Origin of the sequence: Ralstonia sp. 22086 (assembly GCF_052045975.1) — a bacterium.
GTDB lineage: Bacteria > Pseudomonadota > Gammaproteobacteria > Burkholderiales > Burkholderiaceae > Ralstonia > Ralstonia wenshanensis.
In genome coordinates, this window is record NZ_JBQEPZ010000002.1 from 1 (window position 1) to 458,854 (window position 458,854).

Below are 458,854 nucleotides of genomic sequence, written 5' to 3' on the forward strand. Positions count from 1 at the left end.
CGTGAAACGACTCCGCGCCGATGATAGTGCGGATTCCCGTGTGAAAGTAGGTCATCGCCAGGCTCTCCCATCCAACACCCCAGCTCCCTTCAAAGAGCTGGGGTGTTTGTCTTTGCGCGAACGGATCGCACTCGGCTTGCTGCATCGATCTGCCAGCCACTTCCCGGCAACAACCTCCTCCCTCGCACAAAAACAAAAGGCCTGAAGTGGCTCATAGAACGCTTTTTGTCGGGCATCCCCAGCAGTTTGGGCGAAGCCTACTTCAAAGTCCCTCCAAGCGGGTGCTTTGAGGTTTGCTATCGCTGCCTTGCAACGCACAAGCAAAACTAGATCGAGTTGAAGGAAAGTTGTGATACTGTATATTTATACAGTATCCGTTGGTTTGCGTTGGCGTTTCCATGTTTGCGTTGTCCCCGTCTCTTGTCATTGCCACAGATGTGGCGGAATGCTCCGTCCCCGCTGGATGCGCGGGGTCTGGGGAGCGTTCGCTCATGCCGAAAGCCTCGACGGTGCCATTACCGGAGGCGCTACATCCGGCTCTGTGGAGCGCTGGCCGCCTGGCGCGAGGCGATGGGCGCGTCCTGGCCACTGGATATGACTCGCTGAATGCCGAGTTGCCCGGTGGTGGTTGGCCCCTCGGCGGGCTGACCGAACTGCTGTGTCCACAATCCGGTATTGGTGAATGCCGGTTGCTGCGCCCGGCGTTGTCTACGCTGTGCGCGAGCGCGGGGCGCATCGCGTTGATTGCTCCGCCGCATCTGCCGAACGCAGTGAGGCTGGCGGGCTGGGATTTCTCTCCTGAACAAATCGTTTGGGTGCGCGCTGACAAGCCGGCTGATCTTCTGTGGGCAACCGAGCAGGTTCTGCGCAGCAAGGCTTTCGGTGGTGTGCTGATCTGGTTGAACCGGGCACGCTCACGAGAGTTGCGCAGGCTGCAGGTGCTGGCCCAATCGGGAGAGAGCGTCATTTGGGTGTTTAGGCCAGCTCAGGCGCAGCGTGAGTCGTCACCAGCGGTGCTGCGGCTGGGGTTGGAGCCGGCGGGCGCCGATGCGCTGTCCATTCTTTTCCATAAGCGGCGCGGGCCGTTGCGTGAATCACCGTTGCTGCTACCGTTGGCCGACCCGCTTCGGGCCGGTCGCGCTTCCGTGCGTCCGTTGCCTGTACCGCCCGTCGAGCCGTTCATCATGGATCCGGCCACGGCGAATTTGCTGGCCGCGCTTTCATCTCCTTCGTCTTCTGTGACGTTCGACGCTTTGTCGGACGTTTCCGATCCAAACACTCTCGATCATGCCGTTCTGGATCGCGGTGCATCTGCCCCGTCTCCCACTCGACGCGCTTCGACCCCGGTGGTCTGACCCAGCCGCGCTGCCTTTGCCGGTGGTGGTGCTGGAGCAGGAGCGCGTGGTGTCGGTCAACCGTTTGGCGATGCGCGAAGGCGTACACGCAAGCCTGCGCCGGGCAGGTGCGCAGGCGTTGGTACCGCACGCTGTACAGCTTGACCGTGACGTGGCGGCCGAGGCGCGGTTGCTGCAATCGCTGGCGCTGGCGCTGCTGGCATTCACTCCGCATGTCACGTTGGACGTGGTGGATGAGGCGACTGTTTTGCTAGAGGTCGAGGCCAGCTTGCGGCTGTTCGGCGGGCATCGCGCGCTGTGTCGGGCGGTGAGGTATTGCGCGGTTCGGTTGGGCGCCATGCCGCAGCTTGGCACCGGGCCGACGGCACGCGGTGCGGCATGGCTTGCCAGTGCGCAACCGGCGCCGATGCGTGGCCGTCGTCGCACAGCAGCACGTCAAGGGCGCGCGCGGAGGGCAGTGCGGCAGGAGCGGTTGTCGGCGTTGCTTGATCAATTGCCGGTCGACGCGGTGGCGCGACTCACGCGGCCCGATTGGCTTGAAGGCCTCGGCTGCCGAACGCTGGGCGATTTGCGAGAGTTGCCGCGTAGCGGCCTGCGGCGGCGCTGCGGGCCGGTGCTGGTGGATACGCTCGACGCAGCTTATGGCAACGGGCACGAGAGCTTTACGTGGTTTACCGCGCCGTTGCGCTTTGATGTGTCGTTGGAATTGCCAGGACGCATCGATAACGCGGAAGGGGTGCTGGCAGCCTCGGAGCAATTGTTGTTGCAGCTGGTCGGCTGGTTGTCGGCGCTTCAATTGGGCGCCAAAACGTATCGACTCTCGCTGGAGCACGAACGCCGGCGTGGTCGAGGCAGTAATGAGGCGGCCTCATCCACACCGGTGGAGATCGCGCTGGCACAGCCGGTTCGCACGCTGGCGCACTTGTCGCGGGTACTGCATGAACGCGTGCATCGGCTCACGCTGATCGCTCCGGTGGTCGAACTGCGTTTGACGGTGACCGACGCCACGCCGCTCGCGCCGCCTACGGAATCTCTGTTTCCAGAGCCCGGTGGTCGCGCTGAAGATGCCGCACGCCTGATCGACACGCTGATCGCCCGGCTGGGTGCTGAGAACGTGCGTCATCCGCAGCCATGTGCCGACCATCGCCCTGAGCGCGCCAACCACTGGGTCGAGGTAAATGCCGCAACCACCGCGCAGAGCCGTGCGACCGCGCGTCAGGCATTGGCGCAGTGGCATGCGCAGCAGCCGGAGCGCCCGCTGTGGCTGCTGGAGAAGCCGATCCCGCTGCTGACACGTCAGCACTATCCGTATTACCGCGGGCTGTTGCGGCTGGTGTCGATGCCCGAGCGCATTGAATCCGGCTGGTGGGACGACGACCTCATCAAGCGTGATTACTTCATCGCCGCCGGAGAAAAAGGCGAGCGTTACTGGGTGTATCGCGAGCGCGTTTCCGCAAGCAAAACCAATGCGGCAGACGAGGACGTTCGCTGGTATCTGCACGGCTTGTTCGGCTAAGCACGTCATGACTTCGGCCACGCCACTCTCCGTTCTGCCCGACTATGCCGAGCTGCATTGCATCAGCAACTTCACGTTCCTGACCGGCGCGTCGCATCCGCACGAGCTGGTGGAGCGCGCCAAGCTGTATGGTTATCAAGCGCTGGCGCTGACCGACGAATGCTCTGTGGCGGGCACGGCGCGAGCGCTTGTGGCTTCCAAGGAACACGAGTTGAAGCTCATCATCGGCAGCCGCTTTACGGTGCGCAATGCCGATGGCGAACCCTGGCTGCGGCTGGTGCTGCTGGCGCAGAACATCGAGGGGTACGGCAACCTGAGCGAGATCATCACGCACGCGCGGCTGGCAGCGCCCAAGGGCGAATACCGCTTGCTGGCTGACGATTTGGCCGCGCCCCAAGGTGAACTCGCTCACCTGCGCGGCGTGCCCGACTGCCTTGCGATTCTGCTGCCCGATTACGATCCCGACCCGCAGCAATTGCTGGCGCAGGCGTGGTGGTGCCAACGCGTGTTCGCTGATCGGCTATCGATTGCGCTGGAGTTGCCGCTACGGCACGCGGATGACCGCCATCGCGGCACGGTCGCGGCGGTGTCGGAGCAGACCGACGTGCCCATGGTGGCGACCGGCGGCGTGCAGATGCACACGCGCCAACGCAAACCGCTGCACGACGTGCTGACCGCGATCCGCCTGTCCAAACCGCTTTCCGAATGCGGTTTGGAACTTGCGCCCAGCGCTGAACAGGCGATGCGCACGCGCATGCAGCTCGCGTTTCTTTATCCAGACAAGCGTGGCGAGAAGATCCTGCGTCGGACAGTGGAGCTGGCGGCGTTGTGCAATTTTTCTCTCGACGAGATCGAATACGAATATCCGAGCGAAGTCGTACCGGAAGGCATGACGCCGACCGAATACCTGCGCGCCGAAACGCTCGCTGGTGCCGCGCGACGCTATCCGAATGGTGTGTCGGAGAAGGTGCATGCGCAGATTCAGGAGGAACTCGGGCTGATTGCCGAACTGGGTTACGAACCGTTCTTCCTGACCGTCTATGACGTGGTGAAGTTTGCGCGCAGCCAAGGAATTCTCTGCCAGGGACGGGGCTCGGCGGCCAACTCGGCGGTGTGCTATTGCCTGGGGATTACCGAGGTGAACCCGGACAGCGGCAACACGCTGTTCGCACGCTTTCTTTCGCGTGCGCGCAATGAGCCGCCCGACATCGACGTCGATTTCGAACATCAGCGCCGCGAAGAGGTCATCCAGTACATCTACAACAAGTACGGCGTGACCCGTACCGCGCTGGCGGCGGCGCTCATCACCTACCGCACGCGTAGCGCACTGCGCGATGTCGGCCGCGCGCTCGGCATCGATCTGGGGATCATCGAGCAGGTGGCCAAGGGGCAGGCGTGGTGGGACAGCCGTAAGGAATTTGCGCAGCGCGCAGGCCAGCAAGGTCTGGATCCGGAATCACCGTTGGTGCTGCGCTGGGCGCAACTGGTGGATCAGTTGCGTGGTTTTCCGCGCCATCTGTCGCAGCACGTGGGCGGGTTCGTGATTGCGCAGGGCAAGCTTTCGCGCCTGGTGCCGATCGAGAACGCAGCGATGGAAAACCGCCGAGTCATCCAGTGGGATAAAGACGATCTTGAATCGCTGCGCCTGCTGAAGGTCGACGTGCTGGCGTTGGGCATGCTGACTGCCATTCGCCGCACGCTCGATATGGTGGATGCGTTGCCCGGACGGCGCGAGCACTACGGCGCGACGGCCAAGCTCGCCATGCAGAACTTGCGTGATGACGACAAGAAAACCTACGACATGATCTGCCGTGCCGAGACTATCGGCGTGTTCCAGATCGAATCGCGTGCGCAGCAATCGATGCTGCCGCGCCTGCGTCCGCGCGAGTATTACGACCTGGTGATCCAAGTAGCGATTGTGCGGCCTGGGCCGATCCAGGGCGGCATGGTGCATCCGTATCTGCAGCGGCGCGAGGCGAAGCGCAATGGCAACACCGATTGCGTGACCTATCCCGGCCCCGAGGTAAAAGCCGTGCTCGAACGCACGCTGGGTGTGCCGATCTTCCAGGAGCAGGTGATGGAGATCGCCATGAAGGCCGGCGATTTCACTCCGGACGAGGCTGACCGCTTGCGCCGCGACATGGCCGCCTGGAAGCGCAAGGGCAATCTCACGCAGCATCAGGAGCGCCTGGTGCATGCGATGGTCGTCAAGAGGCGCTACGACCCCGCTTTTGTCGAAGCGCTGTGCAAGCAGATGGAAGGTTTTGCCGAATACGGCTTCCCCGAAAGCCACGCGGCAGGTTTTGCCAAACTGGCCTACGTCAGCAGCTTCCTGAAATGCCACGAGCCGGCAGCGTTCTTTGCTGCGTTGCTCAACAGTCAGCCGATGGGGTTCTATTCACCGTCGCAACTGGTGCAGGAGGCGCGGCGCAACCATGTGCGCGTGCTGCCAGCAGACGTGACGGCCAGCGTTTGGGACAGCTCGCTGCATCTCCGCGCCGATGGCGAGGCCGGTGAAGATGGCCTGGTGCAGCCCGATATCCGCCTTGGGTTGAATCGCATTCGAGGCATGCGCAAGCCGGCTGCCGAGCGCATCGAAGCAGCTCGCGCCCAGGCGCCATTCACTAGCGTGGAGGATCTCGCCCATCGCGCCGCGCTCGACCGCCATGACCTGAACGTGCTGGCCGCAGCCAATGCCCTCAAGCCGCTGGCTGGCCACCGTCGTCAGGCGCTATGGCAAACGCTCGCCCTGCAGGAGCCCGGCCACGATCACGCGCTGCTGCGCCAGGCTCGTCCGGTGGAGGCGCCGCTCGAGCTACCCGCGCCTCCCATTGGTGAAGAGGTGATGGCGGATTACGGCAGCCTGGGGTTGTCATTGCAAAGCCATCCGGTAGGGCTGCTGCGCGGGCGGCTCGAACGCATGCGTTTTGCCACCGCCGCCACGCTGGCCGGCTATCGCAACGGGCAACTGGCGCGCGCTTGCGGCATTGTCACGGTGCGGCAGCGGCCGGGCACGGCCAACGGCACCATCTTCGTTTCCATTGAAGACGAGACGGGCGCCATCAACGTCATCCTCTGGCCGCACTTGATCGAGCGTCAGCGACGTGAAGTGCTAAACGCCCAGTTGCTGGGCGTTTACGGCAAATGGCAATGTGAGCGAGAGACCCGACACCTTGTCGCTCAGCATCTGGTGGATTTGACCCCACTTCTGGGGCGCCTCGCCACTTTCAGCCGCGACTTCCATTAATTCCTGTTCGACTGCCAACTGACCGCCGCGTCACCTTCGGCACGGCAATTGCGTGACGAGAGGCACGCGCAGTCGCCCCACCGTGATGCAGAGGGCTCAGGCGGTTCTCTCCCGCCGTGCACCCTCCAATTGGCGGATAGGGCAAGCGCGGATCGACGAAACGTAGTGCGGGTGCAAGGATTTGCGCTTGAGGCATCACAAAAACCGCCTGCCAAGCGAAGAAAACGGCATCTGTAAGGGAACTGACCCTCAAGGCGCCTTGTCACCATAAGCAGGGTTGATGAGATGCGCTTTCATCACGCGTCAATATTGGGTGCAGTCGAAATTACGTCTACTCTGTAGAAAACACATCACGGAGGCCGCCCCAAAAACGTGTGCAACGGCGTGCATAGATGAGAACCGCCACCGTTGCCGTGCTGTGTATGACCGCGGACGAAGGTGCAGCCACCCGACCCGCATATTTTCAGCCCATCGATCGGGTCCAGACCCGGCGGTGTTTCCCATCTCAGGTGCAGGAGCGAACAGATGGAACAGCCTTTCAAGCAGTTACACAGTCTGCGCAAGTCGCGCAAGCTCAAACAGGAAGATGTCGCCAAGATGGCCGGTATCTCTCGCGAAGCGTATTTGCGTGCGGAATCCGGTCGTGCCGATCCCCGCCTGTCGACGCTGATGGCCGTGGCCGGCGCGCTGGGACTGGAGGTCGTTCTGGCGCCGCGAGAAGCCGTTGCCGAGATTGAACGCGTGATTGCCAATCATCCGGCTCAGCCAACGCAATCGGGCGGTGGAGCGGAAGCTGGCCACGAGCGTTCGGAGCATGGCTCGATGGGCGGCACGGGCGGCGGTCATGGCCTGGCAGGCCAGTATCGCGGGCCGGAGCGCCATCCGCAGTCCGCCTATCACCCGGGTGCCTCGCACAGCCAAGCTGGCCAGCAAGGTGCCCCGCATGCTGGCGGCGGCGCCGAGGATCGCTCGCGCATGACGTCTTCGGACAGGCCGGGCGCCGGCGGTTCGTCGAGCGGCTCAGATCGCCCGGGCGGCGGTTCGGGTTCGCGCGAGTCGTAAGCGGATCATTCTGGTATAGGCCGGGCACGTAAGGGCCCGGCTTGCGATTGAGCGCAGGAAGCAGTCGCACTACAATCGGCCGGGCAAACCTCGCCTGGTTGGTTTGTGCGCGTTTGCGCTAACGTTTCCTTCTCCTTTCCTATGCTCGGCGATCCGCCACGCACGCACATGGCGCAAGCCGTACCGCAACATCCGCCGTTCTGGCATCACCTCAAACAAGACGTTTTCTTCTGGTCGCTGTTGGCCATCTGCGGCGCCCTGACGCTTGCGGCGCCCAAGCGCATCGTTGAATATCCGGCGCTGATTGACTGGCACACCATTGCCGCATTGGCCGGTTTGCTCATCCTGACCAAGGCGGTAGAGGTCAGCGGCATGCTGCAGTTGCTCGGCCGGCGCCTGGTCGAAGTCGTCAGCAGCGAGCGTGTACTGGCGCTCAGCCTGGTAGCGGCTTCGGCGGCGCTGTCGACCATATTGACCAACGATGTGGCGTTGTTCGTGATCGTGCCGCTCACCGTCGGTTTGCGGCAGGTCGCCAACCTGCCGGTGGCGCGGCTGGTGATATTCGAGGCGCTGGCGGTCAACGCGGGTTCAGCGCTCACGCCGATCGGCAATCCGCAGAACCTCTTCCTGTGGCATCAATCCGGGCTGTCGTTTGGCGCATTTGTCTGGCAGATGACGCCGATGGTCGTGCTCCTGATGGCTTTGCTTCTGCTGGTGACGTGGCTGGCGTTTGCCTCGCACGAGATCCATCTGCATGCTGAAGCCACCGACGTTGAATTGCACAAGCGCCTGCTGGTGCCGGCGCTTGTCTTGTACGTGCCTTTTCTCGTGCTGACCGATCTGGGCCATCCGCTGGTCGCGGCTGCGGGGTTAATCGGGCTGTACCTGATCGGCGCACGCTATGTGCTGGCCCGGGTGGACTGGGGCCTCCTGCTTGTGTTCATGCTGATGTTCATTGACCTGCGGCTGGTGGCGCAGCTTGGCGTCGTGCGGCAGGCGCTGGACGCGTTGGCGTTGAGCAATCCAATGCATCTGTACTGGGCGGGCATTGGCGTGTCGCAGATCATCAGTAACGTGCCGGGGGCGATCCTGCTGGCCGAGTATTCGCATGACTGGCCGATGATTGCCTTTGCGGTCAGCGTAGGCGGATTTGGCACGCTGATTGGCTCGTTGGCCAACTTGATCGCGTTGCGCATGTTGGGTGACCGGCGCGCTTGGTGGGTGTTTCATGCGTATTCGATGCCGTTTCTACTGGCTGCGGCGGGTATCGTGTACGCGTGGCTGATGTGGCTGCGCTAGGCTTGCATGGCATCCCAATCGGGCGCGAAAGCTAGCCTAATGATGGCGCTCGGTACGGAAGCACCGCTGTGGCGTAGCGGTCAGCTGGCCGACTTGTTTTCCGATTGGCCGGACGAGCGCTTTGCGTTGTACGCGCTGTATCCGTCGCGTCGTTCTCTGCCGGCGAAGGTGCATGCGTTCATCGATTACTGCGTCGAGAACCTGCCTGCGGGCTAGCGTACAAAGCACTGCGGCCGCACTAGGCAGCCGCAGTGGATGACGCAAGAAACGTCAGACCTTCTTGGCCGATATCACCGCTTCGGACACATTGCGCGGGGCTTCGGCGTAGTGCTTGAACTCCATCGTGTACGTCGCACGGCCTTGCGTGGCGGAACGCAGCGCGGTCGAGTACCCGAACATCTCGGCCAACGGCACTTCAGCCTTGACGATCTTGCCCCCGCCGCCCGCAATGTCTTCCGTACCCTGCACCATGCCGCGCCGTGAAGACAGGTCACCCATCACGTTGCCCATGTAATCTTCGGGCGTTTCCACTTCCACGGCCATCATCGGTTCGAGCAGGATGGGGCCGGCCTTGCGCATGGCCTCTTTGAAGGCCATCGAGCCAGCCATGCGGAACGCGTTTTCATTTGAATCCACGTCGTGGTACGAGCCGAAGGTCAGGCGCACCTTGACGTCGACCACCGGGTAGCCCGCCAGCACGCCCGTGTTGAGCGTGTCACGAATGCCCTTGTCCACCGCCGGGATGAACTCGCGCGGAATCACACCGCCCTTGATCTCGTCGACGAACTCGTAGCCCTTGCCGTCGTTCGGCTCCAGCGTGATGACCGCGTGGCCGTATTGGCCCCGTCCGCCCGACTGCTTGACGAACTTGCCTTCGACGTCTTCAGCGGCCTTCTTGATGGTTTCGCGGTAGGCCACCTGCGGCTTGCCGACAGTCGCTTCCACGCCAAACTCGCGCTTCATGCGGTCGACCAGGATTTCGAGGTGCAACTCGCCCATGCCCGAAATGATGGTCTGGCCGGATTCCTCATCCGTCTTCACGCGGAACGACGGGTCTTCCTGTGCCAGGCGGTTCAGGGCGATCCCCATCTTTTCTTGGTCGGCCTTGGTCTTGGGCTCGACAGCCTGGCTGATCACGGGCTCAGGGAACTCCATGCGCTCCAGCACGATGACGTGCTCCGGGTCGCACAGCGTTTCGCCGGTCGTTACATCCTTCAGGCCCACCGCAGCGGCGATGTCGCCGGCCAGCACTTCCTTGATCTCTTCGCGCTGGTTGGCATGCATCTGCAGGATGCGGCCAAGGCGTTCCTTCTTCTGCTTGACCGAGTTGTAAACCGTATCGCCCGAATTGATCTTGCCCGAGTACACGCGAAAGAACGCGAGCTGGCCGACGAACGGATCGGTCATGATCTTGAAGGCGAGGGCGGCGAAGGGCTCGCTGTCGCTGGGATGGCGCTCAAGCGGCTCGTCCTTCTCGCCATGGCCTTCAATAGCGGGAATGTCCACCGGCGAAGGCAGGTAGTCGACCACCGCGTCCAGCATGGCCTGCACGCCCTTGTTCTTGAAAGCGGAGCCGCACAGCATCGGCTGGATTTCGCCGGCAATGGTGCGTTTGCGCAAGGCGCGCTTGATCTCTTCCTCGGTCAGCTCTTCGCCGCCGAGGTACTTGTTGAGCAGTTCTTCATCCGCTTCCGCCGCGGCTTCCACCATCTTTTCGCGCCATTCCTGCGCGATGGGCAGCAGCGCCGGGTCAATGTCGGTGTATTCGAACTTCACGCCCTGCGAGGCATCGTCCCACAAGATCTCTTTCATCTTGACGAGGTCGACCACGCCGCGGAAACCGTCTTCCGCGCCAACGGGAATCTGGATCGGCACCGGGTTGCCCTTCAGGCGTTCACGCATCTGGCGCTCGACACGGAAAAAATCCGCACCGATGCGGTCCATCTTGTTGACGAACGCAATGCGCGGCACCTTGTACTTGTTGGCCTGGCGCCAGACGGTTTCGGACTGCGGCTGCACGCCGCCCACGGAGTCGTAGACCATGCAGGCGCCGTCGAGCACGCGCATGGAGCGTTCCACCTCGATGGTGAAATCGACGTGGCCCGGGGTGTCGATGATGTTGATGCGGTGTTCCGGGTAGTTACCGGCCATGCCGCGCCACATGCAGTGCGTGGCCGCCGACGTGATGGTGATGCCGCGCTCCTGCTCCTGCTCCATCCAGTCCATCGTGGCCGCGCCGTCATGCACCTCGCCTATCTTGTGATTGACCCCTGTATAAAACAGGATGCGCTCGGTCGTGGTGGTTTTGCCGGCGTCGATGTGCGCCGAGATGCCGATGTTGCGATAGCGCTCGATGGGGGTCTGGCGGGGCATGATGTTTCTCTTCCGTTGAAGGACACTCGCATCGCCGACTCCGCACCATGCGAAGGGCGAATGTGCGAGTGGGAACACATTATAGGATCGGTCCTAACCCATCGCATGTAGGGGTATTGGATGAGATTTCACCCCCTTGCTCCCTCATATGCGAGTTGGTGCAGGCGTGCAAAGTCGAGCAGTTCGATTTCTCCGTACGCCAGCCTGAGGATGCCGCGCGCCTGGAAATCCTTCAAAACCTGGTTCACGGTTTGGCGCGACAGTGCCAGCAATTGCGCAAGCTGTTCTTGTGGCACGTGCAGCACACGCCGCGTGCCCAGACGCAGGTCGCCATAGCCGTCGGCCATCAGTAGCAGGCGCCGCGCCACGCGTACGGGGGCCGGCAGCAGGGCAGTCTCTTCGAGCACGATAAAGGTCAGACGCAGCTTGTGGGTCAGGAGCAAGGCAAACGCATGCAGCAGCGCGGGTGAGCTCTCCAGCAGGGCGATGAGCGCCGCTTGCGGCATGTGCAGCAACGTCGTATTGCCGTCGGCGCGGGCATCGTGCGTGCGCGGTTGGCGATCGAACACCCCGATCTCACCAAACCAGTTGACCGGTTCCAGCACGGCCAGCAAGGCTTCGCGGCCATCCGCACTCGTCGCACCGATGCGGATCGTGCCCTCCACCACGCAGTACAGGCCGTCGGGTGCGTCGCCACGCTGGAAGAGGATCTCGCCAGCGCCCAGGCGACGCACCCCCGCAATGTCGATCAATGCGTCCTGCAAGGTCGCGTCCAACGTGCCGAACCAGCTGCTGGCGTGCAGGCGTTCGCGGTACCAGGCGGCGTCCAGCGTGCCGGATGTGGCGACGGGGTGGTCCATGAGGGGCGACTGAGGAGCGCTTCGGAAACGTGGAATTTGTCGGCTACGCGACAGAGCAGGGTGCCATCCACTGACTACGATGAAACGATCATAACGAGCGTGCGGCTGGAGCGTCCATGCTGCAAACGCACAAAAATCCGGAGGCCTTCATGCGGACACTGTCTGACCATCTTTCCAACTACGCCGCCTACCACCTGGACGGCCGCAATATTGCCACGCACTTTGTCGGCATCCCGGCGATTGTGCTGGCGGTCGCGGTGTTGCTGTCGCGGCCCGTGCTGGCAGACCTATCAGGTGTTCCCCTGACGCCCGCGCTGATCGTGCTGGCGCTGACGACACTGTTCTACTTGCGCTTGGATGCGGTGTTCGGCGTGGTGATGTTTGCGCTGATCGGCGTCTGCGTATGGACCGGCAACCATGTGGCCGCGCATTCGACGGCAGCGTGGTTGTCAGTGGGCATTGGCCTGTTCGTGATCGGCTGGATCATCCAGTTTGTCGGTCACTACTACGAAGGACGCAAGCCGGCGTTTGTTGATGACCTGGCGGGCCTGGTGATCGGCCCGCTGTTCCTCGTGGCCGAGACGGCGTTTGCTCTGGGTTTGCGCGCGAAGTTGCACGACGAGGTGGTCAGCCGTTCGCACGCCATGCGCGCCTCGATGGGTGGCAAGCACGCCGCCGCCTGAGCTGCTCGCCCCCGGGCTATTACCCTGCAAGCTTTGCGGCCGGCTGAAAGACCGGTGCGCGATTCTGCATGCCCGCCAGCACCGCCTCACGCTGATTGGCCGCACCGATCAGCCGGTCTTGCTCGATCGACTCCGCCAGCAGAATGGCGGCGGTGTCGCCATCTTCCACAACACGCATCAAGCGCTTGCCGGCGCGGATGGCGTCGGGACTCTTCTGCGCAATGTCGCGCGCTGCCGCCAGCGCTGCAGCGTGCGGGTCGTTCACGACGTGCGTCGCCAGCCCCAGGTCGCAGGCTTCTTCGCCATTGACGACGCGGCCGCTGTAGATCAGCTCGCGCAGCCGATCCGGGCGGACCAGTCCGCGCATCAGCGCCATGCCGCCCATGTCGGGCACCAGGCCCCATTTGATTTCCATGATCGAGACGCGCGTGTCGGCGGTCACGTAGCGCACATCCGCGCCCAGCGCGATCTGCAAGCCGCCGCCGTACGCGACACCATGCACCGCAGCCAGGACAGGCACCGGAAGATCACGCCACACCGTGCAGGCGTACTGCGGCAGATTGGCCACGCCATGCGTACGCTTAGCAAGACGGCCGGGGCTGATGTCGGAACCTGCATCGCTGCTGCCCAGGCTCGCCATGCTGGCCATGTCCAGTCCCGCGCAAAAGGCCCGCCCCTCGCCCGAAAGCACCACGGCTCGTAGATCTGCCTCGTTCATCAGGCGCTCGCCAATGGTGACGAGCGCTTCGAACATGGCAGGGTCGATGGCGTTCATCTTCTCGGGACGGTTGAGCCGGACTTCGGCCACGCCAGCGTCGATGTTGAGGAGGATGCGTTCAGTCATGAAAAAGTGTCCTGTGCGAGGTAGGGGTCGAATCAGTCGGGAGCGATGACCAATACATCGCGCTTGTCCTTCACTTGCGCCCAATGCGCATGATCGGGCAGCGGCGGTTGCACCTTGGTCAGGCGGGGCCAGTCGGCGCGACGAGAGAGTTGTGCGTTCAAGGCGATGAAGTCCTGCTGGTCCGCAGGCACCTCAGCCACCGGATAGATCGCGCCCACCGGGCACTCCGGTACGCAGATCGAGCAATCGATGCATTCATCCGGATCGATCACCAGAAAATTCGGGCCGGCGTGGAAGCAGTCCATCGGGCAGACGGCGACGCAGTCGGTGTATTTGCATTGAATGCAGGACTCGGTAACTACATATGGCATAACTACGCGGGGTGTTCAAAACTTGTTCAAAATTCGCTCAGAATTATGCTGCATCAGGCCTCACCCCGTGAGGGACTCACTGCGTGGGTTTGCATACACGGGAGGGAGCAGGCGCTCGACGGGGCCGGTGTTTGTGTCCAGCCCTGAAGACGCCGTCACACCCTCCGGTTCGCGCCCGCGAGCGGTTAATCCAGTGAGATTAATCGGGCGGAGGCCCGAAGCTCGTGCCCGGGTTTATTGCGCCTGACGTCCTCGTCCGAGCGATAGCTTTTCCAACAACAATTCAACGTTGACCGGCTTGGGCAGGTGGTCGTCGAATCCGGCGGCAATCGCGGCGTCCCGATCCTGCAGGGATGCCAGGCCGGTGAGCGCCAACGCGTAGATACGTCGTCGCCCGCCTTCTTGTTGCCGAATGCTTCGCAGCAGCGCGTGGCCATCCGTTCCTGGCATCGCGAGATCGCTCACAAGAATGTCGAACGAACCAGCCCCGATGTACGTCAGTGCCTCTTTGGCCCCGGAGGCTGTCTGTACCTGGGCACCCAGACTGCGAAGCAGGTAGGTCAGGGCTTCCTGAGACTGCGTGTCGTCGTCGACCAGCAGGACCGACAAACCATCCAGCCGTTCGGCTCCGTTCGCCGCGCGCCCAGCGAACGCATGCTCGTCAACCTGGGCCTGAATGAGCGGTAGGCGAACCGTCAGCCTAGTGCCTCGACCTTCGCCCTCGCTGCTTGCTGTCACGGTGCCCCCGTGCGCAGCAACCAGATGCTTGACGATCGACAGACCCAACCCGAGCCCGCCGTATTCACGTGTTCGACTGGTATCGGACTGCATGAAGCGGTCGAACAGCTGCGGCAGCAGTTCGGGTTTCACGCCGATGCCGTTGTCCGTGACGGAAAGTTCGACCAGCGTTCCGAGGCGCGTTAAGGCGACTTCGACCCGGCCACCCTCCGGCGTGAACTTCAAAGCATTGCCGATCAGATTGGACGCCACCTGTTGCAGACGGCGCGCATCGCCACTGACGACGGCTTTGGTTTGCAAGCCGGAGGTGATCAGCGTGATTTCCTTCTTGGCCGCTGCGGGCCGATGGCCTTCCACCACGGTACGGACGGCGGCTGCAAAGTCGATGGGCTTCACATCGAGCGAGAATCGGCCGGAAGAGATCCGGGACACATCCAGCAGGTCGTCGATCAATTCGGCCTGCAACTGACAATGGCGCAGGATCGTCTTGATGGCATGTTGATCCTTGTTCTCGCTGGTCGCCGGATTGCGCTCGCTGGCAGCCATGAGCACTGCCGCCCAAGTTGAGATTACGTTGAGTGGCGCCCGCAGTTCGTGCGAAACGAGGCCGAGAAAGTTGTCCTTGGCAGTGTTAGCGCGTTCGGCTTCGCACCGAGCGGCTTGCGCCGTGCTGACTGCCCGCTTGAGCTCGTCGATGTCCTGGAAGGCGAGCACTGCGCCGTCGATGCGATCATCGGCGGTACGGTAGGCGCGCACGTTGACCAGCCACCAGCGGCCCTCGCTGTCCTGGTACTCCTGCTCCAAGCCGGCCAGGCCTTGGACGGCGGACTGCACTATGTGCTCGACATCAGCGGCCGAGAAGAGGCGGTTCAACTGTGCCAACGGCCGCCCGACGCTGTCTTCGGGCAAGCCAAACAGCGTCTGGGCCTGCGGCGAGAAATGGCGCAGGCACAATTGCCGATCAAGTAGCAGGACGGGCAGCGGGATGCCTTCGACAAGATTGCTCAAGTCGTCATTCGCCCTGTCGAGTTGATCGTTGCGCGATTTCAGTTCGACATTCAGGGAGCCCAGCTCCTGGTTGGCCGACTCCAGCTCTTGCTTTGCCAGCAATAACTCTTCATTGGCGCTCTGGAGTTCTTCGTTGGTACTGAGCATCTCCTCGTTGGCAGTCCTGAGCTCCTCGTTGGCCGACTCGAATTCCGCAACCACTGTCTTGAGCTGCGCCTGTGCAGCTTCGAGTTCATCTGACAACGTGGTGACGGTACGCTCAAGTTCCTGAACGCGCGTATGGGGTGAGCCTGGGCTGGTGCTCTGTACGGCGAGCGCGTCGTCTGGCAGGCGCTCCAGCGTGACCAAGAAGTGCGGTACCAGGTCTTCGGCAACTAGCGGCAGCACGTCCAGCGCGAAGCGCGTGTCTCCAAGCGCCACGCGCTCTCGCCGGACCGGCTGGCTTGTTCGCTTGGCTTCGATCAGCGCGGTGCGCACCGTCACGTTGAGTTCCGGCTGTAACAGGCGCGGCAGCGCCAGCGACGCTTCGCCGCTCGCGGGCGCGACGAAACCCGACACATCGCCGCAAAAGTGCACTACGTTACCGTTCTCATCGACGATGAAGCCGGGTGGCGCATACCGTTCGAGCGCGACCCGATTGGCGGCCTCAATAACCGGGTCGACGGGTTGCACACGGCGCACCGGAGGTGTGCCGCCTTGGCTCGCCCATGGCCGCAGTGCATCGATCGGGAAGGTCGCCTGCTGCCGCTTTGCTACGGGCACCTTACGGTAGAGGTGCGGTGCGCCGGCATGCTCGAAGCCATCGACTCCCGATGCTGCCTCGGCCCGGCCAAGCAGAACGAAACCGTCTGGCCGGCAGGCGTAGTGCAGCATCTCGAGCACATGCTGCTGTGCTTCTTTGCGCAAGTAGATAAGAAGATTGCGGCAACTGATGAGCCCCATGCCGGAGAAGGGCGCGTGGGTCAGCACGTTGTGCCGTGCGAAGACACACATATCCCGGATCGACTTGCGCACGACGTAGCCTCCGGACGTCGCTGCGAAGGTGCGCTCGCGAAACGCCTCCGGCACGTCGTCCACCGCGGCAATGCCATACCTACCTGCGCGCGCAACCTCGATGGACGCCTCGTTGATGTCGGTGCCGAAAATTTGAACGCGGCGGTGTGGCGCTTCCCGGTCCAGCGCATCTTTCAGCAGCGTGGCGATGGTGTAGACCTCCTCGCCTGTCGAGCAGGCAGGCACCCATACGCGGATCGGATCGTGCTTCAGTTCCAGGAGGGCTGGTATCACCGTTTGCCTGAGCACGTTGACGAACTCGACATCGCGGAAGAACGCGGTTACGCCAATGAGAATGTCATCTCGCAGTGCTTCGGCTTCCCGCGCATCCCCGCGCAGCAACTGCAGGTAGCCGCCTACGTCGCGGTCCTTCTGTAGCAGCACACGGCGCAAGAATCGACGACGCAGGTTGACGTCCTTGACGTAGCTGAGGTTGATGCCGGTCTTTTGCTGCACGACGGCGAGCGCAGTGCCGAGGGCGTCGGCGTCGCCTGCCTGGGCGTTGGCGGTCTCGGGTTGGGGCGCTTCACCAAAGCGCCGGACCAAGCACTGGGCTATGTCTTCCGGTGGCAACACCTCGTCGACCAGACCGGTGTCGATTGCCGCGGCCGGCATGCTTTGTTGGCTGGCCGACTGCGGCTGCTGGGCGATGACGAAGCCGCCGGAGGCTTTAAGGTCGACAAGGCCGCTGGCTCCATCTTGACCAATGCCGGAAAGGATGACCGCTGCGCCGTTGACGTCGGGATCCTGGGCGAGCGACGCCAAGCAGGCATCGATCGGCAGGTGAAGGCCAGCCTGCCGGCGCGTGAGCCGGAAATGACCGTCAAGTGCAATCACACCGGCGTTCTCGGGCAGCACATAGAACCGGTCGTGTTCGATTTTGCGCAGATGAACGAGTCTTTCAACCGGCATGCGCGAATCCGCTTGGAGGATGCCGGCCAGTTGGCTCTCTTGGTTCGGGTCGAGATGCGTAATGACGAGTACCGCGAACCCAGGGTTTTCTGGCAGCGCGGCCGCAATCGTACGCAACGCATCCAGGCTACCTGCCGATCCTCCCAGCACCACCACCCGCAACAGCTCCGAAGGCATCGACGCCACGTCTGCACTCCTACCTTGTTGTAAAACGTCGGCGCAGTCTATCCCGGCGATTTACGCGTATCAACCATACGGGACGCTCCTCACGCCTATGCATGGTGCAGGTATCTCGGCGGTGACGTGGCGAGTGTTCGAGAGTGACGCTGAAGCCGTGTTTGCTTGCCAGATCGCTCCCCATGCCGCGCCGACGCCCGTGCCCGCGCAGTTGAGGATCAGCCACCGCCCGTGCGTGGGCGATGGCGCCGCTGGCCGATGTGAGCCGCCAGGAGAGGATGCGGGGAACGTCCCGATCTCTTCGGCGGGGCGGAGCGGGATACAGAGAAACTGAGGTGGTTGCGGGAGCGGGAACGGGCCCTGTAGGTCACTGGTGCGTGCACCCAGCAGTAACGGTGCTGCCCCGGACTGCCGATCGGCGAAACTACGCGGAAACCATTGACTGGCCCGGGATAAATCCATCAATGATGGCTTCCGCCATCTTCGTTGCCGCCCGTCTGGCGATACCAACGCTCTCCCAATGATCAGCCTGCAGCGCGAAAATACGAGAATGCTCGGTACTGGGAGGCATCCCTTCCTGGCAAATCAACACGGAAGCACTGTAAGACCGATCGGGACGCCGCTCATGCCATTCACGAGGCGGGTCAAAGAGGTAGATCAGGGGGTAAACATCGAACCCCTTATAGCGGCAAGTCGGATAGGCATCCACAGCAATCTCCGTTGAAAAGGGGTGGCCTCACTGTACGCTCTTTCCGCTTGCTCCATTGAACTATCCGCGAACGAGCGAATGCGGATTGCGCGGCCATTCATGCGCCCCGTGATCCGGCTGGTTTGAGGTCTCCTTGCCAAGGCTGCACGTGCATATCGAGGGTATGGTCACCTTGTGCGGTTTTCGCGTGGAGGCTGTCTCGGATAACTTGCGCGATGGCCAGGCGACACAAGCTTTCAATGCCGCCCATGGCTGCCGAGACTAGATCCGGCGCGCTTGCCAACACCCTGAAGGACCGCCTTCCTTCCCCCACGAAACTGGTGAATTGGACGCAGTTCGGCTCTCCATCGCGGACAAAGCCCACAGTGATGGAGTACGCCATGCCTTTTGCCGCCCCGGGGAGTGTGCAGAGAAAGCTGGTCTTGTCGGTCGCATGATTCATCTTGCTTCCTGGTTTGTCATGCGAGCAACGCGCCTCGCCAACGCAATATCAATAAAGCAAGGGCTACAGAAACACGTTGCACCCCTTACAGCGACGCCACCGATTCGCCGGGTACCAGGCCATTGATGACGTCCTCGCCGAACTTCAGCGCCCCCCGCCTCGCGGTGCCGACATTCTCCCAAACGGTGGGTGTCATTCGAAAAACGCGCGAGTGCTCGGCTCCTGGTTGATGACCTGCTAGGCAGATCACCACAGATGCGTTGAATGTACGATCGGCACGCTTGCGCGGCCAAGACTGGGCCATCTCGGTCCTGTAAACCAATGGATACAGGTCGAAACCCTTGTACGTGGCTGACGGGCTTGCATTCATAAATGGCTCCAACCGATGGTGGACGTGATCGATACCCGGCTGGATATCGACATTGACTGGCCACAGCAATCTGCTGATTGGCCGGGGCAGTTAGTTATGAGTCCGCCCCCAAATGATCGACGGTGATCACGAGCATCCGATCTCCACGGTCCGCTTGGGCATGCACGCCCAACTGCGCCCGTAGAAAACGGTCAAGCATGCGCTGCAACTGACCGAGGTCTTGCCGGTCTGCGTGCATCAACTGATTCATGGCATCGTGCGCAAACGCGATCGTCAACGTCCTCACGTGCCAGATACGGCTATCGAACTGAGGCACTTGCCAGTTTGCGCCGAGCACACTCGGTTCGAAGAGCCAGGTCCGCACATCCTGCCCGGTAATTTCATCGAGCACCGGCTTGGTAAACGCGACAAGGTCGAGCATCACGGATCTCCATGACTTACATCGCGAGTCGGAGCATCAACGGGCAAGCGTCCGTGTGCGGAGCATGAGAATGGTGGGGCTCACTGTACTCCCATATATGCACGGCTGCGTGTCGGGGCTAGCGCCAGATGAGTGAGCGACGAAAAAAAACCCCGCGTAGCGAGGTTTTTTTATTGCGCGCGATAGCGATCAGTTCGCCGTAATCTTGGTCGCAACCGGGCCTTTTTGGCCTACGCCCGATACAAAGCTGACTTTCTGCCCCTCTTGAAGCGACTTGAACCCATTGCCCTGAACTTCAGAGAAATGAGCAAACAGATCATTGCCGCCTGCGTCAGGGGTGATGAAGCCGAAGCCCTTGGAGTCGTTGAACCACTTTACGATACCGGTTTCCATGTTGGATTCCTTAAATGTTCTGGTCGAGCCCATGCTCACCAGGCATGACAATCAAGGAAGGAACAATGAGAAAAAGGTGTCGCCTAGCGTGACAACCCAGAACATCGGAGTAACTGCTTGAAAAGCCTGCGACGCAAGGTGTACCGGCATCGCCAGGTTCTGTCAATTGAAAAGGAGGTAAACCCGGAAATAAGTCGTGAATGTGGATGGGGCCGCTCTTTGCAACCATTCCATGTTGTCCATACGCCGCCGCGTTCGGTTGTGAAGGTCGAGCAGTGGCATTCCATTGCTATCCGCAACGCGAGCCATTGAGGGGCCCAGAGAGCAGTGATTGCGAGAAGCTGTTACTATGCGCAACCTTTACCCGTTCTTCGAATCGATCGGGCTGGGTGCCTGGCAAGAAGACTCATCAAACGCTGGCCACCCGTCGGGCGTACACCCGAATCATCTTGGGCCGCACGGCTCATCACCTACCTGACCGGCGGTTTATCCGCTCCGTACCCAGCGCGCATGTACTAGGCGTGCCAGCCTACGCAAGTACGGTCACCTCGTTGCCAATCGCTTGCTCCGTGCATTTGTATGCATGACCCAAAGGCGTTGGCCCTACCCATCGTGGCGTAGCTCATCAGCAGGAACTGGTTTGCTCAGGCGCTTCATGCCTGCATCAGCTCTCGCCCGAAATCTAGCAGTGTATTGAACAAAATCGACTCCCCGTACACGGTGTCCGTGTACCCAATTGAACAAGAACCAGGCGTCTGGTTTGCCACCTACCTCATCAATGAGTACAGGGATGGCACGGAACGCATCCTCGCCAACGTCTCGATGCGTCACAACGTACATGGCACGGAAGCGCTTGCAAGGAATGCTGCACGGCTTGCAGGAAGGGCTGCCATCGCACGCTTGGCGCCCCATCACAAGAACTGAACCGCCAAAGCCGCCCCGCGCGGCTTTTCCGCTTGCGGCAAGAGCAGGCGCAACCGAGCTGTCAACCGGAAGGAAATCACCATGTCTGTTAGCGAAGAGTGGGAAGAGCTGCATCTGACGCCCGAGGGCTGGAAAGATGGCAGCTATCGACACGTACCGGGTGATGCCGTCATCGTCGCGCCACCGGCCAATGATGTACTGACGGTGCGCAGGCATGTTGCTGCCGTCTATGGTGGGCCGTCACGCGTGACAGAAGACAGAACACCGCGCACCGATGATATGAATCAGATCGAGCAATTGCTGTTGAAGTACGGTGCTCCTGTCTTTGGCGTCTAGACGAAAGACGAAGCGTACGAATGCTCTTCGCGCTACATCGCGCCCACGTTATTTAAGAGAGGAATTGGCATGACACTCTGCCGCGCTTGCCTTGCGATTGAAGTCCACCGACTTGGTGCGTCCGGTCATGCCTTCTTACGAATCACCGATACCCAGAGAATCAAGGCGTCCAAGACCGCGGCGGTCACGGTGAGCACGTTCACATGCCGCACGTGCGGGGCGAGCTGGACGTATCGCGAGGGGAAAAGCGTGCCCAACCCGGGTTGGTCGCTCGAGCCGTGAGCGCCTTCATAGGTTCGCTAGCCCCCGGCGTCCTGGCCGAGGCTCTGAGAAATGCCTGGCAGCAAGTCAGCCAAATGACTCCTGGAGTGCAACACCGTGCATCGCCCATCCCAATTCGCTCAGCGCGCGCTACCTGTTCTCTTGAGGCTGTTTTCCTCGCTGCCATTACGCATCATCCACGGCATCGGGCGCGCGGGCGGGCGGCTTATCTATGCCTTACCCGGCGGATATCGCCGTCATGTCCAGCGCAATGCTGCGCAGGCCGGATTCAATGCGCCCCGCTTTGCGCGGCAGGCAGCAGCAGAAACCGGTGCAATGATGAGCGAATTGCCGAGGGTTTGGTTTCGTAGCGATGCGTGCATGGCCCAGGTGATTTGCGAGGATTGGAACGTCATCCAGGAGGCATTGGCCGAGCGCAATGGGCTCATCATGCTCACCCCCCACCTGGGTTGCTTTGAGTTGGCCGCACGCTATGCGGCACAACGCATTCCGCTAACAATCATGTTTCGCCCGCATCGCAAAGCCTTGCTGCGCGGCTTGCTGGATGCCGTGCGCGAGACTTCGAACTTGAAGGCAGTGCCGGCAACATCTGAAGGCGTGCGATCGTTCGTACGCGCATTGCGCCAGGGAGATGCGGTCGGCCTTCTTCCCGATCAAGCCCCAAAGGGCGACGGTGTGTGGGTTCCGTTCTTTGGCCGGCCGGCGTACACCATGACGCTGCCGGGCAAGCTCGCCAAGCAGACGAACGCAGCCCTCATTATTGCCGCCGGCGAGCGCCTGCCCGGCGGGCGCGGCTGGCGGATGCACGTGAAGCGCCTGACTGGCCCGCTTCCCGATGGCGCCGAAGCGCAGGCCGCATGGATCAATGCAGAAATGGAAGAGATGGTCAGGCGTTTTCCTCAGCAATACCTGTGGGGCTACAACCGATACAAGGTGCCTGCCGGTGCGCCATCGGCTCCTACGGCCACTCTATAGGCGCATGTGTCCTCTGCGCGCCCGCTCTCATGAAGCGCTTGACCCTGTGCTTAGTTCCTTTGGATAGTCCAGAAAGTGCCAGCTCTGCCGTATGGCCGTAAAGCACAATCAAAAAGGTTGTGTCGACAACGGCCGGTAGGCCGCTGCCCCCGTCCATCGACTGAGCCCTGAGCAGGAGAAGCACGATGCTGCCCCGTTTTGGTGACCTACGTATCGGTGCCCGTCTGGCCATTGCGTTTCTGATTGCAGCTTTGCTTACCGCGCTGCTCGGCGGCATCGCCTATGCCAGGCTCTCGGCAATCGTTGGCGAGTGGAGGGGATATGAGTCGATCACCGTAGCGAAACTGCGTTTGCTTCAACAGGCGAGAGACACGTTCGGCGATGCTGTTCACAACTACAAGGACTATGTCCTGAGAGGTGGCGATTACCGTGCCAAGTTCTTGGCGAATCTGGACGATATTGATAAGGCTGCGCAGATTTCACTTCGCATGGGGGCATTTGCGTCCACCGAAGAAAGCGCCGTCGAGACGCTTCTGACTGCAACGAAGGGCTACCGGGCTTCTTTGGCCAAGCTGGATGCCCTTGTCGAATCAGGCGCATCCATTGAAACCCGAGACAAAGGCGTTGCAGGTGCCGACAAGCCGATTGGCCAAGCGCTCGACGCGCTCATCAACATTGGTATGGAGCGCACGCGGGCGCAGGGCGAGACAGTCACCCATCTTGCGCAAATCGCAGAGCAAACGATTATCGTGGTGACGATTGTCGCCATCGTAGCCGCAGTCATGCTTGCATTCTTCATCACGCGCAGCATTACTGTGCCGCTCGGCTTTGCCGTCTCGGCAACCGAGGCCGTGGCACGCGGAGATTTGACGCAGCAGATCAATACCCACGGCAAAGATGAAACCGGTCGCCTCTTGCGTGCACTGAGCGAGATGAACGCAAGCCTCTTGCGCGTCGTCGGCCATGTGCGCACGGGGGCTGACACGATGGCGTCTGCAACCAGCCAAATCGCGGCGGGCAATCTCGATCTATCTACGCGCACAGAAGAACAGGCCGGCTCGCTGGAAGAAACAGCCTCCAGCATGGAAGAGCTCACTGCGACTGTCCGGCAGAACGCCGACAACGCCCAGCAGGGAAGCACGCTGGCGAGCAGCGCTGCCAACATCGCTCAGAAGGGCAGTGTCGTGGTTGGGAAGGTCGTGAGCACTATGGCCGAAATCAGTGATGGTTCAAGCAAGATCGCTGACATCACCGGCATCATCGAAGGTATTGCATTCCAGACGAACATTCTTGCGCTCAATGCCGCCGTGGAGGCCGCCCGCGCGGGGGATCAAGGCCGCGGCTTTGCAGTGGTGGCAGGTGAAGTTCGTGCACTTGCGCAACGTTCGGCCACGGCTGCGAAGGAAATCAAAGATTTGATTACTGCCTCTGTCAGCAAGGTTGAAGATGGTGCCCAATTGGCGTCTGAGGCCGGGGCGACAATGTCTGAAGTGACATCGGCTATCGCACGGGTGACAGGCATCATGAGCGAGATCGCCGAAGCTTCAGTTGAACAGAGCAGAGGTATCGAGCAGATCAACCTTGCGATTGCCCAGATGGATGAGATGACGCAGCAGAATGCCGCGCTTGTGGAGCAGGCCGCGTCAGCGTCTGCTTCGTTGGAGGATCATGGGCGCCAGCTTCGCGATGCAGTCGCATTCTTCCGCTTGGACAGCAGTGGGCAGATGATTGCGGCGCCGGTCGGAATGGCCTGAGACTGTGGTTGGCGCGGTGTGAATGGCAAGACCAGGCGCTCAATACCGCGCGTTTCTTAACTTGGCGCGACCGAATACACAGCCGTATCAGCCCTGATGCCGAGGTCACGACGGAACGTTTCTGGATCGAACCCCTGCTGAATCTGCTGCGCCTCGATTGCGGATTTCGCGGCCTCCATCGCTTGGAGGCTGGCCCATTCGACGATGGACACCACGTTGAACTCGGTGGCGCCGGCTGTGTGCGTCAGCACTGAGCTTTTCAGGCAACCTGGTTGGGCCGCGAGCAGGGCCCTCGCTTGCTGGATGCGCTCCATGAAAGCCGGCATCGCGGCGGGAGGCACGGCGAAGCGGCCGATGCGGAAAACCGCCATGTGTGAGTCGTCGGAAGCTTGTGCGGATGTCATGCTGAACCTCGTTATTAGGCGTGGATAAAAGATACCGCCGTACTCTAAAATCTCAAGTAAGGTTGAGGTCAAGAGGTTCGCGCATGAAAAAACTTCCTTTGGAAGAAATGGGTATTCCGCTCACGTTGAGCGTGGGAGAGGTATCCCGCCGCAGTGGCGTACCCGTGTCGACACTGCATTTCTACGAGACCAAAGGACTCATCGAAAGTCACCGCACGACGGGCAACCAGCGCCGATATTCGCGCGACGTCCTGCGCCGCGTAGCGTTTGTGCGTGTAGCACAGCGTGTCGGAATTTCTTTGGGTGAGATAGCGGCTGCGCTGGACAAACTGCCCAAGGGCAGCATTCCGGACCGCGAAGCGTGGTCGCGATTGTCGACGACATGGCGCAGTGATCTTGATGAGCGCATCGCTCAACTCAAGAAGCTGCGCGACACATTGGACGATTGCATTGGCTGTGGCTGCTTGTCGATTGACCGGTGCCGCCTGCGCAATCCGCTGGACAAGCTAGCCCAGGAGGGGGCTGGTCCGCGACGACTGATGGTCAAACTTCCGAAATCGTAATGACGGTAAGTCGCGGCGGTGCTCTGCAGACCTGCGCTCTTGCAGCTATGCAGGCAATCCGGCCAAGTTCAACGCATGGCCCAGTTTCGAGGCGAGCGCGGGCGCGCAGTCGACTCCGCTGAACTGTCGCTCGAAGCGGAAAGTCGGGTGCAATTCAAGCACGCGTGCTGCGGCGGTTCGAGCTTCGTCCAGCCGATTGAGGCCAACCAATGGCCCAATCAGGATGACGTAGTTGATGCTGTGGCCCGGGTTTGATTGCACCGCCAGATAGGCCGCTTTTGCTGCTGCTGGCAACTCGTCCTGAAGAAAGTGCCCTAGTGCCTGCGAACCGAATGCAGCAAATGCCCAAGAGTCGAATGGGCTGAGGCGCAAGGCGCGCTCGCCCCATTCGATTGACCGATCTGCAACGGCTGCCCAGCTGTAGAGGACGCTGCCGAAGATGTGGGCCAGTGCGGTCGAAGGGCTGAGCGATAGCGCAGCCTCCAGCGCCGCAAAAGCCGCAGCGCGATCGTGTGCATCCATGCCGAGCGAGAAGCCGGCGAAAGTCAGCGATAACGCATCGTCGCGGCCGTGCTCCATCGCAAGGCGTGCGTGGTGTATCGATGCGGCGCGGTCCGCTTCCTGCAGGCCAGCTCGAAGAAAGCGGTTGTGATAGCACATTGCTGCAAGCGCGTACGCAAGCGCGTACGTGGGGTCCAGCGCCATTGCGCGGTGCAGCAGCGGCAGGGCGTTTGCCGCGCGGTCGGGCATACCGGAATCAACGTCGGGTTGGGCGCGTAACACGAGCTCGTAGGCATCAAGGCTATCGGGCCGTTTGCGACGGATCCGCTCCACCTCGGCACGACGCAAGCTCGGCTCGATCGCACCGACCACCGCCAACGCGATCTCGTCCTGCAAGGCGAACACATCACCGAGCTTGCGATCGTATCGATCTGCCCAGACATGCACACCGCTTTCCGCATCGACAAGCTGTGCGTGAATCCGCACGTGGTCTTCGCTTCTGCGCACGCTGCCTTCGAGCACGTAACGCACGCCAAGATCGCGGCGAACCTGCTTCACGTCGATGGAGCGATCTCGGTAGATGAAGCTGGAGCTGCGTGCGATCACGAACAGCCACTTGATGCGCGATAGGCCGGTGATGATGTCGTCGACCACCCCATCGGCAAACCATTCGGCATCACCTGTGTTCTCGAATGGCAGTACCGCGATCGATGGCTTTTCCAGCATCTGTCCGGCGGACCACTGCGCCGTATAGCCCGCCCCTTGCTGAGCACGCGTAGCAGGCGGCCCAACATAGCGATAGCCATGGCGGGGCAACGTCTCGATCCAGCCTGCGCCGTTGTCTTGAGCGAGCACGCGGCGCAGCGCTGCGATCTGCACCGTGAGGTTGCTCTCCTCGACCACCAGCTTTGGCCACGCCGCTTCAATCAGCGCATCCTTGCTCACAGGCGCAGGGGCATGCTCAAGCAACAGGTGCAGCAAGGCAACCGCGCGCCGGCCGAGAAGCGTTGGCTCGCCACCGCGAAACAGGATTCCTGCCTCGGCATCGAGCGCGAACTGCTCAAACTTGTAAGTGCCTGACATGGTGACGGTGTCCGTAGCTTCGGCAAAATTTTGCAATAAATTCGGATGAGATTCACGACCTTTCGGCGGCACAGATGCAGAGTCAAGACACTCTTCCATACCCTGAACTCGTGGAGGTTCATCATGACTGCAGAAGCGATTATCCGAATGCCCGGAGAGGGCAGGCAGGTGCGGCTTGCCGGGCAACCCATGGCCTTCCTCGTCACCGCAGAGAGTACCCGCTACACGTCGATGTTCGAATGGACGATCCCGGTCGGCTTTTCCACCGGGATGCACGTGCATCGCGTGCAGGAGGAAACCTACTATGTCTTGGAGGGCGAGTGCGACTGGCAAGTTGGCGACCAGCGAGTGCGCGCGACGCCGGGTGCCTACCTCTTCCTGCCGCCCGGCGTCCCGCACAACATCGGCAATACTTCCGGCAAGCCGGTGCGCGTTCTGCTCACCGTGTCGCCGCCCGGGCACGAGCGCTATTTCGAGGAGATTGCCGACATCGTGGCGGGGGGTAATGGAGCGGACTCTGCAAGGATTGCCGAGCTTCGCGCCCGGTACGACACGGACCAGTTATCGTCGCTCGGTACGTAGATGTCGTCGTGAGTATCGACAGGCGCGGGAACGCCAGGAGGCAGATGCTTACAGCGTCTGTTTGCCCTGGCGTGAGTAGCGCAGCGTACCGCTTATGGCAGTTCCTCCGGCGGGCCGAGGGAGCGTGAAAAGGGCCGGCTCGCGGTCGTCTTTTCCGGCTTGCGGCCTATATTGGGTGTTACGGTCGGCATTGCTCGAGCGGAGGGCCCAATGAAACGCTTGTACACCTTCATCACGGTTTCAACGTTCGTGCTTACGGGACTAGTGCTCCAATCCTGCGTCGCATTGGGTGAAAAGCCGCTTGATGAGCAACTGGCCGGCGCCTGGACGTATGTCTCGGTCGATACTGTTCGCCCAGATGGCAGTCGCGCGCCCATGTATGGGCCGCATCCGCAGGGCCTCGTCATCTTTGACGGCCACGGTCACTACGCGCTGGTGAACTCACGGGCCGACCTGCCAAAGTACGTCGCCAACGACCGCATGAAGGGCAGTGCGGACGAGTATCGCGCGGTAGCGCAAGGTTCGATTGCGCACTTTGGCAGCTACGTCGTAAATCAAGCGGACAGAACCATCACCTTCCGCATTGAGACGAGCACATTTCCGAACTGGAACGGGGTAGAGCAGCGCAGGCCGTTCGTCCTCTCGGGAGATGAATTGCGATGGACCACGCCTGCCGCCTCGGGAGGGGGCTCTGGAGAAATTGTGTTGAAGCGAGCCAGATGACGCTGGCGCGTAGCGCTTGAGTGCTTACCCGGGCTTCAAGGAATGCGCGCGGCGCAAATGGTCTGTTGACTTGCGCAGCTTGATCGCCCAAGCCACAACTGGCTCATTGGCATCGTCGACCTTCAGGACGATGAGCATGCCGGTGTAGCGGGCTTTCCGATTTGGCCCGAACGGACGTCCCCAGCCCCGTCGAGCTCAAGACGGTATGATCGCCAGCAGTCTCGAGAATCGCTCGGGGACGACGCCAATGATGGCAAGGAGAACCGCATGATCAAGGTCACCGTGATGTACCCGTACACCGAAGGCGCGCGCTTCGACCACGCCTATTACCGCGACCGGCACATGCCGATGGTGAAGGCGAGGTTGGGCAGTGCCTGCGCCTACTACACCGTCGAAAAAGGCTTGGCCGGTGGAGCGCCCGGTACACCGCCTGCCTTCGTGGCGATGTGCGCGTTGATCTGCGATTCGGCCGAAGGCTTCCAGGCTGCCATGCAAGAGCACGGCGCCGAGATCATGGGTGACATTGCCAACTACACCGAAATCGCACCGGTGGTTCAGGTCAGCGAGGTCGTGGTCGAGCGGTCGGATCGTTGAGCGCATCCTCTGGCATCGTGCGGCAAGCACGTGGAAAGCCGTTTTCTCCAAAGCAGTCCATCCCAATTACCAGCGGACAGTCCTGCCGCGATAGTCGAGATATTCGAGGCCGGGCCGCCCCAGTTTGTTCAGAATCACGTTCACGACGCCCGGAACGCTTTCCTCGATTGACAATCGGCCCTCGGGGCCGCCGAGGTCGGTGCGTACCCAACCGGGGGCGATCAGCAGCATGGCCAAGGGCGTGTGCGCCTGGCGCGCTGCGAAGCTGCGCATGAACTGGTTCAGCGCCGCCTTGCTGCCGCGATAGAGTTCGCGCTGGCCGGATTCGTTGTCGGCAATACTGCCTTGCCCCGACGACATGATCCCGATCAGGCCGGCCGGCGGAACAAGATCGGCCATGCGTTCGACCACGCGCATCGGGCTGAGCGCATTGGTGATCATCAGCGCCACGAAATCCTCCGTGGAGACCTCGCCGATGGTCTGCGTCGGATCCGGGTTGGTTGTCCCCGCGTTGACGAACAGAACGTCGAACATCCGGCCGGACAGGCGCTCACGCAAGGCCTGGATCTGCTCGGGCCGCGTGATATCCAGCGTTTCGATCGCGACCCGGTCCGGATGCGCAGTGGCGAGATCATGCAAGAGCGTTCGGCTGCTGCCGGCGCGGACCGTGCCCACGACATTCCATCCGTTTTTCAGGAATTCGGCGGCCATGGCGTAGCCAAGACCCCGTGAGGCGCCGATCAGCAAAACGGTAGGCGTGTGGATGGGAGCGTCGGACAAGGCGTTCTCCGTTGTGCGCAGGTGATGCAATGCATTGTCGACAGAACTCGCGTCTTGCACCAGACGCCTGGCTGGCAATCCACGATTGCACCGGACGCCATGGTTCGATGCGTTTTCGATTATTCTGGCCGCATGTCACGCGTTGATCTCAACCTCCTGCCCGCACTGGATGCATTGCTCAGCGAGCGTAGTGTTACCGGTGCGGCCCGGCGTCTGAATCTCAGCGTCTCGGCCATGAGCCGCACGCTTTCGCGCTTGCGCGTCGCGACGGGCGATCCCTTGCTGTTGCAGGCTGGCCGCGCGCTGGTGCTGACACCTTATGCCGAGCAACTGAGCCAGCGTATTCCTGCACTGGCCCGTGAAGCAGAGGCGGCGCTCAGTCGTGCTGAACATCGGTTCGACGTGACCACCCTTGCGCAATGCTTCACGGTGCGCGCGGGTGAGGGCTTCGTCGATCTGCTTGGCGCGGCGTTGATGGATCGCCTCCAACGCGCCGCGCCCGGCGTGCAGGTCCGCTTCACGCCCAAGCCGGACTGGAACGCGCAGCCGTTGCGGGACGGTGCGATTGATCTGGAGATCGGTATTGTCCGGACGGCTGCCCCTGAGGTCCGTACGCGGCCGCTTTTCCGCGATCGCTATGTGGGCGTGTGTCGCGCGGGCCATCCTCAGCTCGGCGCTGCGCCCATCAGCCTGGAACAATGGGCAGCATGTGGCCACGTCATGGTTTCGCGGACAGGCCAAGCGGAAAATGCGATCGACGTGTCATTGGAGCCGCCAAACCTTCGGCGGAAGGTGGCAATCGTGGTGCCGACTTATATGAGCGCGATGCAACTGGTGCGCCATTCGGACTTGTTCGCCGCCGTTCCACGTTCCTGCCTGGGGAATGCCTTTGTAACGGATTTCACGGCGGCCAATGGGTTGCAGTATTTCGAACTGCCGCTGGCCATACCCGCTTTCACCATTTCAGAGATCTGGCATCCGCGCCTTGATCACGATCCGGCGCATCAATGGTTTCGCACTGAAGTTCTAGAGCTGTGCCGTGCGGCATATCCGCAGAATCCGCTCGAGATACGCGCCGAAGGCAGGTAGGCCGTTATCGCTGGACAGAGAGCGTGGGAGCGCTGGGTGGCCGGTACCCAAGATAGGCGGACGTCCCGCCATGCATCGCCCAAACTTCGCGCCACGGCGGGATAGGGGGGGGCAGGGCGCGTCGCTGGCGCTCGAGGTGTATTGCCGCCTTTTCAGGCAGTCGTGGAGAACAGGCTTCCCGAACGCTTGCCTTCCGCTTGCTGGGCCTGTGCAAGTTGGCCGATTGCAGTTTCAAGTGCCGCAGAGACCGAGCTTGCCTCCGTCGACAGCGCCTGAAGCCGCGCAGCCGCTTCCTTATCGACAGTGGCTTGTTTCGATTCGGCTTCCATCTGGCTTTGCAATGCTGAAAGCCGCTGCCGCAGCGCATTGATCTGTGCTTTCAACTGTTTGACCACAGGGCTGTCGCTGGACGTGCCCGCGTCGCTCGATGATGGATTCAAGCCAGTCGATGATTGCGCTTGGTCCGTGTTCGAACGGATGTCGTTGCCTTTCGAGGTGGATGGAGCCGCAGCTTCATTCGCTGCTGAGGCGCTGGATGGGCGGCTCGCCGCAGGCGGCACGGCGTTGGGCGTGAGTGAGGGATCGACTCGCATGGCTGATTCTTCTTGTTTGAATGTCGGCAAGCCGGTGATGTGCTTGCCGCTATACATCGGAATGTTTCTTCGGCATGTCCGCCTGGAACTTGAGGAAGACCGAAGAGGCTTCAGTGCGCGGAAGGCCGCGGATTATTTGCTTGACTCTTATATAAGATATAAGACATTTGACCGGGTGGGGTATTGCGATTAGAATCGCGCCCAAGCGGCGCCCGGACCAGCCTCGGGGTGCCCGAAAAGATTCCCCTGTAACGTCATCTCAGCAGGTCTCCCATGCTTGAAAACTTTCGCGCTCACGTGGCCGCCCGCGCCGCGCTCGGTATTCCTCCCCTGCCGCTGACGGCTCAGCAGACCGCCGAACTGGTCGAGCTGCTGACCAACCCGCCCGCCGGTGAAGAGCAGACGCTGCTCGACCTGATTACCCATCGCGTGCCCGCTGGCGTGGACGAAGCCGCCCGTGTGAAGGCCGGCTTCCTGGCCGCCGTGGCGAAGGGTGAAACCGCTTGCCCGCTGATTTCGCGTGCCCGCGCGACCGAACTGCTCGGCACGATGCTGGGCGGCTACAACATCCAGCCGCTGATCGAGCTGCTGTCCGACGACGCCGTCGCCGCCGTCGCTGCCGACGCACTGAAGAAAACCCTGCTGATGTTCGACCAGTTCCATGACGTGAAGGAACTCGCCGACAAGGGCAACGCGCATGCGAAGGCCGTGCTGCAGAGCTGGGCCGACGCCGAATGGTTCACGAGCCGTCCGGAAGTGCCGGAAAGCCTGACCATCACCGTGTTCAAGGTCACGGGCGAAACCAACACCGACGACCTGTCGCCGGCACCGGACGCCACCACCCGCCCGGACATCCCGATGCACGCGCTGGCGATGCTGAAGAACGCGCGCCCCGGCATCACGCCGGAAGAAGACGGCAAGCGCGGTCCGGTCAAGTTCATCGAATCGCTGAAGGAAAAGGGTCACCTGGTCGCCTACGTCGGCGACGTGGTCGGCACCGGCTCCTCGCGCAAGTCGGCTACCAACTCGGTGCTGTGGTTCACGGGCGAAGACATCCCGTTCGTCCCCAACAAGCGCTTCGGCGGCGTGTGCCTCGGCGGCAAGATCGCCCCGATCTTCTACAACACGATGGAAGATGCCGGCGCGCTGCCGATCGAACTCGACGTGTCGCAAATGAACATGGGCGACGTGGTCGAACTGCGCCCGTACGAAGGCAAGGCGCTGAAGGACGGCAAGGTGATCGCCGAATTCCAGGTCAAGTCGGACGTGCTGTTCGACGAAGTGCGTGCCGGCGGCCGCATTCCGCTGATCATCGGCCGCGGCCTGACCGCCAAGGCGCGTGAAGCGCTGGGCCTCGCACCGTCGACGCTGTTCCGCCTGCCGCATCAGCCGGCCGACAGCGGCAAGGGCTTCTCGCTCGCGCAGAAGATGGTCGGTCGCGCGTGCGGCCTGCCGGAAGGCCAGGGCATCCGTCCGGGCACGTACTGCGAACCGAAGATGACCTCGGTCGGCTCGCAAGACACCACCGGCCCGATGACCCGCGACGAACTGAAGGACCTGGCGTGCCTGGGCTTCTCGGCCGACCTCGTGATGCAGTCGTTCTGCCACACCGCTGCGTATCCGAAGCCGGTGGACGTGAAGACGCATCAGACGCTGCCCAACTTCATCAGCACGCGTGGCGGTATCGCGCTGCGCCCGGGCGATGGCGTGATCCACTCGTGGCTGAACCGCATGCTGCTGCCCGACACCGTCGGCACCGGCGGCGACTCGCACACGCGCTTCCCGATCGGTATCAGCTTCCCGGCAGGCTCGGGCCTGGTCGCCTTCGCGGCTGCCACCGGCACGATGCCGCTGGACATGCCGGAATCGGTGCTGGTCCGCTTCAAGGGCAAGATGCAGCCGGGCGTCACGCTGCGTGACCTCGTCAACGCGATTCCGCTGTACGCGATCAAGCAGGGCATGCTGACGGTCGCCAAGCAAGGCAAGAAGAACATCTTCTCGGGCCGCATCCTCGAAATCGAAGGCCTGCCTGACCTGAAGGTCGAGCAAGCGTTCGAGCTGTCGGACGCCTCTGCTGAGCGTTCGGCCGCCGGTTGCACGGTGCACCTGAACAAGGAACCGATCATCGAATACCTGAACAGCAACATCACGCTGCTCAAGTGGATGATCGCGCAGGGCTATCAAGACCCGCGAAGCCTGCAACGCCGAATCAAGGCAATGGAAGCATGGCTGGCCGATCCGCAACTGCTGCAGCCGGATGCTGACGCCGAGTACGCCGCCGTCATCGAGATCGACCTGGCTGACATCCACGAGCCGATCGTGGCCTGCCCGAACGATCCGGACGACGTGAAGACGCTGTCCGACGTGGCCGGCGCGACGATCGACGAAGTGTTCATCGGCTCGTGCATGACCAACATCGGCCACTTCCGTGCGGCGTCGAAGCTGCTGGAAGGCAAGCGCGACATCCCGGTCAAGCTGTGGGTTGCGCCGCCGACCAAGATGGACCAGAAGCAGCTGACCGAAGAAGGCCACTACGGCGTGTTCGGCACGGCCGGCGCCCGCACCGAAATGCCGGGCTGCTCGCTGTGCATGGGCAACCAGGCACAGGTGCGCGAAGGTGCGACGGTTATGTCGACGTCGACCCGCAACTTCCCGAACCGTCTGGGCAAGAACACGAATGTGTATCTGGGTTCGGCGGAACTGGCGGCAATCTGCTCGCGTCTGGGCAAGATTCCGACCAAGGAAGAGTACATGGCCGACATGGGTGTGCTTAACGCGAACGGCGACAAGATCTACAAGTACATGAACTTCGACCAGATCGAAGACTTCAAGGAAGTGGCCGACACCGTGCAGATGTAATGCGTAGTCGCAGCCGCGTCGGGTCGTTCCTGACGCGGTGACGTAAAAAAGGCGCCGGGGGTTGAATGCCCACGGCGCCATTTTTTTTGACCCTTCACTGGATTGCGCAGCTGGCCGAAACTCAAAGGGAGCAGGCTCCCTCAGCCGCGCGCTGTCAGTGGATGATGATCGACACCGTTGAATACGCCGGCACCGTGATCGTCTCGCTGTACGTGCCAGCCTTTGTGCCGCGCGCGACCGGGAACTGGCCGAAGCCTTGCAGCGTGGCCGGTACGGACGTCGGCATGGTGCGCTGGCTGCTGTAGTTCGGGCCGTTCAGCGCCGGGATCGAAAAGCCGCTGTCCGAGCGAGCCGGATACGCAAAGCCCGACGGGCTGCCCGGCACCGGCAGTAGAGCGACCGCCGTGCCCCAGCGACCCGTTGCATCGCCCAGGCCTGCACCACCACCGGCCTGGATTGCGCTGTTCAGTACCGCAGCCGAATCCGTCGACGAGAAGTTCTGCAGCAGATTCGTGTAGTACGCAATGCCGTACTGGCGCAGCAAGAAGCCGCCCAGGCTGCCCGAAATCGGATACCCCGGGCACGACGAAGACAGCGACGGATCAAACGCCGTCAGCGAGCAGTCGTACGCGCTTTGCAGCCAGGCTGGGAAGCGGCTGTCGCGCACGTTGTTGAAGGTGGGGTCGATCTGGCTGGAGAGCACGTCTTCCATCGTCATCGCCGTCATTTCTTCCAGCCACGTGCCGTACATGTACTGCGAGCCGTGCAGCACGCCGCGCTGATAGAAGTTGGCCATGTGGGTGAACTCATGGCCGAGTGTCGAGATGACGGTGTTCAGCCCGTCTGTGCCGCCCAGGTAGATGGTTTCCGAATCCACATACAGCGACAGCGACTGGTTCGACAGCGGCTGCGAGCTGGTGGTGAAGTTGTTGCGCGCCCAGAAATAGCCGACGCGGCCATAGGCCTGGCCGTCGGGCTGGATGTTCAGCACCACGATATCGAGCGCCTGGTTCGGATCGATCAGGCTGGCGGAGCTGGAATAGCTGCCCCACGGCTGGCCGACCAGCGAAGTGGCCAGCGTGTAGACCGACTGCGTGCCCGAAGCAAACTTGGTGATGAGCGTATTGATGATGCCGTCGCTGATCTTGCTCGTACCGTACTCGGTGTTTTCCACCCACAGGTTGATGACGCGACCATCCGTGGCTGTGGTTTGCTGGCGCAGCGTGGCCGTGCGCACGGTGGCGGTGCCGTCCGGCTGCTGGTGGTTCCACGTACGCTGCGTGCCGACGCTGGCCACCGACTGCGGACGCAGGACCGTATCGTTGGAGGCACCTTGCGTTTTGAGCGGGCCGCCACCGGTGGCGTATCCGTCCAGCGCATGCATGTTGAAATCGGAAAGCTGGCGGTCGAACGCGGCGTTGGCGTCATTGCCCGCCACGTCGGCGGCAGTCTTCGGGACTGGCGTGCCCGTGGCGTTCAGCAGCCCCAGCCCTGTCAGCGAGATGGACGGCATCGGCTGAGCCGCCGCACTCTGGTTGGTGTAGACGAGCGTCACGCTCTGACCGGTGAGCCCCGCGATCGACACTGGCACCGAGCCGGCTGCTCCGCCCGTATTGGTGGCTTGCCACACGCCCACGCCGGAGCCGGCGTAAGTATTGCCCAGTGCGCCGCAGTTCGACCCGCTGCACGCCGCCGCCACGGTGATATTGGCTGACGAGCCTTGTGTGGACGCCGGGGTGGCCCCCGAGCCGCCACCGCCACCGCCGCCACCACAGGCGGCCAGAGTACCTGCCGCGGCCACCATCATCGCGATGGTCCATTGCTTCGTGCCGCGCACGTTGTTGCTGCTGCGTTCCATCCACTTCTCTCCAATTCCGCACATAACAAATGCCTGCACAGGGGCGGCTCGTGACTGCCTCAAGCGCAACATGCGGACGGATTCTCAAGGTGAAGTGGCGGATTCGATCCGTGGAAATGACGCCCTCACAGGCGCCAATTCCCCCCGATGTGGGGGTGCGCAAAGTTTGCGTTGTCGAAAAGGTTGAAAAAGTCGTAGCCGCGGGATGTAGATGCAGAAAACGGAGGAGGGAGCTCGGCGCCACTTTGGCGACGGTGCCGTCCGCTAGAATGGGCCGCCCGCTCATTCACAGCGCCGCAAACGCGCTCAATACGTCACCCGCCGATGCTCGTTGCGCAGCTCAAATCGTTCTTCATGGTCGCCCGCCTGGGCAGCATCACGCTGGCCGCCAAGCAGCTTGGCCTGTCGCAGCCGACCGTGACTTCGCAGATCCGCGCCCTGGAAGAGGCCTACGGCGTCGAGCTGTTCTACCGGGGCGGTCGCCGGCTGAGTCTGTCTGATGCCGGCGTACGGCTGATGCCGCTGGTAGACCAGCTCGTGCGCCAGGAAACCGAGATCGATTTCTTCCTGCGCAACTCCGGCGACATGGGATCGGGCCACCTGCGCATCGGCGCGACGGCGCCGTATTACGTGCTCGACATCGTGGACCGCTTCTGCAAGAGCCACCCTGGCATCGATGTCAGCATCGAAGCCGGCAATTCGGTGCAGATGCTCGAGGCGCTGCAGGAGTACCGGGTGGACGTGGCCTCGTCGTCGCAGCGGGTGGACGACGCGCGCTTTCTGCGCATTGAACTGGCCCGCGATCCGCTCGTGCTGGTGGTGCATCGCAGCCACGCGCTCGCCGACCGGACGAGCGTGCCTGTGAGCGTGCTGTCGCAATGCCGGCTGCTGGTGCGCGAAGTCGGGTCGACCACGCGCGCCATGACCGAAACGATGATGGCCCAGGCAGGTGTGACGCCGGCCTCTACGGTGGAGATCGGCAGCCGGGAATCCATCCGGGAGGCCATCACGCGCAACCTGGGCGTGAGCGTCATCGCCCGCCAGGAAGTACCGAGCCATGCCGATCTGCGCGTGCTGCCGTTCGAAGGCGGGGCGCCGGAACTGAGCGAATACCTGTATTGCCTGCAGGATCGGCGGGATGCGCGATTGATTGCCGCCTTCCTGAGCGAAGTCCGGCCGGTCTCGTCATAGACAAACCAAAATCCGGAAATGCGCGCATTGGCGTTTTTGGGGTAACTGCCACAAGGGGTACATGTCGGCTGGCTACAGTGGCGACCGTTTTTGCCACTGTCTGCGCCCCCGTGCCCCTATCTCAGCCTGTTACCAACCCAACCTCGGGTTCCGCCGCGCCGTTCCTGTCCGTGCGGCAAGTCTCGCGCCGCTTTGGCGCGTTCACGGCGCTCGATGGTGTGTCGCTGGATGTGGCGCAGGGCGAATTTGTCTGCCTGCTGGGCCCGTCGGGCTGCGGCAAGACGACCCTGCTGCGCATCATTGCCGGGCTGGAGGCGCACGACGGCGGCCAGATCGTCGCCGGTGGCCGCGATATTTCCAGCCTGCCCCCGCGCGAGCGTGACTACGGCATCGTCTTCCAGTCGTACGCGCTGTTCCCCAACCTGACGGTTGCGCAGAACGTCGGTTACGGGCTGGACAGCAGCAACGGCAACCGTGCGCGCATGCAGGCGCGTGTCTCGGAGATGCTCGCCCTGGTCGGCCTGGCCGGCAGCGAGGCGAAATACCCGTCGCAGCTGTCGGGCGGCCAGCAGCAGCGTGTGGCACTGGCCCGCGCGCTGGCGCCCGCGCCATCGCTGTTGCTGCTGGATGAGCCGATGTCGGCGTTGGACGCCCAGGTGCGCGAACACCTGCGCATCGAGCTGCGCCGCCTGCAGCGCAAGCTGAACGTCACCACGCTGATGGTTACGCATGACCAGGACGAGGCCATGGCAATGGCCGATCGCATCGCGGTGATGTCCAACGGCCGCATTGAGCAGACGGGCTCGCCGGCGGAGATTTATTCGCGCCCGGCCACCGGCTTTGTCGCCGGGTTTGTCGGCCAGGCCAACTGGCTGCCGCTCGAACGCGCGGAGGACGGCACGCCCACGCTGGCCGGCCAACCGTTGCTACTCGATCCGGCTTTCGCCGATGGCGGATCGATGCAAGGCCGCCTGTTCTGCCGCCCCGAGGCCGTCACGCTGCACCCCGACGACGACGCTCCCAACCGCCATCTCGCCCGCGTGGTCGACCAGATCTACCTGGGCAGCCGCACGCGCGTGACGCTGTCGATCGATGGCCTGGCCGATGCACCGCTGGTGGCCGAAGTGGCATCGAACGCCCTGCAAGCCGGCCGCAATGACCTGGCTGACAGCAAGCTTTGGATCGCGCTGGAGCGCGACGGCCTGCGCGTGTATGCCTGAGGCCGCCATGTCGATGCTGCCCCCCGAGGCCAACGTGGTTGCAGCCACGCAATCCGACCCGGTTCGCTCTGCGAGCCGTCCTTTCTGGCGTACCGATACGCCCGTGCTGACCGGCATGAAGCTTGGCTGGCTGCTGTTGCTCACCATCGGCTTGCTGTTGCCGACAGCGATGATGTTGTTGCAGGCCACGGGGCTGGTCGCCAGTGTGCGCAGCACAGACGAGCACGGCCTGACGCTGGTTGCCCACGTGGTGCGGGCGCCGAATTTTCTCGACATGGTTGGCCGTACGCTGGCCGTGTCCGGCGCCGTGGCCGCCATTGTGGTGCCGCTGGCGTTTGCCCTGGCTTACGCGGTGCAACGCACCCGCATGCCGTTGCGCGGCACGATGCGTACGCTGGCGATGCTGCCGCTGTTTGCACCGTCGCTGCTGCCGGGCATTGCGCTGGTCTACCTGTTCGGCAACCAGGGCCTGTTCAAGGCATGGATGAACGGCAGCAACATCTATGGCTTCTGGGGCATCGTGCTGGGTGAGGTGTTCTACACGTTTCCGTATGCACTGATGCTGCTGCTGGCGACCCTCACACTGGCGGACGGCCGGCTGTATGACGCCGCACGTGCCATGGGCGCAAGCCCGTGGCGCACGTTCCGCACGGTCACGCTGCCCGGCGCGCGCTACGGCTTGTTTGGCGCCTTCGCGCTGGTCTTCACGCTGGTCGCGACCGACTTTGGCGTGCCGACCGTGGTGGGCGGCAGCTACCAGGTGCTGGCCGTGGAGGCCTACAAGGCGGTGGTCGGCCAGCAGCAGTTTGCGCGCGGCGCCGTCATCGGCTTGATGCTGCTACTGCCTGCGCTGCTGACCTTTGCGGTAGAGCGCTTCGTGCAGCGTCGCCAGCACGCCGCGCTGGCCAGCCGTGCACAGCCATATCACCCGCAGCCGGATCGCGTGCGTGACGGGCTCTTCCTGCTGCTGAGCGTGCTGGTGGTCGGCGGGATTCTGCTGATGCTGGCCACCGCCATTGGCGCGTCGCTGGTCAAGCTCTGGCCGTACAACCTCGAGCTGTCGCTGCGCAACTACGACTTCGACAACATGGACGGCGGCGGCTGGCTTGCGTATCGCAACAGCCTGAAGCTGGCCGCGCTCACAACCGTGTTCGGTACCGCACTGATATTCACCGGCGCCTGGCTGGTCGAAAAAACGCGCGCCGCAGGGTGGCTGCAATCGTGGCTGCATTCGGCCATCCGCTTTGCGGTGCTGTTGCCGATGGCGGTGCCCGGCCTCGTGCTGGGTCTAGGCTACGTGTTCTTCTTCAACCATCCGGCCAATCCGCTCAACGGCCTGTATGGCGGCATGGCGCTGATGGTGCTCTGCACGATCATGCATTGCGCCACGGCGGCGCACCTGACATCCGTAGCGTCGCTGGGGCAGCTCGATCCGGTGTTCGAGGCGGTGTCGGCCTCGCTCAAGGTGTCGGCGCTGCGCACGTACTGGCGCGTGACGCTGCCGATGTGTCTGCCTGCCGTCCTGTCGTGCGCGCGCTATCTGTTCGTGTCGGCCATGACCACCGTGTCGGCCGTGATCTTCCTTTACAGCCCGGACACCGTGCTCGCGTCCGTGGCCGTGTTGAACATGGACGACGCCGGCGACATCGGCCCCGCCGCGGCCATGTCCACGCTCATTCTTGTCACGTCGATCGTCGTATCGCTGCTGCTGGAGCTGGCCATGCGCGGCATCGTGCGCCGCACGCAGGCCTGGCGCACGGCGGCGCATTGAATTCGTAGTCCGTCATAGCAGAACCGCAACAAGCAGAAAGGAAGCAAGAACATGGGTGACTCCTCCCCGATCTCGGCGCGCCAGGCGGGCGCAGACCGCCTCAACCCTGGCAACACGCCGTTGCGGCTCGAGGCCGCGGTCCTGGACTGGGCTGGCACCGTGGTCGATTTCGGCTCGTTTGCCCCGACGCAGATCTTCGTCGAAGCGTTTGCCGAGTTTGGCGTGGCCATCACGCTGGACGAAGCACGTGGCCCCATGGGCCTGGGCAAGTGGGACCACATCCGCACGCTGTGCAACGACGGCGCGATTGCCGCGCGCTTCTCGCTCGCACACGGCCGCATGCCCACCGATGACGATGTCACCGCCATCTACAACCGCTTCATGCCGCTGCAGATCGAAAAGGTCGGCGCGCATTCCGCCCTGATTCCGGGCGCGCTGGACACCGTCGCCGCGCTGCGCGAAGCCGGTTTGAAGATCGGCACGTGCTCGGGTTACCCGCGCGTGGTGATGGACCGTGTAGTCGACTTGGCTGCCAGTGCCGGCTACATGCCCGACTGCGTGGTCGCTTGCGATGAAGTGCCCCGCGCCCGCCCGTGGCCTGCGCAGGCCCTGCGTTGCGTGGTCGATCTTGCGATTGGTGACGTAGCCGCCTGCGTGAAGGTCGACGACACCGTGCCCGGCATCGAAGAGGGCCGCCGGGCCGGCATGTGGACCGTTGCGCTGCTGATGTCGGGCAACGCGCTCGGCCTGCCGTACGAACAGTACGCCGCGCTGTCTGCGGACGAGCGTGCGCGCCATCGGGTCGCCATCTCGGCCGGTTTTTCCGCCTGCCGTCCGCATTACGAGATCGACACGATTGCCGATCTGCCTGAAGTCGTGGCCGACATCAACCGCCGCCTCGCGCGCGGTGATCGCCCGCAGTGCATTTGAGTTTGTAGTCCTGTTCGTTGTCTTTTCCGCTGCATCACACCATACCGAGGAAACCATGACCGCACGTCTTTCCCTGCTGGCTGTCGCAATCACGTCGGCAACGATGGCGTTTGCCACGTCGGCATTCGCCAAGACCACGTTGACCGTGTACACGGCACTGGAAGCTGACCAAGTGAAGGCGTACCAGGAGGCTTTCGAGAAGGCCAATCCGGACATCGAGATCAAGTGGGTGCGCGACTCCACTGGCGTTGTCACCGCCAAGCTGCTGGCCGAGAAGAACAACCCGCGCGCTGACGTGGTGTGGGGCCTTGCCGCATCGAGCCTGGCCATCCTGGACAAGGAAGGCATGCTGACGCCGTACGCGCCGGCCGATCTGGCGAAGATCGGTGCGACGTACCGCGACAAGGCGAACCCGCCGGCATGGGTTGGCATGGATGCCTGGGGCGCCGCCATCTGCTTCAACACCGTCGAAGCAGAAAAGCAGCACCTGCCGAAGCCGACTTCCTGGGCAGACCTCACCAAGCCCGTGTACGCCGGCAAGATCGTCATGCCGAACCCGGCCTCGTCCGGCACGGGTTACCTCGACGTCAGCGCATGGCTGCAGATGCTGGGTGAGCAAAAGGGCTGGGCCTACATGGACGCGCTGCATCAGAACATCGGCCAGTACACGCACTCGGGCTCCAAGCCTTGCAAGATGGCGGCCTCGGGTGAATTCCCGATCGGTATCGCGTTTGAATACCGTGCCGTGAAATCGAAGAAGGAAGGTGCACCCATCGACATCGTGCTGCCGTCCGAAGGCCTGGGCTGGGACGTGGAAGCCACCGGCATCATGAAGGGCACCAAGAACCTGGACGCCGCCAAGAAGCTGGCTGACTTTTCGGCAAGCCCGGCTGCAATGGCGCTGTACGAGAAGAACTTTGCCGTGGTCGCCACGCCGGGCTTCTCCAAGCCGGATCCGCTGCTGCCGGCTGACTACGAAAAGCGTCTGATCAAGAACGACTTCACGTGGGCCAGCGCCAACCGCGACCGCATCCTGGCCGAGTGGACGAAGCGCTACGACGGCAAGTCGGAGAAGAAGTAAGCGATGCAAGCTCCCGTGACTCTTGGGGGCCTGGATGCCAGCACCGACGTCGCCATTGTCGGGGCTGGCATTCTGGGCTTGGCGCATGCAGCCGCTGCCGTCAAACGCGGCCTGCGCGTGACGGTGTTCGAGCGCAGTGATATTGCCGTCGGCGCGTCTATTCGCAATTTCGGTCAGATGCTGGTGACTGGCCAGCCGCCCGGCATCATGCTGGACCTCGCGCGTGAAAGCCGCGCGCTGTATCTCGACTGGGCCGACAAGGCAGGCATCTTTGCGCGCGCCAACGGTGCGCTGCTGTTTGCCCGCAATGTCTCAGAAGAGGCCGTGCTGGACGAGTTCATGGCGACGCGCGCAACGGCCTTCGGCTACAACGTCAAGCTGTTGCGCAGCGCAGACCTGGCAAACCTCTACGATGGCCGCTTCATGCGCCACCGCGCAGCGCTTCAGGGCTTCGATGACCTGCAGCTCTATTCGCGCGAAGCCATTCCGGCGCTGGCGTCTTGGCTTGCCACGCAAGGCGTGCGCTTCCATTTCGGTACGCTGGTGCGCCATGTGGAAGGCGGCCGGCTGGAGACCACCGCCGGCGTGTGCAACGCCCAGCGTGTGATTGTCTGCAGCGGCCATGATTACCAGACGTTGTGCGCTGACCACCTTCGCGCGCTGCAACCGCAGGTGTGCCGCTTGCAGATGCTGCGCGTCACGCCCGAAGACGGCTTCCGCCTGGAGCACGCCGTGCTAACCGGGCTGTCATGCACGCACTACGGGGCATTTGCTGATTTGCCAACCGCCCGTGCGCTGGCCATGCAGATTGAACATCAGCGCCCCGAGCTGGCGCGTCACGGCATTCACCTGCTGGTCAGTCCAACGCCCTATGGCGACTGGATCATTGGTGATTCGCACGACTACGGCCAGGACGCCCGCCCGTTCAATGCCGAGTCGGTCGACAACATCATGCTCGACCTCGCGCGTGACACGTTTGGCAGCAAGCTGCGCGTGGTGGAGCGTTGGCAGGGCGTATATGGCGCCAAGTGCCATGTACCCGGCAGCGGCGCGTTCTCCATCACCTGCGTCGACGATCGCACCACCGTCGCGCTGATGCACAGCGGCATCGGCATGAGCGTGGGACCGGCGCTGGCGCATCGGCATATGGATGCACTCGTCGACGGCACCGAATTGCCGCAATGGACGCCACCCGCAGGTTCGCCCGCAGCGCCCGCAACTGTGGCTGCCTGACGGAGCGTCGCTCACCGACAAGACGCCCGCACGGTTCACGCCGCGCGGGCGTTCTTGTTTTCAGGCAGCAAAGAGTTCGACGATCGGCCAGCCGCGCGATTCGGCCACGGCACGCAAGGTGCTGTCGGGGCTCACGGCCACCGGGTGTGAAACCGCTTCGAGCAGCGGCAGGTCGTTGCGTGAATCGCTGTAGAACACGGTGCGCGAGAAGTCCGTCATGCGCTGGCCGCGCTGCGCGAGCCACTCCGTCACGCGGACGATCTTGCCCGCGCCGAACGTGGCCGTGCCGAGCGGATTGCCCGTGAAGGCACCATCGCTGCGGCCGTTGACCGTCTCGCCCTCCACCGCCAGCAGATGCGGCACGTTGAACGCCGCGGCAATCGGCTCGGTCAGGTAGCGGTGCGTGGCGGTCACGATGCAGCAAAGGTCGCCGGCGCGCAGGTGCGAGTCGACCAGTTGCCGCGCACGCGGCAGCATGGCCGGTGTGATGATGTCGCGCAGGAACGTGGCACGCCAAGCGTCGAGCCGCGTGCGCGGGTGCTGGGCCAGCAGGCCGAGCGAGAAGCGCGCGTGTCGCGCAAAGTCGAGCGTGCCGTCACGGTATTCCCGCATCCAGCATTCGTTGGCTTGCTCGAAGACGCTTCGATCCACGGCACCCTGGGCGACCAGGAAGCGGCCCCATTCGTATTCGCTGTCAATGGGCAGCAGGGTGTGGTCCAGGTCGAACAGGGCAAGCGATTGCATACAGCAGGCGGGCGGGGGCGGTTGAAAAACCGCGAGGTTACGGCCCTAGCGCGTCGCGGCTGTGTCCATCGCCATAACTTTGGCGATGAACGCATCGGCCTTTTTATTGGGTGCCTGTGCAAGCCGCGGGTCCACGCAGTCAAGGAACGCGCGCACCAGCCGCGCGTCCTTGCGCTCCTTCAGGAAGTACAGGTATTCGTGGATGACCGGCGCGTTGCCGGCAAACGGCAGCACGCGCACGTCGGGCCGGCGCGGCGCTTCACGCGCGGGCACGATGCTGCAGCCCAGCCTCAGGCTGATCGCCTCGTAAATGGCTTCGCGACTGCCGATGATGCTCGTGTTGGCGGGCTCGATGCCAGCCTTGGCGAACGCGTCTTCGGTGACGCGGCGGGTGACGGAGCCGGGCTCGCGCATCAGCAGTTGGCAGCCGGCAATGTCATCCAACGTAATGTTCGGGCGCCGTGCAAGCGCGTGGTCCAGCGGCACCACCAGCACCATCGTGTCTTCGGCCAGCGTGATGCGATGCAGGCGTTCGTCATCCACCGCGTGAGACGAAACCGCCAGGTCGATACGCACCTCCGACAGCGCTTCGAGCATCTGCTGCGAGTTGCCGAATTCGATGGTGATCTCAATGGTCGGATGCCGCGCGCGAAACGCCGCCACGCTGGGCAGGATGTAGTACGGGCCCGTAGCGCCCACGCGCAGGTTGCCGGTGCGCAGATCGCCGGCATTGCGCAGGAGAAAATCGACGTCACCTTCCTGCTGCGCCAGGCGCTCGACGATGGGCATAAGGCTCACACCAAGGTCGGACAGGTCCAGCCGGCTGCCGCGGCGGTGGAACAACTCCACGCCGTACATCTCTTCCAGCTGGCGGATGCGTCCGGTCACGGTCGGCTGCGACAGGCGCAGGTGCTTGGCAGCGGAGGTAACGCTGCCCTGGCGCGCCACCTCGAAGAACGACATCAGTAGATCGCCCAGCATGGTTGTGTTTCCCTGATATGTCTTTTTGATCGTCAGGTGCACAGTCTAGGCAGCGTTTGTGACGCTACATACCGTGAAACCTTACGGTCAGCCAAGGCCGCAGACGCTGGCGGCCGGCAACTGCCACGCGCGTGTCAACGTGGTATGCGTCGATTTCAAAGTGGCAGGGCATTGCGAAGAGGGCGCCGGGCGCACATCGTGCTACCGTATGAACCTATGCGCGCAACAGAGGAGACACCATGCCGGTGCTGAAGGTCGATGTCGTCACGGCAGAAGAGCGGCTGTACGAAGGCAACGCCAAGTTTGTGGTCATCCCCGGCACCGAGGGTGAACTGGGCATCCTGCCTGGCCATGAACGTCTGCTGACGCGCATGCGCCCGGGCAGTCTCCGCGTCACACAGGAGAACGGTGAAGAGGTGATTCTGTTTGTGGCGGGCGGCTTTGTCGACGTCCAGCCCGAGCAGGTCATTGTGCTGGCAGACACCGCCGTGCGCGCACACGATCTGGATGAGGCAAAGGCGCAGCAGGCCCGCAAGGCGGCTGAGGAGCTGATGCAGAACAGCAAGAGCAAGTTCGACTACGCGCGCGCGCAGGCTGAGTTGGCTGAAGCCGTGGCACAACTGGCCGCCATCGAACGTTTGCGCAAGCGCCGCCGCTGAGCCTCTTCCGTCACAAATGGCCCCCGCTGGCCTCACACCATAACGGCGGTAATGTGTCGCCCCAGCAGGGGAGGGGTAAAGAACCGCGCCGGTTCTCCGTTTTAAAGCAGAACTATCGAATTCCCGCTGAACGTCGCCCCACAGACGTGATCGGTTCTGCCGGTTCTGCTGATGTCGCCCCTTGTTGTAATGGCCCGTGCGTTTGCGCTTGGTTGCCGCAAACACCCGAGTGCTGAGCATTCATTCGCGTTGCCCATGCGCTTGCCGCGCGCGCCCTCCAAGCCGAAGCGGTGTGCGCAAATGTTTGCGGTGGCCGCTGCGCTGCTTTGCCGCACGGCGCAGGCACAAACAGACGTCACCGATCTGACCGCACTGCCCATCGAGCAACTCATGCAGGTGCAAGTCGTCACCGGGGCGTCCAAGTACGCGCAAGCCGCGAATGAGGCACCGGCCAATGTTTCCGTCATCACGGCGGCGGATATCAAAGCCTATGGCTGGCGCACGCTGGCCGACATCCTGGGCAGTCTCCCGGGGCTGTACACCAACTACGACCGCAACTACACCACGCTGGGCGCACGCGGCTTCTTGCGCGCGGGCGACTACGACACGCGCTTCCTGTTGCTCATTGACGGCCATCGCACCAACGATCCCATCTTCGACCAGGCGGCCGTCGGCTCCGAAGCCATTCTCAACGTCGACCTGATCGAGCGGGTGGAGTACGTGCCCGGAGCCGGGTCGGCGGTGTACGGATCGAACGCGCTGTTCGGTGTGATCAACATCATCACCAAGCGAGGCCGTGACATTGACGGCGTGCAGGCCAGCGGATCAACGGGCAGCGCCAATGCGCGGGATGCCCGAGTGACGTGGGGCAGGCGGGCCGAGAACGGCGCCGAATGGCTGCTGTCGGCCAGCGTGAACGATGCCCCGGGGCGCGACCTCTACTTTTCCGAGTTCAACCAGCCGGGCGTGAGCGATGGCGTGGCCCGCGGCATGGATTACGACCGCGCCAAGCGCCTGTTTGCCAAGGGCAGTTTTGGCGAGTTCGGGCTGACCTTCGGCTACGTCGATCGTACGAAGGGCGTGCCGACCGCGCCGTACGACCAAAGCTTCAACGACCCGCGCTCGCGCACCGTCGACACGCGGCAGATGTTCAACGGCACGTGGCAGCACGCGCTGGACGACACGACCGACGTGACGGCGCGGCTGTTCTGGGGCCGCTATGTCTCGCAGGGGGACTACGCGTACAACCCACCACCGGTCGGCATCAACCGCGATCTATTCGACACGGCGTGGTACGGCACGGAACTCAAGTTCGTGACGCGCCGCATCGAGCGCCACACGCTGGTCATCGGCACGGAGCTGCAGCGCGACTACCGTGATGCGATGCGCAATTTCGATACAGCGCCATACGCCAGCTACCTGGACGACCATCGCGACAACAACCGCGTGGGCGTGTATGTGCAGGATCAATTCATGCTCCATCGGGACTGGGTGCTGGACACGGGCCTGCGCTACGACCACACGAGTTTTGCGCCGGGCATCTTCAGCCCGCGCGTGGGCCTGATCTGGCATGCCGCCCCAACGACCACCGTCAAGGCGATCTACGGCATGGCCTATCGCGCGCCGAACGATTACGAGCTGAACTACCAGACCAGTGCGCCCGGCGGCCAACAAGTCACCAATGGGCTGTCGGCCGAACGCATACGCACGTATGAAACGGTAGTCGAGCAACAAGTTGCGGCAGGCGGCAAGGCGACCTTGTCGGTGTTTCAGAACAACGTTTCCAACCTGATCAGCCAAAGCCAAGACCCGAACACCGGGCTGCTCTTTTTCAGCAACGTAGCGCGCGTGCGCACGCGCGGCGCAGAACTCGGCTACGAGCAGAACTGGCCGGGCGGCACGCGCCTGCGCACGAGCTACAGCTTCCAGCGTTCCGAAGATGTCGATACCGGCCAGACGTTGAGCAACTCGCCGCGTCACATGCTCAAGGTCAACGCCACCGCTCCTGTTTGGCGCAGCGACTGGCGTGCCGGTATCGAGGCGCAGTACATCAGCAACCGGCTGACGACAGCCGGCCAGGTGGGCGGTTACTGGATCGCCAACCTGACCTTGCTGGCGGCACGGTTGGCGCCCAATCTGGAGATGTCGACCAGTATCTACAACCTGTTCGATCGGCGCTATGCGGATCCAGCGGGGCCGGAGTTGCCGCAGCCGTCCGTCGAGCAGGATGGCCGTGCCTTTCGCGTGAAATTCACCTACACCTTCCGATGAAAGCCCCGCACGGCATCGTCCGACGCGCCCAATGGCGACGACCGCGCAGGTTATGCGCGGTGCTGGGCGCTGTGCTGGCAGGTGTGGCATGGATGGGTGCCACGCACGCGCAAATGCAGGCCAGCGAGGTGCAGGTCAAGGCGGCGTTCATCTATAACTTTGCGCTGTTCACCAACTGGCCGGCTGATGTCATGCAGGCCGACGCGCCAATGGTGGTGTGCGTGACCGCCCAACATCCGTTGCAGGCGGCCTTGGAAAAACTGACAGGAAAACCCGTGCGCGGACACCGCCTGGAAATCCGAAAGATCAACGATGGCACCGTTGCCGGCTGCCATGTCCTGGTGTTTGACGCGCGCGCCCAGAACGGCGTGCGCCTCGACCCGGGCACGCCGGTGCTGACGGTGTCCGACAGCCCAAAGAGCGAGCGCGTGGCCGGCAACCCCGAACCGATGATCGCGTTGACGCTGCATGACGATCGCGTGGTTTTCGACATCGATGCAGTGGCCGCGCGGCAGGCCCGTCTGCAGCTCAGCTCGCAACTGCTGCGCCTGGCTAGGACCGTGCAATGAGCCTGTCGATTACGACTCCTCGGCCCCGCCTGGGGCACTCCATGGTGCGGGCCAACATGGCCGGTGCCGGCGCGGCGCTGACCATCGCCGGCTTCCTGCTCATCGTGTTCCAGTTCATCGCGCTGCATGCGGCGCTGGTGCGCGACGTGCATGTGCAGGCGCGCATCGTGGGCGCCAACAGCGTGGCCGCGCTGCTCTTCAATGACCGTCGTGCCGCAGAAGAAACCCTGGCCGCGCTGGAGGCCTCGCCGCCGTTGCGTGCGGCAGGTATTTTCAGTGCGCTGCGCAAGCCGTTGGCGCTGTATCAGCACCACGATGCCGCGCCGGTGCGCGCGCCCGATGCCGCCATGCTGCGCGAGTCGGATGTGTCCACGCTCACCACGCTGGAGGTGGTGGAGCCGGTGGAGTCGGAGCGCCGCGTGATCGGCTATGTGGTAGTGCGCTCCAGCCTGACCGAGCTGTACATGCAACTGCTCGGCTATGCCGTGCTGACGGTGTCGGTGGGCATCGGCGCGATGGGTCTGGCGTATCTCGTGATTGCCCGCATGCGCCGTGCGGTGCTGCAGGCAGAGGCGCATCTGGACTACCTCGCCCACATCGATTCCGTCACGGAACTGCCGAACCGGCATGCCTTCAACGAGCGCCTGCAGGTGTCGCTCAAGCGCGCGGGTCAGGCGGGTGCAGTGGGGCTGCTTCTGCTGGATCTGGACAACTTCAAGGTCGTCAACGACACGCTGGGCCACAACAACGGCGACCGCCTGCTGCGCCAGGTTGCGCGGCGGCTGAACGACGTGATCGACCAAGCCAACCTGCGTGCCGTGCTGTGCCGCATCGGCGGGGACGAATTTGCGGTGATCGCCGAGCTGTCTGGCCGTGCGCAGATTGCCGACACGGAAGCGGCAACGCTGGCCGATGGCTTGGCCAAACGCATTCTTGCCGCGTTGGCGGCGCCGTTCGCGCTCGACCTGCATCAGATCTACGTGACGGCGAGCGTGGGCGTGAGCCTGTATCCGCATGACGCACGCGACGTGCAGGTACTCACGCGCAACGCCGACACGGCGATGTACCACGCCAAAAACCACGGCAAGAACGCAGCCGCGAGCTTCACGTCGGAGATGGACCAGCAGGCGCGCCGCCGCCTGCGCGTGGAAGCCGATCTGCGCCGCGCGCTCGATCGCGAGGAACTGCTGCTGGCCTACCAGCCACAGGTGCGCCTGCGGACCGAAGACGCGCACGACGCGGTGCTCTCCAAGGCAAACGTCTATGGCGTGGAAGCACTGGTGCGCTGGCGCCATCCGGAGATCGGCCTGATCGGGCCCGGCGAGTTCATCGCCGTGGCGGAAGAAACCGGCCTGATCGTGCCGCTCGGCCTATGGGTGCTGCGCACCGCGTGCCAGCAGGCTGTGCGCTGGATGCGCGAAGACGGCGTCACGCTGCGGGTGGCCGTCAACCTGTCGGCGCGGCAGACGCGCGACCCGGCCCTCGTGGAAAACGTCATGGACGTGCTGCGCGAAACCGGCATGCCGCCGAATCAGCTCGAACTCGAAATTACGGAGAGCGTGCTGATGGAAGACATCGAGGCCAACATCGCGCTGCTCGAATCCCTGCACGCGGCCGGCATCAGCCTGTCGATTGACGATTTCGGCACCGGGTATTCGTCGCTGGCGTATCTGCAGCGTTTCCCGATCCAGAAGCTCAAGATCGACCGCAGCTTCGTGCAGCGCATGCCCGGCGACGGTGAAGCCATTGCCGGCGCGGTGATCGCCATGGCGCATAGCCTGCGCATGCAAGTGGTGGCCGAAGGCGTGGAAGACCCCGAGCAGCTCGCATTGCTGCGCAACGCCGGATGCGACCTGGGGCAGGGCTATCTGTTCTCGCGCCCGCAGCACGCCGACGCGTTGATGGCGTGGCTCAACCGGCTGGACAACGTTTCGGACAGCGACATCGCTGCCGACGCCGAGGACGATGCAGTGCCGAGCGGGTCGTTGCCGTCGTCGTTGGCGGGGTAACGTTTCCCGCTTCAAGTCGGTTTCTCGGAATTAACCTATTTGGTATACTAACCAAGTAGGTTAAGTTGGCGCGCATGGAAAAACGTACGCCACACGCCAAACTGTCGCTCGTTCGCGAACTGATCCGATCCGGCAGCGTGCGCGCGACACGCAGTGCATACGAGGGAGCGCTCGAGCTAGGTATCACGGATCTGGCGGGCATGTGCGCAGTCGTCATGACGCTGACGCCCCGCTGCTTCTACAAGAGCATGACGACCCATGCCGACCACCGCGTGTGGCAAGACGTCTATCACGCCAAGGCGCGCGGGCAAGACATCTACCTGAAGCTGACCGTTGTTGATGGTGTGCTGATCGTTTCCTTCAAGGAGCTTTGACCATGAAATGCCCGAGCTGTGGTGCCGCCGAGCTGATTCATGACACACGCGATGTGCCATACGTCTACAAGGGCGAGGCCACTGTCATCCCCTCTGTGACGGGGGATTTCTGCCCGGCATGCGATGAAATTGTGCTCGAACGCGGCGAGGGCGACCGATATGGCGAGCTGGTGTCCGCCTTCCAGCGCCAGGTGAATTCGGCCTACATTGACCCCGCCTACATCGCGACTGTGCGTCGCAAACTGAATCTGGACCAGCGCGAGGCCGCCGAGATTTTTGGTGGCGGCGTCAATGCGTTCTCGCGCTATGAAACCGGTAAGACGAAGCCGTCTCTGGCGCTGGTGAAACTCTTGAAGCTTCTCGACCATCACCCCGATCTGCTGGCTGAAATCAAGACGGCTTGATCGCCTCAAAAGAAAAGCCCGCCAATGTGCGGGCTTTTTTTCGAGCACCATCGGGCACGTTCAAGCAGCCGCCCGCCGCGCCGCGCGCGTTGCCCCGGCCGTCAGCACCACCACGGCCGCCAGGATGATGCCCGTGGCGCCCAGCGTTTGCGGCGCGACGACTTCATCTGCAAGCCATGCGCCCATCAGCAGGGCGATGGGCGGGTTCACATACACATAGCTTGTCGCCATGACGGTGGACACGCGCTCCACCAGCGCCATGTAGGCGGTGAATGCGATGGCCGAGCCGAATACCACGAGGTAGCCCCATGCGAGCGCGGCATGCATGCCGATGTGCTTCGGCCACACTTCGCCCGTGATCAGGCTGAGCAGTACGAGCGCCACGCCGCCAAAAGCCATCTCCAATACGAACGCCGTCATGCCCTTGGGCATGTCGATGCGCTTGGAGAGTTGCGAGCCGAACGACCATGACGCAATGGCGGTGGTCAGCGCCAGCACGCCGACTGTGCTGGCCTGGAACTCCGCCCCGCGAAACAACACCGCAATCCCGATGCTGCCCAGCGCAATGGCGCCGATCTCATAGGCACGCAGGCGGCCACCGGCCAGCAGCGTCCACAGCGTGGAGAACAGCGGCATCGACGCGATCATCACCGTGGTCGCACCCGACGAGATGGTCTGCTCGGCCACTGCCGTCATGCCCATGCCGCCCACCAGCATGAAGGCGCCGATCAATGCGCAGTTGCGGACCTGGCGCATGGTCGGCCGATCTTCCGGCTGCTTGCGCTGGCGCAGGATGACCAGCGGAGCGAGCAGCAACGCTGCAGCCAGAAAGCGCGAGCCCATCATCAGGAAGGGCGGCAAATCGGTCAGCGCAAAGCGGATGGCGAGATACGTTGTGCCCCACACCACGTAGGTGATGAGCAGGCACAGGGCGATGAAGGGGGACATGACGGGACCTCTGCGAGGAAGTCCCGATGCTACTCAACGCCGGCTCATGCGCAAAACGAGTTTTGTTATCGCTCGTTGTGAGCGGCGTTAGCAAGCAAGTGAGCTGAGGCGTATGCGAGGTTTGAGACCTCAATCGCCGTGTTCCGAACCTCGCAATCGGGGTTACGAACCCGGCGTGCCGAGTGTTGAACCCCATGCATGGCGTTCAGAACCTCAATGTCGGCGTTCGAACTACGAGATATCGAGGTTCAGAACGCCACCCGTCACGTTCCGAACGCCAACGGTGGAGTTCGGAACCTCAAGCGCGGCGTCTGGAACCTCAAGCGTGGAGTGTTGGAACCCCAAGTGTCGAGTTCAGAACGCCAAGCCTGACGTTCCGAACCTTGGTGGCCCTTCAGATGACCCGGAACCCGTGCGTGCCATCGCGCCGCAACTGCTCCACCAGACCGAACTCCCAGTCGAGGTACCCCTGCATCGCCGTGCGCGGGGCGCTCGTGCCTTCATACGGGCGACGGTACCGGTCGATGCGGTTTGATGCGAGGCGGGTCTCGCCGGTTTCAACGGGCAGGTCGGCGGCCACCCATGCCGTGGTGCCTCCGTCCAGCACCCACACCTCGGCCTGGGTCAGCTTGGCAAGATCGGCGGCGGCAAAACGGGCGAGCTGGCTGCAGCCGCACGTCAGCACGTAGCGGCGTGCCGCCGGGATGCGCGCAAGCGCCGCGGGCAAATCCGAGCGCACGGCAAACCACGCGCCCGGAATATGCCGCGCAACGTAATTGGCGCTGCGTGTGACGTCGATGACGGCGGTGTCGCCCGCTTCCAGCCAGCCGGCCAGGGCGCGGGCGTCGACCGTGCGCGCGGCGGGAGGTTGCGGAGCGGGTGTCTGCCATGTACCGGTGACGCTGCGCTCGCTGGCGCAGACCGGATCTACGACATAGACCTCCCAGCCCATTTGCGCGAGCCACGAGGCGGACATGTCGGCGCGCACGCCGTCGTCATCGGCCAGGACGATGCGCGCGCCGCGCACGGCGGCGGTGTGGTCGGTTTCCTGCACGAGCTGGCCCCCGGGCGCGCTCGCGAAGCCGGGCAGATGGCCGGCGGCGTATTCCTCGGGCGTGCGCACGTCGAGCTTGTAGAGCGTGCGGTCCGGCGCCTCCAATTTGGCAACGTCGGCCAGCGCTATGCGCGGCACGTTGGCGCGCTCAGCCACGGCGCGTGCATCGGCCTGGGCTTGCGCGCGTGTTTCGGCGGACACGTCCAGCGGGTGACGGCGGCTGGCGCCATGGTCCAGCACTTGGTCGGCCAGCAGCCAGCCGATGGTGCCGTTGCGCAGTGCCGCCACCGGGTTGGGAATACCGGCATTCACGAGCGATTGCGTGCCGATGATGCTGCGCGTGCGACCCGCGCAATTGACGATGACCTGCGTGCTCGGGTCGGGCGCCAGCTCGCGGATGCGCAGCACCAGCTCTGCACCCGGCACGCTCGTCGCCGTGGGGATGCTCATGGTCTGAAATTCTTCATAGCGACGCGCATCGACGATGACCACGTCGCGCTTGGCGTCGAGCAGTGCTTTGACCTCCTGCGCGCTGAACGACGGCGTATGGCGGTGCGCCTCGACGTATTCGCCGAAGGCCTTGCTGGGGACATTCACGTCTTGGAACACCTCGCCGCCGGCGGCGCGCCAGCCATCGAGGCCACCTTCGAGCAGGTACACGCGCGTGTAGCCGAGTTCGGCCAACTTGGCCGCCGCTTGCGGGGCGAGGTCCACACCATCGTGCACGCCGTACAGCACGATCAAGGTATCGCGGCGCGGAATGCGCGACCACGCTTCCAGCTCCAGCCGGGAGAGCGGCAAGTTGGCCGCCCACAGCGGATGCGCCTGGGCGTACGGGTCTTCCTCGCGGATGTCGACCAGCGCGATCTCCTTGCGGGCCAGCAGGGCGGCGCGCACGTCGGCATACGCTAGCGTCGGGACATGGGTTTCGGCCAGCGGTGCGGCGACCAGCGATTCGATGGCGTCGATAGGGCTGCTCATGGTGCGGGCGTGTCCTTGGAACGGTCCCAGAGATTGGGCAGGTGGGTATTCGAATAACCGGAGACGAAGGGCTTGCGCTCGCCGTCTTCCGTATAGACGGAGCGGTGGATGCCGCCGATGTTGCCGCCGTACACGTGGATGCTGATCGAGGTGCGATCGTCAAAGGCGTTGTGCACGCGGTGGATGTCGCCAATGCGCGGGGAAACGCGCTCCACAGCGCCGGGCTCCAGGCGGATGGCGGGGCCGTCCGGTTGGGGTTTGCCTTGTGCGTCGAGCTTGAACGGTTGCGAGTATTCAGCGCCGCGCAGCATGCCGATCAGGCCCCACGTGGTGTGGTCGTGAATGGGGGTGCGCTGGCCCGGGCCCCAGACAAAGCTGACGATGGAAAAGCGCTCGCCCGAATCGGCATGCAGCAGGAACTGCTGGAAGTGTTCGGGGTGCGGCTGCGCGTATTCAGCGGGTAGCCAGTCGTCGTGGGCGACAAGCGCGCCGAGCAGGGCACCGGCGCGCGAGAGGATTTCGGCTTCGGTCGGCTGCTGATCCAGCAGGCGCGACAGAGCGGTCACGAAATCACGCAGCGGCACCGTGGACTGGGGTTGTGCGGATGCCGCAGCGGACACGGCAGCGCGGGCAGGCGTGCTCATCGGCAAGTTCCTGATGTGGGGTTCTGCGCATCTTGCTGGACTTGGGCGGAGGCGTCTACTGAAACCCCCAGTGCCGTGCGGCCGACTGGGAGCCGCGCGGAGTTGTCGTGCAGAGCGTGGATTCGGCTGCACAGCACGTCGCGATCGTGTCGATGCTGATCAACGGGGCGATTGATGCATGGTCAAGGGGCAGGCCGTATTGCCACCCGCGGCGGCTTCCACCTTTGACGCGCGGGCTTCCGCTTGGGGCCTAGCGGGCGTTGCCCGAATGGGATTCCGCGCTCGGTCGCGAGCCGCCATGCGGGCCGGCAGTACCCGGCGCTTCCGCGACGTTCTTAGGCAGGTTGGTGGCTGGAGTTGTGGCGCCCGGGGCGTTGTTGCCGCCCTTGCCAAAGCGTGCCGCCAAGCGGTCCTGCACTTCGGTCAACTGGGCTTGCTCTTGCGCTTTTTGTGCGCGTTCCGTCTCGGCCTGCTGGGCTGCGGCGGCTTGTTCGGCCGGCGTAGGCGGCGGAAGTTTGCCGTGGGCGGGGTGCGGTAGCGCCACCACGGTCAAGCTGATGGCCGCTGCGGCGAGCCACAGGGCCGAGTGTGGAATGTTGTGGGGTGTTTGCGGCATGGCGGTCTCCGGGTCGGGATCGCCATGGCTCCAGCAAGTGCGGTGCCGTGTGAGGTCAGGACCTCTCGGCAAGCAAGTTGTGCAACACCGTCTTGAGCAGGTTGAACACGGGGTTGTCGTTGTCTTTCCGATAGGCCATCCAGAGTTCGACCGGCTTGGCCGGCGTGGTGCGCACCGGGCGGTAGACGACGCCCTCGAAGTGCAGCATGGCCGCCGCCGCCGGGATGAGCGCCACGCCAATGCCTGCACGCACCAGCGCCAGCATCGAGTGGATCTGGCTGACGTATTCAACGATGTCGGGCAACACCTCGGCACGCTCGAACAGGCTACTCACCATCTGGTGGAAATAGCGTGCCTCGTATGGCGAATACATGAGCAGCGGTTGGCCCTCGCAATCGCGCAGGCTGGGGCGTTGCGGCCAGCTGTCGGCAACCGCTTCCGGCAGGGCGATCACCAGCGCTTCCTGCGAGCACGGCACGGCAATCAGTTCGCCGTGCTCCACCGGCGGGCGCAGCAGGCCGACGTCGATTTCGCGCGCATCCAGCGCCGAGAGTTGTGCGCCGCTCACCATCTCCTTGAGCGTCAATCGCACGCCCGGTGAAGCCGCCCGCACGGCGCTCACCAGCGAAGGCAACTTCCCGTAGCCGACCGACGCGGTAAAGCCGATCGCCAACTGCCCGGCAGCGCCCGTGGCCACGCGCCGCGCCGTGGCCGCCGCTTCATCGGCCAGCCGCAGGATGCGCGACGCATCGGGCAGAAAACTGCGGCCCGCCGCCGTCAGCTTGACCGAGCGGCTGTTGCGCTCCAGCAGCTCTGTGCCAACCTGGTGTTCGAGCAGGCGCACCTGGCGCGACAGGGGCGGCTGCGTCATGTGCAGGCGTTCGGCCGCCCGCCCGAAATGCAGTTCTTCGGCCACGGCGACAAAGCAGCGGAGTTGGCTGAGTTCAAACATCGATTCAAAACCTGTATGGATTGAGTCAGTGCTTATCTTGGATGGGAAAGATCGCCGGTGCAAGAATCGGCGCGCCCCTTCGGCTTGAAGGGCCAATAACAACCATCAGGAGACAAGCATGTCCATGAAAAGCGCGGAAGTTGGCCGTCGCAGGTTTCTTAAGAACGCGGCAGGCGCAGGCCTTGCAGCGGCCAGCGGCTTGGCCGGCGCGCAGAAGATCGAAGGCTTCAAGCCGAACGCGCGCTACCCCGACGTGGCGGTGGAAGTGCTGGACCCGAGCTTTCTGAAATACCGGCTCTACAGCAGCTCGGTAGAGCAGCTCGCCACCGGCATGCGCTGGGCCGAAGGGCCCGTTTACTTTCCCGCCGGGCGTTACCTGTTGGTGAGCGACATTCCGAACAACCGCATCATGAAATACGACGAGACGAACGGCGCGTTCAGCGTGTTCCGCGAGCCGTCGAACTACGCCAACGGCAATACGCGCGACCGGCAAGGGCGCCTCGTCACGTGCGAGCACTCGGTTACGCGGCGCATCACACGCACCGAATTCAACGGCAGCATCACCGTGCTGGCCGATCAATACCAGGGCAAGCGGCTGAACGCGCCCAACGACATCGTCGTCAAGTCCGACGACAGCATCTGGTTCACGGACCCGACGTTCGGCATCAACGGCAACTGGGAGGGCTTCAAGGCGCAGCCGGAACAGGCCACCACCAACGTCTACCGGATCGATCCGAACGGCAGCATCCGCGCAATCATCACCGACCTCGTCAACCCGAACGGCCTGGCGTTCTCGCCCGACGAGAAGAAGCTCTACGTGGTCGAGTGGAAGGGCACGCCGTCGCGCAGCATCTGGAGCTACGACATTGCGCCCGACGGCACGGCGTCCAACAAGACCAAGCTGATCGACGCTAACGGCGCGGGCGCGCTGGATGGCTTTCGCGTCGACCGCGATGGCAACCTCTGGTGCGGCTGGGGCTCGGACGGGCGCCTGGGCATCAATTCAGCCGACTACGACGGCGTGAAGATTTTCAACGCGCGCGGCAAGCCGATCGGCTTCATCCACCTGCCGGAGCGCTGCCCCAACCTGACCTTCGGCGGGCCGAAGAACAACCGTCTGTACATGGCCAGTTCGCATTCCCTGTACGCCCTTTATGTGGAGGCCGAGGGCGCGGTGTGACGCGCCACTGACCAGACGCGGCCGCGCCGTCACGTGCGGCTGCAGCAAGGGAATTGCTCACCTAGGGAAGACCCTGTATCAATACAAGTTTTGTATTAATCGAGTCAGCAGTTGGCTTGGACTTGAATCGATGCGGGTGCAAAAATTCGCTCATCAACAACACGCATTCATCGCGAGCGAGACATGTCCCGATACAGCCCCAAAGAATTCGCCCAACAGATCGGCTCCGGCCTGCTGTCCTTCCCGGTCACGCACTTCAAGGCGTCGGACCTGTCGTTCGACGAGGCAGCGTATCGCGCCAACCTGAACTGGCTGTTCAGCCACGATGCCGCTGGCCTGTTTGCCGCGGGTGGCACGGGTGAATTCTTCTCGCTCACCGCGGCTGAAACCGACCGCGTGGTGCGCGCTGCCGTGGCGGAAACCGGCGGCAAGATTCCGGTGATCGCCCCGGCGGGCCGCGGCACGGCCGAATCGATCGAATACTGCAAGGCCGCTGAAGCGGCCGGCGCCGACGGCATCCTGCTGCTGCCGCCGTACCTGACCGAAGCCTCTGCCGATGGCGTGGCAGCGCACGTGGAGCAGGTTTGCAACTCGACGAAGCTGGGCGTGATCGTCTACAACCGCGCCAACCAGATCCTGGACGAAAACCACCTCGAACGCCTGGCCGACCGCTGCCCGAACCTGGTTGGTTTCAAGGACGGCGTGGGCGACCTGGAACTGATGACCCGCATCTACGCCCGCCTGGGCGACCGCTTTACCTACGTTGGTGGCCTGCCGACCGCCGAGACCTTTGCTCTGCCGTACCTGACGATGGGTGTGTCGACATATTCGTCGGCCATCTTCAACTTCGTGCCGGAGTTCGCGCTAGAGTTCTACGCCGCCGTGCGAGCGTTCGACAATGCCAAGGTCTACAAGATGCTCAACGAATTCGTGCTGCCGTACATCCAGCTGCGCAATCGCAAGCGCGGCTATGCGGTGTCGATCGTCAAGGCCGGTATGAAGGTCATTGGCCGTGATGCAGGTCCGGTCCGTGCCCCTTTGACCGACCTGACCGATGCCGAGACGGCAGAACTGTCTGCGTTGGTGTCGCGCATTGCCGAAGTGGAAAAGCTGGCGGCCTGAGCGCAACCGAAAACACAAGGAATCGAAATGCAATTGAGCGGCGAACTGTTGTTGGGTGCCACCCGCGTAGCGGGTGGTGCCGGCAAGGTTCGCGCCATGAACCCCGCCACCGGGGAATGGCTCGAACCTGAATTCACCCTGGCCTCCAAGGCCGATGCCGCGCGTGCTGCTGAACTGGCCGCCGCGGCTTTTGACGTTTACCGCGAGACCGCGCCGGAAACCCGCGCCGCCTTCCTGGAAGCCATCGCCAGCCAGATCGAAGCGCTGGGCGATGCGCTGATCGAACGCGCGATGGCCGAATCGGCACTGCCGCGTCCGCGCCTGGAAGGCGAGCGTGGCCGCACGTGCAACCAACTGCGCCTGTTCGCAAGCGTGGTGCGTGCCGGCGATGCGGTGGGCGCGCGCCTTGATTCGGCCCTGCCGGAGCGCAAGCCGCTGCCGCGCTCGGACCTGCGCATGCGCCGCATTGCGCTGGGCCCGGTGGCGGTGTTTGGTGCGAGCAACTTCCCGCTGGCGTTCTCCGTGGCGGGTGGTGATACCGCGTCGGCGCTGGCTGCGGGTTGCCCGGTGGTCGTGAAGGCGCATCCGGCGCACCCGGGTACGTCCGAACTGGTGGGTCGCGCCATTCAGGCTGCGGTTGCCCAGTGCGGGCTGCCGGAGGGCGTGTTCTCGCTCATCCTGGCGGATAACGATGCGGCTGGCGCACTGGTGGCAGATCCGCGTATCCAGGCAGTTGGCTTTACGGGCTCGCGCGCCGGCGGCCAGGCGCTGTTGCGCATTGCGCAGGCCCGTCCGCAGCCGATTCCGGTGTACGGTGAACTGAGCGCCATCAACCCAGTCTTCCTGCTGCCCGATGCTCTGGCCAAGCGCGCCGCTGCGCTGGGCCAGCAATACGTGGCGTCGCTCACGATGGGCGCGGGCCAGTTCTGTACGAACCCGGGCCTGCTGCTCGCCATCGATGGGCCGGAACTCGATGCCTTTGAAGCTGCCGCCGCTGCCGCCATGGGCGACGTGGCTGCGCAGCCGATGCTCACGGCCGGCATCCACACCGCTTACACGCGCGGTGTCGACAAGCTGGCCGCCGAGGCCAACGTGCGGTGCGTCGCACGCGGGCAAGAGAGCGACCAACCCAACCGCGGGCAAGCCGGCTTCTACATCACCGATGCGAAGAGCTTCCAGGCGCAGCCGGCGCTGCACGACGAGATCTTCGGCGCGACCGGCCTGGTCGTGCGTTGCCGCGACGCAGAGGAGCTGCGCACGCTGGCCGAATCGCTCGAAGGCCAGTTGACCGCCACGCTGCATCTGGACGCCGGCGACACAGCTATCGCGCGTTCGCTACTGCCGATTCTGGAACGCAAGGCGGGCCGCATTCTGGCCAACGGCTGGCCGACCGGCGTCGAGGTGTGCCACGCCATGGTGCACGGCGGCCCCTGGCCGGCAACCACGGATGCACGCACGACTTCGGTCGGCACGGCGGCCATCGAGCGCTTCCTGCGCCCGGTGTGCTACCAGGACCTGCCGGCCGAACTGCTGCCCGAGGCCCTGCAGGACGCCAATCCGCTCAAGCTGCGCCGCCTGGTGGATGGAAGCTGGGCCTGAAGCCGTAACAGTCGAATAGCAAAAAACAACACGCCGGGCCGAACAGGACCCGGCAACTTGAACCGACCGGCACGACGGGTGCCGGCTTAAGGAGGAGACGATGGACATCAAAGCCCCTGCAGTGGGAGCACAGGCCGTTCCGCGCGCTGAGCGCATGAGCCGCGTGCGTTTCGTGATCCTCGCGATGCTGTTCATCGTGACGACCATCAACTACGCCGATCGGGCGACCATCTCCATTGCCGGCTCGGCCATGCAGAAGGAACTCGGCATCGATGCCGTGTCGCTTGGCTATATTTTCTCGGCGTTCGGGTGGGCCTACGTGATTGCCCAGATTCCGGGCGGCTGGCTGCTTGACCGCTTCGGTTCCAAGCGCGTGTACACGTTCAGCATTCTGCTGTGGTCGCTGTTCACACTGGCGCAGGGCGCGATCGGCTTCTTTACCGGTGCCACCGCCATCATCATGGTGTTCTGCCTGCGCTTCCTAGTAGGGGCGGCAGAGGCGCCGTCCTTCCCGGCGAATAGCCGTATCGTGGCAGCCTGGTTTCCGGCCAATGAGCGCGGCACCGCAGCGGCCATCTTCAACTCTGCGCAATATGCCGCCACGGTGGTGTTTGCCCCGCTGATGGCCTGGCTGGTGCACGCGTTCGGCTGGCATCACGTGTTTATCGTGATGGGCGTGATCGGCATCGTCATGGCGGTCGTGTGGAAGGCATTCGTGCACGAACCGAAGGACCACCCGGGCGTGAACCGCGCCGAAATCGAGTACATCGAAGCCGGGGGCGGCCTGGTCAACATGGACCGCGCGGGCGTGGCCAAGGCCGAGGGGCCGAAGCTCGGCTACGTGAAGCAACTCCTGCAGAACCGCATGCTGATGGGTGTGTACATCGCGCAGTACTGCATCAATGCGCTCACGTACTTCTTCATCACGTGGTTTCCGGTGTATCTGGTGCAGGCGCGCGGGATGTCGATCCTGAAGGCGGGCATCGTCGCGTCGATTCCCGCGGTGTGCGGTTTCCTGGGCGGCATCCTGGGCGGGATCATTTCTGACGCGCTGCTTCGCCGTGGTGCTTCACTGTCGGTGGCGCGCAAGGTGCCCATCGTGCTGGGCATGCTGCTCTCCATGACCATGGTGATCTGCAACTACGTCGACGCGCAAGCCATCGTGGTGGCGGTGATGGCGCTGTCGTTCTTCGGCAAGGGCCTCGGGGCGCTGGGCTGGGCCGTGAACTCGGATACGGCGCCCAAGCAGATCGCCGGCTTGTCGGGCGCGCTGATGAACACGTTCGGCAACCTGTCGAGCATCACCACGCCCATCGCCATCGGTTACATCGTCAACACCACGGGTTCGTTCAACGGTGCGCTGGTGTACGTCGGTATCCACGCGGCGGTTGCCATCGTCTGCTACCTGTTCATGGTGGGCGAGATCAAGCGTGTGGAACTCAAGCCGCTGTAAGCCAGAGGAGCCTTGCAAGTGACGTTGCAATCGATCGAGTCCAGTGCACGCACGCACACGCCGCGTGTGACGGAGATGCAGGTGATGCCGGTCGCAGGCCGCGACAGCATGCTACTGAACCTGTGCGGTGCGCATGCTCCGTTCTTTACGCGCAATCTCGTCATCCTGAAGGACAACGCCGGGCGCACCGGCGTGGGCGAGGTGCCGGGCGGGGAGGGCATCCGTCGGGCGCTGGAGCGCGTGATTCCGCTGGTGGTTGGTCAATCTATCGGTCGTACAAACGGCGTGCTGAACAGCATTCGCCGGGCGCTGGCCGGTGGCGGCAATGCCGCGCATCAGGCGACGGTGCACCAGGTGACCTCCGCTTCGGAAGCCGCCGTGCTGCGCCAGCCGCACGAGATCAACCTGCGCATGGACAACGTCATCACGGCGGTGGAAGCCGCGCTGCTCGATCTGCTTGGCCAGTTTCTGGAGGTGCCGGTGGCAGAGCTGCTAGGCGCCGGTCAGCAGCGCGATAGCGCGCCGATGCTCGCCTACCTGTTCTACGTGGGCGATCGCCGCAAGACCGATCTGCCGTACCTGGATGGCGCCAGCGGCGCCGACGACTGGCTACGCCTGCGCCACGAAGCCGCCATGTCGCCCGCCGCCATCGCCCGCCTGGCCGAAGCCGCCACCGAGCGCTACGGCTTTGCCGATTTCAAGCTCAAGGGCGGCGTGATGCGCGGCGCTGAAGAGATGGAAGCGATTGCCGCCATCAAGGCGCGCTTTCCGCAAGCCCGTGTCACGCTGGACCCGAATGGCGCATGGTCGCTGAACGAGGCGATTGCCCTGTGCAAGGGCCAAGGGCATCTGCTGGCCTATGCCGAAGATCCGTGCGGCCCCGAAGCCGGCTACTCGGGCCGTGAAGTGATGGCCGAATTCAAGCGCGCCACCGGCATCCCGACGGCCACCAACATGATCGCGACCGATTGGCGCCAGATGGGCCACGCCGTCCAGCTGCACGCGGTCGATATTCCGCTGGCCGATCCGCATTTCTGGACCATGCAAGGCTCCGTGCGCGTTGCGCAGTTGTGCGACGAGTGGGGCCTGACGTGGGGCTCGCACTCCAACAACCATTTCGACGTGTCCCTGGCGATGTTCACGCACGTGGCCGCAGCGGCGCCGGGCAACATCACGGCCATCGACACGCACTGGATCTGGCAGGAGGCCGAGGAGCGCCTGACGCGGGAGCCGCTGCGCATCCAGGGTGGCCATGTGGCCGTGCCGGAGCGCCCGGGCCTCGGTATCGAAATCGACATGGACCGCGTCATGGCGGCCCATGCGCTGTACAAGACTTTGGGCCCCGGCGCGCGTGACGACGCCATGGCCATGCAATACCTCGTGCCGGGCTGGACGTACGATCCGAAACGTCCGAGCCTGGGGCGTTGAAGCAAAACCCGTTTGTATCAATCACGGAGTCTGTGATGTCTGAACCGACGCTGGCCCCCGAGGCCGGCAACGCAACTGAAAAGGCGCTGACGATCCGCGTGCACGACAGCGACAACGTCGCCATCGTCGTCAACGCACGCGGCTTGCCTGCCGGCACCGCACTGGCCGATGGCACTGTGCTCGTGGAAGGCGTTCCACAGGGCCACAAGGTGGCGCTGGTCGACCTGGCCGAAGGCGACGCGATCATCCGCTACAACGAGGTGATCGGCCATGCCGTGAAGCCGCTGCCGCGCGGTAGCTGGGTCAACGAGCACGCTGTGAAGCTGCCGTCCGCTCCCGCGCTGGATGAGCTGCCACTGGCCACGCGCCCCGATCCAAAACTCGCCAAACTCGAGGGCTACACGTTCGAGGGCTATCGCAACGCAGACGGCACGGTCGGCACGAAAAACGTGCTCGGCATCATGACCAGCGTGCAATGCGTGGCCGGTGTGACGGACTACGTCGTTGGCCGCATCAAGCGCGAGCTGCTGCCGCGCTTCCCGAACGTTGACGACGTGGTGGCGCTGAACCATGTGTACGGCTGTGGCGTCGCCATCAACGCGCCGGCCGCCATCGTGCCGATTCGCACGCTGCAGAACCTGGCGCTCAACCCGAACTTTGGCGGCGAGATCATGGTGATCGGCCTGGGCTGCGAAAAGCTCGTGCCCGAACGCCTTGTGCCGGAAAGGCTCGCACCCGGCGGCCGCATTCCCATCGAAGTTGCCGGCACGGCGGATTCGCCCGTGCTGCGCCTGCAGGACGAAGCCTTCGACGGCTTCATCGGCATGACCGACGCCATCATGGAGATGGCCGAGCGCCGCCTGGAACACCTGAACAAGCGCCAGCGCGAAACCTGCCCGGCATCCGACCTCGTGGTCGGGGTGCAGTGCGGGGGCAGCGATGCGTTCTCGGGGGTGACGGCCAACCCCGCTGTGGGCTTTGCGGCCGACCTGATCGTACGTGCAGGCGGCACCGTGATGTTCTCGGAAGTCACCGAAGTGCGTGACGCCATTCACCTGCTCACGCCGCGCGCCATCGATGAAGACGTCGGCCGTGCGCTGCTGCGCGAGATGGCCTGGTACGACAACTACCTGAGCGGCGGTCAGACCGACCGCAGCGCCAACCCGTCGCCGGGCAACAAGAAGGGCGGCCTGTCGAACGTGGTGGAAAAGGCGCTCGGTTCGATCGTCAAGTCGGGCAGCACGCCCATCGTCGACGTGCTTGGCCCCGGCGAGAAGGTGCGTCGCAAGGGCCTGATCTTTGCGGCCACTCCCGCGAGTGACTTCGTGTGCGGCACGTTGCAGCTGGCCTCCGGCATGAACCTCCAGGTGTTCACCACCGGCCGCGGCACGCCGTATGGACTGGCCATGGCGCCGGTCATCAAGGTATCGACGCGCAAGGCGCTGTCCGAGCGCTGGCATGACCTGATCGATCTCGACGCTGGCCGCATCGCCACGGGCGAGGCGACCATTGCCGACATCGGCTGGGAGCTGTTCCACCTGATTCTTGACGTGGCGAGCGGACGCAAGGAAGTTTGCGCCGACAAGCTGGGCCTGCATAATGCGCTGGCTCTGTTCAATCCCGCCCCGGTGACCTGATATGACCACTGAAGTACACGTTCAACCCGACCCGCTCGCGGGGGTGACCACGCGTTGCCACCGCCTGCTGCTCACTGGCGCAGGCGGCAACCTCGGCAAGGTGCTGCGCGAGCGCCTGCCCAAGTACGCCGATTTTTTGCGCTTGTCTGATATATCAAATCTCGGCGAAGCGCGCACCGGCGAGGAGCTCGCACCGTGCGACCTGGCTGATGCAAAGGCCGTCGATGCGCTTGTTGCCGGCACGGATGCGATCGTGCATCTGGGCGGCGTGTCGGTTGAGCGGCCGTTTGAAGAGATTCTGCCGGCCAATATCGCGGGCACTTACAACCTGTACGAAGCCGCACGTCGCCATGGCGTGCGCCGCATCGTGTTCGCCAGCTCGAACCACACCATCGGTTTCTACAAGCAGGGCGAGGTGATCGACAGCACCGCGCCCACCAAGCCCGATGGCTACTACGGGCTGAGCAAGGTCTTTGGCGAGCAGCTGGCCAGCTTCTATTTCGATCGCTACGGCATCGAAACGGTGGCCATCCGCATCGGCTCTTCGTTTGCCGAAGCGAAGGACCGCCGCATGCTCGTCACCTGGCTCGGCTATGACGATCTGGAGCAACTCATCCGCCGCGCGTTGTTCGTGCCGAGCGTGGGCTTTACCGTGGTCTACGGCATGTCGAACAACCGCGACCGCTGGTGGGACAACCGCCACGCCGCGCACCTTGGCTACACACCTACGGAGACGAGCGAGATCTTCCGCGCCCAGGTCGAAGCACAACCGCCGCTGCCCGCCGATGACCCGGCTGCGCAGTACCAGGGCGGAGCGTTTGTCAAAGCCGGCCCGTTCGGAGACTGACGCAATGCACGTGAATGTAGAGCCGACTGTCGAGCGCGTTGGCAGCATGCAATGCGGTGTGGGCGAAAGCCCCATCTGGCACGCCGGCGAGCAGGCGCTGTACTGGACGGATATTCCGGGCCGCAGGCTGTGGCGCTGGAACTTCTTCTCCGGCCAGACCAACAGCTGGGCGCTGCCCGAGATGGCCGGCTGTATTGCCATGACGTCCAACGGTTGGGCGATGGCCATGGAGACGGGCATTTTCCTCGCGCTACAGCCCCGCGCCGACGCCGAGCTTGGCCCGCTGCAGCGTCTCGCCACGGTGGCGCACTCGCGCCCCGACATGCGCTTCAACGACGGCCGCTGCGACCGCCAGGGCCGTCTGTGGGCCGGCACGATGGTGTTCGACACCTCGCTCGGTCTGCCGCTCGGCAAGCTGTATCGCTTTGACGCGGAGGCCGCTCGCGCAGGGCGTGTCGATGCCGTCATTGACGATCTGATCGTGCCGAACGGCCTGGCCTTCAGTCCCGATGGCAAGACGATGTACCTGTCGGATTCGCACGCAAGCCGCCAGACCATCTGGGCCTTCGACTACGACATCGACAGCGGCACGCCGCACAACCGCCGCGTCTTCATCGACATGAATGCGTACCCGGGCCGCCCCGACGGCGCCGCGGTTGACGCCGACGGTTGCTACTGGATCTGCGGCAACGATGCGGGGTTTGTGCATCGTTTCACGCCGGACGGTCGTCTCGATCGCAGCATCGCCATTCCCACGTCCAAACCTGCCATGTGCGCGTTCGGCGGGCCTGGGCTGGATACCCTGTTCGTGACGTCGATCCTGATCGGCGACGACCCGCTCTCGGGCGCCACGTTTGCAGTGCGCCCGGGCGTGACCGGATTGCCCGAACCCGTCTTGCACCTCTGAACCTGCAATACGCCCCGCACATAAGAACAAACCGGGGCTCTTAGGAGACAACACATGAAACCCATCAAAGGCTTGCGCTGGTGGATCATCGTCCTGGTACTCAGCGGACTGATCATGAACTACCTGGCCCGCAATGCGCTGGCCGTGGCGGCGCCCGAAGTGAACAAGGTGCTGAACATCAGCACGCAGCAGTACGGCTATATCGTCGCTGCATTCCAGGCGGCCTACATGGTGATGCAGCCGGTGGCGGGCTACGTGCTTGACGTGCTGGGCACCAAGCTGGGTTTTGCGCTGTTTGCAGCGGCGTGGTCGGTGGTCTGCCTGCTGCACAGTACGGCGGGAAGCTGGCTGTCGCTGGCCGCGTTCCGGGCGATGCTGGGGATGACGGAAGCGGCGGGTTTCCCGTCGGCGCTGCGGGCAACGGCAGAGTGGTTCCCGGCCAAGGAGCGGTCGATTGCAACCGGCTGGTTCAACATCGGCTCGTCCGTGGGCGCGGTTGTGGCGCCTCCGCTGGTGGTCTGGTGCATTTTGCACGGCAACTGGCGTTTTGCCTTTGCCGTGATCGGTGGGATCGGGCTGGTGTGGAGCGTGCTGTGGTTCCTGTTGTATCGCGTGCCGGCCAAGCACCATCGCCTGTCGGAAGAAGAGCGTGACTACATCCGCGCAGGCCAGGAAACGCCGGATGACACCGCCAACGTGCCCAAGCCCTCATGGGGCAAGATCGTCAGCGGGCGACGGTTCTGGGGTATCGCCATTCCGCGCTTTCTGTCGGAGCCGGCGTGGCAGACGTTCAATTATTGGATTCCGCTTTATATGGCCACCGAGCGCCATATGAACCTGAAGGAAATTGCCCTGTTTGCGTGGCTGCCGTTCCTGGCGGCGGACGTGGGCTGCGTGCTGGGCGGCTATCTGGCGCCATGGTTCCAGAAGCGGTTCTCGGTATCGCTTGTGACGTCGCGCAAGCTGGTGATGGTGACGGGCTGTCTGTGCATGATCGGCCCGGCTTGCATTGGTCTGGCGACGAGCCCCTACACGGCGATTGCGCTGTTCTGCGTGGGCGGCTTTGCGCACCAGACGCTCTCTGGCGCGCTCTACACGCTGACGTCCGACATGTTCGGCAAGCATGAAGTCGGCACGGCCGTGGGGCTGACGGGCATGTCGGGCTACATGGGCGGCATGCTCTTCTCGCTGGCGGTCGGCACGCTGGCAACGACCATCGGCTACAACCCGCTGTTCGTGGCGCTGGCCGTGTTCGACATCGTGGCGGCCATCCTCGTGTGGACCATGCTCAACGACAACCAGGCGCGTCCGGTGCCGGTGCAGCCGAGCAGCACGGCAACCAGCGCGGCTGCCTGAACCGCAACTGCAAAGGCCGTCGGTCAGGCGGCCCGCTGAGCAATCGTCGGGTTGAGCTTGGCCGGGCTGAGTGGGTCGAAGTCGACCCATTCGCCGTTGCGCCAGCGGCCCGCGGCTTCTTCTACATCCATCCCGCCGGTGCTCGCCAGAATGCGCGCGGCTTCAGCTTCCCGGTCGGGTGTCACGCGCACTGCCAGCAGCACGCCGGAATGGCGTGTGCGCAAGGTGGCGTCGGGTGGCTGCGCAGGATTGGGCTCGTCGCGGGTTGCGAACATCGCACCCGCCAGCGAGCCGATATAGGCGCCCACCCCGGCCGCCACCACAGAGAAAAGCACGGCCACGTGCAGCGCAAGCAGCACCACCACCCCGGCGACGGCGCCAATGGCGGCGCCAATCGCCATTCCCTTGCCCGCGCCTGCATGGGCACGCGCAGCACCCGGGTCGGCGTTGCGGTCGCCGCCAATGGGAAACGCCGCGTGCTGGCCGGATGGGTTGACGAAGAAGACGTTCACATCGTCCTCGGAAAAGCGCTGGGCGAACAGCGCACGCGCGGCGCCTTCGGCGCGTTCAAACGTGTCGAAACGGGCAGCGACGATGAGCGACATGGGGCCTCCTGAGAAACGCATTTCCCATAGCGCAAGCAAGCGGGGGGCCTGGGCCTAAAGTGGACCTAAAGTTACCTAGATCAGGTAATTGGCCGGGCAATCACTCGTCGCCATACTTGCCCACCAAGGCCCGAATCGAGGCCAATTTCCAGCCACACGATAACGAAAACGTGGCTGCCCAGAAATCGGGGGCAGTCGGCCGATACCGCCCGGCAATCCGGCGGTCTTTTGGTATCCCAACGGGAGGGTGTGTCATGTTCAACGGCTTTTCTGCGGTGCCGGGCGCGGTCGTGCCCTATGCGTACGACTGGCTGCTGGTGGGGCTGTCGTATCTGATCTCAGTGGCGGGGGCGTATGTGGGCTTGCGATGGTCCAGACGCGTGCGCAACAAGAACGGCGCCATCGACATGGACAGGCTCGTGTGCGCCAGCGTAGCCCTCGGCGGCGGTGCCGTCTGGTCGATGCATTTCATCGGCATGGCGGCCTACCGGACACCGGTCCGGATCGAGTTCGATCTCTTCATGACAATGGTGTCGCTGCTGGTGGTGATGGTGTTTGCCGCCGGCGGCCTCGTCATTGCATCGCGCACAAAGGGCAACCGCATGCGAAATGTCGCTGAGGGTGGCGTGCTGACCGGCCTGGGCGTGGCGGTGATGCACTACACCGGCATGGCCGCCGTGCACACCAACAGCAATTTCGACTGGGACATCTCCATCATGGGTGTCTCGGCCTTGATTGCAGTGCTGGTGTCGATGGTCGCGCTGTGGCTGGCAACGACCGTCAAGACACGCGGTCAGCAGTTCGGCGCGGCGCTCGTCATGGGCGTGGCCGTCTGCGGCATGCATTACACCGGCATGACGGCCGGCACGATGATCTGCACGGGGCAGAACTACTCGCCGTCGCTGTTCGCCATTGAAGGCAGCAATATCGGTTATGCGGTGTTCGCGCTGGCCGGCACCATCCTGATGATCATCCTGCTGATCGAAGCCTCGCGCAGCGCAAGCAGCGCACGCGCCACTGCATCGGGCACGCTGCGCTGAAACATGTTGCGAGAACGCCCGGCCCGGTGTTTTTCGGTCGGGCGATTCTCATCGCGGTGGCGCGCACCGCTACAATCGCGGCCTGGCATTTGTAGATGGCGTTTGAAATGGTGCTTGGCTGGTTTGGCATTTCCACCGTGTGGCTGCTGCCCTTGGTTTGGCGGTATGTAACGCGCGCGCTGGCGGGGGAGCGGGATTTTCTGAAAGGCCGGGGCACCGTGCGGCTCTGGCTGGTGACGCTCGTCGCGCTGAGCGCCAGCGCCGCGCTTGAAGCCCTGACGTCTGGCGCCGACCCGCAGGACAAGGCTGGCGGTGCTGCCGGACGCGCGGTGTCGTCGCTCTTCTCGCACATGCTCGGCTGGACAGGTGCGTTCCTGCTGATGCTGGGCGTGCTGATCTGGGTCGCGCCCATGGTGTTCGGCCGATCGTGGGGCCAAGTGTTCAACCGCCGCCGCACGGCTGATGCCGAGACGTCTGCGGAGCCAGACACCCGCCACGACGAACCCGTTGACGATGCCTTGAAACCGACCGCGCTTGGTCTTGGCGGGGCAGGGGAGGCGCGTTGGAGCGGTAACACCGGCGCTGCTCAGCAGGCCGTGCGTCACCGCGGCATCGAAGCCGTTTCTGCGCGGCGCCAGCCCGCGTGGCAGCCACCCCCGCGAACGCGCCCCTCGCCGCCGCAGCCGGGCGAGATCTGGCCACTGATCGATGCAAAGAAGGGCATGTCCGCAGAGGCGCCCGCAAGCGCGAAGGCCGCGCCACCCGTCGCAATACCCACTCCGCCGCAGGCGCCTCCGGCACGCCCCAAACCGCGTGCCACCATCGTCAGCAGCCCGTTCCATCAACCGCAACTGGGTCTGCAGACGCAGACGAGGGTGTCAGCACCAGCATCCGCGGCACCTGTGACGCAGGCCACGCCGCCAAGCGAGCCCGTTGTGGTGGCAGAGCCTGCTGTGCCGGAGTTGGTGGAAGCGCAAGCCGCCGTTGCAGAAACCCACATCGTCGACCTGGACGCCGTGCGTCAGGAGGCGGAAGCGCTCCTGGCCGAACTGCGCGGGCTGATGGCGCCCGCCGTAACGACGACGCCAGATCCGCAGGTTGCCGAACCGCTAGTTGAAGCTGAAGCCGTCCCCATTCTCGAAGCACTGCCCGAGGCGGAAGCGCTGCCCACCACGCCGGCTATCGAGCCGGTCACGCAGCCGGAAGTCGCGCCTGCCTTGCCCACGCCCAAGCCGCGCATCGTCTTGCCTGCGGTGGTGGGGGAGGTGGTGTCACGTGCGCCACCGGCAATCGCCGCAGTACCCGTGGCAGCGCCCGCTTCTGCTCCTGCTCCTGTGCCGGCTCCCGTTGCACCGCGCATCGTCGATTACCGCCTGCCGGGCGCCGCATTGCTGACCGCCGCATCCTCCAGCACTGAAGCGGTCTCCGCTGAACACTTGGAGGAGACCAGCAACCTGATCGCCCAACGTCTGGCGGAGTTCAAGGTGCCGGTGACGGTCGTGGGTGCCTCGGCTGGGCCGGTCATCACGCGTTTCGAGGTCGATCCGGCGATTGGCGTGCGCGGCGCGCAAGTCGTCGCGCTGATGAAGGACCTGGCGCGTGCACTCGGCGTGACGTCCATCCGCGTGGTCGAGACCATTCCCGGCAAGACGTGCATGGGCCTGGAGTTGCCCAACGCCCGCCGCGAAATGATCCGCTTGTCGGAGGTCGTGAACGCGGCGGATTTCCAGTCGCATGCCTCGCACCTCGTGCTGGCCATGGGCAAGGACATCACCGGCAATCCGGTGGTGACAGATCTCGCACGCGCCCCGCACCTGCTCGTGGCCGGCACGACCGGCTCGGGCAAGTCGGTGGCCGTCAACGCGATGATCCTGTCGATGCTGTACAAGGCCACGCCCGACGACGTGCGCATGATCATGATCGACCCGAAGATGCTGGAACTCTCGGTGTACGAGGGCATTCCGCATCTGCTCGCGCCGGTCGTGACCGACATGAAGCAGGCCGCGCACGCGCTCAACTGGTGCGTTGGCGAGATGGAAAAGCGCTACCGCCTGATGTCTGCGCTGGGCGTGCGCAACCTGGCTGGCTACAACCAGAAGATCCGCGCGGCAGAACAGGCCGGGCGCAAGGTCCCGAATCCGTTCTCGCTGACGCCGGATGCGCCCGAGCCGCTCTCGACGCTGCCGCTGATCGTGGTCGTCATCGACGAGCTGGCCGACCTGATGATGGTCGCCGGCAAGAAGATCGAAGAACTGATCGCGCGCCTCGCACAGAAGGCTCGTGCCGCGGGCATCCACCTGATCCTGGCGACGCAGCGGCCATCGGTGGACGTCATCACCGGCCTGATCAAGGCGAACATTCCCACACGCGTGGCGTTCCAGGTGTCATCGAAGATCGACTCGCGCACGATTCTCGACCAGATGGGCGCCGAATCGCTGCTCGGCCAGGGTGACATGCTGTTCCTGCCGCCGGGCACGGGGTATCCGCAACGCGTGCACGGCGCGTTCGTCGCCGACGAAGAAGTGCACCGGGTGGTCGAACACTGGAAACAGTTTGGCGAGCCCGAGTACGACGAGGCCATCCTCGCCGGTGATCCGGGGGAAGCTGCCGCGAGCGGCGATTTGTTCGGTGGCGAAAGCGCAGATGCAGAAGCCGATGCGCTCTACGACGAGGCGGCGGCGTTTGTGCTCAACACGCGTCGCGCGTCGATTTCCTCCGTGCAGCGGCAACTGCGTATCGGCTACAACCGTGCCGCGCGGCTCATCGAACAGATGGAGGCGGCCGGGCTGGTGTCGCCGATGGGGCGGAATGGGCAGCGTGAGGTGCTGGCGCCGGGTGGTGGGGAGTGACCGCTGCGTGGCTACCGGCGGTTGCGACTAAGGTGCGACATATTCCAGGTACAGAACCCAATCTTCGGCGCTGACCGGGATGGCGATCGCGCGCTTTGCCGGACCAGTCACGAGCGCGCTGATGTTGTACGCCACGCTGGCCTGAGTGGAGACGCGTAGCAACGCGTCTTTCTCCAGAGCCGACAGCCATGCGCGCAGGAACGCTTCGGGAACGGGAGTCGATTCAGAAGAGCGGGGTTGGCTTTCTATCAGCGAGGCGCCTGAGCGTGGCAACTTGATCGCGGCAACCAACGCCACATAGTCAGTGGGGCCGGGTACGCCAATGCGGGTGTTGTTCTCCGGCAGCGTGGCAAGCTCGAACCGCGACGCGGTAGGTGGTGTGCTCAGACGAACGTATTGCCGAAGCTCGGCGACGTTGGTGTTGACCGGCAGCTCGGTTCGAGTGCAGCCAGAAATAGTCGCCGCCACGCAGAGTATTGCCCATCGTTGCGAGATACATCTGTGCATGCGTGCGCTTCGCGCGGCCGGTATCAACTGCATTCCGTCTGATTCACTCTTGTGTTGGCTGTGCATCAACTGCCGGGAAAACCTCAACTCTCGGCGGTGGCACTCAACGATTGCTCCCACTGGCCAAGCTGCACCTCGCCTTCCTCATCCAACTGCCCCGACAGCACGCCATACCATTGAACAATAGCCTCGCTGGGCAGGTTCGCCTTGAGAATGGGCAAGCTGTTTTCCAGGAAAGTGGGGAAGAACGGGATGCCACGCATGTACAGAAAATGCGAATCCGTGATGCGCACGTGTGCGTAGACATCGCGCAACCAATCCAGATACGGCAATGCTTCGGCCATGTGCCCGCTCTGAGTGAGCGACGAGATGAACTGCGTGCGAGCCGCGACGCTGGACATCTCGTGCGTCTGCTCGTTGATCTCGTCGAACTTCATCAACCACGCTTCGCCGCGCTTCAGTTCGCCGCACATGACGGAGGTCGTCGCCAGCTGCAGCGCGTTGTGCGCGCTGGGCTCCTGTTCGAACAACGCAAGCCAGTAAGGAAAGGCCTCGGGATAGCGGCGCATGTCCGAATAGGCGAGCGCGCATAGGCGGTTGGCGTCGGCGTGGCGATCGGCGTACGGCGCAGCGGCTGCGATGGCAACTTCGTGCTGGCCTTGCTGGTAGGCCTCCAGAGCAGGGGCGAGTTCGGGGGCGATGTCGGGCGCGGTGTCGTCGTCTTTCGGCGATGGGGGCGGGTTGGAGACGCGGTCGTTGGTGTTTCTGCCGAATAGCTTTTTCAGTAGGCCCATAGTTTTTTCCCGAAACTGTGCTGTAGCGCTAGAGTTTCGGCTCGCCCTGATCCGTATCCCATTGCCAGATGGTGCTGCCGTAGTCGGAAGAGATGGAGGGCATGACTTCACCTTGCTTGAAGTACCGGCGCGAATTGGCCGCTGCAGGCGTGAACCACCAGCCGCTGCGTGGGCAGGTATCACCTCCGGGTGCACGTCCCACCGGCCTCTGGCGATTTTGCGGAAGGAGATCAAGCAGTCCATCTGAGGCGGTAGCGCCTGGCACGCGGCGGATGCGGGTCCAAAGCGCTGGCGCTTCGGACGTGTTTTGTTGGCCGTCGTAACCGACTAGGGCCGTCGGGGCTTCGTCTCCGGCGCACAGAAACTGAGCGCTGGATTCATCCAAGTCGGGTAGATAGATGCCTGATTCAACGATCGTCTTGCCTGTGCTGACCTGCAACGTTGGATCCAATTCGTAGCGCGGCCAAACGGTTGGCGCATCCAACGGACCTCTGGCAGTTGCGTTGTAACCCGTGGACAAATTCGTCGCATTCCAGCCGATATGGATCGTGTGGCTAATATTGAGCGCGTATTGGTTAGCCTGATACAGAAGTTCTTCATACCGCGATGCTGCATCCGGCCGTACCTCATCAAACCAGTCCACGGAGAAATCCCGTTGTCCGCGCACATCGCCGGTTACCGCGTCTGCTGCTAGCAATGCGTCATAGTCGTGACGGGTCAATCGGATGAAGCTGTCGTCCAGCATGAGTGCCGTTTGGCGGAAGTTCGGAAGTGCACGCTGTCCCCAGCCGATGTCGGGTTGTAGAGGTTGCGGCCGGCTGCGGTAGTCCGGCGGCAGCTTGGTCATGAACTGGGCAAGGCAGTCCTCCACATGGTTGACCGCCGCGTGCCACGCATCGCGCATCGCGCCGAAGTACTCGACAGAGGTGTAGCGTTCGAGCAGATAGATTTCCTGCGGATAAAGCGGCGTGCTCATTTGGAATTTCGCATTGGGTGATCGGGCGGCAAATTGTACGAATTCATATTGTTCGTCAGCTTGGGCAAGCCGAGGAATTCATCCGTGTCGCCAGGGAAGTCTGTGTAGCCCCAGTTTGTGGGTTGCCGCTTGCTCAGAGCCTCCGGCTGCAGATGTGTGGGGTCTAGAACAATCTGATTGGCTCCACCTTCCAGTACGTAGGGATGCCCTTTGAGCGTTTGGCTGGCGGCGGGGCCTTCCCATACGTTTAAGCCAGCGCCAGGCGGCACGGTATAGGTCAGGTATTCGCCGTTTCGGTTCCAATGACGCCATACTGCAAAACGGCGACGCCAGTCATCGCGACTCTTCAATTTCAGAAATTCCTCTTTGCGCATCCAGCAGATACTGTTGTCGGCGGATGATGGGTCGACCACACGGTATAGCACTTCGCCCGGTGGAATAGTGACCGGCTTGGCGCTGTGGAAGGTCGCGTACGCGTCTTTGAGGGCGTGGCGTTCACCCGGTTTCAATGCTGGCTTCAGGTCGGGCCAGTTAGCAACCGGTGTGAAGTCGCTCAGTGGCTTGTAAGGCAGGCGTTTCGATTTGTCCACCCATTTGGCACCGTGTTTGTCCAGCAACGCTACTTCTTCGTCTAACTTTAACCCCGTGTATTTATGAGGATTTACCGCGTCGACGTTGGCTCGGTACAGCATGTCGCCCTCGATTTCCAATCGACGCTCCAACTTTTTCAGCCATTGGTTGACCGGCGCAAGGACTTCGCCCAGGCGCTGGTTCATCATCTCCCTGATGTGCGTGACAGACTTCAGGAGTTCTCCAGCTCGACTTGCCATGGCCGCCGTGCCCCAACGCTGGATCAGCTCCACGAAGTAGCGCAGTGCTTCAAACACCTTGTCGAATGCGCGGATAAGCTCAGCTACTGCCAGTTTGCCGTTCACCTCACGTACTTTGCCTGCAATCCAGTGGTAGGGGTTTGCGACTTTGATAGCGCGTAGCCCTCGGCGTACCGCCGGCGATTGCAGATGTCTGTTGAGCGTTTGTATGCCCGTTTCGACAAAGGGCTTGCTGGCCTTCCAGAAATCGCTGTCCAGCGCGACCTTGCCCACGCGAAATACAGACTTGCGACCATAGGCGAACATGATCTTGCAACAACCCTTGGCCAAAGAGCCGAGCACCGGAAACAAGCCGATCAACGTGAGCACTAGTGCTATCCAGGCCCATTTATCGGACGAGTCGCTGTTGATCTTGCGGCAATTGGCGACTACGTCGCGCACGTCGCAGATTTGATCGACGAACGGGATCATGGAGATGACCGTTCCAGTGACGGCTTGTCCCGTTGACTGCTCTTCCGCGAAGTCCCCCTGGATAACCACCCAGATCCACTCTGCAGCAGAAGCTAGATTTTGCTTGCCGCTGGCGATCCAGCCGGCTGGCGCGCTCTTGAACCACGCGAGCGCATTCTCAAGTTCGTCCCACATTGTCTTTATCCCAGCTTGGAGCGAGAGGCTTGGATTAGTTTGGCGATTTGTTCCCAGGGCTCATCGTTACCGGGAGTCGGCATCTCGTATTCGACGCGAGCAGCGCGCTGCGGCACGTTTTCGTGGCGGGCGTGGCCTTCGGCGTTGAGCTGCCCCGAAATGACTTGCCCGTCTTCGAAGTGAATCTTGTATTTCTGACCAGCGAACGGCTCGCCTTCCATGTCGCGATGGTTGATCTCGATCCAATGCTTTAGATCCGTGGCGCCAAAGGGCAACGCCGGCAACCCCGCCGCCTGCCCCCCCGGCCCCTCAAACGGATGCCCAGCCCCTTTAACCGACAACAACCCCGACGTCTCGAACGTCACCGCGTTCCCTTCCAGCCGGATCAACGAATCCCCACCATGCAGCACGATGTTCTGCTGCGCGAGGATCTCGACCGAATCGGCCGATGAGGTGACGGTAACGGCCTTGTCGGCCAGCACGGCCAGCGCATCGGTATGCGATTGAATAGAGACCGGGCCGCCTTCGGCAATCGCGCGGATGCCATTGCGTTGGGCGAACAGGCTCACGCCCTTTGCAGCCGCCGCGGCGATGACATTGCCTGCGGCGAGGTGCCAGTCGGCCTGTGCGGTGCCGTGCAGATGGCGCCCCGCGTAGACGGTGGTCGTGGCTTGCGAGGTGAGCGCGATGCTCGATGGCGATTCGGTCACCAGCAGCGGCTGCCCGAATTTATCGACGGACTGCTGTGAATCCTGGCCATTGACGTTGCTGGGGTACTTGCCATCCTGCGCAGGGTCGAGCGCCTTGTCGATCGGCTCGAAGGCTTCGTTGGCGGCCAGCGGCAGCGCTTGCTGGCTTGCAGCAGCATCCGACAAGCGCTGTGCGGTCTTCTGCGCGGCGGTGAGCTGCCCGCGCGCTTCATGGGCGTCGAGCAGCGTGCCGACGGCTTGCGCACGCGCGGTGGTCGAGAGCAGCAGGCCTCCGCCGGCGCGGACCACGGCCCAGGCATCAGTGCGCAGTTCGGCGCCGGTGCCGCGCCACGTGCCGCGGTCTCCGCCTGTGGCGCCGTGCGAGGTGACATAGCCGAGATTGAGCTGGCTGTTGGCCGTTGAGCTGGCCAGTCGCGTGCGCAACTGGCCGGGGTGATCGTCAACGACCCACTGGTTGTAGCCGTCGCCGCCAAGACCCTGCGAGTGCCAGCCGGACAGGGCTTGGCCAAGCGGCGCATCGGCAGGCGCCCAGGGCAGGGCGTCCTGCGTGTTGTGCAGCTGCATGGCGATCATCGGACGGTCGATGTCGCCGTCGATGAAGGTCAGCAACACTTGCGTGCCGGCGCGCGGCAGGTGATTGCCGCCCCAGTTCGGGCCTGCACTGGCGCTGGCCACGCGCACCCAGGCGGTGACCTGCGTGCGATCGCTGCTGGACGGGTCGGAAAACGCATTGACCTCCGGCGCGCGCAGCCATGGGAAACGCACGCGCACACGATGGTCGCGGTCGGTTGTGAGCGGCGCACCGTCGTCGGCAATGACCACGGCAGCTTGGCCCTCCGGCGCAGTCGGGCGGCGTCGATAGGGCGGCACGATGGGCGCCTCGGCCGGCACGGCGACGAACCGATTGCGGTAGCTACCCGATTCGATCTCGGTGGTGGAGAGCAATCTTGCGATGTCGGCGCCGAGGTTGTTGGCGGCTTCGTGTTCGACTTGGAGCGTGACGAACTCGCTGTGCTTGCTGTCGAAATGCTGCGTGAGCGTGAAGCGCTGGCCAGCGCCCAACTGGCGCACGCTGCCTTGGCCCTCGTAGCGCAGGTACGCGCCTTCGTGTGCCTGCATGCGCAACTGCGCAGCGCGGCTGGCCTCTTGCGTATTCGAATATTGATACGAGCCCGAGGCTTCAAAGCGTTCTAGCGTGGGCAGTTCGCCACCGGGGTCGCTGGCGCTGGCTTGGGCGCTGGTGGCGGCCAAGGCCTTGTAGTCCCACGAGGCGAGCGTCACTGCGTTGGTGCCCACGCTGTGCGCGTGCGAAAAACGCTCGATGGCGTCGTCGCTTTCGGTGGCGTCTACGCGGTGGAAGCGGATCTCCGGCTGCGGGCAGGCCGGCCGTTGCGCATCGTTGTCGAAGATGACGACAGTGTGGCGCGACTGGGCGCTGCCTTGCTGCTGCTTGTCGTCGCTTTGCTCGTGTTCAATTCGGAACGACAGGCCTTCCTCGGCCAGCAGGCGCATCACGAAGGCATAGTCGGTTTCGCGGTATTGGCAGCAGATCGAGCGCTTGGTGCACGGCTGCGTGGCCGCAATCTTGTAATGCGCGGTGGGATATTCGCTGAAGACCTCTTCGATGATCTCCAGCGCAGTCTTGTCCTGGTAGACGAAGCAATCGCTGCGCGTGCGCAGGCGATCCAGCCACGGCACCACGCGCAGGCGGTAACGTGCGAGGCCGCCGTCGCCGCCAAGCGATGCGCAATCGGCCACATAACCGTGCCACGCGCGCCGCTTGCCGTCGGCTTGCACCAGGCGCAGCGTGACTTCCTGCGAAGCCAGCTTGGCCGTATCCAGGTGCGCCGATGGGCTCAGGCAATCGATATGCAGGACGAACGAGGCCGACACCGCTTCGGTGGCGGTAAAGCGCTCCACGACGAGGTTGTCGGAAGCGAGTGCCGTCTCCAGCGTGATCTGGCGGGTCTGCTGCCCGAGCAGCGCGCCCAGGACGGCTTGTGGCACGGCGGCCGGCAGGTTGGACAAAGGCTTCATCGGAACAGCGTCGCGCTGGGGTTCGTGTTGCGGTTCAGCAGGAGGATGGGCACGCGGCCCATCGTGGCCATCACGGCAGCGAAATCGTCAGGTGCGAGAAGCGCGGCCCGAGCTTGATGACTTGCGAGTAGCCTTCCAGCGTTTCGTTGGTCTTGGTGCTTAGCGTGTGCGACAGCCCCAGGAAGCCCAGCAGCCCGATCAGCGCAAACACGGCACCAAAAATCCACAGCGGCGTTTCGCGCTTGAGCATATGCGCAACCTTGTCGGGCAGCGGCCAGTGCGGTGCAAATGCGGCGCGCTTGCCCTTGATGGCGGAAATCTCGTCGCCCAGGCGCGCGGTCAGGTAAGCCAGCTTCTCCGGCCCTTCGAGGATGTATTTACCGCGAAAGCCCAGCAGCAGGCACATGTGGAAGACCTCCAGCGCCTGCAGGCGTGGCGCACCGTGTGCACGCAACTCTTCAAGCTTGACGAAGAAGGTCTCGCCGGCGAGCTGCTCGCCAAACAGCACGAGCTGCAGCGGGCGGCGCTCCCAGGCCGGACGGATCGCAAAGTTGGACGACAGGATGGTTTCGTCCACCGCCGCGCAAAACGCGTACTTGGCGTCGAACACGTCTTCTGCCGACACGTTCAGGCGCTTGGCGCCACGGTCGAAATCGTCAAGGAAGGCGCGTACGCGGTTCAGGAAATCTTCTGCGCTGGCCGGTTGCTGGGCATTGCGCAACTGGAAGAGCATGAAGAAGCCGTCGTACAGCAAATCAAGCAGCGTGCGCGCGTGCGTGTTGGATTCGCGTGCATCCGCCGTAGCGGCTGCCGGTGCCGAACCGCCAAACAGTGAAGGGGTGGAGGTAGCGCTCATGAAGTCACCGCGATCAGTTCAAGTTTGAGTTCCCGGATACCGGCCGGGGCATAGATGGTGAGGGTTTGCGCCTGCAGCATGCGTTCGTACAGCATGCCGCGCGCTTCCACGGCGAAGTAGCACGCGCCCGGGCGCACCGGAATGGCAGGCGGCACCTGCGGCGTGTAGGTGAGCGGCACGCCGGGCATGGACGACAACACGAGCTTTTCCACATCGTCGGGTGCGCCGACCTTGAAGCGCGCCGGAATGGCTTCCACCAGCTCGGCTGCGGGCATGTCTGCCGACACCGACAGATAGAAGCTGGTCTGATCGTCGATCTTGCCGGAGTCGATGCGGCCGAGGTGGAACGACGGGCGCGTCTCTTCCAGCGCGATCGCAAAGTAGCGTGTGGAGATGACGGTATCGAGCAGCTCGCGCACGATCGTGTCGAGCTTGGCAAACACCGGGCCCGGATTGTCGTGGTCGTAGGCGGGCAGGTCGGCCAGCGTGTAGCTCTTGGTGAACGTCATGAGCGCGCCGGCCAGCCGCAGCATTTCCTGGAACAGGCGCTCCGGGTGCAGGTCTGGGTGGTGATACAGATGCGACAGCGCCGCAAAGGCCGCATTGGCCGTGTGCAGCAGCCAGAACGACGCAATGTCGCCGGAGCGGAATTCAATGATGTTCTTGGTCGGCTCGCGGTGAAAACCGTAAAGCGCGTTGACCTTGGCCTGCAGCGCGTCCAGCAGCCGGCGCAGGCGCTGATACAGCACGGCCGAGGCGTTGATCGCCATGCTGGGCGCGACAAAGTTCTCGTCCAGTTCAAAGCCGCCGGTGCCGGTGCGCCGCACGCGCACCACGGGCAGCGAGATGAACTGCTCGCGCGGTTCCGTCTCGGCAATCAGCTTGACCGACTTCTTCAGATACGTGATGGCCGCGGGCTCGGCCTCTGTATACAGGTCGGCCGTTTCCTCTTCCGTGCCGACAAAGCGCGAGACCGACGCGCCTTCGATCTGCTCGCGGTAGTTGCCGCCGTTGTCTTGCAGCGGATACAGCGCGATATGGAAGGTCAGCTCCGACACGCCGGCGGGAATGGCGTCGAGCACCAGCGGCGGCGGCAGCGCATCGGCCTGCGGCGCGAAGTACAGCTCGCCGTCGGGAAAGAACAGCGACAACTCGATCACGCGCAGCACGCCGCTGGCCAGCGCATCGGTATCGAAGCGTGCATGGCGGATACCCCATGCGTAAGGCTGGATGACTTGCGCAGTCGCGTGCAGGCGCGACTCGTGATACGCGTCTTGACGCTGGAAGTGCTGCGGACGCAGGAACAGCCCTTCGCCCCAGAGAATCTTTGCGGAGTAACTCACGTTGGCCCTTGTTGTTCAGCTACCGCAAACCGCGGGGGAGAGCAGGTTGACATCAGTCAGCGGCGTGGCGCCGGCGGGGGTGGTCAGCGTGCCTGACGTGACCGTCATGGCGCAGGCATGGAGCCCGATCACGATGCCCGACTTCTCGTTCTTCTCGGTGTTGAAGGCAAACTTCCAGCGCTGCGATGCGGGGCTGCGGAACAGCGCCACGATGCCCAGCGTGGTGGCTTCGCGCGAGACTTTCTCGGTGAAGTCGTAACGCTGGCCCGGAATCAGCGTCATCTCACGCACGTTGACGAGGTCGGCGCCCAGCGTTTGCTTCTCGCGCGCCGGGTCGATGAACGTGTCATACGGTGCCTGCAGGAAGCTGGTCGGATCCTTCAATGCATACAGGCGCACCACGATCGCCACCGGACGGCGGTCGTTTGCTGCGTTCAGGTTATTGCCGGCAGTCAGCTTGAGCGGCACTTCGCGCGGCGGCTTCTGCGCGTCGGGCAGGTTCGACGATTTGAGCCCCATCGCTTCCAGGGCGCCGTTGGCCGCACCAGCCAGCACGCTCGCGCCGGTGGAGCAGGCGGCTAACGCGGCCACGCTCGCGCTTACCAGCATCAACTTGAGCGCCCCTGCGAGACGGTGCTTCAGAGAGTGCTTCAGAAGGCTGCCGCAGCCCGGCTGCCTTGCCGCTTGCCCCCAAGCAGCATCGAATTTCATCATCTTCATGCCTGATTTCTGAATTACTTAATTCTCTTTGTTTGACTGCTGTCGCGCCTGTTCCGCTTAAGGAAGTCGGTGAATTGTTTCGATTTCTTAATAAAGGAAAAACGAAGAATGTTTCCGTTTCTTAATAATCGGAGATCGTTGCCTGGTGCGGCTCTAAGGCGTTGAATACAAAGGATGTTTCGGTTCCTTAATAATCCGTTTTTGGTTGTCAACGGCAACGAGCGGAGTGTACTATTTCGCGCCAGTCGAGACCAACATTTAACTCGCCAATTCCGGCGAATTTGATTGGGTATCGACGCACCGCTTTGAAACTTTGAAGAGTCTCGCCGTGGCCAAATCCTCGTCTACCTCCGTTCTCCGTTCCTTCATCGTGCTGGCTGCTGCCACCGCCCTCTTTGCGGGTTGCGCGACCAACAACCCCGGACCCCAAACCGACGAGGCCTTCGGCCAGAGCATGTCGGAGGCGGAAGCTGCGGCCAAGGGCGGCCAGCAGGACAAGGCGATTGATCTGTACCAGCAGATCGCCAAGCAGAACCCGACCCGTGACGAGCCATGGGTGCGCATCGCGCAGATCCAGTTCGGCGCAGAGAAGTACCCGCAGGCCATCCTGGCCGCAGAGGAAGCCCTGCAACGTGACAACGCTGATCGCCAAGCCAAGAGCATCCTGGCTGTGAGCGGTCTGCGCGTGGCGCGCCGTTCGCTGCAAGAGCTGCGTGCAGACAGCGCGCTGGCCGGCGACGTCAAGACCGACGCGCAAGTGCTTGCCAAGATGCTGCGCGACACGCTGGGCGAGCAGGTCCTGTTCCCGGGCGAACAACCGGTTGTCAAGCAACCTGTGCGCCGCCCGACCCGCGTCGTTCGCCGCCCGGCTCACACTGTTGAGCACGGCACCACTGCTGCGCCGGCAGCTGCCACCGGTGCTGCCAGCGGCAGCGCAGACCCGTTCGGCGCCCTGCGTTAAGCGCAGCGCTGGTTCGCATTCCTGGAGGAACGTGATGGCCAAGAAAGAAAGCGTACAGAAGCGTCTGCAAAAGGTGCGTCCGCCGCGTGTGCAACTGACGTATGACGTCGAAATCGGCGACGCAATCGAGACGAAGGAGCTGCCATTCGTGGTGGGCGTGGTGGCCGACCTGTCGGGCCAATCCGAAGTACAGCAACCCAAGCTGCGCGATCGAAAGTTCGTCAACATCGACCGCGACAATTTCGACGAGGTGATGAAGGGCGTGGAGCCGCGCGCGGCGTTCCAGGTGCCGAACACGCTGACGGAAGACGGTGGCCGCTTTGGCGTCGACCTGAAGTTCCGCTCGCTGGAAGACTTCAGCCCTGAAGCCGTGGTTGAGCAGGTCGAGCCGCTGCGCAAGCTGCTCGAAGCCCGCTCCAAGCTGGCTGACCTGCGCAACAAGATGGCCGGTAACGACAAGCTGGAAGACCTGCTGTCGGAAGTGCTGAAGAACACCGAAAACGCGAAGAAGCTGGGCGCCAAGCAAAACGGGGGCGAGGATGCTTGAGAACCAATCCGCTGCGCAGGGTGCCTCGGTTGCGGAAGAGGTGAGCCTGCTGGACAGCATCGTCGAGCAAAGCCGCGTCGCCAAGTCCGACTCCGAGCGCGAGCGCGCAAAAGACATCATCGGCGAGCTGGCCAGCCAAGTGCTGAGCGGCACCGTGGTGGTGTCCGACAACCTGTCGGCCACGCTCGATGCACGTGTGGCCGAGTTGGACCGTCTGATCTCGCAGCAACTGAGCGCGATCATGCACGCGCCGGAATTCCAGAAGCTGGAATCCACCTGGCGCGGCCTGCACTATCTGGTCAAGGAAACGAGCACCGGCCAGACGATCAAGATCAAGGCGCTCAACGCGACCAAGCGCGATCTGACGAAAGACTTCAAGACCGCGATCGAGTTTGATCAGAGCGCGCTGTTCAAGAAGGTCTACGAAGAAGAATTCGGCACCTTTGGCGGTGCGCCGTTTGGCGCCCTGATCGGCGACTTTGAAGTTACGCGTCAGCCCGAAGACATGTACTTCATCGAGCAGATGGCACACGTGGCTGCGGCTTCGCATGCGCCGTTCATCGCGTCGTCGTCACCGGAGCTGCTGGGTCTGGAATCGTTTGCCGACCTGGGCAAGCCGCGCGACCTGGCCAAGGTGTTCGACACGGTCGAATACGCCAAGTGGAAGTCGTTCCGCGATTCGGAAGATTCGCGCTACGTGGGGCTGACCTTGCCGCGTTTCCTCGGCCGTCTGCCGTACAACCCGAAGGACGGCACCGTGGTCGAGAGCTTCAACTTTGTTGAAGACGTGGACGGCACCGATCACAGCAAGTACCTGTGGTGCAACGCCGCCTGGGCGTTCGGTGCACGCCTGACCGCCGCGTTTGACGACTTCGGCTGGTGCGCTGCCATCCGCGGTGTGGAGGGTGGCGGCTTGGTGGAAGACCTGCCGACGCACACCTTCAAGACCGATGACGGCGAGATCGCACTCAAGTGCCCGACGGAAATCGCCATTACCGACCGCCGCGAGAAGGAGTTGAGCGACCTCGGCTTCATCCCGCTCGTGCATTGCAAGAACACGGACTACGCCGCGTTCTTCGCTGCGCAGTCGGCGCAGAAGGCGAAGAAGTACGACTCCGACAGCGCAAACGCCAATGCGGTCCTGTCTGCGCAACTGCAATACATCTTTTCGGTATCGCGCGTGGCGCATTACCTGAAGGCGATGATGCGCGACAAGATCGGCAGCTTTGCCTCGGCCAAGAACGTTGAGACGTTCCTGAACCGCTGGATTTCGCAGTACGTGCTGCTGGACGACAACGCCACGCAAGAGCAGAAGGCGCAATTCCCGCTGCGCGAGGCGTCGATCCAGGTGGCGGAAGTGCCGGGCAAGCCTGGCACGTACCGCTCGGTGGCGTTCCTGCGGCCGCACTTCCAGTTGGATGAATTGTCGATCTCGCTGCGTCTGGTGGCGGATCTGCCCAAGTCGGCCAACTCGTAATTCCTGACCGGACTCTCCCCGGGGGGGAATGTTCGGGCATAACCACCCGTTACGCTCGTTACCCGTTGCAGTACCAACAACCAATCTATTGAAGAGGGTCTCTGTATGAAGGATATCTACGTCAAGTTCGACAGCCCGGCGATCAAGGGGGAGTCGCAAGACAAGGATCACAAGGACTGGATCGAAATCAACAGCTGGTCGCAAGCAATCAGCCAACCGCGTTCGGCCACGGCTTCGACCGCCGGCGGCCACACGGCTGAGCGTTGCGAGCACCGCGACATGGTCTTCACGAAGGATCTGGACGTCGTCAGCCCGCTGCTGTATCAGCACGCTTCGGGCGGCACGACCTTCGGTGAAGTGACCATCGAGTTCTTCCGCGCAGACGGCGAAGGCAACCGCGTGAAGTACCTCGAAGTCAAGCTGAAGAACGCCATCCTGAGCGAAGTCGATTCGCAAGTGGTGGCCCAGGGCATTCCGACCGACACCTTCAGCCTGCGCTACGCCGCTGTGCAGTGGAAGTACACGCAGCAGAAGAGCGCCGGCGGCCAAGGCGGCAACTCGCAAGGCGCCTGGAGCCTCACCAAGAACGACAAGACCTACTCGGTTTAACGTTTGGTGTTCTCCTGATGACAAGAGCCGCAGCCGCCGTGCTGCGGCATCTTGTTTTCTAGCAGCATATGAAAGGCTTCGAACCCAGCCTGCTCGACAAGCTCTTCGACGACGAGCCACACGCGCCCATGCCCACGGCATTGCGCCAGCTTTCGCTTGAAGAACTCAAGAGCACCGTGGCACGCGATATTGAATCCTTGCTCAACACGCGCATCGTGTTGGAAGAGGAAGACCTGCACGGCTTGCCGGAATGCAAGCGGTCGCTGCTCACGTATGGCCTGAACGATTTTTCCGGCCTGAGCCTGGCCAGTTTCTACGACCGCAATTACATCTGCCAGTCGCTTACCAAGGCGATCGAGCGGCACGAGCCGCGTCTGCAGCATGTGAATGTGTCGCTGGAGATCAATGAGCGCGCGACCAATGCCTTGTGCTTTGGGATCAGCGCGGTGCTGCTGGTGGGGCCCGCCCGCGAGCCCGTGAGTTTTGACGCCATGCTGCAACCCTCGACGCTGCGGTATTCCGTGTCGCGCGGACGCGGCTGAGATTGCACGACCCTGCATACGGCACCACCCGCAACACGCTGAAGCACCCGCAGGATCGCCACCGGACCGCAACGAAGAATGGAAGAGCTGCTGCCTTATTACGAACGAGAACTGGCCTTCCTGCGCCGGTACTCGCGCGACTTCGCCGAGCGGTATCCGAAGATCGCCGGCCGCCTCGCCATGTCGGGCGACGGCTGCGACGATCCGCATGTCGAGCGGATGATCGAATCGTTTGCCTTCCTGACCGCCCGTGTCAGCAAGAAGCTCGACGACGACTACCCCGAATTTACCGAGGCGCTGCTGGAGGTGCTGTACCCGCACTACCTGCGGCCCTTTCCGTCGTGTTCTGTGGCGCATTTCGACGTGCGCGGCGTAGCTGCGCAACTCAGCGCGCCGGTCACGATTGCGCGCGGCACGTTTCTCACTACACGCGTGGTGCGCAAGGTCGAATGCCGTTTCCGCACCGCATACGACGTCACGTTCGCGCCAGTGCGTGTTGCAGGTGCAACGTTCGAGCGCGCGGTGTCGGCGCCGGCCGCCGTGCAATTGCCCAAAGGCGCGACCGGCTCCATTGCGATCACGCTGGAATACGTCGGCGAGCGCGGTGGTTTTGAATCGCTGTCGATGGACAAGCTGCGCGTCTACATGGACGGCGAGCCGTCCTTCGTGGCCGCGCTCGGTGATGCGTTGTTCCTGCACACCGCAGCCGGATATGTGGAAGCCGAACGCGCAGGCGTCTGGAAACGGCTGATCTCGGTGCCCTTGCACGAAGTCGGCTTTACTGAAGACGAGTCCCTGATTGATTGCCCGGCGCGCTCGCACCCGGCCTATCGTCTGCTGACCGAGCACTTCAGCTTTGCCGAGAAGTTCAACTTCTTCGACATCGACCTGGCCGCATTGCGACGCGGCATGACGCCGGGCGTGCCGGTGCGCCGTCTGACACTGCATCTGGTGCTCAAAGACCTGCGCAGTGATTCGCACGCTGCCCGCCTGCTTGAGAACCTTCAACCCGAGCACCTGCGCCTGCATTGCACGCCCGTGGTCAATCTGTTCCAGCAGAAGGCAGACCCGATCCGCATCGAACATACGGCCAGTGCGTATCCGGTGGTGGCCGACAGCCGGCGCGCGCACGGCTTTGACATCTACTCCATCGACAACGTGCAGCTGGTGCGCGAAACCACGGCGCACGAGAAAGTCACAGAGTTCCGGCCGTTCTACTCCCTGCACCACGGCGAAGAGCCCGGCCGCGCGGGCCATTACTGGCTGGCGCGCCGCAATGAGCTGATCGCCCAGCGCAGCCCGGGGTTCGAAACCGAGATCTCCATTGTCGATACACACTTCGACCCGGCAAGCCCGCAGACCGACACGCTGAGCCTGACCGTCACCTGCACGAACCGTGACTTGCCTTCGACGCTGGCGTTTGGCCAGCCCGATGGCGATCTGTCGATGGAAGGCAGTTCCATCGCCCGCAACATCACCTTCCTGCGCAAGCCCACGCCTTCGATGCGGTTTGGCGGTGGGCGTGCGGCGCAGTGGCGGTTGATCTCGCTGCTGGCGCTCAACCATTTGTCGCTCGTGCAGAACGGTCTGCCGACGCTGAAAGAGATGCTGCGCCTCCACGATCTGCCGCGTAACGCGATCTCGGCGCGGCAGATCGAAGGCATCGTCGCGCTCGATTACCAACCGGCGACGCAGTGGCTGGCCGGCAAGCCGTTCGCCACATTCGTGCGCGGCCTGGAGGTGCGCCTCACGCTGGATGAAGACGCCTTTGTAGGCACCGGCATGCATCGGTTCATCCGTGTGCTGGACCACTTCTTCGGCTTGTACGTCCACATGAACAGCTTTGTGCAGTTGATTGCGGTCTCGCGCCGCAGCGGCAAGGAATTGGTCAAATGCGCACCCCGCAGCGGCGAATCGATCCTGGTGTGATCCGGCGGCTGCTCAAGCAGCCGCACCGGTACCAGTTCTTCCAGGCCGTGCGCCTGCTGGAGCAGCTGTTTGCGCGCGAAGGCGGCATGGCGCCCGAGCAGGCACTGGCCACGCGCCTGAGTTTTCGCAACACGCTGTCGCTGTCGTTTCCGCCTAGCGAACTGCAGAACGTCGAGGCCGAGGGCATCACCGCCGAGATGCTCGAAACCGACGCCGCGTTCATTGCCGCGCTGGAAGAAGGCGCGCTGGATTCGCTGGCAATCACGCCCTCGTTCTTCGGCATGCTGGGCGGGCAGGGCGCCTTGCCGTTGCGCTACACCGAAATCGTGGCGGAGCGAGAAAGCCTCTGGCGCGACCGCGCTGCACGCGCGTTCTTCGACATCTTCTCGAACCGGGCCACGGCGCTGTTTTACCTGGCGTGGAAGAAATACCGGCTGCCGTTCCAGTACGAAGTCGACAGCAACAAGCATTACCTGCCGCTGCTGTTGTCGCTGGCGGGCGCGGCCGACAAGACGCTGCGCCACGACCTTTCCACCACGCCCGGGCCGATCCTTGACGAAGCGCTGGCCGGCTATGCCACGGCGATCCGGCATCGGCCGGTGTCTGCGGCGTATCTGCAGCGCGTGCTGTCGGACTACTTCCAGGCGCCGATGCGGGTGGAGCAGTTCGTTGGCGGGTGGTATCGCGTGCCGGCGTCGCAATACACGCGGTTGGGCAGCACCAACAACCTGCTGGGCGCCACGGCGTTGGCTGGTGGCCGGGTGTGGCAGCGGGACCTGCGCGTGCGCCTGTGGGTCGGGCCGCTCAAGCGCGCGCAGTACCGCAATTTCCTGCCGGGTGCATCGGGCGCGCTGGCGCTGCGCAAGATGCTGACCATCCTGTGCGGCACCACGCTGGAGTTCGAGATCAAGCTGATCCTGCGCCACCAAGACGTGACCGGCAGCACGCTGGATAACAGCAACGACGGGCGCCTGGGCTGGGACACCTTCCTGTGCTCCCGCCCCGCGCAGCAGGACCGCAGCGATGCGCAATACACGCTTGCGCCGCTGCATTGATACCGACACATTCATCGATTCTTCCGGAGCGCTGCCGCCATGGCCATCCCACTCAAAACCCTGATCACCAAGCTGAATGCGACAAGCCGGCAAGCCGCCGAGCGCGCCGCGTCGCTGTGCATGGCGCGCGGCAACTACGAGGTTGATCTCGAACACCTGTTCCTGGCGTTGCTGGAAAACCGCCGCAGCGACTTTGCCGTCGCGGCCCGCGCCAGCGGCATCGACCTGGCTGCGCTGCAACGTGACCTGGAGGCCGAGATCGGCCGTTTCCAGACCGGCAACACGCGCACTCCGGCGTTTTCGCCGTACTTGCCCAAGCTGTTCGAGCACGGCTGGCTGATTGCGTCGCTCGATTCGCAAATCACGCGCATTCGCTCGGGCCATTTGCTGCTCGCGCTGCTGACCGAGCCGAGCCTGTCCGCGCTTGCGCAACGTGGCTCGCGTCTGTTCGGGCAGATTGAGGCAGACCGCCTCAAGCACGACTTCGATCGGCTGACCACCGGTTCCGACGAACAAGAGCAGGCAGTGGACATTGCCGACGACAGCGGGGACACGGCGCAAGGCGAAAGCGGCAAGCCCGCGGCTGCCCTGACGGCCACGCCCGCGCTGGATCAGTTCACCGTCGACCTGACCCAATCCGCGCGCGATGGCCGCATCGACCCCGTGATCGGCCGCGATGCAGAGATCCGCCAGGTGATCGACATCCTGATGCGTCGCCGCCAGAACAACCCGATCCTCACCGGCGAAGCCGGCGTGGGTAAGACCGCTGTGGTGGAAGGTCTGGCCTTGCGCGTCGCCGCCAACGATGTTCCGCCGCCGCTGCAAGGCGTGACGCTGCGCACGCTGGACATGGGGCTGTTGCAGGCTGGTGCCAGCGTCAAGGGCGAATTCGAGAACCGTCTGAAGAACGTGATCGACGAGGTGAAGAAGAGCCCCAAGCCGATCATCCTGTTCATTGACGAGGCGCACACCATCATTGGGGCAGGCGGGCAGGCCGGGCAGAACGATGCTGCGAACCTGCTCAAGCCTGCGCTTGCACGCGGCGAGCTGCGCACGATTGCGGCCACCACGTGGAGCGAATACAAAAAGTACTTCGAAAAAGACGCCGCACTGGCACGCCGCTTCCAGGTCGTGAAGGTGGAAGAGCCGAGCGAGCCGCTGGCTGCTGCCATGCTGCGCGGCATGGCCGGGCTGATGGAGCGCCACTTTGGTGTGCGGGTGCTGGACGAGGCGATTACGGAGGCGGTGCGCTTGTCGCATCGCTATATCAGCGGCCGCCAACTGCCGGACAAGGCCGTCAGCGTGCTGGACACGGCCTGCGCCAAGGTGGCGCTGGGCCAGAGCGCCACGCCCGGCGCCATTGAAGACGACCAGAAAACGCTCGAACGCCTGCAAGGCGAGATCAACGCGCTGGAGCGCGAGCAAAGCGCCGGTGCCGAGCACGACGCGCGCCTGAAGGCGCTGAATGAGCAGCGCACGGAGCTGGAACAACGCGTCGCGCAGAACACCGAACGTCTCGCGCAGGAGCGCGCGCTGGTTGCACGCATTCAGGCCCTGCGCGAGGCGCGCGAAAGCGGTGCAGCACAAACCGGCGAGGAAGACGCACTGCCCGTGGCTGCCAACAGCGACGTGGTGTCGATGCCCAAGCGCAAGCGTGCCGCCGACAAAACGGAGGAGCAGGACGAGTTGGCCAAGCTGCTCGCCGAACTGCGTGCGTTGCAAGGCGAATCGCCCATGGTGCCGCTGCAGGTGGATGGCCATGTCGTGTCGGAAATCGTCTCCGCCTGGACGGGCATTCCGCTGGGCCGCATGGTCAAGGACGAGCTGCGCACGGTGCTGAACCTCAAGCCGCTGCTGGCTGCCCGCGTGATCGGACAGGACCACGCGCTGGATGCAATCGCGCAGCGCGTGCGTACCGCCACCGCCAACCTGGAAGACCCGAACAAGCCGCGCGGCGTGTTTCTGTTTGCCGGCCCGTCGGGCGTGGGTAAAACCGAAACGGCGCTGGCACTGGCCGACATTCTCTACGGCGGTGAACGCAAGCTCATCACCATCAACATGAGCGAGTACCAGGAAGCGCACAGCGTCTCGGGCCTCAAGGGCTCGCCGCCGGGTTATGTCGGCTATGGCGAAGGCGGCGTGCTGACCGAAGCCGTGCGCCGCAACCCGTACAGCGTGGTGCTGCTTGATGAGGTGGAGAAGGCCCACCCCGACGTGCTGGAGATGTTCTTCCAGGTATTCGACAAAGGCGAGATGGACGACGCCGAAGGCCGCCCGATCGACTTCCGCAACACCATCATCATCCTTACGTCGAACGTTGGTTCGCAGGCCATCATGCAGGCTTGCCTGAACAAGCCCGCTGAAGAACTGCCCGACACTGATGCGCTGGCAGAGCTGCTGCGCCCGACGCTCTACAAGGCGTTCAAGCCCGCATTCCTCGGGCGCATGAAGGTGGTGCCGTACTACCCGATTTCCGACGACGTGCTGGCCGAGATCATCACGCTCAAGCTGGGCCGCATCCGCGATCGCGTGGCCATCAACCACAAGGCGACGTTCCAGTGGGACAACGCACTGGTTGAATCGGTGCTCGCACGCTGCACCGAGGTGGACGCCGGCGCCCGCGCGGTCGATCACATTCTGAACGGCACGCTGCTGCCGCAGATTGCTGAATCGGTGCTGACGCGCATGGCCGAGGGCGGCAGCGTCGAGAAGATCAAGGTCGGCGTCGGCAAGAACGGCGAGTTCAAATACCGCATCAACTAAGTCGCTTCGCTGGAGCACATCATGGTCTCTCCGACCGAGTTGGCAAACCTGCTGCGTGCGTCGTTTTCCCAGGCTGACCGGCTGCTGCGCCTGGAAACGCCGCTGGGGCCGAACGCGCTGCTGCCGGAGCAGCTGGAAGCCGCCGAGCACATCGACGCAGGCGGCTTTCTGCTGGAACTGACGGCGCTGTCCGACAACGCTGACATCGATTCGGCCAAGCTGCTTGGCCAGCCCGTGCGGCTGGATCTGCTGACGCAGCAGAGCCGGAGCGCGCTGCGGCCGTTCCATGGCCACGTCACGCGCTTCGAGCAGGTGGGAGCCAACGGTGGCCTGGTGCGGTATCGGCTGGTGATCGAACCGTGGCTGGCGTTCCTGCGCCATCGGCAAGACAGCTTCCTGTTCCAGGACATGTCGGTCATCGAGGTAATCGACAGCCTGTTTGGCGACTACCAGGGCCAAGGCCGCCTCGTGCCCGCATGGCGCTGGGCCTTGCGCGACAGCTCGGTCTACACGCGCCGCAGCGCCATCACGCAATACGACGAAAGCGACTTCGATTTCGCCACGCGCTTGCTGGCCGAAGAAGGGCTGTTTTACTTCTTCGAGCACGAAGCCAAGGACGGCGATGCGCTGGGCGTACATCGCATGGTGATTGCAGATTCCAACGACGTGTTCGTTGACAACGCGCAGGCGAGCATTCGTTTTGGCCGTGCGGATGCCACCGCCACGGAGGACGTGATCGACCGCTGGCAAGGCGCCCGCCGCTGGCAGACCAATGCCGTGTCGATTGCCAGCTGGGACTACCGCGCCAACGCCAAGCGCACGGCGCAACTCGGGGCGCAGCAGCAAGGCAACGACGGCCCGCAGCTGACGTTGCAAGACACCGACTACCCCGGTCAGTACTGGTTTGAAGACAACAACCAGGCGCAGCGTGTTGCGCGGTTGATGATGGAAGCGCTGGAGTTGCGCGACAAGCAGTTCGACGGCGAAGGTACAGCCCGCACGTTGGCGACCGGCACGCGCTTCCAGTTGCTCGATCACTTCGATCACGACGATGGCGAGCAGCGCTTTGCCGTGTTGGCCGTGACGCATCAGGCGCGCAACAACTTCAACGATCGCTTCGGCCAGGTACTGACCGAAGCGCTGGGCACACTGCGCGGCAGCGACGTGCTGGCCGCAGGCAGCAACCACGGCACGGGCGACGACGCGCCGTTTTACCGCAACCACTTCACCGTCGTGCGCGACAACGTGCCCGTGCGCCCGCAGCAGAGTGACGAGCAAGGCCGTGCGCTGCATCCACGTCCGACCGTCAATGGCAGCCAGACTGCGCTGGTGGTGGGTGCGGAAGGGCCCGTGCATACCGACCGGGACCATCGCATCAAGGTGCAATTCCATTGGCAGCGCGGCGCTCGGTCCGCCAGCCGCCAATCGCACCCGGCTGGCGACGATAACGCGCGTGCGAGCGCCGGCCTTGGCGCATGGGTGCGCGTGACCGCGCCCGTGGCCGGCCCGAACTGGGGCGGCGTGGCGCTGCCGCGCGTTGGCCAGGAGGTGCTGGTCGAGTTCCTGCAAGGCGACATCGATCGACCCGTCGTGGTGGGGGCCGCCTACAACGGTAGCGGCCAGACCGACGCGCAATACAACCAGAACCAGGCCGGCGCAGCAGGGGCCACCGGCAATGCCCCCGCCTGGTTTGCCGGCGACAGCAAGAGCCAGGGCGCCTACGCCCACAACGCAGTGCTGTCCGGCATCAAGACACAGGCGCTGGCCGGCAGCCAGTCGGGCTCGTCGGGCTACAACCAGCTCGTCTTCGATGATTCCGAAGGGCAGGGCCGCACACAGCTCAGCACCACGCAGGCGGCGACTGGCCTCGTACTTGGCCATCACAAGGAACAGGTCGACAGCGCGCGGCAGGCCGATCTCGGCCACGGAGCCGCGCTCGCCACTGACGACAGCGGCGCTGTGCGCGCCGGCGCCGGCCTGCTGCTCACCGTGCACAGCGCCGGCACCAGCGCGTCGCTGCAAGACAGCGAGGATGCCGCCAGCCAGATCGAAGCCGTGAGCGACCTCGCCGAATCCCTCGCCGACGCAGCGCAGAAGCAGAAGGCCGGTCTGGCCGACGAGCCCGCCGCCAAGGAACTCCCCGCGCTCAAGCAACTGCGCCACACCACCGAAGTGCTGCGTCACACCGAAAGCGCGGGTGAAGGCGCACAGGCCGTTGCCTACAGCGAGCCGCATCTGCAAGTCTCGGCGCCCAAGGGCATCGTCAGCACGACGCCCGTGGATGCGGTGCTGGTCGCGGGCACCCAGGCGACGCTGGTTGCGAAGCAGGACACCAACGTGGCGGCGGGCGGCAATCTCTCAGTGGCGGTAGCCGAGGGGCTGAGCCTCTACGCGCACGGCAAATCGCTCGGGCAAGCCGGCGATGCGACACCGGGCATCGCCATGCATGCCGCAAGCGGCAAGGTCGGGCTTTCGAGCCTCAAGGGCGAGACCCATCTGGTTGCCGAAAAGGCCGTGACGGTTGCGTCCACGCAGGGCAACGTCACTGCGGAAGCGAAGCAGCATGTGCTCGTCAATGCAGCCGGAGCGCAGATCAAGGTGACGAACGGGACGATTGAGCTGCATGCGCCGGGGATGGTGACGTTTAAGGGGGCGGGGCATCGGTTTGTGGGGCCGGGAGGGGCGGGGGTGGATAACAGCCTTGCGAGCGGTAGCTTGAAAGGCTGTGGCGTGCAGGAAAGCAGCGCTGCCGCCAATGGTGCTGGTTCGGTGTCGCGTTGAACCGGCAGGACCAAAGCATGACCAATCGCACATTGGCGAACTTGGAAGCTTCGCTATTTGCGGCGGACAGCACAGGTACAGACGTGCCACATCCCGACACCCTGGCACGGTGCGGAGAGTTGGCCGCCGGCTATCACGCAATGAACCGGCAACAACGGCATGGGTATCCCCCATTGCGTGCCTATCTTCTATTGGACGCCTGGGAAGGCAATCCACTGGCCGCCGCTATTTCCGAGGCCTGGCCGGAAGCCGCCACCATACGCGCCGCCGTGCCAGACGACTTTTACACGGGGCGTGAGGACGAAGCACCCTGCGTCGTGCCGCTGCCCGACAGCGCGTTACCAGACGGCGAGACGGACACGTTGGAGCAAGGGCTGTCACGAGATGTACTCGCCCGCTTGCTGGAGGCCGCGAGCGGGCATGCACATCAACGGCTGGTGCGGCAAGGTTTGGGTGCCGTGCTGTTCAGCGCCGATTCCCCGGCCGAGGTCGCACAACACCTCCGCATGCTGGGGTTTCAATATCCCCCCGAAGGCCGAAATGCCAAAGTCTTTCGCTACCAGGACCCACGCGTGATGCAACGCGTGTGGCCAGAACTGAGTGCCACGCAGCAGAGCATGTGGCTGGGCCCGGTGCAAGCATGGTGGTCATTGACGCAGCCATGGGGGCCGTGGGCATTGGAGGACATGGTAGCGACGGAGGATGCCGCTGTGTCGGTACCCGTTTGGTTCAAGGCCGAGCAGCCGATGGAGCCAGACAGGCGGTCAGAAGGGCTGGTATTGAACCGCTTGATGGATGCGAAGCAATGGCGGGCAGCACATTCGGCGCCGGTCGGGAATCGAGTGTGGGCGCGATTTGCGGAAAACGGCGTCATTGCAGGTGAACAACCTAACGGCAACCTGATGCGGCAATTGCTTGCAATCGGTACCTCGCACCATCTCGATGAGGGCAACCTCGAAGACTTCGTCTGGTGCAGCATCCGTTACCGCGAAGCACCGCCTTCCATTGACTGGGGCACGCCGCAGTGGTCGCGCGTATTGAACCAAACGCTGGAAGTATTGAATGCAGATCCGGACGCTCGCTTTGTGAGCGCCTTCGATGCCTGCCTGAACCCCGGAGACGAAACACATGGTTTGCACCAACCCGTGTGATGATTGCAAGCGCGAAGGCTTGCCGATTCTCTTTACACGCTACGCCGTTGGCTACAGTTCGCGGCCGGAAGGGCTGAGCCTTCTCGATAAGTTCAAACCGACCGGCAAGTTCCAACCCCAGCCCGGAGGGGTATCCATTAATACAGCGCGCTATGGCGTACGAATGCTGCGTGCCGGTTACCTGTACCTGCGCATCGAGCGGCGTGGCTTGCTGGAGTGGGAGGGTTACGCCATCCACCCGCACGGGTATTTGAAACAGTTTCCGGTGATGTTGCCGCAGCAGGCGGAAACCAAGATTGCCTGCGCGCGTGACGCGCGGCAGGCCAATAACAGCCTGGTCTGGATCAAAGACGCAAAGAACGTCAAATCGCTCTGGTATGCGTTCCATCCCGATCCGATCGACCCGGAGCACCTCAAGCGCGAGATCGAACCGAACCCCGCAAAGTACATGCAGCAGTTCGATGTTGCTGGCTGGCTCGGTGGCAATACCAGCCAGGCAGACAGCATGCAGCCTGCGCAACTCGACAAGCAGGTGCTGGAATATGCTGCGCTTGGGGATGAGAAAGTTCAGGTTGTCGGGAATGAGCAGTTCTTCGGCCTGATGGGCATGACGCCGCAGGAGCGTGGCTGGGGCAATTACGAGAAAACCGTGACGGAGCAGCAGGTCATTCCAACCCCCGATGCGGCTCCCGTGATTATCGAAGACACTCGCGTTGAAACGGTGACGCAGCCGTCCTACAAGGCCAAGCACGGTTCTCGGTTGGAGGGCATGCGTAAGTTCCTGCAGGACAACAAAGGCGCGGTAGTTGCGTGCGAAGACGCGCTCGGTGTCGCGCAGGAACTGAGCCTTCATCACCTGTCGGCATCAGTGCCCTATGTCAAGTGGCTTAAGACGGAGGACGGGCGAAACATCACAAACGCTTGGAAGGACAGCGCCAGTCGCAGTATCCAAACGGTTAAGAAGGCGCTCGAGAAAAAAGCGATCGATGACTTTGATGGCGCGATCGATCGTATGCGTGAAGTCCGCGAAAACATGGGCGGGCACTATCCGGGCTCGGACAGCCCTCAACCTGTCAGGGTTCGCCGGCCGGATGGCACCTACGAAACCATTAGCATTCAAGAGTTGAATCGGCGTCGTCGTGAAGACTTGCAGAAGCAGATCGACCAGAAGACAGCGAAGCGTCAAGAGGCTGTTGACGACGCTGCAAAGAAGGCACAAGCCAGCATCGACGCCAATTGCGATATGGCGTTGGTCAGTGCCTTCGACACCGAGCACGAAAAGGAAATTAGGAACCGCGATACAGAGATGGACCGCGTAGCGGAAGACCTTGTGCAATGGCTGAAGTCGGATAGTTTGACGGACAAAGCACTGGGTTTGTACAGCGATACTGCTTCCGCAGATATGGGCGACGGCGATCGGTGTGCTGGTCAACTGTGCGTCATCCTCATGCAGTTGGACAACAGTCCTCGTGGTCGCGAGTGGTATGGGTCACTGGACTTGTTCACTCCACATAAGAAGAATCTGGTCTGGCGAATGCTCAGCTTGAACAATCGTGCTCTGAGCTCGGAACTGCAGTCGGCGCTGCAGCTTCTCGTCACGCCGATACCCCCCTCTGAGCAGGCGGTGACAGGAGCGCAAGACAACGCGCGTAGCCAGAAAGCCTACGCAGATATGGCAGCAGCGCTCAACAAGATGAGCGGCACCCTCAAGACGTCGGACAAAGTTGAGAAGGATCTGTTGACCGTGCTCGATGGAGCAGCTGCCGCCGCAGATCGGCGTACTTCGCTGATGAAGCTTGCGAAGGAAGCGAAGAGCGGCATGGCGGGAATCGTATTGTCCGCCGTCATGATCCAGGTCAAGGGGCTCTCGCCGTCCGAGATGGAGAAGCGCATTGCCCGGACACAGGCTTTGCTACTCGCTCGAGGTTTGGGTACCAAAGCTATAGCTCACATCAAGCAGCTCGAACAGGACGCACTCAGTTCAGCGCTGATGAAGCAAGTCAAATCCATTGACCGGCGGATACGAAATGCTATCAAAGGGGGCAGCGCTAACAGCGCCATGCAGGAGATGCGAACCACTCATGCAATCGGCGCCGTCAATGCCTTAGCGATTCTTCCAGCCATCAGCCGGGCCTACGTTCGGCACGATCTGCGCACCACGACAGAGTTGGTCGGATCAATGGCCGATCTGCTGGGGATGTTCAAAGACACGAGGGCAACCTTTTATGAAAAGGTGCTCTATAAGCAGGTGCCAGACATTGTGTATAAGACTCACAAGGTCGGTACGGCCACGGTCGCAGAACGCGAACTCCTCACATTGAAGGCAGGGGCAGCGCGATATGTTGCTGCGGGGGCGGTTGTTGGGGTTATCTGGGATAGTGTGGACGGCGTGACTGCGTACAAGGAAAAAGAAAAATATTTGATGGTCGCGTACGCTGTGCGCGCCGTTAGTGGCAGTGTTGCGGTTGGTGGCGCCATTTTGAGTGCGCGCTATTTGACTGCACCTCTCTGGTTGCTTCGACTCAACCTGGTTTCGGGGTTGTTGACGGTCGCTGCCACCTTCGTGATCGGGAAGCTTAAAGGCGTGGAGTGGGAGAATTGGCTTAAAGCACAGCCGTTCCACAAGGCCAGTAGCACGAAAATCCCTTACAAGAGCGAGGCGCAAATGATGGACAAGCTTGCTGATGCACTGGCTGATATCGGTTGAGGTAGGTAATGTTTGATTGCGAAGCAGCTTTCCAGCAGCACCGGAAAAAACACGGTCAGAAGGAGGCCGTCGAATTCCTGGCTGATATCAATCGGTACACCGTACTGCACGCTCCCAAGGAGCGCCGCAAGGATGATGCTAAGCCCAGCTTAGAATGGGCGCGCACGCTGTTCGATCATAACGAGCACTTCATCGAACTCTCCAACATGGGCGAGGAAGATCGCTCCGTTGAGTTCATGGCGGTGGGCTTGTTATGGCTTGCGCTCGGTGTTTGTTTGTTCTTTTGGATGCTGCTATCCACGATGGACCCCGTGTTTTCCAGCGGGTGGTACATCTCCATGCTGATCGGCGCCGGCATGACAGGAGTCATGGGATTTGTGTTGTCTCTCTTTTGGCCAGAGAAGATTGCGCCTAACTATTTCACGCTGCTGCGACCGCGTTATCGCTTCAATCGCACCACACGCAAAGTGTATGTGGTGCGTCCGCAGCGTTATGGCGGGAACGTCGTTTTGGAGTGGGATCGCGTCAGGGCGCATACCAGTTGGTGTGCACCACGTGACATGCGGCCAGACCAGATTGATGACAAATTCGCTCGCCAGCGCAGGCAGGAGACAGGTGGAGGCTATTTTGGGCTGCGTGGCCTGGTGCTGTACTGGCCGCCGTTGGACCCGGGCGACCCCGAACGCAAGGGCGAGGAGGTTCTTTGGGTCGGCCCTAAGCTGGCCGGAGAAGGGTTGTGGCAGTACATCCGCACATTCATGGAAGAGGGCATGGAGAAGGTACCGCCCCCGACCGAATATGAATGGCTGCGAAAAGGCTTCCACACCCCGAGCCAGCATCTTGAGGAAACGGAGTTGTCGGCCTCGCGCGTACTGGATCATGTCGGTGGTCGCGGCGAGAATTCCGCGCAAACGCAGCTCACATTCTTGGCGACGTTTCTGTGGGCACCGCTGCATTGCTTGGCCGAGCGCCTTTGTACCTGGCCGACGTTCCCGAAGGAGTGGAACAGCGATTGTGGGCGGCCGCGTCGAGAAGACGGGATTGGGCCAGAGGAACCACTAAGGTGGGTGCCAGAAAAAGTGTGATTTGGCTGGCCATAGAAACGCGCCGCCTCCTTAAAGCCGAATCGCGTAAAGCAAAGCCATGTTGATGCCTTGAAAAAGTGGTGTGACCGCTGCGCCATCGGCTTGAAACGGGTGCAACCGCAAGACAGCTACAAGGCGGTCTAGGCGCAGCGTTCCGCCTTCAACAAAGCTTTGACGGGGGCGGAATGAGCGATGGACTGGAATTGATCTCGGGCATGGTCAGCGGCCTGACGGTTCACGATGGCGAACAAGCTTTCTTGAGCACAGCACAGCAGGGCTCTGGTGCGGCTGTGGCTGCTGGCCTTGCGACGGCGGGGCTGGCTGGAGCCGCCGCGGGCGCGGGCTTGGCGGCCACATCCACAGGTGACGCGGTGCAGTTCTTTACTTGCCAGTTGGGCGAGCGCACCGTGGCAGGTGGTTTCAGCAAGGTGACGTTCAAGAATGGGGATGAAGTTTCGTTTGTGGTGGCGCGTCAGCCACGTGCAGCCGATCGGGCCTTGGCGGCCATCAGGCCGAGGGACCGCACACTATGGATGAGCTTGCATTGCTCGCGCGGTGTGCGAGCGCATAGGCGGTTTGCGTATGGAGTTTTTTTGCAACTGGTAGTGGGTTTGCCCGTATTCTTTTGTGCCAGCTATTTGGCATCAAGCCTGTTTTCGTTTGGCCCAAAAATCGATGCCGGAACATTTCACGTTGTGTTGCCGATGTTTTCTACATTCGGGGTTGTAGCAGCGATTTACTATGGCCTTCGCTTCTACTTCCAATGGCGCCCCGTTGCTCAGCAAGCCGAACGTATCTTTGCCGCCCTGGGCTACCCCAATCCTTCACACGTCGATCTGCCGCGCGACCACAAGCGTTACAGCAAGGCCCGCGGCATAAAATGGCCTTACCTCAGCGATGGGCCATGGATCTACCACTATCTTGATCCGCATGAAGAACGCGCCAGAGCAACGAGGCCTTGACAGGGGCAGCATGAGCGGAGGGCTGTCGGCTAAAAGACAGCCAAGGAACAAGGCGAAAAATTGTCGGCTGCTTTGATCAAAATGCGTTTCCGATAAATGAGCGTCGAGCAACGGCCTGAAGGGCTGGTAAAGCTGACTGGCACGATAACGAACTACAAGGTGACCCGTGCAGAAGCGAGTTTCGTGTTTACGGAGGCCGATCGGGACAAGCTCGGAGTGGTCGCCATTGCAGCGGGCATCGCGGGGTTGAGTGGACCCGCGATCGCGACAGCAGCGTCCGCATCGAGTGCGGAGGAACATGCTGATTACGTCGAATTTGACCTCGACGGCGATCCGGTCAAGGGCTGGGTCTGGCGCAGTCCTTTCAAAGAAGGGGACAAAGTCGAAGTGGCCGCCGAATGGCGTAACGATCACTATGAGACAGCGGGTATTGCGAGACCAGAGGACCGCATCATCGCGTTGTACCCGCATTGCTCTCGGGGTAAGGCCCGGCATATCAAGAATGCGGTGAAGTGGTGGATTACGGGAGTGGCTGGAATACTTGTTGGGCTCGGGGGACCGATGCTGGGAATCATGCTGCTGCTCGTCGAGTCGCCGCAGAGTTTGCTGCGCGACGTTTTCCCGTACGGCTTTCTAGCCATGACCGCAGGCTTCTACGCGTTCTTCGGTCTGATGACCTTTAGCCTCGCCAAAAAATGGATGCCATTTGTACGTCTGACGGAGAAGGTTTGCCGCACGCTGGGCATTCCCGATTCCGGGAACGTCGATCTGGTCAAGTCGGCCAAGGTCCAACGCAGGCCGGATGACCCGGGCGAATACGGCACCTTCTACTTCAGATACTGATGCGTTGGCAGGCGGCGAGACACAGGGTTTGGCCGATCCAACCCGGAGGGCTGTTGCGCAAGCCGGCCATGTGCCTATGCACCTAGGATTCCAGAGGGAACGATGATGAGTGGTCAAGATGACGGGAAATGCATCGAAACTGCAGCCGCAGAGCCCCTACTGGTGTGAAGACTTGCCCGGCCCAACCGTGCCGCTCAAGTCCAGCGACAAGAATGACCAACCAAACCTCGCACTCGACCTCAATTACGTGAATGAAGACGTGTTTGAGTTGTCCCGGGCGTCGTCCATCCAGCGTGGTTTTGGTCTGATGTTTGGGGTGGGTGTCTCCGTCGCGTTTGTGGCCATGCTGCCGTTCATCGGCCAGATGTATCAGGAGGGCCACCCTGAAGAGTCGCCGGTCATCGCGTCGGTGCTGGCCTTGATGCTGCTGGGGCTTGCGGTTCTTTTGCTTCACCTCATCAAGAGAGGGGTGCGGACGCCGCGAGACCTTCCAGTTCTATTCGATCGAAAGAATCGGAAGGTCTTTGCGTTTGAGTATGTGCCCAAGGCGAATCCATTCGCGAAATGGAAGACCGTGATCAAGGAGCTGGATTGGTCGCGCGTCGAAGCGGAAATTGGAAAGATCGCCGGATACAACGGCAAGACGTACTCGGTGCGCTATGGGCTGATTTTGGCGCAGTGCGAAGCGAACACGACCAAGGTCCAGGATCGGATCATCGTGAAGTCGCAGGTGGCGACTCCACTCGTGCTGCATCAGATGTGGGCGTATATCCGCTGCTTCATGAGTGAGGGGCCAAAGAATTTGCGAGACATCAGGCCGTTCCCGCGCGATATCAGTTTCCGGCGGTGCCTGCTGGAATTCTATCCGTTGTTTGACCGGACAGAAGAGGGCGCGCGGCTTCGCGCCAATATGCACGCGGTGGAGTTGGTGCTGCTGACGGCGGTTGGGATCCCGCTGTTTTGGCTGTTTCTTCCTGCGGGTATTTTTGAGTACGTCGGGCAACGCCTTGCGCCGGAGCCAAAGTGGCCGGCAGAGATCGTTTCGCAAACCGGGCGACCCTCCCACGATTGAGTTTCCTTGTGCCGGGATGCTCCACCCGTGAAGCTCAGCCGTGCAGATGTGAGCGAGGGGCCCGCCCGCACATGAAGATTTAGAAACAATCCCCCCAATCGCTCCAAGCCTGCGTAGCATCTCCACCGTCCGCCCGTGCGCGTGCGGACGTCACATTTCACGCACGCTGATATGAACGCTTTGTCCCGCTTCGCCGCCGCTTCTGCTGTGGCTGCGCTGCTCGTCACGCCCGCCTTCGCCCAGGACGACACCCCGTTGCAGGTTTCGTACCGCCAGGTGCTGACCGAATATTTCAAGGACGCGCCGACCGCGTCGAAGAAATACGACGGCCACCGCCTTGTCTTCACGGGCCAGGTCTATCCGGTGTCCGACGACAGCCTCAATACGCTGGCGGTGACCGAAGACCTGAAGGTGGGCGCGCCGTTCCAGGACGATCAGCGTGACGCGCTCAAGGCGCTGTTTCCCGATCACAAGCTTGCGGCGTACAAGCCCAGCAAGGACATCACGCTGGACTGCCTGAACCGGCAGTTCGTTGGCCTGACGCTGGCGCTGGCGGACTGCCGCGTCGGCAAGCCCTGATTTTTGTATTGCATTCCAGTTTCGTTTCCGACCATGGCCTCTCTTCCGTTTGACCAATTGCTCGCTCCGCTGCCTGGCGCTCAGCCCTGCGGCGAAGACATGCTCTTCTCTGCAGAATTCGACAGCATCCAGGATGCGCGCCGGTTTGATGACCCGTCGCTCGATCAGGGCGAGTGGGTCACGGAGATCAAGGAGGCCGACTGGCGTGCCGTCATCGCCCAGAGCACGTCGCTGCTGCAAAACCGCACGAAGGATCTGCGGCTGGCCGCATGGTTGGCCGAGGCGTTGTCGAAGGAGCGTGGCTTCGCTGGCCTGCGCGAGGGCTACGAACTGATCGCCGGTTTGTGCGAGCAGTTTTGGGAACACATCTATCCGCTGCCTGAAGCCGACGACCCCGAAGCCCGCACGGGCAGCATGGCGTGGCTTGCGACGCGATCGAGCCAGCTCATTCGCGAGGTGCCGCTGGTGGATGCGGCCAAGGGCGGCTATAGCCTCGTCGATTGGGAAGTTGCGACCAGCCTGGTCGAAGCCATCCGCCGCGATCCGGAACAGGCTGACGAGCTGTCGCGCGGCAAGATCACGCAGGACCAGTTTGAATCGGCGCGGCGCGCCACACCGCCGGCGTTCTATAAGACGCTGCATGATGATGTGGTGGGTTGTGGCGCTGCGCTGTTGCGGCTGGAATCCGTGCTGGATGCTCGTGCTGGAGACCATGCGCCGAGCTTCCGCCCCGCACGTGAAGCATTGCAAGCAGTGCGTGCGTTGGTGGAGCGCTTTGGTGGCAAGCCGGAGCCCAAGCCAACTGCAGTGGAGGCGAAGAGTGTTCCGCAACAGACAGCGCAGTCTGCCACCGGCGCCGCCATCGAAACCGTGGTTTCTGGCCCGATCCGCACGCGCGCGCAGGCGCTGAACCAGTTGCGCGATGTGGCTGAGTTCTTCCGCCAGACCGAGCCGCACAGCCCTGTTGCCTACCTCGCCGCGCGCGCCGCCAAGTGGGGCGACATGCCGCTGCACGCCTGGCTGCGCACGGTGGTCAAGGATGATGCGACGCTGTCGCAGATTGAGGAGCTGCTGGGCCTGGGCGATCCGCCGTCGGAAAGCGCGAGCTGAACAGGCTAGCTGCTTGAACAACCGCCGCAGCCGCTGGATCCGCAGCTACTCGAGCTGCAACTGCTGGAGCTACTGCTGCTTGAGCTGCAGTTGCTCGACGTGTCGCCTCCGGAGCCGCCGGAACTGGCGCCGGCGGGTGTTCCCATCATCGGTCGGTATCCTGCCCACACTGTGTTGGCCAGCACGCTCGTGCCGCCAAACGCCGCCAACCACAGTAGATCGCTTGTCGACAAACTAGCCTTGGGCGCCCGCTGGCTACGCTGACGATGCACATCGAGCGCGGCGCGGGCTCCTGCGGTGGGGCCCGCACGACCTACGCCGATCAGCTGTACGGTCACGCACCAGTAGACGATTCCGAACATCGCCATCTCCACCAGCAGCCACATCACCGGGCGCTCTCGGGACAGGCCAACAAATACCTTTATCACCCCGAGCCACAGCACCGATAGCCCGATCGCCCATGCAGCGACAGTCGTTGCGCGCATCGCGCCGGCGGCCCACATCCAACCTTCGTGGCGCAGCCGATCTGTCATGTCTATGGCTTCGTCGAGGAATCGATCCCGAAAGGCTGGCCATGGCGAACGGCGCTGGGGTTGACGTGCGAGCCAGGTCCACGCGTTGACGTGGCAATGGGGCATTTGTATTTCGTTCGCGACCACGTATGTGTTGCGGTCACGTTTTCTCTTTGCAGGAGAAGCAACGCGGATCGCACCCGCGTCGAGCAGTGCCAGCGTCGCAACCTGCGCCATTCGCGTGGCGTCGCCGTTGATGAGCGCGGCTTCGGCAGGCGCCAACTTGCGGGGCACGTTCCCATCGGCGGCGCCCCATGGCTGGCGGTCGTACGCCGCGCGATGCAGGCCCCGGATCAGCAGACACGCCATCACGCTCGCGCCCAGATAGAACGCGAGAAAGCGCGGCCCCGGAAAGTTCAGCACATCGAAATCCGATGCGATGTTCGTGGTGATGACGAGGAGGATGACTCCGATCAGAAGCCATACGGAAGGTATGATCGAGCGAGCGGTGGACGTGCGCGGCGGTGTGGCAAGGGGCGGCGGATGCGGTGCGCGGCGGGCAGCCTCAGGCGCACCATCCGGCTGCGCAGGTTCCGGCACTGGCCAGACGTCGGCAGGCGGCTCGACGCCGAACGTGCGCCGGTAGCTATCGATCGTCTGTTGGTAGTGCTGCGCGTAGGTGTCGTCTTCGTCCGGGGCGCCAATTCCCGGCGCATGGTGAAGCGGCGCGCGCAGTACCTCCCCGCAAAACACCGTCCAATACTCTTTCGAATATTGCAGATGGAGATGCCAGGCGGCATCGATGGCCTCGGAAGGCGTGACAGGGTGCCCCGCAAACACCGCCAGATACGCAAAGCGCTTGTATTCCTCGATGACGGTCAACGTATATAAACGCGACCACCCTTCGGCTTCTGCCAGACGTTGGCTGTAGGGCACCGGCGCGTCAGGCGCATCGGGTGAATACTGGCTCAGCCGAAGCAGGCAGGCTTGGCGATCTGCTTCGGTCGAAGCGGCCTGGTGTGCGGAGACGGAACCGGGGGAGGTCGATGGAGTGAGCGATGTCATCTGTGTTGTTGTCCGCCGTATGTGCCTGCCTAGAGGCTGAGCCGCCGGCCAGTAGCACTGGCAGCAGATCGCGACGATTACTCCTGCTGTGGCTGCTCGAGCGCCTGAAACACCGCGCGCTCGCAGCGGCCGAAGTCGAAGCTGCGCAAGCGGAGATGGCGGTTGCCGTATTCACCAGCCACCATCATTTCTGGGATCGGGCGCAGGGGCCCCGCCATCAGGCGCATCAACGTCTGTGAAATGATCACGAGCAACATCGGCGCCAGGGTAAACATCCCGACCATCATCCCCGCGACAGGGCCGACGCCTTCGAGGCCAAACTCGCTGCTCACAAAAAAAAGCATGATCACGAGCATCAGCGCGCTGAAATAACCGAGAAGTCCGATCGCCTCGCTAAAGTGGGGGCTCCTGCGCGACACTATGGTGTCCAGCGGTTCGGGCAACTCTCGAGGGCGCTTTGCAACATAAACAGTCTGAGCCTCGCGACGGCCTGTTAAGCGCATGCCCCACGCTGAAAAGCAGTCGTTGTCCCACCAGCCTGCTGCACGCACGCGCATGCCGTTCAGGCCCGCGAAATAGGGCGCGTTGGACGAAACCCGACGGTCCGTGACCTGGTATTCGCAGAAGTGGATGACCCGGTCGTCCATCAGCGTAATGACGACGGGGGTCACGCGATAGTAGGTGTCTCGCGAGATATCGTCGGTGTAGTCATGTGCGCTGCGCGCATTGGTGTCGACGCTCCATCCCATGGCCTCATATGCCTTGAATGCCGCGTTATCCACCTGTACTGAGCGAATGATTCCGCTGACGATCGCGACGGGCGCGCCCTGTCGTCGACTGGCAAGCCAGTGCTCAAGCTGCTGCCACGCCCATACCAAATGGCACCATAACCACCAGATGCGCTCTTTCATCGGAGAAAATTGCGCGATGGGCTGCGATGGTCTCCTGGTGGGGTCGTGGTACTCGAGGCGGATCTGGATGGAGGCACGCCGTTCATCACCCGGCTGTAATGGGGTAGCTGTCGACGGCTCACGCAACCGCGCCCGTCGGCGTGCATCCTCCCGCGTCACTTACTCGCCCGAAACTCGATCCGCCGATTGCGCGACCGGCCTTCATCGGTGTTGTTGGCCGCCACAGGCTGATCCGGCCCCACGCCCATCGCGGTGAGCGTGCCTTGCTCGGCGCCCTTGGCGATCAGGTAGTTCTTGACCGTCTCGGCGCGCGCCTGGCTCAGGTTGAGGTTCAACGCACGGCTGCCGGAGTTGTCGGTGTGGCCGACGATCTCGATCTTGCGGCCGTTCAGGCGCGGCAGCACGGCGGCCATTTCATCCAGAATCGCGCGGCCCTTGGGCGTGAGCGTGGCGCTGCCGGTTTCAAACTCGATGATGCGGTTGGCCAGCGTCTGATCCAGCAGCCCTTGCTCGGACACCGCCGCCACGCGCAGCCCGTTCTTGATCGTGTAGCTCTGGCCGAGCGCCGTCGCCATGTCGCTCGTGAGCTGTTGGCGCTGTGCCTCGTTACCAACGTCGCCGTGCAGGGAAACCTGCGTGCCGTCGATGTTGAGTTGCCCACGGTTGACCTGCTTGATGGCCGGCGACAGGATCTTCTGCACGTTGGCCGACCAGTTGGGCGGCGACACCACGTTGCCCACTTCGATCTGATCGACCACGTTGGCGCTGCCGTACAGCTCGCGCAGCTTGGCCAGCACGGTCGCTCTGGTGGCTTCGTCCGGCACCATGCCACCGGCCACGACTTGACCCGGCACGGGAGCGTCGCCAGCAGCGGCATGCGCGGGCAGGGCGCTGCCCAGGCACACCAGCATTGCAGCGTTCGCCAGGAAGGTTGCAGGCCGGAAGCCGCGCTTGATTGCATCCAGACCCATGTTCATTCTCCGATGAAGACTTCGCGGAAGGTATCGACCGCCACGCGCAGCGAGAGCTGCGGTTGATCCAGGTAACTCACGAACTTGGCCAAGCCGTAATCTCCGCTGACGTGCTGGTCGACCCATTCCGGATCGTCGATGTTGATGTTCTGTTCGGCATACGCCAGCGGCGACATGACGCTGTGCAGCGTGCGCGACGAGGCACCGTTGAAGCCGATGACCAGCCGCTCGGCGCCGTTGATATCGCCCAGGAACAGCGACAGCTCGAAGTCCGCACGCTGGAGGAAGCGCGACACCAGCTCCAGCCAGAAACTCGCCACCAGGCTGCGATAGAGCGGGTCTGCCGGCAGCGGCAGCGTGAGCCCTTTTTCAAGCCGGGACGAGCCGTTCGCCATCACGGGTTGGAGCAGCGTGCCGAGCGCCAGCAACGTGCGGCGCAGGCGGATGTTGTGGCCTTCCGAGCGCAGCATCTGCTCAAGGCCGGCAACGGTCTGGAAGTCGATGAAATCCGAAAAGCTGGCGTCGTGCGATTGCGTGCTCGTGCCGCCCGTGCCGGTCTCTACGCCGTGCTGACCTTCGGCCAGCAGGCGCAGGCCCTCGGTGGCGTCGGTGGCGGTGCCGAGCGAGATCATCTGCTGGCCGGCGCGTGTCCACAGGCGAGCGAGCGCAATCGGGCTGCGCGCGATGAAGTTGATCGGGCGATCGACCTCCATGGCTGCCGCCGTCAGGAACGGAAAGCGGCGCGATGACAGATCACTGCTGGCCATGAGCGTGCCCGCAATGGCGAGCTTGCTCTGCGAGCCGAGAAACGCAAACTGCACCGGCTTCCAATTGTCGTAGGTCGTCTTCCAATCCGGCGCTTCGGCCAGCAATTCCATGCCTTGCGCCAGCCAGCGGTCCAGCGTGTCGAGCAGTTGGACATTGTTGGCGCTTTTGACGAAATCGCCGCGCGACGGAAGCTTGCCGAAGTACGAAAGCTGCAACTGGGTCTGGCTCATTGCGCCGTCCCCCCTTGCTCTTCCGTGATGCTGTGGCGTGCGGCCTGCGTTGACACGGCCGCTTGCGCCGCAGGCGGCGTGCCTGCGGGCGCTGTCGGGGCGGGCGGGGTCAGTGTGTTCTGCGGTGCCGATGCATCGGCAATCGACGTCGGCAAGCGCAGGCCGCGCAGGCCCTGGCCTTGCGGCGAATCCGATGCCGTCGTGCCGCCAGTCTGCGGGCTGCTGATGATGCGCAGGCTGATTGATACCGTCAGGTTGTCCTTCGTCCAGGACAGATCGAACGCGCCATCCGGACGACGCTTGCGTTGCGCCGTGGCAATCAGTCGCTCCAGGCCAAAGCGGCCGGGCTCGTTGAGCAGCTCCACGGTGCGGCCGTCAAACGAGGTGGCCGTCACGCGCGCACCCGGCGTGCCTTGCGGATTCGGCCACACGAAGTTGGCCCACTGCGGCGGCGTGTTGCGATAGCGCAGTTGCTGTCCGTCGATCTCGATCGTGTACTCGGTCGCGCCTTGCGACGGCACCGGCAGGATCTGGAACACCGTCTGCGGTGCTGCGGCTGCTGCACCGCCTGCGCCTCCGGCCGCACCACCCGTGAGTGGTGCGATCCAGCGCGTGAAGCCCGTGGTGAACTCCGGCACAAACGCGATGCCCAGGTCGCCCCAGGTGCGGGAGGCGATCATGTCGCCACGGCGCACCGACAGCGGACCGATCGTCGTGCTGGCGAACTTGGCAATCGCGCCATCCGGGCCGAACACCTGGCCGATCTCGGCCGCGCTGGCCTCGATCTTGGCGTTGGGCGCAAACGGGTACTTGTCAGCCAGCGTGGTGGCAAACGGCTGATACACCTGCGCGTTCCACACCTTGTTGACTTCGGTGGTGGCCGGGCGGATCGCCACCGCGTACGACTGCAGCAGCGGACGCACCAGCAGCGGACGCAGCGTTGCGCGCTCACTGTCGGTCATGCCGGTCAGCATCTGCTCATCCACGTACTTGAGCGTGTCGGCCAGTTCTGAGCCGTTGCCGTCCAGTGTCTGCTGCATCAACTGCCGTGCACCCGGCCCCGGGTCGCCCTGGTTTTTGATCTGGTTGAAGCGCGTCCGCACCTTGGAGAGCGAATCCATATAACCGCGCAGCAGCGATTTGTCGTCGCGCATGACCACTACGCGTGCGAGCCCCGAGAACTCCTTGCCAACCGGGCCCATCGGGATGGCGCCGGCTTCAGCAGTGCCACCCACGTCCACGTTGACGTTCACCTGCGACGGCGTCTGGCGCGCGAACAACTGCTTGAACCAGCCCAGCACGCCCGTCTTGGCCTGCTTCAGGCCGGCGTTGAACATCGACGGGTTGTCCCACGACGTCTGCTCGTACGCGGTGTCGAGCACCTTGCGGATCGGCGAGTTGGTCGGATCGCCCAGCAGGTTCATGCCGGTGACGGCCTGATCGAAGCTGGTGAAATCCTGGATCGCCACGCCCTGCATGAAGCGTTGCCATTCGCGCGCGTATTCGGTCTTGTACATCGTGACCAGCGCCTTCTGGATCTGCTCTGGGCTGCCTTCCAGCGTGAGGTCGTCGCGGGCGGCAACGTTCAACACCCAGTCCTTGGTCTGCAGTTCCTTGTTGGCAGCTTCCTTGATGGCGGATTGCACATAGCCGAACCACGCTTCCTTGGTGAACGTGCCGGGCACGGCGTAGCTGCCAGCAACCAGGCCTGCACCGGTGTCACCAACGATGCGTGCGACCGTCATCGGGGCGTAGCGCGTGGACGCGCGGGCCTTGATCTCGGCGTACGCGCGTTCGCGTGCGGGCATGCCGCGCACCACGCGGCGCAGGTTCTCACGCGTCTGGTCGACCAGCGAGAGGTTGGCTTCCAGCAGCGGCCAGTTGTCGTCGTTTACGCGGGCGAGGAAGAACGACAGGTTGCGCTCCGCCGAGCGGATCATCTGCTCGCGGGGCATGTTGCCCCGGTTGTCTTCCAGCCAGCCGCGCCAGAAGCGTGTGATCTGATCGGTCAGGTGCGCGACTTCCACGTGACGCTTGTCCGACAGCATCAGGTAGGTCTTGAGCGCGTTGTAGCCGTCTTCCACGTTCGTGGGGGAGGCATCGGTGTAGCGCTTGGCTCCGGTTGAAGCCGTGGCCTGGTTTGGTGCAGCAGGCGCATTGGCGGCCGCGCCCGAGGCACCTGAGACACCCGACGCACCACCCATGGTGGCGGTGGCTGTCGTCACGGACGTGGTCATCACTGCACCGGTTTCGGGCGGCCGCACCATCGGGGCCAGCTGATCCGGATGCGCGTTCACTTCGGCCAGGAATGTCTCGATTGCACCGCCCACCGGCTTGAGCATGACCTGGCGCAGGCCGTTGTAGTACTCGTCGAGCAGCTTGTGCTGCAGCGTGTCGCCCTGGTACAGACCCAGCGACAGCGCCAGCGGGTGGTCATTGCGATACCGGTCGAGCTGTTCGATACGGTCCTGCAGGATGTCGAGTGCCTCCAGGCGGGCCTGAAGGTCTACCCGGTTCTGCTGCATCTTCACGATCTTGTCGAGGTCCGCCTGCACGTTGGCGGTGAGCGTGCGGTTGCCCATGTACGACCATGTCCAGCCGCCGAGCATCACGCCCAGCGCCAGCACCAGCGCAAAGAACGTGGCGATGCGCAGTCGCGTCTTGGCGGGGCTGGCGAATTGCCGCACCGTCTGCTTGTCGGCAAAGATCACCTTCGAGAACAGGTCGCGCAGGAAGAAGCCGTTCTTGGAGAACACTTCGCGGGTGCGCGCGGCGCCGTCGGTCGACAGGCCGAAGCGGCGCGCAATGCGCTCGGCCGATACGCTGTTGGTGGCGCCTTCCTGCAGCGCGCTGGTGAAGTAGAAGCCACGGAACACCGGCTTGTATTGGAACGGGTTCTCATCGAACAGCGTCATCAGGAACGCACGCAGCGTCGGCTTGATCGATGCAAATTCCAGCGGGAAGCTCAGCAGCCCCGGCGAGAGCTTGTTGTTCCGGTGCAGCGCGATCTGCGCCACGCTGATCTCCTTTAGCCCGTCGCACAGCTCGTCAAAGCGCTGGTCGAACACGGCCGCCACGTCCGGCTTTGAATCCGGCTCGAAGGGCAGGGTGGCGCCCCAGACGCGGTCGCGCTCCTGCTTCTCGCTGTCGCCAAAGAATTCGGTAAAGCCGGTGATCAGGTCGGCCTTGGTGAACATCACGTACACCGGGGCAAACACTTCCAGGCGTTCGGTCAGTTCCTGCACGCGCTGGCGCAGGTTCTTGGCCAGGTTGATGGCGAATTCGGGGCGATTTTGCGTGAGTTCCGACACGCTCACCGTGACAACGATGCCGTTGATGGGTGCCTTGGGGCGATAGCGCTTGAGCAGGTCCAGAAAGCCGAGCCACTCGCGGCGGTCTTCTTCGTGCACCGAGTAGCGGCCGGCCGTGTCGAGCAGGATGCCTTCGGTGGTAAAGAACCAGTCGCAGTTACGCGTGCCGCCAATGCCCTGGATGACGGCACCGCCCTTGTCGGCAAACGGAAACTGCAGGCCGGAGTTCAACACGGCCGTGCTCTTGCCCGCCGCCGGGTTGCCGATCACGATGTACCAGGGCAGCTCGTACAGCGCTGCGCTGCCTGACATCTGTCCGAGCTTGGAGCGCTTGATGGTCTTGACGGCTTCGGCCAGGCGCACGCGCAGGGCTTCCACTTCTTCACGCTTGTCTGGCGTGGCGGCCTTGTCGGTGGCGGCTTGTTCGAGCACGCCCTCCAGCTTGTTGCTGGCCTGACGCGCACGCCAGCGCTTCCACAGATACGTCAGCAGCCACAGCGCGAGCAGTACGCCTAGCGCGACGCCGACCCAGACCAGGCCAACCTCAAAGGTCTGCGCCATCAGGAGCAGGAAGATGGTCAGCACGATCACGCCAAGAATGGACAGCGTGCGTGAGTTGGTCAGGAAGTTCAGGAAGCGTTGCATGTTGCCTTCGGCTCGGGAACAGACAGAATCGGAATCGAAATCAGGAACGAGGTCACGTCAGGCTGGGCACCACCGCGATGGCCCCGCGCTGCTGGATGTCGTTGGCGGTAATGGCCAGCACCGGCTTGCCGGTCTGCTGGCTCAACTGGTGCGCCACCACCACCGAGAGCAGCGGGCCCGCGGCGCCCACATAGCCGCAGGGTGTGCCAACGGGCAGCAGATCTGCGGCAAGGTCCAGCGCGGGGAAACGTTCGGAAAACACGCGTGCCACCTCGACGGTGCGCACGGGGTGCATGCCGGTGTCGGAGACAACGCCGGCAACGGTGATGGGTTCTGCAGCTGGGTTGCCTTCGGCGGTTTCGGCTTCCTTGACCGGTGCGGCGGCCAAGGTGTCGAGTACGTGGCCCACGGCGTCGCCCAGCGCCTGCGTTTGCGGCTGGCCGCGATCGGGCGTCGGCGATTCAAGCCGCGCCACGCCGGCGCGCGTGATCGTGAACGGCTCCGATGCAGCGGCTTCGCCTTCCAGCGCCGGCGGGAGCAGGCTTTGCGCCATGGCCGGCCCACACAGCAGCACGCCCGCAGCGGCTTCGCCCGGCACGCGGCCGTGTTGGCGATTGGCTTCGAACAATTGCTCGTGCTGCATCAGTTGCTCAACAGCGCTTGGGCCGACCAGCGAATCCGCCACCACCACCATGCGCAGCACGCGCTCGTCGCTGGCGCGGTTCACGCCTTGCGTGGCGCGATCGAGCAGCAGCAGCGCATCGGCATCGCCCTTGGCGGTGATGGGCTCCAGCGTCAGTCGGTCTGCGGGCCAGATCAACGCGATGCGTTGGCGCAGCCAGCCATCGGCGGCGGCTTGATGCTGCGGTGTCCACTCGCGCGGGAGCAGGGCGGTGATGATCAGTCGCGTGCTTTCCGGGGCGGTCGATTCCGGAACCTGCGCAACGGCATGTGCGGCCAGCTCTTCGGCCACCTGGCCAGCGAGCGAGAGGGCGCGCAGGCGTTCGTCCAGCCAGTCGATGTCAGGATGATGCTCGGCCAGCTCGGCGCGCAGGTCTTCGATGTCGATGCCTTCCACTTGCGCTGCAAAGATCGGCTGGCCGAAGCCCTGGACATCGGTCAGGCCCGGTTGCGTGTTGGCTTGCACTGCGTCCACCACCGATGCCGCATCACTGCCTGCAGGCGCGCGCAGAGCGCTGGCCAGCAGCACGGCGCGCCATTGGCGCGTGGAGTCTTGCGGGTCAGCGGCTTTGGCGTCGGTGCCTGCGGCGGCCGGCGTGGCAGCAGCCAGCTCGCGGCCCGCGACCACATTGGAGCGGATGCCATCCAGCGCGCGCTTGATGACCCAATAGCCGACGATCATGCCGACCGGCAGCAACAGCAGGTAGGTGAGGATGTCGCCTGTGGTCGGCATGCGGTTGACGGACTGCCACCACACAATGACGGCAATCCACACCACCACGAAGACAGCGAGCAGCGTCAGCCCGGACCGGAAGAGTCTTGCAACCATGTCGTGCGCGTTCAGATGCTGCCGGTGTTGCCCTGGCTGGACAGGAGCGTGGCGCCGCAGGCGGTTTTATCGCCATGGCGCGCTGCCTGCTTGCCGTCGATGATGACGTTCGGGTCGCCCGTCACGATGACGGTCGTGCCGCCGTGGCCGTTCCGCGGGCAGGTCACCTTGTCGCCCACGCAGGCGATGCCCTTGCCGCCGGTGCTTGTGTTGCCCGATGCGGTGATCACCACGCCGCCGTGGTCGGTCTTGTCACCCAGCAGGATGAAGGGCCGTGTCATTGCATGCTCCCCATGTGTCCTATCGTCATTGCCTTGGTGCGGGCTGCTTGCCGAGCACGCCCTTGCGGCGCAGCTCGACGTGGCCCAGATCCATCATCTTCCAGCGGCCGCCCCATACCAGGCCGACCGATTCCGCCGTCTGGCCGTACAGCTCGTAGCCGCGCATTGCCCACGGGTCTTTTTCGCTGATGACCAGCTTGCCGTCGCGGAAGAACGCACTGTCCGCCGCCAGGCCGTACTGGTGATAGCTCTGGAACGCCGTGGCCTGCGTGACATTGCTGCCCATCGCCGCCAGCTTCACTTGCCGCTCGGGGCTTCGGTAGCCTTCGAGCAGCGCCATCTCGTATCCGTGTTCGTCGCGCATGATCTTGTAGACAAGCAGCAAACGCTGGCGGAAATCCGCGTCGAGCAGGTTCCAGTCGCGGCTCGCATCGCGGATGGCCGGACGGATCTGCTCGACTTCACGCGTGGTGAACACCTCGGGCGGCAAGGGCGGCGGCGGGACCAGCCGTTCGCCATTGAGCAGCGCCGAGATGTGCGGATCCGGTTCGCGCACCTGATCGTCATCGAACTCGAACGACTGCTGCTCGCGCAGCGCCAGCGCCAGCATGGGCGGCACCGACAGCACACCCAGTGCACCGAGCAGCAACATCCGCCGCCGCACCACGAACTGCTTGAACGCCGATACCCCTGACGTTGCGTTGTCCACCGACTCGCGCAACGAACCTGCCGAGCGCGCGCCCACCACCGCCGCCCCCGTGCTCAAGCGCCGCCACTGGGCACGCAGCAACGCCGCGCAGCGCTGCCGTACCGACGGCAGCAGCAGCACGGCAGCCACCACCACCATGGCAACGAAGTAGAGAACAAGAGCGAGAAAAACCATACCGACCTGCGGAGCGTGGGCGCCTACGTCAATTCATCCAGATTTATATCTGTATTTAGAAGTCTAAATTATTAATAAACGGTAATAATCGGGTGCTCACTACGCAGAAATATTAAGAAACGATAAAGAAAATACCGCAACCTACGTCAATCATTTGTCTTTCAGCAAGGCCAGACTTAGAATCAGCAGCCACCACCGGAATCGGCGGTTGTTTGTAATCCATACGTTCGCCGCGCATTCTATTTCAATTCTGGACCCGTGATGAGTAATAACGGCGATTTGAAACAAGAAGGGCCTCCAACGCTCTTCAATTCTGAATCCGAGACCGATGAGGCCGGGCATACGCGCATTCTGGCGAGCCTGGAAGGCCGCGTCGCGGCCAGCGGCAAGGGACCGAAAAAGTCGGGGCAGCGCTATGGCGTTGCAGCGGCGGTTGTGGTGCTCGCCGCCGGTATTGGCGCATGGATCATGCTGAATCCGAGCGGCGAATCCGCGCCCGCCCAGGTGGCAGAACAACCCGCGCCGACGGCCGCCCAATCGCCGGCAGCCACGCAGGCAGCGGCGCCGGAAGCCGCTCACACGGCCACTGCGGCGCCTGTCGCTTCCGCAAGCGAGCCCGTGGCGGAAGTGCAAGCCGCCACCATCGTCAACGTTCCGCCGGGCGAGGAGCGCACGAGCGACAAGAGCGAGAAGAGCGATAACGCGTCGGTTGCCAGCGCGCCGGCCAAGGAGGCGCATGATGAGGCGCCGGCGGCGCATTCCGTGGCGGTAAAGTCTGCCAGCCCCACGGCGGATACCGACGAAGGCAAAACGGCAACCGCCAAGCTGGTGGCCAAATCGACCAATACGCCATTTAAGGCGCTGCAGCAGCCAACAAAGCCGAAGGCGCACTCAACTGCCAAAGCCGCCAAGAACCGAAAGGGTACATTGGCGCCTGATGATCCTGACGCTGATCTGCTGGCCGCTTTGCTTGCGCCGCAGAATGCTGCCAATAAGCCCGCCAATTCACCCACTTACAAAGGGCAATAGCCGCCCGACTGCCCGGTTGGTTTTTTTACAACCGGGTAATTGAGCGGAGGCGGGTGCGATGCTCGACATTGCGCTGCCTCGTAATTGCCCGCGCTGGTTTCACGAAATCGCCCCGTGATACGCCACGCGTTGCAGCACCGGACAGCGAATGGACGCCACGACCCTTCTTCAGAACCTCTTCGCACCCACACGCCGCCTATACACGCTGGAGGGGGACGGGGCGCTTGCAGACCTTGCGGTCGAAGCCTGGCTCGGGCGGGAGGCGCTGTCCGAGCTGTTTGAATGGCGCGTGGTGGCCGTCAGCGCCAATGCGCGCATCGCGCTCAAGTCGTTGCTGGGCGAGCGCGTCACGCTGGTCACGACGCTGGCCGACGGAACGCAGACCAAGCGCACTGGCCTGATCCGGCTTGCCGAGAAGCTCGGCGCGGATGGGAGCCTCACACGCTATCGCCTGACCGTGGTGCCCTGGTTCTGGTTGACCACACAGCAGCGCCACAGCCAGGTGTTCCAGAACCGGCCGCTCGCGGACATTTTTGAGCAGATGCTGTCGCCGTACGAGCCGTACGCCTCGTGGCGCTATGCGGCCGGTGCCGAAGCACGCATGGCCGACTTTGGTACACGCACGCACATCGCCCAGTTTCGCGAGACCGACTACCACTTCGTTACGCGCCTGCTGGCCGAAGCGGGGCTCGGCTTCACCACGGTGGAAGACGACCAGGCGCATGGCGGTCACACGCTGGTGATTTTTGCCGACAGCACGCAACTGCAGGAAGATGCGGAATCGGCAGCGGCGGGCGGTATCCGCTTCCACCGCGCGCACAGCCTGGAAGAGCGCGACGCGATTCAGCAACTGGTTTGCCACACGCGGACAACGGTAGGCGGGGTAGCTGTGGCCGCGTGGGACCCGGAAGGCAAGCAGAACGCCCGAGCCCACGCGCCCGCACGCTTCGCTACCAGCGCGGGCAGCCCGGACGCGTATCTGTCGATCAGCCCATCGCTTGCACCCGATTCCGCCAACGCCCAACGCATTGTCGAACAGGTCATGGAAAGCCTGGAAGCCCGCGCGCTGCTGTTTTCAGGGCGTGGCACGGTGCGCACGCTGCGCAGCGGCACGCGGCTGCAGGTGGTGGATTGCCCGCACCTGCCGCAAGACGTGGAAGGCGCCTATCCACTATTGATGGATTTGGTCGAGCACTGCGGCATCAACAACCTGACCGTTGATACGCACAACGCGCTCAGCCAGCGTTTGGGCGGGCTCGATGCCGCGCTGGAATTCGATACGCCGCCTAGCGCGCCGGAGTCCGGCCCCGGCATCTTCGGTTTCCAGGAAGCAGAAGGCCCCATCGAACGCAGCACGCCGACTGGCGAGTTGCTCAAGGCAGCACGCACGCACGGCTATGCCGGAATGTTCCGCGCAAGCGACGCACGCAGGCCCTGGCGCCCGGCCGTGACAGAACCGGATTGCGGCCGCCTCTACGCCGCGCCCACCGCGCAAGGCGTGCACAGCGCCATCGTGGTCGGCCCGGACGGCCAGACCCAAGCCGGCGGAGACGGCGAACACCACGCTACCCCCGCAGGTGAAATCCGCGTGCGGTTTCCCTGGCAACAAGGCGAGCGCGCGGATGACCGCAGCACGCGCTGGGTGCGCGTTGCGCAGCGGCAGGCCGGCTCCGGCATGGGCTGGCAATGGCTGCCGCGCATCGGGCAGGAAGTGCTCGTCAAGTTCAGCGAAGACGACATCGACCAGCCGGTCGTGATCGGCTCGCTGTACAACGGCCAAGGGGAGGCTGGCATTGCGCCCACGCCGGGCGGGCAGGGCGCATCCGACCAAAGCGACAGCACAGCCCTCTACAAGCAAGGCAGCGACAGCGCCGCAAGCGCGCAAGGCAACGTGGCCGGCGGCCACAGCCCCGCGTGGCACGGCATGGGCACGGAGGCTGAAGGCCACCGCAACGCCGCCGCTCACACCGGCTTCAAGAGCGCGGAACACGGCGGCAGCGGCTACAACCACCTCGTTTTTGACGATAGCGACGGCCAGTTGCGCACGCAGCTCGCCACCACGCAGCAATTCAGCCAGCTCAACCTCGGGCATCTCGTCCATCAGCAAGACAACCGGCGCGGCAGTTTCCGTGGCCAGGGCTTTGAGCTGCGCACCGATGGCCACGCCGCCGTGCGCGGCCAGGCCGGCCTGCTGCTGACCACCTATCGCGACGCCAGCAACGGCAAAGCAGTGCCCACCGGCGACAACGCTGCGGGCATTGCGCTGATCAAGCAAGCCAAGGAATTGACGTCATCGCTTGGGCAAGGGGCGGTCACCCATCAGACCGCCGCGCTCGACACCGCCAAGAACGACGATGCCCCGCTGGCCAAGCAAGCCAAGGCGGTGGCCGGCATGGTCGACGGCAAGGCGCTCGACGCCGCCAAGCAAGACGCCAGCGCCGGCAACACCACCACGCAAGGCAAGGTGCCGCATCAGGGCGAGGCCATCGCGCACCTCGCAGGCCGAGCGGGCCTCGTCATGGTGGCGGGGCAAGACCTACAGCTCGCCAACGGCGAAAGCATCGCGCTGGGCAGCGGCCAAGACACCAACCTCGCCATCGGCAAGCAGGCACGCATGCACGCCGGCCAGGCAGTCGGCGTGGCTGCCGGTTTGTCGAAGGCAGGTGACAACAACATCGGCCTGCAGCTCACCGCGGGGCAAGACAACATCGATGTGCAGGCACAGCACGACGTGCTCAAGCTGATGGCCAAGCAGGATCTGAAGCTGGTGTCGGCCAATATGAATGTGGATTTTGCGGCCGCCAAGCGCATCCGCATCGCCACGGCCGCCGGGGCGTCGATCACGCTCGAAGGTGGGAATATCACCGTGGAGTGTGCGGGGGCGATTACGTATAAGGCGGCGCAGCGGGTGTTTGAGGGGCCGGTGAACAGCAACTATCCGTTGCCGTCCTTTCCGCAGAGTATCTGCGTCGAATGCATGCTGCGAGCGATGGCGGGTGGCCATCCGCTTGGCAACATGAACGGCTGACGTGGCCCTTGACCTAAACAGCATTGGCGGTATGGCGACTCGTTACCAGGCTCAGCGCTTGAGCTCAGCCAATCCAGCATGGATTGATGATTTTCCTGACGGGGCTCTGGAGCGATTGCTCGCTGCATTGCCGGAAGCGAACGTTTACGCCTTGATTGACAACGCATTCGATACCGGTCTCGCAAAGCGGCTTTACTCAAGGTTTCCGACGCTACAACCTCAATCGCTCTACGCCGGCCGGTATGAAGGGCCCGGTTTGGCAGAAATCGCACCTTCCATCATCCGCATTCCAGACCATTCGATCGAGCGGCGCGCCTTTCTTGATATCGCTTTGCGCGAGACATCGGGCAACCCCATGTTGAGCTTTCTGCAATCAAGCGTATCAACATGCGACCCATACGCACATCTCATCAACCAAATGAAAGCGGTTGACCCTGACGGGGAGATGTTTCTCATTCGCTTTGCGGACACGCGCGCGCTCGATATGTTGTTGCAGGTGTTTGATGACGCGCAGCGCACACGCTTTCTCGGCGGTTTGCAATGGTGGTATTTTTCGCGTGACGGCGCTCTGCAGCACGTCGGCACCACTGATGCAGGGGCACTCGAACCGACCGATGCCCCCTACGTTTTTACTCGCCATCAAATGGCCCGGTTTGCCGCACTGGCTCGCCCAGATGGCGTCCTGCGGCTCATCCAGACCAATGCGCATTGGTTCGGCACACTTGTTGGCACGCCATCCCAAGCGCATGCGTGCATTCGGTCAGTATTTGAATCGTTTGACGCGACCGAAGTGGAGCACGATGCGAAAGCTTTTCGGCTTGTCGCTCATGCATTGACTGAAGCAGGATTGCTCGAGTCGCAACAGCAACCGGTGCCATCCGAAGTTACGACGGCATCGTCATGAAAGCGCGAACATGGGTGGCGCTTTTGTTGGCGCTACTTGCCCTCGGCTGCAAGCCCTCGCAGCAAGCACAAGCGGCGCCACAAGATGAAGATCTTGGATTGCAGGTCCAAGTGCTCAACTACATGGATGAAGCGCTTGGGGACGTGTATGTAAATGGCATCTGGGTAGGTGGTATGTCCAGCCATGCAGGAGGCACAAGCGTCGCGGGATCGGTTGGCTTGCCTGCAAAGTGGCACCCCGGCCTAACAGTCGAAGTTGAATGGCAGGACGACACTCTGTATAGAAAAGACCATGATGCTCTGCACAAGACGCAGGTGTCAGTGGAGCCCTACGAAACGGGGGAGCCAGCTACGTTGTGGTTAGCGTTTATGCCTAGCAACAAGATAAGAGCGATTGCGTCGCGCTATACGCCTCACAACCCAAAGTTTCCGGGGGGGCTGAAGTTTCCATATGACGTTTGCATGGCGGACCCAGCATGTGCGGCCAAGTTTTATCGGCAGCGCGCACCGACCAGAAGCGGTAACCCATAAACAATGGTTATCAAAATACGAACATGGATGGCACTCGTGTTGGTGGTGCTGGCTACCGGCTGCAAGCCCTTGCGGCAGGCACAGGTGGCTTCACAAAGTGAAGACCTTGCGCTACAGGTTCGGATTCTGAATTACATGGATGAGCCCCTCGGAGATGTGTATGTGAACAGGATATGGGCTGGAGGTATGCGAAGCCACGCAGGAGGCTTCGGCGTCGCCGGTTCAGTTGGTCTACCGGCCAAGTGGCACGCGGGGCTGACGGTGGACGTCGAATGGCAGGACGATGCCCTCTATCGGAAAGACCGCGATGCTTCGTACAAGGCGCAGGTACCGGTTGAGCCGTACGACGTGACAAACGACCATCCTGCTGTGCTGTGGCTTGCATTCATGCCAGGCAACAATTTGAAAGCCATAGCGTCCAGCTACGGGCCGGGGCATTTGAAGTTTCCCGCGGATTGGAGGTATCCGGAAGACGCTTGTAGGGCGAATTCAGTGTGTACCGCCAAGTTTTATCCGCAGCGCGTCCCACTCGCCCCCAACAGCGGTAACCCATAAAGAATGCTTATGAAAATACGAACATGGATGGCACTCGTGTTGGTGCTGCTCGCTACCGGCTGCAAGCCCTCGCAGCAAGCACAAGCGGCGTCGCAGGACGAAGGTCTTGGATTGCAGGTCCAAGTACTCAACTACAGGGATGAACCGCTTGGAGACGTTTATGTAAATGGCATATGGGTAGGTGGAATGCCGAGCCATGCAGGTGGCACAAGTGTCGCTGGATCAGTTGGTCTGCCTGCCGAGTGGCATGCGGGCTTGACAGTCGAAGTCGAATGGCAGGACGACACCTTGTATCGCAAGGATCACGATGCGCTGTATAAGGAGCAGGTGGGGATCGAACCGTATGATTTGAAAAATGACCGTCCGTCGGACTTGTGGCTCGCATTCCTACCGGACAACACGATCAAAGCTATCGCATCCAGCTATGGCCCCGGCCACTCGAATTTCCCTGCGAAGTGGAAGCTTCCGTTCGATGTTTGCATGGCAGACAAAGCGTGCGCAGCTAAGTTTTATCCGGAGCGTGTAACACGCAGCGATCAGGAGCAATGAGATGGCCGAACTCGAACAGCTTGATCCGAATCCCTTCTCTCTGAGCGTAGACGAGAAGGGACGGTGCATGGCAAGCAATATGGACGCATCCTCAGGGCAATGCACGCAGGAATTCCGTATCGGGTTCTTCTTTGATGGCACGAACAACAATAAAGACCGTGACTCCCCTAAGCGGGCGCATAGCAACGTGGCGAGGTTATTCGACATTTTTCAGGTGACACCAGAGCAAGTGCGTTTCTATGTGCCCGGCATCGGGACGCCATTCCAGCGGGAGATTGGAGACACAGGCCGCGGCTATGATGCGCGTGCGGGCCTTGGTTCGGGGTGGGGGGGCGAGGCACGTATCAATTGGGCGCTGCTAAAAATTACCGATGCGCTATATCGGTACTACTACATTCGTGATCTTAGTGCCGACATGGGTACTGACGATCTAAAGCTCATCAAAAAGATATCCACCGACGTAAACCTCCCAGTACACCTTCGCGCTTCTGCTGGCAGCGACGAAGTTGATGAACTCAACAACGCTGGCACGTTTGGTACGCTGGCCGGAACCTTGGACACCGCCACGCTTGCCCCCAACCATGAGGCTCGCCGGCAAGAGCTGGCGCGTCGCCGAGAGTTTGTTGAGCAAAAGCTCAAACCACTGATCGATGGTCGCAAGCCGACGCTGACGAAGATTCGACTTTACGTGTTCGGATTCTCCCGGGGCGCAGCCGAGGCACGTGTTTTTTGCAGCTGGCTGGAGGATGCCCTAGGCAAGGACATGACGCTGGCTGGCGTAAAGGTCAGCGTGGATTTTCTCGGCATATTCGACACCGTAGCGTCGGTGGGCTTCGCCCAAAGCTTCATGATCGCCAGCGGCCATGGCGGTTGGGGTAACGAAGAGTTCCTGCGCATCCCGGGTTACGTCGAGCGAACAGTGCATCTCATCTCGTCACACGAGATACGCGGTTCGTTCCCGCTCGACAAGGCGGAGTCCAAGAACTGTCTGGAGTTGGCCTACCCCGGGGTCCATACCGATGTGGGAGGAGCCTATCAACCAGGGGATCAAGGGCGCGGCTGCCGTGCCGATGGGACACCCGATGACAGCACGAAGATGTCCCAAGTTACGTTGGCGAAGATGTACCGCGAAGCGGTTGCGGCTGGTGTCCCGTTGAATCCGGCTGCCGCAAACCTTGCTCAGAAATTTAAGGACGCCCTCACTATTTCTCCGCAACTCATCAAGGACTACAACGACTACGTCGATGCTGTAAATCCACTGATACGCAAGCACGGCGGAGGAACGACCGGTGCTGCACGTGTGCAATACGGGTTGTACCTGCGTTGGCGTCGCCTACGGTTGAACGCGGGCGCGCAGGCCTTCGAGAATCAGCCCTTCTTCAAGCGAGCGCAAAAGTTCAGTGCCCAGTGTGCACAAGATTTGGCCGGTGCTAACGAAGAGCTGCGCGAAGAAGCCAAGATCATGGCGGAGATGGAAAACTCCCCCGTCTACTCGGATGGCTGGATGGGCAAGGTTTTTCGGAACGTTCCGGGCCCGGGCGGGGTGGTTGCCGAGATCCAGCAGTTCGTCTGGGGTGAGAAAGTCAAGCAATGGAGGGAGGTCAAGTCATACTGGAATGACACATCGCCGCTAGATGCCCGCATCGTCAAATTTTTCGATGACTACGTCCACGACTCACGTGCTTGGTTCAAGCCAACCGGCGCCACCAACGAAGAAGTCTGGAAGCGCCAGCAAAAGGCTCGCCTGGAAGATCTCAAGCGCAAGGACGCCGAGTGGAAAGCCCAGTGGGCCGAGATCAATGCGGCATCCGCGCGAGATCCGGAGGGGGTGCGCAAGCGCTTCGCGCCGGTCGACGAGGGTGGGGAGGGCGATATATATCCGCCGCTGCTGGTCGGTCAGGACCGCACCGACTTGGACCGGTATTTGAAGGACGGCTCTCTACCACTGGAAAAATCAGGCCGCGAGTTCAGTTCTGTGTGGGGTTATCTGCGCTGGCGAACCCATTTTGCTCCAACACTAACTATGAGCGAGCGCGCGCAGGCGGCGTGGAATAAGGCCTCCAAGATTCCGGGAAAAGTCGCGGACAAGATCACGGATAAAGCCAAGGACGTTGCGCATAGCGCTGAGGAAAAGGCGGCGGAAGCCGCAGGCAAAATCTTGGAAGCCGGTAAAGAGACCCTTATTCGTGGCGCGAAAGACACGCTAGATCGCTTTACCGGTGGCGGCATTCCAAGGCTGTGACCGAGAAAACTTTTTTAAAGTAGCGCTATGAATAGTGCCGATGCTTCGGGAGGAGACCTGCGGCATTTATCCCTAAAACCTTACCGGCTTGGCATCACCCTCAGCGCAGCACTCGCAATCCTGCTAATCACGCTTAGCTTGATCGCGCTTCTTACGCCTAATCTCGACTATGGCGTGGTGCTGCTGATCCTGCTCGCGCTGGTAATTGGTCTGCCGTTGTGTTTGGCATTGCTATTGACGTGGCTTGCATATAGACGCAGTGCATCAACGCCGTTGCCGGCAAAGTTGCATGCAGCCATGTTCTTGCCGACTCTTGCAGCGTTGAGCGTTCTTCCAATTGGGGCGGGAATGCAGGACACAGCGCGAAGGTGGTTCAGTGAAGCGCACCCAGACATCCGCGAACTGCATGTCAACTTCAGCGGAAGACCGTTGTGGCTTGCAGTAGGCAGCGCTCAGACAGGCGCAGGTTCATGGCCGCGTATGCCGTTGCTGTCGGGGCCAGAGGCAAGGTTTGCCGGCTTCATTCGTCATCCTCAGGAAGACGACGTCAACCAGGGGCGTTTTCCATATGCGGGAAGCCGCCTGGGTGAGGGCGAGCATTCGTACGCCTACGCCGATACGGACGAGGCAGGACAACCTGTAGCGGTACGCCCGCGCCCACTGCTGCTACGCCCGTACCCAGATCTCGGCAGACTTCCGTCGGACCTTCGCGAGAGCGATTTGCTGGTGTATCAGTACTTTCATTACTACGATCATGTGGATGTCGCGCCAGCGCTAGGTAGATTGGACGCATCGAAATTGGACGAACTACAGGGCCGATTGGGCAATGTCGTGTCCTTCTATCTGTCCGATCAATACCCGCGAGGTTTGGCGAGACTCGAGATCGATGGTCAGACTCTGGTGATTGGAACTGACAATGAGCGCGTTTTTGAAGGGCCGTGCGGTCGACGTTCGAGTTTTGTCGGCAGTGCGCTGCTGGACATCCAAGCGCCGCTTGCAGTGCGCTGGCAGACGCTGGACGATCCGGCCCGTTGGCACGAGGCAAGCGTAAGCGTTCCCGCCTTTCAAGGGACGACGTCACGGGCTATGCAAGCATCTGTCCGTAACGTTCGATTGTATTTTTTGGACGGTGGCGTCGTTGCTGCGGAGCAGTTTCAGACACAGAACCTTCTCGGCGGAGACCAGAGAACGGTCTCCACGGGCGTCCCCGTAGGCGTACGGGCAGACCGGATTTGTGACAACACCAACCAGAAAAACTTTGACGCGTTTTCCGGATGACCCGGCGACGTCGTTGTGAATTCAACCCTAAAACAACCTGACTCTCTCCAATGAACCTGCAATACAAACTTGCCGTAGCCCTCTTGACCACCGCCTGGATGAGCGCAGGCATCTGCGCCCAGCACACCTCCACCGCGCCGGCAGCGGGCAATGCCCCGCAAAGTGGAATCAAGAAGGCCGTGCACGCAAAGAAGCACGGCAAGCGTGCCAAGAGCGCCCGTGCGCGCAAGAACACTGCAATCGCGCGTGATGGCGATGCAGAAGTGCTCGCCCAAGTGCTCGGCTCGGATAGCAAGAATCCGTTGTGGGGGAAGCCGCAGCAGTAATGGCGGTTTGTAGTCGGATGTGCGGCGCGGTGCCGCCGGGGAAAGAACCTTGATCCTGATCTCACCGGTCCGCAAAGAAACGCTATGAAAACCTGGAGATGCCTACGCGCAGCGGCCATCGCTTCAACTGCGTTTTGTGTACTGACGGCGTGCACCACTAAGCCTGCACCAACGGCTGACGAGGTAGCGGCTAGCATCACTTCGTACAACCACACTCCCGACTATATCCACCAGTTCTACGTGGATGGAACTTGGGCGGGCAATTCGTTCGCGTACGGCGGCGGAGGCAAATTTGTCTGTTGCGTCGCATACCCCGAAACATGGCGCCCGGGCTTCACTGCCACGGTGAAGTGGACAACGTCCAGTTCTGACCCGAATGCGACAGGCGACGCGGTAAAGCCGCACTGGCACGAAGCTGTTGTTCCAATCGAAAAGTACGTAGAAACCGGCACGCTACACGTGCATTTCCTGCCTGAAAATAGGGTTCGACTCATCGTTTCCAGTAAGGGCGCTGGTCATCCTGATTATCCGGGCCCGGCCTATCCGGTTAAGCCGGCCGACTTTCATTTCGAGCCAAGCCGACGTGCGGCTCAGCTGAAAGAAGAGCGCGCCCGAGCGCAAGCGGCGGGACGGGCCCGGCTTCAAGAGGAGATGCGCGCGTTGAAGGATGCACCGCCACCCCCTCAGGCGCCGGCGGAACCGATACCACTTTTGCCCGACGAGATCGCGCCCGGTGTCAAGCGAGACGCGACTACACCACCTGGCTACAACCATATCCAAGGCTGATCCATATACCACCGTACACTCGGCAGCCGCCGGGAATCGGACAAGATGTCCCGCTAAACAGCCTCCTTTGCGTTCCCACACGACAAGTTGCATGCGCCGCATAGCGACAGCGTTTGCGCTTTTCTTTGCGACCCAGCACGCCGCATCGGCAACCGACTCCATTGCGATTTCGCCCGATCAACTCACCAACGCCACAATCGAAATACGAGGTAGCGACATCTACTACGAGTTGCGAACTCCGGCCGGCATTCGCAGCGCAACAATTGCCACCCAAACTGAAAAGGCAATTCACCTAGCGGCAGGCGACTACGATTTCAGTGGACGACAGGGCTTCGCGTTCTGGTCGATTGACGAGGGGCAGGGCGTTTACAAGATCTACCGCGTTTTCACCTTCTGACGAAAGCGGAACGATTTCGTTGAGCGCCATCCCCGCTGTGGCGACGCGTTCCTCAACCTTCGAGTGGACGCGCAACGAAAACGACTGATCAGTACATTCTTCGAGAACAACAGTCCCAAGTCATGTGTAACACGGTTGGATCCGGATTGAAGATGCTTCGGCATGCGTTGTCGGCGTACGTATTTTCCACGGTGTTTCCCGCCTCTGCAGACGGGCCGTTAGGATCCCCCGCAGCGAACAAACCACCGACGGCTATCTGAGTACGGCATTGCTGCTGAGGCCTGCACCACCATCGTCACAATCTGCTTCTCGCGGATCCAATCAAACAGCCCCTGCACGATGATGTTTCAAATACGCCGCACGGTTTCGTGTCTTCTCGCAACGCTGGCCGCGCTCCTGGTCATGGGGTGCCAGCCTTCTTCCACCACTAAGTCATCCAGCAAAACAGTGATGCCGCAAAGTATTGAGATCGAGATAGGCGAGTCGCCGCAGGCGCTCATTGGGCGTTATGGCAAGGCCGTGGATGTTGACAACAAGAATGAGCAGGCCTATGGCGTGACGTTCTATGCGGTGGATTGGCCTGACAGCTCGCAAGGTACGGTCGTTATCAAGAATCAAAAGAGCGAGGTGCGCCTCGACACGGCGTTGGGTGTCTCGGGTTCGTTCGACAAGGCCCACGCCGACGAGGGTATCTATGACTACAGCATTAGCCTTGGCATTCCCCCGCGAAATAACGTTGCGCACGACCAAGCACGTCTGCAGTTCTACGAAATGCTCAAGCGAATTCAGCAGGCGGGCTGGAAGCGGTGGATATACCCAGAGAATCCTCGGTTGTCCGGTGTCGAAGCCTTCCGCTATCGACTCGTAAAAGACCAAGGGGTCGATTCACTGGATCCAGGCTATTTGCCTGGCCTCGAAGACTGGATGAAACTCCCCGACATGACCTCGTGGCGCTTTTACCTCAACGGGGTCTACATGGACGTTCAGATGTCGAGGGACTCGAAGCGCATGAAAGTGGATGAACCGGGCGCGTACTTCGTCAAGATCAAGCTGGAGGGCTACGCCAATTATTGGCGCAACGCGTTCAACGAGCAGGACCGCCCACATTGGCGTGACCTCTTTCCCGGCTTGCAACGACAGATGCGTGCAGAGCGGGCCGGCGCAGAGCAAAAGCTGAAGGTTCAGGGCTATAGCATTGACACCAGCTATCGCAATCCGGACGAGACATCCGGTGATCAGCCTGTTTCGCCGCCACCCAATACCAGCGCGAAATGATGGTTCGCCGGGGATGGCTTGCAGGCCATGGACTCGCTGATACGACATGCTCATGCGTTCGCCTTTCCAATTACTAAATCAGTCAGCTTTCTCACATGAACGTGCAATACAAACTCGCCGTAGCCCTCCTCACCACCGCCTGGATGACCACAGGCATCTGTGCCCAGCACACCTCCACCGTGCCGACCTCAGGCAATGCCCCGCAAAGCGGAATCAAGAAGGCCGTGCACGCAAAGAAGCACGGCAAGCGGGGCAAGGTCACCCGCGCGCGCAAGAGTGCCCCGGTGGCTCGCGATGGCGATGCAGAAGTGCTCGCCCAGGTGCTGGGTTCGGATAACAAGAACCCGTTGTGGGGAAAGCCGCAGCAGTAACCAGGCAAATGGCCGCAGCGGATGCGCCAAGGCGCGATCAGCCCCCCGTCCGCTGCTTCTGCAACATCGCCAACTGCGTCGCCAGGTAATTGCTCGTATTCGTCATACTGGCCACCACCTTCGACAGCGCATTGAACTGCGCGTAATAGAGCGCCTGCTTGGCATCGAGCTGCTTCTGCATCAGATCGATCTGCTTGCCGAGCGAGGTGATCGAGCTGTTGATTGCGTCGCTGGCGTTCTGCACCATGCCATTGTTCGACAGCAAGTTGCCCGACACGGTATGCAGTTGCGCCGCGTAGCCCCGCTGCACGGTGACGGTGCCGCGGTCGCCCAACGCGCCGCCGGTCACTTGCACCGTCAGGCCATCGACGGCCGATCCGCTGGCGCCGTACAGGTTCTGGCCCGAACCCGTGGCGGCGGCGCCGTTGATGGTGCCTTGTACATCGCGTCCGGCCGTGGCCGTTGGGCTGCCGCCCAGCAGCGACGCGGCGCCATTCCCTGACACTGACACCGTCGATACCGAGCCGTATTGCTTGTCGGTGAACGTCAGCACGCCGTTGGCATCGGTGCCGATGGCGACTTCCACCTTGGCTTTCTGCAGGTCGGGCGAAGCGTTGATCTGGCTCTGGATCTGCGTGGCCAGGCTCGATGCGGTGTAGCTGCCGGCGGGCACCTTGATGTTGGTCGTGATGCCGCTGAGCGTGACCGACAGGCTGTCGTTCACGCCGCTCTGGATGGTCGTGTTGGCAGCCGCCGAGCCCTTGAGCGAGCCTTGCGTGGCCAGCTGGGTGACATTGACGGCGTAGCTGCCGGCCTGCGTGGTCGTTGAAAACGCCGAAACTTTCAGCAATGAATCCGTCGCCGTGCCGGTGCCGGCAAACAGCGCTGCCACCTGGCTGGGCGATTTCTTCAGGGCCGCTGTGAGCTTCGCGTCGTCAATCGACAGCGTGCCTTCCTTGTCCATCGTTACGCCAATGCTGCCCAACGACTGGAGCGCGCCGTTGCCGATGCCTTGGCCCAGCACGTCGGTCAGCTGGTTGATCATCGCCTTGGTGCTGACGTCGCCGGCCAGCGCGCCGTTGTTGGCGGCATTGGCGGTATCGAACTTGGTCAACGCATTGAGCTGGATGCGCAGCGCGTTGTACGCCTTGACGAAGTTGAGTACCGACTGGCTGGCCTGGCCGGCGTCGCTGCCGACCGTGACGGTCGTGCTGCCCGTCTTGGCGAGCGTGAACGAGGTGCCGTCCACCACGTCCGTCAGCGTGTTGGTGGCGCTTTGCACGGCGATGCCGTTGACGGTAACCATGGCGTTGCGGCCCGTGGCGACCTCGGTCATGTTCTGCGTGCCGGCCGGGTCGTGGCTCAGAAGGGATTGCAGTGCAGGGTCGCCCGAGACGGCAATCTTCATCTCCGAATTGGCGCCGCCGGCGGTGGACGTCAGCACCAGCCGGTACGGCGAATTGCTGCCGTCGTTGACGATGCTGGCCGAAACGCCCAGGTTGGCGCTGTTGATGGCATCGCGGATGGCGGCGAGCGTGTTGTTCGACGGGTCGATGGTGATCGAGCCGCCGGCCTGGTTGCCGTTCTGCGTGAAAGTGGCGCCGGTGTATTTGCCGTCGGCAAAGCTGCCGCCCGAGACACTGCCGAATGAAAACGTGAGCGTAGTGGGCGTGCCGCTGCCGATGGGCGTCTTGCTCGACGCCTGCCCGGCGGCTGACAGTACCTGCGCCTGCGCAAGCTGCGTCACGTTGACTTGATACGTGCCGGCCGGCGCCGTGTTGGACAGCGAGGCCGTGAGGATCGACGTGTCGTGTCCGCTGGCCTTGTTGCCGGTAAACGTATCCGGGTTATTCAGGGCGGCCATCGCCGTCTGGAAGGTCGCCAGGGCGCTTTTGAGCGAGCCGACCGCCGACAACTGCGTCTGAAACGCCTTCTGCTGCGTCTGTCGCAGCGTCATGCCCTTGCTTTCGGCCTGGATCAGCTTCGTGACAAGGCTGTTGACGTCGATGTTCGTACCGATGCCCGGAACGGAGATCGGCGGAATGTAGTTGTTGCTCGTGGACGAGGTGGCCATGGTCGGACGCGCGCAAACGCTTTCTTCACAATCTCCACAATGTGACGGCAGCGCAGCCCCGTTCTTTAGGGCAAACCCTGCTCGGGCAGCCTTTTTGTCCGGGTTTGCTCAGGAAAGCGAAAGAATTGCCGACGCCACACGACGCAGCGGCCAGCGCGGCGGTCTCCACCAGGGTGGAGACCGCCGCGCTCCGTTAAACCGTCTCGCCTTCCTTGCTCGGATCGACCTGCTTGCCGCGCGCCAGCACCGGCACCAACGCTGCACCGGTATGGCTGGCCGGCACGCGCGTCAGCGCCTCCGGCCCGCAAGCCGCGACGATCGTGCCGCCCTCATCGCCGCCTTCGGGGCCGAGATCGAGAATCCAGTCCGCCTCGGCAATCACGTCGAGGTCGTGCTCGATCACGATCACGCTGTGGCCGCCGTCCGCCAGGCGATGCAGTACGCGAATCAGCTTGGCCACGTCGGCCATGTGCAGACCGACGGTCGGCTCGTCCAGCACGTAGAGCGTGTGGGGCGCCTTCTGGCCACGGCGTGTCACGTCATCGCGCACCTTCGACAACTCGGTGACGAGCTTGATGCGCTGCGCCTCGCCGCCGGACAGCGTGGGCGAGGGCTGGCCCAGCGTCAGATAGCCAAGGCCGACGTCCTTCATCAACTGCAGCGGATGGGCGATGCTGTTCATCGCGCCAAAGAATTCGACCGCTTCGTCGATCTCCATGGTCAGCACATCGCCGATGTTCTTGCCGCGCCAGGTGACGGCCAGCGTCTCGGCGTTGAAGCGTTGCCCATGGCAGACGTCGCAGCCGACCTTCACGTCGGGCAGGAAGCTCATGGCGATGGTGCGCACGCCCTGGCCTTCACAGGCGGGGCAGCGGCCGTCGCCGGTGTTGAACGAGAAGCGCGAGGCGGTGTAGCCGCGTGCGCGCGCCTCCAGCGTGTCGGCAAAGAGCTTGCGGATGGTGTCCCACACGCCGATGTACGTGGCGGGGCAGGAGCGCGGCGTCTTGCCGATCGGCGTCTGGTCGACTTCCAGCACGCGGTCGATGGTTTCCCAGCCGGTGACGCTGTCGCAGCCGTGCCAGTCGTGTTTGACGTCGAGCTTGCGCGGCATCTTCGCCTCAGGCGTCTCAGCCTGCGCGGCCTTGCGTGCACGGCGGGTTGCCGGCGAAGACAGCACGGAACGGCCGACCGCATCGAGCAGGTTCGTCATCAACACATCGCGCGCCAGCGTCGATTTGCCCGAGCCCGACACGCCCGTAATGGCCACCAGGCGCGACAGCGGCATCGTCGCGGTCACGTTGCGCAGGTTGTGGAGCTTGGCGCCGTGCACCGTCAGCCACTGCTCCGGCACGGCTTGCTTGCCGGCACGCGGCGCAACCACCTGGCGGCGCGGCTGCAGCGGATGCTCGATCGGCTGTGACAGGAAGCGGCCAGTGAGCGAATCCGGCTGCGCTGCCAGGTCTGCCACGCCGCCTTGCGCGACGAGTGTGCCGCCGCGCTTGCCCGCGCCCGGGCCGATGTCGATGATGTGGTCGGCGCGGCGGATGGTGTCTTCATCGTGCTCGACCACCACCAGCGTGTTGCCTTTGTCGCCCAGTTTGCGCAGCGCGTCGAGCAGGATCTGGTTGTCGCGCGGATGCAGGCCGATGGTCGGCTCATCCAGCACGTAGCAGACGCCCTGCAGGTTGCTGCCGAGTTGCGCCGCCAGACGGATACGCTGCGCCTCGCCGCCCGACAGGCTGGGCGCGGCGCGATCCAGGCTCAGGTAGCCCAGCCCAACCTCCTCCAGGAACGACAGGCGACTGTGAATCTCGGCCACCACGTCGCGGGCGATGTCGGCGTCGCGGCCGGTCAGGTCCAGGCCCTCGACCCAGCGGCGGGTCTGGCTGACCGTCCACTGCGCAATGTCGACGATGGGTTTGTCGGCAAAGGTGACAGCGCGCGCCGTCGGGTTCAGGCGCGTGCCGTGGCAATCCGGGCAGGGCAGGTCGGTCATGCCTTCCGGATCGACTTCCTCCGATGGCAGCGTCTGCTCGCGGCCGCGATCGTCGCCGCCGAGCACGGTGTCGTCAAACGCAGCGCGCTGTTCACGCGTGAGCGCCAATCCGGTACCGACGCAGCTCGCGCACCAGCCGTGCTTGCTGTTGTACGAAAACATGCGCGGGTCCAACTCGGGGTAGCTGGTGCCGCAGGTGGCGCACGCGCGCTTGGTCGAAAACACCTTCACGTTGCCGACGTGCGCCGTGCCGCCGCTGTGCATGGCGTGTTGCAGGCCGTCGAGCGGTGCAAGCACGTGCATGATGCCCTTGCCGTATTCCAGCGCCTGTTCCAGCAACGCACGCAGCGCGGCTTCGTTTTCCGGCGAGACAACGATGTCGCCCACCGGCAGTTCCAGCGTGTGCTCGCGGAAGCGGTCCAGGCGCGGCCATGGGTCCACAGTCAGGAATTCGCCATCGACGCGCAGATGCGTATAACCGCGCGCCTTGGCCCATTTGGCCAGGTCGGTATAAACGCCCTTGCGGTTGACGACCAGCGGCGCGAGCAGGCCGATGTGCTGGCCGCGATGATCGCGCATGAGCTGGGCAAAGATCGCCTCCGGGCTTTGCGCCGACACCGGCGTGCCGTCGTGGATGCAGTGCTGCACGCCCAGCTTCACATACAGCAGGCGCAGGAAGTGCCACACCTCGGACGTGGTCGCCACCGTGCTCTTGCGGCCGCCGCGCGACAGGCGCTGCTCGATGGCCACCGTGGGCGGAATGCCGTACACCGCATCGACTTCCGGCCGCCCCGCAGGCTGCACGATCGAACGTGCATACGCATTGAGCGATTCGAGATAGCGGCGCTGTCCTTCGTGGAAGAGGATGTCGAACGCCAGCGTCGACTTGCCCGAACCCGACACGCCCGTCACCACGTTGAACTTGCCGTGCGGAATATCGACGTTCAGGCCCTTGAGGTTGTGCTCGTGAGCGTGGACGATGCGCACGACGTTTTCGCCCTGGACTTCCGCCAGTGCAGCACGCTTGGCGCGGCGCTCAGCCAGAGCGGTTTGCAGCGGCACGCCTTCGATGGCTTCCGGCTGGCCGACGCTGGCTTCGTATTGCTTGAGCGCGGCGCCCGTGTGCGATGCGGCGCAGCCTTTAACCTGCGCAGGCGTGCCGGCGCAGACCAGCAGGCCACCGGCGTCGCCGCCTTCGGGGCCGAGATCGATGATCCAGTCCGCCGCGCGCACCACGTCGAGGTTGTGTTCGATCACGATCAGCGAATGCCCGGCGTCGAGCAGCTTGCCGAACGCGCGCATCAGCTTGGCGATGTCGTCAAAGTGCAGGCCGGTGGTCGGCTCGTCGAACATGAACAGGCGGCCCGCGTTGGCGGGCACGTCCTGCTTCACGCGCTTGCGGGCGGCCGCCTGGGCAGCCTGTGCGGCTTCGGCCAGGAAGCCCGCCAGCTTCAGGCGTTGCGCCTCGCCGCCGGAGAGCGTCGGCACCGGCTGGCCAAGCTTCACGTACTCCAGGCCCACGTCGACGATCGGTTGCAGCACGCGCAGCACGTCAGCGTCATCGGCGAACACGCTGGCGGCTTCGCTCACCGTCAGCTCCAGCACATCGGCTACCGACAATGCACGGCCGGCGCGCGGCAGCTTCACTTCCAGGATTTCGGCGCGATAGCGCGTGCCGTCGCAATCCGGGCAGCGCAGGTAGATGTCGGAGAGGAACTGCATCTCGACGTGTTCGAAGCCCGAGCCGCCGCAGGTCGGGCAACGGCCGTCCCCCGAGTTGAAGCTGAACGTGCCCGCCGTGTAGCCGCGCTGCAGCGCCATCGGCGCCTTGGCGAACAGCTTGCGGATTTCATCGAACGCGCCAACGTAGCTGGCCGGGTTCGAGCGCGCCGTCTTGCCGATGGGCGATTGGTCGACGAACACCACGTCGCTGATCTGATCGGCACCGCGCAACGCGCGGAATGCGCCGGGCGATTCCGTCGCCTTACCAAAATGGCGTGCCAGCGCCGGGTGCAGCACGTCCTGGATCAACGTCGATTTGCCCGAGCCGGACACGCCGGTCACGCACACCAGGCGCTGCAGCGGAATCTCGACCGTGACATCGCGCAGGTTGTGTTCCGATGCGCCTTCGAGCACCAGGCGCGGCGTGGCGTTATCGACGGCGCGCGCTTGCCAGTCGGTTGCATCAGCCACGCGCCGCTGTCCGGACAGATAAGCGCCCGTGAGCGTATCGGCCTGGCGGATGGCCGCCGGCGTGCCGTCAAAGACGATGTTGCCGCCGCGCTCGCCGGGGCCGGGGCCCATGTCGATCAGGCGGTCTGCGGCCAGCATCACGGAAGGATCGTGCTCGACCACCACCAGCGTGTTGCCGGCGTCGCGCAGGCGCTGCATGGCTTGGACGATGCGGTCCAGATCGCGCGGGTGCAGGCCGATGCTTGGTTCGTCCAGCACGAACAGCGTGTTGACGAGCGAGGTGCCGAGCGCCGTCGTCAGGTTGATCCGCTGCACTTCGCCGCCAGAGAGGGTGCGGCTCTGGCGGTCCAGCGTCAGGTAGCCGATACCGACGTCGCACAGATACGCCAGGCGCGTGCGCACCTCGTCCAGCAGCAGCTTGAGCGCGTCGTCGAGCAGCGTGGACGGCAGTGTCAGTTCGTCAAAGAAGCGGCGGATGCGCTCGATGGGCAGCAGCATCAGGTCGTGCACGGTCAGGCCGGGCAGGGCTTCGAGCTGGGCGCGGCTCCAGGCCACGCCGCGCGGCATGAAGCGGTGTTCGGGCGCGAGCACGGCATCCGCGTTTTCCTTGCTGCCGAGGCGCCATTGCATCGACTCGGTTTTCAGGCGTGCGCCGCCACAGGTTTCGCACGTCGTGTAGCTGCGGTACTTGGACAGCAGCACGCGGATGTGCATCTTGTACGCCTTCGACTCCAGATAGTCGAAGAAGCGGCGCACGCCGTACCACTGCTTGTTCCAGCCGCCACGCTTGAAGGCCGGGTCGCCGTTGATGACCCAGTTGCGCTGGGCTTCCGTCATCTCTGCCCACGGCATGCCGCGCGGGATGTCGGCTGCGGCGGCGTAGCGCATCAGATCGTCCTGGCACTCCTTCCAGGCCGGCGTCTGCATCGGCTTGATGGCGCCATCGCGCAGGGTCTTGCGCTCGTCCGGAATCACCAGCCCCAGATCGACGCCGATGACGCGGCCGAAACCACGGCAGGCGTCGCACGCGCCGTAAGCGGAGTTGAACGAGAAGAGCGCGGGCTGCGGGTCGGCGTAGCGCAGGTCGCTTTCGGGGCAGTGCAGACCGGTGGAAAAGCGCCAGATGGTTGGCTCCGCACCTTCTTCGGCAGGGAGTACGTAGACGCTGACGCGCCCACCGCCGCGCTTGAGCGACGACTCGATGGCCTCCAGCGCGCGGGCACGCTCGGTGCCCTGCAGGCGGAAGCGATCGGCCACCACATCGAGCAGCTTGCGCTTGCCCGTGGACGACTCGACCACGCGCTCGGCCTGCACGCGCGTATAGCCGCTGACCGACAGCCACTGCGTGACTTCTTCGGGGCTCGTATTGGCGGGCAGCTCGACGGGAAACGTCACCACCAGGCGCGGATCGCCCTCGCGCGTGCGCGAAAGCAGCTCGTCGTAGATGGTTTCCGGCGTGTCGTGCCGCACCGGCAGCGCGGTGTCGCGGTCGAACAGTTGTGCGGCGCGTGCAAACAGCAGCTTCAGGTGATCGTTCAGCTCCGTCATCGTGCCGACCGTCGAGCGCGAACTGCGCACCGGGTTGGTCTGGTCGATGGCGATGGCGGGCGGCACGCCTTCAACGTGCTCGACCTGCGGCCGGTCCATGCGGTCCAGGAACTGGCGCGCGTAGGCGCTGAAGGTCTCGACGTAGCGGCGCTGGCCTTCGGCGTAAAGCGTGTCGAAAACGAGGCTGGACTTGCCGGACCCCGACGGGCCGGTCACGACGGTCATCTCGCCCGTGCGCAGGTCCAGATCGAGGTTTTTGAGATTGTGCTGACGGGCTCCGCGCAGGCGAATGACACCGGAGGACATGGAGGGCGTTCCTTGGAGCTTGGAGGTAGAGGGGAATGCCGGCGCCGGTGAATCACTTGCAGCCGCGCCTGGCAATCGGAATTCGAGCCGTAAACTGTAGCGGATTATGAAGATCCGGTTCGTCTACGAAACATGTCGCGAGCGCGAGCGTAACGCAGGGCTCCTGACAGCGTTTTGTCAGGAGGTTTCAGCGGAGGGGAAAAAAGAACGGGGTGATGCTGGTATCACCCCAGCGGGAGCGCGATCAGCCTGCCTCGCGTCCGTAAGTGGCTTGGTTGGCGGGGAGGTCAAAACCCGTGGGACCGGGCTTGCGCGGCACAAAACGGTGGTGCTCAACCACACCGCCCTTGACGATGACGACCGTCTCTTCGGGAATCTCCGCCCAGGCGCCAGGCAGGTCGACAAGCGGCTCGGACAGCACAAGAAACGCGCCGTCCCCTGCGTCTTCAATTGCGGCGCTGTCAGGATAGAGCTGGTGCAGGTGCTTGAAAGATGTGCTGTGAAAGAGGGAGCGTGATTCGCCCTCGCTGGAATAGCGCGCTGCGACGATCTGAACGCCGTCCGTTGCGCAGACCGTCATGTTCAATGGGTATTCGACGCCGTGGCGCCGGCCGATGTCTTCGATCAGCCCGACCATCTGCTCCAGGGCTCCGCGCGGGTCGCGGTCCAGCCCGAACGAGAGCGCCAGGAAAAACATGATCTCGGAATCGGTCGAACCTTCGATCCAGCGGAACAGCTCCGGCGCCACTTCCATCATCAGGGCGCGGCGGAGCAACGGGTATTCGCGGATCAGCCCATTGTGCGCAAAAAGCCACCGGCCGTAGCGGAACGGGTGGCAGTTGGTCTCCTGGGCCGGGGTGTCGGTGGCCGCACGCACGTGGGCGATGAACATCGAAGACCGGATGGCGCGGGCGGCTTCACGCAGATTGGTGTCGTTCCACGCGGGGTGCAGGCAACGATAACGGAAGGGCACTTCAGAGTAGCGGCCGTACCACCCGATGCCGAAACCGTCGCCGTTGGTGGTCGTCTCGCCGCCCAGGCGGGAGCGCAGACTCTGGTCGATCAACGAGTGCCGCGGCCGGAACAGCACTGTCTCCATCTGAATGGGATTGCCTGAATACGCCAGCCAGCGACACATGATGCATTGCCTATAGAGATGCCTTGAAGAGTGAGTCTATGCAATGCGTTTGCGAATGCACAAGAAAATCCCGACCCTCATCCGGCCATGGTCTGGGCGGATTTGCGGCCCTGACGGGCAGGTCCGCCATCCATTTCCTGTGTGTCGTCTCGCACGATATGCAGCTCGCGAATCCGCATGGGCGCGGCGCATCGGGTCTCTGCGAGGGTGGCGCGGACTTGCTGGGCGAGCGTCCAAGGCGTGTCACAGAAGTGCTCGGTCGTGACCCAGACGTGCACGTTCAGCGCGGCAACACTGTCGTCAAAACGCATCACATTGGCTCGCGTTCGGGGGCGGCTGCGTTTTGCACTCTCTCGGCTTGGTCCGGCGGGCGGAGGGCCGGTCCGGACAGGGAGGGTGCAGAGAATTGAGTGCGCTTGGGTGCACTGGCCGCCGCGCGACAGGCTCGGTTTCCAGAAAGACTTCGCCGCCCGTCCGGGGTTTCCAGGCGGGCGGCGTCAGGGTGTGCCGCTCTCGCACAAGAGGATCGGGAGGCCGTGCTGCTCGCTGCCTCTTACTCCTCGACCTCGCTGCGCACCATCAATACCGGCTTGTTGGTCTTGCGCACCACGCCCTCGGCCACGCTGCCGAGCACCAGGTGCTTGAGCCCGCGCCGGCCATGCGTGCCGAGCACGATCAGGTCAGCACCGGTCTCGTTGGCTTCCCCGACAATCGTTGCGGAAATTTGCCCCGGCGCAATGGAGTTTTCGAGCAATTTGGTCGAATGCTTGACGCCCGCAGCGTCCAGCTTCTTTGATACCTCGGCAAGCGTGTCACGGCCGTAGCCGGCCACCTGGTTGGCGTAGGCAATCGAGTCAGCTCCGACCATGTCGAAGGTGATGTCGCTGCTATCGGCAACGAATAGGGCTTCGACTTCCGCGCCCGTCGCCTTGCTGACCACAATAGCCTGGTGCAGCGCGAGATAGGACGCGTGGCTGCCGTCGATGGCGAGCAGGATTCGCTGGTACATGGTGGTCTCCAAGGCGTTGCGCAGTAGGGCACCGCGTGTAATCAGCGTAGACAGCGTGGCGCCGGGGCTGTTGATGCGTGTCAAAGGTCTTCCGAAGACACCTGCAGGACCGCAGCGCCGGCCACCCGCCCAGCGCGGAGGTCTTCCAAGGCGGTGTTGGCATCTTGCAGCCGGTAGGGCGTGACGTGAACCCGCAAGGGGACTTCCGCGGCGATGCGCATGAGCGCGAGTCCATCGGCTCGCGTCAGGTTCGCCACCGAAACCAGCTTGCGTTCCTCCCACAGCAACCGGTACGGAAACGCGGGAATGTCGCTCATGTGAATGCCGCCGCAGACCACTGAACCGCCCTTGACCACGGCCTGCAGCGCCTGCGGCACGAGCGCGCCGATGGGTGCGAAGATCAGCGCGGCGTCGAGTGGCTCCGGGGCGGCGGTGTCGCTGGCGCCCGCCCACCTGGCGCCGGTGTCCAGCGCAAGCTGCTGAGCCGCAGCGTCGCCGGCCCGGGTGAAGGCAAACACTTCCCGCTGCTCTGCCACGGCAATCTGCGTGATGAGGTGGGCCGCGGCGCCAAAGCCGTAGATGCCGATCCGGCGCGCATCGCCTGCCATGCGCAGCGTGCGGTAGCCGATCAGGCCCGCGCAGAGCAGGGGCGCCGCGTGGGCATCGTCGTACCGCGCCGGAATCGGCAGGCAGTACCGCGCGTCGCAGACCACGTATTGCGCATACCCGCCATCGCGCGTGTATCCGGTAAAGGCCGGGTGATCGCACAGGTTTTCGCGCCCGTGCAGGCAGTACGGGCAGACACCGCACGTCCAGCCCAGCCACGGCACGCCCACGCGTTCGCCCGGGGCGGGCGTCGTCACGCCTTCGCCGCACGTCTCGACGATGCCGACGATTTCGTGCCCAGGAATGAGGGAGGGTTTCGGGGCAGTCAGTTCGCCGTCCACGATATGGAGGTCGGTACGGCAGACACCACAAGCGGACACCGCGATCCGGACCTCGCCCGGCCCAGGCTTGGGCGTGGGAACTTCCCGCCAAATCAATGGCCTCCCGGCGCCTTCCATCACCATGGCCCGCATCGATTCAGACATCGCTGTCTCCGTATGGCGTGTCTGGTCAGTATGGATCAGCCCTGAAAAACTTAGTCTCGGCAGTCGACCATCGGCTGCGCCAGATCAATCGGAAGGCGTTGCCGCGCGCAATACTGAATGGGTGCAATGCAACGGCCATCCGGCTCCACTGAATGACTTCACTGCTGTCCTTCTCGGTTGCCTTGGGCGTGGGCCTGGCGATCGGCCTTGAGCGTGAGCGTAGTCACACCGGCAGCGCAGAACTGCCGGCGGGCATGCGAACGTTTGCGATCGGGGCGCTGGCTGGCGCCATTGCGGCAAGCCTGCCCGTGCCGTTGGCCGTGCCCACGGTGTTGCTCACGGTAGCGGTGTTGGCGGCGGTGGGTTATCACCATTCGGCCAATGTCGATCCCGGCGTGACCACGGAACTCGCATTGGTGGCCACCACGCTGTTAGGCGCCTATGCCGTGAGCGAGCCCGAAATGACGGCTGGCCTGGGCACGGTACTTCTTGTCCTGCTCTATGCGAAAGCGGGTTTGCATCGGTTTGCCCGTACGGTCATCACCCAGCGTGAACTCGCCGATCTGCTGATCCTCGCCGTCGCGGCATTGCTGGTCTGGCCCGCGGTTCCAGACCGGAACATGGGGCCGCTGAACGCCTGGAACCCACATACGCTGTGGCTGGTTGTGCTGCTTGTCATGCTGACCGGCAACACGGGCCATTTTGCGGCGCGATGGTTTGGAGAGCGTATCGGCTTGCCGCTGGCAGGCCTGTTCAGCGGGTTTGCATCGAGTGTGGCAACGATCACGGCCATGGCAGCGCGCGTGCGCAAGGACCATCGCCCCATTGACGGTGCCGTTGCCGCGGCGCTGCTGTCCAACGTCGCTACGCTGGTGCAGATGCTGCTGCTCATTGCCGCCATCAACATCGACTTTTTGCGCGTGCTGGGGGCTCCGCTGGCAGTCGGCATGATTGCGACGGTGGCATGGTCCGCTCTATGGATATGGCGTGGCAGCGAGCCGCTTGAGGAGGCGCCCGAGAGTTCAGCGTCATCCATCAACTGGCGTGTCGCGATTGGTTTTGCCCTGTGGACGGCGGCCTTGCTGCTTGCCGCCGCCGCCGCGCGCACATGGTTTGGGACAGCAGCGGTGGTGGCTGTCACCGTGTTTGGTGCATTTGCCGATGTGCATGCCGCCACCGCATCCATTGCAACGCAGGTGGCTGGCCACACGCTGCAGACTTCGACGGCAGGCGCGCTGGTGATGCTTGCGCTGACGGCCAACACCTTCTCGAAGGTTGTCGTGGCCATCAGCGGGGGCCGTGCTTTTGCGGGCAAAGTCACCGCTGGTCTGCTGAGCATGCTTCTGTCCAGCTGGGCGGTGTTCTGGTTTGTCGCCTAGTCAATTCTGCCCAATGCACATGCGGAGTCAGCGGAGGTGAAACCTTAGAGGATCAAATCGGACGGCGCATGCTGGCGGGACCCGCTAGCGTTGTCGCGACCGAGAATGCCGGCCAGCAAGGTCCATTCGCCACCCATCGCGCGGATGGTGTCGTCCAGGCTGAGCATCCCCACCAGTCGTTGCTGACGATCGACCACCGCCAGACGGTGCAGGCCGTGGCTGAGCATCGAGCGCAAGGCTTCACTGATCATGGCGTCATCGTGAATGGTCAGAAGACCGCGCGTCATGACTTCCGATACGGCGGTCTCGGTGCAGTCGCCGCGGTTGGCTATCCCGTGCACCACCATGTCCCGGTCTGTCACGATGCCGACCACCCGCGCTCCGCAGCCGGTGCGTTCCGTGACAAGGAGCGCACGAGCGCTTTCGTCCCGCATCAATCGGGCGGCCTGCTGCAGCGTTGCCGTTGACTGGACGTGGACGATGCGGCGGGAGCAAATCTCGTCGACCCTCATGCTGAACTCCGATGCGCGTACGTTTTCACTATAAGAACGGGCCGGTGTCAGAAGTTGATCCCGCACAAGGTGCCGTGAGCTTTCCATGACTGCACAAGGCGGCAGCCGATAGCGGAGGAGTCTATTGAGCGTTGGACACATGCCCTTGAGGCAGATCAAGTGGCGTCGCTGGGCAGTCCGCCGAGCCAAACGCTGATGTAAATCAAGGGGTGATCCGCTTGGTGGTCCAACATTGAATCCAGCAACCCCGTTTGGGGCGGACGACGGATTCGATGGAGGCACATCATGTACGACAGGATTCTGGTAGCGGTGGATGGCAGCCCGACGGCAGATCGCGCGTTGGACGAGGCCATCCAGCTTGCGCAAAAGCTCGGCTCTGAGCTGGTCATCGCGCACGTGATCGACAACTCGTATCTGATGTACGACGTTGGCTACATCGATGTCGGCGCCTTTACCGAAGCCTTGGTCAAACAAGGCAACCAAATCGTTGCCGACGCGCGGGCCAAGGCCGAGAAGGCAGGTGTGCACGTTCACAGCGTGGTGGTTGACGACCCCATCGGCACCTTCGATATCGGCACTGCCATTGAGCAGGCCGCCCACAACGTCGGCGCGCAAGCCCTGGTGCTGGGCACCCACGGGCGTCGCGGCTTCCAGCGCTTGTTCCTGGGCAGTGTGGCCGAGAGCGTTGTACGCCGGAGCACGCTGCCGGTGCTGCTCGTCCGCGCGGTGGAGACGCAAGCACCGCACGCCGCTACGGAACCGCTGAGCAATGCCGTCATTGCCTAGTCGGGTAGCGCATCCTCTGACACGACATCGGGATCTGACCATGAGCTACGCCAGTGTGATGGTGCATCTGGACCGCAGCGAACGCGCCATGCACCGCCTCAACCTTGCGGCCCAGTTCGCACAGGCGCACGGTGCCAAACTCGTCGGCATCTATGCGAGCTTTGCGCCAAGCCTCAGCTGGTTCTACATGATGGAAAACGCCGCACGTTATCTGGAGGAAGACCGGATCCGGCGCGACAGCGTGCGGGATGCCGTGCACGCGCGCTTTCGCCAGGCGACCGAGAAGCTTGCGGTCGAAACGGAATGGCGTGCAGTGGAAGGCGACCCCGTGGCACTGGTGCTGCGTGAGGCGCGGGAGACCGATCTTCTGGTCGTCGGACAACGCAACCATGACGACCCGGATGAATTCATCGCCGGCGACTTTGTGGAAACCCTGATCCTGGAGTCGGGCCGCCCGGTGCTGGTGGTGCCGTATGCCGGCAACTTCACCGCATTGCCCAAGCGTGTGCTTCTGGCCTGGAGCGGCGGCCGCGAATCGGCTCGCGCGCTGCACGATGCCCTGCCCATGATGACGGGCGCAACGGTGCACGTGCTGCAGATCACGAGCACGCAGCCCAAGCACTGGGCTGAAGAAACCACGGTTGGGCAGGTTGCGCGTGCGCTGAACGCGCGCGGCATCAACACCACTGTGGAAGAGGCCGACTGCGCAGATTCCGACACCGCCGTGGGCGAGCTGTTGCTCTCGCGAGCGGCCGACTTCAATGCCGATCTCATCGTGATGGGCGCCTATGGGCACAGCCGCCTGCGTGAACTCGTGCTGGGCGGCGTGACACGCACCCTGCTCAAGACGATGACCGTACCGGTGCTGATGTCGCACTGAGCCTTGACCTCGATTGCACCTGAGAAGATCGCCATGAAGAACGATATCCAGCTCAAGCACGATGTCGAGGAGGAGCTGCTATGGGATCCGGCGGTGGACGCCAGCCGCTTTGCGGTGCAGGCCAAGGACGGCGTCGTCACGCTCTCCGGCGGCGTCGACAGGTTTACCGACAAGCATGCCGCGGAGGAGGCGATCCGCCGCGTTGCCGGCGTAACCGCGCTTGTCATCCATGTGGATGTACGGATGCCGCCAGAGATGGAACGCCCGGATGACGAGATTGCGCAGGCGATCAGCAGTGCATTGCATTGGAATGCTTCGGTGCCGCCGAATGTTGTCCAGATCACTGTTGAAAACGGGGCCGTGACGCTGCGCGGTGAAGTCGATCAGGACTTCCAGCGCCGCGCGGCGCTGGACACGGTGCGCAGAGTCCACGGCGTGAAGTCCGTGGCCAATGCGCTGACATTGCGCCCCGCCTCCGGCCCGGCAGATCTGAGTGATCGCATTGCGAAGGCGCTGCAACGCCTGGCTGTGGTCGACGCCTCGCGCCTCAGTGTTTCCGTGGCGGACGGGACGGTGACTTTGTATGGGCCGCTGCGCAACCTCAACGAGTGCCGAGCGGCCCGTGAAGCTGCATGGGACGCGCCCGGCGTGCGTGCCGTTGTCGATCAGATGTGGGTTGTTTCCTAGACGCAAGTGCCCGTTCCACTGCTTTCGAAAACCCTGGAGTCCGAGATGGAAAAGAAGCTGATCGTGTACTACTCGCGTACCGGTACGGCACGTCAGGTTGCCGAGCAGATGGCTGCGCAGAGCGGATGGCAGCTTGCCGAGGTAACCGACGAGCATCCGCGCGCCGGCTTCCTGGGCGATGCGCGCTGCGTCATCGAAACGGTATTCCATGCGCGCGCCAAGTATCGCTATGAAGGTCCGCCGCTTGGTGAAGTCGAGCACGTTGTCGTGATCGCGCCCATCTGGATGGGCCATCTGGCTTCGCCCATGCGGGACTTCCTGGCTGACCAATTGCCGGCGTCCACGCACTTGTCTGTGATTTGTGTCATGGCGGCGCGCGGGGCATTCCGCGCTGTGGAAGAAATCATGCGGATCACGGCCACCATTCCGGCGCCGGTGCTGGCGTTGTTCCAGCGCGACGTGCTCAGTGGGTTGTCGCAGGAGGAGATCGCGGGCTTTATCGATCAGGTGAAGACCGCCGGGCGGTGGGAGCAATCGAGGCAGCGCCCAGCCTGGCTGTCGCCAACCGAAGCCTGAAACCGGACACACAGCGCGACGCTGAATCAACCGAAGGAGACTGGGCATGACCCGCTTTACCGAGGCGCAATGGAAACGGCTGACGAGCTTGCTCGACGAACAGGAAGCCCGCGTGCAACGTCAACTGGCGGCGCTGGGCGAATCCGTTGTGCCGATCCAGCGTGAAGCGCCGTTCGAAAACGCGGATCTTGCCGATGAAGAGGCGGGGGACCAAACGAACGACGTCATGCTCGCCCGTTACCGAACGGAACTGGAGCAACTGAATGCTGCACGCGAGCGCATGCAGCAGCACAGCTACGGCATCTGCGTCGATTGTGGCGAAACGATTCCGTTTTTACGCCTGCAAGCCCAGCCGACAGCCATGCGCTGTCTGTCTTGCCAAACGGCGCGTGAACGCCACTGGGCATAGCCAGGCGACTCTATCTAGCAGGAGCGAGATATGAAAAGCGATCTGGGCATCAAGCAGGACGTCAACGACGAACTGCTTTGGGAACCTGCGGTGGATGCCGCAGGGATTGGTGTGGAAGTGGAGAACGGCGTGGTGACACTGACCGGCCACGTGCGCAGCTACATGGAGAAGCTTGCAGCCGAGCATGCAGCTGAGCGCGTAGGTGGCGTGCGTGGTGTCGTGCAGAAAATCGAAGTTCGCCTGCCGGGTGCACACACCGATGCGGACGTTGCTCAAGCGGCCCGTGACGCGCTTGAATGGCAGGTCAGCCTGCCGTCCAATCGCATCGAGGTATTGGTCGAGAACGGCTGGGTAACGCTCTCGGGCGAGGTCGACTGGCCATACCAGAGCGAACAGGCGGCGCATGCGGTGGGATCGTTGCGCGGTGTAGCAGGTCTGATCAATCGGTTGCGGATCAAAGCGCGCGTGGTGCCGGCCAATGTGGCCGAGCAGATCGGTGCGGCGCTCAAGCGGCATGCCGCACGCGAGGCCGATCACATCCGCGTCTCCGTTCAGGGCGGGACGGTGACCCTCAGCGGCCACATCGGTTCCGCGGCGGAGCGGCGCGCTGCCAAGGGCGCGGCATGGTCCGCACCGGGCGTGACGGAAGTCATCGATCATCTCCAGATCGCGCCGTAGGGTCGGGGAGTCATGCAAGAAAGAAAAAACGCTGCCCGGCAGCAAATCCGGAGCAGCGTTTTTTAGTGGATTAGTGGATTAGCGGAGAACAGGCAGACCGATCAAAGCTCAGTCAGTGCTGCCCTGTCGGTCAGCTCGATGTTCTTGCCGCTCACGACGATCCAACCCTCGCGTTGAAACCTCGACAGCGCACGGCTGACCGTCTCAAGCTGCATGCCGAGGTAGCTGCCGATTTCTTCACGGGTCATGCGCAGCGTGAAGCTCGAAGGGGAATATCCGCGGTCCTGCATGCGCGTGGAAAGGTTCAGCAGGAAGGTGGCCACACGCGCTTCTGCACTCAGCCCGGCGAGCAGCAGCATGAGCCCCGACTCGCGCACGATCTCTTCGGCCATCAATTGGTGAAGACGATGTTGCAGGGGGCGGATGTCCTGGCACAAGTCCTCAATGCAATGGAAAGGCATGGAGCAGACCGTGCTGTCTTCCAGGGCAATCGCATCGCAGGTGTGTCGATCGGCGGCAATGCCATCGAGCCCAAGCGTTTCGCCCGACAGTTGGAATCCGGTGACGTGATTTGCGCCGTTGGGGTGCGATACCACGGTTTTGAACGATCCCGACCGGATGGCATACAGGGCGTGGAAGTTGTCGCCCGCACGGAAAAGTGCTTCGCCCTTGGCGATCTTGCGCCAGGTGTGCACCATCTGGTCCAGCTGTTCACGTTGCGCGGTTGGTACAGCGCTCGCAATGCAAGCCCAGTGCATCATGCAATTTGCGCACTGGCTGCTGGGAATCAGTGGCGTAGTCTGCCGGGCCTGTGTTGCGTCGCGCACGAGCCTGAGTTGGGGAAGCGCAGCAGGATGGCGGGTTTCAATGGGGGCAGGGGACTCTATGGTGCGCGGAATCATGGGGCGGCTCCGGAAGGCGTCTGTGGTCTTTGAACCACACATCCTCGGTGAGGCGGTGGGTATCCGGTCACTGCGTTCCATCAAGGTCCGGTGTCCGTATGCTCAGTATCGGAGGCGCCGCGTTTGCGCGAAATCAGGCAGCGCTGAGTTGGCCGTCGGGATGCGCCATGCCGGTGTCAGGATTCCCTGACACCGGCGGCAGGGTTTTCCGGGGGGCGCCTCCTTCACACGGCTAGTATCTCCAGCCTTTGGAATGGGCTATGTTGATTGCATCCCGACCTTTTGGTGGTGTTCGGTGCCGGAGCAAGACACTCAATCCTCGAAGGCAACGCACAGGCGGCTGCTGCAATTGCAATCCACCTCAGCTGAACTGGTGGTGGGTGTACTGGCCGTTTTGCTACTGGCCGCAGCGGTTGCGCGACTGGCGTTTGCCCTCCAGGCCGGAGATGCCGCCTTCGTTTTACTAGCCTCGGCAAGTATCGCGACGGTTGTAGCACTGGTGTTCTATTGGCTGCGGCTCCGAAAGCTGCGAGCCGCCGTCGCCCGGGATCTGTCGTACCTGGAAAAGAGCGAAGCCCGGCTGGCCGGCATCATCCGCTCGTCCATGGAAGCGATTATTTCCGTGGACGACGCCCAGCGCATCGTGTTGTTCAATCCAATGGCCGAGACACTGTTCGGGTGTTCAGCCCGCCAGGCCATCGGTCGCCCCCTGTCGGACTTTATTCCCGAGCGGTTTCGCGGTGCACACGAGGCCCACGTGCGGCGCTTCGGGGTGACGGGCGTATCGGAGCGTCAGATGGGTAAGCAGCGGCCGCTGTTTGCCCTGCATACCGACGGGCGGGAATTCCCGATCGAGGCGTCGATTTCACAGATCGAGGTGAACGGCGGCAAGCTGTTCACGGTGATGCTGCGCGACACCACGGAGCGCGTCCGCGCGGAAGCGGCACTGCGGCGCTCCCAGGAAGAACTGCAGCATTTGTCGGACAGCATCCTGGCAACGCGCGAGGAGGAGCGGCACCGCATCGCCCGCGAGCTGCACGACGATCTGGGGCAACGCCTGAGCGCGCTCAAAATGGACATTTCGCTGCTGGCGGCGGATCTGCAGGCCGCACGGAGCGACAAGGCGCTGATCGACCAGACCCAGGCGATGCAACATGTGATTGACGAGACGATTGTTGCCGTGCGGCAGATTTCCGCGGATCTTCGCCCGCCGTTGCTTGACGAGCTGGGGCTTGTGCCCTCCATCGAATGGATGGCCAAGAATTTTCGCCAACGCTTTGGTCTGGTCGTGACTGTCCATGCTCAAGAGCTGGCAATGAACGAGCGCGCCGCCATCTCGGTCTTTCGGATCGTGCAGGAGGCGCTCAACAATGTCGTGCGCCATGCCGATGCCACACGTGTTGAGATCGCGTTCTCCCAACAAGAAGACGTGCTGGAGTTGTCCATTCAAGACAACGGGCATGGCTGGAGCGGGGCACCTCCGGCGGTGGGTGAGCGCAAGCCGCTGGGGTTGCTTGGCATTCGTGAGCGGGCCCGCTTGCTGGGCGGGCAGGCGACGATCACACACGCGCCCGGCGGTGGCTTTCGCTTGAGCGTAAGCTTTCCCACCGTTCACAAAGCCACCGAGGAGGCACGGACATGATTCGCGTGATGATCGCCGACGATCATGCCGTGATGCGCGATGGTGTGCGTCATATCCTGGAGCGCGCAGGGGATTTTGAAGTCGCATGCGAAGCTTCCGACGGTACGCAGGTCCTGCAACTGGTGCGTGACCATCAACCGCAGGTAATCGTGCTGGATCTTTCGATGCCGGGGCGCAGCGGGCTGGAGCTGCTCCGCCAGTTGCACGACGACCACCCCAGGGTGCGGGTGCTGGTGCTGACCATGCACGCAGAAGAGCAGTACGTGGCGCGTGCCTTTCGTGCGGGGGCGGCCGGCTACCTGACGAAGGAGAGCGCCGCGACCGAGCTGGTCACCGCGCTGCAGAAGGTGGCGACCGGCGGCACGTATGTCAGTCCGCCCATGGCGGAGAAACTCGCGCACAGCCTGGGCGAGCCCAGTGAGGAGGCCGCCCACACGCGCCTGTCAGACCGCGAGATGGAGGTCTATCGCCGGCTGGTGCAGGGTGAGCCCTTGACCGAAATCGCCACCAGCCTGTGCGTGAGTGCCAAGACAATCAGCACCTACAAGATGCGGTTGATGGACAAGCTGCAGCTCTCCAGCGAAGCTGCCCTTGTGCGCTACGCGATACGTCATCGCTTGTTCTCCGACGACGATACGCTCTAGCGCATTCCCCGCAGGACCCAACCCGGTCTTGCGACACGTCAAAGGCCGTCGCGCCCGAATCGCTATTGTTGATGCACATGCATCGGCCGGTCGAGATCACCCCGGGGCGCTCCCCTGTCTGCCGTGCATGGCCAAGGGGGCCATGTGCAAGCCATTCTCAAACTCGCCTACAAGCTGCTGGTCAATGACAAGGCCAAGCTGAGCGGCTTGCTGGTCGGCATCACGTTTGCGGTGTTTCTGATGATCGAGATGACGTCGCTGTTTGCAGGCGTGCTCAATCGGTCTTCATCTGCCGTGTACAACATCGGCGCACGCATGTGGGTCATGGATCCGGCTGTCAATACCGTGGCCAATTCGATCGGCATGCCGGATTACGTTCTTGATGCGGTACGCAGCATTCACGGCGTGAAGTTTGCCGTTCCACTGTATTCGGGCGGCGCACTTGTGCGCCTGAAAAGCGGAACCTATCAGCCGGTCACCGTCGTCGGCATTGACGACACCAGCCTGTTCGGCCGTCCTCGCATGCTGAGTGGCCGTATCCAGGATCTGTACGGCGACAACGCCTTCATCGTCATCCAGGACGCCGAGTTCGGGAAACTGGAAAACCCGCATATCGGCACGGAGTTCGAAGTCAATGACCATCGAGGGGTAATCGTCGGCATTGGCGAGGTGGCGACCAGCGGATTGTTTGGCGTGCCCACCCTGTACACAACGTACCGCCGCGCTGTGCAATATCTGCCCGGTACGCGCTACTCGATGTCGTACATCCTGATTGAGCCCAAGTCCGACGCCGACGTTGCAGCGATCGAACGTGCGGTAGACCGGCTCGGTTACCGCGCGCTGACCAAGGAAGAGTTCATCGGCCGCATCTCGCACTTCTACACCTACCAGACCGGGCTTGGCACCAACATCCTGCTGATGACGGTGATCAGCTTCGTGGTGGGCTTATCGATATCGGGACAGACGTTCTACACCTTCATCCTGGAAAACCTGGAGCGCTTTGGCGCACTCAAGGCCATCGGGGCAAAGGGGCGCGAGCTGGTGAAGATGATCGTTTTCCAGGCGACGTTCGTGGCGCTGGTTGGCTACGGGCTGGGCATCGGCCTATGCGCGGCATCGATCGCACTGGTGCGCCTTCGCATTCCAGACTATGCAGCCATGATCACGTTCACCAACCTGATGCTTGCGCTGGCCATGGTCGTTGTGATTGCCGGCATCTCGGGGTACATCGGGGTACGCAAGGTACTGCGCATCGAACCCTTCGACATCTTCCGGGGTTGATCGTGGCCAACGTTGCCATTGCCGCGCAGGGGCTCGATAAATGGTTTGGCGAGGGCGAGGCGCGTACCTGCGCGCTCAAGCAGGTCAGTTTCGACGCCCAGTTCAACGAGATGCTGTTCATCGTCGGGCCTTCGGGCAGCGGTAAGACCACGCTGTTGAGCGTGATCTCCGGCATCCTGCGCCCGGATGGCGGCCGGGCCGTGGTGGACGGAGTCGATATCTGGAGCCTGGGTGCCGACGCGCTGGCCGATTTTCGCCTGGGCAGGATCGGCTTCGTGTTTCAGGACTATCACCTGTTCCCGCGGCTCACTACGGTCGAGAACGTCGCCATCCCGCTGATCCTGCGGCATGTCGCCTGGGACACTGCGCTCGAGCAGGCCATGCACTACCTCGATGTGGTCGGGCTGAAGAACCGTGCGCAGTTGCCGCCGGTCAAGCTCAGTGGCGGTGAACAGCAGCGCGTGGCCATTGCACGCGCCATCGTCACGCAGCCCGACATCCTCATCCTGGATGAACCCACCGCATCGCTCGATGGCGATACCGGACGCTCCATCATGCAGTTCGTAAAGACGGAAATCCTGAACGCGCACCGCTGCATCGTGATCGTGACGCACGACGCGCGCATCCTCGACATGGCCAGCCGCATCCTCGACATGGAGGACGGCAGGCTGAGCCGCATTGAACATGGAGAGGCGCGATGAAGATCCGCTGGTTGTTTGTGCTCTCTGTGATCGGCGCGCTGGCGGGGATTGGCGCGGCCATCTACTACGCACGGCAGAGGCCGCCGCTGCCGCCCGTCTTCCAACCAGCGGCCAATCCGTACGCGACGGGCATCTACGCCAACGGCATCGTCGAAAGCGATCAGCCCAGCGGCGCCAACCTGAACCTGTATGCCGAGGTGTCGGGCACCGTTGCGCGCATTGCCGTGCAGGAAGGGCAGACGGTCAAGCGCGGCGATGTGCTGATCCAGATCGAGGATTCCGTGCAGCGCGCCCTGACCGCGCAGCAGCAGTCGCAAGCGGATGCCGTCGACGCCCAGTTGAACGCGCTGCTGGCCCAGCCGCGCAAGGAAACACTGGAGGTCACCCGTGCACAGGTGAGCGCAGCAGATGCCGGCCTGCGCACCGTACAGGATCAGTTGGACAAGCTTGAAGCGGCCGCCCGCCTCAATCCCAAGGCAGTCAGTCGCGATGCCATGGACAACGCCGCCAACGCGGTACGGGTGGCACACAGCAATCTTGCAGTTGCCCAGCGGCAGTACGAACTCACGCGCGCCGGCGCCTGGAGCTACGACATCCGCACGCTGCAAAAACAGCGCGATGCCTTGCAGAAGGGCGCGGCGGCAGCGGCAGAATTGCTCGAAAAATATGCCGTGCGTGCACCGGTGGATGGCGTTGTCATGTCCGTGAACACGGCAATGGGCAGCTATGTCTCGCCGCAGGGTACCTATGACGCCTACACACGGGCCAACGTGCCACTCGTCACGATGAGCACCGGCCAGAACAAGCTGGCTGTCCGTGTGTATGTGGACGAGATCCTGGTGCACCGTCTTCCGCCCGGTGCGGTACAGGCACGCATGTTTGTGCGCGGCACCGATGTCAGCGTGCCGCTGGAATTTGTGCGCGTGCAGCCGTACGTGTCGCCCAAGGTGCAGTTGTCTGACCAGCGCTCCGAACGCGTGGATGTGCGCGTGCTGCCATTGCTTTTCCGTTTCAAGCAGCCTGACAAGCTGGCTGTCTATCCAGGCCAACTGGTCGACGTTTACCTACAGGGGGCGTCGTGAAAGCGGCGGCGTGGGCGATAGGCGCCGCGCTTGCGGTGTCGGGCTGTGCCGTCGGACCGGATTTTCAGGCGCCGCCGGCACCGGGCGTCGATCGCTATCTTCGTGAAGGCAATCCTGCGCAGAGCACCTCCGCAGATGGCGTTGCGCAGCGCTTCACGGCGGCAACCGTGCCTGCAGACTGGTGGCGCGCCCTCGGCAGTCCGGCGCTTGATCAGGCCATGGATGCCGCCATTACGGCCAACCCGAGCCTGCAGCAGGCAGAAGCCAACCTGCGCGCCGCGCAAGACCTGTTGCGAGCTGGCGCGGGCGTGTTCTACCCGCAGGTGGCGGGATCAGCCGATGTGTCGCGCCAGGCAGCGGTGCCCGCCAGGCTCGGCCAGACCGGGGCGCCAAGTCTTTTTACGCTGTGGACGCTGGGGGCATCCATCAGCTACGCGGTGGATATCTTTGGCGGCAATCGGCGTGCGGTGGAATCACTGGCGGCGCAAGCGGAGGGACAAAGGTACGCAGTGGCCGCCGCCTACCTCACCCTGACCGGCAACCTGGTGAACGCCGTGATCGCCCATGCCGCCTATCGGGCACAGATTGAAACCACGCGCAGCCTGATTGCCGTGGTGCGCGAGCAGGTAGAGATTGCACACGCGCAGGTCGAAGCCGGCGTCATGGCACATGCAAGCGAGCTGAGCCTTGCTGCGCAATTGGCGTCGCTCGAGGCATCGCTGCCACCGCTGGAGCAGAAGCGCGACCAGGCTGCACATCTGCAGGCGGTGTTGACTGGCCGATTTCCTTCCGAAGCAGACGCTGTAGACGTCGCGCTCAACGGGCTGCAACTGCCGGCGGACCTGCCCAGGCTGGTGCCCTCTGAACTGGTGCGCCAGCGGCCCGACGTTCTGGCCGCACAGGCACGCCTGCACCAGGCCAGCGCCGAGGTCGGTGTTGCAACGGCGGCGATGCTGCCCAGCTTGACCTTGAGCGCAGACTACGCCCGGATGAGCGGCCGCAGCGCCGATCTGTTTGGTGCAAAGGCCGGCGCCTGGAGCGTGGGGGCAAGCCTTGTCGCCCCGCTGTTTGAGGGCGGCACCCTGTATTTCCGCCGCTCCGCATCCCGGCAGGCTTTGCAAGCCGCCGATGCCGGCTACCGGCAGGTCGTGCTCTCTTCGTTTGAACAGGTGGCCGATGTGCTGCGGGCGCTGGAACACGATGCCGCGCAGCTTGACGCACAGTTGCGCGCGCAGGCGGCGGCAAGTGCCGCACTCGAAGAGATCAACGCTGACTACCGTGCCGGCGTTAGCGGCTATCTGCAGGTGCTGAGTGCCGACCTGCAGTATCAGCAAGCCGTGCTCGGCACGCTGCAGGTGCGTGCACAGCGGCTGCAAGACACCGTGGCGCTGTTCCTTGCGCTGGGCGGCGGCTGGCGTGGCGCCGGCATTGAACCGCCGGTGGCGGGCACGCACGACAGCCGCCCAGGCAACGATGGCCGTTGAGTTGCGTCAAGACCGGACGCACGTCCTGCGCTCTAATGGTTTGCACATCCATCCGGTTTGCTCGCGATTTCCCATGCACATCACGTCCGTGCCGTTTCCGCACTCGCCCGCCGACGATCTCTCGATGTGGTCGGCGCTTGCCTCGCAAGACGTGCTGGTGCGCCTCCAGACCCAGACGCACGGCCTGACGGAGGAGGCTGCCGCACAGCGCCTGCGTGAAAACGGCCTCAACCGCGTGGCCAATGGTCATCAAGAGGCCGTGCTGATTGAGTTGGCGCGCCGCTCGGTCAATCCGCTGAATCTGCTGCTCATCTCGCTGGCGGGCGTCTCGGCGGTGTTGGGCGATGTGCGGGCGGCGGTGCTGATTGCCGTCATGGTGGTGCTGAGCGTGGTGCTGGGCTTTCTGCAGGAGCATCGCTCGAACCGGGCGGCGGAGGCACTGCGGCGCATGGTGCATACCACGGCAACGGTACGTCGCATCGGTTCCGATGGCGCCGAAGCGAGCCAGGAAATCCCGATCGAGCAACTGGTGCCGGGCGATATCGTCCAGCTTTCGGCCGGTGACATGGTCCCGGCCGACTTGCGGCTGCTCAGTGCGAAGGATGTGTTCGTCAACCAGTCGGCCCTGACTGGCGAAGCCATGCCACAGGAAAAGCATGCGGAGCCTTCCGACAGTCATCCTGCGGCAGATTTCGACCGGCCCAACCTGTGCTTCATGGGCAGCGCCGTGGTGAGCGGCTACGCCACGGCCGTTGTCTTGACCACCGGGCACCGCACCGCATTTGGCCATGTGGCCAACCTGATTGCCGCGCAACGCGTGCAGACCAGCTTTGATCGCGGCATTACCCGATTCACGTGGCTGATGCTGACGTTGATCCTGGTGATGGCCCCCACGGTCTTTCTCATCAACGGGCTGACCAAGGGCAACTGGTTCGAGGCGCTGTTGTTTGCGGTGGCCGTGGCCGTGGGCCTGACGCCCGAGATGCTGCCGATGATCGTGACGGTCAATCTGGCCAAGGGCGCCATCGCCATGTCGCGCAAGAAGGTCATCGTCAAGCGGCTCAACGCCATCCAGAACTTTGGTGCGATGGATGTGCTGTGCACCGACAAGACGGGCACGCTCACGCAAGACCGCATCATCCTCAAGCATCACCTGGATTTGCGCGGTGAAGAATCCGACCAGGTGCTGGAGTACGCGTTTCTTAACAGCTTCTATCAGTCGGGCCTGAAGAACCTGCTGGACGTGGCTGTGCTCAAGCATGTGGAGCTGGAACAGCGCCTGGATGTGCATGCGCGGTTCCAGAAGATCGATGAGCTGCCGTTTGACTTTGAGCGCCGGCGCATGTCGGTGGTGCTGGCGCAGGACGACGGCACGCATGTGCTGATCTGCAAGGGTGCAGTGGAAGAAGTGCTGGCCGTCAGTGCGCGTTACATAAGCGGCGACGAGGCTGGCCCGCTGGAGGCAAGCCACCTCCAAGATACGCGGCAACTGGCGGAGAACCTCAACGCCGACGGCTTCCGTGTCGTGGCGGTTGCGTACAAGGAGATGCCGCACGAGCAAAGCCAGTACGCCGTGACGGACGAGTCGGGATTGACGTTGCTGGGGTATATCGCCTTTCTCGACCCGCCACGTGATACGGCCGCACCCGCCATTGCCGCATTGAAGGCCCGCGGCGTGGCGGTCAAGATCCTGACGGGGGACAACGCCATTGTTGCGCGCAAGATCTGTCGCGAGGTCGGGATTGCCGTGGAGCCCGTGGTGCTCGGGACCGAGTTGGCCGCCATGTCACCCGAGCAGATGGCCGAGGTGGCAGAGCGCGCATCCGTGTTCGCCAAGGTGTCGCCGGCGCAAAAGGCGGCCATTGTCGAGGCACTGCACCGCAGGGGCCACGTTGTGGGCTTCATGGGTGACGGTATTAACGACGGGCCGGCGCTCAAGGCCGCGGATGTCGGCATCTCCGTGGATAGCGCCGTCGATATTGCCAAGGAGTCCGCCGACATCATCCTGCTGGAGAAAAGCCTGGCCGTGCTGGGCGAGGGCGTGACGGAAGGGCGCAAGGTGTTCGGCAACATCGTCAAGTACATCAAGATGGGCGCCAGCTCGAACTTCGGAAACATGTTCAGCGTGCTGGGCGCCAGCCTGTTTCTGCCCTTTCTGCCAATGGCGCCCGTGCAGGTGTTGCTCAACAACCTGCTCTACGACTTTTCGCAAACCGCCATCCCGACCGACAACGTAGACGACGACTATCTCGTCAAACCACGACGATGGGAGATCGGCAGCATCTTGAAGTTCATGCTGTACATGGGGCCTGTCAGTTCGCTGTTTGATTTCGCGACCTATGCGCTGCTGCTCGGCGTCTTTCACGCGTGGGCCGATCCAGCGCTGTTCCAGTCCGGGTGGTTTGTTGAATCGCTGCTCACGCAGACGCTCATCATCCATATCATCCGCACGGCCAAGGTGCCGTTCGTGCAAAGCCGGGCGAGCACCGCCCTGGTGCTGACCAGCATTGCCATTGCCTGCGTGGGTATCGCCATGCCGTTGACACCGGTCGGGGCGCTGTTCGGCTTTACGCCGCTGCCGGCAGCCTACTGGCCCTGCCTGGCAGCGATCGTTCTCGTCTACGGCTTGTGTGCCTACGTGATGAAAGCCTGGTACGTGCGCAGATACGGTCTGGATTGAGCCGGTCGTGTCAGCCGGCCCGGCGCTCGGTTTGCGGAGTCACACCCAGCGCAGCACGCACTTCGGCGTCTTCCACCTGAGGAAAATCGGCGTAATACAAGCCGACCGCGCGGAAGCCCTGCGGCGCGTAGAGGCAGACGACCTCATCGGCCAGCGGTCGGATTTCCTCCAGGCTGTCTGGTGCCGCCACGGGAACGGCGCAGATGAGGCGTTGCGGATGGCGCTGGCGTATGGCGTGGAGTGCTGCCTTCATGGAGGCCCCGGTTGCCAGCCCATCGTCGACCACGATCACGACGCGTCCTTCTACCTCATACGGACCGCGGTTCGGGGTATAGAGCGCACGGCGCCGACGGATGACGTCCATCTGTTCGGCGCTTTCCTGTTCGAGGTATGTGGTGTCCGCGCCAATGCGGCTGGCATAGGGTGCGAAGTAAGTCCAGCCGCCTTCTTCCACTGAGCCGACAGCCAGTTCAGGGTTGAACGGTGCGCCGAGCTTGCGAACCAGCACCACATCAAGCTGACCGCCGAGTGCGTGCGCGATGAGTGCGCCCATTGGAACCGCACCCCGTGGGATGGCCAATACCAGCGGGTGCATGTCCCTGTACTTCTCCAGTGCCTGCGCGAGCATACGCGCTGCATCCAATCGATCTTTGAATCGCATGGGGCTACCTCGCGTGTCTGTGAGGTTGGGAGGTTGCACTCAGGTGGCGGACAAACCACGCCCGCGCCAGCTCGGCCACCTGTTCGAGCGCGCCTTCCTCTTCAAAAAGGTGCGTTGCGTGGGGCACCGTCTCCAGGGCTTTCTCGCAATGCATCTGGCTTAGAGCCTGCCGGTTCAGATCGAGAACGTCCAAATCGGCAGCTCCGACGATCAGTAGGGTCGGGCAGGCGAGTTTGCTTAGCGCACGTTGGCCAGCAAGATCGGGGCGACCGCCGCGGCTGACGACCGCCTCGATCGGGCAGGCGTCGTCCTGTTCGGCCGCCGCCAGGATCGCGGCTGCGGCGCCTGTACTGGCGCCGAAGTAGCCGAGGCGCAACTTGCGTTCGCGCGCGATGCTGCCTACCGCGTGTGTGGCTGTATGCAGACGCCGTGCCAGAAGGTCGATATCGAACCGGCACGACGCATGCGACGCTTCTTCCGCACTCAATAGATCAAAGAGCAGCGTGCCCAGGCCGGCGGCATGGAGCTGATGCGCAACGTACTGGTTGCGCGGACTGTGCCTTGAGCTTCCGCTGCCATGCGCAAAGATCACCAGGCCGGTTGCATTGCCGGGGCAGTCCAGCGTGCCTTCCAGCACTGCGTCGTCCGCCACGATATCCATGCTGAGAGAAAGCGGCTCGGGATTCATGGGAGATGTCTTCCTGAAGTGGGGTGGCCGCCGGATTACACGCTCAGCGGCGGCTGGACGCTACCGGTCATCTCGCGCTCACGCTCGTTATGAACAAGCCGGGCGATGAGGCTCCATTCGGTGGCCATTGCGCCGAGCACATCGTCCAAAGACAGCACGCCGACCAGCGCACCGTCGGACGTCACTCCGACACGCCGCACGCCGCATGAGAGCATCTCCTGCAACGCGTCGCTCAGGCTTGCCTCGAGCGGTACGTTGGAGATGCCCCGGCTCATCACATCGGCCACACAGGTCTGCGATGGGCTCACCCCAACCGCAACCGCATCAAGCACGATGTCGCGATCCGTGACAACGCCGATCGCGCGGGGCCCGGACGGGGTGTTTTCCGTCACGACCAGTGCACCGACATGCTTCTGGCGCATCTGCTGTGCTGCCTCCTGAAGCGTGCAGGAAAGCGGAATGTGTACTGCATTGTGTGAATAGACGTCCTGAACTCGCATGATGGGCTCCTTGGCGTGTTGATCAGGCGGCTTTTTCGGCTCTTGCCGTCGTGGAACGTGCCAATCCGTTCTTCTTCGCTTCGGAGTCTGGCGGAGCCATGAGGTTGAAGCTGTCAAAGAAGGCCTTCAGCGAATCGGAGGACGCGGCAAACAACTGTGAGGAAGAGGTTTGGCCTTCGGGTTGCTGCATCTGCTGGGTCCACTCCGTCAACCGACGAAAATAGGCTGCCTGCAGCTTGTTCGTGAACTCGGCCCAGGTCTTCAGTGCGTTGGCGCCGTGGCTTGATTGCATCTTCATGAAGATGCCTTGTGCAGTGGCCAGCGATGTCCAGTCATGCGTGCCGCTCAGTTCATGTTCGAGCTCACGCACATCCTCCAGCGCAGCCTCGGCCAGCTTGAGCCGGAAATGGGCCAGGTCGATCTGCGCCTCGAGCATGAAGCTGGCGGTGCGGCTCATCTCGCGCATGACGGCGCATGCCACGTTGCATGCCATATCAGCAGGTTGTTGCATTGTGATCTCCGGTGGGGTCTTGGCGGGCAGGTGAGGGGGGCCGCCGAATCAGGTGTCCATATGCAGCGTAGGCACTTTGCAGTTGTGTGCGTTGATGTGGCGCAAATTGGCGGCCGCGCGCGGAACACCATCGCTACGGTGCTTGATCTCAGGGCGCTTGGGTGCCTGAGCACGCCCAAACGGAATCACCGTTCTGTGCCTCTGATGTAGGGCACCACGTTGGATATCTCGCCGGGGATCACATGCGCTCGCTCTTCCACGTTGAGCGGCTGCTGTGTGGCGATCTGGGCATCCAGCACGTGCAGGTCCGCCTCCGATGCGTCGGCCCGGCTGCGCATGCGATTGCGGATACGCATGCGCAGCGTGTCGACGTCGGCCACGCAGTCCGCGATGGCCAGGGCCACGCCCAATCGGCGCGCCAGCGAGAAGAAACGTCGGCGCTGGCGCTCGGCCAGGAACGTGGCATCCGCAATCATCGGGAAGCCGGCGCCTACCCCCAGCTTGCAGACAGCGGCAAGGCGCCGATAGGTACGTTCGACTGCGCGCGGCAGGTAGCGGTCGACGGCGGCGGGATGCTCGACGCGCTGGCGTTCGACGTCGGAGCGCACGCGAATCATCCCTTCTGCTTCGGCAAGCTGTTCTGCGCGGGTGGATTTTCCGCTGCCAGAAAGGCCATGCATGAGAAGAATGCAGGCATCGTTTCGGCAGAGCAGCTCACTAGACAGGTTGAGCATGCGGCGTGCCTCGCCGCGCGGCCTGGCAACCAGATCGGGGGTTCCCTCCAACTGATGGGCGCGCTCCAGCAGCACACGGGCACGCACGAGCGCGCGCATCGATGCGTAGAAGGGCAGGACTGCCAACCCGCCATAGTCGCCGCATCGCTCGAGATAACGGTTGATCAGGCGATACGCCATCGCATGCAGGCCCGCTGCGAGCAAGTCCATGAACAGAAACGCCGTGTCGTACATGGTGTCGATCCGACGAAGCGACGCAGAGAATTCCAGGCAGTCGAACGGCGTCGGCTGGCCATGGATCAGTACGATGTTGCCCAGGTGAAGGTCGCCATGGCATTCGCGGATATGGCGGCTGCGCCGGCGTGACGCGAATGTCGCTTCCAGGCGACTTGCATGCTGACGAAGCAGCGCTACCGTGGCCGCTGCAATCTGGGGTTCCGTGGTGAGGGCAATCACCGCCGCTGCGCAGTCCTCAAGCGTGCGCTGAATGCTTGCGGGTGTGCCATCGTCTGAGCCTGAGCCGCAGGCAGGCGCGGTTGCGTGGAAGTCAGCGATCAGGTCGGCCAGTGCGTCGATCTCCCTCGCGCGGAGGCGCCCATCACGCGCCAATGCACTGAGCAAGTCCTGCTGGGCAAAGCGGCGCATGCAGACCGCGTACTCACAGGGCGTGCCTTGCCCACCGACGTGGAGCCCGCCCGTGGCCGGATCGTGCGATATCGGCACCACGCCAAGGTATAGCGCAGGAGCGAGGCGGCGGTTCAGGCGCCATTCCTCCTCGCAATCGATTTGCCGCGCACGGAGCGTCGAAAAATCGACGAAGTCCAGCTTGATCGGCTTGCGCACCTTGTATGCAAATTCTCCGGCCAGGAAGACCCACGACAGATGGGTTTCGATCATCTGCAGATCCGCAGCGGGGTGTGGATACGATGCTGCTTCGAGCATTCGCGTCACCAACGCTTCTGGTGGCTGCGAGCATGGAATGGTGGTGGCTTGTTCGGCCATACGCGGTTTTCGCCTCCGGATAGAGAAGGTCAATATCGCGCGGTGGCTGCCATGCGCCCTGACGTAGATCAACGTCCGCACGGGTCGGTTGCCTAGCATGGAGTCATCGTCTTCTTGGGGTTCCCCAATGAAAGCACTCGTCTACGAAGGGCCCGGCAAGATCACCCTTGCCGACAAGCCGAAACCGGTACTGCAGGCACCGGGGGACGCAGTGGTGCGCGTCACGTTAACCACCATCTGCGGCACCGATCTGCACAGCATCAAGGGCGCACGCTGGGCCACGAAGGCGTGGGGGTGGAGTCGGTCGGCGCTGCCTTCCGCAACGCCGCGAAGACTCAGGCGCTCAAGGTGATCATCGCCGCCTAGGCGGCCAAACATGTTCGATGGATTTTCAGTTTGATGAGGTGAATGCCATGAGCCAGACGATGCTCCTGTCTTATGACCCTGTGCAACATCTACTGCCGCAGTCAACGTCCCACGCGGCGCCAGCGGCAACCATTGCACTGGCGCCGCCGGTACTGGATGGCGGGAACACGTTGAGTGCTGCGCTGAGCAAGCGGAAAAGCGTGCGGGCGTTCGAGCCCACGCCGCTGTCACTTCAGCAACTGAGCGAATTGCTATGGGCGGCAAACGGCATCAACCGGCCGGAAATCGGGGGGCGAACGGCGCCATCAGCGCACGGCCTGAACGAGATCGACATCTACGTCGCCCTGCCAGAGGGCGTCTACGAATACGAGCCTGCGGCCCACCGCCTGCGTCTCAAGCATGCCGTGGACGCGCGCAACCTGACCGGATACCAGGATTTTGTGGGCAAGGCGCCGCTGGATCTGGTGTACGTGGTGAACCATGCGCGTGCAGACCAGATGCCAGAAGCGGTGCGCGAAACATTTTCCGGTGTGGCGGCGGGAGCGATCTCGCAAAACGTGTCGCTTTACTGTGCCTCGGCCGGGCTCGGCTGTGTGGTGCGCGGCTGGCTCAATCAGCGTTTTCTGGCAGAAGCGCTATCGCTCAATGAAGACGAAGTGCCGGTGCTGGCACAGACGGTCGGCCATCCGGCCGCTGAGCGGTGAGGTATGAAATGAACCAGACATGTCGTCTATTGCCGCGCTGCCTTCTAGTCGCGTGGGCGTTGGCCGCCAGCATGCACGCCGGTGCTGCTGGGGCTGATGCGGCGGCGGCTCCGGAAGTCCGCGTTCAGAACGAGATCGCCTATGTGTCGGGTGGCGTTGGCAGCGACGCGCGCGACACCATGCACGCAATGGCAAGCCGTTTCAACGTGCGGCTGAACGTGGTGTCGGCCAGAACCGGCGAGGCGTTGTCGGATGTGGATGTCTCGGTGGCGGACGATCGCGGAACGCTTCGATTGCGCGTGCGCACGGAGGGGCCGCTGCTGTATATGCGCTTGCCGCGCGGGCACTATCAGATAACCGCTGCGTACCGGGGCGTAATGCAGACCCTGAGCGTTCGGGCCGGTACAAAGCCGGTCGATGCCGTTGTGCGCTTGCGTATCGAACCGGAAACAGATCGGTGGCTCCTGTGCAAGCGCGATTGCCCCCGCGCTGGCGTACGTCCGACGACGCGATGAGGCCGTCATGACAATACAGCGCATTGCGCTCATCACCGGTGGTATGGGCGGGTTGGGTGAAGCCATTGCCGTTCGTCTGTACGCGCAAGGGCATTGCGTGGTGGTTACCCATTCGCTGGGCAACGCGCATGTGACCTCATGGGTGGCAGAACAGCATGCCTACGGGCGCCTGTTCCAGACGTTCGCGGTGGATGTGGCCGATTACAACGCTTGCCAGCGATGCGTATCCGACGTGCTTTCGACCGTCGGCCCGGTCGACATTCTGGTGAACAACGCCGGTATTACGCAGGACATGACTTTCAAGCGCATGACGCTCGAAGCCTGGCGGAACGTGCTGGCCACCGATCTCGACTCCGTCTTCAACATGACCAAGCCGGTGTATGAAGGCATGATCGACCGCGGTTGGGGCCGCATCATCAACATCTCGTCGGTCAATGGTTCGCGGGGTGCGTTCGGGCAGACGAACTATGCGGCGGCCAAGGCCGGCATACATGGGTTCACCAAAGCGCTGGCCCTCGAGTGTGCCGCAAAGGGCGTGACCGTCAACACGATCTCGCCCGGCTATCTCGCCACGCGAATGACCCGCGATATTCCCCGCGAGATCATGCAAGAACGGATTCTTCCGCAGATCCCGCTGGGCCGTCTTGGTCGACCAGAAGAGGTGGCGGCCCTGGTGGCTTTTCTCTGCGGCGAGGACGCTGCCTACATTACCGGTGCCAACCTGGCCGTGAATGGTGGCTTGCACATGCAGTAGCGCGCGTGCACAAGCACGATGCCTCAAGAGTGTGATTCTCGTTTGCCGTTGGCTTCGACGAGCATGCGTTCCACGTGCGTGAAGGCCTCGCGGAGCGCGACGTAGGGATCCTCGTTGGACGTATTGCTCGAAACATGCGTCTGATGCGGTGTGAACACGTGGACGTGGACGTCGAACGGCTTGCCCTGGTGCTGATGCTTGGCTCCCACGGCAAGACTGACGCGGCAGCGCATCAGATCGGCACGAATGCGCTTCAAGCGGTCTGCATGGTTGATAACCGCTTCTTCGACGGCCTTGGAATGCGGAATACCCTGGAAGGAAATGTCGACTGGGACGCTCATGGTTTGGCTCCGGTTGGTCTGGATACTGATGTGGAAATTCATGTGTTCATTCTTGATCGCACGATTTCCGGCACCTTGACTCGGATCAACCCGATGGGCACGAGGTACGACATGTTGCGGTGCAGATACAGAATGCCCGAGGTGGTGTGCGCGTGCGCTCGTCACATGGTCCGCTTCAACAACGGCAGCAGCGTGTCGAGCGAGTGCGCATTGAGCACGTCTGCCTGCCCCAGCCATGCGCGGCGGGCTTGCGTGACACCCAGGGGCAGGTTCGTCAGATCAGCCGGGCTGTGCGCGTCAGACGCAATGCTCACGAGCACGCCTTCCGCCTTTGCCAGGCGACATCCAACGTCGGACAGGTCCAGGCGGGAGGGCTGGGCATTGGCCTCAACGTAGCAGCCGCGCTGTGCAATGGCGGTCAGGACCCGCTTGAGGTCAACGTTGCAGGCGTTGCGCTCGCCAATCAGCCGGCCTAGCGGGTGGGCGAGGATGGTGAAGTGCGGATGATCGAGCGCACGAAGAATGCGTGACGTCTGTTGGTCGGCCGGCAGACTGAAGTGGCTATGGATTGCGCCCACGACAAGATCCAGGCGCCCCAGCACCGAATCCGGCAGGTCCAGTGACCCGTCCTCCAGAATGTCGACTTCAACCCCCTTGAGCAGCACGGGCCAACCCTCGTGTTCGGCGTTGAAGCGGTCGATGGCATCGGCTTGTGCGGCCAGGCGCTCCGCCGTGAGCCCATGGGTTATGCCAATGCGTGGCGAATGATCGGTCACTGCCAGGTATTGATAGCCCAGCAGGCGCGCCTGCGCCGCCATCGCTTCGAGGCCGGCGGTGCCATCGCTGGCCGATGTGTGGACATGAAGGTCCCCCTTGATGTCGCTCTGTTCAACGAGGGATGGTAGGGCGCCGGACTGCGCGGCTGCGATCTCGCCTTGGTCTTCGCGCAGCTCGGGGCAGATCCAAGGCAAGCCCACTGCACGGTAGACCGACGCCTCCGTCTGGCCGGCGATGCGCGCCTTTCCTCGGAAGACACCATATTCGTTGATCTTCAGACCCTGAGCCTGCGCAAGCTTGCGCAGAGCGATGTTATGCGGCTTCGATCCGGTGAAATACACCAGCGCCGCGCCGAAAGCGTCGGAGCGCACCACGCGCAAGTCCACCTGCATGCCGTTTTTCAGGACGACGCTTGCACGGGTGGGTCCCGCTGAGATTCGGGTAGCGACCTCGTTGTAGTGCACGAAGTGCTCAACGATCTGTGCGCGTTTTCTTCCCGTGATGAGCAGGTCCAGATCCCCCACGGTGTCTCGGCCGCGCCGGTAGCTCCCGGCAACGACGAGTTGGTCGACCAGGCCGCTCGCCAGCAGGTAATGCGTCAGTGCGTCGGCGCATGGCTTGGCGATTGCCAAACCATAACGGCGATCGCGCGCCAGGCGTGCGTTGAGGGCTTCGAGCAATCGCTCTTCGCTTCGGGGGCCAAAGCCATGCAGTTCGCGAATGCGGTGCGCCGCTGCTGCCCGAGCCAGCTCGTCCAACGATGTGATGCCCAGCTCGTGCTGCAAAGCACGGGCCCGCTTTGGGCCCAGCCCAGGCAATTGAAGCAGTTGAAGCACGTACGATGGAACCTCCGTACGCACACGTGTGAGCATGGCGCAGGTTCCCGTTTCGACGATCTCGCGCATTTTTGCCGCGAGGTCGACTCCAACACCTGGCAAGGCGGTCAAGTCGGCGCCGCGTGCCAGCATGGCGTCAACGCCTTCCGTCATGCCTTCGACCATGCGGGCAGCATTGCGGTAAGCGCGTACCCGAAACGGGTTGGCCTCCTCAACCTCCAATAAATCAGCGATTTCGTTGAAGATCGCAGCGATGGCCTGGTTCGCGGGGTACTGATAAGAAGCGGCCAATGGCATGGGTCATCCTCTTGCATGCAAGTCCCTCTATCGTTTCATCTGGCGATGCGGGGGCCTTGCGGCACATCAAACGGAATGCGTGGCTTTGCAGGATCAAGACACACTGTCGACCCGCCTTGCGCGAGATCAACCCGGCCAACGCGCGCGGCCGTATCGTGGGCAGAGATCAGGGGTGCCTTCATGATCAAGCTGCTCATCCTCACCAACGTGGCGGTGTTCTGTGCAGAGCTCTTTGCAGGAGACGAGCTGCTGCGTACCTTTGCTCTCTGGCCGCTCGGCATATCAGGGGCCGGCCTGCGGAGCGGATTCATGCCGTGGCAACCGCTGACATACGCCTTCCTGCACGCAAACGGGGCGCATCTGGTGCTCAACATGTTCGGGCTCTATATGTTTGGCCGCGACGTGGAGCGCACCGTGGGTACACCGCGGGCCTGGCTGCTCTACGTATCCAGCATCTTGAGTGCGGCCTTTGCGCAGATCGCCTTTACAGCCTTGAGCGTGCTGCCGGCGGGGCCGGTCATCGGCGCTTCCGGGGGCGTGTTCGGATTGCTTCTCGCGTATGCCGTCCTGTTTCCCAATCGCATGATCGTTCCGTTGATCCCGCCCATCCCGATGCCTGCGTGGGTGTTTGCAACGCTCTATGCGATCGTGGAGCTGACGCTGGGCGTGAGCGGAACCGAAGTCGATGTCGCGCACTTCGCCCATCTGGGCGGCATGGCGGGCAGCGGGGTGCTGCTTTGGCATTGGCTGCACGGCACACCCAGAGCGTCATAACCGGGGCGGGCCGGGCGATGCGCGCTATCCACTCTTCTTCGCAGGCACGGCTGATGAACACCTGGATCTTCTCGTTGTGTTGTGCACTCCTGATGCTTGCGTATCCGGCTGCCCACGCAGAGATGCCGGCCATGGAGCCACATGTGGTGGTGCTCGTCTATCACCGCTTTGCACCGACGGTGGATAGCACCATGACGGTTCGGATGCAGACGTTCGAAGCACATCTACAGGCGATCGAGGCGGCTGGTTATCGCATCGTGCCGCTCGCGGACATCCTGCGCTGGCACCAAGGCGAGCAAGATGCACTGCCGGGGAAGGCGGTGGTTATTACGGTGGATGACGGCCACCGGTCTGTGTACGAGACATTGTGGCCCGCGCTGCGCGGCCGGCACATTCCCGTAACGCTGTTTGTGTACCCGTCTGCCATCTCAAATGCCGCCTACGCAATGACCTGGCCCCAGTTGCGAGCGCTCGCCCGCACCGGGCAGTTTGACGTGCAGTCCCATACCTACTGGCATCCGAACTTCCGCGTGGAACGGATGCACCGAAGCACCGATGATTTCGTCAAGTTCGCCCGCGATCAGTTGCGCCGCGCAAAGGTGCGCATCGAGACGGAAATCGGCGTCCGCGTGCATTTGCTGGCGTGGCCTTTCGGCATCCACGATCCTGAGCTGGAGCGCATTGCACGAGAGGAAGGCTATACCGCGGCCTTCACGCTGGACGCGCAACCGCTGCGGGCGAGCCAACCCGCCATGGCACTGCCACGATACCTGATCACCGATGGCTGTGGTGCACGATGCATGACGAACATTCTCAATGCGGCCGAGGGCAATCATGAGTAGCCGTCTGCGCCTTTGGCTCGCCGCTGCGTGGCTTTCCTGCGCGCAGTTTGCCGGCGCGGCCGAGGTCAGGGTGGTAGATGCACAGACCCACCTTCCTGTGGAAGGCGCAATCACATTTGTTCAGGGCAAGAGCGGAAATGCCGATGTGGCTGGCCTGGTCGATATTCCAGCGGCGGCAGTGGATGCACGCGCGGTGGTCAGCGTCCGTGCCCCCGGCTATGCACGCGCGGAACTAGTGCTTGGCGGCCCGCAGCCCGCAGCCGAGATCGTGCTCAAGCAGATCAAGCCCCGAGCGGTCTATCTGTCGGTACAGGGCGTATCCAACAAATCCTTGCGCGATGCCGCCGTCGCCCTCCAGCGCGAGACAGCGATCAATGCGCTGGTGATCGATATCAAGGGCGACCGGGGCGATACACCGTACCCGAGCGCGGCCCGTGTGGCAGTCAGCGCCGCCCGCGAACAGAAGAACGGTGCAGCCCGCATCAACCAGTTCGCCGCCGTGATTCGGCAACTTCGTCTACGAGGCCTCTACCTGATTGCGCGCATCGTCGTCTTCAAGGACGACCCCTTGGCCCGGGCGCACCCCGAATGGGCCGTGCGGGACCGCGATGGAGCGCTCTGGCACGATCGTGAAGATCAACAATGGATCGACCCTGGCGTGGAAGCCGCCTGGGCCAGCTCGCTTGACGTGGCGGAAGAGGCTGCAAGACTCGGGTTCGACGAGATCCAGTTCGACTACCTGCGTTTTCCGGACGCCAATGGCTTGCAGTTCCATCAGGCCAACACGCAGGCACACCGGGTTGCGGCCGTGACGGGTTTTCTTGCGCAGGCGAGAGAGCGGCTGCGGCCGTACAACATTTACCTGGCAGCGGATATTTTCGGCTACGTCTGCTGGAACACCGACGACACCGCGATCGGCCAGCAGATCAACACGCTGGGCGCCGTGGTGGACTACATCTCGCCCATGCTCTATCCGTCCGGTTTCACATGGGGCTTGCCGGGTGTCAGGAAACCCACCGAGAAGCCCGGCGAGATCGTCTCGCACTCCCTGGCTGAAGCGAAGCGGCGCACAGGTTTGCCGGGGGTGAGATTCCGGCCATGGCTCCAGGCATTCCGGGACTATGCTTTTGATCGTCGTGAGTTCAATGCCGAGATGATTCGCGCCCAAGTCGACGCTGCTGACGCGGAAGGTACCAACGGATGGATGCTATGGAACGCGCGCAATCGTTACGATCCCGCCAACTTGCCGCGATAGCCGCGGTGCTGGCTGCGCTGTTGTTGGCGTGCATGCAGAGCGGGCGCGCCGAGCCAACCATCAGCACGCCAGGGCCGCTGGGCAAGCCTGTGCCCATGCACGAGCTGGAAGCCGTGGTAGCCGCGCAGATTGCCGATGCCAATGTGGCGGGGGCGGTGGTAGCCATCGGTGATGCCAGCGGGGTGCGCGAACGTGTCGCGCTGGGTCAGCGCACCGTCGGACGCGACGCTGAGCCGATGACTGAAGACACCATCTTCGATCTGGCATCCCTTACCAAGGCAGTGGCCACTTCCACGGCGGTGTTGCAGTTGGCAGAGCGTGGACGTTTGGACCTGGAGGCGCCGGCCGGCCGGTACTGGCCAGCCTTCGCGGACGGAGGAAAGTCGCGCATCACGATACGGCAGTTGCTCACGCACACGTCCGGCCTGCCTCCTGGCCTGGCAGCTCGTTCGGAACTGCGGGGCCCCGCTTCGGTGCTTCACGCGATCGGGATCATGCCGCCGATTTCTGAGCCGGGTCACCGTGTCATTTACAGCGATCTCAACTATGTCGCCTTGGGCGAGATCGTCCAGCGTGTCAGTGGGGTAGGACTTGATACATGGTGTGCGCAGCATATCTTTCGGCCGCTTGGCATGCGCGACACCGCGTTTCGTCCGAGCCGCAAGGCGATCACGCGCATCGCTCCGACCATCATTCGCAACGGACGATGGCTTCGCGGCAAAGTCCATGATCCGACCGCCGCCGCACTGGGGGGCGTCTCCGGCAACGCGGGCTTGTTCTCCACGGCGGATGACCTCGCGCTGTTCGCCAGGATGCTGCTCAACGGGGGCCGCGTTGGCGATCGCCGTATCTTGCAACCGGACAACGTTGCCCTGCTGTTGACGCCGGACGGTTCAGCTGCGGTGGAGGCGACCCGCACGCTGGGATGGGAAGTCCAGGCGCCGTTGATCCCCAATCGCTATCGCGCGCCGCGCGCCGGACTCCTCCAGCACCTGGGCTATACCGGAACCGGCTTATGGATCGACCTGGTCACGCGCCGATTCGTGATTGTGCTCACGAGCCGGCTGTATCCCGACGAGCAGGGTAACGCCATGCCGTTGCGTGAAGCCGTGCTGAATCTGGTATCGAACTCTGCGCCGCTGCTCTCGGGCGAACAGATCGCGGTGCGCGCCCCGACCATGGCCGAAGCGGTGACCAGTGCCGGCCGCCGCTTGCCCATGGCGGTCGGGCCCGTGCGATCAGGTATCGATGTACTGGAGGCCAACGGCTTCGCACCGCTCGTCGGGAAGCGGGTCGGCTTGGTCACCAACCACAGTGGCTTCGATGCGCAGGGGCGCCGGACCATCGATGTACTGAATGAGGCACCCGGCGTGCGGTTGAGCGCCATCTTTGCGCCTGAGCATGGCATCGGCACCGATCTCGATGCGCGCTTCGGTGACACGATCGATGCACGCTCCAATGTGGTTGTTCATAGCCTCTATGGCAACAGCAAGGACATACCACGCAGTGCGCTGGCTGATATCGACGTCGTGGTGTTCGACCTGCAGGACGCCGGCGTACGCTTCTTTACCTACCTTGCGACCCTGGGGGCGACGCTGGAAGCCGCAGCGAAGGCCCGCATTCCAGTGCTGGTTCTGGACCGTCCCAACCCGATAGGTGGCGATCTGGTTGGTGGGCCGGTATCCGATACGGCAGACCGGTCATTGACGAACTACGTGCCTCTGCCGCTTGTGCACGGCATGACGATCGGCGAGCTTGCGAGGCTGCTGAACGACCAGCTGCACATTGGCGCAGCGTTGCATGTGGTGGCCATGGAACAGTACGACCGCGCCATGCGCTTTGCCAACACGGGGCTGGGTTGGGTTCCGCCATCGCCAAACCTGCGGGATTTCGCCGCCTTGGAGCGATATCCGGATGTGGGGCTGATCGAGGGCGCGAATGTCAGCGTGGGCAGAGGCACGTCGGCGCCGTTCGGCATGGTCGGGGCACCGTGGATGGACGGCGCTGCGGTAGCGCGCGAACTCAATGCGCTGAATACGGGCGCTACCTATACGCCCGTCCATTTTGTGCCGTCAGAGGGGCCATACCATGGCCGCTCGTGCTCGGGTGTAGCGATCCACCAGACGTCTGCGCTCACGCACCCCGGTCGCATCGGTTTAGCGCTGGCCCGAGTGCTGTCGCAGCGCTATCCGCAGCATTTCAAGCTGGAGACGATCCGCGTGTCCGTGGGGTCCGAGACGGTCTGGGCAATGCTGCGTGATGGCGTTTCGCTGGACGCGATCGAGCACGCCTACATCGCCCAGACCGATGCCTTCCTTTCCCAGCGTGCGGCGTATCTGCTGTACTGAAGGAGGCAGCTACGCCGACAGATGGAATACGAAAAGGCAATCCCCGATGCTTCTACTTCGTCTGATTGCCGCCATCCGTATGTGGGTCACGTTTGGCTTTTGCGCCTTCCGTGTACGGGTCGAACTTGCCGCTCCTCGAGCCTTCCGTGTAGGGGTCACGTTTGCCCTTTGCGCCCTCCGTGTACGGGTCAAACTTGCCGCGTCTTGATCCTTCCGTGTACGGGTCGCGCTTGGCTTGTTTGGCGCCTTCCGTATAGGCGTCGCGTTTGCCCTTTGCGCCTTCCGTGTACGGATCAAACTTGCCGCTCCTCGATCCTTCTGTGTACGGGTCGGGCTTGGCCTGTTTGGCGCCATCCGTATAGGGATCTACCTTGCCGGCCCGTTGTCCGTCGCTGTTCGGTGCTGTGTCGGGCTTACCTTGTGCGTACGCCGACGTGGAGGCTGCTGCAGCGACGAGCAGAGCCATCATGAGTTTTCCGCGCATTTTTTGCTCCTGCAAACAAATCAAATTCAACCGCTGAATCAAAAATCGTTTCCATCCACTCTGTGTTTGCCCGATGGCTATTTCAAGAATAGGTAGCTGCCAAACACCCTCGTTGACAGGAATCAAGCTCTTCTCTTTCGTCGGCGCCGTGCATTGCACATTCCGATCGGCAGTCGCCAGCCATTCGGCCTGCGCGCCGTCACGCGCCTTGCGCGCTCTTGGGCCTCGTGCGCGGTTACGACGGCGTCCGGCCTTGCGTAGCCGATGCGGCTATCGCGTTGAAGGTGTTGACCAATGTTTGCCAAGAGTCCAAGGAGGCGATGAACAGTTGTGCAGGAGATGCAGCCGTGCCCGGCCGATGTTGGAACTGGTCGTTCCACTCCGTTGCTTGGCGTAGATATGAGCGCTGTGCGTCATTGAGGAGGTCGGCCCACTGGCGAGCCGTGTTTGCGCCTTGGCTGGCTTGCAGCTTCATATAGGCGCTCTGTGCCGAGGCCAGGCCACGCCAGTCTTTGACTGCGTCCAACTGGCCCTCCAGCTGGGACAGATTCTGCAGCGCCGTTTCCGCCATCTTGACGCGAAGGCGCGCGAGCTGAAGCTGGCTATCGACGAAGAACTCGGCTGCGCGGCTGGCATCGCGCAGGGTGGCGCAGGCAAGGTTGCAGACTGCTTCAGTAGGCTGTGGCATCACGATCTCCGGTTGATATGACTGCAGGGTAGGCACTTCGTCATTGCCAGAGTTGACCTGACGCAAGCCGCCAGATCGGCTTGCCGTACGCCCCTGATGGGGCGGTCATCGTGAGGCTGTTAGCTGCCTGGGCCAAAAGACCTGCGTCGGAGGGCGATGCGGCCCTCACTGCACTTGGTGAGAAGGCGGGCCGGTGCTTAGTCCAAATCCAATTCCGGATGGTCCGACAGGACATCGGCCCGGGCGCGGCACCCGCGCAAAGGGTCGTCCGGTCCAATCCAGGCCGCGCGCACGTTCGCGCAGACATCACGAAAACGCGCGGTGGTGATGCCCATACGGTTGGCCGCCGTGGCCCAGTGTGTGAAGACTTTCGAATGCACTGCCAGATACTTCTGGCGAACATCTGGCTCCCGCGGAAACATGCCATCCGCAGTGGAGAAGTCGGGGCACCTGAGGTAGAGGTTGAACCAGAAGAGCGCAGCATACGCGCGGAGAATCTCCTCCACTGACTGCGGACATTTCGGATCGAAGTTGGCGTGGGGGCACGGACAACTGGTCGCGCAAAAAAAAGTCGTATGCATGCTTGCGCGCCCCCGGTTAGCCGACGTGGTGGCGTTGCAAGGCCACGTTCTCCGCTCGCAGCGGTTTGGTGGTGGCTTCCACCGTAACCGACATGTCCAGTCCGACGACGCCGGGCAAGCGCAGCAGCGCGATCTTCAGATAGGCTAGCGGGCGGGCATTGCAGACGTGCCCGGCAACGCGAATACGCCCATGCTCCGCGCTGAGATGGATTGCGGTGGCCAACGTTGGGGCAAACCAGGAAGCGGCCGTTCTTGCCAGAACGGCAAGCGCCGGATCAGGGAGCTGACACGCACTGGCATCCGGAAGAAAGGCCGTCGCCAATGCGTCTTCGTTGATGTGCCGGGCGGGCGTCGCTCTGGAGCGCTGATGGTGGACGAAGGCGTGAGCGATCATGGCAAGTCCGGCGTGTCGAAGTGTCTTGTCATCACTGTAGAGGACGGTTTGGAAGCTCCCTTGATCGTGAGCAAAGCTTGATCCGTCGCCAGTGGGGTCATGAATGCTCGGGATGACCGGGGTTTTGCTACGCGTATCCGGCGTTGAACATGGCCGGGCTTGAAGCTTCATCCGGCCGGTCAACATAGCCTTCCCGCGCGTCGGCGATCATGCAATCCGTGGTCAACAACAGGGCGGCAATGGAGACGGCGTTCTGCAATGCCGTGCGTACCACTTTGACGGGGTCGACTACACCCAGCTCCAGCATGTCGCCATAGCGATCGGACGCCGCATCGTAGCCGTGCGATCCCTCCCCGGAGAGGACCTGGTGGACGACTGCCTGTGCGTCTGCGCCTGCGTTGGCTGCGATCTGCAGCATCGGCGCGGCCAGGGCGGTATGCACGATACGGGCACCGGCATGCTGCTCGGTGTTGGGTGCGCTCCATGCGTCGATTGCGGAGCGCGCACGGAGCAATGCAACGCCACCGCCGGGAACGATGCCTTCCTCAACGGCTGCACGGGTGGCGTGAAGGGCATCCTGAAAGCGGTTCTTGCGTTCGTGCAACGCGACTTCGGTTGCCGCGCCTACCTTGATGACAGCCACACCACCGCTCAGGCGCGCGATCCGGTGCTGAAGTTGCTCGCGGTCGTAGTCTGTCTTTGCGTCATTGAGTTGAGCCCGCACCTGGCCCACGCGGCGTTCCACCTCGGCCTTTGCCGTATCGGCGGCGATGAGTGTGGTCGAATCCTTGGTGGTTTCCGTTCGGTGTACGCGGCCCAGCTGGTCAAGCGTCGCGTGCTCGAGCGAAACGCCGGTCTGCGATGAGATGACGCTCGCACCAGTCAGCGCAGCAAGATCGGCCAGTTGTTCCGTGCGGGACTCGCCAAAGCCGGGCGAGCGAATCGCGCAACTCTTGAGCGTGCCGCGCAGGTTGTTGACCACGAGCGTGGCCAACGCTTCGCCTTCCACTTCGTTGGCAATGACCAGCAGTGGCTTACCGGTGCCGGACACGGCTTCGAGAACCGGCAGCAATTGGGCAATCGAACTGATCGTGGCATCGCACAATAAGACCCATGGTTCTTCCAGCACGACGGCCCGGCTCTCGGTGGTGGCAAAGAATGGCGATAGAAAGCCCCGGTCAACACGCGCGCCTTTTGCGATCTCCAACTGGTCTTCCAGCTTCGAGCCATCTTCCACACTGATGGCGCCGTCCTTGCCGACCTGCTCAACCGCGCGCGCCACCAGCGTGCCCACGGTTTGGTCTCCGCTGGCGGAAATCGTGGCGATCTGCCGCATTTCGTCAACGGTGGTGCAGGGCCGAGCCATGGCGTGGAGCTGCTGCGCAACCACAGCGCCGGCGGCCTCGATACCGCGCCTGAGCTGCATCGGGTCGTGTCCGGCTTCTACGTACTTCACGCCCTCCGCCACGATGGCGTGTGCCAAGGTGGTGGCCGTGGTGGTGCCGTCACCCGCGACCTCGCTGGTGCGCGCCGCTGCCTCGCACAGCAATCGGGCACCCATATCGGCAAAGGGCTCGCGCAATGAAATGGAACGCGCAACAACCACGCCGGAGTTGGCGACCATAGGCGTCATGCCCGGCCGCTCGATGATCACGTTGCGGCCGCCAGGCCCGAGCGTCACCTTGACAGCTCGGGCCAACAGGTCGATTCCGTTGAGCATCATCCTGCGCGCGGTTTGATGGAAGACGAGGGTGCGGGCTGTCATGGTCAACTCACGTTGGATGGAATGTGCCGCGGCGTGCGGTTTCGCTCACAGCAGCAGCGGGTGCCGCCGCCACGAGTGGTATGCGATGCACGTGCTGCTGCTTTTCAGGTTAGCCATGACGTCATATGCCAGTTTGGGCTGGATCAAAGGTTGCGCCATATCAACGCGCTTCGGCACGCATGGACCATTGTGGCTCTAGGGAAGCGAATGAACTCTCAAGGAGTCGGTCATGGTTCGGGTACACAGCCTCTTGTGCGCTGCGCTGGTTGCGGCGTCTCTCTTGTCGACAAACGCGGCATTGGCGCAGGCGCCCGCCCCCGAGCAAGTACGCCAGCCGAGCGCCGATTTTTGCGCGCAACTGCGCAATGCTCGGACACCGGCAGAGCGCCGCGCGTTGATGCAGCGCATGCGGGATATTCAAGGCGTGAATGAGCCTGATCGGCTGACGGGCCGGGCACGAGGTGGCAGGCATAGTGGGATGACGAACAGGCGCTCGTGGCGTGCCATGTACGAGATGGGCTGCCTGAATGAAGGTGCTTACGCCGCCCGTCCTATCCAACGTGTGCAAGGGGGCGTGGCCTATGTGTCAGGTGGGGTGGGACAAGACGAGGTGGACGCAATGCGTAGCGTTGCGGCGGACTACAACCTGCGCTTGACGTTCGTTGAGCAAGGGGGCGCGTACGTTTCAGATGTCGACACGCGTATTCGTTCTGCCAGCGGCGCGGTGTCCCTGGCTGTCGTATCGGAAGGCCCGCTGCTCTACGTCCGTCTGCCGAGCGGTAAGTATCAAGTCAGCGCGTCTTATAACGGCGTGGTACGGCAGGGCACGCTTGTCGTGCCCGCGCATGGTGCCGCCATGCGCACCATGACCTGGCCCCGCTGAATCACTTGCCGGCGACACGCGGCAGTTAAAGCAACCTTGAGTGGGCGAGGCACGCCGGCCGTCGGCGGACCTTGCCCTGCCGCTTCATTGATACATGCGTGGCGGAGCCGATTCCACGCGTGCCGTAAAGCGCGCGGCAAGTTCGCGGCCGAGCAGAATGCCGGCACTGAATGCGAGATCCCGGGACACATACCCCTCAGCGTTGGCCGCTGAAACCCAGGACGAGCATTTTCCATTGGATGAAACGAACCGGCATTCGCAATCCCAGCGCTTGTCGCTTCGCCGTTTTGTACGAACGTCCACCCAACCCCGCCCGGCATGAACGGTCAAGCTCATATGCCCCCCTTTGCTTCGATGATTGCACTCGATTGTTCACAGACCATTTCGCTTCGCAATACGAACTCGACATCTTTGAACGCATCGTGAAGTGCGACAAGAGCGTCGTCGCCGGAGGCATGGCCCGAGAGGTGGCGATGGTGGCGCGTCATCACGTCAATGTGAACCCTGACGGATGGGATAGGTAGCTGCTGGCGCGGCAGTTGAATCAACTTGACGCGGCAACGGGCGATCTCCACCTGAACGCTGCCAAGGCGGTTCGCCTGTTTGATGACAGCATCCTCAATCGCTTTGGAGTACGGAAAATCCCGAAATGAAATGTCCAATGCCAAAATCACGCTCGAACTCCTTGACCCAAAATCGGGCGCCGCCACGTCATCATGGGCAGCCGAGAATTTCAAGGTCAGTTCCTGTCAACCGGACGACGCAGCCGCAGCGTAGCGGCTCGGGCCGCGAGTAAAACCAAGGTGGGCGGAGGCGCGAGTCGTGCAACGAGTCGCTATTCGTCCTCCGCTGTTCTTGCAGTGCGTCGTCCGCTACATCAGCCCCCGTTGACGGGGATCGTCTTGGGCGTGGCTTGCGCCGCGTCTGTCTTGGGGAGCGTCACCGTCAACACGCCATTCTTGAAGCTGGCCTGGATCTTCTCTGTGTCGACGCCGTCCGGCATACGGAATGACCGCTCGAACGCGCCGAAGTGGCGTTCATGCAGGTAGTAGTCCTTTTGCTTCTCTTCCTTCTCTTCCTGCTTCTCGCCTTTGATCGTCAGGCCGCCGTTGGCCAGCTTGACCTCGACGTCCTTTTCTTCCATGCCGGGCAGATCGGCCTTGATCTCGTAAGCCGTGTCGGTTTCGACAACGTCCACGGCAGGCGCGGATGTCAATGCCCATTCACGCCGCCAGAATGGCTCGATATCGAGCGCCGCGCGATGAAATGGAAAGAGATGAAATCCGCGGTCGAAATCATCGAACACACGCGCAACCTCTTGCCGAAGGTTGTCAAAAGCGCGCCAGGGTTGCATGGCGCCAGGCTGCTTGTTCGAAGCTTCCGCGCCGGTCTTCACGGCAAGTTTGGTATCGGATTCAGCCATGATGCTTTCTCCTGTGGGGGGTCTGGGAGAAACCATTCTGGACGCCGATGCGGACAGCATCTTGATGGACGTCAACCGATCGATGCCGGCGATGCGTTGCCACATGGTCTTTGGGCACATCGAGTTCGGCTGGAGATCACGCAAACGGTCCCGTCGTTGCCGGAGCAGGGTTGGCGAGCGTTTTGGTGACCGCCGTGTTCGTCACAAACAGCACCGTCACGTTCCTGACCTTGATCAGAGAAGCCGGGTGCCAAGCGTTGTATGGGAATCCACCCGCCGCCTACCATGAAATAGTGGGTACGCAGATCCAAGGGATACACAATGATCAAGGTGCTGATAGCGGACGACCATGCCGTCTTTCGTGAGGGATTGGGCCGGATCCTGAGCGATGCTAGCGATATCGAGGTTGTTGGTGAGGCAGTCGATGGTGCATCCACCATCGATCTGGTGCGCCGTACACCTGCCGACGTCATCGTGCTGGATTTGTCGATGCCCGGACGCAGCGGCATTGACCTGATCGCCCAGGTTCATCGGGACGTTCGGCAGCTCAAGATCCTGGTCCTGACCATGCATGCCGAGGACCAGTACGCGCTACGCGCATTCCGAGCCGGTGCCGTCGGCTATCTGACGAAAGAGGGTGCCGTCAAGGAGCTCGAGAAGGCCATCCGCAAGGCCGCATCGGGCGGTACGTACATGACGCAGGCCGTGGCAGAGCTGCTGATACACAATCTAGGCGACCCCGCAGACAGACTGCTTCATCAGCGGCTCAGTGACCGCGAGTTCGATATTTTTGTGCGTCTGTCGAGAGGCGATTCACTGGCGACGATTGCGCACGATCTGTGCATCAGCAAGAAAACGGTCAGCACGTACAAGGCGCGCATTCTTGAACGAATGAACTTGCCGAATGATGTCGCCTTGGTGCGGTACGCGCTCACCCATGGGTTGGTATGAGACTGGCCGCAGCGATGCCGAACTAGATTGCCCTTGGTTGGGCGTCGGGCGCTGGAAGCGGCGCTTCCATAGCTGCAGTCATCGTTTGTGGAATGGTCAGTTCGATCAACGTTCCGGCCTCTGGCGACGATTCGATGCTTAAGCTCCCACGCACGAGGTAGGCACGCTCACGCAAGCCAACAAGCCCGAAAGACAAATCTTTTCTCGGATGCGCAGGGTCGAAGCCGATGCCATCGTCCTGCACCGAGAGCTGAACGGTGGGCACGTCATGGACCAGCCTCACTCGTACGGTTGAGGCACCAGCATGGCGGGCCACATTGGCCAGACATTCCTGCAGCACGCGATAGACGGTGGATGCAAAGGGCTCGGGAAGCTCAAAGTGCTCGGGCATGATCGTTAGCTCGCACCGAATGCGATGGCGCCGCTGAAACGACTCAACAAGCCATCTGCACGCAGGTACAAGACCGAGATCGTCGAGCATGGAGGGGCGCAAATCGGAGGCGAGCCGCCGTGTCGCACCGATCATGTCATCCACGGCTTGTTCCATTGAACTCAGGCGGTCGGCAACCGGCTTGTTCGTGGCATGAAGCTTCTGCTCCAGCATCTGCATGTCGACCTTAAGCGCCGCCAGCGATTGGGCGAGTTCATCGTGAAGCTCGCGCGAAAGGCGCCGTCGTTCTTCTTCGCGCGCCCGTGAGCTGATCGTTGCCAATTCACGCAACTCCTCTCTCGATCGCTCCAGCGCCTGTTCGGCGCGCTTGCGTTCGGCGATTTCCTGTCGAAGTTCGACGTTCGTGACGCTGAGCTGGGCGGTGCGGTCCTTGACGCGCTGTTCGAGGTGCTCGTTCGCCTCGTTCAGTTGCTGCGTTTTGTCCAAGGCGCGTGCGCGCGCTGCGCTTTCGTTATCCAGGGCTTTCACCAGCATGGCGTAAAGCCTGGCATGTTCAATGATCAGCGCGACAAGAACAAAGCCGGAAGCGACGAGGCCGTAGGCGCGGCCTGCGTAAAAGCCGAGATCGAACCGCCCATGATTGAACATGGCAGACAGTGCGACCTCAAATACCGAGGTGACGGCGACAACCGCACACCATAGATTCAGCAGGGAGTGGCCACGGTGCCGCCATAAGATTGCTGCGGCCACCACGTTCAGCATCCACACAATGCCCACTGTCGTAGACATTGCACCGGTATATCCATGCCCGCGCATGATGGCCGGCAAGAGAGAGGGGTGGGTGGCCAGCGCAGTCAGCCCGTAAGTCAGAAGCAGCACAACGCAGGCTGCCCATAGAACGGGAGAGACGGCACGCCGCAACCTGATATGCCGTGTCCGCGTGTTTTCCTGCAAAAGGGCATAGGCGATCAGAGAGATGGGAAACCCTCCATGCCAGAACATGTAAAGCCACGCTGTCGTTTGCGGGCCCGCATTCAGAAGCCCCGATGCTGAGAACAGCCCCGGAAAGCTGAGCATGTGCACCGCCGCCACCGTGGCGGTAAAGAAGTAGCCGGATGACAGGGCCAGCAATCCTGGAGAGCGGAGCAAGGTGAACTGCCCGACCAGCATCGCGGCGGTGACCAAATCGTTGATGACGACCGCGGATTCATAGACAGGAATGAACCCCCAGACCTGCGCCAGTTGCCACTGAGCGAATGGCAATACGGCCACAAAGACGACGACGGATGCCAGCATCACGGCCATGACCAGCCGCTGCTGATTCGGTCGAGGCTGGACGGTCGACAGGAAGATGCGGGGATTGCCCCCTTGGTCGCTCAAGATCACTCTCCAATCTGGAACCTGTTCGGGCGATACGTGGCCGCTGCTATGTGGGGCTGGACGTCATCTCCGACATGGCACCGAACCTTGTCAGGTTTTCCTGACAAGCGGAGCGCTATCGGGCTGATGTGCATTTCATCCCAGGCCGCTTACTCACGTTGACTCGCCTATGTAGTGTTCAACATTAGCTTGCAAGCGAGCGTATCAATCTGAGGCAGCGCAGATATTCGGTTGGTGAGCCTCATGCAAGCAGTGAAATCGAGCGCGCGATCGTTGCCTGATCAATCGGGAGATCCACCAGAGCCCCCGGCGATGAGCGCGCTCCTGTGCACGCACCTGCTCGCATATCCGGGCAGCCTATGCAAACACGTCGATGTGTACAGCCGCTGGGCGTGATTAGCGTAAGCAGGTATTGCGGTGTTGAGGTAGGTCAAGGCGCGCTACGTAGCGCCCAATACGCTAATAGATCAGTTCGCTTTGGTGCTGCTTCGCTGTTGAACTTGGTTTTCATTCCGTTTAGATCATGGACACTCGGCGAGTCGAGATTCAATTCCGTCATCTGCCTCCCTCGGATGCCATCAAGGAAGCCGTGAGGCGTTTCTCCACCAGACTCAGTGGTCTTCCATGCAGGGTCGAACGCTGCAGCGTGAGGTTGGCTTCGGAGCGAGCCGAGCCGCTTTGCGGCGGACCCTATTTCGTCCATGTCGAAGTGCAGATGCAGGGGCGGGAGCTTGCAATAGACCAGGCATCGGATGTGGACGTACATGTCGCGCTTCTCAATGCCCTCCGAGACATGCTTGTAATGATCAAGGCGGCAGGATCCAAACGCGGATGTGCAGCATGACTACCGGCTGCCCGCCATAGCCCCTTGAGGTATGCAATGCCGGAAATCGTCACGCTCACGGTCAATCCCGCCATCGATATCGCCACGTCGGTCGAGTGTTTGACGGATACACACAAGATGCGCTGCACCCCGGCCCGCCTTGACCCTGGAGGCGGCGGAGTCAACGTCGCCCGTGTTGTGCATCGCCTGGGCGGGGATTGCGTAGCCATCTACCTTGCCGGCGGCCCGGTGGCTGAACGATTGGGACGTCTTTTGTCGGTAGAGGGCTTACCGTTCGTCGCGCTCGGGATCGAAGGGGAGACGCGTGAGAACTTTTCCGTGACGGAACTCTGCAGCCATCGTGAATTCCGGTTCGTGATGCCGGGGCCGGTCGTTTCGGAATCGGAGTCGCAGCACTGCCTGGATTACCTCGATGCGCTGCAGCCAGCGCCGCGCTACCTCGTCCTAAGCGGAAGCCTGCCGCTCGGGGTGGCTGACGACTTCTACGCGCGGGTCATTGATCAGGCCAAGCTTCATGGCAGCCGTGTCGTGCTGGATGCCTCGGGGCCGGCATTGCGCGCGGCGTTGCCGCATGGGCCATACCTGATCAAGCCAAGCCTGAACGAGCTTCGACAGCTGACCGGGCGCGGGTTGGAAACAGAAGCGGATTGCATGGAGACTGCGCAAGAGATTGTCCGCAATGGGCACGCGCATGCGGTCGCGCTCACACTGGGCGCTGGCGGGGCCATGCTCGTCACGCAGGAAGAAATCGTCCGGGCAGGTGCCGTCGCAACGTCATTCCTCAGCACCATTGGAGCCGGCGACAGCTTCGTGGGGGGGATGGTGTGGGCGCTTAACCGGAATGCAGGCATGCGAGAGGCATTTCGATACGGCATGGCAGCGGCCGCAGCAGCGTTGAGCCATGCCGGTACCGAACTTGGCAGCGCCGCCGAGATCGAGCAGCGCTACGCAGAGGTGTCATTGTCTTGAAGCGTATCGGCTAACCAACCTGGCGGACAGGCGGCTGGGGGCGTTACAGAACGCCCCGGGGTACTACCGGCTCCATTTCACGTGCAGTTCGGTCTCTGCATTGCCATAGTCAAACGTCAGGTGTCCGTGGAATGCATGGTGGATTGCATGGCCGATGTCGCGCGCCAGATGAAAGCCGGTCGTCAGGATGTCAGTGCCGCTGCTCGTGCTTTCGACAGCCATGATGCGCTCCATTGGATGATCGGCGCGCAGATCAGCTTCGCGGTGGCGGGCGAGTGTCAGGATCTCTTCCCGATGGGCCGCCTCAAAGTCTCCAGACAGGTGGATTCGTGCTGCGGGCATCTGGTCGGCGGCACGCTGGCATGCCGAGCAGACCAGGGAAGTGGCCCCAGGTGGCGGGCTGCGCCACAACCAGCGGCCCTTGAGATAGACAGCACCGCAAACTGGGCAGCAGCTTGCAGCCGGTGCCTTGTCGGGTTCCCGATATCGGTTGTGGATCGGCTCGACGGCAAATGGGCTCCAGCGTGCCGGCCGCACTCGTTCGGATTGAGAGCGTTGTTTCATGTTGACTCCTGTGAGGGCGAGTTCCTCCGGCCTGTTGCAGACCAGAACCTGCAACGCAGTCGCGGTGGACACTTCTCAGAGTACCTTCCGCAGCGCGACGCAATTTGGGCTGAATCAAGTCTGCGTGCAGCGGTACTCATCAAATCAGACTTGAGTAGAGATGCGCTCCGATGGCGCGCATGACGGCCAACTTGGTAGGCAGCGTTTCCGGCTGCTTCAGAGTCAGGCGCGCGTTCCATGATGTCGTCATCTTCAGAATTGCCGGCGGTTAGACCGCGGCATCACGGCAATGCGGGGCTCCAGCGCTCGTCGGGGTCATACGCGCGCATGTGCCGCGTGATCTGGGCGGTATGCGGGCCGAGGTTCCTTTGGTACACGACGCCATCCTGGTTGACGATAAACGTCATGACACCCGATGCCCCGAACGTTGCGGGAAATGCGACCAGTGCGAATCCGCCTGTCATCTGTCCGCCGTCAACATAGCTCCGCGCGCCGCCCGGCGCGTGCTCTCCCTGCCGAGTCAGGATCCGGAAGACGTAGCCATGAAAGGGGATGACCTTGCCCGCGCCTGACGTGTCCTGGCGTCGTGCATCGGCGAGCGCGATGAGCGGCCCCAGCGGGCTCTCTTCATCTCCGGCGGAAGGCACCCAGAACAGGCCATCATGCTTGCCTGGTGAACTGCCAAGGCGCTGTGCAAACACGGCGCGCCCATCTGCGGTGCGGTGCGACGTGCCATAAGCCAGTTGCGCTTCGACATACGCCCGGCAGACGCGGATTGCGTGTGCCTCGTGGTGGCCAACGCGTCGATCAATGATCTGCTGTGCGCCGGCTTTCGTGTCAAAGCGCCAGTGCGTGCCTCGCCTTGCCAGCGGGATCGGATAGGGCCATTCGTCTTTGCCCAGGAGGATGACGGCATGGCCCTCAGCGTCTCGTTCGATTCGATGCGCTTCGTCGTATGCTGAGGCCAGCTTGCTTCGGGCAATCTGTTCGCCGATGGGGTCACCCGATTTCACCAGCGTTGCCCCTGCCGGCCCGAACAGGAGGAGCAGGGCATCCGCGTCGCCCGAGCGCCATGCGGATGCCAATGCCTCGGCAGCGTTCTCGGGGGAAGAGAACGCCTGCTGCGCGGGCTTGTCGGCCCAGGATGGAACGGCGATCGCATAAAGAACCAGCATCGCAAGTTGCACGGCAAGGCGGTGCAGGCGCAGCGCTCTAGAGAACTTGTGCATCATCGTCTCCGGTGCCCACCGCCCGCTGCGCCGTGGGGTGCAAAGCCACCAGAGCGTGGTCCAGTAGGCTGGGGCGCGGCGGGCGACATGCGGCTGGCTTGCCCGCGTTGGGCTTGTCCGCGCACATCGGATCCGCGCCCGTACGACTCGAACGTGGGCGGGTAGCCAGGTGACTGGCGCCGGGAGGAGCGTGCACCGGGAGCGGGCGCCGGCCTGGCCGGCGGCGGCCGGATTGTCGGATGCACAGGCGAAACCGGGGAGGGGCGTATTACGGAGCCCGCTGGCGGGGCCGGGGGCGTTGGGTAACCACGAAACCCGCGCCGCGCGTCCGGCGAGATAGCAGAGCCCGGGCCGAACCGCCCCCGCGATGCTCCCGGATATGGCACGCCATGGCGATGCCCCGGGTCATGGGCCCAGACGCCACTGGGTGGCGGACGATGGCGGTCGATGTTGCCGAAGCGGCCCCGGTCAATATCGATGTGATGGCCGTGCCAGTTCCAATGGCTCCAGCCCCACAACGGAACGACGACCGAAAAACCCACCCATCCGAACCCGAGCCCGCCGATGATCACTCCGCCCCAGATGTCGGGAAAGATGTACGGCGGGTAAGCGGGATAGGGCCACGGTGCATAGACGAAATAAGGGTCATAGACCGGAACGTAGACCACGTTCGGGTTGGTGGGCTCGATGATGATGGCGCCATCCTGCGTCGACACCACAGCTTGTGTGGTCGACCCCAGGGTGCCGTTGGCCTGAGCCCGGCTGCGCAAGCGCTGGATCGAGTCCATGACCGCGCCCTCGTCGGCCAGAAAGGCGTTGCCTACCCGTTCCGTCCAATCCAGGTTGTTGTTCATCATGTGCAAGAGCCCGGGAAACGGCACCAGAGATTTCACGCTCGGATCCCACGGCAGCGGCGCGAGGGCTTCAGCCAACTGGTCGCCCCGAAGTGCGGCGTGAGCGGGGTCACGCACCCAGCGATCAGCCTGCACCACTTCAAGCGGATATGTGGCTGCCATGAGGATCTGCGCGACCAATGCGTCCGGATACAGCGCGATGGGTGCCAGCATTTGATCGAGCTGCACCGCGGTGGCGGGTTGTAGATCGTTTTCCGATGCATCCGGCTGCGGTATTGCCGGGCTGCCAAACAAGAGCAGGAGAGCCAGGGCAATGGCCAACTGCCTTACCCATTGCGCTTTCATTGGCTGCCTCCGCAAGAATGGCGGCGCGCACGCGCGAACCGGGCGGGCCCCGATTCATATTGGACGATTGGTTTGGATGGCGATTGATGAGCGTCAACGCACGGGCAACATCCGCGCCAGCGTGCGCGAACGGCGGTACGCCCATCGAGGGGCCCGTCGTTTGCGATAGCGCAATCAGCGTGCAGCCGCGCTGTCTAGACTGCAAATACCGCTGCGACATCCGTGGAGTCGATCACCCATGTCCACACCGCTCACACCTTTCCTTGGTGTACGTGAAGTGGCCAGCCGCCTCACTGGCAGCGCTGGCGATTACGACCGCCTCCTGGAGATGGCCGGCGCAAAGCGCTACGTTCTCCTCGGCGAGGCGACGCACGGAACACGCGAGTTCTATCAGACACGCGCAGACATGACGCGGCAGTTGATCATGCAAGGCGGCTTTGATGCCGTCGCCATCGAGGGAGATTGGCCGGATGTGTGGCGCATCAATCGCTATGTTCAGGGCGAGGGCACGGACACCGCCGCCCAGGCGCTGGGCGATTTCCAGCGGTTTCCCGAGTGGATGTGGCGCAATCCGGAGATGCTCGACTTCATCAGTTGGCTCCATGAGCACAACGCGGCTCTTGCCGCGCCGGAACGTGTTGGTGTCTATGGGTTGGATCTGTACAGCCTGTACAGGTCAGCCGAGGCTGTCATCGAATACCTGCAGAAGACCGACCCGGAACAGGCGGCGGTGGCGCGGATGCACTACGCGGCGCTGGACCACGTGCGTGAACCCATGACGTACGGCTACGAAGCGGCCGCAGGTTTGAGGTTGCCTGCGCAACGTGAGGTGATCGAGCAACTGCGCCGGCTTCGGGCGAGCGAGGCCAGGCTGATCGAGCAGGACGGCATTGCTGCCATCGACTCGCATTTCTTTGCCGAGCAAAACGCCATCGTCGTCGTCAACGCAGAGGCGTACTACCGTGAATCATTCGGGCACCGCGTCAACACGTGGAACCTGCGCGACGCCCACATGGCACAGACGCTGTTTGGTTTGGCTGCGTATCGGCAGCGCCGTGGCGGTGACGGGCGGATCGTGGTGTGGGCGCACAACTCGCATGTGGGCGACGCACGGGCAACGGAATCCGCCAGCCGGCATGAGTGGAACCTTGGGCAGCTCGTACGCGAGCAGGTTGGCGGTGCCGCTTTGCTCGTCGGCTTTACGACCTATACCGGCCACGTGTGCGCCGCATCCGAGTGGGGTGGCGAGGCGGAGCGGAAATGGGTGCGGCCAGCGCGGCCAGACAGTTGGGAACACCTGTTCCATAGCACGGGGCTCGATCGCTTCTTCCTCCCGCTTGGCGATACGGCGGCAGATGTGTTCCGCGAACCACTGCTGGAACGGGCAATCGGCGTGCTGTACCTCCCCAAGACCGAGTATGCGTCGCACTACTTCGATGCCGCCATTGGCGCCCAGTTTGACGCGCTGATCCATCTGGACGAAACCTCCGCCATCGAACCATTGACTTCGGCGCTGTTACCTTGAATGCGGCTGTTGCGCGGGCTGTGGTGCCGTGGCGCTGGCGGGAGAACCCGCTTCTGCCTTTGGAGGCGGCATCGGGGTCACGTTGCCAGACAGGATCATGTCCAGGTCGTGGCGGTCAACCACCTCTTTGTCCAGCAACATGCGCGACAGTGCTTCCAGTTTGGCGCGCTGGCCTTCCAGCGTGGCTGTTACGCGCGCGCTGGCATCGGACAGCACCTTGCGCACTTCCGCATCGATCAACTGAGCGGTGTCTTCGCTATATTCCTTGCGCTCGCGCTGCATCAGGCCGGTACCGGCAAGGAGCGGGTTGGGCGTTTGCTCGTAGGTGGCCAGACCAAGCTGCTCGCTCATGCCGAACTGGGTGATCATCTGGCGCGCCATGTCGGTTGCGCGTTGCAAGTCGTTCTGCGCACCAGTCGATACGTCGTGGTACACGATCTGCTCGGCAACGTAACCGCCCAGCAGCACGTCGAGCCGGTCCAGCAGTTCGCTGTGCTTGAGCAGATAGCGGTCTTCCGTCGGGGTCTGTTGCGTGTAGCCCAGGGCGGCGATACCTCTTGGAATGATGGAAACCTTCGAAACGCGATCGGCCAGCGGCCGGTGCTCGGCCACGATGGCATGGCCTGCTTCGTGGTAGGCGATCGTCTCCTTTTCTTTGGCGTTCATCACGCGGTTCTTCTTCTCAAGGCCACCTACGATGCGATCAAGCGCCTCGTCGAAGTCGACGGTCTGAACGGCGGATTTACCTTCGCGCGCCGCAAGAAGCGCCGCCTCATTGACCAGGTTGGCAAGGTCGGCTCCGGCAAAACCCGGGGTTCGCGCGGCGATCTTTCCCAAGTCAACATCGGCCCCCAGCGTGACGTTCCTGGCGTGGACCTTGAGTATCTGCTCTCGACCCTTGAGGTCGGGCCGGTCCAGGGCAACGTGGCGGTCAAACCGTCCGGGACGAAGCAGGGCAGGGTCGAGTATCTCGGGCCGGTTGGTCGCGGCCATGATGATGACGCCCTTGTTGCTGTCAAAGCCGTCCATCTCGACCAGAAGCTGGTTCAGCGTCTGCTCGCGCTCTTCATTGCCGCCGACGAGGTTGAACGCACGCGTCTTGCCCAAGGCATCGAGTTCATCAATGAAGATGATGCACGGCGCCATGGATTCGGCCTGACTGAACAGATCCCGCACGCGCGCCGCACCGACGCCGACGAACATCTCGACAAACTCCGACCCGCTCATGCTGAAAAATGGCACGGCTGCCTCACCGGCAACTGCCTTGGCAAGCAGCGTCTTGCCCGTGCCTGGCGCACCCACGAGCAACACACCCTTGGGGATCCTGCCGCCCAGGAGCTGATACCGCAACGGCTCTTTCAGAAAGCTGACGATTTCCGACAGTTCCTCCTTGGCTTCGTCGATGCCGGCAACGTCAGCAAAGGTCACGCCGGTTTCTTTTTGCATGTACACCTTTGCCTTGCTCTTGCCGATCTCCATCAATCCACCGGCCGCAGCGCCGCCCATGCGCCGGATCAGGAAGTTCCAGACAGCGAAGAACAGGAGCGCCGGCACGACCCACGACAGGAGCGTGCTCAACCATTTGTTGTCCGGCCGACCGACAAAGCGCACCTTGGCGGCCTCCAGCTCCTGAACCAGGGCCGGGTCATTCACGCGGAGGGTCTGGAAAGGATGGTCGCCCTTGCCCGTGCGGCGAATGGCATCGATCTGCTGCTGCGTCAACAGCCCCTCGACGCCTTCGGTCGAAAAAGTGCCTGTGATGTCCTGGTCACCAATGGCGACGTCCTTGATCTTGCCGGCATGCAGGAGGACCTTGAAGTCGCTATAGGGAAGGGTGTCGACCTGCTCGGACATGAACAGCGTTTGGAGCGCCAGCATGGTCAACGCGACGATGACGGCGTACCAGAGCGAGAACCTTTGCTGCCGTGGCTGCATACTCTCTTTCACTTCGTCACCCTCGCATGGTCGTGCGCCAACCAACGTCCGATCGAACCTTGATGTTCGTGCTTGAGCCGGTAGGGCGGTTGATGCGGATCAACCACCGGCCAAGTCCCACCGCCGTGCAGCAGGAAGATTTGCGTTGCGGCTATTGGCGGCGTACGCGCGGTGGCGGAAACAGTCTCCAGCAACCGGCCTGGTGACGGAAGAAGACGATGGCAAGTGGGCGGGCGGATGTCGTCAGCTCCGCACGCACGCAGCCACAATCAACGCCCGGGCAATGCAGCCGCGTGATTCGCAGATGCGGTGTGTCGCTCTGGCCAAACCACTTGGCAATCAGTTCGTGCAACGAGGTGTCGGATTGGGGCATGGTGCGCTCCGGCTTCATGCGGCCTGAGCCGGCGGCTGCGCAGTGCGCCATTCGGCGGGAAATGCCAGCAGCATCAGCTTGAATAGCGTGCGCGCAGCCCGCAGGGGGCTCTTCAGGCACGCCTCCACCTGTGCGCTGCGGCATTCTCCAAACAGACACCACGAACAGAAATGCTCGCAGTTGTTGGTCAGCAGCCGATAGTTGCGCTCGCCCAGGCGTGAACCGGCACGGCGAGCGACTTCTTCGCCGTCGTAGCAGGGGCTGGCGTCGCACTGGATGGTTACCGCAAAACCACATGCAAAGCAGCCAATCGAGATGCGCTCGACCGGCCCGCAGCGCTGGCGGCGGGAGAAGCCGGCGTAGTGAATCACCTGGCCATTGCCGACATAGATGCCGTGGTGTTGGTATCCATCACGGCCCGCTACGAGGTGTGCGCCAACGGGGAGCACAGTATCGAAAGCGGCGAGGTCTTGCGAGTCATTGCATTGGGCGATGCAATCGATGCTCTGGATCATGGCGCGCTCCGTTGTACTGGCCGGCGTTGTCGGGTTCCGGGGGCGATTCGACAAGACGCTGCGTTGCTCGTTGGCGTGTCATCAGTATTGGCAGCGTGCTCGCCGGCGTCATGCAGGCTGTGCTGAAAATGCTGTCGGAGCTGCAGGTGTTCATGTCAGGAAAGCCTGACAAGGCAGCCGGCACCTCTGAAGCGATGTGCGGGGTAGGAATCTCACCGCGCCCGTGCGGCGGCCACAGTGCGCCGCCGTTGATCTGCCGCAAGGCGCTCCGGCACCGCCGTGCCACGATGAATTTGTTGGCCCCAATCCTCCCGGGGTCGAATCATCAGGAGGCAGTCATGAGTCAACTCAAGCGTTATGACCCGTTCGCCATCGAGCCGGTGGGCGATATCTTCCAAGGGCTTTTGCGCTCATTTCGCGGCAGCATGGATGGCGCGCTGCCATTCAAGGTAGACGTAACCGAGTCGGATAAGGCATACAGCGTTGTCGCTGAAATACCGGGTGCGAAGAAGGAAGACATCGACGTGACGGTCGATCGCGGCACGGTCATGATCTCGGCCAAGGTAGAGCGCAGTTCCGAGGAGAAGGAAGGCGAACGCATCATCCGCAGTGAACGCTACAGCGGATCGATGCAGCGCATGTTCACGCTCGATGCGGCAGTCGATGAAAGCAAGGTCGATGCGACGTACGAGAACGGACTGCTGCGCGTGACGCTGCCCAAGAAGGAAGCATCACCGCAGCAGCGCGTGACGATTCGCTGAGCAGCAGGGGCGATCGCATGCGGCTGCAATTTCTCGGCGCCACCGACACGGTGACGGGCTCCAAGTACGTGCTTGAGACCGGCGGGCGCCGCGTCATGGTCGACTGCGGGCTGTTTCAGGGCTACAAGTCATTGCGCCTGCGGAACTGGGACAAGCTCGCCGTCAACCCGCACCACATCGATGCCGTCGTGCTCACGCATGCGCACATCGACCACAGCGGCTACCTGCCGCTGTTGGTCCGCAATGGGTTTCATGGCCCCGTCTATTGCACGAAAGGTACGGCCGAACTGTGCAATATCCTGCTGCCTGACAGCGCTCGGCTTGCGCAGGAGGACGCCCAGTACGCCAACGCCGAGGGGTTCTCGCGCCATCATCCAGCGTTGCCGCTCTACGATGAAAAGGATGCTGCCAGGGCATTGCGCCGTCTGCATCCCGTCGCTTATGGCGAGCGCTTTCCCGTTGCCGAGGGCGTGGAAGCGGAGTTCCACCGTGCAGGACACATCATTGGCGCGGCCACGGCGACATTGTTGGCCGAGGGCCGTCGCATCGTCTTTTCTGGCGATCTGGGGCGGCAGGTTGATCCTGTCATGCGGCCACCCGAGCCCATTGCGGAAGCCGATACCTTGCTGGTGGAATCCACCTATGGGGATCGCGTGCATCCGGCGGGGGATCCGCTCGATGCCTTGCAGCAGGTTGTGCAGCGGACAATCGGGCAGGGCGGCACGCTGCTGATCCCTGCCTTTGCGGTGGGGCGTACGCAAGAGCTGTTGTATTGCCTCTACACGCTGATCCGCGAACATCGGATCCCGCATGTGCCGATCTACCTTGACAGCCCGATGGCCGAACTGGCGACCGGGGTGTTTGCACATCATGTTGACGATCTGCATATCGGGGCTGCCGACTGCCAGGCCGCCTGTGCGTTGGCCATTCCGGTGCAGAGCCCTGAACAGTCGAGGCATTTGGGGAGCGATCGCGCACCTAAGATCATCCTTGCGGCAAGCGGCATGGCAACGGGCGGCCGTGTGCTGCATCACCTCAAGAGCTTTGGCGGCGGCAAGCGCAACGCCATCCTGATGTCGGGGTTCCAGGCGGCCGGCACACGTGGCGCGGCGCTGCTGGCCGGTCAACGGGCATTGCGGGTGCACGGACGTGAGGTCGCCATCCGCGCCTCGGTTGAACAGATTCAGAATCTTTCCGCCCACGCGGATGTCGATGAACTGATGACTTGGCTAAGGGGCTTCACGCGGCCGCCACGGCAGACCTTCATCGTGCATGGAGAGCCCGCCGCCAGCGACGCCTTGCGCCAGCGCATCGAGCATGAACTGCAGTGGTCAGTCCGCATGCCGGAGTATCGCCAGTCCTACGATCTGGAGGGTGCATGACCGCGCCGGTCGTTGGTCTGGACCCGCAGCGTGTGCTGATTGCCATGCCGGGCTGCGAAGCCGCCACCATGCGCCTTGCCACGCCGCTGAGCGCCGAGTTGGGCCATGCGGCCGTGAGCCACTTTCCGGACGGCGAGTCCTACGTTCGGCTTTACACACCCGTGCAAGGCGCAGAGGTGGCCATCGTCTGCACGCTCGATCATCCGGACGAGAAGCTGTTACCGCTGCTCTGGCTGGCGATTGCCGCACGCCAGGGCGGGGCGCGCCGTGTTGGATTGATCGCGCCGTACTTGGCGTACATGCGGCAGGACGTCATCTTCAAAGCCGGCGAGATTCGCGCAGCAGAGCACTTTGCCGCCTTGCTGAATCCGGTGTTCGACTGGCTTGTCACGGTGGATCCGCATTTGCATCGCATTTCACATTTATCGAGTGTCTATCGCATGCCGACCGTGGCCGTCGAAGCCGCGCCTGCCATCGCCGCATGGATCCAGACTCACGTAAAGGCACCGTTCCTGATCGGGCCCGACGACGAAAGCAGGCAGTGGGTCGAGCATGTAGCTGGCCTTTGCCAGGCTCCATGGGCGGCATTGACCAAAACGCGACACAGCGCATGGCACGTGGAAATTGCGGATTTGCCAAACATTCCACCGGGGTGTGCGCCCGTGCTGGTCGACGACATCATCTCAACGGGGCGCACGATGCTCGCCGCAGCAAGCTTGCTGCAGCGTGCGGGCAAACCGCAGCCGGTTTGCGTCGGCGTGCACGCTGTGTTTGCCGCCGACGCGTATAGCCAGCTCTGCGCGGTGAGCGCAGAGATCGTGACGTGCGACACCATCCCGCACCCCTCGAACGAGATTGCCCTCACGGGGCCGCTGGTTGACGCCGTTTCAAGCATGTTCGATTTACCCCTGCCTTCGGGCAAGCAGGTGCTTGTTTGACCAGGGCACGTTCGTATCTGGAGGCCATCATGAAAGAGATCAGGTTCCTGCCTGACGAGCCGACATACTGCGCCGCAGGGCCGCGTCTGCAATGCCGCGCGTCGGTCGATGGCAGTTCCGCAAGCTATGCAATCACGGCGGAGGCTCTTGAAGACCACTTTGGCGCGCTGTCCTGCCGGTCGGACGATCTGCTCAGCGCATTCAAAGCGCACCGCGGCGATATCGAAGACGTCGCGCGCATGCTGTTCGAGCAGACAGGTTCCAAAGAGATCACGCTACACAGCGGGCACTTCCGCTTCGCCAGCTGACGCGCATGTCATGAGCACCCTCTCCGTGCCCACGGCTGACGCACCCGTCGTGCCGCCGGGATGCCTCAGGTTCAAGGCGCTTGGCATCGATACGTGGCAAGAGCACGTTATCTACATGCACCCGGACAGCGCGATCTGCCGGTCGGAAGGCTTTGCCGCACAGGCGCGTGTGGAGGTCGAGATCGGGCAGCGATCGACCATCGCCACGCTCAACCTGGTCGGATCTGGGCTGCTAGAGAGGCATGAGGTGAGCCTCTCAGCCGCTGCGGTCGATGCGTTGATGGCGCGCCCAGGGGACGAAGTCTGCGTCAGGCATGCGCCGTCGCTCGAGTCGCTGCGGGCGCTGCGGGCGAAGATCTACGGGGGGCATCTCGACGCAAAGCAGTTGCAGGAGATCATTGCCGACATCTCGAACGAACGCTATGCAGATGTCCATATCGCAGCTTTCCTGAGCGCTTGTGCAGCGGGCCGCATGACCATCAAGGAGACCATCGACCTCACGCAAGCGATGGTCGACTCCGGCGAGCGGCTGCAGTGGGATCGCGCGGTCGTGGCGGACAAGCACTGCGTAGGCGGTCTTCCCGGCAATCGCACCAGCCCCATTGTCGTGGCCATTTGTGCAGCGGCAGGGCTGCTGTTGCCCAAAACCTCATCACGCGCCATCACGTCGCCGGCAGGTACCGCCGACATGATGGAAACGCTCACCCGCGTGAATCTGACCGCTGCGGAGCTGCGATGCGTTGTGGGGGAGGTTGGGGCATCGCTGGCATGGGGCGGGGCGTTGAGCCTGAGCCCGGCGGACGATGTGCTGATTCGCGTGGAAAGGGCACTCGATGTCGACAGCGATGCGCAGTTGGTGGCGTCCATTCTTTCCAAGAAGATCGCAGCCGGGTCCACCCATGTGTTGATCGACGTGCCTGTGGGGCCGACGGCCAAAGTCCGCTGTGTCGAAGACCTCGAACGCCTTGAAATGCTGCTCAAGCGCGTGGCCCATGCGTTTGGTGTGCAGGTGTTGATGGTGCGCACGGATGGTGCACAGCCCGTTGGCCGTGGAATTGGCCCCGCGTTGGAAGCAAGAGACGTTCTGGCCGTGCTGCAGCGTTCCCCTACGGCGCCGTTCGACTTGCGGGAACGGTCGTTGTTGCTCGCCGGCGCATTGCTGGAGTTTTGCGGCGCCGCTGCGGCCGGAACGGGGCTGGACATGGCAACCACCCTGCTGGATAGCGGAGCCGCATGGCGGAAGTTCGAAGCGATTTGCGAGGCGCAGGGAGGCTTGCGCATCCCCGGGGAAGCCGTCTTCCGCCGCGACGTCGTTGCCGAGCAAAATGGCGTCGTCACGAACATCGACAACCGCCACCTTGCCCGCATCGCCAAACTTGCGGGCGCACCGATGCGTCAAGTTGCGGGCGTGCAGATGCATGTGCGACTGCGCGATCAGGTGAATGTCGGACAACCGTTGTTTACGATTCACGCGCAAGCCTCGGGCGAGCTGGAGTATTCGTCGGCATATGCGTTGGCACATGCTGTGGTGGGCCTGTCACCGGTGGGCGCGAGCTGACATCAAGCTAGCCAGACTTTCGCCGGGAAGCTGCGCCAAACGAAGGGCACATTGCGTTACAATTCGGCCATGCCACGTGCGACCGCAAGCATCTCGCTTCGGGCAATGCTGTTGTTGACCATCGTGTTGATGCAGCTGCTAAGCCCGCTTCTGCACGGCCATCTCGGAACACCGAAACAATTTGGCCTGCACGTGCATACCGCGGTTCCTGCCGCAGTTGATTCTCATTTCCAATCCGCAGCGTTTGCCCACCGTCCTCTCATTGAGGAATCGGCCGGGGCCGGTCGTCATGACTGGGCATTGACGAGCCAGGAACCCTTTGAGGTAGACGTCGAGCCCGCCATTGGCCCTGCGGATCTGGGTGCATTTCTTTGGGCAGCGGCGGCGCCGGGGGTATCCGCGCTGACGTTCCTCCTGCTTGCGGCGCTTGCTCTCGCCGCAGTATTGCGTCCTGCCTATCGGCCAACGCCCGTTCGAGCGCGCTGGCGCGATCGCATCAATCGGCCACCTCCTGCACAGGCGCCTCCGCCGCAGCTCTGATCCGTACCCGGTTGACGGCCGGCGAGCGCGTTGCTCCGCAACTTGTTGACTTGCAACAAGCCCCTCGTGTCTGCATTGGCGATGATGAATGCGTCAGAAGTGTTGTCTTCTGACGCATGGCGCACGCCTGACGCTACGCGGTGGTAGCAACTCCACTCCCCATCGGCCATCCATCGTAAGAGTTTGTCGTTCGCGCCGCATGGAAATGCTGGGCGACGGTTGGTCTTTAGGTCGCCCGCGTATGCGCGGCAATCAGAGGCAGCGCCCGTGGCGTTGCCTCCGAGGATTGGAGTCAGGCATGTCTTTCAAACGAATCGTCGCGGCCAGTGCGTGTGTAGCGCTGATCGCGTTTCCTCTTGAGCAGGCCGCTGCCCAAGCAGGCGCCCAGGTGGTGCCGCTATCGGCGGAGCAGGCGCGCTCCCTCGGCGTGCGTTTCAGCCCGGTCGCCGCTTCTTCAGGGTTGGAGGTTGGCACGCATGCACGTGTCGTCTTCAAGCCGGATGCGCAGTATGTGGTGGCGGCACCGTACGCGGGCATGGTGCCCCGGGTGTTGGTGTCGATCGGGCAAACCGTCCGGGCGGGCCAGCCGTTGGCGGGTTTTCTGAGCCCGCAGCTCTTCGAAACCAGCCGCGCACTGACGGAAGCCAACTCGCAGGCGCGGCTCGCGCAGCAGTCGCTCGCGCGCGACAAGGCGCTGTACGATGACGGCATCATCGCAGCAAGCCGCTGGCAGGCAACGCAGGCGCGGGCCGCTGAAGCCGGCGCCATGGTGAAGGCGCGCCGGGCAGAGCTGGCGTCCTCCGGCATCGCATTCAGCGGCCCCGCCGGTGAGGCGCAACTGGTGGCCAGCCGTGGCGGTGTGGTATCCGAAGTGAATGCCGTTCCGGGGGCACGAGTAGAAGCTGCGGCACCGCTGTTCAGGATTGTTGACCCGGCGGCTCTGGAGCTGGACCTGCTCGTTGGCCGCGACATACCTGTGCCGGCCACAGGCGACCACGTCGAAATCGCACAACGCGGCGCGGGCGGCACCGTTATTGGTGTCGCGCCTTCCGGTGATGGCACAGCGGGTGTGCGTGTGCGCGCGTCGCTGGAGCGACGTGGGGACCTGCGCGCAGGGGAGAGCGTCAATGTCACGCTCAAGCTGCGCAGTGCGGCCAATGCAAACGCTCCGGGCCTGCTGCGGGTTCCTGTGGCCGCGTTGGTCTACGTGCGAGGCGTGCCGGGTGTATTCGTCGCAACCGATAAGGGTTTCCGCTTCCAGGATGTCACCGTTGGCAGTACAGACGACGCCATCGCCGTCGTGCGGGCAAACCTGCCAGCGGGTACACACGTGGCGGTAACAGGTGTCGGTGCGCTCAAGGGCTTGCTGGCGGGAGAACAGTAATGCTGCCCCGCCTCATTGAGTTCTCTTTGCGCCAGCGCGTGCTGGTGCTGATCGCCGCGGGCGTGCTCGCGGTGGCCGGCGTGTGGGCGTATCTGAACCTGCCGATCGATGCGTTTCCCGATATCTCGCCGACGCAGGTCAAGGTCGTGCTGAAGGTGCCCGGCATGACCCCGGAGGAAGTCGAGCAGCGGGTCTCCACGCCCATCGAGCAGGAGCTGCTCGGCCTGCCGCACAAGACGATCGTGCGCTCGGTATCCAAATACGGCATCAGCGATGTGACGGTCGATTTTGAAGAGGGGGTGGACGTCTACTGGGCGCGCCAGCAGGTGTCGGAACGCCTGGCCGGCTTGGCGCGCGATCTGCCATCGACCGCCGTAGGCGGTCTGGCGCCCATCACCACGCCGTTGGGCGAGATGTTCATGTTCACGGTGGAGGGCGATGGCTATTCCCTGGCCGAGCGGCGCCGCGTGCTGGACTGGGTGATCCGTCCAGCGCTGCGCACCGTGGCAGGCGTGGCCGATGTCAACGCCCTCGGCGGCGAGGTGCGCAGCTATGAGGTCACACCGGACCCGGCCCGATTGCGCGCCCGCGCCGTCACCCTCGATCAATTGCGTCAGGCGCTGGATGCCAACAATCGCAACGACGGGGCAGGGCGGCTGGACCGCGGAGACGAGCACTGGGTCGTGCGCGTGGAGGGTGGCATACGCGGGTTGGATGATTTGCGTGCGATTGTCGTAGTGCCGGCGCAAAGCGCGAGTTCCGCCCCTGCGGTCACGGTCGGCGATGTCGCGACCGTGCGGCTGGGCGAGGCCACCCGCAACGGCGCAGTCAGCAAAGACGGCAACGGTGAAGCGGTTGAAGGGCTGGTGCTGGGCCTGCGCGGCAGCGATGCCCGCAAGCTGGTCGAGGCGGTGCAGGCGCGGCTGGATGCGCTACGCCCCCAGTTGCCGAAGGGCATGTCGACGCACGTCTTCTACAACCGTGGCGAGCTGGTCACCCGTGCGGCCAATACTGTGGTGCGCGCGTTGATTGAAGCCAGCGTGCTGGTGGTCATCACGTTGTACCTGTTCCTGGGCGGGGTGCGGGCGGCCCTGGTCGTGGCGGCCACACTGCCGCTGTCGATGCTCGCCACCTTCCTCCTGATGCGCTATGTGGGCCTGACGGCCAACCTGATGAGCCTGGGCGGACTGGCTATTGCGCTGGGCATGCTCGTCGACGCCGCGGTCGTCGTGGTCGAGAACATCGAGACGGCCATGGCGCGCGCGCAAGACCACAAGACTGATCCGGCGCTGCGCGGTGCGGTCATCCGCCATGCAGTGGCAACGGTAGCGGTACCGATGCTGTCGGGCGTGTCGATCATTGCCATCGTGTTCCTGCCGCTGCTGTCACTGCAAGGCCTGGAGGGCAAGCTCTTCGGGCCGGTGGCGCTCACCATCGTGCTGGCGCTGGCCTCGTCCGTGGTGATTGCCTTTACGGTGGTCCCGGCGCTCGCCTCGTTGCTCCTGCTGGCGCATGCAGACGAGCCGCCCTGGCTGATGCGCAAGGTCGCGGCCGGCTTTGCGCGAATCCAGGCATGGACGACAACCCATCGCCGCACGGTGTTCGGCCTGGCGGGGGCGGCGTTGGCGCTGGCCGTGGTGTTGTACATGTCGGTCGGCAAGACGTTCATGCCGACGATGGACGAGGGCGATCTGATCGTGCAGTTGCAGAAAGCACCGTCCGTTTCGCTTGCGGCGTCGCTCGACATGGACCAGCGCGTGCAGCAGGCGCTGCTCAAGGAGGTGCCGGAAATACGCTCGATCGTTGCGCGCTCAGGCTCCGATGATCTCGGCCTGGACCCGATGGGGCTGAACGAAACCGATACCTTCCTGGTGCTCAAGCCCAAGGATCAGTGGCGCGGCACCAAGGAAGACATCGCGATTGCGATCCGGCGCGTGATGGAGCGCTTCCCGGGCGTGATCTACGGCTTCACGCAGCCCATTGAGATGCGTGTCTCCGAGATGCTGACCGGCACACGCGGCGACGTTGCCATCAAGCTGTTTGGCAGCGACCTTGCCGCCATCGATGCAGCCGCGCAGGCCATTGCTGCCAAGGTCCGCACCATCCCGGGGGCGGCGGAGGTCATTGCGCCCAGCAACAGCGGCGTGCAGTACCTGAAAGTGTCGCTGGACCGCGCTGCGGTGGGTCAGGCCGGCTTCTCCGGCGATGCCCTCCAGGCGCAACTGCGCGCCCTGATCGAGGGCGACCGGGTTGGCGTGGTGCCCGAAGGCATTGTCCGCACGCCGCTCATCTTGCGTGGCGGAGCAGGCTTGCGGCAGGCACCCGAAAACCTGACCAACCTCTTGGTAACGGCACCCGACGGCAAAGTCTGGCCGCTCACCTCTCTGGCGCGTATCGAACGCGTGGATGGGCCCGTGCGCATCAACCACGAAGATGGCGCCCGGTTTGCCGTGATCCAGGCCAATGTCGATGGTCGGGACCTGGCGGGTTTCGTGCAGGAAGCCCAGGCAGCCGTCGGCGGGATTGGCACGTTGCCAAAAGGATTGCGGGTGGTGTGGGGCGGCCAGTTCGAGAACCAGCAACGCGCCGCGGCGCGCCTTGCGTTGGTTGTCCCGTTGGCCCTTGGCGCAATCTTTCTCTTGCTGATGTTGACGTTCCGCTCGGTGCGGCAGGCGGTGCTGGTGGTTGCCAACATTCCGTTTGCGCTCGTGGGCGGCATTGCGGCGTTGCGGATCTCGGGCGAGTACCTGTCGGTGCCGGCCTCCGTTGGCTTTATCGCCTTGCTCGGTATCGCGGTGCTCAACGGTGTGGTGCTGGTGTCGCACTTCAACACGCTGCTGGAGTCTGGTTTGAGCATGACGGAAGCCGTGCGCGATGGCGTGCGCGACCGCCTGCGGCCCGTCCTGATGACGGCCTGCATTACCGCACTCGGGATGATTCCGCTACTGCTGGCCAGCGGGCCGGGGTCAGAGATTCAGCGGCCGCTGGCGATCGTGGTATCGGGCGGGCTCATTTCTTCGACCGCGCTGACGCTGCTTCTTCTGCCCCTGCTGTTTGAACGTTTTGGGTTGCCTCGGCCGCGTGCGGCCGCTGGGCAGGGAGATTCGCAATGAGGTTGGATCTGTTTCGCATCGTATTGGCGGGAGCGAGCACGATGCTGCTTTGCAGCCCCGCCGCGCAAGCGCAAATCTCGCCGACCTATCTGCCGGCTGAGAGCGCAGTGCGCGAGGCCGTCGCACAGTCGCCCGACGTGCTGACGGCAGAGGCCCGCCGCGACGCCGTACTGGCTCGGGCTGATGGCATTCGCGCCGGCACGGCGGAAACCGTGGTCCGTGCAATTGGCCAAGGGCGCCAGGTGCGCGATCCCTCCGAGCGCCATGCCGAAGGGCAGATTGCGGTGGAGCGTCCATTGCGGCTTTGGGGCAAAGCGCAAGCCGATGGGCAGCTTGCCGATGCCGCCGCCGAGGCTGGGCAGTTGGCTGTCAAGGATGCGCGCCACGAAGCATCACGCCAGATTCTGGCCCTCTGGTTTGGCGCCGTGCGTGCGGGGCAGGCACGCCAGGCAGCGCAGGAGAATGCCAAGGCGGCCGCCGCCCTGGCCGCGCTCACTGCCCGAAGGGTGCAACTGGGCGATGCCTCTCGTCTGGATGCGGAGCTGGCCGCCGCTGATCGGGCGCGCACGGAAGCTGCGCTGGCGACTGCCGTGGCGGCGGAACAGACGGCGCAGGCAGAGCTTCGGGCACGGTTTCCGGGGTTAGGTCAACCCTCGTTTAGCGCCGATACTGTGCTGCCCCCATTGCCGCAAGAACCACCCGATCGATTGCGTACCCAGTACATTCAAGACAGCCACGAATACCGTCTCGCCATGGCAGAAGAGGTTCAGGCGCAGCAAATGGCCAAGCGCGCAGATCTGGAGCGTCGGCCTGACCCCACCGTCGGGATGTTCGTGACGGTGGAGCGCGGCGGTGCCGAACGCATCATGGGCGTGAGCGTTGCCATGCCGATCGGTTCAGTGCATCGTCGCTCTGCGGCGCTGGCGGCTGCTGCCGAAGCGGAAGCGGCTGCCCGGCGCAGATTGGGTTCCGAGCGTCGGCTGGGTGCCGAATTCGACGTGCTCTATGGCAACTTGCAAGGCAAACGGGCGAGCGCGCAAGCCCAGATGGAAGCGGTTACGCTGCAAAAAAGCGCATCCGACAGGGCAACGCGTTCATATCGCGCAGGTGAGTCGGGCTTGACTGAACTACTGGCAACGCGCCGTAGTCTAGCGGAGGCCCTGCTGGCCGAGCGGCTCGCCCGTGTCGACCTGCTCGAGGCAGACAGCCGCCTCAAGCTCGATCTGCACCGGATGTGGGACTTTGACGATTGACCTGCTCCAGCCTTACCCCTCACTCAACACATTCTGGATAACGCTATGCAATCCGAACCGAAATACTCCCTCACCATGCGCTCGCTCCATTGGCTCGTGGTTCTGGCGGTGTCGATCGCCGTCGTCGCCATCGAAATCATGGATTTCTTCCCGAAAGGCAGCACCGAGCGTGCCGCTCTGTTCATGGTCCATCAGACAGCGGGGCTCTCCGTGTTCGCCCTGATGGTGTTGCGTCTGCTGGCCCGGGTGGGCACGCAGGCACCGCCTCCCGTCCCGGGCACACCGCTGGTGCAGCTTGTAGCGCGACTCACGCACGGCGCGCTCTATGCCCTGATGGTCGGCATGCCCGTTTTGGGCGTGCTGGCACTGGCTTTGGCAGGTAAGCCGATTCAACCATTCGGACTGGATCTGACGCTGGCGTTGGCGCAGGACAAGTCGTTGGCCCACTTGGCCAAGGAAATTCATGAGTCGGGCGCGACGGTCGTCTATATCGTGGTCGGGCTGCATGCCGCCGCGGCGCTCTGGCACGAGTTCATCCTGAAGGATCGGCTGCTGCGCCGCATGATCTAGCGCACATGAAAACTGCGCCGACAAGAGGCTAGACGATGCACTCTCCGCGCTTGCTCGCCAACGTTGCATTGCTCGCCTTGTCGGTGCTGACCATGGCGGCGGGGTTATGGGCGCGGTACCTCGGTGCCGATGCGCTGGCGCGGCAACTCTGGCTGATTGGCATCGTCCCGAACTGGCTGGCGCTGGTCGTCACGATTATTCGGTCACTGGTGCGACGGCAGGCCGGCGTGGATATTTTGGCGGTCTTGGCGATCACCTTTTCACTCTGGTCGGGCGAGGTGCTGGTCGCGGCGGTCATTGCGTTGATGCTCGCGACGGGCCGCACGTTGGAAGACTTTGCCCAGGCGCGTGCGCAACGCGAGATGACTGCGTTGCTGGGCCATGCACCCAAGCGGGCTAATCGCTTCGATGGCGGGCAATGGCACCAGGTCGGTCTGGAACAGGTTCAAGCGGGTGACCGCCTGCTGGTGCGGCACGGCGAAGTCGTACCGGTGGATGGCACTTTGTCCGGGCCTGCCGATCTGGATGAATCCACATTGACAGGAGAATCGGTCACCCGCCATCGCCTGGCGGCGGATGCCATTTGCAGCGGCGTGCTGAATGTGGGCGCCGCGTTCGAAATGATCGCCAGTGCGTCTGCCGAAAGGAGCACGTTTGCGGGTGTTGTCCGGCTGGTCAGTGCGGCGCAGGCGGAACGCAGCCCCTCCGTGAGGCTGGCTGACCGGTACGCCTTTGCCTTTGGGGGCGTCGCCGTTTTCCTGGCGGGGGCCAGCTGGATCCTCACCGGTGATTCGGCGCGTTGTCTTGCCGTGCTCGTCGTGGCCACGCCGTGCCCGCTAATCCTGGCGGTGCCTGTCGCCATCGTGTCGGGCCTGTCGCGTTGCGCCAAGCGGGGCGTGCTAGTCAAGGGCGGTGGCGCGCTGGAGAGGCTGGCGTTGGCCGACACGCTGTTCTTCGACAAAACCGGCACGCTGACCAGCGGATATGCACGATTGGTCAACGTTGAGTGCGCACCGGAGTACGCCGCCGACGTTGTGCTGAGCCTGGCCGGTTCACTCGCACAGGCATCGAATCACGTCACGGCAGAAGCCGTTGCCAAGGCGGCGCGCGAACAGGGCGCAACGCTGCGACTGCCGAGTGCGGTGGTCGAGAGTCCAGGAGCCGGCGTGTGCGGCCGCGTTGAAGGCCATGTCGTGTCGATCGGCGCGTTGCCTTATGTCTTGGGTTCGGCAGATGTACCGGGCTGGGTGGAAGCGTTCGTCAAGCGCGTGAGCTATGCCGGTGCGTCGGCCGTCTTTGTTGGCGTGGACGGTCAACTGGTGGGTGCATTGCAGTTGATTGACCGGGTCCGTCTTGAGGCGCCTCGCGCGCTGCGGCTCCTGCGCCGGGAGGGCATCCCACGACAGGCAATGTTGACCGGGGATCGCCCAGATGTTGCCGAATCCGTGGCGTCCATGCTGGGGGTGACGGAGGTCTATGCGGCCCTGTCGCCGGCGGCCAAGCTCGCGGTGATTCGGAATGCCCGAGCAGACGGCAAGGTGATCATGGTCGGCGATGGCGTGAACGACGCGCCCGCGCTCGCCGCTGCAGACATTGGCGTCGCAATGGGGGCGCGCGGCGCGGCAGCCTCGTCGGAAGCTGCAGACATTGTCTTGTTGGTGGACCGCCTGGATCGGCTCGTTGACGCGGTCCGCATAGCGCACCGCACACGCCGCGTCGCGCTGCAGAGCGTGATGATCGGCATGTCGCTGTCGCTGGCCGCCATGGTTGTCGCAGCGCTGGGGCAACTGCCACCCTTGGCGGGCGCAATGCTGCAAGAGGTCATCGATGTCTTGGCGATCGCCAGTGCGTTGCGTGCCCTGCGACGGACCGAAGACGAGACAACCCGTTCACTCGTCTCTGCAGACGTCGCGCGTCTCAAAGCCGAACACGCGGAGCTGGAACCCATCTTGAGCCGGATCCGAGTGGTCGCCGACACGCTGCCCCAAATGGCCGGCAGCGCGGCAAAAGCCGCATTGCTATCGCTCAATCAGTCCTTGGCGGACGTTCTGGTGCCGCATGAGCGCCGAGACGATACCCAGCTTTATCCGGACGTTGCGCGCCTGCTTGGTGGAGATGACCCGATGGCGGCGATGAGTGCCATGCATCGCGAGATTTTCCGCGTGACGAACCTGTTGAGCCGGATCGTGGCGGATGTTTCTCCCGACGGCCCCGATGCTGCTGTAACGCAGGAGCTGCAACGCTTGCTGTATGGGCTCGATGCCATCCTGCGGCTGCATTGCGCACAAGAAGACGAACTGTTCCATGTACTCGGTGAGGAGGTTTGATCGCCATGACAAACCTGCTCGCATTGTTCGTGACCATCCTGTTGCTGAATGTGATGCCGGCGTTCGCACCGCCGACGTGGATGGTGATGTCATGGATCGGCTTTTCGCGGCCCGATGCCAACCCGGTGCTTCTGGCGGGCATTGCCGCTTGCGCAGCAACACTCGGCCGCCTGGTTCTAGCGCGGCTATCCTGCACGCTCGTACGCAATCGCTGGATGCGCGAGGCCGATCGCCAGAACGTCGATGTGGTGCGCTCCTGGCTTGAAGAGCGCAAAGGTATGACGGTTGGACTGATGCTCGCGTACGCGTTCAGCCCGTTCCCGTCAAACTACATCTTCATAGCCTACGGCTTGACTGGGATGCGGCTTTGGTTGATCGGACTTCCGTTCTTTGCGGGCCGCTGGATAAGCTACCTGACCTGGACGCGTATTGCCCAGATTGGTGCCCGTTATCTGGATGTGGAGACGGAGATCGACGGCGCGTATATGGGCGTGTACTTCGTCGTGTCGCAGGTCGTGTTTCTGGCACTCGTTTATGGGTTTGCCAAATTGGACTGGCAGTACCTTCTGCAAACGAAGCGTCTGCGCTGGCGGCGACCGGAACCGATCGCATCGTCGGCCAAAGACACACGGACAAGGGTAGGGCGATGAGCAGGTCAAACTGCTTTGAGTGCCCCAGCGGCGCTGGCTTCTGCACTGATTGAGGTAGGTCAACGCGTCGCGGGCAAATGCAAGTAGCCTGAAGGAATCAGTGCGCTGGTCCTCTCTTCTTCGCCCGGCACAGCTCGTCCAGATATGAGGGGCAGCGCCCTAATAGGGCTGGCATGTAGGACAGCTCCATCTGCTCTGGAGGAGATCGATATGTCGGCCTGGGCAATTGAACAGTACCGGGGCTGCTCTATTCACATCTTGGCGGTCGTTGGACGGTGCGATGGATTCAAGTACGCCTACACCGGCTTTGTCTGCTCACCCAAATCCGCCGCGCTGGAGTATCCAAAACTCGAGCGCTTCCACCACGTCTGTGCAGACTTCGATTCTGTGGATGGCGCGATTGAAGCCGGCATGCAGGTGGGACGAGCAATTGCAGAACGCTGGACGTCGCCGTCAGGGCAGCGCCGAACATCTGAGCGGCGTACTCGCCCCCCTCCCTAGCCGACCGGTGTGTTGTGGAAACGGTGTTCAACATTCAGGCCGTCAGCAAGGTCTATCCAATGGGAAGCGTGAGCGTGCGCGCCCTGGAACACGTCGACCTGCAACTCGGGGCGGGTGAGATCGTTGTGCTGCTCGGAGCCTCGGGCAGTGGCAAATCCACGCTACTCAACCTGATGGGCGGGCTGGATACGCCAACGACCGGTTCCATCGTGTATCGAGACCACGATCTTTCCCACGCCGGAGACAGAGGCCTGACGCGATTCCGACGGGAGCATGTCGGATTCGTTTTTCAGTTCTACAACCTGATTCCAAGTCTCACCGCTCGCGAGAACGTCGCCCTGGTAACGGACATCGCGGAGCATCCGCTAGACCCCACCGAGGCCCTGAACCGGGTGGGGATCGGTGCGTTGGCGGACAACTTTCCCTCGCAGATGTCGGGGGGAGAGCAGCAACGCGTTGCCATCGCCCGCGCGGTCGCGAAGCGGCCAGATGTCCTCCTGTGCGATGAGCCGACAGGCGCATTGGATTTTCGGACGGGTCAGTTGGTGCTAGAGGTGCTCGAGCAGGTGAACCGCGAGTTCGGCACCCTCATCGTCATCGTCACGCACAACGCCGTCATCGCCGACATGGCGGATCGTGTCGTCCGGATGAGCAGCGGAACCATTGTCGAGCAACGCCGCAACGCCCAGCGTGCCCGAGTGGGAGATCTGTCATGGTGACCATGCTCGTCCGGTTGCTCTGGCGAGACCTCTGGCAAATGCGGGCGCAGGTCTTGTCGGCAGTCCTCGTTGTCGGATGTGGTGTTGCCACGTTTGTTGCGATGCGCAGCACCTATCTGGCTTTGTTGAACGCCCAGCAGGACTACTACGCGTCATATCGCTTTGCCGATCTCTTCGTGCACCTGAAGCGCGCACCACTTGAGACGGCTTCGCGCATTGCTGCATTGCCCGGCGTGGCACATGTGGACGCGCGGGTGGTGTCAGATGTCACGGTCGATATTCCCGGCCTTTCCGAGCCGGCCACAGCGCGCCTTGTTTCGATCCCGGAACTCGGGTGGCCCGCGCTGAACCTGCTGCATCTTCAAAGCGGCCGATACATTTCGCCGGGCCGAGAGGACGAAGTGCTGGTCAGCGCGGCTTTCGCAGATGCCAACAGCCTGAGGGCAGGCCAATACTTCAGCGCCATACTGAATGGCCGCTGGAAGCGACTGCACATTGTTGGTCTTGCAATCTCGCCGGAGTATGTCTACGAGGCCGGCGCGGGCTCCATCTTCCCGGACAACCGTCACTACGGCGTGGTGTGGATGGGAACGAATGCGGTTTCGGCAGCGTTCCGTATGGATGGCGCCTTCAATGATCTTGTGTTGTCTCTCGATGGCAGCGTGCCGGCGCCGCACGTCATCGCGCAGATCGACAGAACGTTGCTGCCGTATGGCGGACTTGGAACCATCAGCCGGGAAAACCAGATATCGAATCGGTTCATTACTGACGAGATCGCGCAGAACCGCGTAACTGCCACCTATGTGCCGGCCATCTTTTTTCTCGTCGCAATGTTTCTTTTGCAGAACGTCCTGACCCGGCTGATCGATACACAACGCTCACAGATTGGCTTGATGAAGGCGTTTGGATACAGTGACCTTTCAGTCGGTTTGCATTACCTGCAACTCGGGTGCGTCGTTGCTGCCGCAGGGACCCTTGTCGGTATTGGAGGTGGGTTGGCATTGGGGACGTATCTGACAGACCTCTACGCCAGGTACTACAGGCTTGCCCACCTCGAATTTCGCGCCGATCTTTCGACGATAACCTGGGCGTTCTTCATCAGCTTCGGAACGGCCATCGGAGGTGCCATCGCGAGCACTGCGAAGGCCATGAGGTTGATGCCCGTCGAGGCCCTTCGCGCAGTCGTTCCGCCCGCGTTTTCAGTGGGCTGGGTGGAGCGGGCGGGCATCTATCGGCAACTGAGCGTGGTGTGGCGAATGATTGCGCGCAATATCGCGCGCCAGCCCGTCAAGTCGCTCCTGGGTTCCTTGGCCATTGCATGCGCGAGTGCGATTCTCGTCGTTGGCGGGTTTTTCTTCGACTCCATCGATTTCCTTTTCGATACTCAGTTTCAGCAAATCGAGCGACAGGATGTGACGGTGGCCTTTTCTCAGCCGTTATCTCTCCGCGCCGTCTACGCGATCGAACGTCTGCCTGGTGTGCTGAAGGTCGAGGGGTTTCGCGATGTGCCGGTCAGGCTATCCGCTGGGTATCGGTCTCGGCGGGTCTCGCTGAGCGGGATCGCTCCGAAGGCAGCTCTGCACAGACTGGTTGATGAAGGGGGCAGACCGCTGCACATGCCCCCGGATGGCTTGGTGGTTTCGGCCAGACTTGCCGCCGTCCTCGGCATAAAACCCGGTGATCCGGTCACCGTTGAAGTGCTTGAAGGCGAGCGCCAAACCAGACAAGTCACGTTGATGCAGCTGTCGGGCGATCTGGTGGGCGTCGCGGCCTACATGGACCAGACGGCACTGGCGAAACTCCTGGGGGAGAGCGGAAACTGGTCAGGGGCGAGGCTGTCTGTCGATCAGCACGCGTCTGCACATCTGTACGCGACGCTCAAGCGGCTGCCGTCGGTCAATGCAGTGGCGGTTCGCCAGGCCGTCATCGCCAGCTTTCGTAAGATCATGGACGAAAGCGTTCGTCTATCCACGTCCATCAACTTCGCCTTTGCCTGTGTGATTGCGTTTGGTGTCGCGTTCAATGGCATGCGCATCGCTTACTCGGAACGTGTTCAGCAGTTGGCCTCCCTTCGCGTGCTCGGGTTCACGCAGACCGAAGTCGCTTGGATTCTCCTTGGCGAGCAGTTTGTGCTCACCGCCATAGCGCTGCCAGCCGGGCTCCTTCTTGGCTACGGCATATGCGGGCTGCTCTCGACTCGGCTGGCAACTGACTTGTACCGGCTTCCGCTTGTGGTTCATGCGGCGACCTTCGCTTACGCATTCCTTGTAGCCGGTGGGGCGGTGGTGTGTTCAGGCCTGTTGGTGGCGGCCAAGATCAGACGGCTGGATATCGTCGCCGTCCTCAAGGCAAGAGAATCATGAAGCGCGGCGCTGTGCGAAAGCCCCTGGCTCTTGCGGGTGCCGCGCTTGCGCTGGCAGTGGCGCTCACGTACGCGCTCTGGCCGGCGCCTGCGGCAGTGGACACGGGGCGCGTCACACGTGGGCCGCTGCAAGTCACCATTGACGAAGACGGGGAGATCCGCGCGCATGATCGTTACGTCATCACGGCGCCGATCACAGGCCGGCTGCTTCGGGTTGAGCTGCATGAGGGTGATCAGATCAAAGGTGGGCAGGTGATCGCCGCCCTGGTACCGGTGCCGATGACGCCGGGGGAGCGGGCTTCGCAACGCGCACGGGTTGATGCGGCAGAGGCAATTTTCCGAGAGGCGCAGGCGCGCGCCGCTCATGCCAGGGCGGACTACGAACAAGCCCGCCGGGACCTGGTCCGGGGCGAAACGCTTCTGAGCAGCGGCGCCATGTCGAGGCAGGAAGTGGAGCAGATGCGGACCATGTCCGCCTCGAGCGCCAGCGATCTGTCGGCCGCACGCGCAAGGGAGACGTCGGCCGCGGCCGATGTGCGCGTCGCGATGGCGAATCTGAAGGCGTTGGAAGCAGGGCAACCTGTCGAGGTGCGTGCACCGGCCAACTCGGTGCTGCTACGAATCGAACAGCAAAGCGAACGCGTCGTGCTTGCAGGTACGGCCCTCATGGTCTTAGCTGACCCTTCGCGCTATGAACTGGTCGTCGACGTGCTGTCGTCCGATGCTGTCAAGATCAGCCCAGGCATGCGTGTATCGGTAGTGGAGTGGGGCGGTCCGCTGGCGGTCAACGCGGTAGTCAGGACAGTCGGTCCGGGGGCGTTTACCAAGGTGTCGGCGCTGGGGGTCGAAGAGCAGCGCGTCCATATTGTCGCGGACCTTGTGGACCCACCAGGAAGATTGAACGATGGGTACCGCGTACAGGGCCGCATTGTCATCTCGGACCAGCCTGATGTACTCAAGCTACCGATCGGCGCGTTATTCCGCTGTGCCGACCACTGGTGCACGTTCATCGTCAACAATGGAAAGGCTGTCCAGCGAACCATTCAGATCGGAGAGCGCAACGCGGAAGAAGCCCAGATACTCGACGGGCTTCAAGACCACGACACTGTGGTCATGTATCCACCAACCACGCTCAGCGACGGCATGAGCGTGCGCGCCCTGAAATAGGCTATCTGAACACCCGCTGTGTCCCGGGGCAGATGCCACGCGCGGTCGCTTCAATGTCGTAAGAGCAGGCTGGCGAGGCCGGCGTGTGTCTACTGAGATCCGGGCGATTCAATTCTGCTCGCGCGATAACACTCAGTCACGAGTCGATCGTCATAACCCATACCCGTAAGGCGCCCCGGAACCGCTCGATCACCGCGGGAGCCAGCACAAGGGGTTTAAGTGAAGAGATCCGACCGCTCGACAACGACCTCGCTCAACTGGACTACCGGCACGATGTCGGTGTAGTTGGCGATGTCACCACGGATCTCGGCGCTGTGCTGCTGGCTGGCGGCCAGGTAGCCTTCGGCCGAGTCACAGTAGAACGCGCACATTGCCACGAAGGCGGGCGGTGAGCCGGGGGCTCGGCCGGTCAAGCCTTTCTCGACGGTGTAGTAGGCGCAGGCACTGCCCAGCCTAGCCTTCATCATCGGCATGTGGCGATCGCGGTAGTAGGTGTGGTCGAAGCGCGCGCCTTCGGTGTACGGGTACATCACGGTGACTTTGATCATGTTGTTTGACTCGATGACTTGACGTCGGTAAAGCGTCTGGCAAACGCTTCCAGCGGCAAGCGGAGCGAGTTCGTAAGATAGCTGACGGTGTGATAAAAGCCCGCGACCATCAAGAGCTCGATGATCGCCGCCTCTGAGAACCCCCTGCGCAGAGACACCCAGAGCCCCTCGGATATGGTCGAAGTTTCATGCAACTCGTCGCAAAATCGAATTAGCAGAGATTCTTTCCAGCCCCAGCAAGCGTCGTCCGCCTGGCCGAAAGCAAGCGACTGGATCTGATCCTCGGTGAGGTCAGCCTTTTGTCCAAAGATCGATACATGGACACCCCACTCATACTCGGAATGGCATAGGGCAGTAGTACGGTCGATGACAATCTCCCTCTCCCTTAGGGTCAAATTTCCTCGTTCGAGGAGCCCACTGGCGAAAAACTTCTTGAATAACCTTTCGTCCCTCGCAAGCGTGGTGAACAGGACCAGCGGGTCGCGGCCGGGCCCCATGAGCTTGTTTAGCTCCTCTTGCACCGAAGGCGAATACGGTGCGACTGCTGGCGCAACTCTGGCTACCATCGGTGCCCCTTTGCTATAGAATTCATAGCATACTAGGCAGGGTGCTATGAAAAGTAAAGCAGCAACGTTGATGGTCGGCAAGAAGGCCCGTGGTTCGAGCACCGGACGGCCAATCATGGTGGTCCTCGATCTACTTGGCAGGCGGAGCACCCTTCGAATCCTATGGGAGCTGCGAGAGGGGACGCCTATGACCTTCAGAGCGCTTCAGGAAGCCGCAGCGACCAACCCCGCTCAACTGAATACCCGACTCAAGGAACTCAGGGCCGTCGATCTGGTGGCGCATGAGGGCGATGGGTATTTCCTGACGGAGCAGGGATTGGGGCTTCTAGAGGCTCTTAGCCCGCTGAGCCAATGGGCCGCAAAATGGGGTGAATCGCCCGGGTTTTCCTAGACACCCCCGAGCCGTTGGGAATGGCGTTATTCGAACTCTACCCGTCGTTTAAGTGGGGGGACTGTGTCCGAGGATTGGCGGGGGGGGGGGGGGCTCCACGGGGCAACTTCACTGACAGCTATGAGAACCAAGATCGCACTCAGTTCCGATTCAGCGCTAAGAGGCAATCGATGCGGGCGCGTATTTTCGTTGCGTTCCTTTGTGGGTCGCCGAAGATGAAAGTACGCAGGCTGTCCACTACCCCGTAATCCCGCCTCTCTGAGCCTGCGTCTTCCGACGTCCGTTTCAAAGGCAAAAGCGTCAGCGCCCTTGTATAGGGCGCATTTTTTTGCTCGAAATGCAGGCAATCAGCGAGGTGGTGTGCCAACTTCTTCCAGTTGCGCCGGCGGAGCTTGGCCGGGTGAACTGGTGGCAACTCCCCAAGTTGCATCCGGGTCTTGTATCCAAAAAAAGACAAACACCAGAAGGATGAAAGGGCACTGTAACCAAACCTGTGTTCCACCATGCAAGTTCAGCGATATAAGAGCTTTATAAAGCATATTTTGGTTGCGCAACCGTTTGCTTTTGCGCAAACCTGAAAAATTCATAAAGCCGGAATCATCCAATAGGACTAGTTCTTTGCGGCTGATATACCACATCATGAGTGAGACTTGAGGCGGCTTATTTTTCAAAATACCTCTACGGGAGGGATTGCCGTTTCAAAGCGGAAGGGGCAAGCAGTCTCCCTGCATGTTTGTTATTGACAGTAACAAACCGCGCTCCTCTGCATGCATCCACGCTAATTACCGCAAAGACTAACTATTAAGGTCTAGTCAGGTTGGCCCAACCCTGCAGCAGCTCGAACCTCTACGCTCTCGCAAAACAAAGCCTCGTAAAGAGGCACTTTTGAGCGGGGAGCTCTATGACTGTAAAGGCAAGACTTGGCGCAGCTTTCGCGGCGCTGGCGTTATTGGTCGTGGTTGTGGCCGCAATCGGCTGTTACGAACTGAACGCCCTGGGCGCGCAGTTCAGCAATTTTGATCGGGGCTTGTACCTGAGAACAAAGCTCGCTGATGCCGTGCGGGCAGCGGTAGACCGCCGTGCAATTGCTGCTCGAAACATCGTGCTAGCTGATACGGAGCAGAGTCGCGCACGAGAGTTGAGGGACGTTGCAGAGGCGCATGCAACGGTGGGAGAGACGCTTTCGCGGTTGGAATCCGAGGCGAAAACCGGGCCTGGATCGACTGACGAAGCCCGCCGCCTGATTGCGGCGATTCGTACGGTCGAGAACAAGTACGGCCCGGTCGCGCTGGAGATTGTCAGGCTCGCACAAGTGGGACAACGCGGTGCCGCCACCGACATGATCAACCGCGAATGCATCCCACTCCTGGAGGCGCTTGATAGTGCTGTGCGCGCGTACAAAGACTACGCGCTTAGCCGCTCAAATGCTGCGGTGGCGGATGCCCAGATGCGTGCTGACAGAGGGCTGTGGGTGGCTATTTTTGCAGGGCTTTTTGGCTGCGCGCTCGCAATCGTTTTGGGCTATGCCATTGGACGCAACCTGCTCCGTTCACTCGGTGCTGAACCCGCCGTTTTGGCCCAATCTGCCACGCGGATTGCCAGCGGCGATTTCAGGCCACAGGCGGGCTTTGAAACGGCGCACCCTGGCAGCGTGCTTTCTTCCATGAAGACGATCAGCGAAGGGTTGGGCATGCTGGTAGGCGAGGTGGGAGAGGTTGCTCACTCTGTTTCGGCCGGCTCGACACAAATCGCCAGTGGAAACGTTGATCTTTCCAGCCGGACCGAGGAGCAGGCATCGGCGCTTGAGCAAGTCGCCTCCAGTGTCGAAGAGCTCACCACAACGGTCCAACAGAATGCTTCCAACGCGCAGCAGGCTGCGGCGCTTGCGACTGACGCTTCGGGAGTTGCCCGCCAAGGAAATGCCGAAGTTGATGACGTGGTCAGTGTGATTACCAAGATCAGCGCTGGCTCGGCGCGCATTGGTGAGATTACTGGCTTGATCGAAGGGATTGCCTTTCAGACGAACATCTTGGCATTGAACGCGGCGGTGGAAGCGGCACGCGCGGGCGAACAAGGCCGAGGCTTTGCCGTCGTGGCGAGCGAGGTGCGTGGATTGGCGCAGCGATCATCAAAGGCTGCGAAGGAAATCAAAGAGCTCATTGAGACTTCTCTGGCCCAGATTGAAGAGGGCGCGCTCGTGGCAGGTAGGGCCGGGAAGACAATGCAGTCCGTTACCACCTCGGTACTGGGCGTGACGAACCTCATTGAGCAGATCGCAGTTGCCTGCACGGAGCAAAGTCAGGGTATCGCCCAGATCCATATCGCTGTGTCGGAGATGGATGAAATGACGCAGCGCAACGCCGCGCTCGTCGAGGAATCGGCCGCGGCCTCGCAAGCACTGGAAGAGCAAGGAAAGGCGCTCGCTCACCAAGTCCAGCGCTTCCAGATTGCATAAGCCAGTGGCGTTCACGGAGACCTTGATGACTTCTTATCCAGTGGGCGAACGCGAAGCCGAGCGCTTGGCGGCGGTGTTGAACTGCGGAATTCTGGATACCGCAGATGACCCGAAATTTGATCGAATCACACGAATCGTCTGCCACGCGTTACGCGTGCCTATGGCACTGATCTCGATCGTGGACGAGCGACGCCAGTGGTTCAAATCGCGCCATGGCCTCGATGTGCGGGAGACTCCTCGCGAATGGGCATTCTGCGCGCATGCGGTCTGTGGCACAGCGCCCTTCGTGGTGAGAGATGCCACCGCTGACCCGGCCTTTTCATCCAATCCGTTGGTGACAGGGCCACCACACATTCGCTTCTACGCAGGTATGCCTCTGCTCGATCGTTCTGGACTCGCGCTTGGCACCTTGTGTGTGCTTGATGTTGTTCCACGCGAACTGAGCACGGAAGACTTCGCCACACTCCATGATCTGGGTGAGTTCTGCGCCCACATCATCATGGTGGACCGCGCCAAAGACGAGCATGAAGGCGTTACGCACCCGCCGGTAGGGGGTGCAGATGCTGCCACCAATGGAACGGTGTGAGAGTCAGGTTCTTGTAGGCAGGCAGCCAATAGTTGACCGCGAAGGGCGCTTGGTTGCATACGAGCTGCTTTTTCGCGGAAGCGACGCGTGCCTCAGTGCGAACTTTGCAGATGGGGCGGCTGCGACGTCCAATGTGATTCTCAACACAATCAGCGAATTCGGCGTTGATCGTGTGCTGGGCGATGTGGTCGGCTATGTCAATGTTGGCATGCAGGGTCTCGACCTGGATGTGCTGACAATATTGCCCCCCCACCGTTTTGCGCTGGAGCTGCTTGAGACAATCGAGTTCGATGACCCGACAATCGATCAATGCAAGGCCCTGCACGACTTCGGTTTCAAACTTGCTCTGGACGACGTGATCGATATTGACGCGATCCCACCCAGCATGCTCGAGTTGGCCGACGTCATCAAAGTGGACGTAAGCGCAACAAAGCCGGCTGATATCGAGCGAATCCTTGCTGCATCCAGGCGCTACCAGTGCACCGCGTTGGCGGAGAAGATCGAAACGCATGCACAGCACGTATCGCTGCATGCGCAAGGCTTTGATCTTTTTCAGGGATATTTCTTTGCGTTGCCGGAACTGCTGTCTCAGCGTCGATTGCCTCAATGCGCGAGCACGCTATTTGCGCTACTAAAAGCGTTGGCAGACGATCCGTCTATCACGCAACTGGAGAGCCTTGTAAAGAAGAGCCCACTACTGCTTACGCGACTGATGAAGCTTGCCCAATCGGCAGCCTATGGTGCAAATGAGCCCGTTGCCGTCACGGTGCGTGAAGCCATCATGCGCGTCGGGACGAAAACCCTGGGCCGCTGGGCCGAACTTCTTTTGTTTGCGAGCGATACAGACGCGGACTTGGCCAGCGATCCGCTCTTTCGCCTGGTCGCCGTGCGATCGAGGTTCATGGAACTCATGGCAAAAACTGTCGCGCCGGGCAACTACGCGCTCTCTGATGCGGCATATCAAACAGGGGTGTACTCCCTTTTGCATGCAGTCACAGGGCAAACTCAAAACGAGTTGCTCAAAGATTTCTCGATTCCTCTCGTGCAACGGCAAGCCATTGAGCATTACGAGGGGGTTCTCGGGCAGATCCTCTGTACGGCGGAAGGATTCGATTTCGGAAGTCGCGGCTCTTCCGCTATGGGTTCTCTGAACATATCGGACAGCACGAAGATGGCGTTGCACTGCCAGGCAACGCTCGGCGTTGCGCTGGATGTACGCGCCTGACCACGCGCGCTTGCTCAACTGTTCCCTACGTCCGGACGACCCCTCCTCTGCGGACGTTTTGCTCGCTTGCATAGCGAGCTTTTTTTTTGGGTAATTCCTACCCAAACCGGACCAGAATGGGTTGAATGTCGAGGGTAGGAGTTACCTGCAGAAGCCCACGCAGCAACGGTTTCACGTCCTCATCGCGATGGTTGAAGCGGTCGCAGGTTTCAGCCAGATTTAAGCGGTCCCTGGAGAGGCCTGCGATGCATCCATCACCGTGACAGCTTCGTTAAGAAGCCCGCGCAGCCAACGCAGTCCCAGGTCGGATGTGCGATGCTGGTGCCATTGGACGGTCTGCTCCATGATCGGCACGGGAACAGGCAGCGGACGAATCGTGATGGGCAGGCTTCGTACCACCTGGTGGGCCAGCCGGCTGTGCATGGTGGCGATCCGATCGGTACCGACCACCAGATAGGCCGGCGCGAGGAAGCTGTAGGTGGACGTCTCGATGCGCCGAACGATGCCCAGTCGCTGCATTGACCAGTCTTCCAGTGCCGAGCGCGCCTCCCACGGTTCTACGACAACATGACCGGCAGCCATGTAGCGCTCCGCTGTGAGTTCGCCGTGGGCAAGCGGGCTTTGGTTCCACACCACACAACAGAACGTCTCTTCCAGCACAACTTCCGCGGGGTGCTCGGACGAGCAATACGTCTTGGGAATAATCAGCAGATCGGCTTCCCCTCGCTCGAGGGCGCGTTGAGGATCGGCAACCTGCGGACGCAGTTCGAAGCTCACGCCCGGCGCTTGTTGATAGGCAAGCGAGACCAGATGTGGGATCAGGGTCAGCATCGTGTAGTCCGAGACCAGCAACCGGAAACGCCGATTCGACTGTGCCGGAATGAACTCAGGCTGGGCGGCGACAGTTGCGTCAACGCGCACGAGAATGTCACGCACGGGGTCTTTCAAGCCTTCTGCACGCGGCGTCAATTCCATCCGTCGGCCAACTTGGGCGAGCAGATCGTCATCGAAGTACTCGCGCAGCCGTGCCAGCGCGTTACTCATGGCGGACTGGCTGAGGTGAAGTTTCTCCGCGGCCCGGCTGATGCTCTGCTCGCGCAGCAGCGCATCGAGCGCGACGAGCAAATTCAAATCAAGTTTGTTGAAGCGCATGCGCGCCGCCTCCGTTTAGGTCTTCCGCTGACATGCTAAGCGCCACGTCCAGCGTGATGTGCCTCTAGGGTTTTCCCTGCAAGTATTCACGGCATCGATACGGCAGATGGAAACGTTCAATTTGAGCGATTTCCGCGGCGATCTTAATCTAAACCCCATTCCGGCACAGCACTGTTCGCCAGTCCACGGGCCGGGATCAAAAGCGTCAGCAGTCGCGCGGCATTCACCCTTGCATTGCGCGCATTCAATGAAAAAAAGCGGCACCCGACACGAGGTGTCGCGCGTGAGGAGACCACATGAGCAAACGACTGGCTGCGGCGTGCACTGCCGCAGGTAGCATCACGCTGGCAGCATTGGCACCGCAAGCCGCCCATGCCTTGGAAGGGGGCGTTTCACCCTATCCAGTAGGCGCTGCCGGCACGAGCATCGCTGCCATGCCACCCATCCCCGGGGTGTTCTTGCTTGAGCAATTCAGCTACAGCTTTGCGAATGGGCTGTATGGGAACACCGGCGAAAAGCTGCCGATTCCCTTCCGCTCTTCGGCGCCTGTGGTCACGACACGACTGCTGGCGTCGTATACGGTCACCATGTTCGGTGCGAATGTGTACTCGCAGCTAGTCGTGCCGGTTGTGTCGCTGCATACGGATGTTGCGGGCCAGAGCGAGCGGCATGGCGGCCTCTCCAACATCACGGTGTCTCCCGTCATTCTCAAATGGTCGGTCACGCCAAGCCTTGCCGTTGTTACCGGTCTGGATTTCGCCCTAGCCACTGGCTCGTACAGCCCGACGCGACCGAGCGTTGCAGTGGGCTATACGTCGATACAGCCGGTGTTTGCAGTGCGCTACAACGTGCCGGACGGCATTGATCTCGGGATCACCAATCGGCTGCTCATCAACCGAGAGAACGGCGATACCGGATATCGCTCCGGCACTGCTTACGCGGCGGATTTCACTGCCGGATGGAACTTCGGCAAGTGGAAGGTCGGAGTGGCGGGTGGCTATCTGAACCAGTTCGCCGACGACAAGATCAACGGCACGACTATCGCCGGCAACCGCGCTCGCAGCTTCGGGATCGGTCCGTCGATCGCGTACGACGCCGGTCCCATCAGCATCAACCTCAATTATCAGCAGGGGGTGTACGCCGCCAATACTGCAAAGAGCAGCAGCATCTGGCTGAACGTCGCCATTCCCCTGTGGGCCAAGCCGCCGGGCCCTGGCAACGGTATCTGAAACGCAGAAAAGGAATCAGGATGTTTCGCTACTTCCCCACCAACTACGTCTGGAATCTGTCGGTCAATCTGGCCATCGAAATGGGCGCGCGCATCGGCGAGATCGAGGAGATGTGCGCACCGCTGCAGGAGGCGGCCAAACAGCCTGATGCAGCCGGCACGCGTGCATTTCGTGAAACGTGGTCGCGTATGGCGGACAAGCTGTGCGAACTCGCCGCCGAAGACGAGGCACGAGGGCGGGTACTGTCGGCTGGCGACAAGTACAACCGAGCCGCAACGTACTACCTCACGGGCGAACGCCTGCAGGCGCACGGTGCAGAAGGTCGGCTGGCGTTATACCAGCGCTCGCTGGAGGTGTTTGCCAAGAGCATCGCTGCCACTGGCGAGAACTGCGAGCGCGTAGAGATTCCATACGGCGACGGGCATCTCAGTGCGCTCTACGTCCGCGCGAATGGTGTGACCGGTCGGGCGCCGATTCTCGTACAGGTCAACGGTCTGGATTCGACCAAGGAGATGAAATACCGCGTCGGTCTGCCGCAGTGGCTCGCGCGCCGCGGTGTGGCCTCGCTCGTGGTCGACCAGCCGGGGACGGGCGAAGCGCTGCGGTTGCACAACATGCACGCCGTCTACAACACCGAGGTATGGGCCAGCAGGGTTGTCGACTGGCTGGAGACGCGCGACGACATTGACACCAAGCGTATCGGTTTGGAGGGCGTCTCGCTCGGGGGCTACTACTGTCCGCGTGCGGTGGCATTCGAGCCGCGCTTCGCGTGCGGGGTCGTATGGGGCGCCAACCACGACTGGCGCGACGTGCAGAAGAAGCGCCTGGCGCGCGAGGGGAGCTTTCCGGTACCGCACTACTGGGACCACGTCCGCTGGGTATGGGGCGCGCGCGACATGGACGACTTCATGCGCATAGCAGAGAGCGTGCATCTGGATGGCGTACTCGAGCGCATTCGCGTGCCGTTCCTGGTTACGCACGGCGAGAAGGATTCGCAGATTCCGGTGCAGTGGGCACACCGCACGTACGAGCAACTCATCAACAGCCCAAAGCGTGAGCTGAAGATCTTCACGGCGCGCGAGGGGGGTGTGCAGCACAGCAGTTTCGACAACTCGGCCAACGCCGGAGCCTACATCGCCGACTGGGTTGCAGAAACGTTGGGCGGCCGTACGGCGCCTTGATTTCAATTGATCCATCCCATCTGACCCATAGGACACCCATGAACATCATCGGACCCGATGCGCTGCTGTTTGGCGTGGATAATGTTGCCGCATGCGCGCAATATCTGACTGACTACGGCCTCAAGCCGATTGACGTAACGGCCAGCGGAGGCCGATTCGAAGCACTGGACGGAACGTCCATCCGCATTGCACACAAGGATGACGCGTCACTGCCGCCGTCGCTCGGCACGGCGAGCTTTCTGCGACAGACCGTCTACGGTGTGGCTGACGAACTAACACTGGAAGCGATTGCCACGGAGCTGCAGAAGGACAGGCCGGTTGAGCGGCATGCAGACGGATCAATCCACAGCGTGGACGATGCCGGCTTTGCGCTGGCGTTCCAGTTGACGGTCCGCCGCCCGCTGGCGCTGCCCGCAGAGCGAGTCAATGCGCCGGGGGCACCAGCACAGCGCCCCGCAAACACCGTGGGTGTCGATGCCAATGCCGTGGTGGCGCCGCGCACACTGTCCCACGTCGTCTATTTCGTGCCGGATGCAGCAAAGGCAGAGGCGTTCTATGTTGAACGGCTCGGTTTTGTCTGCACGGACCGCTTTCTCGGTGTCGGACCGTTTCTGCGGCCCGCCGGCACGCAGGATCACCATACGTTGTTCATGATCCAGACGCCGCCGTTCATGAAGGGCTGCGAACACTTCACCTTCCACCTCGGCGGCCCGACCGAGGTTATGCAGGCCGGTGCCCGGCTGGTGGAGAAGGGTTACCAGTCGTTCTGGGGCCCCGGGCGCCACCGCTTCGGCTCCAACTGGTTCTGGTACTTCAACAGCCCATTGGGTTGCCATGTGGAATACGACGCCGACATGGACCGCCACGATGCCGATTGGGTCGCGCGAGAAGCGCCGATGGGGGCCGATACCTCGCAACTGTTCCTGTTCCAGCACCGCGAGAAATGGGCCCCAGGCGGGCCGCCCCCGCCTAAGGCCGTGCCATCCGAACCTGGTGTGGAGTAGCGCTGTGTCTGCGCGCAACCGTGTGGCGCTCTGCCGCCTGGCCGAGCTTCCTGAAGGCAGTTCGCGCGGGTTCGACCCGCAGGGCACCGGCCAGGACTCGGTATTCGTGGTCCGGCAGGGCACGACGCTCCACGCTTACCGCAACGCCTGTCCACACCAGAGTGGAGCGCCCATGGCATGGCGCAAAGATGCCTATTTGAACGGCGACGGCACCCGCATCGTCTGCCATGCGCATGGTGCGCAATTTGATATCGGCTCCGGTGTGTGCGTGCTTGGCCCTTGCCTTGGACAAACGCTGGAGCCCGTCGAGATCGAGGTCGCTGCAGACGGCACCGTGATCCTGATGCCAAACAACAAGGAGACACCACAATGACATCCCCAGCGCAGAAGATCCTCGTGATCGGAGGCGGCTTTTCAGGCATGGCCGCCGCCATCCAATGCGCCAAGGTCGGCATGCAGGTCGACCTGGTCGAGATCGACCCCCACTGGCGCGCCTATGGAGCGGGCATCAGCATCGGCGGCCCCACGCTGCGCGCTCTGAAAACGATTGGCGTTTTGGACGCGTTTCGAGAGCGCGGCTATTGCGGGGATGGCGTCAACCTGTTCACGGCAAGTGGCCAAGCGTTGGGCCAGTTGCCCACCCCCCGCGTGGCTGGCCCAGACGTGCCCGGCGGCGGGGCGATCATGCGGCCGGTACTGGCGGACATCCTGGCCAGGGCCACGGTCGCTGCGGGCATCAACGTGCGCCTGGGTTGTACGTTCTCAACGATTGAGCAGCGCGCTGACGGGGTGGTTGTTGCTTTCACGGATGGCGCGCAGGGCACCTACGATCTCGTGATCGGCGCCGACGGGCTGTACTCGAAGGTACGCGAAGCGGTGTTTCCCGATGCACCGAAGCCGCAATACTGCGGCCAAGGGGTATGGCGGGCCGTCGTGCCGCGCCCGGCAGACATCACGTGCGCCACCATGTGGCTCGGGCAGAAGGTCAAAACAGGCGTCAACCCCGTTTCGGACGGCGAGATGTACCTGTTCGTGACGGAAGACCGCCCCACGAACGACTACGTGGACCCGCAGCATTGGCCCCACATGCTCTCGGACCTGCTCGCACCGTTCTCCGCGCCGCTGATGCAGACCATTCGCGGACAGATTTCGGCCCAGTCGCTTATCAACTATCGTCCGCTCGAACGTCTGCTGATGCCGCGCCCGTGGTTCAGCGGCCGCGTCGTGCTGATCGGCGACACCGTGCATGCCACGACGCCGCACATGGCAGCGGGCGCCGGGATCGGGCTGGAAGATGCCATCGTGCTGGCAGAAGAACTTCACCGAGCGGCCACGCTGGATGCCGCGCTCCAGGCATTCCAGAACCGCCGCTGGGATCGCTGCCGCATGGTGGTGGAAAACTCCGGCCGCCTGGGCGAGATCGAGATCGCCGGCGGAGACAAGGCAGAGCACGCCAGCATCATGCGCGACACGCTGATGAGCCTGGCGCAAGACATCTGACATGGAGAAGACCCCCATGGAATCGAATCTTCCGACAGGCGGCTTCGTGCGCGCAGAGCGAGGCGGTGGTGCCTCCATCAGCCGCGCGGGCACCCTTGCATTGCTCGCAGCGCACTGCGCCGGCATGGTCGATCTGGTGGCCTTGCCCGTCTGGGTAGGCACGTTGATCGGCAGCTACCACCTGGATGCGCAGCAAGCGGGCGCCCTCGTTACGTTATTTCTGGCGGGCGCCGTTGCCAGCAGCGTGTATTTCGCCTCGCGCCTGAACCGATTGCCAGGGCGTGTCGCTGCGTCTGCCAGCTTTGGGCTGGCAGCGCTGGCGTTCCTTGGCATGACGGTCTGGGGCGATAGCTATGCCGCCATGGCCGGCCTGCATGCCGGGGCGGGCTTGTCGGTGGGGTGCAGCCTGAGCCTGACACACGGCACCATCGGCCGCAGCCGCAACCCGCATCGGCTCTTTGCGGCAGCCGGCGTGGCATTGGGCTGCTTTGCCATTGCGTTTCTTGGTCTGACGCCCGGGGTGGTGGCCGCGCATGGCGGGCCGGCGCTTTTCAAGGTGTTTGCGGGCGTCATGGCCTTGGCGGCTGCACTGTGCGGGCTGGCGTTTCCGGGCGGCCTGAGGCAGGTGCGCGACACCTCGGGCACCGAGACGCGGCTAGCCCCTGAGGTATGGAGCGGCATGGTTGGTGTGGGGTGCATGGGATTGACGCAGGCCATGGTCTTCAGCTTTGTCCAGCGCATTGGCATGGACCACGGCTTCGGCCTGGCATCGGTGACCTCCGTACTGATCGCGCTGGGGTTGGTCAACCTGTTGCCGGCGCCACTGGCCGCCCTGCTGGAGTTGCATGTGCCCGCACGGCGAGTGGTGATGACCGGGCCGCTGGTGCAGGCAATGCTTGCGCTTGTGATCACCAACAGTTCCACATTTGCCCCGTATGCGGCAGCGACCGCCGTGTTTGCCGCCGTGATGATTTTCACGCACACCTTCGCGTTTGGCGTGCTGGCGCGCATGGATGCCACCGGCCGTGCCGTGGCGGCTACGCCGGCCATGCTGATGACGGGTGCTGCCATCGGCCCAATCGTCGGTGGCACGCTGGTCAAGTTTCTTGGCTACGAAAGCCTTGGCATGGCCACGATCCTGACGGCGGCGGCGGCAATCGGATGCTTCGCACGCCTGGGTCGCAACACCGTATCCGCAGGAGCCTCCGCATGAAGCCGTTGCGCCGCTTTGTCGATCTTTCCATCTACCTGGAGAACGACGTGCTGTCCGATCCGCCGCCCCTCGCGCCGAAGATCACCTATCAGAAGCACGCCGATACCTTGCCCGAGTTCATGGCGATGCTGCCGGGCACCAAGCCGGAAGACTATCCGGATGGCGAAGCCGCTGCTGCCGAATGGGTGACGCTCACCACCCACAGCGGTACCCATCTTGATGCGCCGTGGCATTTCCATTCGACCATGGACGCAAGCCTGGGGCACGCCAAGCCGTCGATCACGATTGATGAAGTTCCGCTGGAATGGTGCTTCCAGCCGGGGGTGAAGCTCGACTTTCGGCACCTGCCCGATGGCTACGTCGTGACGGCGGCGGACGTGGAGGCTGAACTGGCGCGCATCGGGCACGCCTTGCAACCCCTCGACATCGTTGTGGTGAACACCCGCGCGGGTTCGCGCTATGGGTATCCCGACTACCTTAATGCCGGTTGCGGCATGGGCTACGAAGCCACCATGTATTTGCTCGAGCGCGGCGTGCGCCTGACCGGCACCGATGCGTGGAGTTGGGATGCGCCGTTCTCCTACACCGCCAAGAAGATCGCGGAAACAGGGGACACCTCGTTGATCTGGGAAGGGCACAAGGCAGGGCGCGACATCGGCTACTGCCATCTCGAGAAGCTGCACAACCTGGAGGCATTGCCGTCAAGCGGTTTTGTCATCAGCTGTTTTCCACACAAGATTCGCGGCGCTTCAGCCGGCTGGACGCGAGCAGTCGCCATCTTTGATGTCGACAAGGAGGTGGCATGAGCCTGCCAAGCATTGAACGCATCGTCACCGGCCATGATGCCGACGGCCGGGCCGTCATCGTTTCGCAAGGGCCATTGCCGCATGTGGTGGAGATCGACGCAATACCGGGCACGGTGTTCCACGAGGTGTGGAGCACGTGCGGTGCCCCCGCGCCCGTCGATAACGGCCCCGATCCGACGCTTGGCGCGTTGATGTTGCCGCCGCCGCCCCAGGGCACGCGGTTTCGCTTTGTCGATATTCCGCCGGATACATCGGAATTTCTCTCGCATGGTGCCACCAGGATGCAGTCCGCTTTCGGCCAGATTGGTGATGTGCACGCTTCGACCGTCCGCGCAGATTCTCCGCACCCGCTGATGCACCGTACGGAGTCAGTCGACTACGGTGTAGTGATCGACGGCGAGATGACGTTGGTGCTCGACGATTCGGAGGTCGCGCTCAAGCCCGGCAGCGTCGTCATTCAGCGGGGTACCAATCATGCCTGGGCCAACCGCTCCAACCGGCCCTGCCGAATGCTGTTTGTGCTGATCGACGGCAGTTACGAGTCGACCATCGCCCAGGCTTTGCAGCCACGGCACGCGGAGGAAGCATGAAATTCGCCACACTTGCGCACACGGCGACCGACGGTCGGCTGGTACTCGTGTCGCGCGACCTGCACCAAGCGGTTGATGTCGCCCACATTGCCGGGTCGCTCATTGATGCACTCGAGCGTTGGGACGACGTGGCCCCGGCATTGCAGGCGCACTATGAAGCGCTCAATGCGGGCAGGCTTGCTGATGCGTTTATGTTCGATGCTGCGGCTTGCTTGGCGCCGTTGCCGCGCGCTCCACAATGGTGTGATGGATCGGCCTTCCTGAACCACGGCCGGCTGATGGAGCGTGCGTTCAATACGCCGCCCATTCCCGACTTCGATACCGTGCCGGTGATGTATCAAGGTGCGAGCGACGACATGCTTGGCCCTATGCAGGATGTTCCGCTGCCAAGCGAGGAGGATGGCATCGACTTCGAAGGCGAATTCGGGGTGATTGTGGGTCGTGTGGCCATGGGCGTGGGCGCGGCACAGGCATTGACGCAAGTTCGTCTCATCGTGCAGATCAACGATTGGAGTCTGCGTACGTTCGGCCCCCGTGAAATGAAGAGCGGTTTTGGCTTTCTGCAAGCCAAGCCTTCGACCAGCTTTGCTCCGGTCGCCGTCACGCCGGACGAACTGGGTGAACATTGGCGCGATGGCCGCGTGCAATTGCCGCTGCATGTTGAATGGAATGACCGTTGGTTCGGGCACCCATGCGGCAGCGAAATGAATTTCAGCTTTGGGGAACTCATCGCGCATGCGGCGCGTACGCGTCGGCTGTCGGCGGGCACCATCATCGGATCCGGCACCGTATCCAATGCGAGTCGCGCGGCGGGCTCGGCCTGCATTTCGGAGCGGCGGGTCATTGAGTTAATCGATCAAGGCTGCATCACAACACCCTTCATGAAGTTCGGAGATCGGGTGCGCATGGAGGCTAAATTGCCGTCCGAGGGGGTCGGCCCATTCGGGGTGATCGACCAACGTGTCGTGCGGGCAACGACCGACTAGGCGCACGTCGCATCGAGAAGCAGCCATGCACATTCTTATCACGGGCGCCGGCGGATTCGTCGGTAGGGGGCTGGTCCGCAGACTATTGGCCAGCGCGGATTCTGAAACGCAGGACCGCGTCACCCGTCTGACGTTGCTAGACGTTGCGGTGGGGCCGATTGACGATCCGCGGGTGCGAGTCATCGAAGGCGATCTCGCTGACGCCTCGTTGCTTCAAGCGGCGACAGCCGTGCCCGTAGACGTGGTCTACCACCTCGCCAGCGTGCCGGGGGGCGCGGCCGAACAAGACTACGAGCTTGGCCGCCGGGTGAACCTGGACGGCACGCAGCAGCTCATCGATGTTTGTCGGCGCGCGAGAAACCGGCCGAGGTTCGTCTTCGCGAGCAGTATCGCCGTCTACGGCCATGCACTGCCCAGCGCGATGGACGAGAGCAGCCCGGCAATCCCCGTTACGTCCTATGGCGCGCACAAGCTGATTGGCGAAATTCTGGTGTCGGATGCCACGCGCCGCGGTGAGCTTGATGGATGGTCCCTGCGTCTGCCCGGCGTGGTTGCCCGGCCACCCGTACCGTCCGGATTGGTGTCCGCCTTTATGAGCAACCTGTTCTGGGCGGTACGGGACGCTGCTCCGATCACGCTACCAGTATCCGCGTCGGCGACAGCGTGGTGGATGAGTCGACAGCGGTGCATCGACAACCTCCTGCACGCCGGCCGCACGAGCTGGCCCCACGCGTCGCACAGCCCTGTCGTGCTGCCCGTGCTGCGGTGCTCGATCCATGATGTGCTCGATGCATTGGGAGAACGCTTTGGCAGAGAGCGCCTGGCACGGGTGTCATTCGAACCACAACCTCGAGTTCAAGCGTTGTTTGGCGCTTACCCCGAGCTCGCAACGCCAAAGGCACAAGCCGCAGGGTTTTGCAGCGACGGCTCTGTGCAAGCCATGCTCGACCGCATTTTCGGGTGCGGCTGACAATTTCCGCACGTTTGATTTCTATTTTCCACACGGGAGTGCCCATGAAACGCTTGTCAGTTGCCGCTGCATTGCTTGCCTTGGCTACAAGTGCAGCTTGCCGCATTGCGATGGCCCAGAGCGGGCCGCTGGAGACATTTCAGCGCTATGTCCGGGCGGCAAATGCTGCGGATATGCAGAGCGTTGGCGCTTTGATCTCAGCGCATGTCGAGCGCTCGGATTTTGTCGGGTGCACACCGGCAATGGATAACAAGGCTTGCCTGGCGCATTACATCCGTACCACGGTCGTGGACGCCCACGGTCACCTGAACGAAGTTTCAACCGAGTTGCATGGAGATACCGTACAAGCGCGCGTTGAACTGCGCAGCGCCTTGACCGCCAAGGTTGGGGTGGAGCGGGTGGTTGGAACCGACATTGTTCGTGTTGCCGATGGGCAGATCGTGGCCTTCCGCTTTGCGCCCGACTTCAATGACGATCAAACCGTTGCATTCTTCGCTGCGCTTGGGATTGGGCCGGGCGCACGCAAGCCGTAGCCCAACATCGCTAGGTAAGCAACCCCGTTGCGGTCATTTTGAAACCATCTCTTGGGGCAGGACGACTCAATCGGTCAGAGTTCGTCTTTCCTCGGTCAGTGCCGATCCCCCATCATTTGGCCTTGGTTCCGGATTTTGGGGTTCCATATGCCGCCATGAACACCGCGACTGCGCGGGCGATGATCTCAGATATGCGGGCGCGGCTGATGTCGACAGGCACACCGAAGAGGCACAGTTCCACGCATTCGGCCTCATACAGCGCATGTAGATGCGCTGCGGCGACGTCCGGGTTGGCGCGCTTTAGCTTGCCTGCTTTCATGGCCTCGGCGATAAACTCGGTCAACATCCCCCAGCCGATCTTGGGGCCGCGCTCATAAAAGGCGCACCCGAGGTCGGACCGATTGCCTTCGCCGATGGCCAGGCGGCGGATCGCAAGAATCGACGGTTGCAGGATGGCATTCAGGTAGTGCTCGCCAAACACGATAAGCGTGTCGGCGATAGGGCCAGTCGATTTCAACTGCGCAAAGGCATCGCGGATCTCGTCGGCGGCGGTGCCGCTCATGATCTCCGCGAACATCTCTTCCTTTGAGCTGAAATAGTTGTAGAGCGTCGCCTTGGATGCGCCTGAGCGGGCCGCGATATCTGACATCGAGGCCTGATCGAAACCGACCTCCATGAACACGCGAAAAGCGGCGTCAACAATGGCTTGCCGTTTCTCTTCTGTCTTTTTGCGCATGCATGTTTTCCTGATCCTGTGCCGCATCACCGCAGCGAAAGCGAGAGTGTATGCCATCGACCGCCCTGCAATGGCGCAGAGGCCAACGTCAGATGGCTTCGGTGGTCGCGGTCTGATGGATGTTCTCTATACCGTCAACGCACGCACGCAGACACGGCTGGATATCGATGTGCACACCGTCGGCCAACGCGCCGGTGTGCTCCCGCAATAGTCCGATGCCAACGGCATGCAGATAGCGGGCGGCAGCCTCCGGTGTCATGTCGGCACGGAGTTGATTGCGCTTGCATGCGGCGCGCATCACGTAGCCTAGGTTTGCGATGGCGCGCGCCTTGAGGCGATCGATCTGGTCGATCGCGGGCTGAGGCCACTGGGCGCAATCGGCTTGCCGTAGAACAAGGCGCAACACTGGCCACTGCGGGTCGCCTTGCACGCATTGCATCCACTTGGCATGCAATTGCGCCTGGAGGAGTTGCAAGGGCCGCGGATGCATGGCGTAGCCCCACAGATCATCGCCGATGTCCAATGGCCAGCGCAGGCCGGCAAGAACGGCTGCCAAAAGTGCAGGCTTACCACCGAAATGCCCGTAAACCGCCCCACGGGTGACGCCCGCCTGAAGAGCCACATCCTCCAGGGTGGCGGCATGGACACCGTGCTGCGAGAACAGCGCAATGGCTGCATCGATGACGCGCTGGCGGGTCTGCGCTGCGCCGGCGGCGGTTCTTTTCGCCATCGATGCGATGCCTCAGACGCCGGAGGCCCGTGGCGTCGTGGTTGCGGCCGCTGCGGGCGTACCGGTGTTCTCTACCCAACCGCCGCCCAGCGTCTTGTAGAACGTTGCAAGGTTGGTAAAGCGGGACAGGCGCGTGCTGATCAGGTTTTGCTGCGCCGTATAGAGCGAGCGCTGCGCATCCAGCACGTTGAGGTAACTGTCGACGCCGCGCTTGAAGCGAGCGGTGGCTAGGACGTAGCTCTCGGCAGTCGCATCCACCAGCGATTGCTGCGCTTCGAGCTGCTGGCCCAGCGTGCTGCGCTGCGCCAGCGCATCGGACACTTCGCGGAATGCGGTCTGGATGGCCTTCTCGTACTGCGCCACGGCAATGTCGCGGTTCGTCTTTGCGATGTCCAGATTGGCGCGGTTGGCCCCGCCGTCAAAGATGGGCAACGAGATCTGCGGGCCGAAGCTCCACGCTCCCGAGCCCGCCTTGAACAGGCTCCCCAGGCTGGCGCTGGAAGTGCCCGCCGAAGCCGTGAGACTGATGCTGGGGAAAAACGCCGCCCGTGCCGCACCGATGTTGGCATTGGCCGCCTTCAAATCATGCTCGGCCTGCAGGATGTCGGGCCGTCGCTGCAGCAGGTCGGACGACAAGCCGGGCGGAATGCTGGCGAGTACGCTGCCGGCAGCCGCCGATGTATCGGGCAGCGATTGGGGCAGTAGCTCGGCGGGCACATCGGTACCGACGAGCAGCACCAGTGCATTGCGGTCCTGCGCGACCTGCGCCGTGTAGCGCTGGACGTCTACGCGGGCGCTGTCCACGCTTGTCTGCGACTGGCGCAGCGTCAGCTTGGACGCGGTGCCCAGTTCGTAACTGCGCTGGTTGAGCCGGTAAGTGTTGCTTTGGCTGACGAGGGTGTCCTGCGCCAGTTTGAGTTGGTCCTGGTCTGCGGCAAGCGTCAGGTACGCAGTGGCGACCTCCGCAATCAGACTGATTTGGCTGCTGCGGCGCGCCTCCGCGGTGGAAAGGTACTGCTCCAGCGCCTGCGCGCTGAGACTGCGCACGCGCCCGAAGAAATCCAGTTCATAGGCGCTGAAACCTAGCGTGGCGCTGTAGCTATGTGCGACCAGCGGTTGTCCGATGCCAGAGAGACCGGCCGGCGTGCGACTGGCGTTCTCATTGCCACTGGCCTTGACGGAGGGGAACAGCGCAGCGTCCTGCACGCGATACTGCGCTCGGGCTTTCTCGATGTTGAGCACGGCGACGCGAAGGTCCCGGTTATTCGCCAATGCCAGCTCAATGACCCGTTGCAAATGTGAATCGGTAAAGACTTGGCGCCAGCCAATCTGGGCTACCGGCGAGGCAGTCTCGCCAGCGGGGCTGTCTGCGGAAGGCGCTGCAGTAGCGACATCGGCAAAGGCCGTGGGCACAGGGGAGGCCGGCTGTTGGTAGGCCGGCATGAGGCTGCAGCCCGTCAGCATGGCGGCCAACGGGAGCAGTGTGGAGGAAAACGGAAAACGGATCATCTCGAACGTCCTTACGAGGCAGCGGCGTCGGTCGGTGGGGCATGAACGGGCGCCGTAGCCGGCCCGCGCTTGAACAGCCCCCGCACAAGCACAAAGAACAGCGGCACGAAAAAGATGGCGAGCACTGTGCCGGACAACATGCCACCGATGACAGCGACACCGAGCGCGTGCTGTGCACCGGCGCCGGCACCTGTGCCCATCACCATTGGCACCACACCGAGGATGAACGCCAGGGACGTCATCAGAATCGGCCTCAGGCGCATGCGCACGGCCGCCATGGCGGCATCGACCAGGCTCTTGCCGTGCTCGTTGAGCTCCTTGGCGAATTCAACGATGAGGATCGCGTTCTTGCACGCCAGTCCGATGGTGGTCAGCAGGCCCACCTGGAAATACACGTCGTTCATCTTCCAGGTGAGCACGGCACCCAGCAGCGCACCGAACACGCCCAGCGGCACCACCATGATCACCGAGAAGGGGATCGCCCAGCTTTCGTACAGCGCGGCCAGACACAGGAACACGATCAGGATCGACAGCGTGTAGAGCAGGGTGGTTTGCCCAGTGGAGGCCTTCTCCTGCATCGAGAGGCCGGTCCACGCGTAGCCGATGCCCGCGGGCAGCTTGGCGACGGCATCTTCGACGATGGCCAGCGCTTCGCCACTGGAGGCTTTGCCCGGCATGCCCATACCCAGGATTTCCATTGATGGCACGCCGTTGTAGCGCTCCAGGCGGGGGGAACCCGACGTCCAGTCGACCTTGGCGAACGCCGTGAAGGGGACCATGGTTCCGGCGCTATTGCGCACGTACCACTTGTCGATGTCGCCCGGGTTCATGCGGTAGGGCGCATCGGCTTGCAGCATGACTTTCTTGACGCGGCCCCGGTCGATGAAGTCGTTCACGTAGCTACTGCCCCAAGCGGTGGCAAGGGTGGTGTTGATATCGGAGATGGAGACACCGAGCGTTTCGGCTTTGTGCGCATCGATCTTGAGTTGAAACTCGGGCGTGTCTTCTTGCCCGTTGGGGCGTACGGCCACCAGGCGCTGGTCTTTGGATAGCGTACCGAGCAGCTGGTTACGGGCCTGCATCAGAGCGTCGTGGCCGAGGTTGGCACGGTCTTGCAGCATCAGGTCAAAGCCGGTGGCGTTGCCCAGTTCTGCCACGGCGGGCGGCGCAAAAGCGAACACCCGGGCATCGCGCAGAGTGGCAAAGAAGCCGAACGCCTTATCCACGACACCGTTGACGCTGAGCGCCTCGCCCTTGCGCTCGTTCCACGGGCGCAGCTTGACGAAGGCAAAGCCCATGTTCTGGCCGCTGCCTGCAAAGCTGAAACCCGCCACGGAGAACACGCCTGAAACTGCGTCCTTCTGGTCGACCAGGAAGTGGTGTTCCACTTGGCGCAGCACGTCTTCGGTGCGCGCGTTGGTGGCGCCCGGCGGCAGCTGCGCCAGGACGAACAGCGAGCCCTGGTCTTCATCCGGCAGGAAGCCGACCGGCAGCTTCATGAAACCCACCACCACCAGCGCGAACAACACGCCGTAGACCACCATGTAGCGCCAGCCCTTGCCCAGCATGTGGCGCACGATGCCCTGATACCGCTGATTGCCGCGGTCGAAGGTCCGGTTGAACCAGCCGAAGAAGCCGGTGGTGGCCTGCACGTGGCCTTTCTCAACGGGCTTGAGCAGGGTGGCACACAGGGCAGGGGTGAGCACCAGCGCCACCAGCACCGACAGCGTCATTGCCGACACAATCGTGATCGAGAACTGCCGGTAGATCACACCCGTCGAGCCCTTGAAGAACGCCATCGGCACGAACACAGCAGCCAGCACGAGTGCAACGCCGACCAGCGCGCCCGTGATCTGCCCCATCGACTTGCGCGTTGCCTCCTTCGGTGAGAGGCCTTCCTCACTCATCACGCGCTCGACGTTCTCCACCACCACGATGGCATCGTCGACCAGCAAGCCGATGGCCAGCACCATGGCAAACATAGTCAATGTGTTAATGGTGAAACCGCACGTAGCCAGCACGCCAAACGTGCCCAGCAACACTACCGGCACTGCGATGGTCGGGATCAGCGTGGCGCGAAAATTCTGCAAGAACAGATACATCACCAGGAACACCAGCACGATGGCCTCAACCAGCGTGCGCACTACCTCTTCAATCGAGATGCGGACGAATGGCGTGGTGTCGTATGGCTTCTGCACCTTCATGCCTGGCGGGAAGAAGCGCTCAAGTTCGGTCACGCGGGCGTCGATCGCCTTGACGGTATCGAGTGCGTTGGCGCCTGTCGCCAGCTTGATCGCCAGGCCGGCGGCCGGCTTGCCGTTGTAGCGCCCGACCGTGTTGTAGTTCTCGCTCCCCAGCTCGATGCGGGCGACGTCGCGCAGGCGCACCTGCGAGCCATCGGTTTGCGTGCGTAGCAGGATGTTGCCGAATTCTTCGACAGTCTTGAGGCGCGTTTGCGAGGTGATGGTCGCATTGATCTGCTGTCCCGCCAATGCCGGCATGGCACCCAGTTGGCCTGCGGAGATCTGCGCGTTTTGCGCTTGGATGGCGTTCTTGACGTCCAGCGGCGTCAAACTGAAGTTGGAGAGCTTGTTCGGATCCAGCCAGATGCGCATGGCGTACTGCGAGCCGAACAGCGTCGTGTCACCCACTCCTTCCACCCGGCTGATCGCGTCCTGCACGTTGGCGGCCACATAGTCGGACAGGTCGGAGCCATTCATGCTGCCGTCTTCTGAAGTGAAGGCCAGCACGTTCAGGAAGTTCGTGGCGGATTTGGCCACCTGCACGCCTTGCTGTTGCACCTCCTGTGGCAGCAGCGGTGTGGCCAGCGCGAGTTTGTTCTGCACCTGCACCTGCGCGGTATCCGGGTCCGTGCCGTTTTCGAACGTCAGCGTAATGGTGGCGGTGCCAGAAGACTCGCTGGTGGACGCCATGTAGCTCAGGTGGTCCAACCCCTTCATCTTTTGTTCGATGATCTGGGTGACGGTGTCTTCCAGCGTTTTGGCCGATGCCCCCGGGTACGTGGCCGTGATCGACACGGCCGGTGGTGCGATGCTCGGATACTGCGCGATGGGCAATGTGGCGATGGCCAACGCACCCGCCAGCATCACGATGATGGCCAACACCCACGCAAAAATGGGGCGGTCGATGAAGAAGCGTGCCATGGTGGTGTCCCGGATCAGTTAGCGGCCACGGTCGCCGGCTTGGAAGTGGATGGTGCGGGTGCCTTCGTTGTCCACGGGGTTGTCTTGACCTCTGCGCCGGGCAATGCACGCGGCAAACCGTCCACCACGAGTTGATCGCCCACGCGCAGGCCCGAGCGTACGAGCCATTGGTCGCCGACGGTGCGGTCGGTTTCCAGTGCACGCCGCTGCAGCTTGTGGTCGGCTCCCACCACATAGGCGAAGGGCTTGCCGGTGCTGTCGCGTGCCACGGCCTGCTGTGGTATGAGCACAGCCTCATCCTTCACGCCTTCGGCTAGCACCGCACGCACATACATGCCAGGGAGCAGCACTGCATTCGGGTTGGGAAACACTGCGCGCAGCGTCACCGAGCCGGTGTTCTGGTCGACCGTGACATCGGAAAACTCCAGCCTGCCTTCCAACGGATACGTGCTGCCGTCTTCCAGCTGCAACCGCACAGTGGCCGCATTGGCCCCGGCCTTTTGGAGGTCGCCTCGCGCCATCGCTTGTTTCAGGCGCAGCAGCGCGGCGCTGGGCTGCGTCACATCAACGTAGATCGGATCGAGCTGCTGAATCGTTGCCATCGCGGTGGTCTGGTTGGCGGTAACCAGGGCGCCGGGTGTCACGCTTGATTTGCCGATGCGCCCCGAGATAGGCGCGTCCACGCGGGCATAAGCCAGGTTGATGCGGCTTGTCTCTACGTTGGCTCGGGCGGCTGCCACATCGGCTTCGCCCTGAGCCAGGGCGGCCGCGGCATCGTCGTAGTCCTGCTGGCTGACGGCCTGGATGGCCACGAGCTCCTTGTAGCGCTCGGCTTTCAGGCGCGTGCTCTTGAGGTTGGCTTGCGCCTTGGCCAGCGCGGCCACATTGCTGTCGTAGGTGGCTTGGTACGTGGCGGGGTCGATCTGGTAGAGCGGCTCACCCGCCTTGACGTCGCTGCCTTCGCGGAACTTGCGTGCCTTGATGATGCCGTTGACCTGCGGCCGCACATCGGCAATCAGGAATGGAACGGTGCGGCCGGGCAACTCTGTACTGAGTGCCACGCGCTGCGACTGTACGGTCACCACACCCATGGTTGGCGTGCCCTCCGCCGGGGGCGCGCCGCCGGGCGGCTTGCCGCAGGCAGCAAGTAAAGACGCTGCCGCAAGCGCGGCCAGCAATGAGGGGATAGCAGATGGAGTCGAGTGCATGACAGCTTCCTAAGTATTCGAGGCACCGCGAGATAAAACTAAACTGAACGGTATAGTATAAATATGATTTGATGTGGTCAAGACCGCGCGCTTTCCAGATCGGAAATGGTGCGTTGCGGCTTCGTTACGTTCGTTTCGATAGACCGTCGTCTGCGTCAGAACCCGCACCCGTGACCGGGCGAAACGCAGGCGTGCTGGCACCGTCGGGCCGGAGGTGGTGTTGCCCGGCAGCTGGCGGGATCTGCCAGTACGAAACTCCCGCTGAGCGCGTACGGACGCATTTGGAGTGAGCGATTGAGGGGCTGCCAGCGGCGTTGGCAACGGGTTGTTAGTGCTCTTTTCCCGCTCACAGAGTCCGGGCGTACGCGCCAAGACCCTCAAATAATCTCAGCACGCCCGTCCGATTCTTGACACGCATGAAGGGGGCGTGGGATACGACACGTGCAAACGAGGCACCCCACTTCCGTGGGGGGATGACTGGCCCCTGTGTCAGTGCCGCAGATTTGACGACAACAAGAAATCGGGAGGGTGTATGAGCAACAAACAGGTATCACGAGCCCCGCTGGCGGGCTCCAGAGCAAACCATTGGCGCGGCCACTTCACGATCGGGCGAGGGTCTTCAGGGCGAGCCGCATGAACGACGCTTCGACCTTTAACGGCTCGTCCAGGCTCTCCGGATCGCCTGCGGCGCGCTGAGCACTGCACAGATAGCAGTGGTGGGTCCCTGGCGGCGGAACGCTCCGTCGCCTTGCGCGTACTCGCAAATCACGGCACGCACTCGCGGGCTGCCTTTGTCTCTCTTGATCGTGAAAACCACCATGTTGCTGACAAGCAAACAATTCTTCGCAACCATTTCCGCCGCCTTGCTGCTGGGTGCGTGCGGTGGCGGCGGCAGCGATGCCACAACAAGCGCGCTCTCAACCGGCACGAGTTCGACCTCCCCCGGCGCGGGTGCCACGCCAAGCCCAACGGATGGTTCCGGCGGCACGTCTGGCTCGACGGCGTCCGTGGCACCCTCCGCCGGTTGGGCCAACGTCAAGATGGGCGGCGGCGGGTACGTGCCGGGGGTGGTCTACCACCCGACCGTGGCCAACTTGCGCTATGCGAGAACAGACGTCGCCGGTGCCTACCGCTGGGACAACACTGCCGGCAACTGGACCGCAATGACCGATGGCTTCAGTCGCCTTGATGGCGGATACGTGGGTGTCGAAAGCCTGGCTGTGAATCCGTCGAATGCCAATGCGGTCTACATGACAACGGGCATGTACGCGTCATCCGGAAACGGGCGTTTCTACTACTCATCCAATCAGGGCAACACGTGGAACTACGTGACGCTGCCCTTTCCCGTGGGATCGAACAACCAGGGCAGGGCGATCGGCGAGCGACTGGTAGTTGACCCGAATCGGCCTTCGACCATGTTCTATGCGTCTCGCACTGCCGGGCTCTGGAAAAGCACGGACTCCGGCATGCATTGGAGCCAGGTCAGCTCGCTGTCGTCCTACGTCATGACCTCGACCGATATCTCCAGCGCCAGCCAGGGGAGCCCTATCGGCGTCGAGTTTGTCGTGCTGGACGTCACCGTTCCAACCACAGGCTTTACGCCGACCGGCAACGCGACGCCAACGATTTACGTGGGTGTGGCACCCGACTACAAGAGCCTGGCGGGGCTCGGCGCCTACCTCTACAAGTCGATCGATGGCGGTTCAACGTGGTCGGGCGTTGCGCTTCCCACTGCGGTCACCAGCGCCATTGCGAGCAACCAGATACATATTCCGCATCTGGCCCGTGCAGCTGACGGCATGCTGTATGTCCCATTCACGACCGGACCGGGCCCGGGTAGCGGTGGGCCGTCGCTCCTTTACAAGTTTGACGGCGGCGCGACGTGGACAAAGCTGATCGCCTCTGGCGAGGGCCAGTACTACGGCGGTATCGGTGGCATTTCGGTGCAAGGCAGCGGTGCGATGACGAAAATTGCATTTGGCGTGTCGGGCACATGGGGCGACTCGGCATGGGTGCAGGTTGCCATGCGCTCGGCCGATGGTGGCCAGACTTGGTCGGAGTTCGGCAGGTCAGGCGATGTGAACGGAACCCACAATTTCCATGACGCATCTGGCACGACAGGCGCTTCGTCGCCCGAGTATTGGGGCTGGACAGACGACCTCCAGATCGATCCCTTCAATCCCGATCATGTGTCTTATGTGACTGGCGGCGGTGTGTGGTCGACGCGCGATGCGTTCTCCTCGTCAACACCGCACTGGAGTTTCGAGGTCAACGGGATCGAGGAGATGATCAACCTCGCGATGGTGGCGCCGCCGCCTGGCGCATCCTATGTACTCGCCAGCGGGCAAGGGGATACTGGCCTCTATGTCCACACGTCGTTGACCGCGGCCGCGACGCGATCCCCGAACCTCGGTGCGTCGCCACCCCTTGGGAAGGGCGGTAACGGAACGGGCATCGACATGGCTTGGAACAATCCGGCCTACATCGCCGCAGTCGGCACGTTCGGTACCTCCAAGGGGGCCTATTCGACCGACGCCGGCGCCAGTTGGACGAGCTTTGCCAGCGTGCCTCCGGTGGCAGCGACGCACTCGGGCGATCAATCCAGCGTGGTGGTTACGGCGGATGGCGCCAGCGTGATCTGGGCAATTGCCGGTGCGGTGCCGTACTACACCACCGACAGCGGCGCCACATGGACCGCGACCAACCTGCCAGCTCCTGCGGTCGCGTATCACATGGCGGCTGACCGCAAGAACCCGCGCAAGGTCTACGCCTACGAGCATGGCGGCAACTGGTGGTACCCGTCCAATTCCGGCAAGTTCTACTACTCAACCGACGGTGGGCACACCTTTAGTGCCAGTTCACAAACCTGGGCGCCCAATGGCTTCAATGTGACGGACTTGGCGGTCAACCCCTTTGCCGAAGGCGACCTCTGGCTGGCCGACGCCAACAATCTCTGGCATTCCGTCGATTCCGGCGCCACATGGACGAAGCTGACCGGTATGGCAACGGTGGGCGCGGAACCCACCAACGTACACGGGGCCATCAAGGTCGCCCTGGGTGTGCCTGCAACGGGCGCCGCTTACACGGCAGCCGTCTATCTGGTGGGTACGGTCAACGGCAAGGACGCTGTGTATCGCTCGGACGACAAGGGCGCAACGTGGGTCCGTATCGACGATGACAACCATCGCTACGGAGGCGTCTCGCGGATTGTCGCGGACACCGGCGTCTACGGTCGCCTGTTCATGTCGGGCCGAGGCATGCTCTACAACTACTGAACGACGAGTGCCGACGTTTGATGGCGCTGGGGAGCGTGCAGTGCGCCAATCCCAAAAGGGCCTATCTCCTGGCGCACCATGCAATACGTGCACGGCGGCAGAGCACGCCGTGCCGATATGGCGATCCTATGCGGCGGACGAGTGGGCAGTCGACATTGCTCAAAGCTGCTACCGAGCTTCAATCGTCCTTTGTCTTTCTCAGAATAAAGATGGCGAGGCGACGCACGGTCGCTTTTCAAGCGTTCGGGCGCCCCTCGGCCATTAAGAAAGTACAGAGAAGATCTTAGTGCTTCTGTACTTTTGCGCTGCCGGCAATATCGTCAGCCGTCGACTTGATCTTATGGGCGAGGTTTGAGAAGAATGCATCCATCTTGTGCGTTGCATTCTCGAGGTTTTGATTCGGAAGCTTGTCGGGGCCGCCCGCAATCTTCGGCGGGTGGGAAACGTGGTGACCGGTGAGTGCGTTCGAAATTTTGCTGAAAATGCTCATGTTAACTCCTGGTTAAATAAATCAAGTGACCGAATAATTGGCTGGTCAGGTAAGAATTTAATCCAGGTTTCCGAAGGCGCAGGCAAGATTTCCGAATATATCAAGACAGGCGCGAAATTCCGGCTCGTAGCGCTGAAATGCCGCTTGTTTTGTGCGTGAAAACGGATGGGTCGACGGCCTGATTGTGGTGTGGGCCATATCTTTCGGGTGCGGCTGCATCTTTTCGCCGTTGTCGTTATTAATCCATTTGCGCCGATTTAACCTATTTGAGCCAGACCGATTGTGCCTAAGGGTTGTTCCCGCATGGCGGTTTCATCGGGTCCGGCAGAGGTTGTCTTATTTTGTTCAACGCCTTAAACAGGAAAAAATCATGAAGAACGTGATCTGCTGCTTTCTCCTCGCTTTGACCAGCACCATCTTTGCGCAATCGTCGTACGCTCAGGCCGCCGATATGAGCAGCAGTCAGCAAGGTAGCGGCGTCTCCGATATGCAATCGTCTTCGGATAGCGACATCGCGGGCTCGGCTGCCTGCATGGGCTGCCACTGAGGCCCCTGAAGACGTGAGCTGAGTGCAGCTCCGTGGGGCCGACGTCAGCACAGTCCTGCAGGTGGTGATAAGACCATTTGCAGGGCTTGCACTACACGTCGGCGCCGCCCAATCGGCAATCCGAAGCATCACCGCGCTCAGGTTCAGGATCAGTTGACTGAATCCGAACCACCAATTGTCCGATGGCCGATCGGGATTCGATCCCGAGCTTATCGAAGATCCTCGCCACGTAAATTCTGACTGTCCAATAGCTGATCTTCAGCGTCATGGCGATCTGCTTGTCGGACATGCCCTGCAAGATCAGATGGCTGACTTCAGCTTCTCGCCAGGTCATGTCGAAGTACTGGACAAACCAAGCAGCTGACCCGACAGTGTCCGCCAAGAGATGTACGGTGGTACAGCCGTGGATCGGGCCAGCGCCATCCTTCCAACGTTCGACACAGAGCACGAAGCCGCTCCACGTCATATCAGCCGGGAGCCCTTCACCGATGCGGCATAGCAAGCCGCACAGAGCATCTCGTCTTTCTCTTCCAAGACTTGCCTGTAGCGTGCGTGCCCGGCGATTGGGCTGTGGGGGCTGTCCAGGCTTCAGCACAAAACGCAGGTTGCCTGCTGAGACTGCATTGCTTTGCGGGCGGCTCGCTTGACGCAGTCGATGCGCGTTCAGCAGATAGGGCTGGAGCAGTTGAAGCAGCGTCTGCTCGCGCACGCCAAAGCGTTTTTTTGCATCGCTGGTACCGAACCTGTAGTCGAGCAGCATGCCCGTGCCGTCCTCCACAGACATGCTAATGCCGGGATAAGTCCGGTGGCGCGTCAGAAAATCAGCGAAGTACTCTGTGCGCTTGAGCGCACGGTAGTCCATCAGGCTTTCGACGATTAATGGCCCTGGGCAGCCCCGTAGCAGTGGCGAAATTGGGTCTACGGTCTGGAAGTGGCGTCGGTATTCCGCATGCATGCTGTCGTCGCGACCCCAGCCGCCTGGCTCCTCCAGTACGCGTCCTCCTTCACGCCAAACCAGGTGCCCGACAACGTCAACATGGAGAAGCGAGCCGAGCGCTCCGACGAGATCCGGGCGATGTACAAAACTATGTGAAGACGCCTGTTGCAGTTCTGTAGCAACGTGCAACAAGGCGCGGACATCATCTGTGGAGAGGGTCATCATGCGGCCGGGTAAAGAACGGGTCAGCGATCGCGCCGGTGGCCCTTGGATCCGGCTTCGATTGAGCCGGCCATCCGTTTCATACATTCGTGGCGGCGTGGGCCACCCCTGAGAACCGGGTCGCTCAAGCGCAAGTCGATGCCGTTCCTCAGGGGCATCACTCAACTGGGCGTGACGGATGTGTCCTGACCGTTGACGCGGACGATTACCGGTTGCTTATTGGGTGCCTTGTCGGCAACGATGGTGTACGAGACGACTTGCCCGTTGCTCCATTCGCAGTCCACCCGATATCCACCACGCGCCCGCAGGCCCTTGAATCGCCCAGCGGATTTCCATGCGGCAGGGCACGCTGGCAGCAGCACGATCTTCCCCTCGTGGCTTTGCAGCAGCATTTCGGTCACCGCACCGCTGATGCCGAGGTTGCCATCGATCTGGAAGGGCGGATGATTGCAGAACAAGTTCGATAGCGTGTTGTAAGTCAATAGGCCTCTGAGCATGATCTGGGCACGCTCGGCGTCTCCGAGTCGCGCAAAAAGAGCGCAACGCCACGGCCACGTCCACGAACGCCGGCTATCGCCGGAGACCGTTCCCGCGGTGAACGTAATGTTGCTTCCGGGTGGCTCACCGCAACGGGCCTTCAGCGAGACGAGCGCGGCTGCAGCGAAGGCTGGTGTTTTGGACGGGCTGATTTGGCGTCCTGGATATACCGCGAAGAGGTGGGATGTATGACGGTGAATGTCCGTCGGATCGTCGCGGTCGGTTTGCCACTCTTGTAGTTGCCCCCAACTGCCGATCTTGTTTGGCGCCAGATCCGCCTGCATTTGAGCGACGGTCGCTCGGTAGGCCGAATCGACGTTCAGTTTGGCAGCGGCATCCTGATAGTTCTGGAACAGGTCCCAAATGATCTGCTGGTCGTACATCACCCCGTCTTCGCGCGGTCCGTGCTCGGGCGACCATCCGTTTGGCGAGACCAGCGTCCCATTGGGCAGCCTCTTCAAGCGGTCTTCCCAGAACTGGCAAATCTCCTTGATAAGCGGATAGGCGATGTTCCGCAGATAGTCGATGTCCTGCGTGAATGCGAAGTGCTCGTACAAATGTTGGGCATACCAGGCGCTGGCGACCGTGTTCCACTCCCAACCGTTCCCGCCGAAGATGCTTTGACTGGTTCTAGCTGTCCAACCCCGGTTCGCGCCCAATGCCGCCTTTGAGGCAGCTCGGCTGGGCCCGGCAACCTGGGCGATGAAGTTGACAAGAGGCAGATGACAGGAGGGCAGATTCGTGCTTTCGGTCCCCCAGTAGTTCATCTGTATGTTGATGTTGGTGTGGTAGTCGCTCGCCCATGCAGGTTGGTTGTCCTGATTCCAGAGTCCCTGAAGGTTCGCCGGCAGTCCATTCGGTCGCGACGAGCTGACGAGCAGGTAGCGGCTGTAATCGAACATGGTCTGCTCCAGCGATGGGTCTGCAGCCCCGGCGGCATAGGCGGCCCTTCGCTGGTCGGTAGGCAGAGCCGCCGTTGCAGAATCGGTGTTCCCCCAGTTGACCGAGGCTGTGGAGACCATCGCGCTGAAATCGGTGACGTGCGAGTCGTGCAGTGCTCCGTAGCTCTTCGCAGCGGCTGCGGCCAGAGCAGCCGAAACAGCCGACTGAGGATCGCCGCCGCGCCACCCCGACGCGTAATCCATTTTGTAGTTGGTGCGTGCATCGAGAATGAGCAGAAGACTCGTGCAACCACTGAACGCCAGCGCGCTACCCACCGCAGAGAGTTGCCCCCCCGTCGCGATGACCTGAATTCCGCAGGCGTACTTGAGTGCGTTGGCCATCGTCCCGGAAAACGTCAACCGCCCGGCGTTCGGATCCACGCTCGTGCTGGTGCCTTGATCAGATGTCAGATTGATCCGTCCAGAGAGACCCTGCGTGCCGCTGGCGACGTAGCGGAACACCATCACGTCATCGACCTTGCTGGCGAAGGCTTCACGCGTGATTTGAAGATTGCCGATGCCGAAGGTGGTGGTATGAATCGCGCTCCCTAAGTCGAGGGCGCGGCGATATTCCGAGACTGCGGCACACGAAGCCGTCGTAAAACCGTCACCCGTCAGCGCGATCTCCGCCACCTGGAAGTGGCTGACGCCGGCCCTGGGCGTAAAGGTGAACCGGTACAAGCTGTAAGCGGTGGTGTTTTGAAAGCTGAACGTTTGCGCAAGCTTTCGGCTCGGAAAAGGCGCATTCGGCGCGCGGGAGTCCAGCGTGGTCCAGCTGATGCCGTCGTTCGAGGCCGACAGTGTCCATTGCTGCGGATCGCGCTCCGGTACATCGTTGGCGCTGGTCAACGTGTAGGCGTTGATCGCGGCCGGGCGCGGCAAACGCGCCTGCCACATGACCGAAGAACCCGGCTGTTCGATGCACCACTTGGTATCGGGCGATTGGTCCGACGTCTTGAGCAAATCCTCACCACCCGTGCTGCTGCCCGCAGCTTGTCCGGTCGGCGACGACAGATACAGCGGACGCGGCTCACCCAGGCTCACGCCGGCCAGCCCGATTTCCGCCACCTGGAAGTGGCTGACGCCGGCCTTCGGTACAAAGCTAAACCGATAGAACCGGTAGGCCGTGTTATTGGTGAAGTTGAATGACCTGGTGAGAAATCGGCTCGCGAACGGCGCATCGAGCGTGCGCGAGTCCAACGTCACCCAACTGTTGCCGTCATTGGATCCGCTCAAGGTCCATTGCTGGGGGTCGCGCTCGGGGACGTCGTTGGCGCTGGTCAGCGAATAAGTCGCAACCGCGGCTGGTGTCGACAACTCGGCCTGCCAAGTCACCAGATTGCCAGGGCTATCGATGCACCATTTAGTGCCGGTGTTTCCGTCGACGCTTTGTGCTACGCCTTCAGCAGCGCTACTACTGCCCTGCGCGGACCAGCCAATCACCGCAGCGCGGGGGACGAAGTCGAGCACAACGTTTCCGAACGAACGATAACTTCCGAAGCCGGTCACGCTCGTGTCGAAGGCCTCGTCGTTCTGGCCAGCGGTGGCATTGTCGTAGTTGTTGATCCCTCCCCATAGGCTTTGCTCATTGAATTGAATGCGCTCGGACAACGGGCCTCCGAACAGCATGGCGCCCAAGCGTGCATTTCCAATGGGCAAGGCTTCGGACTGCCAGTCCGTTGCCGCACTGCCATACCAGAGACTCCGGCCCAGCGGTTGTGCGGCCGTGGCGCCTTGCGTAAGGGCCTGTGATAGGGCGGCCGGGCGCAATGCTGCGCTCTCTGGACTTGCTGATTCGGCTTCGCCGTCCCCGCCGCAGGCATGGAGCAGGGGAGTCGCCGCAATGGCGCCGCCCAACTTCAGAATCGCACGGCGGTGCGGGTCGTATTTGATCGTCATTCAGATGTCTCCTTCACGTCGCGCAGCCACGAGCGGTCGGTCATCGAACCGCTGTGTGTGCGGCTTTTTTTGGGCACGCAATGGGCCATGAGGTGCCGGATACGGCCCCGTGGACATTGCAAGCTGCAGGGGACTGTCGCCAACCTCGGTAGGCGTCTTCGCCATCGACCGCATATGGCCTTACGGCAGGCTGTACGGTGGGGTCAGCAGGGGATGTGGCGCCCATCTTGGCTTCGTGCATCAGGTAGGGGCCGATACAGGAGCCAACCAATGCTGCGGCAGCCACGGTCGTGCGATGGGCGAAGCGACGTTGAAGGAACAGGGGAACGGACGGGGGTAGCTCAATGACTTGGCTATGGCCGCCGATAGCGGTCGAACTGCGTGGAGTTGCCATGGGATTGTCTCCGGCGTGCAAGTTTGCGAATTGCATCGATGTCCGATGCGCGCCTCGCCTCTCTCGACGCTCATCAGTGAATATAGTATTTATATTTGAATCAATGAGCGTCAAGAAATGCGCCCTAGGGATTTGCCCTACTGAAGCCGCGTGCAGTCCTTGGCTATTTGTGCTCGGGCCAGCGTCACCTTAAGATTTGCTCCCCTATGGACAAAACCACTATCTCTCCCGTTGAGGCGGGCGCCGATCGCTATCGCGCGCCGGCGCTCGACAAAGGTCTCGATATCCTCGAGTTGCTGTCCGAGTATCCCGATGGCCTCACGCGTGCCGAAATCGTCAAGGCGCTCGGCCGCAGTGCCAACGAGATCTATCGCATGCTCGAGCGGCTCGTCGCCCGGCAGTACGTGACGCGGTCCGCCGGTGGGGACCGCCACGCGTTGAGTTTGAAGATGTTCGCGCTGGCGCATCGACATCCGCCCGTCAATCGAATGGTCACGCAAGCGCTTCCGGTGATGGACGCCTATGCCCGGCAGGCGGAACAGTCCTGCCACTTGGGCATGGTTGACCGCGGCAATGTGCTGGTGATCGCGCAGGTGCCCGGTCCGGGCACCTGGGGCTTGTCGATCCGCCTGGGTGCGCGCGTGAGCCTGCTCGACACCGCGTCCGGCCATGTGCTGCTGGCCTGCCAGAGCGACGAACGCCGTGCGCAGATGCTCGGTGAGCACATTGCCGTGGAGGGCGAAGAGCCTATTCCTGCCGGCGAGTTGGATGAAACACTGCAGGGCATTCGTGCCGTGGGCTATAAGCAATGCGAGAGCCGCCAATCCTTCGGCGTGGTCGATATTTCGTTCCCAATCCTGGGGCCGGACGGGAATGCCTTGGCGGTATTGACGTCACCGTACATTCGTCGCATCGACAAGCATGCAGGGCCATCGCTGGATGAAGCTCGCGTGCTGCTGCAGCAGGCGGCGCAAGAGCTGTCACTCAACAGGCAAGAGCGCGACGATAAAACTTAGGAGCGATCGTGCGGCTATGGGCCGGCCGTTGTTCGAATTTGCCCTGTTGCTGGTCGAAATGCTGAAGCCATATCCACGCGTCGAAATTGTGCTCACGACGTCCTGGCTCCAAACGCTGGCTGCTGATACGGTGATTTCTTACCTGCCGCCAGAGCTTGCCCGCCGGGTTGTCGATACGACCAGGCTGCTTAAGCCTCGTCTTAGCTACGAGCAGAGCGGTGCTGGCCGCACGGACGTCATCGTCTCCTATGCATACGGCAAGCGCCTGAAGAACTGGCTGGCAATCGACGATTCCACATACGGTTCTACGAAATTTGGTCGCGAGCCGGGCGCGTTGATGGAGCACTTCGTTCTTCTCGATTCTGCTCGCGGGCTCGGCGACGAGTCAGCACAACAGCGTATACGGAAGTGGCTGATTCAGGTCCACAGTGCAAAATGCGTGTGACCAATCGCTGTTTGCCGCCGCGCCGGAACTCCTCGCTGTTCGACTGTTCTGAGTCCGGCCTAGGCTTGTCCGAGAGCATTTGATCTACAGCGCCTTTACGCAGAAACCAACTCATACTCGACAACCTCAATCTCTTTCGCGGCAACTTCCAGGCAACGTCACGGTTTCGTCACATATCAAATTTAGTCTCCAGCGCCAGTATCGAGTGATGGTTCCAGGGGATTAAACATGAAACACATGTACGGCTTGGCAGCCGCCTTGGCTGGCAGCATTCTTGTCGCCGCCTGCGGTGGCGACTCTGTATTGAGCAATGGCACCTCTGCTGCGCAGAGCCAGCCAACGCGAACGATCATCATGGTCTGGGACGGGTTGCGCCCCGACTCGGTCAACGCTACGGATACACCGAATCTGTACGCATTGCGTCAGGCGGGTGTCAACTTCAGCGACAACCATTCAACCTACCCGACCTTCACGATGATGAACGGCTCGTCCTTCGCGACGGGCGCGTTCCCGAAGACCAGCGGGTTCTATGGCAACACCTTCTGGACGTCGCCGCAGGGAGCGTCCAACACGATCCCGTCGGGCACGCTCGGGACGCCGAACAGCACCAAGACTGCAGCTGCATCGGCTGATTATGTCGACCCGATCTTTACCGAGGACTACCAGGTCCTGACCACCCTCAATACGTACTACGGGGGGCAACTTCTTCTGGTGAAGAGCCTCTTTGCCACAGCGCAGGCTGCAGGCTTGACGACCGCGACGGTCGGGAAGTCCGGCGCCGCCTTCATCCAGGATCTGGGGCAGGGCGGGTATTTCCTTGATGAGAACACCGTACAGCCTCGTAGTCTGGTCACCGAACTGCAGAGCGCGGGATACGCATTGCCGTTCAATACACAGTTCGGATACTCGGGGACCAATGCCGTCACGCTGGCCGCGACGAATGGAGATCCGACCGCGCGCGCCGGCTACATCACCTTCAACACAACGGCCTATGACAGTGCCAGCGGCGTGACCGCCATCGCGGCTCGCGACAGCAGCGATGCGACCCAGGGAGCCCCCGAGGACGCGGCCAACAAGTACATGCTGTCGGTGTTCACCAACTACATCCTGCCGAAGAAGCAGCCGATGCTCTCGCTGATCTGGTTCCGCACGCCCGATAACGTGGAGCACGGCTACGGCCCGGGGGCGGCCAATGCGATCGCTGGTCTGCACTCGCAGGATCAGCGCCTCGGCGAGCTGATCAGCGCGCTCAAGGCGAACAACCTGTACGCGAGCACGAACCTGATCGTCGTGTCTGACCATGGCCATTCCAGCGTCTCGGGCCCGCTTTCGCTGTACCCGCTGCGTGCCATCACGCCGTCTGGCACGGCCCCTGCGGGCACGCCAGTCAATGGCGCAACCAGCGGGACGGATGCCGCTGCCATCGGTGCGGTCTCGACCACGGGCTACTCCTTCTCCGGCGATGTTCGTTCGGCCGACTTGCTGACCTATCGCGGCTTCAAGGCGTACGACGGCTCGGGTTGCACAACCTCTGCCATGTACGGTCTGCAGGCAAACGGTACGCCGACCGTGCCGGTCAAGGTCGACACGACCGGCTCGCTGTGTGGCGCAGCCAATTCGAAGTACCAGGCGATCAGCGCGGGCCTCGCGACACCTGTTGCCAGCTTCAAGGTGCCGGCCCCGGGCAACCTCCCGGCCAATGGCATCGTGGTGGCCGCGAACGGCGGGTCGGATTACTTCTACGTGCCAGGCCATGACGCGACCACGGTACAGAACCTCGTGAAGGTCCTGCAGCAGCGCGAGGAGTATGGTGCGATCTTCGTGGATAGCCGCTACGGCGCGCTGCCCGGCACACTGCCGATGTCCATGGTCAATCTGGAAAATGCGCAGCGGCAGAACAATGGTCAACCTGATGTGGTGGTGAGCTTTAACTGGGATGATCAGGCCGCGATCCAGGGCATGCCCGGCATCGAGTTCGAGAGCGCGGGCGGCCAGCGTGGCATGCATGGCAGCTTCGGTACGACCGACGTGCATAACACCCTGATTGCCAGCGGCCCGTCCTTCCGCCCCAGCACTGTCGTGAGCAATCCGACGGGCAACGTTGACCTTGCGCCGACGGTTGCTTACTTGTTGGGCTTGTCGATGCCACAGGCCGATGGCCGCATCATCAACGAGGCGCTTCTCAATCCGGCCAGCCCGACTGCGCCGAGCGTCAAGGCGTCGACGATGAATCCTGTCTCGCCCGCAACCGGCCTGAGCTTCGAGGTGCCGACCGACCCGACCGGCACGACAAAGGATGCCGCGTTGACCCAGGGCAGCTACACCATCAATCTGGCCGTGAAGGATCTGAGTGTTGACGGCAAGACCTACCGGTACTTTGACTATGCCAAGGCCGTCCGTCAGTAAAGCTTGCGGCTGGGCGGCAGGCGCAGCGCTGGTGTGCGCGGTATTTGCACCGGCAGTCGCCGCTGAACGCCCGGCGGCGACGTTCGAGTCGGTCTTCCAGTCGGGGCGCGAGCCTGCAGCGCTGTTCTATCGGGTCACGTTCGCAGGCGTCGACGGCGAGCACACGCTGCAGGTCTGGCGCGATAGGCAGGTGCGCCTACGGCGCAAGACGGATGACGCGCTTGATACGTACGTCGTTCGGGATTCTGCCGACCCACTCGAATACCAGATGACGGTGGTGGACTATCGGAAGCGAATCACCACGCGAATTGATCGCAACAACTTGATCCGCCTTGGCCACTTCAGCGACTGGTTCGACCTCGCCCACGGTCTGCGACATCCAATCGGCGCGTACCGTCTTGCTCCGACCAGCGCGCCTGCCGGAGCGCCGACACCCGCGTCGACGTGCCGTTGGTATGCACTCTCGCAGGGTAAGAGCACGCATCGGATCTGCTGGAGCACCCGGGAGCACTTGCCCATGGTGATCTGGTCAGACGCCAACGCTTCAGCAATCTGGCGTGTCACGCAAGTCGAGCACCGGTCAATTGGAGACGAGGTCTTTGTACCCCACGATACCGGCTTCGTGCGCAATGACGCTAACGCTGACATTGAACGCGATTGACCACTGCTTCACAAAGCAAGTCAGCAACTAACCCGGTTGGTACCGTCGGCAAATCGAAATTGAGCAGCCGGCGGTTACCAACAGGGGCATTTCTACTCGAAGCTCTGTTCAGAGCATTGCATCAATCGAATGCGCTTCCTGTCAGGTATCGTGGGTACTTGCTTGGCGGACGCCTCCAGCGGTAAGTGTCCCGCCGGCTTTGAAGGGGTTGATACGGGACCGTTTATTAGTTGCCGTTTTTCGGTACCTATTGGTGAGATGAACATCCACTTTGGGTTGAGCCTCGGCCGTCGGACTAACGCTGCGCCAGTATGGACCCGCTAAGGTCACCGTCAAGCGCTCCCCAATTTGGCAAAGCGACCGGGGGGTACGCCCACGTACCGCGTGAATGCAACTCCGAAGGAACTGACAGAGCTATAGCCGACGCGCTCAGCAATCTCTGCGATCTGGAGTTCTCGTTGTCGCAGCAGCTGCTTTGCCATCGCCATTCGCCAAGCCTGTAGGTATTCCATTGGCGGCATTCCCACGGTGCGGCTGAACCGCTCAAAAAAGGCTGAGCGCGACATCGCTGCCTCGCGCGCCAGTTGCGCGATGCTCCATGGGAACGCCGGACGCTCGTGCATCCGGCGCAAAGCCGGTGCCAATTTGGAATCCGATAGGCCGCGTGCCAAGCCTGGAGACTCCGCAATGCGCGCCATCGACCGCAGGGCCTCGATCAGCAACACTTCGAGCAGACGAGCCGTTACGATCTCGCGCGCAGGCCGATCGGCACGCGATTCGTCTGCGATCAATTGGACCAACGTCGAAAGACGATGCTCGCCCCGTACGTGGACCCATTGTGGCAGTAGGGGCACGAGTAGCGCTGCATCCGGTGAGCCGAACTCGCAATTGCCGACGAGCATACGAACGTCCTCTGCGCCATCAGGGTCACCCACGCGAGCGCCTCCAGGCATTGGTTGGATTGGGGTAGCCACAATCTCGCTATCCAAGGGCGGCTGCCGATCAAGGCTGGAGGTTGCGAAGCCACGCGCCGCCGGAATCAATACAAAGTCGCCCGCGTGGAGCGTGATCGTGTCGCCTTTCGCGGGCCCATCGATGGTCAGATGGCAATCGCCGTCGAGAATGACGAAATAGAACGGCCTGCCCATCTCTGTGCGGCGAACTGCCCAAGGGGCGGTCGCCACAACGAGCTTCGAGAATGGAGCGCTCGGCTGCAACAAGGACACGACTTCGGCTAGGGGATCTACCATTCCGGACGAACGCTACAAAGAAACGGACGGTAAATTGTAGAAGATCCAAGTAGAGCTCTCTACCATGCGCACCGTTATCCAACGTAAGGGAGCGCTTAATGTCCAACTCACTCACAGTCCTGATCACCGGTTGCTCGTCCGGTTTTGGTCTGGAGACTGCACGCCTGTTCCTCGATAACGGGTGGCGCGTTGTCGCGACGATGCGGAATCCGCGCGAAGATTTGTTGCCGCGCTCAAGCAACTTGCGCGTACTGCCGCTCGACGTCACCGACGCTGAGAGCATCCGCAGCTGCGTCGAGCACGCCGGACCGATCGATGCACTCGTCAACAATGCCGGCGTAGGCGTCTTGGGGCCGCTGGAGGCGACCATGCTGGACAGCATGCGCGAGGTGTTTGAGACCAACACGTTCGGCACCATCGCGATGACTCAAGCCGTGTTGCCACAGTTGCGTCAGCGGCGAGCCGGTGTCGTCGTCAATGTTACGTCCAGCGTGACTCTGAAGCCCCTGCCACTTCTATCGGTCTACACCGGCAGCAAGGCTGCGGTAAACGCATTCACAGAGTCACTCGCCTTGGAACTTGCTGAATTCAATATCCGCGTTAGGCTCGTGTTGCCTGGGCGGGCACCCAGCACGAATTTTGGCAGCAACGCGCGACGGCTAATGAGCGAGATGGTGCCAGAGCCCTATGCCGGATATATGGAGAGCGTGTTCGACGAAATGCGCGACGCCAACGCCCCGGTCACAAATGCGGAAGATGTCGCAGAAGCGGTTTGGCTGGCGGTCACCGATCCGGCGGCACCGTTCCGAATTCCGACGGGGGCGGATGCTATTGCATTGGCCGACGCTTGAAGGTATCCCCAAATTCGGTTTCATAGTTATAAGCGAACCACGAGCTTGCGCGCAGACACCCCTTTGCGGTGCAATTCCACGGCAACAGGAAGCTGCTCCAAGCCATTGCCGACCACCTGGGGAGCGGGGGCAGCTTTGTAGCGTTGCTCGGCGAGTGCAGTCGGCAGGAAGTCCTGGTAGATCATCGGCCCCACTTCGTTTGCCCAGAGGGAGCCGCCCCAAATCATTCGCATGGAGATACCTAGCTGGCGAGCCTTTAGCATGAGACCTACATTGCCGAGTAGCACGCGCGTCATGATCGGCAGCAGTTTGCGCATACGGCCTTTGCCTCGAGGGACCTCATCAAAAGATACGGGCGGGGTAGTCGTGGCTATGAACCGCCGGCCAGTACAGGCTGTTGCAACCTTCAAGCAAGCGGCCGCGGACCCTGCTCCGATTGCCATCATTCCTGCGACACGCCGCCCCTGCAAAAGGGCGGTGAGCTTGCTGATCGCATCGGAACTCCGGTAGTCAATAACAGCGTGCGCGCCCAGGCGCGTGACGTACTCGAAGTTATGGCTGGACGCTGTTGCGACCACGTCATAGCCAGCCGCACGTGCGAGTTGAATCGCGTTGCTGCCAACGCTCGTCGAGCCACCCCAAACCAGAATCGTCTCGTTTATCGGCTCAGGGTGCATCACGGGCGGGCGCAGCCCGATGAAATCGCGCTGAAACAGTCCACACGCCGCGGTTGACAGTCCAAGTGGCAACACGGCCGCTTCCTCGAAGGAGAGAGCAGCCGGCAGTGGTGACGCCATATGCTCCAACACGATGGTGAAACTTTGAAACGCCCCCTCGGCAGAGGCACTTCGCCCCTTTTCGATGCCCAATGCGTGTCCCAGCACGCGGTCACCCACACGAAAGCGGGTTACGTTCGAACCCACTTCCACAACCTCCCCCGCCAAGTCGGAGCCGGGCACCACGGGATACTGAAGCCAGGGAAAAACGAAATCACCAATCGTCGGCAATAGGCGATCGACGGGATTCACGGCCACTGCGCGATTGCGCACCACAATCTCGTCTGGCTGCGGCCGAGCGTAGGTGTTGCTTCCCACTGCGAAGCTGGATCGCTTCGCGGGGAGCCAAAGGGCTGAATGATCGGGCATGCAAGGTTCTCCTGTGCGGGAATATTCGGTCTCGACGCAATGGAGCGACTCTAAGACGTTGCACCTGGATGAACAATGCTCTATCGTGCTGAAAATCGTCGCAAACGTCCAAATTGAATGGATGCTTTATCTGATGTTCTGACACTGTTGAAGCCGGTGAGCTATGCGTTCCGCGGGCTGGATGCAGGCGAGCGATGGGCTCTTAGCTACCCAGCGGGCACCGGCATAAAGTGCTACGCCGTCTATTCAGGGGCCTGCTGGTTGCGAGTACAGGGTATCGACACGGCAATGTATCTCCGCGCGGGTGATTTCGTGCTGCTAGCCCAGGGGCGGGCATTCCGGTTCGATTCCCAGGCTGACGTTCCCGCGATTGATGCCGAAGATTTTTTTTCCAAAGTGCCGGTTGGCGAGTTCGGGATCATTGACGGAGGGGGGCATTGCTCCGGTGTCGGAGGCTACTTTGACTTCGTTGGAAGGCATGCAGAGCGCCTTCTCGGAGAACTGCCGGCTGTACTCCACTTCACCAGCGAGACTGATAAAGCGACATTGCGAACGTCTATCGAGCGGCTCATGCGCGAATTGCGGGAACCTGCCCCAGGGAGTGTATTGATCGCCGAGCATGTTGCGCAGACATTGCTTGTCGAAGCCCTCCGGTTGCATCTCGTACAGGGCACAACAGCAGGTCCGGGTTGGCTGCTTGCGCTGGCTGATAACCGAATGAATGCCGTCTTAAGTGCGATGCATTCTGAGCCGGGAAAACGTTGGACGCTGGAGAGCCTAGCGCAGGAAGCAGGCATGTCGCGGTCCAGCTTTGCCGCTCACTTCAAAGCAAGGGTAGGGATGCCAGCACTCGAGTACCTCACCCTTTGGCGCATGCTGACAGCGGCCGACCGCTTGGCCAAGGGCCGTGAAAAAATATCTGCCCTTGCGCCTGCTCTTGGTTACGAATCGGAGAGCGCTTTCGGTGCCGCCTTCAAGAGGGTAATGGGTTGCGCGCCGCGTCAATACATCCACGACCTTCGTAACGGGGACGACGAGCGTGAACTTTGGTTTTCAGAGTTACCACGCAACTCCTGAGTGGAATAGCTTTCGGTTCCCACGCCTAAGGTCTATGCCGCACGTCTCACTGCAGGTGTCTGATTGAATCGCGACGCTTATCGTTCTTTGAACACTTGCAATGCAAAATCTAAAAAACTCCGCAGCTTCGGTGTCATTTGACCGTCCCGTCCGTGGAGCAAATGAAAGCTCCGGGCGGGGGGATGGTAGTGCTCCAATAAACGGATGAGTCGCCCCTGCTCAATTGCGGTTGCAACCAGCTCACTGGGTTGCAGTAGGATCCCCGCGCCAGCAAGTCCAGCCTGGAGGAGTGATTCACCATTGTCCGCGGACAAATGGCCGGACACTGGCACGACCTCGCGTCCGTTTGGTCCGTCAAACGTCCATGTGTCCCGATACGCCCCCCGCAGGAATAGCAGGCATTGATGTTGGGCGAGGTCGGATGGTGAACGAAGCGGGGCAGACGCCTCTAGGTACGATGGCGCGGCACAAAGTACAAGCCGATAGGGTGCAAGGGCGCGCCCTATGAGTCCACTATCGCGGAGCTCGCCAACACGAAAAACAATGTCATACCCCTCTTCGATCAAGTCGACCTCACGATTCGACATTGTCAACTCTACCGATACATCCGGATAGCGCGCGAGGTATTCCGGCAATCGGGGCGCAAGCGCGTGAGTCCCGAAACTAACCGGTGCATTGATGCGCAACAGTCCACTGGGGACGATGCGCATTTCAGCAGCCATGCTCTCGGCGATTTCCACTTCCGCCAAGATAATTTTGGCGCGCTCGTAGAATCGCTGCCCGAAGTCCGTAAGACTCTGTCGGCGTGTCGTCCGGTTTAGCAGGCGCACCCCCAGGTGCTGCTCCAGCAATCTGACTTGCTTCCCTACCAGCTGTGGAGACATGTCAAGTGCCAGACCTGCCGAGCTGAAAGACCCGGCGTCGACCGCCCGGACAAAGACAGCCATGCTGCTTAAACGATCCATTTGAAAATTTCCGTTTCTAATGTTGGCGCTTGCGAGGCATTTCTCTCATCTTTGTCGTAAGCCTAGGATTTAGCCTCACTTCACTATGAGGCTCGAATCATGAAAATTGCAGTAATCGGAACCGGAAACATGGGTGCCGCTCTGGCTAGGGCAATCGCTCAAGTTCATGGCAACCTTGCCATTGGGGCTCGGGACGTTACAAAAGCTGAAGCACTTGCGCGGAGTATCGGTCCGCAGGTCGAGTTCGACCACACTTGTGCAGTGGTAAAGGAAGCGGAAATGGTCGTCCTTGCACTTCCCTACGAGGCGGGCCTCGAGGTGATTCAATCTCTAGACCTCGCAGGCAAGATAGTGATTGATGTCAGCAATCCGATCACTGCCGACTTCGCAGGCCTTGTGGTCGGCCACACGACTTCCGCCGCGGAGGAACTGCAGGCTCGCGCACCGCAGGCAAAGGTGGTTAAGGCATTCAACACTATCTTTTCTGCGCTACTGCCCGATGAGGCGCGCAAAGACTCAAAGCTCCAAGTGTTTCTGGCGGGTACCGAAACCGAGGCAAAGAAGGCAGTTGGGCACATCGTCGAGGCAATGGGATTTGAACCGATCGACGCTGGTCCGTTAAGCAACAGCCGGTTTCTTGAGCCCATGGGAGAGATGAACATCCACTTTGGATTCTTCCTCGGCTGGGGCACGGTAGCGGCGCCACTCTGGCAGCGGGTCTAGTCGCTACAACTCAATGCGGTGACGAGAATCTCCATTCACCGCTAAGCCCTGCGCCCCGTGCCCACTGCACGGGGCGCGCCTAAGCTGGATCTCTGCGAGTAGCGTGCCACCGTCAGACGCGGTGAATAGCGTAATCAGGAGAGCGACCCATAGCGCCCAGCCTTACACCGAGCGGTGTTTCTGCGCCTCCTCAAAAATTGGACGGGCGCAAAACGGTATGCCGGGCAACTTACACGCGCGAAGCACGAAAAGCTGTGTGCTCAAGCCACGCCGTGGCGGGCAAACCAAGCCAGACATTTCGACCAGCCATCAAGGGCATCTGCTTCGCGGTAGCTCTCTCGATAGTCGGCGAAAAATGCGTGCCCCGCGTCTGGGTAGATGTCGATCCGCGAGCTGCGAGCATTGGCATTGCCCTGCTCCAGCGCGGACCGCATCAATGCTACGTGCTCCATCGGAGCAACGGGATCATGTCCTGCATACAAGCCGAGAACGGGGGCCTGCAACTGGCGGGTGAGCGCTACGGGATGCACTGGCGAATCTGAAGAAACCGGGCCGTCGAGCCGCCCATACCAGGCAACGGCAGCCTTTACGTTCGCCGAATGTGCCACGTACAACCAGGTGATTCGGCCACCCCAGCAGAATCCAGTCACGGCGACCCTCTCGCTGTCTCCTCCCAATCTGCCCGCTATCGCGGTAACGGCATCAAGGTCTGCAATGACTTGCGCGTCCGGTGTCTTGGAGACGACCTCCCTCATAAGGTCAGCCAGGGAGGCGAAAGCGGACGCATCACCCAGACGCGCGAAGAGGTCAGGCGCCATGGCAAGGTAGCCGCGCTTCGCAAAGCGCCTGCAGACGTCTGCAATGTGTGCATGCACGCCGAAGACTTCCGACACGACAAGCACCACGGGAAACGTTTTGCCGGCGGCTGCAGGCTTGGCGTAGTAGACCGGCACATCGAAATCCGACGACGTTACTGTGAATTCGCCCTCGAGGAGGCCATCCCCATCGGTGCGGATGACAGTCCCCTCTACAGGAGCAGCCGCTGCGGATAGGCGAGTCGCCAGTACACCATGCGATAGCTTTGGCAATGCCTTGACGTGATCAGTCATGCGTGTTCTCCGGGGACTAGCGCGGGCCAAAGCCACGGTAGGGTTGGAGCGGTACAAGATGCTCCAGTTCCAGCATTCCCGCTTTGACCAGCGGCAGCGACTCGATCACGGCGCGTGCTGCTTCAAGGGATTCCGCTTCGAGAATCGAACATGCGCCGCGCTTATCCCCGCGATACCAGATCTGCCGGACAGCCCCTTCCATGTACAACGTGCGGGCGCGCTGGGCTTCGTCTTCAAGGAGCGGAGCAAAGTCTGCGTCCGAGTACAAGTCGGTACGCATGCGTGATAGTGCAAGGAACTGCAAGGTGTATCTCCAGTTTGTGAGAGGACATCAAAGAACCGCGCTGCCTGCGGATCCTCACCGCAGAGCCGGTGCGGGTTGCTGCCTAAGGAAGATCACGAAGGGCGATTGAGAAAGCGCTCCGCGAGCCGCGTCCAGAATGCGGCGCCGACTGTGAGGTTCGCATCGTTGAAGTCGTAACGGGGGTTATGCACCATGCATCCCCCGTCTCCAACACCGTCGCCCACGCCGTTTCCAAGGCGGATAAAGGACCCTGGTCGGCGCTCAAGCATGAATGCGAAATCCTCGCTGGCCATCACGGGCTCTGCCGGCGCGATGACGCGATCACTGCCGACGAGCTCACGTGCCACCTCGGCTGCGAATTCAGTCTCTTTCTCATGGTTGAACACAACCGGATAGCCCATCACATAATCGACCTCTGCGGTCGCCCCGTAGCTCTGGGCCTGCGCGTGCACCAGGTCGGCGATCCTTTTCCTAAGCAGGTAGCGAATATCGGGGTTGAAAGAACGCACACTCAACTGGAGCGTTGCCGAGTCAGCGATGACATTGTTTGCGAATCCACATTGGATGGAGCCGACCGTTACGACGGCCACTTCGGCAGGATCCACATTACGCGACACCAGTGTCTGTATTGCCATCACAATGCTCGACGCTACCACCGCAGGGTCAACCGTGAGGTGTGGACGCGCAGCATGCCCCCCAATGCCCTTGACGGTAACGGTTACCCGGTCGCCCGCCGACATGAACGCACCCGGCCGCAGCAGGAAGGTTCCCTGCGCAACTCCCGGGTGGTTGTGCATGCCAAACACCGCATCGCACGGGAAACGATCGAACAGGCCGTCGTCGATCATCGCACGCGCACCGCTGTCGTAACCCTTCTCTTCCGCTGGCTGAAAGTACAGATGAACGGTACCGGAGAAGTTTCGCGTTTTTGAGAGTTGGCGAGCAGCGCCCAGCAGCATCGCGGTGTGGCCGTCATGTCCACAGGCATGCATCCTGCCACGATGCAAGCTCGCGTAAGGCAGCCCAGTGTCTTCCATGATGGGCAGAGCATCCATGTCTGCGCGAATGCCGATGCTGCGCGCCCCATTGCCCACGCGTAGTGTCCCGACCACGCCGGTTCTGCCCACTCCAGTCGTCACCAAATAACCCCATGTGCTGAGTCTTTCCGCAACGACCTGCGCTGTCTGCTTTTCTTCAAAGGCGAGTTCGGGATGTTGATGCAAGAGATGACGCAACGCACACATCTCCTCAAAAGACGGCCGCAGGTCATCGACTTTGCAATACGGATCGATCTGGTTCATACAGTGCCTTCAGATATGCGGAGTTCGTCTTTCGCGCGTGTTCCTGCCGCGGGAATCCGGTTGAGGAGAATCGATGCGCCGCCCGCGCAAAGAATCAGCGCCATCGCCATCAGTCCGCTTTGCAGCGTCCCCGTTTCCGCTTTAAGCCAACCGATCAATGACGGACTGACGAAGCCGCCAAGCAACCCAATGCTGTTGATGAACGCGATACCGCCTGCCGCAGCCGGTCCCCGAAGGTACGCCGTCGGGATAGACCAGAAAACGACGTAGGCTGCGTAGATGCAGATCGTGACAAGTGCCATGCAGAGCAACAGGCCGCCGAGGCGAGGGGAGAGCGTCGAGGCGAGCAGCAGCCCAAGGGCCCCTGCGAGAGCTGGGATGGCACTGTGCAGCCGCCGCTCGCGCAGGCGGTCCGAATGACCGGCAAGGAGCGGCACTGCAATCAAGGTTGCAAGATAAGGCAGCGCGGCGTACCAGCCAAGTTCGGAGGTGCTCGCCACCCCCGCTGCCCTCAACAGCGTCGGTAGCCAGAAACTCACGGTGTAAAGACCACAAACGAGGCAGAAGTAGCTGAACGCCATGGCATAAACGCGCGGATCCTTGAGCGCGGTGCTCAGTGCGGCGTGCCGGCTCTGTGCACTCGAAGCCTTGGTCTCTGCGAGGAGCAACGCCTTTTCGGTATCAGTCAGCCATCTGGCATTGCTCGGTGAATCATCGAGATAGCACAACGCAACAGCACCCAGCAGCACACACGGCAGTCCTTCTGCCAGGAACAGCCATTGCCATCCAGCAAGGCCATGTGTGCCTTGAAAGACGGTCATGATCCCTGCGGACAGCGGCCCTCCAAGCATCCCGGCGATCGGACCGGCCATCAGTACGATCGCCATCACACTGGCCCGGCGTGCGTCCGAAAACCAGAACGTCAGATAAAGAATCATGCCTGGTGCAAATCCGGCTTCAAACGTGCCCAACAGGAAACGCAACAGATAGAAGCTAGGGCCGTCATGCACAAACATCATTGACGCGGAGGTCATCCCCCACAGAATCATGATGCGGCTGATTGTCTTGCGTGCACCGATCTTTTCAAGCAAGAGATTGCTCGGAATCTCCAGCAGCATGTATCCGAGAAAAAAGACGCCCGCCCCCAGCCCATACGCCGCATCGCTCATGCCGAGGTCGCGTTGCATCTGTAACTTTGCAAAACTGATATTCACCCGGTCCAGGTACGCGAGCACGTAGCACAACAGCATGAACGGCAAAATCCGCCAAGCGATGCGGCCATAGAGCCGCTGCAGCGGCGCATCTCGGTGAACCGAGGCAATGTCGGGGGCTGCAACAGAGGGCTGGTTCACGCTCGGATCTTCCTCAGTTCAGGTACTGTCAAAAGCGCTTTGTCTGCGAATCGTTGCTAGCAGTGTGCAGGCCGCCACCCCTCAAAACAATGCACTTCCCCATGGAAATTCGTTGCCTTTTAGGCAACAATTTCGGACTTATATCGCTACTCAAGGAGTCGTTCATGTCGTCTGTGAACCTAGGGATCAGCGAACGCCGCCTGCGCTACTTCTACGAAACCGTCTCGCTGGGTTCCATTCGTGCAGCTGCCGACCGTTGCGAAGTCGAGCCTTCCGTCGTGAGTCGTCAGATCCAGCAACTGGAAGCGGAGCTCGGCTGCAAATTGCTCGAACGGCGTGGTCGAAATGTCGTGCCAACGGAAGCCGCTGACCTTGTGCTGGACCACTGCCGGGATCGGTGGGCTAGCGAAGAGACTCTTTTCACCCGATTGGGCGAGCTCAACGGGCTGCAGCGCGGCGAGCTGCGCGTTGTGACTGGCGAAGGCTTCGTTGAAGAGATCAGCAACGCAATTAGTTTTGAATTCTGCGGGCGCTATCCAAAAATCAACGTCACACTGGAGCAGGTCAGCGGCCATGAAGTGGTACGAATGATCGCTCAACACGAAGCGCATATCGGCATTGCCTACTGCGCTCCAAAAGACAGTAGCGTCCGCGTGCTAAAGACGCAGCGCGCGCCCGTAAGGCTAGTGGCTTGGCCGGATCATCCCCTGGTCAAACGTAAGGCGCACGTGACATTGAAAGATGTGTTGCCGTATCCAGTTGCTTTGATGCAGGAGCCATTTGGTTTACGCAAAATTCTGCGCGCAGCGGAGTTTGCCGAAAAGATCGAATTGAAACCGACGCTCACTACCAATTCGTTAGCAAGTTTGAAGAATCACGTCAGGGCTCGACGTGCCCTGACATTCATGTCCGAGCGCGCCGTAGCCAAGGAGGTCGGTGCACATGAGCTGGTCACCGTCCGGATCGCCAATCCTGTGCTCGAGGCGGCCCAAATCCAGTTGGTTGTTCGTGCCGAGGGCGTTGCGTCCTCGGCGTTGATACAACTGCAGAAGACGTTGAGTGATATGCCGCTCTTTGGGTAGCTGCCGACATCTTGCCGGTGGTCCATGTCAGCGAGATCGTCGTCGGGCGGTTGGATCGTTGAATGCGCCGGATCGCTGCGTCTGTTGAGACTTATTTCCCAGCCGAGTAGTTGATGGGAATCCAACGGAAGCCATGCTTCTCCGCCTCCAAGTGCCCCAGCCCCGGAAAAGGAACATGGGCGGCGGCGAAGAGAGTCTTGTCTTTGGCGATGCGGGTGAACTCTTTGATGCGTTCCTGCTCCGCCAAGTGGCGGTCGCTATCGAACGCAACGGTGACGGTCGGATCCTCAAACTGAATGGCTGCGACATGCACGATGTCGCCAACGACCATCAAGCGATTTCCCTCACTCTCGATCATGTAACCCACGTGCCCGGGTGTATGTCCGGCGCTCAGGTATGCGTGGATGCCAGGGCTCAGCTCTTGCTCGCCGTCAAACGGCTGCACGCGGCCAGCCCTGATATAAGGTTCCACGATGATCTTGGCGCGGCGATAGCTGCCTTTCTGGTCACCACGATTGCCTTCAGGCGCCTTGGCCATGTTTGTCTCGCTCAGCCAGTAATCCAGCTCTCGACGATTGATGCGGACGATTGCATTGGGAAAGCGCATCTCTCCATTCGTTGTCAGCCCGCCAATATGTGGTCTGCGTGCATGTGCGTGATGTAGATTTCATCGACTTGGGATGGCGCGTAACCCGAGGCCTGCATATTGGCGGCGAGCTTCCCCAGGCGCGGGCCGAAGATGTTGCCTGCGCCGGTATCGATCAGAATCAGTTTGGCCCCGGTATTGACCAGGAAAGCGTTATAGGACGTTTCGAGCGGACTATGCAGGTCATCCTCGGTCAGCACTTCGTTGACTTTTCGGGGTGTGGTGTTCGTTAGAAACTGGTCAACCGGTAATTCCAGTGTGCCGTCATTGAGCGCGGTGATCTCATAACTGCCCAACATGAAACGGTAGAAGCCTGGAGCTGATGTCCGTGCAAAGGGAGCGGCCGCATGGGCTGCACCCTGCAGCAGCAGGGACGTTGCCAGAAGGCTGAGCAGGGCAAACAGCTTAGTCATCGGATGGCGATATTTCATGATTGTCTTTTCTGTATCGGTGTTCGCATCGGCGTCAACACGGCGCAGCGGGCGTGCAATTTGGGTTGACAGCAATATGGCCACAGACTTTATTTCTCACCTAGAGTGGCTTTGACCATCGCCGACCAGTCCTGGTCACCGTACCCAGCGTCCACGGCGTCCCGCATGCGTGCATAAACGATGTCGAGCATGGGTAGCTCGCGGTCGGCATCTCGTGCGGCTTCCTTTGCCAGCCGCAGGTCCTTCAGGCCCAGTGTGGCCTTGAAGCCTGGCGGGTATTCATTCCGGATGAAGTTGCCGGAGTAGGTCTGGTAGGGACGGGTGCCAAACAGGGTGCCGAGGATCAGTTCCAGAAAGCGTTCCCGTGGCACACCATGCGCTTCAGTCAGCACCACCGCTTCGGCCATCGCTTCGATCGCGAAACTGATCATCATGTTGCACGCCAATTTGGCGGCAAAGGCCATGCGAGGATCGTCGCCCATGCGCCAGATGCGCTGACCGATCGCCTCCAGCGCTGCCTTGACCTTATCGATCGCGGCTGGGTCGCCGGCGGCAAGAATGTTGAGCTCGGCTCGCGCAGCCACGTCAGGCCGTCCCAGTACCGGCGCTGCGACAAGGGCGATGCCGCGGGCGCGATGATGCTCCGCCAGCTCCCGGGAAAACGCGACCGAGACTGTGGACGCCACTACATGCACGAGGCCCGGCCTTGCCTGCGCCAGCAGATCGCCCTCCATCAGCACACTGCGAATTGCAGCGTCGTCGGACAACATGGTCAATGCCATGTCGGCCTGCAAGACCTGCGTTGGCGCATCCACCATTTGAACGCCTGCGACGCTCCCACCCGAGCGGTTCCATGCGACAACCTTGTGGCCGGCCGCGGCCAGGTTGCGTGCGATTTCCCGGCCCATCGCACCAAGCCCGATGATTCCGATTTCCATTTGCGTTGCTCCTCCAGAGAGTCAGGCCGCCACTTGGACGCAGCCGACGGGGCCGTTGACCGCAGCCGATCGTGCGGCATGCGTTGGAGCGTAGTCTCGGACGTTCGATACTGTTCATCAACTGAATATAATGAACGCCGTCCGTTCATTTCTGTAAGGAGTGGCATGGAGTGGAGTGATGTGAGGATCTTTCTTGCTGTCGCTCGCACGGGCACACTCGGCGCCGCTGCACGTGCTCTGCGCCTGAGCCACCCGACCGTGGGCAGGCGGTTGCGCGCCTTGGAAGAGGCCACGGGGCAGGTGCTGTTTCAGCGGACGGCCGACGGTTTCGTTCTGACCGAAGAAGGGATGGGGGTACTTCCGCTTGCCGAGCAGATCGAAGAGGGTGCGCTGGCGATGGAGCGGAGACTGGCCGGGAAACAACAAGCGCTCGACGGCACGCTGCGCGTGACCTCTGCCGACTGGTTCGGCGCCTACGTGTTGCCTCCGGTGCTGGCGGCGTATGCGGCCCAATATCCCCAAGTCGAGATCGAGGTGCTCACCGGAACGCGGTTATTTAATCTGGCGCAACGGGAGGCTGATGTGGCGTTTCGCATTGTCCCGTTCGAGGAGCAGGACATCGTCCAACGGCGGTTGCTCCAGATGCGCTATGGCGTCTACGTATCTGCCAACGGGCCCGCCCCGGTCGCAGGCGACGGCAGCGGATATCGGCTGATCACGCCGGATGCGTTCAGTGGGTCGTTTCCAGATACGGCTTGGCTGAGGGAGATGTTCCCGAACGCAGGCGTCGCGCTGCATTCTAACAACCGGAACGTCAAGGCGCAGATGTGCGCAATGGGAATGGGCATAGCCGTGTTGCCGCGTCCGCTGGGTGACCAGACCCACGGTATCCGTCGGCTGGAGCTAAACGTGGAGCCGCCGCATCGCGAGATATGGATGGGCTACCATCGCGATTTGAAGCGGCTTAACCGCCTGCGTGCATTCGTTGATTTGACGGTCACATACCTCGCCAACTCTGCATTTGATGCGTCTGCCGGATCGCCGTAAATGCCTTACTTCGTGCGCAATGCGCATCCAGGGGGCGGGTGAATTTTTTCGCGCGACACCGCAAGCCCGATTAGGCGACACTTCTGCAGCCCACCCGGCAAGCGATCGCTCCGTGCTCTCCAGCTTAGGGAGGCTGCGGGGTTCTCAATCGCTCTATCAAACGCTCCCTAGCGCCTCGATGGTCGCATCCAGAAGAGCGCGCAGTCGCGCGACGCGGCGCAGATCACGGTGGTAGCCAAGCCAGACATCGCGCCCCGGCGGCGCTTCGCCCAGATCGATCCTACCGAGTCCCGGCGTCGCATCGCCAAGCGGGCAAGGCAGCACGGCGAAGCCACCTCCTTCAGCACACATGCGCGCCTGGACGCCGCGATTGTTGCTGCCGAACACGATCTTCGCTTTGGGCAGCATGCGCTTAACCCACTCGACGTCCGGCAGTGAGCCGAACGCGCTGTCCATGCTGATCAGCCGCATGCCATCCCCCCGCCCGCGCACCGGCGGGACCAGATCGACATGTCCATACAACGCGTAGTCAAGATGCATTAATTTGCGCTGGATGACGTCCGGTTCGTCAAAGGGCGTGATGCGGAACGCCAGATCCGCTTCGCGCCGCGCAAGGTTGTAGAGGCGCGAATCCGTGACAAGCTCCAGCGAGATACCCGGGTGATTCGCCAGAAAGCGCGCGAACACCGGCGTGAGTATGTGGATACCGAACCAGTCCGATGACGAGACGCGCAGCAGACCGGTCAACTGCGTCTCTTTGCCCGTCAGGGCGCGCGTGAAGCCAAGTGCTTCCTCCTCCATTCTTTCGGCATGGGCCAACACGGCTGCGCCGTCATCCGTCAGAACGAAACCATCGCTGGTGCGCTGAAACAGCGTGTGTCCAAGTGCTTCCTCGAGCGCGCGCAACCTACGGCCCATGGTTGGCTGGGTCTGCCCAACGCGCTTCGCAGCCGCCCCCAGCGTGCCGCTGCGGGCAATCGCCAGAAAGATCCGGACATCGCTCCATTCCAACCCTGAGTCATTCATTTTTGTTTGATTACCGTGAAAAAACGTTCATTTACATGCCTTATGGCATGGCACATTATGAACCCGTCAACGTGTTGGTTCCACCGAAAAGGAAATGATCATGAACATGCAAGCGCTCGTACTCAATCGCTACAACGGCCCGCTCGAATTGACGGAAATCTCGATCCCTCAGCCTGCGCATGGCCAGGTACGGGTGCGTATTGCGGCAAGCGGCCTCAATCCGCTCGACACCAAGATACGCGCCGGCAGCGCGGCGCACGCAAAGCATCCGCTGCCGCTGGTGTTGGGCATCGATATGGCTGGCGTAGTCGATGCCGTTGGCCCCGGCGTCACCGCGTTCAAAGTCGGCGACGAGGTGTACGGGATGACGGGCGGCGTTGGCGGCCTTCAGGGCTCGCTGGCCCAGTACGCGGCAGTCGACGCCGACTTGCTCGCGATCAAGCCGGCCAATCTCTCGATGCGAGAAGCCGCGGCACTGCCCCTCGCATTTATCACGTCGTATTCCGGCATCGTCGACCGGGCGCATTTGCAGCCCGAGCAAACCGTGCTGGTTCAGGGAGGCGCAGGCGGCGTCGGACATGTCTCGGTACAGTTGGCGCGCGCGCTCGGTGCCCAGGTCTTCGCGACCGCGAGCTCGCTCGACCACGATCTCGTCGCGCGCCTGGGCGCTACGCCAATCGACTATCAGGCGCAGTCCGTCGACCAATACGTCGAATCATTGACGCATGGCGCAGGCTTTGACCTAGTTGTAGACACCGTTGGCGGCCCAACGCTCGATGCTTCGTTTGCTGCCGTCAAGCATTTTGGTCATGTGGTCAGCGCGTTGGGTTGGGGGACGCATGCGCTCGCTCCGCTTTCGTTTCGCGAAGCAACATACTCAGGCGTGTTCACCCTTTATCCGCTTCTGACGGGCAAACATCGCGCACACCACGGAGAGATGCTGCGCGAAGCCACACGGCTGACGGAAGCCGGCAAGCTGTCGCCGAATCTGGATCCTCGCCGGTTCGATCTAGGGTCGGCTGAACTCGCCTATGACGCGATAACAAACGCCACCGCACGCGGAAAAATCGTGGTGGACATCGCGTGAGAAGCACGTTGGCGAAGGACACTTGCTCTCGGCCGATGCCCGATTGCATGAAATTTCCGACGAATAGAGGCGGCCTTCGGTCTTTGCAGCACAAACGGCCGCTATCCGATTGAACTCGACGTTCGAGTGTCCATGTCAGCGCTCGCGCGAATGGCTATAACTCGCCGGGAGCGGCCACCTAGTCCGACTCATCCCAGGTCATCGAGCTCGCAAGCGGATACTCCCTTCGCGGCATCGATCTCACTCGTTGCGGTGACATCCGGTTTGTGGAAACGGACCTTCCTGGCGTGATCCAGACCAAGCTCGGTCTGCTCGAGGAGATTCGCAGTCATCACGCCATTCCACCCAACGCGCAGCACGTTGGCCGGTCTTGCAGATGGCGGGCAGGACGATGGACGTGAGCTACTTGCGGAAGCGGTGCGGCACGGTTCCAGGTTTCATGGCGTCAAGGCAGCGAAGGACTAGGGTGTACATGCCGGACTCAGAATGTTCATGGGCCGCCAGGGCAGCGGCCAGGCTGTCGACTTCATCGTTACCGACTCCTGCGGGTGCGTGACGGCAGGATCACCGACAACTGGCACCTTGAGGACAACCTGAGCTTCCTGCAACAAATCGGCGTCGCGCCGAAGGCGTGAACATCATGACTACCACCATCCTCCAACCTTGCATCGAAGCGGTTACTCGCATCGCCGACGACATCGCCGCGAACGGTCCCGCCTGCGGTAGCACGCGGTCGCTCGAACAGCAGATTGCGCATGTCCGCCAAGTGAGCATCGCGTCGCAGCGCGAGCTTAGCGACGTATTGGCGCCGGCCTATCCCGAGGTCGGCTGGACCGACGAGGAGGACCGTCCCACGTCCGCGGCCTACTGGCTTTACGACGCCATCGACGGCGCCTACCACTACCTGCAAGGGTTGCCGCTGTGGGCGAGCTCGCTCGTGCTGGTGCGCGACGGCGAGCCGGTGCTGGCGATCGTCTACGACCCGACGCGGCGCGAAATCTTCATCGCCGAGGCTGGAGCGGGTGCGTGGTGCAACGGATCGCCCATTCGCGTGTCCGGAAAGGCCACACTGTCGCATGCGGTCGTAGCTACCGCGAATCCGCCGCTGATTCAGGTCGGCGCCGAGGAGCAGGCCCAGGCGATGCGCCTTACGAGCCGAGTCGCCAAGTCGGTGTTCGTGGTGCGGTCGATGGCCGCCGTCTCGCTGCAGCTCGCCTACACGGCCGCGGGGCGTCTCGATGCCTACTGGGAGAATGGCCGCGACACCGCAGACTGGCTGGCCGGGGCCCTCGTCGTGCGCGAGGCCGGAGGCCTCGTCACGGACCTGCGCGGGGATGCGCTCGGATGGAATGGCGAGGGAATCCTCGCAGGCAATCGCGAGATACACGGCGGCTTGCTCGCGCAGACCCGGGAGGAGCTCAACGGCATGCCAGGCCGATGATTCGCGTCGAGGACCGGCTGCTTTGCAGCGACAGCGACCGGTCGCACGACGCTTCTGCGAACGTCCGCTCTCAGGCGGGCAATTAGAGGTGCGGACAGCGCCTTTGAGTCGTGAGCAGCCGTTTGTCGATAGAGTGGGGCAGGCCGCTTCCGTCCAAAACTGGTCGTTCGGCCACCGACCCTTTCGGACATTCGAATGTCCGCTAGCGGCCGCTTGTCCGATGATGGTGTTCGTTGCGTGCGCTGACAAAGCAGAGCAACTATCCACGTCCTCTCGCTGGGCGTTTCTGCTGCGGTTGCCGCCCTGCGCGAAGCTCGGATGGTTCGAGGAAAAAGTTTCGGTTGCTGGCCATGCGCTCAACCATGAAGTCGATGAACGTCTTCACGCGCAGCGACTGTTCGGTTCGATGCTTGTAGTAGATGTAGATCATGCCGTATTCGGTGACGTGCCGCTTCAGCAGCGGGACAAGTCGGCCGCTTCTGATATGAGTCGTGGCGTTGAAGCTGCCCAACTGCCCGATGCCGAGACCCGACAGGACCGCCTGCGATTCCATTTCCGTGTCGTTCACGCAGATCGCAGCAGGCACGTCGCGATAGACGATCTCGTCGCCAATACGGAACTGCCATTGCGCGAGCTTTCCCGTGTTAGCGCGCCGGTATCCGGTACAGCGATGTTGAGCCAGTTCTTCGATGGTCCGCGGCGCGCCGTTGCGCTCGATATACTCGGGCGACGCACACACGATCAGCTGAATCGGCACCAGCGGGCGTGCGATCGAGCCACCCGATGGTGGCGGTCCACCGCGAAATCCCACATCAGAGCGGTCGGCCACAAGATCCGTGAACTGATCGTCGAATTGCACTTCGAGTTGTACATTCTGATAGCGCTTCTGGAATTCCTCGAAGTATGGCCATAGGACCGGGAGCCCGAGTGCGCGCGGCGCGCTCACGCGCAACATGCCGCCTACTTCTTCCGTCGAGCGGCGGGCCTCGTCGAGCGCGGACGACAGAATAGCTAGCGCCGGCTCCACGCTGTCGCGAAGCCGTTGGCCTTCCTCTGTCAGGCTCAGCTTGCGGGTTGTCCGATGAAAGAGCCGCACGCCCAGTTCCTTCTCCAATTGCATCACTGCATGGCTTGCTGCCTGCGGCGAGATGCCTTGATCGACCGCGGCGCTCCGCAGGCTGCCGAGCGTTGCGGCGCGTACGAAAGTGGTGATCGCGCGAATTTCGTTCATTTCTGGGGCCCCATATTCGCAAATATAAGTTGATTATGACTCCAGAATAGGGCGGCTAGTTTGTGTCAATCGTTGGATCTACGATGGCATCACCTCATCACACACGTAGGAGAGTCATCATGGCAGGCGTTCAAAACGGCGGTTTCAAGCGCGTATGGTTCATCACCGGCGCGTCGCGAGGTATCGGCGCATTGATTGCCGAAGCGGCGCTCGCGGACGGTAACGCGGTCGTGGCTGCCGGACGTAACGTCTCTGCCATCGTCGAGCGTCTTGGTAACTCGGTTGCGTTGCTGCCGGTTGTGCTGGACGTGACCAACGAGGCCCAGGCAAGGGCCGCAGCGCAGGCGGCGGTTGAAAAATTCGGCCGCGTCGACGTGCTGGTCAACAACGCCGGCTTCGGTCTGCTGGGTGCGGTGGAAGAATCCGCCGACAAGGACGTCCGTCGCATGTACGACACGAACGTATTCGGCTTGCTTAACGTCACGCGTGCTGTGTTGCCGACGATGCGCGCGAACCGCTCGGGCCACGTGATCAATATTTCATCGATTGGCGGCTATCGAGCCGCGGCGGGATTTGGCGTGTACTCGTCGACGAAATTCGCCGTCGAAGGCATTACAGAAGCGCTGCGTGCCGAGTTGATTCCGCTTGGCGTTCACGCGACAGTTGTCGAGCCGGGGTATTTTCGTACGGACTTCCTGGATCCGTCGTCGCTGATCGTGGCGCCGGACGTCATCGACGACTATGACGAAACCTCAGGTGCGGTTCGCCGCAAGGCCGTAGAAATGAATCACAACCAGCCTGGCGATCCGACGAAGCTTGCAGCCGCGATGATCACGCTGGTCGACGCGTCGAATCCACCGCTGCGCCTTCCGCTTGGCACGGACACACTGGCTGCCATCGCCGCGAAAAACACTTACGTGACGCAGGAAACGGAAGCGTGGAAGGATCTGTCGGCATCGACCGACTTTGCTAGCTGAGTGACGAAAGCGACGGCTCTACATCGGGTGAGCCGCTGTTAGCGCAAATGGCCGCAGTGGTGTGGGAAGCCGTCGGTTGGTATTCGGCGACGTAAAGGCCGCTGCGGGTCGGGTTATGCCTTTTGCATAAAGCACGCACCCGTTGCGATCGTCGGACTCTGGCCGGCCAAGAAGCGTCGTTGGTCTGCGCGATCATTCGGTCGTCCGGACGTCAGCGCCGCGCTGACAACGGAACTTCGCGCTCCGATTACGGCTGTTGCATCGCAAGCCATAGAACTGCACCAACCGCTCTCGATTTTCTGAAGCCGCAGTCCTAAATGCTGACGTCCCTGCCTGATCAACCCTGTGGGGCGCGCCAACGAACGCTTGGCGCTGCCCAATCACAGTCCAGCAAGAATGGCCTTCGGCTCCAGAAACGCCTCCAGCCCAAACGTGCCGTACTCGCGGCCGATACCAGACTGCTTGAAGCCGCCGAACGGCGCGGCCGGTTCGTGTGCGAGCGTGTTGACGAGTACGCGTCCCGCTTCGATCCGCGACGCGACCTCGCGCGCACGCTTATCATCCGCCGAGACCACGTACGCCTGCAAGCCGTAGTTCGTGTCGTTGGCAATGGCAATCGCATCTTCAGTATCACGGTACGTGATGATCGACAGCACCGGGCCGAAAATCTCTTCGCGCGCGATCGTCATGTCATTCGTCACGTCGGAGAAGACAGTGGGTCGCACAAACCACCCGGCGTCGATACCATCCGGCCGGCCTTCGCCGCCTGCGATCAAACGCGCCCCCTCGTCGATGCCGATGCGGATATAGCGCTGCACGCGCTCCCACTGCTTCTGGCTGACCATGGGGCCGACAGTGGTTTGTGGATCACGCGGATCGCCCGCCTGCGTGCGCGCGACTTCTTCCCGCACGCGCGCTTCGAACTCCGCGAGCCTTTGCTGCGGCACGAGGATGCGCGTGCCCGCGATGCATGCCTGGCCGCTGTTCATGAAACCGGCCTGAATTACAAGCGGCATTACGTGGTCGAAGTCCGTATCGTCGAGCACGATCATCGGTGACTTGCCGCCGAGTTCGAGCGTCACGCGCTTCAACGTGTCGGCTCCGGCACGCAGAATCGATTTGCCGACTGCCGTGGAGCCGGTGAACGACAATTTCGCGACATCGGGATGTGAGCTAATCTGGGCACCGACCGTTTCACCGCGCCCCGTCACGATGTTGAATACGCCAGCCGGCAAGTCCGCCTCGTGCAACGCTTCGGTGACGATGCGGGTCTGGATCGCGCTCATCTCGCTCGGCTTGATAACGGCAGTGCAGCCCGCTGCCAACGCGGCGGCCAGCTTCCCGCAGATGAAGCCCGCGTTGCTATTCCACGGCGTGATCAGACCGGCGACGCCGAGCGGCTGCATCACTACTTCAGCGACGCCCGCGCGGCGCATGAACGCGTAGTCCTGTAGCACTTTCGCCGCTTCGAGCAGCACATTGCTCGCGTGCTGAGCCATCCACCGGCCACGCGAAACCGGCGCGCCATATTCGTCCGTGATCGCTTCGTAAAGCTCGTCCTCCTTCGCGACGACGGCTTCATGCATCCGCTTTAGCATGTCGATGCGCTCGCGCTTGTCGGTGCGCGAAAACGCGGGAAAGGCGCGCTTCGCGGCAGCGACCGCGTCGCACGCATCTTGCGCATCGGCGAGGCGTACGCGACCGATCACCTGTTCGGTCGCTGGATTGAAAAGATCGAACAGTTCGTCGCCGTGCGGCGTGACGAACGCGCCGTTGATATAGACCTTGTCGATGGTCTGCATTGCTGTTCCTGGATAGCGTGTTGGTTGCCACACAATAGACCGGACCAATTGCGCTAACAAGCCATACAATCCGGCATGTTGTGTTGAACAATTCAGGATAATGAAAACTTCGGGCCTGGGTGAACTGGAAGCGGTGCTGGCCGTCGCGCGTCATCGCAGCTTTCGCGCGGCCGCGACCGAACTGGGCGTCTCGACGTCCGCGCTTAGTCACTCGGTGGCGGCACTCGAAGCGCGCATCAGCGTGCGGCTGTTCAATCGCACGACGCGCAGCGTGTCGCTGTCAGAGGCCGGTGCGCAATTCGTTGACAGCATCGCGCCGGCGCTGTCGACAATCCGCGTCGCGATCGAACAGGTCGGCAACTTTCGCGACACGCCGTCGGGCACGTTGCGCATCAATACGTCGGCGGGGGCGGCGAAGCAGGTGATGCCGCTCTTTACTACATTCCTGCAGCGCTATCCGGAGATGAAGGTCGATATCGTTACCGAAGGACGGTTGATCGATATCGTCGTCGAAGGATTCGATGCGGGTATCCGTCTCGCAGAAACCGTCCCGCGGGACATGATTGCAGTGCCGTTCGGCGACAGGCAGCGCTTCGCCGTCGTCGGCAGTCCGATGTACTTCGCGCAACACAAGCCGCCGCGCACGCCCGCTGATCTGAACGCGCACAGCTGCATCCGCACGCGTATGCCGAGTGGCGCGATCTATCAGTGGGAGTTCGAGCGCCACGGCGAAGCGGTGCGTATTGACGGAAAGGGTGCGCTGACGCTCGACGAACCGGGCCTCATGCTGGCAGCAGCTCGCGCCGGTCTCGGTCTCGCCTATCTGACCGAGTGGACCGTCGCCGCGGATATCAAAGCGGGCACGTTGGTTCGCGTGCTGGAAGACTGGACGCCACCGCTCGACGGCCTCTGTCTGTACTACCCGGGCCGCCGCCATGTGCCAGCCGGACTGCGCGCACTGATCGACGTGATTCGAGAACATGCTGACGCGCGACGGACGGGTCGTGAGCTCCCGTCGGCGAAGGGAAAGGTACGCGGCGCACGGCGCTAGTGCCGAGTGACGAGCAACGGATGACCGATGGACCCTGAAAACTGCCGATGAGGTAGAGCTTGGTCCTGCGTCCGGTGTGGGTCGCGTTATGCTTTTTGCATCCGATGTGCGGCAGAGACGGTCGCCGCGCCCGGTCGTCGGGCGCTAGCCCGCAAGTTATAGCCATTCGCTCGAGCGCTGACATGGACACTCGAATGCCAAGTTCAATCGGATAAAGGCCCTTTTGTGCTGCACCAATCGAAGGCCGCGCGCACTCGAGAAACTTCATGCAATCGGGCATCGGCCGAGAGCAAGTGTCGTTCGTCAAAGTCCAGCTCACGGGATGTCCGCCACGTTTTTTTTCGCGTGCCCTGGCGTCCGTTATCCCGTCACAGGCGAATTCCGCGGACCCAATATCGAACCGGCGTGGATCGAGATTCCCCGAAGTGCTACCGTCTCTGTACCAACGGTCGGGCTCGGGGGAGGATCAGTGCGGCGCGTGCTTGCAGGGACTCCTCTTCAGCCACGGCGCGGGCGTGCGATCACTTAAAGGCGAGGGAATGTATGGACGAGGTGAAGGTAGGCTATGTGCAGTGGCCGGAGGGGCTAACGCACAGCGGGGCCGAATGGGACCGCATTAGAAGAAACGTCGAGGCGTCCCGCGTGGACCTGTTAATCACTAACGAGATGCCGTTCGGCAGTTGGCTTCCTGAGAGGTCGGAGTTCGACTCTTCCGCCGCGCATTCGTGGGCGGAAGCGCACGAGCAGGCGATCGATGCCTTGAAGGCGCTCCAGGTAAAGGCCGTTGTGTCCTCCCGGCCGGTGATACGCGGTGGCAAGCTTGTTAATGAGGCTTTCGGCTTACAAGACGGACAATATCGTTACCTGCATCACAAAAAATTCTTCCCGCAAGAAGCGGGCTTCTATGAGGAGACTTGGTTCGACCGTGGCCAATCCGGTTTTGAGACATTTGAACTAGCGGGGCTCGAAATCGGCGTGCTCCTGTGCACGGAATTGTTTTTTAACGAGCACGCTCGAGAATACGGTAGGGGCGGGGTCGATCTCATTGTGTGCCCCAGAGCAAGCGGGACGTCAATGCACCGGTGGAAGGCCGCTGGTGCATTGGCCGCGATAGTTTCGGGGGCTTATCTGATCAGCTCGAATCGCTATGGACCGGGTGAGCTCGGTCAGCAGTTTGGGGGAATGGGGTTCGCCTACGCGCCCGACGGTATGTTGATAGGCGAGACGAGCAAGGAGGCACCAGTTTGCGTGGCAAACGTGAGCGTCGCGCTTGCGCGTCAACAGAAAACTGAGTACCCCTGCTATGTTCGTGATTTGTAGGCCGAGCTATCAATTGATTGCGGGTTTCGATGGGGATCCATGGGTTGTGTGCACAACGGGGCGTTAATGCATGAAGGGCCGGACCAAGGCGGTCCACCCCTCTCCGGGCCGCCTTTATTTTTCTCGGGTATGCCCGCCATGGGGGGGGACATCGGCGCGGCGCGTGTCAGATTGCAAACCGCTTGTTCCATGGAGTCTCCCTCCATTCCTGCACTGAGCGGAAAAAAGTTTGTCTCAGCTTCTACCGGAGGGATATGTCCGATAGGATCAAGCATATTCGGATGTGGTTGAACTGGCGCACCCACCGCAGGGTGCCCAGTTCCACGTTCCCTCAGGCTCAGCGCTGCGACCGGAAGCTTGCGCGAGCCTCTGCTGAGAAAGCCTGCAACTGGTCCCAGATTCGATCTCTGGGCTTATCGAGCCGCCGCATATCGCGGTGCAGGGGTGTTCATCGACAGATGGCCCGACATCGCCTGCCGTGCGGCCTCCTAGGCATCCCATTCCTCGCCGGCATGCAACAGGGGGGGCTTCACCAGTTCATGCCGATCGAAGCCAACCAAGGCCGTATCGACCATGTCAGTGGCCCACATGAAGATCTCCTTGGGCAAGTGTTCGAGCGGAAGACCGCCGATCTGCGAGAAATCGGTGGCTGTGGCGAGGGCTTGTCGCTGTCACCCGGCTCTCTCTGCATGCCCTAGGGGTGCGGCAGATCGAAATTGGATTGGACATCGATGGTGCAGGGGGCGAGCCCAGCTTAGTGACGGCGATACAGAGCCATGAACGGAACAGAACCGCTTCCTTACTTTCGGTACCATCCTGCCCCCCTTGCCATGGGGGCCTGTCGCTGCTAGTGAAAAGATTTGCGCGTGCTGCAATCAGGCGCGCGGCTATATCTATGTAGGACCGGTCTATTCAGTCAACGATTTGCATGACGCGTTGTGCCCCTGGTGCATCGCCGATGGCTCTGCAGCGAGCAAGCTGGACGCATCTTTCGCAGACTCGCACCCTCTGGCGCGTGCGGGTGTGCCGGCAGAAGTTATGGAAGAGGTAAATCTTCGGACCCCAGGCTATATCTCTTGGCAACAGGAGTGGTGGCTTTCTCACTGTGGTGACGCTTGCGAGTTTCACGGCGATGCCAGTATCCAGGACATCGAGTCAGCATCCGACAGCACCAAGCAAGCTTGGCTGGTTGAGTAGAAGCAGGACGAGGCGACGTGGAGATGGGTCACGGAGGGCTACCAACCGGGTGGTGACTCCGCTCTGTACAAATTCGTCTGTAGGCACTGCCGGCAAGTGTTATTTGCCTGGGACTTATGCTGACCAGAAGTGAGGCAAATGCTTGTACGTCCGCTCCCGGCCAAAAGCGGTCTCTGGCATAGCATCAGGGAGCGCCGTCACGGTCTGCACTCTGCGAATTGCCGCGAAGGTGATGTCGCGCCCTAATGCACGTGGCGGTGATGGATGTCCGGGTAATGCGGGTGCTTATGGACCAATGGCTCATGCCGGTGGACATGCACGTGCGGTTCCTTCCCGTCCCACGCGAAATCATGCTCGTGCTGGTGGTGTTCATCATGCCGATGCGAGTGCATGTGCTCCATTGGCTCATGCATGTGTTCATGCTCGTGTCGCTCACGCAAATGTAGCCAGACACCGAGTGCCATCAACGCGGCGGCAATCCAGAAAAGTACTCCGGGGACTTCCGGCCAGATCAGGAAGGAAATCACAACGCCAAACAACGGCGCGACCGAGAAATACGCGCCAGTGCGCGCGGTTCCAAGGTGCCGAAGCGCCACGACGAACAGCGCCAGGCTGACGCCATACCCAGCAAAGCCGATCAGCATCGCCAAGATGAGTGTCTGCGCCGTCGGCAGGGCATTGCCGGCGGCCAGCGCAAAACCGGTATTGCAAGTGCCCGCCACCAAGCCCTTCAAGCATGCGATCAGCACCGCGTCATTGGAGGAGACATTGCGCGTCAGATTGTTGTCTATCGCCCAACAAGCGCAGGCTGCAACAATCAGCAGTGCGCTGGGTGACAAGCTCGCGGCGTCTGGCTGCCATGACAGCAGCATGCCGCCCGCAACGATGACAATCATCCCCAGGACAATCTGCCGATCGGCGTTTTCTTTGAATACGATCCACGCAATGAGGGCCGTGAAGACGCCCTCGACATTAAGCAGCAGCGATGCGGGCGCGGCTCCTGTCTGTGCTAATCCCGTCATCAGAAATGCCGGCCCAGCCACGCCACCCGCTACGATGGCGCCAAGCAGCCAGGGAATTTCCCTGCGTGGAATTGCCGGTCTGGTTGGCTCTGTCGGGCTGGCCCCCCGGGCCAACCGCCGGGCTAATAACACTCCGGCCAGCCCAAGACCACTGCCGAGGTAGAGCAGCCCAGCGAGCAGGATAGGCGAGATCGCGCCAGTCAACGTTTTGGCCAGTGGCGTGCTGGCGCCAAACAGCAGCGCGGCTGCCAGTGCGGGTGTCGCAGAGCGAATGGACATGGCGGAGAGTTTGGCAGGGGAGGCCAAATCCCATTGTCGCGCGTTCAGTTAGAGGCGAACAACCCTTGGGGTGGCAATGACGGGCCGAAAGTGCGGTATTGATCGTCCGTTCACGGCGCGGCCGCCTTGTCGGCAAATGGTTGTGGAGCAAAGGGCGCGCCGCCCATCCCTTACACCCCCGCCTCAATCAAATCCGAAATCTGCACCGACGCCCGCGCAAAATCCGTCAGCGCGCGAGCGCGCTTGTGCCGAAAGCTGCCGGCGGAGATGACGACGGGTTCTTTGGCGTCTCGGCAGCGCAGGAGGAGGGTGTACATGCCGAATTCGCTGACGATATGCGCTGCGCCCTGACGACCTATGTTGAACATAGGCCGTTCATATTGATCCGTCGACATCGATTCCGTGGCGATTGGACTGAAGAAATGGAAAGCCAGCAAAACACGCTTGAGCCGCGAGCCCAATCGCCCCTGGCACGGACCAGAAACCAGCGACGTACTCCGCCGCGGTCCTGTGGAAGCAGAGCACTGCAGTTGCAAACTCCGCAAACATCAAGACGGCAAAGGCGATTGCTCCCATCAGCAATGCGCCGTGAGGATCAGTCAGCAGACCATGCTGACTTGCGCTCCATCGTGACGCCTTCCAGCTCACGGCAAGCATGAGCGGTGCTTCCAACAATACGGCGACCGTCTCTCCCAAGCGAGGTACCAGGTACAAGACACGGATTGCCCCGAGAGCAAAGCCGACCGCAAAAACCCCCAATGCGTAGAGGCTGCCGGCTTTGGTGCACGCAACCCACCTCATAAATGTAGTCAGCAAATGACGAGATCGGTGTGCCCGAAGCCTTGCGAATAATCGAGCACGGAAATTACGGTTGGCCTGACGCGGAATATTCGGACTTCTTCCGGGGATGGCATCGGCATTGGCAGCGCAACCTGATCCGGATACTTGAGTGGAAGCATGCGCAGGATCTTTTTCGCCTCACCCAGATCGGTGACTGGATATGCGTGTGCGGCCATGGACAACCCGGCTATCGCCATCAGGTCGGACGTATCGTGATCGATCGTCAGAGAGACGCGGTTGTCTCGTGCCAAGTTGGCGGCTTTCTGACTTTCTAGGCCACAAAGGAAGTAGAGCGTAAGTCCCTCGCTGACGTACCCCACGGTTGTAGCCTGGGGCCAACCGTCAGGCCTTAACGTGGCGATTGTCATGATCCGGTGCTGATCCAGCAACGCCAGTATCTTTTCCTTGATCTGTTCATTCATGGGCGCCCCCTGGACTCGCTACAGACCTAGGATTGCCCACTGTGTGATGTGGATATTGACGTGGATCAATGGCAGGCCACGGCTGGCTTTGGCCCCGCGTCCCGCGCGTAGAGGCCCACCCTTTGTGGCGATCAGATGTTGGCCAAGGCTAAAAGCGCAGCGCCGAGTGGGTTGTCCGGGGTAGCCTTGGAGCTTGTAGATCGTGTGCGGAAGCTGGTGTAAAGCGTGTTCGCTCTAGCGACTGGAGACTGCGTTTCGGCCTGCGCGCTTGGCGTCATAGAGTGCCATATCCGCTCGGGCAAGGACTTCAGCAGTGACCCGTGCGGCCGAGCCTTGATATGCCTGGCCAGCCACGACGTGCTCGGTCGGAGTGTAGGTGGCTACGCCAATGCTGACTGTCACAACGCGACCCGCCGAAGGCGCAGGCAAGGCCGCTACTTCCACGTCACTGCGTACCCTCTCGGCTACCTGTTGCGCGCCGGCGCGTTCGGTGTCTGGGAGCAGCACGACAAATTCTTCTCCTCCATACCGGGCCACGAAATCGCTCCCGCGCTGTGTGGCAACTCCTGAGAGGATGCTCGCGACTGCCACCAAATAGGCGTCGCCGCGGCCATGGCCGAAGGTGTCGTTGATTCGTTTGAAGTGGTCAATGTCGATCATCAGAACCGACAGCGGGGTTCCATCTCGTTCGGCTCGCCGCCATTCTGTTTCCCAGCGGGTGTCAAACGCTTGCCGGTTTGCTATCTGCGTCAGTCCATCCAGTAGTGCCTGCTTTTCGAGCCGCCGATTTGCAGTAATGAGGGCGCGGTACAGGCGAGTGATTTCTGCAATCAACATTGAGAGCACCACGCCCGACGACAGAACACTCAGGAGTCGGGCTGCATACCAACCCACGGTGTACCTCGCGCCGCCTTGCAGGGTCAATACTGCGTCTGCAAGGCTGGCCAAGAGTGCTACGCAAACCCATACGTCCACCGAGCGCCGTAGCCGGGTCAGCGCAACATAGCCGACTAGGGCAGCAGCATTCGCGCCGATGACCGGCACGCCAAGGCTGTCAACAAGGTTTGCGTAGGTCCCGCCCTGAATGAGTTGCGGCAAAGCGCTCGTGCCCCAGATGGAAAGCGGCACCACGATTGTCGCGGCGATTGGGCCGACCCAGCGCGCAGCCCGAACGCCGCGAAAGGTACCTGTTTGCGGCTGTGCGCGCTGATAGAGACGTCGGCTCAAGCCGGCCAGCAACACCAAAAGGGGAAAGCCGGAATGCCAGAACGTCCACAGCCATACTGCTGTCTGTGAACCGGCGCCGAGCAGGCCTGCTTCCGAAAACACGCCCGGAAAGGTGGGCAGTTGCGCCGCGGCCCCGGCTGCAGCAAACACATAGGCGCCAGCAAGTGCGCCATAGAACGGGTCTCCTGCCAAGCGGGCGCGCTGCAGCAGAAGATAGCCGGTCAAACCTTCAAAGAGGACAACGGTTGTGAGGAAGATCGGCAAGAAGGGCCTGACTTCCGGCCACTGGAGGCGTGCAGCGCTCAAGGAAAATGCTGCCAAGGCAATAATGGCGACCGAGACAGCTGCAGCAATAAAAAGCTCAGGGCGGGAAGGGGCGACGCCTTCCACTTGCACGGTCTCAGTCATGAATCAGGGCGCGGATGATCATCGTGAAATATCGACTGCCCTTGTACAGTCTTTAGTTTGTGGAGGGGGGTTCCCCGTGAAATGACTTCGATTTCGGCAGTGCGGCAGTGTCAAGCTGGGCACAATGTTTTCGGCGGCGCGCGCACTTCCATCACCAGCCGCCGTCCAACGCGGCCTTGGCTGTAGCGGTCGGCACCCATGTTGAGCTGTGCGTTCGTTAGAGCGAGTATTCGATGCGGGGGGAGGACAGGCATGGCAGGAGTGCTGTACCGACGTGAGTCCAGCGGCATTCATGACTCGCAGTGCGGGGGCAATGGCAATTTTTTCCGTCACATGTGCGCAACGTCTGCGCACAATAAATGTATTTAAGACAATACATTTGTCGGCTGCACTGGTACATTGGATTTAAGAGCTCCGCTCTCTCCACGGCCTTCAAGGCGGTCCATCTCTCTCCGGACCGTCTTTATTTTTTTCTCGGGTATGCCCGCCATGGGGGGGGACATCGGCGCTTCACGGCGCAGACTGCCCAGGTTCTCACGCACACCCCCTAATCTCCGCGCGGGAGTGTCAACACCTTGCGCTATCACCGGCAATCTCTTGAACTGCCGTCATGCCATTACTCTCGCCGGGTGCCGCTATCCCGCCAGCGATCGATTTTGGAACGAGCTTTCGATGCCGATTCGGTAGTCTTGCTGATCCTTTGCCGGTCTCGCCTCAAACTCGACAAGATCGCCGGCCGCCGTGAGATGAATCCGAGACGTAGGTCGAGATCCGGTCGTTGCACCGATTAGGAAAGGGTGCTCGTGTCCGGCTAGCATGAGTTCGTAGGTCAGAGATGACGCGCCCGCAAAGAGGAACGATCCGATCCTCGTAACGGTACCTGAGACGACTTCATTTTTTTCGGTAGTCTTTTTGGCGAACATATTCGACTCCTTGCCCATATGGGAGGCACAGTTGAATCAAGTGCCGGCCATAGAACACCTAGCGGCATTAAGCGGGGTAAGGCAGATGGCCGACAGCCCTTTCTTACCACGCACGATATAACGGCCGGATGACGGGGCGAGGATCGGTTACGTTGGAGCGGTTCTATTCCTGTTCACTGGATCAACTGTAAACATACCGTCCTATCGCGTAATTTGTGTTATGTTAAATCAATGAGGGACGGGCAAAAAGCTGGACCGCTAGATCAGCCCGGCAGGCTCCACCGCCCGCTCCCAGCTGTAAATCACCACACCCCGCTGCGCCACCTTGCTCCTCACCCGCGGTGTAATTGACATCCACCGCTTCCCGACCACGGCAGCAGCGAAATGTCTGCTAACCAGAAGCAGGACGCCCCTCCACATGAAGCAGCATCGGCTCTTTAAATGACCCGGCAATAGACTCACGCGTTTTTTCATAGCGCGTTGCTGAAAACAGTATTAAGTGGCGAGCAAACTGGCCGATAAGAGGATATCCAGACAAATGTCTTGTCGAATACCGCCTCGGTGTTCTTGCCTCACCCAGATCTCATGCTCAGCTCTCTCGTTCTGGTAGGTATTGTGATCATGTCTTGCCTGATGAGCGTCGCCATTCTGGGTTCGCTGCTTCAGACAGGGGTGCCCGGTATCGCTCGCTGGTGCGTGGCTCATGCACTGCTGGCCATTGCCTTGGCGTGGATGTTGGTCGCAGGTGCTCAGCCAGGAAAGTTCACGACCACCGGAGCGGCGTTCTTTGCCCTGACAGCCGTGCTGTTGCTCGTGCAGGGTATGCGTCAGTTCTTCGGCAAGGGTGCCGCGCGGCGCAGCGAAACGGCGGCATTCGTCATCGCTTTCGCTGCGGTGGTCTACTTCACTTGCGGGACGCCGAACGTCGGTGCAAAGATCGCGCTCGTATCCGCTTTGCTTGCCTACGCACGGATCGCTGCCGGTACGCTGGCTCTGCGTCACGCGCCGCGTGGCGGCGCGCGCTACCCCTATCGATTCGTTGCGGCGGCAGCTTATCTGGGCGCTTTGTTCCATATCGCGCGCGCCGTCGGCGGAGCGTTCGGTATGCCCGAAGTGGCTATCCTGGATCCCTCGCCCTGGAACGTTCTGTTTCTCGGGCTTGCGATTGTCACATTGCCGTGCCTGTCAACCGGGATGGTGATGCTCGCGCATGATCAACTCGCACGAAAGATGGAACACCTCGCCAGTATTGACGAGCTGACTGGTGCACTGATGCGACGCGCATTCATGGCGAAGGCGACCGCTTTGCTTTCCGACGCGGTCGAAATGGGCAAGCCGGTGTCGATCGCAATTCTGGACATCGACGAGTTTAAAGCGGTCAACGATGCTTTCGGCCATGCGGTCGGCGATCGAATCCTCACGCACGTTGCGTCGATCGTATCCGCGCGCCTGCGATCGACAGACCTCTTCGGGCGTCTTGGCGGCGAGGAGTTTGCGATCATTTTCGTGGATACCAGAAAGGCTGACGCGGCAGCCGTGACGGATGAGCTTCGACTTGCCGTCGAACGGTCGCCAAGAGAGGGTGTGCATTGCACATTCAGCGCGGGGGTGGAATGTGTCTTGCCCGGAGATACGCTGGCAATTGCCTTGGCGCGGGCGGACGCGACGCTGTATCGCGCCAAGGCCGCAGGGCGCAACCGAGTCTTGATGGCGCCAGAAGGCGACAGGCGCAAAGTCGAAGCGCATTCAACCGCCGTCGCTTAAATGACAATTGATGAATCGATGACGGCGGAACGCGGTTTAACGAAGAACAATCGCCAAATTTCCCGATTCAAGTCCAGTTCAGCTAGGTAGTTCCCAACGGAGAGCGCACTCCTCCCCTCTAGTGGGTGGTTAAGTTTCTTTTCAATCCAATGATAATGAAGGCACGCAGAATACTTAAAAGGCCGTACCGTTGCGTGTTCTGCGCTTTCCGACGCTCTTCCGAGGGAGAAGGCGTCAGCGCCCGATTCGTGTGCAGGGGCGCTTTTTTTCTGTCAGCAGCAAACGTTTGAGGTAAATGACTGAATCGAGTCCCACCCTCATCAGTGAGCGACGTTAAAAGGCCGGTTAGAACAAGCCTGCTATTGGCCGATGTGGTTGGTGACTATGCCTGCAGACTACGGGCTGCTGTCGACCCTTGGCAGCGGCGCTCACTTGCCCCTCCGCAACGGCCGTTTTCGAAGCCCGAACAGCCGCCCTCTAATCTAAGACAGCCCCTTGCGATCCCAAGGCGGTTCATCGCCGAACGTCTCGGCGAGGTAATCGACAAACCGACGCACTTTGACCGGTATGCGCTGCGTGCTTGGGTAGACTGCCTGAATCGTCAGCTCAGCGGGGCGATAGGCCGGCAGTAGCTCCACAAGTTCACCGCGCCGAATGTGGGCGCCGAACACGAAGGTCGGGCCGTACACAATGCCCGCTCCCGCAACAGCGGCAGCGAGCAGCATCTGTGTGTTGTTGGCCGTCATCCGGCAAGGTCCTTCGATGACGTGCACGCGGTTCTCGTGGTCGCGCAATGTCCAATCTCCGGCCGACACGGCCTCGCTGAAGGCCAGTCGTTGCGCGCTGAGCAAATCTTCCGGCCTGTGCGGCGTTCCGTGGCGCTCGAGGTAGGCAGGAGAAGCACACACGACCATTCGGCACGGCGCAAGTCTGCGTGTCACAAGTCCCGGGGCCTCCAGCCGTCCGATCCGGATTGCAACGTCAACGCCCGCATCGATGAGATCGACATAGCGGTCTCCAAGCTGCACTTCCACAGTGACGTTCGGGTGATCCTCCATGTAGCGCGCCACGACCTCGCCCAAGTGCATCGCGCCGAATGTGACAGGCGCCGCGATGCGCAACACACCGCGGGCCGTGCCTTGAGAATCGCTCGCTTCCCGCCTTGCTTCATCGAAGGCTTCGAGAATCCGCTTGCTGCGTTCGTAGTAAGTCTGGCCGGTATCGGTGAGACTCAAGCGCCGGGTGGTGCGGTGGAGTAGCCGTGCATTCAGTTCGGCCTCGATGGCACTCACGTGCTTGCCAGCCATCGCTGCCGACAGCCCAAAGCGGCGAGCTGCCGCAGCCAGGCTGCCCTCCTCCACGGCGGCGACGAATACGCCGAGGCTTGTAAGCCGGTCCATGTTGCCCTCCAATTCGATAACGGCATTATCGGCTGAATAGTCGAATCCGAAAATTATCAAACTGGAGAATCGAATTTACGATGCGCCGATCAGCTAACGGACAGGAGCACAAACATGGTAATCGCGTCGAACGGCACGCAAATTCACGTCAAACAGCGGGGCAACGGCGAGCTGGCGCTCGTGTTCCTGCACTACTACGGTGGCTCGGCGCGAACATGGGACGCGGTCGCAGACGAACTGGCTGACAGGTACAGGATCGTTGCCACCGATCACCGCGGCTGGGGCGACTCCGAGGCGCCCGCCGACCACTACGGCATCGCTGACCTCGCCGCCGACGCCGAAGGCGTTATCGAAGCACTAGGGCTACGCCGCTACGTTCTGATCGGTCATTCGATGGGCGGGAAGGTCGCGCAACTGATCGCATCGCGCCGGCCGAACGGCCTGGAAGGTCTTGTGCTGGTCGCGCCGTCGCCGCCGTCGCCGATGCTCCTTTCCGACGCCCAGCGGGCGACATTGGCCGGCGCCTATCAAACGCGCGAGTCCGTGGAATTCGTCATCGATCACGTGTTGACCGCGAAACCGCTCAACGCCGCGTACCGCGAGCAAGTCATCGAGGACAGTCTGAGGGGCGCGCCGCAAGCCAAGTCGGCCTGGCCCGAGCTGGCCATGCGCGAAGACATTACTGCGGCAACAACGTCGATCGAAGCACCGACAATCGTCATCTCCGGCGAGCTCGACCAGGTGGATCGCATCGCAACACTCCAGGCAGAACTGTTGCCGCGCATCCCGCATGCGGCGATGCACGTTCTGCCCGGAACGGGACACTTATCGCCCCTGGAAGCCCCGGCGGAAGTGGCGCGGCTCATTGCGCGATTCGTCGCTGCGATCGAAAGCAAGTCAGTCGTATGCCGTGCGCCCGACCAGGTTCCGGTCGCTTTCGATGCCGCGTTGACCGCCGGCGATCTCGATGCCGTGCTCGGCTTGTTCAGCAACCAGGCCACGATGCGGATGACGAATGGCGAGGTGGTGCAGGAGAGCCCCGCCGGGTTGCGCACCGGCTTGGCTCAGTTGCTGGCATTGCGCCCGCGTATCCGTAACGAAGTGCGCCGCGTACTCACGAGCGGCGACATCGCCCTCGTCCTGCTCGACTGGACCCTGAACGTGACGCTACCGGACGGTCGCGATCACGAAGAGCGCGGCACCGCTACGCAAGTGATGGAAAAGGGCCGCGATGGTGGGTGGAGGCTGCGGATATCCAACCCAGCTGGGTTGAACTGAAGGGCGTCGGAGGGGGAACGCCCCTCACCTCGCCCCCCTTTGCCAATTTTCGTCCGCGTGGAATCGATCCACCCTGCATCCGATCTCGCATGGCAGACGTATATGACATCAGCGCTGCGCCGGGCTTGAGCCAAGTCGCGCGCGCCCGATCCATACCCCTGCCAAAGGAGACTGACCCATGAAGCGAGCCCTGCTACTGGTTTTGACGTTGACCACCGCGACGCTGAGCGCATGCGGAGGCGGCGACGATGCGCCCATGTCGATGGCGTCGACGGCGTCGACAGCACAATTTCCACAAAACGCCGACATGTGGGCCGGACTTGGCGGAGATGCCAGCGCACCGGCCGCCATTTCGAAGGTGGTCGACGACGCGGTGTCCGGTCTGCTGGCGGACCCCAAGGAAGCACCGTACTTTGCCAACATCGGTCAGCCCGGACACGATACGGTCGGGCGTCTCAAGGCTTGCCTGAACCTCCAGTTCAAGGCGCTGTTCGGCGGCCCCTTCAGCTATCCGGGGCAAGTCACGGCGGACGGCACCACCGTCATGTGTGACGACATGGCCGCCGCGCATTCGGACGTTGGCATCCCGGGCTGCGTGTTCGATCAGTTCATCACCGACGCCGCCGCCGTCATGAAGACCGATGGCGTTCCCGATACCTACATCTCGCGTGTGGCGCCTGTCCTTACCGGCCTGAAGTCCACCATCGTGTCGTCGATGCCTCAGTACCTGGGCCCCAACACGGCCCAGAACTGCCAATGAAACCGGCCCGCGCGCTGAAACGCTACGCATTGCCCAGCGTGGCAGCGCTCACGGTCGCGTTCGGCCTTGTCGGGGCAATGCACTTGAAAGCAGCCCGCCCGTTGCTTGCCATGCTGGGCGTGCCCTGCCCTGTCGACAGCACCACGGCAGCGCAAGTCAGCGCGCTGCGTGCGAGCGGACTGGCGCAGCTGCGCGCCAGCCAGCCGGCACCGGCCCGTCCGCTCCCGGGCGGGTTCGTGCTGGACGGCACGACCGCCACCGAGGCTGTTCGCTGGGCACATGAAAACGGCGTGGCCTGTGACGCTGTCACGCACGGCTACAACTATCTCCGCTGCCGTGGCGTTGACGCCCGCAAGCTCGGGCTTGCCGGCCCGCCCGTCAGCGAGTTGTGGCTCAGCTTCGGTCCGAGCGGCCGTCTCGTCGGCGTCGACATCTACCGTCGGGGCATGAACGCGAGTGACACAACCACCGCCTGGAACGGAGCGACGCATGCATTGCGCGACGCGCTCGGTACGCCGACTGCGATGATGGGCGATGCATCGCCGCAGGTACTGAGCCAATCGCCATTGCAGACGGCACGTTTGCAGTATCGATTCTCGGACTACCTGGCGATCGTCACCGCGAGCAACCTGCCTTACGCCGGACTGGCAGTGCGAGAGCAGTACATGTCGTCGCGCATTTGATTGCAGTTGGAAGCGAACGGTCTTTGCGTCATACCTTCGGCCTCTTGGTCGAAGGTATTTTTTTTGCCCGCTGAATAAGCAAAAGCCGGCGAAATCGCCGGCGTTCACTGAAACACTTATCTGGATGATGCCGGTGGAACACTCTCCGCCCGCATCATCCAGACTTTCTACCGTCATCCCCTTGCGCTGGGCGGGGCAATCGATATCACGTCTCTTGCATCGCGCCCTTGCCGACGACCGGACCTGTTGGCTGACCCGTTGGAGAACCGCCCTTCGGCTCAACCGAAACGGCAAGCACAGCGCGAACGTTAAGCTTGGCTGCATTTTCCTTCGACAGCGCAATCGACGTGGACCGATTCGACGAGAACACACCCAACGAGATCGGCTTGCTGTTCTCGGGAATCAACCAAAGTTCGGTCGAGGCGCTGTCGGAGACCTGCAACGCAACAGCCGGCACCACGACGATTTCACGTCTTGCCGTGTCGATCGTCATCGTCCAACGCGGCAAGCCATTGTCGCCGGTGATGGCCGCGGCAATATAGGCGGGCTTGGCGCCCGTCGGCGTTCCGACAGGTGACAACACGGACAGGTTCACCGCAACAACCGCGATCGTCGCAAAGGAAGTTGCGAGCGCCACGGCGCGCCACAGCCGAATGCTGTTCCAGATCCGACGCACCTGCGACTCACCCGCAGGCGCTGCGGCCTCTGTGCGCTCAACGTGGCCAAGGTCGGCCTGAATCCGCTTCCATACCCGCGCGGGCGGCTGCATGCCGGTCACGGCCTCACCCAACGGAGAGAGGCGCGCCTCCCAGGCGCTGACGGAGTGCCTCAGGGCGACGTCTTCGTCCAACGCGCGCTCAAGCGCCCGCCGTTCGTCACTGTCAAGGAGTCCGAGGACATATTCAGCGCATTCCAAATCGCGATCGTGCGTCATGGCTGCAGCTCCATGCACGCCTTGAGCTGCAGCAGGCTGCGCCGCACCCAGCTCTTCATCGTCCCGATCGGCACACTCAGGCGCGTTGCGAGTTCTGCGTAGCTCGCGCCTGTGTAAAACGCTTCCACGATGACACCCCGCTGCCGCGCTTCAAGCTTTTGAATGCAGCCATTGAGACGCCGACGCTCCTGACTCATGTCCGCCGCCTCGTGTGGCGTTGCTTGCTCGTCGACGATGTGCGTCCAGTCGGTTTCATCCCCCGTTGTCTCGCGCGACTGACGCAGGCGATCGATCGACTTGTTCCGCGCGAGTGAAATCAGCCATGTCATGGCCGTTCCCCGCGCAGGATCGAATTGATCGGCGCGTTGCCAAATGGCGACATAGATTTCCTGGAGCACGTCTTCCGCTTCACCTGAGCTGCGAAGAATGCCGTACGCGAGCGAATAGAGTTTGGGCGACGTGAGGGCGTAAAGATCGGCGAAGGCGCTGCGACTGCCTTGCGCAGTCTGCTTGAGCAGTTCAAGCAGCCGTTCCCGCCCCTCCTCCTGCCGCGCTGATAGTGAGTCCTCAGACTCGAGCAAAGATGCTCCGACAACGTGCATATGATTTCGCGTGCCTCGGTTGCCCGCAACGGGATGCGGCAAAGGTATACCAACGGCATCGTTCGCGCAACGAACGTCCGGGGTGTGGCGAAGTCTGGATGGCATGCCGGTCCTCTGATCACCGTTTGAGCACGCGCGAGAGCGCCCGCCCTCGCGCTGAACCCGACTGATTACGGCATCAGCACCTTGTCCACGACGTGGATCACGCCGTTGGACTGATACACGTTGCCGATCGTCACGGTGGCGACGCCGCCTTTGTCGTCCGTAACAGTCAGGTGATCGCCCTTCTGCATGACGGTCAGCGCGTCACCCTCGACGGTCTTGAGGGTGGCTTTGCCGCCGCCGTCCGACACGGCCTTCATGAGGTCCTGTGCGGTGAGCCGGCCGGGCACCACGTGGTAGGTCAACACCTTGACCAGCGTCGGCTTGCTCTCCGGCTTCAACAGGCCATCAACCGTACCGGCCGGAAGCGCAGCGAAGGCTTCGTTGGTCGGTGCGAACACGGTGAACGGGCCGGGTCCGGACAGCGTGTCGACCAGGCCGCCCGCCTTCACAGCGGCGACGAGCGTGGTGTGGTCCTTCGAATTGACGGCGTTCTGGATGATGTTCTTGGACGGATACATCGGAGCGCCGCCCACCATGACGGTTGCTTCGCTGCCGCTCATGGCTGCGGTCGCTACGGAGGCATAACCGCCAGAGATGATTGCGAGGGAAAGCAAAACACCAGACAACCCAGCCAGTTGATACTTTTTCATTGTTGACCTCAATCGTGGCGCTTCGCAAATTGGAAGCAACCCAGATACGAGCGAAACTCGCTGTCGGATGCACGAGCGACTCGTGCAACCACGCAGGAGTGGATTGCGCTGAGTTGAAACGACTTTGCGTCGGAAAAAATACACGACGCATTTCCTACTCACAGTGACCTGTGAGAACAGTGCAAGGTCGATACCTCGCACGTGACCCCCAGGTGTCATGCGCTGCCCGGCATCCTCCTGTTGGCCTTGGACCGGCTGCTTGGCGCGACGGCGCCAGTGTGGCTTGGGGGCACGTCCGGGGCTCGTTGGATCAAGACTGCCGGGATTGCAACGCCTTGCCGACGCACCCACGCCGGTAGCTCCGCACCGCTGCTTGCTTGTGTGGTGATCCTTTCGACCGACCCAGGTGCGCAGTGCGCTTCCGCACGGATTGACTTCTGCATAGCCACCCCGACACAACGGCGACAGAGGTTCCTCTGCAAAAAAAAGCGTCATCGCATTTCTGCCTGAATGGTTTGGTACCGCCGTTTGCGCAGGAGTATTTGCAAGCGCAATGACATCCGCGCGCCAGAAATGCAAGCGTCCAGTCGTGCTGATACGCAGCAATTGATCGACGTTTGATACGGCACAAAGCTGACGCTGTTCGTCATGCCAGTATTTATCTGATCCGCCGAGAAACCCGCTTCGCATGTCATGCCAGGTCAGTGCTTGCACAGCCATGTTCGATGCGATGCAGATGCATCGGCTTGACACCCTTGGAGACACAACCGCCATGAACGCCGCATCCCAAAGCCACAGCCTTCAGGGTCGCCCGACTGCGCGTGATATCCGCGAAATCATCGGTCCATTCGAGACGGAAGTGCTAACCCGGATCCTCGACATCGAACCCAGTATCGAGGACGTACAGCTTGCCTATAAGTGGCTGCGCTCTGACGAGCACCTCATCCGCGGCATGGACATCGAACTCTCCGGCAAGGCCAAGTTGATCTACGAGCTGCTTGACGCCGAGTTTCCGGATTTCGATGCATCCGGACACGGTTTCTAGGTTCGCTTTGCAATACGCCTCGGCACCCGTGCCGACCTTGGCCAACCGCCACGATGGAGCAACGCATGGTCAACAACACTGCGCACGTTGTCTGGTTCGAGGCATTGCGACGGACCGACGTTCCACGAGTCGGCGGCAAGAATGCGTCGCTCGGCGAGATGGTGGCCACGCTTGCCTGCCAGGGCGTCAATGTCCCACCGGGCTTCGCACTCACAGCCGAGGCCTTCTGGCGCTTCGTCGATGCAAATAGCTTGCAGCCGGTGATTGCTTCAGCGCTTGCTGACCTTGATGGCGGCAAGCTTTCCCTGGCAGAGGCCGGGCTCACCATCCGACGCGCCATGTTGCGCGGTGCATGGCCAGCAGAGACGGTTGAGGCGATCCGCCTTGCCTACGATGAACTGAACCGCCGAGTGGGCCAGACCGACATAGACGTTGCAGTGCGATCGAGCGCGACGGCCGAGGATCTTCCTGAAGCGAGCTTTGCCGGGCAGCAGGAAACCTATCTCAACATCCGGGGCGAACGTGCCCTGCTCGACGCTTGCCGGCGCTGCTACGCGTCGCTGTTTACCGACCGCGCAATTAGCTACCGCCAGGCAAAGGGCATCGACCATTCCAAGGTCGCATTGTCGGTGGGCGTGCAGCGCATGGTCAGATCCGATCTGGGGGGCGCCGGTGTCATGTTCACCATCGATACCGAGACGGGATTTGACAAGTCTGTCCTGATCAATTCGGCCTGGGGGCTTGGCGAAAACGTGGTCCAGGGCAAAGTGGAGCCCGACGAATACGAGGTCTACAAGCCGCTGCTGTCTGAGCCATCGTTGTCGCCGATCGTTGGGAAGAAGCTGGGCGGCAAAGGTCTCAAGATGATCTACACGAACGACGGCGACCACCCGACGAAGAACGTCCCGACATCAAAGGCCGAGCGTGCGAGTTTCGTCCTGAGCGACCACGAGATCCTCACCTTGTCGCGATGGGCGTGTGTGATCGAGCAGCACTATGGCCAGCCGATGGACATTGAATGGGCAAAAGATGGTGTCACCAGTGAGGTGTTCGTCGTGCAGGCCAGGCCAGAGACGGTCGAGTCGCGTCGCGAAGCCAGTGCGGTAAAGACGTGGCATATCAAGAAGACCGGTCGCAAGATCCTGTCCGGTGTCAGCATTGGCGAAGCCGTCGCGGCGGGCAAAGTCTGCATCATCGAAAGCCCGCGCGACATGGAGCGCTTTGTCGATGGCGCCATTCTCGTCACCCAGACGACAGACCCAGATTGGGTACCCGTGATGCGGCGGGCCGCCGCCATCATCACCGACCAGGGCGGCCGCACATCGCACGCGGCCATCGTCAGCCGCGAACTGGGGCTTCCGGCCATCGTCGGCGCTGGCAACGCGACGCATCTTCTGCATGACGAGCAGGAAGTCACGGTGTCCTGCGCGGAAGGTCGGGAAGGGTTTGTCTACGAAGGCATTGCCGACTTTGCGGTCGAAGAGATCGATTTCGGCAGTATCCCTGCAACGCGCACCCAGGTCATGCTGAACCTCGCCAATCCGGCGGCAGCGTTTCGGTGGTGGCGAATCCCGGCGGACGGCGTTGGGCTGGCACGCATGGAGTTCGTGGTGAGCAACCACATCAAGATCCACCCGATGGCCCTTGCCCGCTTCGACACGCTCAAAGACGAAGACGCCAAGCAGACCATCGCAGCGATGACTGCAGGTTATGAAGATCGCACCGAATACTTTGTCGACCGCCTTGCGCGTGGATTGGGACGGATCGCCGCGGCCCAGTATCCGCACCCCGTGGTCGTGCGCATGAGCGACTTCAAGACCAACGAATATGCGCATCTGATCGGAGGGGCGGAATTCGAGCCGAAGGAAGAAAACCCCATGCTCGGATTCCGCGGAGCGTCACGGTACTACTCGCCCCGCTACCGGGAGGGCTTCGCGCTCGAATGCCGCGCCATTTTCCGCCTTCGCAATGAGATGGGCTTCAAGAATGTGGTTGTCATGATTCCCTTCTGCCGGTCGACAAAGGAGGCGGACCGCGTGCTGGAAGTCATGGCGCAAAACGGTATCCGGCGCGGCGAAGCCGGCCTCAAGATCTACGTGATGTGCGAGATTCCATCCAACGTGATTCTGGCGAAGGCCTTCGCGCAACGCTTCGACGGATTCTCAATTGGCAGCAACGATCTGACGCAACTGACGCTGGGCGTTGACCGCGACTCGGCAGATCTCGCGGAGCTTTTCGATGAACAGGACGATGCGGTCAAGTGGATGATTCAAAGCGTCATCACCAAGGCCCATGAGGCTGGCGCCCACGTCGGTCTGTGTGGCCAGGCACCCAGTGACCACCCCGAGTTTGCCGCCTTCCTTGTCGAGTGCGGCATTGATTCCATATCGGTGAGTCCGGACAGCTTCATTGCGGTCAAACGCACTGTGGCCGCGGCCGAGAGCGCTGCACCAAACACCCCGTGATACCGCCGCCATTCGGGCGGCCTCCCCTCCCAGACCACACGCTGACATCTCCGATGTTCAGGCGTTGCGCTTTGTCACCCGTACCGCAGTCACCTTGTATTCCGGCGCATGCACCAGCCGGTCGCGCACCGGAGACGTCAATCGGTTGATCAATAGATCCGGACGATGGAAGCTGCAGAACAACTGTCCGCTTTGCATTGCATCGCTGATGCGCAACGGCAGGATCGCGGCACCGTACCGGCTTGACACTTCGACCATGTCGCCTTCCACCAGACCATGGCATGCCGCATCTGCAGGTGCCATGTCCAGCGTGTCCGATGGCTTCAGCACTGCATTGGGGGTGCGGTAGCTCATCGTGCCGGCGTTGAAGTGGTGCAGCACCCGACCGGTGGTCAGCAGGAAGGGATAAGCGTCGCTGGTCTGCTCAGATGTGGGCACGTATGCAACCGGAACCAAGGCGGCAGTCTTGCTGCCGAAGAAGCGTTCCCGATGCAGCACGGCTGTGCCTGGATGCGTTTCGTCCGGGCATGGCCAGTGAAGATCTTCGCGCTCCAGGCGCGCATACGCCAATCCAGCGCCATCCGGCCAGAGCGACCGCACTTCATCCCAGATCTGCTGTGGAGTCTCGAACTCGAAACCCTTCGGCTTGCCCATTCGCGCAGCGAGCGCCTGGATGGTCCACCAGTCTGGACGTGCTTGTCCGGGGGGCGTGGTGACAGCGTGGACACGCTGCACCCGCCGGTCCGAGTTCATGAAGGTGCCCTCCTTTTCGAAGGCCGATGCCGCCGGCAGGAAAACCGTACCGAACGCTTCAGCGGTTTGATTCACGAACAGATCCTGCACGATCACCAGATCAAGCGCAGCCAGTGCAGCCGCGGTTGCCGTTGCGTTGGCCAATGAAAGATAAATGTCATAGCCCATTACCCACAGCGCCTTGAGGTGGCCCGCCCTGGCGGCATCCATCATTTCCAGGACGTCCAGGCCGCGGCCGGTTGGCAACTTGTGCGCCCAGATTTGCTCGAAGCGGGAGCCGGCCTGGCTGATCGACTGCGAGCCGGTGAGTGTGGCCGGGTCACACCCCATCTGCGCCGCACCTTGCACGTTGTTCTGACCACGTAAGGGGTTGATGCCGCTGCCGGGCTTGCCAAGGTTGCCTGTGAGCAGGGCCAGGTTAATGAGTGCCATCACGCCTTCACTGCCCTGCAGGTGTTCGGTTACGCCAAGGCCATGGAAACACATGGCGGGCGGGTTGTCGGCATAGATTCTTGCTGCAGCACGGATTGCATCAGCGGGCACGCCGCACACCTCGGCCATGCGCTCTGGAGCGAAGGCTGCAACATGCGCGGCGAAAGTATCGAAGCCGCTGACCCGCTCGGTCAGAAATGCCCGATCAATACGTCCCTCTTCGATCATCGCGGCCGCCAGCGCATTCAATAGCGGTACGTTGCAGCCCATGCGCACGGGCAGATGGACATCGGCCAACGCCGCCAGCTCGGTACGGCGTGGGTCGATGACAACAAGCCGCGCCCCTTTGAGCACCGCCTGCTTGATGCGCGCCCCGACGACCGGATGGTTTTCTGTCGGATTGGCGCCGCAGATCAGGAAAGCGTGCGCCTGCTCGATGTCGTCGAAGCTGTTGGTGGCCGCGCCAACGCCAAGCATTGATTTGAGGGCCTTGGCGCTGGGTGTGTGGCAAACACGTGCGCAGCAGTCAACGTTGTGTGTCCCCAGCACTACGCGGGCAAACTTCTGCGCCAGATAGTTCTCCTCGTTGGTCGCGCGCGAAGACGCCAGCACGCCAACCGCATCGCTCCCGTACCGCGCAATGACAGCCTGCAGTTGTGTGGCCGTGAAATCGAGCGCCTCGCCCCAGCCCACCGCCTGCCACCGTCCGTCACGGCGAAGCATGGGCTGAGTGGCACGGTCCGAGGCGTGGTTGTGCTCGAACGCGTAGCGCCCCTTCACACACAGGTGGCCACGATTCACTGGCCGATCCGCGGGGCGCACGGCGACCACACGGCCGTTGGCGGTGCCCACATCCATTTGGCAGCCGACCCCGCAATACGCACACGTCGTTCTTGTCCAGGCAGTCGGTTTGGAGACGATTCGCTTATCAAACAGGGCACCGCTGGGGCACGTGTCGACACATGCACCGCAACTCACACAGCCTGCGCTGAGCAGCGTTGGCCCCTTGCTGATGGCAACGCGTGTTGTATCGTCGCGCCCAGCCATCTCCCAGATGAACTGGCCCTGCACCTCCTCGCAAATGCGGACGCAGCGTTCGCAATAGACGCAGCGATCCATGCCGACCCCGAGGTACGGGTGGCTGTCGTCCCGGAACAGCCCATCCTCAAACTTGCCGCCCGGCGGTACATCATATTTGGCCAGCAAGCGGTGAAACGGGTGACGCGGGTCTGCCGCATAGGCGGTTCTCGGGTAGCGCGCAGCGATCAGCTCCAGGTTCGTACGGCACAGAGCGTCGAGCGCAACGCTGCGCGTCTGTACGACCATGCCTTCGGCAACTTCGGTGGAGCAGCTTGCAACGGGACGGGTCTGCCCCTTCACATGCACGATGCAGAGACGGCATGCGCCGGAAGGTATCAGCCGGTCGTCGTGGCACAGGTGTGGAACCGTCTTGCCAGCCGCCGACAGCGCATCAATCAGTAATGCGCCCTCGGCCGCCTCACACGCCGCACCGTCGATGGTCAATCGAACCATGATTGGAACTCCGACGGATAGTGACGCCGCACGGACTGGACAAACTCGGCCAATCCCCGCCCGTGCCCGCAGAGGCTCGTTTCCGCCAGCGCCTCGATCAGGCGTCGGAAGCGGCTGCCGTCGATCGGCATGCCGTTTGCCGCTGCCTGTGCCATGGCTGCCAGAATGGGCGTGCCCAGATGACAGGGTGTGCATTTCCCGCATGACTCGCGACTACCAAAGCGCAAGACCTGCACGACGATGTTCGCAATTGACGTGTCGTCCGAAAACGCGATCATGCCGCCATGCCCGACAGCGCAATCGATGGCCTGCATTTCCTCGTAGCCAAGCCGTGTGTCGAGCAGCGCGGGTGGCACGATGCCGGCCAACGGCCCACCAACCATCAACCCCCTCAGCCTGCCGCGGCGCAACCCTTGTCCGAGTTGATCGACGACATCCGCCAGACGGATGCCGAAATCCACCTCGTAAAGCCCGGGCCTGCGAAACAAGGAGTTCAGCGACAGCAGTTTGGTGCCCCGGCTCTGCGAAAAACCAAGTGCGGCATAGGCGGCGGCGCCGTGGGTCACGATCCACGGGATTGCGCACAGGGTCTCGACGTTATGCACGAGCGTGGGGGCACCGAATAGACCGCGTGCGCTGATCTGCGGCGGCCGCGGCCGGACTTCCGGGCGGCGCCCTTCCAGCGCATTCAATAGCGATGTCTCTTCTCCGCAGATGTAGGCGCCCTGCCCTACGACCAATTCAAGTTGGAATGTCGGAAGAAGCCAGCCAGCCGACCGGGCCTGTTCCAAGGCCTGCGAGACCACTTGCACCGCTTCCGGATACTCTTTCCGGATATAGAGATAGCCGCGCTGTGCGCCGACAGCATGCGCGGCAATCGCAGCGCCTTCAATGAGCCGAAACGGATCGTCCTCCAGCAGGAAGCGATCCGAGAACGCTCCTGCGTCCCCTTCGTCAGCATTGACCACGACATACTTGATGCAGGCTTCAGCATTGGCAACGGCTTGCCATTTGATGCCTGCGGGGAATGCGGCACCACCCCGCCCCCGCAATCTAGACGCCTGCACCAGGTTGACCAACGCTTGCGGCGCCATCTGCCTGGCCATGGCAAGCGCATCACCGCCGCCACCGCTGCGATAGGCCGTCAGATCGCGCACGCCGCCGCGCAGCACGTTGCCCAGCAGCACAGAATGGCTTGCATGCTGACCGACGTGCGGACGGACATCGTGTGCGCCATCACTCGGTGCGTCATAGCATTTGCCGAGGCAGTAGAGGGCAGGCGTCTGGGTGGCCGCGATCTGCCAGCGGTCTGGCCGATCAGCGCGAGCAGCGAAACAAGCCAAGCCAGCACAAGCGCACTCGCTGATCCTGCTGTGCTCGAGGTGGTAGAAGCCGTGCGTGGCGGCATGCCGTTGCGCCGGCTCTGGCATGTGAAGTCCAGGAAGCACGCTGGACTCGCGCTCCGTGGCGGACGTCTGAGCATCCAAGACAGCCGCCATACAGCCGTCGCCGTTAGCGGGTGTCGGGTCTGTTTGTCGCCGATGCCGCAACAACCGCCGGCGAAGCACATCTCGCAACACTGGCTTCATGTTCGTGGCCGCAATGAAGGAACAGAATCATTGTTCGCCAGCGGTCTGCGTGCGGCTTGATACCGGTCAAGCCACGGCTTGATATCCAACCGTGATAGCGCTGCGGCTACGCTGGTTCAGTCTTCCGCGACCAAAAATGTCCGGGCCGCCGCCGAGGTCTGTGCGGAGCTTCGCAGCGCCTGAAGGGCCTGTCGCTCGGCACGCCGCACTTGTGCGGTGGTCATTCCCGTTTGCCGGGCGACTTCCTCGTGACTGGACTGCCCGCCACCACCAATGCCGAAACGCAGGCGCAGCACCATGGCTTCGATAGGCGTCATCGAGCCGAGAAGAGACTCTACGAACTCGCGCATGCGCGCATCCACCAGAACCCCAAACGGGTCCGGCGAAGCGCGGTCTTCGATCAACTCCACAAGTTGCGTGTCGCCCTCGGCCACAGGCGAGTCTAGAGAGAGTGGTTCACCCGGCACAGCCAGGAGCATGGGAAGGGTGTCGCCCTGCAAGCCTGCTTCGCCTGCCAAGTCTGCCAAATCTGCCATTACGGCTTGGCGACCTGTGCGCTGACGGATGCGATCCGCTGCGCGGCGCACGCGTCCGAGTTTTTCGCTCACGTGCACCGGCAGTCGAATCGTGCGCGCCCGATCTGCAACCGCACGGGTGACCGCTTGCCGAATCCACCACGTCGCGTACGTCGAGAACTTGAAACCCCGCTGCCATTCGAACTTTTCGATGGCCCGCATGAGCCCAAGCGTTCCCTCTTGTACCAAGTCTGCAAGGTCCAGCCCACGGTTCTGATGCCGCTTGGCGATGGATAGGACCAACCGCATGTTGGCCTCGACCATCTTGCGCGTCGCACGACGGATGCGCGATTCCGCTTCCGTCAATTCCCTGGTGAGGGCCATGCTGTCGCGGTGCAGAGCTACAGCTTGGCCGGTGAAGGTGTGGCGATCCACTTGCGCCCGCATGAGCCGAATGACGTCTTCGACAAGCCGTGCAGGCCGCTCGCTGGCTTCGAGCAAAGCGAGCACACTCTCTCGGGCACGCCGGTAAGCGGGCGCCTCCGTGCCCTTCACGCTCGCACGGCGCAGCGATCGCAACATGGACGCCTTCGCCAGACGGATGTGCTCAAGCATGGCTGCGTTGCCGCCGACGGCCTGGATATCGACTTCGCCCACCCATTCTTCGAGCGCATGCGGCCAACCCGCGAATATCCGGAGGATGGCGCGACGCCCCGCCTCGATCTCCTTGGCCAGCACGATCTCTTCGTCCTTGGTCAGCAGTGCGACGGCATGCATGCGCTGGACATACACAGCGAGCGGGTCCGCAGATACGCCCGGATAGATCGCCTCTTCCAGAAACCTGCCGGCCTCCTCAAGCACGTCGTGATCGGGACGAACGAGGTGGGTGTTGGCAAGCGGATCAACGTCCTTCGGCGGCTCCTCAAATACAGGGATGCCCATCTGCGCGAGCGCATCCGTCAAGCCTTCGAGCGATGGCGTGTCAGTCGGCAATGCGTCGGCAATATCCGAATGGACCAGATAGCCTTGATCTGCGGCGAGTGCCACCAGACGGCGCATCGTTTCGGTATGGCTCTGCGCCTCGTGGGCGCGGTTTTGGGGGTTCATCTGGAGTGCGGGGCGCTTCCCGCGATGCGGCGTGGAGGGTATCTGCCTCCGGGTTCAGGCCACCTGATGATCTGCGAACACCTGTTCGCACTGGCTTGCCTCTTGAGAGCACATCTGGGGATGTGGGCCCCTGTTTCAATTGCGGCCAACCCGTTTTTCAAAGCTCGCCAACATCGCGCCTTACGGCCTTTCCCATGCAGAGTCCAGCGTGTTTGCAAAGTGCATTCCATCGCACTATTGCACAAGCATGCGCCGGCCCATCCTGCTTTCTGTTGTGTGCCCGGAAGCCTATATTGAGCTGGGGGGGGCGCAATGGACACATCGCAGATCATCCACAAGACCGCCAGCGACTTGCGGGTCAGGCCAAACCTTGCGGACTACGAAGCCGAGTGCCGGCGCTTTTCCTGGGATGCGGTCAGCCATGAGTTGACCGGCCTGCCTTCACGGATCGTGAACATCGCATGGCACGCGGTGGACAAGCGTGCAAACCGTGAGGAAGGTGAGCGGATCGCCTTCCGCTTCCTTGCGGCCGGCATGCCTTGCCGTGATGTCAGCTACACAGAGCTGTGCGCGCAAACCAATCGTTTTTGCAATGTGCTGCGCGCGCTCGGCATCGGTAAGGGCGAGCGACTCTTCATCCTTGCCGGACGCATTCCGGAACTCTATGTCGGTTTGCTGGGCGCGCTGAAGAACGGCACCGTAGTCTCCCCTCTTTTTTCGGCATTTGGTCCGGAGCCGATCGCTACACGCATCAATCTGGGTGCCGGCACGGTCCTGCTCACAACCGACGCACTCTACGCTCGCAAGGTTGCCAAATGGCGCGACCGTATGCCCAGCCTGAAACACGTACTGCTGGTGGCCGAAGACGGCGGGCAGACGTCCGAGCCAGGAACACTCGACTTGGTCTCGCTGCTGCGCAGTGCCCCGGATGCGTGCGATCTCACGCCAACCACCGCGGAAGACATGGCGCTGCTGCACTTCACCAGTGGCACGACGGGCACGCCCAAAGGCGCAGTCCACGTGCATGGTGCAGTCGCGACGCATTGGGCAACCGGCAAGTACGCGCTGGACCTGCACGCCAGCGACATCTACTGGTGCACCGCCGATCCTGGCTGGGTGACAGGTACGTCATACGGCACCATTGCTCCGCTGCTGCACGGGGTGACCTCCATCGTCGACCGGGAAGAATTCGACGCCGAACGTTGGTATGGCGTCCTGCGTGACGAGGATGTCAGCGTCTGGTACACGGCGCCAACGGCAATCCGCATGTTGATGAAGGCCGGGCCGGAGATGGCGAGACGATACGCGCTGCCACGGCTTCGCTTTATCGCCAGCGTGGGAGAACCATTGAACCCGGAAGCCGTTTGGTGGGGCAAAGAAGTCCTGGGCTTGCCGATTCACGACAACTGGTGGCAGACAGAGACCGGCGGCATCATGATCGCCAACACCCCTGCCTTTGACATCAAGCCCGGTTCAATGGGGCGCCCCCTGCCAGGCGTCGAAGCGGCAATCGTGCAGCGCGACGAAAATGGAAGCGTGAGCGTCATCCATACGCCCGACAGGCAAGGGGAACTCGCGCTCAAGCAAGGGTGGCCGTCCATGTTCCGCGGCTACCTCAATAACGAAGAGCGCTATCGCAAGAGCTTCTCCGGCGAGTGGTACCTGACGGGCGACTTGGCCAGGCGCGATGCAGACGGGTACTACTGGTTCGTTGGCCGCGCCGACGACGTCATCAAGTCTGCGGGGCATCTGATCGGCCCGTTCGAAGTCGAGAGTGCGTTGATGGAGCACCCGGCGGTGGCCGAAGCAGGCGTGATCGGCAAGCCAGACCCAGTGGTTGGCGAAATGGTGAAAGCCTTTGTCTCGCTCAACCCCGGGTTCGAGCCCAGCGACAACCTGCGCCTGGAACTCCTCGGTCATGCCAGGACACGCCTGGGCGCAGCAGTCGCCCCCAAGGAAATCGCCTTTCTGGAGCTGCTGCCGCGAACGCGCAGCGGCAAGATCATGCGACGCTTGCTCAAGGCGCGCGAGTTGGGCCTGCCTGAAGGCGATACGTCGACGCTGGAGGGCGGAACATGACCGGCATCGACCACCCCGCTCCGCAACCGCCGACCGGCCCCGTCCCCTACGACGCGACATTCGCAAAGGCACTGCTGCGTGACATGCTGCGTATTCGCCGGTTTGAAGAGAAGTGCGCAGAGCTTTACGGTGCGGGCAAGATCCGCGGATTCCTGCACCTGTACATCGGCGAGGAGGCTGCAGGGGTGGGCGCCTTGCATGCGCTATCGGCTGAAGACAACATCGTCGCAACCTATCGCGAACATGGTCATGCGCTGGTGCGCGGCATGGACATGGGCGTGCTGATGGCAGAGATGTATGGCAAGCGCGAGGGTTGCGCACGAGGGCGTGGTGGTTCGATGCATCTGTTCGACCATAACCACCGGCTGTTTGGCGGTAATGCCATTGTCGGCGGCGGCCTTCCGCTCGCCGTGGGCCTGGCGTTGGCAGAGAAGATGCAGCACAGCAATCGCATCACCGCCTGCTTCTTTGGCGATGGTGCGGTGGCGGAAGGTGCTTTCCATGAATCGATGAATCTGGCTGCGCTGTGGAAGTTGCCACTGCTGTTCTGCTGCGAAAACAACCTCTATGCCATGGGCACCGCTCTGGAGCGCCATCAAGCCCAGACCGATCTGTGCGCCAAGGCTGCCTCCTATGCCATGGCAGCGCAATCGGCCGATGGCATGGATATCGTTGCCGTGCATGAAGCTGCAAAGGACGCCGTCGCCCGCATCAGAAGCGGCGATGGTCCGGGGTTCCTGGAGTTGAGGACCTACCGCTTTCGCGCCCATTCGATGTACGACCCCGATCTCTACCGGCAAGCCGCAGAGTTGCAGGCCTGGAAGGCGATCGGGCCAATCCATACGTTTACGGCACGCCTCAAGGCCGAGGGCAAATTGACGGAGGAGGCGTTCCTCGCTCTTGACGCTGCAGTGAATGCGGAAGTGGCCAAGGCAGAGGCTTTCGCAGACGCCGGCACCTGGGAACCCGTGGACGACCTGCTGAAAGACGTCTATGCGCCCGCCGGAGCCGCGCCATGAGCCGCCGCCTCACCTACCGTGACGCGTTGCGCGAAGCCCTGCGTGAAGCACTCCTGAGCGATCCGCGTGTATTCCTCATGGGCGAGGATGTCGGCCGCTATGGCGGGTCTTATGCGGTTTCAAAAGGGCTGTTGGCCGAGTTCGGCCCGGAGCGCATACGCGATACACCACTCTCGGAACTTGGGTTCACCGGCGCTGGCATTGGCGCGGCGTTGGGCGGCATGCGCCCCATCGTCGAAGTGATGACCGTCAATTTCAGCCTGCTGGCACTCGATCAGATCGTGAACACGGCAGCTCTGTACCGGCACATGTCGGGCGGGCAGTTTTCTGTGCCACTGGTGATTCGTATGGCAACCGGTGCCGGCCGGCAGGTTGCCGCGCAGCATTCGCACAGTTTCGAGGGCTGGTACGCCGGCATTCCCGGCATCAAGGTGGTGGCCCCCGCCACCATTGAAGATGGACGCGGCATGCTTGCGCCCGCATTGGCCGATCCCGATCCGGTTTTGATCTTCGAGCATGCCGGGCTCTACAACATGGAGGGCGAGTTGCCGGACGCCGCCGATGCCGACACCGGCATCGCCGACATCCACTCTGCACGCATCCGGACCGAAGGCAAGGATGTATCGATCATCACCTACGGCGGGTCGCTGCCCAAAGCACTGCAGGCAGCAGAGATGCTCCTTGCAGACGGAATTGCAGCCGAAGTCGTGGACTTGCGCTCGCTTCGACCGCTCGACGATGCCGCCATCATGGCATCGGTTGCAAAGTGCCGCCGGGCAGTGATCGTTGATGAAGGATGGCGCAGCGTCGGCTTGGCCGCCGAGATCATGGCGCGCATTGTCGAGCAGGTGTTCTATGAACTAGACGCTCCCGTTGCCCGGGTCTGCACTGCCGAGGTGCCGATTCCGTACGCAAAGCATATGGAAGATGCCGCACTGCCGCAGGCCAGCCGCATCGTCGATGCGGTCAAGCAGATGGTTTCATGAACGCACGCCCTTGCGCAGCAACCCGTGCGGAGGCTACATGATCGAGTTCACGCTGCCCACCCTGGGCGCTGACATGGACGAAGGGACGTTGCTGGAATGGCTGGTCAAGCCCGGTGACGTCGTCAAGAAGGGCCAGATCATCGCCGTGGTGGATACCAGCAAGGCCGCGATCGACGTCGAGAGTTGGCACGACGGCACCGTCGCCGAGCTTCTGGTCGAGCCCGGCACGAAGATTCCGGTTGGAACGCTGATGGCGACATTCCTAGAGCCGGGGGAGGCGCCAGGGGCCGTCACGCATTTGCATGGGATCACGCGCGCTGCGGCCTCCGTGCCTCGGCCAGAGCACCGCCATATGATCTCGCCCGCAGCACGTCGTGCGGCGCGAGAGCGCGGTATCGACAGCAGCACCATCGTTGGTACGGGTCACGGCGGGGTTGTCACATTGGCTGACATTGAGCACGCTGCTCAGGCAAACGCCGCAGTGCCGGGCGGAAAATCAGCCGACATCCGCAAGACCATTGCCAGCGCCATGACGCGCTCCAAGCAGGAGATACCGCATTACTACGTGGCAGAAACGATCCCAATGGCAACCATGCTGAATTGGCTTGCAGTGGAGAATGCCAAGCGTCCATTGGCTGAACGTTTGTTGCCTGCAGTTGCACTCATCAAGGCCGTCGCGCTTTCGCTCAAGCAATTTCCGGAGCTCAATGGATTCTTTCGCGGCGGCAACTTTGAAGCGTCGAGGGCCGCACACATCGGTGTAGCGATCTCATTGAGGCAAGGTGGTCTGATCGCCCCGGCGTTATTGGACGCCCATGCCAAACCTCTCACCCGGTTGATGCAGGAACTCACGGATCTGGTCAAGCGCTGCCGGGCCGGATCATTGAGAAGTGCCGAGATTTCTTCCCCCACCATCACCGTGACCAATCTCGGCGATCAGGGGGTTGCACAGGTGTTCGGCATCATCTATCCGCCACAGGTTGCGTTGGTCGGCTTCGGCCGCATCGCGGAGCAACCATGGGCTGAGAACGGCGTGCTGAAGATCATGCCAGCCGTTACTGCAAGCCTCTCGGCGGATCATCGGGTCTCCGATGGCCACCGAGGGGCCCTCTTCCTCACAGAGCTACGCGAACAGCTGCAACACCCGGAGGCGCTGGACCAATGAACGAAGGTGACATCCGTGCGATCGTGATCTCGGCGCTGCGAGCAATCGCCCCCGAGATCGATGCCGCTACGCTACGTGCCGACCGGCCCTTGCGCAGACAGGTAGACCTCGATTCAATGGATTGGCTCAACTTCCTGTTGGGCTTGCATGACAAGCTGAAAGTCGAGATTCCCGAATCCGACTATGCACGCCTGGTGACGCTGGATGATGTCGTGGCCTACATCGCCAAGGCAAGCGCGTCCACTCAACCCCGGTAGCCCCCGTTGTTTTTGCAGGCAATATCGTCGCCGCGGGCCCGCTCCGCCTCACTTCTCGAGCGTGCCCCCCGCCCGAGCAACCACCGACCGGTCGCCCTTGCCCCGGAATCGGCATGCTCAGCAGAAGCATGCGGGTCGACCATCAACGATCGGCAACACGGACAGCACATCGTCCAATTCCGCATCCGGCCTGAAGATCGTGACGCCCTTGAGCCGCAGCTGCCACGCATGAAAGAGCAGCGACTCAACATAGCCGCAGGATGTGTCAGTGGGGACAAGGACCGTCTTGGAGATCGAAGCATCAACGAACGGCTGCAGCGTCGCCACCATGCGCAGATGGTCAAAGCCATCGACTTGCCTCGCGGTGACGAAGTAGCCAGGCAACATGGCACGCTGTCCATACTGCGCACGGAAGCTCCGATAGGCGCGGTTCTCTACGCCATACAGCAGTGGTGCGCCATGCTGAATGCGCACTCGACGTTGATACACCCAGTCGAACGCTGGCTCGATGCCACTGGAGCAGTTGTCTCCGAACGCAAGACTGACACTCCCGGTGGGCGCGAGAGACAGCAGGTGGCTATTGCGCAGGCCATGCCTTGCAATGGCTTCTCGCACAGCCCGTGGTAGCGAAGCGCTGAAGTGCCCGGATGCCAGGCTACGCTCGGCCTGAAACAGCGGATACGGCCCGCGCTCGCGCGCAAGCTCGGCAGAGGCTGCGTACGCGTTGTCGCGCACGCAGCGCGCGATCTGAGATGCCATGTTTCGTGCCTCAGGAGCACCGTAGGGCAGACGCATCATTGTCAGCGCATCGGCAAGCCCGGTCACGCCTACACCGATCCTGCGCTTGGCATGGGCCTCCTGCCTATGTTCAGCCAACGGCCAGCGGGTGACATCGATCGCGTTGTCGAGCATTCTGACTTGAATGCGCACTACCCGGCTCAATCCGATGAAGTCGAACATGGGTGGCCCGCCCGCGCCAAACGGGCATCGCACCCACCTTGACAGATCGATGGGGCCAAGCACACAAGCGCCCCATGGAGGCAACGGTTGTTCACCACATGGGTTGGTCGCCGAGATGGTTTCAATCCCAGCAAGGTCGTTGCCTGCGTTAATCGTGTCGATGAAGAGTAGGCCCGGTTCTGCGCTATGGCGCGCCGCTTCCGCAAGCATGCGCCAGAGTTGCCGTGCGGGTATGACTGCGTAGCACCAGCTTCCGTCAGGCAGCACGTGGGCGCCCTCTTCCAACCGCCGAGCATTAGGCGCAGCGCGATGTTGCAGCTGCCACAACCCATCATCGGCAACGGCTTGCATGAAAGCATCGGTAACAGCCACCGATATGTTGAACGTTGACCAGCGCTTTCGTCCGCGCTTGGCGGCGACGAACGCTGCGAGGTCGGGATGGTCACAGCGCAGCACAGCCATCTGCGCCCCTCCTCGCGTGTCGCCTCGTGCCAGCGCCACACACGTTCGATCGAAGGCATCGATGACCGCACAGACGCTCTCCATGCCGCCATTTGATGTTGCCTGCTCGGAATCGACTGGGGCGATGACCGAGAAATCGTAGCCCACCCCGCCACCCATCTGCAGCGTGACGCGCGCCTTCTGCAAAGCGTGTTCAATGTCAGATGCATCTGCAACAGGCTGTCCGCTCAGCGCGACAGGATGAACGAAACAATTCACCATCGTTCCTGACTTCGCACCTCCCGCGTTCGCCATGATCCGCCCCGCGCCAATGGCACCTTGCAGCAGGTTGGAGTAGAACAAGCGAGTGACACGCGTGCGAAGTTGGGGATCCTCCGCAGCAGCAAGGGCACGCGCGACGCGTTTGAAGACGTCCTCGCATGTTGTCTCGCCTGGAGCGAGATAACGATCCGCCAACACAGCGGCGCCCAGAGGCGATGCTGGCATTCTCGGGATCGAATGCTTTGCCCGCATCGACATGCTCCATAGCATGGATACACTCATGCTAGCCAACCCCAATCTGCGGGCGTTGATCCGCATCACGCCGATGCACTTGCATGGAAAGCAGAATATGGCTCAGGCAGCTAACCGCGTAGTACAGCGAGCCCAGCCCCAGAACGCGCGCTTTCGAGTCAAGATGGCGCAGGCCGCACTGGAAAATTTGCGCGAACTGGAGAACCACTCGGCAGCGGCCAAAGACTGAGCACGCTTGCCTGGGCACAGAGCGCTCACATGAAACGACGATCAAAGCGCAGGCTTGCTGATCTTGAAATCGCTGATGGCGATGCTGAGGTCAACACCATCGCCCTTGCCTGCCGACCCGAGTGACGCCCAGCCCTTGGTCAGACCCCTAGCCTTGCCAGGCTTGAGACGCCGATACTCCCGCTGACGGCGAGATAGCCAGAGGCCTTGGCTCACGCCTCTCCCTTCGGGAGATGTCGCTCAGTGGGGACAACAGCAGTTGGTCAGGAGAGCTGACCAACTGCTGTGACGTTACTTTGCTTCAGACTTCGGCGCAGCGCACGTTTTCACGCCCAGAATGCTGTAGGCGGGGCAGATGCGCACGATGCCTGTCAGGAGTGGCACGATGCCAATCCAGCCCCAGGCGCCAATGCGCCCTGTCGCGGCCAGGCCAATCAAGACCAACCCGACAACAATTCGAATAACGCGGTCGATCGTTCCAACATTTGCTTGCATGGCGGACTCCTTCATTCAACGACGATTGCACAGGCTTCTTCACCAAGACTGAACGTGCTGCGCAATCCGTTCAGAGGTTGGGCGTCTCATATGCGCCTTGCAAAAATTCTTAACGCAAGTCAAAAGCGGGGTCATGATGTAGCGCAACACTTTGCCAAGTGATTCGCCGTCCGGCCGCCCAGCGTTAGCGTGCGTCCTTCGGCCTGTCACCTTTGGGCCAGTCGTTGACACGTGGCGCGTAGTCGGGGCGAGGTTGCTGGGTAAAGAACGCGGCGACATCCACGGCATCCTGCGCTGACAGCGTGCCGCCCTGGCCAAGCGGCATGTTGTGCTTCACGAACGCAGCGGCGGTGTACAGCCGGGCCATCCCCGCGCCCACGTTGAACGAGTCATTGCCCCACAGTGGCGGGAAGATGTAGCCACCTTGCGGATTCTTGGTGCCCTGCCCCTCTGCGCCATGGCAGGACGCGCACTGTGCTTCGTAGACGGATTTGCCGTGCTCGCGGTTAGGAACGAGCGAGGTGTCAATCTTTTCGAAACCCCGGCCGACCACATTGGTGCCGGTAGGCACGCCTGTCGACAGCCACTTCATATAGGCCATGATGGCGTTCATCTCTGCCGAGTCGAAGGGCAGCGGTTTGCCGTTCATCGAGCGCTGGAAGCAATCGTTGATGCGCTCCTGGAGCGAGATGATTTTGCCGCTGCGAGAACGGTACTCCGGAAAGGCCCCGGTGAGCCCGACCCAAGGCGATGCATAGGCCGTCGTCCCGCCATTCAGATGGCAACTCGTGCAGTTCAGGCCGTTGCCCACGTTTCGGGGCAACTGTTTGTGGGTATCCGTCAGCAGCTCCTTGCCGCGCTTGATGGCGTCGCCCATGGGTCCCTGTGGGATCGACGACTCTTCCGGCACGTGCATCGGGACGGCCTGAGGTTGCGATAGCGCCGGCATGCTGATTGCCGCCAGAAGCGCTACGACCAGGGTGTGCGATTTGATTGAGTTCAAGAGTGTCTCCTTTGTATGAGGCGTACCTTTCCAGGGTACGTTTGTGTGTTTGGCTTTACGCTGCCAACGCGACCTTCGCCACCATCCCGATGGCAATAAGACCTGCGATGAACGCGAAACCCTGCTGCAGCCTGTGACCGCTCAACTGGCTAGCCACGACCCGGCCACCCAGCATGGCAAGCATGGCGCCTGTGGCAAAAGGCACGCCGATCTCCCAGTTCATTCGGCCCGACAAGGCAGTTGTAATGACGCCTGAGGCGGACACCAAGGTGATGACTGCCAGAGAGGTCGCCACGATGGAGTGCACCGGGGCATTGGTGGCCTTCTTGAGCGCGGGAACGATGACGAAGCCCCCACCCACACCCAGCAGACCCGAGAGGAAGCCCGCGCCAATGCCCGAAAGCGCGAGCGCGCGGGTGCAGGAAGCAGTCCAGACAAAGCGGCCGGTCTGGTTATCCAGTTGGCACGGTTGCTGGTGCTGCCCGGCTTCCGCTTTGTGTGGAACACTCGCGCCAGCCTGCTTGAACATGCGCAGCGCAACAAAGGCCAGCACGGCAGCGAAGAGCAGTGTCAGCGGTCCGTTCGGAAGACGGTGCGCGAGCCACAAGCCGGCGGGTGAGAAGACCGTACCGGCCACGGCCATCAGCATAGCGGCGCGGTAGCGCACGATGCCCGCTCGCAGCCCGATGGCCGCCCCAACGGCCGCAGACAGACCCACTGCAAGCAGGGCGACCGGCGCGGCCTCTGCAACATTGAGACGCAGGACGAACAGCAGAAGCGGAACCGCGAGGATCGCGCCACCTGCGCCCGTCAACGCCAGGATGAGACCGACCACAGCGCCAAGGGCAGCGCTGCTTACAACGATGTTTTCCATTGACTCCCCGTAGCCTGCTTATGCGTGTTGTGCGCTGGATTTCATTCGCTCAAAGACCTCGAAAACAACCATGCCAGCCACCATGGCGGCGACGAAACCAATCGCTTTCGGATAGCCCGCACCCAGGGCCACGAGCGCGGGGCCCGGGCAGAAGCCTGCCAGGCCCCAGCCAATACCAAACGAGGCGCTGCCCAACACCAGCCGCAATGTCACGACCGTGCTTGCTGGCAACTGCATGGACAATCCGAGCAACGATCGCTTGCGGCGTTTGGCAATGAAGAACGCGAGTGAACCCACGGCAATCGCGCCGATCATCACGAAAGCAAGAGAGGGGTCCCACCGGCCTGCCAGGTCGAGAAAGCCCTGCACCTTGGCTGGATTGGCCATCCCGGAAATCATTAAGCCCAGGCCAAAAAGCAGGCCAGCGAGCAGTGCGGTAATGGCAGCCATGTCAGCCTCCAATCAGATGGCGCTGCACGAAGACGGTCAGGAAGCCAGCCGCCATGAAGGTCGAGGTCGCAACCAGGGAGCGAACGGAGCCGCGCGAGATACCGCACACCCCGTGGCCGCTTGTGCAACCGCTGGCGTAGCGCGTGCCTAGGCCCACCAGAAAGCCGGCGACCAGGATTTCACTCCAGCCAGCCTGGATATCTGCAACGGGCGGCCTGCCGAGCAAAGTCGCAATGACCGGGGCACCGATCAGACCGACAAGGAAAGTCACGCGCCACACCATGTCGGTGCGTGGCAGGGTCAATAAGCCGCCCAGGATGCCGCTGATGCCTGCGACACGGCCGTTGAACAGCACCAGCACGGCCGCTGCCGCACCGATGATCAGTCCGCCGGCCAGCGACAGGCCGGGCGTGAAGTTTGTGATGTCAATCAGCATGTTTTTTCCCCTTTGCCGTCGGCGCAGAACTCTTCGTACAGGACAGTCATGACTGCGAGCGCCGGCCCACTCTCGACCGAATAAAAGATGTTCTTCCCATCACGACGTGACACCACCAAGCCGTTCTCGCGCAGGATGCCCAGTTGTTGCGACAGCGTCGGCTGCCGGATGCCCAGCCGCTCTTCCAATGCGCCCACGGACAGTTCCTCTTGCGACAACTGACACATCAGCAGCAGTCGGTCAGGATTGGCGAGCACCTTGAGTAAGGCGCAAGCGTTCGTCGCGGCGGCTTGCATGCTGACGAGGTCAATAGCAGCTTGATCGTTGTCCATAAGTGCTTTCGGTTTGCATGCGCATAGTATATAAAAAAATATATTATTTTCCAGTAGATTGATGTGCGGCATAGGAGGCCCCATGCAACCGATAGTTCAGCCGTTCTTCGACCCGGCAACCTGGACAGTGACCTACGTGGTCCATCAGGAAGCGCGCTCCGAGTGCGCGATCATCGACTCGGTCCTGGATTACGACCCCAAGTCGGGCCGGACGTCGACGGCCAGCGCTGACCGGGTCATCGCGTTTGTGCGCGAGCGTGCGTTGCGCGTCGAATGGATTCTTGAGACGCATGCACATGCAGATCACCTTTCCGCCGCGCCCTATCTCAAGCGTCATCTGGGTGGCCGCATCGGCATCGGCCAGAACATCCGCGGTGTGCAGGCGGTGTTCAAACAACTCTTTAATCTGGAACCGGGGTTCCAGCCAGACGGGTCGCAGTTCGACCATCTGTTTGAAGACGGCGGGACGTTTTCCGTCGGCGGGTTGACCGGCAAGGCGATTCACGTGCCAGGCCACACACCGGCCGACATGGCGTACCAATTCGAGGATGCGGTCTTCGTCGGCGATACGCTGTTCATGCCGGACGTTGGCACCGCGCGCTGTGACTTCCCGGGCGGCAATGCACACGAGCTGTTTCACTCCATCCGTAAGCTGCTGGACTTGCCAGGCGAGACCCGGCTCTTCATGTGTCACGACTACCCGCCCGAAGGACGGGGGCCGGCCTGGGAAACGACGGTGCGTGACGAGCGCAATCGCAATATCCATGTGCACGACGGCGTGACCGAAGCGCAGTTTGTCGCCATGCGGCAGGCCCGCGATGCGACGCTGGCGATGCCGACGCTGATTCTGCCTTCAGTGCAGGTCAACATCCGCGCAGGAGAGCTGCCCCCGCCCGAAGAAAACGGGGTTCGCTACCTGAAAATCCCGCTGAACGCCCTCTGAGGCCACTTCGCGCGCTCGCCTGTGCGGCAGTTGGCAGGCAGTCCGGGGGCAAAGAGAACGGGCAATTCCGCAACCGCGCAAATTTTGGTCAGCCACCTGCGGCGATGCGGGTGGCCGCTGGTCGGCTTGACCATTGGCATGATGCGAAACGTGGTCCGTTGCACCCGCGCGCCCAGTTGACGGCCATCAATATCGACTCCGCCACAGTGCCTACATTTTCTTCAGGCGCTTGATTGGCGATTGCCTGCGCCGAAACGCCTTTGTCCATCACACGATGAGGTCGGCCATGCACGAAAGAGTTCTCATGTCTCCTGTCGAGTTGGCGGAGATGATGAAAACCGAGCCACTCGTACTCATCGATACCCGGGACGCGGCCAGTTTTGCTGAAGCGCATTTGCCTGGCGCGGTGAATATCCATGAAATCTTTACTTATTTGGCGACGTCAACGCCGCAAGGCGTGGCGGCATTGCGGCAGGCATTCACCGAAGCCTTTGGCAAGGCTGGTTTGTCCGGGAAGGAAACAGCTGTTGTCTATGAGCAATCGATGACGACCGGCTTTGGGCAGTCTTGTCGGGGCTACGTTCTGCTGCGCTACCTCGGTTATCCGAGAGACAAAATCAAGGTGCTCCACGGTGGCTTCAGCGCATGGCGCGCGGCGGCGCTACCTAGCACGACAGACGTGCCGGCCCCGCAGCCCGCCAACTTTCCCCTGGCAATGCAAGGAAGCCACATCCTCGTCGACCTCGACGAGATGAAGGAGGCCGTCGCCGACCCGCATGTCGTCAAGCTCGATGTACGGGACGTGGACGAGTGGATTGGCGAGAGTTCATCACCCTACGGCAAGGATTTCTGCCCGCGAAAAGGCCGTATTCCAGGCTCGGTCTGGCTTGAGTGGTATCGCATGATGAAGCCGACTCCCACTGGGCAGATGTTCAAGTCACCGGCAGAGATTCTTGCCGAATGCGCAACGGTCGGGATTCGCCAGGAAACCCCCGTCATTGTTTTCTGCTTCAAAGGCGCGCGCGCATCCACAACGTTCGTCGCACTGGAGGAAGCCGGCATCAAGAACGTGCGGCTATATCTCGGTTCCTGGAACGAGTGGTCCCGGGACCCTTCCCTTCCGATCGAAGAGGGATTGCCCTACTGAGGGCCATCGCCATTGCACGCCACCCTAATCGGATTGGCCTTCATATTTCGCTTCAGGAGATACGTGATGAAAAAAGCAGTGTTGCTGACCATGCTGTCATGTGCGGTCATTTCCAGCGCGCCCACCTTTGCTCAACAGGCCACTCCCGCGAACAAGGGCGGTCAGACCGCGCAGACGCAAACGAACGTGGCTGAGTTCGACAAAAAGACGGCGGCCGTTCGAGAGAATATGAAGAAGATGCAGGAAGAAATGGACAAGGCCCGCCAGACCCAGGATCCGAAAGAGCGCCAGAAACTGCTCGATGAACATTGGGCAACGATGCAGAGCACGATGGGCATGATGCGCGAGCTGTGGGGCCCCGGAATGATGGGCGGTCCTGGAATGATGGGTGGCCCAGGAATGCGCGGTGGCCACATGATGGGCGGCGGCCCGATGATGGGGTGGCGAGGGATGGGAGGCTACTACTCGCGCCTCACACCCGAGCAGATGAAGGAACGCCAGTACATGTCGGACCAATACATGGACCTTCACTACGAGATGATGGAGCAGATGATGCTGAACCATCAGATGTGGAGGCAGATGCCACGGTAATGCCGATTTCTGCCAGCCCGTGTCCACTCAGCCAGGTGGACATGGGGCGATGCCGCCCGAGATTGCGTAACCGCCTGCCGAGACTTTCAGCGATTTCGCCTCGAAGACTCATGAGCATGGATTGCACTGAACCGCATGCCGTGCTGCCACCCACTCCTCGTTTGTGGGCTCGACTGCCACGCGAATGCGGCTCGCTGAACTGGAAATGATCGACGCATGCGCCTGGTTGGCCTCGTCATCCAGGTGGGCACCCAAGTAGCCAAGTGCGCTCACAACGCGTTCGCGCACTGCGGCATTGTGTTCGCCAATACCGGCCGTGAAGACCAAACAATCCAGGCCGCCGAGTACGGCCACCAGGGCCCCGATCTCACGAACGATCCGGCGTACGTAGAGCGCGAGCGCTGCCTGCGCGCGCGGGTTGTCGGCCTCGCGCGCAATCAGTTCGCGCGGGTCGGAAGACAGCCCTGACACCCCAAGCAGCCCCGATTCGTGATACAGCACGTGCCCGACCTGTGCGGGGGATAGATGTTCGGTCTCCATCATGTAGAGCACGGCCCCCGGATCAAGCGCGCCACATCGCGTCCCCATCATCAGGCCGTCGAGGGCGGAAAACCCCATGGTTGTGGCGACGCTCTTCAGCCCGTGCATTGCACACAGGCTGGCACCGCTGCCCAGGTGCGCGACGATGGTTCGCCCGAGTGCGATAGCGCCTTGTCGCTCCGGCAAAGCAATCGACATGTATTCGTACGACAACCCATGAAAGCCATAACGTCGCAGTCCGCGCTCCCATGCCGTATAAGGCAGCGGCAGCATCGTCTCGACCTGCGGCAGCGTGCGATGGAATGCGGTATCGAAGCACGCGACTTGCGGCACGTCAGGCAAGTCCGACAGAAGCGCCTCGATGGCCTCCAGAGCAAACGGCTGATGCAGCGGCGCCAGCGGAATGTAGCTGCGTAGATCGGACAGCACATCGGCGCTCACGCGTACCGGCGCGAAGTATTTGGAGCCGCCATGCACCACCCGATGTGCCACGGCCATCAGCCGGCGGCCGTCCAGCCTGTGCTCGACACGCCGGCGAATGTGCACGAGCGCGGCATGGTACGGCTGCGCACTGTCGAGCTCCAGCGCTTGTGTTGGCGCGCCAGCCTCTGCTGCCGTGGGGTGCTCGGTGCCGATCCCCTCCACTTTGCCGCTCCACATGGGTGCGCGCGGCAATGGATGCGCGGTGGCATCGAACAACGCAAACTTGATGCTCGACGAGCCGCAGTTCAGTACGACGATGCAATCGTTCATGGCGGTAAGTTGCGGTAACGGTGAGCCAGCAAGGTGGCAACGGCACACGACGCGATGCGCGACTCGCGCGCGTCGGCGCGGCTGGTCAACACAATGGGCACGCGGGCGCCGAGCACGATGCCTGCACTGGCCGCACCGCCCAGGTATTCCAACTGTTTGGCGAGCATGTTGCCGCTTTCCAGATCGGGCACGACCAGCACATCGGCCTGCCCTGCGACTTCCGAAACAATGCCCTTGATACGCGCAGCAGCGGCAGATACCGCATTGTCGAAAGCCAGCGGCCCGTCCAGCACACCGCCCTCGATCTGACCGCGGTCCGCCATCTTGCACAGTGCGGCCGCATCAAGCGTGGCGGGCATGCGCGGGTTCACGGTCTCGATCGCCGCCAGGATCGCCACCCGCGGCCGTTCAACCCCAATCGCATGCGCCAGATCGATGGCGTTGCGGACGATGTCCGCCTTTTGATCCAGGGTCGGCGCGATGTTGATGGCGGCGTCCGTCACGATAAACGGGCGCGGATACGCTGGCGACTGCATCAGGAAGCAATGGCTGATCCGACGTTTGGTACGCAGCCCTGCCTCTTCGCGCACCACTGCCGCCATCAACTCGTCGGTATGCAGGCTGCCCTTCATCAGCGCCTCTGCCCTGCCCTGTGTGACAAGCTCCACTGCGCGGGTGGCAGCGGCGCTGCTGTGCGGCACGTCTTCGATCTCGATGCCCTTGAGGTCAAGGCCGGCTTCGGCGGCGACGCGCATCAGCTTGGCGTACGGTGCAACAAGGCACGGCACGATCAGACCTTCAGCGTGCGCGTCCATCACGGCAGACAGGCTCAGCGCATCGCACGGGTGGACGACCGCCATGCGGATCGCACCCAGAGGCCGTACATGGTCGAGCAGCCGGTGGATGCCATCACTGCCGGTGGTGATGCGCACATCCGGCAGCGTGGTACGCGGACGTTCGATCCGCTCGGTGGGCGCGATGACCTCAGCCTCGCCCGCGATGGCCACCGTGCCGCTTTCGTTTGTGCAAGTGCATGCCAGCTTGATCCGCTTTCTTTCCTCCTCCTTGCTGACCACCGTCACGCGGATGGTGAGCGTGTCGCCAACACGCACCGGTGCGAGGAATTGCAGCGTCTGCCCAAGGTAAATCGTTCCCGGCCCCGGCAAGCGGGTCCCGAGCAACGCGGAAATGAGCGCGCCACCCAGCATGCCGTGGGCGATCACGCCATGAAAGCGCGTGGATGCGGCAAAGTCCGGGTCGAGGTGCTGCGGGTTGACGTCCCCCGACAGCACGGCAAATAGCTGAATGTCTTCGGCTGTGAGCGTGCGCAGGATGGCCGCGGTGTCGCCCACGGCAATTTCATCAAAGGTGCGATTGCGCACCACGCTGAGGTCGCTGCCCGGCAGTAGCGCCGGCGGTGCAGGCAAATGATCGGGGCCCATGTGCGCTCGTCAGGAAGCTTTGCGGAGTTGTCCGTTGCCCTTGCCAGGGGCACGCAGAAGATTCGGGGTCAACTGCTTGCTTGCGGAGCGGACCAATGCGTCGGCCGGCACGCCCCACGTCGACAGCATTTCCTGCAGTGCCGTGTGGATCGGCATGGCGTTCCCGGCCATGCTCAGGGCGCGTACGGAAGCCTGCTGCCACTCCAGCATGACGCGCTGGTAATCCGCCACGAAGCTCGACTGGTTCGAGATGGCCGTCTGCAGCACGCCTTGCAGTACATCCATGGTGCGCTGGCTGGCCTGCCAGAATGCGTTGGGCAACAGTGCTGCAAAGGCGTTCCAGTCTTCGACGCTTTGCAGGTCGGCCAGTGCAGACTCCGTGCGGGCAACGTCTGCCGCAAGCAGGTCAGCCCCCAGTTCATACCAGCGCTGCCGTGTTGCCTTGAGCAGACCCAACGTCTGCAGCGCGAACTTGACTTGCGCCTTTTGGAGCGCGAGAGGAACGTTGGCGGGTGTATCCATGTTGGCTCCTTTAAGCCATCTGGCTGATGGTTTGGCGAAAGCGCGTCAATGATGCGAGAAACAGCACGGCGCCGATGACGCAGATGGCCAGACACTGCGGCCACACGACGTCCAGCCCCGCACCCCGATAGAGAATGGCTTGCGACGCCGACACAAAATGCGTGGTCGGCGCGGCGAGCATGATGTCCTGCACCACGCCGGGCATGCTCTCGCGCGGGGTGGTACCGCCCGAGAGCAGCTGCAGCGGCAGTAGCACCAGAACCAACAGCATGCCGAACTGCGGCATGGACCGCGCCACCGTCGCAAGAAAAATCCCCATGGAAGTCGTGGCAAACAGATGCAGCGTGGCCACCAGCATGAACAGCAGGATCGAGCCCTCGATCGGTACGTGCAGCGCGCCCTGCACCACGCACACCAGTGCAACCAGGGCGGCCAGCACCACCACCAACCCCATCGACCAGACCTTGGACACCATGATCTCGAATGGCGTGACGGGCATCACCAGCAGGTGCTCGATCGTGCCGTGCTCGCGCTCGCGGATGAGTGCGGCTCCGGTCAGGATGATCGAGAGCATGGTCACGTTGTTGATGATCTCCATCAACGAGCCGAACCACGTCTGCTCCAGATTGGGGTTGAAGCGCGTGCGCAGCACGAGGTCGACCGGCGTTGCGGGCGTGGCGCGGTGGCGCTGCAGAAACGTATTCACCTCGCCCGCGACGATCTGCTGGATGTAGCCGTTGCCGGTGAAAGCCTGGCTCATGCGCGTTGCGTCGATGTTGAGCTGGATGGACGGCGTGCGGCCCGCCAGCACGTCACGCTGAAAGTTGGGCGGAATGTCGAGTACGAACGTATAGCTACCGCTGTCCATGCCTGGGTCCACCTCGGTGAGCGGGATCAGCGCCGGCGTGCGGAAATGCGGTGGATAGAAGCTCGAGACAATGCGTGCCGACAGCGGTGAGCTGTCTTCATCAACGATGGCGATCGAGGCATTGTGCAGGCTTGCCGGCATGGCAGTGGCCGCCACGTAGATCGACACCGTGAAGGTATAGACAATGAGCACCAGCATCATCGGGTCGCGCGCCAAGCTTCGCAATTCCTTGATGCCAAGACGGAAGATGTTGTTGAGGCGAGCGGTGCGGCGATCGATCGGAAGGCTCGGCATGATGTGGCTCTCCTACCGATCCTGCTTGCGCAGCATCAGCAAGGTGGCACCCAGGATGAACGGCACTGCCGCCACGAGCGGCCAGAAGGCACTACCCAACGCCCCCACATCCAGCGCCTTGCTGAATACGCCCCGGCTGATGGTCAGGAAATGCGTGGCCGGATACACGCGTCCGATCAAGGCCCCCGCCCCTTCCAGCGACGACACCGGATTGAGCAATCCGGCAAATTGCACGCACGGAATGATCGTGCCGATCATGGTGACGAACATGGCCGCGATCTGGCTTTGCGTGAAGGTGGACGCAAACAGCCCAAAACCCGTCGAGCACGTCACGAAGATCAGCGCCCCCAGCGTGAGCGTCGCGAAGCTGCCCTTGATCGGCACACCGAACACCGTCACCGCCAGCAGCGCCAGCAAGAAGAAGTTCAGCATGGCGAGCACGATATACGGCGCCTGCTTGCCGAGCACAAACTCCGCACGGGTGACCGGTGTCACGTAGAAATTGATGATGGAGCCCAGCTCCTTTTCACGCACCACCGACAACGCCGCCAGCATGGCCGGAATCATCATCAGCAGCATCGGGATCACGGCGGGCACCATGGCAGGCAGGCTTTTCACGTCGGGGTTGTAGCGATAGCGCGTTTCGACGCTGCTGGGTGTCGCAAGACGCACACCCAGCCGATGTACAGCTGCATCCGCGAGCCAGAGCTGGTGGATGGCCTGCACGTAACCGCGAACAGTTTCTGCGCGGGTGGGCATTGCACCATCCACCCAGGCGCCGATCTGTACGGCCGCGCCGCGTTCAATGTCGCGCGCAAAGCCCGGCGGGATTTCAATCGCCAGCGACAACTCGCCGTTGCGCATGCGGCGGTCCAACTCAGCGTAGTCACGAATCGGGGGTTTTTCGATGAAATAGCGCGAGCCCGCCAGGTTGAGCGTGTAGTCGTGCGAAAGCACGGTCTGGTCGCGGTCGAGCACGGCGTACGTCAGGTTCTCCACATCCAGGCTGATGCCGTATCCGATGATGAACATCAGAATGGCCGTACCCAGCAGGGCCAGCGTGGCACGCACGCGGTCGCGGCGCAGCTCCAGCGCCTCACGCTGCGAATAGCTCAATGCACGAGCAAGACTGAAGCGGCGGCGCGCGGGCATGCCGCTGGGCGCGCTGGCTCCCCCTGTGCGTACGGGCAGCAGCGCGGCAATCCTGGCAGTGCCCTCAGACGCTTCGGCGGCCTCCTGCAGATAGGCTACGAACGCCTGCTCCAGCGTCTGTGTGCCGCGAGCACGCACCAGCGCCGCGGGCGCATCGCTCACCAGCACGCGGCCGGCATGCATGAGTGAGATGCGGTCGCACCGCTCGGCCTCGTTCATGAAGTGCGTGGAGATGAAGATGGTCACGCGATCCCGTCTGGCAAGGTCGATCATGAGGCGCCAGAACATGTCGCGCGCGACCGGGTCCACCCCGGAAGTCGGCTCATCCAGGATCAGCAGCTCAGGCTTGTGCACCATCGCCACGGCCAGCGACAGCCGCTGCCGCATGCCCAGCGGCAAGCTCTGGGGCAGCCTGTCGGACACCTCCTGCAGCCCGAAACGGGTCAGCATCTCGGCCGCACGCGACTGCACGTCCGGCTCAGGCACCTGGAACAGGCGCGCATGCAGCACAAGGTTCTGACGCACGGTCAGCTCGCCATACAGAGAGAACGCCTGCGACATGTAGCCCACGCGCCGGCGTGTGTCGATGTCCTTCGGGTCGACCGGATGCCCAAACAACCACGCTTGGCCCTCGCTGGCAGGCAGCAGGCCGGTGAGCATCTTCATGGTGGTCGACTTGCCGCAGCCATTCGAGCCGAGAAAGCCGAAGATCTCTCCACGACGGATTCGGAAGTCGACGTGGTCGACCGCAACAAAGTCGCCAAAGCGCATGGTCAGGCCGCTCGCCTGCACGGCCACATCGTCTTCCGCGCCGGCCACCAAGGGTGGCACCACCACAGCTTGATGACCCTGCCGGCGCGTGAGCGGCAGCAGCGCAATGAAAGCGGCCTCGAGCGAATCGGTACCGGCACGGCTGCGCAGCTCGGCCGGCGTGCCGGTGGCAAGCACCTGCCCCGCATCCATGGCGACCAGCCAGTCGAAGCGCTCAGCCTCTTCCATGTAAGCGGTGGCCACGATCACGCTCATGCCCGGGCGCGCAGCGCGAATATCGGCAATCAAGTCCCAGAACTGGGTGCGCGAGAGCGGGTCGACACCCGTGGTCGGCTCGTCCAGGATCAGAAGATCCGGGTCGTGGATCAGCGCGCAGCACAAGGCCAGCTTCTGTTTCATGCCGCCCGAGAGCTTGCCGGCTGGCCGTGAGAGAAACGCCCGCAGGCCGGTGCTGGACGTGAGTGCATCAATGCGGCGGCGGCGCTCCTCTGCATCGTGGCCGAACAGCCGGCCGAAGAACTGCAGGTTCTCCTCGATCGACAGCGTGGGGTACAGGTTGCGGCCCAACCCTTGCGGCATGTAAGCAATGCGTGGACCGACCGCGGCGCGCGCACGGCGATCGGCCATATCGCTGCCCAGCACGCGCACTGCGCCGTCCTGCAGGGCACGCGCGCCGGCCACCAATGACAACAGGCTGGACTTGCCCACGCCGTCCGGACCGATCAATCCGACCATGCAGCCGGCGGGCAAGTCGAGCGTGACGCCATCCAGCGCCAGCGTCTTGCGATAGCGCAGGCGCACGCCGGCCAGGCTTGCAACCGGCGGCGCAAGGCGCCCCTCATGCAACGCTGATGGGTCGACAGAGGTGGTCACTGCGGAACCTTGATCGCCAGGCTGGCCGGCCAGTCGGCTTGCCCGTCGAGTCTGAGCCATGCCACGCCGGGCAGACCGGTCTTCACGAGCTTCAGGTGTTTGCGCAGCAGATCGCGATCGATCTGCGCCTTGACGCGGAACATCAGCTTCTGGCGCTCGCTGGCCGTTTCCACGGTCTTGGGGGTGAATTGCGCGGTGCTGGCCACAAAGGACACGCGCGCCGGAATCACGAATTGCGGCGCGGCGTCGAGCACGATACGCACCTCGCTGCCCATGGCGATGCGGCCCGCGTCCGTCTCCGGCACGAAGAAGGTCATGTAGACGTCGGACAGATCGACGAGATTGAGCAGGCGCCCGCCGCCGGCCAGAACCTCGCCGGGCTGTGCGATGCGGTATTGCACGCGGGCATCGCGCGGGGCCGTCAGGGCGCTGTCATCGATATCCGCCTTGATGCGCAGTACGGTGGCGTCGGCCGCCTTGACGGTGGCACCGGCACCGGCCACCTGCGTACGGGCGGCCAATACGGCGGCCTGCGCCGCCTCGGCTTGCGCGCGGGCCGCCACCAGCGCGGCCTTGGCGCTGCGCACGCGGGCGCGGTCGTCGTCCAGCTCCTGCATCGACGATGCCCCTTCGTTCGAGAGCGTTTCGGACCGCGCCAACCGCCGTTGCGCGGCGTCCAGATCGCTCTCACGCAGGGCGATCTGCGCCAGTGCGGCCTGCCGATCAGCCTCTCGCACAGCCACCTGGGCCTGCGCACTTGCCACGGCAGAGACCGATTGCTGCTGCCGCGCCAGGGCTTCGTCGCGTTGTGCCTCCAAGGTCTGCACCTGCATGTGAGCAAGCGGCTGGCCGGCCTGCACAAAGTCGCCCTCGTCCACAAGGATGTCTTGCACGCGGCCGGGCAGCTTGGTGGCCACGTCGATTTCGGTGGCCTCGATCCGGCCGTTACCGCTCACAAAGCCCTTTCCGGGCCCGTCGTGCCGCAATGCCTTCCAAGCGAACGCCCCGCCGGCGACCACCAAGGCGGCAGCGAGCAGCGCAATCCATCGTTGTCGGGGAGTCGTGGTCATGGTTTTGTTCCGCCCGTTACGCGCGGTGGTGGCGCTGGGCTCAGTTGGGGTTGCGGATCGGGCGCGGAATCGACGGCCTGCGTGCCGCCGCCAAGCGCCGCATACAGGCCAACACGGCTAGACAGAAGCGCACGGCGCACCTGCACCAGTTGCTGCTGCGCGGCAAGCAAATCGCGCTGGGCGTCAAGCACCTCCAGGAATGTCGATGCGCCGGCGTCAAAACGCAGTTGCGACAGCCGAGCGCGTTCGGTCTGCGCTGCCAGCGCGGCCTTCGCAATGTCGAGCTGTTCGGCCACCCACTTGCGTGCGGACAGCGCGTCGGACACGTCGCGGAAAGCGCTCTGCACGGTCTTCTCGTAGGCAGCCACGGCTAGGTCTCTGCGGGCTTCTGCCAAGTCAAGATTGCTGCGCAGCTTGCCCCCTTCAAACAGCGGGAGGCTGATGCTGGGTGCAAAAACCCACGCGCGCGTGCCGGGCGCAAACAGATTGCCCAGTTCCGGGCTGATCGTGCCGTAAGCGCCGGTCAGGGCCACGCGGGGGAAAAACGCCGCCCGTGCCGCACCGATGCTGGCGTGCGCGGCACGCAGGCGGTGCTCCGCGGCCACAATGTCCGGGCGCTGCGTCAGCAGGTCGGAAGGCAGGCCCGCGCGTAGCTCGGCCAGCATGCGGTGCTCGTCAAGTGGCTCACAAACCGGTGGCAAGTCGATCGGCTTGCCGACTAGCAAGGCCAGGCCGTGCGCCTGCGCGTCGCGCGCCTGCTGCAATTGCGTCAACAGCGCCTGCGCCTGGGTCAGCAGGGTCTCGACCTGCGTTTGGTTCAATCGTGAAGTCGCCCCCACTGCCACACGGCGCGAGAAGATGCGTAGTGTCTCGGTCCGGCTGTCCACGGTCTGCTGCGCCAGCGCGATGCGCTCGTCCAGTTCACGCAACACCAGGTAGCTGTCGGCCACCTGCGCGATCAACCCAAGCGCGACCGCACGGCGCGCGGCGTCGGACGCCACATAGCTCTCCAGTGCCGCGTCGTTGAGGTTGCGCACGCGCCCCCAGAAATCGATCTCCCAACTGGAGACACCGGCGCCCACCTGGTACTGAGTGACACGCATGGGCGTGCCGAATGGGCTCAAGTCCGCCGGAATACTCAGACGGCTGATGCCGGCCTGCGCGTCGAGGTGCGGAAATGTCTCTGCCCGCTGGATGCCAAACGCGGCACGCGCCTCTTCCACACGGAGCACGGCGGTGCGCAGATCGCGGTTGTTCTCAAGCGCCTGCCCGATCAATGCCTGCAGGCGCTTGTCCGTAAAGTACGCCTGCCAGCCGGTGGCAGAGGCTGACAGGCCATCCCGGCCATCGTCGGCGTCGTAGTGCTGGGCCACGGGCAAGGCGGGTGCCTCGTAAGGCGGCGCCATCGAGATGCAAGCCGACAGCGCCAGCACGGTGGCGGAGGCGACCATGGCGACCAAAGGCGTGCCGGCGAACCTGGCGCATGCCCGGCGTTGTTTCTCCGCACGCATCTATTTCTCCAGCACGTAGGTGCCGGGCGCATCAGCCAGTGGCTGCGATCCGGGTATGCCCATCTTCGGCGGTTTGACCGCTGTGGAGCTCGATGCATGCGCGACCAGCCATGCATGCCACGCCGGCCACCACGAACCGTCGGTGGTGGGGGCCGATGCCAGCCAGTCATCCGGCGCCGCCGATGTCTCACCGATGTGGCGTGTCTGCATCTGGAACCGCCGATGCGAGTTGACCGGCGGGCTGACAATGCCCGCGTTATGACCGCCGCTTGTCAGCACGAACGTCAGCTCCGCCTCGGTCAGGTGATGCAGCTTGTAGACCGAGCGCCATGGCGCCACGTGGTCAGTCAGCGTTCCCACCACGAAGATGGGCAGATCGATGTCGTTGAGTGCCACCGGCTTGCCGTTGACTGGGTAGCGGCCCTCGCTCAGGTCGTCGTTCAGGAACAGGTGCCGCAGATACTGGCTGTGCATCCGCGCGGGCATGCGCGTGGCATCGGCGTTCCAGGCCATCAGATCGTTCATGGGTGCGCGATCGCCCAGCAGGTACTCACCCACCAACCGCGACCACAGCAAGTCGTACGAGCGCAGCATCTGGAAGGCTCCGGCCATCTGGCTCGCGCGCAGATAGCCGGTCTGCTCCATCTGCGCTTCCAGCAGACTGACCTGTGCCTCGTCGATGAACAGGCCCAGCTCGCCTGGCTCGCAGAAGTCCGTCTGCGCGGCAAAGAGCGTCATGGACGCCAGCCGGGCATCGCCATCGCGCGCCATGGCAGCGGCGGCAATGGCCAATAACGTGCCCCCGAGGCAGTACCCGGCGGCATGTACGCGCCGGCCCGGCACGATGGCATTGACGGCATCGAGCGCGGCAAAGACACCGAGCTTGAGGTAGTCATCCATGTCGAGACCGCGATCTGCCTCGTCCGGGTTTTTCCAGGAGATGCAGAACACGGTATGGCCCTGCTCTACCAGGTAGCGGATCAGCGAGTTCTGCGGCGACAGATCCAGGATGTAGTACTTCATGATCCAGGCCGGCACGATCAGGATGGGCTCGGCCTGGACCTTGCTCGTGGCCGGCGCGTACTGGATCAGTTCGATCAGGCGGTTGCGCAGGACCACCTTGCCAGGCGTGATGGCCACGTCGCGGCCCACCGCAAAGCGTTCGGTACCGGCAGCCGGCGCGGCGCTCATGGAGCGCTCCAGATCGTCAAGCGCATTCAGCGCGCCGCGCACGAGATTGGTGCCGTGCTGCTCAAACGTCCGGCGCAGGACAATCGGGTTGGTTGCCAGTTGGTTGCCCGGCGACATCATGTCGAGCCATTGACGCGCGGCAAAGGCAACCACGTCCTCATGATGCTTGGCGACACCCCACACCCCGCGCGTGGCCGCTTCCCACCATTGTTCGGTCAACAGGAACGACTGGTGCAGCACGTTGAACGGCCACAGGCGCCACTCGTCTGCCGAGAAACGACGGTCACGGGCCGGCGGCTGGACGCAAAGGCACACGTCCTGCGGGCCGGACGCCAGGCAGTTTCGGATGTAACCCTCGAGTTGCTCGGCCTGCGTCAGCGCCAGGCGCCACAAATCCAGCCGCTTGCCAGGCGAGACGGCCAGATGCAGTGCCCAGTCGAGCAACGCCAGCTGCATTGATACGAGGGACAGCGAGTTCGATGTGCGGGCAAGCGCCGCGTGAAACGGCAGATCGATCTGCTCTGCAGTCGGTAAAGACGGCACGGGGGCGGTGCGCATGGTTGGGGCGTCAAACGATTGCCAATATGCGATCCATTAGATGCCAGCGGCTACCGACCAGACTTGACGCATCTCAAACCGGGACAAGAGCGCGGACTCTAGACAGTGTCAAAGAAATGACATCTGCGAATGCCAGTCGTCGCAGAGGTTTGTCCAGCGCATTACGGCCCTAAACGTGTGTGTTAGAGTCCGGCGGGGAAAACATGACGATCCGCAAGATCGGCCCCATATCGCCATCCCTCCCAACGCGGTACTGGCAAATCTGTTGCACCAACAGGATGCATTGGGCGCATGGCGCAGGCGTCGCCTGAAGTGCGACGCCCAAGGGCCAACTCCTTGACGAGATGTCATCCCTGCCTCTCAGGCTGCGCAATGTCCGCGAATGGCGCGGCAAAGCCATTTGCGATTGAGGTATCCATCTAGATTTGCGTCGGCGCATTCACGCTGCCGGTCTACCAGCCTCGTTATCGAGGCGCAACGAACAATCCATTTAGAGAAAACCGTGTTCACTTGCATCAACCAGAGCTGCGGCACGCAGTGGGACCTGTCCGACGTCGTCATCAAGGATGAGGGCCAAGGACCGCTGTTCCGCTGTGCGCTATGCGGCGCGCGCAACTATCTCAAACGCGTCGAAACCAAAGACGGCCGGGTTATCTACAAGCAAATCGAAGGCAAGCCGCTCACGTGATCCAACGCAACGACATGACCATCGAACCAACCGCCACGCCCTTCACCAACCTAGCGCTCGCCCCGGCCGTGCTCGCGAACCTTGCGCAGCTCGGCTACACCGACATGACGCCGATCCAGGCTGCAAGCCTGCCCATCGCGCTTGCGGGGCACGACCTGATCGCGCAGGCAAAGACGGGCAGCGGCAAAACCGCAGCGTTTGCGCTGGCCCTGCTCGCACGGCTGGATGCGCGCAACTTCGACGTGCAGGCGATGGTGCTCTGCCCCACGCGCGAACTTGCCGACCAGGTTGCGCAGGAGATCCGCCGCCTGGCCCGCGCCGAAGAAAACGTAAAGGTGCTCACGCTCTGCGGCGGCACGCCGATGCGCCCGCAGGCAGCGAGCCTCGAGCATGGCGCACATGTCGTCGTCGGCACGCCGGGGCGCATCATGGACCACCTGGAGCGCGGCAATCTCGCGCTCGGCGCATTGAAAACGCTCGTGCTCGATGAAGCAGACCGCATGCTCGACATGGGTTTCTTCGATGACATCGCGACGGTCGTGCGCCAGTGTCCGCCTGATCGTCAGACGCTGCTGTTCTCGGCAACGTACCCGGAAGGGATTGCGAAGCTGAGCCAGCGGATTCTGCGCAACCCGAAGGAAGTGAAGCTCGAAGAGCGCCACGACGACAGCAAGATTCGCCAGCGCTTCTACGAGGTGACCGACAGCCAGCGGCTGCATGCGGTCGGGCTGCTGCTCAAGCACTATCGGCCTGTCAGCACGCTCGCGTTCTGCAACACGAAGCAGCAATGCCGCGACCTGCTCGACGTGTTGCGCGCGCAGGGCATTCACGCACTGGCGCTGCACGGCGAACTCGAACAACGCGAGCGCGATCAGGTATTGATCCAGTTCGCGAACCGCAGTTGCTCGGTGCTGGTGGCGACCGACGTTGCCGCGCGCGGGCTCGATATCGCCCAACTGGAAGCGGTGATCAACGTTGACGTGACGCCCGATCCCGAAGTGCATGTGCACCGCATTGGCCGCACAGGCCGCGCCGATGAGAACGGCTGGGCGTTGAGCCTCGCGAGCATGGACGAGATGGGGCGCGTCGGCAATATCGAAGAGGCGATGGGCCGCGAGGTCGAATGGCACAAGCTCGACGAGCTGGATACCGGCAATGATGCGCCGCTGCTGCCGCCCATGGAAACGCTGCAGATTCTCGGCGGACGCAAGGAGAAGATCCGCCCCGGCGATGTGCTCGGCGCGTTGACGGGCGATGCCGGCTTTCGCGGCGACCAGATCGGCAAGATCAACGTGACCGAATTCTCGACCTACGTCGCAGTCGAGCGCGGCATCGCGCGCGAGGCGCTGCGCAAGCTCAATGCCGGGACGGTGAAGGGAAAGAAGGTCAGGGTTCGGTTGATGGAGGAGTGACACCCTGCCCTGGGCAGCCACGGGTTGCGGCTCGCAGGGCGCGCGCGACTCAACCCAGCATGGCAGCGGCAACACCCGCCGCCGCACACAACGCCACCACAATCAGCGGTGGCGTTTTCCATCGCGTCAACAGCAGAAACGCAATCGCTGCAACAGCAAAATCGAGCCATGACCGCACGGCGCTCGTCCAGACCGGTGTGTAAAGGGCAAACGCCAGCAATCCCACCACTGCGGCATTCACACCCGCCAGCAGCGCCGCCATGGACGGACGGGCGCGCAACGCCTGCCAGTAAGGCAATGCCGCGATGACCAACAGCAAGCCCGGCAAAAAAATGCCCACCGTAGCAAGCGCAGCCCCGGCCCAGTGATTGAGCCCTGGGCCGATGGTCCAGCCCAGGAATGCTGCGAAGGTGAATAGCGGTCCGGGCACGGCTTGCGCGGCACCGTAGCCGGCCAAGAAATCGTTCGACGCGACCCAACCGGGGGCAACCGTCTGCTGCTCCAGCAGCGGGAGCACGACATGCCCGCCTCCAAACACCAACGCGCCCGAACGATAGAACGCGTCGAACACCTTCGCGGGCATCCACGGATAAAGGTCCGCCACAACGGGAAGCCCGAACAGCAACGCACAAAACAGCACGAGGCTCACGACGCTGGCCAAGTGAGACACGCGGAATGCGCCGCCCCGCCCTGCGATCGGGCCACCACGCGCCGGGCTGGACGATCGGCACAACACCAGTCCCAACACAGCGCCAATCACGATCACGGTCAGTTGCGCGTAAACGGTCGTCAACGCGCTGAGTACGGCGATGCTGATTAAGGCGATGCTGGCGCGCTGCCAGTCGGGACACAGCTTGCGCGCCATGTCCCACACGGCCTGCGCCACCACCGCAACGGCCACCAGCTTCAAACCGTGGATCAGGCCATTTCCGACAGGGCCGCCCAGGCCCGGCGCGACCATCGCAAAAGCCAGCAACAGCACAACCGAAGGCAGCGTAAAGCCGCACCAGGCTGCCAAACCGCCGCGCCATCCGGCCCGAAGCAGCCCGACAGAAAACCCCACCTGGCTGCTGGCAGGCCCCGGCAGAAACTGGCACAGCCCGACCAGGTCGGTGAATGCTGCGTCGTCGAGCCAACGGCGGCGCTCCACGAACTCTCGTCGGAAGTAGCCGATATGCGCGATGGGGCCGCCGAAACTCGTCAGGCCCAGCTTGAGAAAGACCGCCAGCACTTCCAAGGCAGAGCCCGCTTGATGTGTGCGGGCCGGTGTGGCGGATGCGGTCATTGGCTGGCGAGATCGACGTTTGAGACACGCGTATTAGAACATTGCCGCCGTGGCATGGAAGGCAACTAAAGTGGCAGCATAGGCATCGCCGTCACCGTCATTGGACCCTGCCGCGTATCCCATCATGCACTTTGCTCAGACCATTGGCGCACAGCGCCATGTGTTCAACGATCTCAAGACGCTGCTGGCCAAGGCCAGCCCGGCGCGCTCCGGCGACTATCTTGCGGGCCTGGCCGCCGCCAGCGAAGGCGAGCGCATGGCCGCGCGCATGGCGCTGGCAGACGTGCCGCTGTCAGTCTTCCTCAACGAAGCGCTGGTGCCGTATGAAGACGACGAGGTCACGCGCTTGATTCTCGATCGCCACGACGCACAGGCCTTCCAGCCGATCGCCTCGCTCACCGTGGGCGAATTTCGCAACTGGCTGCTCCTGCACGAGACCGACAGCGCGACATTGGCGAGCGTCTCCGCCGGCATCACGCCGGAAATGGCCGCCGCGGTCAGCAAGCTGATGCGCAATCAGGATCTGATTTCCGTGGCCCGCAAGTGCCGCGTGGTCACACGGTTTCGCAACACCATCGGTTTGCCGGGCAGGTTGTCAGTCCGGCTGCAGCCCAATCACCCGACGGACGACCCCAAAGGTATTGCTGCGTCGATCATCGATGGCCTGCTGTACGGCTGTGGTGACGCGACCATCGGCATCAACCCTGCCGGCGACAATCTCGGCGCCATCGTTTCGCTGCTGCAATTGGTGGATGAGCTGCGCAACCGCTACGCCATTCCCACGCAGTCGTGCGTGCTGACCCACGTGACGAACACCGTGCGCGCCATTGACCAAGGCGCGCCGGTGGACCTGGTGTTCCAGTCGGTTGCCGGCAGTGAACAAGCCAACGCAGGGTTCGGCATCAGTCTGGCCTTGCTGGCCGAGGCGCATGACGCCGCGCGGGGCCTCTCGCGAGGCACGGTTGGCAACAACGTGATGTATTTCGAGACCGGCCAGGGAAGCGCGTTGTCGGCCAATGCGCACCACGGCGTCGATCAGCAAACCATGGAGGCGCGTGCCTATGCGGTGGCGCGAGCGTTTTCGCCTTTGCTGGTGAATGCGGTCGTCGGCTTTATCGGGCCGGAGTATCTCTACGACGGCAAGCAGATCATCCGCGCCGGGCTGGAAGACCACTTCTGCGGCAAGCTGATGGGCCTGCCGATGGGCTGCGACGTCTGCTACACCAACCACGCAGAAGCCGATCAGGACGACATGGATACGCTGCTCACGCTGTTTGGCGTGGCGGGCATCCATTTCATCATGGGCGTGCCGGGCGCCGACGACATCATGCTGAACTACCAGAGCACGTCGTTTCATGACGCACTTTATCTGCGCGACACGCTCGGCCTGCGGCCCGCACCGGAGTTCGAGGCATGGCTGCAAAGCATGGGCATCGTCGATGCTGCCGGCTGCCTGCAAGATGCCACGGCGCGGCAGCCGCTGCTGCAGTTGGCCCACGCGCTGTAAATCCCGCCGGGAAGCCGAACATGCCGAAACACCCCCTCGTTCAGCCGAATCCGTGGACGCATCTGCGCGCATTTACCGACGCCCGTATTGCGTTGGGTCGCGCCGGCAACAGCCAGACGACCGACGCCGTGCTCGCGTTTGGCGTGGCGCATGCCCAGGCGCGCGATGCCGTGCATTTGCCGCTCGATAGCACCGCGTTGTCGTCCGCGCTTGGGCAGGCAGGCTTCACCGCATTGGACGTACACAGCGCGGCGGCTGACCGCGCCCAGTACCTGCGCCGTCCCGATCTTGGACGCCGGCTTGACGATGCGAGCCACGCAAGACTCGACGCGTTGCGGCCAGCACAGCCATTCGACGTTGTTTTCGTGATTGCCGATGGGCTCTCCGCATTGGCGGCGCAAAGCCACGGCGTGCCGCTCCTGTGCTGCGTGCGCGATCGTCTGCCGCGCGACTGGTCGATCGGCCCCGTCGTGATCGCCAGGCAATCCCGTGTTGCGCTGGGGGACGAGATCGGTGCGTTGCTTGGCGCGCGGCAGCTCGTGATGCTGATCGGTGAGCGGCCGGGGCTGAGTTCGCCAGACAGCCTGGGCATTTACCTGACCTACGCACCGCGCGTTGGGTGCTCCGATGCGCAGCGCAATTGCATCTCGAATGTACGGCCGGCAGGCCTGACCTATGACCAGGCAGCGAGCCGGCTGGTGTTCCTGCTCAACGGCGCACTGGCACTCGGCCGCAGCGGCGTGGACCTGAAGGACGACACCCCAGCCGCTGCCCCGGGTACAGCCCGACTTGCCGAACGTCACAACCCGTGACACACTCCCTCCCGCTGCCCACACCGGCAGCACGCAGGCGCGGCTGACGCACCAACGACAGCTGCAACACGCCGCAGGAGAGACCGGGCTTAACGCGCACACGCGCAACGCCTGGCGCCGATGGAGCAACCACCCCGGAAACTCTCAGGCAAAAGGACTGTGGCGTCGACTGCGAATCTGGAGAGAGGCGTGCACGCGCGCGCCCACCGAAGGGGATGGCGCCAGCGCTGCTGACGCCCAAGCTCTCAGGTCCCGAGACAGATGGGGTGAGCCGACCGGATCGTCCGGTCATGACATCACTCCATAGGGACCGCCATGACGCACATCGTCATCGTCGGCGCCGGCATATCCGGCGTCACCACTGCTTACACGCTCTCGCAACTCGGCTATCAGGTCACGGTGCTCGACCGCCACCTCTATCCGGCCATGGAAACCTCGTTCGCCAACGGCGGGCAGCTTTCCGCCAGCAACGCTGAAGTCTGGAACAGCAACGGCACGCTGCTCAAGGGCATCAAATGGATGCTGCGCAACGACGCCCCGCTGCTGCTCAATCCCAAGCCGTCGTGGCATAAGTATTCGTGGATCGGCGAGTTCGTGGCCAGCATCGCGCACTACCGCCGCAACACCATCGAAACCACGCGCATGGCCATCGAGGCCCGCAAGCATCTGTTTGCCATGGCTGAGCGTGAGCAGATCGATTTCGATCTGCAGAAGCGCGGCATTCTGCACGTCTATCACGACAAGGCGAGCTTTGCAGCAGCAGGCAAGGCCAACGCCCTGCTTGTCGCCGGCGGGCTTGAACGCCACGCCGTGAGCCCCGAAGACATTGCCGCCATCGAGCCCACACTGCGGGGCAACTACTACGGCGGCTATTTCACAGAGTCCGATGCCACCGGCGACATCCACAAGTTCACGCGCGGTCTCGCGCAGGCGTGCGAAAAGCGCGGCGTGCGCTTCATGCAAGGTGTGGATGTCCGCGATGTGCAAACCACTGAAGGCGGCGTTCGCCTCCTGCTGCAGACCACGCTCGATGACCGCCTTTCCACCAGCGAAGCGAATGTCGTGCAGGACATTGCCGCCGATGCGATGGTCGTGTGCGCGGGCGTCGGCAGCCGGCATATCGCGCAAATGGTGGGCGATCGCATCAACGTGTACCCGGTCAAGGGTTATTCGATCACGGTGCACCTGGACGACGAAGCCAGCGTGCAAGGCGCGCCATGGGTCAGCCTGCTCGATGAAAGCGCGAAGATCGTGACCAGCCGACTTGGCACCGGCCGCTTCCGCGTGGCCGGCACGGCCGAGTTCAACGGTTACAACCGCGATATCCGCGCGGATCGTATCGAACCCTTGGTGGCCTGGACGCGGCGCAACTTCGCCATTGGCACGTCGCGCGTGGTGCCGTGGGCCGGCTTGCGTCCGATGATGCCCGACATGATGCCGCGCGTCGGCCGTGGGCGGCATGGGCGCGTGTTCTACAACACGGGCCACGGGCATCTGGGATGGACGCTATCCGGCGCCACCGCCGCAATGGTGGGCGACGTGATCGCGCGAGATTGCCCGCTGCATTGATCGCGGCAAACGAAAAAGCCCGCCGGGACGCTGGCGGGCTTTTTCATTGCGAGAACGAACCAAGCGATCAGAACTTGTGCCGCACGCCCAGCATCACGCCCAGGCGCGAGTTGTTGCCGTACAGGTTGCCGGAGTTGTTGAATGCGGCGGCGCTGTCCAACGCCACCCAACTACCCTGCAGATGCGTGTAGTCCACCTCGGCATACACATCGGTGCGCTTGCTGAAGGCGTAGTCGAGCATACCGGCAGTGGTGAGGCGCTTGCCGCTGGTATCGAGGTGCTTCATCCAGTCGTACTGCACGGTGCCAATGAAGCTCAGCCCGCCGGAGATCGGCACCTTTGCGCCCACATAGGCAGCCTGGTTCTTGTAGTCGGCCACGTCGAGGCGGCTGTTCGTATAGCCGAGGTACCACGTGGCAATCGATGTATCCAGCTTGCCGCCAAAGCCCCAGACCGTCTGCTTGCTGGCCAGCGCTGCCGGCACCGCACCGAAGAACGCCGATGACACATCGTGGGTGACCTGGTACACCGCGCCCACTTCAGCCGGCCCCATGCTGTAGACGATCGAGCCGGCGCCCGCCGAACTCTTGCTGAAGCTGCCCGCTGCTTCGCCAAAGGTCCATGCACCGGCCAGTTGCAGCCCGCCGAACGACTTGATGTATTTGATCGTGTTGTCGTAACGCAGGCCGGTGTAGTTGCCGCCCTGGTAGCCGACGATGGAGTTGTTGGCGAACGCCATCGCCTCGTATGAAGACAGCACTTCATGCGCCAGCGTGTATTGGCGGCCGAGGTACAGCTTGCCGTAGTCGCCTTCCAGGCCAACCACCGCGGTGCGCCCGAACAGACGCCCGCCCTGCTGGCTGTTACCGGTGTCCGGCGAGAAACCGGATTCAAGAATGAACAGGGCCTTGGTGCCGCCGCCCAGGTCTTCGGTGCCGCGCAAGCCCCAGCGGCTGCCGGTCAGGACCCCATCCGTCATCTGCAGATTGTGGTTGCCCGCTGCGTTCTCATGCGTGCTGTAGCGGATGGTGGTGTCGATCAGTCCGTAGAGCGTGACACCGCCGGCGGTTTGCGCTGCCGCTGGCAGGCTCGTGGCTCCGAGCACCAATGCGGCAATCATTGTCTTGTTCATGGCTCCCTTGTCTCCTTTTCTCGATATGACGGGTGTGGATGTGCGATGGCCGCCCGCGCAGCCGTTGCTACGTTGAAATCGCCCATGACTGCACTGGCCACGGGCGTGGGATTCGTGGTGTGTGGGTTCAGCCGCCCGGGTTAGGGTCTTGGCGACTCAGTTGCGCCTGCACCGCCATACGCACGGCAGCGTTTGCAGCGCCATAGCCCAGGTAGCCGTTGCGCTGGACAAGCTCGAAGAAGAAGCGGTCGCGAAAGGGTTCGGTATAGGCGTGCAGAAAATCGCCGTGCGGGTCGCGGTCGTAGAGCAGACCGTCGTCGTGCAGGCGGGTGAGCAGCGCGTCATCCAGCCCAAGCCGGGCGGCAACATCGTCGTAATAGTTCTCTGGCACGTGCTGCAGGCGGGCCGCGCCACGGTCGATGGTCTCCATGGTCTCGAACAGCCGCTCTGTGCGGAATGCAATGTGATGCACCCCCGAGCCCGCGTAGGCGGCGATGAACCTCCCCGTGGCTGTGCGCCCGCTTTCCGACACGTTGAGGGGAATCCGCACGTTGCGGTCCGGGCTCACCATCGCCCGGCTTTTCACGAGGCCGTACGGATCGGCAATCTCCTGTACGGCTTCGGCGTGCATGCCGAAGATGGCGCGGTAGAACAGCACAAAGCTGTCGAGCCGGTGCGCGGGCAGCGCCTGCGCAACATGGTCAATCGATGCCCACCCCGCTGCATCGTCTTGCACGCCAGGATGCAAGACAAAATCGCTTTCGTAGATGCTGCGATCGGCCTCGCGATCGTCGATCAGATAGAGCAGCGTGCCATCGGGCGCGCGCAGCGCGGGAATGCTGCGCTCGGTCGGCCCCACCGGCCCGCGCCACTCCTGGGCGCACAACTCGCGTGCGCGTGCCATGGCGCGCTCGGCATCGTCCACCTTCAGGCCAATCGCACAGACAGACGGTCCGTGTAGCTGAAAGTGCTCCGACGCCGCGCTGTCCTGCTCCATGTTCAGGATCACGTTGACGCGGCCTTGCCGATACAGGTCCACGGCCTTGGAGCGGTGATGCCCGGCAAGAGCAAAACCCAGCGCACGCAGGCGCGTTTCAAGCTCACGCCCTGCCGCGGCATCCACGGCAAACTCCAGGAAATCCACGCCTTCAAACCGGGCTGCCGCCGGCAGTTCCGCACCCCCAGCTTCGGACTCCAGCCAGAGGAGCGAACGCATGCCGTCCTGCGCCGTCAACCGTGCGGGCGCCGACCGGAATTCGTCATTGAAGACTTCGAGCGACAGCGGCCCGGCATAGCCTGCGGCAAGCAAGTCTCGCGCAAAGCCCGTCACCGCCAGATCGCCCTGCCCTGGGAAGTTACGGTGATGCCGACTCCAGGACAGCACGTCCATCGACAACTTCGGGGCGTCTGCAAATTGCACGAAGAAGAGCTTGTCCACCGGCACGTCGTGAATGCCATCCAGCGTGTCACCCAGCGACAGCGTATGGAAGCTGTCGAGAATCAGCCCGAGCGCCGGGTGGTCAGCCTGCCGCACGATCTGCCAGGCTTGGCGCCAGGTCCGGGTGTGCCGCCCCCAGGCAAGCGCCTCATAACCCACGCGCAGCCCGCGCCGCGCCGCTGCTTCTGCCATCTGACGCAGGTCGTCCGCCGCGCGCGCCGGATCATCGATGGCGATGTCCTGCACGTTGCTGCAGACCAGTACCGTCTCGACGCCCAACTCGGCCATCACGTCGAACTTACGCTCGGCGCGTGCCAGGTTACGTGCGAGCAGTTCGCCGGGCATTGCCTCGAAATCGCGGAACGGCTGGTACAGCATGATCGCCAGCCCAAGTTCCGCCGCCATTTGCCGCACGCGCGCCGGCGAGCCGTCGAAATTCAACAGATCGTTCTCGAATATCTCGACACCCTCGAAGCCCGCGGCGGCCGCAGCTTCCAGCTTTTCAGGCAACGTGCCGGACAGGCACACGGTGGCGATGCATTTGGGATGGCGCCCTGCGCGTAGCGAATTCATGGCAATGCGTTGGTCTGACGATGCCCGCAGCGTAGGTGGGCGCACCATCCCTTCACAAGCGGCATTCGCGCAACAACGTGCGATGATCGTACAATCGTGCGCACATATCGCTCGTTTTTAGGGTTATCGCCATGACGAAGGAACCGCTGAACCGGCGCGACTGGATCGCCGGGCTGGAAAAAGGGCTCGCCATCCTGGAGGCCTTCGACCACGAGCACCCGCGGCTGACGCCCACCCAGGCCGCTGAATTGACCGGCCTGACCCGCACGGCCGCGCGCCGCTACCTGCTCACGCTCGAACACCTGGGCTACCTCACCAGCGAAGGCACGCTGTTCAGCCTGACGCCGCGCGTGCTGAAGGTGGGCTGGTCCTACTTCGATTCGGCGCGCTTGCCGCGCACGGTGCAGCCCTTCCTGCAACAGGTGACCGCCGCCGTGGGCGAGGTGGCATACCTCAGCGTGCTGGATGATTGGGAACTCGTTTTCATTTCGCGCACCAGCACAAGCCGAGTCATGAGCACGGGATTCGTGCTCGGTGCGCGCGTGCCGGCACCGCTTGCCTCGGCCGGCGTGATGATGCTGGCGGCGCAACCCGAGCAGAAGGTCAAGGCGTGGCTGGAAACCTGTGTGCTGACGCCCTACACGCCTTACACGATCCTGCAGCGGGACCGCCTGTTCGATGAAATCCGCAAGGCCGGCCGGCAGGACTACGCCGTGGTCGAACAGCAATTGCAGATTGGCGTGCGTGGTGTGGCGGTGCCATTGCGCGATCGGCATGGCAACGTGATTGCCGCGCTGAGCGTGAACATGCAAGTCGGTGAAGAAACCACCGAGCACGCCTTGCAGCGCGTGTTGCAGGTGCTTCAGGACACTGCGCTGTCGATCATGCGTGTGCTTTAGGTCGCAGCGGATTTCCGGCCCGCCAAGCCCTGTTCTTTGACACACCTACGGACTCGGAAAAACCCTTGAGTCGTACGTTATTCGCACCACATTGTGCGATTATCGAACGAATTCACTCGGCAATCGCTTGTGCCCCGCCCCGGCGGCGGACTACGCTGCGTTGCGTGTACAGACGGCCCTTCATCGAACGAATCGCCCGATAGGCCGCACAGATAAAACCGGAGACAACCATGACCGCAGCCCCTGCCCATGAACCCCTGGGCAAGCACCAGTCGAAGAAAGCCGCCGCCAGCGGCTGGATCGGCTCGGCGCTCGAGTACTACGACTTCTTCATCTACGCCACCGCAGCGGCGCTGATCTTTCCGCAGATCTTCTTCCCCAAGGGCGATCCGAAGACGGCCATCATCGCCTCGCTGGCGACGTACGGCGTGGGCTATATCGCGCGACCGATCGGCGCGTTCGTGCTCGGCCACATGGGCGACACGCACGGGCGCAAGAACGTGCTGCTCTGGTGCATGTTCCTGATGGGTTTTTCGACCATTGCCGTGGGCCTGCTGCCCACGTACGACCAGGTTGGCCTGTGGGCGCCGACACTGCTGGTCATCATGCGGCTGATCCAGGGGTTTGCCGTGGCCGGTGAAATTTCGGGTGCCAGCTCGATGATTCTGGAGCACGCACCGTTTGGCCGGCGCGGGTTCTTTGCAAGTTTCACGCTGCAAGGCGTGCAGGCCGGGCAGATTCTGGCCGCGGCCGTATTCCTGCCGCTGGCACACTACATGCCCGCAGAACAGTTCAACTCGTGGGGTTGGCGCATTCCGTTCGTGCTGAGCTTCGTCGTCATCATCGCCGGCTATGTCATCCGCCGCGAAGTGCACGAAACCCCCGCGTTTACCGCTGAGCAACAGCAGCAAGGTCGCCCCCGCTCCCCCGTGATCGACGCCTTCAAATACAGCACGCCCGACATGTTGCGCGTGGTCTGCATGGCGCTGATGAACGTGATTCCGGTGGTGGCGACCATCTTCGGTGCCGCTTATGCGGTGCAGCCGGCGTACGGCATCGGCTTTGCCAAAGACATCTACCTGTGGATTCCGGTGGTGGGCAACATCGTTGCGGTGCTGGTCATTCCGTATGTTGGCGACCTGTCCGACCGCATCGGCCGCAAGCCGCCAATCGTGATCGGTTCGCTGCTCGCTGGCCTGCTCGCGTTTGCCTACCTGTACGCCATCAGCATCAAGAACGTGCCGCTGGCCTTCGTCATCTCGATTCTGATGTGGGGCGTGGTCTACCAAGGCTACAACGCGGTGTTCCCGAGCTTCTATCCGGAGTTGTTCCCGACGCGCACCCGTGTGTCGGCCATGGCAATTTCGCAGAACGTCGGCACGGCTATCACGGCCATGCTGCCGGCCCTCTTCACCGCCGTGGCGCCGCCGGGAGCCACCAACATCTGGCTGACCGTGGGCGCGATTGCCTTTGGCGTAACGGTGATTGCCGCCGTGGCCGCCATGACCGCACGCGAGACGTATCGCATCCATATGGACGACCTGGGCCAGCCAGCCGCCCAACCCGTCGACAAGGCCGAATATGCCCGCCAGCGGGCCGGAGCCTTGGTCGCCTGAAATACGCACGCCTGAACCATGATTTCTGGAAAAACCACCCTCATCGCCCACATCGGCTACCCGACCGAGACCTTCAAGTCGCCGATGATCTACAACCCCTGGTTCGAGCAAAAAGGCATCGACGCCGTTGTGGTGCCCATGGGGGTGAAGGCAGAGGATTATGCGCAGAGCTTCCACTCGATCTGCCGCTTCACCAACCTGCGTGGCGCCCTCATCACCATGCCGCACAAGGTCACCACGGTGGAACTGGTCGATGAAGTTACGCCAGCCGTGCGCATCGCAGGCGCCTGCAATGCCGTGCTCAAGCGCGATGACGGCACGTTGCTGGGCGACCAGTTCGACGGTGCCGGGTTCGTGCGCGGCGTGCTGCGCAAGGGGCGCAAACTGGAAGGGGCGCGCGTGCTGCTGTCGGGGGCCGGCGGTGTCGGCTCGGCGATTGCCGCGTCGCTGGCGGCTGCGGGGGTGGGCGAGCTGGCCCTGTACGACACGCGCGCAGAATCGGCTGAATCGCTGGGCCGACGTCTGCGCGAGCACTACCCCGCGCTGGTGGTGCGCACCGGGTCGAATGATCCGGACGGCTTCGATGTGGTCGTCAACGCCACGCCGGTGGGCATGAAGGAAGACGATCCGCTGCCCTTCGACGTGGCACGCATCGCACCGAACTGCTTTGTCGGCGAGGTAGTGATGAAATCCGAGTACACGCCGCTGCTGCGCGCGGCGCTCGACAAGGGCTGTGATGTCCAGGTCGGCACCGACATGCTGTTCGAGATGATTCCCGCGTACCTGGAGTTCTTCGGCTTCGGCACGGCCACCGCAGATGAACTGCGGCGCAGCGCAGCCATTGCATACTGAGCTGATGACGCGTCGCCCTCTGAGTTTTGCCCTGCTTCTGCCGCTCTTGCTGTCGGCACAGCCGGTTGCAACCGACAGTTACCTCCCCGCCCTGCCTGCCATTGCCCAGACGCTGGGATCGGCCAGCACGAGCCTCACGGTCTTCGCGCTGGCCTTTGGCATTGGTCAACTGCCGATGGGCAGCCTGGCCGATCGCTTTGGCCGCCGCCAGGTGCTGCTGATCGGGCTCGCGTGCTATGCCGTGGCTGCACTGGCTGGCGCCCTGGCAATAACCGCTTCCATGCTGACCGCCGCACGGGCCCTCCAAGGTTTCTCGATGGCCGCCATCCTGGTGTGCGCACGCGCTGCGGTACGCGACCTGCACCCGGCACGCGATGGTCCACACGTCATGGCGCGTGGCCTCACGGGGCTGGGTTTCGTGGCGTTGATGGCACCGATTCTCGGTGCCTTTGTCGCGCAACACGCGGGCTGGCGCTGGGTGCTGGCGGGCATGAGCTTCTATGCAATCGTGCTGTGGGCGATGTGCTGGTATGGCTTTTCCGAAACCCGACAAGAAACGCACGCCCAGGCGGGCAGCGTGCGCGAGATCTTCGCCAGTGCGGACTTTCGCGTCTGGGGGTTGCTGGCAGCCACCACCTACGCCGGCATCTTCTGCTTCCTGCTGCTCTCGCCGATGGTCTACATCGCATACCTCGGCCTGTCCCCCGAGCTGTATGGCTGGATACCGGCCGGCGGCTCGCTCGTCTATATCGTGAGCACGACCGGCTGCCGGCGCCTGCTGCGCCGCCAGAGCCTCGTGCGGACGGTGCAGCAAGGCGCAACGCTCAGCCTGCTGGGCGCCTGCATCCAGGGATTGGGCTGCTGGCTGCTTCCCGGGCAAGCGTGGCCGCTGCTGCTGGGGCACGGCATCTATTGCATGGGCCACGGTATCCACCAGCCTTGCGGCCAGGCGGGCGCGGTGGGCGAGCTGCCGCATCTTGCAGGGCGCGCGGTGTCATGGTCCGGCTTCATCATGATGCTGGCGGCCTTCTGCCTGGGCCAGACCGCGGCCGCCTTTGACGACAGATCGCACAGTCTGGGTGCCTGGCCCATGGTGGTGCCGATGATGCTTGCCGGCGCCGTTCTGGCGTCCATCGCTTTCCTGTGGCTGCCGAAGCTGCAGAGCCAGCCGGATCCACAAAGGGCTGCCGCATAGCAACGGCTGGGGATGCGCATTGCCACGCCGGTGGTACACAATGCGGTGTCCGCATTCTTTGCTTCAGCCACAGGAGTTTGACCATGAGCCGCAACGCCGACCTGCCTTTCAAGACCGCCGGCTTGGAGTTCATCGAGTTCGCCACGCAAGCGCCGGCAGCGCTCGGCCAGGTGTTCGCGTCGCTGGGCTTCAAGGCCATCGCGCGGCATGTGAGCAAGGACGTCACGCTGTACCGGCAAGGCGACATGAACTTCCTCGTCAACGCCGAAGCCGATTCCTTCGCGCACCGCTGGGCCGAGGAATATGGCGTGGGCATCTGTGCCATTGGCATCCGCGTCGACGATGCCCAGCACGCTTACGACCGCGCAGTCGAACTGGGCGCATGGCCGGCCGAAGCCGAGCCGATTGGCCCGAGCGAACTGGTGATCCCGGCCATCCAGGGCGTGGGCGATACGCACCTGTATTTTGTCGACCGCTGGCGCGGCAAGCACGGTGCCCGGGGCGGCCTGGGCGACATCTCCATCTACGACATCGACTTCCGGCCGCTGGACACAGCGACCGCGCATGAGGACTGGCACCACGCCGGCGTTGGGCTGGCACGCGTCGACCACCTGACGCAAACCGTCGGCCCCGGCCGCCTGCAGGATTGGATCGATTTCTACCGCAACCAGCTCGGCTTTCGCGAGATCCACGAGCTGCACGCTAACTGGCACGTCGCGGCAGATTCGCGCGTGATGGTGTCGTCGTGCGGCATGATCCGGATTCCGCTCTATGAAGAAGGCACGCACCGCGCGCACCTCATGCATGCCTACCTGCCCGACCACCCCGGCGAAGGTGTGCAGCACATCGCGCTGGCCACCGACGACATCCTGCGCACAGCAAGCGCGCTGGCCGCCAACGGCCTCACCTTCGTCGAGCCCCCGGCGCACTACTACGACACTGTCGACGCGCGCCTGCCCGGTCACGGTTTGGACCTGGAAGCCTTGCGCCGATACGGCATCCTGGTCGACGGCGAGATCATCGACGGCGTGCCGAAACTGTTCCTGCAAACCTTCATCAAGCGCCATCCAGGCGAGATATTCTTCGAGATCGTGCAGCGACGCGGGCACCACGGGTTTGGCGAGGGCAATCTGCCGGTGTTGACTGCTGCCGCGACCTGACCCGGAAAGCGTTGCAAAGAAAAAGCCCGCCAAGTTTCGGCGGGCTTTCTTTTCGTACTACGGTGCTGCAATGCCAATCAGTAACCGGCTGCCAACCCCGTATTGCGACGCGGATCATTCGCGCCATAGAAGCGGTTGTTGCCGACCGGCTTGCCACCCAGCGACGGCGCCCCGACGATGATCGCCGCCAGGTGGTTGGCCGGCTGCGGCGCCCCCAGGTTGTGGCCCATCGACGTCAGGATCTTGCGCGTATCTTCCGACAGCGCATACGGCTCGACGTTGGTCACGTCCGGCAGCCATTGCTGGTGGAAGCGCGGCATGTCGACAGCTTCCTGCACGTTCATGCCGTAGTCGATCGCGTTGATCATGGTCAGCATGACGGCCGTGATGATTCGGCTGCCGCCGGGTGTGCCCACCACCATGACAGGCTTGCCATCCTTGGTAACGATGGTCGGGCTCATCGACGACAGCGGACGCTTGCCCGGGGCGATCGAGTTGGCCTCGCCCTGCACCAGGCCGTACAGGTTCGGCACGCCCACCTTGGCCGTGAAGTCGTCCATTTCATCATTCAGGACGACGCCCGTCTTGGCGGCCGTCACCTTCGCACCAAACCAGTCGTTGAGTGTGTACGTGACCGACACCGCGTTGCCGTACTTGTCGGCAATCGAGTAGTGCGTCGTGTTGCTGCCTTCATGCGGCTCGACGCCCGGCTTGATGTCCTTCGACACACCCGCCTTCTTCGGGTCGATCACAGCACGGATCTTGGCTGCGTAGTCCTTGCTCAGCAGGCGGTCCAGCGGGTTCTTCACGAAGTCCGGGTCGCCCAGGTAGCTGTTGCGGTCCACATAGGCGTGGCGCATGGCCTCGATCTGGTAGTGCGTGGCCTGCGCGGAATGCCAACCCAGGTCTTTGAGTGGATAGCCTTCCAGGATGTTGAGCATTTCGCAGATGATCACGCCGCCCGAGCTCGGGGGCGGTGCCGACACCACGTGATAGCCACGGTAGTCGCACTCGACCGGCGCCAGCTCGCGCGTCTTGTAGCTGACGAGATCTTCTTGCGTGATCAGGCCACCACCGGCCTTGCTCGATGCAGCAATGGCCTGCCCAACCCAGCCCTTGTAGAAGCCGTCGGTGCCCTTGTTGCTGATCTCGCGCAGCGTCTTGGCCAAGTCATGCTGGACGAGCTTCTCGCCCACCTGGAACGGCTGCCCCTTGTTCAGGAAGATCGCGCCCGATGCAGCGTCTTCCTGGAAGTCCTTGGTGGAGGTGTGCAGCATGTCGACGTCGCCCTGATCGAGGACGAAGCCCTTGTCGGCCAGCGCGATGGCCGGCGCGATCAGTGCAGCGCGTTGCATGGTGCCGTACTTCTGGCGCGCGTACTCCATGCCCGACACGGTGCCCGGCACACCCACGGCCAGGTGGCCCTTGGTGGACGCGCCCTTGATGACGTTGCCGTCCTTGTCGAGGTACATGTTGGCCGTGGCACCCTTCGGTGCGACTTCACGGAAATCGAGGAAGGTCTTGCGGCCGTCAGCCAGCTGAATGGTCATGAAACCACCGCCGCCAAGGTTGCCCGCTGCCGGATAGACCACGGCCAGCGCGTAACCCACGGCAACTGCTGCGTCGACAGCATTGCCGCCGCGCTTGAGCACTTCCACACCGACCTTGCTGGCCAGATGCTGCGCCGCAACGACCATGCCGTTTTCTGCGGCCACGGGTGCGACGGATGCCGCGTGTGCGACGGTCGTGATGCTGATCGAGGCGATTGCGGCGGCGATCCACCGCATGCCTGTTCTTGGATTCTGCATAGGAGCTCCTTTGGTACCTTCAAGGACGCCGGTCGTGCCAGCGTACGTGTTATGGCGCGCAAACCTTATCAGGCGGCGCGCTGGGGCACTATAGCCTCATCCCCGTATTGACGCATTGCATCGGCGATGGGAGACGGTATCGCTAACCCAGCGGCACTTCGAGCCCAACCTTCACGCGGTTGAGCACCACGGCCGTGCGATACCACTTGATGTTGTCGTTGTCGTCGAACAGGCGGCGCGCGAGGGCTTCGTACTCCGTCATCGTGGCCACGTTCAGGATGAGGACGAAATCGGCCTCGCCCGTCACGTAGTAGCACTGCTGCACCTCGGGGCCGGAGAGCGCCTTCTTGAGCGCAGCCATTGCCGCGGTATTGGTGCGCTCGGCATGCACCTCGACGATCACGGTGATCGGTTTGCCCACATGCTCCGGGTCCACCACGGCCACGTTGCCGACGATGACGCCCGCCTCCTCCATCCGTTTGATGCGCCGTTGCACGGCGGCGGTCGATAGATTGACCTGCTCTCCGATGACGCGCAGGGGCGTGGTGTAGCACTGCTGCACGGTGTTGAGGATGGCGATGTCGAATGCGTCGAGTTCGAGCGACTTCTGTGCGGCCATAACGGATGCGGAGCGAGCGGATGCGGAGCGAGAAATTTTTGCGTCTGGCTGGGCAGAATAGCTGAAATTGCTCGGCTGACGTGACATAGGATTTCGTGGTCCATGTGTTCGCAGAAGGCCATCCCATGCATTGGCAATCCCAGCTCGTCAACCCGGAAGCGCTTGCCCCTGGCGGTTTTCGGTCATTGGTAACCCCGGTCTACCGTGGTTCAACCGTGCTGTTCGACAACGCAGCGCAGGTCGTCGACGACTGGCGCCATGCCCAACACGGCTATACCTACGGTCTCTATGGCACACCGACCGCCATCGAACTCGGTGCACGGATTGCGCAACTGGAGCGCGCCCGCCACAGCTTTATCGTGCCCGGCGGGCAGGCTGCCATCGCGCTCGTCTACCTGGCATGCTGCGGCGCGGGCAGTCATGCGCTGGTGCCGTTCAGCGCGTACGGGCCCAACCGCAGCATGGCCGACGGCCTGCTCAAACGCATGGGCATCGAAGTCGAAACCTACGACCCGCTCATCGGCGCGGGCATCGCCGGACTCATCCGCTCGAACACCGCACTGGTTTGGACTGAAAGCCCCGGCTCGGTCACGATGGAAGTGCAGGACGTGCCGGCCATCGTGGCAGCGGCGCACGCGCGCGGTGTGCCGGTGGCGCTCGACAACACGTACACGGCCGGCGTGTATTTCGATTCCTTCGCGCACGGCGTGGATATCAGCATGCAAGCGCTGACGAAGTACGTGGGTGGCCACAGCGACCTGCTGCTCGGCTCGGTCTCCGTCAACTCGGAGGCGATGTTCGAGCGTGTGGGCAGCGCGTTTGCCGATCTGGGCATGGGCGCCTCGCCCGACGATTGCAGCCTCGCGCTACGTGGCCTGCAAACGCTGGGGCTGCGGCTGGAGCGTCTACAAGCCTCCACGCTGGCGGTGGCGCGCTGGCTCCATCTGCAGGATTGCGTTGCCACCGTGCTGCATCCGGCGCTGCCGTCGTGCCCTGGCCATGAACTCTGGAAGCGCGACTTTACCGGCGCAACCAGCGTGTTTTCGGTGGTGTTTCAGGAAAGCGTCTCGTCCGAACAAGTCAACGCATTCATTGATGCGTTGCGCATGTTCCGGATCGGCATGAGCTGGGGCGGCACGAGCAGCCTGGTGATGCCATATCCCGATCTGGCGCGACCGAACCGCCACTATCGCGGCCGCCTGGTGCGGCTCAATGTCGGGCTGGAGGCGCCGGAAGATCTGATTGCCGATCTGCGGCAAGCCATGGCGCGCGCAGCCATCCAGGAGCCCGCTGTTGTCGCATAGCCGCCGGCACGTCAGCCAGCCGGTGCAAATGGCGGCGCACGCCGCTTGACCGGTTGCGTCTTGACGATGGCGGTGTTGGTTTCAGCGTGATAGGCCACGCGATCAAGAATCTGGTCGAGCTGATCGATCGAGCGCACATACAGCCGGGCGACGAAGCAGTCCTCGCCCGTCACCTTGTCGCATTCGCCGATCTCGGGAATCTCTTCGATCAGCTTCTGCACGATATGCAGCTTGCCCGGCATGGGCCGCACGCGCACGATGGCCTGCAGCGTATAGCCGAGCGCGGCGGGGTCAATGTCGACGGTGTAATGCCGGATCACGCCGCGCTCTTCCAGCCGGTGCAGGCGCTCCGACACGCTGGGGGACGACAGCCCCACCTGCTCGGCCAACTGCTTGAGCGAGATGCGGGAATCGGTCAGCAGGACGTCAAGAATGCGTTGATCCAGTGCGTCAATCATGGTCGTTACGCCTCCATCGTCAATTTGGCATTTCGCCTTACTTCATTAGAAAGAACGGCAATTTTGCCTTAGAAAAGCAATGGAAATCAGGCCACCCGCATGCGATCCTTCTTGCATCCAACGCTCAAGGTGGTTCGCATGAACGATAAGGCGCGCGGCACGGTCGAGATGACCACCGCCATGGTCATTTCCGGAACGATCGGCTGGTTCGTTGTCCGCTCGGGCCAGCCGGTGGCCGACGTTGTGTTCTGGCGCTGCGTGTTCGGCGCGCTGACGCTGCTGGGGGTGTGCGCCGGACTGGGGCTGCTGCGCGGCGCCATCACGTGGCGGCGTGCCGGCGTTGCCGCGCTGGGCGGCGTGGCCATCGTCATCAATTGGCTGCTGCTGTTCGCGGCGTATCCGCGCGCATCCATCTCGATTGCCACGGCGGTCTACAACACGCAGCCGTTCATGCTGGTCGGGCTTGGGGCGCTGTTTCTGTCGGAAAAGCTCACGGCGGCCAAGCTCACTTGGCTGGCCATCGCCTTTATCGGCGTCGTGCTGATTGTGCAGGTGGGGCCTGCAGCCAGCGTCGGAACCGATTACCTGGCGGGCATTGCGATGGCGCTGGGCGCGGCGTTTGCCTATGCGGTGGCCGCGCTTCTGATCAAGAAGCTGGCCGGTACGCCGCCGCATCTGATCGCGCTCATCCAGGTGTGCGTGGGCGTGCTGATGCTGGCGCCGCTGGCCAACCTGTCGCATCCGCCGGCCGATGCGCATCCGTGGGTGATGCTGGTCACGGTGGGCGTGGTGCACACGGGGTTGATGTACATCCTGCTCTATGGCGCCATCCAGCGGCTGCCGACGCATCTGACCGGGTCGTTGTCGTTCATCTATCCGATTGTTGCCATCGTGGTGGACATCGTTGCGTTCGGGCATCGCCTTCAACTGGCGCAGTTTCTGGGTGCGGGGGCGATCCTGCTGGCGGCGGCGGGCATGAACCTCGGGTGGTCGCCGTATCGCTGGTTGCGGGCACGGGCCGAATCACCGGTTTCCAAATAACGCAATACGCGCAATAGCCCCCCCGCATTCGCAACACGAATGGGCGGCCCAACTGCTGTTATTCTTGTGCGTTTTCCGCTGGCGCCCGGCGCGCCCTGCGCCTGCCTCTCTCCCCCTTGGCAGCCAGCGGACAGAAACCCCAAACATACGTACAAGATGAAGGAAGGTCACCCGCCGGAGCCGGGTCGCGAAGCCGCGATCGCCTGGATCCTGGAACAAATGCAGACGTACGACCTGTCTGTCGACGATTTGCAGGCACATGGCTGCTTTGACGCGCCACCGCCGCCGCCCGCACCAGCCGCTCCCATCGGTCCCGTCTACATGAGCGCCGACGGCCAACACTGGGACGGCTCCGGCGACATGCCAGACTGGCTGCAACGCGCCGTCAACGCCGGACAGAGCATCGAGCATTTCCGCGTGGGCTGACGCGCAGTTAGTGCAGGTACGCCGGTTGCGTGGTCTGTTGGCGTCAGCGCTGCCGGTTCGTTGCTCTGTGAGTTGATCCACTGCATTGCCGGCTGGCGCTCCAACCCAACGGAGGACGTCATCATGCCGGAACGCAAAACCGTAGAACGTGCGCGCGCCGACAAGCGCCACGGCAAGGCCGCCTCGACCCAGGCAGGCAACTTCGTGAAGGAAGAGATGGATCACATCCGCGAAGGCAAGCACGGTGCGAAAAACACCAAGCAGGCCATTGCGATCGGCCTATCGAAGGCACGCCGCTCCGGCGTTGCCGTCAAGCCGCCGGGGGAAGGCAAGGCGTCGGCCGCCACGCGCAAGAAGGCGGAGCATGACGTCAAGGCCGGCAGCAAGGCTGGTGGCAAGAAAAGCAGCCACGCCAGTGCGAGCAAGGAATCCACGGCCAAGCGCAGCAAAACCACAACACGCACGCTGAAGAAGGAAGGCCATTCGGCGGCTTCCAAGTCGTCGCTGTCCAAGCAGGCGCACAGCGCGGCTTCGAAGCGGTCGAGCAGCGAGCGCTCGGCGGCGGCCAAGAAGGGCGCCGCCACCAAGGGTGCGGCCGGCCGATCCGCTGCCGGCAAAAAAGCGGCTCGCACACGCGCCGCGCACGCCAGGTAAATCTTTCCTGTTCAGCCTGAAGGCGACCCATCGGGGTCGCCTTTTTTATGGCTGCTCGCTGCGCCGAAAAAAGAAATAAAAAAATTTCTGTTCTTCGTGTCAGGAACGCGTCCATGCGCCGACGAAGGTGCACGGAACACATCTGCGCGATGCCGCAGTGGACCGTACGGCAAGGGATTTCACCCTGTCCGCCGTTCAACGACACCTGCTCACTCAAGGAGAACACAAATGAAACAACACGCCATGATCGCCGCCGCTCTGGGTAGCCTGCTCGCACTGGGCGCACTGTCGACACCGGTGCAGGCCGCTGATGCCGCCGGCAAGGAAAAGTGCTACGGCGTCGCCAAGGCCGGCCAGAACGATTGCGCCAGCCCGGGCAGCGCCCACGCCTGCGCCGGCCAATCGAAGATGGACAAGGACCCAATGTCGTGGAAGTACGTGCCGGCCGGCACCTGCGCGCAGATGGGCGGCACGATGCAGCCTGCGTCCAAGTAACGCGCGACGCCGGGTGACCGCCATGCAGAACGCTCTGCCAACCTGCGCCGGCGCAGGCCTGCGCGCGCCGCACTTTCCTGCCCTGCTACACGGGGAGGCCCGCTTCCCCTGGGTGGAAGTGCACAGCGAGAACTATCTGTATGGCGGCCCCGCCCGCGCGGCGCTGCTGGCCGCCCGAGCGCACCAGCCGGTGAGCCTGCACGGCGTCGGCATGGGGCTTGGCAATGCGGATGGGCTGGACATCGAACACGTACGCGCCATCGCCACGCTGGCCGATGCCGTGGCGCCCGCCGCCATTTCCGAGCACCTGTGCTTCAACCGCAGCGGTGCGCAGGTCGTCAACGATCTGCTGCCCCTGCCCTATTCCCGCGAATCGCTGGATGTCGTCTGCGCCAACGTCATGCGTGCACAGGACATCCTCAAGCGGCCGCTGCTGATTGAGAACATTGCCGCGTACATCGACTGCCGCGCGCTGGTCGACGCCGACGAGGCCGTCTCCGAAGGCGCATTCCTGACCGCCCTCGCCCGGCGTACGGGCTGCGGCATCTTGCTCGACCTGAACAACCTGTACGTGAACAGCGTCAACCATGGCGTGACCGTCGAATCGGTACTCGCCGATATCGACCCTCTGCTGGTCGGCGAGATTCACCTGGCTGGCTTCAGCGAGGAAGACGGCATGCTGATCGACACGCACAGTGCGCCGGTCCATGCACCCGTGTGGGCGCTGTACGACGCATGGATCGCCAAGCACGGCGCACGCCCGACGCTGATCGAATGGGATGCCGAACTGCCTCCCGTGCACGTGTTGCTGGACGAAGCGGCACGCGCCCAGGCAACGCTCGATCGCCACGCCAATGCACCCATGCAGGAGCCACGCCATGCGACTGCCTGACTGGGAAGCCCACCTGATTGGCGCACTGACCAACCCTGCAGGCCACGAAGAAGCGCGCGGTATTGCCATCTACCGCAACGCGCGTCTGGCCATTCTGCGTAGTGCGCTGGCGGGGACGTATCCCGTCTGCCGGGCGCTCGTCGGTGACGACTGCTTTGACGCGCTGGTCCGCGACACGCTAGCCGTGCAGGCGTCTGCATCGCCGAACCTGCATCGCTATGGAAATGCGCTGCCCGAAGTCATTGCGCAATCGCCATTGGCGCACAGCGTGCCGTATCTGGCTGACGTAGCGCGGCTGGAATGGTGCGTGCACTGGGCGCATTACGCTCCCGACGCGCACGTTGAAGCAACGGGCGCCACGCTGCTCGCGCAGCCTGCGGACACCATTCGCGCGGGATTGGCCGAGGGGGTGCAGTGGGTGGCTTCGCCATGGCCCATCGTTTCAATCTGGCGCGCACACCAGCCCGGCGCAACCATCTCACTCAACGAAATCGACCTGGGTGTAGGCGAAGCCGCAGCGATTGCCGTACGCGGGCATCGCGTTGCTGTGCTCGATCTGGATGCCCCCACAGCCACGTTCATCGCAGCTTGTGGCGCGACGCCGTCGCTTCAGACCGCGCTCGAAACCTCGCTGGCTGCGCGACCGGATTTTGATTTGACCGCATGCCTGTCTGGCCTCTATCGCTCGGGGCTGCTCGCCCTGTCTGCATGCCCAACAACTCCGCCTACTGGAGACACGCCATGAACACCCTCGCCACGACCTTTGCCCCGCTTACGCGCATCCGCGCTTCGCTTGACCGGTTCGCCGGGCCGCAAAGCGCGCTCTGCTCGCTCATCCTGTTGATCGCGCGGGCATATCTGTTCTACGTGTTCTTCCGCTCGGGCCTGACCAAGCTGCACGACTGGGACACAACCGTGCTGCTCTTCACCGAGGAATACAAGGTGCCGCTGCTGCCGCCCGCCCTGGCTGCCGCGCTCGGCACGTTTGGCGAACTGGTCTTTCCCTCGTTGATGCTGGCCGGCATCGTGCCGCGGCTCGCGGCGGCGGGGCTGTTCTTCGTCAACGTGGTGGCGGCAATATCCTACTGGGCCAATCTGTCGGCATCGGCCATCGAGTTTCATTTTGTGTGGGGCATGCTGATTGCGCTCGTGGCGACGGTGGGGCCGGGTTGGCTGGCGGCGCAGACCCTATGGGAGCGCCGCACGCGTTAAGCAGAATGCGCAGGCGACGGGCTTATGATGTTGGCTTGTCGCCCTCTTTTCAGGAGCATCGATGCGCCTCCCTCAGTTGTCCTTCGCTGCCTCGGCCGGTGTGTTGGCTGCAATCGCCGCCGCAACTGTTCTGACTGCCTGCGCGTGGGGCGATAGCCCGAATAGCACCGGCGCGCGCATGCTCGACGATTCGCTGCTGACGTACCAAGTCAAGGCAGCGCTGGACCAGGACACGGCGCTCAGCACGCGCCAGATTCGCATCCGCTCCACCCCGGACGGCAAGGTCACGCTGACGGGCTGGGTCGATACCGCCGAAATGGCTCGCCGGGCCGGCGACGACGTCAAACGCTTTGTTGACTCGGCCAAGCTCGACAACCAGCTGCGCGTGCTCTCGCGCATGCAGGTGCTGGGCGGCGGTCCGTTCATCCCCGCCGGCTTGCCGCCCGAGGCACCGGCCAGCGCGCCGGCCGCGCGCTGACGCGTTCAAGCTCTTAAACGGCCTGCGTGCCAATCCGCCGTGGCAAGCGGCCCACGGGCACCGATTGCAGCAGGCCGAAGCCGATCTCCACAATCAGGAACGGCAACACCAGCAGCGTGGCACCCGATGCCAGCGCATAGGCCAGCCACGCCGCAAAGAGGCCGCGCGCCACGGCGTCGTACCGGCCCAGCGCCACACTCGGCTGCCGGATACGCAGCGCCGACCATACGCACACCACCGACCCCATCAGATTGGCCATCAGCAGGTGCTCGGGCCCAAATGCCGGCAAGCTGGCGATGCCTAGCGCATGCGCCAATGCGGTGAGCGCTTGATGCAATAGGGCAAACGTCCACGGCGTGGCAAACGGTGCAGTCACGATCAGGTCATACCAGCCGCTGGCGCGCACAAAGCGCAGGAAGGTCGACTCAGAAACCATGGTGAAACTCCAGGAATGAAGTGAAGGAGCCGCCACGGTAAAGCCTGGTGTACGCTCCAAGGTCAACCCCTCGGCCGTCTCACCTTTCCAAACAACCATGTCTGCTGCACTCCCCGCTTCCGCTTCCAATGCGCGTACCGGCGACCTTTCCATCGGCGACCTGGCCGCCGCCACCGGCGTCTCGCGGGACGGTCTGCGCTTTTACGAGGCACGCGGCCTGATCCGTGCGCGACGCCGCAGCAACGGTTACCGTGCTTACCCGCCCGAGGCCGTGGAACTGGTGCAATACGTGCGCACGGCGCAGCAACTGGGCTTCACGCTGGCAGAAATTGGCGAAGGGATGACGCAGGTGTGGCAGCAACCCGACATCGATGCCGCCGTTACGGCGCTACTGCGGGAGAAACTTGCCGCCATCGATGTCCGCATCGCCAGCTTGCAGGCCACGCGTGATGCACTTGCTGCCCGCGTCGGGATGCCGTGCCCGCTTGCACCGGACTGAGACCCCGCCATGTCTTGTCATATGACTGTCGCAGACTGGCGCCGCTAGGTGCGTTTTGCGCGTTTCCCACGCCCTGACGGCTTGCCGAGTCGTGAAAGGCGCTTGAAAGTTCGCGTCGGTAAAAACGCTCCCGTCTCAAGGGGAGTCTGCTGCAGTGAAACATCGGGGTGCGTTCCATCCACGGGTGAGGGCCGTGCTGTGCGCGGTGGCTTGCCTGCCATTTGCCGCTGCCTGGGCAGCCACGCCGGCATCGGCACCAGCTGCGGCCAGCATGCCGGTGGCGACCATGCCGCCGATCAAGCCTTCCGTGCCGGGCGTGACAGGCGCCGGGTTCAACCTGGTCGAGCTTCTGCAAGAACTGAAGGGCAACAACCCGCAGTTGATCCAGGCACGCCATAACTACCTGTCGGCCAAGTCGATCCCCCCGCAACTTGCCGCGCCCAATAACCCGCAGCTCGGCTACATCTGGAACAGCATCCCCAAGGGGTTTCCACTTGCGGTCAACCGCGCGGGCGGCAGCCAGTACAACCTGACGCAGCAGATCCCGTTTCCGGGCAAGAAAGCACTGGCGGCCGAGATTGCCGACCGCCAGGCCGAATCGCTGAACGCGCAAAACGATGCGCTGTACCTGCAGCTCTATGCGCAGCTTTCCACCACGTATTACCAGGCGATCGCGCTGCAGAAACAGATCGATGTACAGAAGCTGGCAATCACGCGCCTGGAGCAGGTCAAGCAGATCACGCGCGTGCGCTACGCCAACAACGCCGCCGCGTACGCCGACTTCCTCAACGCGCAGGTCATGCAGAGCAGCGCGCAGAACGATCTGTTTGCCGCGCAACGCCAGTACGACAGCACGCTGCAGACCCTCAACACGCTCATCGGCAAGGAGCCGAGCTTCCCGCTCGTGCTGCGAGCCGACGACGAGTCCGTGCACCTGCCGGAAGAGCCGCTGCCCGAGCTGGAAAACCAAGCACTGCGCGAGCATCCGTCGATCAAGGCATCTGCCGAGCTGATGGACGCCGCACGCAAGAGCGTGACGCTGGCGCGCAAGGCCTACCTGCCCGACTTCCAGGTCATCGCCACCGTCACGACGGACAACCCGCCGTATGGCGTGCGCCCGAACAGCTTCCAGATCGAGCTGGACGTGATCATCCCGTTCTGGTTCCTGACCAAAGAGAAGTACGGCGTGAACCAGGCGGTGGAAAGTCAGATTGCCACCGAGGCGAATGACGTGTCGGTGCGCCAGCAGACGTTATTGGCGGTCGATACCGCCTACAACACGCTGCGCCAGACGCTTGCCCAGCTCGACTTCAACAAGCAGCGGCAACTGCCGCAGGCGCTGGCGGCCTATCGCGTGACGATGACCAACTACGCCAGCAACAACGCCGATTTCAACGACCTGCTCACCGCCCAAGGCGCGCTAAAGAACGCCGAACTGTCGGTCGCGCAGGCACAGGCCACGGCCTTGCAGGCCTATCACGCGCTGCTCGCGGCCACGGGTCGCTCGCCGGTTCAAGCTCAATAACATCATGAAGACGCTTTCTCCCGTTGTGGCAGTCATCGCCTTGGCCGCAGCCCTTGCTGTCGGTGTAGTGGTCGGACGCAAGTGGCCCGCCGCCGTGCCGGCCGAAACCGTGAAACCTGCTGCCACCGCATCCGCTCCTGCAGCCACGGCGCGCGCCAAGCCCGACTCCGTGGAAATTCCCGCCGGCGGCTTCGACCCGCAGCAGGTGAAGGTCGCGCAGGTCAGTCAGCTTTCCGTACCGGTGGAGCTGTCCACGCCCGGCAAGCTCGCCTACAACGCCGAGCGCACCAAGCTGGCATCGGCGCGCGTGGCTGGCCGGCTGGACCAGATCCTCCTGTTCGAAGGTGCGCAGGTGCGCGAGGGCCAGCCGATTGCCCAGCTGTACGCACCGGATTTTATCTCCGCACAGAAGGAATACCTGCTGGCGCTGAATACCGCCCGCCAGCTCAAGGGCTCCAACATGAAGGATCTGCAGGACGACGCGGATGCCACCGTGCAGTCGGCAGCGGGCCGCCTGCACGTGTTGGGCATGTCGGATGCCGATGTCGCGCAGGTTGCCAAGCGCGGCACGCCCGCTGAACATCTGACGCTGCGCGCACCCATCTCGGGCACGATCGTCAAGCGCAACATGGACCCGGGCGCCTTCCTGAACGTGGGCGACTCGTTCATGAGCATCGTCGACACGCGTGTGCTGTGGTTCACCGGCAATGTGTATGAAAACGACATCGCCAGCGTGCGCATCGGCCAGCCCATCTCGCTGCATACGTCGGCGTATCCGGACCGCGAGTTCACCGGCCGCGTGAGCTTTATCGCCCCGAACATCGACCCGGCAACGCACACGTTGACCGTGCGCTGCGACGTGCCAAACACCGACGGCCTGCTGCGCCCCGAGATGTACGCCACGGCGCGCATTCAGACCGGCAGCGGCCAGGCCACGGTGGTGCCGAAGTCGGCGCTGGTGAAAGACCACGGCAGCTACTTCGTGATCGTCCAGAGCGATGCCACGCACTTCAAGCGCGTGGAAGTGCACGGCAAGGACACCGGCACCGACGGTAACTTTGCTGTGACGGCGGGGCTTGAGGCTTCGTCGCAGGTGGTCGTGCGCGGCGCCGCGCTGCTCAACGAGATGATCGTCAAGGCGGGGGCGTAGGCATGGGCTTCAACCCCATCGCGGGCATTCTCAAGCGGCGGCTGCTGATTGTCTTCCTGGCAATCGCCCTGCTGGTGGCGGGCGTGCTGGCGTTTCGCGAGCTACCGCTGCAGGCGTATCCGGGCGTGGCGCCGCTGTCGGTGCAGGCCATCACGCAGTGGCCGGGCCGTAGCACAACCGAAGTCGAACAGCAGATTACGATCCCGATCGAGAATGCGCTGGCCGGCGTGCCGGATGTGCAGTCGTTCCGCTCGGTATCACTGTTCGGGCTGTCGGTGGTCACGCTCAAGTTCAAGGAAGGCACCGACGGCTTCAAGGCGCGGCAGAACTTTGCGCAATACGTGGCTGCAGCCAATTTGCCGACCGGTGTGCAGCCGTCGCTGAGCCCGGACTCTGACGCCACCGGCGAGATCATGCGCTTTCGCCTCGTGGGCGACGGCGTGGACCTCACCACGCTCAAGAGCTACCAGGACTACGACATCACCAAAGAGTTGAAGCATGTGCAGGGCGTGGCGGATGTCAGCTCCTTCGGCGGCAAGGTGAAGGAGTATCACATCGTGCCGTCACCGGCGAAGCTGCAGTCGTACGGCATCACGCTGTCGCAGCTCATCACGGCCATCGGCAACGCCAACAACAACACCGGCGGCAATCTGCTGCGCGACGGCGAGCAACAGTTCGTCGTGCGCGGCGTGGGCCTGCTGCAGACGGTGGACGACATCCGCAACGTGGTGGTGGCCGCCAACAACGGCGTGCCGGTGCGTGTGCGCGACATCGCCGAGGTGGAAATCGGCAACGTGCAGCGCCTGGGCCAGGTGCAATACAACGACCAGCCCGACGTGGTCGAAGGCATCGTGCTGCTCAAGCGCGACGCCAACGCCAGCGAGGTGCTGGCCAAGGTGCGCGAAAAGGTCACGGAGCTGAACAACGGCATCCTGCCCAAGAGCGTTCAGATCAAGCCGTTCTACGACCGCCAGGTACTGCTCGACATCACCATGGGCACGGTCGAACACACGCTGGTGGTGGGCATCTCGCTGGTGCTGGCGGTGCTGTTCGTCTTCCTGGGCAACTTCCGTGCTGCGGCCGTGGTGGCGGCGGTGATTCCGCTGGCGCTGTGCGTGTCGTTCATCAGCATGGAGCACTTCCATGTGCCGGCCAATTTGATCTCGCTTGGGGCAATCGACTTTGGGGTGATTGTCGATGCGGCCGTGATCGTGATGGAAAACATCATGCGGCATCTGGAAGAAGGCGCCGAGAAGCTGGACGACGCCATCGTCAAGGCGACCAGCGAAGTGCAGCGCGCGATGATTTTCTCCACGGGCATCATCATCGTGGCGTATTCGCCGCTGTTCTTCATCGGCGGCGTGGAAGGCATCATCTTCAAGCCGATGGCATTCACGATGGGCTTCGCCTTGATGGCGTCGATCGTGCTGAGCCTGACCTTCGTACCGGCCACCACCTCCTTCGTGTTCGGCAAGACGCTGCATCCGCATTCGCCGGCGTTTATTACGGCGATTCTGCGCTGGTACAAACCGCTGCTGCGCAAGCTGATTGCGCGCCCGATGGCCGTCTTTGCCACGGCCATCACGGCGCTCCTGCTGACGTTGTATAGCGCCACGTTCCTCGGCACGGAGTTCCTCCCCACGCTGGAAGAAAACAACCTGTGGCTGCGCATTACGTTGCCCAACACGGTCGACCTCGATTACTCATCTTCAGTGGCCAACGACCTGCGCGCGTACTTCGTCAAGCAGCCGGAAATCAACCAGGTTTCGGTGCAGATCGGCCGCCCCGATGACGGCACCGATTCCACCGGCGTGTTCAACCAGGAATACGGCCTGTACTTCGCGCCGCCCGACCAATGGCCCGCCGGCATGACGAAGGCGAAGCTGGTCGAGCGGCTTTCCAAGCGTCTGGAGAAGATTCCCGGTATCGAATACAACTTCTCGCAATACATCCAGGACAACGTGGATGAAGCGCTCTCGGGCGTGAAGGGCGAGAACTCGGTCAAGCTGTTCGGCAACGACCTCAACGTGCTCGAAGCCAAGGCCAACGAAATCCAGGCGCAGCTCAAGAAGGTGCCGGGCCTGGTGGACGTGGGCATCTTCCGCGAACTGGGCCAGCCGACGCTCAACGTTTCGATCGACCGCCAGGCCGCTGCGCGCTTCAACATCAACGTGAGCGATGTGCAGAACCTCGTGCAGTACGCCATTGGCGGGGCACCGGTCACGCAAATCCTTGAGGGCGAGAAATCGTTCGGCCTGGCGGTGCGCCTGAACCAGCAGGCACGTGCGTCGTACGACGCCATCCGTGAGCTGCTGATCGATACGCCCGATGGCCAGCACATCCCGCTGTCGATGATCGCCAAGGTGGAAATGACCGATGGCCCGTTCTTCATCTACCGCGAACTCGGCAAGCGCTACATCGCCATCAAGTTCGGCGTGCGCGGCCGTGATCTGGGCAGCGCCGTGGACGAAGCGCAGCGTGTGGTGGGCGACAGCGTGCAACTGCCCGAGGGCTACACCGTCAAGTGGGACGGCCAGTTCAACGAGATGAAGGTCGCCCAGAGCAAGCTGATGGTGATCGTGCCGTTGACGATTCTCGTGATCTTCCTGCTGCTGTACAGCACGTTCGGCAACTTCAAGGACGCGCTGATGGTGGTGCTGAATGTGCCGTTCGCCGCCATCGGCGGGCTGCTGGCGCTGCATATCGCACACGAAACGTTGTCGATTTCAGCGGGGATTGGCTTCCTGTCGTTGTTCGGGATTGCCATCCAGGACGGGGTGATCCTGATCTCGTACGTCAATCGGTTGGCGCAATCCGAAAACGTGCGGGAAGCCACCGTGGACGGGGCCGCGCTGCGCCTGCGCCCGGTCATCATGACGGCCATGCTGGCGGGCTTGGGCCTGCTGCCCGCGGCGCTGTCGCACAGCATCGGCTCGGAAGCGCAGCGCCCGCTGGCGCTGGTGATCGTCGGCGGCATGGTCACCACGACGATTCTCACGCTACTGGTGCTGCCGGTGGTCTTCACGTGGGCGCACCGTCATCGCCGGCCGCCCTCGCGCGATTCGGACGTGAATCCGACAGCGGCCATGCTGCCTTAAGCCGCGTGCGCTAAAAGCGCAACGGGCGCGTCGCTTTGCCAGCGGTGCGCCCGTTTTCATTTGGGCTCGCACCAGAATCGGACCAATCTCATGGTGACGCGTAGCCGAGGCGAGCAGAGTGCGACTCTGGTTCTCATCGCACGCATCGCCACCATGCTCCCCACGCCCAACGTATCCCCCAGCGTCGCCGCCCAGTTTCCGCCGCAGGTCGTCGCCACACTCATCGAGCTGTTTGGCAATGATCTGCAGCAATGGCGTTTTATCGTCGATCTATTTTGCGAGACGGCAGAACAGGATCTCGCCAACCTGGCGAACGCCATCCGCAGCGGCGAAGACGCGCAGATCGTTGAAGCGGCGCATCGCATCGTCGGTTCCGCGCGCATGCTGGGGCATCAGCCGATTGGCGATGCTGCCCGCCGCATCGAGCGCGCAGCGCAAAGCATCGGGCCCTATCAGCAGCGTGCGCAAGAAATGCAATCCGCCCTCTCCTGCCTGCGCGCCTTGGCCGATGAATTCCGCCAGCAGGCCAATGCCTGCGCCTGGCCAAACGCGGCGGTAGCGGGCTAACGGCGCGCCATACTCCGCAAGCCATCGACTGCGGAGCAGCGTCACCCTTGGCCTAATCAACTTATGTTTTATGAAACATAAAGTAATTGATTAGGCTACAAATTGCGTGATTCGCAATACAACGGGTGATTACAACTATTGATCTAGAGCAGGCTGCCCCACTATCTTTCGCGGGCAACGTCGGCGCACTCCAACTGCAGCCGCCTGGCACGCGCCGGCCATGACCGGCACGGCCGCACCGTTTCACCACGTACGTCACAACACGGGCTCAACTTATCCGGGGGGATTCGATGTCCGAAGCAGTCCTGCATCCATTTTTCTCGCGCGAGCGCACCGTCGCCGCGGTTGGTTTCAACCGCTGGCTGGTTCCGCCTGCCGCGCTGGCCATCCATCTGTGCATTGGCATGGCCTACGGTTTCTCCGTCTTCTGGCTGCCGCTTGGCCGCGCGCTGGGCATCACCAAGCCGCTCACCTGCGGCGCCGATGTCTCGCTGATCGCCGAGCTGTTCACCACCACCTGTGATTGGCGCGTGTCCAGCCTGGGCTGGATGTTCACGCTGTTCTTCGTCTTCCTGGGCGCATCCGCAGCCATGTGGGGCGGCTGGCTCGAGCGCGTCGGCCCGCGCAAGGCTGGCGTCGTGTCGGCCGTGTGCTGGTGCGGCGGCTTGCTGATTTCCGCGCTTGGCATCCAGATGCACCAACTGTGGCTGCTGTGGGTGGGCTCTGGCGTGATCGGCGGCATCGGCCTGGGGCTGGGCTACATCTCGCCCGTGTCGACGCTGATCAAGTGGTTTCCGGACAAGCGCGGCATGGCCACCGGCATGGCCATCATGGGCTTTGGCGGCGGCGCGATGATCGGCGCTCCGCTGGCTGACCGCCTGATGAAGATGTTTGCCACGCCCGAATCGGTCGGCGTATCGCAAACGTTTATCGTGCTGGCCGGCATCTACTTCGTGTTCATGATGGCTGGCGCGCTGGGTTACCGCGTGCCGCCCACGGGCTGGAAACCTGCCGACTGGACGCCCTCGCCCGCCAAAGCGAAGGACACGATGGTCACGCAACGCCACGTGCACGCAAACGAAGCGCTGAAGACGCCGCAATTCTGGCTGATCTGGGCCGTGCTGTGCCTGAACGTTTCGGCCGGTATCGGCGTGCTCGGCATGGCCTCGCCGCTGCTGCAGGAAGTGTTTGGCGGCAAGCTGCTGGGCGTGACGACGTCGTTCATGGACCTGACCGCCGCCCAAAAGGGCCAGATTGCGGCCATCGCTGCGGGCTTCACGGGTCTGCTGAGCCTGTTCAACATCGGCGGCCGTTTCTTCTGGGCATCGCTGTCGGACCGCCTGGGTCGCAAGATGACGTACGCCGTTTTCTTCGTGCTCGGCTTCGTGCTTTACGCCTCGATTCCGTGGACGTCGCACACGGGCAATATCGCCCTGTTCGCGCTGGCCTTCTGCGTGATCCTGTCGATGTACGGCGGCGGTTTTGCGACTGTGCCGGCGTATCTGGCTGACATGTTCGGCACGCAGATGGTGGGCGCCATCCACGGCCGCCTGCTCACGGCATGGTCGACGGCAGGCATTCTGGGCCCCGTGCTGGTGAACTACCTGCGCGAATACCAGATCGCCCATGGCGTGGAACGCGCAGCCGTGTACGACATCACGATGATGATCCTGGCCGGCCTGCTGATCCTGGGCTTCATCTGCAACCTGCTGGTGCGCCCCGTCAACGCGAAGCACTTCATGACGGAAGCGCAACTCGACGAGCAACGTCACGCTGCGGCAACCAAGAGCCCAACCCCGTCGGTGGCCTCGCCGGAAACGTCACTGGAATGGAAAGCGCATCCAGGCTCTGCCGTGGCCGTGGTACTGGCCTGGGCCGCAGTGGGCCTGCCGTTGGGCTGGGGGGTTTGGATTACACTCCAAAAAGCTGCCGTTCTGTTCTCCTGATACGTGATTTAAAGCCGCCCCGCCACCCATGAAGCACCAGAAAATCGAGTTCTACCGTCATCCGGCCGGTGGCTGGGGCGCGCTCAAGAGCGTTGCACATCAATTGCTGTCTCAGGGCATCGCGGCCAAGGGCGCCAAGACGATGCTGTCGGCCAACCAGCCCGACGGCTTCGACTGCCCCGGCTGCGCCTGGCCCGATCGGGACCATGCCTCGACGTTTGAATTCTGCGAGAACGGCGTCAAAGCCGTAGCCGCAGAGGCGACTTCCCGCCGCACCACGCCAGAGTTCTTCGCACAGCACACCGTGCGCGAACTGGCGGAGTGGTCCGACTACGCGCTGGAAGATCAGGGGCGCCTCACGCACCCGATGGTCTACGACGCGGCCAGCGACAAATACGTCCCGATCGAATGGGACGCCGCCTTTGCGCTGATCGCGCAGCACCTGCGCGCGCTGCCCGATCCGAACCAGGCGATCTTCTACACCTCTGGCCGCACCAGCAATGAGGCGGCCTTCCTCTACCAGTTGTTCGTACGCGCGTACGGCACGAACAACTTTCCCGACTGTTCCAACATGTGCCACGAGCCCTCCGGCACGGGCATGCGGGGCAGCATCGGCGTCGGCAAGGGCACCGTCACGCTCGACGATTTCACCAAGGCGGATGCCATCTTCATCTTTGGCCAGAACCCGGGGACAAACCACCCGCGCATGCTGGGTGAGCTGCGCGAGGCATCGAAGCGCGGCGCGCGCATCGTCTCGTTCAACCCGCTGCGCGAGCGCGGGCTAGAGCGCTTTGCCGATCCGCAAAGCAAGATCGAGATGCTGACGCTGGGCTCCACGCGCATCAGCACCGAATACCACCAGGTGCGCATCGGCGGCGACCTGGCCACCGTCAAGGGGATCATCAAGCACGTGATCGAGCGCGACGACGTGGCGCGCAGTCGCGGCGAACCTGCCGTCATCGACCACGCCTTCATCGCCCAGCACACCGGCGGTTACGACGCCTTCGCCGCCGACGTACGTGCCGAATCGTGGGCCACCATCGAAGCCGAATCGGGCCTGCCGGAGAACGAAATCCGCCAGGCCGGCGACACGTACCTCAAGGCCGGCAGCGTCATTGCCTGCTGGGGCATGGGCATCACGCAACACAAACATTCGGTCGCGACGATCCAGATGATCGTCAACCTGCTGCTCCTGCGCGGCAACATCGGGCGCCCGGGTGCCGGGGCGTGCCCGGTGCGCGGTCACAGCAACGTGCAGGGCGATCGCACGATGGGCATCTACGAGAAGCCCGCCCCGGCGTTCCTGGATCGGCTGGAACAGGTCTTCGGCATTCAAGTGCCGCGTGAACATGGCTACGACACCGTCGGCGCCATTGAGGCGATGCAGCAAGGCGCCGCACGCGTGTTCTTCGCCATGGGCGGTAACTTTGCGGCAGCCACGCCGGACACGGCTGCCACGTGGGCGGGCCTGCGCCAGTGCGACCTGACCGTGCACGTGACGACCAAGCTCAACCGCAGCCACATCGTGCACGGCAAGGCGGCACTGATTCTGCCGTGCCTGGGCCGAACCGAAGTCGACCAGCAAGCCGGCGGCACGCAAGGCGTGACGGTGGAAGACTCGATGAGCATGGTGCACATGTCGGCGGGCATCAATCCGCCGGCCTCGCCGCATCTGCTGTCGGAACCGGCCATCGTGGCGCGGCTGGCCGAAGCGACGCTGCCCGAAAGCACGATCCCGTGGCGTTGGCTGGTCGAAGACTACGACCGCATCCGCGAACGCATCGAAGCCGTGTTCGACGACTTTGCCGGCTTCAACGAAAAGATTCGCGTGCCGGGCGGCTTCCGCCTGCGCAACACCGCATCGGAACGCGTCTGGAGCACGCCGTCGGGCAAGGCGGAATTCCACGCGCATGCCGTGCCGACCGACACGCCGGTCCACCGCGCCCGCGAGCGCCACGCCGACGCCACCGTCTTTACGCTCGCCACGGTGCGCTCGCACGATCAGTACAACACCACCATTTATGGCATGGACGACCGCTACCGCGGCGTGTTCGGCCAGCGCCGCGTGGTATTCATCAACAAGGAAGATCTCCACACGATCCGCATGAAAGACGGCGAGTGGGTCGACATGGTGACGCTGTCAGACGACGGCACCACGCGCCGCGCCGATGGCTTCCGCCTCGTGGCATATGACATTCCGCGCGGCTGCCTGGCGGCGTATTACCCCGAGACCAATCCGTTGGTGCCGCTGTCTTCCGTGGCCGACCAGGCCCGCACGCCGACGTCCAAGTCGATTCCGGTGATGCTGGTCCCGAGCCAAGTCCAACGCACCGCCGAGTCCCAAGCGGCCACCACGGCAGAAGCCTGATGTCGACCGAGCCGGCGTGGTCTGCGCTGCAACTGGCGCTGCTGGCCGCATTGCGCGACACCGACGCCGGCAAACCGGTGTCGCTGCCCTGGCTGACCAAGCGCGTGGGCGAGCGTGCCAGCACAGTCCTGCGCGCGCTGCATCCGCTGGCTGATGCCGGGCTGCTGCGCGTTGCCATGGACGACACCCGCTGGCTCATCGTGCTGCTCGACGCCGGCCGCGTTCTGCCCGATTTCACCGCATGACTTTTCTGCCCCGCCACCCCGCAGGCTTGCCCGTCGTTTCGACCATCGCGACGAAACGCACGCGCACCGGCACGCAAGAAGACGCCTCCACCGCTGTCGCCGATGAAGCCCCGGTTGCGCTGGTCTTCAACGGCATCACGCATGCGGTGATGATGGCGTCGCCAGCCGACCTGGAAGACTTTGCACTGGGTTTCGCGCTGTCCGAAGGCATCATCGACAGTCGCGCCGATTGGCGTGGCGTAGATGTGGAAACGCACCCGCATGGGCTTGAAGTGCATGCGGAAATCGCTTCGCATTGCTTCGTGCGGCTGAAGGAACGCCGCCGCGCGCTGGCCGGCCCGACCGGCTGCGGCCTGTGCGGCATTGAAAGCCTGCAGACCTTTGAAGACGCACCGACGCCGCTAGTGCCGCCCACGTGGATGGCGGCATTGACCGACGCACAAGTGCTGGATGCCATGCACGCGATGACGGCGCAACAGCCGGCCAACGCGCTCACCGGTGGCGTGCATGCCGCGGGCTGGATTCCTGCAGACGGCAGCACACCGCTGCACGTGCTGGAAGACGTGGGCCGTCACAACGCGCTGGACAAGCTGATCGGGCGGCTGGCCCGGCTCGGCATCCGCCCCGCAGACGGGTTCATCGTCATGACAAGCCGCGCGAGCTTCGAACTGGCGCGCAAGTGCGTGCAGGTCCGGGTGCCGCTGCTGGCGACAATCTCCGCGCCGTCCTCGCTGGCGATTCGCCACGCCAAGGCCGGACAGCTGACGCTGCTGGCGTTCTGCCGGGGTGATGGCGTGACGCGGTTTGCGTAGCGAGCGGAACGGGCGGGGCTAGATCTCCACCTTGCTTCCTAGCTCAACCAACCGGTTGGCGGGAATCCGGAAGAAGTCCGACGGCTTGGCGCTGTTGTGCTGCATCCAGGCAAACAAAGACTCGCGCCACATTGCCATGCCAGGCAGCGGCGATGGCACCACCGTGGCACGTGTAATGAAGAAAGAGGTTTCCATGTCTTCAAAAACGATGCCCAGCCGTTCACCCACGTTGCGGACGATCTCGTCCACGGCCGGTGTTTCCTTGAAGCCGAAATCGACCACGGCCGTGTGGATGTCGTCGCCAATGGTCTTGATGACCAGACGCTTGGCTGGGTCCACATACGGCACGGCCAGTGTGCGGAAGTGGATGAACAGCACGCGCTTGTGCAGCACGTGGTTGTGCTTGAGGTTGTGCAGCAACGCCAGAGGCACGAAGTCGATGCTCGGCGTCAGATACACGGCGGTTCCATCCACACGATACGGTGGATGGCGCAGCAGCCCTTCCATGAACGGCTCGAGCGGAATGCCGCCTTCCACGTTGCGCGCCTTCAGCAGTTGCGTGCCCGAGTGCCACGTCACCATCAGGAAGAAGATCAGGCCGCCCAGCAGCAAGGGGAACCAGCCACCCGCGGCAATCTTGAGCAGGTTGGCCGAAAAGAACGACAAATCGACCGCCAGGAACACCGCGCCAATGCAGGCCACCAGCGACAGGCGCCACTTCCAGGCGTTGCGCATGACCACCGTGACGAGCCCTGTCGTCAGCACCATGGTGGTCGTCACCGCAATACCGTAGGCCGCCGCCAGGTTGTCGGACTTGCCGAACGCCAGCACCACCGCCACCACCAGCACCAGGAGCATGTAGTTGACCACCGGCACGTAGATCTGGCCGATTTCCACATCCGACGTGTAGAGAATTTTCATGCGCGGCGCATAGCCCAGATGCACCGCCTGCGCCGTCATCGAAAACGCGCCCGAGATGACTGCCTGCGACGCAATGACGGTGGCCGCCGTCGCCAGCACCACCATCGGGCCCACCGCCCAGTTCGGCATCAACAGGAAGAACGGGTTCTGCACGGCGCTCGGCTCGCGCAGCAGCAAGGCGCCCTGGCCAAAGTAGTTCAGCAACAGACACGGCATGGCAATGTAGAACCACGCGTAGCGGATCGGGCGCGCGCCAAAGTGGCCCATGTCGGCATACAGCGCCTCGGCGCCGGTCAGCGCCAGAAACACCGAGCCGAACACGATGAACGCCAGCACCGTATGCCGGAATCCAAATTCGATGGCATATACGGGGTTCAGCGCCACCAATATCTGCGGCGACTTCGCCACCGAAACCAGCCCCATCAGCCCCAGCAGCAGGAACCAGAGCACCATGATCGGCCCGAACAGCCGCCCCACCACGTGCGTGCCCTGCTTCTGGATCAAAAACAGGGCGACCAGCACGATCAGCGCAAGGGGCAGCACCCACTTCTGCAGCGCGGGCGCCATGATCTCCATGCCCTCGATGGCGGAGAGCACCGAAATGGCGGGTGTGATGACGGCATCGCCGTAGAACATGGCGGCCCCCAGCAGGCCGAGCAGCATCAACGTGCGTGTGAACCGGGCGCTGCCGCTGCTTGCACGCATGGCCAGCGCCGTCAGCGCGAGGATGCCGCCTTCGCCGTTGTTGTCGGCACGCATGACGAACAGCACGTATTTGATGGACACCACCAGCGTCATGGCCCAAAAGAGCATCGACAGGATGCCGAAGACGGTCTGATCGGAAAACGGAACCCCATGCTCGGGGTTGAAGCATTCCTTTAGTGCGTACAGGGGGCTGGTGCCGATGTCCCCGAAAACCACGCCGATTGCGCCAATCACGGTGGCCATCAACGCGGGATTTTTCTTGGTTTTACTGGCTGCGGCGGTCGTCATGGGTAGGCTGCGACTGGAACGACGGGGGCGCACGCAATTTTCGTGCACCGTCTGCTGCACTGGCTTTACGGGGCGAGCCGAGTGCGGCAGAAGCCACTAAAGCTTAGGTGAAAACGCCCGGTTTTGCGCCGGTGTTTGCACCGATGGCAAGCCTGCGCCAACCCTGCTGAGCGGCAGAAAACAACGTACTCACCGGGTCTAAGCAAAAAGCTTAAAAAAACAGACTTTGACGGGGAGACGCGCCAAGCATATATTCACAAAACGATCGTTTGGCCGGTTCGGCCGGGTCTGCCTGCTGTGTTTGTATTGGCCGGCGGCCGATCGATTTCTCAACTTCACGACTCAAAATCATGGCTACTGGTACCGTCAAGTGGTTCAACGACGCAAAGGGTTTCGGCTTCATTACCCCGGATGATGGCGGCGAAGACCTTTTCGCACATTTCTCCGCTATCAATGCCGCAGGCTTCAAAAGCCTGAAGGAAGGCCAGAAGGTGTCGTTCGAAGTCACGCAAGGCCCCAAGGGCAAGCAAGCTTCGAACATCGTGCCCCAGTAACAAGGAGCACGCGGGCGCGGTAGCCCGGTTTTGGCTTGCCGCGCGGGGTTTCCTCGCGCGTGTATTGGCCGGGATATTCCGCCAGGCAGGTTGTTCAGTACGTGTTTGCCATCAAGCAGTCGGAAGGTCACCGGAAGCGGTGACCTGGTTTGACGAACCCCTATTGGGAGCATGCAATGGCCAGCCGAATTGAAGAGAACGCCGTTCAGTATGATCCGCCCGCCGGGGCAGCTGCAGAAATGCATGCTGCCCCGAGTTTCATTCGGGATTCGGAAATCCAGTTTTCGCGCTCGCAGACATTCCATGAAGGGCAGCGCGTCAGTTTTGACGTAGAGATCGGGCCCGACGGCGAACTGATCGCCGTCAACATCAAACCAATATGACACGCCGGTTTCAACTCGGCATGTTCAAAAGAAAAAGGGAGGCATTGCCTCCCTTTCTCATGGGTGATGCGCCGGATTACTTGGCCGTCGGCATCACGAATTCGGCGCCCTTGGCAATCGAATCCGGCCAGCGTTGCATCACGCTCTTGTAACGCGTGTAGAAACGAACACCTTCTTCCCCATAGGCGTGGTGGTCGCCAAACAGCGAGCGCTTCCAGCCGCCAAAGCTGTGCCACGCCATCGGCACCGGAATCGGCACATTGATACCGACCATGCCCACCTGGATCTGCCGCGCAAACGCGCGCGCCACGCCGCCATCGCTCGTGTAGCACGACACGCCGTTGCCGAACTCGTGCGCGTTGATCAGTTTCACCGCCTCGGCAAGATCGTGCACGCGCACCACCGAAAGCACGGGGCCGAAGATCTCTTCCTTGTAGATCGTCATCTCGGGCTTGACGTGGTCGAACAGCGTGCCGCCCGTGAAGAAGCCCTCGGCGTGGCCCTCGACCGAGTGGCCGCGGCCGTCCACCACCAGCTTGGCGCCCTCTTCCACGCCCTTGGCGATATAGCCTTCCACCTTCGCCTTGTGCGCGGCGGTGACGAGCGGACCCATTTCGCTGTCGGCCTGCATGCCGTTGCCGATCTTCAGCGCGCGGGCGCGTTCGGCAAGGCGCGGGACGAGCTTGTCAGCCACGTCGCCCACTGCCACAGCCACGGAAATCGCCATGCAGCGCTCGCCGGCCGAGCCGTAGCCGGCACCGATTAGCGCATCCACCGCTTGGTCGAGGTCCGCATCGGGCATGACGACGAGGTGGTTCTTGGCGCCGCCCAAGGCTTGCACGCGCTTGCCGCGCTTGGTGCCTTCGGCGTAGATGTATTCGGCGATAGGCGTGCTGCCGACGAACGAGACGGCCTGCACATCCGGATGCTCGAGCAGCGCGTCGACGGCATCCTTGCCGCCCTGTACGACGTTGAACACGCCATCGGGTAGGCCCGCCTGCTTGAGCAGATCGGCAATCATCAGGCTGGGGGTCGGGTCACGTTCACTGGGCTTGAGGATGAACGTGTTGCCGCATGCCAGCGCCACGGGCGCCATCCACATCGGCACCATGAACGGGAAGTTGAACGGCGTGATGCCGGCCACCACGCCCAGCGGCTGGCGCAGGTTCCAGTTGTCGATGCCGCCGCCAATGTTGTCGGTGAAGTCGGTCTTGAGCAGGTTCGGAATGCCGCAGGCGAACTCGACCACTTCAATGCCGCGCGTGACTTCGCCCTTGGCATCGGAGAACACCTTGCCGTGCTCCCGCGTGATGGCGGCAGCCAGGGCGTCCTGGTTCTGGTCGAGCAGCTCCTTGAACTTGAACAGAACGCGCGAGCGCTTGAGCGGTGAGGTCTCAGCCCAGTCCGCAGCGGCGGCGTGGGCAGCGGCCACGGCGGCGCCCACTTCGGATTTGCCGCCCAGCAGCACCTGCGCGCTCACGGCGCCCGTGGCGGGGTTGAATACATCGGCGGCGCGCGCGCCGCTGCCGGCATGGCGTTGCCCGCCGATGTAATGGCTGATGACGGACTCCGTCACGGCGGGATCAATCGGTCGGTTCATTTCAGGCTACCTCTTGCAGAACGGTACGAACGGTGTCGAAGATGCGCTCAATCTGCGCCTCTTCGATGATGAGCGGCGGGGAGAACGCCAGGATGTCGCCGGTGTAGCGCACCAGCACGCCACGCTCCAGGCATTTCAGGAAGACCTCGTAAGCGCGCGCGCCCACCGCGCCCGGCCGCGATTCCAGCTCGATGCCGGCGACCAAGCCCAGGTTACGGATGTCCTTCACATGCGGCGCGCCCTTGACCGAATGCGCCGCTGCTTCAAACGCCGGCGACATCGCACGAGCGCGCTCGAACAGCCCTTCGCTGCGATACAAATCGAGCGCGGCCACCGCCGCTGCCGCCGCCAAGGGGTGCGCCGAATACGTATAGCCGTGGAATAGCTCAATCGCGCCCGGCGCGCCCGCGTCGACCACGGTGTCGTGTACCGACTGGCGAACGGCTACGGCGCCCATCGGCACGGCAGCGTTGTTGATGCCCTTGGCCATCGTCAGCAAATCGGGCGTCACGCCAAAGAACTCCGCCGCCGTTGCCGCGCCCAGGCGGCCAAAACCCGTGATGACCTCATCGAAGATCAGCAGGATGCCGTGCTTGTCGCACAGCGCGCGCAGGCGTTCCAGATAGCCCTTGGGCGGCACAAGCACGCCCGTGGAACCTGCCAGCGGCTCGACGATGACGGCGGCAATGGTCGACGCGTCATGCAGCGTGACAAGGCGTTCCAGCTCGTCGGCCAAGTGCTCGCCCCAGGCCGGCTGGCCCTTGGAGAAGGCATTGTGCTCCGGCGCATGCGTATGCGGCAGGTGATCTACACCCGGCAGCAGGTTCGCCGAAAACGCCTTGCGGTTTGGCGAGATACCGCCCACCGAGATGCCGCCGAAGCCCACCCCGTGATAACCGCGCTCGCGGCCAATCAGGCGTGTGCGCTGCCCTTCGCCCCGCGCGCGATGGTACGCCAGCGCAATCTTGAGCGCCGTATCCACCGCTTCCGACCCCGAGTTGACGAAGAAGATGCGGTTCAACCCTTCCGGCATGATCTCGGCGACTTTCTCTGCCGCGCGAAACGCCAGCGGGTGCCCCATCTGGAAGGTGGGCGCGAAATCCAGCGTGGCGGCCTGCGCGGTGATGGCGTCGACGATTTCCTTACGGCAGTGCCCGGCGTTGACGCACCAGAGGCCGGCAGTGCCGTCCAGCACTTCGCGGCCGTCGCCGTCGCGGTAATACATGCCCTGGGCCGACGTCAGCAGGCGCGGTGCAGCCTTGTACTGGCGATTGGCCGTGAACGGCATCCAGAAGTAAGACAGATCAGTGGTCTCCAGCGGGTGCGGTGCGGGTTTCATCGGTCACTCCGGAAAAACAGCGGAAAGGGAATGGACTGGCAAGCCAGCCGTTGGAGCAAACTGTACAGAGTCACATGCGACACGGACATGCACAGATGGCGGTTCTATAAGAAACTGTATAGGCGCCCACCACCGCTCTCGTGCCGCATCGCAACATGCACCTCGAACTCGATCCTTCTCATCCCCAGCGTACGTTGGTCGACCAGATCGTCCAAGGCATTCGTGCGGCGGTCGACAACCATACTCTGCTGCCAGGCACGCGGCTGCCTTCCGTGCGCAAGCTGGCCCAGGCTCACGATGTCAGCACCTTTACGGTGGCGGAAGCCTATACACGGCTGGCGGCGCTCGGCGCCATCGTGGCGCGGCCGCGCTCGGGCTACCTGGTGGCGGCGCGCACCCCCACCCAACCAGCGCCGGTAGCTCCCCGCTGGGAGTCGCCCACGCTCAACGCGGCGTGGCTGCTATCGGATGTGTTTGCCGATCGCTCCATCGCCATCAAGCCCGGCTGCGGCTGGCTGCCGAATGACTGGCTGGACGAGCGCGGCGTGCAGGAAGCCATGCGCGCGGTGAGCCGTGTTTCCGCGCTTCGGGTGGCGGGCTACGGACATCCATGGGGCTATGCGCCCTTGGGTGAATACGTGGCGCAGTCGCTTGCGCTACGAGGGCTGCCGGTGGAACGCTCGCAAGTGCTGCTGACTAGCGGCGCCACGCAGGCGCTCGACCTGATTGTCCGCACCCTGTTCAAAGCCGGCGACGTCGTAGCCGTGGATGATCCGGGCTACTGCAACGTGCTCCAGGTGCTCAAGCTGGCCGGCCTGCGCGTGATCGGGGTGCCACGCACGCCAGAGGGGCTCGACACAGCCGCATTGGAAACCATCCTGCGCGCCGACGATGCCGACCGGCCGCGCGCCCTGTTCACCAGCTCCGTGCTGCAGAACCCCACCGGCTCCTCGATGACGGCGCAGAACGCCTATCGCGTGCTGCAGCTCGCCGAGCAACACGGCCTTTGGATTGTCGAAGACGACTTGCACCGCGAACTGGCCGACCCCGCCGCACCGATGCTGGCCTCGCTCGACGGCCTGCGCCGCACGCTGTACGTGAGCGGCTTCTCCAAGACGATCTCGCCCTCATTGCGCGCGGGCTATGTGGTGGCCGACGCCGCCATCACGCGCGAGCTTGCGCGTACCAAGATGGCCGTGGCACTCACCTCGTCGGAAATCACGGAGCGCATCGTGCACGCTTTCGTCACGCGCCCCGTCTATGCCGAGCATGTGGCGCGGCTGATTGCACGACTGGGAGAAGCGCACACGCAAGTCGAAGCCCTCATGCGCCAACATGGTGCTGAATTGTTCGATACACCAGGGCGCGGCCTCTTCCTGTGGGGCCGGCTGCCGGGCCACGCAGATGCCTCTGCGCTGGCCAATCGGGCCATCGATCACAACATCTGGCTTGCACCGGGACAGTATTTCCGGCCGCATGACGAGCCCAGCCCGTGGCTGCGCTTCAACGTGGCTTACTCCGCTGAGCCGGCGCTCTGGGAATTTCTCTCCCACGCGTAATGGCGCATGCCCTGCATGGGTCGCAATGACGTATTGCATGCAATCAATCACGTGACTGGCACTCAAACGTGAAATCGGCGTGACCGGATGGTGGCAGCGTCACACAAGCGCGACACGATGCGCTGTCGCCTACCGTTCTCTTGCGTCGTACCGATTCCCAACGCCACCTGCAGCCCAACCTGCACAAGGAGTGCCATGGACATCAAAACCGTCCGCGAAACCGCGTTCGCAATGCCGCTCACGAGCCCCGCATACCCGCCAGGCCCGTACCGCTTCATCCACCGCGAATTCTTCATCATCACGTATCGCACCGACCCGGCCAAGCTGCGTGCCATGGTGCCGGAGCCGCTGGAAGTGCCCGAACCGCTGGTCGCCTACGAGTTCATCCGCATGGCCGATTCCACCGGCTTTGGTGATTACACCGAGAGCGGCCAGGTGATTCCCGTCACCTACGAAGGCAAGCCCGGCACGTACACGCTGGCGATGTATCTGGACGACCATCCGCCCCTGGCCGGCGGCCGCGAGATGTGGGGCTTCCCGAAGAAACTCGCCTCGCCCAAGCTGGTGACCGACAAGGACACGCTGATCGGCACGCTCGACTACGGCCCCGTGCGCGTGGCAACCGGCACCATGGGCTACAAGCACCGTGAGCTGGATCTGGCAGAGCAGAAACGCCGCCTGGAGCGCCCAAACTTCCTGCTCAAGATCATTCCGCATGTGGACGGCAAGACCGCGCGCATCTGCGAGCTGTCGCGCAACTACATGATCGACATCGACATGAAAGGTGCATGGACCGGCCCCGCGTCGCTGGAACTGGCGCACCATGCGCTGGCACCCGTGGCCGAACTGCCCGTCCTGGAGATTGTCGAAGCCCGGCACATCATTGCAGACCTGACCCTTGGCATGGGCGAGGTCGTGTTCGATTACCTCGCGCAGTAACGCCTGCCCGACGCCATCCTTTTTCCGTCAACCCTCGGAGTACACACATGTCTGATTTGAAAGGCAAAGTCGCCGTCGTCACGGGTGCCGCCAGCGGCATCGGCAAGCAGATCGCCCTCACGCTTGCCAATTCGGGCGCAGCCATCGCCATCGTTGACCTGAACGAAGACGGCGCCAAGGCCGTCGCCAAGGAAATCACCGATGCCGGCGGCAAGGCGATCGGCCTGCGCATGGACGTGACCGACGAACAAGCCGTGGACAGCGGCATCGATCGCGTGGCTGAAGAACTCGGCTCGGTCGACATCCTCGTCTCCAATGCCGGCATCCAGATCGTCAACCCGTTCGTGAGCTACTCGTTTGCCGACTGGAAGAAGATGCAGGCCATCCACGTCGACGGTGCCTTCCTGACCACGCGCGCCGCGCTGCGCCACATGTACAAGGACGACCGTGGCGGCGTGGTGATCTACATGGGCTCGGTGCACTCGCACGAGGGCTCGCCGCTCAAGTCGGCCTACGTGGCGGCCAAGCATGCGCTGCTCGGCTTGAACAAGGTGCTGGCCAAGGAAGGCGCAGCCCATAACGTGCGTTCGCATGTGGTGTGCCCCGGTTTTGTGCGCACGCCGCTGGTCGAAAAGCAGATTCCCGAGCAAGCGAAGGAACTCGGCATCAGCGAAGACGACGTCGTGAAAAAGGTCATGCTGGGTGATACCGTGGACGGCGTATTCACCACGGTGGAAGACGTGGCCGAGACCGTGCGCTTCCTGGCCACGTTCCCGAGCGCCGCGCTGACCGGCCAATCGTTCGTGGTGAGCCACGGCTGGTTCATGCAGTAAGTCTGAGCACACGCAAGGAGGTTGGAGGAGATATGCCCGCACCCAAACTACGCGTGGCCGCAAGCAAGCGGCCCACGCCGGCAGAATCGTCGCGCCCGGCAGATGCGCCGCTCACCACGGCTCAGCGGATCGTGCTGCCCGCGTACGAGAACATTGCGCTGGTGCTGCAAGGCGGCGGCGCGCTTGGCTCGTACCAGGCCGGCGTGTTCGAAGGGCTGGACGAAGCCGGCATCGTGCCGAACTGGATTGCGGGCATCTCCATCGGGGCATTGAATACGGCCATCATTGCCGGCAATGCGCCCGAGCATCGGCAAGCGAAGCTGCGTGAGTTCTGGCAGGTCATCACGCAGCCGACGTTCTCGCCGCCGCTGCCTGACATCCTGGAAAACGCCTGGTTTGACGGCAACGCGCATCTGCGTAAATGGCTGACCGCCATGCAGGCGGCAGACACGCTGCTTGAAGGCCAGCGTGGCTTTTTTACGCCGCGCTTTCCTGCCCCGCTTCCCGCCAACGAAATCGACCCGCTCGAAGCCAGCTATTACGACACCACGCCGCTCAAGGCGACGCTGGAACGCCTGTGCGATTTCGACCGCATCAATGACGGCGGCATCCGTGTGTCAGTGGGCGCCGTGAACGTTCGTACCGGCAATCTCGAAGCCTTCGACAACACCGAGCGCCGCCTGCGCGCGGAGCACTTCATGGCATCAGGCGCGCTGCCGCCGGGCTTTCCGCCCGTGCTGATCGACGGTGAGTATTACTGGGACGGCGGTGTGGTCTCCAACACGCCGCTGTCGTATGTGCTGGGCTCCAAGCCGCGCCGCGACACGCTGGTGTTTCAGGTGGACCTCTGGAGCGCGCTGGGCCCGGTGCCCAATACTATGATCGGCGTGGCCAGCCGCCAGAAGGACTTGCAGTACTCCAGCCGCACGCGGCTTACCACCGACTGGATGGAGCGTTCGCAATCCACCCGCCGGTTGATACGGAAGCTGCTCGATCATCTTCCGCCCAAGGAGTTCGAGCGCACGCAGTGGTACAAGCACGCGCAGGAAATGGCCTGCACCAAGCGCTACAACGTCTTCCACCTCATCTACGCGGCCAAGGAACACGAAGGCCCCGGCAAGGACATCCAGTTCGGGCCGTCCACCATGCGCGACCACTGGGCCTCGGGCCTGGCCGATATTCGCGAATCGCTCTCGCATCCGGAGTGGCTGGAGATGCCCGATAACGACACGGGCTTCGTCACGCACGACATCCACCGCCATCCGGGCGTGGAGCGGGAAGACAAGCGGCTCTGAGCTGTTCGCCGCTGAATCACCCGAGTTGCGCTATTTCTGTGCGGGCGGCATGTGCAATGCATTCGACAGCGGCGGCCGCGGCAGCGCGGCCATCCATGCACGGCGGATCACCGCGCTGATCTGCTTGTAGACCTCTTTCGAGATCACGGTTTCGGCCAGCATCGTGTCGATCTTGCTCTGGCCGATGTAGAGCGCGAACAGCACGAGCAGGCGCTTTTCCAGAGCGGCGCTGTAGTCGCCAAACTTTCCGCGCAGCTCCGCCAAGCCCTCTTCCGCCGCCTCGATCCGGGCAATCAAGACGCCGTCGAGCAGGTCTGCCATGCGCTCGCCCAGCACGGGCTGCAGCGATGCACGGTTGTACGCGCGCAAGCGCTCCAGCACCGTCTGGCGACAAATAAGCAATTCAAAACGATCAGCCAGCGCGTTGGCCAGTGGGCGGTCGATATGCACCACGCGGTGCAGCCAGACAGCGAACCGGTAGCCGGCGTGCTTGGCCAGGATGCGCCGCGATGCGCGCTTGTAGCCCAGGCGCCCCTCTGTGCGGGCCGCGTCGATCATGTCCGCGGTGTTGCGCATCATCGCGTCAAGGTTCCGGATGGAGACAAGGCCGTTGCCGTACTCGGGAATCAACTCGCGCTCACGCGTGGCGAGTGAAACGAGGCCGATGGTCAGGCGCTCGCGTTCGGACAGCGCCTCCTCAAGGTTCAGCTCGACCGCGCCGGCCGCGACCTCTCGCCGATACACCTCCGCAGCCTGGTCCGTCGCGCCCGAGGTGAAATGAAAGTGCCCGCCGATGCGGCGCATGGTCGATTCCACTTCCTCTGTCGACATGTTCAGCGCCTGGCCCTGCAGGGCCTGCTCTTGCGGCGACAACTGATCCAACCCCAGTTGGCGCATCACCCAGCGCAGCGTGGCGCCGTTGAAGAGCACGCTCACCAGAACAAAGCCGGTGGCCAGGATGGTGACGAAATGGCGATCCGCCTCGCGCACAGCCTGGTTCTCCGCCACACCCAGCGCCAGCACCAACGTGACGGCGCCACGCAGGCCGCCCCATGCAATCGCAAGCTTGTAGGCGTGGCTGACCGGCGCAGAGAGCTTGAGCCACGCGAGCGCGGGCAACAGGCCAAACAGCACCGCAAGACGCGCCGCAAGCGCGGCCAACACAATCACCGCCAGCCACAGCGCATCTTTCCCCACCACGCCGTGCAACAGCTCCGGCACGCGCACCGCGGCCAGCAGAAAGACCACCGCGCCGGCCAGCGCTGCAATCTGCTCCCAGATGAGCTGCAGGTGTGACCAGTTGCGCGGCGTCAGGCGCGTGCGCCCCAGCGCGCCGATCACCAGCCCCGCGCACACCACCGACACTACGCCCGACACGCCCAGCACGTTTTCGGCCACGAGATACAGCGGATACGGCAATGCCAGTGTCCACGCGGCTTCGGCTTGAGCAATGCCGCGCAGCGCGGGCAGCAGGAATGCGGCGATACGCCCGGCAATCAAACCGAACACCACGCCGCCGCCGAACGCCTTGGCCAGTTCGCGCAGGCCGGTGCCAACGGAGGCATCGCCGCCGTGCCCCGTGAGCATGGCAAGCAGCACGCCCATGATGGCAATGGCTGCGGCGTCGTTGAGCAGCGCCTCACCCTCCACTAGGCGGATCAGCCGCGCCGGCGCGCCCACATCGCGGAACACCGCAATCACGGCAGAGGGATCCGTCGTGGCAATCATCGCGCCGAGCAGCAGGCACGTGACGATGCCGAACGGCGTGACGGCGGCCGCAGCGAGTCCGATCACGCCCGTGGCAACCACCACGGCCACGATGGCCAGCATCAGGATCGGCGCGGCATCCGGCGCCATGCTCCGCACATCGACCGACAGCGCCGCCTGAAACAGCAGCGGCGGCAGGAACAGCCACAGGTACGCCTCTGCCGGCCAACTCGGATCGACGAGCGGCGCGAAGAACGTGGCCGCAAAAGCAGGCGCGCTGCTGCGCAAGATGACATAGGCGCCGCCGATACCGATGCCCGCGAGCGCCAGCAATGTCGATTCCGGCAGCGTCAGGCGCGAGGCCAGCATCTGCACCAGCGCCACCACGGCGAGCAAACCGCCCGCCACCAGCAACAGGATGACGACGCCGTTCACGAGGCGGTCTCCCGCACAGCCAGCCAATCCGCGCGTTCGGCATCGGTCAGATCCGGCACGACCGCAGTGCCGGTTTCGGCGGCGGCCACGGCAGCTTCAAGCACGGCCATGACAGCCACGGCCTGCACGGGCGGGACAGGGTTTGCGCGCCGGCCGAGGATGGCGTCGCGCACTGCGGCGTAGTAGGCGCGCTGGTCGCCCGCCGGCGTTGCGATGCTGGTTTCGGTCGATGTTGCACCGTCGATCAGCAGGCCTGCGTCATCGTCCACGCCCCAGCCTTGCGCGCCAGGTTTCATGCCGGCAAGCAGCTGCGCTTCCTGCTGATCAATCCGGCGCTTGATGAGCGAACCGCGCGTGCCATGAACGACCCAGCGCGGCGAGCCGCCCGCCACCAACATGCTCGCGTGAAGCACGGCGCGCCGCTCGCCCATTTCCAGGACGACATGCGCCCAGTCCGGCGTTTCAGCGCCTGGCCGCTGGCGTGCAAACGAAGCGCTCACCGCATCCGGCAGGGCAAGCAGTAGCAGCGCCTGGTCGATCAGGTGCGGGCCAAGATCGAACCAGATGCCCGTGCCCTGCCCCGCCTGCTCGCGCCAGCGGGCGCGCACCTGGGGGCGATAGCGGTCGAAATGCGCCTCGACGTGCATGGCTTCGCCAATGGCGCCACCCGCAATCGCGGCTTGCACAGCGAGGAAATCGCTGTCCCAGCGGCGGTTCTGGAAGACCGACAGCACGCGCCCCGCCTCACGCGCCACCCGAGCCAGATGCCGCGCCTCTGCCAGCGTGACGGTAAACGGCTTGTCCACGACGACATGCTTGCCGGCGCGCAACGCGGCTTCGGCCAACAGTGCATGACGGTCGTTGGGCGCGGCAATGACGACGAGGTCGGCTTGCGCATGCGTGGCCGCCGCGTCGGGCGTGCAGACCACGACATTGGGCCGATCCGCACGCACGGCGTCTGGCCGGTTGGAACCGATGACCTGCAAATGCAGCCCGGGCGTGGCGTCGATCAACGCGGCGTGAAAGAGCTTGCCGGCGTAGCCGTAGCCCACCAAAGCGGCTCTCAATGGCATCTGATGTGATGAAGGCGACATGTATAAAAAATGGCAGAAAGCAGGCGAATGAGACGCTCGAGGCGCAACTTGGTGCCCAGAATCTTGCGGTGAGCCATGAAAAATTGCCGGTCACAAGATTGGCAAACGTTGCCCATCGTCAAAAAGCGGTTTTAACTCTCTTGTAAATAGGAATTGTTCTCATTATTATCTGCGCCTTCACATTCTGAAGGCGCCAACCTCGGGGGAGGAGTCGCGCTGTCCTTTTTCACTTTACGGGAACTGCAATGCCGCCGAAACGTTTGTGCCTGTCTCTGGCCGTCCTTGGAACGCTGCCGTTTGCCCAGGTGGCAACTGCCGCCGACACCGTTGCCGCAGCCGACGCCGGCACGTTGCCGACTTCCACGGTCAAGGGTACGCGCAGCAGCACCAGCTACGACACGCCCATCGCCAACACGGCCACGAAGATTCCTGTGCCGCTGCGCGAGATTCCGCAGTCAGTGAACGTCGTGCCGCGTGCAGTGATCCAGGACCAGGGTGCGCTGTCGATCAACGACACGCTGCGCAACGTGCCGGGCGTGTCGGCATCGCTGGGCGATGCGCAGCGCGATCAGGTGACCATTCGCGGTTTCTCGTCGATCAATGATCAGTACGTCGACGGCCTGCGCGACGACTCGCTCTACTTCCGAGATCTGTCCAACATCGACCGCATTGAAGTGCTGAAAGGCCCGGCGGCCGTGCTGTATGGCCGTGGCTCATCCGGCGGCATCATCAATCGCGTCACCAAGAAACCGCTGGCGACGCCGCTGGCAGAGGTGGGCGTGGTGGTAGGCACCGAGCGCCAGAAGCGCGCGGAGTTCGACCTGAACACGTCCATCAACGACGACGCCATCCGCGCGCGCATTACCGGCGCGGTCGAGGATTCGGGCGGTTTCCGCAACGACTACTTCCTGCGCCGCCAAGCCATCTCGCCGTCGTTTTTGTTCAACCTCGCGCCGGATACCAAGCTCACGGTGCAGTTCGACTACCTGCACGACAAGCGTATTGCAGACCAGGGCGTGCCGTCGTACCACGGTCGCCCTGTCGACGTACCGATCGAGACACGCTATGGCTCCGCCAATGCCGCAGCCGGCAATGTGGAGTCCACCGTCAAGAGCGTGACCGGCACGCTGGACCACCGCTTCAACGACAAATGGTCGTTCCACAGCGTGGTGCGCAACTACGAATACTCGCTCGGCCGCAACAACTACACGACGATCAGCCGCGTTACCGATGGGCCGATCCCGACCGTCACGCTGGCCGTCAACCAGCGCAACCGCAGCGATCGCGGCACGCTGTGGCAGAACGAGCTGACGCAGAAGGCCGAGACCTGGGGCATCCAGCACACGCTGCTGTACGGCATCGAGCTGGGTTACCAGGACAAAAGCGACCGCGTGGCCGCTGCGCCGGGCAGCACGACGTACAACCTGTTCAACCCGACGCTGCAGGTGTTGCCGACCGTACCGGGCAACGCGGTGCCGACCAACTACGGCCTCTCGCACAACGAGACGTATGCGGCGTACGTGCAGGACTTGATCAAATTCTCGCCGCAATGGACGGTGCTCGCCGGCCTTCGATATGAAATCCTCAAGCAGAGCCGCGACGACCTGACCGCGCGCAATGTCGATCTGTCGCGCACCGACAAGCCGGTCAGCCCGCGCCTGGGCGTCGTGTATCACCCGATTGAGCCGCTTTCGCTGTACGCGTCGTACAGCCGCTCGTTCCAGCCGCTGGCCGATAGCTTCACCTTCTTCCCCAACAGCGGCGCGCTGGCCCCGCAATCGACAACGAACTATGAGATCGGCGCCAAGTACGACCTCTCGGCCGGTGCAAGCGTGACGGCCGCGCTGTTCGACATGAAGCAGACCAACCTCACGGCAGCCGACCCGGTCACGCTGCTGGGCGTGCCCATCGGTACGCAGCGCACGCGCGGGCTGGAGCTGTCGTTCACGGGGGAGATTGCGAAAACCTGGTCGCTGATGGCGAGCTATGCCTACCTGAACGGCCGCCTGGAAAACCCGAACGACCGCAGCGGTGGCGTCGCCGTCAATGGCAACCAGCCGTCGCTCACGCCGCGGCATAGCGGCTCGGTGTGGCTCAAGCACGATCTGCCGAACGGCTTCTACGTGGCCGGTGGCGTGCGTGCGGAAGCAGCACGTTACGCATCGCAGTACAACGTAACGACGCTGCCCGGTTACATGACCGTCGACCTGGGCGCCGGCTATCGCAGCAAGCATCTTGATGTCACGCTGAACCTGCAGAACCTGTTCAACCGCGCGTACTACGTGTCGGCGCACGGCGGCGCCGAGAACTACAACATGCCGGGTGCCCCGCGCATGGCGCTGCTCGGCGTGCGCTACAAGATGTAAGCGTCGAACAGGCAAACGGGCGATGCTGCGACGGGTGCTCTTCCGCTTGCACTGGCTGATCGGGTTGTCAGCCAGTGTGGTGCTGGCCATCGTTGGCGCCACCGGCGCGCTGATGGCCTACGAAGACGAACTGTTGCGCGCGCTCAATCCCGGTGTGCTCAGCCTGCCCGCGCGCAGCGGCCCTGCACCGACGCTGCCGCATGTTGCTGCGCAGGCGCGCGCTGCCATGCCGGATCGCCCCGTCACCTTCATCACCGCCGCATCCGACCCAACCCAGCCGTGGCGTGTCTGGTATGCCTGGCCGCCGGGCAAACACGGCGGCAGCAGCCGCGGAGAGCTGCGCTACATCGATGCCGCCACCGGCACGTTGCTGCCCGAAGCTCGCGGCCAGCGCTTCTTTGCCACCGTCAAGCTGCTGCACCGGACATTGCTTGCGGATGAGATCGGCAAGCAGATCGTAGGGGCCAGCACGATTGGGCTCGTCGTGATGACGCTGTCGGGCCTGTACCTGCGTTGGCCGCGTCGCGTCACGAACTGGCGAAGCTGGCTCGTTATCCGATGGAGCCGCGCGGGCCGCATCCGCTGGTGGGACGTGCACACCGTCATCGGCACGCTCGTGCTGCCGCTGTATTTGCTGGCTGCCTTCAGCGGGCTGTATTGGGCGTATGACTGGTACCGCGATGGCCTGCAGCGCTTGGCCGGCATGCCGGTCATGGCCAAGGCAAAACCCGTGGAAGGCCAGCGAAAAACGCTCGGAAGTGCGGCATTGGAGCGCACCTGGAACGTTTTCCTGGTCAACGCGTCGAACTATGGAACGGCCACCCTCCGCATCGACGATGCCCTCACGGGCAAGGTCGATATCAATTGGCTCCCGGCCAATGCCCCGCACGACCGCGCCTTCAACCGCTTGACGCTGGACACCAGCACCGGCGCAGTCCTCCGCAACGAATCCTTTGCCGACAAGCCGCCGATGCAACGCCTGCTGGCCGGCATGTTGCCGCTCCACAATGGACGCTACTTCGGACCGATCGGCGTCGTGCTAGTGTTGATCGGAGCGTTGATGCTGCCGGTATTTGCGGCAACCGGGTGGTGGCTCTACCTGGATCGGCGCCGACGCGCGCAACCGCAGCGCAAACACGCATCCGCAGCGACACGTCCTTGCTGACAACGTAAGGGGATCGACGCGATGTCGGGCGCCTCAACACAACAAGGACAACACCATGGTGATCGAAAAATCCCGAGACCTCTGCCTGCGCCCGCTCGAGCGCAATGACCTGCGTTTCGTACACGAGCTGAACAACGACGCCAAGATCATGCGTTACTGGTTCGAAGAACCGTACGAAACCTTCACCGAACTCTCGCAACTCTACGACCGCCACGTGCACGACCAGCGCGAGCGCCGCTTCATCTGCGAGAATGATGCCGGTGAAGCCGTGGGCTTGGTCGAATTGATGGAGTTGAACTACATCCACCGCCGCGGCGAATTCCAGATCATCATCGCGCCCGGCTGGCAAGGTCACGGCTACGCATCAACCGCAACGCGACTGGCGATCGACTACGCATTCATGGTGCTGAATCTGCACAAGCTGTATCTCGTTGTCGACGTGGTGAACGAACGCGCGATCCACGTGTACGAGAAATGCGGCTTCCAGCGCGAAGGCGAGCTGATCGAGGAGTTCTTCAGCAACGGCGCGTATCACAACGCGCTTCGCATGTGCGTGTTCCAGCGCGACTACGTCAAGTCGATCCGCAGCGCCAGTTGACGCACAACAGCGAGGCCTACGCCGTGCGCAGCCACGCATGCAATTCGCGCTGCCCGACCTCGGTCATGTTCAAGGCCCGCGAATGCTTTTGCCGCGCCAGCCACCCCAGCGCGATGCAGCGCTCCGCCACGGCGGCCCCGAGCGCGCCCGCAAGATGCGGGCGGCGTTCACTCCAATCCATGCAGCCGTAAGCAAAGCGGCGTCGGCCGTTGCGCAGTGCATTCACGTCAACGCCGATGGCCGCCAGCGCCTGTTCACCTTCGGGCGTGACGTCGTAGGCGCCGTGCGTTGCATCGAGCTGCGTCAGCCAGCCGCGCGACAGCAGTTTCTCCGACACCTCGGTGCCGAGCTGCCCGGCCAGGTGGTCATAGCACAGGCGCGCCGCACGCAGGTTCTCAGGCACGGTCGAGCGTCGTGGGTCGGCCGGTTTTTCAGGCGCGACCACCAGCAGCGATTCGATCATCTCCGCCACCGCCGGAGAGCGCAGCCCGAAGTATTTGTAGCGCCCGCTCGACAACGAGGTGATGAGCGCATCGGCCTCAAGCCGGCGCAAGTGCGCGCTGGCCGTGGCGGGCTCCACACCAGCGCCGTAGGCGAGTTCCTTGGCAGTAAGCGAGCGGCCTTCCATCAACAGCAGCAGCATGCGGATGCGCGTCGGGTCGCCAATGGTGGCGGCCACGCGGCCGATGTCCGGCTGGGTTGTCGATTCAGTGGCTGGAGAAGATGCGGTCATGGTTCGATGGAGACCAAACTGTTGGCGCGTGACAGGCGGGCGGCCAGTCCAGACAATGGGGGCCATCTTACTCCCGCGCCCCACGCTGATGACCGCCCTCGACACCGCCCCGCCCGCCGACGCGCTGCAAGCCATCGTGCATGCCGACCCTGCCCCCTACTACGCCGAACTGGCCGCCAGGCGTCCGTTCTTCTTCGATGCCGCACTCGGCTGGTGGGTTGCCGCCAGTGCTGAGGCCGTCGATGCCGTACTGGGGAGCACCGCGTGTCGTGTACGGCCTCCAGAAGAGCCCGTACCCAAGGCCGTGGCCGCAACGCCCACCGGCGCATTCTTTGGCCGCCTCGTGCGCCAGATCGACGGACCTGACCACAGCACGCGCAAGGCCAAGGTAATGGCCGCGCTGGGCCGACTGGATGTGTCTGCGCTGACCGGCTACGCGCAGCGGCATGCGCGCACTGCGCTGCCCGACGCAGCGAGCCTGGATGCTGCGCTGGATACCGATGCTCACTTCCGCGTACCGCTCGCCACGATGGCGCAAACACTGCTGGGCGACCACGCCGATACGCCTGCCTGCCAGGCTGACATTGCCGCGTATCTGGCGGCGTTGGGCCCGGGCGCCAGCGCAGCCGCCGTTGCGCTGGCTGATGCCGCCGTCGACCGCCTTCAGCGCCGCTTTGCCGCCTCCCCGCTCACCGGCGGTAGCGATGACGGCGATGCCGAGATCGCCAATCTCGCCGCCCTGCTCGCGCAAACCTACGACGCCTGCGCCGGGCTGCTCGGCAACTGCATCGTCGCGCTGTCGCGGCAAGCTGGCTTGGCGACCCGGCTGCGCGTTCAGCCGCACGCCATTGAGCCCTTCGTGCGTGAAGTTCTGCGCCGCGATGCCCCTGTGCAGAACACACGCCGCTTCGTCGCACACGATGTCGGGCTGCTCGGCCAGTCGCTGCGCGCGGGCGACAAGATCCTGGTGCTGCTGGCCGCTGCCAATGTGGATCGCACAGCCAACCCGGACCCACTACGCTTGGACATCGACCGCGCAGAGCCGCGCCTGTGGACGTTCGGCGGCGGCGTGCACCGCTGCCCCGCCGATGCATTGGCGACCACCATCGCGCGCGAAACGGTGCTGCATCTGCTGAGCCTGCCGGATGTCGACCGGTGGCTTGCGGGCCTTGGCGAGGTGGCGTATCGCCCGTCGCCCAATGCGCGCATTCCCAGCTTTCAAGCTTGAAGTTGCACCCACGAAGACATCACGAAGACACCCCACAGGAGACTTGCCATGATCGCCGTCATCTTCGAAGTCGAACCCGCACCAGGCCAGCGCGATACCTACCTCAACCTGGCCGCACGTTTGAAGCCGTTGCTCGAGCAGGTCGACGGCTTCATCTCGGTGGAGCGTTTCCAGAGCATCACGAACCCGAACAAGATGCTCTCGTTGTCGTTCTTTCGCGATGAAGATGCCGTGAAGGCGTGGCGCAACATGGAGCAGCACCGCGGCGCCCAGCACGCCGGCCGCGACCATGCGTTTGCGGACTACCGGCTGCGCATCGCCCACGTGGTGCGCGACTACGGCATGACCGAGCGCGACCAAGCCCCCACCGACAGCCGCGCCGAACACGTTTGAGCGCACCGCACTGCGCTCGAACATGGCCCGGTGTGACGCCTTTTACGCTCACCGGGCACCACCTTTGCTTAGTCAGTTAGAACCCGCACGGCCAAGCGCGCCGCACCACGGCATCGGCAGGCCCTCCGTGCGCAACGATTGCAAAGGAATTGTCATGTCTACCGCTTTTCATGAAGCTGAACGTGAGCCGCAAGTCGCTCCCGCCCGCACCGTTCAGAGCCCCGTGCGTTATGCCGTGGTCGGCGCGGGGTGGATTTCGCAGGCGGCGTTTCTGCCGGGCGTAGCGCAGAGCGGCAACTCAGTCGTCACGGCGCTGGTCACCGGCGATGAAGCCAAGGCCACGGCGCTGGCCGACCGCTACGGCATCGAGCACGTCCACGGTTATGCCGACTACGACCAGTTGCTCTCCTCAGGAGATATCGACGCGATCTACCTGGCGCTGCCCAACGACATGCACCGTCAATACGCCCTGCCCGCCCTGCAGCGCGGCATCCATGTCTTGCTTGAAAAGCCCATGGCAACCAGCGAGGCGGATTGCGAAGCGATGATCGAAGCGGCCCGCAACGGCAACGCAAAGCTGATGATCGCCTACCGGCTGCACTTTGAGCCCGCCACGCTGGCCGCCATTGAACTCGTACGCGCAGGCAAGCTGGGGCGCATCCGCGCGTTCTCGGCCATGTTCAGCCAATCGGTGGCGCCGTCCAACCACCGCGCCAGCCACGGCTATTGGGCCGGGCCTGTGTCGGACATGGGCGTGTACCCCATCAACGCGGTGCGCAATCTGTTTGGCGAAGAGCCGGTGGAGGTTTCCGCCTGTGGGGTGCGCGACCCCGAGCTGCCCTTCAATTTTGATGACACCGTCAGCGTCACGCTGCGCTTTGCCGACCACCGCATCGCCCAGTTCGTGGTCAGCTATAGCGGCGCCAGCATGGACCAGTACCGCATCCTCGGCACAAAGGGGGACCTGGAAGTCTCGCCCGGCTTCATGTTTGGCGTGGGGCTGAAGTACCGCGCCACCATCGACGGCAAGACGCACGAACAAGCCTTCGACGCCACCGACCAGTTTGGCGGCGAGCTGCAGTATTTCTCCGATTGCATCCTCAACAACCGTGAGCCTGAGCCCAACGGCGAGGAAGGCTTGGCCGACGTGCGCGTGCTGGCCGCCATCGAGCGCGCGCTGGAATCCGGCCAACCGCAAAACCTTGGGCCGTTCCAGCGTCAGGGCCGCATGGAAACCGCGCAGGTGCGCAAGCTCCCGCCCGTGTCCCCGCCGGAACTGGTGGACGCGGCTGAACCCAGCAAGGGATAACAATCAGGGAAAGAAAAACGCCCGCAACGAACGGCGGGCGTGGGATTCAGGATTTACAGCTTGATGCGCTGGACGGCGTCTCGCATGCGCTTGCGGATCGAGACATCCGAATTGGTGTTGCTGCTGGAGCCGTCGGTTTCCATGGCGTTATCGCAACGCCATTCCGTGGCTTCGCCGTTGTCGGTCAGCGCACAGACGCGGTGGGTCCAGCGGTCCCACACGAACACGTCGCTGCCGGCTTCGCCAGAGAGCAGCGGCTCAAAACGGTACATCCACAAGTACCCGACACCCAGCAGGGTGACCAGAAAGATCGCCATCCAGGACGCTTTGATTCGGCGCCACATTCTCATTTCTCCTCGTGGAGCCGCTGCGCCGGACGCGCCTGACAGGGCGTCGCTGGGCCAAAAGCGCATTGCTCCGAGGGGCAAATCGTAACATGGGGCACCCGTGCCCCTGCCCAAGCGGGGCCGTCAATGCGGCAGTGCCGCAACACACTCGCCCGCTATCGGCGCCCTATCAGCGCCCTATCAGCGCCCTCAATTGAAGACGTCCTGGCGGTAGCGGCCGGATTGCATCTGCGTCGTCAACCAGCCTGACGCGGTCTCGAGTTCGCCACCGTAGCGCGCCTGGTGCATGCGGATCAGCGTGTCGCGCACCGCCGGTGCCATCGCACGGCCGTCGCCACACACGTACAACGTGGCGCCGGCATCGAACGCCGCCCATACGGCTTCGCGCGCGTCCCAAAGCGCATGCTGCACGAAGCGATGCGGATGATCGGCCACGCATGAATGCGCCGCGAAAACGCGCACCACGCCTGCGTTTTCCCACGCGCGCAAGGTGTCGCGGTAGAGGAAGTCGTGCTCGGGGTGGCGGCAGCCGAAGCACAGGAGCGACGTTGCCACCGCCTCGCCTGCCGCCTGCTGCGCGGCGCGCTCTTCCAGGAAGCCACGGAACGGCGCGATGCCCGTTCCGGCGCCGATCAGCACCATCGGCTTACCGGCATCGGCGTCGGGGGCAAACGGCGGGTTGGGCGTGCGCACGGCGGCGGCGATCTCCGCGCCTGCACGCAGCGTCATCAGGTAGTTCGATGCCGTCCCGCGATACGTGCCGACTCCAGACCATGCCGGCCCCGACACCGTGCCCACCGTGAGCGCTGCCACGCCCGGCGACACATGCGCCGACGACGCAATGGAGTAGAAGCGCGGCCGCATTGCGCCAAGCCGCGCGAGAAGCGCCTCCAGCGTCAATTCAATCGCGGGGAAGCGGATCAGCAGGTCAAGCACGCTCACGTGCGCGGCTTGAATGTCCTGGTCGAAACGCTTGGCCGCTTCGTCGCCCTCCAGCCAGACGGCAAGCTGACCCCGCGTGAACGGACAGCGCGTGGCCGCATGCAGCGCGGTGATGTCGCGCACGGTGGCGGTGTCCTGCAGCTCGACGAAATCACGCAGCAGCTGGCGCACGGACACCGCCTGGTTGAGCGGCAGGTGCCGCACGTGAGCATGGCGCGCGGTCAGCGTGACGAGCGCGTCGCCCTCCAACCCGAGTCGCGCGATGGCCGCGTCGACACGGTCGTCGGCATTGCGCGGGTAGACGGCGAGGTGGTCTCCGGTGGAGTAGGTCACGCCGTCGGGCAACCGCACGGTGAGGTGACGCGTGGGGCCGCGCGGGGCTTCCTGCGTGAAGTCCCAGAGGCCCGTGGGGTCGCTGACGAGTTCTTCGTTGGCGAGCACCGTCATCGCACGTGCGGCGGGCGGCAGCGTAGCGGCGCGTACGGCATCGGGAGCGAGATACTCGACGTGGACCGAGGAGCCATCGGCTTGTGCCTGGCGGGCACCCAGGGCGCTCCACAGGCCGCGCGTCCAGCCATCGACAGCGGCGTCGAAGCCGGCGTTTCCATCAGCCTCGCCGCGCGGCACGATGGCGTGTGCGCCGGCTGCAGAAAGCATCGCTTCCACCCGCTTCGGAAATGCCTGGAACGCGGGCCATTGCGAGTTGCCGCAACCAAGGACGGCATAACGCAATCCTGTTGCCTGCCGCGTGAGCGCATCAGCGGCATCCAGGCGCGCCTCCAGCGTGCGGGCGCTATCCGGCGCGCGGCCGTTGTAGGTGGCGGCCACCACGATCAGCACGCCCTGCTGCGGCAGCGCGTCGGCAATCGTGTCCAGCGGCGCGACCTTGGCGTCGAAGCCGGCGCGCGATGCGGTGGCAGCAAGCTGCTCGGCGATGTCCTGGCAAGTGCCCAGGCTGCCGCCGTACAGCACATGCATCGGTTCACCACCGCCGGCAAGTGCGGCCTCGGCGTCGTCTTGCGTGACAACCTCGGTGCCCGAAGGCATGGCGATCGACAGCCGCTCCCGCGCATTGCGCAGCCGAGCGCGCAGGCGGAAACCGTCCGGTTTGAGCGTCAGCGTTTCCTTGATGTGGAAGCCGTAATCGTAAGGGTCGGACAGCGCAAAGCGCTGCAGGATCACCGCCAGCGCGAGCTTGGCTTCGGTCAACGCAAACTGGCGGCCGATGCAGGCACGCTCGCCATTGCCGAAGGGCTTGTAGGCGTGCGGGTGGAGCTTGGCTTCGTTCTCAGGCAGGAAACGGTCGATATCGAAGACTTCTGGGCGGTCCCACACCGCCGGCTCGCGGTGCAGGGCCAGCAGCACGGTCACCACGCGCTGGTCCTTGCGGATGGCGTAGCGGCCGCCAATGCGCGTGTCTTCGTAAGGCGCCACGCCAAAGCTCGGGGCAGTCGGCCACAGGCGCAGCGTTTCCTTCAACACGCGCTCGATCACGTCGAGCTGCGCGAGGTGCGCATACTGCGGCACGGTATCGCCCGGCAGCACGCGGTCAACCTCGGCATACGCCTGCGCCAGCACCGCCGGATGGCGCAGCAGCATGTACAGCGCGAAGGTCAGCAAGCCGCTCGTGGTTTCATGCCCTGCAATCAGGAAGGTGATGACCTGGAAGCGGATGTTCGTGTCATCCAACGGCTCGTCCGACACCGGATCGCGGGCGTTGAGCATCAGCCCGAGCAGGTCGCTCGCGCCGATGCCGCCATCTTTTGCCTGACGGCGTGCTCGAATCACCTCGTCCACCAATTGGTGCATGGCAGCCACGTCGTGCTCGAACCGGCGATGGTGCTCGCGCATGAAGCGATCTTTGAGCGGCAGGCGCGTGAGCTTGCCCATGGCTTCGGACAGCACACCCGCCATGGCCGCCAAGAACGGATGCAGCTCCGGCGTGTTGAACGAATCGAAGCGGTATCCGAAGCCCGCCAGCGAGATGGTGTCGAGCGTGAGCCGCGTCATGTCGTCGGCCACGGGGATATCGGCGTCGGGCCCCTGACGCGCCCATTTGTCGGCCAGCGCATTGGCCACTTCGAGCATGACGTCGAAGTAGCCCTTCATCGCGCGCTGGCTGAAGGCCGGCAGCAGAATGCGATGCGCCTTGCCCCAGTTGGGCTCGTCCTGATGCGCGGTGAAGAGGCCATCGCCCGCCCCCGCCCGCAGGAACGACAGCGGTGGCCCGATCAGCTTGCGAAAGCGCGTTTCGTCGCACAGTTCGGCCACCAGATCGGCGGAATAGACGAACGGCACGCGCCGCCCGGCAAAGTCGAGTTGGTACAGGCCTTGGGGAAACTGCCGGCTGGTTTCCAGAAGTGTCTGGGCCAGGCGGTCTTTGGGAAGTTGAAGCAGGTTGCCCAGCCACGGCAGGCCCTTGGGCTGCGGGATGGGCGCCGCCGTTGCGGGCGAAACATTGGCGGGTAACTCGGAGGCGGAACGCATGCGCGGTCGACTGCGAAAATGGGTTATCCGCCAATGTACGCGCCGCCCCGCTCGGTATCAAACAAAGTCGCCATGTTTGAATGCAGGCCCCTAAAAGTGAATCGGGCGACCCGTAGGCCGCCCGATCTGGGGATGACGTGAAGCGTTGAATCAGCGACGGCGCGGCTGTGGACTGAACGGCGCGTTGACTTGCGCTTCGAGTTCGCGGATCTGACGCTGCAATTCGTCTACGCGGGCGCGAGCGGCGCGGCGTTCGATATCCAGCGCTTCGGCCTCCGTGCGGGCAGTCTTCTGCCGTTCCTGCGCCTGGGCCTGCTGCTGACGCTGGATGTCCAGGTCGGTCTTCAGACCACGGAGCTTTTCCTGCTGGGCGGCAATCTGGCGCTCGGAACGCTCTTTCTGGGCTTCCAGGCGAATGCGCTGCAGTTCCAGATCGGCCATCGTGCGGGTCTGCTTGGCGAAGTCGTTGTACAGACGCTCAGCAGAGGCTTCGTTGGTGGTCTTGATGACACGCCAGAGGTCCTTCTGTTGGAACAGCGTGACGTAGTAGGTCAGGTCACTCTGGGCAAACAGCAGGCTGGCACCGTAGGCGCCGTTGTACGTGGTTCGCAGCTCCGACAGTTCGTGCGCCTGCATGCGCTGTTGCAGCTCGAATACGGCGCTGCTCGGGGCCGGAGCGCCGGTGCGGGCCGCGCTGCCCGGCGTGGCAGGGGCGCTGGCGGCGGGTGCCGTTGCAGCCGGCTGGCCAACCGTGGCCGTCAACGCCGGCACGGGCGCGGCGGCGGCAATCGGTGCAATGGCGGTGGGCGGTGCAGCCGGGCTCTGCGCCACAGCCGAAGTACAGGCGGCCATACCGGCCATGACTGAAACCGCGGCCGCGATGGCCAATCCCCTCTGAAACGCCTGGTGCGACGCTTTCCCTGATTGTTTTTGTGTTCTCATCTCGACCCTGTGGATTCTGCGCAGGTGTTGCAGCCGAAAACTATACGCGATCCGCCTCCCCAAGTGGCGCGCCGGACGCCCGCCGCGCCGGAGGGTGTTGTATGGCGTCACTCCAGCTCGCGCAGCTCGGCTTCGCCGTCGGCAATCTGGTATTTGCGCATCTTTTCCCACAGCACCTTGCGGCTGATGCCCAGCGTGGCGGCGGTGTCCTGGCGGCGCCAATTGTTGGCATCCAGCGCGGCCAGGATACGGCGGCGCTCTTCTTCGCCGCCATTTCCGCCATTCCCACCGCCACTGCGCTCGCCATAGCCGCCATTGCCGCCTTCGCGCTCGAAGGCATCGCGCTGCAGGCCGGCAAACAGCGGCAGGATGCGGGCTTCGTCCCAGCGGCCGAACTGGCGCAGCGTGATGCCGATACGCTCTGCCAGGTTGCGCAGCTCGCGCACGTTGCCGGCAAAGTAGGCGCGAGTGACCGACGCCCGCACCCATTCCGGCACCGGCGGCATGGCGTCAAAGGTTTTGTCGCCCAGCAGATGCCGCAGGAACGACAGCAGCAACGCGATCTTGTCGTCCGCGCCGCGCTGCTCCAGGCTCGGGATGCGCAGCTCGATCACGGCCAAGCGGAAGTACAGATCGGCCCGGAACTTGCCCGTGGCGACCATCTCGCGCAGGTTCTTGTTGGTGGCTGCCACTAACCGGAAATCCAGCTTGACCGGCACCGTCGAGCCCAGCCGCGTGCATTCGCTGTCTTCCAGCACGCGCAACAGCTTCACCTGCTGATACAGCGGCAGATCGCCCAGCTCATCGAGGAACAGCGTGCCGCCGTTGGCTTGTTCGAAGTAGCCACGGTGCGCGTACATGGCGCCCGTAAACGCGCCCTTGGCATGGCCGAAGAACTGCGATTCGAACAGCCCGTCGGGAATCGCGCCGCAGTTGACCGCCACGAATGGCCCCTTGCCGTAGACGCTGTTCTTGTCGTGCAGCAGGCGTGCAATACGTTCCTTGCCGGCGCCGGTTTCGCCATAAAGCATGACGTTGCTGTCGCAATCGGCAAAGGTATCGACCTGCTCCAGCAACCCGTGCATGGCCGGTGATGCAGCCACGAGATCGCTCTGATCCTGCGCCTGAGCCTGCGCAGACGACATCGATGGCAGCACCTTGCTGATCTGCGCACGGAGTTCGGTCGCACCAAAATCCGGCCCAAGCACGTGCGTGTATTCGGGCGGAAAGCGGCTCGAATCATGCTGCGTATCCGCCGCCACCCAGATCACCGGCATGCCTTGCGCGGCCTGCCAGTCGAGCACCGTAAAGCCACCGCTTTCCACCACCGATGCGCTGATCACCGCCACCGCAGGCTTGAGCCGAGGCTCGGCCGGCTGAAAATCGATACCGCCTGCGCGGATGACCTCCGCCCCGAACGGCGCCATGAACCGCGCTACACGATCGGCAATGTCGTGGCGGCCTTCCCAGACAAAAATCTCAAGCGTTTCGTACGCCCAGCGATCGGTTTTCATGTCGTCGCTTCCATGTCAGTAAACCAACTCGACGGCGTCGCAGTCGAGCGAGAGGAGTTTGATGTCGGCGTAGCCGAGTTGGATGCCGAGGACTTCGAGTAGAGGGGTGAGTACCGCGTCGAGGGTCGAGCCAATCAGAGCTAGCACCGGAGACAGAATCGCCGTACCAATCGGCCCAAGTGGAATTCCCAGGACGGTCAACTGCAGCTGATCGAGGTTGCTGTTCAGGACAGAGCCAAACACTGCCTGCGTACTCACACGCGGTGGTGAATTGCCGCTTGTATCGGTCTGCGGATTCAATCCGATCTGAGTGGCCGCGATGGTTTCGTCAGCCCACCCCGAATTGGGGGCCGGCGACACGTTGGCCTTAATACTCACTGCACCAATCCCAAGCAGAGTGACGAGAGGCGCCGGTGCGGCCGATGCGCAATTCAACGCGCCACTTACCGCCGTATCCGCCCCTGTAGCAATGCACAGCGAAACGGGCTGGGGTTGCGCTGAGATGGTGGCTGTCGAGTTCTGACGAGGAACGACACAGTTGGTCGATTTCGCATGCCCCTGGGCGCCCGCGACCTGCAAACCGATCGGCAACGTAATACCGGCAACCCCCAGCACGTTGGCATTGATGCCTAGACCCAACCGCACTTGCGCCGTCCGCGCTTGCGTTCGCCATTGCCCTGCGTTCGGCCCCGACAAGAATTGTCCTGGTGGCCCAACCGCAATGGCCGGAGGCTCGATGATCTTCAGCGATAGCGAGACCGTCCCAAGCCCTAGGATGTTGAGCACAACAGGCGCCACATTCACGGCCGACTGGCTATTCGCAATCTGCGCAGCCGTCGTAAGGAGGTCGAGCACATTGACGGTGGCATTGAGGGCAGCCTGTTCATTGCCCGCCAGCGCCAGCACCTGCAACAAGCCCGGCGACGAGGCTCCGCCATCGCCAATATTGATCGGCACATTCAGATCGCTGCCAAACGACAGCGCATTGCTGGCGCCTGCCCCGCCCACCGACACCCCAGCCAGGCCGGACTGCGACGCCACCGAGATCACAGCATTGAAAAAAGTCCCCAGGCTAGGCGAGAGCGACAGCAGTTCCTGCATCGACCCCGCACCCAGCGCGACCGCAAGATCGGCCAGGCGGATGTTGGTCGTGGCCAGCCCCTGATACGAAACGGCATCGATATTCAAGTTCGTGTGGAGCAGGTATCCGAGCAGCTGGTTCAGAAGTCCGTTATCGACTGAGGCAAGCCCAGACCCGAGGGAGAACGCCACGATGGATGTGTTCTTCGCAATCGCCGTCGCCGTCAGTTGCCGCCGGCCCACCATGAAGAAATACGGCACGTTCTGGGTGATCGTCACCTGCGCTGCGTTGGTGTTGCCGTCAACGGCCGCCTGCGCGGTGAAGTACGTGGGCGCCGTGCCCGCGCTGGCATCCCAAACGCCGGGCACGACTGCCAGCGTGACATTGGTGCCATCCACTGTCAGTCCGTTCTGCACCACCGCCTGTTGTGCGGCGGTCGGCAGGTCAAGCCGCTGCACGGCGGCCATCGCTGCCAGATCGGCCGAGCGTTGCAGCGCGCGCTGCTGATAGAACAGGTTGCCGATGTCGATCGACACCAACACCGCCAGTCCGACCGTGGCAATGAAGGTGGCCGTCATCACGCTGACCGCGCCACGCAGGCGGCGGAGCAAGACGGCTCGGCGAAGACGGGGGGCGGCGGCTCGTGTCACAGCGTGAGGTACGTTTCGCAGGGATCAGCGCCCAGACTGCTGAACAAGGTTGACAGTGGAGGCCCGCGTTCCGGAGCTCTGCTGTGCCAGGCCGGGCATGGCCTGGTTGAACGAATTGAGGTAGCGCTGATAGGCCAGCGCTGCCTGCTCGCCTCGCAACGGTACGAACTCGCCCGCGTAGGTGCCCTCGGCCTGCGCCTTGAGCAGTGCTCGCGTCGCATCGCCCACTTGGGTGCCGACCTTGGGCGCCGTCGCAGCGCTCTGCGGGTCGCCACCCGAGAATCCCTGGGCGCCGGCAACGCCGCACGTCAGCCATGCCGCCACGCCAGCGGCCATCAAGATGCGGAAAGTCATTGCGAAGCCTCCAAGGTGTCAAGCAGGCGACCGCGCTGCAATGCCAGCGGGCGGGCCGATGTGTGGGTGGCGGTCGCCGCAGCGGCGATCGAAACGCCCGCAGACGCTGCGGCAGAAGGCCCCGTTGCCACAACGCGCGGCGCCATCGTCGTGGTTTCCCGAGCGATACGGCGATCTCGCCAGGCAGCGCGCACGCGGGCAACGTCGTCATCGACTGCCTTGCGCGCAGATGCCGTCAGTTGTGCATGCGACGCGAGGGATGCCGCATCGTCCTTGCGATCGTTCACGGTCAGCCAGATCACCAGATTGCCGGCGATCTTCGGGCTGGCGGCGGCCATCTGCTGCGCTTGCATCAATGGCACGCGGGCTTGCTCGACCTCGCCGGCACGCATGAGCGCGTAGCCAAGATCGCTGGCCGTGCTGGCGTCGGTCGGATTGGCCTGAGCCGCAACCTGCAGCCGGCGAGCCGCCTCGGCAAAGTTACCCTGGCGCCCCGCAACGATGCCAAGCCCACGCCAGGCGGCGGCATTGAGCAATCCGCCTTGCGTGCCTGCACCCATGGCGGACGTGGCGCCCACCACCGCGCGGTACTCGGCATCGGCAGCGGCAAGTTGATCGGTTTCACGCAGCGCATCCGCGCGCAGCAGCATGATTTCGGGTGCGCGGCCATAGCGTTGCTGGTAGGCATCAATATGCGCGAGCGATGCGTAATACAGGCCCTGCTCCTGCATCTTGCGAATCAGCGAAAGATACGTCGCCGGACTGGTGATCTCGGACTTCTCCTGGCTCTGACGCTGACGAGCCATTTCAATGTCGGCATCGGCGCGCAGGCTCATATCGGACGTGGCCATCGAGCCGCAGCCAGCCAGGAGGATGGTCAACATGGCCACGCCGGCCCAGCTGGCGCGCGCGGTGTTTGGGAAGCGTGTCATCTCAATGTCCCCCGGTTTTTTGCAAGCTGCGCATCACGCCCATGAAGCCCGGCCCCGCCGTGACGATCAGCAACGCGGGCAATAGCGTCAGGACCATGATCATCGTCATCTGCACGGTCAGCTTGCCCACGCGCTCCTTGAGCCGCGCGCGGCGGTTCTCCTGCAGACGCCCGCCGAACTGCCGCAGCGGCTCCTGCACCGCGCCGCCGAAGCGATCCACCTGCGTAAGCAGCGTGATGAGGCCCTTCAGGTCTTCGTTGTCGAACAAGCGCGCAATGCGCAGCAGCGTCTGCTCGCGGGGGCGGCCCGAGGCGAACTGCTGGTTGGCGCGGCCAAATTCACCCGCCAGCACGGGCAGCATGCTGTGGAACTCGTTGGCGATCACCTGCAGGCTCTGGTCAATTGACAAGCCGACGCCCTGCAGCAACCGCAGCATGTCGACCATGACGGGCAGCTCATCGTCCATACGGCGCCGGCGGCTTTCCTTGCGGCGCCCGAGCAGCCACTTCGGCGCAAGGTAGCCCAACGCGATGCCGACAAAACTGAACACGAACACGAACAGGAGCGATGACGCATGCAAGGCGCCGAACACAGCAAGCAGCGGCGGCAGCAGGATACGGGTCCCACCAAAGACGGTGCGGGCGTGTTCGCCGTAGTAGCCGCATTCCTCGAGCAACTTGCGGTCTTCCTCCGTCACGATGCGGCGGCCCAGGCCGGTGTCGATCCAGCGCTGTCCCACCTTGGCAATCTGTTGCTGGATCTGCTGCGCTTCACGCGGGCCGTGCGGGCGTGGCTTGGCGGCGGGCTGCCCAACCGGCGACGCAGCGGGTGCCACCGGATTGGCCGCCGACGCGCGCATGTCGGACAGCGCCGTATCGAGCTTGCGTGCGCTGCGGTGTCGCGTGAGCGTTGCACGCAGCGCGAGCCCACCGAATACCAGCACGCCTGCGGCCGCCGCGGTCAGGCTGAGGGTGATCAGGGCATCGTCCATGCGTTCTCCTCAGACCGATTTCGCCAGCCTGGCCAGCATGACCGCACCCAGCACTTCCATGCCGAATGCCGTAAGAATCAACGTCTTGCCGAACGGGTCACGCCACATCGACATGATGTATGCCGCGTTGAACATGACGATGACACCGCCCACCACGATCGGCAGCAGGCCGATGATCCATGCGGACAAACGCGTTTCCGCCGACAGTGCAAACAGCTCGCGCTGGGCTTGCTGTCGGTCACGCATGAATGCAGCCGTGCGCTCCATCACAATGTCAGCCCGCCCGCCGTAGCGCAACGCGAGGCGCAGCACCGACGACAGCAGGACCAGTTCGTTCACGCGGTACTGCTGGCCGACGGTCAGCACCGCGGCATCGAGGTCCTTGCCCGCGCGCTGCATCTGCGTCATGGCGATCAGGCAGTTGCGCAACGGCTGCTCGGTATTGGCACTCGCCGCCTGAAACGCCGCGGGCACCGCGCTGCCGATGCTCATCAGCCGCACCACGCCATCGAGAAAGCCCGGCAACTGCGCCAGCAGGCGCTCGTTCATCTTTCGGGTGCGGTTCCAAAGCAGGAACGCAACGATCAAGACATACAGTGCTAACGCCGTCAGGGCAGAAAGCGTGCTCGACATCGCCCAGACCGCGAGCGAAATCATCAGCGCCGGGCCAATCAGCAGCGCATAAAAACGCCGGCTCGGCTCGATGTCGGCGCGGCGCAGTGCATCGTGCCAGGCGCGATTGAGCGAGTCGGGCACGCTTGCCGGCACAGGCTCCACATTCGGTTGATAACGCGCATTGATCTGCTCGGTCTGTGCGCGCACGAAGCTGCGCGACGCCTCACGCTCGCGACGGCGCACGGCCTCCGCCCACAGCATGAGCGATGCGCCCATCAGCAGCAGCGCCAGGCAACCAAACCAGAGCGTCATGCTAGACATGAAAACGGCCTCCGCCGCCGAATCCGGTCATCCCACCATCCATCCCGCCGCCCTCGCTGTTGCGCATGCGGGCCAGCTTGGGCGAATGCGGCTGCAGGCCAAGCGCCGTCCAGCGGTCGACCTCTTCGCCATCCGGGCCCACGTAGGGCTCGTAGCGGTACAGCTCCTGCGTGGAGATGATGTTGTCCCCGAGCCCCGTCACTTCCGTGATCGACAGGATGCGGCGTTTGCCGTTGGACAACCGCCCGATCTGCACGATGAAATCAATGGCGTTGGTGATCTGCCGGCGCAAGCTCACCTCACTGCCTTGGAATCCGGCAAAGCCCGCCAGCATTTCCAGCCGGTAGAGGCATTCGCGCGGGCTGCTGGCGTGAATGGTGCCCATCGACCCATCGTGACCGGTGCTCATGGCTTGGAGCATTTCCAGCACTTCGCCGCCACGCACTTCGCCCACGATGATGCGGTCGGGCCGCATGCGCAAGCTGTTGCGCAGCAGCTCCCGAATCGTGACGACGCCCGTGCCCTCGAAGCCGCCCGGCCGGCTTTCCAGACGCACCACGTGCGGATGGTTGAGCGACAGCTCTGCCGTGTCTTCAATGGTGATCACGCGCTCGGTCGTCGGAATGTGATACGCCATGGCGTTGAGCAGCGACGTCTTGCCCGAGCTCGTACCCCCGCTCACCAGGATATTGCATCGGGCACGCACAGCAGATTCGATCAACGCACCGATCTCTGCACTCATGGTGCCCAGGCCAAGCAGGTCTTCTGGCTTGAGCGGGTCCTTCCGGAACTTGCGGATCGACACCACCGGCCCCTCGAGGGCCAGCGGCGGAATGACCACGTTGATGCGGCCGCCGTCGGGCAGGCGCGCATCGACCATCGGGTTTGATTCATCCAACCGCCGCCCGATCGGTGCGAGGATGCGGCGCACGATGCGCAGCAGGTGGTTGTTGTCGGCAAAGCGCACCGGAATGCGCTCGAGAATGCCGTGACGCGACACGTACACGTCCAGATGACCGTTGACGAGAATGTCTTCCACCGCCGGATCGGCCAGCAGGTCTTCGATGGGGCCGAAGCCGGCCAACTCCTTGGTGAGCGCCTCGGCAATCTGCCGCACCTCCGTCTCGTTGACGGGGATGCGGCGCATGCGCGTGAAGCCTTCCACTTCCAGATCGACAAAACGCTGGATGGCCGTGCGCGACCAACGGCCGAACTCGGCGCCGAGTTCTTCGATGCGCGTCAGCAGGTGTTCGTGCGCGGCTTCCTTGATGTCCTGGAAGGCCTGCGAAACGGCGAACACGCCGTGGCCGGCGTCCGCCTGGTTGGAGAACTCGATGGGTTGGGTCATGTCGCGTTCCGTTCGGTGGTACCGATATCCAGTTCAGCGGCGTCTGCCGACTTGCGTTTGGAGCGCCCGCCAAAGCGCCCGCCCAGCCGCGCACTCACACCCGACACCCAGCTCGACACACCTGACGCGCGCTCACTCTGCTGCGCATAGCCGAGCGTCTGGGCAATCTGGGCAAGCGCGCGCACATAGGCATCAGTAGGGTGGGTCTCGGCCAGCATCGCGCCCTGGTTGGAGGCGATCACCAGCGCTTCGCGGCGGTTCGGCACGGTCAGCACCGAGGGAATCTCCAGCCGCTCGGCAATCTGCGCTGCATCCAACGACAGGCGCGTGTCGAACTTCGAAATGGTCAGGTGCAGGTGGTCGCGGTCAATTTCGCGCTTCTTGAGTTCCTGCATCAGCTCGGCGGCCGACACGATGGCGCCTACGCTCTGCTCGGTTACCAGCATCACGTCGTCGGCGGCCTTGATGATTTGCGCGATGAAGTCAATGTTGCCGAACCCGCCCAGGTCAACGACCTGCAGGTCGAAGAACGTACGCAGCCGATTGAGCAGGCCGAGCGCTTCAGAGAACGAAATGTCGCGCATTTCCGCCAGCGAGATCGGCAGCGGCAGAACGGCAAGCCCGTTCGGATGACGCGACAGCGCGGTCTGTACAAACACCTGGTCGAAGCGACGCAGGTTGCGCACGGCCTCGACGAAATGGAAATTGGCCTGCACGTTCAGGTACAGCGCGCCATCACGCAGCGGCTGCCCCAGGTCGAGCAGCATCACATCACTGGCCGACGTGCGGCGCACGAGCGTGGCCAGATTGGTGGCCAACGTTGTGGCGCCCACGCCAGGGCGTGCGCCCAACACGGCCAGCACGCGGCCGCGGCGGGTCGGCTCAGCCGATGCGCGCTCCGCCAGCAGGCGGCGCACCACGCGCACAGCCTCGGCCGGTGCGCCGTCCACATCGACGAAATCCTTGACCCCTGCGCGCAAGGCAGCCAGCATCGCGCGGCCATCGGCAGCCGAGCCCACAGCCACCAGCGGCAAGCCCGGAAACAAGCGCGTGAGTTGCGCGACCAGTTGCGTCGCCTCGTTGATGGCGTCGGCGCCCTCGCCAAGCTTCTGGTCGTGATCTGGCACATCAATGAGCGTGGGCGACGAGGCAAAGCGCACGAACACGACCTCGGGGTTCACTGCGCCAATCTGTTCGATGAACGCGTCGTGGCCGGTCGTCTCGGCCACCAGCACGCCCAACTCGCGAATCGCCCCCGCCAGCCAGCGGTGCACAGCTGCCGCCTGGGCGTCGCCTTGCATACCGCCACGCGCGCCGCCGTGCAGAAGGAAGTAATCCATGCCGGCCCCTTACTTCGAGAACCCGGGCATGGTGGCCGGATCCGCCACCCCCAGGGCAAACGGCCGCCACACAGCGTCGCCTGCGGCATCGCGATCCTGCCCGCCGCTCTGTCCCGGCAGCATCTTGTCGATCGGCGCATTGCGTGCCATCGGCTTGACCAGATGCGGCGTGACGATGATCACCAACTCCCGTTCTTCCTGGTTGTAGTTCAGGCGCTTGAAGAACGTCCCGATGATCGGCACGTCGCCCAGGAACGGCACCTTGTCGACGTTGGACAGCGTCGATCGGCTGACCAGCCCGCCGATGACAAAGCTCTCGCCATCGCCGAGTTCAACGGTCGTATCGGCACGGCGCGTGACGATGGCCGGCACCGTTGCACCATTGAGCGTGACGCCTCGGCTGAAATCCAGGTCGCTCGCTTCAGGCGCCACTTTCAGGGCGATGCGATTTTCCGACAGGATCGTCGGTGAGACCGTCAGCCCGATGCCGAACGGCTTGTACTCGATGGTGGTGGTACCCAGCGCTTGCGGCACGGGAATCGGAATCTCGCCGCCGGCCAGAAAGTTGGCGCTCTGGCCTGACAAAGCAACCAGGCTTGGCTCGGCCAGCACGCGCGCCATGCCGTTCGATTCCATCAAACTCAGGTTGCCAAAGAGCCCCTTGCTGACTGATCCGATCAGCAGGTTGAATGCCGAGCCGATCGGCATGGTCGACTCGGTCGACAACCCCGAAGAGCCGAATGTGTACTTGGTCAGCGATGAGGGGGAGAACGTGCTGAAGCTGAAACCGCCACGCGTGCGGCTAAAGGAGAAGCCCGCTTCCTTCAGCACCGTCTTGCTGAACTCCACCACACGCACGTCGACCTGCACCGTGCCCGGCACGTTCATCGAGGTGGTGTCGATGACGTTGCCGCCTTTAGGTTTTTCCCCGCCGCTGGCTACGGCGGCCGAGCGGCGCGCACGGGCAAGCGCGTAGACGTCTTTAGGCTGGCCTGACACGACGGCGCTATCGCCCTGCGCAACCACGGCCGGATCGCCAGGCAGAGGCGCCGCGGCATCCACTTGGACGTTGTAAGTCGTCGCAACGCCGCCCTGCGTCCAGACCATCACGTTGGCCGCGCCCGGCTTCTTCGCGATGATCAAAACGCTCGTGGCCGTACCGCGCCCCTTGAGCAGCAACGCATCGGCAATTTCAGGGTTGCCGATGGCAATGCGCTCGAGCGGTTTGCCCAGGCGAATTTCGCGCTGACTGCCTGTCAGGAGATGAAGCGTCTGGCCGGTCGGTGCCGTCTCGGCAAATGCGCTCGGCACGAAGGCGGCGCAGCCCAACGCGAGTACGCCAATCCAACCGCGAACCATGGCGGCATCAGTCATGTTGCTCCTCACGTTTTCCTGCGCGGATGATTTCTACGCCGCCGGTGGCGACCGTGTTGGTTCGTGCGGTCGCGCGCGTTGACGCCACCACGGGCAGCGGCGGCACCTGGAGCACCGGCGAGCGCCGCGCCGCGCCTGTCAGGCTGGCAAGCGATACCCCGGCCTGTGCCACGTCCATCGGATTGCGGTTGGCGGCAGCCAGCAGGGCTGCGTCCTGCGGCTTCACGGTCGGCTCGGCGTCGTCTCCGGGGTTGCGCAGCGCCAGCAGCAGGCGGCCGCTCTGATGTGCCATCGCCAATTGGCTGACCGCTTCCACCGGCACTGCCAGCACGGCCGTCTTGGCTTGATCGACCTTACGCGCGACCCCGGTGTTCTCGGGCTGCTTCTGCGCCCCTTCATTGACGGCCAGCGGGCCAAACGCCAGCACGCGCAGGTGCGGCAACAGCAGGCGCGCCTGGCTGTCTACGACCTCCTGGCCATCCTTGCGCATCACCAGGAACACATCGACGTAATCGCCCGGCATCACGCGGTTGCCCACGCCGATCACCTCGTCCACGTTGATGGCGACCGCCCGCTGCCCGGCCTCCACCTGCTGCGCAAGGCCCGACGACAGTTGCGAGGCAATCAACGGCACGCCGACGCCGACCGGCAGAATGGGTTCACGCCCAACCACCTTCGTCACGTCCGAAAACGCCTCGGCCGGATTGATGGGCAGTTGCTCGACGGCCAACTGGTCCGCGGTGATGGGCTTGCCCGCCTCAAGCGGTTTCGTGGTCACGACCACCGGATAGACGGTCTTGCCGTCTTTCTGCGCGGCGACGGGCGCCGGCGGGCGATGCGCCGTCTTCCATGCCACGGCGCCAAGAATGGCAGCCAGCAGCAACAGCGCGGCGGCGAAGATCTGGAGGTGTTTGCTGGTCATCTGGGCGGCGTGTCCGAGCGATCGATCAAGAGGGGCAGCGAACTGAAAAATGTCAGGAGCCAGGCACCAGTTGCACGACGGCTGAACCCGTCAATGTGTCCGGCGCGGGCAACAGCGGTATCGACGGCAGCAACGGGTTATTGCCGGAGGTCACGGGCAACGTCAGGACCACGCTCAGGCATTGCATGCCTGCCACGTTCTGGCAATCCACGAGCGGGGTGCTGTTCTGATTGGTCTGCACCCGTCCGGTAAGGAAGGTGGGGAGTACCGACGTCACGGCCGCATAGGCGGCTGCCACGCGTTGCGTGTTGGAAGGCTGATAGCGGAGCGCGGCGCGTGCGCCCTCTTCCGCCGCCAGGGTCAGCGCCTGCTGCATGGCGAGGATCATGCCGTAGTAGACGATGCCGAGCATGAGCACCAGCAGCACCGGCACAACGACGGCAAATTCGACTGAAGCCGCGCCGCGGCTGCCGTGCCGCCGGGGGCAGCGGACGCCATGCGTGCAGACTCTCGGGTGCATGCCAGCACCCTCCCGTTCCCGTTGCAATGTCGGCATGGCCGACTCCTTTCTTATAGGCTGGCCGCTTGGCGGCTCTTGTTCAACGCTTCAACTGTCTGAACTACATGCCCGGCAGCCATGGCATGCGCATCGCCTGGGGCACCCATGGCAGGCTCAGCAACCCGATTGCCATATAGGCGGCGTACGGGATGCCGCGGCGCCCTTCCTGAGCGGTGTCCCAACGCACGATCGCTGGGCACACGCGCATCACGATCCATGCAGGCGGCGACGACGCGTCGAACTGGCGTAACACCATGATGGCGAGCGCGTGCAGGCCGGAAATCATGCTCGAGACAAGCCATACGGCCACAAGGCCATGCCAGCCAGCAAGCAGGCCGACGACAGTGAAGAACTTCACGTCGCCGGCGCCCATCCAGCCAACCGCATACAGCGGCAGGAAGCAGGCAAATGCGATCGCCCCGCCGAGCCAGAAGTCCTGCCAGTCATAGGCAAGGTGCTGCACCCCACCGAACTCAATCAGAGCGACGGACAGCATTACCCCCGCGACGACGAGCCAGTTCGGCACCCGCCGAGCGCGGAAATCCAGCGTGATTGCAAGAACGGAAAGGACTACGACCCCTGCCCAGCCGGGCGTATCGACGTGGCCGTACCAGGTTGCTAGCAAGCCACGTTCTTGTTGACGGCTTGGCAGATAGACGCAAACACGCTCTCAAGCTTGGTACCGAGCGTGGACACGATCGTCACGATCGCTGCTGCGATGAGGCCAGCGATCATGCCGTACTCGACGGCAGTGGCACCTTGTTCGTCACGGATGAACTTCAGAATGGCGTTCTTCATGATCTCTCTCCTGTTTGCACTCGCCCGCGGATGTGTTGATCCCGACCAGCTTTCGGCGCTCCAACCTTAGCCAGTTCATATTTGCTAATAGCGAATTAAACGCATGGGGATTTACTGCGATGACACGACCAGCAAAAAAATCTCGCCGCCCGCGCCGTTCCACTAATGGAACGGAATTCAAACATCACCGAACGGAGTGTCCCGAACACGCCGGTGATCAACCGCACGCCCCCCATGGGCATTCATTTTTTGCGGCGTGTCACGTATGTCACGTAACACCCCGTAACGAATTTATAGGCGTGCGGCATCGCAAACAAAATAACTCAATTGAGGTACTTGCCTGAAATTAGAGTGAAACCTCTATTTAATGCCGTTAAAGATGCGCCAACCCTCTGAAAACTAATGGAAATCCCCTAATGATCCTAAGACTAGATCGATTATCCGGATGGGTTTCCCATTAATTCTCGGGGCCAGTCTGAACGCTCCCCATTTCTGTCCAGGCAAAAAAAGGATGCGCGAGCGACGGGAACACGCCCGCGCACCTTCAAGAGCACAGACAGGTACTGCTCAGTGCGCCAGGCTGCCAACGCCGCCCAGCAAATTGGTGACAGGGGCCAGCGGATTGCTGCTGCCCGATGCGCCGCCGGCCGCGCTGGTCGCGCCGCTCAGCAGGTTGGTGACAGGAGCCAGCGGGTTGCTGCCGCCGGCCGCGCCGCCCAGCAGGCCCGTGACGGGGGCCAGAGGGTTGGAGCCTCCAGCAGCGCCACCCAGCAAGCCGGTCAACGGAGCCAGCGGGTTCGTGCCGCCGGTGCCGCCGCCCACGCCGCCGAGCAGGCCTCCCAGCGGATTGCTGCCCGCCGAACCGCCGGTCGTTGCGACGCCGCCCACCGCCGCAACCGTGGTGCCGAGTGAAGTCACCACCGGGCCCAAATTCGAGACCACCGGCACGCCGGTTCCGGTGATGGTGTTGCCGGCACCCGCCACGCCGCCGCCAACGGTCCCCAGCAGGTTGTTCAAGGCCCCGCCCAGGCCCGTCGAATCGCCAATCATCTGGGTGGCGCCGCTGACCTGCGTGGTCACCGGCACGATGGCCGTGCTCAGTTGCTGCGTCACCTGCTGAACCGCGCCGGAAGACAGTGCGCTACCCAGCAACGTGCCGCCGCCGATCAGCGCTTGGCCGATCTGCTGAACGCCGCCGCCCACCGGCTGGGTGATCGGTGCGAGCGGTGCGCCAGAGCCTTGGCCGAGGCCCTGCACGAGGGAGCCGGCGCTTACGGTTGCCTGGCCGAGGTCCGTCACGACATTGCCGGTGCTGGCCACCGTCGTGCCGATCGGGTTGGGGTTCTGACCCATCTTGCCAAGCCCGGTCTGGATGCCGAGACCGAGATCGCTGACCGCTTTGCCCGTGTTGTCCACGGTGCCGCCGAGGCCTGCCTTGGCTTGGTCCGACAGGCCTGGAATGTTTGCGTTCTGGAGTGTCGAGCCCAGGCTGCTGACCGCCTGGCCGGTCGCCACAACGGTGTTGCCGGTGCCGTTTGCGACCTTGCCGACGGGGGTCACGCCCGTCGTGTCGCTCGGGCTCGGATTCGGCGAACTGCCGGAGCCGGAGCCTCCCGAAGAGCAAGCCGCCAGCATGAGAGCGGCAACAGCGCAGGCCAAGGGCGCAACGCGCATGGAGTGTCGAATGTGAGTCATGGTCCGTCCCCTTCTTGGAATGATGTGTCTTGATGTCTGAGCTCGGTATTGCGGACTGCGGGCCACATTCTGCAAATGGCATGCCAGGCGCAGTAGAAGGCGGATTCAGTTTTCAAAGGACGGCGTGGTTATTGGTTTTGTAGGCAGCGCGCCAGGTATTACCCGGCCCTGAACACAGACTGTTTCCCTCCCAAATCCGTGTTCCGAGCGTTACGACGTAACGTGACACGGGAACACATTCACCTCGAACATAACCCCCTGAGCAAACGTTTAACCCCCACTTTGGTGGGGTATGTAAATCCCATATTCGGATTAGTTTTCACAATCTCTCCATTTTTATTGAGCCAAGCGCAGCAAATTCCGAGAGCCCATTACGCAATGCGTAATAATGGCGACATGGCACACCGTTTGCAGAGTCCGGCCACCTCACATCGACAGTGAGACATTTTCCAGCTGACTAAAGCGGACTTTTAAAACGGGAGATCCATCATGAATAAGAACATCAAGTGCCTGGCCGCCACCATGGCAAGCCTGTTGGTTTTGGGTGGTTGCGCCAGCTCCGGCTCCGGGGACATGGGCAGCTCGCTGGGAGGCTCGAACGGCGGCGGCTCCAATAACAACGGCAGCGGTTCAACGCCGACGCCTTCGCCTTCGCCTTCGCCGTCGCCGTCCCCCTCCCCGTCGCCCTCTCCTTCGCCGTCCCCCAGCCCGACGCCGGCGCCCGCTCCGCTGACGCCGACTGGCGCTGTCCTCAACAATACGGGCGGCATCGTGACGGCGGCCGGCTCGACTGTGAGCGGCCTCGGCAAGACCATCGCCACCGCACCGCTGCCGTCGCAACTGAGCGGCGTGCAGACCGGCCTGGGCGGTGTGGTTGAAAACGCCGGCGCGACGGTTTCGGCGCTGGGCACGGGCGTACAGGACGGGTTGGGCAGCATCGGCCGCAACGCCAATCCGGTGGGCACCACGGTTTCCAGCCTCGGGAATGTGGTGACCGGCGCAGGCAACACGGTCACGAGCGCCGGCACGTTGGTCAATAACCTTGGCACTGGCCCGTTGGCGCCGCTGGCTCCGGTGACAACACCCCTGGCAGGCGTGGTCACGCAAGTCGGTCAAGCAGTTGCAAACGGGGGCGGCACGCTGGGCACAGCGCTGTCGAGTGGCCCCGTCGAGCAACTCACGCAGCAGCTGAGCACGGCCATCGTGCCGCTGACCTCGCAGATCACCAGCGGTACGCAGACACTGGGCGCGGCCACGGGCCTCGGGTCGCCGGCAAACACGCTGCTGGGCACGATCGGCGGCGCGGTGGCCAATGGCGGCACGACCCTCACCGCAGCGAACGTTCCGGTGGTGAGCGGCCTGGGTGGCGTGGTGACAGCCACGGGCAACACGGTTGCCGCACTGGGCGGCGTGGTGTATTCGCCGACAGCATCGGGCGGCAACCCGCTGGCTCCGATTACCGGCGCACTCGGCGGTCTTGGCGGCGCGGGCGGCTCCAATCCGCTGGCTCCCATCACAGGCTTACTGGGCGGCCTGGGTGGCGCGACGGGCGGCAGCAACCCGCTCGCCCCGATCACCGGCGCACTCGGCGGTCTTGGCGGCGCTGGCGGTGCCAATCCGTTGGCTCCGATCACGGGTTTGGTAGGCGGCCTGGGTGGCGCGACGGGCGGCAGCAACCCGCTCGCTCCGATCACCGGCGCACTTGGTGGTCTCGGCGGCGCGGGTGGCGCCAACCCGCTGGCGCCCATCACTAGCGCGCTGGGCGGCCTGGGTGGCGCAGCCGGCGGTGCCAGCAACCCGCTCGGCCCCGTCAGCACGCTCACGGCTCCGGTTGGCAACGTGGTCACCACGGTAGGCACGGGCTTGGCGTCGGCCGGCGGGGCCACACCGCTGGCGCCGGTCACTGGCGCGGTGGGCGGTCTGCTGGGCACGGTGGGCACCGCACTGGGCGGCACGCCCCGCTGATCCAGGCTCTGCGCTTCGGCGGACCAGCTATCACGCCAGTCCGCCGCTGTCACGTTTCAAACGCACTGATGCCGCGCAATGCGGCATCGTCATTGGGTTGGCTGCCACGCACCGACGCATCCCAGTATTTACCTGGGCCGTTGCGTCGCGTGAACGCTCCCTCTATGTGTCTTGTTGTAAAGCACCATGTCTCGCGGTTATCGTTTGATGCAACGCGCGGCTGCACGGCTTCGCGACACCACAAACGAAAACCACGGAGGAGACAGGCGTGCGGACCACCACCATGCGGTTGGCCCTGGCCACAGGCGTAGCACTGACCGGCCCGGCACTGAGCTGGGCACAAAGCAGCCCCAACCAAGGCAACCCGATCGACACGCTTCCCAAAGTCGATACGTCCCGCCCGCCCCAGCAGAAGATCCAGGTAGAAGTGCAGCGGCCGAACCCGGCGCTGGAAAATCTGCTCGCCACGCATCTCACACCGACCAAGTTCCAGATCGAAGGCGTCAAGACGCTACCCTTCCCCGAGGTGGCCGCGCATTTCGCACCCTTGGCCGGGCACGACATCACCGTCGCGCAACTGCTGCAGGCCGCGAACGATGTCACCAAGCTGTATGCCGACCGCGGTTTCCCACTCTCGTTTGCGTTTGTGCCGGCACAGACGTTTGAAGGCGGCGTCGTGCGCGTCACGGTGGTTGAAGGCTATGTGGCCCGCATGCGCATCGAGGGCACACCCGGGCCGCTGGAAGGCCGCCTGCGCGAAATCTCGCAGCGCCTGATGAATGAGAAACCCCTGCGCCGCGAAACCTTCGAGCGCGTGACGGGTGTGCTCGCGCTGCAACCCGGCGTGCAGATCACCGCGACCGTGCAGCCGCCCACCACCACCGATGGCGCGAGCGAGCTCGTGTTGAACGTGAAGCGCCAGCCGTACACGATCGGCACGGGCGTCGAATACCGCTCGCCGGGTGTGCGGGCAATCATCACGGGCACGCTCAATAGCGTGACGCCGCTGGGTGAGCAGATCACCGTCTCGACGCTGCAACCGCGCGGGTCCGATCACGAGACGTTCTACTCCGCAACCTGGGCGCAGCCGATCGGCACCGATGGGCTGCTTGCGAAGCTCACGTGGTCGCACTATCGCGGCATGCCCGAGAATCTGCCGCTGGAGCAACTGGGCTATCAATCGCGCTACCTGACCGACACGCAGCGGCTTGGGTTGTCATTGAGCTATCCGGTGTTGCTGTCGAACTCGCGCAGCCTGACGGTGACGGGCACTTTCTACGGCAACGACGACAAACAGCGCTATACGCCGCAAAACCCCGGTTTTGCTCAAACTGAACTGGATGCCAAGGTCCGCGTGGCCGGCGCCGAAGCGCTGTACACCGAGGTGAAACCCGGTGAAACGCGCCGTGCGTCGCTTGGCCTGTACCAAGGTATCAACAGCCTGGGCGCAGGCAAATCGGTTAACAACAACGTCGACCTGAGCTTCCTGCGCACGCGCATCACCGCCAGCGAAGCCCACGACCTGCCCCTGGGTTTTGGCGTGGTGGTGTCGGGTGCGGCGCAGTACAGCGGCGCGGTGCTGCCGTCATCGGAACAGATCAGCTTTGGCGGCCGCTTCTTTGGCCTCGCCTATCCGGCCGGTGAAGTGGCGGGCGATCGCGGCTGGGGTGCGTCGGTCGAACTCAATCGTGCCTTCCAGGTATCGATGGATTACCTGAAAACCGTGCAGCCCTACGTGCTGTACGACACCGCCAAGGTCTATTCAAACGCAAGTACGCTCGTGCATGATCAGCTCGGATCGATCGCGCTGGGTGTGCGCTTCTCCGATCGGAAGTACTACACGCTGGACCTCGCGATCGCGCGACCGGTCGGCGACAAACCGATCAATTCCAGCTCTCGCAGCCTGCGGTTCAACGCGGCCTACACCTACCAGTTCAACTGACACGCGCTGCTATCGTGAACATGTGAACGAAATTTTTATATTTTTTATATTTTCAGCGCTGAAAGTCGACCATACTCCCCTCTCAAGGGGGGGATACATCGCCGCCGGAATTTGGGAGCATCGAAAGCGGAATGTTAAGTTTTTCCAAAGAGTTGCCGATTACCACAGAAGTCGCGCAGAACAACAATAATCATTACAGCGACGGCGGCATCACGCCGCAACACGCCGACAGCAAGGGAATGCACTCTGAGCTGTCGCAATACGCACCGGGGGCCATCATGCTGCAACGTCTATCGGATGACGCAGAATTCCATCGACTCGTCGATACCATCTACGAGGCGGTACTCGAGCCTGCGCAGATGCCGATCGCCCTGGCCCTGCTCTCCGTCTACGCCGGCGCCGAAAGCGCACACTATTTCGTTTGGGATAAGCACACCGATACGCCGCGTCACGGCGTTTCGTCGGGCTGGTGCCAACACTGTCCGCAGCCGGGTCACTGCAACGCCTTCTGCCAGGACGCGCAACTGATCAACGCCGGGCAACCTGAAGAGACGCCGTCGGCCTCGATGACCCTGATCGATACGCCCGACATGTGCGTCACGATGCGTCTGCGCACGCGCGACGACGATCTGTCGGAAGTCAGCGCCATCGAGCGCGAGACACGCCTTCAACGCGTGCTGCCGCACCTGCAGCGGGCTGCGCGCATGCAGCAGCGCAATCTGGAGCTGAACGAACTCGCCGCACTCGGGATGGCCGGCCTGGATACGCTGGACTTCGGCGTGATGGTCATCGAGCGCACCATGCGCGTGAAATACGCCAATGCCTGGGCGCGCACGATGACGACGGGCGACGACCGTCTGTCGCTCGATGGCGGCCTGCTGCACTCAGCAGATCACACGCACGACGCTGCACTGCGCAACCTCATCGAACAGGCCGCCGGCTCGCTCGGCGTACAAGGCGCAGCCGGCTCGTGGATGTACCTGGCGCGCGATGGCCGCCCGGTGCCTTTCATTGCTACGCCCCTTGCGCCCTCCGATGCGATGCGCTCGACCTGGGCTTCGCCGCTGGCGCTGGTGCTGGTCGGCAACTCCGAGGCGCGCTCGGTCATGGACGCCGGCGTGCTCGCCTCGCTCTTCGGTCTGACCAACAAGGAATGCATCGTCGCGGCGCGGCTGGCCGCGGGCGAAACCCTGCAGGAAATTGCCGAGCGCGAATTCCTCTCGCTGCACACGGTGCGCGTGCATATCCGCGACATCCTGCGCAAGACCGGCACGCATCGCCAGTCAGAACTGGTGCGCCTGCTGCATCTGCTGCCCAGCGTCGATCTGGAACGTGCAGGTGCCGCCACCCCGACCGCGCGCAGGCGCGGCCGCCTGAACGCGTAAGTTCGCGCTCGATTCCCCTTCCTGCTTCGCCTGATTGCCGACGCCCAATCACGGGCGTCGAGCCATCCGCGTATACCCGGCTCACGTTTCGGTGGTTTCTGCCGATCTTTCAAGACAGGCGCGGCGCCGCATGCCTGCTTGATGCGAAGCGGTAGCCGCGAATGATCCCGACGCATTCTGTGAATAGCGCGCAACAAACGCACCTTTTCGCGGCCTGAAACGACAGGTTTTTGCGCTATCCTCGCCGCAAAACACAGACTAGGCGCTGGTCGTAGATCGGGGGGCCGCGCCGGATGCGCTCGCATGCATAACGATTTCCATATTGCGCTGCTGCTGTTTGCGTGGGTCAGCACGGGGCTGACCACGTTTGCCGCACTGGACGCTGCGACACGTCTGCCGGGGGGCTCGACGGTCGCAAAACGCCGCAACTGGCGCATTGCCTGCGCCACCATTCTTGGCATTGGGTTGTGGTCGGGGCTTTGGCTCGGCCAGCTTGGCCTGCATCGGCAGGTCGGCACACCCATATTCGCGCCGATTGCGGCAACGCTCATGACTGCGCTGGCTGCATCGCTGGCGGCTTTCTCCATCGTGCTGCCGGACACGTCGTCCTCCAATGGCGCACAGGCTCCGCAACGACGCAGCGTTGCCATGGGCGCCGTGGCGCTTGGCATCGGGTTGTTGACGATGGAGCTGTATCTCAATCGCCCGTGGGCGCATGCCGAGGCCTTACCGCTGCGCCGCGCCCTGCTGGGCTGGGGCGGCGGCACACTGGTGCTTGGCGCAGGCGTGTGCCTGGCAATGTGTATGGCGTTTCATATGCCACCCGCCCAGCGCCGCGCCGCCGTGGGTTTGCGTGCACGCGCTGCGGCCGTGCTGGCCACAACGGCTGTGCTGTCACTTGTGTTGTGGCCGGGTGCCACCGCATGGCCGGCAGATGAGTCGACGATGCATATCGTGCCCGTCATCATGCTCAGCGCCGGCGGTGTGTTGATCGCGTTGGGCGTGCATGCCGTGCTGATGATGCTTGAAACGCGCGTCGACTCGGCGCAGGCACACCTGGAAGCATCACTGGCGCGCGTGGCAAACCAAACGCCCCGGCCTCAACTCCACGACACGCTGACCGGCCTGCCGAACCGATTGCATCTACGCGAAGCACTGGAGGCGGCAATTCTGTCGTCCACGCGGCGCGGGCGTCCGTTTGCTCTCTTCTACCTGGATCTCGACAACTTCGGACAGATCAACGATCAATACGGCCGCAACGCGGGCGACCGCGTGCTGCAGATCATTGCAGAGCGCCTGCGCCAGACCATTCGCGGCGAAGACACCGTGGCACGCCTTGGCGGCGACGAATTCGGCATCCTCGTTGAAGGCCTGGCGCTACCCGAATCTGCCGCCACCATCGGCGACAAACTGCTGTTCCGCCTGCGTGAATCGGTGGAGGTGGACGGCCGGCGTCTTCGCGCGACCGCCAGCATTGGCGTAGTCGTGCATCCGCACAACGGCGCGACGGCAGACACGCTGCTTGAACATGCCGACACGGCCATGTTCGATTGCAAGCAGTCCACCGGCAACGCCTACCGCTTCTTCGAGCCGCGCCTGAACACCACCGCGCACCGCGTGCTACAGATTCAACGTGCGCTCTCGCATGCAGCGCTCAACGGGCAGCTCTCGGTGCACTACCAGCCGAAGTACGATGCACGCACCCAGGCAATGACCGGCGCCGAGGCACTGCTGCGCTGGAATCATCCGGAGCTCGGCCCCGTGTCTCCGGCGGAGTTCATCCCGCTGGCCGAGCGCACCGGCACCATCGTCGAACTTGGCGATTGGGTGGTCGAAGAAGTCTGCCGCCAGATCATGCATTGGGATGCCCTCGGCATGCCGCCGCAGCGCATTGCCGTCAACCTTTCGCCACGGCAATTCCAGCAACCCGATCTCGTGCAGCGTCTGTCGCAGATCCTGCATCGCTATCAGGTTGCCGCGCATCGGTTGATGTTCGAGATTACCGAGACGGCGGCCATGCGCGATGCCGGCCAGAGCATTGCCGCCATTCGTCAGATCCAGTCGCTCGGTTTCGAGGTGGCCATCGATGATTTCGGCACCGGTTATTCCAGCCTCAGTTATCTGCAGCGCTTTCGCGCCCAGCAGATCAAAATCGATCGCGCGTTTGTCTCTGCACTCGACGACAACCCGCCCGAGGCCGCCGCCATCATTCGTGCCATCTGCGCGATGGCGCACTCGCTGGACATGACGGTGGTGGCGGAAGGCGTGGAAACCCAAGCGCAAATGCAGGCGCTGGTGAACCTGCAATGCGATCAGGTGCAGGGCTATTTGCTGGCCTGCCCCATGCCGGCCAAGGATTTTCAGGGCTTGCTTGGAATCGAGTACGCCTGAACAGTCGAGCTCGAAAAGGCGGCACAGAAAATGCGCCGGTTTGATGCATTCGACACAACCTTTCAGCAACCTTTCACCTTCATATTCGGAAATATTAGGTGAATGGCAGATGCGATTGCCGAAGCAATGAAGCAGTCACATAAGAAAGGAATTGTGTCGGGATTGCGTAGAGAGTGCGCTGCATCGATTGCAATACAGCCCAATGGTTTTGCAATGGTTCATATGTTTACGATTTCGACACACCCCGCAAACGCCCGCCACATAAGGGTTTGCGCAAAAGCGGCGCAGCAAAAGAGCCACGCCGTTGACATGAGGTCTTAACGAAATTCAATTCTCACCTGCAAAGTCGTTATAATGCCCTGGGCTACGGGGAGCGTGCCCATGTTTCAATTGCAATGTTGAGGAATCCATAATGCCGACTTACAAGGAAATCGTTCAGAAGATCTCTGAACTGCAGCGCCAAGCCGATGAACTCCGGGCAAATGAACAAGCAACGGTGATTGCTGAAATCAAGCACAAGATCGTGGAATACGGCCTGACCGCCGAAGACCTCGGTTTTGGCGCCAAGGGCGCAGTGGCCTCAAAGAAGGCTGGCCGCAAGGTGCCGGTGCGCTACCGCGACAACAACGGCAATACCTGGACGGGTCGTGGCAAGCGACCGGGCTGGCTGGTAAAGGAGTTGTCGTCGGGCCGGAAGATGGAGGATTTTCTGGTTGCCTGAGCAGCGCTTTCAGCGCAGCATTCCGAGCCCGCACAAAGAGGCGCGCCGGAAACCACAAAAGAGAAAGGCCGGCGAATTTGCCGGCCTTTTGCATTTCTGCGTGACAGAGGTCAAGCGGGGTTATACCTGGAAACGCCCCACTGCCGTGCGCAGCAATTGCGCCTGCTCTTCCAGGGACAGCGCTGCGGCCGCCGCCTGCTCCACGAGCGCGGCATTCTGCTGCGTCACTTCGTCCATCTGATTCACAGCCTGGTTGACCTGTTCGATGCCGGAACTCTGCTCGTCAGACGCCGCGGAAATTTCGCCCATGATGTCTGTGACGCGCTTGACGGCGGTCACCACGTCCTGAATCACCACACCGGCCTCTTCCACCAGCGCCGAGCCGTTCTGCACACGGCCCACCGAATCGCCGATCAGCTCCTTGATCTCCTTGGCCGCACTTGCTGAGCGTTGCGCCAGGCTGCGCACCTCGCCTGCCACCACAGCAAAGCCGCGGCCTTGCTCGCCCGCGCGCGCGGCCTCGACGGCAGCGTTCAGCGCCAGGATGTTGGTCTGGAAGGCGATGCCCTCGATCACACCAATGATGTCGGCAATCTTCTTGCTGCTTTCGTTGATGCCGGACATGGTCTCGACCACGCGCCCCACCACCTCGCCGCCCTTGACTGCGATATCCGACGCGTTGACGGCCAGCGTACTTGCCTGACGCGCGTTATCAGCGTTCTGCTTCACGATGCTCGTCAGCTCTTCCATGCTCGACGCCGTCTCCTCCAGCGACGAGGCCTGCTGCTCGGTCCGCTGCGACAGGTCGGCATTGCCGGCGGCGATCTGCTTGGTGGCGCTCGCAATGGAATCCGCCGAATTCTTGATGTCGCCAATCGTGCCGGTCAGTTGCTGCTGCATCTGCGACATGGCGAACAGCATGCTGTCGCGGTCGCCCGAGCGGGTTTCAACTTGCACAGCCAGATCACCCGCGGCGATGCGGCCGGCAATATGGGCAGCATAGGCCGGCTCGCCCCCCAACTGGCGCTGTAGGCTGCGGGTAACGGCCACGACCACCACCGTCATCAGGAAGCCGACGCCAAACAGCAGCCCCAGCGCCTTGACGAGCGAGGCGCGGAATGCGGTCGCGATGTCGTCCATGTAGGTGCCCGTGACGAGGCACCAATCCCACGGCTGGTAATACAGCACGTAGCTCTTCTTCGGCTGCGGTGCCTCCGCGCCGGGCTTCGGCCATAGGTAATCGACAAAACCGCCGCCGCTCTTGCCCGCGCGAGAGATTTCCTGGAACAGATGATTCCCTGCCGGATCGGTAAAACCCGACATGTCCTTGCCGTTCATTTCGGCTTTGATCGGGTGCATCACCATCACCGAGTTGGTCTGGTTAATGCTGAAGTAGCCATCCTTACCGTAGCGGATCACCTTGATGCGCGCGAGGGCCTGGGCGCGCGCTTCGTCAGCGGTAAGCTTGCCGTCTTGCGCCATCTGTCCGTAGTCTTTGATGATGCTGAATACGGATTCACTGATGTTCTGCAAGTCGCGCTCGCGTTCTTCCAGACGGAGGGTGCGGGTTTCCCAGGCGCTCCACAACGTGATCAACAACAGACAAAGCCAACTCAGGACGAGCGGCAGCCACAGCTTCTGACGAAGCGTGAGTCGATTCATCTTCCTTCCCTCCAAGCGTTTCTTGTATCCGCGCATGGCACGCATGCCGTTTGCGGCGCTCCCCTGGCGCGATTACACGCGCTCTGCTTGAGCTATCGAACACAAACGCGAAAAACTTGAGTAGGACATATACTCAAGCACCCGTTCGCCAGCGAGAACGGGAAAGAAAGAAAACGCCTCAGCGCAAGGCGTCAGGATTGATGCTCGGAAGCGTGCCGCCTGTGGAGGTTGTAGCGGGCACGGGCGTTGATGTCGATTCCTTTTGCGATGCGACGGCTTCTGCGGCGGGATGGTCGACGGGTGTCCATGACTCCCACAAACCATGACGACGAAGCGTTTCAGGTGCTTCGGCAGCGATCGAAGCTGCTGACACGGCAACTTCTGACGAGGCTGCTTTTGCAGTCACCTCAATATGCGACCCTGCCATGCGCACGGCATGGCCACCGGCGTCTCGCACTGCGACCCCGTGCGCAGCGATCTGGCGATAGCTCCCATCCTTGTGCCGCATGCGGAATTCAGCCACGTATGCGGGCGTGTTGCCGTCAACATGTGCTTGGATGCGATTGAGCACCATGGGCAGATCATCCGGATACACGAGGCGGAGATACTCGCTCGTGCTTGGGCCAATCTCCTTCAGCGAATAGCCGAGCATCCCGGCAAAGCGGGCGGAAAACTGCGCGGCACGCGTGACCAGATCGAACTCCCAAAGGCCGACATCTGCGCCGTCGAGCAGCAGTTGATGACGTGCAACGAGTTCTGCTTCGCGGCGGCGGTAGCTCTGCTCCAGGTCGTTCAGCGCTTGTACGGTTTCCTTGCGCAGACGAATTTCGCGCGCCGCGATGGCGGTGGCAGTGTCGCCCGTAGCGCGGTCCCGATAGCCCAGCAGCAACGCAGCCAGCACGGTTGCAACCGCGCCAATCACCAGCAATAACTGCAACCCAGCGGGCGCATTGCCCGGCGTGGCGGAAAGCGGTGAAAACGCGCCTGCAAGCGACGCCGTGTACACGGCATCCACCGTCAACGCGATGCCAAACAGCACGCTCAAAAACAGACTCACGCCGGGGCGACGCACCGCCACCCCAGTCGCCCCCGATCGTGCCGAAAGCGCAAACTGCAGCGCCGCCGCACACCCCATGGCCGACAGCACCATGACGATAGCGAGCAGCCCAGCGTCTTCCCAAGCCGTGGCGCTGAAGCTTGTCACGCCGGCCAGCAGCAACACCGCGATCGGCCCGCTTACGCTCAGCAACACGCCAAGCAACATGGCGCGCATCAGACCTGCACGGCCGCCCAGCACACACCACAATGCCGCAACGGCCAGGCTCCAGCAGAACGAAGCCAGCGTCATCACAAGCACCGCGTTGTTTTCGTGCAAGGGCCAGTGCGCAAGCAGCGGCAGCAGCGGCACCGCCCACAGCCCAACCGCCGAGAGCAACGCCGTCATGACCAGCGGCACGCGCGTGCGCGGGGCCATCGCGCTGCGCAAGTCATCGAGCAACCGCAGCAGCAAACTGCCCGCCGCGCAGGCCACAACAAATGGCAGCAACGCCGGCAACAGTGCATGCGCCAGCGTACGGATCAGGTGAGCGATGAACGCCTCATCCACGGAGGGGCGTCTCCAGTTGGTTCGGGCACTTCAATGAATCAGCCACGGGTTTGAAAACCGTCCGGATTCATGCTCTGCCAACGCCAGGAGTCTTCACACATGCGCTCGATGCCGTATTGCGCGCGCCATCCCAAGAGCAAGGCCGCCAGTGCCGGATCGGCATAGCACGCTGCGATATCGCCGGGGCGCCGATCCACGATCTGATACGGCACCGGCTTGCCGCTGGCGCGCTTGTAGGCTTCCACGACTTCCAGAACCGAATATCCACGGCCCGTGCCGAGGTTGACGGTAAAGCCGCGGTTGTCACGGCGCAGCGTGTCGAGCGCCGACAGGTGCCCGCGCGCCAGATCCACCACGTGGATGTAGTCGCGCACGCCGGTACCGTCGGGCGTGGGCCAGTCACCCCCGTAAATCGAGAGCTTCTCTCGCTTGCCGACCGCCACCTGTGCCACGTACGGCATCAGGTTGTTGGGGATGCCGCGCGGGTCTTCGCCGATGAGGCCGCTGTGGTGTGCCCCCACCGGGTTGAAATAACGCAGATAAGCGATTTGCCAGGCGGCGTTGGAAATCTCCAGATCGCGCAGCACCTGCTCACCCATCACCTTGGTCTGGCCATACGGGTTGGTGGCCGACAGCGGAAACGATTCGGTAATCGGCACGGTATGCGGATTGCCATACACCGTTGCCGACGAGCTGAACACGAGCTGGCGCACATTCGCATGCGCCATGGCCGCGCACAGCGTGACCAGCCCGCCCATATTGTTGTCGTAATAGGCCAGCGGCTTCTGCACCGATTCGCCCACCGACTTGAGCGCCGCAAAGTGGATGACAGCCGAGATACGCGAACTGGCAAACAGGTCGTCAAGCAAGCGGCGGTCACGCACGTCGCCCTGAACGAACTTGGGTGTCTTGGCGGTGATTTGCTCGATGCGAGACAGCACAGTCGAGCTGCTGTTGCAGAAGTTGTCGAGGCCGATCACCTGGTAGCCCGCGTCTAGCAACTCAACCCAGGTGTGCGAGGCGATGTAGCCGGTAGCGCCGGTCAGCAGAATGGTTTCTGTCATGGGGTGCGAGGTATCGAGGAAGGAGAGAGCTAGCGTGCCGGTTTGAACCCGGCATCGTCGTTCTACGCTGCGCCGACCTGCTCCGCAGCGCGCAAAACAGCGCGATCATAGCAAAGCCCGCCAACGGTTCGCGGGCTGTTGAAGCCTGACTGCCCACAAAGCGGCACTACCGCTGGCCATCGGGATGCGCGGCGGCCTGCCACTCAGCATAGGCCGCGCGCAGACGCCACGCCGAAGTCGCATCGCGCAGGCCCAGTGCGTACCCCACCTCAGCAGGGTCTGCGCCTGCGTCGAACAGCGCGGCGGTGTAGCCGTTGCGCAGCGTCTGCGGCGACAGCCGTTCGCTGCGGTGCAGCAAAGCCGGCAGCGCAGCCAGCCATGCCTCCACCCGCCGGTACACCGACGCCGCGTGCATGACCCGCCCGCCCGCATCGGCGACGAACACGCGCTCGCCCGGCACCTCTGCGTGTGCGCGCACCGCCAGCCAGGCGGCCAGCGCGGGGCGCGCAGCTTCAAGCACGGGCGCCTTGTACGACGGGCCGCGCGGGCGCTCGACGGTGATTGACTCCAGCGCCTCATCAACCTGGCGGAGCAGCAACGATTGCACCTGCGCGACCTTCAGCCCCGCGCCATGGCACACGGCTACGAGTGCGCGGTCGCGCGCCAGCTTGAACGCGCTGGCGTTGGCGGCGGCCTCGCTGGCGTGCGCTCCCACCTCCAGTGACGCCTCGATTGCCGCACGTTCAGCCAATGAAAGGAACGTGGTCGGATCGTTCTCACCTTCGGCCAACTTCTGCTGCACCGCAGAGCTTGCAGGGTTGTGCGTACCAATACGTTGTTGTTCGATCTGATGGAAGACGCGCTCGATCAGGCGCGCGTAACGGTAGCGATGCAGCTTGGTCAGGCCCGATTCGTCGAGAAAGGCAGCGATGTCGCCGGCACTCCAATCGGCCAATGCGCGCTGGTGCGACTCGGCCCAGCGCAGCCATTTGCGCCACATTGCGCGATATACCGTCGCCGACGATTCGCGATAGCCGCGTGCGGCCAGCCAATGTTCGAAGGCTTGCGCGGGCCGCTCGGCCCAGTCTTGCAGGCTGGGCTGGAACAGATCCGGAATGGGCGTGGCGGGCGGCGTGAATGCGGTCAATGCGGTAGCGGAAATGCTGAAAAACGGCTGTGGGCGGACCGGGGGTGTGGCAATTCGCGTATCCTGCCGAGCGTAACACGCAGCTCCTGTATCCCATTGCGGACCCCATCGTGAAGAAAACCGACCTCGAAAAACTCAAGGGCCTCAAGATCGCCAACAATCTCAAGCGCGACGCCCAGCGCACCGGCAAGCCCGGCCAAGGCACCGGCAAGGCGATTCCCCAGAACAAACTGCTGAAAGCGCTGCTCGGCAAGCCAACCGAAGACGACCCGAAAAAGTCGGGAAAATCCTGACGCGCACACCACACATCTAGAACCCCGCCCTGTTGTTCCAACGGGCGCTTGGGTGCTACCGTCCGGCGCGTTTCCACATCATCGCAGCGCCTCCTCCTGCGCCGGACATGCCCTCCTCCCCTTATCCCCACCTGCTTCAGCCCCTCGACCTTGGCTTCACCACGCTCAAGAACCGCGTGCTGATGGGTTCGATGCACACCGGGCTGGAAGATGGCAACCACTTCGACCGGCTGGCCGCCTACTTTGCCGAGCGGGCGCGCGGCGATGTCGGGCTGATGGTCACGGGCGGATTCGCGCCCAACATTGCAGGCTGGACCAAGCCCTTTGCCGGGCGCCTGGCCACACATGGCGCGGCCCGCCGCCACCGCACGGTCACCAACGCCGTGCACGAGGAAGGCGGCAAGATCGCCCTGCAGATCCTGCACACCGGCCGCTATGGCTACCACCCGTTCGCTGTCGCGCCCACGGCGCTGCGCTCGCCCATCAGCCCGTTCACACCGCGCGAGTTGTCCGCGCGCGGCATCGAGCGGCAGATCCGCGCCTTCGTGCGGTGCGCGCAACTGGCCCGTGAAGCCGGCTACGACGGCGTCGAGATCATGGGTTCCGAGGGCTACTTCATCAACCAGTTTCTCGTCACGCACACCAACAAGCGCACGGACGACTGGGGCGGCAGCTATGCCAACCGCATGCGCCTGCCCGTGGAAATCGTTCAGCGCACGCGCGAGGCGGTCGGCAAGGATTTCATCATCATCTATCGCCTGTCGATGATCGACCTGATCCCCGACGGCAGCTCGTGGGAAGAAGTCGTACAGCTCGCCAAGGCCGTGGAGCGCGCGGGCGCCACCATCATCAACACGGGCATCGGCTGGCACGAGGCACGCATCCCGACCATTGCGACGAGCGTGCCGCGCGCGGCCTTTGCATGGGTGACGAAGAAGATGAAAGGCGAAGTCGGCATTCCGCTGGTGACGTCCAACCGCATCAACACGCCGGAGGTGGCCGAAACCGTGCTGGCCGATGGCTGGGCCGACATGGTGTCGATGGCGCGCCCGCTGCTGGCCGATGCCGATTTCGTGCGCAAGGCCGCCGCCAACCGGGCGCAGGACATCAACACTTGCATCGCCTGCAACCAGGCGTGCCTGGATCACGCGTTCAAGGCCAAGATTGCGAGCTGCCTCGTCAACCCGCGCGCGTGCCATGAGACCGAACTCGTCATCCGACCGACGCCCGCCAAGCGGCGGTTTGCGGTGGTGGGCGCAGGGCCTGCGGGCTTGTCGGCAGCCATCACGCTGGCCGAACGCGGGCACGCGGTCGATCTCTTCGACGCAGCCCAGGAACTCGGCGGCCAGTTGAACATGGCCAAGACGATTCCGGGCAAGGAAGAATTTCACGAGATGCTGCGCTACTTCAAGCGCCGGGTGGAGGCCACCGGCGTGACGCCACGCCTGGGTGCGCGCGTGGATGCGCAGCAATTGCTGGCAGCCAACTACGACGAGATCATCATCGCGACGGGCGTATCGCCGCGCAACCCGAAGATCCCGGGGCAGGACCATCCGAGCGTGCTGTCATACATCGATGTGCTGCGGCATCGGAAGCCGGTGGGCAAGCGCGTGGCGATTGTCGGCGCAGGCGGCATCGGATTCGACGTGGCGGAATTCCTGGCGCTCGATGGCCACTCGCCCACGCTGGATCTGCAAAGCTGGCGCGCCGAATGGGGCGTGGGTGATCCGACCGAAGTGCGTGGCGGTGTCGATGGCATCCGGCCAAAACCGCAAACACCTGCACGCGAGATCATCCTGTTGCAGCGGCGCGCCGGCAAACTCGGCGGCGGCCTGGGCAAGACCACCGGCTGGATCCACCGGACGAGCTTGAAAAACCTGGGCGTGCGCATGGTCGGCGGCGTCAACTACGAGCGCATCAGCGACGAAGGCCTACTCGTGAGCTACGGCGAAAAACGCGAAGCCGCCGAATGGCTGCCAGTCGATTCCATCGTGCTGTGTGCAGGGCAGGAGCCGCTGCGTGAACTGGTCGGGCCGCTGCAGGCGGGCGGAGCCAAGGTGCACGTCATTGGCGGCGCTGACGAAGCCCTCGAACTCGATGCCAAGCGTGCCATCAACCAAGGCACCCGCTTGGCCGCATCGTTATGACGTATCGGTCACGCGCCATATGAAGGTTTTGCATCACGTGGCCGTTTTTACAATCTGACCGCCACCGCCAAACCACCGCGAATGCCGAAATGACAACGGCTGGCGCGGTCGGCCCGGTTCTTGCGTGAAAAGGCGCATCACGCACATTCACAAGAACCGGTTTGCCCAAGAACGTCTCTCCTCAGTCTTCTGCCAACGCCGCTCCGCTGCCCTCACTGGACCTGGGCCGGACGGCTTTCCTGCTGGACTTTGACGGCACGCTCGTCGACATCGCGCCGCAGCCCGATGCCGTGCATGTCTCTGCGCCGTTGCGTGAAACGCTGGCCGCGCTGCACGCCGCAAGCGGCGGCGCATTGGCGATCATCAGCGGCCGCACGGTGCACGACGTGGAGTCCCGCCTGTCTCTGCCCGGCCTCGTCATCGCCGGCGTGCACGGCGCCGAACGCCGTTACGCAGACGGCGGCTTCGTGCGATTGAGCACCGACGCCGATGCACTCGCCCGGCTGGAGCGCGAGCTGCGCGCCGAACTCACGCAACTGTCGACACAGTTTTCCGGCGTGGTGCTGGAGAGCAAGCGCATCGCTTTTGCCCTGCATTACCGCCACGCGCCAGAGGCCGAGAACGCCGTGCTGACGGTGGCTGACCGCCTTGCCCGCCGCTATGCCGACCACGTGCGCCTGCAGGCCGGCAAGATGGTTGTCGAACTCAAGCCGCGCGGCGCCAGCAAAGGCGATGTAGTGCATACGCTGATGACCGAACCGCCATTCATGGGCCGCACCGTGCTGTTTGCCGGTGACGACCTGACCGATGAAAGCGCCTTCGATGCCGTCAATGCGCTGGATGGTTGGTCGATCAAGGTGGGTGCGGGCCCGAGCCAAGCGCGCTGGCGCGTGCAAGATGCCGCGGCATTGCGAGCATGGCTGGCAACGCTGACTGCCCCGGCCAAGCGAGGTGCGGCATGAGCCGGCTCGTTGTCGTCTCCAACCGTGTTGCGCCCGTTACCGAGGGCCAGGGAACCGCGGGCGGCCTGGCCGTCGGTGTGTTCGATGCGCTGCGTGAAACCGGCGGTATCTGGTTCGGCTGGAGCGGCGAAACCGCTGCCACTGTTTCGCACGAGCCGAACATCGTCACCAAGGGCAACATCACCTATGCCACCGTCGGCCTGAACCGCAAGGACTACGATCAGTACTACCGCGGCTTTGCCAACGCGACGCTGTGGCCGATCTTCCACTACCGCGTGGACCTCTCACGTTACGAGCGCCAGGAGTACCACGGCTACCGGCGCGTGAATGCGCAGTTCGCGCACCAGCTCAAGGCACTGGTGCAGCCCGATGACATCCTCTGGGTGCACGACTACCACCTGATTCCATTTGCTGCGGAGTGCCGCGCGCTGGGGCTCACCAACCGCATCGGATTCTTCCTGCACATTCCGTTTCCATCACCGGAAATCCTGACGACGATTCCGCCGCATGAAGACCTCATGCGCGCGCTGTGTTCGTACGATCTGGTCGGCTTCCAGACCGAGACCGATCGCGTGGCCTTCTACGACTATATCGAGCGGGAGGCGCGCGGCTACATCGAACAGAAGGAACAGAACGGCCCCGTGCACGCCTACGGCCACACGCTGCGCGCCGAGGTCTACCCGATCGGCGTGCATCCGGACGAGATTGCGCAGCAGGCCAAGGCGTCGCTGGCACGGCGCAATCCGTTCACGCGGCATGCGAACCCGCGCGGCGAGCGCATCGCCGGTCAGGGACAAGGTCAAGGCCAACAGCCCACGAAACTCATCATGAGCGTGGATCGGCTCGACTATTCCAAGGGGCTGCCCGAGCGTTTCCGTGCGTTCGAGCAGTTGCTGGACGATTTTCCGGACCATCGCCGCCACGTGACCTTCATCCAGATAGCACCAACGTCGCGCCAGGATGTGCAGACCTATCAGCAGATCCGGCAGCGGCTGGAGGCAGAGTCGGGGCGGATCAACGGCAAGCATTCGGAGCTGGACTGGACGCCCATCCGCTACATCAACAAGCAGTACGAACGGCGCGTGCTGATGGCGCTCTTCCGCAGCTCGCAGATCGGCTATGTCACGCCGCTGCGTGATGGCATGAACCTCGTTGCCAAGGAATACGTGGCCGCGCAAGACCCGGAAGACCCGGGCGTGCTGGTGCTGTCGCGCTTTGCCGGCGCGGCGCGCGAGTTGGATGCCGCATTGATCGTCAACCCGTATGACACGCGCGGCATGGCCGAGGCGCTGAACCGCGCATTGACGATGCCGCTGGAAGAACGCAAAGCCCGCTACGCCCACATGATGGATCGGCTGCGCGCGGCCAACCTCACCATCTGGCGCGAGCGGTTTGTGGCCGATCTGCGCAACGCGCCGTCGCAGTAGTCAAGCGCCTGCGCTGCCAGTGCGCGACATACGCTCGGAGGCTTCCGATAAGTCTGAGGAATGGCAGTGCTGGGGCGACAGCATGTCAGCCAGTACGGCATTCATGCGTGCCCAGTGCGAACCGGGCCAATAGATACGCCGGCAGACATCGCACGTGCTAAAGAGGCGCTGGCGCTCGCGCACGCGAGGCGGCACGCTGGCGGAAGCCTCTTCGGCGCTCAGCATGCGCAGCGGCACATTGCATTCAAGACAGCGTGAGAACGGCCTGGCCACATCGGCCAGCCGCAGGCGCGTCACGATTTCGCGCATCTGCGCCTGCGGCTCGCGCGCGCGGATGAATGCGCCCCGGCGGATGCCGCGCCGCTTGAGGAGCTCACGGTCACGCGAGAGCACGATCCAGTCTTCGCCCAGGGCCAGCGCTTCGATGGCCGCGTCGGCGTAGTTGTTGTCGTAGGCGGTGTCAAAACCCGCCATGCGCAGCAGCCGAGCCGTGGCCCCCAAGTGAGCGTCGCACAGAAAGTGCAGCGGCGCGGTCGGCAACAGGGGCTCCACGGCTGAGACGGCAACGTGCCCCCGGCCGGGCAACATGGCCTCCAGACCCATGGGTGCGCCATCCACCAGGACTTGCCCAACCTCCGTGTGCGGCACGCCAAGCGCCTCGATGGCGTGCTTGAGCGTGGCGCCCTCTGCCCAGGCGCGCACAACGGGACGCCCGCGCAACGCCATCGGAAGAAGCGGCGTCAGACTGGAATCGAACGTGAGGACGACAGTTTGCATGCCTGCCACGATACTCCCAACCCGACATCGGCGCGCTCACACGGCCGCGCTGCAAGCGTTCTGCCGGAGCTTGACGAATAAAAATGCGGCGTGACCGCTAGAGTCACGCCGCAAACAGGGAGGAGGAGAAATTCAACTGGTGCGCGGTTTATGCGCGCGAGGCAGCGCCGCCATTCGGGTAGCTCGCATCGCCATTCCACGACAGGTAGCCATACGTATCCGCCTGGCGATCAGCGCCTTGGCTGTATGGGTCGAAGCGATCGTTCTTCCACGACAGATAGCCGTAGGTATCGGCCTGGCGGTCGGCGCCTTGCGTGTACGGATCGAAGCGGCCCGCTTGCGTAGCGGCCGGCGCATCGAAGTTGGGCTGGATGGAAGCCGTTGCGGGCTGCGACAGCAGCGCGGCGGAAGCCGACACGGTGGCCACCATGGCCAGGAGAGCGCGGCGGGAGAAGGCGGAGAAGAGGCGGGAGTTCATGATCTGTTCCTTGTTCGTTTGCGCTCGTTGTTGCGCTTGGAGGGCAGAATAGATCGTTGCTCCCGTCTGATAAATGCGGCTTTGCAGAAATAACTGTTCAGGCGGCGCTAACAATCTCCAGCCGCGGATGTTCCTTGAGCTGCAGGCACGGGTGGTCGGCAAACAGCGTCGCCACCCAGTCCACGAACACCCGCACCTTGGGCGACAGGTGCCGGTTGTGCGGATACACCACCGAAACGGGCACCGGCTCGGAAATATGGTCCGGCAGCACCTCCACCAGCGCGCCCGACATCAGGTGCTCGTACACCAGGAAGCGCGACGTCTGCAGCAGACCCAGGCCGTGCAGGCCGCACGCCACCGCAGATTCGGCATCGTTGACCGACACCATGCTGCGCACCTTGTGGATTTGCTTCTGCCCGTCGATCACGAAATCCCAATCCATGCGGCGGCCGTTGCGCGCAGAGAAGTAATTCACCGCCGTGTGGTCCTGCAGGTCTTCCAACGTCTTGGGCGTGCCGAAGCGCGCAAGGTATTCCGGCGACGCGCAATTGACCATCGACAGCTGGCCGATGCGGCGCGCAACCAGGCTGGAGTCCTGCAACTCGCCGCCGCGCACGGCGCAATCCACACCTTCCTGCACGAGGTCGACCGTGCGATCGCTCATGCCGATCTCCAGCTGAAGATCGGGGTACGCCTCGTGAAAATCGCGAATGCGCGGCACAAGCAACCGTTTGCCAATCGACGCAGGCACGTCGATGCGCAAGGTGCCGCGTGCCCCCGATGCGCTTTGCGAGAACGCGGCCTCCGTCTCCTCCAGATCGCCGAGCAGACGCACGCAGCGCTCGTAATACGCAGCGCCATCGGCGGTGACATTCACACGGCGCGTGGTCCGGTGCAGCAGGCGCACGCCGAGATGCGCCTCAAGGCTTTGCACCAGGTTCGTCACCGTGGCGCGGGGTAACTGAAGGCTGTCGGCAGCCTTGGTGAAACTGCTGGCTTCCACGACACGCGTGAAAACCTGCATGGCCTGCAAGCGATCCATCTGCGGCTCCTTAGGGACGGACTCCACGGGGCGGGCGCACTGCCCGAATCAAAACGGGCAATGCGCCGGACCTGTGGAATCAAGGGGTCTGCTCATGCTCATGCTCGAGCGCATGCACGCGCTCAGAGCATGCGGCGCGATCAGGAAGGCGGCGACTACGGGTTTTCGCAGTGCAACAAGATCGGCCTCGAGCTAGGACACTTTGTAGCACAACCGTAAATATTGATTGTTCGGCTGCAACTAATAGTGATGTCTGATTATAGGCATTTATCCGCGTTCGTCTAATCACCATCATTCAGCCCATCGATATCCGGGTTATCCGCAAAGGTAAGCCCCGCCTGACATCATGGGTTCTTCTCCACCGCGCCTCGTTGTTTCGGATCGTTCGCTCACCAGCGATGCGGCATCGGCCGCTGTTCGTCCAGCACGACCGTACGCAACGCCCGCCCCCGCAAATGTTGCACTGAATAACAATTTGCGCGGCGCAGCATCGACGCTGCCTGAGCAAGCTTCTGCGTGCAAGGAAACGGCTGGCGCGGTGCCGTTGCCGCGTGAGGTCACGGCCGAAGATTATTGGACGCAGGGCTACGCCAGCCGCATCCGCCTGCGCGTGTTCCGCCCGGAAACGCATGCCGACGATGCCGCCGCGCCGCTGCGCCGCCCGGGCGTACTGTATCTGCATGGCGGCGGTTTCGTGCGCGGCTCGATCGATGATGCCGATGCGCCGGCGCGCCACCTGGCCGCCACATTGCCGGCGGTGGTGGTTACGGTCGGCTATTCGCTGGCACCCGCCGCGCCCTTTCCTGCCGCACCCGAAGATGTGTACGCCGCGCTGTGCTGCATGGCCGACCATGCCAACGCGTGGGGCATCGACCGTCGCCGCATCGCAGTGGCCGGGCATGACGCCGGCGGCAACCTCTCTGCGGCGCTGACGATGATTGCGCGCGACCGTGGCGGCCCGAATCTGCGTGCGCAAGTCCTGATCGCGCCGATGCTCGATCCGACCATGGCGCGCATGCGCCCCGACCACCTGGCCGACGCCGACAATTCGGCCGAAGTCTGCGCCGATTGCTATCGCCAGTACCTGCCCCGCCCGACGGAGCGCGTGCACCCATACGCCGCGCCGGTGGAATCGCGCCGCCTGCAGGGCCTGCCCCCTGCCCTGCTGCTCACCGCGCCGCAAGACCTGCTGCGCACCGAAGCCGAGCGCTATGCCGCGTGCCTGATTGAAGCGGGCGTGGCCACACAGGTCGTGCGTGTGAACGAAGCCTGCCATGACTCGATTGCCATGAGCGCAGTCGCGCAAGACGAGATGACGTGCTTCCTGCGCTGGCACCTCGGCATGACGCGGCAGGCGGCAGCACCTCGCAAACGCCGTCCGCGTGCGGACCGCAAGGACCGCACCTCCATTGACCCGACCGGGGAGACGCCTGGCTGAACCCATACAACAAGAAACGGAGTGCGAGGCCGCCCGCGTATTTCTACGCTGCGGCCAACGCGCTTTTATCCAGTCTTTTTCTCTTTGCTTACCCAACAAAATCGAGAGAGTCATCATGAGCCTGTCCAAACGCACACTCGCCATTTCGGTTGCCGCCGTGCTCGGCGTTGCAGCCGTGGGCACCTACGGTCTGGTCTCCAGTGCCGGCGCATCGCAGCAGCCGGCCGCCGCGCCTGCCGCCACGCCGGTGGATGTGGCGCCGGTGCTGGCCAAGAACGTTTCCGAATGGGACGAATTTTCCGGCCGCATCGAAGCCGTTCAACGCGTTGAAGTCCGCCCGCTGGTGAGCGGCACCGTCACCGCCGTCCACTTCAAAGACGGCAGCATCGTCAAGAAGGGCGACGCGCTGTTCACCATCGACCCGCGCCCCTACGCGGCCGAAGTGGCCCGCACGCAAGCCGCGCTGACGGCCGCCAAATCCCGCGTGGCCTACACCACGTCGGAGCTGGACCGTGCGCAGAAGCTGGTGGCCGACAACGCCATCGCGCGCCGCGAGTTTGAAGAGAAGGAAAACGCCGCACGCGAGGCGCAAGCCAACCTGCAAGGCGCCGCCGCCGCGCTGGAAGCCGCCAAGCTGAATTTGGAGTACACGCATATCGTGGCGCCGGTCGCGGGTCGCGTGTCGCGCGCCGAAATTACCGTCGGCAACATCGTCTCCGCCGGTGGTGCTGCGCCGGTGCTGACCACGCTGGTGTCGGTCTCGCCGATGTACGTGGCGTTCGATGCGGATGAACAAAGCTACCTGCGCTACTCCGCCAAGGCGGCGCAGGGCGCGAAGACGCCGGTCTACATCGGGCTGGCCAACGAAGACGGCTACACGCGCGAAGGCGTGATCCAGTCCGTCGACAACCGCCTGGATGTGCGCTCGGGCACGATCCGCGTGCGCGCCACGCTGGACAACGCCGATGGCCGCCTCACGCCGGGCCTGTACGCCCGCGTGCGCATGAGCACCGGCGCACCGCACGACGCCATCCTCATCACGGACAAGGCCATCGGCACGGACCAGGACAAGAAGTTCGTCCTGGTGGTGGATGCGGCCAACAAGACGAGCTATCGCCCGGTGGTGCTGGGCGCCTCCATCGACGGCCTGCGCGTTGTGAAGTCGGGCCTGAAGGCCGGCGAGCGCATCGTCGTGAACGGCATCCAGCGCGTGCGCCCGGGCGACGCCGTGGCGCCCAACACGGTCACCATGGATAGCCTGGTCACCAAGCGCGTGGTGCTGCCGGGTGCACAACCCGAAGCGCCCGCAGCACCGACCGAAGCCAAAGCCGACGCACCCGCTGCGCCTGCTGCCAAGGCCGAGGCCGAGGCCAAGCCCGCCAACGCCAAGACCGCCGCCACCGCGCAACGCCTGCCGGCCGACCGCGCTTGATTTGCGACTGAACCTCATCGCTCACAGCCATGAACTTCTCTAAGTTTTTCGTGGACCGCCCGATCTTTGCGGGCGTGTTATCCACGCTGATCCTGTTGATCGGGATCATCTCGATCTGGCGATTGCCGATCTCGGAGTACCCCGAGGTCGTGCCGCCTTCGGTGGTGGTGCGCGCGCAGTTCCCGGGCGCCAACCCGAAGGTGATTGCCGAGACCGTCGCCTCGCCGCTCGAAGAACAGATCAACGGCGTCGAGAACATGCTCTACATGCAGTCGCAGGCCAACAGCGACGGCAACCTGACCACGACGGTCACCTTCAAGCTGGGTACCGACCCGGACAAGGCGCAGCAGCTCGTGCAGAACCGCGTGTCGCAGGCGCTGCCGCGTCTGCCCGACGTGGTGCAACGCCTGGGCGTGACCACCGTCAAGAGCAGCCCCGACCTGACGATGGTGGTGCACTTGCTGTCGCCCAACGACCGCTACGACATGACGTACCTGCGCAACTACGCGGTGCTCAACGTCAAGGATCGCCTTGCACGGATCAGCGGCGTAGGCCAGGTGCAGCTGTTCGGCTCGGGTGACTACTCGATGCGCGTGTGGCTCGACCCGAACAAGGTCGCCGAACGCGGCCTGACGGCCAACGAAGTGGTCAAGGCCATCCGCGACCAGAACGTGCAGGTGGCAGCTGGCGTGATCGGCGGCTCGCCGTCGGTGCCGGGCACGGACCTGCAACTGTCCGTCAACGCACAGGGCCGCTTGAAGACCGAACAGGAATTCGGCGACATCATCCTGAAGAGTTCGCCCGATGGCGCTGTCACGTACCTGCGTGACGTGGCCCGCATCGAGCTGGCTGCGTCGGAATACGGCCTGCGCTCGCTGCTGGACAACAAGCAGGCGGTGGCCATTCCGATCTTCCAGGCGCCAGGCTCCAACGCGCTGCAGATTTCGGATGACGTGCGCAAGACGATGGCCGAGCTGAAGGAAGACTTTCCCGAAGGCGTCGACTACCGCATCGTTTATGACCCGACGCAGTTCGTCCGCTCCAGTATCGAAGCGGTCACGCATACATTGCTGGAAGCGGTTGCGCTTGTGGTGCTGGTGGTGATCCTGTTCCTGCAAACGTGGCGTGCGTCGATCATTCCGCTGCTGGCGGTGCCGGTGTCGATCATCGGTACGTTTGGCCTGATGCTGATGTTCGGCTTCTCGATCAACGCGCTGTCGCTGTTCGGCCTGGTGCTGGCGATCGGGATCGTGGTGGACGATGCCATCGTGGTGGTGGAAAACGTCGAGCGGAACATCGCCGAAGGGTTATCGCCACGCGAGGCCACGTACAAGGCCATGCGCGAGGTGAGCGGCCCGATCATCGCCATTGCCCTGACGCTGATTGCCGTGTTCGTGCCGCTGGCCTTCATGACGGGCCTGACCGGTCAGTTCTACAAGCAGTTCGCGCTGACCATCTCCATCTCGACCGTCATCTCGGCCTTCAACTCGCTCACGCTGTCGCCGGCGCTGGCCGCCCTGCTGCTCAAGAGCCACGATGCGCCGAAGGATTGGCTGGCCCGCACGATGGACAAGGGCCTGGGCTGGATCTTCCGTCCGTTCAACCGCGTGTTTGGTGCGGCATCGGAATCGTATGGCCGCAGCACCTCGCGCGTGATCGGTCGCAAGGCCGTCATGCTCGGTATCTACCTGGCGTTGATCGGTGCAACCGCGCTGCTGTTCAACAAGGTGCCGGGCGGCTTCGTGCCGATGCAGGACAAGCAGTACCTGGTGAGCTTCGCGCAACTGCCGGACGGTGCCTCGCTTGACCGCACGGAAGACGTGATCCGCCGCATGTCCGACATCGCCCTCAAGCACCCCGGCGTGGAAAGCGCCGTGGCGTTCCCGGGCCTGTCGATCAACGGCTTCACCAACAGTCCGAGCGCCGGCATCGTGTTCGTCACGCTCAAGCCGTTTGACGAGCGCAAGGCGCCCAACCTGTCGGGCGGCGCCATCGCGGGGCAACTGAACCAGCAGTACGGCGCGATCAAGGACGCCTTCATTGCTGTGTTCCCGCCGCCGCCGGTGCAAGGCCTCGGCACGGTGGGTGGCTTCAAGCTGCAACTGGAAGACCGCGGTTCGGTCGGCTACGAGCAACTCTTTGCCGCCACGCAGGCCTTCATGGCCAAGGCACGCAAGACACCTGAACTGGGCCCGTCGTTCTCGAGCTACCAGATCAACGTGCCGCAGTTGAATGCCGACCTTGACCGCGTGAAGGCCAAGCAGCTTGGCGTGCCGGTCACGGATGTGTTCGACACCATGCAGGTGTACCTGGGCTCGCTGTACGTGAACGACTTCAACCGCTTCGGCCGCACGTATCAGGTGAAGGTGCAGGCAGACGCGCCGTTCCGCGCCCATGCAGAAGACATCCTGCAGTTGAAGACGCGCAACACCGCCGGCGACATGGTTCCGCTGTCTTCGCTGCTGCGGGTCTCGCAAGGCTTCGGACCGGACATGGTGGTGCGCTACAACGGCTACACCGCTGCCGACATCAACGGTGGCCCCGCGCCGGGCTTCTCTTCGGGCCAGGCGCAGGCGGCGGTGGAACGCATCGCGCATGAAACGCTGCCCAAGGGCGTGCGCTTCGAGTGGACGGATCTGACGTATCAGCAGATCCTGGCCGGCAACTCGGCCGTGTGGATCTTCCCGATCTGCGTGCTGCTGGTGTTCCTGGTGCTGGCTGCGCAGTACGAAAGCCTGACGCTGCCGCTGGCCGTGATCCTGATCGTGCCGATGAGCCTGTTCGCCGCCATGCTGGGCGTCTGGCTCTCGCATGGAGACAACAACATCTTCACGCAGATCGGTCTGGTGGTGCTGGTGGGGCTGGCGTGCAAGAACGCGATCCTGATCGTGGAGTTTGCGCGCGAGCTTGAGCTGCAAGGACGCACCATCGTGGAAGCCGCCATCGAGGCTTGCCGCCTGCGTCTGCGCCCGATCCTGATGACGTCGATCGCTTTCATCATGGGCGTGGTGCCCCTGGTGGTGTCGACCGGCGCCGGCGCGGAAATGCGTCATGCCATGGGCGTGGCCGTGTTCGCGGGGATGCTGGGCGTGACGCTGTTCGGCCTGTTCCTCACGCCGGTGTTCTACGTGCTGCTGCGCACGCTGGCGGCACGCCGCGGCCAGCGCTCGGAAGATGCACCCGATCGTGATCTGGACCTGGATGGCGCGCTGCCTGTGCCGTCGACCCAGCACTAAGGTCAACACTCATCAAGACATCGCTATGAACGCGTCGACACAACAACAAACGGGTCCGGCCACGCGCGCCGGCCGCTGGACACCGCTGGCGCTGGCCGCCGCGCTGTTCCTCGCGGCCTGCTCGCTCGCCCCGACCTACGAGAAGCCGGACGTTGGCACGCCCAACGCCTTCAAGGAAGCAGCGCAAGCGACCGATGCACCGCTGGCCGCAAACGAGCAAGGCAAGTGGAAGACCGCCGAGCCCGCCCTGCCCGCCGACGGCGCGTGGTGGAAGATCTTCAACGATCCGACGCTCGACAAGCTCGAAGCGCAGGCCGCTGAAGCCAGCCCCACGCTGGCCGCCGCCGCCGCACGCGTCACGCAAGCGCGCGCCTTCGTGCAGGCCAACCGTGCATCGCTGTTCCCGGAACTGGATGCGGGCTTCGGCCCGACGCGCCAGCGGGCTTCGGCGGCATCGGCCGGCTTGCCGGTCGGCGCGCCCGTGCAGCCGCAGACGTACTGGCGCGCGCAGTCCACGGTGGCGTATGAGGTCGACCTGTTCGGCCGCGTGCGCAACAACATCGATGCCGCCGGCGCCGACGCCGAACGCGTCGAAGCGCTGTACCGCGCGGCCCGCCTCTCATTGCAGGCCGACGTGGCACAGACGTACTTCAGCCTGCGCACGCTGGATGCAGAAGAGGCGTTGCTGGCTCGCACGCTGGTCGGCCGTGAAGAGGCGCTCAAGCTGGTGCAGCGCCGCTTCAACACGGGCGACATTGGCGAACTGGACGTCGCCCGCGCCGATGCCGAACTGGCCACGGCACGCTCCGACCGCATCGGCGTGCAACGCCGTCGCGCGGTGCTGGAACATGCGCTCGCAACGCTGCTGGGCAAGGCACCGGCTGATTTCACGATGGGCGCAGACCCGCTGCAATCGGCCGAAGTGCGCGTACCGGCCGGCCTGCCCTCCGCCCTGCTGGAACGCCGCCCCGACGTGGCCGCCGCCGAGCGCTCGATGGCTGCTGCCAACGCGCGCATTGGCGTGGCGCGTGCGGCGTTTTTCCCGCAACTGCAACTCACGGGCGGCTTCGGCTACGAGTCGCACGACATCGGCGACCTGCTCAAATGGGGCAGCCGCACGTGGATTCTCGGGCCGCTGGTCGGCACTGCGCTGTCGCTGCCCATCTTCGACGGTGGCGCCCGCAGCGCCGGCGTGAAGCAGGCGCGTGCCGCGTATGAAGAGAACGTTGCCAACTACCGCGAAAGCGTGCTCGTCGCCTTCCGTGAGGTGGAAGACAACCTCTCGGAACTGCGCCTGCTGGCCGATCAGGCCAAGGCCCAGGACGACGCCGTGCGCGCCTCCACGCGCGCCGCGCAGCTGTCCCGCACGCGCTACAACGCGGGCTCGGTCAACTACCTGGACGTGATCGATGCCGAGCGCAACATGCTGTCCGCCGAACGCATCGGCGTGCAACTGGCCGGCAGCCGCGTGAACTCCACGGTGGGGCTCATCAAGGCACTGGGCGGTGGGTGGGGTGATCTGCCGCCGGCGGTACAGCCTAACGCGGCCAATGCGGCCAATGCGGCCAAGCCCGCAACGGTGGCACAGCAGTAAGAATTTCTCTCCTCTCTCTCTGGAAAGCGAGATCTGCGCGGCTTCGGCCGCGTTTTTTTTGTGGACTGCCTGCGATCCACAGTCATGTCATCTTCGCGCAGCGCCGCGCGACATTCCCGCCCGTCACGGGAATGCGTCAATCTGTTGTTACTGGCTGTAGCCGCGCCGCTCTATGGCGGCTAACACGTCCCACGTCTGCGGATCAACATCGCGCCCGCCGAGCGACATCGATACGTAGGCATCAATCGCATCCACAAAGCCTTTGATGAAGGCCGGTGGAAATGACTGCGTGGAGAACACCTGAAGTTGTTCGCGCAGCATGCCCGGCCGGCATTGGCCGTGTGTGCACATGGCGGTGCGCGTGCGCTTGAGATACGCCTGCGCTGCGATGGCGCCGTTCAGGTAGGTGCGGTTCTTGGTGAGCCGCCCTGTGTCGGAGGACGTGGGCGCTGGGCTCGGTGGTGCGGGTGGAGAGGGGTAGGACGCGGGGCGCGTCGCGTCGGAAATCGGCATAGGAGCCTCCTTGGGATTGAAGGAGCCTCACCATCTCGGCGCTAAACGAGGGTGGCGGGCCTGACGATGGTGTTAGCGACCCGGTCCCAAGGAAACCGGTAGACCCGAAGGTCTCACCATCCGGCCCGCCAAAGTAGGCGCGAACGGAAGCAGCAGTGCGACTGCATGCAGCAATCGTCCGCCTTGGTGTTTCAGGTCGCTAAACCAGGCTGCCGTTGGTGCGGCAGCGGGCCGATTATAGCGGCGCAGGCGCCTTCCAAGTTCCGATTCCGTCTATCAGGCTCTGAAGCGCAAGGGCCGTGCGCGCACCGGGCATTCCGCTTCGCAGCGCGCGAAGACCAAACCTTTCGGAAGCAAACCTGACCCCTAACCCACCGTCGTTGCCCCGCAGACTGCGGAGCGCCGCAGTTTTCGGTGCGCGCATGGGTCCTAAACATTCGATTTCCACAGTCCGAGAGCGGCGCGCGACCATCAAACAGTGGCGCACGACCCTTGGAAGGTCAAACGCGGCCCAAAAACATTCGCCCCATCGGACCTCCGAGCCCCGAGCCCCGCCCTCAAACCGTCGACGTTGTCCAGTTGAGGCCGACGCTCGAGTGTCTGAGGCTCGATGGCGGGTGTCGGAGGTCGAAAATTTCGACCTCCGACTGCGGAATGCGAGTGTTTGAGGCTCGCATTCCGCCCGCAGAGGTTCACGTTCGACGGTTGGTGGTCCACGTTCGAGCCATAAGGGCCCGTGACCGGCAGTTCAGCTGCGTCTTTTTGCCCCCTATCAGAGCTTGATCTTCGTTTCCAGGAATTCGAGGTACTTGGGATCGTCTTCGAGAAAGATGTCCAAGCCGCCGCCCATATAGGCGCGGGTCAGTTCATCAGCCGCCTTGTCGAAGTTGCCCTGCTCGTAGTAAAGCTGGCCGAGGCGAAGATGGATGTACGGATTGCCCAAGCCCTTGGGACACTGCACGGCGTTGTAGAAGCACTTGAACGCCTTGTCGAAATTGTTCGTGCGGAAGTGGACGTCGCCAATGGCGACATAGATCCAAGTGGCGGCTTCCCAGTCGAGCGGGTTGTCGGGCAGCAGGCGTAGTGCGGCGATGTAGTGCTGTTTGCCGGCGTCGAGGTTCCCCTGCTCTACCAGTTCGTCGCCTTGCTTACAGAGGTCGGTGATTTGCGCGTAAAGCGCATCCGGAAGTGTCTTGCTCATGCTGTGTGTGCTCTAGCTCTAATCAATGTCGTCAATGCTGAAATAGCCGGCCTTTTCCTCCGGCGTTGCCGGTGAGTCATAGGTCGTACCCATCTTCGCGCCGTTACTTCTGTTGATACTCTTAGGCTCCAACTCGTAGTTCTTTGGATCGTTCATGAATTCGCGCACTTCTGGCGATCGAGGGCCATAGTAGCGCCCTTCCGTATTCCAATAATCCACGGCCGACTGTTTGTGGCCCATGTCTGTTTGATCGATTGGGTACCATTTTCCATCCGCACCGAGAACCTCCCGCCCGTCGCCCTCCCCCTTCAATGTGCCTTCCTTGCGCATCCGGTCCTGTACTTCACGCCCGACCGGCGAATCCTTTGAAGGCGTCGAACCCATGTATTTACTGCGGTTCGACATGCCATCGCCGTTCATTCGCTGCCACCGCAAGACATCCGGGTTGGAGGGTGCCGGCAGCTTTGCATAGACCTCCCCGTTATCGCCCACCTTGATCTCAAGAGGCTTGCCGTTCAACGACTTCGAAAGCTTAGCGGCATCCTCGACTGACAACCCCATCTCACGCAATGACTTGTAGTTGGCATAGCGTTGTTCGCACACCGCCAACCCAAGCGGATCCATCTCCCGCAACGGGTTCTGCACATAGCCCTGTGTACGGTGCCCACCGCGGATGGCGATCGGGTCAATGCTGAGATAGCAGCCGCTGTCGGGGTCGTAGTAGCGGTTCAGGTTGTAATGCAGCCCCGACTCTTCGTCTGCCCACTGCCCCGCAAAACGCAGACTGGTGTCGGGGGCGGCTTCTGCAGCATGTGCCTCTTCGCTGATCCGCCTGCCCCACAGGTTGTAGCGGGCAGACCAGACCTTCTCACCTGTGTCCCGGTATATCTCCAGCGGCAGGCCGGTGGGGGCGTTGAAGATCGCGTACATCTGGTCGCCGCATTCCTGCGCCAGCGGTGCGAAGCTCTCTGGCTCGAAATGCCAGGTCGTGACAGCGCCCGTTTGCCCATCGCGGCCGCATTCGCACCGTTCAGCCAGCGTGTAACCGTCCCACAGGAAGCGCTGCGCGCGCCCGGTCTCGACATGCGTCTTCTCAATACGCCGGCCGAACGCGTCGTAGCGGTACATCCATGTTTCGTTGGCAGGCGTGTGAACTTCGGTCAGGCGGTTCAGGCCGTCCCAGGCGTAACGCCATGTCCGAGGGTGTTCGCCGGGTTGCTCGATGGTCTTTTCGACGACGCGCCCGCGAGCGTCGTAGCGATAGTGGATATGCCCCGCCTGAACGGGCAAGCCACCTGCTAGGTAATCGTGTCGATCGACGGGACCTCTACGGCCATGCGCGGCAATGTTCCGGGATACATCGTAGGCATAGTGCTCTGCGGGCTGCCGAACGCTATCGAAGGCGGTGACCTGTCCGCGCGCGTCGTGCGTATACACGAAGCTGTCTGCATCGGTATCGATCTGGGTCAGCTGCCCCGCAGCGTCGTAGCGGAAATGCTGACGCGTCAGGCTCTGCAGCGCTTCGACAGGGTTGACCGGCAGCGCGTCAAAGGCCGCACGGGGGCCGGCCGTCTGGCGCTGCAGGCGGTCTACGGCGTCGTACTGCCGCTGCAGAATGAATTCACCGGCCTGCCGACCCGTTTCGCGGCCAAGCAGATCCCGCTGGATGGTCATGCCGCCAACCTGCGTCAGGGCGCCGAGCGCATCGTACTCATAGCGTGTTTCCCGATGCGCGGTCTTGCGCGCCTCGCGCCGGCCCCGCGCGTCGTAGGCATGTTGGAGGCGCTGGCCGTGCTGATCCTCCTCGATCAGGCGGCCCCTGCTGTCGTAGCGGAAGCGGATGACGTGCGTGGACTCGCTTTGCACCGCGGCAGCGGTCATGCGCCCCGCCGCGTCGTACCGGTAGACGAGTTTGACGTCGCCCGCGTCGATCGCCACAGGCCGGTCGCCCGCGTCATATCGATACAGCCAGACACCGCCGTCCGGCCACGTCTTCTTGACCACCCGCCCGGCTGCATCGCGCTCATAGTGTGAGACTCGGCCGCCCCAGTCGATCTCGGTGACAAGCCGCCCAGCTGCGTCGTAGCGGTACTCCCACACCTCACCGCGCGCATTGACGATCCGCACCGGCCGCGTTGCATGATCGTACTCAAAGCGGGTGGCATGGCCGGCGGCATCGGTGGTGCTTGTCAGCAGATCGAACGGACCGTAGGTATGGCGCGTGATCCGGCCCAGCGGATCGGTGTTCGCCACCGCCAGCCCTTCTGCGTTGTAGGCGGTGCGATGCATGCTGCGGTCCGGCAGTGTGGTCAGCGCCCGGTTGCCGCGCGGATTGTCCACGCCGGCGGCGTAGTCGTGACGCGTCACGTTGCCGTGCGCATCGACCTCTTCGAGCAGGCGCCCAAGCACATCGAAGCGTGTGCCCTGCTTCGCGCCCGTGGGCAAACGCGTGCTGATGAGCCGAAGCTGTGCGTCATAGTCGAAGCGGGTTTCCTGCTCTCCCTCGACCGCCCGCAGAAGCTCACCCCGTTCACCGTACCGATAGCGTTTGACCTGCCCATCTGGTTCGGTGCGTGCCATCAGCCGATGCTTGTCGTCATACTCCATTGCCACGCGATCGCCGTTTGGCTGCACCACAGCCGCAAGGCGACGCTGTGCGTCGTACTTGAACAGCGTGGCGCCGCCGGCGGCATCGCCCATGCTGGCCAGCCGGCCCTGCGTGTCGTATCCAAAATCGGTGCGCCGCCCGAGCGGGTCGGTTTGAGACGCCAATCGGCCAAGTTGCCACTCGCGTTGAATCACATGCCCAAGCGGGTTCACCTCGCGTGTGACCAGTCCTTCGGCGTTGTGGGCGTAGAGCCATTCACCATCGATATCGAGCACACGCGTGACGCCGTCCTCATAGACGAAGCGGCCGGTGTGGTAACCCTCGCGTGTGCCGGTCTCGACCACGCGGCCGAAGCTGTCGTAGGCGTAGCGAACCTCTGTCTGGTCGGCGTCGCGCCAGCTCGTCATCCAGCCGTGCGCCTCGTAGGTGTAGTGGAACTCACCATGCTGGAAACTCGACACCTGCGCGAGCATGCCGCCTTCATACAGGTAGTCGGCCAAACGTCGTGTCTCTCCCGACTCTTCGAGCAAGGTAATGCTGGACACCGTGCGCAGCGCGCCCGGATACGTCAACACAAGCGCGTAACCCGTCGTGTGTCGCAGCTCGGTCAGCCGGCCATGGGCGTCGTACTCGAACGCGATGGCATTGCCGCTCCAGTCCTCGATACGCTCGATGCGCGATACGGCGCCGTCGACCAATGGTGCAAACCACAGGATATGGCGCGTTTCATCGTCAAGGACGCGAGGTGCGGTTCGCGTGCCCTCCAGGCGATAACGTGGTTCGCGCAAGTTGATGCCGTTGAGATCGGCATCGGGGGCCTCAAAGGTGATCGTGAGCCCACCACCATCGAAGAAACGAACGAGGCGGCCTTCATCCAACCGCAAGCGCTGCGACCAGTTCGTCGACCACCTTGGACCAAGCAGGCCCTCGTCATCCGAACGCGTGCGGTAGCGCCGCGTGAGCACTAGAGGCAGAACGCCGGGAATCGACACGTCTGTGCGGATCTCCACCATCTCGCCGGTCGCCACGTCGATTGGGTCTTTGCAGTTGGTGGCGGTTTCGTCTTTGACGCCATCACGTTCGGCCGACTTGTTCGGCTCTCCCGGCGCCTTGCCGCCGATCATGCCGCCCAGTTTGGCCCCAAGCAGCCCACCCACGAGACCCGCAAAGAACTCCTCGCCGGCTGTCAGCTCGGGGTTCTTCGGCCCGAACTGCCCGGTGGTCTTGTCGATCAAGACGCTCTTGCGCCCAGAGTTCACCTTGCCGCTGCAATGGCTCGAATGGCCGATGCGCACAAGCGGCAACTGATTGACGGTGATGGTGAGACTGCCTTCGACCAGCGGCTCAGGCCCGGGGTGCTTATCGCAAGCGATGATGTCCGTCACACGCGCCGCGGCTTTGCCTTCGAAGGTGACATTGCCTGAGCCAGACGCGATCTTTCCGCAGTTGCTGCCCATGCTCTGGCTGGCTGCGGCCAAACCGCTTCCGAGGCTCAGGCCACCTGCCATACAGGCACCCACGATCACCGCACCGGCCAGCCCACCGGTCGCCACCGTCGCGGCAACCGCGGCTCCAATGGCGACCCCGATTGCGAGACCGGCCACCATGCCCCAGAAGCCCGATGAATGCGCGATGTCGTCACCCACGCACGCCGGGTGCGGATCGCCCTTTCCGATGCTCAAGCCCAGCTTGTCGCCAAGCCATTCGGCGCCTTTCTCAACGGCGCCGGTGACACCAATCTTGCCAAGCAGCCACGCACCGCCCAGTGCCACCACAGCGGGCACGGCGGCCAGCGCTGCGGCACCTGCCGCAGCCGCACCGGTCGCGCCCGCAGCGGTTGCGGCGGTGCCAGCGGCGTACGCGCCATAGCCAACGTCGGCGCCCAACATGCCGTAGTTGGCGCCGTCCACCCACTTCATCTGCGACTGCTTTTTCGCCTCGCCGTCTTCCAGGTTCTGAAGCGCGGCCAAGCGCTCGTCGGCGGTGCCGCTCGGCCCGGTGGGAGTGCTCGGTGTGCTTGGATCTTGATCCGCCATGGCAGCGCTGCGCTCAGGCGGGTTCGTTCAGGCGCAGGCTCTGCACCACGCCTTCTACCAGCGTCTTCTGGCTGGCGCTCAGCACACCGGGCGCAGTAAAGGTGAGCATCAGCACCTGCTTGCCGTGCTCCACCATCGTCAGCAACTGCTGCAGTGGCCGGCCGTTGTTCGACCATTTGTATTCGTGCGCATACGCTGCGCGGCCGGACACCGTGGTTTCGCTGCTGCTCACCGCTTCATAGTCGGGCACCTGCTTGGCGAGCTTTTGCAGCTCGCTGGCGGCGTACTCGCCAAACTGCATGCCCCATGGCAGACGCTCGCGCGTGACGACAAAGCTCACGCCCTCCGTGCCGGTCGAGGCGGAGACGAACACATTCATCGTCTTGTCGATCCAGTCCGGTGGGAGCAACAAGGAACCTTCCTGCATCTGATACATGGTGTCAGCCGTTATCCGGGTTGATATGGGTATTGGGTGCCTGGATCTTGATCTCGGCCGCATCCAGCCGGATCGTGGATGAGCCCTTGTGCAGCTCGATCGCATCGGCCGTCATGTGGATCGACGTCCCGCCGGCACCGCCCACCTTGATCCACAGTTCCTTGGCCTCGATCGTGTGCACACCGGCGGGCGACTTCTGCGTGGTGTTGCCTTGCGTGACCGTGTCCGTCAGATCCCCCACCGACACCGTCGTCTCGTAGTTGCCCTTCGATACCGTGAGCGTTTTGTCGCCCGTGCTCACGGTCGTTTCCATGTTGCCGGTGTCGATCTGCGTCTTGTGGTGGCCCTGGGTAACCAGCGTGGTGTGGTCGCCCTTGACGGCTTCGCTCAGGTTGCCGGTAGAGACCTCCGTCGCATGGTTGCCCGTCGACACCAGGATCGTCCGATCGCCCTTGACCACATGCGTGCTCTGCGCGTCTTGCACCACGGTGTTCATATCTTTCTGCGCGTGCATGAACACTTCCTGCGCGCCATTCACGTCGGAGAAGCGCAGCTCGTTGGAGCCACCTCCCTTGTGCGTCTGGCTGCGGATGCCCATGGTCTGGCCGCCGTCGCCGTGGTACGGGTTGGCGGCCTCGCCGTTGAACACGCGGCCGACAATCACCGGGTTGTCGGGGTCGCCCTCGTTGAAGGCGACGATCACCTCTTGGCCGATACGCGGGATGGCCGCGCCGCCCCAACCCGCGCCCGCCCACGGCTGCGACACGCGCACCCAGATGGAATCGGAGCCATCCATCTTGCCGCGCCGGTCCCAGAAGAAATGCACCTTGACGCGGCTGCCGTCGGTATGGATCTCTTCACCTTTGGGGCCGACCACCACAGCCGCCTGCGTACCGTACATGTAGGGCTTGGGTGTGCGGCGCTCGGGGCGGAACGGCACATCCACGGGCAGGCACGTAAAGCTGTTGCGGTACGGCTGCTCGGCGCCCTGGCTCGTGTAGTCGTTCACGGCGTGGTGGCGTACGTGCAGCAGAACAAAGGCCTTGTCGTCGTAGGCCGAGACGGGGTGGTTGGTCAGCCGGAAGCGCCCGGCCGTGGTCATGGCCTGCACGAAGCCAGCACCCTTGAACCGATGCGCCTGCGCCTCTTCTGCTTCCATGGCATGGCGCGCGTACCGGCGGCCGTCGTCGCTGTGGTCGTACAGCGAATGGTATTCGTAGCGCTCGGTGGCCCCGATGTTCGGGTTCTTGAGCGTGGTCGGCACTTCCACGTGCATCAGCGGAGACGACGGTGTGTCGTAGTTGAAATCCCGATAGGTGATCTTGCCCACGCGAAAGTTGAACGCCTCGTCCCACCGGTCGATGCCGTTGCGCTCGCTGGCGGCGCTGGCGCCGTAGTACGGAATCGTATCGACAGGCGTCAGCGGCTTGAACAGGTCGTTGGTGTCGCCAATGACGAGGACGTGCCGGTCTTTCTCGTAGCGGTGCGTCCAGAACATGCCCTCCTGCTCCATCAGGCGGGCGCAGAAGTTGAAGTAGGACTCCCGGTACATGACGACGTATTCGAGCCGCGCCTGCTCCGACTTCAGGTTGAACTCGAAATCGTGAAAGCCGAGCTCGACAAAGATCTCGGAGAGGATGTCTTCCGCGGTCTTGTTCTGGAAGATGCGGCAGTCCGTCGAGCGCGTGAGAAACCAGAACCACGGCACCACCGTCATCTCGTAGCGCGTGACCGAGCCGGGGTGCCCGACTCGCCCGAACGATGCAACGTAGCCCTGAAAGTAGCGCTGGCCGATTTCCGGCCCGGCCGCCAGCTGGCTGAATACGCCGCCGGTGGACTTGGGTTCCAGCGACACCGACACCTGCTGCCCGACGATCTTGTCGATCTCAATTTCGCTCTGGTGCGATAGCAGGTCGAGATGGATTTCCGGCAGGCGGCTGACGTACTCGTCCACCACCAGCGCATTGACCAGCAGTACGTCGGGCCCGAGTGGCGACTCCATGCGCACGAAGCGGCTGACCTGCGTCAGGCGAGACTTCGCGCCGGGCATGCCGTTGATGGTATCGGCAATCGAGGCTGGCGTGCGCCCAAGCAGCGACATGCCCGTCTGCGCCAACTGCGCGGCGCGCGCCGCGCCGCCAATCAAACCGGCCCCCGGCGCGTTGCCGAGCATGCCGGCAGCATCCGCAAGCATGCCGGTACCTGGCGACAATCCGCCGCCGGACAGGGTCGACAAAAAGGAATTTCCGGACGGCGCTTTGCCGTTGCCGGTAGAGGTGAAACTCATGGGCCCGCTCCCATCGTTCTATGCGATTTGCACCGGCCGGGCCAACTACGCAGACTCGTTGCCTTCAGCCGGAATCCCCCCGGCATGCCCGCCGATACGTTGTCGACAGGCGATGGCTCGCATGCTAGTGGAAGCGTGCGTTTTTCAGATGAGCGTTCCGTTACTTGGAGCCTGAAAGTTATTGAATTCTGGTTTAACGCGGGCTAATTGCGCTGGGCCAAGTCGGCATGCGTGCACTTGATTGGCGCAGGCCCACGCCAAGATTAACGATTGATAAAAAACCAACGCCAACCGCGCGCGCCGGACTCCCTGCATTCACGCGCTGAACACCTTCAACGTGGCCCCAAGCGCGTCTGCAGATTGTCGGCGGGCCCTTCCTCGGTCGACTGCCTGAACGTGATTGACCGGCGGATAGATCAGCGCTTCATGTCCGGCGTGTCTTGAAACCGCCGAGGCATATCGATGCACAAAAAAAAGCGCGGCGTCTTCCAAACGCCGCGCGCTGTGCACTTTTGGGGGAAGCACAGGAGTTAAATCGATTCGAGTTCTCGGCCGCGCGTTTCCGGCAACGTGAGAGCCGCCACGATGAGCAGCCCATAGGCGCCCGCCGCGAAGATGCCGATGGCATGCCCGAGGGACGAATGCGCACTCACCTGCCCGATCAGGAACGGAAAGCACGCGCCAACCGCCCGGCCCACGTTGTAGCAAAAGCCCTGGCCCGAGCCGCGCACCGCCGTCGGGAACAACTCGGTCAGGAACGCGCCCATGCCGGCAAAGATGCCCGAGGCAAAGAAGCCCAGCGGCAGGCCGAGCAGCAGCATTGTGTTGTCGGTCACCTCCAGTTGCGTGTAGGCCAGCGCCACCACCATCGAGCCCACCGCAAACAGGATGAAGTTGCGCTTGCGGCCCAGGCGGTCGGTCAGCACCGCGCTGGTCAGGTAGCCGATGTACGAACCAATGATCACCACGGCCAGATAGCCGCCGGTGCCCAGCACGGTCAGATGGCGCTCGGTTTTCAGGAACGTCGGCAGCCACGTGGTGATGGCGTAGTAACCGCCTTGCGCGCCGGTGGTCAGCACAGCGGCACGCAGCGTGGTGCTCAATAGCCGCGGAGAGAAAATCTCGAAGAAGCTCGTGCGCTCGGCGGCTTGTGACTTGGCTTCCTGAAACACCTCCGGCTCTTTCACCAGTCGGCGCAGGAAGAACACGAACACGGCAGGCACGATCCCCACGAGGAACAACGCGCGCCATGCGGTCTCGGGCGGCATCACGCTGAAGAACCACGCATACAGCAATGCCGATGCGCCCCACCCCAGCGCCCACCCCGCTTGCACCATGCCAACGGCCTTGCCGCGATCCTGCGAGCGGATGGCCTCGCCGATCAGCACCGCGCCGGCCGTCCATTCGCCGCCAAAGCCGAAGCCCATGAGCGTGCGCGCAATCAGCAGTTGTTCGTAGTTCTGCGCGAGGCCGCACAGGAAGGTAAACACCGCAAACCACAGGATGGTGATCTGCAACGCGCGCACGCGCCCGATGCGATCCGACAGGATGCCAGCCACCCAGCCACCCGCCGCCGATGCCAGCAACGTGCATGTGCCGATCAACCCCGCATCGGCCTTGGACAAGCCCCACACGCCGATCAACGTGGGGATGACGAAGCTCAGGATCTGCGTGTCCATCGCGTCGAGCGCGTAGCCCACCTTGCAGCTCCAGAACGTGCGCCGCTCCTGCGTGGATATCTCTCGGTACCAGCGGAACAAACCGCCGGAATTGGCTGCGGCCGTGGCGTCCGTCCCGGCGGGCGCTCGCGCAACCGTTGCTTCGGTTGTCATGGTGTTTCCTCCTTATTACTGATGCTGTCTCGATGCGGCTATCGCTTATTGCTTGCTATAAACCAGCGCCTCTGCGTGCGCCGGCTGGAACCCCGGTACCCGTCCGTCTTTCGCTCTTTCGCTCTTGCGACTGCGTGCTCAGGTCAGCGCTGCGGTGCGCAGGTCTGTGATCAGCATGTGCCCCGGCGCATGCGTGATGCACAGCTCGGGCCGCGCTTGCTGCACCACCGCCTGGGGTGTCACGCCACAGGCCCAGAACACCGCCACCTCGCCAGGCTGCACGGGCACAGCATCCCCCCAATCGGGCTGCGCCAGATCAGCAATGCCGATGGCCGCAGGGTCACCAAAATGCACCGGCGCGCCGTGCGCACGCGGCATGCGCGAGGTGATCTCGATCGCGCGTATGGCGTTAGGCACCGACATCGGCCGCATCGACACCACGAGCTTGCCCGCCAGGCGGGACGTACCGATCGTGTCGACCGACGTGCGATACATCGCCACGTTGCGCGACATGGCGATATGACGCAGCGGCACACCCGCCTCCATCAACGCGTGCTCGAACGAGAAGGAGCAGCCAATGGCAAACGCAACCATGTCGTCGGTCCACAGCGCTTCAACGTCGGCCGGCTCTTCGGCCAGCTCGCCGTTGCGGTAGACGCGATAGCGCGGCACGTCGCGGCGCACATCAACGTCCTGGCCCAGATGCCGAAATACGGGCACGCCGGGCTCGGTCACATCCAGCAGCGGGCACGGCTTCGGATTGAGCTGGCAGAAGCGCAGGAACTCGTTGGCCCACGTATCGCGCAGCATCACAATGTTGGCCTGCACATAGCCATCGCACAGGCCGCTGGTATGGCCACGCAGCACGCCCGAGCGCGCCGCCAGGCGGGCGGAATACGGATTTGCGTAGGCCACGCTGGCACCCGTGCGGGCGGGTAAGGGCATCGGTGCCGGTTGTTCCGGCATTCTTTTTGCCTGGGCTGTCTCCACTGCCGTCGTCATGCAAGCTCTTCCATAAGGTTGTTTGTGCGGCTGATTGTGAAAGCGTGATGAAACGCGGTCCAACGAAAGTTTCGGATTGCAGGCGATAGGAAAAGGTGATTGCCGAGGCCGGTGCAGCACCCGCGCGTGTAAAATCGCCGCCCCACCGTTTGCCCTCCTGGCCTGACATGGACTACCAAGCGATCCTGGACACCATCCACCGCGACATCCAGCCGTACCTCGGCCAGGGGCGGGTTGCCGATTACATCCCCGAGCTGGCCGGCGCCAGTGCGACGGATTTCGGCATGGCCATCGTCACCCTGGGCGGCGATGTCTACACGGTGGGCAAGGCGGATGTGCCGTTCTCGATCCAGAGCGTGTCCAAACTGTTTGCCTGCACGCTGGCCTTCCAGCTCGAAGGCGAAACGCTCTGGCAGCGCGTCGGCCGCGAACCCTCCGGCAATGCTTTCAACTCGCTGGTGCAGCTCGAATACGAGAACGGCATCCCGCGCAACCCGTTCATCAATGCCGGTGCGCTGGTCGTGACCGACGTGCTGTGCCGCCGCTTCGTGCAGGCCGAGACCGCGCTGGTGCAGTTCATGCGACGGCTGGTCGACAACCCACGCATCGACTACGTGCGGCGCGTGGCCGAATCCGAACTGGCCCATGCCGACCGCAACCGCGCGATGGCCCATTTCATGAAGAGCTTCGGCAACCTGCACATGCCGGTGGAAACCGTCATCGATGCGTACTGCCGGCAGTGCGCCATCGAGATGGATTGCACCGACCTCGCGCGCGCCGTGCTGTTTCTCGCCAACGGCGGCGTTGTGCCGTGGAGCGGTGAGCACATCGTCGGTGCCAGCCCTGCCAAGCGCCTCTCTGCACTGATGCTGACCTGCGGCACCTACGACGCGGCGGGCGACTTCGTCTATCGCGTGGGGCTGCCTGCCAAGAGCGGCGTGGGCGGCGGCATCGTCGCCGTGCTGCCGGGCGAATTTGGCGTGTGCGTGTGGTCTCCGGGGCTGGACGTCAGCGGCAATTCGCTGGCCGGCCTGCAGGCGCTGGAGTGGCTCACGACGCTGACCGGCCGCTCGATCTTCTGACGCTGGCGCCACGGCACGCTGCGTTGGCTTAGGCGGCTTCCGTGTTGCGCTCGACTTCCTCGGCAATGGCGTAGCGCGGCCCGACCGAGAGGCAGAACTCACGCGCCATCGTGCGCGCCAGGCCGACGATGGCTTCGTGCACCTCCAGGCCCGCCCCCGCGCGCCACGACGCGATGATCGGCAGGGCTGGCAACGCCGGCTCCACTTCCAGCACCGTCAACGCGCCGCTCTCAATGCGGTCGCGCACCAGCACGGTGGGCAACGCGCCCACGCCAAAGCCATCGCCCACCAGGCGCGTCATGGCGGCCACCGAATTGACGCAGTTCACGCGCGGTGACTCCACCCCGCTCAGGTGCAGCAGGTTGAGCATGTCCTGATGCGGCCGGGAGTTGCGCACGAAGGTGATGAGCCGTTCGCGCGCAAGTTCGCCCAGGCTGCCGTATGGGTGCGCCAACCGCGAGTTGGTGGCCACCACCCAATGGATCGGGTACTGCGCGAGCTGCACGTTGCGCACGCTTTCGGCGCGCAGCAGATCGGTCTGGAAGGCAATGTCGAGCGCGCCCTTCTGTAGCTGCTCGACGAGGTGCATCGCGCTGTCGGCCACGAGTTCGATCTCCAACGCGGGAAACATCTCGGCCGTGCGCGCAATGAGCGGCGAGAGCCACGTATGGATGACGCTGTCCATCGCCCCGACCCGCACGCGCCCTTCAAAGCCCGGGCGCTGTGCCACCGCCGCCTGCAACTGGTGCAGCGTACTCACCATGCGGTCTGCATATTCCAGCACCTTGTGGCCATCGGGCGTGAGTTGCACGCCGCGTGTGTCACGGTCAAACAGGCGTACGCCAAGCTCTTCTTCCAGCGCGGCAATGCGCGCAGAAATCGATGCCTGCGTGGTGAACAGCTTGTCTGCGGTGAGGCGGAAGCTGCGCAGCCGCGCCACCCAGACAAAGGTTTCCAGAAAACGTAGGTTCATGCCCTGCCCCTCGTGTTTTTGTATGCGGCCCGGTTGCGGCGCACTCGCTGCGCCATCGGCCCATGCAGCGCGCTCAGGTTACGGATTTTCGTGCTGCGGCGCACGCCCATGCTTGCGTGCTCGGCGGTTTTTACCAACGCTCGGCCAAAACTGCCACGGAACCTCGTAGTTTCTACAACGCGGGCGCGCCCACACCGGCGCCGCACTACGTAATTCGCCAATAGCTGCGTCGGCAAGCGGCGTCCAGAATGCCCCTATCACCCGATTGCTTTCAATCAGGCCCACCCCGTATGGGGCGCCGCTGGAGAACACCATGCCCGCCATCGACGAGATCAACGGCCGCATCGTCTACTACCGTCCGCCGCCCCCACCCACCCCTGAGCAGAAACAAGCCGCCGCCGACGCCAAAACCAAAACCGACGCGGCCATCCAGACGGCCAACACGGCGGTCAACGACTACATCAACAACGGCGACGACTCCAAGGCCGCCCAGGCCAAGCTCGACAAGCCGCTTTCGGACGTCATCAACTCGGTACAGAACGAGTTGCGCCGGCAGGCCGACGAAGCGCCCGCTGGCGGCGAGAAGAAAGCCATCGAAGACGCAGCGGACGCCATCAAGAAACGCGATCCCGATGCCAAATGGCTCGACAAGATCGTCGACGATGCAAAAGACGCCGTAGAGAAGCAAGACCCGAGCCAGCGCACCGCATCGGAAGCGCGCGACGGCGTGCTCGATGCGCAAGACAAGCTGCAGGATGCGCAGAACATCAAGGTCACCAATCGGACCATTGCTGAAGACAAGCAGGACTCGATCAACACGGCGCAGGCCAACCTGGACAAGGCCATCCAGGACTTCAAGACCGCCATTGGCGGCGAGCTTTCAAGCTACGAGAACTTCGGCTCGGGCGATAACCTGAAGGCGGCTAACGACGCCGCCGATGCGCTGGCAAAGGCCCACCCCGATTGGGACGAGGGCAGCCTCGCGTTTGCCAGGAACATCGCCACAGCCGATGCGATCCAGTACCAGATCAACCACATCAACCCGAACGACCCGACGCTGTCGGCGCAGGACAAGGCGCTCGCCACCAACGATCCGGTGCAGTTTGCGTGCGTGCAGCTTGCGCGGCCGCACGCCAATGACAAGAACGCCGAGCAGATCTACGAGCAGATCGGTGCAGCCAGCTACGACGTGCGCGTGAACTACACCAAGGATCAGGTCGCGGCCAAGATGAAGGCGGGCGATGCGCAGGGCGCGCTGAAGATCCTGTCGACCAACATGAACGACGTGTCGGTCACCAGCGCCGACCCCGACGCGCGCGACCATCTGTACCAGGTGGCCGGCGCCCCCTTCTTCAACGCACACAGCGACTACTTCAACAAGCAGATCAGCGACCTCACCCAGGTCTACAAGTACAACCCCGACGACCCGGACGCCAATCGCAAGATGGCCGACAGCACGGTCAAATACGACGCCGTCGGCAAATGGATGAAGGACCTGGCCAAGGTGGCGCCACCCGAGGTGGCAAACAACCTGCTGACCACCGTAGAAGATCGCTTCAACGACAACGGCAAGTGGTTCCAGAGCAACGCCGGCGCCGACACGTCGGGACTCGTGCCCCACGGCTCGGACTTTTACGGCGGCTTGAGCCTGACGGCCGCCGTGGCCGATTCGCCGCGCTTTGCCAGCGACCAGCCAAGCACCGACCACGCCCAGCAGGTTGCCAACTGGCTGACCACCGACTCCAATGCCAAATCGTTCCTGTACAGCATGCAGACCTCCGGCTCGGGGGGGAGCATGCCGTCGTGGGTGCCGGTGCAGAACGCCGTGGGCGACGGCAACGGCGCCACCGTCACCAACGCGCTGATCCAGCAGCACGGCAAGGACTTGCCCAACGCCGACATGCTGCAACGCGCCTTTGACCGCGGCAACGAGAAGGTCCAGCAAAAGCAGGCGGAAGCCGACTACAAGACGTTCCAGTCCGACCAGAACACGGGGCTGAAGAACATCTTCGGGCAGATGTCCAAGGCCACCTTTGGCAAGGACACACCGCTCTACAACGACAAGGCGCAGTCTTTCACTGGCCCTGATGCCGACACGCAGCTCAAGAACTACATCGGCGGCGCGCTGATGATCCAGGCTGACAACGCCGGCGCGCAAAGCAGCGGCACCACCGGCACAGCGTGGTTCACCAGCGGCAACAGCACCAAGATCATCGACGAGGTCAACAAGAAGATCCACGAGGTGGGTGGCGATAACCCGACCGTGAAAGCCATTCCGATTGCCTACGTGGACAAGAGCGCAGGCGTGATGCCGACGGCGTTGTTCGAAGTCACCGACAAGAATGGGGGCAAGCCGCACTACATCGACGATCGCGGCTGGGACTACGAAAACCTCGACGACTACCGCCATAACAACGCCCTGTCTGACGGCGGCACGATCTACGTGCCGAAGAACCTTGCAGGCACTGTGGCGCTCGACAGCAAGGGCATTCCCGACGTCGATCACTTCAGTGCGCACATCACCACAACGGGGCAAAAGATCCGGCACGTTGTCGACATCGTGGCCGGCGTGGCCACGGCGGTGGGCGGGGTGATCCTGTCGGTGGGCACGTTCGGTGGCGCATCGATTGTGGGCGGCGCCATGGTGGCGGTGGGCACGGGGTGGATCGTTGGGGAGTCGGTCGACCACCTCAACACGCTAGCCGACCACGGACGCTCGTGGTCGCCCACCAACCCCGAGGCCTTTAACGACTGGCTCGCCATCGTCACATCGGCAGCGGGTGAGTACAGCCTGGCGGGCAAGGGTGTGTCCGCGCTGTCGGAAGCGGCGGCGGCCTCAAAGATGTTCACGCTCACGCGCTCGGCTTCGGATTTGGTGGCCGGTGGCGGCGGCATCGTCATGACGGGCGCGCAGGTCAAGGACCTGCTGATGTACGGCGACCGGATGTCGGGCGAGCAGAAAGCCGAATCGATCATGTTCCTGGGTCTTGGCCTGGGCCAGGTGGGCGCCACGCGCATGCTCGAACGTGTTGGCCTGTCGCAAGGCACGGAGCGCGTCGGCCTGCTCAACGCCCTGAAGAACAACGCCGACCGCTACAGGCCCACCGAGATGGTGTCCGAGCCCACCACGGTGGCTGCCAACGACCCGGCCAACGCCGGCCGGCCCACAACCGACCCGACCACCGAGCCGGTCATCACGCAAACCAACGGCAAGACCAACGAGCCGGGCGGCACCACGGCCGGCACCGAAGGCAAGGACGGCACGACAGGCAAGCCGGGCACGGACCCGATCGACCCCGCCACCGGCAAGCCCAAGACCGCAGGCGACCCAACCACGGAACCCGGCAAAACGGGCACACCCGGCGACGAAAGCAATCCAACCAACACGGGACCTGCCCGCCCTTCGCGGCCGCTGCCCGGCGCTTTGGATGACCTCGCCAACCCGGAAGTCACGCTCACGAACTTTACCGACACGCAAAAGGCACTCGACGCCGGCACGCAGAACGCGCTGTCGCAGCATGCCGACCTTCTGCTTGACGCAGAAAATTACCGTACCAGCGGGACCACCGCCGGCCGTCATCCGCGTGGCATTGGCGTGCGGCGCCTGGCCAGTGCGCTTTCGAAGATGAGCGATGAGCAGCGGCAACTCATCCTGAGCAAGGCCGAGTTCGCGCACGATACCGCCAACATCAAAGACCCCGTGCGCATGAGCTGGCGCCAGCGCATGCAGCTCTATCGCGGCAAGTCGTCGGTGTTCGGGCGCACGGCCGATCGCATCATGTCGCCGGTGGACCGCATCCAGGCCATGTTCATCGACCGCGGCATCCGCAACTTCTTCGTCAAGGGCGGCACCGAAGACGCCGCCGCCGCGCTGATGGGCAAGCGCATCCTGATGGTGACGGGCTTTACGGTGGGACGCGACCCCACAACAGGCCGCATGCTGCCGGAAACCGATGGCCCCGTCGGCACAGGCGAGAAAGCCGCCACGCTCGCGCAGGCCGGCTACGACATCACCGTTGCCACCGATTCGGCCAACATGCCCGTGCTCCAGTCGGTGCTCGATACCTATCCGGGCGGCCACCTCGTCAAGCTCGAGCTGTTCGATGCCAAGCGCGGCCAGCCCGCGCGCGATGCGGCCAACGAACTGCTCGACCGCGTGCAGCCCGAAGCCGTGGTGGCCATCGAGCTGCCGGCGCGCAATGCCGACGGCGACTACCTGAACATGCGCGGCATCTCGGTTGCCGATGTCAATGCGCCGAAAGACCAGATCATTCTGGAAGCCAACAAGCGCAAGGGCATCGTTACGGTGGGCGTGGGCGACGGCGGCAACGAAGCCGGCATGGGCAGCCTGCGCAGCAAGATTCCGCCGGTCACGCTGGCTGACGGCAGCACAGTCGATTTTGCCTCGACGGTGCCGGTGGACTTTCCTGTCACGGCGTGGAATTCCAACTTTGGCGCGCAGGCCATCCTGGCCAACATGCTGCGCAACATGGGGCGGCTGGATCTCATGCCCAAGCCGGAGCAACTGCACGCGGCCATCAAGGCTTCGGTGGATGCCGGTGCGGTGGATGGCGTGAGCCGCAAGGGCGAAGCCAGCGTCGACGGTTTCGCCTCGCAGGTGCACCAGGGCATGCTCGTGCTGTTGCGCAACGCCATGAACCACATGCCCGACGGCAAGACGTTTGACGAGGCCACGCCCAACGAACCCTTCACCGTTGCCGCCTTCGACTCCAGCAACGGCGGGCTGATCGCGGCCAAGAACATGCTGGCAATCATCAAGGCCGCAACGGGGGAAGACCTGCAGATGGTGCCGGTGGTGGACCATGCCAACGCGCCCTACGGCCCCAAGAGCCCCGACACGCTTATCCGCCTGGTGGGCAATGGCCTGCAGACCGCACAGCGCCTGAAGGCGGCCATGGTGGCCATGGCGTGCAACACCGCGTGTACCGCGTTCCCGAAAGCGCTGGACAACGTGGATGTGCCCGTCATCAACCTGATTGACGTGACCTCGCGCGCCATGGTCGAACACGGCGGTGACCGCCCGGCCGTCATCGCCACAGCGGGCACCGTCAAGAGCGGCGCATACCAGAACAGGGTCGCCGAGCTGACCAATGGCGACATCACCCCGCAGGCCGTGGCAGCCCACAAATTTGCGGATTTCGTCAACGACCTCAAGCACAAGAGCGATGACCCGGCGGTGAAGGCAGAGCTGCAAGCCGCCTCGGACAAATACGTGGAGGAGCTCGACCCGAACACCACGTCGCTGTGGCTGTGCTGCACGCACTACCCGGCCATGAAGGATTTTCTCGTGACCTCGCTGCAGAAGCGCGGCATGGATATTCCCGTGGTCGACCCGATGGAGTACCAGGCCAGAGCGCTGCTCAACGAAATCGGGAAGAGCGAATGGCACACGCCGAGCGCGGCGTATTCCACCGACCCGTACGTGGTTACCTCGGGCAAGACCGGGCCCGTGAGCGAATCGGTGCAGAACCTGATGGAGCGCCTCAATGTGCCCGTGCAGCGCGTGCGCAGGTTCGGCCCCGGCAAGACGCTGGACGGCACCATCCCGCCGAACCCGCGCATGGAGCCCACGCCCATCAGCAACGCCGTGATGGCGATGTTCAACCCCGACATGGCGCGCATTGAAAACCCAAAGGGGGTCGACAACGCCGCCGCCGCGCTACAGGACAGCAACCGCATCCTGGTACTGGCCGGCGCCCGCAATGCGCATGGCGCTGTCGACACCGACGGCATTGCCGGCGCTGCCGTGTTTGGTCATGACATGCAGGCCTCGGGCAAGCAGGTCGTCTATGTGGTCCCGCACGAAGCGGTGCCCACACTCGATGCCGCGCTTCAGGCACGCGGCGCAGCGGTCAACGACTACAGCATCGTCCCGTTCGATGCGGCCCCCGGCGAGCCGGCACGCACCACCGCGCAAGACCTCATCAACCAGGAGTCGCCCGACACGATCGTCTCCATCAACGTGCACGGTCGCAACGCCGATGGCCGGTATATCGACCAGAACGGCAATGACGTCACTGACCAGACTGTGCCGCTGGACGAAGTGGTCGCAGCCGGCTGGAAGACCGATGGCGTGACCACCATCGGTGTAGGCTCGCGCGGGCATGAAGCCGGCATGGGCAACACGCGCCGCACGGCCCCGCAGGTGACGCTGCCCGACGGCACCGTGGTCGACCCCCGCTCGGTGGTACCGGCCGACCACTACGTGAGCGCATCGAACTCCAACTGGGGCGCGCACGGGCTTGCCGCATCTGCACTGAAGGCCGCCGGCCGCACGGATTTGCTCAGCACGCACCAGCAGCACATGGATGCGCTCCTGGCCAGTGCCAACGCCGGGGCGGTTGATGGCGTCACCGGCCGCGCCGAGCCCACCGTGGGCGGACACGACAGCAACACCTACCAGACCGTTGTGCAGATGATCAATCTGGCCGCCGGCAAGAAACCTGACGTGCCCCCACCCGCGGCAGCAAACGCGACGGGGCCGAAGGGTCCGGACGGTCCGTCGCCGGACACGCCCGCCGCCGGCACGCAAGCCTCCAACAGCAAGCCCACGGAGCCCAGCACCCCGCCCATCAAGACCGGCGAGGCCGGCGACGATGGCAACGGCACCCCGCCCACCGAGCCGAACAGCGCCGCCAGCGCCGGAGAACCCAAGCGCAAGCCGTGGATCCGGTGGATCTTCGCGGGCTCGCTCACCGGGGCGTTCTCCACGGCTGCGAGTTCCGCCACACTCACCGGAAGCGCCGCTACGCACGCGGTATTCGACCCGTCCGTCACGAGTCCGCTTTCATTCATGTATCGCGGCAGCATCGCGGCGCTGCGCGCCAACAAGACACGCGCGATCAACGAACAGCTTGGCAAGCTGGGGACCGAGGATTCCGCCTCGGCGCTGGCGTGGCTCAAGGCCAACGTGCGCGATCAGGCGGGCCGCTGGGGGCTCTCAAAGACAGACCGCGCGGCCATCGGTGAAGCGCTGGATCACTTCCAGGCCAACCCGGACGCCCTCACCGATGCGCTCAGCAAGAAAGACAACCCCGACGCCCAGACCGACCGCGACGTGCAGCGCCTGCAAGCGCTCACGAGCGCACCGGCGAAACTGCTCTCTCCGAAGAGCCCCATTGGCCGCGCCAACGACACGCTGCAACTGCTCACGCTTGCGCTGAATAACGGCAACACGGCCTACTGGTTTGCAACGCACGGTGCCCACCTGAACACACCGTCGTTCTGGAGCAATGCGCTGTTCCTGAGCGCCAACCTGGCGCTATCCAGCCGCAACTTTGCTGGCCGCCTGGGCGCCACGTTCAACGACAAGGCGACCAACACGAGCCCGTGGCTCAACCGTGCCCAGGCATTCACGATGTCGCTGTACACGGTCGGCTCCGTGCCCCTGGCGATGAACGACGCGCTCATGCATACGAACAGCCCGGCCATGGGCGCCACCAAGGCGGCGTTGGACCTGGCATTCGGGGCAGGCGCCCTGCGCATTGCCGGCGACCTGATGCCCAAGGTCGGCCAGCGCCTGCCAAGCAATCCCATGATGCCCGGCGGCGTGATCCTGGGTGTGGCGGCGGTCACGCGCTTCGGCATCGAGCTGTTCGTGCCCAACCAAGCGGCTAAGCCGGCCGTTGCGCAAGTGCAGGCCAATGGCAACGGGCAGGATCAGAACAATCAGCCCATTGCCGCGTTCCCGCTGCCCGACATGCAAGGCGTGAGCGGTGACGTGCTGCGCGCCAACGCTCCGCACGCGTTACCGTCGATCGGCACCGCCACGTCGCCGCAGTACGCGATCGTTGGCCCTGGCGACACGCTCTGGCAACTGAGCGCTGCCGATGCCGCCAAGCTGCTCGGCACCACGGGCCCGGCATCCGAGCCGCGTACGCTTGCCGCGTTCGACAAGCTGCCGCCGATGAACAGCCAGTTCGACTGGGCCGCGCTGGACGGCAATCCGTACACACAGGGCGCAACGGGGCAGGATCCGGATCTTGTCGTCCCGGGTGACATCGTGCGGATCGGATAAACGGAAAAGGCAAGCCACCTACGGCGGGCGCAGCAGTCAGGCGCCCGCTGTTTTTTGTGCGCGTTCAGGAGGTTGACGACACGTATGGGTTACCCACCGCATCCGCACCTTCAGCCCAGCGCAGCAGCGCGGCCACGTCGCGGAACAGCGTGCGGTCAATGGTGGTATCCATCGGTACGGTGTCGTGCAGGCGCTCCGCCAGGCCGGCGTTGGCTGCGGTCGGGACGAGGTGGTATTCGGCCATCTGCCGGATGCGCTGCACGGACTCGCCGCTGCCCTTGGCGATCACCATCGGCAACGTGCCATCGCCGGGGTAATACAGCGCCACCGCGTGCCGCGCACTGAACACGATGGCAGTGGCAATGCGCATGCGATCTTCCAGCGCGCTGTATTGCACCTCCAATGCAAGCTGGCGGCGGCGCCCCACGATATGCGGATCGCCCTGCAACTCGCGGTGCTCACGGCGCAGTTCTTCGGTAGACATGCGGTTCTTTTTGAAGAATTCGAAACGCACGTGCCAGTAGTCGAGCGCAGCCATCAGCACGTACACCACCGCCCCCCAGCCGAACAGCACAAGAACCAGATGCGCCACCACGGCCAGGATGGCCGCAGGCCGCCCGTAGCCCGCCTGCAGCGGCAACGCCAATGACCCGCGAATCACGACGAACAGCGTCAGCGCCAGGCAAGCCACCTTGAACAGCATGATGGCCAGGCCGATCAGGTTGCGCACCGAGAACATGCGCTGGATGCCTTCCCCAGGATTGAGCCGTGACATTTGCGGCGTCAGGCGTTTGGGCGCGAACATGCCGCCCACCTGGGCAAACGCGCCCAGCACCGCCAGCACGGTCACCAGCACCAGCACGGCTGCGCTCAACAAAATCCATTCCGCCCCTGCCGATACCAATGCCTGCCGCACCGCCGCAGCCGGGTCGCGGGCCTGCGCCACGGCAGTCACGTTTTGTATCAGCAAGCCGCGCATGCGTTCGAGCAACCACGGCCCGCCTTGCCACAACAGCACGAGCATCCCGATAAAGACAAGCGCGCTGGTCACGTCCGTACTGCGAACGACTTCGCCTTCGCGCCGTGCGTCTTCCAGCCGGCGCTGGGTAGGCTTGTGCTGTTTCTCGCTCATGCGCCGGGGCTGTGCAGCAGCGCGCGCAACAGCCAGACCATCTCGCCGTTGCCGGCCAGGAAGGTGCGCAGCGATTCAAAGACAAAGCCGAGGAACAGCACCATCATCAGCACGGCCAGCAGGCTCTTCACCGGCTGAGCAAACAGGAACACGTTCAGCTGCGGCACAGAGCGGTTGATCAGCCCGATACCCAGCTCCGCCACCACCAGCACGATGATCACGGGTGCGGCCAGTTTGAGGGTCCAGCCGAGCACGCTATCGGCCTCGTGCACGGCAAACTGCTCCAGCGCGACCGACGCGCTGGGCAGCATGCGTTCGATCGGCCAAAGCTTGTACGACTCGAAGAACGCGCCAAGCATCACGTGCAGTCCGCCGCCCGTGACGAACAACGTGACGGCCATGAAGCCGAGAAAGCTGGCGGTCGGCCCGCTCTCGTGCCCCGCCACGGGATCGAAGAAGGACGCGTTGCCCGAGCCGGTCTGGAAGTCGATCAGGTGGCCGACGTTCTCGATGGCCCAAAGCAGCGCGCCAAACGCCATGCCGAGCAGAACGCCGATCAGCGCTTCCTTGAGCGCGAGCGCCATCCACAGCCCGCCGCCCTGCACGTTCATGGCCGCGCCCTCCATGGACGGCGCCACGAACACCGCGAGGATGGCAATCAAGCCGCTGCGCACCATGCCCGTCACCACCCGTCCGCTGAACACCGGCACGATAAACATGATGGGCAGCAGACGCGGCATTACCAGCAGCGCCTGCCGGAACAGGCCTTCCATGGAGTGGGGATCGAACCCTTGCATCGGCTCAGGCGGTGGTCTTCTGGCCGGCGAACTGGCGCGCGAGCTGGGCTTCGAGCGCGGCGTCTTCTTCCTGCCATTCGGTCGCTTGGCGCCGGGCGGCCACCACGCGCTGCTCGGCACGGTCCACCGCTTCGCATTTTGCGTTGGCGCGGGCCACATGCCGCTGCGCACGGGCCTGCGCGACCTGCTCGGCCGCCAGCGCCGTGCCGGTGTGCTGCGATTCGACATGCGCGTCCAAGATGGCACGATCCAGCGCCAGCCGCGCGGCATTGGCGCCGCACAGCAGCGCGACGGCACTGCGCGCATCTTCACGCACGGCTTGCTCAATGGCGGCGTCGTGCGCAGATCGCGCCGATACCGTCTGCTGCAGCCCCAGTTGCGCTGCCGCGTTCTGCGCTGCGGCCTGCGCGACCAAGGCGGCCTGCTTCTGAGCGCGCGCTACGGCACCGAGCTTGCGCGCCTCGCGCACGCGGGCGAGTTGGCGGAGCACATCGCTCATAGCGCCCCCACCACGGCTTCGAGATCGGCCACGGTGCGCTCCAGCTTCACACGCGCATCGGCGTCCTGCTCAAAGAAGCGCGTGAGCGCGGCATGGGCGTGCAATGCGGTATCGCCCAAGGCATCGCTGCCCTCGCGGTATTCGCCAATCTGCACGAGCAATTCGATCTCCTGGTATTTGGCCAGCAGCTCGCGCACGCGTTGCGCGGCGGCGCGGTGCGCGGGCGTGGTCACCTGCGGCATCACGCGGCTGATGCTGGCCAGCAAGTCGATGGCCGGATAGCGTCCCGCCAGCGCCTGCTTGCGCGAGAGCACGATGTGCCCGTCGACGATGGAGCGCACCTCTTCGGCAATCGGGTCGCTCTCTTCATCGCCCTCCACCAGCACGGTGTAGAACGCGGTGATGACGCCATGTGCACCGGCGCCTGCGCGCTCGAGCAACTGCGGCAACACCGAGAATGTCGACGGCGGAAAACTGCGCCGCGTGGGCGGCTCGCCGCTCGCCAAGCCCACCTCGCGCTGCGCCCGCGCAAACCGCGTGAGCGAATCGACCAGCAGCAGCACGTTCTTGCCGCGATCTCGGAAGTACTCGGCCACAGCGGTAGCCACCAGCGCGCACTTCACACGCTCCATGGCCGGGCGGTCGGAGGTGGACACCACCAGCACCGTCTTGCGGCGGGTCGCCTCGGGCAGGCACAGCTCCAGAAATTCACGCACTTCGCGCCCGCGCTCACCAATCAGCGCGATGACGTTGACGTCGCTCTGCGCGCCGCGCGCAATCATGCCGAGCAGCGTGCTCTTGCCCACGCCCGACGGTGCGAAGATGCCCAGCCGCTGGCCGATGCCCACCGTGAGCATGGCGTCGATGGCGCGCACGCCTGTGGAAAGCGGCGCGTCGATGCGGCGGCGCGATAGCGGGCTCGGCGGCTCTGCGTGCGTGGAAACACGCTCGTTGGTGAAAAGCGGGCCGCCGTCATCCATGGGCGCGCCCAGCCCATCGAGCACGCGGCCAAGCAGCGCATCGCCCACGCCAAAGCGGTGCGCGCTGCCGGACGGGATCACCTCCGTGGCGGCCGACAACCCGTGCACGCTCCCAAGCGGGGTCAGCAAGGTCGACTGCCGCTCGAAGCCGACGACTTCCGCATAGACGCTGCGCTCGCCGGGCGTACGCAATTCGCACACCTCGCCCAGCCGCGCCTGGATGCCCGATGCATTGAGCATGAGCCCCACCGCACGGTGAATGCGCCCACGCATCTGCACGCCCGCAGCCATACCGTCGGCGCGCTCCAGCACGTCGCGCAGGCTGCGTTCCAGATCGCCTGCGTCGATGATGTGGCTGACGGCGGGTTCGGTCATGTTTCGTTCCCCACCAGTGCAGCGTGCAGCGCCGCCAGTTGCGTGTCGATGCCCGCTTCAACCACGCCGGATGCGGTCTCCACCACCAGCGCCTCTTCCGACAGGCTGGCATCGGGCACCACGCGCACGCGGCGGGTACCGTCGGTCATGGTTCCCAGCACGCGTTCCAGATCGGCCACCTGCTGCGGGGCGATGCGCACCGTCAGCACAGGCTCGTGTTCGACCAGTGTTTCAATGCGCGCGAAGGCCTTGGCATAGATGGCCTCGCGCGGCAGATCAGCCACCAGCTCGCGCACGGTGCGCGTGACGAGCTCCGCCATCAATTGCTTCATGGCCGCCAGCGCGCGCGCGTTGGCAAGCGCATCGGCATACAGCCGCGTGGCGGCCTCGCGTTCACCCTTTTCATAGCCTTCGTCGTAGCCGGCCTTGAGTTGTTGCTGACGATGGGCTTCGGCATCTTCCAGCATCCTCTCGCGCTCTTCCTGGGCGTTGCCGAGGATGCTCGTGGCGTCGAGCAGCGCTGCATACTCGTGCTGTTTGAGCACCTTGCGCTCGCTCAGGATCTGCAGCTTGTCGGTGGTAATCAGAAAAGCCAGTCCCATGCCGGCACCTGTTCAGGAATCAAGCTCAGCCGCAGCAGCTCACCCAGTTCTGCGCGTTGCGTGCGACCCAGCAAATAAGGCGGACGATCGGCATCGACCGCGTTGCGCGGAAACTTCAAAGGCAGCCGGCGGATGATGGCCGGGCCAAAGGGCACCAAAAAATCGATCAGTATCCGGCGCCCACGGGCACGCAGCGTCTCCACCGCCAGGCGGGGGTGCTGACGCTGCGCCTGCAGGGTTTCGGCGACGGCTTCGAAGGCCGGCATGCGCTCCAGTGCGAATGCCACCAGCGGTGCGCCGAGCGCCAGATCGATGGCCTGCCGTGTCTTGCGCGGGACTTCGCCCTCGCGCAGCCACTGGCGATGCAGGCAAAGGCCGCAGCACACGGCCAGGCGCTCCAGCGCGTCGGCTGGCAACAGGGCGATGCGCTTTTCCACGGCAGCAAAGTCGTAGTCCCATTCGCCCTGCAACCGATGGGCTTGCAGCAGCGCCCGCGCCAGCACGGCGCGCCCTGCGTCGCCGTAACGGGCGGGGTCGCGCAGCGCAATGGGCCAGTCCGCCGGCAGCCATGACGCATCGATATAGCGATCCGGCCGCAGGTTGAACGTGGCAACCAGCGCTGCCAGGCGCGCATCGGTGGTCATGACGCGCGCTCCGGCCTGCGTCCGCTGAGGTTGTCGAACACGCCCCGCCGCCATGCCACAAGACCTGTCACAACAAGCGCTGCGATGATCAGCAAGCCGAGCAACCACACCAGCGGGTTGCGCGTGCTGAATGTGCCCAGCAACGCCGCGCCCTTTCGCACATCCACCGGCACGGGCTGCGCGCCCTGCAGGAACAGCGATACGTTGTCGTAGCTCAACCCTTCAATGCTGTGCGCGACGAGGTCCTTCACCATCGGCGCCATGGCGGTGAGATTCACGCCGGGCCGATAGCGGATGTACACGGCTGCCGATGCGGGCTTGGCCTTGTCGGCCAGCGGATCATTCTCGGGAATGACGACATGCACGTGCGCCAGCATCACGCCGTCCACATCCAGCAGCGTGCGCGACAGCTCCTGCGATACTCCGTAGATGTAGCGCACCCGCTCTTCGGCCGGCGTGGCCACCAGCCCCTGCTTCTGGAACACCTGGCCGAGCGATGCCAGGCGCGGGCGCGGCAGGCCCTGCGCACGCAGCACGGCCAGCGAAGGGCCCATGTCGGCTTGGTCAACGGTGAGCGTCCAGGTGCGGCCCTCCTGCCCCTGACCGTCCTGCACGAGCTTCTGTCCGCTGATGCCGGCTGACGACAGCGCGGCCACCATCTCGTTGACCTCGACCTCCGACAGGCCGGTGTACAGCTCCTGCTCGCACCCAGCCAGGCCGAAGAGGCAGGCAAGCGCCATCAGCACACCCAGCAATCGGTTCATGTCAGCCTTCCTGGTTCTTCAGCAGCGAGTGGCTCACGCCGTTGGCGGCCTGCGCAAAGCTCATGTCCATCTGGTATTCAGCCAGCGTCATCGAGGCGAAGTAGCTGAAATCGGCCAGCTTCACCATGGTCATGGTCACGTCCATGCTATCGAGCGAGTCGAGCATCTCCTGCCGCTTGCTGTTGATGCTGGTGTAACGCTCGTTGAGGTCATGGCCGTAGTCGCGCCACTGGCCCATCGCACCGTCTGCGCCAGGCCCCCGCGTGAACGAGAACGACACATCCGGCACCGGCGATGGCGTTGCGTTGGAGGCCATCGGAATCGGTTGCGCCGGCAGCGTGGCCGCCTGCACCGTCGTGGTAGCAACCGGGCGCATCATGCCGCCGAACTGCTGTGCCTCCGTGGGCATGGCGGCCTGCGTAACTGGAGTGCCGATGCCCTGCTCGACCTGCCCCGGCCCTTGGGCCGCATACGCGGCGGGGCTTACCTGTGCGGCCTGGCTGGCGCCGGCAGCACCGCCGGCCTGCGCCTGTGCGGCCTGAGTCGCGGCAACGGCCGCAATCGCATTCGCTTCGATCGACATCGTGCCCTCCTGAATTCGGTGAAGCGGCGGCAGGCCAGGCCCGCCGCCGCTGGGGTTGCGCGTCAGCTCGCGCGTGCGCCGTCGCGGACGGCACCGGCTGCCGATGCCGCCGTATTGCTCAGCGACTGGGCCGCGCCGATGATGCCGCTGGCGGCGGCGCCCTTGGCTGCAGCGGCCTGCACTGCCGTGGCGATCTTCAGCTGGTCATCGCCGGACTGGTTGATGCTGCCGATGGCGCCGTCGACGCCGGTGGTGGGTGTACCTGCCATGGTGCTCTCCTGGATGTCAGTCAAAAGGGTCAAAAGGAACGAACAACTTCACTAGCAACTGCTTGCGGTGGCAGCCGACCTCGCATCTGCCGGCTGGCCGCCGTACGACACACCCCACGCGCGGGAAAGGGGGACCCGCTGCGCTACGGTGTTTGCGGCTGGATCGGCCACGTGACCGACTGCCCGCCGCGGTCGAGCACCACACCATCTGAAGCGATGCTCTTCACCTGGAGGCCGCCCTTGAGCCGGGCGCCCTCGAAATACAACTGACCATCGCGCGTCTGCACAAAACGCGTGCCGTCTTCGTCTTCATACGTGCTCACAATGGCCGGCAGGCCATCGGCGCGCGGCGTGTCCGCCACGATGTTCGGCGGTGGCGGGCCGTCCCAGGCCACGTGGTCGACCACTTCGACGGCGGGCTTGGCGTCGCGCGCGTAGTTGCGGATGCGCTGCCACGCCTGCGCGCGATCGGCCGTGCCGCTCACCACGATGCGGCCATGTCCGTCGTAGGCCACGTTCAGCGCGGCCGTACCGCTTGTGCCGCCTGCGCTGAAGTACTGCTGCGCGGCGGCCAGCAGATCGCTCACCACATACACCTCGCCGATCGACACATCCGACAACCCGCGCGCACGGCTCAGCAGCGCCTGGTGGTCGGCCTCGGTCGGCACGTAGCCGGAAACGCGCGACGTGCCGTCCGACGCGGGCGTCACCACGATCTCCGCCGGGTCGCCCAATGCGTGACGGACCTGCGCTGCACGCGCTGCGGGGTCGCGGCCCCAGAGCGACCAGCCGTCGTGCCCGGCAAACGCCACCACACCACCGGCCAGTAAGACCGCAAGCCACAGGCCGATGCCTGCCACCAGCCACGTCCGCCCGCGCCCGGCCTTGGTGGACACTCGTGACAGCCACACCGCCGCGGCCAGGGGCAACCACGACGGCACGCGTTCGGCCAGCACTGCGGCACCGGCGCCTTCCACCGCGGCGGCCGGCATGCGGATCGTCCCGACCTTCTCGATGCCGACGCGAATGTCGCCCATGGCAATCACATCGCCCGGCACCACGCTGCGGCGCGTCTGGCCGAACGGCTGGCCGTTGAGCGTCGGCTCGGCGTCGTCCAGCCGCCGTGCGGACACCGCGATGCCGCCCACCTCGAACATCAACTCGCGCGCGGCGACGCTGCTGTCGGGCACGATGATTTCGCAGCTGGGCGCCGAACCGACCACGTTGGCGCCCATGCGCAGCGGCATCGATCTGCCGTACAGCGGCCCGCTCAGGAAGCACAGCTTCCAGGGCGATTTATCCGAGTGCGGCGAGGGTTGTGTGGCTGGCTGGTTCATGCAGTCGCGAAACAGGCGGCGTGGGCAAGGCACCGACACTGGCCGGCGGCTGGTTGGGTGCCGGCGTGTTGGGCAGCGGGCCCGGTTTCCAATCGGTCGATCCCGGCACGGGCATGCCAACGCCCGGGATCGACACGGCGGGCACGTCGTTCGGGTTGGTGCTGGCGGCGGTCAGGATGCGCGGGGTCAGCAGATAGAAACGCTCCATGTGCTGGCCGGTCTTGTTGGTGTACTTGAACAGGTTGCCGATGAAGGGCACGTCTGACAGGATCGGAATGCCCGACTTGGTGTTGTTCAGGCTGTCGGAGTTAAAGCCGGCAATCAGCAGGCTCTTGCCCTCTTCGATCATCGCCTTGGTCACGATCGAGCGCTCCTGCACCACCGGCAGCTGCGAGACGCGGTCGTTGGTCAGGTTGCCGTCGTCGATGTCGATCGACATCATCACGCTCATCTGCCCGGCCTCGTTGACGATGAGCGGCGTGACTTTCACGCTCGTGCCCGTCGTGATGCCGTACAGCGATGCATCCTGAAAGCCCGACACCGGCACGTAGAAGTGGATGAGGTTTTCAAGGATGGCCTCGGTGTTGTCGAGTGCCAGCACCTTCGGCTTGGCCTGCAGTTGCGCGTTGCCGCTCTGCGTGAGCGCATTGATGCGCGCCAGCAGGTAGTTGCGCAGGCTGCCGCCAATCGATGCGGTGAGCGCCATGCCGATCGGCGTTGTGGCGCCGGTCTGGCCGTCTTCCGTGGTGCCAAGATTGAACGTGAGCGGCGGATTGTTGCCGTTGCCGGATTGGAAATCGCCGTGCGTGGTATGCAGGCGCCAATCCACGCCCAGGCTGTCGAGCGAATCGGTGCTGATGTCGATGATGGTGAGGTTGATCTCCACCAGCCGCGGCTTGGTATCGAGCGAGGCAATCAGGCGCTCGTATTGCGCCATGTGCTCGGGCACGTCGCGGATGAGCACGGCATTGATGCCGGCGTCGGCTTCGATACGCGGGAGGTCAGGCGGTGCACCGCCGCCCGATGCTGCCGGCGCCTGCGCGCCGTAGCCGGAATCCCCTTGCGCGCCCGCCAGCGGAATCTCGATGCGCGGCACGTTGATGCTGTCACCGGAACTGAGCTTCATCTGCCGCGTCGGGCCAGTCAGCCGCATGGCGCGCGTGGGCGACATGCCGGGGCTGCTGGCACCCGGGTTGGGCGCACCCAGCAGCCGACGCATCATGGTGGCAATGCCGGGAATCGTCACGGGCTTACCGGACCGGTTGATCTCCACATCGCCCGCCCAGGCGTACTTGAGCGGGAATGCGCGAATCTCAGCGCGATCCATGCCGCGTGACGGATCGGCAATCGATGCAATGGCCTGGCGCACGAGTTCCACATAGCGCTTCGGGCCGGACGCGTAGACGGTGTTTTCCTTGTCGCTCACCACGAGCGGAAAGCGCTGATCAGTGATCTGCATGGCGCGCAGGATCTGCGCAAGCTCCGGGCCGCTGCCCTTTGGGATCGGGAAGACCTGCGTCTGTGAATCGTCCGCACGGTCTACGTAGATCAGCGAGCCGTCGTAGTACCACGTGAGCCCATAGGTGGCGCACACGGTGTTGAGCGTGCTGGCCGGCGGGCCCGAGAACTTGCCGTTGATGGTGCCTTCCACCTTTGGATCGACCACCGCCGTCACGCCCTGGGATGCCGCCAGCTCGCGGATGAAATCGCCCACCTTCTTGCCTTCGGCCACCAGCGTGTACGACCGGTTGCGCCAGCGCAGCTCGGCGGCCTGCACCACGGCCGCCGTCGTCAGCAGCCACAGGCACGCCGCTGATGCACTCCACTGCAGGAATCGATAGCGTTTGTTCACGCGTGTTCTCGCTCGGTTATGTTGTTGTTCGTTCGGCGCCATCTCGCGATCCCCCCGCTAGAAAGGCGCCACACCGCCGTAAAACACCTGATCGAGTGCCATGCGGGCAAAACGCAGCACTTCGCGTCCGCCCCACCCCGCCAGCACCACGATGGTCACCATCACCGCAATCAGCCGCACCGACAGCCCGATGCTCTGATCCTGGATCTGCGTCACTGCCTGCGCGATGGCAATCAGCAACGCCGATACCGTCGCCACCGCCACCACCGGCAACGAGACCAGCAGCACCAGCAGCAAGCCCTGGC

Annotated in this window: 389 protein-coding genes, 3 pseudogenes and 1 riboswitch (1 of these 393 cut by a window edge); of the genes and pseudogenes, 215 read left to right on the top strand and 177 right to left on the bottom strand. The window is 63.0% G+C overall.

The features are described from left to right. The first annotated feature begins 398 nt into the window (after positions 1 to 398). From imuA to ACTJK6_RS09180, 6 genes are all read left to right on the top strand, one after another. The gene (gene imuA, locus ACTJK6_RS09155; RefSeq protein WP_440838805.1) at positions 399 to 1,355 is read left to right on the top strand and encodes a translesion DNA synthesis-associated protein ImuA; all 957 of its coding nucleotides are present in this window, start codon (positions 399 to 401) and stop codon (positions 1,353 to 1,355) included. Next, complete coding sequence (locus tag ACTJK6_RS09160) at positions 1,288 to 2,871, top strand: Y-family DNA polymerase (RefSeq protein WP_440838806.1); 1,584 nt, start codon at positions 1,288 to 1,290, stop codon at positions 2,869 to 2,871. Before imuA ends, ACTJK6_RS09160 begins: the two co-directional genes overlap by 68 nt. Positions 2,872 to 2,878: 7 nt before the next feature. Then, on the top strand, positions 2,879 to 6,118 hold the full coding sequence (locus ACTJK6_RS09165) for an error-prone DNA polymerase (RefSeq protein WP_440838807.1): 3,240 nt from the start codon (positions 2,879 to 2,881) through the stop codon (positions 6,116 to 6,118). Positions 6,119 to 6,643: 525 nt separating this feature from the next. Next, positions 6,644 to 7,180, top strand: a complete 537-nt coding sequence (locus ACTJK6_RS09170; RefSeq protein WP_232039334.1) for a helix-turn-helix domain-containing protein — start codon at positions 6,644 to 6,646, stop codon at positions 7,178 to 7,180. Positions 7,181 to 7,321: 141 nt separating this feature from the next. Continuing rightward, a complete protein-coding gene (locus tag ACTJK6_RS09175) occupies positions 7,322 to 8,479 on the top strand; it encodes an SLC13 family permease (protein ID WP_440838808.1) in 1,158 nt (385 codons plus the stop codon). A gap of 6 nt (positions 8,480 to 8,485) precedes the next feature. After that, positions 8,486 to 8,695 carry a hypothetical protein gene (locus ACTJK6_RS09180; RefSeq protein ID WP_440077133.1) on the top strand — a complete coding sequence of 70 codons (210 nt, stop codon included), beginning with the start codon at positions 8,486 to 8,488 and terminating at the stop codon, positions 8,693 to 8,695. 54 nt (positions 8,696 to 8,749) lie between these two features. Here the strand turns inward: ACTJK6_RS09180 and fusA are convergent, their stop codons facing one another. Both fusA and ACTJK6_RS09190 read right to left on the bottom strand, forming a co-directional pair. After that, positions 8,750 to 10,852: an elongation factor G gene (gene fusA, locus ACTJK6_RS09185; RefSeq protein WP_440838809.1), complete on the bottom strand. Its 2,103-nt coding sequence runs from the start codon at positions 10,850 to 10,852 to the stop codon at positions 8,750 to 8,752. Between the two features lie 128 nt (positions 10,853 to 10,980). Continuing rightward, positions 10,981 to 11,712 carry a Crp/Fnr family transcriptional regulator gene (locus ACTJK6_RS09190; RefSeq protein ID WP_440077135.1) on the bottom strand — a complete coding sequence of 244 codons (732 nt, stop codon included), beginning with the start codon at positions 11,710 to 11,712 and terminating at the stop codon, positions 10,981 to 10,983. A gap of 149 nt (positions 11,713 to 11,861) precedes the next feature. On the opposite strand from ACTJK6_RS09190, the gene ACTJK6_RS09195 reads away from it, so the two are divergent. Next, positions 11,862 to 12,395, top strand: a complete 534-nt coding sequence (locus ACTJK6_RS09195; protein WP_260804321.1) for an Mpo1 family 2-hydroxy fatty acid dioxygenase — start codon at positions 11,862 to 11,864, stop codon at positions 12,393 to 12,395. Positions 12,396 to 12,414: 19 nt separating this feature from the next. Here the strand turns inward: ACTJK6_RS09195 and ACTJK6_RS09200 are convergent, their stop codons facing one another. The 8 genes and pseudogenes from ACTJK6_RS09200 to ACTJK6_RS09235 all read right to left on the bottom strand — a co-directional run bounded on the left by ACTJK6_RS09200 (position 12,415) and on the right by ACTJK6_RS09235 (position 19,833). Further along, entirely contained in the window at positions 12,415 to 13,239 is an 825-nt protein-coding gene (locus ACTJK6_RS09200; protein ID WP_260804320.1) for a crotonase/enoyl-CoA hydratase family protein, read from the bottom strand. A 32-nt stretch (positions 13,240 to 13,271) separates the two neighbouring features. Next, entirely contained in the window at positions 13,272 to 13,610 is a 339-nt protein-coding gene (fdxA, locus tag ACTJK6_RS09205; protein WP_045204019.1) for a ferredoxin FdxA, read from the bottom strand. Between the two features lie 234 nt (positions 13,611 to 13,844). Next, positions 13,845 to 17,507 carry a CheR family methyltransferase gene (locus ACTJK6_RS09210; RefSeq protein WP_440838810.1) on the bottom strand — a complete coding sequence of 1,221 codons (3,663 nt, stop codon included), beginning with the start codon at positions 17,505 to 17,507 and terminating at the stop codon, positions 13,845 to 13,847. A gap of 415 nt (positions 17,508 to 17,922) precedes the next feature. Further along, on the bottom strand, positions 17,923 to 18,207 hold the full coding sequence (locus ACTJK6_RS09215; RefSeq protein ID WP_232039343.1) for a hypothetical protein: 285 nt from the start codon (positions 18,205 to 18,207) through the stop codon (positions 17,923 to 17,925). A 60-nt stretch (positions 18,208 to 18,267) separates the two neighbouring features. Further along, positions 18,268 to 18,649: pseudogene (locus ACTJK6_RS09220) on the bottom strand (hypothetical protein). An 85-nt stretch (positions 18,650 to 18,734) separates the two neighbouring features. Beyond that, a complete protein-coding gene (locus ACTJK6_RS09225) occupies positions 18,735 to 19,019 on the bottom strand; it encodes a hypothetical protein (RefSeq protein ID WP_232039345.1) in 285 nt (94 codons plus the stop codon). Positions 19,020 to 19,113: 94 nt separating this feature from the next. After that, positions 19,114 to 19,440: a hypothetical protein gene (locus ACTJK6_RS09230; protein ID WP_232039346.1), complete on the bottom strand. Its 327-nt coding sequence runs from the start codon at positions 19,438 to 19,440 to the stop codon at positions 19,114 to 19,116. A gap of 189 nt (positions 19,441 to 19,629) precedes the next feature. Beyond that, a complete protein-coding gene (locus tag ACTJK6_RS09235) occupies positions 19,630 to 19,833 on the bottom strand; it encodes a cold-shock protein (RefSeq protein ID WP_045204014.1) in 204 nt (67 codons plus the stop codon). A gap of 693 nt (positions 19,834 to 20,526) precedes the next feature. On the opposite strand from ACTJK6_RS09235, the gene ACTJK6_RS09240 reads away from it, so the two are divergent. From ACTJK6_RS09240 to ACTJK6_RS09260, 5 genes are all read left to right on the top strand, one after another. Then, positions 20,527 to 20,757 (top strand): isochorismatase, encoded by a 231-nt coding sequence (locus ACTJK6_RS09240; protein ID WP_232039347.1) that lies wholly within the window; start codon positions 20,527 to 20,529, stop codon positions 20,755 to 20,757. 81 nt (positions 20,758 to 20,838) lie between these two features. Continuing rightward, complete coding sequence (locus ACTJK6_RS09245; protein WP_232039348.1) at positions 20,839 to 21,093, top strand: translation initiation factor 1; 255 nt, start codon at positions 20,839 to 20,841, stop codon at positions 21,091 to 21,093. 69 nt (positions 21,094 to 21,162) lie between these two features. Continuing rightward, positions 21,163 to 21,375, top strand: coding sequence for a hypothetical protein (locus tag ACTJK6_RS09250; protein WP_232039349.1), 213 nt, complete (start codon positions 21,163 to 21,165; stop codon positions 21,373 to 21,375). A gap of 96 nt (positions 21,376 to 21,471) precedes the next feature. Next, positions 21,472 to 22,350 (top strand): lysophospholipid acyltransferase family protein, encoded by an 879-nt coding sequence (locus ACTJK6_RS09255; RefSeq protein WP_440838811.1) that lies wholly within the window; start codon positions 21,472 to 21,474, stop codon positions 22,348 to 22,350. Positions 22,351 to 22,535: 185 nt separating this feature from the next. Then, a complete protein-coding gene (locus ACTJK6_RS09260) occupies positions 22,536 to 24,104 on the top strand; it encodes a methyl-accepting chemotaxis protein (RefSeq protein WP_440838812.1) in 1,569 nt (522 codons plus the stop codon). A 56-nt stretch (positions 24,105 to 24,160) separates the two neighbouring features. On the opposite strand, the gene ACTJK6_RS09265 is transcribed toward ACTJK6_RS09260, so the two are convergent. Continuing rightward, a complete protein-coding gene (locus ACTJK6_RS09265; RefSeq protein WP_440838813.1) occupies positions 24,161 to 24,508 on the bottom strand; it encodes an antibiotic biosynthesis monooxygenase family protein in 348 nt (115 codons plus the stop codon). An 83-nt stretch (positions 24,509 to 24,591) separates the two neighbouring features. Here ACTJK6_RS09265 and soxR point away from each other — a divergent pair, with 83 nt between their 5' ends. After that, the gene (gene soxR / locus ACTJK6_RS09270) at positions 24,592 to 25,071 is read left to right on the top strand and encodes a redox-sensitive transcriptional activator SoxR (protein WP_232039353.1); all 480 of its coding nucleotides are present in this window, start codon (positions 24,592 to 24,594) and stop codon (positions 25,069 to 25,071) included. A gap of 45 nt (positions 25,072 to 25,116) precedes the next feature. Here the strand turns inward: soxR and ACTJK6_RS09275 are convergent, their stop codons facing one another. Further along, a complete protein-coding gene (locus ACTJK6_RS09275) occupies positions 25,117 to 26,841 on the bottom strand; it encodes a winged helix-turn-helix domain-containing protein (RefSeq protein ID WP_440838814.1) in 1,725 nt (574 codons plus the stop codon). A gap of 3 nt (positions 26,842 to 26,844) precedes the next feature. On the opposite strand from ACTJK6_RS09275, the gene ACTJK6_RS09280 reads away from it, so the two are divergent. From ACTJK6_RS09280 to ACTJK6_RS09290, 3 genes are all read left to right on the top strand, one after another. Beyond that, positions 26,845 to 27,237 (top strand): cupin domain-containing protein, encoded by a 393-nt coding sequence (locus ACTJK6_RS09280; RefSeq protein ID WP_260804311.1) that lies wholly within the window; start codon positions 26,845 to 26,847, stop codon positions 27,235 to 27,237. Between the two features lie 210 nt (positions 27,238 to 27,447). After that, positions 27,448 to 27,960: a lipocalin-like domain-containing protein gene (locus ACTJK6_RS09285; RefSeq protein ID WP_440838815.1), complete on the top strand. Its 513-nt coding sequence runs from the start codon at positions 27,448 to 27,450 to the stop codon at positions 27,958 to 27,960. Positions 27,961 to 28,227: 267 nt separating this feature from the next. Then, positions 28,228 to 28,554, top strand: coding sequence for an EthD family reductase (locus ACTJK6_RS09290; RefSeq protein ID WP_440077147.1), 327 nt, complete (start codon positions 28,228 to 28,230; stop codon positions 28,552 to 28,554). A 66-nt stretch (positions 28,555 to 28,620) separates the two neighbouring features. Here the strand turns inward: ACTJK6_RS09290 and ACTJK6_RS09295 are convergent, their stop codons facing one another. Continuing rightward, positions 28,621 to 29,334: an SDR family NAD(P)-dependent oxidoreductase gene (locus ACTJK6_RS09295; RefSeq protein WP_440838816.1), complete on the bottom strand. Its 714-nt coding sequence runs from the start codon at positions 29,332 to 29,334 to the stop codon at positions 28,621 to 28,623. 132 nt (positions 29,335 to 29,466) lie between these two features. On the opposite strand from ACTJK6_RS09295, the gene ACTJK6_RS09300 reads away from it, so the two are divergent. Then, entirely contained in the window at positions 29,467 to 30,423 is a 957-nt protein-coding gene (locus ACTJK6_RS09300; RefSeq protein WP_440839299.1) for a LysR family transcriptional regulator, read from the top strand. A 152-nt stretch (positions 30,424 to 30,575) separates the two neighbouring features. Here the strand turns inward: ACTJK6_RS09300 and ACTJK6_RS09305 are convergent, their stop codons facing one another. Next, the gene (locus tag ACTJK6_RS09305) at positions 30,576 to 31,073 is read right to left on the bottom strand and encodes a hypothetical protein (protein ID WP_440838817.1); all 498 of its coding nucleotides are present in this window, start codon (positions 31,071 to 31,073) and stop codon (positions 30,576 to 30,578) included. Between the two features lie 216 nt (positions 31,074 to 31,289). On the opposite strand from ACTJK6_RS09305, the gene acnB reads away from it, so the two are divergent. Beyond that, positions 31,290 to 33,875, top strand: a complete 2,586-nt coding sequence (gene acnB, locus ACTJK6_RS09310; RefSeq protein ID WP_260804306.1) for a bifunctional aconitate hydratase 2/2-methylisocitrate dehydratase — start codon at positions 31,290 to 31,292, stop codon at positions 33,873 to 33,875. A 154-nt stretch (positions 33,876 to 34,029) separates the two neighbouring features. Here acnB and ACTJK6_RS09315 read toward each other — a convergent pair whose 3' ends face one another. After that, positions 34,030 to 35,733 (bottom strand): M30 family zinc metallopeptidase, encoded by a 1,704-nt coding sequence (locus tag ACTJK6_RS09315; protein WP_414562369.1) that lies wholly within the window; start codon positions 35,731 to 35,733, stop codon positions 34,030 to 34,032. Between the two features lie 324 nt (positions 35,734 to 36,057). Here ACTJK6_RS09315 and ACTJK6_RS09320 point away from each other — a divergent pair, with 324 nt between their 5' ends. The 6 genes from ACTJK6_RS09320 (at position 36,058) to ACTJK6_RS09345 (ending at position 43,159) form a co-directional block, all read left to right on the top strand. Next, a complete protein-coding gene (locus tag ACTJK6_RS09320) occupies positions 36,058 to 36,924 on the top strand; it encodes a LysR family transcriptional regulator (protein ID WP_322018276.1) in 867 nt (288 codons plus the stop codon). A 77-nt stretch (positions 36,925 to 37,001) separates the two neighbouring features. Next, positions 37,002 to 38,144 carry a putative 2-aminoethylphosphonate ABC transporter ATP-binding protein gene (locus ACTJK6_RS09325; protein ID WP_440838818.1) on the top strand — a complete coding sequence of 381 codons (1,143 nt, stop codon included), beginning with the start codon at positions 37,002 to 37,004 and terminating at the stop codon, positions 38,142 to 38,144. 7 nt (positions 38,145 to 38,151) lie between these two features. After that, entirely contained in the window at positions 38,152 to 39,915 is a 1,764-nt protein-coding gene (locus ACTJK6_RS09330) for a putative 2-aminoethylphosphonate ABC transporter permease subunit (protein WP_440838819.1), read from the top strand. Positions 39,916 to 39,966: 51 nt separating this feature from the next. Then, positions 39,967 to 40,845, top strand: coding sequence for a phosphonoacetaldehyde hydrolase (gene phnX / locus ACTJK6_RS09335; protein ID WP_232039365.1), 879 nt, complete (start codon positions 39,967 to 39,969; stop codon positions 40,843 to 40,845). A gap of 55 nt (positions 40,846 to 40,900) precedes the next feature. Continuing rightward, complete coding sequence (locus ACTJK6_RS09340) at positions 40,901 to 41,926, top strand: putative 2-aminoethylphosphonate ABC transporter substrate-binding protein (RefSeq protein WP_232039366.1); 1,026 nt, start codon at positions 40,901 to 40,903, stop codon at positions 41,924 to 41,926. 3 nt (positions 41,927 to 41,929) lie between these two features. Then, entirely contained in the window at positions 41,930 to 43,159 is a 1,230-nt protein-coding gene (locus tag ACTJK6_RS09345) for a TIGR03364 family FAD-dependent oxidoreductase (RefSeq protein WP_440838820.1), read from the top strand. A gap of 60 nt (positions 43,160 to 43,219) precedes the next feature. Here the strand turns inward: ACTJK6_RS09345 and ACTJK6_RS09350 are convergent, their stop codons facing one another. Both ACTJK6_RS09350 and ACTJK6_RS09355 read right to left on the bottom strand, forming a co-directional pair. Then, positions 43,220 to 43,903 carry an HAD family hydrolase gene (locus ACTJK6_RS09350; protein ID WP_440476443.1) on the bottom strand — a complete coding sequence of 228 codons (684 nt, stop codon included), beginning with the start codon at positions 43,901 to 43,903 and terminating at the stop codon, positions 43,220 to 43,222. Between the two features lie 45 nt (positions 43,904 to 43,948). Further along, entirely contained in the window at positions 43,949 to 44,884 is a 936-nt protein-coding gene (locus ACTJK6_RS09355) for a LysR substrate-binding domain-containing protein (protein ID WP_440838821.1), read from the bottom strand. A 239-nt stretch (positions 44,885 to 45,123) separates the two neighbouring features. Here ACTJK6_RS09355 and ACTJK6_RS09360 point away from each other — a divergent pair, with 239 nt between their 5' ends. From ACTJK6_RS09360 to ACTJK6_RS09385, 6 genes are all read left to right on the top strand, one after another. Further along, positions 45,124 to 45,543: a F0F1 ATP synthase subunit epsilon gene (locus tag ACTJK6_RS09360; RefSeq protein WP_232039370.1), complete on the top strand. Its 420-nt coding sequence runs from the start codon at positions 45,124 to 45,126 to the stop codon at positions 45,541 to 45,543. A gap of 255 nt (positions 45,544 to 45,798) precedes the next feature. Further along, on the top strand, positions 45,799 to 47,814 hold the full coding sequence (locus ACTJK6_RS09365; protein WP_440838822.1) for a TonB-dependent receptor plug domain-containing protein: 2,016 nt from the start codon (positions 45,799 to 45,801) through the stop codon (positions 47,812 to 47,814). Next, positions 47,811 to 48,383, top strand: a complete 573-nt coding sequence (locus tag ACTJK6_RS09370; RefSeq protein WP_232039371.1) for a YfiR family protein — start codon at positions 47,811 to 47,813, stop codon at positions 48,381 to 48,383. The genes ACTJK6_RS09365 and ACTJK6_RS09370 overlap by 4 nt, the downstream gene beginning before the upstream one ends. Continuing rightward, on the top strand, positions 48,380 to 50,392 hold the full coding sequence (locus ACTJK6_RS09375) for a putative bifunctional diguanylate cyclase/phosphodiesterase (protein ID WP_232039372.1): 2,013 nt from the start codon (positions 48,380 to 48,382) through the stop codon (positions 50,390 to 50,392). The genes ACTJK6_RS09370 and ACTJK6_RS09375 overlap by 4 nt, the downstream gene beginning before the upstream one ends. A 74-nt stretch (positions 50,393 to 50,466) precedes the next feature. Next, complete coding sequence (locus ACTJK6_RS09380; protein WP_260804329.1) at positions 50,467 to 50,766, top strand: type II toxin-antitoxin system MqsR family toxin; 300 nt, start codon at positions 50,467 to 50,469, stop codon at positions 50,764 to 50,766. 2 nt (positions 50,767 to 50,768) lie between these two features. After that, positions 50,769 to 51,170, top strand: coding sequence for a type II toxin-antitoxin system MqsA family antitoxin (locus tag ACTJK6_RS09385; protein ID WP_232039374.1), 402 nt, complete (start codon positions 50,769 to 50,771; stop codon positions 51,168 to 51,170). 60 nt (positions 51,171 to 51,230) lie between these two features. Here the strand turns inward: ACTJK6_RS09385 and ACTJK6_RS09390 are convergent, their stop codons facing one another. The 5 genes from ACTJK6_RS09390 to ACTJK6_RS09410 all read right to left on the bottom strand — a co-directional run bounded on the left by ACTJK6_RS09390 (position 51,231) and on the right by ACTJK6_RS09410 (position 56,365). Continuing rightward, entirely contained in the window at positions 51,231 to 52,118 is an 888-nt protein-coding gene (locus tag ACTJK6_RS09390) for an EamA family transporter (RefSeq protein ID WP_343617988.1), read from the bottom strand. A gap of 394 nt (positions 52,119 to 52,512) precedes the next feature. After that, complete coding sequence (locus tag ACTJK6_RS09395; protein ID WP_440838823.1) at positions 52,513 to 54,153, bottom strand: rhodanese-related sulfurtransferase; 1,641 nt, start codon at positions 54,151 to 54,153, stop codon at positions 52,513 to 52,515. Then, positions 54,150 to 54,797 (bottom strand): cysteine dioxygenase, encoded by a 648-nt coding sequence (locus ACTJK6_RS09400; RefSeq protein WP_440838824.1) that lies wholly within the window; start codon positions 54,795 to 54,797, stop codon positions 54,150 to 54,152. Before ACTJK6_RS09400 ends, ACTJK6_RS09395 begins: the two co-directional genes overlap by 4 nt. Positions 54,798 to 55,047: 250 nt before the next feature. Further along, the gene (locus tag ACTJK6_RS09405) at positions 55,048 to 55,413 is read right to left on the bottom strand and encodes a hypothetical protein (RefSeq protein ID WP_440838825.1); all 366 of its coding nucleotides are present in this window, start codon (positions 55,411 to 55,413) and stop codon (positions 55,048 to 55,050) included. A 55-nt stretch (positions 55,414 to 55,468) separates the two neighbouring features. Beyond that, the gene (locus ACTJK6_RS09410) at positions 55,469 to 56,365 is read right to left on the bottom strand and encodes a LysR substrate-binding domain-containing protein (protein ID WP_440838826.1); all 897 of its coding nucleotides are present in this window, start codon (positions 56,363 to 56,365) and stop codon (positions 55,469 to 55,471) included. A gap of 118 nt (positions 56,366 to 56,483) precedes the next feature. On the opposite strand from ACTJK6_RS09410, the gene ACTJK6_RS09415 reads away from it, so the two are divergent. From ACTJK6_RS09415 to ACTJK6_RS09455, 9 genes are all read left to right on the top strand, one after another. Beyond that, the gene (locus tag ACTJK6_RS09415) at positions 56,484 to 57,545 is read left to right on the top strand and encodes an SMP-30/gluconolactonase/LRE family protein (protein ID WP_440838827.1); all 1,062 of its coding nucleotides are present in this window, start codon (positions 56,484 to 56,486) and stop codon (positions 57,543 to 57,545) included. 183 nt (positions 57,546 to 57,728) lie between these two features. Beyond that, on the top strand, positions 57,729 to 58,667 hold the full coding sequence (kdgD, locus tag ACTJK6_RS09420) for a 5-dehydro-4-deoxyglucarate dehydratase (RefSeq protein WP_232039381.1): 939 nt from the start codon (positions 57,729 to 57,731) through the stop codon (positions 58,665 to 58,667). 27 nt (positions 58,668 to 58,694) lie between these two features. Next, positions 58,695 to 60,266: an aldehyde dehydrogenase (NADP(+)) gene (locus ACTJK6_RS09425; protein ID WP_232039382.1), complete on the top strand. Its 1,572-nt coding sequence runs from the start codon at positions 58,695 to 58,697 to the stop codon at positions 60,264 to 60,266. Positions 60,267 to 60,366: 100 nt separating this feature from the next. Next, complete coding sequence (locus tag ACTJK6_RS09430; RefSeq protein ID WP_313903718.1) at positions 60,367 to 61,719, top strand: MFS transporter; 1,353 nt, start codon at positions 60,367 to 60,369, stop codon at positions 61,717 to 61,719. 18 nt (positions 61,720 to 61,737) lie between these two features. Continuing rightward, a complete protein-coding gene (locus tag ACTJK6_RS09435; protein WP_440838828.1) occupies positions 61,738 to 63,147 on the top strand; it encodes an enolase C-terminal domain-like protein in 1,410 nt (469 codons plus the stop codon). A gap of 35 nt (positions 63,148 to 63,182) precedes the next feature. Beyond that, positions 63,183 to 64,784 carry a galactarate dehydratase gene (gene garD / locus ACTJK6_RS09440; RefSeq protein ID WP_440838829.1) on the top strand — a complete coding sequence of 534 codons (1,602 nt, stop codon included), beginning with the start codon at positions 63,183 to 63,185 and terminating at the stop codon, positions 64,782 to 64,784. A gap of 1 nt (position 64,785) precedes the next feature. Beyond that, positions 64,786 to 65,631 (top strand): NAD-dependent epimerase/dehydratase family protein, encoded by an 846-nt coding sequence (locus ACTJK6_RS09445; protein WP_232039385.1) that lies wholly within the window; start codon positions 64,786 to 64,788, stop codon positions 65,629 to 65,631. A 4-nt stretch (positions 65,632 to 65,635) separates the two neighbouring features. Next, entirely contained in the window at positions 65,636 to 66,538 is a 903-nt protein-coding gene (locus tag ACTJK6_RS09450) for an SMP-30/gluconolactonase/LRE family protein (RefSeq protein ID WP_440838830.1), read from the top strand. A gap of 54 nt (positions 66,539 to 66,592) precedes the next feature. Then, on the top strand, positions 66,593 to 67,894 hold the full coding sequence (locus ACTJK6_RS09455; protein ID WP_440838831.1) for an MFS transporter: 1,302 nt from the start codon (positions 66,593 to 66,595) through the stop codon (positions 67,892 to 67,894). A 23-nt stretch (positions 67,895 to 67,917) separates the two neighbouring features. On the opposite strand, the gene ACTJK6_RS09460 is transcribed toward ACTJK6_RS09455, so the two are convergent. Next, complete coding sequence (locus ACTJK6_RS09460) at positions 67,918 to 68,499, bottom strand: hypothetical protein (protein ID WP_260804282.1); 582 nt, start codon at positions 68,497 to 68,499, stop codon at positions 67,918 to 67,920. A 254-nt stretch (positions 68,500 to 68,753) separates the two neighbouring features. On the opposite strand from ACTJK6_RS09460, the gene ACTJK6_RS09465 reads away from it, so the two are divergent. Then, complete coding sequence (locus ACTJK6_RS09465) at positions 68,754 to 69,539, top strand: MHYT domain-containing protein (protein ID WP_440838832.1); 786 nt, start codon at positions 68,754 to 68,756, stop codon at positions 69,537 to 69,539. 95 nt (positions 69,540 to 69,634) lie between these two features. Then, complete coding sequence (locus tag ACTJK6_RS09470; protein WP_440838833.1) at positions 69,635 to 72,388, top strand: DNA translocase FtsK 4TM domain-containing protein; 2,754 nt, start codon at positions 69,635 to 69,637, stop codon at positions 72,386 to 72,388. A gap of 27 nt (positions 72,389 to 72,415) precedes the next feature. Here the strand turns inward: ACTJK6_RS09470 and ACTJK6_RS09475 are convergent, their stop codons facing one another. The 8 genes from ACTJK6_RS09475 to tssJ form a co-directional block, all read right to left on the bottom strand. Further along, a complete protein-coding gene (locus ACTJK6_RS09475; RefSeq protein ID WP_440838834.1) occupies positions 72,416 to 72,928 on the bottom strand; it encodes a hypothetical protein in 513 nt (170 codons plus the stop codon). Between the two features lie 50 nt (positions 72,929 to 72,978). Continuing rightward, positions 72,979 to 73,689: a hypothetical protein gene (locus ACTJK6_RS09480; RefSeq protein WP_440838835.1), complete on the bottom strand. Its 711-nt coding sequence runs from the start codon at positions 73,687 to 73,689 to the stop codon at positions 72,979 to 72,981. A 28-nt stretch (positions 73,690 to 73,717) separates the two neighbouring features. Next, positions 73,718 to 74,665 (bottom strand): hypothetical protein, encoded by a 948-nt coding sequence (locus ACTJK6_RS09485; RefSeq protein ID WP_440838836.1) that lies wholly within the window; start codon positions 74,663 to 74,665, stop codon positions 73,718 to 73,720. Beyond that, positions 74,662 to 76,140, bottom strand: a complete 1,479-nt coding sequence (locus ACTJK6_RS09490; RefSeq protein ID WP_322018297.1) for a hypothetical protein — start codon at positions 76,138 to 76,140, stop codon at positions 74,662 to 74,664. The genes ACTJK6_RS09485 and ACTJK6_RS09490 overlap by 4 nt, the downstream gene beginning before the upstream one ends. A 5-nt stretch (positions 76,141 to 76,145) precedes the next feature. Continuing rightward, the gene (locus ACTJK6_RS09495) at positions 76,146 to 78,887 is read right to left on the bottom strand and encodes a type VI secretion system Vgr family protein (RefSeq protein ID WP_440838837.1); all 2,742 of its coding nucleotides are present in this window, start codon (positions 78,885 to 78,887) and stop codon (positions 76,146 to 76,148) included. Positions 78,888 to 78,957: 70 nt separating this feature from the next. Continuing rightward, positions 78,958 to 79,743, bottom strand: coding sequence for a type IVB secretion system protein IcmH/DotU (gene icmH / locus ACTJK6_RS09500; protein ID WP_440838838.1), 786 nt, complete (start codon positions 79,741 to 79,743; stop codon positions 78,958 to 78,960). Next, positions 79,740 to 81,086: a type VI secretion system baseplate subunit TssK gene (tssK, locus tag ACTJK6_RS09505; protein ID WP_027678923.1), complete on the bottom strand. Its 1,347-nt coding sequence runs from the start codon at positions 81,084 to 81,086 to the stop codon at positions 79,740 to 79,742. Before tssK ends, icmH begins: the two co-directional genes overlap by 4 nt. 15 nt (positions 81,087 to 81,101) lie before the next feature. Beyond that, positions 81,102 to 81,806, bottom strand: a complete 705-nt coding sequence (gene tssJ / locus ACTJK6_RS09510; RefSeq protein WP_392397745.1) for a type VI secretion system lipoprotein TssJ — start codon at positions 81,804 to 81,806, stop codon at positions 81,102 to 81,104. A 328-nt stretch (positions 81,807 to 82,134) separates the two neighbouring features. Here tssJ and ACTJK6_RS09515 point away from each other — a divergent pair, with 328 nt between their 5' ends. The 17 genes from ACTJK6_RS09515 (at position 82,135) to tssA (ending at position 103,979) form a co-directional block, all read left to right on the top strand. Then, entirely contained in the window at positions 82,135 to 82,767 is a 633-nt protein-coding gene (locus tag ACTJK6_RS09515; RefSeq protein ID WP_440838839.1) for a hypothetical protein, read from the top strand. 34 nt (positions 82,768 to 82,801) lie between these two features. Then, complete coding sequence (gene tssB / locus ACTJK6_RS09520; protein ID WP_009241817.1) at positions 82,802 to 83,314, top strand: type VI secretion system contractile sheath small subunit; 513 nt, start codon at positions 82,802 to 82,804, stop codon at positions 83,312 to 83,314. Next, positions 83,307 to 84,791, top strand: a complete 1,485-nt coding sequence (gene tssC / locus ACTJK6_RS09525) for a type VI secretion system contractile sheath large subunit (protein WP_232039399.1) — start codon at positions 83,307 to 83,309, stop codon at positions 84,789 to 84,791. The genes tssB and tssC overlap by 8 nt, the downstream gene beginning before the upstream one ends. 105 nt (positions 84,792 to 84,896) lie before the next feature. After that, on the top strand, positions 84,897 to 85,400 hold the full coding sequence (locus tag ACTJK6_RS09530) for an Hcp family type VI secretion system effector (protein ID WP_009241815.1): 504 nt from the start codon (positions 84,897 to 84,899) through the stop codon (positions 85,398 to 85,400). A gap of 68 nt (positions 85,401 to 85,468) precedes the next feature. Continuing rightward, on the top strand, positions 85,469 to 85,942 hold the full coding sequence (gene tssE / locus ACTJK6_RS09535; RefSeq protein WP_009241814.1) for a type VI secretion system baseplate subunit TssE: 474 nt from the start codon (positions 85,469 to 85,471) through the stop codon (positions 85,940 to 85,942). A 78-nt stretch (positions 85,943 to 86,020) separates the two neighbouring features. Beyond that, positions 86,021 to 87,871, top strand: a complete 1,851-nt coding sequence (gene tssF / locus ACTJK6_RS09540) for a type VI secretion system baseplate subunit TssF (RefSeq protein ID WP_440838840.1) — start codon at positions 86,021 to 86,023, stop codon at positions 87,869 to 87,871. Further along, complete coding sequence (gene tssG / locus ACTJK6_RS09545; protein ID WP_260801760.1) at positions 87,835 to 88,926, top strand: type VI secretion system baseplate subunit TssG; 1,092 nt, start codon at positions 87,835 to 87,837, stop codon at positions 88,924 to 88,926. Before tssF ends, tssG begins: the two co-directional genes overlap by 37 nt. A 39-nt stretch (positions 88,927 to 88,965) precedes the next feature. Beyond that, positions 88,966 to 91,689, top strand: a complete 2,724-nt coding sequence (tssH, locus tag ACTJK6_RS09550) for a type VI secretion system ATPase TssH (protein WP_440838841.1) — start codon at positions 88,966 to 88,968, stop codon at positions 91,687 to 91,689. 21 nt (positions 91,690 to 91,710) lie between these two features. Continuing rightward, positions 91,711 to 94,470 (top strand): type VI secretion system Vgr family protein, encoded by a 2,760-nt coding sequence (locus ACTJK6_RS09555; protein ID WP_440838842.1) that lies wholly within the window; start codon positions 91,711 to 91,713, stop codon positions 94,468 to 94,470. Between the two features lie 17 nt (positions 94,471 to 94,487). Then, the gene (locus ACTJK6_RS09560; RefSeq protein WP_440838843.1) at positions 94,488 to 95,621 is read left to right on the top strand and encodes a DUF4123 domain-containing protein; all 1,134 of its coding nucleotides are present in this window, start codon (positions 94,488 to 94,490) and stop codon (positions 95,619 to 95,621) included. Further along, positions 95,599 to 98,328, top strand: coding sequence for a T6SS effector BTH_I2691 family protein (locus tag ACTJK6_RS09565; RefSeq protein WP_440838844.1), 2,730 nt, complete (start codon positions 95,599 to 95,601; stop codon positions 98,326 to 98,328). The genes ACTJK6_RS09560 and ACTJK6_RS09565 overlap by 23 nt, the downstream gene beginning before the upstream one ends. 8 nt (positions 98,329 to 98,336) lie before the next feature. Continuing rightward, on the top strand, positions 98,337 to 99,413 hold the full coding sequence (locus tag ACTJK6_RS09570) for an MFS transporter (RefSeq protein ID WP_440838845.1): 1,077 nt from the start codon (positions 98,337 to 98,339) through the stop codon (positions 99,411 to 99,413). Positions 99,414 to 99,598: 185 nt separating this feature from the next. Next, positions 99,599 to 100,375 (top strand): putative type VI secretion system effector, encoded by a 777-nt coding sequence (locus tag ACTJK6_RS09575; RefSeq protein ID WP_440838846.1) that lies wholly within the window; start codon positions 99,599 to 99,601, stop codon positions 100,373 to 100,375. A gap of 96 nt (positions 100,376 to 100,471) precedes the next feature. Next, complete coding sequence (locus ACTJK6_RS09580) at positions 100,472 to 101,218, top strand: putative type VI secretion system effector (RefSeq protein WP_440838847.1); 747 nt, start codon at positions 100,472 to 100,474, stop codon at positions 101,216 to 101,218. Positions 101,219 to 101,336: 118 nt separating this feature from the next. Then, the gene (locus ACTJK6_RS09585; protein ID WP_440839301.1) at positions 101,337 to 102,290 is read left to right on the top strand and encodes a DUF6708 domain-containing protein; all 954 of its coding nucleotides are present in this window, start codon (positions 101,337 to 101,339) and stop codon (positions 102,288 to 102,290) included. Between the two features lie 171 nt (positions 102,291 to 102,461). Continuing rightward, positions 102,462 to 102,869, top strand: coding sequence for a hypothetical protein (locus ACTJK6_RS09590; RefSeq protein ID WP_440838848.1), 408 nt, complete (start codon positions 102,462 to 102,464; stop codon positions 102,867 to 102,869). 33 nt (positions 102,870 to 102,902) lie between these two features. Beyond that, positions 102,903 to 103,979, top strand: a complete 1,077-nt coding sequence (tssA, locus tag ACTJK6_RS09595) for a type VI secretion system protein TssA (RefSeq protein ID WP_440838849.1) — start codon at positions 102,903 to 102,905, stop codon at positions 103,977 to 103,979. A gap of 5 nt (positions 103,980 to 103,984) precedes the next feature. Here the strand turns inward: tssA and ACTJK6_RS09600 are convergent, their stop codons facing one another. The 8 genes from ACTJK6_RS09600 to ACTJK6_RS09635 form a co-directional block, all read right to left on the bottom strand. After that, positions 103,985 to 105,556 (bottom strand): TIGR04222 domain-containing membrane protein, encoded by a 1,572-nt coding sequence (locus tag ACTJK6_RS09600; RefSeq protein ID WP_440838850.1) that lies wholly within the window; start codon positions 105,554 to 105,556, stop codon positions 103,985 to 103,987. Between the two features lie 77 nt (positions 105,557 to 105,633). Further along, positions 105,634 to 106,467 carry a hypothetical protein gene (locus ACTJK6_RS09605; RefSeq protein WP_232039410.1) on the bottom strand — a complete coding sequence of 278 codons (834 nt, stop codon included), beginning with the start codon at positions 106,465 to 106,467 and terminating at the stop codon, positions 105,634 to 105,636. Between the two features lie 155 nt (positions 106,468 to 106,622). Further along, on the bottom strand, positions 106,623 to 107,438 hold the full coding sequence (locus tag ACTJK6_RS09610) for an OmpA family protein (RefSeq protein WP_440838851.1): 816 nt from the start codon (positions 107,436 to 107,438) through the stop codon (positions 106,623 to 106,625). Between the two features lie 2 nt (positions 107,439 to 107,440). Then, on the bottom strand, positions 107,441 to 108,436 hold the full coding sequence (gene tagF / locus ACTJK6_RS09615) for a type VI secretion system-associated protein TagF (protein WP_045203965.1): 996 nt from the start codon (positions 108,434 to 108,436) through the stop codon (positions 107,441 to 107,443). Then, positions 108,433 to 112,392, bottom strand: coding sequence for a type VI secretion system membrane subunit TssM (gene tssM, locus ACTJK6_RS09620; protein ID WP_440838852.1), 3,960 nt, complete (start codon positions 112,390 to 112,392; stop codon positions 108,433 to 108,435). The genes tagF and tssM overlap by 4 nt, the downstream gene beginning before the upstream one ends. Positions 112,393 to 112,444: 52 nt before the next feature. Next, the gene (locus ACTJK6_RS09625) at positions 112,445 to 113,902 is read right to left on the bottom strand and encodes a hypothetical protein (protein WP_440838853.1); all 1,458 of its coding nucleotides are present in this window, start codon (positions 113,900 to 113,902) and stop codon (positions 112,445 to 112,447) included. An 11-nt stretch (positions 113,903 to 113,913) separates the two neighbouring features. After that, positions 113,914 to 114,183, bottom strand: a complete 270-nt coding sequence (locus tag ACTJK6_RS09630) for a PAAR domain-containing protein (RefSeq protein WP_024978961.1) — start codon at positions 114,181 to 114,183, stop codon at positions 113,914 to 113,916. A 25-nt stretch (positions 114,184 to 114,208) separates the two neighbouring features. Continuing rightward, positions 114,209 to 115,066: a M15 family metallopeptidase gene (locus ACTJK6_RS09635; RefSeq protein ID WP_232039413.1), complete on the bottom strand. Its 858-nt coding sequence runs from the start codon at positions 115,064 to 115,066 to the stop codon at positions 114,209 to 114,211. A 261-nt stretch (positions 115,067 to 115,327) separates the two neighbouring features. Here ACTJK6_RS09635 and ACTJK6_RS09640 point away from each other — a divergent pair, with 261 nt between their 5' ends. From ACTJK6_RS09640 to ACTJK6_RS09700, 13 genes are all read left to right on the top strand, one after another. After that, the gene (locus tag ACTJK6_RS09640) at positions 115,328 to 116,095 is read left to right on the top strand and encodes a hypothetical protein (protein ID WP_440838854.1); all 768 of its coding nucleotides are present in this window, start codon (positions 115,328 to 115,330) and stop codon (positions 116,093 to 116,095) included. Between the two features lie 148 nt (positions 116,096 to 116,243). Continuing rightward, on the top strand, positions 116,244 to 119,123 hold the full coding sequence (locus ACTJK6_RS09645) for a type VI secretion system Vgr family protein (protein ID WP_440838855.1): 2,880 nt from the start codon (positions 116,244 to 116,246) through the stop codon (positions 119,121 to 119,123). A gap of 31 nt (positions 119,124 to 119,154) precedes the next feature. Beyond that, a complete protein-coding gene (locus tag ACTJK6_RS09650; RefSeq protein WP_440838856.1) occupies positions 119,155 to 120,027 on the top strand; it encodes a DUF4123 domain-containing protein in 873 nt (290 codons plus the stop codon). Positions 120,028 to 120,149: 122 nt separating this feature from the next. After that, the gene (locus tag ACTJK6_RS09655; protein ID WP_440839303.1) at positions 120,150 to 120,557 is read left to right on the top strand and encodes a DUF3304 domain-containing protein; all 408 of its coding nucleotides are present in this window, start codon (positions 120,150 to 120,152) and stop codon (positions 120,555 to 120,557) included. A gap of 27 nt (positions 120,558 to 120,584) precedes the next feature. Further along, positions 120,585 to 121,112 carry a DUF3304 domain-containing protein gene (locus ACTJK6_RS09660; protein ID WP_440838857.1) on the top strand — a complete coding sequence of 176 codons (528 nt, stop codon included), beginning with the start codon at positions 120,585 to 120,587 and terminating at the stop codon, positions 121,110 to 121,112. A gap of 27 nt (positions 121,113 to 121,139) precedes the next feature. Then, positions 121,140 to 121,661, top strand: coding sequence for a DUF3304 domain-containing protein (locus ACTJK6_RS09665; RefSeq protein ID WP_440838858.1), 522 nt, complete (start codon positions 121,140 to 121,142; stop codon positions 121,659 to 121,661). Between the two features lies 1 nt (position 121,662). After that, complete coding sequence (locus ACTJK6_RS09670) at positions 121,663 to 123,903, top strand: T6SS phospholipase effector Tle1-like catalytic domain-containing protein (RefSeq protein WP_440838859.1); 2,241 nt, start codon at positions 121,663 to 121,665, stop codon at positions 123,901 to 123,903. A 27-nt stretch (positions 123,904 to 123,930) separates the two neighbouring features. Continuing rightward, positions 123,931 to 125,181, top strand: a complete 1,251-nt coding sequence (locus ACTJK6_RS09675; RefSeq protein WP_440838860.1) for a hypothetical protein — start codon at positions 123,931 to 123,933, stop codon at positions 125,179 to 125,181. A gap of 50 nt (positions 125,182 to 125,231) precedes the next feature. Continuing rightward, positions 125,232 to 125,507: a hypothetical protein gene (locus ACTJK6_RS09680; RefSeq protein WP_440838861.1), complete on the top strand. Its 276-nt coding sequence runs from the start codon at positions 125,232 to 125,234 to the stop codon at positions 125,505 to 125,507. 84 nt (positions 125,508 to 125,591) lie between these two features. Then, complete coding sequence (locus tag ACTJK6_RS09685; protein WP_440838862.1) at positions 125,592 to 126,293, top strand: DUF3304 domain-containing protein; 702 nt, start codon at positions 125,592 to 125,594, stop codon at positions 126,291 to 126,293. 91 nt (positions 126,294 to 126,384) lie between these two features. Further along, positions 126,385 to 126,690, top strand: coding sequence for a hypothetical protein (locus ACTJK6_RS09690; protein ID WP_260801742.1), 306 nt, complete (start codon positions 126,385 to 126,387; stop codon positions 126,688 to 126,690). 450 nt (positions 126,691 to 127,140) lie between these two features. Next, on the top strand, positions 127,141 to 127,965 hold the full coding sequence (locus tag ACTJK6_RS09695) for a hypothetical protein (RefSeq protein ID WP_440838863.1): 825 nt from the start codon (positions 127,141 to 127,143) through the stop codon (positions 127,963 to 127,965). Between the two features lie 95 nt (positions 127,966 to 128,060). After that, complete coding sequence (locus tag ACTJK6_RS09700) at positions 128,061 to 128,336, top strand: hypothetical protein (RefSeq protein WP_260801740.1); 276 nt, start codon at positions 128,061 to 128,063, stop codon at positions 128,334 to 128,336. Between the two features lie 37 nt (positions 128,337 to 128,373). Here ACTJK6_RS09700 and fliD read toward each other — a convergent pair whose 3' ends face one another. The 6 genes from fliD to ACTJK6_RS09730 all read right to left on the bottom strand — a co-directional run bounded on the left by fliD (position 128,374) and on the right by ACTJK6_RS09730 (position 139,691). Further along, the gene (gene fliD, locus ACTJK6_RS09705; protein ID WP_440838864.1) at positions 128,374 to 130,410 is read right to left on the bottom strand and encodes a flagellar filament capping protein FliD; all 2,037 of its coding nucleotides are present in this window, start codon (positions 130,408 to 130,410) and stop codon (positions 128,374 to 128,376) included. Positions 130,411 to 130,603: 193 nt separating this feature from the next. Beyond that, entirely contained in the window at positions 130,604 to 136,453 is a 5,850-nt protein-coding gene (gene uvrA / locus ACTJK6_RS09710; RefSeq protein WP_440838865.1) for an excinuclease ABC subunit UvrA, read from the bottom strand. A 244-nt stretch (positions 136,454 to 136,697) separates the two neighbouring features. Then, positions 136,698 to 137,591: a class II glutamine amidotransferase gene (locus ACTJK6_RS09715; protein WP_024978952.1), complete on the bottom strand. Its 894-nt coding sequence runs from the start codon at positions 137,589 to 137,591 to the stop codon at positions 136,698 to 136,700. Between the two features lie 77 nt (positions 137,592 to 137,668). After that, positions 137,669 to 137,902 (bottom strand): hypothetical protein, encoded by a 234-nt coding sequence (locus tag ACTJK6_RS09720; RefSeq protein ID WP_440838866.1) that lies wholly within the window; start codon positions 137,900 to 137,902, stop codon positions 137,669 to 137,671. 242 nt (positions 137,903 to 138,144) lie between these two features. After that, positions 138,145 to 138,600: a universal stress protein gene (locus ACTJK6_RS09725; protein WP_232040256.1), complete on the bottom strand. Its 456-nt coding sequence runs from the start codon at positions 138,598 to 138,600 to the stop codon at positions 138,145 to 138,147. A gap of 80 nt (positions 138,601 to 138,680) precedes the next feature. After that, the gene (locus tag ACTJK6_RS09730) at positions 138,681 to 139,691 is read right to left on the bottom strand and encodes a zinc-dependent alcohol dehydrogenase family protein (RefSeq protein WP_433868023.1); all 1,011 of its coding nucleotides are present in this window, start codon (positions 139,689 to 139,691) and stop codon (positions 138,681 to 138,683) included. 152 nt (positions 139,692 to 139,843) lie between these two features. Here ACTJK6_RS09730 and ACTJK6_RS09735 point away from each other — a divergent pair, with 152 nt between their 5' ends. Further along, on the top strand, positions 139,844 to 141,070 hold the full coding sequence (locus tag ACTJK6_RS09735; protein ID WP_440838867.1) for an MgtC/SapB family protein: 1,227 nt from the start codon (positions 139,844 to 139,846) through the stop codon (positions 141,068 to 141,070). 44 nt (positions 141,071 to 141,114) lie between these two features. On the opposite strand, the gene ACTJK6_RS09740 is transcribed toward ACTJK6_RS09735, so the two are convergent. Then, positions 141,115 to 141,582 carry a CBS domain-containing protein gene (locus tag ACTJK6_RS09740; RefSeq protein WP_253534295.1) on the bottom strand — a complete coding sequence of 156 codons (468 nt, stop codon included), beginning with the start codon at positions 141,580 to 141,582 and terminating at the stop codon, positions 141,115 to 141,117. A gap of 285 nt (positions 141,583 to 141,867) precedes the next feature. On the opposite strand from ACTJK6_RS09740, the gene ACTJK6_RS09745 reads away from it, so the two are divergent. From ACTJK6_RS09745 to ACTJK6_RS09770, 6 genes are read left to right on the top strand one after another with little or no spacing between them, the layout of a single operon-like run. Continuing rightward, a complete protein-coding gene (locus ACTJK6_RS09745; protein ID WP_232039429.1) occupies positions 141,868 to 142,368 on the top strand; it encodes a universal stress protein in 501 nt (166 codons plus the stop codon). A 40-nt stretch (positions 142,369 to 142,408) separates the two neighbouring features. Then, positions 142,409 to 143,248: a universal stress protein gene (locus ACTJK6_RS09750; protein WP_260801736.1), complete on the top strand. Its 840-nt coding sequence runs from the start codon at positions 142,409 to 142,411 to the stop codon at positions 143,246 to 143,248. 33 nt (positions 143,249 to 143,281) lie between these two features. Continuing rightward, the gene (locus ACTJK6_RS09755) at positions 143,282 to 143,935 is read left to right on the top strand and encodes a BON domain-containing protein (RefSeq protein ID WP_440838868.1); all 654 of its coding nucleotides are present in this window, start codon (positions 143,282 to 143,284) and stop codon (positions 143,933 to 143,935) included. 45 nt (positions 143,936 to 143,980) lie between these two features. Beyond that, positions 143,981 to 144,511 carry a flavodoxin family protein gene (locus tag ACTJK6_RS09760; RefSeq protein ID WP_045203943.1) on the top strand — a complete coding sequence of 177 codons (531 nt, stop codon included), beginning with the start codon at positions 143,981 to 143,983 and terminating at the stop codon, positions 144,509 to 144,511. A gap of 46 nt (positions 144,512 to 144,557) precedes the next feature. Continuing rightward, positions 144,558 to 144,920: a TraR/DksA family transcriptional regulator gene (locus ACTJK6_RS09765; RefSeq protein ID WP_232039432.1), complete on the top strand. Its 363-nt coding sequence runs from the start codon at positions 144,558 to 144,560 to the stop codon at positions 144,918 to 144,920. Positions 144,921 to 144,950: 30 nt separating this feature from the next. Further along, a complete protein-coding gene (locus ACTJK6_RS09770) occupies positions 144,951 to 145,598 on the top strand; it encodes a BON domain-containing protein (protein WP_232039433.1) in 648 nt (215 codons plus the stop codon). A 101-nt stretch (positions 145,599 to 145,699) separates the two neighbouring features. On the opposite strand, the gene ACTJK6_RS09775 is transcribed toward ACTJK6_RS09770, so the two are convergent. Then, positions 145,700 to 146,500: a helix-turn-helix domain-containing protein gene (locus tag ACTJK6_RS09775; protein ID WP_440838869.1), complete on the bottom strand. Its 801-nt coding sequence runs from the start codon at positions 146,498 to 146,500 to the stop codon at positions 145,700 to 145,702. 253 nt (positions 146,501 to 146,753) lie between these two features. Between ACTJK6_RS09775 and ACTJK6_RS09780 the strand changes: the two genes are divergently transcribed. From ACTJK6_RS09780 to mgtA, 7 genes are all read left to right on the top strand, one after another. After that, the gene (locus tag ACTJK6_RS09780) at positions 146,754 to 148,142 is read left to right on the top strand and encodes a PAS domain-containing sensor histidine kinase (RefSeq protein ID WP_260801733.1); all 1,389 of its coding nucleotides are present in this window, start codon (positions 146,754 to 146,756) and stop codon (positions 148,140 to 148,142) included. Continuing rightward, positions 148,139 to 148,786, top strand: a complete 648-nt coding sequence (locus tag ACTJK6_RS09785) for a response regulator (protein WP_260801732.1) — start codon at positions 148,139 to 148,141, stop codon at positions 148,784 to 148,786. The genes ACTJK6_RS09780 and ACTJK6_RS09785 overlap by 4 nt, the downstream gene beginning before the upstream one ends. A 144-nt stretch (positions 148,787 to 148,930) precedes the next feature. Beyond that, positions 148,931 to 150,067, top strand: coding sequence for an ABC transporter permease (locus ACTJK6_RS09790; protein ID WP_440838870.1), 1,137 nt, complete (start codon positions 148,931 to 148,933; stop codon positions 150,065 to 150,067). Positions 150,068 to 150,069: 2 nt separating this feature from the next. Continuing rightward, a complete protein-coding gene (locus tag ACTJK6_RS09795; RefSeq protein ID WP_373407712.1) occupies positions 150,070 to 150,768 on the top strand; it encodes an ABC transporter ATP-binding protein in 699 nt (232 codons plus the stop codon). Beyond that, positions 150,765 to 151,850, top strand: a complete 1,086-nt coding sequence (locus ACTJK6_RS09800; protein ID WP_440817928.1) for an HlyD family secretion protein — start codon at positions 150,765 to 150,767, stop codon at positions 151,848 to 151,850. The genes ACTJK6_RS09795 and ACTJK6_RS09800 overlap by 4 nt, the downstream gene beginning before the upstream one ends. Continuing rightward, positions 151,847 to 153,334: an efflux transporter outer membrane subunit gene (locus ACTJK6_RS09805; RefSeq protein ID WP_440838871.1), complete on the top strand. Its 1,488-nt coding sequence runs from the start codon at positions 151,847 to 151,849 to the stop codon at positions 153,332 to 153,334. The genes ACTJK6_RS09800 and ACTJK6_RS09805 overlap by 4 nt, the downstream gene beginning before the upstream one ends. Positions 153,335 to 153,407: 73 nt before the next feature. Continuing rightward, on the top strand, positions 153,408 to 156,014 hold the full coding sequence (gene mgtA / locus ACTJK6_RS09810) for a magnesium-translocating P-type ATPase (RefSeq protein WP_440838872.1): 2,607 nt from the start codon (positions 153,408 to 153,410) through the stop codon (positions 156,012 to 156,014). 10 nt (positions 156,015 to 156,024) lie between these two features. On the opposite strand, the gene ACTJK6_RS09815 is transcribed toward mgtA, so the two are convergent. From ACTJK6_RS09815 to ACTJK6_RS09835, 5 genes are all read right to left on the bottom strand, one after another. Then, positions 156,025 to 156,675, bottom strand: coding sequence for a phosphoribosyltransferase (locus tag ACTJK6_RS09815; protein ID WP_440838873.1), 651 nt, complete (start codon positions 156,673 to 156,675; stop codon positions 156,025 to 156,027). A gap of 4 nt (positions 156,676 to 156,679) precedes the next feature. Next, a complete protein-coding gene (locus tag ACTJK6_RS09820; protein ID WP_440838874.1) occupies positions 156,680 to 157,363 on the bottom strand; it encodes a dienelactone hydrolase family protein in 684 nt (227 codons plus the stop codon). A gap of 35 nt (positions 157,364 to 157,398) precedes the next feature. Beyond that, positions 157,399 to 157,863: a CBS domain-containing protein gene (locus ACTJK6_RS09825; protein ID WP_260801725.1), complete on the bottom strand. Its 465-nt coding sequence runs from the start codon at positions 157,861 to 157,863 to the stop codon at positions 157,399 to 157,401. A gap of 22 nt (positions 157,864 to 157,885) precedes the next feature. Then, entirely contained in the window at positions 157,886 to 158,320 is a 435-nt protein-coding gene (locus tag ACTJK6_RS09830; protein ID WP_322018344.1) for a hypothetical protein, read from the bottom strand. Between the two features lie 239 nt (positions 158,321 to 158,559). Next, a complete protein-coding gene (locus tag ACTJK6_RS09835) occupies positions 158,560 to 160,050 on the bottom strand; it encodes a bifunctional aminoglycoside phosphotransferase/ATP-binding protein (protein ID WP_440838876.1) in 1,491 nt (496 codons plus the stop codon). Positions 160,051 to 160,237: 187 nt separating this feature from the next. Between ACTJK6_RS09835 and ACTJK6_RS09840 the strand changes: the two are divergent. From ACTJK6_RS09840 to phbB, 4 genes and pseudogenes are all read left to right on the top strand, one after another. Next, positions 160,238 to 160,425 (top strand): annotated as a pseudogene (locus ACTJK6_RS09840) (alcohol dehydrogenase); the annotation flags it as partial. Positions 160,426 to 160,523: 98 nt separating this feature from the next. Beyond that, positions 160,524 to 161,180, top strand: coding sequence for a nitroreductase family protein (locus tag ACTJK6_RS09845; RefSeq protein ID WP_440077195.1), 657 nt, complete (start codon positions 160,524 to 160,526; stop codon positions 161,178 to 161,180). Positions 161,181 to 161,251: 71 nt separating this feature from the next. Beyond that, entirely contained in the window at positions 161,252 to 161,695 is a 444-nt protein-coding gene (locus ACTJK6_RS09850; RefSeq protein ID WP_433868011.1) for a hypothetical protein, read from the top strand. Between the two features lie 7 nt (positions 161,696 to 161,702). Then, positions 161,703 to 162,449: an acetoacetyl-CoA reductase gene (gene phbB, locus ACTJK6_RS09855; RefSeq protein ID WP_316871028.1), complete on the top strand. Its 747-nt coding sequence runs from the start codon at positions 161,703 to 161,705 to the stop codon at positions 162,447 to 162,449. Positions 162,450 to 162,472: 23 nt separating this feature from the next. Here phbB and ACTJK6_RS09860 read toward each other — a convergent pair whose 3' ends face one another. Both ACTJK6_RS09860 and polX read right to left on the bottom strand, forming a co-directional pair. Continuing rightward, positions 162,473 to 162,790: an HPF/RaiA family ribosome-associated protein gene (locus ACTJK6_RS09860; RefSeq protein WP_232040258.1), complete on the bottom strand. Its 318-nt coding sequence runs from the start codon at positions 162,788 to 162,790 to the stop codon at positions 162,473 to 162,475. Between the two features lie 161 nt (positions 162,791 to 162,951). Next, positions 162,952 to 164,700, bottom strand: a complete 1,749-nt coding sequence (gene polX, locus ACTJK6_RS09865) for a DNA polymerase/3'-5' exonuclease PolX (protein WP_440838877.1) — start codon at positions 164,698 to 164,700, stop codon at positions 162,952 to 162,954. A 180-nt stretch (positions 164,701 to 164,880) separates the two neighbouring features. Here polX and ACTJK6_RS09870 point away from each other — a divergent pair, with 180 nt between their 5' ends. Genes ACTJK6_RS09870 through ACTJK6_RS09885 form a run of 4 tightly spaced genes read left to right on the top strand, consistent with a single transcriptional unit; the run spans position 164,881 to position 169,919 of the window. After that, positions 164,881 to 165,474 carry a rhomboid family intramembrane serine protease gene (locus ACTJK6_RS09870; protein ID WP_322018349.1) on the top strand — a complete coding sequence of 198 codons (594 nt, stop codon included), beginning with the start codon at positions 164,881 to 164,883 and terminating at the stop codon, positions 165,472 to 165,474. A gap of 53 nt (positions 165,475 to 165,527) precedes the next feature. After that, the gene (locus ACTJK6_RS09875; RefSeq protein ID WP_440839305.1) at positions 165,528 to 166,316 is read left to right on the top strand and encodes a polysaccharide deacetylase family protein; all 789 of its coding nucleotides are present in this window, start codon (positions 165,528 to 165,530) and stop codon (positions 166,314 to 166,316) included. Further along, positions 166,309 to 167,571, top strand: a complete 1,263-nt coding sequence (locus ACTJK6_RS09880) for a putative glycoside hydrolase (RefSeq protein ID WP_440838878.1) — start codon at positions 166,309 to 166,311, stop codon at positions 167,569 to 167,571. Before ACTJK6_RS09875 ends, ACTJK6_RS09880 begins: the two co-directional genes overlap by 8 nt. Then, positions 167,526 to 169,919, top strand: a complete 2,394-nt coding sequence (locus ACTJK6_RS09885; RefSeq protein WP_440838879.1) for an exo-beta-N-acetylmuramidase NamZ domain-containing protein — start codon at positions 167,526 to 167,528, stop codon at positions 169,917 to 169,919. Before ACTJK6_RS09880 ends, ACTJK6_RS09885 begins: the two co-directional genes overlap by 46 nt. 52 nt (positions 169,920 to 169,971) lie before the next feature. Here the strand turns inward: ACTJK6_RS09885 and ACTJK6_RS09890 are convergent, their stop codons facing one another. From ACTJK6_RS09890 to groL, 5 genes are all read right to left on the bottom strand, one after another. Continuing rightward, positions 169,972 to 170,529: a hypothetical protein gene (locus ACTJK6_RS09890; protein ID WP_440838880.1), complete on the bottom strand. Its 558-nt coding sequence runs from the start codon at positions 170,527 to 170,529 to the stop codon at positions 169,972 to 169,974. Between the two features lie 109 nt (positions 170,530 to 170,638). Continuing rightward, positions 170,639 to 171,091, bottom strand: a complete 453-nt coding sequence (locus ACTJK6_RS09895; RefSeq protein WP_440838881.1) for a hypothetical protein — start codon at positions 171,089 to 171,091, stop codon at positions 170,639 to 170,641. Positions 171,092 to 171,288: 197 nt separating this feature from the next. Beyond that, on the bottom strand, positions 171,289 to 171,672 hold the full coding sequence (locus ACTJK6_RS09900) for a hypothetical protein (RefSeq protein WP_316871021.1): 384 nt from the start codon (positions 171,670 to 171,672) through the stop codon (positions 171,289 to 171,291). A gap of 16 nt (positions 171,673 to 171,688) precedes the next feature. Beyond that, positions 171,689 to 172,066 (bottom strand): hypothetical protein, encoded by a 378-nt coding sequence (locus ACTJK6_RS09905; RefSeq protein WP_440838882.1) that lies wholly within the window; start codon positions 172,064 to 172,066, stop codon positions 171,689 to 171,691. Positions 172,067 to 172,193: 127 nt separating this feature from the next. Next, the gene (gene groL, locus ACTJK6_RS09910) at positions 172,194 to 173,831 is read right to left on the bottom strand and encodes a chaperonin GroEL (protein ID WP_440838883.1); all 1,638 of its coding nucleotides are present in this window, start codon (positions 173,829 to 173,831) and stop codon (positions 172,194 to 172,196) included. 478 nt (positions 173,832 to 174,309) lie between these two features. On the opposite strand from groL, the gene ACTJK6_RS09915 reads away from it, so the two are divergent. Then, positions 174,310 to 174,714, top strand: coding sequence for a carboxypeptidase regulatory-like domain-containing protein (locus tag ACTJK6_RS09915; protein ID WP_232039458.1), 405 nt, complete (start codon positions 174,310 to 174,312; stop codon positions 174,712 to 174,714). Between the two features lie 332 nt (positions 174,715 to 175,046). On the opposite strand, the gene ACTJK6_RS09920 is transcribed toward ACTJK6_RS09915, so the two are convergent. Continuing rightward, entirely contained in the window at positions 175,047 to 175,451 is a 405-nt protein-coding gene (locus ACTJK6_RS09920) for an HPF/RaiA family ribosome-associated protein (RefSeq protein ID WP_440838884.1), read from the bottom strand. A 140-nt stretch (positions 175,452 to 175,591) separates the two neighbouring features. Then, positions 175,592 to 176,137 (bottom strand): Hsp20/alpha crystallin family protein, encoded by a 546-nt coding sequence (locus ACTJK6_RS09925; protein ID WP_280928261.1) that lies wholly within the window; start codon positions 176,135 to 176,137, stop codon positions 175,592 to 175,594. 321 nt (positions 176,138 to 176,458) lie between these two features. Here ACTJK6_RS09925 and ACTJK6_RS09930 point away from each other — a divergent pair, with 321 nt between their 5' ends. Then, positions 176,459 to 177,088, top strand: coding sequence for a response regulator (locus ACTJK6_RS09930; protein WP_440838885.1), 630 nt, complete (start codon positions 176,459 to 176,461; stop codon positions 177,086 to 177,088). Positions 177,089 to 177,110: 22 nt separating this feature from the next. Here ACTJK6_RS09930 and ACTJK6_RS09935 read toward each other — a convergent pair whose 3' ends face one another. Beyond that, positions 177,111 to 178,859 carry an MASE4 domain-containing protein gene (locus ACTJK6_RS09935; protein WP_440838886.1) on the bottom strand — a complete coding sequence of 583 codons (1,749 nt, stop codon included), beginning with the start codon at positions 178,857 to 178,859 and terminating at the stop codon, positions 177,111 to 177,113. Between the two features lie 880 nt (positions 178,860 to 179,739). Here ACTJK6_RS09935 and ACTJK6_RS09940 point away from each other — a divergent pair. After that, positions 179,740 to 180,672, top strand: a complete 933-nt coding sequence (locus tag ACTJK6_RS09940; RefSeq protein ID WP_440838887.1) for a 1-phosphofructokinase family hexose kinase — start codon at positions 179,740 to 179,742, stop codon at positions 180,670 to 180,672. A gap of 63 nt (positions 180,673 to 180,735) precedes the next feature. On the opposite strand, the gene ACTJK6_RS09945 is transcribed toward ACTJK6_RS09940, so the two are convergent. From ACTJK6_RS09945 to ACTJK6_RS09955, 3 genes are all read right to left on the bottom strand, one after another. Beyond that, on the bottom strand, positions 180,736 to 181,236 hold the full coding sequence (locus ACTJK6_RS09945) for a BCAM0308 family protein (protein ID WP_232039464.1): 501 nt from the start codon (positions 181,234 to 181,236) through the stop codon (positions 180,736 to 180,738). A 281-nt stretch (positions 181,237 to 181,517) separates the two neighbouring features. Continuing rightward, positions 181,518 to 182,465 (bottom strand): DUF2950 domain-containing protein, encoded by a 948-nt coding sequence (locus ACTJK6_RS09950; protein ID WP_440838888.1) that lies wholly within the window; start codon positions 182,463 to 182,465, stop codon positions 181,518 to 181,520. After that, positions 182,465 to 183,664 (bottom strand): DUF3300 domain-containing protein, encoded by a 1,200-nt coding sequence (locus tag ACTJK6_RS09955; protein WP_440838889.1) that lies wholly within the window; start codon positions 183,662 to 183,664, stop codon positions 182,465 to 182,467. Before ACTJK6_RS09955 ends, ACTJK6_RS09950 begins: the two co-directional genes overlap by 1 nt. Positions 183,665 to 183,902: 238 nt before the next feature. Here ACTJK6_RS09955 and ACTJK6_RS09960 point away from each other — a divergent pair, with 238 nt between their 5' ends. After that, complete coding sequence (locus ACTJK6_RS09960; RefSeq protein ID WP_440838890.1) at positions 183,903 to 185,189, top strand: erythromycin esterase family protein; 1,287 nt, start codon at positions 183,903 to 183,905, stop codon at positions 185,187 to 185,189. On the opposite strand, the gene ftsH is transcribed toward ACTJK6_RS09960, so the two are convergent. From ftsH to ACTJK6_RS09975, 3 genes are all read right to left on the bottom strand, one after another. Then, positions 185,181 to 187,124, bottom strand: coding sequence for an ATP-dependent zinc metalloprotease FtsH (gene ftsH / locus ACTJK6_RS09965; RefSeq protein ID WP_440838891.1), 1,944 nt, complete (start codon positions 187,122 to 187,124; stop codon positions 185,181 to 185,183). The two genes, ACTJK6_RS09960 and ftsH, sit on opposite strands and share 9 nt — an antisense overlap. Positions 187,125 to 187,275: 151 nt before the next feature. Continuing rightward, entirely contained in the window at positions 187,276 to 187,497 is a 222-nt protein-coding gene (locus tag ACTJK6_RS09970) for a hypothetical protein (RefSeq protein ID WP_440838892.1), read from the bottom strand. Between the two features lie 14 nt (positions 187,498 to 187,511). Beyond that, positions 187,512 to 188,012, bottom strand: a complete 501-nt coding sequence (locus tag ACTJK6_RS09975; protein WP_440838893.1) for a lecithin retinol acyltransferase family protein — start codon at positions 188,010 to 188,012, stop codon at positions 187,512 to 187,514. Between the two features lie 338 nt (positions 188,013 to 188,350). On the opposite strand from ACTJK6_RS09975, the gene ACTJK6_RS09980 reads away from it, so the two are divergent. The 16 genes from ACTJK6_RS09980 (at position 188,351) to ACTJK6_RS10055 (ending at position 207,545) form a co-directional block, all read left to right on the top strand. Further along, entirely contained in the window at positions 188,351 to 188,773 is a 423-nt protein-coding gene (locus ACTJK6_RS09980) for an Hsp20/alpha crystallin family protein (protein WP_232039471.1), read from the top strand. 17 nt (positions 188,774 to 188,790) lie between these two features. Beyond that, on the top strand, positions 188,791 to 190,155 hold the full coding sequence (locus tag ACTJK6_RS09985; RefSeq protein WP_232039472.1) for an MBL fold metallo-hydrolase RNA specificity domain-containing protein: 1,365 nt from the start codon (positions 188,791 to 188,793) through the stop codon (positions 190,153 to 190,155). Beyond that, the gene (locus ACTJK6_RS09990; protein ID WP_440817915.1) at positions 190,152 to 191,093 is read left to right on the top strand and encodes a ribose-phosphate pyrophosphokinase; all 942 of its coding nucleotides are present in this window, start codon (positions 190,152 to 190,154) and stop codon (positions 191,091 to 191,093) included. The genes ACTJK6_RS09985 and ACTJK6_RS09990 overlap by 4 nt, the downstream gene beginning before the upstream one ends. A gap of 29 nt (positions 191,094 to 191,122) precedes the next feature. Further along, complete coding sequence (locus ACTJK6_RS09995) at positions 191,123 to 191,401, top strand: DUF1488 domain-containing protein (protein ID WP_232039474.1); 279 nt, start codon at positions 191,123 to 191,125, stop codon at positions 191,399 to 191,401. Positions 191,402 to 191,411: 10 nt separating this feature from the next. Then, complete coding sequence (locus ACTJK6_RS10000) at positions 191,412 to 192,959, top strand: thymidine phosphorylase family protein (RefSeq protein WP_440838894.1); 1,548 nt, start codon at positions 191,412 to 191,414, stop codon at positions 192,957 to 192,959. Between the two features lie 105 nt (positions 192,960 to 193,064). Further along, on the top strand, positions 193,065 to 193,499 hold the full coding sequence (locus ACTJK6_RS10005) for a hypothetical protein (RefSeq protein WP_440838895.1): 435 nt from the start codon (positions 193,065 to 193,067) through the stop codon (positions 193,497 to 193,499). A 298-nt stretch (positions 193,500 to 193,797) separates the two neighbouring features. Continuing rightward, on the top strand, positions 193,798 to 194,883 hold the full coding sequence (locus tag ACTJK6_RS10010; RefSeq protein WP_440077213.1) for an efflux RND transporter periplasmic adaptor subunit: 1,086 nt from the start codon (positions 193,798 to 193,800) through the stop codon (positions 194,881 to 194,883). Beyond that, positions 194,883 to 197,996, top strand: a complete 3,114-nt coding sequence (locus ACTJK6_RS10015) for an efflux RND transporter permease subunit (RefSeq protein WP_440838896.1) — start codon at positions 194,883 to 194,885, stop codon at positions 197,994 to 197,996. The genes ACTJK6_RS10010 and ACTJK6_RS10015 overlap by 1 nt, the downstream gene beginning before the upstream one ends. Continuing rightward, positions 197,993 to 199,249 (top strand): TolC family protein, encoded by a 1,257-nt coding sequence (locus ACTJK6_RS10020; RefSeq protein ID WP_440838897.1) that lies wholly within the window; start codon positions 197,993 to 197,995, stop codon positions 199,247 to 199,249. The genes ACTJK6_RS10015 and ACTJK6_RS10020 overlap by 4 nt, the downstream gene beginning before the upstream one ends. A gap of 45 nt (positions 199,250 to 199,294) precedes the next feature. Further along, a complete protein-coding gene (locus ACTJK6_RS10025; RefSeq protein ID WP_440838898.1) occupies positions 199,295 to 199,819 on the top strand; it encodes a cytochrome b in 525 nt (174 codons plus the stop codon). Between the two features lie 35 nt (positions 199,820 to 199,854). Further along, on the top strand, positions 199,855 to 202,146 hold the full coding sequence (locus ACTJK6_RS10030) for a heavy metal translocating P-type ATPase (RefSeq protein ID WP_440838900.1): 2,292 nt from the start codon (positions 199,855 to 199,857) through the stop codon (positions 202,144 to 202,146). Between the two features lie 5 nt (positions 202,147 to 202,151). Continuing rightward, the gene (locus ACTJK6_RS10035; RefSeq protein WP_232039482.1) at positions 202,152 to 202,796 is read left to right on the top strand and encodes a hypothetical protein; all 645 of its coding nucleotides are present in this window, start codon (positions 202,152 to 202,154) and stop codon (positions 202,794 to 202,796) included. A gap of 210 nt (positions 202,797 to 203,006) precedes the next feature. Beyond that, complete coding sequence (locus ACTJK6_RS10040) at positions 203,007 to 203,297, top strand: hypothetical protein (protein ID WP_232039483.1); 291 nt, start codon at positions 203,007 to 203,009, stop codon at positions 203,295 to 203,297. A 14-nt stretch (positions 203,298 to 203,311) separates the two neighbouring features. Beyond that, positions 203,312 to 204,016, top strand: coding sequence for an ABC transporter ATP-binding protein (locus ACTJK6_RS10045; RefSeq protein WP_232039484.1), 705 nt, complete (start codon positions 203,312 to 203,314; stop codon positions 204,014 to 204,016). Further along, complete coding sequence (locus tag ACTJK6_RS10050; protein ID WP_440838901.1) at positions 204,010 to 206,379, top strand: ABC transporter permease; 2,370 nt, start codon at positions 204,010 to 204,012, stop codon at positions 206,377 to 206,379. Before ACTJK6_RS10045 ends, ACTJK6_RS10050 begins: the two co-directional genes overlap by 7 nt. Continuing rightward, a complete protein-coding gene (locus ACTJK6_RS10055; RefSeq protein ID WP_440838902.1) occupies positions 206,376 to 207,545 on the top strand; it encodes an efflux RND transporter periplasmic adaptor subunit in 1,170 nt (389 codons plus the stop codon). Before ACTJK6_RS10050 ends, ACTJK6_RS10055 begins: the two co-directional genes overlap by 4 nt. Before the next feature lie 215 nt (positions 207,546 to 207,760). Here ACTJK6_RS10055 and ACTJK6_RS10060 read toward each other — a convergent pair whose 3' ends face one another. Together ACTJK6_RS10060 and ACTJK6_RS10065 are read right to left on the bottom strand one after the other, a co-directional pair. After that, a complete protein-coding gene (locus ACTJK6_RS10060) occupies positions 207,761 to 208,093 on the bottom strand; it encodes an EthD family reductase (protein WP_232039487.1) in 333 nt (110 codons plus the stop codon). Further along, positions 208,090 to 208,776 carry a carboxymuconolactone decarboxylase family protein gene (locus ACTJK6_RS10065; RefSeq protein ID WP_440838903.1) on the bottom strand — a complete coding sequence of 229 codons (687 nt, stop codon included), beginning with the start codon at positions 208,774 to 208,776 and terminating at the stop codon, positions 208,090 to 208,092. Before ACTJK6_RS10065 ends, ACTJK6_RS10060 begins: the two co-directional genes overlap by 4 nt. Here ACTJK6_RS10065 and ACTJK6_RS10070 point away from each other — a divergent pair. Then, the gene (locus tag ACTJK6_RS10070) at positions 208,775 to 209,050 is read left to right on the top strand and encodes a winged helix-turn-helix transcriptional regulator (protein WP_440838904.1); all 276 of its coding nucleotides are present in this window, start codon (positions 208,775 to 208,777) and stop codon (positions 209,048 to 209,050) included. The genes ACTJK6_RS10065 and ACTJK6_RS10070 overlap by 2 nt on opposite strands. A 347-nt stretch (positions 209,051 to 209,397) precedes the next feature. Here ACTJK6_RS10070 and ACTJK6_RS10075 read toward each other — a convergent pair whose 3' ends face one another. After that, positions 209,398 to 209,691, bottom strand: coding sequence for a hypothetical protein (locus ACTJK6_RS10075; RefSeq protein ID WP_440838906.1), 294 nt, complete (start codon positions 209,689 to 209,691; stop codon positions 209,398 to 209,400). 260 nt (positions 209,692 to 209,951) lie between these two features. On the opposite strand from ACTJK6_RS10075, the gene ACTJK6_RS10080 reads away from it, so the two are divergent. Genes ACTJK6_RS10080 through ACTJK6_RS10090 form a run of 3 tightly spaced genes read left to right on the top strand, consistent with a single transcriptional unit; the run spans position 209,952 to position 213,316 of the window. Next, positions 209,952 to 211,505 carry a methyl-accepting chemotaxis protein gene (locus ACTJK6_RS10080; protein ID WP_232039491.1) on the top strand — a complete coding sequence of 518 codons (1,554 nt, stop codon included), beginning with the start codon at positions 209,952 to 209,954 and terminating at the stop codon, positions 211,503 to 211,505. 25 nt (positions 211,506 to 211,530) lie between these two features. After that, entirely contained in the window at positions 211,531 to 212,091 is a 561-nt protein-coding gene (locus ACTJK6_RS10085; RefSeq protein WP_440838907.1) for a GAF domain-containing protein, read from the top strand. A 49-nt stretch (positions 212,092 to 212,140) separates the two neighbouring features. Continuing rightward, positions 212,141 to 213,316 carry an EAL and HDOD domain-containing protein gene (locus ACTJK6_RS10090; protein WP_440817905.1) on the top strand — a complete coding sequence of 392 codons (1,176 nt, stop codon included), beginning with the start codon at positions 212,141 to 212,143 and terminating at the stop codon, positions 213,314 to 213,316. 219 nt (positions 213,317 to 213,535) lie between these two features. Here the strand turns inward: ACTJK6_RS10090 and ACTJK6_RS10095 are convergent, their stop codons facing one another. Continuing rightward, positions 213,536 to 214,468: a LysR family transcriptional regulator gene (locus tag ACTJK6_RS10095; protein WP_440838908.1), complete on the bottom strand. Its 933-nt coding sequence runs from the start codon at positions 214,466 to 214,468 to the stop codon at positions 213,536 to 213,538. A 296-nt stretch (positions 214,469 to 214,764) separates the two neighbouring features. Here ACTJK6_RS10095 and ACTJK6_RS10100 point away from each other — a divergent pair, with 296 nt between their 5' ends. Genes ACTJK6_RS10100 through ACTJK6_RS10150 form a run of 11 tightly spaced genes read left to right on the top strand, consistent with a single transcriptional unit; the run spans position 214,765 to position 224,480 of the window. Further along, positions 214,765 to 215,697 carry a SphA family protein gene (locus ACTJK6_RS10100; protein WP_440838909.1) on the top strand — a complete coding sequence of 311 codons (933 nt, stop codon included), beginning with the start codon at positions 214,765 to 214,767 and terminating at the stop codon, positions 215,695 to 215,697. A 20-nt stretch (positions 215,698 to 215,717) separates the two neighbouring features. Then, a complete protein-coding gene (locus ACTJK6_RS10105; RefSeq protein ID WP_440838911.1) occupies positions 215,718 to 216,878 on the top strand; it encodes an alpha/beta hydrolase family protein in 1,161 nt (386 codons plus the stop codon). A 38-nt stretch (positions 216,879 to 216,916) separates the two neighbouring features. Continuing rightward, positions 216,917 to 217,882 (top strand): VOC family protein, encoded by a 966-nt coding sequence (locus ACTJK6_RS10110; RefSeq protein WP_440838912.1) that lies wholly within the window; start codon positions 216,917 to 216,919, stop codon positions 217,880 to 217,882. 4 nt (positions 217,883 to 217,886) lie between these two features. After that, entirely contained in the window at positions 217,887 to 218,255 is a 369-nt protein-coding gene (locus tag ACTJK6_RS10115) for a Rieske (2Fe-2S) protein (RefSeq protein ID WP_440838914.1), read from the top strand. Beyond that, on the top strand, positions 218,252 to 219,382 hold the full coding sequence (locus ACTJK6_RS10120) for an FAD-dependent oxidoreductase (protein ID WP_440838915.1): 1,131 nt from the start codon (positions 218,252 to 218,254) through the stop codon (positions 219,380 to 219,382). Before ACTJK6_RS10115 ends, ACTJK6_RS10120 begins: the two co-directional genes overlap by 4 nt. Before the next feature lie 16 nt (positions 219,383 to 219,398). Continuing rightward, positions 219,399 to 220,595 carry an MFS transporter gene (locus tag ACTJK6_RS10125; protein ID WP_440838916.1) on the top strand — a complete coding sequence of 399 codons (1,197 nt, stop codon included), beginning with the start codon at positions 219,399 to 219,401 and terminating at the stop codon, positions 220,593 to 220,595. Beyond that, a complete protein-coding gene (locus ACTJK6_RS10130) occupies positions 220,592 to 221,401 on the top strand; it encodes a cyclase family protein (RefSeq protein ID WP_440838918.1) in 810 nt (269 codons plus the stop codon). Before ACTJK6_RS10125 ends, ACTJK6_RS10130 begins: the two co-directional genes overlap by 4 nt. After that, positions 221,398 to 221,991 carry a cupin domain-containing protein gene (locus ACTJK6_RS10135; protein WP_440838920.1) on the top strand — a complete coding sequence of 198 codons (594 nt, stop codon included), beginning with the start codon at positions 221,398 to 221,400 and terminating at the stop codon, positions 221,989 to 221,991. The genes ACTJK6_RS10130 and ACTJK6_RS10135 overlap by 4 nt, the downstream gene beginning before the upstream one ends. Further along, positions 221,988 to 222,977, top strand: coding sequence for a fumarylacetoacetate hydrolase family protein (locus tag ACTJK6_RS10140; protein WP_440838921.1), 990 nt, complete (start codon positions 221,988 to 221,990; stop codon positions 222,975 to 222,977). Before ACTJK6_RS10135 ends, ACTJK6_RS10140 begins: the two co-directional genes overlap by 4 nt. 25 nt (positions 222,978 to 223,002) lie before the next feature. Next, on the top strand, positions 223,003 to 223,947 hold the full coding sequence (locus ACTJK6_RS10145; RefSeq protein WP_440838923.1) for an NAD-dependent epimerase/dehydratase family protein: 945 nt from the start codon (positions 223,003 to 223,005) through the stop codon (positions 223,945 to 223,947). Continuing rightward, positions 223,938 to 224,480, top strand: coding sequence for a hypothetical protein (locus tag ACTJK6_RS10150; RefSeq protein WP_440838924.1), 543 nt, complete (start codon positions 223,938 to 223,940; stop codon positions 224,478 to 224,480). The genes ACTJK6_RS10145 and ACTJK6_RS10150 overlap by 10 nt, the downstream gene beginning before the upstream one ends. A gap of 112 nt (positions 224,481 to 224,592) precedes the next feature. On the opposite strand, the gene ACTJK6_RS10155 is transcribed toward ACTJK6_RS10150, so the two are convergent. The 5 genes from ACTJK6_RS10155 to ACTJK6_RS10175 all read right to left on the bottom strand — a co-directional run bounded on the left by ACTJK6_RS10155 (position 224,593) and on the right by ACTJK6_RS10175 (position 231,827). Continuing rightward, positions 224,593 to 225,216 carry a TetR/AcrR family transcriptional regulator gene (locus ACTJK6_RS10155; RefSeq protein ID WP_232039494.1) on the bottom strand — a complete coding sequence of 208 codons (624 nt, stop codon included), beginning with the start codon at positions 225,214 to 225,216 and terminating at the stop codon, positions 224,593 to 224,595. Between the two features lie 88 nt (positions 225,217 to 225,304). Then, the gene (locus tag ACTJK6_RS10160) at positions 225,305 to 225,946 is read right to left on the bottom strand and encodes a TetR family transcriptional regulator (RefSeq protein ID WP_440838926.1); all 642 of its coding nucleotides are present in this window, start codon (positions 225,944 to 225,946) and stop codon (positions 225,305 to 225,307) included. A 12-nt stretch (positions 225,947 to 225,958) separates the two neighbouring features. Beyond that, positions 225,959 to 227,455: an AdeC/AdeK/OprM family multidrug efflux complex outer membrane factor gene (adeC, locus tag ACTJK6_RS10165; RefSeq protein WP_440838927.1), complete on the bottom strand. Its 1,497-nt coding sequence runs from the start codon at positions 227,453 to 227,455 to the stop codon at positions 225,959 to 225,961. An 11-nt stretch (positions 227,456 to 227,466) separates the two neighbouring features. Next, positions 227,467 to 230,619, bottom strand: coding sequence for an efflux RND transporter permease subunit (locus ACTJK6_RS10170; RefSeq protein WP_440838929.1), 3,153 nt, complete (start codon positions 230,617 to 230,619; stop codon positions 227,467 to 227,469). A 14-nt stretch (positions 230,620 to 230,633) separates the two neighbouring features. Next, a complete protein-coding gene (locus tag ACTJK6_RS10175; protein WP_440838930.1) occupies positions 230,634 to 231,827 on the bottom strand; it encodes an efflux RND transporter periplasmic adaptor subunit in 1,194 nt (397 codons plus the stop codon). An 818-nt stretch (positions 231,828 to 232,645) separates the two neighbouring features. On the opposite strand from ACTJK6_RS10175, the gene ACTJK6_RS10180 reads away from it, so the two are divergent. Continuing rightward, positions 232,646 to 235,102, top strand: coding sequence for a VPS10 domain-containing protein (locus ACTJK6_RS10180; protein ID WP_440838932.1), 2,457 nt, complete (start codon positions 232,646 to 232,648; stop codon positions 235,100 to 235,102). A gap of 283 nt (positions 235,103 to 235,385) precedes the next feature. On the opposite strand, the gene ACTJK6_RS10185 is transcribed toward ACTJK6_RS10180, so the two are convergent. Then, entirely contained in the window at positions 235,386 to 235,592 is a 207-nt protein-coding gene (locus ACTJK6_RS10185) for a hypothetical protein (protein ID WP_232039501.1), read from the bottom strand. Between the two features lie 370 nt (positions 235,593 to 235,962). Here ACTJK6_RS10185 and ACTJK6_RS10190 point away from each other — a divergent pair, with 370 nt between their 5' ends. Then, a complete protein-coding gene (locus ACTJK6_RS10190; protein ID WP_414562199.1) occupies positions 235,963 to 236,139 on the top strand; it encodes a hypothetical protein in 177 nt (58 codons plus the stop codon). A 91-nt stretch (positions 236,140 to 236,230) separates the two neighbouring features. On the opposite strand, the gene ACTJK6_RS10195 is transcribed toward ACTJK6_RS10190, so the two are convergent. Together ACTJK6_RS10195 and ACTJK6_RS10200 are read right to left on the bottom strand one after the other, a co-directional pair. After that, entirely contained in the window at positions 236,231 to 237,301 is a 1,071-nt protein-coding gene (locus tag ACTJK6_RS10195) for a helix-turn-helix transcriptional regulator (RefSeq protein ID WP_440838934.1), read from the bottom strand. Between the two features lie 158 nt (positions 237,302 to 237,459). Further along, positions 237,460 to 240,675 (bottom strand): glycosyl hydrolase family 95 catalytic domain-containing protein, encoded by a 3,216-nt coding sequence (locus tag ACTJK6_RS10200; RefSeq protein WP_440838936.1) that lies wholly within the window; start codon positions 240,673 to 240,675, stop codon positions 237,460 to 237,462. Positions 240,676 to 241,275: 600 nt separating this feature from the next. On the opposite strand from ACTJK6_RS10200, the gene ACTJK6_RS10205 reads away from it, so the two are divergent. The 4 genes from ACTJK6_RS10205 (at position 241,276) to ACTJK6_RS10220 (ending at position 245,597) form a co-directional block, all read left to right on the top strand. After that, positions 241,276 to 242,085: an IclR family transcriptional regulator gene (locus ACTJK6_RS10205; RefSeq protein ID WP_440817896.1), complete on the top strand. Its 810-nt coding sequence runs from the start codon at positions 241,276 to 241,278 to the stop codon at positions 242,083 to 242,085. 16 nt (positions 242,086 to 242,101) lie between these two features. Continuing rightward, complete coding sequence (locus ACTJK6_RS10210) at positions 242,102 to 242,530, top strand: HAD domain-containing protein (RefSeq protein WP_440838938.1); 429 nt, start codon at positions 242,102 to 242,104, stop codon at positions 242,528 to 242,530. 228 nt (positions 242,531 to 242,758) lie between these two features. Next, the gene (locus ACTJK6_RS10215) at positions 242,759 to 244,936 is read left to right on the top strand and encodes an alkaline phosphatase family protein (RefSeq protein WP_440838940.1); all 2,178 of its coding nucleotides are present in this window, start codon (positions 242,759 to 242,761) and stop codon (positions 244,934 to 244,936) included. Further along, a complete protein-coding gene (locus tag ACTJK6_RS10220; RefSeq protein WP_440838942.1) occupies positions 244,914 to 245,597 on the top strand; it encodes a hypothetical protein in 684 nt (227 codons plus the stop codon). The genes ACTJK6_RS10215 and ACTJK6_RS10220 overlap by 23 nt, the downstream gene beginning before the upstream one ends. A 332-nt stretch (positions 245,598 to 245,929) precedes the next feature. Here ACTJK6_RS10220 and ACTJK6_RS10225 read toward each other — a convergent pair whose 3' ends face one another. Beyond that, positions 245,930 to 246,847 (bottom strand): AraC family transcriptional regulator, encoded by a 918-nt coding sequence (locus ACTJK6_RS10225; RefSeq protein ID WP_440838944.1) that lies wholly within the window; start codon positions 246,845 to 246,847, stop codon positions 245,930 to 245,932. A gap of 98 nt (positions 246,848 to 246,945) precedes the next feature. Between ACTJK6_RS10225 and ACTJK6_RS10230 the strand changes: the two genes are divergently transcribed. Beyond that, positions 246,946 to 247,698 carry an SDR family oxidoreductase gene (locus ACTJK6_RS10230; protein WP_316880298.1) on the top strand — a complete coding sequence of 251 codons (753 nt, stop codon included), beginning with the start codon at positions 246,946 to 246,948 and terminating at the stop codon, positions 247,696 to 247,698. A gap of 26 nt (positions 247,699 to 247,724) precedes the next feature. Here the strand turns inward: ACTJK6_RS10230 and ACTJK6_RS10235 are convergent, their stop codons facing one another. After that, entirely contained in the window at positions 247,725 to 248,843 is a 1,119-nt protein-coding gene (locus tag ACTJK6_RS10235; protein ID WP_440838946.1) for a zinc-binding alcohol dehydrogenase family protein, read from the bottom strand. Between the two features lie 117 nt (positions 248,844 to 248,960). Here ACTJK6_RS10235 and ACTJK6_RS10240 point away from each other — a divergent pair, with 117 nt between their 5' ends. Next, a complete protein-coding gene (locus ACTJK6_RS10240; RefSeq protein WP_440838948.1) occupies positions 248,961 to 249,920 on the top strand; it encodes an AraC family transcriptional regulator in 960 nt (319 codons plus the stop codon). A 77-nt stretch (positions 249,921 to 249,997) separates the two neighbouring features. Here the strand turns inward: ACTJK6_RS10240 and ACTJK6_RS10245 are convergent, their stop codons facing one another. Next, positions 249,998 to 250,885 carry a LysR family transcriptional regulator gene (locus ACTJK6_RS10245; RefSeq protein ID WP_260801683.1) on the bottom strand — a complete coding sequence of 296 codons (888 nt, stop codon included), beginning with the start codon at positions 250,883 to 250,885 and terminating at the stop codon, positions 249,998 to 250,000. Between the two features lie 99 nt (positions 250,886 to 250,984). Between ACTJK6_RS10245 and ACTJK6_RS10250 the strand changes: the two genes are divergently transcribed. Beyond that, a complete protein-coding gene (locus tag ACTJK6_RS10250; protein WP_440838949.1) occupies positions 250,985 to 251,608 on the top strand; it encodes an NADPH-dependent F420 reductase in 624 nt (207 codons plus the stop codon). A 260-nt stretch (positions 251,609 to 251,868) separates the two neighbouring features. Here the strand turns inward: ACTJK6_RS10250 and ACTJK6_RS10255 are convergent, their stop codons facing one another. The 4 genes from ACTJK6_RS10255 to ACTJK6_RS10270 form a co-directional block, all read right to left on the bottom strand. Continuing rightward, positions 251,869 to 252,717: a dienelactone hydrolase family protein gene (locus ACTJK6_RS10255; protein WP_322018387.1), complete on the bottom strand. Its 849-nt coding sequence runs from the start codon at positions 252,715 to 252,717 to the stop codon at positions 251,869 to 251,871. Positions 252,718 to 252,733: 16 nt separating this feature from the next. After that, positions 252,734 to 252,997, bottom strand: a complete 264-nt coding sequence (locus tag ACTJK6_RS10260) for a muconolactone Delta-isomerase family protein (protein WP_260801680.1) — start codon at positions 252,995 to 252,997, stop codon at positions 252,734 to 252,736. A gap of 116 nt (positions 252,998 to 253,113) precedes the next feature. After that, positions 253,114 to 254,322 carry a M20 aminoacylase family protein gene (locus ACTJK6_RS10265; RefSeq protein ID WP_440838952.1) on the bottom strand — a complete coding sequence of 403 codons (1,209 nt, stop codon included), beginning with the start codon at positions 254,320 to 254,322 and terminating at the stop codon, positions 253,114 to 253,116. Next, positions 254,319 to 255,674, bottom strand: a complete 1,356-nt coding sequence (locus ACTJK6_RS10270) for an MFS transporter (protein WP_440838953.1) — start codon at positions 255,672 to 255,674, stop codon at positions 254,319 to 254,321. The genes ACTJK6_RS10265 and ACTJK6_RS10270 overlap by 4 nt, the downstream gene beginning before the upstream one ends. A gap of 164 nt (positions 255,675 to 255,838) precedes the next feature. On the opposite strand from ACTJK6_RS10270, the gene ACTJK6_RS10275 reads away from it, so the two are divergent. Beyond that, a complete protein-coding gene (locus ACTJK6_RS10275; protein ID WP_440838955.1) occupies positions 255,839 to 256,756 on the top strand; it encodes a LysR family transcriptional regulator in 918 nt (305 codons plus the stop codon). Positions 256,757 to 256,847: 91 nt separating this feature from the next. Here the strand turns inward: ACTJK6_RS10275 and ACTJK6_RS10280 are convergent, their stop codons facing one another. From ACTJK6_RS10280 to ACTJK6_RS10290, 3 genes are read right to left on the bottom strand one after another with little or no spacing between them, the layout of a single operon-like run. Next, on the bottom strand, positions 256,848 to 257,363 hold the full coding sequence (locus ACTJK6_RS10280; protein ID WP_440838956.1) for an MBL fold metallo-hydrolase: 516 nt from the start codon (positions 257,361 to 257,363) through the stop codon (positions 256,848 to 256,850). Between the two features lie 14 nt (positions 257,364 to 257,377). Continuing rightward, positions 257,378 to 257,917: an MBL fold metallo-hydrolase gene (locus tag ACTJK6_RS10285; RefSeq protein ID WP_440838958.1), complete on the bottom strand. Its 540-nt coding sequence runs from the start codon at positions 257,915 to 257,917 to the stop codon at positions 257,378 to 257,380. Positions 257,918 to 257,922: 5 nt separating this feature from the next. Beyond that, the gene (locus ACTJK6_RS10290) at positions 257,923 to 258,771 is read right to left on the bottom strand and encodes an NAD(P)-dependent oxidoreductase (protein ID WP_440838959.1); all 849 of its coding nucleotides are present in this window, start codon (positions 258,769 to 258,771) and stop codon (positions 257,923 to 257,925) included. Between the two features lie 165 nt (positions 258,772 to 258,936). Here ACTJK6_RS10290 and ACTJK6_RS10295 point away from each other — a divergent pair, with 165 nt between their 5' ends. Beyond that, positions 258,937 to 259,818 carry a LysR family transcriptional regulator gene (locus ACTJK6_RS10295; RefSeq protein WP_260801675.1) on the top strand — a complete coding sequence of 294 codons (882 nt, stop codon included), beginning with the start codon at positions 258,937 to 258,939 and terminating at the stop codon, positions 259,816 to 259,818. A gap of 156 nt (positions 259,819 to 259,974) precedes the next feature. Here ACTJK6_RS10295 and ACTJK6_RS10300 read toward each other — a convergent pair whose 3' ends face one another. Next, positions 259,975 to 260,844 (bottom strand): LysR family transcriptional regulator, encoded by an 870-nt coding sequence (locus ACTJK6_RS10300; RefSeq protein ID WP_316880322.1) that lies wholly within the window; start codon positions 260,842 to 260,844, stop codon positions 259,975 to 259,977. 100 nt (positions 260,845 to 260,944) lie between these two features. Here ACTJK6_RS10300 and ACTJK6_RS10305 point away from each other — a divergent pair, with 100 nt between their 5' ends. Further along, positions 260,945 to 261,931 (top strand): zinc-dependent alcohol dehydrogenase family protein, encoded by a 987-nt coding sequence (locus tag ACTJK6_RS10305; protein ID WP_316871157.1) that lies wholly within the window; start codon positions 260,945 to 260,947, stop codon positions 261,929 to 261,931. A gap of 640 nt (positions 261,932 to 262,571) precedes the next feature. Then, entirely contained in the window at positions 262,572 to 263,372 is an 801-nt protein-coding gene (locus tag ACTJK6_RS10310; RefSeq protein ID WP_440838961.1) for an inositol monophosphatase family protein, read from the top strand. A 259-nt stretch (positions 263,373 to 263,631) separates the two neighbouring features. Here ACTJK6_RS10310 and ACTJK6_RS10315 read toward each other — a convergent pair whose 3' ends face one another. Further along, a complete protein-coding gene (locus tag ACTJK6_RS10315; protein WP_440838962.1) occupies positions 263,632 to 264,603 on the bottom strand; it encodes a LysR family transcriptional regulator in 972 nt (323 codons plus the stop codon). Positions 264,604 to 264,722: 119 nt separating this feature from the next. Between ACTJK6_RS10315 and ACTJK6_RS10320 the strand changes: the two genes are divergently transcribed. After that, positions 264,723 to 265,580 carry an oxidoreductase gene (locus tag ACTJK6_RS10320; protein WP_440839307.1) on the top strand — a complete coding sequence of 286 codons (858 nt, stop codon included), beginning with the start codon at positions 264,723 to 264,725 and terminating at the stop codon, positions 265,578 to 265,580. Positions 265,581 to 265,960: 380 nt separating this feature from the next. Here the strand turns inward: ACTJK6_RS10320 and ACTJK6_RS10325 are convergent, their stop codons facing one another. Beyond that, entirely contained in the window at positions 265,961 to 267,382 is a 1,422-nt protein-coding gene (locus tag ACTJK6_RS10325) for an aldehyde dehydrogenase family protein (RefSeq protein WP_440838963.1), read from the bottom strand. Positions 267,383 to 267,482: 100 nt separating this feature from the next. On the opposite strand from ACTJK6_RS10325, the gene ACTJK6_RS10330 reads away from it, so the two are divergent. Together ACTJK6_RS10330 and ACTJK6_RS10335 are read left to right on the top strand one after the other, a co-directional pair. Then, positions 267,483 to 268,433: a LysR family transcriptional regulator gene (locus ACTJK6_RS10330; RefSeq protein WP_232039572.1), complete on the top strand. Its 951-nt coding sequence runs from the start codon at positions 267,483 to 267,485 to the stop codon at positions 268,431 to 268,433. A gap of 543 nt (positions 268,434 to 268,976) precedes the next feature. After that, the gene (locus ACTJK6_RS10335) at positions 268,977 to 269,753 is read left to right on the top strand and encodes a carbon-nitrogen hydrolase family protein (protein WP_232039574.1); all 777 of its coding nucleotides are present in this window, start codon (positions 268,977 to 268,979) and stop codon (positions 269,751 to 269,753) included. A gap of 413 nt (positions 269,754 to 270,166) precedes the next feature. On the opposite strand, the pseudogene ACTJK6_RS10340 reads toward ACTJK6_RS10335, so the two are convergent. Continuing rightward, positions 270,167 to 270,409 (bottom strand): annotated as a pseudogene (locus tag ACTJK6_RS10340) (SDR family NAD(P)-dependent oxidoreductase); the annotation flags it as partial. Between the two features lie 169 nt (positions 270,410 to 270,578). On the opposite strand from ACTJK6_RS10340, the gene ACTJK6_RS10345 reads away from it, so the two are divergent. Continuing rightward, on the top strand, positions 270,579 to 270,950 hold the full coding sequence (locus ACTJK6_RS10345) for a CbrC family protein (protein WP_440838964.1): 372 nt from the start codon (positions 270,579 to 270,581) through the stop codon (positions 270,948 to 270,950). Positions 270,951 to 271,192: 242 nt separating this feature from the next. On the opposite strand, the gene ACTJK6_RS10350 is transcribed toward ACTJK6_RS10345, so the two are convergent. The 4 genes from ACTJK6_RS10350 to ACTJK6_RS10365 all read right to left on the bottom strand — a co-directional run bounded on the left by ACTJK6_RS10350 (position 271,193) and on the right by ACTJK6_RS10365 (position 275,148). Continuing rightward, positions 271,193 to 272,251, bottom strand: coding sequence for a DMT family transporter (locus ACTJK6_RS10350; RefSeq protein WP_232039576.1), 1,059 nt, complete (start codon positions 272,249 to 272,251; stop codon positions 271,193 to 271,195). A 170-nt stretch (positions 272,252 to 272,421) separates the two neighbouring features. Continuing rightward, a complete protein-coding gene (locus ACTJK6_RS10355) occupies positions 272,422 to 272,646 on the bottom strand; it encodes a hypothetical protein (RefSeq protein WP_316870944.1) in 225 nt (74 codons plus the stop codon). A 414-nt stretch (positions 272,647 to 273,060) separates the two neighbouring features. Next, the gene (locus tag ACTJK6_RS10360; protein WP_440838965.1) at positions 273,061 to 273,513 is read right to left on the bottom strand and encodes a pyridoxamine 5'-phosphate oxidase family protein; all 453 of its coding nucleotides are present in this window, start codon (positions 273,511 to 273,513) and stop codon (positions 273,061 to 273,063) included. 234 nt (positions 273,514 to 273,747) lie between these two features. Then, positions 273,748 to 275,148, bottom strand: a complete 1,401-nt coding sequence (locus ACTJK6_RS10365) for a sensor domain-containing diguanylate cyclase (RefSeq protein ID WP_440838967.1) — start codon at positions 275,146 to 275,148, stop codon at positions 273,748 to 273,750. Between the two features lie 1,508 nt (positions 275,149 to 276,656). Here ACTJK6_RS10365 and ACTJK6_RS10370 point away from each other — a divergent pair. Next, on the top strand, positions 276,657 to 277,835 hold the full coding sequence (locus ACTJK6_RS10370) for a GGDEF domain-containing protein (protein WP_440838968.1): 1,179 nt from the start codon (positions 276,657 to 276,659) through the stop codon (positions 277,833 to 277,835). 482 nt (positions 277,836 to 278,317) lie between these two features. Here ACTJK6_RS10370 and ACTJK6_RS10375 read toward each other — a convergent pair whose 3' ends face one another. Next, positions 278,318 to 279,235, bottom strand: a complete 918-nt coding sequence (locus ACTJK6_RS10375) for a LysR family transcriptional regulator (protein ID WP_440838969.1) — start codon at positions 279,233 to 279,235, stop codon at positions 278,318 to 278,320. 114 nt (positions 279,236 to 279,349) lie between these two features. Between ACTJK6_RS10375 and ACTJK6_RS10380 the strand changes: the two genes are divergently transcribed. From ACTJK6_RS10380 to ACTJK6_RS10390, 3 genes are all read left to right on the top strand, one after another. Beyond that, positions 279,350 to 280,513: an alpha/beta fold hydrolase gene (locus tag ACTJK6_RS10380; protein WP_440838971.1), complete on the top strand. Its 1,164-nt coding sequence runs from the start codon at positions 279,350 to 279,352 to the stop codon at positions 280,511 to 280,513. A 178-nt stretch (positions 280,514 to 280,691) separates the two neighbouring features. After that, positions 280,692 to 281,273 (top strand): hypothetical protein, encoded by a 582-nt coding sequence (locus tag ACTJK6_RS10385; protein ID WP_232039587.1) that lies wholly within the window; start codon positions 280,692 to 280,694, stop codon positions 281,271 to 281,273. Next, entirely contained in the window at positions 281,270 to 281,956 is a 687-nt protein-coding gene (locus tag ACTJK6_RS10390; RefSeq protein WP_440838972.1) for a hypothetical protein, read from the top strand. The genes ACTJK6_RS10385 and ACTJK6_RS10390 overlap by 4 nt, the downstream gene beginning before the upstream one ends. Before the next feature lie 205 nt (positions 281,957 to 282,161). Here ACTJK6_RS10390 and ACTJK6_RS10395 read toward each other — a convergent pair whose 3' ends face one another. The 3 genes from ACTJK6_RS10395 to ACTJK6_RS10405 all read right to left on the bottom strand — a co-directional run bounded on the left by ACTJK6_RS10395 (position 282,162) and on the right by ACTJK6_RS10405 (position 284,247). Further along, positions 282,162 to 282,890: an anti-sigma factor gene (locus tag ACTJK6_RS10395; RefSeq protein WP_316870929.1), complete on the bottom strand. Its 729-nt coding sequence runs from the start codon at positions 282,888 to 282,890 to the stop codon at positions 282,162 to 282,164. Then, positions 282,887 to 283,597, bottom strand: coding sequence for a sigma-70 family RNA polymerase sigma factor (locus tag ACTJK6_RS10400; RefSeq protein ID WP_313903666.1), 711 nt, complete (start codon positions 283,595 to 283,597; stop codon positions 282,887 to 282,889). The genes ACTJK6_RS10395 and ACTJK6_RS10400 overlap by 4 nt, the downstream gene beginning before the upstream one ends. A 65-nt stretch (positions 283,598 to 283,662) precedes the next feature. Next, positions 283,663 to 284,247 (bottom strand): fasciclin domain-containing protein, encoded by a 585-nt coding sequence (locus tag ACTJK6_RS10405; RefSeq protein WP_232039594.1) that lies wholly within the window; start codon positions 284,245 to 284,247, stop codon positions 283,663 to 283,665. Positions 284,248 to 285,019: 772 nt separating this feature from the next. Here ACTJK6_RS10405 and ACTJK6_RS10410 point away from each other — a divergent pair. Then, positions 285,020 to 285,292, top strand: coding sequence for a hypothetical protein (locus ACTJK6_RS10410; protein ID WP_232039596.1), 273 nt, complete (start codon positions 285,020 to 285,022; stop codon positions 285,290 to 285,292). A 65-nt stretch (positions 285,293 to 285,357) separates the two neighbouring features. Further along, positions 285,358 to 287,757, top strand: coding sequence for a phosphoenolpyruvate synthase (ppsA, locus tag ACTJK6_RS10415; protein WP_260801658.1), 2,400 nt, complete (start codon positions 285,358 to 285,360; stop codon positions 287,755 to 287,757). 57 nt (positions 287,758 to 287,814) lie between these two features. On the opposite strand, the gene fdhF is transcribed toward ppsA, so the two are convergent. The 3 genes from fdhF to ACTJK6_RS10430 form a co-directional block, all read right to left on the bottom strand. Further along, entirely contained in the window at positions 287,815 to 290,475 is a 2,661-nt protein-coding gene (gene fdhF / locus ACTJK6_RS10420; protein WP_440839309.1) for a formate dehydrogenase subunit alpha, read from the bottom strand. Next, the gene (locus ACTJK6_RS10425) at positions 290,463 to 291,905 is read right to left on the bottom strand and encodes an NADH-ubiquinone oxidoreductase-F iron-sulfur binding region domain-containing protein (protein ID WP_440838974.1); all 1,443 of its coding nucleotides are present in this window, start codon (positions 291,903 to 291,905) and stop codon (positions 290,463 to 290,465) included. Before ACTJK6_RS10425 ends, fdhF begins: the two co-directional genes overlap by 13 nt. Positions 291,906 to 292,180: 275 nt before the next feature. Continuing rightward, positions 292,181 to 293,638 carry a sigma-70 family RNA polymerase sigma factor gene (locus ACTJK6_RS10430; RefSeq protein WP_440838975.1) on the bottom strand — a complete coding sequence of 486 codons (1,458 nt, stop codon included), beginning with the start codon at positions 293,636 to 293,638 and terminating at the stop codon, positions 292,181 to 292,183. A 360-nt stretch (positions 293,639 to 293,998) separates the two neighbouring features. On the opposite strand from ACTJK6_RS10430, the gene acsA reads away from it, so the two are divergent. From acsA to ACTJK6_RS10455, 5 genes are read left to right on the top strand one after another with little or no spacing between them, the layout of a single operon-like run. Next, complete coding sequence (gene acsA / locus ACTJK6_RS10435) at positions 293,999 to 295,765, top strand: acetate--CoA ligase (RefSeq protein ID WP_440838977.1); 1,767 nt, start codon at positions 293,999 to 294,001, stop codon at positions 295,763 to 295,765. Further along, positions 295,762 to 296,784 carry a pyruvate dehydrogenase (acetyl-transferring) E1 component subunit alpha gene (pdhA, locus tag ACTJK6_RS10440; protein ID WP_260801654.1) on the top strand — a complete coding sequence of 341 codons (1,023 nt, stop codon included), beginning with the start codon at positions 295,762 to 295,764 and terminating at the stop codon, positions 296,782 to 296,784. The genes acsA and pdhA overlap by 4 nt, the downstream gene beginning before the upstream one ends. Beyond that, positions 296,781 to 297,770: an alpha-ketoacid dehydrogenase subunit beta gene (locus ACTJK6_RS10445; protein WP_440838978.1), complete on the top strand. Its 990-nt coding sequence runs from the start codon at positions 296,781 to 296,783 to the stop codon at positions 297,768 to 297,770. The genes pdhA and ACTJK6_RS10445 overlap by 4 nt, the downstream gene beginning before the upstream one ends. 37 nt (positions 297,771 to 297,807) lie before the next feature. Next, a complete protein-coding gene (locus ACTJK6_RS10450; protein WP_260801652.1) occupies positions 297,808 to 298,935 on the top strand; it encodes a dihydrolipoamide acetyltransferase family protein in 1,128 nt (375 codons plus the stop codon). After that, positions 298,932 to 299,192 carry an acyl carrier protein gene (locus tag ACTJK6_RS10455; protein WP_232039611.1) on the top strand — a complete coding sequence of 87 codons (261 nt, stop codon included), beginning with the start codon at positions 298,932 to 298,934 and terminating at the stop codon, positions 299,190 to 299,192. The genes ACTJK6_RS10450 and ACTJK6_RS10455 overlap by 4 nt, the downstream gene beginning before the upstream one ends. 117 nt (positions 299,193 to 299,309) lie before the next feature. Here the strand turns inward: ACTJK6_RS10455 and ACTJK6_RS10460 are convergent, their stop codons facing one another. Next, positions 299,310 to 301,145, bottom strand: coding sequence for an adenosylcobalamin-dependent ribonucleoside-diphosphate reductase (locus ACTJK6_RS10460; protein ID WP_440838979.1), 1,836 nt, complete (start codon positions 301,143 to 301,145; stop codon positions 299,310 to 299,312). A 10-nt stretch (positions 301,146 to 301,155) separates the two neighbouring features. Here ACTJK6_RS10460 and ACTJK6_RS10465 point away from each other — a divergent pair, with 10 nt between their 5' ends. Then, positions 301,156 to 301,356, top strand: coding sequence for a hypothetical protein (locus ACTJK6_RS10465; protein ID WP_440838981.1), 201 nt, complete (start codon positions 301,156 to 301,158; stop codon positions 301,354 to 301,356). Between the two features lie 290 nt (positions 301,357 to 301,646). Here ACTJK6_RS10465 and ACTJK6_RS10470 read toward each other — a convergent pair whose 3' ends face one another. The 6 genes from ACTJK6_RS10470 to ACTJK6_RS10495 form a co-directional block, all read right to left on the bottom strand. Further along, entirely contained in the window at positions 301,647 to 301,850 is a 204-nt protein-coding gene (locus ACTJK6_RS10470) for a YgaP family membrane protein (RefSeq protein WP_232040264.1), read from the bottom strand. Between the two features lie 184 nt (positions 301,851 to 302,034). After that, a complete protein-coding gene (locus ACTJK6_RS10475; RefSeq protein WP_316870920.1) occupies positions 302,035 to 302,853 on the bottom strand; it encodes a c-type cytochrome in 819 nt (272 codons plus the stop codon). A gap of 55 nt (positions 302,854 to 302,908) precedes the next feature. Continuing rightward, positions 302,909 to 303,727, bottom strand: a complete 819-nt coding sequence (locus tag ACTJK6_RS10480; protein ID WP_440838983.1) for a sulfite exporter TauE/SafE family protein — start codon at positions 303,725 to 303,727, stop codon at positions 302,909 to 302,911. An 18-nt stretch (positions 303,728 to 303,745) separates the two neighbouring features. Further along, complete coding sequence (locus ACTJK6_RS10485) at positions 303,746 to 304,177, bottom strand: YeeE/YedE family protein (RefSeq protein WP_232039623.1); 432 nt, start codon at positions 304,175 to 304,177, stop codon at positions 303,746 to 303,748. A 1-nt stretch (position 304,178) separates the two neighbouring features. Continuing rightward, a complete protein-coding gene (locus ACTJK6_RS10490; protein WP_260801649.1) occupies positions 304,179 to 304,613 on the bottom strand; it encodes a YeeE/YedE family protein in 435 nt (144 codons plus the stop codon). Further along, positions 304,607 to 304,945, bottom strand: coding sequence for an ArsR/SmtB family transcription factor (locus ACTJK6_RS10495; RefSeq protein ID WP_316870919.1), 339 nt, complete (start codon positions 304,943 to 304,945; stop codon positions 304,607 to 304,609). Before ACTJK6_RS10495 ends, ACTJK6_RS10490 begins: the two co-directional genes overlap by 7 nt. Before the next feature lie 82 nt (positions 304,946 to 305,027). Between ACTJK6_RS10495 and ACTJK6_RS10500 the strand changes: the two genes are divergently transcribed. From ACTJK6_RS10500 to ACTJK6_RS10510, 3 genes are all read left to right on the top strand, one after another. After that, positions 305,028 to 305,888: an MBL fold metallo-hydrolase gene (locus ACTJK6_RS10500; protein WP_440838984.1), complete on the top strand. Its 861-nt coding sequence runs from the start codon at positions 305,028 to 305,030 to the stop codon at positions 305,886 to 305,888. Positions 305,889 to 306,174: 286 nt separating this feature from the next. After that, entirely contained in the window at positions 306,175 to 307,035 is an 861-nt protein-coding gene (locus tag ACTJK6_RS10505; protein WP_343620959.1) for a sulfurtransferase, read from the top strand. 66 nt (positions 307,036 to 307,101) lie between these two features. Continuing rightward, positions 307,102 to 307,626 carry a hypothetical protein gene (locus tag ACTJK6_RS10510; RefSeq protein ID WP_232039632.1) on the top strand — a complete coding sequence of 175 codons (525 nt, stop codon included), beginning with the start codon at positions 307,102 to 307,104 and terminating at the stop codon, positions 307,624 to 307,626. Between the two features lie 108 nt (positions 307,627 to 307,734). Here ACTJK6_RS10510 and ACTJK6_RS10515 read toward each other — a convergent pair whose 3' ends face one another. The 8 genes from ACTJK6_RS10515 to ACTJK6_RS10550 are packed head-to-tail and all read right to left on the bottom strand — an operon-like array spanning position 307,735 to position 319,171. Continuing rightward, entirely contained in the window at positions 307,735 to 308,919 is a 1,185-nt protein-coding gene (locus ACTJK6_RS10515) for an acetate/propionate family kinase (protein WP_440838985.1), read from the bottom strand. Further along, a complete protein-coding gene (locus tag ACTJK6_RS10520; protein ID WP_440838986.1) occupies positions 308,916 to 310,361 on the bottom strand; it encodes a bifunctional enoyl-CoA hydratase/phosphate acetyltransferase in 1,446 nt (481 codons plus the stop codon). The genes ACTJK6_RS10515 and ACTJK6_RS10520 overlap by 4 nt, the downstream gene beginning before the upstream one ends. Positions 310,362 to 310,370: 9 nt before the next feature. Beyond that, the gene (locus ACTJK6_RS10525) at positions 310,371 to 310,883 is read right to left on the bottom strand and encodes a hypothetical protein (protein WP_440838987.1); all 513 of its coding nucleotides are present in this window, start codon (positions 310,881 to 310,883) and stop codon (positions 310,371 to 310,373) included. Between the two features lie 10 nt (positions 310,884 to 310,893). Next, positions 310,894 to 312,045 carry an ABC transporter permease gene (locus ACTJK6_RS10530; protein WP_440838988.1) on the bottom strand — a complete coding sequence of 384 codons (1,152 nt, stop codon included), beginning with the start codon at positions 312,043 to 312,045 and terminating at the stop codon, positions 310,894 to 310,896. Positions 312,046 to 312,057: 12 nt separating this feature from the next. Further along, complete coding sequence (rbbA, locus tag ACTJK6_RS10535) at positions 312,058 to 314,901, bottom strand: ribosome-associated ATPase/putative transporter RbbA (protein WP_440838989.1); 2,844 nt, start codon at positions 314,899 to 314,901, stop codon at positions 312,058 to 312,060. Beyond that, positions 314,838 to 315,911, bottom strand: a complete 1,074-nt coding sequence (locus ACTJK6_RS10540) for an HlyD family secretion protein (RefSeq protein WP_440838990.1) — start codon at positions 315,909 to 315,911, stop codon at positions 314,838 to 314,840. Before ACTJK6_RS10540 ends, rbbA begins: the two co-directional genes overlap by 64 nt. Then, positions 315,908 to 317,422 carry an efflux transporter outer membrane subunit gene (locus ACTJK6_RS10545; protein ID WP_440838991.1) on the bottom strand — a complete coding sequence of 505 codons (1,515 nt, stop codon included), beginning with the start codon at positions 317,420 to 317,422 and terminating at the stop codon, positions 315,908 to 315,910. The genes ACTJK6_RS10540 and ACTJK6_RS10545 overlap by 4 nt, the downstream gene beginning before the upstream one ends. Next, entirely contained in the window at positions 317,423 to 319,171 is a 1,749-nt protein-coding gene (locus ACTJK6_RS10550; protein WP_440838992.1) for a PHA/PHB synthase family protein, read from the bottom strand. A gap of 502 nt (positions 319,172 to 319,673) precedes the next feature. On the opposite strand from ACTJK6_RS10550, the gene ACTJK6_RS10555 reads away from it, so the two are divergent. Then, the gene (locus ACTJK6_RS10555) at positions 319,674 to 319,859 is read left to right on the top strand and encodes a hypothetical protein (protein ID WP_440838993.1); all 186 of its coding nucleotides are present in this window, start codon (positions 319,674 to 319,676) and stop codon (positions 319,857 to 319,859) included. A gap of 14 nt (positions 319,860 to 319,873) precedes the next feature. Next, entirely contained in the window at positions 319,874 to 321,271 is a 1,398-nt protein-coding gene (dbpA, locus tag ACTJK6_RS10560; protein ID WP_440838994.1) for an ATP-dependent RNA helicase DbpA, read from the top strand. Positions 321,272 to 321,320: 49 nt separating this feature from the next. On the opposite strand, the gene chrA is transcribed toward dbpA, so the two are convergent. Then, on the bottom strand, positions 321,321 to 322,556 hold the full coding sequence (gene chrA, locus ACTJK6_RS10565; protein ID WP_440838995.1) for a chromate efflux transporter: 1,236 nt from the start codon (positions 322,554 to 322,556) through the stop codon (positions 321,321 to 321,323). A 124-nt stretch (positions 322,557 to 322,680) separates the two neighbouring features. Here chrA and ACTJK6_RS10570 point away from each other — a divergent pair, with 124 nt between their 5' ends. The 3 genes from ACTJK6_RS10570 (at position 322,681) to ACTJK6_RS10580 (ending at position 326,444) form a co-directional block, all read left to right on the top strand. Further along, the gene (locus ACTJK6_RS10570) at positions 322,681 to 324,063 is read left to right on the top strand and encodes an ethanolamine ammonia-lyase subunit EutB (protein ID WP_440838996.1); all 1,383 of its coding nucleotides are present in this window, start codon (positions 322,681 to 322,683) and stop codon (positions 324,061 to 324,063) included. Positions 324,064 to 324,083: 20 nt separating this feature from the next. After that, positions 324,084 to 324,875, top strand: coding sequence for an ethanolamine ammonia-lyase subunit EutC (eutC, locus tag ACTJK6_RS10575; RefSeq protein WP_440838997.1), 792 nt, complete (start codon positions 324,084 to 324,086; stop codon positions 324,873 to 324,875). 64 nt (positions 324,876 to 324,939) lie between these two features. Further along, positions 324,940 to 325,045, top strand: a riboswitch (glycine riboswitch). Positions 325,046 to 325,190: 145 nt separating this feature from the next. Then, positions 325,191 to 326,444, top strand: coding sequence for a D-amino acid dehydrogenase (locus tag ACTJK6_RS10580; RefSeq protein WP_440838998.1), 1,254 nt, complete (start codon positions 325,191 to 325,193; stop codon positions 326,442 to 326,444). A gap of 67 nt (positions 326,445 to 326,511) precedes the next feature. On the opposite strand, the gene ACTJK6_RS10585 is transcribed toward ACTJK6_RS10580, so the two are convergent. Together ACTJK6_RS10585 and ACTJK6_RS10590 are read right to left on the bottom strand one after the other, a co-directional pair. After that, positions 326,512 to 327,576 carry a porin gene (locus ACTJK6_RS10585; protein ID WP_440838999.1) on the bottom strand — a complete coding sequence of 355 codons (1,065 nt, stop codon included), beginning with the start codon at positions 327,574 to 327,576 and terminating at the stop codon, positions 326,512 to 326,514. Positions 327,577 to 327,703: 127 nt separating this feature from the next. Continuing rightward, positions 327,704 to 329,587, bottom strand: a complete 1,884-nt coding sequence (locus tag ACTJK6_RS10590) for a bifunctional sugar phosphate isomerase/epimerase/4-hydroxyphenylpyruvate dioxygenase family protein (protein ID WP_440839000.1) — start codon at positions 329,585 to 329,587, stop codon at positions 327,704 to 327,706. 131 nt (positions 329,588 to 329,718) lie between these two features. Between ACTJK6_RS10590 and ACTJK6_RS10595 the strand changes: the two genes are divergently transcribed. The 5 genes from ACTJK6_RS10595 (at position 329,719) to ACTJK6_RS10615 (ending at position 335,309) form a co-directional block, all read left to right on the top strand. After that, the gene (locus ACTJK6_RS10595; protein ID WP_009240699.1) at positions 329,719 to 330,486 is read left to right on the top strand and encodes an IclR family transcriptional regulator domain-containing protein; all 768 of its coding nucleotides are present in this window, start codon (positions 329,719 to 329,721) and stop codon (positions 330,484 to 330,486) included. A 230-nt stretch (positions 330,487 to 330,716) separates the two neighbouring features. Continuing rightward, positions 330,717 to 332,102, top strand: coding sequence for an MFS transporter (locus ACTJK6_RS10600; RefSeq protein ID WP_232039654.1), 1,386 nt, complete (start codon positions 330,717 to 330,719; stop codon positions 332,100 to 332,102). Positions 332,103 to 332,120: 18 nt separating this feature from the next. Further along, a complete protein-coding gene (locus ACTJK6_RS10605; RefSeq protein ID WP_232039655.1) occupies positions 332,121 to 332,954 on the top strand; it encodes a shikimate dehydrogenase family protein in 834 nt (277 codons plus the stop codon). Between the two features lie 4 nt (positions 332,955 to 332,958). Beyond that, complete coding sequence (locus ACTJK6_RS10610) at positions 332,959 to 334,149, top strand: MFS transporter (protein ID WP_232039656.1); 1,191 nt, start codon at positions 332,959 to 332,961, stop codon at positions 334,147 to 334,149. Positions 334,150 to 334,232: 83 nt separating this feature from the next. Continuing rightward, complete coding sequence (locus tag ACTJK6_RS10615) at positions 334,233 to 335,309, top strand: 4-hydroxyphenylpyruvate dioxygenase family protein (protein ID WP_440839001.1); 1,077 nt, start codon at positions 334,233 to 334,235, stop codon at positions 335,307 to 335,309. A 77-nt stretch (positions 335,310 to 335,386) separates the two neighbouring features. Here the strand turns inward: ACTJK6_RS10615 and ggt are convergent, their stop codons facing one another. After that, a complete protein-coding gene (ggt, locus tag ACTJK6_RS10620) occupies positions 335,387 to 337,117 on the bottom strand; it encodes a gamma-glutamyltransferase (protein ID WP_440839002.1) in 1,731 nt (576 codons plus the stop codon). 142 nt (positions 337,118 to 337,259) lie between these two features. Further along, positions 337,260 to 337,736: an Lrp/AsnC family transcriptional regulator gene (locus ACTJK6_RS10625; RefSeq protein WP_316879550.1), complete on the bottom strand. Its 477-nt coding sequence runs from the start codon at positions 337,734 to 337,736 to the stop codon at positions 337,260 to 337,262. Between the two features lie 125 nt (positions 337,737 to 337,861). On the opposite strand from ACTJK6_RS10625, the gene ACTJK6_RS10630 reads away from it, so the two are divergent. Beyond that, entirely contained in the window at positions 337,862 to 339,040 is a 1,179-nt protein-coding gene (locus tag ACTJK6_RS10630) for a cystathionine beta-lyase (RefSeq protein ID WP_440839003.1), read from the top strand. Between the two features lie 11 nt (positions 339,041 to 339,051). Here ACTJK6_RS10630 and ACTJK6_RS10635 read toward each other — a convergent pair whose 3' ends face one another. Further along, on the bottom strand, positions 339,052 to 339,498 hold the full coding sequence (locus tag ACTJK6_RS10635; protein ID WP_440839005.1) for an Lrp/AsnC family transcriptional regulator: 447 nt from the start codon (positions 339,496 to 339,498) through the stop codon (positions 339,052 to 339,054). A gap of 138 nt (positions 339,499 to 339,636) precedes the next feature. Here ACTJK6_RS10635 and ACTJK6_RS10640 point away from each other — a divergent pair, with 138 nt between their 5' ends. The 8 genes from ACTJK6_RS10640 to ACTJK6_RS10675 all read left to right on the top strand — a co-directional run bounded on the left by ACTJK6_RS10640 (position 339,637) and on the right by ACTJK6_RS10675 (position 344,696). After that, positions 339,637 to 340,539, top strand: a complete 903-nt coding sequence (locus ACTJK6_RS10640; protein WP_440839311.1) for a DMT family transporter — start codon at positions 339,637 to 339,639, stop codon at positions 340,537 to 340,539. Positions 340,540 to 340,695: 156 nt separating this feature from the next. Next, positions 340,696 to 340,965: an H-NS family nucleoid-associated regulatory protein gene (locus ACTJK6_RS10645; protein ID WP_232039663.1), complete on the top strand. Its 270-nt coding sequence runs from the start codon at positions 340,696 to 340,698 to the stop codon at positions 340,963 to 340,965. A gap of 123 nt (positions 340,966 to 341,088) precedes the next feature. After that, positions 341,089 to 341,619 carry a DNA-binding protein gene (locus ACTJK6_RS10650; RefSeq protein ID WP_440839006.1) on the top strand — a complete coding sequence of 177 codons (531 nt, stop codon included), beginning with the start codon at positions 341,089 to 341,091 and terminating at the stop codon, positions 341,617 to 341,619. Between the two features lie 228 nt (positions 341,620 to 341,847). After that, complete coding sequence (locus ACTJK6_RS10655) at positions 341,848 to 342,114, top strand: BufA1 family periplasmic bufferin-type metallophore (protein WP_232039665.1); 267 nt, start codon at positions 341,848 to 341,850, stop codon at positions 342,112 to 342,114. Between the two features lie 22 nt (positions 342,115 to 342,136). Next, positions 342,137 to 343,006, top strand: a complete 870-nt coding sequence (bufB, locus tag ACTJK6_RS10660) for an MNIO family bufferin maturase (protein WP_440839007.1) — start codon at positions 342,137 to 342,139, stop codon at positions 343,004 to 343,006. Beyond that, entirely contained in the window at positions 342,993 to 343,751 is a 759-nt protein-coding gene (locus ACTJK6_RS10665) for an HvfC/BufC family peptide modification chaperone (protein ID WP_440839008.1), read from the top strand. Before bufB ends, ACTJK6_RS10665 begins: the two co-directional genes overlap by 14 nt. Beyond that, positions 343,748 to 344,218, top strand: a complete 471-nt coding sequence (locus tag ACTJK6_RS10670) for a DoxX family protein (protein WP_440839009.1) — start codon at positions 343,748 to 343,750, stop codon at positions 344,216 to 344,218. Before ACTJK6_RS10665 ends, ACTJK6_RS10670 begins: the two co-directional genes overlap by 4 nt. Before the next feature lie 61 nt (positions 344,219 to 344,279). Next, positions 344,280 to 344,696 (top strand): BON domain-containing protein, encoded by a 417-nt coding sequence (locus ACTJK6_RS10675; RefSeq protein ID WP_440839010.1) that lies wholly within the window; start codon positions 344,280 to 344,282, stop codon positions 344,694 to 344,696. A 13-nt stretch (positions 344,697 to 344,709) separates the two neighbouring features. On the opposite strand, the gene ACTJK6_RS10680 is transcribed toward ACTJK6_RS10675, so the two are convergent. After that, positions 344,710 to 345,132: a hypothetical protein gene (locus ACTJK6_RS10680; RefSeq protein WP_440839011.1), complete on the bottom strand. Its 423-nt coding sequence runs from the start codon at positions 345,130 to 345,132 to the stop codon at positions 344,710 to 344,712. A 97-nt stretch (positions 345,133 to 345,229) separates the two neighbouring features. Here ACTJK6_RS10680 and ACTJK6_RS10685 point away from each other — a divergent pair, with 97 nt between their 5' ends. The 9 genes from ACTJK6_RS10685 (at position 345,230) to fdhD (ending at position 357,342) form a co-directional block, all read left to right on the top strand. Beyond that, positions 345,230 to 345,631 carry a MerR family transcriptional regulator gene (locus tag ACTJK6_RS10685; RefSeq protein WP_316879538.1) on the top strand — a complete coding sequence of 134 codons (402 nt, stop codon included), beginning with the start codon at positions 345,230 to 345,232 and terminating at the stop codon, positions 345,629 to 345,631. Between the two features lie 154 nt (positions 345,632 to 345,785). Then, a complete protein-coding gene (locus ACTJK6_RS10690; RefSeq protein WP_440839012.1) occupies positions 345,786 to 347,156 on the top strand; it encodes a TolC family protein in 1,371 nt (456 codons plus the stop codon). A gap of 4 nt (positions 347,157 to 347,160) precedes the next feature. Next, a complete protein-coding gene (locus ACTJK6_RS10695) occupies positions 347,161 to 348,306 on the top strand; it encodes an efflux RND transporter periplasmic adaptor subunit (protein WP_440839013.1) in 1,146 nt (381 codons plus the stop codon). A 2-nt stretch (positions 348,307 to 348,308) separates the two neighbouring features. Further along, positions 348,309 to 351,404: an efflux RND transporter permease subunit gene (locus tag ACTJK6_RS10700; protein ID WP_440839014.1), complete on the top strand. Its 3,096-nt coding sequence runs from the start codon at positions 348,309 to 348,311 to the stop codon at positions 351,402 to 351,404. Between the two features lie 90 nt (positions 351,405 to 351,494). Then, on the top strand, positions 351,495 to 351,971 hold the full coding sequence (locus ACTJK6_RS10705; protein ID WP_440839015.1) for an Hpt domain-containing protein: 477 nt from the start codon (positions 351,495 to 351,497) through the stop codon (positions 351,969 to 351,971). 290 nt (positions 351,972 to 352,261) lie between these two features. Then, positions 352,262 to 353,917: an OFA family MFS transporter gene (locus ACTJK6_RS10710; protein ID WP_440839016.1), complete on the top strand. Its 1,656-nt coding sequence runs from the start codon at positions 352,262 to 352,264 to the stop codon at positions 353,915 to 353,917. Between the two features lie 28 nt (positions 353,918 to 353,945). After that, entirely contained in the window at positions 353,946 to 356,285 is a 2,340-nt protein-coding gene (locus ACTJK6_RS10715) for an FdhF/YdeP family oxidoreductase (protein WP_440839017.1), read from the top strand. Beyond that, positions 356,285 to 356,530, top strand: a complete 246-nt coding sequence (locus ACTJK6_RS10720) for a MarR family transcriptional regulator (RefSeq protein WP_413411280.1) — start codon at positions 356,285 to 356,287, stop codon at positions 356,528 to 356,530. The genes ACTJK6_RS10715 and ACTJK6_RS10720 overlap by 1 nt, the downstream gene beginning before the upstream one ends. Then, positions 356,527 to 357,342: a formate dehydrogenase accessory sulfurtransferase FdhD gene (gene fdhD / locus ACTJK6_RS10725; RefSeq protein WP_440839018.1), complete on the top strand. Its 816-nt coding sequence runs from the start codon at positions 356,527 to 356,529 to the stop codon at positions 357,340 to 357,342. Before ACTJK6_RS10720 ends, fdhD begins: the two co-directional genes overlap by 4 nt. Positions 357,343 to 357,360: 18 nt before the next feature. Here the strand turns inward: fdhD and ACTJK6_RS10730 are convergent, their stop codons facing one another. Beyond that, complete coding sequence (locus ACTJK6_RS10730) at positions 357,361 to 359,256, bottom strand: potassium transporter Kup (protein ID WP_440077282.1); 1,896 nt, start codon at positions 359,254 to 359,256, stop codon at positions 357,361 to 357,363. A gap of 350 nt (positions 359,257 to 359,606) precedes the next feature. On the opposite strand from ACTJK6_RS10730, the gene ACTJK6_RS10735 reads away from it, so the two are divergent. Further along, the gene (locus ACTJK6_RS10735) at positions 359,607 to 359,810 is read left to right on the top strand and encodes a cold-shock protein (RefSeq protein ID WP_027679026.1); all 204 of its coding nucleotides are present in this window, start codon (positions 359,607 to 359,609) and stop codon (positions 359,808 to 359,810) included. Positions 359,811 to 359,986: 176 nt separating this feature from the next. Further along, positions 359,987 to 360,193: a cold-shock protein gene (locus tag ACTJK6_RS10740; RefSeq protein WP_024978714.1), complete on the top strand. Its 207-nt coding sequence runs from the start codon at positions 359,987 to 359,989 to the stop codon at positions 360,191 to 360,193. A gap of 76 nt (positions 360,194 to 360,269) precedes the next feature. On the opposite strand, the gene ACTJK6_RS10745 is transcribed toward ACTJK6_RS10740, so the two are convergent. Together ACTJK6_RS10745 and ACTJK6_RS10750 are read right to left on the bottom strand one after the other, a co-directional pair. After that, on the bottom strand, positions 360,270 to 361,793 hold the full coding sequence (locus ACTJK6_RS10745) for a CoA-acylating methylmalonate-semialdehyde dehydrogenase (protein WP_440839019.1): 1,524 nt from the start codon (positions 361,791 to 361,793) through the stop codon (positions 360,270 to 360,272). 1 nt (position 361,794) lies between these two features. Next, entirely contained in the window at positions 361,795 to 363,132 is a 1,338-nt protein-coding gene (locus tag ACTJK6_RS10750; RefSeq protein WP_440839020.1) for an aspartate aminotransferase family protein, read from the bottom strand. A gap of 155 nt (positions 363,133 to 363,287) precedes the next feature. On the opposite strand from ACTJK6_RS10750, the gene ACTJK6_RS10755 reads away from it, so the two are divergent. The 4 genes from ACTJK6_RS10755 (at position 363,288) to ACTJK6_RS10770 (ending at position 367,758) form a co-directional block, all read left to right on the top strand. Beyond that, complete coding sequence (locus ACTJK6_RS10755) at positions 363,288 to 364,691, top strand: PLP-dependent aminotransferase family protein (protein WP_440839021.1); 1,404 nt, start codon at positions 363,288 to 363,290, stop codon at positions 364,689 to 364,691. A gap of 195 nt (positions 364,692 to 364,886) precedes the next feature. Beyond that, positions 364,887 to 365,630, top strand: coding sequence for an acetoacetate decarboxylase (locus ACTJK6_RS10760; protein WP_232039684.1), 744 nt, complete (start codon positions 364,887 to 364,889; stop codon positions 365,628 to 365,630). Positions 365,631 to 365,677: 47 nt separating this feature from the next. Next, positions 365,678 to 366,463, top strand: coding sequence for a 3-hydroxybutyrate dehydrogenase (locus ACTJK6_RS10765; protein WP_004627334.1), 786 nt, complete (start codon positions 365,678 to 365,680; stop codon positions 366,461 to 366,463). Between the two features lie 32 nt (positions 366,464 to 366,495). Further along, on the top strand, positions 366,496 to 367,758 hold the full coding sequence (locus ACTJK6_RS10770; RefSeq protein ID WP_440839022.1) for a DUF3734 domain-containing protein: 1,263 nt from the start codon (positions 366,496 to 366,498) through the stop codon (positions 367,756 to 367,758). A 30-nt stretch (positions 367,759 to 367,788) separates the two neighbouring features. Here ACTJK6_RS10770 and ACTJK6_RS10775 read toward each other — a convergent pair whose 3' ends face one another. Continuing rightward, a complete protein-coding gene (locus tag ACTJK6_RS10775; RefSeq protein WP_440839023.1) occupies positions 367,789 to 369,900 on the bottom strand; it encodes a cation:proton antiporter in 2,112 nt (703 codons plus the stop codon). Then, complete coding sequence (locus ACTJK6_RS10780) at positions 369,897 to 370,973, bottom strand: oxidoreductase (RefSeq protein ID WP_440839024.1); 1,077 nt, start codon at positions 370,971 to 370,973, stop codon at positions 369,897 to 369,899. The genes ACTJK6_RS10775 and ACTJK6_RS10780 overlap by 4 nt, the downstream gene beginning before the upstream one ends. A gap of 266 nt (positions 370,974 to 371,239) precedes the next feature. On the opposite strand from ACTJK6_RS10780, the gene ACTJK6_RS10785 reads away from it, so the two are divergent. From ACTJK6_RS10785 to speG, 3 genes are read left to right on the top strand one after another with little or no spacing between them, the layout of a single operon-like run. After that, entirely contained in the window at positions 371,240 to 373,360 is a 2,121-nt protein-coding gene (locus tag ACTJK6_RS10785) for a TonB-dependent receptor (protein WP_316870877.1), read from the top strand. Between the two features lie 22 nt (positions 373,361 to 373,382). After that, positions 373,383 to 374,525: a PepSY-associated TM helix domain-containing protein gene (locus ACTJK6_RS10790; protein WP_440839025.1), complete on the top strand. Its 1,143-nt coding sequence runs from the start codon at positions 373,383 to 373,385 to the stop codon at positions 374,523 to 374,525. Positions 374,526 to 374,580: 55 nt separating this feature from the next. Beyond that, on the top strand, positions 374,581 to 375,123 hold the full coding sequence (speG, locus tag ACTJK6_RS10795) for a spermidine N1-acetyltransferase (protein ID WP_260801608.1): 543 nt from the start codon (positions 374,581 to 374,583) through the stop codon (positions 375,121 to 375,123). A gap of 16 nt (positions 375,124 to 375,139) precedes the next feature. Here speG and ACTJK6_RS10800 read toward each other — a convergent pair whose 3' ends face one another. Further along, entirely contained in the window at positions 375,140 to 375,856 is a 717-nt protein-coding gene (locus tag ACTJK6_RS10800) for an ArsR/SmtB family transcription factor (RefSeq protein ID WP_232039691.1), read from the bottom strand. A gap of 88 nt (positions 375,857 to 375,944) precedes the next feature. On the opposite strand from ACTJK6_RS10800, the gene ACTJK6_RS10805 reads away from it, so the two are divergent. The 3 genes from ACTJK6_RS10805 to ACTJK6_RS10815 all read left to right on the top strand — a co-directional run bounded on the left by ACTJK6_RS10805 (position 375,945) and on the right by ACTJK6_RS10815 (position 378,786). Then, positions 375,945 to 377,084, top strand: a complete 1,140-nt coding sequence (locus ACTJK6_RS10805; protein ID WP_440839026.1) for a cytochrome P450 — start codon at positions 375,945 to 375,947, stop codon at positions 377,082 to 377,084. Positions 377,085 to 377,132: 48 nt separating this feature from the next. Continuing rightward, positions 377,133 to 377,477, top strand: coding sequence for an antibiotic biosynthesis monooxygenase family protein (locus tag ACTJK6_RS10810; RefSeq protein ID WP_440839027.1), 345 nt, complete (start codon positions 377,133 to 377,135; stop codon positions 377,475 to 377,477). Positions 377,478 to 377,631: 154 nt separating this feature from the next. Beyond that, on the top strand, positions 377,632 to 378,786 hold the full coding sequence (locus ACTJK6_RS10815; protein ID WP_440839028.1) for a Gfo/Idh/MocA family protein: 1,155 nt from the start codon (positions 377,632 to 377,634) through the stop codon (positions 378,784 to 378,786). Between the two features lie 53 nt (positions 378,787 to 378,839). On the opposite strand, the gene ACTJK6_RS10820 is transcribed toward ACTJK6_RS10815, so the two are convergent. The 17 genes from ACTJK6_RS10820 to ACTJK6_RS10900 form a co-directional block, all read right to left on the bottom strand. Further along, positions 378,840 to 379,130, bottom strand: a complete 291-nt coding sequence (locus ACTJK6_RS10820; RefSeq protein WP_004627354.1) for a hypothetical protein — start codon at positions 379,128 to 379,130, stop codon at positions 378,840 to 378,842. 192 nt (positions 379,131 to 379,322) lie between these two features. Next, a complete protein-coding gene (locus tag ACTJK6_RS10825; protein ID WP_440839030.1) occupies positions 379,323 to 382,562 on the bottom strand; it encodes a bifunctional cytochrome P450/NADPH--P450 reductase in 3,240 nt (1,079 codons plus the stop codon). Positions 382,563 to 382,712: 150 nt separating this feature from the next. Continuing rightward, a complete protein-coding gene (locus tag ACTJK6_RS10830) occupies positions 382,713 to 383,504 on the bottom strand; it encodes a DUF2968 domain-containing protein (protein WP_232039696.1) in 792 nt (263 codons plus the stop codon). 107 nt (positions 383,505 to 383,611) lie between these two features. Beyond that, entirely contained in the window at positions 383,612 to 385,018 is a 1,407-nt protein-coding gene (locus ACTJK6_RS10835) for a sigma 54-interacting transcriptional regulator (RefSeq protein ID WP_232039697.1), read from the bottom strand. A gap of 15 nt (positions 385,019 to 385,033) precedes the next feature. Further along, positions 385,034 to 386,749, bottom strand: coding sequence for a TadG family pilus assembly protein (locus ACTJK6_RS10840; RefSeq protein WP_440839031.1), 1,716 nt, complete (start codon positions 386,747 to 386,749; stop codon positions 385,034 to 385,036). 24 nt (positions 386,750 to 386,773) lie between these two features. Then, positions 386,774 to 387,103, bottom strand: a complete 330-nt coding sequence (locus tag ACTJK6_RS10845) for a DUF3613 domain-containing protein (protein WP_232039699.1) — start codon at positions 387,101 to 387,103, stop codon at positions 386,774 to 386,776. Next, a complete protein-coding gene (locus ACTJK6_RS10850; protein ID WP_232039700.1) occupies positions 387,100 to 388,035 on the bottom strand; it encodes a tetratricopeptide repeat protein in 936 nt (311 codons plus the stop codon). Before ACTJK6_RS10850 ends, ACTJK6_RS10845 begins: the two co-directional genes overlap by 4 nt. A gap of 1 nt (position 388,036) precedes the next feature. Next, entirely contained in the window at positions 388,037 to 389,026 is a 990-nt protein-coding gene (locus ACTJK6_RS10855) for a type II secretion system F family protein (protein WP_440839032.1), read from the bottom strand. 9 nt (positions 389,027 to 389,035) lie between these two features. Then, positions 389,036 to 389,962 carry a type II secretion system F family protein gene (locus ACTJK6_RS10860; protein ID WP_440839033.1) on the bottom strand — a complete coding sequence of 309 codons (927 nt, stop codon included), beginning with the start codon at positions 389,960 to 389,962 and terminating at the stop codon, positions 389,036 to 389,038. Further along, positions 389,955 to 391,310, bottom strand: coding sequence for a CpaF family protein (locus ACTJK6_RS10865; protein ID WP_232039703.1), 1,356 nt, complete (start codon positions 391,308 to 391,310; stop codon positions 389,955 to 389,957). Before ACTJK6_RS10865 ends, ACTJK6_RS10860 begins: the two co-directional genes overlap by 8 nt. Further along, positions 391,307 to 392,650, bottom strand: a complete 1,344-nt coding sequence (locus ACTJK6_RS10870; protein ID WP_232039704.1) for an AAA family ATPase — start codon at positions 392,648 to 392,650, stop codon at positions 391,307 to 391,309. The genes ACTJK6_RS10865 and ACTJK6_RS10870 overlap by 4 nt, the downstream gene beginning before the upstream one ends. Positions 392,651 to 392,659: 9 nt before the next feature. Next, positions 392,660 to 394,024 carry a type II and III secretion system protein family protein gene (locus ACTJK6_RS10875; protein ID WP_440839034.1) on the bottom strand — a complete coding sequence of 455 codons (1,365 nt, stop codon included), beginning with the start codon at positions 394,022 to 394,024 and terminating at the stop codon, positions 392,660 to 392,662. Next, the gene (gene cpaB, locus ACTJK6_RS10880) at positions 394,017 to 394,946 is read right to left on the bottom strand and encodes a Flp pilus assembly protein CpaB (RefSeq protein ID WP_440839035.1); all 930 of its coding nucleotides are present in this window, start codon (positions 394,944 to 394,946) and stop codon (positions 394,017 to 394,019) included. The genes ACTJK6_RS10875 and cpaB overlap by 8 nt, the downstream gene beginning before the upstream one ends. Before the next feature lie 52 nt (positions 394,947 to 394,998). Beyond that, a complete protein-coding gene (locus ACTJK6_RS10885) occupies positions 394,999 to 395,502 on the bottom strand; it encodes a TadE/TadG family type IV pilus assembly protein (protein WP_440839036.1) in 504 nt (167 codons plus the stop codon). A 64-nt stretch (positions 395,503 to 395,566) separates the two neighbouring features. Continuing rightward, positions 395,567 to 396,031 carry an A24 family peptidase gene (locus ACTJK6_RS10890; RefSeq protein ID WP_440839313.1) on the bottom strand — a complete coding sequence of 155 codons (465 nt, stop codon included), beginning with the start codon at positions 396,029 to 396,031 and terminating at the stop codon, positions 395,567 to 395,569. A gap of 92 nt (positions 396,032 to 396,123) precedes the next feature. Then, positions 396,124 to 396,303 carry a Flp family type IVb pilin gene (locus ACTJK6_RS10895; protein WP_024978683.1) on the bottom strand — a complete coding sequence of 60 codons (180 nt, stop codon included), beginning with the start codon at positions 396,301 to 396,303 and terminating at the stop codon, positions 396,124 to 396,126. Positions 396,304 to 396,870: 567 nt separating this feature from the next. After that, positions 396,871 to 397,998 carry a collagen-like triple helix repeat-containing protein gene (locus ACTJK6_RS10900; RefSeq protein ID WP_322018815.1) on the bottom strand — a complete coding sequence of 376 codons (1,128 nt, stop codon included), beginning with the start codon at positions 397,996 to 397,998 and terminating at the stop codon, positions 396,871 to 396,873. Between the two features lie 489 nt (positions 397,999 to 398,487). Between ACTJK6_RS10900 and ACTJK6_RS10905 the strand changes: the two genes are divergently transcribed. The 5 genes from ACTJK6_RS10905 to ACTJK6_RS10925 all read left to right on the top strand — a co-directional run bounded on the left by ACTJK6_RS10905 (position 398,488) and on the right by ACTJK6_RS10925 (position 406,402). Next, positions 398,488 to 399,963 carry a collagen-like triple helix repeat-containing protein gene (locus ACTJK6_RS10905; RefSeq protein ID WP_440839037.1) on the top strand — a complete coding sequence of 492 codons (1,476 nt, stop codon included), beginning with the start codon at positions 398,488 to 398,490 and terminating at the stop codon, positions 399,961 to 399,963. A gap of 268 nt (positions 399,964 to 400,231) precedes the next feature. After that, positions 400,232 to 401,905, top strand: coding sequence for a ShlB/FhaC/HecB family hemolysin secretion/activation protein (locus ACTJK6_RS10910; protein ID WP_232039709.1), 1,674 nt, complete (start codon positions 400,232 to 400,234; stop codon positions 401,903 to 401,905). A 131-nt stretch (positions 401,906 to 402,036) separates the two neighbouring features. Continuing rightward, positions 402,037 to 403,290, top strand: a complete 1,254-nt coding sequence (locus tag ACTJK6_RS10915; protein ID WP_232039710.1) for a helix-turn-helix transcriptional regulator — start codon at positions 402,037 to 402,039, stop codon at positions 403,288 to 403,290. 303 nt (positions 403,291 to 403,593) lie between these two features. After that, positions 403,594 to 405,681, top strand: coding sequence for a putative bifunctional diguanylate cyclase/phosphodiesterase (locus tag ACTJK6_RS10920; RefSeq protein WP_440839038.1), 2,088 nt, complete (start codon positions 403,594 to 403,596; stop codon positions 405,679 to 405,681). 412 nt (positions 405,682 to 406,093) lie between these two features. Next, the gene (locus tag ACTJK6_RS10925; protein ID WP_004627393.1) at positions 406,094 to 406,402 is read left to right on the top strand and encodes an H-NS histone family protein; all 309 of its coding nucleotides are present in this window, start codon (positions 406,094 to 406,096) and stop codon (positions 406,400 to 406,402) included. A 120-nt stretch (positions 406,403 to 406,522) separates the two neighbouring features. Here ACTJK6_RS10925 and ACTJK6_RS10930 read toward each other — a convergent pair whose 3' ends face one another. The 4 genes from ACTJK6_RS10930 to ACTJK6_RS10945 form a co-directional block, all read right to left on the bottom strand. After that, on the bottom strand, positions 406,523 to 408,064 hold the full coding sequence (locus ACTJK6_RS10930) for a methyl-accepting chemotaxis protein (RefSeq protein WP_232039712.1): 1,542 nt from the start codon (positions 408,062 to 408,064) through the stop codon (positions 406,523 to 406,525). Positions 408,065 to 408,242: 178 nt separating this feature from the next. After that, the gene (locus ACTJK6_RS10935) at positions 408,243 to 409,670 is read right to left on the bottom strand and encodes a PAS domain-containing protein (RefSeq protein ID WP_414562019.1); all 1,428 of its coding nucleotides are present in this window, start codon (positions 409,668 to 409,670) and stop codon (positions 408,243 to 408,245) included. A 38-nt stretch (positions 409,671 to 409,708) separates the two neighbouring features. Beyond that, positions 409,709 to 410,734, bottom strand: a complete 1,026-nt coding sequence (gene galE / locus ACTJK6_RS10940; RefSeq protein ID WP_440839039.1) for a UDP-glucose 4-epimerase GalE — start codon at positions 410,732 to 410,734, stop codon at positions 409,709 to 409,711. Positions 410,735 to 410,900: 166 nt separating this feature from the next. Continuing rightward, positions 410,901 to 411,881 (bottom strand): tyrosine-type recombinase/integrase, encoded by a 981-nt coding sequence (locus ACTJK6_RS10945; RefSeq protein ID WP_440839040.1) that lies wholly within the window; start codon positions 411,879 to 411,881, stop codon positions 410,901 to 410,903. 110 nt (positions 411,882 to 411,991) lie between these two features. Between ACTJK6_RS10945 and ACTJK6_RS10950 the strand changes: the two genes are divergently transcribed. The 4 genes from ACTJK6_RS10950 to otsA all read left to right on the top strand — a co-directional run bounded on the left by ACTJK6_RS10950 (position 411,992) and on the right by otsA (position 416,710). Continuing rightward, positions 411,992 to 412,174, top strand: a complete 183-nt coding sequence (locus tag ACTJK6_RS10950) for a hypothetical protein (protein ID WP_232039715.1) — start codon at positions 411,992 to 411,994, stop codon at positions 412,172 to 412,174. Positions 412,175 to 412,281: 107 nt separating this feature from the next. Then, positions 412,282 to 414,321 (top strand): oxidoreductase, encoded by a 2,040-nt coding sequence (locus ACTJK6_RS10955; RefSeq protein ID WP_440839041.1) that lies wholly within the window; start codon positions 412,282 to 412,284, stop codon positions 414,319 to 414,321. Between the two features lie 161 nt (positions 414,322 to 414,482). Further along, positions 414,483 to 415,283, top strand: coding sequence for a trehalose-phosphatase (otsB, locus tag ACTJK6_RS10960; RefSeq protein WP_232039717.1), 801 nt, complete (start codon positions 414,483 to 414,485; stop codon positions 415,281 to 415,283). Beyond that, positions 415,280 to 416,710, top strand: a complete 1,431-nt coding sequence (gene otsA, locus ACTJK6_RS10965; RefSeq protein WP_232039718.1) for an alpha,alpha-trehalose-phosphate synthase (UDP-forming) — start codon at positions 415,280 to 415,282, stop codon at positions 416,708 to 416,710. Before otsB ends, otsA begins: the two co-directional genes overlap by 4 nt. On the opposite strand, the gene ACTJK6_RS10970 is transcribed toward otsA, so the two are convergent. The 3 genes from ACTJK6_RS10970 to ACTJK6_RS10980 form a co-directional block, all read right to left on the bottom strand. Beyond that, positions 416,711 to 417,487 carry a Mut7-C RNAse domain-containing protein gene (locus ACTJK6_RS10970; RefSeq protein ID WP_440839042.1) on the bottom strand — a complete coding sequence of 259 codons (777 nt, stop codon included), beginning with the start codon at positions 417,485 to 417,487 and terminating at the stop codon, positions 416,711 to 416,713. It abuts the gene before it with no gap. A gap of 148 nt (positions 417,488 to 417,635) precedes the next feature. Further along, entirely contained in the window at positions 417,636 to 417,965 is a 330-nt protein-coding gene (locus ACTJK6_RS10975) for a hypothetical protein (protein ID WP_232039720.1), read from the bottom strand. Between the two features lie 97 nt (positions 417,966 to 418,062). Further along, on the bottom strand, positions 418,063 to 419,007 hold the full coding sequence (locus ACTJK6_RS10980) for a LysR family transcriptional regulator (protein ID WP_232039721.1): 945 nt from the start codon (positions 419,005 to 419,007) through the stop codon (positions 418,063 to 418,065). Between the two features lie 346 nt (positions 419,008 to 419,353). On the opposite strand from ACTJK6_RS10980, the gene ACTJK6_RS10985 reads away from it, so the two are divergent. The 4 genes from ACTJK6_RS10985 (at position 419,354) to ACTJK6_RS11000 (ending at position 426,707) form a co-directional block, all read left to right on the top strand. After that, the gene (locus ACTJK6_RS10985) at positions 419,354 to 420,445 is read left to right on the top strand and encodes an alpha/beta hydrolase (RefSeq protein ID WP_440839043.1); all 1,092 of its coding nucleotides are present in this window, start codon (positions 419,354 to 419,356) and stop codon (positions 420,443 to 420,445) included. Between the two features lie 115 nt (positions 420,446 to 420,560). Beyond that, complete coding sequence (locus tag ACTJK6_RS10990) at positions 420,561 to 421,877, top strand: efflux RND transporter periplasmic adaptor subunit (protein WP_440839044.1); 1,317 nt, start codon at positions 420,561 to 420,563, stop codon at positions 421,875 to 421,877. A gap of 29 nt (positions 421,878 to 421,906) precedes the next feature. After that, positions 421,907 to 425,113 carry an efflux RND transporter permease subunit gene (locus tag ACTJK6_RS10995; RefSeq protein ID WP_316879474.1) on the top strand — a complete coding sequence of 1,069 codons (3,207 nt, stop codon included), beginning with the start codon at positions 421,907 to 421,909 and terminating at the stop codon, positions 425,111 to 425,113. 25 nt (positions 425,114 to 425,138) lie between these two features. Next, complete coding sequence (locus tag ACTJK6_RS11000) at positions 425,139 to 426,707, top strand: efflux transporter outer membrane subunit (protein WP_440839045.1); 1,569 nt, start codon at positions 425,139 to 425,141, stop codon at positions 426,705 to 426,707. Positions 426,708 to 426,854: 147 nt separating this feature from the next. On the opposite strand, the gene ACTJK6_RS11005 is transcribed toward ACTJK6_RS11000, so the two are convergent. From ACTJK6_RS11005 to ACTJK6_RS11035, 7 genes are all read right to left on the bottom strand, one after another. Then, a complete protein-coding gene (locus ACTJK6_RS11005; protein WP_440476824.1) occupies positions 426,855 to 427,220 on the bottom strand; it encodes a hypothetical protein in 366 nt (121 codons plus the stop codon). 772 nt (positions 427,221 to 427,992) lie between these two features. Continuing rightward, positions 427,993 to 428,421, bottom strand: a complete 429-nt coding sequence (locus ACTJK6_RS11010) for a tetratricopeptide repeat protein (RefSeq protein WP_316870833.1) — start codon at positions 428,419 to 428,421, stop codon at positions 427,993 to 427,995. 18 nt (positions 428,422 to 428,439) lie between these two features. Next, positions 428,440 to 433,065, bottom strand: coding sequence for a DUF6531 domain-containing protein (locus tag ACTJK6_RS11015; RefSeq protein ID WP_440839046.1), 4,626 nt, complete (start codon positions 433,063 to 433,065; stop codon positions 428,440 to 428,442). Between the two features lie 13 nt (positions 433,066 to 433,078). Next, positions 433,079 to 433,501, bottom strand: a complete 423-nt coding sequence (locus ACTJK6_RS11020; RefSeq protein ID WP_316870831.1) for a DcrB-related protein — start codon at positions 433,499 to 433,501, stop codon at positions 433,079 to 433,081. A gap of 4 nt (positions 433,502 to 433,505) precedes the next feature. Beyond that, on the bottom strand, positions 433,506 to 435,788 hold the full coding sequence (locus tag ACTJK6_RS11025) for a type VI secretion system Vgr family protein (protein ID WP_440839047.1): 2,283 nt from the start codon (positions 435,786 to 435,788) through the stop codon (positions 433,506 to 433,508). A gap of 530 nt (positions 435,789 to 436,318) precedes the next feature. Further along, on the bottom strand, positions 436,319 to 437,620 hold the full coding sequence (locus ACTJK6_RS11030; protein ID WP_232039729.1) for an MFS transporter: 1,302 nt from the start codon (positions 437,618 to 437,620) through the stop codon (positions 436,319 to 436,321). A 138-nt stretch (positions 437,621 to 437,758) separates the two neighbouring features. Beyond that, entirely contained in the window at positions 437,759 to 438,565 is an 807-nt protein-coding gene (locus ACTJK6_RS11035) for a putative hydro-lyase (RefSeq protein ID WP_440839315.1), read from the bottom strand. A gap of 224 nt (positions 438,566 to 438,789) precedes the next feature. On the opposite strand from ACTJK6_RS11035, the gene ACTJK6_RS11040 reads away from it, so the two are divergent. After that, positions 438,790 to 439,704, top strand: a complete 915-nt coding sequence (locus ACTJK6_RS11040) for a glutaminase (protein WP_232039730.1) — start codon at positions 438,790 to 438,792, stop codon at positions 439,702 to 439,704. A 28-nt stretch (positions 439,705 to 439,732) separates the two neighbouring features. Here the strand turns inward: ACTJK6_RS11040 and ACTJK6_RS11045 are convergent, their stop codons facing one another. Beyond that, entirely contained in the window at positions 439,733 to 440,677 is a 945-nt protein-coding gene (locus tag ACTJK6_RS11045) for a LysR family transcriptional regulator (RefSeq protein WP_045201589.1), read from the bottom strand. 313 nt (positions 440,678 to 440,990) lie between these two features. On the opposite strand from ACTJK6_RS11045, the gene ACTJK6_RS11050 reads away from it, so the two are divergent. Next, a complete protein-coding gene (locus ACTJK6_RS11050) occupies positions 440,991 to 448,715 on the top strand; it encodes a glutamate cyclase domain-containing protein (RefSeq protein WP_440839048.1) in 7,725 nt (2,574 codons plus the stop codon). 64 nt (positions 448,716 to 448,779) lie between these two features. Here ACTJK6_RS11050 and ACTJK6_RS11055 read toward each other — a convergent pair whose 3' ends face one another. The 12 genes from ACTJK6_RS11055 to sctS form a co-directional block, all read right to left on the bottom strand. Next, positions 448,780 to 449,847 carry an EscU/YscU/HrcU family type III secretion system export apparatus switch protein gene (locus tag ACTJK6_RS11055; RefSeq protein WP_440839049.1) on the bottom strand — a complete coding sequence of 356 codons (1,068 nt, stop codon included), beginning with the start codon at positions 449,845 to 449,847 and terminating at the stop codon, positions 448,780 to 448,782. Next, positions 449,844 to 450,620, bottom strand: coding sequence for a type III secretion system export apparatus subunit SctT (sctT, locus tag ACTJK6_RS11060; protein ID WP_232039733.1), 777 nt, complete (start codon positions 450,618 to 450,620; stop codon positions 449,844 to 449,846). The genes ACTJK6_RS11055 and sctT overlap by 4 nt, the downstream gene beginning before the upstream one ends. 28 nt (positions 450,621 to 450,648) lie before the next feature. Continuing rightward, the gene (locus ACTJK6_RS11065; RefSeq protein WP_440839050.1) at positions 450,649 to 451,143 is read right to left on the bottom strand and encodes a hypothetical protein; all 495 of its coding nucleotides are present in this window, start codon (positions 451,141 to 451,143) and stop codon (positions 450,649 to 450,651) included. Further along, a complete protein-coding gene (locus ACTJK6_RS11070) occupies positions 451,140 to 452,498 on the bottom strand; it encodes a FliI/YscN family ATPase (protein ID WP_343619063.1) in 1,359 nt (452 codons plus the stop codon). The genes ACTJK6_RS11065 and ACTJK6_RS11070 overlap by 4 nt, the downstream gene beginning before the upstream one ends. Beyond that, positions 452,495 to 453,100: a type III secretion system stator protein SctL gene (sctL, locus tag ACTJK6_RS11075; RefSeq protein ID WP_322018401.1), complete on the bottom strand. Its 606-nt coding sequence runs from the start codon at positions 453,098 to 453,100 to the stop codon at positions 452,495 to 452,497. The genes ACTJK6_RS11070 and sctL overlap by 4 nt, the downstream gene beginning before the upstream one ends. After that, positions 453,082 to 453,744, bottom strand: coding sequence for a SctK family type III secretion system sorting platform protein (locus ACTJK6_RS11080; RefSeq protein WP_440839051.1), 663 nt, complete (start codon positions 453,742 to 453,744; stop codon positions 453,082 to 453,084). Before ACTJK6_RS11080 ends, sctL begins: the two co-directional genes overlap by 19 nt. Beyond that, positions 453,741 to 454,508, bottom strand: coding sequence for a type III secretion system inner membrane ring lipoprotein SctJ (sctJ, locus tag ACTJK6_RS11085; protein ID WP_260801565.1), 768 nt, complete (start codon positions 454,506 to 454,508; stop codon positions 453,741 to 453,743). The genes ACTJK6_RS11080 and sctJ overlap by 4 nt, the downstream gene beginning before the upstream one ends. A 1-nt stretch (position 454,509) precedes the next feature. Beyond that, positions 454,510 to 455,091, bottom strand: coding sequence for a hypothetical protein (locus ACTJK6_RS11090; RefSeq protein WP_440077312.1), 582 nt, complete (start codon positions 455,089 to 455,091; stop codon positions 454,510 to 454,512). A gap of 62 nt (positions 455,092 to 455,153) precedes the next feature. Beyond that, a complete protein-coding gene (locus ACTJK6_RS11095) occupies positions 455,154 to 455,360 on the bottom strand; it encodes a hypothetical protein (protein ID WP_024978640.1) in 207 nt (68 codons plus the stop codon). Between the two features lie 143 nt (positions 455,361 to 455,503). Further along, on the bottom strand, positions 455,504 to 456,697 hold the full coding sequence (locus ACTJK6_RS11100) for an FHA domain-containing protein (protein WP_316879456.1): 1,194 nt from the start codon (positions 456,695 to 456,697) through the stop codon (positions 455,504 to 455,506). After that, positions 456,657 to 458,591, bottom strand: a complete 1,935-nt coding sequence (sctC, locus tag ACTJK6_RS11105; protein WP_394372659.1) for a type III secretion system outer membrane ring subunit SctC — start codon at positions 458,589 to 458,591, stop codon at positions 456,657 to 456,659. The genes ACTJK6_RS11100 and sctC overlap by 41 nt, the downstream gene beginning before the upstream one ends. A 15-nt stretch (positions 458,592 to 458,606) precedes the next feature. After that, positions 458,607 to 458,854, bottom strand: the 3' portion of a protein-coding gene (gene sctS, locus ACTJK6_RS11110) for a type III secretion system export apparatus subunit SctS (RefSeq protein ID WP_024978637.1). It continues 28 nt past the right edge of the window; only the last 248 of its 276 coding nucleotides appear in the window; its start codon lies beyond the right edge, outside the window; the stop codon is at positions 458,607 to 458,609.

What these genes read in the sequence shown, in the direction of transcription:
- imuA (WP_440838805.1), top strand. Translation starts at nt 399, where the DNA reads ATGTTTGCGTTGTCCCCGTCTCTTGTCATTGCCACAGATGTGGCGGAA.
- ACTJK6_RS09160 (WP_440838806.1), top strand. Translation starts at nt 1,288, where the DNA reads ATGCCGTTCTGGATCGCGGTGCATCTGCCCCGTCTCCCACTCGACGCG.
- ACTJK6_RS09165 (WP_440838807.1), top strand. Translation starts at nt 2,879, where the DNA reads ATGACTTCGGCCACGCCACTCTCCGTTCTGCCCGACTATGCCGAGCTG.
- ACTJK6_RS09170 (WP_232039334.1), top strand. Translation starts at nt 6,644, where the DNA reads ATGGAACAGCCTTTCAAGCAGTTACACAGTCTGCGCAAGTCGCGCAAG.
- ACTJK6_RS09175 (WP_440838808.1), top strand. Translation starts at nt 7,322, where the DNA reads ATGCTCGGCGATCCGCCACGCACGCACATGGCGCAAGCCGTACCGCAA.
- ACTJK6_RS09180 (WP_440077133.1), top strand. Translation starts at nt 8,486, where the DNA reads ATGGCATCCCAATCGGGCGCGAAAGCTAGCCTAATGATGGCGCTCGGT.
- fusA (WP_440838809.1), bottom strand. Translation starts at nt 10,852, where the DNA reads ATGCCCCGCCAGACCCCCATCGAGCGCTATCGCAACATCGGCATCTCG.
- ACTJK6_RS09190 (WP_440077135.1), bottom strand. Translation starts at nt 11,712, where the DNA reads ATGGACCACCCCGTCGCCACATCCGGCACGCTGGACGCCGCCTGGTAC.
- ACTJK6_RS09195 (WP_260804321.1), top strand. Translation starts at nt 11,862, where the DNA reads ATGCGGACACTGTCTGACCATCTTTCCAACTACGCCGCCTACCACCTG.
- ACTJK6_RS09200 (WP_260804320.1), bottom strand. Translation starts at nt 13,239, where the DNA reads ATGACTGAACGCATCCTCCTCAACATCGACGCTGGCGTGGCCGAAGTC.
- fdxA (WP_045204019.1), bottom strand. Translation starts at nt 13,610, where the DNA reads ATGCCATATGTAGTTACCGAGTCCTGCATTCAATGCAAATACACCGAC.
- ACTJK6_RS09225 (WP_232039345.1), bottom strand. Translation starts at nt 19,019, where the DNA reads ATGAATGCAAGCCCGTCAGCCACGTACAAGGGTTTCGACCTGTATCCA.
- ACTJK6_RS09230 (WP_232039346.1), bottom strand. Translation starts at nt 19,440, where the DNA reads ATGCTCGACCTTGTCGCGTTTACCAAGCCGGTGCTCGATGAAATTACC.
- ACTJK6_RS09235 (WP_045204014.1), bottom strand. Translation starts at nt 19,833, where the DNA reads ATGGAAACCGGTATCGTAAAGTGGTTCAACGACTCCAAGGGCTTCGGC.
- ACTJK6_RS09245 (WP_232039348.1), top strand. Translation starts at nt 20,839, where the DNA reads ATGTCTGTTAGCGAAGAGTGGGAAGAGCTGCATCTGACGCCCGAGGGC.
- ACTJK6_RS09250 (WP_232039349.1), top strand. Translation starts at nt 21,163, where the DNA reads ATGACACTCTGCCGCGCTTGCCTTGCGATTGAAGTCCACCGACTTGGT.
- ACTJK6_RS09260 (WP_440838812.1), top strand. Translation starts at nt 22,536, where the DNA reads ATGCTGCCCCGTTTTGGTGACCTACGTATCGGTGCCCGTCTGGCCATT.
- ACTJK6_RS09265 (WP_440838813.1), bottom strand. Translation starts at nt 24,508, where the DNA reads ATGACATCCGCACAAGCTTCCGACGACTCACACATGGCGGTTTTCCGC.
- soxR (WP_232039353.1), top strand. Translation starts at nt 24,592, where the DNA reads ATGAAAAAACTTCCTTTGGAAGAAATGGGTATTCCGCTCACGTTGAGC.
- ACTJK6_RS09280 (WP_260804311.1), top strand. Translation starts at nt 26,845, where the DNA reads ATGGCCTTCCTCGTCACCGCAGAGAGTACCCGCTACACGTCGATGTTC.
- ACTJK6_RS09285 (WP_440838815.1), top strand. Translation starts at nt 27,448, where the DNA reads ATGAAACGCTTGTACACCTTCATCACGGTTTCAACGTTCGTGCTTACG.
- ACTJK6_RS09290 (WP_440077147.1), top strand. Translation starts at nt 28,228, where the DNA reads ATGATCAAGGTCACCGTGATGTACCCGTACACCGAAGGCGCGCGCTTC.
- ACTJK6_RS09300 (WP_440839299.1), top strand. Translation starts at nt 29,467, where the DNA reads ATGTCACGCGTTGATCTCAACCTCCTGCCCGCACTGGATGCATTGCTC.
- ACTJK6_RS09305 (WP_440838817.1), bottom strand. Translation starts at nt 31,073, where the DNA reads ATGTATAGCGGCAAGCACATCACCGGCTTGCCGACATTCAAACAAGAA.
- acnB (WP_260804306.1), top strand. Translation starts at nt 31,290, where the DNA reads ATGCTTGAAAACTTTCGCGCTCACGTGGCCGCCCGCGCCGCGCTCGGT.
- ACTJK6_RS09315 (WP_414562369.1), bottom strand. Translation starts at nt 35,733, where the DNA reads ATGGAACGCAGCAGCAACAACGTGCGCGGCACGAAGCAATGGACCATC.
- ACTJK6_RS09320 (WP_322018276.1), top strand. Translation starts at nt 36,058, where the DNA reads ATGCTCGTTGCGCAGCTCAAATCGTTCTTCATGGTCGCCCGCCTGGGC.
- ACTJK6_RS09330 (WP_440838819.1), top strand. Translation starts at nt 38,152, where the DNA reads ATGTCGATGCTGCCCCCCGAGGCCAACGTGGTTGCAGCCACGCAATCC.
- phnX (WP_232039365.1), top strand. Translation starts at nt 39,967, where the DNA reads ATGGGTGACTCCTCCCCGATCTCGGCGCGCCAGGCGGGCGCAGACCGC.
- ACTJK6_RS09340 (WP_232039366.1), top strand. Translation starts at nt 40,901, where the DNA reads ATGACCGCACGTCTTTCCCTGCTGGCTGTCGCAATCACGTCGGCAACG.
- ACTJK6_RS09345 (WP_440838820.1), top strand. Translation starts at nt 41,930, where the DNA reads ATGCAAGCTCCCGTGACTCTTGGGGGCCTGGATGCCAGCACCGACGTC.
- ACTJK6_RS09350 (WP_440476443.1), bottom strand. Translation starts at nt 43,903, where the DNA reads ATGCAATCGCTTGCCCTGTTCGACCTGGACCACACCCTGCTGCCCATT.
- ACTJK6_RS09355 (WP_440838821.1), bottom strand. Translation starts at nt 44,884, where the DNA reads ATGCTGGGCGATCTACTGATGTCGTTCTTCGAGGTGGCGCGCCAGGGC.
- ACTJK6_RS09360 (WP_232039370.1), top strand. Translation starts at nt 45,124, where the DNA reads ATGCCGGTGCTGAAGGTCGATGTCGTCACGGCAGAAGAGCGGCTGTAC.
- ACTJK6_RS09365 (WP_440838822.1), top strand. Translation starts at nt 45,799, where the DNA reads ATGCGCTTGCCGCGCGCGCCCTCCAAGCCGAAGCGGTGTGCGCAAATG.
- ACTJK6_RS09370 (WP_232039371.1), top strand. Translation starts at nt 47,811, where the DNA reads ATGAAAGCCCCGCACGGCATCGTCCGACGCGCCCAATGGCGACGACCG.
- ACTJK6_RS09375 (WP_232039372.1), top strand. Translation starts at nt 48,380, where the DNA reads ATGAGCCTGTCGATTACGACTCCTCGGCCCCGCCTGGGGCACTCCATG.
- ACTJK6_RS09380 (WP_260804329.1), top strand. Translation starts at nt 50,467, where the DNA reads ATGGAAAAACGTACGCCACACGCCAAACTGTCGCTCGTTCGCGAACTG.
- ACTJK6_RS09385 (WP_232039374.1), top strand. Translation starts at nt 50,769, where the DNA reads ATGAAATGCCCGAGCTGTGGTGCCGCCGAGCTGATTCATGACACACGC.
- ACTJK6_RS09390 (WP_343617988.1), bottom strand. Translation starts at nt 52,118, where the DNA reads ATGTCCCCCTTCATCGCCCTGTGCCTGCTCATCACCTACGTGGTGTGG.
- ACTJK6_RS09395 (WP_440838823.1), bottom strand. Translation starts at nt 54,153, where the DNA reads ATGAGCAGCCCTATCGACGCCATCGAATCGCTGGTCGCCGCACCGCTG.
- ACTJK6_RS09400 (WP_440838824.1), bottom strand. Translation starts at nt 54,797, where the DNA reads ATGAGCACGCCTGCCCGCGCTGCCGTGTCCGCTGCGGCATCCGCACAA.
- ACTJK6_RS09405 (WP_440838825.1), bottom strand. Translation starts at nt 55,413, where the DNA reads ATGCCGCAAACACCCCACAACATTCCACACTCGGCCCTGTGGCTCGCC.
- ACTJK6_RS09410 (WP_440838826.1), bottom strand. Translation starts at nt 56,365, where the DNA reads ATGTTTGAACTCAGCCAACTCCGCTGCTTTGTCGCCGTGGCCGAAGAA.
- ACTJK6_RS09415 (WP_440838827.1), top strand. Translation starts at nt 56,484, where the DNA reads ATGTCCATGAAAAGCGCGGAAGTTGGCCGTCGCAGGTTTCTTAAGAAC.
- kdgD (WP_232039381.1), top strand. Translation starts at nt 57,729, where the DNA reads ATGTCCCGATACAGCCCCAAAGAATTCGCCCAACAGATCGGCTCCGGC.
- ACTJK6_RS09425 (WP_232039382.1), top strand. Translation starts at nt 58,695, where the DNA reads ATGCAATTGAGCGGCGAACTGTTGTTGGGTGCCACCCGCGTAGCGGGT.
- ACTJK6_RS09430 (WP_313903718.1), top strand. Translation starts at nt 60,367, where the DNA reads ATGGACATCAAAGCCCCTGCAGTGGGAGCACAGGCCGTTCCGCGCGCT.
- garD (WP_440838829.1), top strand. Translation starts at nt 63,183, where the DNA reads ATGTCTGAACCGACGCTGGCCCCCGAGGCCGGCAACGCAACTGAAAAG.
- ACTJK6_RS09445 (WP_232039385.1), top strand. Translation starts at nt 64,786, where the DNA reads ATGACCACTGAAGTACACGTTCAACCCGACCCGCTCGCGGGGGTGACC.
- ACTJK6_RS09450 (WP_440838830.1), top strand. Translation starts at nt 65,636, where the DNA reads ATGCACGTGAATGTAGAGCCGACTGTCGAGCGCGTTGGCAGCATGCAA.
- ACTJK6_RS09455 (WP_440838831.1), top strand. Translation starts at nt 66,593, where the DNA reads ATGAAACCCATCAAAGGCTTGCGCTGGTGGATCATCGTCCTGGTACTC.
- ACTJK6_RS09460 (WP_260804282.1), bottom strand. Translation starts at nt 68,499, where the DNA reads ATGTCGCTCATCGTCGCTGCCCGTTTCGACACGTTTGAACGCGCCGAA.
- ACTJK6_RS09465 (WP_440838832.1), top strand. Translation starts at nt 68,754, where the DNA reads ATGTTCAACGGCTTTTCTGCGGTGCCGGGCGCGGTCGTGCCCTATGCG.
- ACTJK6_RS09470 (WP_440838833.1), top strand. Translation starts at nt 69,635, where the DNA reads ATGGCGTTTGAAATGGTGCTTGGCTGGTTTGGCATTTCCACCGTGTGG.
- ACTJK6_RS09475 (WP_440838834.1), bottom strand. Translation starts at nt 72,928, where the DNA reads ATGCAGTTGATACCGGCCGCGCGAAGCGCACGCATGCACAGATGTATC.
- ACTJK6_RS09480 (WP_440838835.1), bottom strand. Translation starts at nt 73,689, where the DNA reads ATGGGCCTACTGAAAAAGCTATTCGGCAGAAACACCAACGACCGCGTC.
- ACTJK6_RS09485 (WP_440838836.1), bottom strand. Translation starts at nt 74,665, where the DNA reads ATGAGCACGCCGCTTTATCCGCAGGAAATCTATCTGCTCGAACGCTAC.
- ACTJK6_RS09490 (WP_322018297.1), bottom strand. Translation starts at nt 76,140, where the DNA reads ATGTGGGACGAACTTGAGAATGCGCTCGCGTGGTTCAAGAGCGCGCCA.
- ACTJK6_RS09495 (WP_440838837.1), bottom strand. Translation starts at nt 78,887, where the DNA reads ATGAAGCCTTTGTCCAACCTGCCGGCCGCCGTGCCACAAGCCGTCCTG.
- icmH (WP_440838838.1), bottom strand. Translation starts at nt 79,743, where the DNA reads ATGAGCGCTACCTCCACCCCTTCACTGTTTGGCGGTTCGGCACCGGCA.
- tssJ (WP_392397745.1), bottom strand. Translation starts at nt 81,806, where the DNA reads ATGAAGATGATGAAATTCGATGCTGCTTGGGGGCAAGCGGCAAGGCAG.
- tssB (WP_009241817.1), top strand. Translation starts at nt 82,802, where the DNA reads ATGGCCAAGAAAGAAAGCGTACAGAAGCGTCTGCAAAAGGTGCGTCCG.
- tssC (WP_232039399.1), top strand. Translation starts at nt 83,307, where the DNA reads ATGCTTGAGAACCAATCCGCTGCGCAGGGTGCCTCGGTTGCGGAAGAG.
- ACTJK6_RS09530 (WP_009241815.1), top strand. Translation starts at nt 84,897, where the DNA reads ATGAAGGATATCTACGTCAAGTTCGACAGCCCGGCGATCAAGGGGGAG.
- tssE (WP_009241814.1), top strand. Translation starts at nt 85,469, where the DNA reads ATGAAAGGCTTCGAACCCAGCCTGCTCGACAAGCTCTTCGACGACGAG.
- tssF (WP_440838840.1), top strand. Translation starts at nt 86,021, where the DNA reads ATGGAAGAGCTGCTGCCTTATTACGAACGAGAACTGGCCTTCCTGCGC.
- tssG (WP_260801760.1), top strand. Translation starts at nt 87,835, where the DNA reads ATGCGCACCCCGCAGCGGCGAATCGATCCTGGTGTGATCCGGCGGCTG.
- tssH (WP_440838841.1), top strand. Translation starts at nt 88,966, where the DNA reads ATGGCCATCCCACTCAAAACCCTGATCACCAAGCTGAATGCGACAAGC.
- ACTJK6_RS09555 (WP_440838842.1), top strand. Translation starts at nt 91,711, where the DNA reads ATGGTCTCTCCGACCGAGTTGGCAAACCTGCTGCGTGCGTCGTTTTCC.
- ACTJK6_RS09560 (WP_440838843.1), top strand. Translation starts at nt 94,488, where the DNA reads ATGACCAATCGCACATTGGCGAACTTGGAAGCTTCGCTATTTGCGGCG.
- ACTJK6_RS09565 (WP_440838844.1), top strand. Translation starts at nt 95,599, where the DNA reads ATGGTTTGCACCAACCCGTGTGATGATTGCAAGCGCGAAGGCTTGCCG.
- ACTJK6_RS09570 (WP_440838845.1), top strand. Translation starts at nt 98,337, where the DNA reads ATGTTTGATTGCGAAGCAGCTTTCCAGCAGCACCGGAAAAAACACGGT.
- ACTJK6_RS09575 (WP_440838846.1), top strand. Translation starts at nt 99,599, where the DNA reads ATGAGCGATGGACTGGAATTGATCTCGGGCATGGTCAGCGGCCTGACG.
- ACTJK6_RS09580 (WP_440838847.1), top strand. Translation starts at nt 100,472, where the DNA reads ATGAGCGTCGAGCAACGGCCTGAAGGGCTGGTAAAGCTGACTGGCACG.
- ACTJK6_RS09585 (WP_440839301.1), top strand. Translation starts at nt 101,337, where the DNA reads ATGACGGGAAATGCATCGAAACTGCAGCCGCAGAGCCCCTACTGGTGT.
- ACTJK6_RS09590 (WP_440838848.1), top strand. Translation starts at nt 102,462, where the DNA reads ATGAACGCTTTGTCCCGCTTCGCCGCCGCTTCTGCTGTGGCTGCGCTG.
- tssA (WP_440838849.1), top strand. Translation starts at nt 102,903, where the DNA reads ATGGCCTCTCTTCCGTTTGACCAATTGCTCGCTCCGCTGCCTGGCGCT.
- ACTJK6_RS09600 (WP_440838850.1), bottom strand. Translation starts at nt 105,556, where the DNA reads ATGACATCGCTCACTCCATCGACCTCCCCCGGTTCCGTCTCCGCACAC.
- ACTJK6_RS09605 (WP_232039410.1), bottom strand. Translation starts at nt 106,467, where the DNA reads ATGAAAGAGCGCATCTGGTGGTTATGGTGCCATTTGGTATGGGCGTGG.
- ACTJK6_RS09610 (WP_440838851.1), bottom strand. Translation starts at nt 107,438, where the DNA reads ATGGGTCTGGATGCAATCAAGCGCGGCTTCCGGCCTGCAACCTTCCTG.
- tagF (WP_045203965.1), bottom strand. Translation starts at nt 108,436, where the DNA reads ATGAGCCAGACCCAGTTGCAGCTTTCGTACTTCGGCAAGCTTCCGTCG.
- tssM (WP_440838852.1), bottom strand. Translation starts at nt 112,392, where the DNA reads ATGCAACGCTTCCTGAACTTCCTGACCAACTCACGCACGCTGTCCATT.
- ACTJK6_RS09625 (WP_440838853.1), bottom strand. Translation starts at nt 113,902, where the DNA reads ATGGTTGCAAGACTCTTCCGGTCCGGGCTGACGCTGCTCGCTGTCTTC.
- ACTJK6_RS09630 (WP_024978961.1), bottom strand. Translation starts at nt 114,183, where the DNA reads ATGACACGGCCCTTCATCCTGCTGGGTGACAAGACCGACCACGGCGGC.
- ACTJK6_RS09635 (WP_232039413.1), bottom strand. Translation starts at nt 115,066, where the DNA reads ATGGTTTTTCTCGCTCTTGTTCTCTACTTCGTTGCCATGGTGGTGGTG.
- ACTJK6_RS09640 (WP_440838854.1), top strand. Translation starts at nt 115,328, where the DNA reads ATGAGTAATAACGGCGATTTGAAACAAGAAGGGCCTCCAACGCTCTTC.
- ACTJK6_RS09645 (WP_440838855.1), top strand. Translation starts at nt 116,244, where the DNA reads ATGGACGCCACGACCCTTCTTCAGAACCTCTTCGCACCCACACGCCGC.
- ACTJK6_RS09650 (WP_440838856.1), top strand. Translation starts at nt 119,155, where the DNA reads ATGGCGACTCGTTACCAGGCTCAGCGCTTGAGCTCAGCCAATCCAGCA.
- ACTJK6_RS09655 (WP_440839303.1), top strand. Translation starts at nt 120,150, where the DNA reads ATGGATGAAGCGCTTGGGGACGTGTATGTAAATGGCATCTGGGTAGGT.
- ACTJK6_RS09660 (WP_440838857.1), top strand. Translation starts at nt 120,585, where the DNA reads ATGGCACTCGTGTTGGTGGTGCTGGCTACCGGCTGCAAGCCCTTGCGG.
- ACTJK6_RS09665 (WP_440838858.1), top strand. Translation starts at nt 121,140, where the DNA reads ATGGCACTCGTGTTGGTGCTGCTCGCTACCGGCTGCAAGCCCTCGCAG.
- ACTJK6_RS09670 (WP_440838859.1), top strand. Translation starts at nt 121,663, where the DNA reads ATGGCCGAACTCGAACAGCTTGATCCGAATCCCTTCTCTCTGAGCGTA.
- ACTJK6_RS09675 (WP_440838860.1), top strand. Translation starts at nt 123,931, where the DNA reads ATGAATAGTGCCGATGCTTCGGGAGGAGACCTGCGGCATTTATCCCTA.
- ACTJK6_RS09680 (WP_440838861.1), top strand. Translation starts at nt 125,232, where the DNA reads ATGAACCTGCAATACAAACTTGCCGTAGCCCTCTTGACCACCGCCTGG.
- ACTJK6_RS09685 (WP_440838862.1), top strand. Translation starts at nt 125,592, where the DNA reads ATGAAAACCTGGAGATGCCTACGCGCAGCGGCCATCGCTTCAACTGCG.
- ACTJK6_RS09690 (WP_260801742.1), top strand. Translation starts at nt 126,385, where the DNA reads ATGCGCCGCATAGCGACAGCGTTTGCGCTTTTCTTTGCGACCCAGCAC.
- ACTJK6_RS09695 (WP_440838863.1), top strand. Translation starts at nt 127,141, where the DNA reads ATGCCGCAAAGTATTGAGATCGAGATAGGCGAGTCGCCGCAGGCGCTC.
- ACTJK6_RS09700 (WP_260801740.1), top strand. Translation starts at nt 128,061, where the DNA reads ATGAACGTGCAATACAAACTCGCCGTAGCCCTCCTCACCACCGCCTGG.
- fliD (WP_440838864.1), bottom strand. Translation starts at nt 130,410, where the DNA reads ATGGCCACCTCGTCCACGAGCAACAACTACATTCCGCCGATCTCCGTT.
- uvrA (WP_440838865.1), bottom strand. Translation starts at nt 136,453, where the DNA reads ATGTCCTCCGGTGTCATTCGCCTGCGCGGAGCCCGTCAGCACAATCTC.
- ACTJK6_RS09715 (WP_024978952.1), bottom strand. Translation starts at nt 137,591, where the DNA reads ATGTGTCGCTGGCTGGCGTATTCAGGCAATCCCATTCAGATGGAGACA.
- ACTJK6_RS09720 (WP_440838866.1), bottom strand. Translation starts at nt 137,902, where the DNA reads ATGCGTTTTGACGACAGTGTTGCCGCGCTGAACGTGCACGTCTGGGTC.
- ACTJK6_RS09725 (WP_232040256.1), bottom strand. Translation starts at nt 138,600, where the DNA reads ATGTACCAGCGAATCCTGCTCGCCATCGACGGCAGCCACGCGTCCTAT.
- ACTJK6_RS09730 (WP_433868023.1), bottom strand. Translation starts at nt 139,691, where the DNA reads ATGTCTGAATCGATGCGGGCCATGGTGATGGAAGGCGCCGGGAGGCCA.
- ACTJK6_RS09735 (WP_440838867.1), top strand. Translation starts at nt 139,844, where the DNA reads ATGACTTCACTGCTGTCCTTCTCGGTTGCCTTGGGCGTGGGCCTGGCG.
- ACTJK6_RS09740 (WP_253534295.1), bottom strand. Translation starts at nt 141,582, where the DNA reads ATGAGGGTCGACGAGATTTGCTCCCGCCGCATCGTCCACGTCCAGTCA.
- ACTJK6_RS09745 (WP_232039429.1), top strand. Translation starts at nt 141,868, where the DNA reads ATGTACGACAGGATTCTGGTAGCGGTGGATGGCAGCCCGACGGCAGAT.
- ACTJK6_RS09750 (WP_260801736.1), top strand. Translation starts at nt 142,409, where the DNA reads ATGAGCTACGCCAGTGTGATGGTGCATCTGGACCGCAGCGAACGCGCC.
- ACTJK6_RS09755 (WP_440838868.1), top strand. Translation starts at nt 143,282, where the DNA reads ATGAAGAACGATATCCAGCTCAAGCACGATGTCGAGGAGGAGCTGCTA.
- ACTJK6_RS09760 (WP_045203943.1), top strand. Translation starts at nt 143,981, where the DNA reads ATGGAAAAGAAGCTGATCGTGTACTACTCGCGTACCGGTACGGCACGT.
- ACTJK6_RS09765 (WP_232039432.1), top strand. Translation starts at nt 144,558, where the DNA reads ATGACCCGCTTTACCGAGGCGCAATGGAAACGGCTGACGAGCTTGCTC.
- ACTJK6_RS09770 (WP_232039433.1), top strand. Translation starts at nt 144,951, where the DNA reads ATGAAAAGCGATCTGGGCATCAAGCAGGACGTCAACGACGAACTGCTT.
- ACTJK6_RS09775 (WP_440838869.1), bottom strand. Translation starts at nt 146,500, where the DNA reads ATGATTCCGCGCACCATAGAGTCCCCTGCCCCCATTGAAACCCGCCAT.
- ACTJK6_RS09780 (WP_260801733.1), top strand. Translation starts at nt 146,754, where the DNA reads ATGGGCTATGTTGATTGCATCCCGACCTTTTGGTGGTGTTCGGTGCCG.
- ACTJK6_RS09785 (WP_260801732.1), top strand. Translation starts at nt 148,139, where the DNA reads ATGATTCGCGTGATGATCGCCGACGATCATGCCGTGATGCGCGATGGT.
- ACTJK6_RS09800 (WP_440817928.1), top strand. Translation starts at nt 150,765, where the DNA reads ATGAAGATCCGCTGGTTGTTTGTGCTCTCTGTGATCGGCGCGCTGGCG.
- mgtA (WP_440838872.1), top strand. Translation starts at nt 153,408, where the DNA reads ATGCACATCACGTCCGTGCCGTTTCCGCACTCGCCCGCCGACGATCTC.
- ACTJK6_RS09815 (WP_440838873.1), bottom strand. Translation starts at nt 156,675, where the DNA reads ATGCGATTCAAAGATCGATTGGATGCAGCGCGTATGCTCGCGCAGGCA.
- ACTJK6_RS09820 (WP_440838874.1), bottom strand. Translation starts at nt 157,363, where the DNA reads ATGAATCCCGAGCCGCTTTCTCTCAGCATGGATATCGTGGCGGACGAC.
- ACTJK6_RS09825 (WP_260801725.1), bottom strand. Translation starts at nt 157,863, where the DNA reads ATGCGAGTTCAGGACGTCTATTCACACAATGCAGTACACATTCCGCTT.
- ACTJK6_RS09830 (WP_322018344.1), bottom strand. Translation starts at nt 158,320, where the DNA reads ATGAGCCGCACCGCCAGCTTCATGCTCGAGGCGCAGATCGACCTGGCC.
- ACTJK6_RS09835 (WP_440838876.1), bottom strand. Translation starts at nt 160,050, where the DNA reads ATGCTCGAAGCAGCATCGTATCCACACCCCGCTGCGGATCTGCAGATG.
- ACTJK6_RS09845 (WP_440077195.1), top strand. Translation starts at nt 160,524, where the DNA reads ATGAGCCAGACGATGCTCCTGTCTTATGACCCTGTGCAACATCTACTG.
- ACTJK6_RS09850 (WP_433868011.1), top strand. Translation starts at nt 161,252, where the DNA reads ATGCACGCCGGTGCTGCTGGGGCTGATGCGGCGGCGGCTCCGGAAGTC.
- phbB (WP_316871028.1), top strand. Translation starts at nt 161,703, where the DNA reads ATGACAATACAGCGCATTGCGCTCATCACCGGTGGTATGGGCGGGTTG.
- ACTJK6_RS09860 (WP_232040258.1), bottom strand. Translation starts at nt 162,790, where the DNA reads ATGAGCGTCCCAGTCGACATTTCCTTCCAGGGTATTCCGCATTCCAAG.
- polX (WP_440838877.1), bottom strand. Translation starts at nt 164,700, where the DNA reads ATGCCATTGGCCGCTTCTTATCAGTACCCCGCGAACCAGGCCATCGCT.
- ACTJK6_RS09870 (WP_322018349.1), top strand. Translation starts at nt 164,881, where the DNA reads ATGATCAAGCTGCTCATCCTCACCAACGTGGCGGTGTTCTGTGCAGAG.
- ACTJK6_RS09875 (WP_440839305.1), top strand. Translation starts at nt 165,528, where the DNA reads ATGAACACCTGGATCTTCTCGTTGTGTTGTGCACTCCTGATGCTTGCG.
- ACTJK6_RS09880 (WP_440838878.1), top strand. Translation starts at nt 166,309, where the DNA reads ATGAGTAGCCGTCTGCGCCTTTGGCTCGCCGCTGCGTGGCTTTCCTGC.
- ACTJK6_RS09885 (WP_440838879.1), top strand. Translation starts at nt 167,526, where the DNA reads ATGGAACGCGCGCAATCGTTACGATCCCGCCAACTTGCCGCGATAGCC.
- ACTJK6_RS09895 (WP_440838881.1), bottom strand. Translation starts at nt 171,091, where the DNA reads ATGCCACAGCCTACTGAAGCAGTCTGCAACCTTGCCTGCGCCACCCTG.
- ACTJK6_RS09900 (WP_316871021.1), bottom strand. Translation starts at nt 171,672, where the DNA reads ATGCATACGACTTTTTTTTGCGCGACCAGTTGTCCGTGCCCCCACGCC.
- ACTJK6_RS09905 (WP_440838882.1), bottom strand. Translation starts at nt 172,066, where the DNA reads ATGATCGCTCACGCCTTCGTCCACCATCAGCGCTCCAGAGCGACGCCC.
- groL (WP_440838883.1), bottom strand. Translation starts at nt 173,831, where the DNA reads ATGACAGCCCGCACCCTCGTCTTCCATCAAACCGCGCGCAGGATGATG.
- ACTJK6_RS09915 (WP_232039458.1), top strand. Translation starts at nt 174,310, where the DNA reads ATGACGAACAGGCGCTCGTGGCGTGCCATGTACGAGATGGGCTGCCTG.
- ACTJK6_RS09925 (WP_280928261.1), bottom strand. Translation starts at nt 176,137, where the DNA reads ATGGCTGAATCCGATACCAAACTTGCCGTGAAGACCGGCGCGGAAGCT.
- ACTJK6_RS09930 (WP_440838885.1), top strand. Translation starts at nt 176,459, where the DNA reads ATGATCAAGGTGCTGATAGCGGACGACCATGCCGTCTTTCGTGAGGGA.
- ACTJK6_RS09940 (WP_440838887.1), top strand. Translation starts at nt 179,740, where the DNA reads ATGCCGGAAATCGTCACGCTCACGGTCAATCCCGCCATCGATATCGCC.
- ACTJK6_RS09945 (WP_232039464.1), bottom strand. Translation starts at nt 181,236, where the DNA reads ATGAAACAACGCTCTCAATCCGAACGAGTGCGGCCGGCACGCTGGAGC.
- ACTJK6_RS09950 (WP_440838888.1), bottom strand. Translation starts at nt 182,465, where the DNA reads ATGCACAAGTTCTCTAGAGCGCTGCGCCTGCACCGCCTTGCCGTGCAA.
- ACTJK6_RS09955 (WP_440838889.1), bottom strand. Translation starts at nt 183,664, where the DNA reads ATGAAAGCGCAATGGGTAAGGCAGTTGGCCATTGCCCTGGCTCTCCTG.
- ACTJK6_RS09960 (WP_440838890.1), top strand. Translation starts at nt 183,903, where the DNA reads ATGTCCACACCGCTCACACCTTTCCTTGGTGTACGTGAAGTGGCCAGC.
- ftsH (WP_440838891.1), bottom strand. Translation starts at nt 187,124, where the DNA reads ATGCAGCCACGGCAGCAAAGGTTCTCGCTCTGGTACGCCGTCATCGTC.
- ACTJK6_RS09970 (WP_440838892.1), bottom strand. Translation starts at nt 187,497, where the DNA reads ATGCCCCAATCCGACACCTCGTTGCACGAACTGATTGCCAAGTGGTTT.
- ACTJK6_RS09975 (WP_440838893.1), bottom strand. Translation starts at nt 188,012, where the DNA reads ATGATCCAGAGCATCGATTGCATCGCCCAATGCAATGACTCGCAAGAC.
- ACTJK6_RS09980 (WP_232039471.1), top strand. Translation starts at nt 188,351, where the DNA reads ATGAGTCAACTCAAGCGTTATGACCCGTTCGCCATCGAGCCGGTGGGC.
- ACTJK6_RS09985 (WP_232039472.1), top strand. Translation starts at nt 188,791, where the DNA reads ATGCGGCTGCAATTTCTCGGCGCCACCGACACGGTGACGGGCTCCAAG.
- ACTJK6_RS09990 (WP_440817915.1), top strand. Translation starts at nt 190,152, where the DNA reads ATGACCGCGCCGGTCGTTGGTCTGGACCCGCAGCGTGTGCTGATTGCC.
- ACTJK6_RS09995 (WP_232039474.1), top strand. Translation starts at nt 191,123, where the DNA reads ATGAAAGAGATCAGGTTCCTGCCTGACGAGCCGACATACTGCGCCGCA.
- ACTJK6_RS10000 (WP_440838894.1), top strand. Translation starts at nt 191,412, where the DNA reads ATGAGCACCCTCTCCGTGCCCACGGCTGACGCACCCGTCGTGCCGCCG.
- ACTJK6_RS10005 (WP_440838895.1), top strand. Translation starts at nt 193,065, where the DNA reads ATGCTGTTGTTGACCATCGTGTTGATGCAGCTGCTAAGCCCGCTTCTG.
- ACTJK6_RS10010 (WP_440077213.1), top strand. Translation starts at nt 193,798, where the DNA reads ATGTCTTTCAAACGAATCGTCGCGGCCAGTGCGTGTGTAGCGCTGATC.
- ACTJK6_RS10015 (WP_440838896.1), top strand. Translation starts at nt 194,883, where the DNA reads ATGCTGCCCCGCCTCATTGAGTTCTCTTTGCGCCAGCGCGTGCTGGTG.
- ACTJK6_RS10020 (WP_440838897.1), top strand. Translation starts at nt 197,993, where the DNA reads ATGAGGTTGGATCTGTTTCGCATCGTATTGGCGGGAGCGAGCACGATG.
- ACTJK6_RS10025 (WP_440838898.1), top strand. Translation starts at nt 199,295, where the DNA reads ATGCAATCCGAACCGAAATACTCCCTCACCATGCGCTCGCTCCATTGG.
- ACTJK6_RS10030 (WP_440838900.1), top strand. Translation starts at nt 199,855, where the DNA reads ATGCACTCTCCGCGCTTGCTCGCCAACGTTGCATTGCTCGCCTTGTCG.
- ACTJK6_RS10035 (WP_232039482.1), top strand. Translation starts at nt 202,152, where the DNA reads ATGACAAACCTGCTCGCATTGTTCGTGACCATCCTGTTGCTGAATGTG.
- ACTJK6_RS10040 (WP_232039483.1), top strand. Translation starts at nt 203,007, where the DNA reads ATGTCGGCCTGGGCAATTGAACAGTACCGGGGCTGCTCTATTCACATC.
- ACTJK6_RS10050 (WP_440838901.1), top strand. Translation starts at nt 204,010, where the DNA reads ATGGTGACCATGCTCGTCCGGTTGCTCTGGCGAGACCTCTGGCAAATG.
- ACTJK6_RS10055 (WP_440838902.1), top strand. Translation starts at nt 206,376, where the DNA reads ATGAAGCGCGGCGCTGTGCGAAAGCCCCTGGCTCTTGCGGGTGCCGCG.
- ACTJK6_RS10060 (WP_232039487.1), bottom strand. Translation starts at nt 208,093, where the DNA reads ATGATCAAAGTCACCGTGATGTACCCGTACACCGAAGGCGCGCGCTTC.
- ACTJK6_RS10070 (WP_440838904.1), top strand. Translation starts at nt 208,775, where the DNA reads ATGGTGGTCCTCGATCTACTTGGCAGGCGGAGCACCCTTCGAATCCTA.
- ACTJK6_RS10065 (WP_440838903.1), bottom strand. Translation starts at nt 208,776, where the DNA reads ATGATTGGCCGTCCGGTGCTCGAACCACGGGCCTTCTTGCCGACCATC.
- ACTJK6_RS10075 (WP_440838906.1), bottom strand. Translation starts at nt 209,691, where the DNA reads ATGATGTGGTATATCAGCCGCAAAGAACTAGTCCTATTGGATGATTCC.
- ACTJK6_RS10080 (WP_232039491.1), top strand. Translation starts at nt 209,952, where the DNA reads ATGACTGTAAAGGCAAGACTTGGCGCAGCTTTCGCGGCGCTGGCGTTA.
- ACTJK6_RS10085 (WP_440838907.1), top strand. Translation starts at nt 211,531, where the DNA reads ATGACTTCTTATCCAGTGGGCGAACGCGAAGCCGAGCGCTTGGCGGCG.
- ACTJK6_RS10095 (WP_440838908.1), bottom strand. Translation starts at nt 214,468, where the DNA reads ATGCGCTTCAACAAACTTGATTTGAATTTGCTCGTCGCGCTCGATGCG.
- ACTJK6_RS10100 (WP_440838909.1), top strand. Translation starts at nt 214,765, where the DNA reads ATGAGCAAACGACTGGCTGCGGCGTGCACTGCCGCAGGTAGCATCACG.
- ACTJK6_RS10105 (WP_440838911.1), top strand. Translation starts at nt 215,718, where the DNA reads ATGTTTCGCTACTTCCCCACCAACTACGTCTGGAATCTGTCGGTCAAT.
- ACTJK6_RS10110 (WP_440838912.1), top strand. Translation starts at nt 216,917, where the DNA reads ATGAACATCATCGGACCCGATGCGCTGCTGTTTGGCGTGGATAATGTT.
- ACTJK6_RS10120 (WP_440838915.1), top strand. Translation starts at nt 218,252, where the DNA reads ATGACATCCCCAGCGCAGAAGATCCTCGTGATCGGAGGCGGCTTTTCA.
- ACTJK6_RS10125 (WP_440838916.1), top strand. Translation starts at nt 219,399, where the DNA reads ATGGAATCGAATCTTCCGACAGGCGGCTTCGTGCGCGCAGAGCGAGGC.
- ACTJK6_RS10130 (WP_440838918.1), top strand. Translation starts at nt 220,592, where the DNA reads ATGAAGCCGTTGCGCCGCTTTGTCGATCTTTCCATCTACCTGGAGAAC.
- ACTJK6_RS10135 (WP_440838920.1), top strand. Translation starts at nt 221,398, where the DNA reads ATGAGCCTGCCAAGCATTGAACGCATCGTCACCGGCCATGATGCCGAC.
- ACTJK6_RS10140 (WP_440838921.1), top strand. Translation starts at nt 221,988, where the DNA reads ATGAAATTCGCCACACTTGCGCACACGGCGACCGACGGTCGGCTGGTA.
- ACTJK6_RS10145 (WP_440838923.1), top strand. Translation starts at nt 223,003, where the DNA reads ATGCACATTCTTATCACGGGCGCCGGCGGATTCGTCGGTAGGGGGCTG.
- ACTJK6_RS10155 (WP_232039494.1), bottom strand. Translation starts at nt 225,216, where the DNA reads ATGCGCAAAAAGACAGAAGAGAAACGGCAAGCCATTGTTGACGCCGCT.
- ACTJK6_RS10160 (WP_440838926.1), bottom strand. Translation starts at nt 225,946, where the DNA reads ATGGCGAAAAGAACCGCCGCCGGCGCAGCGCAGACCCGCCAGCGCGTC.
- adeC (WP_440838927.1), bottom strand. Translation starts at nt 227,455, where the DNA reads ATGATCCGTTTTCCGTTTTCCTCCACACTGCTCCCGTTGGCCGCCATG.
- ACTJK6_RS10170 (WP_440838929.1), bottom strand. Translation starts at nt 230,619, where the DNA reads ATGGCACGCTTCTTCATCGACCGCCCCATTTTTGCGTGGGTGTTGGCC.
- ACTJK6_RS10175 (WP_440838930.1), bottom strand. Translation starts at nt 231,827, where the DNA reads ATGCACTCGACTCCATCTGCTATCCCCTCATTGCTGGCCGCGCTTGCG.
- ACTJK6_RS10180 (WP_440838932.1), top strand. Translation starts at nt 232,646, where the DNA reads ATGTTGCTGACAAGCAAACAATTCTTCGCAACCATTTCCGCCGCCTTG.
- ACTJK6_RS10185 (WP_232039501.1), bottom strand. Translation starts at nt 235,592, where the DNA reads ATGAGCATTTTCAGCAAAATTTCGAACGCACTCACCGGTCACCACGTT.
- ACTJK6_RS10190 (WP_414562199.1), top strand. Translation starts at nt 235,963, where the DNA reads ATGAAGAACGTGATCTGCTGCTTTCTCCTCGCTTTGACCAGCACCATC.
- ACTJK6_RS10195 (WP_440838934.1), bottom strand. Translation starts at nt 237,301, where the DNA reads ATGATGACCCTCTCCACAGATGATGTCCGCGCCTTGTTGCACGTTGCT.
- ACTJK6_RS10200 (WP_440838936.1), bottom strand. Translation starts at nt 240,675, where the DNA reads ATGACGATCAAATACGACCCGCACCGCCGTGCGATTCTGAAGTTGGGC.
- ACTJK6_RS10205 (WP_440817896.1), top strand. Translation starts at nt 241,276, where the DNA reads ATGGACAAAACCACTATCTCTCCCGTTGAGGCGGGCGCCGATCGCTAT.
- ACTJK6_RS10210 (WP_440838938.1), top strand. Translation starts at nt 242,102, where the DNA reads ATGGGCCGGCCGTTGTTCGAATTTGCCCTGTTGCTGGTCGAAATGCTG.
- ACTJK6_RS10215 (WP_440838940.1), top strand. Translation starts at nt 242,759, where the DNA reads ATGAAACACATGTACGGCTTGGCAGCCGCCTTGGCTGGCAGCATTCTT.
- ACTJK6_RS10220 (WP_440838942.1), top strand. Translation starts at nt 244,914, where the DNA reads ATGCCAAGGCCGTCCGTCAGTAAAGCTTGCGGCTGGGCGGCAGGCGCA.
- ACTJK6_RS10225 (WP_440838944.1), bottom strand. Translation starts at nt 246,847, where the DNA reads ATGGTAGATCCCCTAGCCGAAGTCGTGTCCTTGTTGCAGCCGAGCGCT.
- ACTJK6_RS10230 (WP_316880298.1), top strand. Translation starts at nt 246,946, where the DNA reads ATGTCCAACTCACTCACAGTCCTGATCACCGGTTGCTCGTCCGGTTTT.
- ACTJK6_RS10235 (WP_440838946.1), bottom strand. Translation starts at nt 248,843, where the DNA reads ATGCCCGATCATTCAGCCCTTTGGCTCCCCGCGAAGCGATCCAGCTTC.
- ACTJK6_RS10240 (WP_440838948.1), top strand. Translation starts at nt 248,961, where the DNA reads ATGGATGCTTTATCTGATGTTCTGACACTGTTGAAGCCGGTGAGCTAT.
- ACTJK6_RS10245 (WP_260801683.1), bottom strand. Translation starts at nt 250,885, where the DNA reads ATGGATCGTTTAAGCAGCATGGCTGTCTTTGTCCGGGCGGTCGACGCC.
- ACTJK6_RS10250 (WP_440838949.1), top strand. Translation starts at nt 250,985, where the DNA reads ATGAAAATTGCAGTAATCGGAACCGGAAACATGGGTGCCGCTCTGGCT.
- ACTJK6_RS10255 (WP_322018387.1), bottom strand. Translation starts at nt 252,717, where the DNA reads ATGACTGATCACGTCAAGGCATTGCCAAAGCTATCGCATGGTGTACTG.
- ACTJK6_RS10260 (WP_260801680.1), bottom strand. Translation starts at nt 252,997, where the DNA reads ATGCGTACCGACTTGTACTCGGACGCAGACTTTGCTCCGCTCCTTGAA.
- ACTJK6_RS10265 (WP_440838952.1), bottom strand. Translation starts at nt 254,322, where the DNA reads ATGAACCAGATCGATCCGTATTGCAAAGTCGATGACCTGCGGCCGTCT.
- ACTJK6_RS10275 (WP_440838955.1), top strand. Translation starts at nt 255,839, where the DNA reads ATGTCGTCTGTGAACCTAGGGATCAGCGAACGCCGCCTGCGCTACTTC.
- ACTJK6_RS10280 (WP_440838956.1), bottom strand. Translation starts at nt 257,363, where the DNA reads ATGCGCTTTCCCAATGCAATCGTCCGCATCAATCGTCGAGAGCTGGAT.
- ACTJK6_RS10290 (WP_440838959.1), bottom strand. Translation starts at nt 258,771, where the DNA reads ATGGAAATCGGAATCATCGGGCTTGGTGCGATGGGCCGGGAAATCGCA.
- ACTJK6_RS10295 (WP_260801675.1), top strand. Translation starts at nt 258,937, where the DNA reads ATGGAGTGGAGTGATGTGAGGATCTTTCTTGCTGTCGCTCGCACGGGC.
- ACTJK6_RS10300 (WP_316880322.1), bottom strand. Translation starts at nt 260,844, where the DNA reads ATGAATGACTCAGGGTTGGAATGGAGCGATGTCCGGATCTTTCTGGCG.
- ACTJK6_RS10305 (WP_316871157.1), top strand. Translation starts at nt 260,945, where the DNA reads ATGAACATGCAAGCGCTCGTACTCAATCGCTACAACGGCCCGCTCGAA.
- ACTJK6_RS10310 (WP_440838961.1), top strand. Translation starts at nt 262,572, where the DNA reads ATGACTACCACCATCCTCCAACCTTGCATCGAAGCGGTTACTCGCATC.
- ACTJK6_RS10315 (WP_440838962.1), bottom strand. Translation starts at nt 264,603, where the DNA reads ATGAACGAAATTCGCGCGATCACCACTTTCGTACGCGCCGCAACGCTC.
- ACTJK6_RS10320 (WP_440839307.1), top strand. Translation starts at nt 264,723, where the DNA reads ATGGCAGGCGTTCAAAACGGCGGTTTCAAGCGCGTATGGTTCATCACC.
- ACTJK6_RS10325 (WP_440838963.1), bottom strand. Translation starts at nt 267,382, where the DNA reads ATGCAGACCATCGACAAGGTCTATATCAACGGCGCGTTCGTCACGCCG.
- ACTJK6_RS10330 (WP_232039572.1), top strand. Translation starts at nt 267,483, where the DNA reads ATGAAAACTTCGGGCCTGGGTGAACTGGAAGCGGTGCTGGCCGTCGCG.
- ACTJK6_RS10335 (WP_232039574.1), top strand. Translation starts at nt 268,977, where the DNA reads ATGGACGAGGTGAAGGTAGGCTATGTGCAGTGGCCGGAGGGGCTAACG.
- ACTJK6_RS10350 (WP_232039576.1), bottom strand. Translation starts at nt 272,251, where the DNA reads ATGTCCATTCGCTCTGCGACACCCGCACTGGCAGCCGCGCTGCTGTTT.
- ACTJK6_RS10355 (WP_316870944.1), bottom strand. Translation starts at nt 272,646, where the DNA reads ATGTCGACGGATCAATATGAACGGCCTATGTTCAACATAGGTCGTCAG.
- ACTJK6_RS10360 (WP_440838965.1), bottom strand. Translation starts at nt 273,513, where the DNA reads ATGAATGAACAGATCAAGGAAAAGATACTGGCGTTGCTGGATCAGCAC.
- ACTJK6_RS10365 (WP_440838967.1), bottom strand. Translation starts at nt 275,148, where the DNA reads ATGACTGAGACCGTGCAAGTGGAAGGCGTCGCCCCTTCCCGCCCTGAG.
- ACTJK6_RS10370 (WP_440838968.1), top strand. Translation starts at nt 276,657, where the DNA reads ATGCTCAGCTCTCTCGTTCTGGTAGGTATTGTGATCATGTCTTGCCTG.
- ACTJK6_RS10375 (WP_440838969.1), bottom strand. Translation starts at nt 279,235, where the DNA reads ATGGACCGGCTTACAAGCCTCGGCGTATTCGTCGCCGCCGTGGAGGAG.
- ACTJK6_RS10380 (WP_440838971.1), top strand. Translation starts at nt 279,350, where the DNA reads ATGGTAATCGCGTCGAACGGCACGCAAATTCACGTCAAACAGCGGGGC.
- ACTJK6_RS10385 (WP_232039587.1), top strand. Translation starts at nt 280,692, where the DNA reads ATGAAGCGAGCCCTGCTACTGGTTTTGACGTTGACCACCGCGACGCTG.
- ACTJK6_RS10390 (WP_440838972.1), top strand. Translation starts at nt 281,270, where the DNA reads ATGAAACCGGCCCGCGCGCTGAAACGCTACGCATTGCCCAGCGTGGCA.
- ACTJK6_RS10395 (WP_316870929.1), bottom strand. Translation starts at nt 282,890, where the DNA reads ATGACGCACGATCGCGATTTGGAATGCGCTGAATATGTCCTCGGACTC.
- ACTJK6_RS10400 (WP_313903666.1), bottom strand. Translation starts at nt 283,597, where the DNA reads ATGCCATCCAGACTTCGCCACACCCCGGACGTTCGTTGCGCGAACGAT.
- ACTJK6_RS10405 (WP_232039594.1), bottom strand. Translation starts at nt 284,247, where the DNA reads ATGAAAAAGTATCAACTGGCTGGGTTGTCTGGTGTTTTGCTTTCCCTC.
- ACTJK6_RS10410 (WP_232039596.1), top strand. Translation starts at nt 285,020, where the DNA reads ATGAACGCCGCATCCCAAAGCCACAGCCTTCAGGGTCGCCCGACTGCG.
- ppsA (WP_260801658.1), top strand. Translation starts at nt 285,358, where the DNA reads ATGGTCAACAACACTGCGCACGTTGTCTGGTTCGAGGCATTGCGACGG.
- fdhF (WP_440839309.1), bottom strand. Translation starts at nt 290,475, where the DNA reads ATGGTTCGATTGACCATCGACGGTGCGGCGTGTGAGGCGGCCGAGGGC.
- ACTJK6_RS10425 (WP_440838974.1), bottom strand. Translation starts at nt 291,905, where the DNA reads ATGCCAGAGCCGGCGCAACGGCATGCCGCCACGCACGGCTTCTACCAC.
- ACTJK6_RS10430 (WP_440838975.1), bottom strand. Translation starts at nt 293,638, where the DNA reads ATGCGCCGTCTGGTGGCACTCGCCGCAGATCAAGGCTATCTGGTCCAT.
- acsA (WP_440838977.1), top strand. Translation starts at nt 293,999, where the DNA reads ATGGACACATCGCAGATCATCCACAAGACCGCCAGCGACTTGCGGGTC.
- pdhA (WP_260801654.1), top strand. Translation starts at nt 295,762, where the DNA reads ATGACCGGCATCGACCACCCCGCTCCGCAACCGCCGACCGGCCCCGTC.
- ACTJK6_RS10445 (WP_440838978.1), top strand. Translation starts at nt 296,781, where the DNA reads ATGAGCCGCCGCCTCACCTACCGTGACGCGTTGCGCGAAGCCCTGCGT.
- ACTJK6_RS10450 (WP_260801652.1), top strand. Translation starts at nt 297,808, where the DNA reads ATGATCGAGTTCACGCTGCCCACCCTGGGCGCTGACATGGACGAAGGG.
- ACTJK6_RS10455 (WP_232039611.1), top strand. Translation starts at nt 298,932, where the DNA reads ATGAACGAAGGTGACATCCGTGCGATCGTGATCTCGGCGCTGCGAGCA.
- ACTJK6_RS10460 (WP_440838979.1), bottom strand. Translation starts at nt 301,145, where the DNA reads ATGCTATGGAGCATGTCGATGCGGGCAAAGCATTCGATCCCGAGAATG.
- ACTJK6_RS10465 (WP_440838981.1), top strand. Translation starts at nt 301,156, where the DNA reads ATGCTAGCCAACCCCAATCTGCGGGCGTTGATCCGCATCACGCCGATG.
- ACTJK6_RS10470 (WP_232040264.1), bottom strand. Translation starts at nt 301,850, where the DNA reads ATGCAAGCAAATGTTGGAACGATCGACCGCGTTATTCGAATTGTTGTC.
- ACTJK6_RS10480 (WP_440838983.1), bottom strand. Translation starts at nt 303,727, where the DNA reads ATGGAAAACATCGTTGTAAGCAGCGCTGCCCTTGGCGCTGTGGTCGGT.
- ACTJK6_RS10485 (WP_232039623.1), bottom strand. Translation starts at nt 304,177, where the DNA reads ATGGCTGCCATTACCGCACTGCTCGCTGGCCTGCTTTTTGGCCTGGGC.
- ACTJK6_RS10490 (WP_260801649.1), bottom strand. Translation starts at nt 304,613, where the DNA reads ATGCTGATTGACATCACAAACTTCACGCCCGGCCTGTCGCTGGCCGGC.
- ACTJK6_RS10495 (WP_316870919.1), bottom strand. Translation starts at nt 304,945, where the DNA reads ATGGACAACGATCAAGCTGCTATTGACCTCGTCAGCATGCAAGCCGCC.
- ACTJK6_RS10500 (WP_440838984.1), top strand. Translation starts at nt 305,028, where the DNA reads ATGCAACCGATAGTTCAGCCGTTCTTCGACCCGGCAACCTGGACAGTG.
- ACTJK6_RS10505 (WP_343620959.1), top strand. Translation starts at nt 306,175, where the DNA reads ATGCACGAAAGAGTTCTCATGTCTCCTGTCGAGTTGGCGGAGATGATG.
- ACTJK6_RS10510 (WP_232039632.1), top strand. Translation starts at nt 307,102, where the DNA reads ATGAAAAAAGCAGTGTTGCTGACCATGCTGTCATGTGCGGTCATTTCC.
- ACTJK6_RS10515 (WP_440838985.1), bottom strand. Translation starts at nt 308,919, where the DNA reads ATGAACGATTGCATCGTCGTACTGAACTGCGGCTCGTCGAGCATCAAG.
- ACTJK6_RS10520 (WP_440838986.1), bottom strand. Translation starts at nt 310,361, where the DNA reads ATGGGCCCCGATCATTTGCCTGCACCGCCGGCGCTACTGCCGGGCAGC.
- ACTJK6_RS10525 (WP_440838987.1), bottom strand. Translation starts at nt 310,883, where the DNA reads ATGGATACACCCGCCAACGTTCCTCTCGCGCTCCAAAAGGCGCAAGTC.
- ACTJK6_RS10530 (WP_440838988.1), bottom strand. Translation starts at nt 312,045, where the DNA reads ATGCCGAGCCTTCCGATCGATCGCCGCACCGCTCGCCTCAACAACATC.
- rbbA (WP_440838989.1), bottom strand. Translation starts at nt 314,901, where the DNA reads ATGGCTCAGACTCGACGGGCAAGCCGACTGGCCGGCCAGCCTGGCGAT.
- ACTJK6_RS10540 (WP_440838990.1), bottom strand. Translation starts at nt 315,911, where the DNA reads ATGACCACGACTCCCCGACAACGATGGATTGCGCTGCTCGCTGCCGCC.
- ACTJK6_RS10545 (WP_440838991.1), bottom strand. Translation starts at nt 317,422, where the DNA reads ATGCGTGCGGAGAAACAACGCCGGGCATGCGCCAGGTTCGCCGGCACG.
- ACTJK6_RS10550 (WP_440838992.1), bottom strand. Translation starts at nt 319,171, where the DNA reads ATGCGCACCGCCCCCGTGCCGTCTTTACCGACTGCAGAGCAGATCGAT.
- dbpA (WP_440838994.1), top strand. Translation starts at nt 319,874, where the DNA reads ATGACCATCGAACCAACCGCCACGCCCTTCACCAACCTAGCGCTCGCC.
- chrA (WP_440838995.1), bottom strand. Translation starts at nt 322,556, where the DNA reads ATGACCGCATCCGCCACACCGGCCCGCACACATCAAGCGGGCTCTGCC.
- ACTJK6_RS10570 (WP_440838996.1), top strand. Translation starts at nt 322,681, where the DNA reads ATGCACTTTGCTCAGACCATTGGCGCACAGCGCCATGTGTTCAACGAT.
- eutC (WP_440838997.1), top strand. Translation starts at nt 324,084, where the DNA reads ATGCCGAAACACCCCCTCGTTCAGCCGAATCCGTGGACGCATCTGCGC.
- ACTJK6_RS10580 (WP_440838998.1), top strand. Translation starts at nt 325,191, where the DNA reads ATGACGCACATCGTCATCGTCGGCGCCGGCATATCCGGCGTCACCACT.
- ACTJK6_RS10585 (WP_440838999.1), bottom strand. Translation starts at nt 327,576, where the DNA reads ATGAACAAGACAATGATTGCCGCATTGGTGCTCGGAGCCACGAGCCTG.
- ACTJK6_RS10590 (WP_440839000.1), bottom strand. Translation starts at nt 329,587, where the DNA reads ATGAATTCGCTACGCGCAGGGCGCCATCCCAAATGCATCGCCACCGTG.
- ACTJK6_RS10595 (WP_009240699.1), top strand. Translation starts at nt 329,719, where the DNA reads ATGACGAAGGAACCGCTGAACCGGCGCGACTGGATCGCCGGGCTGGAA.
- ACTJK6_RS10600 (WP_232039654.1), top strand. Translation starts at nt 330,717, where the DNA reads ATGACCGCAGCCCCTGCCCATGAACCCCTGGGCAAGCACCAGTCGAAG.
- ACTJK6_RS10605 (WP_232039655.1), top strand. Translation starts at nt 332,121, where the DNA reads ATGATTTCTGGAAAAACCACCCTCATCGCCCACATCGGCTACCCGACC.
- ACTJK6_RS10610 (WP_232039656.1), top strand. Translation starts at nt 332,959, where the DNA reads ATGACGCGTCGCCCTCTGAGTTTTGCCCTGCTTCTGCCGCTCTTGCTG.
- ACTJK6_RS10615 (WP_440839001.1), top strand. Translation starts at nt 334,233, where the DNA reads ATGAGCCGCAACGCCGACCTGCCTTTCAAGACCGCCGGCTTGGAGTTC.
- ggt (WP_440839002.1), bottom strand. Translation starts at nt 337,117, where the DNA reads ATGCAGAATCCAAGAACAGGCATGCGGTGGATCGCCGCCGCAATCGCC.
- ACTJK6_RS10625 (WP_316879550.1), bottom strand. Translation starts at nt 337,736, where the DNA reads ATGGCCGCACAGAAGTCGCTCGAACTCGACGCATTCGACATCGCCATC.
- ACTJK6_RS10630 (WP_440839003.1), top strand. Translation starts at nt 337,862, where the DNA reads ATGCATTGGCAATCCCAGCTCGTCAACCCGGAAGCGCTTGCCCCTGGC.
- ACTJK6_RS10635 (WP_440839005.1), bottom strand. Translation starts at nt 339,498, where the DNA reads ATGATTGACGCACTGGATCAACGCATTCTTGACGTCCTGCTGACCGAT.
- ACTJK6_RS10640 (WP_440839311.1), top strand. Translation starts at nt 339,637, where the DNA reads ATGAACGATAAGGCGCGCGGCACGGTCGAGATGACCACCGCCATGGTC.
- ACTJK6_RS10645 (WP_232039663.1), top strand. Translation starts at nt 340,696, where the DNA reads ATGAAGGAAGGTCACCCGCCGGAGCCGGGTCGCGAAGCCGCGATCGCC.
- ACTJK6_RS10650 (WP_440839006.1), top strand. Translation starts at nt 341,089, where the DNA reads ATGCCGGAACGCAAAACCGTAGAACGTGCGCGCGCCGACAAGCGCCAC.
- ACTJK6_RS10655 (WP_232039665.1), top strand. Translation starts at nt 341,848, where the DNA reads ATGAAACAACACGCCATGATCGCCGCCGCTCTGGGTAGCCTGCTCGCA.
- bufB (WP_440839007.1), top strand. Translation starts at nt 342,137, where the DNA reads ATGCAGAACGCTCTGCCAACCTGCGCCGGCGCAGGCCTGCGCGCGCCG.
- ACTJK6_RS10665 (WP_440839008.1), top strand. Translation starts at nt 342,993, where the DNA reads ATGCGACTGCCTGACTGGGAAGCCCACCTGATTGGCGCACTGACCAAC.
- ACTJK6_RS10670 (WP_440839009.1), top strand. Translation starts at nt 343,748, where the DNA reads ATGAACACCCTCGCCACGACCTTTGCCCCGCTTACGCGCATCCGCGCT.
- ACTJK6_RS10675 (WP_440839010.1), top strand. Translation starts at nt 344,280, where the DNA reads ATGCGCCTCCCTCAGTTGTCCTTCGCTGCCTCGGCCGGTGTGTTGGCT.
- ACTJK6_RS10680 (WP_440839011.1), bottom strand. Translation starts at nt 345,132, where the DNA reads ATGGTTTCTGAGTCGACCTTCCTGCGCTTTGTGCGCGCCAGCGGCTGG.
- ACTJK6_RS10685 (WP_316879538.1), top strand. Translation starts at nt 345,230, where the DNA reads ATGTCTGCTGCACTCCCCGCTTCCGCTTCCAATGCGCGTACCGGCGAC.
- ACTJK6_RS10695 (WP_440839013.1), top strand. Translation starts at nt 347,161, where the DNA reads ATGAAGACGCTTTCTCCCGTTGTGGCAGTCATCGCCTTGGCCGCAGCC.
- ACTJK6_RS10700 (WP_440839014.1), top strand. Translation starts at nt 348,309, where the DNA reads ATGGGCTTCAACCCCATCGCGGGCATTCTCAAGCGGCGGCTGCTGATT.
- ACTJK6_RS10705 (WP_440839015.1), top strand. Translation starts at nt 351,495, where the DNA reads ATGGTGACGCGTAGCCGAGGCGAGCAGAGTGCGACTCTGGTTCTCATC.
- ACTJK6_RS10710 (WP_440839016.1), top strand. Translation starts at nt 352,262, where the DNA reads ATGTCCGAAGCAGTCCTGCATCCATTTTTCTCGCGCGAGCGCACCGTC.
- ACTJK6_RS10715 (WP_440839017.1), top strand. Translation starts at nt 353,946, where the DNA reads ATGAAGCACCAGAAAATCGAGTTCTACCGTCATCCGGCCGGTGGCTGG.
- ACTJK6_RS10720 (WP_413411280.1), top strand. Translation starts at nt 356,285, where the DNA reads ATGTCGACCGAGCCGGCGTGGTCTGCGCTGCAACTGGCGCTGCTGGCC.
- fdhD (WP_440839018.1), top strand. Translation starts at nt 356,527, where the DNA reads ATGACTTTTCTGCCCCGCCACCCCGCAGGCTTGCCCGTCGTTTCGACC.
- ACTJK6_RS10730 (WP_440077282.1), bottom strand. Translation starts at nt 359,256, where the DNA reads ATGACGACCGCCGCAGCCAGTAAAACCAAGAAAAATCCCGCGTTGATG.
- ACTJK6_RS10735 (WP_027679026.1), top strand. Translation starts at nt 359,607, where the DNA reads ATGGCTACTGGTACCGTCAAGTGGTTCAACGACGCAAAGGGTTTCGGC.
- ACTJK6_RS10740 (WP_024978714.1), top strand. Translation starts at nt 359,987, where the DNA reads ATGGCCAGCCGAATTGAAGAGAACGCCGTTCAGTATGATCCGCCCGCC.
- ACTJK6_RS10745 (WP_440839019.1), bottom strand. Translation starts at nt 361,793, where the DNA reads ATGAACCGACCGATTGATCCCGCCGTGACGGAGTCCGTCATCAGCCAT.
- ACTJK6_RS10750 (WP_440839020.1), bottom strand. Translation starts at nt 363,132, where the DNA reads ATGAAACCCGCACCGCACCCGCTGGAGACCACTGATCTGTCTTACTTC.
- ACTJK6_RS10755 (WP_440839021.1), top strand. Translation starts at nt 363,288, where the DNA reads ATGCACCTCGAACTCGATCCTTCTCATCCCCAGCGTACGTTGGTCGAC.
- ACTJK6_RS10760 (WP_232039684.1), top strand. Translation starts at nt 364,887, where the DNA reads ATGGACATCAAAACCGTCCGCGAAACCGCGTTCGCAATGCCGCTCACG.
- ACTJK6_RS10765 (WP_004627334.1), top strand. Translation starts at nt 365,678, where the DNA reads ATGTCTGATTTGAAAGGCAAAGTCGCCGTCGTCACGGGTGCCGCCAGC.
- ACTJK6_RS10770 (WP_440839022.1), top strand. Translation starts at nt 366,496, where the DNA reads ATGCCCGCACCCAAACTACGCGTGGCCGCAAGCAAGCGGCCCACGCCG.
- ACTJK6_RS10780 (WP_440839024.1), bottom strand. Translation starts at nt 370,973, where the DNA reads ATGCCATTGAGAGCCGCTTTGGTGGGCTACGGCTACGCCGGCAAGCTC.
- ACTJK6_RS10785 (WP_316870877.1), top strand. Translation starts at nt 371,240, where the DNA reads ATGCCGCCGAAACGTTTGTGCCTGTCTCTGGCCGTCCTTGGAACGCTG.
- ACTJK6_RS10790 (WP_440839025.1), top strand. Translation starts at nt 373,383, where the DNA reads ATGCTGCGACGGGTGCTCTTCCGCTTGCACTGGCTGATCGGGTTGTCA.
- speG (WP_260801608.1), top strand. Translation starts at nt 374,581, where the DNA reads ATGGTGATCGAAAAATCCCGAGACCTCTGCCTGCGCCCGCTCGAGCGC.
- ACTJK6_RS10800 (WP_232039691.1), bottom strand. Translation starts at nt 375,856, where the DNA reads ATGACCGCATCTTCTCCAGCCACTGAATCGACAACCCAGCCGGACATC.
- ACTJK6_RS10805 (WP_440839026.1), top strand. Translation starts at nt 375,945, where the DNA reads ATGACCGCCCTCGACACCGCCCCGCCCGCCGACGCGCTGCAAGCCATC.
- ACTJK6_RS10810 (WP_440839027.1), top strand. Translation starts at nt 377,133, where the DNA reads ATGATCGCCGTCATCTTCGAAGTCGAACCCGCACCAGGCCAGCGCGAT.
- ACTJK6_RS10815 (WP_440839028.1), top strand. Translation starts at nt 377,632, where the DNA reads ATGTCTACCGCTTTTCATGAAGCTGAACGTGAGCCGCAAGTCGCTCCC.
- ACTJK6_RS10820 (WP_004627354.1), bottom strand. Translation starts at nt 379,130, where the DNA reads ATGTGGCGCCGAATCAAAGCGTCCTGGATGGCGATCTTTCTGGTCACC.
- ACTJK6_RS10825 (WP_440839030.1), bottom strand. Translation starts at nt 382,562, where the DNA reads ATGCGTTCCGCCTCCGAGTTACCCGCCAATGTTTCGCCCGCAACGGCG.
- ACTJK6_RS10830 (WP_232039696.1), bottom strand. Translation starts at nt 383,504, where the DNA reads ATGAGAACACAAAAACAATCAGGGAAAGCGTCGCACCAGGCGTTTCAG.
- ACTJK6_RS10835 (WP_232039697.1), bottom strand. Translation starts at nt 385,018, where the DNA reads ATGAAAACCGATCGCTGGGCGTACGAAACGCTTGAGATTTTTGTCTGG.
- ACTJK6_RS10845 (WP_232039699.1), bottom strand. Translation starts at nt 387,103, where the DNA reads ATGACTTTCCGCATCTTGATGGCCGCTGGCGTGGCGGCATGGCTGACG.
- ACTJK6_RS10850 (WP_232039700.1), bottom strand. Translation starts at nt 388,035, where the DNA reads ATGACACGCTTCCCAAACACCGCGCGCGCCAGCTGGGCCGGCGTGGCC.
- ACTJK6_RS10855 (WP_440839032.1), bottom strand. Translation starts at nt 389,026, where the DNA reads ATGGACGATGCCCTGATCACCCTCAGCCTGACCGCGGCGGCCGCAGGC.
- ACTJK6_RS10860 (WP_440839033.1), bottom strand. Translation starts at nt 389,962, where the DNA reads ATGTCTAGCATGACGCTCTGGTTTGGTTGCCTGGCGCTGCTGCTGATG.
- ACTJK6_RS10865 (WP_232039703.1), bottom strand. Translation starts at nt 391,310, where the DNA reads ATGACCCAACCCATCGAGTTCTCCAACCAGGCGGACGCCGGCCACGGC.
- ACTJK6_RS10870 (WP_232039704.1), bottom strand. Translation starts at nt 392,650, where the DNA reads ATGGATTACTTCCTTCTGCACGGCGGCGCGCGTGGCGGTATGCAAGGC.
- ACTJK6_RS10875 (WP_440839034.1), bottom strand. Translation starts at nt 394,024, where the DNA reads ATGACTGATGCCGCCATGGTTCGCGGTTGGATTGGCGTACTCGCGTTG.
- cpaB (WP_440839035.1), bottom strand. Translation starts at nt 394,946, where the DNA reads ATGACCAGCAAACACCTCCAGATCTTCGCCGCCGCGCTGTTGCTGCTG.
- ACTJK6_RS10885 (WP_440839036.1), bottom strand. Translation starts at nt 395,502, where the DNA reads ATGCCGACATTGCAACGGGAACGGGAGGGTGCTGGCATGCACCCGAGA.
- ACTJK6_RS10895 (WP_024978683.1), bottom strand. Translation starts at nt 396,303, where the DNA reads ATGAAGAACGCCATTCTGAAGTTCATCCGTGACGAACAAGGTGCCACT.
- ACTJK6_RS10900 (WP_322018815.1), bottom strand. Translation starts at nt 397,998, where the DNA reads ATGACTCACATTCGACACTCCATGCGCGTTGCGCCCTTGGCCTGCGCT.
- ACTJK6_RS10905 (WP_440839037.1), top strand. Translation starts at nt 398,488, where the DNA reads ATGAATAAGAACATCAAGTGCCTGGCCGCCACCATGGCAAGCCTGTTG.
- ACTJK6_RS10915 (WP_232039710.1), top strand. Translation starts at nt 402,037, where the DNA reads ATGTTAAGTTTTTCCAAAGAGTTGCCGATTACCACAGAAGTCGCGCAG.
- ACTJK6_RS10920 (WP_440839038.1), top strand. Translation starts at nt 403,594, where the DNA reads ATGCATAACGATTTCCATATTGCGCTGCTGCTGTTTGCGTGGGTCAGC.
- ACTJK6_RS10925 (WP_004627393.1), top strand. Translation starts at nt 406,094, where the DNA reads ATGCCGACTTACAAGGAAATCGTTCAGAAGATCTCTGAACTGCAGCGC.
- ACTJK6_RS10930 (WP_232039712.1), bottom strand. Translation starts at nt 408,064, where the DNA reads ATGAATCGACTCACGCTTCGTCAGAAGCTGTGGCTGCCGCTCGTCCTG.
- galE (WP_440839039.1), bottom strand. Translation starts at nt 410,734, where the DNA reads ATGACAGAAACCATTCTGCTGACCGGCGCTACCGGCTACATCGCCTCG.
- ACTJK6_RS10955 (WP_440839041.1), top strand. Translation starts at nt 412,282, where the DNA reads ATGCCCTCCTCCCCTTATCCCCACCTGCTTCAGCCCCTCGACCTTGGC.
- otsA (WP_232039718.1), top strand. Translation starts at nt 415,280, where the DNA reads ATGAGCCGGCTCGTTGTCGTCTCCAACCGTGTTGCGCCCGTTACCGAG.
- ACTJK6_RS10970 (WP_440839042.1), bottom strand. Translation starts at nt 417,487, where the DNA reads ATGCAAACTGTCGTCCTCACGTTCGATTCCAGTCTGACGCCGCTTCTT.
- ACTJK6_RS10975 (WP_232039720.1), bottom strand. Translation starts at nt 417,965, where the DNA reads ATGAACTCCCGCCTCTTCTCCGCCTTCTCCCGCCGCGCTCTCCTGGCC.
- ACTJK6_RS10980 (WP_232039721.1), bottom strand. Translation starts at nt 419,007, where the DNA reads ATGGATCGCTTGCAGGCCATGCAGGTTTTCACGCGTGTCGTGGAAGCC.
- ACTJK6_RS10985 (WP_440839043.1), top strand. Translation starts at nt 419,354, where the DNA reads ATGGGTTCTTCTCCACCGCGCCTCGTTGTTTCGGATCGTTCGCTCACC.
- ACTJK6_RS10990 (WP_440839044.1), top strand. Translation starts at nt 420,561, where the DNA reads ATGAGCCTGTCCAAACGCACACTCGCCATTTCGGTTGCCGCCGTGCTC.
- ACTJK6_RS10995 (WP_316879474.1), top strand. Translation starts at nt 421,907, where the DNA reads ATGAACTTCTCTAAGTTTTTCGTGGACCGCCCGATCTTTGCGGGCGTG.
- ACTJK6_RS11000 (WP_440839045.1), top strand. Translation starts at nt 425,139, where the DNA reads ATGAACGCGTCGACACAACAACAAACGGGTCCGGCCACGCGCGCCGGC.
- ACTJK6_RS11005 (WP_440476824.1), bottom strand. Translation starts at nt 427,220, where the DNA reads ATGCCGATTTCCGACGCGACGCGCCCCGCGTCCTACCCCTCTCCACCC.
- ACTJK6_RS11010 (WP_316870833.1), bottom strand. Translation starts at nt 428,421, where the DNA reads ATGAGCAAGACACTTCCGGATGCGCTTTACGCGCAAATCACCGACCTC.
- ACTJK6_RS11015 (WP_440839046.1), bottom strand. Translation starts at nt 433,065, where the DNA reads ATGGCGGATCAAGATCCAAGCACACCGAGCACTCCCACCGGGCCGAGC.
- ACTJK6_RS11020 (WP_316870831.1), bottom strand. Translation starts at nt 433,501, where the DNA reads ATGTATCAGATGCAGGAAGGTTCCTTGTTGCTCCCACCGGACTGGATC.
- ACTJK6_RS11025 (WP_440839047.1), bottom strand. Translation starts at nt 435,788, where the DNA reads ATGAGTTTCACCTCTACCGGCAACGGCAAAGCGCCGTCCGGAAATTCC.
- ACTJK6_RS11030 (WP_232039729.1), bottom strand. Translation starts at nt 437,620, where the DNA reads ATGACAACCGAAGCAACGGTTGCGCGAGCGCCCGCCGGGACGGACGCC.
- ACTJK6_RS11035 (WP_440839315.1), bottom strand. Translation starts at nt 438,565, where the DNA reads ATGCCCTTACCCGCCCGCACGGGTGCCAGCGTGGCCTACGCAAATCCG.
- ACTJK6_RS11040 (WP_232039730.1), top strand. Translation starts at nt 438,790, where the DNA reads ATGGACTACCAAGCGATCCTGGACACCATCCACCGCGACATCCAGCCG.
- ACTJK6_RS11045 (WP_045201589.1), bottom strand. Translation starts at nt 440,677, where the DNA reads ATGAACCTACGTTTTCTGGAAACCTTTGTCTGGGTGGCGCGGCTGCGC.
- ACTJK6_RS11050 (WP_440839048.1), top strand. Translation starts at nt 440,991, where the DNA reads ATGCCCGCCATCGACGAGATCAACGGCCGCATCGTCTACTACCGTCCG.
- ACTJK6_RS11055 (WP_440839049.1), bottom strand. Translation starts at nt 449,847, where the DNA reads ATGAGCGAGAAACAGCACAAGCCTACCCAGCGCCGGCTGGAAGACGCA.
- sctT (WP_232039733.1), bottom strand. Translation starts at nt 450,620, where the DNA reads ATGGAAGGCCTGTTCCGGCAGGCGCTGCTGGTAATGCCGCGTCTGCTG.
- ACTJK6_RS11065 (WP_440839050.1), bottom strand. Translation starts at nt 451,143, where the DNA reads ATGAGCGATGTGCTCCGCCAACTCGCCCGCGTGCGCGAGGCGCGCAAG.
- ACTJK6_RS11070 (WP_343619063.1), bottom strand. Translation starts at nt 452,498, where the DNA reads ATGACCGAACCCGCCGTCAGCCACATCATCGACGCAGGCGATCTGGAA.
- sctL (WP_322018401.1), bottom strand. Translation starts at nt 453,100, where the DNA reads ATGGGACTGGCTTTTCTGATTACCACCGACAAGCTGCAGATCCTGAGC.
- ACTJK6_RS11080 (WP_440839051.1), bottom strand. Translation starts at nt 453,744, where the DNA reads ATGACCACCGATGCGCGCCTGGCAGCGCTGGTTGCCACGTTCAACCTG.
- sctJ (WP_260801565.1), bottom strand. Translation starts at nt 454,508, where the DNA reads ATGAACCGATTGCTGGGTGTGCTGATGGCGCTTGCCTGCCTCTTCGGC.
- ACTJK6_RS11090 (WP_440077312.1), bottom strand. Translation starts at nt 455,091, where the DNA reads ATGTCGATCGAAGCGAATGCGATTGCGGCCGTTGCCGCGACTCAGGCC.
- ACTJK6_RS11095 (WP_024978640.1), bottom strand. Translation starts at nt 455,360, where the DNA reads ATGGCAGGTACACCCACCACCGGCGTCGACGGCGCCATCGGCAGCATC.
- ACTJK6_RS11100 (WP_316879456.1), bottom strand. Translation starts at nt 456,697, where the DNA reads ATGAACCAGCCAGCCACACAACCCTCGCCGCACTCGGATAAATCGCCC.
- sctC (WP_394372659.1), bottom strand. Translation starts at nt 458,591, where the DNA reads ATGGCGCCGAACGAACAACAACATAACCGAGCGAGAACACGCGTGAAC.